Here is a 456,696-nt window from a genome sequence, read left to right as displayed (position 1 = left end):
TAGCCGTCGACGAAGCGCTGGTCGTCGCCCCACAGCGTCGGCAGCGTCCCCGGCGGCATCGGCAGCCTGAGGCAGATCGCGCCCTCCTCGCCGGCAGGCTGCGGTGCGCCGGACTCGTCGAGGATCACCACGGCATACCCCGGCACCGGCACCGACGGGGAGCCGGGCTTGAGCGGCATCGGTTCGAGCCCACGCAGGTTCGACGCGATCGGCCAGCCGGTCTCGGTCTGCCACCAGTTGTCGACGACGGGGACACCGAGCATGGAGGTCGCCCACTCGTAGGTGTCCGGGTCGAGCCGCTCACCCGCGAGGAAGACCGCGTTCAACGACGAGAGGTCGTGCTCGCGCATCAGCTCACCCCGCGGGTCGTCCCGCTTGATGGCCCGGTATGCCGTGGGGGCGGTGAACATGGCCCGCACCTTGTGCTCGGCGATGAGCCGCCAGAAGGCGCCGGCGTCGGGCGTGCCCACCGGTTTGCCCTCGTAGAGAACGGTGGTCGCACCCGTGAGCAGTGGTGCGTAGACGATGTAGGAGTGACCCACGACCCACCCGACGTCGCTCGCGGTGAACCACACGTCGCCGGGGTCGATGCCATAGATGTTGTCCATCGACCAGCGCAGCGCGACGGCGTGACCACCGTTGTCGCGCACGATGCCCTTGGGGCGGCCGGTCGTGCCAGAGGTGTAGAGGATGTAGAGCGGGTCGGTCGCCGCGACCTCAACGCAGTCGGCCGGCTCGGCGTCGGCGACGAGCTCGTCCCAGTCCAGCTCCTCCCAGTCGGTGTCGCGCTCGCCGACCGCGGCCCGGGCCTGCTCGCGCTGCAGGACGATGACCGACTCCGGCTTGTGCGAGCTGCGGTCGAGGGCGGCGTCGAGCATCGGCTTGTACTCGACCACCCGGCTCGGCTCGATGCCACAGCTCGCGGCCACGACCACCTTGGGCTGCGCGTCCTCGATCCGTGCCGCGAGCTCGGCCGGGGCGAACCCGCCGAACACCACCGAGTGGATGGCGCCGAGGCGCGCGCACGCCAGCATCGCGACGACGGCCTCCGGCACCATCGGCATGTAGATGACGACCCGGTCGCCCTTCTCCACCCCCAGGCTCGCCAACGCACCGGCGAACGTCGCCACGCGAGCCAGCAGGCCGGCATACGTGATGGTCTGTTGCGTGCCGGTGACGGGACTGTCGTGGATGAGCGCCGGTTGCTCACCACGCCCGTCGCGGACGTGCCGGTCGAGCGCGTTGAAGCAGGTGTTGAGGGTGGCGCCGGGGAACCAGCGGTAGAGCGGTGGGTTGCTGCCGTCGAGGATCGTCGTCGGGGGAGTGATCCACTCGATCCGCTCCGCGGCCCGTCTCCAGAACTCGTCCGGCTGCTCCAGAGATTGGGCGTATGCCGCTGCGTAGCCGTCGTGGGTCATCTCGCCATCGTGCTGGGTCGACGGTCCTGCGGCTAGGGGAACGGGCCGTTCAGCCCCAGTTGGCCGCCTGGGTGAGGCAGAACGGGTGGCCGCTCGGGTCCAGGAGGACGCGCCAGGTCTCGCCGGGCTGCTCGTCGGGCAGGGTGGCGCCGAGCCGGACGCACTCGGCGGCGGCCGCATCGAGGTCGTCCACGGCGAGGTCGAGGTGGAACTGCTTGCTGCCGTGCTCGTTGGGCCAGGCCGGGGGCTCGTGGTCCGGGACGGTGCCGAAGCCGAGGGCGTGGTCCGGGCCGGTGAGCATGGCGTAGCCGTCGCCCTCGGCCGTGACGTCCCAGCCGAGGACGGCCGACCAGAAGGCTGCGTCGCGCCTCGCGTCGGAGCTGTCGAGGCTGAGCATCTTGAGGGTGGCGATGGGCATGGCCGGGTCTCCTTCGTCGGTGGGATCTCTGCGCCGAGTCTCCCTAGGCTGGCGTCGTGCCTGCTAGGACAAACCCGCCATCGACGGAAACCACCGCGACCTTTGCCGGGATCCTGCGTCCCGACGAGCTCGCCAAGTACGTCGAGGTCCGCCGCTGGCCGGCGAGCGAGCGGGTCTCGCGATGGGTCGAGAACCACTGGGCGCTGCGCTGGGACCTGCCCGAGGGTGCGTCCTTCGCGAGCGAGGTGCTGCCGCATCCCACGTGCTCGCTCACCGTCGAGCGCGGCGACCATCCACGGCCGGCGCTCGCGGGCGAGGAGGTCGTCATCACGGGGGTCGTCACCCGCCGCTTCGACGTGGAGATCCGGGGGAGCGGACGGGTGGCGGGGCTGCGCTTCCGGCCGGGCGGTCTCGCGGCGCTCACGGGGCAGTCCGCACGGGCGTGGACCGACCGCACGGTGGCTGCGAGTCCGGCGGTCTCGGCCGAGGTCGTGCGCGCCCTCGCCGCGCTCGACCTGGACGGTGACGTGGAGGCCGGGATGGGTGCGGTCGAGGCGGCGTTCCCCGCGCACCCGGGCGAGGACGCTCGCTACGACCGGGTGCTCAGGGTCGTCGCGGACCTGCTCTCGGACCGGCGCGTCGTCACGGTGAGGGAGCTCGAGGAGCGCCACGAGGTGTCCGGGCGCACCCTGCAGCGGGACTTCCTCCACTACGTCGGGGTCGGGCCCAAGTGGGTGCTCGGGCGCCACCGGATGCACGACGTCGTCGCGGCGCTCGACGGCGGATACGAGGGGTCGCTGACCGACCTGGCCGTGGCGCACGGCTGGTACGACCAGGCGCACTTCACCCGGGACTTCACCGCCCTCGTGGGCGTGCCGCCGAGCCGCTACCGCAGGAGGACGTGAGCGGATTTCGTGGCGCCTCAGCGCTCGGGTAACCTCCTCCGTTGGAGGATTCGCATAGTGGCCTAGTGCGCGCGCTTGGAAAGCGCGTTGGGTTAAAACCCTCAGGGGTTCGAATCCCCTATCCTCCGCAGAGAGAAGGGCTCCGACCTCGTGTCGGGGCCCTTTTCGCATGGGGCACTCGGCGAGCGATGCAGAGGTTGGCGAGCCGACCACGCAGGGGTGACTCGCTCGCCAACTGGTGGCTCGCTCGGCGGAAGTGACCCCTGGGTAATGGTTGCGCGGCGGCCGCTCTGTGGCTAAGTTCCATGATCAAGAGCCGTTGCGTGAATTGTTCACACTGTCGTGAGCATCGAGAATCGGAGAGTCGCATGTCCCGTCCGTCCGTCACCCGCCGCACCGCGATCGCCTCGGCGGTCGCCGCGACGCTCGCCGCCGGCGCCATCCCGGCAACCTCGGCAGGCGCTGCCGTGCCGCCGGGTTCCGACGGGTGGATCCAGTCAACTCTCGCGCGGATGACGCTGGAGGAGAAGGTCGGCCAGCTCTTCGTCCAGTATGCCTACGGCAAGGACGCGAACACCCCGGACCCGCGCAACACTGCCATCTTCGGGGTCCCCACGCCCGCCGAGGCCGTGAAGAAGTACCACCTCGGCGGCGTCATCTACTTCGCGTGGACCAACAGCGTGCAGAACCCCCAGCAGATCGCGGCACTGTCCAACGGTCTGCAGGAAGCCTCCTTCGCCCGCGACTCCAAGGTCGACATCCCGCTCGGCATCTCGACGGACCAGGAGATGGGCGTCGTGACCCGCGTCGGTGCGCCGGCCACGCAGTTCCCGGGCAGCATGGCGCTCGGCGCGGGTCGTTCCACCGCCGACGCGCGCACCGCCGCCGGCATCACCGGCAAGGAGCTGCGAGCCCTCGGCATCAACACCAACTTCGCTCCGGTCGCCGACGTCAACGTCAACCCGCTCAACCCCGTGATCGGCACCCGCGCCTTCTCGAGCAACCCGGCGCTCACGGCCGACATGGTGGCGGCGCAGGTCGCCGGCTACCAGGAGGACGGCAGGGTCTCGGCCAGCGCCAAGCACTTCCCCGGCCACGGTGACACCGCCACCGACAGCCACGTCGCGTTCCCGGTCATCACGCACACGCGTGAGGAGTGGGACCAGATGGACGCGCCACCCTTCAAGGCCGCCATCGCCCAGGGCATCGACATGATCATGACAGCGCACCTGTCCTTCCCGGCCCTCGACGACTCCGGCAACCCTGCGACTCTGAGCAAGCCGATCCTCACCGACCTGCTCCGCAAGGAGCTCGGCTACAAGGGCGTCATCATCACCGACTCCCTCGAGATGGCCGGCGTGCGCGAGCTGTACAGCGACGCCGAGGTCGCCGTGCGCTCCCTCGAGGCCGGCGCCGACCAGCTGCTCATGACCCCGTCGATGGTCAAGGCCTTCCCGGCGGTCGTCGCGGCCGTGCAGAGCGGACGCATCAGCAAGGCCGACCTCGACGCCAAGGTGCGCCGGGTCCTCGAGCAGAAGGTGCGTCGCGGGATCGTCGCGGACCACATGGTCGACCCGGCCTCGATCAGCTCCGTCGTTGGCACTCCGCAACACCTCGCCGTCGCCGACGCCGTGACGAACCGCACCGGAACGCTGGTGCGCAACGACGATGCAGTCCTGCCCATCGCCGCCGCCGGCAAGAACGTCCTCGTCACCGGTTATGGCGACGTCGCCACGACGACCTTGGCGGCGGGCCTGACCAGGGCGGGCACGACGAGCACGCGGGTGACGACCGGTGCCTCGCCCACGGACGCACAGATCGCCGCGGCGACCGCCGCTGCGGCGGGCAAGGACTACGTCGTCGTGACGACCATGAAGGCCTGGGACACGGCCGTCACGGACAAGCGGGGCGGCCAGCAGAAGCTCGTCAAGGCCTTGCAGGACGCCGGCGTTCCGGTCATCGTCGTCGCCACGCGCGATTCCTACGACATCGCCTACCTGCCGGGCACGCGCACCTACCTGGCGACCTACTCCTACAACGCCGTGTCGATGGAGGCCGCAGCCCGGCTCATCACCGGTGCCGTCGCCCCGACGGGCAAGCTCCCCGTCGACATCCCGGTCAAGGGCGCCCCGACGACCGTGCTGTACCCCTTCGGCCACGGCCTCTCGTACTGAGCGACCGCACACAACTCCAACCCCCCAACCACCCCCCGCCCTGTGTGTCTGAGCGCGAGCCAGAGGTCGCGCTCAGGCACACAGGACGAGTTGAAATGGAGATTTCGATGACCAGTCCCAACCGCCGCCAGCTCCTCACGGGCGGAGCCGGCGTTGCCGGAGCCGCCGCCTTCGGACTCGCCGCGACGCCGGCGTCAGCAGGCACGCTCGGCCGCACCACGGCATACACCTCGGCCGCGAACGACCCCAACCGCAAGGTGACGCCGGGTGCTGACGTCGCGGCAGCCGCCAACTGGTCCGTCCTCGCCGGGCGCAAGGTCGGCATCGTCACCAACCCGACCGGCATCCTGCTCAACCTGCGCACGATCGTCGACGAGATGCACGACGCCGGCACTGTCGACATCCGTGGCGTCTTCGGGCCGGAGCACGGCTTCCGCGGCACCGCCCAGGCCGGCGAGGCCGAGGACACCTACGTCGACGAGCGCACCGGCATCACCGTCTACGACGCGTACGGCGCGAACACCGCGAAGTTCGCCTCGATGATCCGCGCCTCGGGGACCGACACCGTCGTCTTCGACATCCAGGACGTGGGCTGTCGCTTCTACACCTACATCTGGACGATGTACACGGCGATGAAGGCCTGCGTCGAGACCGGCGCCTCGATGGTCGTCCTCGACCGCCCGAACCCGATCGGTGGCACCGCCTACGGCCCGATGATGACCGACCCGTGGACCTCCGGGGTCGGCGCCGAGAACATCGTCCAGGCGCACGGCATGACCGTCGGCGAGATGGCCCGCTACCTCGACGCGATCATCCTCCCGACGGACACGGGCGGTCCCCGGCTCTCGGAGCTCATCGTCGTCGAGTGCAAGGGCTGGCGACGCGACGTCACGTATGCCGGGACCTGCCTTCCGTGGGTCCTGCCCAGCCCCAACATGCCGACCCCCGACACCGCACTCGTCTATCCGGGAACGGGCATGTTCGAGGGCACGAACCTCTCCGAGGGGCGTGGCACGACCCGTCCGTTCGAGCTCATCGGAGCGCCCTACGTCGACTACAAGTGGGCAGAGAAGCTCGCGGGTCGCGACGTCGCCGGTGTCGCCTTCCGCGAGGCGTACTTCACGCCCACGTTCAACAAGCACGTCGGCAAGGTGTGCGGTGGTGTGCAGGTCCACATCGTCGACCCCTCGGCCATCGACCCGATGCGCGTGGGTGTCGAGATGCTCGTCGCGGCCAAGTCGATCTACACCGACTTCCAGTGGCGCTACGACGCCTATGACCCGGCTCGTCCCTACTGGATCGACAAGCTCACCGGCTCGACGAGACTGCGGGACCAGATCACTGCCGGCGCCGACGTCGAGACCGTCATGGGCGCCTGGAAGGACGAGCTCGCGGCCTTCGACGCCCGCCGGCAGCCCTTCCTCATCTATGGAGGTCCGACCCGATGAACCTGTCCCGACGTGTCGTCCTGGGTGGCGGGCTGGCCGCGGGCACGGCCCTGTTCGCCCCGGGTGTGACCGCGGCGCGAGCCGACGACTTCACCCGCCCGTTCACCGGCTTCGCGCCCCCGTCGACCGTGCTGCGTGAGGGCACGCCCCAGTCGGTCGGGCTCGACCCCGCGCCCATCGAGGTCGCCAAGCGGCAGGTCCTCAGCCACCAGGTGGCTCCGGCCGGCGGCCGGCCGCTCTATCCCGGACACGTCGGGCTCATGGCTCACGACGGCGTCGTCGTCGCCACCCAGGTCGACGGCTACGCCCTGCGCTACCGCAACGCGACCCAGGAGCTCCCCGAGAGCGAGCGGGTGCCGATGCGGCGCGACACCATCTTCGACATGGCCTCGGTCTCGAAGCTGTTCACGTCGATCGCCGTCGTCCAGCTCATCGAGGAGGGGCGCGTCGGGCTGGAGACGCCGGTCGCGACCTATCTGCCGGAGTTCGCCGCGGCGGGCAAGGGGTCGGTGACGATCCGGCACCTGCTCACCCACACGAGCGGGTTCACGTCGTGGCTGCCGCTCTACAGCAGGTACGCCACCAAGGCCGCTCGCATCGCTGCCGTGATGAACCAGCCGCTCACCAACCCCGTGGGCACGGTCTACCTCTACAGCGACCTCAACCTCATCACGCTCGGCGTGCTCGTCGAGCGGCTGCGGGGCCAGTCGCTCGACGAGGTCGTCGCTGCCCGGCTCACCCAGCCGCTGGGCATGACGGACACGGGCTACAACCCCGCCGTCAAGGAGCGCACGGCGGCGACGGAGTACCAGGCCGTCCCCGCACGCGGCATGGTCTGGGGCGAGGTGCACGACGAGAACGCGTGGTCCCTCGAAGGGGTCGCCGGTCACGCCGGCGTGTTCTCGACGGCCGATGACATGGCGATCCTCGCCCAGGCCCTCCTCAACGGCGGCACCTACCGCGGCGCGAGGATCCTCGACCGCAAGAGCGTCTCGCTGCTCATCACCAACTTCAACGAGGCCTTTCCCGGGGACGACCACGGACTCGGCTTCGAGCTCAACCAGGTCTGGTACATGGACGCCCTCAGCGGCCCGCGCACGGCCGGCCACACCGGCTACACGGGCACGTCGATCGTCATCGACTTCTCCTCGCGCTCGTTCGCGATCCTGCTCACCAACCGAGTGCACCCGTCGCGGGCGTGGGGCAGCATCAACGTCGCGCGTCAGGAGTGGGCCGGCGGCCTCGGTCGGGCGCTTCCGATCACCCCGCGCGGCAACCACGTCGCGTGGGAGACCGAGCCACTCCACGCCACGAACGCCGTCCTGTCGGTGCCGCTCGCCCTCCCGGCGACGGGTGCCCGCCTTGGCTTCGACCTCGTGGCGGAGACCGAGGAGACCGACGTCCTCCGCCTGGAGTCCTCGGCGGACGGCACGACCTGGACGCTCGTCCCGCTCGAGATCCGACACCCGGGCGACACGCGCACGGGTGAGGAGGACGGCTCGGTGAGCGGCACGCCGGGGGAGCGGCGCTGGGTCCAGGTCCGCGCCGACCTGGCCGGCGGGCAGCAGGCCCTGCGGTGGCGCTACTCGACCGATGGCAACACCCTCGGACGTGGTGTCTCGGTGAGCCGGATCCGCGTCGTGGGCCAGGGCGGAGTCGTCGTCGACAGCGATGCCTCTTCGGCCACATTCACCGCTTCGGGCTGGACGAAGACGTCGAGGTCGTAGTTTTGGGGCATGTCATCACCGATTTCTCAGTCCGACGTGGCTGATGCACCACTCCTTGTTCGTCTTCGTGGCATCCGGCCCACCCTCACCCCGGCGGAGGACCGGGTCGCTGCCGAGGTCCTTGCCGATGCGCGCCGCGCGTCCGACCTGACGATCACCGAGCTGGCCCTGGTCGCGCACACCTCGGAGACGACTGTGCTGCGCTTCTGCAAGCGACTCGGCCTCAAGGGATACCCCCAGCTGCGGCTGGGCCTTGCGGCCGAGTCCGCCCTGCCACGGGAGCAGCGCATGGCCGGGAGCGACATCAGTGCGACGGACACGATCGACGACATCGTCGCCAAGGTGGCCTCCATCAACTCCAGCGCCGTCGAGGAGACCGCCCAGCAGCTCGACCGGGTGGCGCTCAAGAAGGCGGCCGACGCACTGGCCGGGGCGACGCGTGCCGACATCTACGGGATCGGTGCGAGCGCCATCGTCGGCGCCGACCTGCAGCAGAAGCTGCACCGCATCGGGGTGGTCTCCTTCGCCTGGAACGACCCGCACATCGCCCTCACCAGCGCGACCTTGCTGACCAAGCGGGACGTGGCGATCGGAATCTCGCACTCGGGCGCGACGAGCGAGACGATCGAGTCCCTCGCGGCCGCGCGCCAGCGCGGTGCCACGACGATCGTCATCACCAACTTCCCGCTCTCGCCGCTCGCGAAGTCGGCCGACATCGTGCTCACCACCGCCGCCCGCGAGACGTCGTTGCGCTCCGGGGCCACCGCCAGCCGCATCGCCGCCCTCACGGTCGTCGACTGCCTCTACATCGCCGTGGCCCAGCGAGACCTGCCCCGGGCGCGCAAGGCCGTGGCCGAGAGTCGCAAGGCCGTCTCCGGCCACCACCTGGCGTGAGTCATTGACGTCATTGACGTTGATGGCGTAAGAAACTAACCTGCGGACATGGCCATTGACGTCCGCGTGAGTGCACCCACCGAAGAGCGGCACCCCGGCTCGACCGGGATCGACACGGCGTCGACCCTCGAGGTCCTCACCTTGATGAACGACGCCGACCGGACGGTGGCCGACGCCGTCACCGAGGTGCTGCCCGAGCTGGCGCGGCTCGTCGACCATGCCGTCGAGGCCATCCGCGCCGGCGGCCACGTCCACTACTTCGGCGCCGGCACGTCCGGACGGCTCGCCGTCCTCGATGCCGCGGAGCTGCTGCCCACCTTCAACGTCCCGCCCGGGCTCTTCGTGGCGCACCACGCAGGCGGGTCGGCTGCCCTGGTCAACGCCGTCGAGAACGTCGAGGACGACGTCGACGCCGGATGCGCCGAGGCCGCGAGGCTCACCCCCAAGGACATCGCCATCGGGCTCACGGCGTCCGGTCGCACCCCCTTCGTCAAGGGCGCCCTCATGGGCGCCCGGGAGCGCGGCGCACGCACCGCGCTCGTGACGGCGAACCCGGGAGCCGAGCTCGCGGCATACGCCGATCATCTGTTGGCCCCCGAGACCGGACCCGAGGTCCTGACGGGATCCACGCGGCTCAAGGCGGGCACCGCCCAGAAGCTCGTCCTCAACGCCTTCTCGACCGCGGTCATGATCCGCCTCGGGCGCACCTGGTCCAACCTCATGGTCGACGTCGTCGCGACGAACGCCAAGCTGCGCGGACGGGTCGTCCGGATCCTCCAGGAGGCGAGTGGCGCCGACGAGACCGATGCCCGGGTCGCGCTCGATGCTGCCGGCGGCCAGCTCAAGCCGGCCCTCCTCTCGCTCCTCGCCGGTGTCCCCGTCGACACGGCCGTCGCCGCGCTGAGCGTGCACGACGACTCGGTCGCCGTGGCCCTGACGGCTCTCACCCAACGACCCTTGTGAACGCCACGGGGTCCGGAGCCGTCGTCGGAGTCGACGTGGGTGGTTCCGGACTTCGCCTGCAGTTCGCGTATGCCGGCCGGCGGAGTCCCGTGCACACCGCACCGGGCGCCCGGATCGTGGATCACGGCGTGGACGTGGCAGCACTCACCGCCGACGCGGCGCGTCTGCTCTCGGAGGGCGGGGTGGGGCCGGGGACCGAGGGCGGCACCGGCCTCGACGTCGCCGCCGTGTGCTGGTCGCAGCGGGGGCTGCTCTTCCTGTCGGACCCGACCGAGGTGGTCTCGGCGGTGGCCTCCGGGCTGGGCGCGACGCGGACGGCGGTCGTCAGCGATGCCGTGGCCTCGCTCGTCGGTGCCCTCGGGTCCGTGCGTCCGGGCGCGGTCGTCGCGGCCGGCACGGGCGCCGTGGCCTTCGGCACGGACTTCGGCGCCCGGGACACCTCCGTCTGGAGGCTCGTCGACGGATGGGGGCACGTGCTCGGCGACCGTGGCTCGGCCGCCTGGGTGGGGCTCCTCGGGCTGCGGGCGGGGTTGCGGCACCATGACGGCCTTCCCGACGGGTCGGAGCGGTTGCTCGTGGCCGGGGAGGCCGTGTTCGGTCCGACCCCGCGCTGGCCCCGCAGGGTCATGACGGCGAGCAACGCCCCGGAGCTGCTGGCCTCGTTCGCGCCTCACGTCGTCGATGCCGCCCTGGCCGGGGAGGTGGTGGCGCAGCAGATCTGTCAGGAGGCGGGGGAGGCGTTGGCCCAGTCGCTCCTGTCGGCCGCGGCGGGGATCGCCTCGCCCACGCTCGTCGCCACCGGTGGGCTGCTCGAGGCCCAGCCGGTCCGAGCCGCGCTCGAGTCCTCGCTCGCGGATGCGGGCGCGACGCTGACGCCAGCTGTCGGGGGCGCGCTCGAAGGAGCCATGATCCTGGCCACGACGCTTGCTGGGACTGGCACGATCCCCAGGCACCCGGCATACGTGCATCTGTCCTGACCGAGGCGGTCAGCCAAGTCGATCGGGACTCCGACCTCCGCACCTCCCAGTCAGCGCTGTGCATTGCTGCGCCTCAGCGCAGCAGTGCAGAGCGCGGATCGAGCAGTCCTACGCCGTGAGGCGGCGAGTTGGAGTCGGTCCCACCGGCCGGGTTAGACTTTGGACCGGCACCCCGCGTGGTGGTACCTCGCCGAACTCCCCCAGGGCAGGAATGCAGCAAGGGCAGGTGAGCTCTTCCAGGTACGCGGGGTGTCTTCTCTGTCTCCGCAACCGACTGATTGCGACTTCGGCTCACGCTCGCTGTCCTCGCCTGAGCCGAACTCGCAATCAGTCGAGACTGGTCAGGCGCCGCAGGCGCAGCCGCCCGCGCACCCACCGCAGCCGCCGGCAGCGGCCTCGGGGCGGTTGCCCCGGTCCTCCCACGTCAGCTCGAGCGCGCGCAGGAGCCCGTCGACCGGCTGGGCCCCGGTCACGGCGAACTTCTGGTCGAGCACGAACGTCGGCACCGCGGTGATCCCGAGCTGGTTGGCCGTCGCCTCGTCGGCCCGCACGTCGTAGCCGTAGTCCTCGGACGCCAGCATCGCGCGCACGTGCTCCTCGACCAGCCCACCCTCGACCGCGAGCCGCACCAACGTGTCGGTGTCACCGATCGCGGCGCCCTCGGAGTACCAGCCGCGCATGATCCGCTCGGTCACCGGCGTCTCCACCCCGCGCGCCCTGGCCAGGTGGATGACTCGATGGGCGTCGAAGCTGTTGCCGCCCACGACCTTGTCCCACTGGAAGTCGAGCCCGACCGCGGCGGCGTCGGCAGCCATGGCCTCGTGCTGGGCGACCATCTCCTCGCGCGTCTTGCCGTACTTCTCGGCGATGCGGTCGACGTTGGACCCCTCGACGACCGGAGGGGCCGACCGGTCGAGCTGGTAGCTGTGCCAGGTCACCTCCACCTCGTCGGCATGCTCGAACTCCTCGAGGGCCAGCTCGAGGCGGCGACGCCCCACGTGGCAGAAGGGGCAGACCAGGTCGGACCAGACGTCGATGCGCACCCCTTGACGATACGTCCACCCGGCCGGTGCCCCTCCATCGCAGGTCATTCGGTCAGTCACAGGTCAGTCGCAGGTCTGCAGGCGTCCGGGCTGGTCCGCCCCGTAGCGGTGACCGGCACCGAAGGGCATGGCGAGTGCCCCGACGACATCGGCCCCGGCGTGGACGAACGACACGACCGGGAGCCACGGCCGGTCCTCGCCGGGCGGCACGAGCGCCATCGACGGCCGCGCGTGGACGATGGGGTCGTCGGGGTTGGCGGCGACGGTCTCGTTGGGGAGGCCCGTCCGACCACCTCCGGGCGTGCCCAGCCAGAACGTCGAGCACACGGTCGAGCGCAACGCCTCGACGGCAACCCCCGGCGCGAGCAGCGCCGCCTGTCCGGCCGTCGCGCCCAGGCTCTCACCGACGACGTGCACCTGCGGTCGCTGACCCACCGGCAGCGTGGAGACCTCGGCCACCGCGGCATCGAGCAGCGCCTGGGCCCCCCTCACCGCACCGTCGCGGTCGAGCAGGTAGGCCACCCAGCTGGGCCGGTCGTCGTACTGCATAGACACGGTCGCGACGTCCGAGCCGAACCGGCGCTCCATGCCGGCGACGAACTCGGGGTTGACCCAGCCCGACCCGGTCGGGATCGCGACGAGCAGGTGCTCCCGCTCCAGGCCTCCGGCGGCGACGAGCCGGTCCACAGCGAGGTGCGCGCGAGCCGTGTCGTCCGCGGAGTCGGACAGTCCGGCATACGCCCGCACGGCCCCCACGGGCGATGACGTGAGCAGCACCTGGTCGGAGGGTGGTGCGCCGGCGTCCGCCTGGGCGCTCGGCGCGAAGCTCAGGAGCGACAACCCGGCCACTGCGGCGACAGCGCGGCGCGGGACCCGGCCCCGTCGGCGCCACACCTGACGCAGACCGTGGCAGCCACCCACGACGGCGAGCGCAGTGACGAGCACGAGGCCGACGTCGCCGAGACCCAGCGCATCCATGCCGATGCGGTCGCGCATCCCGGCCTGCGTGGTCCACGTGACGAACAGCAGGTATGCCGTGACGGCACCTCCCAGCGCAAGGGCGACATGGTGGGCCGGCCCGGTGAGGCGAGGGCGGGGGCCGGCGAGGCGCCGGACGGTGCCGACGACGACGAGGAACGACAGCGCCGTCAGGACCCCGAGGGCGACGGGGAGGTGCGGCAGGTAGGACGGGAAGGTCGCCACGCCCAGGGCGACCGGCGTGGCCAGCGCGGTCGAGGCGCGAGGCAGCCGGAGCCTCATCGCGCACCCCGCGGACCAACCGCGCCACCTTGGCCTGTGTGTGCGAGACCACGCGCTGACGTGCTCACCAACACACGAGTCGAGCGGCGGCGTGCACCCACGGCCAGGCCCAGCGCGCCGATCGTGGCCGACCCCAGACCGACGCCGGGGGCGATGCTGCGCACCGTCTCGGGCTCGGGCACGGCGTGGTCCTGCCGGGCGCTGTTGACCCGCACGAAGCCCTCGGCGATGTCGGCCCAGGCCAGGCAGCTCGCCCGGCCCAGGGGCTCCTCGCGGCTCGAGCAGGCGTCCTCGAAGGCAGCACCGAGCTGGGTGTCGACGGACCGCCGCGCGTCGGGAGGAAGGGCGCGACCGGACCGGCCGGCATACCGGAGCAGGTCGTAGCCAAGGTCGTGCTGGCGGCACGCGGCGGTGAACTCCGCCGGCAGCGGGACCGGTGACGAGCACGATCCCGAGGGGTCGCCGAGCAGGCCCTGGGTGAGGGTCGGCCGGTAGCCGAAGCGCTGCGCGAAGTCTCGCGGCAACGCCAGGTCAGCGGCTGCGGGAGGGCCGGAGACGAGCGTGGTGAGGGCGTGCTCGGCCGACCGGTCCGGGACGGGCACGGAGGAGGCGGTGGGAGCGAGCAGGAGTCCGGCTGCTGTGGCGATGCCGGTGACGACGACGGCTCGGAGGGCGTGGTGTCTCGTGAACATGCAGCAAGGCTCGGAGCCGGGGGCACGTGAGGTCGTCGCCCTCGGGAGCGGTTCAGGGACGCGACCGGAGACCCAGAACGGGCGTCAAGTGATACCCCGGGGTGACGTCGGGTTCACTCCCTCGTATGACGACCTGGCGGCGGCCGCTGCCTACTGTTGAGGGCATGGTCGGAAGCAGAGTGGTCGGAGCGGGTGGGCGGGCGGTCCGCCGGCTGGCGCAACCCCTGTGGCGGGGCGCTCGAGCGCTGACCCGTCACACGGACCTCGTGCTCGGACTCCTGGCGCTCCTCACCTTCATCGTCACCTGGTCGACGATGAGCATCACCCACGACGTGCCGATCTCGCTCATGCCCGTCCTCGCCCTCTGCGTGGCCTTCCCCGTCGTCCTCCTGCGTCGGACACCGTTCGTCGCCTGGGTCTTGGCAGCGGTGATGTCGACCACGTGGTGGGCGCTGGTCCCGGAGCTTCCCGGCTGCGCCGATGCCGTGGCCCGTCATGCAGTTCCTCGTCCTCATCGCTTCCGTCTTCGCGGTGGGACTCTGGAGTGAATGGCGCGAGATCCCCGTCGTCACAGCCGTGACGGCAGCGATCTGCATCCTGTTCCTCCCGGACGACCTCAAGCCGTGGGGGCTCGGTCAAGCGCTCGTCATGGGCGTCGCGCTGCTGGTGCGCTGGCTCGTCATCTCGCGTCGACAGATCGCGGTGCAGCAGGACGAGGTCGAGACCGAGCGCGCTCGCCGGGCCGTCGTCGAGGAGCGCAGCCGCATTGCGCGCGAGCTCCACGACGTGGTCGCGCACCACATGTCGATGATCGTCGTGCAGGCCCAGAGCGCCCCGCTGAGGCACAACCTCTCGGATCCGCAGGTGGTCGGCGAGTTCGCGGCCATCGAGGGTTCGGCGCGGCAGGCGCTCACCGAGGTGCGCTCCGTCCTCGGGGTGCTGCGGGACGAGCGCGGCCCGGTCGAGACGGCTCCGTTGCCGGATCTCGCGCAGCTCCCGTCGCTCGTCAAGGCGTCCAAGGCGGCGGGTATGCCGCTCACCTCCCGACTGCGTGTCGACGCGTCCAGGGTCCCCCCGGGCACGGCCCTCGTGCTCTATCGCGTGGCGCAGGAGTCGCTGGCCAACGCGGCCCGGCACGCCCCCGGCGCTGCGGTCGAGCTGACGTTGGAGGAGGACTCCGGCTGGGCCCGGCTCATGGTCCGCAGCTCACCACCGCCCGCGCCCGCCGTCGCGAACGGCGCCGGCGTCCGGGCCGACGGTCGTGGAGCCGGCGCAGAGCGCGAGCAGGACGGCAACGACGCAGGTGGCGGGAACGGCATACCGGGCATGTTCGAGCGGGTTCGGGCGGTGGGCGGCACGTTCGAGGCGGAGCCGGTGGGAGAAGGCTTCGTCGTCATCGCGACCGTCCCGCTCACCGGCCGCCCCCGAGTCGCCGGACTAGGTTGAGCGCCATGATCACAGTGGTCATCGTCGACGACCAGGCGATGGTGCGGCAGGGGCTCGGGGCGCTGCTCAACGCCCAACCCGACCTCCAGGTCGTCGGTGAGGCGGCCAACGGGGCCGAGGCCGTGCGTGAGGTCTCGAGGCTGCGCCCCGACGTCGTCCTCATGGACGTGCGCATGCCGGAGGTCAACGGGTTGGACGCGGCGGCCACGATCCTCGCCTCGCCCAGTCCCGACCGACCGCACGTGCTGATGCTGACGACGTTCGACGTCGACGACTACGTCTATGAGGCGCTGCGCATCGGGGCGAGCGGGTTCATGCTCAAGGACGCGCCCGCCGAGGAGCTGGCGCGGGCCGTCCGGGTCGTGGCAGCGGGAGATGCGCTCCTCGCGCCCTCGGTGACCAAGCGGCTGATCGCCGAGGCGACGAGGTCGCGCTCGGGCGTGCCCAAGGACTCGCCGCGGCTGCGTGACCTGACGCCGCGTGAGCTCGAGGTGCTGGAGCTCATCGCGCGAGGGCTCTCCAACACCGAGATCGCGACGCGGCTCTTCGTCGCCGAGCAGACGGTCAAGACCCACGTGTCGCGGGTGCTCGCCAAGCTCGGCCTGCGGGACCGGGCGCAGGCCGTGGTCTTCGCCTACGAGCACGGGGTGGTCAGCGCCGGCTGAACCCGACCGAGAGTGGTGGACGTGCCGGCGTCGGCGCGCTAGGTTTTGTTCATGCAAACAAAACCTTCGGCGACCTCGCAGGGTCGACGCCTGCAGATCGTCGAGGCGGCGACCCGGGTCATTGCGCGCGAGGGCCTCTCCAAGGCCGCGTTCACCCGGATCGCCGCCGAGGCGGGACTCTCCAGCCCGGGCATGATCAGCTACCACTTCGCCGACAAGGACGAGCTGTTCACCCTCCTCGCCGAGCTGCACGTCGCCTCGCTCACCGAAGCGTTGGTGCGCGCCGTCGACGGCGCGCCGGATGCGCGAGCCGGCCTCGCGGCATACCTCAGGGCGTTCATCGGGTGGCAGGACGCGAACCCGAACGCGGTGGGGGCCCTGTGGCGCCTGGCGTCCGGGTGGAAGGCGCCGGGCAGGGACCAGGCCTTTGACGAGACGCCTCTGGTCGAGCCGCTGCTGCGTGCCCTCGATGAGGGGGTTGCGACAGGCGTCCTGCGTGACGTCCGCACGGCCTGGGTGGCGCACACGATCCTCTGCGCGGTCGAGGGCTTCCACGAGGTCATCGCTGCCAACCCCGGCCTCACTGCCGACGCCTATGCGGAGGAGCTCGTCGCGCTCTTCGTGGGAGGACTGGAGATCCGGTGACCCAGGTGACCCGCCCGCGGGGACATGAGGCGTATGCCGCGGCAAAGGCTCGTGCGCTCGGTGACGTTCGCGGCCGTGTCCTCGAGATCGGCGCCGGTGACGGGAGGAACTTCGACCTGCTCCCGAGCGGCATCGAGTGGGTGGGCCTCGAACCGTCGCGGGGGCGGCGCCGAGCCCTGCAGCGCAACGCTGCCGCTCATGGTCACCATGCCGCGGTGCTCGACGGGGTCGCCGAGGCGATTCCCCTGGCGGACAGGAGTGTTGACGCCGTGGTCGCGACGGTGGTCCTGTGCAGCGTCCGTGACCAGAGGCAGTCGCTCGCCGAGATCGCCCGGGTGCTGAAGCCGGGTGGGAGAGCAGTGCTGGCCGAGCACGTGGCGGCACCGGACGGGACCGCGCGCCGCCGGCTCCAGGCAGCGGTGGCGCCGTTCTCCCGCATGTTCGACCACGGGTGCGACCCTACGCGCGACACCGAGGAGGCCGTGCGACGAAGTGCACTGCGGCTCACCGCTGTCGAGCACTTCGAGCTGCCCGTGCTCGCTCGCCTCACCGTCCCGTTCGTCGTCGTCGAGGCCGTGTCCCCACCGTCCCCCGCCCCCGAGTTCTTGCCGACCGGCAAGGAGTTCCACCCCATCGAGAAGGAGAGGCAATGCCGCAGTACTTCCTGACCATCCCCCACGACTCCGAGACCGAACCCACGATGGAGTCGATGGCGGAGTCCGACCCCGGCGAGCTCGAGGCGGTGATGGCCGCCGTGGACGACTTCAACGCCGCACTCAAGGACTCCGGCCAGTTCGTCCACGCGGCCGGGCTCCACCCGCCGTCGTCCGCCGTGACCGTCGACGCCAGCGGCGGGGGCACCGAGCGAGTGGACGGACCCTTCGTCGAGGCATCCGCCTACGTCGGAGGCTTCTGGATCGTCGAGACGCCTGACCGCGAGACCGCAGTGGGTCACGCCGAGACGATCTCGAAGGCCCTGTCCACCCGCATCGAGGTGCGCGAGGTCCAGTGACCTGAGGTCCGGCCCGCGTCCGCGCCGACGTCGCCCGTCGACCGTCGGCGCGGACGCGCGAGGCGGCAGGTCTACCGTGACGCCATGAGCCTCCTGACCCGGAAGGTCTCGGCCACCCTGTCGCAGAACCTCACTCGCCTCGCCCTGGGCGCGTTCATGACCGGCGCCGGGCTGCTGCACCTCACCGTCGCGCGCGAAGAGTTTCAGGCGCAGGTGCCGGCGTGGGTTCCCCTGGACGAGGACCTCGTCGTCCTCGCGTCCGGTGTGGCCGAGATCGCGCTAGGTCTGGCGCTGCTGGCCCTGCCGCGGCACCGGCGTCTGACCGGGCTGGCCCTGGCAGCGTTCTATGTCGCGATCTTCCCGGGCAACGTGGCGCAGTACGTCGACGGCGTCAATGCCTTCGGCCTCGACACGGACACCAAGCGGCTGGTGCGCCTCTTCTTCCAGCCCGTGCTCATCGGAGCGGCCCTGTATGCCGCCGGGTTGCCCGAGCGTCGCGGCTCGACTGATGAGTCTTAGGGATTCTTTGCTGGTCCGCTCCTGCCCGGTGTCGGGGATGTGGGCCATCCCGCGCGTGCATGACCCCGGTTCCCCGACACCCGGGGGTGATTCCGCGGTGGCTCAGACGGTGCGGTGCGCGAGGTTCTCGCGCTGGACGCGGCCCAGCCCGGCGTAGAGCAGGCAGACCGCAGCGACCCAGACCGCGATGACGAACCACCCGTTCGTGGGGAACTGCGTTGCGCCCCAGACCATCCCGCCGATGAGCACGGTGCCGAGGATGAGGGGGAAGGCGTACCAGACGGCGACCGTCTGAGGGCTCGGCACCGGGTTGAACTGGCTCACCGGCGGCCGTCCGCGGTAGGCCGCGAGGAGGCTTCCACCAGCGAGGAAGACGGTCGTCATGACCAGCCACGGCAGGACCGCTCCCAGGTCGGCCCCGACGGCGATGCCCGTGATGCAACCGGCGAGCACTGTGGTGACGAGGTGGACCGTGCCGGGGACGAGGAGGTGTGCGGCGGCGGCGCGGACCGGGGGAGCACCGAAGAGGGGAGGGGTGCCGACCGTGTCGGCCTCGAGCCGCAGTCCCTCGGACAGTGCGCCGAAGCCGAGGTGGCTCACCAGTCCGGCGACGAACCCGACGAGCGGCGGGACGGCCGTGCTGCCCAGGGTTGCCCCCAGGGCGGCACCCGCCGCAGCGCAGAGCAGCAGACCCACGACCCCGGCAGCAGGCGAACGTCGCAGTCCGAGAACGTCTCTCGCGACCAACGTCAGGATCGGACCGCGATGCCGCAGTCGCAGGTCGCGACCCCGGGTGACGGGTCGGGCAGCCTCGAGACGAACGGCTCGCAGGTCGCCGGCCTGGACTCCGCCGACGATGCGGTTGGACCGAGCCGACTGGGTGCGCAGGTCGTGGACCGCGAGCCGTCGCACCTCGCGCACCCACCACGGCCCGTGCCCGGGTGGTGGTGGCGGAGAGAGCCGGGACTGGCCGACGAGCCAGGCAGTCCCGGCCAGCAGCCCGACGAGCAGGCCGACGACGAGCCCCACCGGCAGGATCCACCAACCCGCGGCCCGCGCACCGGCGAAGGCGGCACCCACCACCAGCCCGGACAGACCACCGGCGAAGAGCGCTGCGAACAGGGAGTAACCGAACCACGACCGCAGGCTCGCCCAACGGTCGATCGACGAGGCCACGACGTGGTCGACCCACGGGACGGGGGCGACGACCGGCCCGCGCACCCGCCCGGCCTCCCTCGCCGCGACGGCCACGGCGGCCACGACCACGACGAGGACCAGCGCCGACCAGGGTGAGCGCAGCGCCGAGGCCATCGCCTCGCGGTCGGCCGCGATGACGAGGGCCCGCAGCAGCGGGAAGCCGTAGAGGCCGACGACGATGACGGCGACGTACGCGGCATACGCCACCTCCTTGCGGGCGGGGCTGCCACCCGGCCCGTGGAGGACGTGGACGGTGTCGGCCAGCCGTTCGGCGTCCGTCACGTCTGTCGCACTCATCCGGGTCAGCCCTCGGCGGCGACGAGGTCGACGACCTGGTCGGCCCGGCCGGCGGTCACCCGCTCGGTGATGATCGGGTCGTGGCACGCAAGGACCACGGTCGTCCCCGCGTCGCGCCGGGAGGCGATGAGGTCCGCGACGAGGGTCCGCTTGGACGTGTCGAGCCGTTGCTCGGGCTCGTCGAGGACCAGCACGGACCCGGGCCGGAACAACGTCAGCGCCAGCCGGAAGAGCTGCGTCTGGCCCGACGACAGCTCATGGGGGAAGCGGCCGCCCAGCTCACCGATGCCCAGGTCGCCGAGCGCGGACGCCACCCGGTCGTCAGAGGTGTCGGCGTCCCCGGCCCACGTGGCGTCGAGGAGCACGAGATGGTCGCGCAGGGTGAGGTCGCGATAGGTGGCGGGTGCTCCGACGAGAGCCGCCACGGCAGCGCGCACCACCGGGTCGCGCTCGTCCGCGGCGGCGTCGCCCACGAACGCCGTGCCCGTGGTCGCGGGCAGCACCCCGATGAGGATCCGCAGCAGGGTCGTCTTGCCGGAGCCGTTGGGCCCGCGCAGCACGAGGCAGGAGCCACTGGGGGCGGTGACCGAGACCGGCGCGAGCAGGGTGGCCGGGCCGATCACCTTCGACACGCCTTCGGCTCGGACATCCATGAGGGGCACGGTAGCGACCCTGTCCACAGGCGCCCCCACGCGGCATACCGGCTGTCGTTCACGGCGACTAGGTTGGACGCCGTGAGCACCGCCCTGTACCGCCGCTACCGCCCCGAGACGTTCGCCGACGTCATCGGGCAGGAGCACGTGACGGAGCCGCTCATGCAGGCCCTGCGCACGGAGCGCGTCAACCACGCCTACCTCTTCAGCGGTCCGCGTGGCTGTGGCAAGACGACGAGCGCCCGCATCCTGGCCCGCTGCCTCAACTGCGAGCAGGGCCCGACGCCGACACCGTGCGGCGAGTGCGACTCGTGCGTGGCCCTGGCCCGTGGGGGCGCCGGGACCGTCGACGTCATCGAGATCGACGCCGCCAGCCACGGTGGGGTCGACGACGCGCGTGACCTGCGCGAACGCGCCAGCTACGGCCCGGCGCAGAGCCGCTACAAGATCTACATCATCGACGAGGCGCACATGGTGACGCCGCAGGGCTTCAACGCGCTGCTCAAGATCGTCGAGGAGCCGCCGGAGCACGTGAAGTTCATCTTCGCGACGACCGAGCCCGAGAAGGTCATCGGGACCATTCGATCTCGCACGCACCACTACCCGTTCCGGCTCGTGCCGCCGGGGCAGCTCACCGAGTACATGGAGCGGCTCTGCGTCTCCGAGAAGGTCGCGGTCGCGCCGGGCGTGCTGTCCTTCGTCGTGCGCGCCGGGGGCGGGTCGGTGCGTGACTCCCTGTCGGTGCTCGACCAGCTCATCGCCGGGTCGAGCGACGAGGGGCTCACCTACGAGTCGGCGGCCGCGCTGCTCGGGTTCACCGACAGCGAGCTCCTCGACGCCGCGATCGACGCCTTCGCCGCAGCTGACGGCGCCGGGGCGTTCTCGTCGATCGAGCGGGTCATCGAGAGCGGGCTCGACCCGCGCCGCTACATCGAGGACCTGCTGGAGCGCCTGCGAGACCTCATCGTCGTCGCGGCCGTACCCGACGGCGCCTCGGCCGTCCTGCGGGCCCTGCCTCCGGACCAGCTCGAGCGCATGCGTCAGCAGGCGGCGGCGTTCGGCCCGGGTGCGCTCTCCCGGGCGGCTGACATCGTCAACGCCGGCCTCTCCGAGATGACGGGCGCCACCGCGCCCAGGCTCCAGCTCGAGCTCATCGCCGCGCGCCTGCTGCTGCCCGGCGCTGCCGGAGAAGCCGGGTATGCCGCCCGCCTCGACCGTCTCGAACGTCGCCTCGACGTCGGTGGAGTTCCGAGCGCCGCCGCTGCCTCGCTGCCCACGGCGCCCGTTCGCCAGCAGGCGCCGTCGCTGCCGGTCCAGCGGTCGCCCCAGGTGCAGCAGCCACCCCAGATGGATCAGTCCACCCAGGTGCAGCAGCCAGAGCCGTCGGTCCGGTCGGTCGAGCAGTCCGAACCCGTCGCCCCCGCGGTTCAGGCATCATCCCAGCCCGACCGCCAGGCGCCGAGGCAGAGCATCCCCGCCCCGGCGTCGGTCGTTCCCGAGCGACCCGTCGACGAGCCGCCGGACCTGGACGAGCCGGACTTCATGGAGCCCGAGTTCATCGAGCCCCAGGCGCCTCCGTCGGCCGCGCCGCGGGACCGGTCGCAGCCGGTCGTGCCGGCACCGCGAGGAGTGGAGCCGGCCCAGCAAGCCGTGGAGCCGACCCAGCAGCCCCAGTCGTCGGGCCCGCAACCCCCGGCTCCGTCGTCCGCCGGTGCCGGACCTTCCGCCCAGCCGACGCCTCCCGCCCGCCCCGGCGGCCTCGACACCGCGGCGATCCGCCGATCCTGGCCCGACGTCCTCGCCAAGGTCTTCGAGCTGCGTCGCACGACCTGGACCTTCGTCTCCGAGCATGCGCAGGTCATCGACTACGACGGCGAGCGCCTGCTCCTCAGCATCTCGACGACCGGCCTTGCCAACACCTTCCGCAGGGGACCGCACGCGACCTACGTCCAGCAGGCGCTCATCGACGTCCTCGGCATCGACGCCCGGGTCGAGGGCGTGCCGGCCGACGGTTCCGACCCCTCGGGTGGGGTTCCCGGGGTGGCGACCATCGACCCCACGCGCCCCGACCCGGTGCGCGCGCCCCGGGCCGAGACGCCCCGCCCCGCAGCGGCGCAGCAGTCACCACAGGCGAGGGCTGAGGCCAACGGCGCGGCAGCGCACGGCGAGCCGGACCGCGGGGGCGAGCCGGCGGCATACGTGCCGAGTCAGCCGCCCACGACGCAGGCCGCGTGGGGGAGCGGAGCCGCCGACAGCGCGACCGCACCCGCGTGGGCCGGCGGAGACGGTGAGGCCGCGGCCGTGGCCAGCCCCTTCGCCCGGGCCAAGGAGACGGTCGCGTCCGAGCCGGACCCTGAGACGCCCGTCGCTGACGACTCCGCGATGAGCGAGGATGACGAGGACATCGAAGGCCTCGGCGAGGTGGGTGTCCCCGTGATCGAGCGAGTCCTCGGCGGGAAGGTCATTTCCGAAGAGGACGCATGAGCACCTACTACTGGGTCGGCCGCACGGCGATCATGTCGCTCTCCCACGCGGTGTGGCGCCCCAAGATCCACGGCAAGGACAACGTCCCCAAGGAGGGTGGCGTCCTCCTCGCGAGCAACCACCTGTCCTTCATCGACAGCTTCGCGATCCCCGTCGCGGCGCCGCGCAAGGTGTCCTTCCTCGCCAAGCACGACTACTTCACGGGCACCGGGCTGCGTGGTCGCTTCGTCCGCGGGTTCATGGAGGCCGGCGACGCGATCCCGCTCGACCGCGACGACTCACGCGGCGCCCAGGCATCGCTCGACCTCGCGCTCGAGGTGCTCAGGGCCGGCAAGGCGTTCGGCATCTATCCCGAGGGCACGCGCTCGCGCGACGGCCGGCTCTATCGCGGTCGCACCGGTGTCGCGTTCCTGTCGCTCACCGCTGACGTGCCGGTCGTGCCCGTCGGCCTCATCGGCACCGACAAGGTGCAACCCGTCGGGGAGCGAGGCCTGCGGCTCGCCGACGTCACCATCTCGTTCGGCACCCCGATCCTGCCCTCGGCGTATGCCGGCCTGCCCGCCGGTCGCGCTCGGCGTCAGCTCACCGACGACGTCATGGACTCGATCGCCGCGCTCACCGGCCAGGAGCGCGCCGACGGCTACAACGAGCGGCCAAGCACCGACCCCGACGACTGACCCCAGTTCTTGCTCCCCACGAGGGAAGGTTGCGGATCTGGAGGGGGGACTCTCTCTCCGGGTCGGAGGGTTGTCTCCAGTCGCCATTCATCCCGCGCGGCGGAAGCCAGTGACGGCCGGGTGGCCTAGGCTCGGGGTGTGTACGAAGGCGCAGTGCAGGACCTCATCGACGAACTCGGACGACTCCCGGGCGTCGGTCCCAAGAGCGCGCAGCGCATCGCCTTCCACCTGCTCCAGCAGGACGCGATCGACGTGCAGCGCCTCGTCGACTCCCTCACGCAGGTCAAGGCCAAGGTCCGCTTCTGCACGATCTGCTTCAACATCGCCGAGGCCGAGCAGTGCCGCATCTGTGCCGACCCGCGGCGCGACCTGGCGAGCATCTGCGTCGTCGAGGAGCCCAAGGACGTCGTCGCCATCGAGCGGACCCGCGAGTTCCGCGGGCGCTACCACGTGCTCGGTGGCGCGATCAGCCCCATCGACGGCATCGGCCCCGACGACCTGACCTTCCGTGAGCTCATGACCCGCCTGGCCAGCTCCGAGGTCACCGAGATCATCATCGCGACCGACCCCAACCTCGAGGGAGAGGCGACGGCGAGCTATCTCGCGCGCTTCCTCAAGGGGATGGACATCCGGGTCACCCGCCTCGCCTCCGGGCTGCCCGTCGGCGGCGACCTCGAGTATGCCGACGAGGTCACCCTGGGCCGCGCCTTCGAAGGACGGAGGCTGCTCGATGCCTGACCAGGTCACTCCTGAGAACGCGGCAGCCTCCGGCGCCGCCGACCCCGAGCTCCTCTCCGACCTGCGCGCGCTCGCCGACGACTCCGCCGCCGAGGCCCGCACCTACCTCGCCACCGTCGCCGACATCGCCTCCGGCGCCAACCCGGCAGCAGCCCTCCCGCTCGGACTGCTCGCCCTGTCGCAGGTGCTCGTCATGGGTGCACGCCTCGGCGCGATCGAGGACATCGTCCCGGAGGACCGGTTCGAGGTGGACCCGGGCCCGGACGTCGAGCTGGACCCGCTGCGCGAGAACCTCACCAACCTGCTCGAGGGCCTCGACGACTACGCCGACATCGTCGACCCCGTGACCGAGCCCGAGCTGACGACCGGCTCGATCTCGAACGACCTCACCGTCGTCGCCTCCGCCCTGGCCCACGGCCTGCGCCACCACGAGGAGGGCCGGATCTTGGAGGCCCTGTGGTGGTGGCAGTTCAGCTATCTCTCCGACTGGGGCGAGCGCGCCGCGAGCGCCCTGCGCGTCCTCCAGGCCCTGCTTGCGCACATCCGCCTCGACGCCGACGCCGACGCCGTCGCCGAGGCGGAGTTCGACGCCCTCCACCCGTAGTCGGAGCCACTCGCGGCCGCAGGTGGTCACGGAGCCACCCATCAGGGAGGTGGACGCTGCGTCTCTTCGGTGCCACCGTGGACGCATGATCCGGGCCGTGGAAGCCGACTACCTCGTGGTGGGCGCCGGCGCCATGGGGATGGCCTTCGCCGACGCGGTCATCGACCACTCCGACGCCCGTGTGGTCATGGTCGACCGACGCCACGGCGTGGGTGGCCACTGGCTCGAGGCCTACCCCTTCGTCCGCCTCCACCAGTCCTCTGCGTTCTACGGTGTGGCGTCGACGATGCTCGGTGGTGGGGCGCTGCAGGAGAGCGGACCCGAGGCTGGGCTGCAGGAGCGTGCGACCCAGCCGGAAATCACTGCCTACTACGCCAAAGCACTCGACCGGCTGGTGAAGTCGGGTCGGCTCGAGTTCTTCCCCAACAGCGACCACGTCGGCGACCGCATGGTGGTGTCGCGCATCTCCGGTGACAGCTTCGAGGTTCCGCAGGCGTGCCGCATCGTCAACGCGCACTACCTCGCTCCCAGCATCCCGGCCGAGAAGCCGGCGCCGTTCGACGTCGGCGACGGTGCCCGCGTGCTTCCCGTCAACGACCTCGCTCGCCTTGACGAGGCGCCCAGCGAGTACGTCGTGGTCGGCGCAGGGAAGACCGCAACGGACACGTGCATCTGGCTGCTGGCGAGAGGTGTCGACCCGGACGCCATCTGCTGGGTGCGTCCCCGCGAGCCGTGGATGCTCAACCGGGCGCGGGTCCAGCCGGACCCGGCGATCTTCCTCGGTCTCGCGGCCGACATCCTCCAGTCGGCCGCGGGGGCCCGCACGCACGACGAGTTGTTCCTCCGCCTGGAGGACGCCGACGTGATGATGCGGATCGACCGGTCCGTCATGCCGATGATGGCCAAGGCGCCGACGCTGGCGAAGTGGGAGCTCGACCAGCTGCGAACCCTGGAGAACGTCGTGCGGCACGGGCACATCAAGGCCGTCGCCCGTGGTCGGCTCGACTTCGCCGACGGCTCGGTCCGGGTCGCCGACGACGCGATCGTGGTGCACTGCGCAGCGGACGGGCTGAAGTACGCGCCACTCGTCCCGGTGTGGCGCCCCGACGTCATCACCCTGCAACCGGTCAGGCCCGGCTTTCCGTCCTTCGGAGCCGCCATTGCCGGGTTCGTCGAGGCCAGCCGTAGGTCCGACGACGAGAAGAACAGGGTGTGTCCGCCGTCGAACTACGGCAACTCGAGGGCCGACTGGGCTCGCATGTTCTTCCGGGGCAACCGGGCGGCCATGGCGTTCTCTGCCGAGCCCGACGTCAAGGCGTGGGTGGACGGGATCTCCCTCAACCCCACCCGGGTCCCCCCGGGTTATCCGGCATCTCAGGCCCTGGACGATGCGCGCGAGCGTCTCGCCGCGCACACACCTGCGGGCATGGCCGGCCTCGCCGAGCTGGGTGCGCCGACGGAGCTGCCGTAGCGCGCAGGCCCGACGAGCGATGCAGAAATGGGTGAGCCGACCACCCAGGGGTGGTCGGCTCACCAGCTCGTGGCTCTCTCGGGCTCAGACCATCTCGACAACCCAGGTGCGCGACCGGCATACGGGCGTGAGCTCGGACGCCCAGGCTGCTCGTTAGACTCGCTGGCGACCACCCACAGACCCCGCGAACCACCGCCTGGGAGTGCACCCGTGCCCATCGTCGTCCAGAAGTACGGCGGCTCCTCGCTCGCCGATGCCGAGAGCATCAAGCGGGTGGCGCGTCGCATCGCCGAGACCCGCAAGGCCGGCAACGACGTCGTCGTCGCCGTGTCCGCGATGGGCGACTCGACCGACGAGCTGGTGGACCTCGCACAGGACGTCAGCCCGGTCCCGCCGCCGCGTGAGCTCGACATGCTCATGACCGCCGGCGAGCGGATCAGCATGGCGCTCGTCGCGATGGCGATCCACGACCTCGGCATCAGCGCTCGCTCGTTCACCGGCAGCCAGGCAGGCGTCATCACCGACGAGGCGCACGGCAGGGCCAAGATCATCGACGTCACGCCGGGCCGCATCACCGAGGCACTCGGCAAGGGGCACGTCGTCATCGTCGCGGGCTTCCAGGGCGTGAGCCAGAGCACCAAGGAGATCACCACCCTGGGCCGTGGCGGCACCGACACGACCGCGGTTGCGCTCGCCGCCGCGCTCGGGGCGCAGGTGTGCGAGATCTACACCGACGTCGACGGCGTCTTCACCGCCGACCCGCGCATCGTCCCCCGGGCCCGCAAGCTCGACCGGATCTCGGCCGAGGAGATGCTCGAGCTCGCCGCCAGCGGCTCCAAGGTCCTGCACCTGCGCAGCGTCGAGTACGCCCGTCGCTACGACATCCCCATCCACGTCCGGTCCTCCTTCACCCCGAAGGAAGGCACCATCGTCAGTGACCAGCCGGGCCAGCAGGGCCCCGAAGGAGAAACCGTGGAAGCCCCGATCATCGCCGGCGTCGCCCATGACCTCAGCGAAGCCAAGATCACCGTGGTCGGTGTGCCCGACACGACCGGCAAGGCCGCCCAGATCTTCCACGCCGTCGCTGCCGCCGAGATCAACCTCGACATGATCGTCCAGAACGTCTCGGCGACAGACACGGGCCTCACCGACATTTCGTTCACCCTGCCCAAGACCGATGGGCAGACCGCGATGGAGGCGCTCCAGGCGATCCAGGAGCAGGTGGGCTTCACCGGCCTGCAGTACGACGACCAGGTCGGCAAGCTGTCCCTCGTCGGGGCGGGCATGCGCTCCAACCCGGGTGTCTCGGCGACCTTCTTCCGGGCGCTCGCCGACGCCGACGTCAACATCGAGATGATCTCGACCTCCGAGATCCGGATCTCGGTCATCACCCGCAGCGAGCTCCTCGACGAGGCCGTCCGGGCGGTGCACACCGCCTTCGGACTCGACTCGCAGGACGGTGAAGCGGTCGTCTACGCGGGCACGGGCCGCTGAACCGAGACGACCCGGATCGGATGACTCCTGTGTCCCACGCTGCGTCGAACGCCGCTGTCCTGAACGACTCCCCGACCCTCGCCATCGTCGGCGCCACCGGTGCCGTGGGCACCGTCGTGCTCGACGTGCTGCCCATGCGCCGCCACATCTGGGGTGACGTGCGCCTTGCCGCGGGGGTCGAGGATGTCGGCAAGGTATGCCGCGTGGCCGGCGAGGACCTGACGGTCCAGGCCCTGACACCGGAGTTCTTCGACGGCGTCGACGTCGCGCTCGTGGACGTCCCACCGGAGATCTCCGCTGAGTGGGCCGCCATCGCCGTGGAGCGCGGAGTCGTCGTCATCGACAACAGCCCGACGTTCCGGCGCGACCCCGACGTGCCGCTCGTCGTGACCGAGATCAACCCCGAGGCGGTGAGCGAGCGCCCCAAGGGCGTCATCGCCAACCCCGGGGCCACCGTGATGACGATGATCGACGTGCTCGCGGTGCTGCACGCGCAGTGGGAGCTGGCCGAGCTCGTCGTCACGAGCCTCCAGGCTGCGTCCGGCCTCGGTCGTGCGGGGATGAGCCGGCTCCATGACGAGATCGCCGTCGTCGCCGGTGACCGCGAGCTCGGGATGCGCCCGGGCGACGTGCGTCGTGCCATCGACCACGAGCTCGGCCCGAGCATCTTCGGCGGACCGCTCGCGCTCAACGTCCTGCCGTTCGCCGGATCGCACGTCGGCGACGGATGGAGCTCCGAGGAGTCCAAGATCCGCCAGGAGACACGCAAGATCCTGGGCATGCCCGACCTCAAGGTGTCGGCGACGTGCGTGCGTGTGCCGGTCGTCTCCACGCACTCGGTGTCCGTGCACGCGACGTTCGCGAAGTCGATCACCGTGGCGAAGGCGCGCCAGGCCCTCGTCGAGGCGCCGGCCGTCGTCGTCCTCGACGACCCCGAGCACGGCGAGTTCCCCACACCGGCCGACATCGTCGGTGCCGACCCTCGGTTCGTCGGCCGGATGCGCCAGGCGATCGACTTCCCCCGGACCCTGGACCTCTTCGTCTGCGGCGACAACCTGCGCAAGGGGGCGGCGCTCAACATGCTCCAGACCGCCGAGCTCGTCGCTGCCACCCTCTGACAGCTGGCTGCCTACGCGGCCGGCGGGCTTGTCCGGCTGCCTGGCTGCCTGGCTGTCTGGCTGTCTGGCTGTCTGGCTGGCTGGCCATCCGTCCGCCCGGAGCGCGTGACGTCGGCGTGACCTCGTGGACAGACGCCGTGCACGTGCCCCTGCCACGCTGCCCAGGGCATGGGCGTGCAGGCCGGGTCGGCACTGCATCTCGATCGGGTGACGTCTGTGGCGTGTTACTGGTGTGACCGGTGTGACTCGTGGTGCAATTCGGACAGCGGTTGTGGGACCGCACGGCAGAAGTTGAGGAGGCGTCATGTTCACGAGGCAGAGACCAGAGCCCGGGCGCCCTGCGCTGCCGGCGCGCACCTTCCACGCGGCCCGCGACCTTGCCCGTCGCAGCCTGGGCATGACGCGAGACACCGTGCACCGGGAGTTCCTCGAGCGGGCCAAGTCGCAGGAGGCGCTGAGCGACGACCAGATCTGGCGTCGCTACCAGTTCCGGCACCTCGCAGCCTTCGTCACCATCCCGGCACTCCTGCTCGGCACGGCGAGCATCGCCGCGGCATACGGAAGCGGTCTCATGAGCAGCGACCCGGTGCCGGTCTGCGAGCCGGTCGTCGCTCTCGCCCCGGCCTTCGGGTCCTTCAAGGTCACGGTCATGAACGCCTCCGGCCAGAACGGCGCCGGCCAGGTCGTGGGTCGTGACCTCTCCCGGCGCGGGTTCAGCGTCGGGGACGTGACGACCGCCCCGCGCACGCTCTACGTCAAGGCGCCAGCACGCATCTACCACGGCAAGGACGGGCTCGACCAGGCCCTGCTCGTCGCCCAGACCATCGACGGCGCCGAGCTCGAGAACGACGGCCGCGCCGGCACCAGCGTCGTCTTCGTCATCGGTGGCGACTTCACCAAGATGCTCCCGGCGCCGCCCCCGAAGCAGCCGGCCCTCTCGTCCTTCACCGTCAACGTCTACAACACGACGTGGCGCTCGGGCCTGGCCAAGACGGCTCTGGCCGAGCTCGGCTCGCGCGGCTTCACCACGGGCAAGCAGGGCAACAACCCGGACGGCTCGTTCCTCCCCGACGACGTCGCGGTCGTCCTGCACGGACCGGACGCAGACCTCGCAGCCGGTCTCGTGGCCCGCGAGATCAAGGGCTCCGTGCTGCGGGAGGTGCCGCGCGACAACATGACGATCGACGTCCTCATCGGCAACAAGTTCGAGTCCGTCACGCCCCGCACCGAGCTCCCCCAAGCAGGCCGTGCGCAAGGACCCGCCCCACACGGTGACCCGCCCCTGCGACTGACCCCGCCCGTCCACTCCTCGGGCGGCGGCCGATGTGTCGCCGGTCACACTGGTTGACTGTGCCCATGCCTGTATCGACCGTTGCCCTGCTCACCGCCGGTGGTCTCGCGCCCTGCCTCTCGTCCGCCGTGGGCGGGCTCATCGAGCGCTACACCGAGGTCGCACCCGACGTGCGGATCATCAGCTACCAGAACGGGTATGCCGGCCTGCTCACCGGCCGCTCGGTGGAGGTCACCCCCGAGGTCCGTGAGGGTGCGGCGCTGCTCCACAAGTTCGGCGGCTCCCCGATCGGCAACAGCCGGGTCAAGCTCACCAACGTCGCCGACTGCGTGAAGCGCGGCCTCGTCCAGGAGGGCCAGGACCCGCTGCGAGTCGCCGCCGAGCAGCTCACCGCTGACGGGGTCGACGTCCTTCACACCATCGGTGGCGACGACACCAACACCACCGCCGCCGACCTCGCGGCCTACCTCGCCGAGCACGACTACCCGCTCACGGTCGTCGGACTTCCGAAGACGATCGACAACGACATCATCCCCATCCGCCAGTCGCTGGGAGCCTGGACCGCGGCCGAGCAGGGCGCGATCTTCGCCCGCAACGTCCTCGCCGAGCACTCGTCCAACCCGCGGATGCTCATCATCCACGAGGTCATGGGCCGCCACTGCGGCTGGCTGACGGCCGAGACCGCCCGTCGACACCATGCGTGGGTGGCCGAGCAGCAGTGGCTGCCGGGTGTGGGCCTCGATGCCCCTCGCTGGGACGTCCACGCGGTCTTCGTCCCCGAGCAGCCGATCGACCTCGCCGTCGAGAGTGCCCGCCTGAAGGCCGTCATGGACGAGATCGGCTGCGTCAACATCTTCCTGTCCGAGGGCGCCGGCGTGGCCGAGGTCGTGGCCGAGCTCGAAGCCGCCGGCCTCGAGGTGCCCGTCGACCCGTTCGGACACGTGCAGCTCGACAAGGTCAACCCCGGCGCGTGGTTCGGCAAGCAGTTCGCCGCCCTGCTGGGCGCCGAGAAGGTCATGGTCCAGAAGTCCGGCTACTTCTCCCGCTCCGCCGCCGCCGGGGACGAGGACCTCGCCCTCATCCGCGAGTGCACGGAGTATGCCGTCGACGCCGCCCTGCGTGGCGAGTCCGGTCTCGTGGGTGAGGACGAGGAGCGGGGCCACGAGCTGCGCGCCATCGAGTTCCCCCGCGTGGCCGGAGGCAAGAAGTTCGACGTCGACGTCCCCTGGTTCACGCAGCTGCGATCCTCGGTCGGCCACGCCTGAGCGCACGGTGGGCGGCCGGCATACGCCGCCCGTGTCGGCTTCCCCGCACAGCCACCGACGAAGACGACGGTGGCCAGGACACGGGTGAGGGGACCAGCGAGGCGACGGCTCAGACGTCCACGACATCGAGGACGGCGCGGACGGCGCCCGACACCTCGTCGACCCGACCGCGCCGGACCGCCTCCGCCAGCAACCGGACGTGTGACGGGTGGGCCACGGGAGCCCCCAGCTGGCGTGCCCGGTCCCCGAGCGCGGTGTCGACCCGGGCGAGCAGCGACTCCCCATCGACCAGCCGTAGGACGCACTCCCACACGTCATCGAGCTCACGGTGGCCGCCGTCGTCGGCCAGGAGGGCAGAGCGAAGGGCGCTGTCCGGGTGCCGCGCCGCGCCGATGGCGAGCTCGGTCATGGTCGCGAGTCGGGTGAACTGCAGCTCGGAGAGGGGGACGTCGTCGAGCGAGGGGAGGGTCACGCGGGCCTGGGGGTCGCGCACGACCGCTCCGTCCCCGTGACGCACCTCGAGGCGGCCCCTAACCTCGAGTGCGACGAGCGCCCGGCTGAGAGTTGCTCGGCTCACGCCCAGGTCCTTGGCCAGTCGCCGCTCAGGAGGCAGCCGGTCGCCGGGGACGAGCCCCTGGGCCTCGATGAAGTCGGCGATGTGGTCGGCCAGCTGCTCGTACAGGCGCGGACGCAGCAGCTTGCGTGGGGCGCCGCCGCCGCCCTCACCTCCGCCCGGGCCCATCGGGGCAGCGTTGCTCACCGGTGCTCCAGCGGGCAGGTGTCTGAGGTCATGGGTCCCAATCTATTGACAGATGGCCTGTTGGCCAAGAGGCTAGGCCACTGAACCACCGGGGCGCTCGGCCTCGATGAGCAAAGGAGCTCACATGAACGACGTCATCGCCCTCGGGGTCCTCGTCCTCGTCTTCCTCGTCGCCACGGTGCGGTCGATCAACATGGGTGCCCTGGCCCTCGTGGCCGCGGCGGTCGTCGGGGTCACCGTCTTCGACGTGGGCCCGGCCGAGGTCGTCGGCGGCTTCCCCGCCACCCTCTTCGTCATCCTCGTCGGGGTCACCTACCTCTTCGCCCTGGCCAAGAACAACGGAACGGTGGACTGGATGGTCCATGCGAGCGTCCGGGCCGTCCGAGGTCGGGTGGCGCTCGTGCCCTGGGCGATGTTCGGCATCTGCGCCGTCATCGCCGGCATCGGCGCCGCCACCCCGGCGACGGTCGCCATCGTCGCCCCGGTGGGCATGGGCTTCGCCGCCCGCTACCGGATCAGCCCGGTCCTCATGGGCATGGCCATCACGCTCGGCGCCACCGGCGGCTCCTTCTCCCCGATCGGGATCTTCGGTGCCATCACCAACGGTGTCGTGGACGACAACGACCTCCCCGGCAACCCCGGCCTGCTCTTCGCGATGTCGGTCATCTCCTGCTTCGTCATCACTGCCCTGGCCTTCGTGCTCTTCGGTGGACGTGAGCTCATCAGCCGCGGCCGGGACGTCGCCGCCGAGGACGAGATCAGTGAGGCCGCGGTCGCCGCGAGCCGCACGGCCACTCGCTCCGCCGTCACCGGAACCCCCGAGGCCGCCGTCGAGCGCGCGCGCACCGGTGGTGTCGACACGGCGGCCGGGTCCACCGAGGACGACGATAGCCGGCTCAACCCCGAGCGCATCCTCACCCTCGTGGGTCTGGCCTTCCTCGCGATCTCGGCGTTGCTGCTCAAGTTCGACGTCGGCTTCACCGCCCTGGGGGTCGCGGTCGTCCTCACCCTGATCTACCCGGCCTCGGCCAAGGGCGCCGTCGACAAGATCGCCTGGGGGACCGTCCTCCTCGTCGGAGGCATCGTCACCTATGTCACCCTGCTCCAGGACCAGGGCACCGTGGACTGGCTGGGGGAGCAGGTCGCCGGCGTAGGCGCCCCGCTGCTCGCGGCCCTCCTCATCTGCCTCATCGGAGCGGTGGTCTCGGCCTTCGCCTCGACGACCGGCATCCTCGGTGCGCTCATCCCGCTCGCCGTGCCCTTCCTCCTCACCGGTCAGATCGGTGCCGTCGGCGTCGTCATCGCCCTCGCCATCTCCTCCTCGGTCGTCGACATCAGCCCGTTCTCGACCAACGGCGCCCTCTGCGTCGCCAACGCCGAGCCCCGCGAGCGCGACCTCGTGTTCCGGCAGCTGATGCGCTGGGGCATGAGCCTCGTCGTCGTCGCACCTCTGGTGACCTGGGGCCTGCTCGTGGCACCGGGCTGGCTGTGAGCGCCGGGCCGCTCAGCGGCACCCTCGTCGTCGACCTCAGCCGGGCCCTCGCCGGACCCCACGCCGGCATGATGCTCGGCGACCTCGGTGCCCGCGTCATCAAGGTGGAGTCGCCCGGGCACGGGGACGACACCCGCGGATGGGGACCGCCGTTCGTCGACAGCGAGGGTCGGCCGGCCGCTCCTGCCGAGGGGGTGTCGACCTACTTCCTGTCGTGCAACCGCAACAAGGAGTCGATCGCCCTCGACCTGAAGTCCGACGAGGGGCGCGAGGTACTCACGGCGCTGGTGGAGCGCGCCGACGTCCTCGTCGAGAACTTCAGGACCGGGGTGCTCGACCGGCTCGGCTTCTCCGCCGAGCGCCTCCTCGAGCTCAACCCGAGGCTCGTCGTGCTGAGCATCACCGGCTTCGGCCACGACGGCCCCGAGGGCGGGCGCGCCGGCTACGACCAGATCGCGCAGGGCGAGGCCGGCCTCATGTCGGTCACCGGTTCCAGCCCCGACGATCCCCAGCGGGTCGGCGTACCCATCGCCGACCTCCTCGCGGGGATGTGGGGCGGCTACGGCGTCCTCGCCGCGCTGCTCGAGCGCGAGCGCAGCGGTCGCGGGCAGGTGGTTCGGACCTCGCTCCTCGCGGGTGTCGTAGGCATCCACGCCTTCCAGGGCACCAGGCAGACGGTCGCCGGCGAGACGGGACGGGCACAGGGCAACCACCACCCCTCGATCTCGCCCTACGGCCTCTTCCGGTGCCGCGACGGCGCCGTGCAGATCGCGGTCGGCAGCGAAGGACTGTGGCGCCGCTTCTGTGACGCCTTCGACCTGGACGCGCAGACCGTGGGCATGCAGACCAACCCCGATCGAGCGAGGAACCGCGAGGCGGTCATCGAGCTCGTCGAGAGCGCCTTCGCATCCTTCGACAGCGCGGACCTCCTCGACAAGCTCTCCGCGGCAGGCATCCCCGCAGGCAAGGTCCGGACCCTCGACGAGGTCTACGACTGGGACCAGGTGCGGTCCCAGGGCCTGCTCGTCGAGGTGGACCACGCTTCCCTCGGCCCGGTCACCCTGCCCGGGCCGCCGCTCCGGTTCTTCGACGGCGAGGGTACGGAGACGACGATGACGTCGCACTCGGCGCCGCCGCTCCTCGACGCCGACCGCGAGTCCGTGCTCGCCTGGCTGGACCGACCGTGAAGCGGCGGCTCTCCGCGCACGACCTGCTCGGGCTCGTCCTCGACACCGGCTCGTACCAGTCGTGGGACGAGGCTCCCGTCGACGTCGAACCGGACGCCGCGTATGCCGCCGCGCTCGCGGGTGCCCGCGAGAAGTCTGGGGTCGACGAGGCCATCGTCACCGGCGAGGGACTTCTGCGCGGGCGCCGGGTCGCCGTCGTCGCGGGTGAGTTCTCGTTCCTCGCAGGCAGCATCGGTGTCGCCACTGCTGACCGGCTCACGTATGCCATCCGCCGCGCCACCGAGCAGGGCCTCCCGCTCCTGGCCGCTCCAGCCAGTGGTGGCACGCGGATGCAGGAGGGCACCGTCGCCTTCCTGCAGATGGTGCGGATCACCTCCGCCATCACCGCCCACAAGGCGGCCGGCCTGCCGTACCTCGTCTACCTGCGCGACCCCACAACCGGAGGCGTGCTCGCCTCGTGGGGCTCACTCGGCCACGTCACCGTCGCCGAGCCGGGGGCCCTCATCGGCTTCCTCGGCCCCCGCGTCTACGAGGCGCTCTACGGCCGCCCCTTTCCCGAGGGGGTCCAGCTCGCCGAGAACCTCTTCGCCCACGGCATCGTCGACGCCGTGCTCGAACCCGAGCGGGTGGCCGACGTCCTCGACCGCGCCCTCACCGTCCTCTCCGCGCCCCGCACGCCCGCCGTCCCGCCGCTTCCGACCCGGCTCGACGAGCTCGTCCGCGACGTTCCTGCGTGGGAGTCGGTCACGACCTCACGACGCAAGGAGCGTCCCGGCATACGCCGCCTGCTCCGCTACGCCGCGCGAGATGTCGTGCCGCTGAACGGGACCGGCGCAGGGGAGTCCGACCCCGGACTGCTCCTCGCCCTGGCTCGCTTCGGTGAGGTGCCGTGCGTGGTCCTCGGACAGGACCGCCGCGGCCAGAGTGCGGACCGACCGATGGGCCCGGCCGCACTGCGCGAGGCGCGGCGCGGGATGCGCCTCGCGCGCGAGCTGCGCCTCCCGCTCGTCACGGTCATCGACACCCCCGGTGCGGCGCTCTCACGCGAGGCGGAGGAGGGAGGCCTGGCCGGCGAGATCGCGCGTTGCCTCGCAGAGCTCGTCGACCTCGAGGCGCCCACCCTCTCGGTCCTGCTTGGCCAGGGCACGGGCGGCGGAGCGCTGGCACTGGTGCCGGCCGACCGCACCGTGGCAGCCCAGCACGGCTGGCTCTCGCCCCTTCCGCCCGAGGGCGCGTCGGCGATCGTGCATCGCGACACGGACCACGCTGCCGAGATGGCGCAGGCCCAGGGTGTGCGCTCGCTGGACCTGCTGGCCCACGGGCTCGTCGACCTCATCATCCCGGAGCTCCCCGACGCCGCTTCCGAGCCCGAGGACTTCTGCCTGCGGCTCGGTGCCGTCCTCCAGCACGAGCTCGCGACCCTGTTGGCGACCGACCCCGCGGTCCGACGCGCGGCCCGACTCGAGCGGTTCGCCCGCCTCGGACGGCTCCCCGCGCCAGCCACGGCCTGACCTCCGGAGCAAGCGACGAGGACCTCGCCCTCAACCAAGAATGCGGAGCGGGCCTTCGACTCCTTGGCGGGCACGCCTGAGCGCGAGGTGGGCGGACGGCATACGCCGCGTGTATCTGCGCGGCTCGGGACGGCTCCTCTGGGGTGACACCGTCACGCAAGGGAGCCCGCCATGCACGACTCGACCCAGACCGCCGCCACCATCACGCCACCGCGGGTGCGGGCCAGCGCCTCCGTGCGCACCTACCGCTACCTGCGACTCAGCCTCGTCGGGCTCGTCCTGCTCCTGCTCGTGTGCGTATGGCTGGAGCGGCTGACCGGCGCCGAGGTCAACCGACGGCTCGGCTCGATCAGCGCGTACTACTACACGCCCGCGCGCAGCGTCTTCGTCGGAGCGCTCGTCGCCATCGGCATCAGCCTCGTGGCGATCGTCGGGAGGCGCGGGTTCGAGGACACCTCCCTCAACGTCGCCGGGATGCTCGCCCCCGTCGTGGCCATGGTGCCGACGCCCCGGGGCGCCGGGGGAGCGCCGTGCGACCCCGAGGGGCGGTGCTCGGTGCCGCCGGAGTTCGTGCCGTCCGTCGTCAACAACGTGTGGGGGCTCGTGGCACTGGGGTTGCTCGGGCTGGCGGTGGGCGTGAAGGTCGTCATCCTCCGTGGTCAGTCCTCGGCCGCGACGCGCCGGGGTTTCTTCCTCGCGGCCGCGGTGTGGCTCGCCTTCGTCCTGTGGTTCCAGCTCGGCCGCGATGCCTTCCTCGACCTGGCTCACTACGCCTCTGCCGTGCCACTGTTCGGGCTCATCACCGGCGTCGCGTTCGTCAACGCGCGCAAGGCCTCGGCTCGGCGTGAGGGTCTGCCCAGCAAGGGGGCGAAGTCCTACCCGGCGATCTACGGGGTCGTCGCCGGCATCATGGCCCTGACCTTCGTCGTGGCTGCCGTGCTCGCCGTCGTGGACCAGTGGGGTGGTGGTGGGACGCCGACGGAGTGGGTGCTGTGGGTCGAGGTCGTGCTGCTCGTGTCGTTCGCGGTGTTCTGGGTGACCCAGACCCTGGACTACTGGGACGACGGCCTTCCCGAGGAGGCCGTCACAACGCCGGTGGGAACGACAACACCGCAGGAGCGCGTGCGCTGACCTGCGGTGTTGTCTGTCTGTCGGGGTGACAGGATTTGAACCTGCGACCTCTTCGTCCCGAACGAAGCGCGCTACCAAGCTGCGCCACACCCCGTGGCTGTCGCCGCCCTTGCAGGCAGCGACACCAGAGAATAGCCGACGGCGACCCGCCTCCCGAAATCCGTTCCGCAAACAGGGCAGGGTGGGGCCCATGCGAGCGACGGCGGGGCCCGGTCGGCGCCTGAGGAGGGGGCTGGGCGTCGTCGGATGCACGCTCCTGATGATGGCCACTGCCGGCTGCGCTCAGCCCGAACCGGACGAGCAGGAGGTGGCACGAGCCGTCCGTGGACTGACCGGCGTCGAGGGGGTCGACGCGTCCTTCACCGGCACGAGCCTGGGCGGCGCCGGCGACCAGGAGATCTCGGTCCAGGTGGCCAGCCCTCCCGACGCCGAGGAGGTCGAGGAGCTCGTGCGCAGCCTCCCCGAGACCCTGGGGCGCATCAAGCACGCCGACGGCTACGACGAGCTCGTCCTCACGACGCGGGACCTCGGCGAGGGAGCCGGGGTGAGCGCCGACGCATCGAGCCTCGAGTTCGGACCCGAGCCGCCGCTGCCCGGGCTCGCGACGCGGTGGGCGAAGGCCGTGGCCAGCTCCCCTCCGGGCGGCCTGCAGGTCAGGGCTCGCCCAGCCCCACGGCGCGCCACCGCGACGGTCTCGTCCCATGAGCCGGTGTCGACCGCATTGGGTTGGGCCCTGGGCAGTGGCCTCCTTGAGCTCGACTGGACCGTGGTCGAGTACCAGACGCCGCAGTCTCCCTACGCCCGCTTCAGCGCCGGACGCCCCCTCGCTGCACCGATGGTGGACGAGTGGAAGGCCATCGAAGCCACGTATGCCGGTCAGGACGGGAGTGCGTCCATCGCCCGTGTCGTCGTGGTCGAGGACGTCGAAGGTGTCCGCCGTATCCGGGTCGTGGTCTCGCTCCCAGGCGTGGCCGGCTCCTTGGCCGAGGCTGCCCACGGCGCTTCCGTCTGGCCCATCGTCGAGGCCGCCCACGACTCCATGCCGGCCGGGCACCGGCTCGACCTCGAGCTCGGCCGCTCCGAGAAGGGCACTCAGGACGGTGGCGCTGGCGACGCAGACCTCGTCGACGACGGCACCGGCTCGGCGGACTGGGAGGCGGCCTTCCGGAAGCGCTTCCCCGACGCCGTCCCGGTCAGCGCGACACCAGGGTGAGCAGGGTCGCCTCGGGGCGGCACGCGAACCGCACCGGCGCATAGGGCGAGGTCCCGAGGCCCGCAGAGACGTGCAGGTATGCCGCGTCGCCCGGTTGCGTGGGCACGTCGCCTCCCGCGCCGGACCACCACCGGGACACGCCCTTGGCCCGGCCCCGGTCGAGGTCGCAGTTCGTCACGAGGGCGCCGTAGAACGGCAGGGCCAGCTGGCCGCCATGGGTGTGCCCGGCGAGGATGAGCCCGACGCCGTCGGCGGTCATCGCGTCGAGGACCCGCTGGTACGGCGCGTGCACGAGACCCAGCGTCAGCGCAACGTCAGCGGCAGCGGGAGCCGACACCGCGGCATACCGGTCTCGTTCGATGTGCGGGTCGTCGACCCCGACGAGCTCGAGCCGGTGCGGGCCCACCGTGACCGTCGTCCGGGCGTTGTCGAGGTCGAGCCAGCCGCCGGCGCGCAGGCCGTCGATGAGGTCGTCGACCGGCAGGTCCGGCCGGGTCGCACGCGGCGGACGGGCGTGGTCACGAGTGAGGTAGCGGCCGGGGTTCTTGGGGACCGGGGCGTATCGGTCGTTGGAGCCAAGGACGAACGCGCCAGGGAAGTCCATGAGGGGCTCCATGGCCCGCAGCAGGCCCGGGACGGCATCGACAGCAGCCAGGTTGTCGCCGGAGTTGACGACGAAGTCCGGTCTGAGAGAGGCCAGCTCACGCACCCACTCGATCTTGCGGTGCTGACGAGGCACGAGGTGCAGGTCGCTCACCTGCAGCAGGCGGAGCGGCGCAGTGCCCGAGGGCAGTACCGGGACCTCGAAGCGGCGCACCGTGAAGAGGTTGCGCTCGACGAGTCCCGCATAGGCGACGCCGGTCACTCCGGCAGCGGCCACCCCGGCGAGGGTCTGCAGGACGGTGCGGGTCGTCGACGTCATCGACCCAGTATCCCGGTTGACCCTGGTGCGAGACTGGAGCCATGACCGACACGACCCTCAAGGGCACGCTCCGGAGCGACCTCCACGACGCCATGCGCAGCAAGGACAAGGTCCGTGCCGGCACGCTGCGCATGACGCTCACCGCGATCACCAACGCCGAGGTGGCCGGTGTCGAGGCCAAGGAGCTCACCGACGACGAGGTGCTCAAGGTCATCGCCAAGGAGGCCAAGAAGCGCAAGGAGTCGAGCGCGGCCTACGTCGATGCCGCTCGTCCCGAGCTGGCCGCGGTCGAGGATGCCGAGCTGGTCATCCTCGAGGCCTACCTGCCCAAGCAGCTCGACGACGCGGAGCTGGAGCGCATCGTGCGCGCCGCCGTCGACTCCACGGGGGCCAGCGGCATGGCTCAGATGGGGCAGGTCATGAAGGCAGCCCAGGGGGAGATCGCCGGACGCGCCGACGGTGGGCGCGTCGCTGCGATCGTCAAGCAGGTGCTTGCGGGCTGACCCAGCTGGCCGAGGTTGGTCGAGCTCAGGGCTTGCCCGGCTTGCTGGGCTTCGGCTTGGGACCCGTCGGGGGCGGGACGACGACAGTCGGCTCAGGGGTGTTGGTGGTGGTGCGCGGTCTGGGCTGGATCCGGATCCTGGGCTGGGACTCCGTCCGGGTCTGGTTCCTGGGCTGGGCGAACGTGTCCTCCTGGTAGCCGCGCGAGATGAAGAGGGTGATCGTCGCACCCTTCGTGGCCCGCGTGCCGGGGCTGGTCCGGGCCACGTTGCCCTCCTCGATGCCGCTGTCGACCCGCGTCCCGACCTTCACCTCGAACCCGGCTCCTTCGAGCTTGAGGGTCGCGATGCCGACGGTGTCGCCGATGACGTCCGGGATCGGCACCTGGTTGCCGTTCTTGACGCGCTCCGAGGGTGGGGTGAACGGGACGACGGGCAATCCAGCGGTCGCGGCCTCCATGATCTGGCCCCACACCGGACCGGCAACCGTGCCACCGAAGACGCTCTTCTTGTAGCCGTAGGTGCCGAAGGTCTTGCCGTTGAGCGTGGTGAGGTCACCACGACTGTTCTTGGCCACCTTGATGTTGCCGATCCACACCGATGCGGCGCGCTGCGGGGTGTAGCCCACGAACCACGACTGGTTGTGCGAGTTCGTCGTCCCGGTCTTGCCGGCGGCCGGTCGGCTGCTCTGCCACGACCCCTCGGCCGTGCCCCGGCTGTCCCTGAGCGGCCCCTCGAGGAGCAGGTTGACGCCGTCGGCGATGTCGGCCCGGATGACCTGCTTGCAGGTCGCCGGTGGAACCTTGATGGCCTTGCCGTTGGAGGTGGTGATCGACGCGATCGGGGTCGGCTCGCAGTACTTGCCGCGGGCGGCCAGGGTGGCGTAGGACGCTGCCATGGTCATCGGCGTCGCCACGCCGGCGCCCAGGGTGATCGAGGAGATGGACGTGCTGATCGGCTTGCCGTCTCCCTGGTGGATGCCCATCCGGCCCATGACCTCGTGAACCTTGCAGCCGCCGAGGTCGATGACGAGCTGACCGAACGCGGTGTTGATCGACTCGGCCGTGGCCTTGGCCAGGGTCATGACACCGCCGCTGCGGTAGTCGTTCTCCACCGGCCAGGCCTCCTGGGCGTTGCACCGGTCCTTCATGTCCTCGACCGGGAAGAGGTGCGGGTCCTCCGGGGAGGCGGAGGGTGCATTGACCGTGCCGTCGAGCGGCATACCCGACTCGAGGGCCGCGACGAGCGCGTACATCTTGGCGGTCGAGCCGAACTGGTAGCCGTACTGGCTGCCGCCGTAGCGCTGGTCGACGTTGAGGTTGAGCTGGCTCTTGGTGAAGTCCGTGGCCTGGGCCATCGCGAGGATCTTGCCGGTGCCGGGCTCGATGACGGTCGACGCAGCGCCGAGGTTGCTCCGGTTGCCGATCGGCACAGCCTTGGTCAGCTCGGTGAGGGTGGTCTTCTGGAAGCTTGGGGTCCAGGGTGGTCTTGATCGTCAGCCCGCCCTGGTTGATGTTCTTGAGGCGCTCGGCCGGGGTCTTGCCGAGCACGGCCATCTGCGGCGACTTCTGGAGGTACTCCATCATGTAGGCGCAGAAGAACGGCTCGCTCGACCGCTGGCAGACGCCCTTGGGCGGCTTGCGGTTGCCGAGCATGGCCGGGACGGCGACCTTCTTGGCCGCGGCCACGTCCTTGGCCGTGGCCATGCCGAGGAACTGCATGCGGTCGAGCACCGCGTTGCGGCGGGTCTGCGACTGCTTCGGGTTGAGCACCGGGTTGAACGTCGTGGGCTGCTGCACGATGCCGGCGAGCAGGGCCGACTGACCCAGGTTGAGCTTGCTGGCCGGGATGCCGAAGTAGTTCTGGGCCGCGGCCTCGACGCCGTAGGCCTGGTCGCCGTAGTAGACGAGGTTGAGGTAGCCCGTGAGGATCTGCTCCTTGGTGAAGTTGCGCTCGACGTCGAGGGCGTACTTCAGCTCCTGGAAGCTTGCGGGTGTAGCCTTCTCGACGGCCCTCTCGGCCGCCTCCTTGTCGTCCCGGCGGAGGGCGTTCTCCTGGAGGGTGATCTTGACGTACTGCTGGGTGAGGGTCGACGCGCCCTGCACGGACCCGCTCGAGACGTTCGAGACCATCGCCCGGGTGAAGCCACGCACGTCCAGGCCGCCGTGCTCGTAGAACCGGGAGTCCTCGATGGCGATCTGGGCCTTCTGCATCCACGGTGAGATGTTCTTGAGCGGAACGATGATGCGGTTCTCGTCGTAGGGGTTGGCGATGAGCTTGCCGCTGGCGTCGACGATGCGCGATTGCTGGGCCAACGGGGAGACGGAGAACTCGCTGGGCAGGTCGTTGAAGGCCTTGACCCCGCTCTTGGTGGCGCTCCCGCCGGCCCCGATGGCCGGGATCGCGAGCCCGGCCATGAGCAGGCCCATGAGCGCGCTCAGGACCACGAGCCCCGTCAACAGGCGGAGGACATGGGGGAGATTGTGGGCGCGACCATCCATACCATCAGGGTAACTCGGGATCTAGTGGGGTCCCGCGACCGACGATTTCCGCGCGTTGTTGCGTTCTGGCGGTAAATGTCTAGACTAGTAACTAGTTACTACGAGCCATATAACTAGTCCCCATATTCGTCATGGTGCAGGTTTCACCTACTGCCTAGTTTTCCCTTTAGCGCCATCCGGGAGGGAATGGCCACAGGCAAAGGGACAGAGCAATGACGATCACCACAGCACCACCCGCCCAGAGCACGCAGGGCACGTCCGACTGGTCGACGCGCGGCACGTGCGTCGGCACCGATCCGGACGCACTCTTCGTCCAGGGCAAGGAGCAGCGCACGGCCAAGGTCGTGTGCCGTGAGTGCCCGGTGGCGCTCGAGTGCCTCTCGGATGCCCTCGACAACCGGACCGAGTTCGGCGTGTGGGGTGGCATGACCGAGCGCGAGCGACGTGCCCTGCTCCGTCGCCACCCGGGAGTCCGCTCCTGGCGAGAGGTCCTCAGCAAGACGATGGGCCGCCCGCCGGTCTGAGCTCTTCTTCTCGTATGCCGGGTCGGCGCCTTCATGGCACCGGCCCGGCTTTCGTATGTCTTGTCGTGTGTCCCGCACTCAGCCGGCCAGCAACCGGCCCACCTCGCGCAGTCCGTCGAGGTCGTGCACGTCCGTCGCCGATGCGGCAACGGTCGCGAGCCGGACGTCGGGGTGGGACGCGGCGAAGCGGGTGACGACGGCGTGCTGCCTGGCCGAGGTCGAGGCCAGGTCGAAGTGCAGCTGGAGCAGGCCCTCGGTGAGCGTGCCGTGAGGACCGTCCTCGGCGAGCTGTTCGGCTCCGTCCTCGGCCCGTGACGCGGACAGCGCAGCCGCCCCGAGCGACTGGAGACGGTTCACGACGACTCCCGCGAGCGGCATACGCTCCTCGCCCAACCGGTCCACGAAGAAGGCCGCCTCGCGCAACGCATCGCGGTCGGGGGAGGCGACCACGACGAAGGCGGTCGTGTGCTCCTTGAGCAGGGCGTAGGTGACGTCGGCGCGCTCGCGGAAGCCGCCGAACATCGTGTCGAGCGCCGCCACGAAGGTCTGCACGTCCTGGAGCATCTGACCGCCGAGCACCCGGCTGAGCGTGCGCTGCGCGAGGTCCACGCCGGCGCTGAAGACCTTGAGGTAGGCCCGGCCCCCGGCCTTGGCGGGCGCCATGAGGAGGCGCACGAAGCGACCGTCGAGGAAGGAGCCGAGCCGCTTGGGTGCGTCGAGGAAGTCCAGCGCCGATCGCGACGGCGGGGTGTCGACGACGATGAGGTCCCAGGTGCCCTCGCGCTCGGCCTGGGCGCGGAGCTGCCCGAGCTTCTCCATGGCCATGTACTCCTGCGTGCCCGCGAACGAGCTCGACACCGCCTGGTAGAAGGGGTTCTCCAGGATCTGTGCGGCCTTGTCCGGTGTGGAGTGGGCTTCGACGACCTCGTCGAAGGTCCGCTTCATGTCGAGCATCATCGCGTCGAGAGAGCCGCCCGCCGAGAGGTCGACGCCGGCCACGGGCCGGGGTGTGTTGTCGAGCTCGGTGAGGCCGAGGGCCTGGGCCAGGCGGCGGGCGGGGTCGATGGTGAGGACGACGACCCGGCGACCGGCCTCCGCCGCGCGGATGCCGAGGGCAGCCGCGGTCGTTGTCTTGCCGACACCGCCCGCACCACAGCACACGATGATGCCGACGCCGGGGTCGGCGAGCAGGGCGTCGATGTCGAGGCGTGGGTGCTCGGACTGCTTCTGTCGTGCCATCAGCGCACTCCCTGCGCGAGGAGCTCGTCCGAGAGGACGGCGATGCCGCCGTCCTCGACTCCCCCGGTGAGTGCCGGCAGCTCGATGACCGGTCGGCCGGCGGCCACGATCTCCGCGGCCATGTCGTCCTGGAGGGCGAGCCGCTGGGCGTGGTCCCGTCCCTCGCTGATGAGGCCGCGGACCATCGGGTTCGTCGGGCGCAGTCCGGCACTGACGAGCTCGGCACGCAGCGTCTCGTCGAGCTCGTCGTCGTTGCCGCCCAGCGCGCCGATGTGGGCGGGGGAGAGATGGGGCTCGCGGATCTGGTTGACGATGATCGAGCCGAGGTGGAGCCCGGCAGCGGCCAGGTCGCGCAGCCCGTCGAGGCTCTCCTGCACCGGCATCTCCTCGAGCAGGGTCACCATGTGCACGAGCGTGCGCTCGTCGTGCAGCATGCCGGTGATCGAGTCGGCCTGCGAGCGGATCGGCCCGACCTTGGCGACGTCGGCGAGTTCGGCGTTGACGTTGAGGAAGCGCACGGCCCGACCGGTCGGCGGTGCGTCCAGCACCAGCGCGTCGTAGTGCAGGCCCTTCTGCTTCGACCCCCGTCCGCCCTTGGTCCGACCGGCTGCCTCGTAGATCTTGCCGGTGAGCAGGACGTCACGCACACCCGGCGCGATCGTCGTGGCGAAGTCGATGGCTCCGATCTTCTCGAGGGCCGAGCCCGCGCGACCGAGCTTGTAGAAGAGCTGGAGGTACTCGAGCAGCGCGGCCTTGGCGTCGATCGAGAGCGCCCACAGCTCGCCGCCGCTGTGGTGGGTGACGAGCTTGACCTCGGTGGTGCCGAGAGGTGCGACGTCGAACGTCTGGGACAGACCCTGGCGGCCCTCGACCTCGATGACCAGGACGCGCTTGCCCGTGCTCGCAAGGGCCATGGCGAGTGCCGCCGCCACGGTGGTCTTGCCGACCCCGCCCTTGCCGGTGACGATGTGGAGCCGGGCTCCCGCAAACTCGGCGGGGAGGGTGGATGAGGGCACGGAGCCAGCGTACGTGGGGCCCGACTAGGCTGAGCGGCATGCAGACTTGGGAGTACGCCACGGTGCCGCTGATGATCCACGCGACCAAGCAGATCCTCGACCAGTGGGGCGAGGACGGCTGGGAGCTCGTGCAGGTCCTGACCGGGCCTGACGGCAACGGTCTCGTGGCCTACTTCAAGCGTCCGAAGGGAGCCTGACGATGGGTGCTGTCGAGGACCGCCTGGCCGAGCTCGGTCTCAGCGTGCCCGAGGTGGCCGCTCCGGTGGCTGTCTATGTCCCTGCGGTCCAGGACGGGTCGCGCGTCTTCACCTCCGGCCAGCTGCCGATGGTGTCGGGTGCGCTCGCGGACACGGGCAAGGTGGGCACAGGGGGCGATGGGTTCGTGTCGCCCGAGCGCGCCAAGGAGCTGGCCCAGATCTGTGCCCTCAACGCCATCGCGGCCGTGAAGTCCGTCGTCGGTGACCTCGACAAGGTCGAGCGGGTGGTCAAGGTCGTGGGCTTCGTCGCGTCCGACCCGTCCTTCACCGGCCAGCCCGGCGTCATCAACGGCGCCAGCGAGCTGCTCGGCCAGGCCTTCGGCGACCGCGGCGTGCACGCGCGCTCCGCCGTCGGTGTGACGGTGCTTCCCCTCGACGCCCCCGTCGAGGTCGAGGTCATCTTCCACGTCGCCGACTGACCGTCCCGAGCTCACCCAACTGGACGGTTAGGGACAGCCGGTATGCCGTTGCGCGAGTTTGCTGCCCCGCTTTCTGACGCGTGGGTCGCGAACGCGCGGGCCTGGCTGGCGTCTCCGGGGAAGCCCCTGGTACCCCGGGGTGCGGCCACGGTCCTCGTCGTCCGTGACTCGTCGGACGGGCCCATGGTGTTCGTCCAGAGACGCGTGCCCACGATGGCGTTCGCGCCGTCGATGTATGTCTTCCCCGGCGGAGGCGTCGACGATGCCGACGCCGAGGCCGACCTCGACCCTGCACAGGTCGAGGCCCTCGCCACGCGCATGGACCTGACCCCTGCGCAGGCGCATCCGTTGGTGGCGGCTGCGATCCGTGAGGTCGAGGAGGAGTGCGGGCTGCGTCTGGCGGTGGCCGATCTCGTGCCCCGGGCGCACTGGATCACCCCGGCCTTCGAGAAGCGGCGCTACGACACGTGGTTCTTCGCGGCCCCCATGCCCGAGGGGCAAAGCGCCCTGGGTGCCTCGACCGAGACCGACCACGACGCGTGGGTGCTCCCCGGAAGGCTCCTCACGGCATACGCCGAAGGCAGGGCGGTGATGCTGCCACCCACGGTCGTGGCGCTGGAGCAGCTGGCCACGTTCGGATCAGTGGCCGAGTTCCTCTCCGACTCCCCGGCCCTCACGGCGGTCTCGCCCGAGCTCGTCGACCTCGGCGACCGCCTCGTCATGCGCTCCGACCTCCCCTGACCCCACACCCAGCGACCGGCCACGTCCCCGCGGACAGGTATTGGCCGGGGCCGCGGCACGGTGCCCGCATGCACCTCGAGGGATCAGTGCCTATTACCTGTCCGACAGCCCTGTGGACAAGTCTGGGGACGCCGCCGTGAGTTTCGGCAGGCTGGTGCCATGTCCGTCGCCCGAACTCTCGCCGCCCTGGGCGGAGTGGCGACGACCCACGAGCTTCGGCGCCATCACCCGAAGCGGGCGATCGCGGACGCCCGCGCGGCAGGCGAGGTCGACCGCGTCAGTCGGGGCCGCTACGCGCTTCCGTCCGTCGATGAGCACCGTCGACTGGCCCATGCCCGCAAGGCCCGGCTCTCGCATCTCAGCGCTGCGCTGCACTACGGCTGGAAGGTCAAAGTCGTCCCGCAGAAGGCCCAGATCACCGTCCCGTACAAACGCAGGCTGCGGGCCGAACATCGATCCGGCGTCGATCCTCACTGGGCGGACCTGAAGCCGGAGGACGTCGAGGACGAGGTCACCTCTCCACTGCGAACCGTGCTCGACTGCGCGCGCACTCTCCCGTTCGACGAAGCGCTCGCGGTCGCTGACTCGGCGCTGCGCTCCCGGGCGGTCCACCCGGCGGAGCTCCGGCGCGCCGGGCCTGGGCTGCGTGGGCCGGGCGCGCGGGCCGCGCGTCGGGTGATCAAGCATGCGAATGGCAAGGCGGCCAATCCCTTGGAGTCGGTCATCCGAGCTCTCGCCATCGAGGAAGGGTTCGATCTCACACCCCAGATGCAGTTCGCCGAGTCCGGGATCTTCGCTGTGGTGGACCTCGGCAGCGAAGAGCTGAGGCTGGTCGTCGAGGCCGAGGGCTACGAGACGCACGGCACTCGAGGCGGCCTCCGTCGAGACTGCCGGCGCCACTCGCTCTTCGCGGTGTGGGGGTGGGACTCGTTGCGGTTTGCCTACGAGGACGCAATGTACGAACAGGACTGGGTGCGTTGGGTCTTCCGGTCCTGGCTCATCACGCACAGGGGAGGCACCCCGACGGCGCCGCCGCGACTCGCTCAGGCAGCAGCAGCCTGACCGCCGGACAGGTCACTGCGTCGGATCGCCGGCCGCGCACACGAGCCCAAGGGCGAGCCGCCGGCTCATTACCTGTCCGGAGGGACGGTGGGTGGCAGGGTGGGGGCATGGCTGAGAGCGTGTGGGCCGGTGGGCAGATCACGACCCGGGCGCACTGTGTGCTGGCGCCGAACCCCGGGCCGATGACCCTCGACGGCACGAACACCTGGGTCCTCCTCGAACCCGGTGGCACGGAAGCCGTGGTCATCGACCCAGGGCCTCTCGACGAGCAGCACCTGCAGCGCGTATGCCGTGTGGTCGCCGATGCCGGCGCCCGCGTCACCCTCACCGTGCTCACCCACGCGCACCACGACCACGCCGAGGCTGCGCCGCGCTTCGCCGAGCGGACCCGGAGCCGCGTGCGTGCTGTGGGGCGCGGCCACGACGACCTCGCCGACGGAGACGTCGTCACTGCCGGCGCCCTGGAGATCCGCGTCGTCGCCACCCCGGGCCACACCAGCGACTCGATGTCCTTCGCCCTCGAGGCCGACCACGCCCTGCTCACCGGCGACACCGTCCTCGGTCGGGGCACCACGGTGGTGGCGCACCCCGATGGTGAGCTCACGGCATACCTGGCGTCGTTGGATCGCATCGCCGACCTGACCGGCAACGGAGAGGTGACCAGCATCCTTCCCGGGCACGGCCCGCTGGTGCCGGACGCTGCAGCGATGGTCGCGTTCTACCGGACCCACCGGCAGGAGCGGCTCGAGCAGGTGCGGCAGGCCCTCAAGGACGGGGCGGCGCAGGAGCAGGACCCGGTCGAGGGCGTGCTGACGCGGGTCTATGCGGACGTGCCGCAGGAGGTGTGGCCGGCGGCGCGGATGAGCATCCGCGCGCAGCTGGACTACCTGGGCCAGAGCTGAGTCAACGGCGTCAGCGCGCGCGGCGCTGCAACCGCTCCATGTCCTGCACGAGCACGGCGCGGGCCTCGAGCTTGAGCCAGCCCCGGGTCGCGAAGTCCGCCAGCGCCTTGTTGACCGTCTCGCGAGAGGCGCCGACGAGCTGCGCGAGCTCCTCCTGGGTGAGGTCGTGGCTCACCATGACGCCGCCGTCGATCGGACGACCGAAGCGCTCGGCCAGGTCGATGAGGGCCTTAGCGACGCGACCGGGGACGTCGGTGAAGACGAGGTCCGCGAGCGACTCGTTGGTGCGGCGGAGGCGCCGGGCCAGTGCGGCGAGGAGCGTGGCGGCCACGCCCGGACGCTCCGCGAGGAAGGACTTGAGCTGGTCGTGCGTGAGGCCCACGATCTGGGTCTCCGCCACGGCCGTCGCGGTTGCCGTGCGAGCGCCCGGGTCGAAGAGGCTCAGCTCGCCGAACATCTCGCCCGGGCCGAGGATGGCGAGCAGGTTCTCGCGACCGTCGGGGGAGGAGCGGCCGAGCTTGATCTTGCCCTCGCCGATGACGTAGAGGCGGTCGCCGGCGTCGCCCTCACGGAACAGCACGTCACCTCGCTCCATGTGCTGCGGCGTCATGGACGCGATCAGGCTGTCGGCGGCCTCGTCATCGAGGGCCGCGAAGAGCGGGGCTTTGCGCACGACGTCGTGATTCACGGGGCTCAGTGTGCCACGGTGGGTGCCCGCAGTGCCGCCCCTCACGGCCGCATGTGACGGTCAGCACCTCGCCGTAGGGTGAGGTTCGTGCCTGCCTCCACCGCCTCGTATGCCGCTGAGTCACCGGTCGCGCGCACGCGCCGGGCCCGCAAGATCTACCGTGCGCTCTTTGACCGCTATCCCTATGCCCACGCCGAGCTGGACTTCGAGACGCCGCTCCAGCTGCTGCTCGCCACGGTGCTGTCGGCCCAGACCACGGACGTCACGGTCAACAAGGTGACGCCGACGTTGTTCGCGCGCTGGCCCACGGCTGAGGCGCTCGCGGCCGCCGACCGCACCGAGATGGAGGAGGTGCTCAAGCCGACCGGGTTCTTCCGTGCCAAGACCAACTCGGTCATCACGTTGAGCCAGGCGCTGGTCGACCGGTTCGGGGGCGAGGTTCCGCCGCGGCTCAAGGATCTCGTGACGCTGCCCGGTGTCGGCCGCAAGACGGCCAACGTCGTCCTCGGCAACGCCTTCGGGGTGCCCGGGATCACCGTGGACACGCACTTCGGCCGGCTGGTGCGCCGGTTCGGCTGGACCGAGGAGACCGACCCGGTCAAGGTCGAGCACGCGATCGGCGCGCTCTTCCCGCGCAAGGACTGGGTCATGCTCAGTCACGTCCTCATCTTCCATGGCCGACGGACGTGCCATGCGCGCCGACCGGCCTGTGGGGCCTGCCCGGTGTCGCAGTGGTGCCCGTCCTACGGCGAGGGCGAGACCGACCCGGTCGTGGCGTTGAAGCTCCTCAAGTACGAGCTGGCCCCCGGGGCCGAGCTGCCCGACCCGCCACCCGGGCCTCTGCCGGGGGAGCAGCGCGTGGTCACCGCGTGAGTGCACCTCGCCCCGCCTGGATGGGCCAGGTCCTCATGGCCGTCGGGGAGCGGCTGCCTCCGGCGTTCTCGACCTTTGCGCCACCCGCGGACCCCGATCGACGCTCGGCCGTGCTCATGCTCTTCGCTCCCTCGGCCGATGGCGGCTGCGACGTCGTGCTGACGGCTCGCTCCCGGGACCTCCGCGCGCACCCGGGACAGGTGTCGTTCCCCGGGGGCCGGGTCGACCCGAGCGATGCCGGGCCGGTCGAGGCGGCGTTGCGCGAGACCGAGGAGGAGGTCGGGGTCGACCCCGCGAGTGTGGACGTCGTCGGGGCGATGCCCGCCCTGTTCCTCACCCCGAGCGGCAACGCCGTCACGCCGGTTCTCGCGTGGTGGCCGACACCGGGTGAGGTGCGGGTGGTGGATCCGGGCGAGGTCGAGCGCGTCGAACGGGTGCCCGTCGCCGAGCTGCTCGACCCGGCCCGTCGGTTCACGGTCGCGCACCCGTCGGGCTATCGCGGACCCGGCTTCGAGGCCGGTGGCCTGTTCGTCTGGGGCTTCACGGCGCTGTTGCTGGGGGCCGTCTTCGACCTCGCCGGGCTGACGCGGGAGTGGGACGAGAGCGTCGAGCGGCCGATCCCGGAGCACGTGCTGTACGACTGGAGGCGCAACCGCGCCTGAGTTCGGGGGCCAGACGGCTGCGTCCGCAACGGTGGTCGAGAGGCGACCAGGATTTGCGGACGCGGGCGGACGGCATACCTGGTCGTCCGCAAAGGTGGTCGGGTAGGCGACCAGGATTGCGGACGCAAGTGGTGGGTCAGGACTTGAGGGTGGCGATCGTCTGCTGGGCCTCGGCGAGGGCGCGCGAGGGCGCGGGCTTCGCCTTGGCCAGGGCGTTCTTGCCGAGAAGTGCGAGGACCCCGGCGACGAGGAAGAGGACCAACGTCACGATGCCGTAGCTCGCCGAGATCGGCAGCCAGATGTCGAGGACCCGGGCCAGGGTGTGGAACAGGAAGATCAGACCGAGCAGACCGAGGAAGGCTGCGCCGCCGAGCAGGCCGGCACCCTTGCCCATGACCTTGGCGCCTGCAGCCACCTCGACCTTGGCCAGGGCGATCTCGCTGCGGACGATGCCCTGCACGTCGTGGGTGGCGTCGGCAACGAGCTGGCCGATGGTCCGCTCGGGTTGGTTTTCGGTTGTCATGCTGCTCACCTTTGCAGGTCGTGAGGGTCGGTGCGACTTCCCCCGACCCTATCGAGTCGTGTCGGGCCCGTGGGACTTGTCCATGCCCGAGGGGTCCTGGTAGGCGTCGGGCACCCCGTCGGCGTCATGGTCCACCTGGTCCTCGAGGTGGATCCGGCGATAGACGGCGTTGCGCCGACGGAGTACGACCGCCGCCAGGATCGCCGCCACGACCGAGCCGACGATGATGGCGAGCTTGGCGTGCTCGTCGCGGTCGGACCCGGGGCCGAAGGCGAGTTCACCCACGAGCAGCGACACCGTGAATCCGATGCCGGTGAGCAGCGACAGCCCGACGACGTCGCTCCAGGACAGGTCGTCGTCGAGCTCGGCCCGCGTGAACCTGGCCATGACGAAGGTGCTGCCCAGGACCCCCACGAGCTTGCCCAGGACGAGCGCGAGGACGATGCCGATCGCTACGGGATCGCGCATCGCATCACCGAGACCGCCGCCGATGACCGTCACCCCGGAGGCGAAGAAGGCGAAGACCGGAACCGCGAAACCCGCAGACAAGGGGCGCAGGCGGTGCTCGAACCGCTGCGCGACGTCAGCCTCCGCGGGCAACGTGGAGATGGTCGGGACGCTGGCACGCGGCTTGACCGGCACGACAAGACCGAGCAGCACGCCGGCGACGGTGGCGTGAATTCCGGACGCGTGGACGAGGGTCCAGGTCGCGAACGCCAGGGGCACGAGCAGCCACACCAGGACGATCCGGCGCTGCACGAGGAAGGCGAACAGGCCCAGCGGGAGCAGGGCCAGGAGCAGGGGGAGGACCTCGAGGCCCTCGGTGTAGAAGATGGCGATGATCGTGATGGCGATGAGGTCGTCGACGACCGCGAGGGTGAGAAGGAAGGAACGCAGGCCAGAGGGCAGGTGTGAACCGATGACGGCCAGCACGGCGAGCGCGAAGGCGATGTCCGTGGCCGTCGGAATCGCCCACCCGCGCAAGGCTGCTGAGTCGCCCCCGGCTGCCAGCACGGTCATGGTGAAGAAGGTGGCAGGCACTGCGACTCCGGCAGCGGCCGCGATCACGGGGACGGCGGCCTTGGCCGGGGTTCGGAGGTCTCCGACGAGGAACTCACGCTTGAGCTCGAGTCCCGCGACGAAGAAGAAGATGGCGAGGAGGCCATCGGCAGCCCAGTGACCGAGCGACAGCTCGAGGTGCCACGGCGCGTAGCCGAACTCGGCCTCGCGCAGATCGGTGTAGGCCTCACGCCAGGGCGAGTTGGCCCAGACGAGGGCAGCCACAGCAGCGACGAGGAGGATCGCGCCGCCCACGGTCTCGGTGCGCAGAGCCTTGGTGACGAGCTGGGTCTCGGTCCAGGTCGGACGGCGGAAGAGGCGGTCCGGTTGCCTGCGGGTGGTCATGGGGCCCTTTCGGGGGTCGGCAGCACAATTGCCGACCAGACTTCCCGGCGCACCTGCGGCCAGCCTACCGGGCTCAGGAATTGACCCGTGCAGGGGAGGACCGCAGCCGGCCCCGGTTGGCACACTGGTGACCCCACCCGCACTCCGGCCCAGCAGCACCACAGCCATCACAGCGAGGGACGAGACACACGTGAGCACGACACCGGCACAGGCCGATCCGAACTATCCCCGACCACAGCTGGTCCGGAGCCAGTGGCAGGACCTCTGCGGCGAGTGGGGCTTCGCCTACGACGACGACGAGCGCGGCCTGACCGATCGGTGGATGACCGACGGCGGTGCCTTTGACCGGAGCATCACGGTCCCGTTCCCGCCGGAGTCCACGCTGTCCGGCATCGGGGACACGACACCTCACTCAGTGGTCTGGTACCGCCGGGCCGTCGAGCTGGATCGGCCGCAGGAGGGAGAGCGTCTCATCCTCCACTTCGGCGCCGTGGACTACGCGGCGCAGGTCTGGCTCAACGGGACCCATCTCGGTGGTCACGAGGGTGGCCACACGCCGTTCTCCTTCGACGTCACCGATGCCCTGGTCGACGGCGACCAGGTGATCACCGTCCGGGCCGAGGACCACGCCGACGACGTGACGCAGCCCCGCGGGAAGCAGGACTGGCTCGAGGAGCCGCACGGGATCTGGTACCACCGCACGACGGGCATCTGGCAGCCCGTGTGGGCCGAGGTGGTCCCCGCGGCAGCCGTGACCGAGCTCCACTGGACCCCTGACGTCTCGCGTGCCCAGGTGCGCGTCGAGGCGACCCTGTCCCGGGTCCCGGTGTCACCGGCGCGCGTCCGGGTCCGTCTCACTCTCGGAGAGGAGCTCCTGGCCGAGCAGACAGTGCTCGTCATGGGCAGGCACCTCGCGTTCGTCGTGGCCATCCCCGCGGCGCGCCACGCGCAGCACCTCGGCCGTCTGCTCTGGTCACCGCACAACCCGCACCTCATCGACGCGGTGGTCGAGCTGCTCGAGGACGACCGCGCGATCGACACCGTCGGGTCCTACTTCGGCTTCCGCAGCACCGGCATCGAGGACGGTCGCTTCGTCCTCAACGGCGAGCCCTGCTTCCTCCGACTGGCACTCGAGCAGGGCTACTGGCCGCAGTCGCACCTCGCCGCGCCGAGCGGTGACGCGCTACGGCGCGAGGCCGAGCTGGTCAAGGAGCTCGGCTTCAACGGCATACGCATCCATCAGAAGGTCGAGGACCCGCGCTTCCTGGCCTGGTGCGACCGGCTCGGTCTGCTCGTCTGGGCCGAGATGCCCAGCGTGATCGAGTTCGCCCCGCGAGCGGTGGAGCGCCTGACCAAGGAGTGGCTCGAGGTCGTCCGGCGGGACCGGAGCCACCCCAGCGTCGTCACCTGGGTCCCCCTCAACGAGAGCTGGGGTGTCTGGGACATCGCCGAGGTGGCGGAGCAGCGGCACTACGCCACGGGCCTCTATCACCTGACCAAGGCGCTGGACGGCACCCGACCGGTCATCTCTAACGACGGTTGGGAGCACACCGAGAGCGACATTTGGGGCGTGCACGACTACGCCGCACACGGTGAGGCGCTCACCCGGCGCTACGACGGGCCGGAGGCGGTCGGCCGCGTGCTGGGGGACAGACGTCCGGGGCCCAGGCGGGTCGTCCTCGGCGACCCCGTGCACCGTGGTCAGCCCGTCGTCCTCACCGAGTTCGGAGGGTTGAGCTTCTCCCCGAGCTCCGGAGAGAAGTGGTTCGGCTACTCGACGGTGGAGTCGTCGCAGGAGCTCGAGGACCGGCTGCGCGGCCTCGTCGGCGCGATCCTCGACAACCCGGAGCTGGCCGGCTTCTGCTACACCCAGCTGACCGACACCGAGCAGGAGCGCAACGGGCTGCTCACCGACGACCGGCAACCCAAGCTTCCCCGTCGAGGTGATCCACGAGATCCTGACCAGACCCGCAGCGGCCATCCCGACGGAGGAGATCGACGCCAGCCGGCGGGCTGCAGGGTCGACTGCCGGCGTCGTGGTGAGCGAGGACTGACCGGCCGGTCCCCCGGGCGTGCGGCGGGCCGCCGAACTGTGGGTGAACAGCCGTCGGTATGCCGTGTGCTCGTCACTCGTGGTCCATGTCGCCGCGCGACGATGGTCGTCATGGCGTACCCCTCGCAGGTCGGCCCACTCGCCATCGCCCATCGCGGTGGCGCAGGACTCGCGCCCGAGAACACCTTGGCGGCGTTCGCCCGGTCCACGGCACTCGGCATCCGCTACCTCGAGACCGATGTCCGCCTCACGAGCGATGGTCAGCTGGCGTGCTTCCACGACGAGAGCCTGGACCGGGTGACCTCGGCGCGGGGTCCGGTGCGCCACCGCACGATGGCACAGCTGCGCCGCCTCGGTGTGGGTGGCGAGCCGATCGTGACGCTGACCGAGGCGCTCGAGGCCTTCCCCCACTCGCGCTTCACGGTGGACCTCAAGGAGGCCGCGGCGATCGAGCCGATGGCGAGGGTGCTCGCACAGCGCTCGGTCGGCGAGCGGGTGTGCGTCGCCGGGGCATGGGACGGCTGGCTGAGCCGCCTGCGTGAGCTGGCGCCCCACGCGCACACCGCGCTGGGGTGGCGCAGCCTCACGACTCTCATCTCCTGTGCCCGGGCCGGCGTGAGCGCGCCGCGGTGGGTGCGGACGGCCGAGTTCGCACACGTGCCCGTGTCGCTCGGCCGGTTGCCGGTGTTCGTCGACCGGCTCGTCGACAAGGCGCACGCGCACGGCATACGGGTCATCGTCTGGACCGTCGACGAGCCGACCCTCATGGATCGGCTGCTCGACGCCGGAGTCGACGGCATCATCACCGATCGCCCAGACCTGTTGCGGGAGAACTACATTCGCCGAGGCATCTGGGAGCCGATGCCGACCCTCACGGTCGAATCCACCCCGCGCGCGGCCGGCTGACCCAGCGAGACATGGGCGTCTGTCCGACGCCGCTGTCCGATCGGGCAGTGCCATCGGACAGTCCCGCCGGAGTCGTTGACCCTCGCCAGTGACCTGCTTACGGTCACGCCATGACAACGACCGTCACCACTCGCCGCTGGTTCCTCGGGCTCATGGGAGTGGGTGGCGTGTCCGCCTGTCTGCCCATGGCACACGCGTCGGCGTTGTCGCCCCTCGGGGTGCCGGTGGGGATTGCCGCGCCGGAGGGCTGGCTCGACGGCGACGAGGTGGCGCAGACCTACCACCGGGCCCTGCTGCGCCACACGCGGTGGTCGGAGACGCAGTGGGACGCCGCGGCCGGGCACTACCGGCGGACCGACTTCGGCTTCGCGGTGGTCCTCGGGCACGCGGTGCTGCTCACGCGCGGCGGTTTCGACGCCGCCGAGGCCGGGATCGACGAGGCGACGCTGCGCTCGCGGACGCTGGCGACCCTTCGGCACTTCGCGGCCTCGAACCGCAACGTGGGTGGGACCGAGTGGGGTCGCACGCTCTTCTTCGACACGACGTTCCAGCTCTACGTCCAGCTCGCTGCGCGCCTCCTGTGGGACGAGCTCGACGAGCAGACCCGCGAGCACATGCAGGCCATCGCTCTCGAGCAGGCCCAGTTCACGACGGCACTCGGGGCAGGCAAGGACCCTGCATCCGGTGGCTGGACGACGAACGGTCTCAAGGGCGGCTGGGTCGGTGACACCAAGCTCGAGGAGATGGGCGTCTACGCCCAGGCCATCGCGCCCGGCCTGGCTTGGGGGTCCGCGGACCCGCGCTGGCAGGACTGGTTCGCGGCCTACGGCCGGTGGAGCCGGAACGAGGGCGGCCTCCCGCAGGCGGACGCGGCGAACCCAGCCCTCGTGGACGGCATTCCCGTCCTCACCAACACGGCCCAGAACGTCTACGACTCGTTCGTCGCCGAGAACCACGGCTCGTTCGGTCCGCACTACCAGTCGGAGCTGTGGCGGACGTCCGGGCGCAACGCCGCCCACTTCATCGTGGCCGGGCGCCCGTTGCCCGAGGTGCTGTTGCAGCAGCCCAACGGCGAACCGTTGTGGGACAGGATGGTGGGCTTCATGAGCGACGCCGGTGAGCCGCTCATGCCCCTCGTCGACGACCGCGAGCACCTCTACGGTCGCGACGTCATCCCGCTCGCGTTCCTCGCGCAGGTCCTCGGCGACCGGGCGGCGGCGCGCTCGGAGGCCGACCTCGCCGACCGGTTGCTGCCCTACCTCGCCTACCCGCCGGAGTGCCGCCTGACGAAGTTCTCGGGCGAGCCGAAGTACGAACCGGAGGCCCGGGCCGAGGTGGCGATCAGCTTCCTCCTGCACGAGTGGCGCGCTGCGCAGGGAGAGGCGGTGACCCCGCTGACCTCCGCGGAGCTGTATGCCGCGGGGTCCGGTGCCGTGGACCTGGGCACCGGCCCAGGGATCGTCTCGCACCAGAGCGCGAAGGCCTGGGCCGGCGCCGTGAGCAAGGCCGGCTTCGTCAAGCTGGCCTGGCAGCCAGATCACGACGACTGGTTCTTCAATTTGGGCGGGGCCTCACCGATGTATCTCCCGCGCACCAACCTCGGCGTCACCGGGCGCAGTGTCCGGACGTATGCCGCGGCACGAGACGGGTACGACGCCTCCGTCACGGTCCTGACCCTGGGAGCCGCGGGTCGCGTCGCCCTCGCCACTCTCCCCGGTGGCGAGGTCGTCATGACCAGCTCCGGTGTCGTCGACCGTGAGGGCACCTTCGGCCTGCACAACCTTCGGATGCCCGGGGTGCGTGGGCTCGACGGGACGCGCACCTTCGTCACCGCCGACGGGGCCGTCGACGCCGAGGCAGCCGACGTGCAGGGGCCGCTCCCCGGTGGTGTGGCGCGCCGCGAGGTCCTCGACCTGCCCGAGAGCGTGACGGCACGCCACGTCCGCATGCTCGGTGTCACCCCGGACCCGACGTACGGCTACTCGATCGTGTCGTTCGAGGTGCGCTCGGGCGCGGATGGGTCAGATCTCGCGGCTCGGCGTCCCACGACGGCGTCGTCGTTCGACACCGGTCGCGATCCGGCGTTCGCGACCGACGCCAAGGTGAGCACGCGGTGGGCCGTGTCCCGGGCCGACCGCCCGCGTGCCGACAGCTGGCTCGCAGTCGACCTCGGCGCCCCCACGGAGATCGGTCAGGTGACCATCGACTGGGAGGCCTCGGCCGGGCGCGCCTACGTCGTCCAGACGTCCGATGACGCGAGCACCTGGACGACACGCGCGACCTACCCCAAGGTCCTGCGGAGCTCGGGCTGGGTCGGCATCGACGACCGCGTCGGGTTCCTCGTGCGTGGGTCGCAGAACCCGATCGAGGTGGGCGGGAGCATCCTCACCCTGTCGGCAGGACCGGCTGCGGGCAGTGCCGGCATGGTCGTCGAGGGACTGCCGGACGTGCGCTCCGCCGACCTCGCCCGCATCGCCGACGAGGCTGCGGCGGCGGCTCCTCGCCCGAGCGCCCCCGGCATCACCGCGTCGCTCGTGGGTGGGCTGCTCAGCGTCGTCAACCTCACCGCCGACACCGTTGACACCGACATCACCATGGCCGTCGACGGCGAAGTGCCCTGCTTCGAGGGCACGCAGGAGGTCACGTCCTCGGGCTCCGTCCTGCGGCTCTCCGTCGCCGGGAAGCTCGGGCGTCGTGCTGGCGCCTCGCGCCACCATCACCGCCGTCGACGGCGGCCAGCCCGCGTCGGGACTGGTCGTCACCGTCGAGGACGCGGTCACCCTGCGTCTGCAGGGCATCGACGGCCAGGTCGACGTGGTGTTCGCCAACGGCCAGCGACGACGGGCCACGGTCGGGCGGGACCGCACCACCACGATCCGTGTGTCCGGCGCGGCGTACCCGATCGACGACCTCGCGATGACCCGGCAGACCTACCCGACGTCGCCCCTGCCGCCCACGATGACCTCGCCCGCCGCCGCCGTGGACGGCGACCCCCGGACGGCTTGGGAGGTCACCGGATCCGGCCGCATGGTCGTGGACCTCGGGTCTCGGCTCGCGCTCGGCGAGGCAGTGGTCGACTGGGGAACCGCCCCGGGCACCGCCACGGTGGAGGTCTCGGACGACGGCCTGGAGTTCCGTCGCGTCGGCCGGGTCGGGCCGGGTGTGCAGCAGGGCGCAGTCGGACTGGACACGTCAGCTCGCTACGTAGCCCTCGACGTCGCGGCTCCGGGACGGTCGGGCAAGCGCGTCACAGTCGTGTCGCTGACGGTGACGTCCGGCTGAGTGCAGACGTCGGATGCTGCGGTGTTCGCGCCGACAGGGTCGGTGCGCCCGCGGCATACGTCATGGTCCGCGGCTGACGAGCCGGCCTCGAGCGCGAGCGAGTCAGAGGTTGGTGAACCGACCATCCATAGGTGGTCGGCTCACCAACTTCTGCATCGCTCGGCGTCGAAGCTGGGCTCAGCCGACCTTCGGTGAGAAGAGGCGGGGGAGCAGCTCGACGGTCGTCGCCCGCAGGTCGTCGAGCACCCCGTCGACGCCGGCGATGTGCCGGAGCAGCGCCCGTTCGAAGACGCCGTCGAGCATCGCGTAGGCGGTCGGCCCGGGCACCGTCAGGTTTGTGTCGCTCAGCTCGGCGTAGCGCACCAGCACCCGCTGGATCATGCCTTCGAGGGTTGCGTCGATCTCGAGGACGTCGCGACGCAGCGACTCGTCGAACATGCTCTGGGTGCGCAGGTCGTACCAGAGGCGGTGCATCGCAGCGTCGTCGACGATGGTCTCCGCGAGCTTGGCGGCGAACCCGGCCACGAGCTCGTCCGGGGTCATGGACGAGCCGATGACGCCGTCATAGCGGGTGACGCACGTGGCCTTGTAGCGGCGCACGCTGGCGATGATGAGCTCGGCCTTGTCGCTGAAGTAGTAGTGCACCACTCCGTGGCTGAAGGTCGAGTTCGCGGCGATCTCGCGCAGCGAGGTGCGCGCGACTCCGAGCTTCTCCGAGGGTGACCAGGGCCGAGTCGACGAGCTCGTCACGTCGCTTGGCTGACTTCTTGGCGCGGTTGCGCCCCGAGTCGGCCGCGCGGCTGGACGATCCGGCGGCTCCGGGGGTGACCAGGGACTCGGTGGGCATGGGCGCCACTCTACGGGTCACCAAGATTTCTGAACAGTTGGTCTTGACGAGTGTCAAGAGTTTGAGCAAGGGTGAGGTCACGGCCTCTCGGGGCCGGGGTCCGCCCATCGTCGTGATGGACCCGGGCCACCTCCGTCTCTCTCCAGAAGCGAGAAGCCCATGACCTCGATCGACCTGACCGGTCGCACCGCCCTCGTCACCGGTGGGGCCCAGGGCCTCGGCGAATGCATGGCCCAGGCGCTGGCCGCAGCCGGTGCCAGGGTGATGATCGCCGACCTCCAGGAGTCGGGCGCCGAGACGGCCGCCGCCCTCGGTGACGGCCATGGCTTCGTCAAGCTCGACATCACCGACGACGACGCCTGGGAGGCAGCAGTCGCCACGACCATCGAGCAGCTCGGCGGCCTCGACATCCTCGTGAACAACGCCGGCGTCGAGATCACCTCGCTCTTCACCGAGATCAGGGCCGAGGACGTCCGCACCATGCTCGACGTCAACATCCTCGGCACCACCCTCGGCATCAAGCACGGCCTGCGCGCCATGCGACCCGAAGGCGCTGCCGGCAAGGGTGGCTCGATCATCAACATCGCCTCGGTCGCCGCCACCATCGCCTTCCCCGGGATCGCCGTGTACTCGGCCACCAAGTCCGCAGTCGACCGGCTCACCCGCGTGGCCGCCATGGAGGCCGGCAAGCTCGGCTACGGCGTTCGCGTCAACTGCATCTACCCCGGCCTCGTCCCCACCGCCATGGGTGCCGGCCTGGCCAACGACGTCGCGGAGCTCGGGCTCTTCGAGTCGCCCGACGCCGCCGTCGCCGCCGTCATCGACCTGACGCCCGGCGGCCGCCTCGGGCAGGTCGACGACATGGCCGACGCCGTCGTCTTCCTCGCCTCTGACGCCGCAAAGTTCATCACCGGTGCCGGCCTGCCCGTCGACGGCGGCATGGGGATGTGAAGGACGCCTCCGCCCACCGTGCGCGACACGCCGCGGTGGGCGGACGGCATACGTGAGTTCCGTTCTCTCCCAGCATGAAAGGCACACCATGAGCGCCAAGCCCGTCGTCGTCTACGGAGCCTCCGGCTACACCGGGCGGCTCATCTGCGAATACCTCCGTGAGTACGGCGTGCCGTTCATCGCCGCCGGCCGCGACGAGGACCGCCTCAACGACTCCATGAGCTCGCACGTCGCTGGCATCGAGACCGCCGACTACGAGGTCACCGTCGTCGAGCACGACGTCGAGGCCCTCACCAAGCTCTTCCAGGGTGCCAAGGTCGTCCTCAACACCGTCGGGCCCTTCAGCAAGTGGGGTCCGCCCGTCGTCGAGGCGGCGCTCGCGGCCGGCGTGCACTACACCGACACCACCGGCGAGCAGGACTGGCTCATCACGTGTGACGAGACGTGGGGCGAGGCCTTCGCCGACAAGGGGCTGTTGCTCTCGCCGGGCATCGCGCAGATGTACACGACCGGTGAGATCGCGGCCCAGGTGGCGCTCGAGAAGCCCGGCCTGGACACCCTCGACATCGCGGTCTTCTGGGGCGGCAGCCCGACGATCGCCTCGACGCAGACGATCCTCGTCAACGCCGCCACCTCGGCCGCGCACTACCTCGAGCAGAACCAGCTCGTGGAGTTCGATGCGGGCGCCGGACTCGTGCCGCTCGTCGTGCCGGGGCAGCACGAGCTCGCCCTGTCACTCCCGTGGGGTGGCACCTCGCACCCGATCTGGTTCCGGCGCGACCCGCGCGTGGCCAACGTCAAGGCCCAGGGCGGCGTCTTCAACACCGCGCTCATGCACGGAGTGCCGCAGATCGTCGCCGCCGCGCTCGAGGCGACCAAGGACATGTCCGAGGAGGACCGCGACGCCGCGCTCACGGCGACCGCGGCGCAGGTGATGAACCAGATGCCGCCGCGTGAGAACCCCCGGGTCAACAAGTCGCTCGACTCCGTGCACGCCTCCGGTCCGCTAGGCCGGGCGCACTGCGTCATCCACGGCAACAGCAACTACAAGCAGACGGGGTTGCTGCAGGCCTATGCGGCCTACAGCCTCTTGCAGGCGCCGCCGAAGCGCGTCGGGTTCGCGTCGGGCTGCCAGGCGTTCGGGCACCGCGAGCTCCTCGGAGTGCTCCGCACGTTCGGCCTCGTCTCGGAACCCGTTCTCACAGTTCAGGACTGAGCGCGTGCGCCTCGTCAGCTACCTCGACAAGGGCGCATCCCTCGACCCGGCGGCGCCGTGCCTCGTCACGGACGACACAACCCTGTCGTATGCCGTGGTGCAGGGCCTGTCGTATGCCGTCGCCTCCGCGCTGGTCGCGTCCGGGGTGCAGCCGGGGACCTCGGTCGCGATCCTCTCGGCCAACGACCCGATCGCCTTCTCCGCCGTCTTCGGGATCAGCCGGGCCGGGGCGGTGTGGTGCCCGATCAACCCTCGTAACGAGGCGACCGAGAACGCCGAGCTGCTCGGGCTCTTCGACTGTGCCGTCGTCATCCATCAGCAGTCCTTCGCGCCGGTGGTGGCGGCGATCCGGGACTCCCTGCCCGAGGTCCGCACATGGGTCTGCCTCGACGGTGAGGTGCCGGGGTCGTTGACGTGGGCAGAGTTCCTGGCTCGCGGTGGCACCGGTGACGAGGACACCGAACAGGTCGACCGGGACGCGGTCGACGACGTCGCCATGATCGTCGGCACCGGCGGCACGACGGGCCGTCCCAAGGGGGTCGTCCTCACCGGGGCCAACCTCGAGGCGATGACGGCGATCACCCTGATGGGCTATCCCTTCGATGGCGTGCCGACCTATCTCGCGCTCGCGCCGCTCACCCACGCGGCGGGGGTGCTGTGCTTCCCGATCCTCTGCCACGGCGGCTCGGTCGTCATCATGCGTACGCCCGATGTGGGTGGCTTCGTCGCCAACATCGAGAAGCATCGCGTCACCCACACCTTCTTGCCGCCGACCCTGATCTACATGGTGCTCGGCCACGAGTCGCTGGATGCGGCGGATCTGTCCTCGTTGCAGTGCTTCTGGTACGGCGCCGCCCCGATGTCGGTCGACCGGCTGAGGGAGGCGCTGGACCGGATCGGACCCGTCATGGCGCAGCTCTTCGGCCAGACCGAGGCGCCGATGATGGTCTCCCTGCTGCCGCCGAGCGAGCACTTCACTCCGGACGGTGAGATCGCCACGAACCGGCTGGCCTCCGCCGGTCGCCCGGCGCCGCTGGTCACCGTCGCGATCATGGACGAGTCCGGTCGGCTGCTGCCGTCCGGCGAGCGCGGTGAGATCGTCGTGCGCGGGTCGCTGGTCATGCGGGGCTATCACCGCAACCCGGAGGCCACCGCCGAGGCGTCGCGACACGGCTGGCACCACACCGGCGACATCGGCTACCTCGACGAGGACAACTACCTCTTCATCGTGGACCGCGCCAAGGACATGATCATCACCGGTGGTTTCAACGTCTACTCCACGGAGGTGGAGCAGGCCCTCATGGCGCACCCCGGCATACGGGACTGTGCTGTCGTCGGCCTCGCCGACGAGAAGTGGGGCGAGCGGGTGGTCGCTGTCGTCCAGGCCCAGCCCGGCAACGACGTTGTGCCCGCCGACGTCATCGCCTTCGTCAAGGAGCGCCTCGGCAGTGTCAAGACGCCCAAGGAGGTCTGGGTGTGGGACGACCTGCCCCGGTCGAAGGTCGGCAAGGTCCTCAAGTCCGAGATCAAGGTCCAGCTCCTCGCCTGACCTGACCCCAGAGCGACTTCGTGCCCGTTTGGGCGGCCTCCCGCTGTCGGCGAACCAACGGTGGAAGGCGCCCAAACGGGCACGAAGTCGATGGGTGGGTGTCCCTCAGTCGGAGGAGTCCTTGGACAGGCCCTGCTGGATGAGGTTCATGACCGAGGAGTCGGCCAGCGTCGTGACGTCGCCGACCTCACGGTTCTCGGCGACGTCCTTGAGCAGGCGGCGCATGATCTTGCCCGAGCGGGTCTTGGGCAGCTCCGGCACGACCATGATCGAGCGCGGCTTGGCGATCGGCCCGATCTCCTTGGCGACGTGGTTGCGCAGCTGCTGCACCGTCTCGTCGCCCTTGTCCTCCGAGCCTCCGCGCAGGATGACGAACGCGACGACGGCCTGACCGGTCGTCTCGTCCGAGGCCCCGACGACCGCGGCCTCGGCGACGGATGGGTGCGACACGAGCGCCGACTCGATCTCGGCGGTCGAGAGCCGGTGGCCCGAGACGTTCATGACGTCGTCGACGCGTCCGAGCAGCCAGATGTTGCCCTTGGCGTCGTACTTAGCACCGTCACCGGCGAAGTAGTACTTCGGGCCGAAGCGGCTCCAGTAGGTCTCCTTGTAGCGCTCCGGGTCGCCCCAGATGCCGCGCAACATCGACGGCCACGGCTTGGTGAGCACGAGGTAGCCCACCTTGTCGGCCTCGGTGAACGGCTGGCCCTCGTCGTCGAGGATCTCGGCACTGATGCCAGGTATGGGCCGCTGCGCCGAGCCGGGCTCGAGCGTCGTCACACCCGGGAGCGGGCTGATCATGATCGCGCCGGTCTCGGTCTGCCACCACGTGTCGACGATCGGGGCCTTCTCGCCGCCGATGGTCTTGCGGTACCAGAGCCAGGCCTCGGGGTTGATCGGCTCGCCGACCGAGCCGAGGACGCGCACCGACGAGAGGTCGAACTTCGCGGGGATGTCGGAGCCCCACTTCATGAACGTGCGGATCGCGGTGGGCGCGGTGTAGAGGATCGACACCTTGTACTTCTCGATGATCTCCCACCACCGACCCTGGTGCGGGGTGTCGGGGGTGCCCTCGTAGAGCACCTGCGTCGCACCGTTGGCGAGCGGCCCGTAGACGATGTAGGAGTGGCCCGTCACCCAGCCGATGTCGGCGGTGCACCAGTAGACGTCGGACTCCGGGTGCAGGTCGTGCACAACAGCATTGGTGTATGCCGTCTGCGCCAGGTAGCCGGCCGTCGTGTGGAAGATGCCCTTCGGCTTCCCCGTGGTCCCGGAGGTGTAGAGGATGAAGAGCGGGTGCTCGGAGTCCATCGGCTCGGCCGTGTGCTCGGGGCTCTGCTTGTCGACGACGTCGTGCCACCACACGTCGCGTCCCTCGGTCCACTCGACCTCGGACTCGGTGCGCCTGACGACGAGGACCGAGGTGACGGGGGTGTCGCCACCGGCCAGCGACTCGTCGACGGCGGGCTTGAGCGGGGCCGCCTTGCCGCGACGCCACTGACCGTCGGCAGTGACGACGATCTTGGCCTCGGCGTCGTTGATGCGGGTGCGCAGGGCCTCGGCCGAGAAGCCGCCGAAGATGACGGAGTGCGGAGCGCCGAGGCGGGCGCACGCGAGCATCGTCGCGATCGCCTCGGGGATCATCGGCAGATAGATCGCGACCCGGTCGCCCTTCTGCACACCCAGCTCGAGGAGAGCGTTCGCCGCTCGGGACACGTCAGCCAGCAGGTCGGCATATGTGATGGTCCTGGTGTCGCCGGCCTCGCCCTCGAAGTGGAGCGCGACGCGGTCGCCGTTGCCGGCCTCGACGTGGCGGTCGACGCAGTTGTAGGAGACGTTCAGCTCGCCGCCGACGAACCACTTCGCGAAGGGCGCCTCGCTCCAGTCGAGCGTCTGGTCGAAGTCCTTGGACCAGGTGAGGCGCTCGCGGGCCTGTCGCGCCCAGAAGGCCTCGTAGTCGGCGTCGGCCTCGGCGTAGAGGTCCTCGGTGCCGATCGCCTGCGCCTTGAGCTCGTCGCTCGGGGAGAGGTCGAGCTCGGCCAGATGGCTGGAGAGGTTCTCGTCGGTCACTTCGGGCTCCTCGTCGTTGGGGACTGCGTCGTGCACAACACGCTCAGGCTCCAGCCAACCGTGTCCGGCCGCCCGCATCAACACCGGTCCGCTCCTCGTCGCCGGGAGGCGGGTGACCTGCGGCGGACGGTGCGACAAGCGGCACACGCTCGCACTACGGCCGGATCTGGTTGGCCATCGTCCTTGCTGTCGCGTTCGTCGTGGCTGCGCGTCAGCGGTAGAGGCGGGCCTTCGCCTCACGGACGGTGAGGTTCACCGTGGTGCCCTGGACTGTGACGGTCTCGGGGATGTCGATCCAGGGCCCGCCCTCGAGGCGGAACCGGCCGCCGTACGTGGTGTCGATGCGAGCAGGCATCACGCCGGGCCGCGTGTAGGTGTGGCGGATGTCGCCCTCGGGATGGGGACCGCCCAAGGACTCGGTGGGGTCGCTCGAGGAGCCGTCGCCGTAGACGTAGGTCATGGAGCGGGCGGCTGCCTCGATGTCGAGGCGGAAGCCGAGCAGGGCGGAGGTGTCGATCTCATCCGGGCCGACACCGGCCTCCGGCCAGGTGGCCTCGTAGTAGGTGGGCAGGTTGACGAGGGTGACGTTGCCGACGGGCTGAATCTTGAGTGCGCCCTTGGTGAAGTCGACCTCCCGGAAGACCTGAATGATCTGCGCGACCGTGGGCAGGCCGTTGCCAGGGATCTCTTCGGGGAAGCACGTGAGACCCCACCCGGTCCAAGTGCCCTGTCCGCCGGCCACGGGAGTGCCGTCGGGGTTGACCAGCCGGCGCAGGACCGTGGCCTGGAACCGGCCATTGGGGCAAACCGTGGAGCTGTGGCAGTCGAGGTTGACGTCGAGGACGCAGTTGATCTTGGTGGTGTACTGCCACCGGGGCCCTGGTTTGCCCACCGCAGCTGCCGCGTCAGCGCGCGCCTTCCGCATCTCCGCAATCGTCAGCGTGACTCTCGTGCCACCGCCAGTACTCTCGCCGCCCAGGTCACCTGGTGGCGGTGTTGCCTCCGCTGCGGCCGGGCTGACGCAGACCAGACCTAACGCTAGAAGGACGCCGATCAGAGGTCTTCGATGTCGAACATTTGCCATGCCCCGTTCACCCACTTAAGAGCGGCACCCTTCTGCGTGCGCGCGGCGGCGACCTTGTGGCTGGTCTTCTTGCCGTTCTGGTACAGCGGCTCCTCGGCTTGAACGAAGACGAAGTTCACAATGACTTTGGGTGCGGTGACCTCGGTCGCCAGCACCGCGTCGTCGATCCGTACCCCCGACTGCTTCATGGACCAGCCACCCTCGGCGTAGTCAACGAAGAGATCCTGCGTCTTCTTGCATGCGATGCAGTCTTTGTCGGCGATGGCAAACAGGTTCGGGGCGTTCTTGGCGTCGACCACGCCTTGGCTCGCGAGGTCGAAGTAGAAGTTGAGGAAGGCAATGGCTCCCTGCTTGGTCCGTGACTTCGCTCGCGTCGGCACGTTCACCTTCGGTGAAGTGCTGGCGGTCACGCTCACGCTCGGACTCGTGGACGCGCTCGGCGACGGGCCGCTGGCCGAGGTCGACGGCGACGTAGCCGAACCGCTCGACGGGGGCGTCGGCACGGCGCTCGGCTTGTCGTCGCCACCGCATCCGGTCAGGCCGAACGCGGCGATGCAGAGGACGACCGCATGGCGGCCCCAGGTCTTGTTCACGGTTGAATCCCACCCCAGTCGTGTGTCAAGGACTGAGGTCAGTCTAGGGAAACGGGCGTAACCCGCGACTTGAGTTGTCCACAGGGGTGAGCGGGCGGCATACCCCATCGCTTGCGTCGTTGGACAAAGTGCTGGGTATGCCGTCCCTCGGGCTGGTCGGAACGTGCACTCTGTGCCCAGTGTGTTCGGCAACGGTGTCGCTTTGCGCGGTGGAATGGTTCCCTGAGGTCAACACGACCACAAGGAGGTGGGCCATGTTCGAAGAAGGCCAGCTGTACTCGCCCGTGACCCAGCATGACGACGGAACCGTCGAGGTCCACCTGAGCGACAACCACCCGGGGCGCGACGACCCCGCCTACCTGAAGCGCCGCGGCGAGATCGCCGGCGCCGCACTGTCCTGGACCCGTGGTGAGCCGATCCCGCAGATCGACTACACCGAGGCCGAGCACGACGTCTGGCGCACCGTGAGCCACGAGCTCGCGCCGAAGCATGAGAAGTACGCGCACAGCGAGTACCTCGCCGCGAAGCACGCGCTGAGCCTGCCGACCGAGCACGTGCCCCAGCTGCACGAGGTCAGCGAGCGGCTCGAGCCGATCACCGGCTGGACCTACATCGCCGCTCCGGGGCTCGTGCCGCTGCGCGACTTCTACGGCGACCTGGGTGCGAGGACGTTCAACTCGACGCAGTACCTGCGCTACGGCAGCCAGCCGCTCTACACCCCCGAGCCGGACATCATCCATGAGGTCATCGGGCACGGGAACCAGCTCGCCTCACCGCGATTCGCGCGCATGACCGAGGCCGCGGGCCAGGCGTCGCTGCGGCTGGAGACCGACGACGCGATGAAGTTCGTCGCCGACGTGTTCTGGTTCTCGATGGAGTTCGGGATCATGCGCGAGCACGGCGAGGTCAAGGCCTACGGCGCTGGCATCCTGTCCAGCTACGGCGAGATGGACGAGTTCGGTCACATGGAGCACCGGGCCCTGGACCTCGTCGACATGGGGACGCTCAACTACGACATCACGGCCTACCAGCCGGTGCTGTTCTGCGCCGAAGGCATGGACCAGCTCGAGGACGTCGTGGGCTCGTTCTTCGAGAGCGTCGACGACGACCTCGCGGCCAAGCTGCGCGCCGAGGCCGCCACCCGCTGACCCGCCCTCCCCGGCTGCCCGGCTGCCGGGGAGCCGCATTATCGGGTGACCCGATAAAGGACCGCTCCACCCGAGTTGCCAACCGGGGTGGAGCGGTCCTTTGTCGGGTCGAGCGGGTGGGCGCGGGTCAGGTCACCACTGGTGCGCGACGTCGATGACGAGCCGGCTCGTACCCGTCGCCGTGTCGTTGACCGTGAAGGCGCGGAACGGCAGCCGGGCCCGCACCCCGAGAGCGACGGTGGACTGTCCCTCGAACGAGCCGGCCCACTTGACCTGACGGAACGTCGTGAAGCCGGTGACGTTCGGCATGGCCGGCGCGGTCGTGTAGCGCGCCGCGCGGTCGACGACCTGAAGCGCGGCCCCACCGGCGACCGGGACCGGGAAGCCGGACCCGTCCTGGGTGACCACCGAGACGTAGCGCACGTCGTAGCCGGTGGCCTTGCCCTTGTGGTCGATGACGAGCCGGTCGAAGCAGGCGTGGCGGCCGGCGCGCAGGCCGGTGAGGGCCGTGGCGTTCATGGTCTGGCTCGCCTTGGCGACGGATCCCCAGGTGATGCCGCAGTAGGGCGCGGCGGAAGCGGTGGTCGCGCCGATGGCGGCGGGTGCGGTGGCGGCGGCGAGGCCGAGGGCCAGGGCGGCTGCGCTGCGGCGAAGGGTCTTGCTGTTCATGGTGTCCTCCTGGTGGGTGTGACTACACCGAGAAGACGCGTATGCCGTCTCGTCGGTTGACACACAGGAGACCGAAGTGCCCCGACAGATACATGCCGGCCCGGCGAGCCGCCCGCGAAGGGAGGTCGGTGATGATGGGGCCATGACGGTCCACCTCCTCGACGAGCAGTCGGCCTCCCAGCTGCGCGCAGCCCCGTTGTCCTACGCCGCCGCGGGCGGGTGGGGTGGTGAGGCGCCCCCCGGCTACCATCGCCTGCAGCGGTCCACCACGCTGGCGCGCCGGGACTTCGACGCTGCCGCCGAGGACCTCCGCGCCTGGCGGATGCACTCACGGGCGGGGCTCAAGGTCCACGCGTCCGAGATCCCGTTGCGGCGGGAGACCGTCGTGCTGATGCGGTGGGGGCTGGGTCCGCTGTCGTTGCGAATTCCCTGTCGCGTCCTCGACGTGCTGGAGGAGCCACGCCGGAGGGGCTTCACCTACGGCACCCTCCCCGGGCACCCGGAGGCCGGTGAGGAGAAGCTTCGTCCTCGAGCGCCTCGACGACGGTCGCATCACGCTCACCATCACCGCGGACTCGAAGCTGGCGTCGGGGCTGGCCAGGCTCGGCGGCCCGGTGAGCCGAGTCGCCCAGCACTTCATGACCCAGCGCTACCTACGTGCCCTGGATCGCCTTTAGCCATCGTCAGTCAGTCCGGCGATGGGGGATCAGCGCATCGGCGCCGGACGCCACATCCTCCAACGTGGTCAGCTGCTCCAGGGCATCGGAGCCGTAGGCATCGAGGGTCAACTGAGTCGCTTCCGCGGGACCAACTTGCAAGACCGTCGCCAGGGAGGCGATGTCCGCGTGGTCGCGCGCACGTCCTGCTGCCAGCTTCATCGCGAGTAGCTGCTCGAGTGACGCCAACTGAACCCGCAACCCGGGGGAGCTCGGAGGATCGAGGGCCTCAGGGGGAATGGCTGGGAGGAAGGGGCGTGCAGCACCATTGAGCCATCCCTCCGGCAGCCCGAGCTCGTCAGCCATCTGCGCGACGATCTCGGCCAGTCGGCCGTCGGTCGTGATGCCGTCAATGTCCTGAGTCCTGCGGTCGGCGTCGGGAAGGTGCAATGAGATCGCAGCGCCTCCGACGATGTAGACGGCTGCAGCGATCCCCGCGACGCGAAGTCGCTGGTCGAGCTCGTCCAGCAACTGCCGGATGTGGGCCGCGTCGAAGTCAAAACTCATGCCGTGACCAGCTCACGTTCGTTGATCTCGATGCCGAGCCTGGCAAGTCCCTCGTGCAGGGGTCGCCCCTGTTTCAAGGGCAGGGGAGCCCAAGACTCGCCCAGCGGCATGGGGGCGGCGAGCCACTTGGGGATCGGCCGCGAGTCACGGGCACTCTCGCGCAAGATCGTGTACGCCAAGGTCTTCCAAGGGCCAGTCAAGGGCCGACGGGGCGATCCTGTGGCCCAGATGGCACGACGAGTCGGCGTGCTCAGTGCAAGGGACTGGTCGCGTCCTTGGAGCAGCACGCGCATGGCCCACAACGGGTTGGACTCGGAGTAGGTGGCCACGGCATCAATGACATCCGCGGCCCGCATCCACGTACGTTTCTCTGCTTGCTCCGCCGCATCCTCGAGCTCGAGCAGAACCATCGCCGACGGGACGGTTCGACCCGCCAAGTAGTCCCCGAGGCGGGACGGTGTGCATCCGACGGCATGGGCTGCCTGGCTCTGGTTGAAGCCCGCAGCCTCGATGAGCGCCGTCAGGCGCTGACGAAGACGGTCGGATGAGTTCACGCCACCAAATATATACCCAAATATGGATAAACATATCCTGCACATAGATCGCGTGGAAGCATCGCGACGGCACCTTTGCGTCCGGCAACTTGGCGGCATACCCCCTCAACGTCGTGTGCCCCAGCGGTCCCGGGAAGGGAACGCTGGGGCACACGAGGTGATGGGTCAGTGGTCGAGGGCCTTGCCCACGCCGTGACCGGTGAGGCTGCGCACCTCCATCTCGGCGTACTTCTGCGCGTTGTGCTCCTTGCTCAGGACCGTGCCGAGCCAGCCGAGGAAGAACGCCAGCGGGATCGTCACGAGGCCCGGGTTGTCGAGCGGGAACCACGAGAAGTCGATGTCCGGGTTGGTGATCATCGACGGGGACGGCCCGCCCTCGACCAGAGGCGCCTTGCCGGACACGACCGGGCTGAAGATGATCAGGCCGATCGTCGAGATGAGCCCGCCATAGATCGACCACAGCGCGCCCTGGGTGTTGAACCGCTTCCAGAACAGCGAGTAGAGGATCGTCGGCAGGTTGGCCGAGGCGGCGACTGCGAAGGCCAGCGCCACGAGGAAGGCGATGTTCTGGCTCTTGGCGAACATGCCACCGAGGATGGCGATGACACCGATCGCGACGGCGGAGATGCGGGCGACCCGGACCTCCTGGTCGGAGGTCGACTTGCCGCGCGTGATGACCTCCTTGTAGATGTCGTGCGCGAACGTCGCACTCGCCGTGATCGTCAGCCCGGCCACGACCGCGAGGATCGTCGCGAACGCGATGCCCGACACGATCCCCAGGAACGGCGACCCGCCGAGCTCGAACGCGAGCAGCGGAGCAGCCGAGTTCGCCTTGCCCGGAGCCGCGTTGATCGTCTCCGCGCCCACGAGCGCACCGGCGCCGTAGCCGACGACGAGGGTGAGCAGGTAGAAGCCACCGATCAGCCAGATGGCCCACTCGACCGACTTCCGAGCCTGCTTGCTGGTGGGGACGGTGTAGAAGCGCTGCAGCACGTGCGGAAGGCCGGCGGTGCCGAGGACCAGCGCGAGCGACAGCGAGATGAAGTCGATCTTGGTCGTCGTCGAGACGCCGTACTTCACGCCGGGCTCGAGCAGCTTCTCGCCGACACCTTGGTTCTTGTCAACGGCCGCGCCGAGCAAGCCAGAGAGGTTGAAGCCGTACTTGCCGAGCACCCAGACGGTCATGATCGCGGTGGCCGCGATGAGCAGGACCGCCTTGATGATCTGGACCCACGTGGTGCCTCGCATGCCGCCGATGAGGACGTAGGCGATCATCACGATGCCGACGACGGCGATGACGAGGTTCTGCGCGCCCTCTCCCTCGATGCCCAGCAGCAGCGACACGAGGCCACCGGCGCCGGCCATCTGGGCGAGCAGGTAGAAGAACGACACCGCGAGCACCGAGATGGCGGTGGCGATGCGCACCGGGCGCTGCTTGAGGCGGTAGGACAGCACGTCGGCCATCGTCAGTCGGCCGGTGTTGCGCATCAGCTCGGCGACGAGCAGGAGCGCGACGAGCCACGCGACGAGGAAGCCGATCGAGTAGAGGAAGCCGTCATAGCCCTGCAGCGCGATGGCGCCGGCGATGCCGAGGAAGCTTGCGGCAGAGAGGTAGTCACCGGCGATGGCGACGCCGTTCTGACGTCCTGAGAATCCGCCGCTGGCCGTGTAGAACTCACCGGCCGTCTTCTTGCCGCTGGCCACCTTGACGATGACGACGAGGGTGACGAGGACGAAGCCGACGAAGATGGCGATGTTGAGGGCGGGGGAGCCGACCTGGGTGGTCTCGGTGGGGACCATGCCCGTGAGTGAGGTCATCTCAGTGCTCCTTCACGCCGTCGAGACGCGCACCGATGGCGTCGGCCAACGGGTCGAGCTCGCGGTTGGCCCAGCGGGCATAGGTGATCGTGATCGCGAACGTCGTGACGAACTGTCCGAGGCCGAAGAGCAGGCCGATGTTGATGTTGCCGAAGACCTTGGTGCCCATGAAGCCGGGGGCGAAGGTCGACAGCAGGACGTAGACGAAGTACCAGACGAGGAAGAAGGCCGTCATCGGGAAGACGAAGCCGCGGAACTTCTTGCGCAGCGCCTGGAACTCGTCGGTGGTCTGCATGGCGACGTAGGGATCCTCGTCGCCGCGGGTGCGAGCTTCGTTGCTCACGGGCACCTCCAGTGGTCGGTCCCGGAAGTGTCCGGGTCACCCCCACTGTCGATGCTCCGGTATGCCGTCCGCGCGCCTTCCGCTCCGGCTCGCGCCGGGCGGATGCGGGCCTTCGTCGGGTGGCCCGGGCAGGTGCGCCGAGCGGCCGGTGAGAAGCGACGAGCGGTCGCGACGGCATACGCGAAAAGGTCTGTGTCGGTGCCGGCCACGGGCTGTCGGGGAGGTGTTGTTGGATAGCAGGGTGGAGATCGACCGGCCTGCCCTGTCCATCACGGATGCGCTCTTCGTCGACGAGCGGGTGCAGCGCCTCGTCGACGAGGTGCAGTCGCACTATGTCGTGATCTACGGGACTCCGGACGAGTCGCCGGTGGACCCGACGGAGTTCATGCCGCCGCAGGGCCGCTTCGTGCTGGCCCTGCTCGACGACGAGCCGGTCGGCATGGGCGGCTGGCGGTGGCGTCGCGACCTCGCCGAGCGCTTCGAGGGTGACGCGGTCGCCGAGATCAAGCGGATGTTCGTCTCCCCGGTCGCCCGTGGGCGAGGGGTGGCCCGGCGCGTGCTGGCGCGCCTGGAGGAGTCGGCGCGGGCCGAGGGCGTGGAGCGCTTCGTCCTCGAGACGGGCACGATGCAGCCGGACGCGATGGGGCTCTACGAGGCGACGGGCTACGGGCCGGTCGTGCCGTTCGGCCACTACGCGAGCTCACCCTTCGTCCGCTGCTACGGCAAGCACCTGCGCTGACGAGAGCGCCCGGAGCCGCCGTCAGCTGAAGTGACGGACGAGCTCGCGCCACGTGCTCTCGGGTGCGCTGCCCGTGGGGAAGCGGCCGTCGAGCTCGAGGATCACCATGCCGTGCGCGGAGGCCCACAGCGCCTGGCCACGGTGGGGGTCGCCCGTCGCCTCGAAGAACGGTGTCCCCGACCACTCCTCGAGGCCGGGCGGCAAGGCGGCGCGGTCGAGGGGGCCGGAGGTCGAGAGGCGATAGAGCTGCGGGTTCGAGGTCGCGGTCTCGCGATAGCGCCGCACCAGCCGGGACACCGTCGTCACCGGCCTGAGGGCCTCGCCGTTCTCCTTGAGCGCGAGCGCCACGAGCTGGGTCTTGAGGGCGTCCTTGCTGCTGAAGTGCTTGTAGAGCGAGGGCGCCGCGATCCCGAGCTCGTCGGCGAGGGTGCGCATCGTGAGCGCCTCCCAGCCCTGGCGCTCCAGCACCGTGCGGGCGGCGTCGACGACCTGACAGGCGCGTGGGGTGAGGAGCAGGCTGGGGTCGAGCGCCTGGGGGCAGGTCATCGGGTGATGCTAGCGCTGGCCTCCACGCGGTCCCGGAGCGCGGCGTTCATCGCCGCGAAGTCGTCACCGACGTCGAGCGCCGAGCCGACGAAGGGGACGAGCACGCCGGAGAAGTCCTCGCTCTGGGTGAGCCGGGTGCCTCCCGGGATCGCCTCGAGGGTGAACGCGTGCTGGCCGTCGAGGAGGCCGGGCATGACGACGCGGCCGAGCCAGCGCAGCTCACGCCCTGGTTCGGCGGCGAGGACGGTCGGTGTGAACGTCATGGCCTTGCCGCCCGCCGGGTGGATCTCGACGGTGAGCGTGGCGCCGGTGCGCGCCGTCCCGCTCAGCTCGCGGATGAACGGGTTCCACTCCGGGTATGCCGCGAAGTCCGTGAGTGCGGCCCACACCTTCGCGGGCGGGGCGGCGATGTCGACGAACCGCTCGACCCGCTGCTCGCGGTGGAGGAGGACGGCGGTCAGGGCGAGGGCCGCGACGGCTGCCGTGGCGATGAGGGCGATGCGCAAGATGGTCATGGTCGGACTCCTGGGTCTGGTGGTGTGGGCTAACGCTGTTAGCTACATTAGGCTAACAGCGTTAGCCCGTCAATATTCCTAACCCGCGCACCGCGGAGGGCATGATGGGCGCCGTGCGCGCACTCGTGAAGACCGAAGCCGGGCCCGGCCTCCAGCTCATCGACGTCCCAGAGCCCGTGTGCGGTGATGCCGACGTCAAGATCCGCGTGCTGCGGGCAGGGCTCTGTGGCACCGACCTCCACCTCGAGCAGTGGGACGACTGGGCGGCCTCGGTCGTCGAGGCACCGATGACGATCGGGCACGAGTTCTATGGCGAGGTCGTCGAGGTGGGCGCGCTCGTCGGGCACCTCAAGGTCGGCGACCGGGTCTCCGGCGAGGGACACCTCGTCTGTGGCAACTGCCGCAACTGCAGGGCCGGTCGCCGCCACCTCTGCATCAACACGGTGGGCGTGGGCGTCAACCGCGACGGTGCGTTCGCCGACTTCGTCGTCATCCCGGCGACGAACGCCTGGCTCCAGCCGGCCGACCTCGACCCCGACCTCGGGGCGATCTTCGACCCCCTCGGCAACGCCACCCACACGACGCTGCAGTGGCCGGTCGTGGGGGAGGACGTCGTCGTCACCGGCGCCGGACCGATCGGGGTCATGGCCGTGGCGATCGCTCGTCACGCCGGCGCGCGGCGCATCGCCGTGACCGACATGAGCGACGAGCGGCTGTCGCTGGCCAAGGGAGCCGGAGCCGACCTCTGCGTCAACGTCGCGCGTGGGGAAGACCTCGCGTGGGCGCAGGAGCAGCTCGGCATGCTCGAGGGCTTCGACATCGGCCTCGAGATGAGTGGCGCCCCGCTGGCGGTCGAGGACATGCTCGCCAACCTCAACCACGGCGCGCGTGTGGCGATGCTCGGTCTGCCCAAGGACCCCTACCCGATCGACTGGGGCCGGGTCATCACCCACATGATCACCATCCGTGGCATCTATGGGCGCGAGATGTTCGAGACCTGGTACCTCATGGGGTCGATGCTCGCGACGAGCGCCAAGCTGCGCGACGCCGTGCAGTCCGTCATCACCCATCGCTTCCCGGCGGAGGAGTGGGCCAAGGGCTTCGAGGTCGCGCGGTCGGGTCAGTGCGGCAAGGTCGTCCTCGACTGGAGCTGAGCGCCCGGACCTGCGTCCCAACCGTCCTCTTGGGTGAGCTCGGCACGCGCCCCGACCCGCTCGGACCCGTTTGGACGGACCGGGATGGCAGGCTGGGAGGCATGACTGCGGCATACCTGGTTGTTGTCCTTGCTGTCATCGTGACACCCGGCGTCGACGTGCTTGTCACGCTGCGCAACACGGTGGCGGCCGGGCGACGGGCCGGCTTCGGCACGGTCCTCGGCATCGGTGCCGGGTCGGCGATGCAGGGCGTGCTCGCCTCCGTCGGCGTGGGCGCGGTCATCGTGCGGGTGCAGCCGCTCTTCCAGGTGATCAAGTGGGCCGGGGTCGCCTACCTCGTCTGGCTCGGCATCACCGCTTGGCGCTCGGCGCTCGCGGGCAGCTACGCCGAGGGCGACGCCGCCACCGACTCCGGCATGGCGCGCGGCTTCCGCACCGGCGCGCTGACCAACCTCACGAACCCCAAGATGCTCGTCTTCTATCTCGCGCTGCTGCCGCAGTTCGTCGCGCCGACCGCGCCGGTGCTGGTGGGGCTCGGGCACGCGCTGGTGCTTCCCGTGGTCGGCTGCGCCTGGCTGGCCCTCATCGTGCTCGGCGCGACGAGGGTGCGCCAGACGTTGCTCCGCCGCCGGACGCGTCGGGTCATCGATGCCGTGAGCGGGGCGTTCCTCGTCGGGTTCGCGGCCCGGCTGTCCCGCGAGGCCTGACCTGCGTTTGAGGGAGTGGGCGCAACGCCTCCCGACTCGGCCCGCTCCGCTGGGCTCGATGTGCCTCCGCTTGCGGCCTGCCCTGGAGTTGGGGGCGCGAGCGGGCGTGGGGGATTCCGTGGAGCGGAGGTCCTCGGTCCGCGCTGTGCACTGCTGCGCCCCAGCGAGCAGTGCACAGCCCTCTGCGTCCCAAGGTGGCAACGTGCGCGGGAGGGAAAGCCGGATCTGTCCTCGGCCACTGCGCCCGACGGCGCAGGCCGCGGCGTCAGCCGAGCGAGGCCTTGGTCCAGGCGTCGGCCTGCGGCGTGCAGAAGTGGGTGATCGCCCCGGAGGCGAAGATCTGAGCCTGGGTCCGGTCCAGGCCCAGGCTCGACTCCAGGCCCTTGAGGATGGCGTCTGCTGTCGCGTCGGTGGGGGCGGCCACGAAGTCGGTGCAGACCTTCTTGCCTGCGGCGGCGACCGCCTCGTCGCTCTTGCTGGCCAGCGGCGGCACCGCCTTCTTGAAGACCGAGGCCCAGGTGTTCGCCGGGACGATGCCGCTGTTGCTCGGCGTCGACGTGGGCGACGGGCTCGTGCTCGGGGCATCGGTCGCCGAGGACATGGACGCCGAGGGCGTCGAGCCCGTCGACCCGGTCGAACCCGAGGGGTCGTCGGCGGATCCGGAGCCGCACGCGCCGAGAGTGAGCGCGAGGGACGCGCCGGCGACCAGGGTCAGGGGCGTGCGCAGGAAGTGCATCCGTCGAAGGTAGTCACCGGATGCTCGGCGCGCGACCCGGGCCCGTCAGAGGGGACCGAAGGTGGCCTGGCCGCGGATGATGTGGTGGCCGGACGTGGCCGACGGGACGACGCCCTTCGACATCCCGGTGTGGGCGTCCACGCCGCGATAGCTGGCGAAGAAGTAGTCGATCTTGCGGCTCGCGCCGGTCTCGGGGTTCGGGTCGGTCGTCTCCTGCATGTTGCGGCACAGGGAGGCGCAGTAGGTGCCGTCGCTCTGGTCGCCCTCCCAGAACTTGTCGGTGTCGGTCCCTCCGCTCTGCACGCGATAGAGGGGGCTGAGCTCGGAGCTGGCGGGGACGGCGTTGAGGTCACCGGTGAGGACGACGCGGCGCCCCTGCGTCACCCACGGGTTGAGCGTGTCGGTGATCTTGGCCGTCTGGGCGGCGCGGTTGGCGGAGCCGTCCTCGGCGCCCGGGTATCCCAGCGCCAGGTGCGTGGTGCACACCCAGGAGTTGGCGATCCCGCTGCCGGTGATCTGGGCGCAGAGCAGCTTGAAGTCCCGGCCGCCATAGGTGCCGAGGTCGCGGGTCTCGGTCCCACCCATGCCGCGCCGGGTGGCGACCGCGTTGCCCTTGCGGGTGGTGCCGTCGGCGCTGGGCGGACACGCCGGGTTGACGCTGGTCTGCATCCGCCAGTGGACCGTCCAGCCGCTCGCCTCGAGGGACTCCTTGTGCGACTCGCAGAGCTCCTGGAAGGTCACGGCGTCGACGTCGCCCCAGCTCGCGGCCTCGGCGATGGCTGACTGGTGACCGCCCATGTCGGTGTTGTGCTGCACCACCCTCAGCTTGTTGTCCGAGGTGTCGGCCGACGACGCGGGAGCCGTCATCGCCCCTGCCATGAGCACGGCTGCCACGGTCGCGCTGCCGGCGAGGATGCGCATCTTCATCGTGTTGGTCCCTTTGTCGTTGCTCGTATGCCGCGAGACATCTCTGCGGCTGTGACCGGGCTCGGCCTGTTTTCGAAGGTAGCCACTGCGCGCGTGGGCCGCGACCGGAGAAGGTGCGCGGACGGCATACCCGACGGAGTGCGCACTAGTCATGCGGCGTCCGCGGGCCCTTCCTAACGGGTCATGCCGCCTGTGGTGTCGGCGGAGGAAAGTGAGGAGTCCGCAGAGGTGCGAGCGAAGGAGGGTCCTGTGTCGGATCAACTCTCGGAGCTGCTGGCCCGGCTGCAGAATGCGCAGCAGACGTCGGTGCAGCGTCAGCAGGAGGTCAACGCGGCGGTCAACACCACGTTGGGTGGCGGTCTGGAAGGCGTGAAGCGGGTGGCCGATGCCCTGGACACGCTGCGCGCCAAGCCCGGCGAGGCGGCGGCCCACCCGAATGCGTCAGGTGAAGGGGCGCTCGACCGGCTCCTGGTGAGCCTGGCCCAGGCGCAGGTCGACTCCAGCAACCGCAACGCGCACGTGGCGGATGCCGTCTCGATCGGGGTGTCCGCCGGAGCGGAGGGCGTTCAGAACGTGGCCGCGGGGCTGCGCGCGCTGGCCGACCCCTATCCGGGTGTCGCGGCTCCCGTGGCTCAGCCGGTGCAGCCGGCCGAGCCACGCTCGCCGGACTTCGCGGCCCGACTGGAGGCGGCTTTCGCAGCGGCCAAGCGCGGAGTCGCGGTCACGTCCGTGGGCGACGACCAGCTGACCGCCCGGGGTGACGACCGGCTGACCGGCCCGGGCGACGACGGGCCGGCCGCGCCCCAGGTGCACTCGACCGTGTGCAGCACGTGTGGAGGGAGCGGGCGGGTGCTCACGCAGTGGTGACGACTCCGTCCACGCGCGGCACGGAACGCAAGCGGATGGGATGGTTGCTGGCCACCTGACCGCCGGCTGCTCGGGCATCGAGGCTCGCTCCCGCTGCTGCTTCGGAGCGGTTCTCACGACGCGAACGAGCCGCGCGGCTCCCGGTGAGCGGACGGCATACATTGGCTTTCGTCTGTGACGAACCAACGAGAGGTATGCCGTGTACGGATCCGTGAAGGCCGAGCTCGCTGAGACGTTGGCCGAGATCGAGGCGGCAGGCCTCTACAAGCGCGAGCGTGAGCTGACCACGCCGCAGAGCTCGCACGTGGGGACGAGTGGTGGTGAGGCGCTGAACTTCTGCGCCAACAACTACCTCGGGTTCGCGGACCACCCGGAGGTCGTCGAGGCGTCGAAGAAGGCCCTCGACGAGTGGGGCTTCGGGATGGCGTCGGTGCGGTTCATCTGTGGCACGCAGACGCAGCACTCGGTGCTGGAGAAGGCGCTGAGCACCTTCCTCGGGACGGAGGCGACGATCCTGTACTCGTCGTGCTTCGACGCCAACGGGGGAGTGTTCGAGGTGCTGTTCGGCGCGGAGGACGCGATCATCAGCGACGAGCTCAACCACGCGTCGATCATCGACGGGGTGCGGCTGAGCAAGGCTGCGCGGTATCGCTACAAGAACGCGAACATGATGGACCTGCGGATTCAGCTTGAGGCGGCTGTCGCGGCGGGGGCTCGTCGCAAGGTGATCGTGACCGATGGCGTGTTCTCGATGGACGGGTTCTATGCGCCGCTCGACGAGATCTGCGACCTGGCGGACGAGTTCGAGGCGATGGTGCTGGTCGATGACTCGCACGCGGTCGGGTTCGTCGGGCCGAACGGGCGGGGTACGCCGGAGCTGTTCGGCGTGCAGGACCGCGTCGACATCGTGACAGGGACGCTGGGCAAGGCGCTGGGAGGGGCGAGCGGCGGGTATGTCGCGGCGCACCAGGAGATCGTGGACCTGCTGCGTCAGCGCTCGCGGCCGTACCTGTTCTCGAACTCGGTGGCGCCAGGTGTTGTGGCCGGGTCGTTGAAGGCTCTGGAGCTCGTGGACACGTCGTCGGAGGCTCGGGAGCAGCTGGTGGCGAACACCACGCTGTTCCGTGAGCTGATGACGGAGGCCGGGTTCGAGCTGTTGCCGGGATCGCACCCGATCACGCCGGTGATGTTCCCGGGAGACGATGGCGCGCGGCTGGCGGCCGAGGTTGCTGATCGGATGTTGGCTGATGGGGTCTATGTCATCCCGTTCTCGTTCCCGGTCGTGCCGCGTGGCATGGCGCGAATTCGGGTGCAGCTGAGCGCTGCTCACTCCGAGGAAGACGTGCGCCGCTGCGTCGACGCCTTCACGACTGCGCGTGGTACGGGCGCGTGACCGGACGGCTTGGCTCATGAAGGTCACACCGGCTGTGAGGTCCCCGGTTCCACATCGAAGACTCACGGACGGACGGCGAATTTCGGTTGGGTGAACCGGACCCAGGCGAAGGGGGTCGGGGGTTCTACTTTGACAGAGAGCCGAACTTTTCTGTCCACTACGGCAACGCAGGCGCCCTGGAACTCACAGAGGTCTCTCACAGTAAGGGGCCGCGGAGGTCTTCCTTGGGAGGTCCAGCTCACGTTCCGTCTTATCGACGCGTCGTCGGGGATCTAATGGGCGCAGGGTTCACGAGTCGGCCCGTCGACATCAGACGCGTGTGTGGCGCCGGTTTCTGCGTATTCTCGATGGCCCGCATTGACCCCAGCGACTGGCTGAGGTCCGGTTGGCGAGGAGCGGCTTGCGGCGGAAGGCATGGGGATCGCGCCAGAATCCGAGTAGCGAGACCAAGGTTTATCGCAGTGGGTTTGCCTGACTCTCCACGTAGCCGTGCCAAGCCAGGGGTCGGAAGGCGGGACTCATCGAGTCCCAACTGCGCACAACAAGAGAGGGGGCAGCGTCGCTGCCCCCTCCCACCGGCCCGATAGTCCGGCAATGCTGTAAGCGCAACCCGAGGGCGCGCAGGTCAATAGTGGCTTGTTGAGGGCCCCCACGTCAACCCCACCGCCCCTGCTCAAGGTCACGACTTGGTTATGGAAGCGCGGAGGATACTGCCGCGACGTGTGTGACAGTTCCTGAGTTGTCGCACTGGATAGGGACAGCAGCAAAACGTTCGCCCGCCTGAGGAGTCTCATTGGAGCCAGGAAGCAGCACGAAGCGTCCGCTGCCGTTGGACGCACGGACTAATGCGCCGGGCGATGCAGCGGCCTGCTCGACGGTCACAAGTTCAGGATCAGTCGGATTACGCCACCCGGGCATGCGCGTCAGGATGTCGACGGCCCCAACCAGAACGGGTCGGCTTGCTGGAGTCGTGTCGACCAGGACACGCATACCAGGCAGGAGGGTTCCAGGGCTCGCGTCTAGGGTCCAGTCGCGGTTGGCCCGAACCTGCACGCGGGTCGCAGACTTCCAACTGACCACCGTTGCTGACTGCACCGAACTTGTGACCTGAGGGACGGGTGCGGCCGCGAGTCGGAAGCTTGGGAAAGTCTTGGCGGTCAGGCCCAAAGTCAACGCCCACTGCGTGGAGCTCCGGTCTGTCTCCAGGTGAGAAGGCGCGTTGAGCGACCGACTGTGGAAGAAGGCCCTCGACCCCTGTTCGGTGCCGCAGGACGTAGGCGCCTGCCTTGTTATCTAGGTAGCGCACTTCATACGTGCGCGCCACTTGAGGTGACTGAAGATGCGAAACTAGAGTCCGTCGCTTGTCGTGCCCCTGCTGCGAACCCCAAGCCCTGCCGCACAGACGTATGAATGACGAGTCCCCAAGGATGGCCCAAGATCCGGGCCTAGTGTGGACCGTTTCATTGGCCATGGCGAAGACAGGGACGTTGAACTCTCTGGCCATGGCGTAGGAAGGGGTTAAGTCGATGTCCTCAGATAGGACGACGACGGCCTTCGCTTTGCTCACTCCAGTCACCATCTCGATGGCACAGCGTAGTACCTGGAGCGCGCACAGTACGTCGACGAGCTTCTCCTCGAGCTTGCCTCTGTCGACGAGACGACCGCGCAAGAGCGTCGCGTCGGGGTTGCCGCTGATGACGTCGGCGAAGCGCTGCGAACTCGCTAGTGCCGCGATTAGTCGGGGTGTCACGTGCGACTGCGGCGGATCAATACCCATTGCTGCGTAGACATGCTGAACGTCGAACCCAAACCTCGACAAGGCGGCTTTGATCCCGTCAACGCTGGGGTACCTCCGCTCGCCCAAGACGTCAAACACTTGTCCACGGAGATTCCACGTGTCCACAACCACCACCACTGGAATGGAGTTCATGTTGCCCCGATCATGAGGTACTGGCTTACATGTGGACGTCACGAAGTTATCACTAGGGTCCGACGCCTTGTGCTCGTGAAGTGCTGTCGACACGGGGGCGAACTCGTGCGCGCCTCGATCCCGTAGCGGACATATGCTACGGCGCACTCGCCGTCCGAGTCAGGGTAATGGGTAGTGCGGCTTACCGCCCGTACTGCCAACTACGCACGAGATCTCAACGGTCGATGCGGGAGGCTGCAGGGTGCAGGAGGCGTCGTGAGAATTTGGCGAGACCACCTCAAGTGATGCGGCCGAAGGAGGCCGCGCCTTCGTTGAGAAGTGCGAGGCGGCTTGGTCGGGAAACCAGTTAGCCGCAGGAATGCTCGCTTGTCCGGCTTGGTGTCATCCACGTAGTTCGGTCCGTGATTAGCGTCCCTCGGTGACGTCAATCTCTGCAAACATCTGGTCCAGCAACCTCGCTCGAGCGTCGTCCTTCGAGGACCCGTCCGCGTGAAAGTGCCGGTCGTCGCCCACTTTGGATGCCTTTGCATAACTAAGGGATTGAACACGCGGGTCGGGCGGATTCGGTGGCGAGGTTGGCGTGCTGACTTTGACGACAAAGTTCCAGCCGCGTTGCGCGAAGGCACGCTCCTCGGCATCCAGATCTCGCTCTTGTTCGGGGTTATTGGTCATCTGCAAATACTACGACCGCAGCCGGATCGCCGCGAGTACTTCTAGCATGAGGCGAAGTTAGATCTGTTCTCGTGCGCTGGTCGCGTCGCTCCCCGCGCTGATGGCGCAAACCTCATCGCCGGTGCGGTCGGTGGGACATAGCGTCCAGACGACGTGCACTCCTCAGCGGGCCAAACTTCGGCGGACTTCTCGCTTCGGTAAGCTCACCGTGGGAGAAGGCAGAAGCGGTTGGAGATCCAAGAGCCTCGATGTTCAAGATATCGGAACGACATGGCGTTTCATGGGCCAGTGGGTACCTGACTCTGTCCAGGGCAATACGCCCAGTTCCCTGATGGTGCGTCCGGTGTGAGCGGGACTAAGTAACTAGAAGCCATGCCACTCCTAGCGATGCGACTATAAGTTGAGGATGGAGCTCAGGTGCTCCCGCAGGATGCGGACTACGAACCTGTGGTCGTCAAGCTGTGGCAAACCGGACGCGCCCATCCAGCCGACGACGCCCACGCCGTCAACGCGAAGCGGTACTGCCCCGCCGTGCGCCGCGTACTGCCAAGGCGGCAGCAGGAACTTCTCAGACAAGGTGGTGTCTTGATCTCTGCAGAGCTGCCCTATGTAGAGCGACGAGTGCTCGAAGCGCCTGACAACCCGCCCCTTGCGCTGCAACCACTCGTCGTTGTCCTGTGTCGAGCCTGGGAGGGCGGCATGGAAGAGCTGGTGCTCGCCGCGCCAAATACCGACGACGACTGTTAGGCCCTCTGCCCACGCAGCGTCCGTCGCGTGCCGACCCAAGTCGTAGGCGACCTTCTCGGACAGGGCCGGAAGCACGATCTCTGACTCCTCTTTGAGTAACTCATCCAGACTTGGCCACGCTTCCCGTGGTGACAAACTTTCGTTCCTCTCCTTGGCCGATTCCGCTAAACATCGGTGTATGCCTAAGCGGAGGGTAACTGTGGCTGGGGCGCTGGGCGCTCCGAGAAGGTGGGCGACGTGACTGCGCAGTCCCTTCGCGGGCGTCGCAACTGTAGCTCTTGCTTTGCCGAGCGAAGGACGGGCCATCATCTCGATCGCTTGTGCGCTCGAGTCGAGGCATTCATGAAGTCTTCCACTTGACCGAACAGCGTCCCCGCCGGAGAGTAGCCGTCGCGGATTGGCTGTTGTGAGTCCATCAGCGAGCTTCTAAGCGCCACATGGCTCAGAAACGCATGACAACATGTGTGGGAAACTGCAGTGATAGGTAAACTGCTCGACTGGGCCAGGTTCATCACGGCTAAATTCTGGAGAGAGCGCGTCCGCGTTTCGGACCGTGGAGGGGAACGTGGGTCATGGGTGCGTTTAGATTCATTGAGTTGGACGGACAGACACGGAAGTTCATGCTGGACGAACTCGATCGCGACGGCGGAAATCCCACACCCAGCAAGCTCTTCACGCCTCGTGGGGCGGCCGACTACCCAGCTTTGCTACGCGAGGCCATGCTTCACGGCAACGCCGAGACGTTGATCGTGGCTCTAGACGGGCACGAGCGGATGGAGGAGAAGCCGGTCAACGCAGCAAGCCGTTTCGGTGGGACGGAGTTCAACCGCTACTACGTCAGAGCCATTTGCCGGCGCGCTCTCGACCACGGTTCCACGGCGGTTGTCGTGTATAGGTCCCGCCAGTCGCAAGCGCCCAGAGTCCAGTCCGAAGCTCTGATTGGCACCAGATTGCCCGCAACCACTGTGCTCGACGACCTGCGCACGAACGTCGTCCAAGGAGTGCTGGGCATAGCGCAGGTGACCTCGGGAGTATCGGTGCGCTGTGGCTGCGCACCCTGTATCGCCGGCGCACCATGACGGTTCCGTCGGATGGAGGCGAGTCACGGGGGCCGGGATCGCCGGACGTTGGACCGTCAGCCCGTGTGGCATCGGAGTCTCACGACGAACTCGACCACGGTGTGTCGGTAGCGCACGATGCTCAGGCAACCGATGGCCAGAAGCCCGCGATTTTGGTGGCCCGAGCGCGTATCGAGGCCGAGGCCTCGTCCGACTTTGGGGCGCCAGCTGTCGTCGTACACACAACCTTCATTAACCCCGATTCGCGCACGCTCGAGCCAGGCGCACGCCACGCTGGTGGCTTTGAGCAAGGCGCGGTCTGGACCGTTGGCGAGGCAGTCGCCGCCGCTGCGTACCACCTTAAAGTCATAGCGGTCCGCGCATCCGGCGCCGTGCACGACCTTTGGGTGAATCGTGTTGACCAAGAACCTGAAGGCCCCACCGAGAGGACTGTGCTTCACCTGACGGGGAAGGAGGCGAAGAGATTCGTCGCCCTACTGGGCAATAGTTCCTTCGCTTCCCTCCTTGAAAGCCACTTGCCGACCCCCGACGATCTGATCGCTGTCGTCGGAGGACCTGAGCTGGAAGCGGCGTACCGTCGCGACGCGACAATGTTCCGGCGACTCATCGAGGCCGACTCCCAGGCGGGTGACGTCATTGCAATCGCCCACCGCAGGAAGGTGGTCGACCAGTTCAGGCGCCTACTCACTGACCCTGCGTATTTTGCGGAACGGGCTGCTGCGGACGGCGGGCCAGAGAAAGTTTGGCAAGCCCTCTTCGAGTCGAATCACTGGCTGCTTGGCGGTTCGCTCTCTGCGGGATTGTTCACTTCTTGGACCCCGGATCGACTCGAACAGACCGCCGTTGGTCGTTCCATCTTTTCTGTCGGTAAGCGGCCCGACGCCCTCATGCGTTCGGCGGGCATCGTTCGGTCCATGGTCTTCGTAGAGATCAAACACCACGAGACACCCTTGCTGGCGACGTCGGACTATCGAGCAGGCGCTTGGCCCGTTCACAACGACTTGGCCGGGGCAATCGCGCAAGTACAAGCAACTGTCCAACTCGTCGCGGAGCAAATCGGCGCTCGCCTCCAGAGCGTTGACGCCGATGGCGTAGATGTTCCAGGCGACGTCACCTACCTCTTCAGGCCGCGAAGCTTTGTGGTGGCTGGCACCCTCGATCAGTTGCTCGGCGAATCCGGGGGTCACGACCAAGCCAAGATCCGATCATTTGAACTGTTCAGGCGCGGTCTGTTCAGTCCCGAGATCCTTACATTCGATGAGGTCCTCGCGCGCGCGGAAGTGATGGTCAACGTCGATTAGACCACCGGACAATGGAAATGCGGAACGACCGGCCAAGTAGAGATCTGACCGGCGAGTACGACGCGGGCTTTCAACGGGCGCGGCTCCGCCCCCGGCCTTCGAGTTCATGTTCATGGGCCCGTGTGACTCTGCGCGAGACCGTGTGAAGTCATTCGGGCTGCGTGTGGTCCGCAGGCACCCAGGCCATCGTTCAGTCCGTGAGGCGGCTTCGGGCCAAGTGGACCTTTTCGGGGGTGTGGAGGCGGACCATGAGCCTTGCCGTGTCGCGGGGGATCGTGGCCGGGGTGGCGAGGGACACGATGATCGCGGTGGCGAACGCCAACGGGGTGCACCACGCGGCCGGGTTGGCCAGCAATGCCCCGGCCCAGCCGTCCAGAGGCCCAGCCGCATAGGTCGTGACCGCAGCCGACGTTGCCGCCAGGGCACCGACGACCAGCCCCGCCACAGCACCCGCTCGACTCAACCGCCGCCACCACACGCCGAGGATCAGCAGCGGCGCGAACGTCGCCGCCGCCAACGAGAAGGCGAAGCCCACCGTCGTCGCGATCCCGATCTGCTCGACGAAGCGCGCCACGATGAACGGCACGGCCACAGCGGCCACCGCCGCCAGCCGGAACCCACCGAACCCGAAAGCATCCCCACCGGTGAGCCGCGACAGCCGAGGCCGCAGGAACTCCTGGTGCAGCACCCCCGTCACCGACATCGCCAACCCCGACGCCGTCGACAGCAGCGCCGCGAACGCCCCACCAGCCAGCATCGCGGTCAGCAGGTCCGCGCCCAGCCCGTCCACCACCCGGGCCGGCAGCTGGATGACGATCGTGTCGGACCGCACCCCCGGCGGCAGTGACGGCAGATGCAGGCGGCCGAGCACGGCATACACCGGGGGCAAAAGGTAGAAGACGCCCAGCAGGGCCACGACGGATACCGTCGTCCGCCGCGCGGCCACGCCGTCGGGGTTCGTGTAGTAGCGCACCAGCACGTGCGGCAGCCCCATCGTCCCCAAGCACAGTGCGAGCATCATCGACGCCGTCCGATAGAACGGGTGGTCGTCCGGCGAGTCCGCCACGAACGGCTGCGACCACGCCTCCGACACCGCGGGCGCCCCACCGCCAGAACGCATCCAGAGCGCGATGAGCACGAACGCCGGCACTGCTAGGCACGTGAGCTTGATCCAGTACTGCATCGCCTGGACGAACGTGATCGACCGCATCCCACCGGCCCCGACGGCGATCGCCACGACAACTGCGACCACGAGCGACCCGACCCACTGCGGCGCCCCCGTCACGAGCTGCAACGCGAGCGACGCGCCCTGGAACTGCGGCACGAGATACATCCAGCCGATCGCCACGACCAGCACCGCCGCGAGCCGCCGCACGAGCACCGACCCCAGCCGCGCCTCGGCGAAGTCGGGCAACGTGTACGCCCCTGACCGACGCATCGGCGCCGCCACCATGACGAGCAACACCAGGTAGCCCAACGTGTAGCCCACCGGCAGCCACAACAGGTCGACGCCCTGGTCATAGATCAGCCCGGCGACGCCCAAAAAGGAAGCAGCAGAAAGGTATTCACCCGAGATCGCACTCGCGTTGAGCCGCGGCGACACCGTCCGACCGGCCACATAGAAGTCCGAGGTCCGCCGCGACAGCCGCAGCCCCCACGCCCCGACGACGATCGTCGTGAAGCACACGAGCCCGACGGCGATGATCGAGAACGCGTCAGCCATGGCGCCCCTCCCGACCTTCACGCCCGGGCCCGACGATGTCGGCGAACTCCGACTCGATCCGCTCGGCCTGACGCACATAGCCCCGCGCCAGCAGCCACGCCGCCGGATAGACGAGCACCCCGAGCACGAGCCACGGCAACGGGATCCCCGCCAGCGTCATCGTCCGCGTCGACGGCACGAGCGTCAGCAGCAGCGGGAACCCGCCGATCGCCGCCGTCATGAGCGCCAGCACCGTGAGCGCCAGCCGCAGCTGCGCCCGCCGGAGCCCGTCGATGTAGACGTCACCCAGCTCGGTCTGCTCGTCGAGGTCGCTCGCCAGCACCCGGGCGTGCGCGGTCACCGCGGACACCGCCGACCGCCGCGAGCTCGTGACCCGCACCCGTTGCGGCACACCGGACCGCTCGGGCGCCATCAGGCTCCCGTGCCGGGTCGCCTCAGCAGCACGTCTCGAAGCTGTCGCGTATGCCGTCTGCTCACCTGCAGCTCGACGTCGCCGATGACGACCGAGCACCGTCCATGGTCCATCCGGACCTCGGTGACGTGCGGGAGTGCCACGAGGGTGGACCGGTGGATCCGGATGAAGCCGTGGTCTGCCCACTTCTCCTCGAGGACGGCGAGGGGGATCCGCACGAGGTGGCTGCCCTCTGGGGTGTGGAGCCGGGCGTAGTCGCCGGATGCCTGGGCGTAGCGGATCTGCGAGCGCGTGATGAAGCGGGTGACGCCCCCGAGCTCGACGGGGATCGTCTCGTCCTCGAGCGCAGCACCCGCACCGCCGGCAGACCCAGCCGCAGCGGAAGGCGAGCCGGTCTCGGCTCCGGGAGCGGGCGGCATACCCGCCTCGTCCTGTTTCGCCACGACGCGACGGACGGCTTCGGCGAGACGCTCGCCGCGCACGGGCTTCATGACGTAATCCGTTGCGGCCAGGGCGAAGGCGTCGACCGCGTGCTGCTCGTGGGCGGTGACGAAGACGAGCTGCGGGGGAGAGGCGAAGCGAGCCAGCACCCGCCCCAGAGCCATCCCGTCCAGGCCCGGCATCGAGATGTCGCTGAAGATCACGTCGATGTCGTGCGACTCGAGCATCTGCAGCGCCTCGGTGCCGCTCGTCGCGGTGAGGACCGAGCCGATGCGGGCGTCGGCGTCCAGCAGGAAGCGCACCTCGGAGAGGGCGGGGAGCTCGTCGTCCACCACGAGGGCGCGCAGGGAGCCTTCACTGGCCATGGACCGAGGATAGCCACGGCAGACGGCCCGGGATCGCTTGCGCAAAAAGACTTCCCCGAGGGGTCAAAGGAGGGTCGCAGGTCACTCGTAGGCAGCGGCGAGGGTGCTGGCTCGCTCGTGCAGCGAGTCGCGCAACCACTGTGGCGACAGGGCTTCCGCGCTGGCGCCGAGCAGCCACAGCGCCCAGACGGCGTGCCGCGAGTCCTGGAAGGTCACCTCCATCCGGAGCCAGCCCCCGGTGTCACCCTCCTCGGACAGCACGGCCAGTGACGTGCCGACGAGCTCCTCCCGGCGCGTCGGGTCGAGCCGGACCACCACCGCCACCTGGTCGCCGCCGGTCCGGAACTGCGCGCTGCGCTCCTGCCACAGCTGGTCGAGGTCGACCTCGTCCGGTCGCTCGGCCGGCTCGGTGAGCGCCTCGGCCGCAAGGACCCGGGAGAGCCGGTAGGTGCGGTCGGCTCCGTCGCGGATGGCCAGCAGGTAGCCCTGGTCGCGGACGATGACGAGGCCGACCGGGTCCACGGTGCGCCACGTCGGGAGCTGGCCCGCCGCGGCGTAGTGCAGGCGCAGCTTGTGGCCGGTGAAGACCGCCCGCCGGATCTCGGCGACGACAGCAGCCGGCACCTGCGCCGCACTGTCGCTGTCCAGCCGGCGCGAGAGGAGGTCGGTCGGCGGGTCGATGAGCAGGCGCTGGGACGCCCCGGCTGCGGTGTCTCGATGGCTCTGGGGGAGGGCGTCGACGACCTTGAGCATGGCCGACGAGAGGGCCGAGCCGAGGCCGAATGCCTGTGCGCCGCGCCGCGATCCAGCCACCACGAGGGCCAGCGCCTCGTCGTGGTTGAGCCCGGTCAGCTCGGTGTGGAAGCCGGGGAGCAGCGCGAAGCCACCGCGGCGCCCGCGCTCGGCATAGACCGGGACGCCCGCCGCCGACAGGGCCTCGATGTCGCGCAGCACCGTGCGGGTCGAGACCTCCAGCTCGCGGGCGAGCGCGGTCGCCGACAGGCGCTCGTGCTGACGGAGCAGCAGCACGAGCGAGACCAGGCGGTCGGCGCGCATCCGGGAATCCTCCCAGAGATACACGACACAAGGTGTCACGTATGGACTGTGAGGCTGATCCGCAGGAGCCGCCTCACCCGGAGGTGGCCCGACGAGAAGGAGCTGAAGTGGCGATGGAACGCAGTGCGGTCAACCCGGTCACCTGGTCGGTGGCGATGGGCTTCAACCAGGGCGAGGTCGTCTCGGGACAGACCCGGACGCTGTATGTGTCGGGGCAGACCTCGATGACCGCGGACGGCACCCCGGCCCACGACGGCGACATGGCGGCCCAGCTCGTCCTGAGCGTCGACAACCTCGAGGCGGTGCTGCGCGAGGCCGACATGTCGCTGGCCAACCTCGTGCGGCTCAACGTCTATGCCACCGACATCGACCTGCTCTTCCCGCACTACGGCGTGCTGGCAGCCCGTCTGGGTGAGGCCGGGGTGGCACCGACGACGACGATGCTCGGCGTGACCCGACTGGCCATTCCGGGCCAACTGGTGGAGCTGGAGGGCACCGCCGTGGCGTGAGTCCGGTCGTGAGGCGGGGGGAGCCAGGCTCTGGACCTGCAGCGATGCCCTTTCCTCCGCGCGCGAGCGTGTTCGGAGGGCAGTAACTAGTAAACATAGTCACAACGAGTCATATCGGCCGTTGGCCGCCTGGTGGGAGCGTGCTCCTCGGGTGCCCGCAGAGTGCTGTGTGGATCACCCAGTGATGACGATCCTTGAGGTGGAGGACCGGCACCATATCGGCTACCGACTCCGGTAGGCGCCGCCACTCGGGGTCCGCCAAGACCCCGAGCCCTCACGTCGGGGAATTCACGTGCTTGCTCTGCGCAGATCTGCTCTCGCGTCCACTGTCACCGTCGCCATGTTCGGGACCCTCGGGATTGCGGTGGCACCGTCCGCGCAAGCCGCCGGACCCGATGCCGCGACCACGGCGGTCAGCGCGCTGTTCGACCGGCTCGCCTCGGACTTCCTGCCGCAGGTGGCCTCGAGCACCGCCCTGTCCCGGCAGCTCCCCGACGCTGGCGGTCACCCCGGCCGAGTCGGTCGGGCTCAAGGACGCGTTCTCCTCGGCGCTGGGGGCCGGCGGAGTGCTCGAGGACTTCGGCACCCAGGAGACGCTCGGGGACCTGGAGGACTACGTCGAGGACGCGGACGGCGGGGAGTGGAACTTCACGTCCAGCATGCCGACCGATGGCTCCCTGACCGTCGGCTTCACGCGCGAGGTCAAGCGCTCTGCCGGTCTCGACATCCGTGACGCCGACGGCACGATCAGCCTGTCGAGCGGTGACGGCATCTCGGTCGTCGGCACCCTCACCGGCTCGTTCACCTTCGTCGTCACCGGCGGCCAGGCCGTCCTTACCAAGCCGTCGCTGACCATCGCGACCATCGGCGACCTGCCCTCGGACACGACGATGAACGCGGGCCTGGGCATCCTCGGAGTCGCGGTCTCCGGTGAGGCCGGTGACAGCACGGCGGACTACCACCTCGAGAGCACGGTCACGACGAGCTGGGCCAACCCCGACAACGACGCCGCGGGTTCGCTCGCCTTCGACAACCCCACCACTGCCGCAGCCGACGACGGAGAAGCTTGCCGCCAAGGGCGCGGGCACCGGCATCGTCACCGCCACGCAGGTGGGCACCCTGGCGGGCAAGCTCGAGGCGAAGCCCCGGGCCAACGACCGGGTCGCCGGGCTCCCGAGCGTCGGGACGACCGTGACCCTGTCCTCGGCCTCGCCGGCCACGTTCGAGGCGCCGCTCGTGACGGCCGTCGTCCCGGATGCCGCGAAGCCGTTCCTCAACATGACCCCCCGCGACCTCGCCGCCTCGCTCTCCCAGGCGGCCTCCGCCGTCCTCGGCATGCATAACGCCGGCGACGGAGACCTCCCGCTCATGCGTGGGTCGCTGTCGAACGCCATCGACGCCGTCGGCGGCATCAAGACCTTCCTCGCCGACCAGGTGCCGGACGCCGACCCCGACGACCAGACGCCCGGTCAGCCGAAGTTCGCCTCCCTCCAGGACATGCTCGCCGCCCTCGACGCGGCGGAGTACGCCGACTCCGGTTGGTCCATCGAGGTCCTCGACAAGGACGACGGCGACGGCAAGGAGGCCGCGACCTTCGACCCGGGGACGAGCAAGGTCAACTTCACCATCGTCACGACCCGCGGTGGGAAGACCGACCTCGAGCTCAACCCGCTCGGCGCGGCGACCTCCGGCACGGGCACGGCATACACCGCCACAGGTCTCACCGCCTCGGGTGTCGACCTCAACGGACCGAAGAACGACGGCGCCGCGCTCCTCGCGGGCCGCAAGGTCACCGCCGGCACGTCGACCGCGACGGTCGCCACGATCGACAGCGGGACCACCCTCACCCTCACCGACGACAGCTGGACCGGCGGCACCCCGGTGAACGGCACGCTCTTCGCCATCGAGGCGGCCGACCCCAAGACCGGCGCCCCGCAGTTCGCCGACGTGCTCAAGACGAGGATCGGAGTCGCCGGGGCCAACGCCGAGGTCTCGACCGCGAAGATCACCCCCGACGTCACCGTCACCCTGCCGATGGTCCTCGACCTCAGGGACCCCGAGAAGTACACGAACGAGGCCAACGAGCTCGTCCTCGACTGCGACCCCGGCACCGGCACCGCCCCGTGCCCCTTCAAGCAGGTCGACGAGTCCGGGCTCGCCCGCATCATCACCTCCCTGCCGCTCGCGGCCGACCGCGTCATGCTCCGCCAGAGCACCCGCGACCTCCTGGTCGCCGACGCGGCCATCACCTCGCCGGTGCAGATCAGCACCAAGAGCGGATTCCTGGCCCTCGACATCACCGGCGACGTCGCGCTGACGGTCCCCTCCGGCCACCTCCAGGTCCTCGCGCTGACGAAGTCCGGTGACGTCCCCGTCCCCGAGTTCGTCGAGCAGGTGCGCCAGCAGACGGTGCGCACCGCCGCCTCCACCGCGGACGTCTTCAAGCGGACCCTCGGCGGCACCGTCGAGGCGAACCTCGACATCACCGTGCCCGACGCCCCGACCGCCTTCAGCGACGCCGAGGACGAGGAGAACCCTGACTCGACGAGCATCACCCTCACGGCCACGGTCGACGCGCTCGCCGACGGCATCGACGCGGGCGAGGTCACCGTCGCGGCCGACGACGAGGACCGCGCGGACCTGCTCAAGGCCCTCAACATCAAGGACGCCCTCGACAAGGAGCTCGAGCCGACGTCACTCTTCGGTGCGGTGCGCGGTGCTCTCGAGGGTGCGGGCGCCGACCTCACGACGATGACCGGCGGCGGACTCGACACCCCGATCCCCTTCGTGGGGTCCTCGGTGAGCCAGCTCATCGGAGCCGGCGCCAGCGGATCGGCCAAGTATGCCGACCGTGCCGGTGTCGACGGCGGCCCTGCCGTCACTGTGCTCACCGACCCGAAGGCCGCCTTCACGCCGGAGTTCATCGGTCGCCAGATCGTCGTCGGCTCGACCCTCGCGACGATCGTCGACGCGGACGGCACGACCCTCGACCTGGCGCCCCAGATCCCGAGCACTCCGGTGGACGACACCCCCTACCTCGTCGAGAACGAGCTCCTCGGAGCCGTGCACGTCCTGAGCGCCATGACGCCGGACACCCTCCAGGACACCCTGGCGATGGCCGAGGCCTCTCTCGGCAACGGCTCGACGGTCGACTTCGGCCTCGCGAAGAACGACGACGGAGACGAGCAGCTGCGGCTCGACCTCTCGTGGGCGCGCGCCTACGAGGTGACCCAACCGGTCAGCCTCACCCTGGGTGAGGACCTCGACGTCATCGGTCTGTCCAGTGGCGGCGAGCTCAGCCTGCAGGCGAGCGGCACCGTCAAGCTCCGCCTCTACCTGCCGCTCACCGCGGCCGCGATGCTGAGCCCGATCGCCAACACGAAGGTCGACAAGGACTGGTCCGAGGTGGCCTTCACGGCCAGGGTCGGCGCGGACAACGCCTTCTTCGGCGCCAACCTCGGCCCGATCAGCCTCGAGCTCGGCCGTGACAGCGAGGGCAACCGCGGCTCGGTGCACGCCGGCTTCGCCGTCAAGGCGACCGGAGCGACGACCGAGGACGACCCGTCGATCGCCGACTTCTTCACCGACGGCTTCGACCTCGAGGTCGGCGGGGGCGACGCGTGTGACGAGGCCGAGCAGGTCATCTGTGCCTCGTTCCCGATGTGGGCCAACGGCACGGAGCTCCTCGAGCCCCTCGAGGTGACGACGACGCTCGGCGCCCAGGAGGACAGCCTCACGGACCTCTTCACCGGCGCGTCGACCGAGGTCGTCTTCCCGGACGAGATCAACAACATCCTCGAGAACGGCGCCTTCAAGTTCGGCTCCCTCCTCGAGGGTGTCCAGCAGTACATGTTCTACTCCGAGACCGCGCTGCGCACCGCGTCCAACGGCGGTGAGATGCCCATCGTGGGCAAGGACCTGCAGGCCGGCGCCGACTTCATGGGCAAGGTCCGCAAGGACCTCGCGCTCTTCATCAAGACCAACGGGGACGTCAGCCAGGTCGGCCCGGCGAAGACCCTCCTGACCAACACGCTCTCCGAGAAGCTCGGGGTCGTCGTCGGTGGCTCGTCCGGGATCAAGGTCGACTTCACCTGCAAGCTCACCCTCCTGCCCCCGACGGAGCCCAAGGCCACGCCCAACAACGCCGTCGCCGCCGACACGACGCAGTACGTCTACAAGGTCGTCTCGACCTTCGGCCAGGGCGCAGACCTCAAGCGCTCCCTCCCGTCGGCCGCCACCGTGGCCGTGAAGAACGCCGCCACCCTCACCGCCGGCGCGAGCGGCAAGTTCAACACCGTCACCTGGACCAAGGCGGTCGGCGCGACCGGCTACCAGGTCATCCGAGCGCCCCAGACCGGCACGACGACACCGTTGCCTGCGGCCTACCGGCTCATCGCCACCGTCGGTGCCGTCGCCACCTACGAAGACCACGTCGCGACTGCGGGGACGGCATACACGGCCGCGACGACGAACCCGCTCCTGCCGCCCACCGCCTGCCCCGACGACACCCCCGTGCAGAAGGTCGACGGCGTGAGCCTCGGCCTGACGATGGGCCAGGGCGTCGTGTCCGGCGACAAGGGCTGTGTCGACGCCGCCGACGGCAAGAACGACTGCTTCGGCGCCGAGCTGCCCGTCGACCTCGGCATCCCCGGGCTGTCGCTGCAGACCGGTGACTCCGGCAAGATCACCGGCGACGTCGGCTGGCGCCTGTCCCTCACGGTGGTCATGAGCCGCACCGAGGGCTTCTATGTCGACACCTCGACGCAGAACGAGCTCGCCGTCGGTGCCGCCCTCAAGCTCGACGCACCCATCGACACGACCGCGCTCACCGCGCAGCTGTCCATCATCGAGGTCAACGTCTCGAAGAAGCACACCCGGCCCGAGTTCGTCGGCTCCTTCGGCATCGACATCAAGGGCAAGGACGGCAAGCTCAAGCTCGCCGACATCGCCCGCACCCGCGTCGCCGACGCGATCACCGTCAACCTCGATGCCAAGATCGACATCGGCTGGCACCTCGAGGGCACGGCCGGGGCAGCCCTGCCCGGCATCTCGACCGACTTCGTCCTCCAGTGGGCCTTCAACGCCACGACGAGCAAGGACCCGAAGAAGAACGCGGCCGCCCTTCTCGTCAGGTTCGACAGGGTCACCCTGGACGCCGGAGCGTTCTTCGGCAAGGCGCTCAAGCCCTATCTCCAGCAGGTCGTCGACGCGACGAAGCCGCTGCAACCGGTGCTCGACACGATCTTCACGCCCATGCCGGTCATCTCCGACCTCTCGACCGCCGCCGGTGGCCAGCCGATCACGATCGCGACCCTCGCCGAGACGTTCAGCACCGTCGCCGGAGGCCCGAAGATCAAGCCCTTCCTCGACGCCATCAAGACGACGAAGGACTTCCTCAAGAACGTCAGCTGCGATCCGCTGAAGGACGACACAAAGTGTGGCGTCAACCTCGGCAGCTTCACCCTGTCGGGCGCGGCAGTGACGACGACCCGGGTGTCGGCCGGCAACGCCACGTCGATGATCGCCGCCAAGGAGGTGGCTCCGGCCGTCGCGGGCCAGACGCCCGCCCAGCAGGTCGCGGCCAAGGACACCTCGGGCCGGATGTCGAACTCGACGAAGCGGGCCCTCGCCGGCCTGTCCTTCCCGGTCCTCGACGACCCGACCAAGGTCTTCGACCTCATCTCCGGTGGCGACATCCCGCTGGTCGAGTTCGACAGCGGGCCGCTCACCCTCGGCTTCCAGTTCCAGAAGTCCTTCGGCCCGATCTATGCACCGCCGCCGGTCATGATGGTCATCGGTGGAGGGGCCTCGGTCTCGATGCGGATCGCCGCCGGGTTCGACACCTATGGCATCCGCCGCGCCATTGAGGGCAAGGGCGCTGCCGAGATCCTCGACAGCCTCTACTTCAAGACGGTCGACCAGACTGGCAAGCCGATCCCGGTCGTCCAGTTCACGGGCTACCTCGAGGCCGGCGCTTCGGTGTCCCTCGCGATCATCGAGGTCGGGGTGGTCGGCGGCGTCCGGCTCACCGTCGGCTTCTACTGGAACGACCCCAACAACGACGGCAAGTTCAGGCTCTTCGAGTTCGGGGCCGCAGTGGCGGTGAACCCGATCTGTCTGTTCAACGTCTCAGGAGAGCTCTCTCTCTACATCAAGGTCTTCGTCACCCTCGGGTTCAGCCCGTTCTCGGTGAGTTTCGACTTCACACTGATCAACATCAAGCTCCTGGACTTCAGTCTCAAGCCCGACTGCAAACCGGCACCGCCGAGGCTGGCCGGCCAGACCGGCACCACCCTCTACGTCTTCGCCGGCAAGTTCGGCACCAACGCCGAGCGTGGCGCTCCGTGGGGTGCGACCGACAAGCCCGAGACGTGGGTCATCCGTCAGGTGCCGACCTACAAGGACGAGGACGACGTGCAGCAGCCGGCCGTCATCGAGGTGCGTGGGCTCGGGCTCACCGAGACCTTCCCGGACTCGGGTGACACCGCGATCTCGACCGTCGTCGTCGACGGACGCGGGACCTCCGCGCCCCTGACCGTGAGCTTCACGGGTGGTCAGCCGCCGGTGGAGGGCGCGACGGCCGAACCGTTCAAAAAGGCTGCCGTCGTCTTCGGCAGCGACGCCGACGACGTCATCCGCACCGGTGCCGGCACCTCATGGGTCGACGGCGGCAAGGGCGTCGACACGATCACCACCCTCGACCGCACCGATCTCGCGTCTGCGGCCGACTCGGGCGTGGCGCACGTCGCCGGTGGTGAGGGCGCGGACGCGATCACCGTCGGCAACGGCAACAACGTCGTGACGGGTGACGCATCGCTGAAGTACGAGTTCTCCTCACCCGTCGTCGCCCTGTCGCCCGACAAGAAGGGTTCGGTCACGCTGAAGGACGCCGTGCGGGTCGACTCCACCCTCACCGACGCCGCTGACGCCGACTTCTACAAGGCGAACCCGACGGGCTCGGGCGCCGACCAGATCGCGGCCGGCCTCGGCCAGGTCCGACTCTCCGGCAACGGCGGCGCCGACACGATCGGCACCGCGAACGACAGCCCGCTCGCCGACTCCGCCGGGATCAAGGCCGGGACGACCGGCGGGACCGCCGAGAAGGAGGCGCTCTACCGCGCCAAGGGCTCGGTCATCGTCGGCGGCGCCGGCAGTGACGTGCTCAAGAGCGGTTCTGCCACCGACACCGTCTACACCGGGACGTATGCCGCGATCACCGAGACCGACGCCGGTTCCGGTGACGCTGACACGGACTCCAACACGGTCAGCACCGGCACCGGATCCGACACCGTCTATGGCTCCAACGGCCTCGACTTCGTCACCACGGCGTCGACCACGACGCAGACGGCGACGATCTTCGGCGGCGGCGCGGCGGACGTCCTCACCGGCGGCAAGGGCTCGGACAAGATCTACGGTGGCCCGGGTGACGACTACGTCGTGGCCGCTCCGGCCACGGTCAGTGGCCCCGGCGCCATCACCGACGTCCTCGGCGCAGCCCGCGACGTGGCCGTCCTGCCCGACGCGGGACCGAGCACCAAGCTGCTCGTCGGCGGCACCGGCACCGACCGCATCTATGGCTCCGACGGCCCGTCGACGATCTTCGGTGACACCTCCGTCGACGCCTGCGACGTGCAGGCGAGCCCGGTGAGCGCCCAGCCGGGCGAGACCACCGTGTCCGAGGATGCGGCCGACCTCATCCTCGGTGGCACCGGCGTCGACGTCGTCAACGCCGGAGGCGGGGCCGACTGGGCCTACACCTCCGGTGCCGCCGACCGCGTCTGCGGCAACAGCGGCTCCGACCACCTCTACGCCGGCGACGACGCCGACCTCGTGTTCGGTGGCAGCGGTGACGACCAGGCTTACGGCGAGTCCGGATCCGACCAGGTCTATGGCAACACCGGCGCGGACTCGGTCTACGGCAGCGATGGCGCCGACCGCCTCCAGGGCAACGCCGGCTCCGACTGGGTCGACGGTGGCACCGAGGCCGACGTCCTGATCGGCGGCACCTCCGCCGCCGGCTCGGCCGACGCCGGCGACGTCCTCCTGGGCGCCGGTGGCGCCGACGTGCTCGTCGGCGACAACGCGACGAGCGACGTCCTTGCCGACCAGCCCTACCCGGCCGATCTCGGTTCGACCGACGCCACCCTCGGTGGCGGCGACTACCTCGTCGCCGGCGACGACGACGACCGCGCCTACGGCGGTCTCGCCGGCGACACGGTCTACGCCGGGCTCGGCAACGACCTCGCCGAGGGCAACCCCGGCTCCGACGGCATCTCCGGCGAGGCCGGGGACGACGACATCATCGGTGGCTCCTCGCAGCTGGCCTCCGGCACCGAGCAGGGTCGGCCCGACGCAGGTGACCGCCTCAACGGCGGCGACGGCCAGGACGTCATCACCGGCGACAACGCCGTGGTGACACGTGGTGCGACAGCACACGCCGTGATGGCGGGCCGCGGGCTCACCACCACGCGCGGGGTCGACCTCGCTGACGAGTCCGCCGGGTCCCCGGCCGACGTGTCCGGCAACGACGTCATCGACGCCGGCAACGAGGTCGACGTCGTCTTCGCCCAACGTGGGAACGACACCGTCACGCTCGGTGACGGAGCCGACTACGGCGAAGGCGGTCCTGACAAGGACTCCGTCACCGGAGGTGCCCAGGACGACGACGTCGTCGGTGGCTCCTTCACCCCGGCCGCCGGCGAGGCCGGTCAGCCGGACGCCGGCGACACGCTCAACGGCGACGATGGCCAGGACGTCATCACCGGTGACAACGCCGCGGTGACGCGCGGTGGGACGCCGCACGCTGTGATGGCGGGCCGCGGGATCACCACGCCGCGGAGCGTCGACCTCGCGGACGAGGGCTCCGGCTCCCCGACCGGCGTGGCCGGCGACGACCTCATCGTGGCCGGCAAGGACGCCGACGTCGTCTTCGCCCAGCGCGGGAACGACGACGTCTCCCTCGGTGACGCGGTGGACTACGGCGAGGGCGGCCCCGGTGTCGACCTCGTGCACGGAGACGCAGGTGACGACGACGTCGTCGGTGGCTCCTACACCCCCGTGTCCGGTGCCGCGCCGACGACGATCGGCCAGCCGGACGGTGGCGACACCCTCGCCGGCGACGCCGGTGAGGACGTCGTGCTCGGCGACAACGGCTCGCTCACCCGACCCGTCACCACACCACCCGTCTCGCCGGCCACCCTGCTGACCTTCAACCGGGTCGCCACGCAACGCACGGTCCTGCCCTACGACCTCGGCGACACCCCTGTTGCCGGCACCTCCGGTCCGGACACGATCACCGGCGCGGCCGACAACGACGTGCTCCTGGGCCAGGGCGGCGCCGACCGCGCCGACGCCGGTGCCGGTGCCGACTACGCCGAGGGCGGGCAGAGCTCCGACCTCGTCATCGGTGGCACCGAGGACGACGACGTCGTCGGTGGCTCGTCGGCAGGCAGCGCAACGACCAGCACGGGCCAGGTCGGTCAGCCGGACGGCGCCGATGACGTCTACGGCGGCGCTGGTTCCGACCTGATCATGGGCGACAACAGCCTGCTCAACCGGCCCACGACAGAGCGCGACTGGCGCACCATCCGGGCCAACGCCACCCAGTCCGCTCTCGTCCCGTCGCGAGGAGTGACGTTCCACGACCTCGTCGGTCCGGCTCCTGCAGCTGCGAACGCCACGCACTCCGCGGGTGACGCACTGTCCGGCCAGGACGGCGTCGACGTGATCTTCGGTCAGGACGGCGACGACCGGATCAGCGGCGGCGGCGACGACGACTACGTCGAGGGCGACGGCGGCGCGGACAGCATCCACGGCGACGTGGCACTGGACGCTTCCGAGATCGTGCCAGCTCCAGCCGGCGCGGCCTGGTCCACTCCGGTGGTCGATGGTGAGCCCGTCACCGCAGGTCAGGACGACCTGACCGGTGGCTGGGGTCGCCAGGCCTACCGTGACGGCAACGACACGATCCGCGGCGACGGCAACGACGACTTCGTGGTCGGCGACAACGGCGCCATCCAGCGCGTGGTCGACGGCGGCACGACGGACCGCGTCTACACGCAGCGCTACGGCGCCTCGCGTCTCGGTCAGGCCAAGGTCCGGGTCGCCGGCGGCAGCGCAACCTCGACGCGCTTCTGCCCGACCACCGGGACTGCGGCGACGTCCACCTGTGAGGTGACCGGAGCCTTCGGCGCGGACACCGTCTTCGGTGACGCCGGCCAGGACGTGCTCTACGGACAGGACGGTGGCGACACCATCCGGGGTGGCGCGGACGACGACGACCTCTATGGCGAGCTCGGTGCGGACTCCCTCTTCGGTGAGGACGGCGAGGACGCGATCCTCGGTGACCGAGGCGGCATACAGAACAGGTATGAGAGCGGGTCACGCTCGACCACGACCACGCTCACCATGCCTCCGGCCGTCACCATGGTGACGCGGCTCAGCGGCTCGGTGAGCCGCGAGGCCGACCTGCTCCACGACGTCAACGGCACCGACTTCGTCGGGGGTGCGCTCAGCACCTCAATGCCCCTGAACGGGATCGCCTTCGGTGGCGTCGACCGGATCCGCGGCGGGGCTGGCCACGACTCGATCCACGCGGGTGCCGGCGACGACCTCGCCAACGGTGACTCCGGCGGCGACTCGATGTTCGGTGGTCGCGGCAACGACGTCATGTGGGGTGGGGCCGGCAAGGTCTGCACCTACACCGACGCGGCCTGCCTGGCCGACTCCGGCGTGAACGGTGAGTTCATCGACCACCTCGCCGGTGGCAAGAACGAGGACGTCCTCGACTGGCGGCCCCGCGGTGCCTACGGCACGGGCGCGACCTTCACCGGCCGCACGTGCAGCACGAGCACGGCGCCGGTCACGACCCAGAAGGACGGCACGACCGACCCGTGCTCCTGGTTCGAGATGACCGACCGCGCTGACGACGTCGAGGCGAGCTCCACGACCCTGGCCAACAACCAGCACCACCAGGGTGTCGACTGGGTCTACGGCGGGTGGGACCGTGACGTGATGCAGGGTGACCTGTCCAACAACGGCCCGCACAACGGTGACCGGCTCATCGACTGGTCCGGCGTCTACAACCTGTGGAGCCACTGCAACGCGGCCTACGGCGGGTTCACCGACGTCAGGGTCCCGGCTCCGGCGGTGGAGGACTTCCTCCGGACCTGGGCCACCGGCAACGGCGCGGGCCGACCGGCCGGTGCCGGAAGCACGGCAGACGTGGCGACGCCCGGCACCTCGGCCTACGACGAGCTGGCGCTCGTCTACAACGCCGACGGCAAGGCCCACGGGACCGGCAGTGCCTACCCGACGACACCGGGCCACTTCGACAACGCGAACGCCTGCGCGGGGTACTGACGGGCAGCGCGAGCACAGGAGGAGGCGGAGGCCGCGCCGGCAGCGCAAGCTGTCGCGCGCGGCATACGCCGTCCTAGTCCGCGTGGACCCCGGGTGCGTACTTCGGGACCCGGAAGCTGACCCGCGTCCCGGCCCCGACCGCAGTCTCGACGACGAGCCCGAACTCGTCGCCGTAGACCTGGCGCAGCCGGGCGTCGACGTTGCCGAGGCCCACGGAGTCGGCGCGCGACTGGCCGTCGAGGATGCGCTGGACGAGGTCCGGCGAGGTCCCGACACCGTCGTCCTCGATGGAGATCTCGGCCTCGGACCCCTGGTCGGACGCCGTGATCGTCACGTGGCCGACGCCCTCCTTGGTGGCGAGACCGTGACGAACCGCGTTCTCCACCAACGGTTGCACCGCGAGATAGGGCACGTGCACCGGCAGCACCTCGGGCGCGATGAGGAGGGAGACCTGGAGGCGGTCACCGAACCTGGCCTGCTCGAGCACGAGGTAGCGCTCGACGTTGCGCAGCTCCTCGGCGAGCGTCGTGAACGGCCCACCCTGGCGCAGCGCGTAGCGGGTGAAGTCGGCGAACTCGAGCAGCAGCTCGCGCGCCCGCTCGGGGTCGGTGCGCACGAATGACGCGATGGCGCCGAGGGAGTTGTAGATGAAGTGCGGGCTGATCTGGGCGCGCAGGGCACGCAGCTCGGCCTCCATGGCGCGGGTGCGCGCGCGACCGAGCTCGGCGACGTCGAGCTCCGCCGACACCCAGCGGGCGAGCTCGCCGGTGGCCTGGGCCAGGCCGGCTGACGCCGTCGGTGCGTATGCCGTGAGCGTCCCCACGACGCGTTCGTCGGCGATGAGCGGGGCGGTGACGGCGGACCGGATGGGGCAGTCGGGGTCGCTGCAGGTGATCTCGCCACCGGCGAGCACGGTGGACGCCCCCGAGGTGCGGGTCGCCGCGGCGTGCCCGTGCGCGTCGCCGGAGTGGTGGTCGCCTGGGCCGGTCCAGGCCAGGAGCCCCGAGGCGTCACAGATCGCCACGGACCTGGCGCCGAGGATCGCGAGCAGGTGCTTGCCGGCGCGGTCGGCTCCCTCAGGGGTGAGCCCGTCGGCGAGGTGGCGCGAGGCGAGCGAGGCGGTGTGCAGCGTCGCGTAGGTCACCCGGTCGACCGTCGACAGGAAGCCGCGACGCCGGCCGCGCCCCGCGAGCCACACGCCCAGGCCGAGCAGCAGCATCGCCCCCGCCACGACCACGGCGGTGGGGACGTGGAAGGACGGCGACATGCCGCGAGCCTAGGCGTTGGCCGGGCACCGGTCGGGGCTTGTGTGACGAGTCGGGACTCCACGACAAGGCGACCCGTCACACACCCCCCGACTCGTCGGCACACGGTCGACATACGCTCGGCGCATGACTGAGTTCGACGATGTCCTGCACCTCTCCGACGGCGTCGCCGAGCTCCCCGACGGGTGGGTCATCGGCGAGGCGGTCAACGGGGGAGTCCTCATGGCGCTCGCCACCCGGGCCGCCGCAGAGGCGATGCGGGCGGAGGGCAGCTCGACCGACGCCGTCGCCTTCAGCGCGACCTTCCTCGCCGCCGCCCAGCCGGGACCGGCGACCGTCGAGACCCAGATCCTGCGCCTCGGCCGCTCGTTCTCCACCGCCGAGGTCACGGTGAGCCAGGACGACAAGGTGCGCCTGCGGCATACGGCGACGTTCGCCGACCTCGACGCCCACAGCGACCCCGTCCACCTCCAGGAAGCGCCTCCCGAGCTGCCCGACCCGGAGCAGTGCGTCCCGGCCGCCCGGGGTGGTTTCGCCGAGAAGATCGCGTTGCTCGACCGCATCGACCTGCGCATCGACCCTGCCACCGTCGGGTGGGCCGTGGGCCAGCCGGCGCGGGACGGCGAGATGCGGGCCTGGATCCGGTTCGCCGACGGCCGGGAACCCGATGTGGCGTCGCTGCCGTTCTTCCTCGACGCGATGCCACCGGTGACGTTCACCTTCGGCGCGCTCGGGTGGGCACCGACGATCGCCTTCTCCGGGCACATCCGCTCACGCCCCGCGCCGGGATGGCTGCGGATGCGGATCACGACCCGCAACGTCATCGGCGGCCTCTTCGAGGAGGACGCCGTCGTGTGGGACTCGCGCGACCGTGTCGTCGCGCAGTCTCGCCAGCTCGCAGGCGTACGTATGCCGGCCGCCCCCGACAGCGCGACGGGCGAATGACGTTGTCGGACACCCCTGCTCAGCTCACGTCGGCCGTCAACGCCCTCGCCTCCCTGCCCGGCATGCCCGAGAAGATCGACGCCGCCCGGCAGGCCTGCACCCAGCTGCGCTGGCACAACGCGCTGCGCCGACGCATCCCCGAGGCCGCTGCGGAGTCACGGGTGCGCGGTGCCTGGGCCAGCGGTGAGCTCGACGGTGCCCGCCTGTCCGTCGACATCGTCCGCGACCTCATGCGCGGCGCGGTCACCTGGCACGACGACCCCGACCCGGTCGAGCAGGTCATGCGCGGCGTCGTCGCTGCCACCGCCGAGACCGAGCGCCTGGGCTTCGTCGTCCTCACCGCACCGATGCAGGCGCTCGCCCGGCTCCACACCGCGGCCGCGGCCGGACTCGTCCCCGACGACGAGCTGGGTCGGCCACGACGTGACGGTGAGGACTGCCGCGAGTTCGTCGAGATCGGCCCGGCGCCACCCGCCACCGAGGCGCGCGAGCGGCTGCTGCGCGTCGTCGACCTCCTGGCCAGCGCCTCGACCCTGCCCGTGCCCGTCGTCGCCGGCCTCGCCCACGCCGAGATCGTCACCGCGCGACCCTTCACCCGCGGCAACGGCGTGGTCGCGCGCGCCCTTGAGCGCGCCGTCATCCAGGCCGGTGGCCTCGACCCGACCGGGGTCGCCGTCCCCGAAGCCGGGCACGGCACGGGAGGTGGGCCGGCCTATCTCGGTGGGCTCACGGCATACACCCGCGGTGACGCCGCAGGCGTCGGTCTGTGGCTCACGCACTGCTGCGACGCGATCGTCGCTGGCGCCGCCGAAGGTGAGTCGATCGCCGACGCGGTGCTCGCCGGCCGACTGACCTGACGAAATGTCAAGTCTTGTGGCGCAGTCCGTGGGGGAGTAGACAGGACCTGTCGGGCAGGCCTTGCGGAACCACCCGAGATCCCGGATCAACCGCGAGACGCACCAGGTACCCACGCGAGGGCAGTCCACTGATGGACCGGTCCGTTCGGGCTTGACCCGATACGACGGCAAAGGAAACGCACGCTTGGTCGCCCGACACGCTCGCGGCGGATGACGCCCCCTCCCCCCGGGGGCGTCATCGTCGTCGGGGTGGTCCTCGGTGCGTGACCGGGTGGTAGTTGAATGGTCATTTGGTGCGAGTTTCAACGTTCACCTTGCGTGTGGACGATGGATCAGCAACGATGGAGTCATCGCTCCCCTTCGGGGTAGTAGCGACGGGTGGTCCGGCCTCTCCCCCCCGGGGCTCGGCCCGCCCGACGGCCCCGGTCATCCCCCCGACCGGGGCCGTCGCCTGTCCCCGGGCAGTTCGGTTCCGCGGCTGTCCACAGGGCAGGTATGCCGGGTGCCCCTGTCCACAGATCGGCTCGACGAGGTGGTGCGCGGCCGGGTCCTCCGGCGACGGTCGGGGCATGACTTCCTCCTCCTCTCCTCTCGCGACTCCGCTCGTCGTGGTGCTCGGAGCCAGTGGCGGCCTGGGTGCGTCGACCTGGGCGGCGGCGCTGGCGCGGCGCGTGTCCCTGCACCTGGGCGAATGCGTCCTCGTCGACGGTGACGTCCGCGGCGGTGGCCTCGACATGACGTGCGGCACGGAGCACGTGCCCGGTCTGCGCTGGCCCGACCTGGCGCGGCTGCGTGGGACGACGTCGTGCGCGCGGCTGGTCGCTGCCCTGCCGCGTGGTGAGGTGCCGGTGCTGTCGGCGGGCGGGCGCGGTGGAACCGTCCCTGACTCGGTGGTGCTCGACGTCGTCGCGTCGATGCGCGGTGTGGTGCCCGTCGTCGTGGACCTCCCCCGACTCACCTCCGTGGCGGAGTCGCTCATCGGCGGGGCTGAGGCCGTCCACGTGGTGTCGGGGTTGCAGGCCCGCCAGCTCGCCGACACGGAGGCCCTGATCTGCGATGTCGGCGAGATGGCCGGTGCACGCCTCGGGTTGGTGACCCGCTCGTCCGGTGGCATCGCACCCGAGCTCGACGAGGTCCTCGAGCACCTGGGCGCCGCCCATCTCGCGCACCTGCGCACCGACGCCAGAGTGCTCCGTGACGGCAAGCGTGGTGAGTGGCCTGGCCTGCGAGGAGCACTGCGGGAGAGCGCAGACCGGGTAGTTCTCGACCTCGTCGACCATCTTGGGGTGGGCGCGGCATGAGCGGGGGTGCGGGGGTGCAGGCCGGGGCGTCGCGGTGGCCGGGCATCGAGGAGGCGATCCGTGCGGGTCGCGGACCCGATGCGTCGGCGATCGCCGGAGTCACCGGAGAGGTCGTGGAGCTCGGTGTCGAGGGCGCCGCCATCGAGGGGGCGCTGCTGCGGGAACAGGTCCTGGGCTTCGGGCCGCTGGAGCCGTGGATCACGCAGGCCTCGGTGACGGACGTGCTCGTCAACGGGGACGGCGCGGTCTGGGTCGACCGGGGCGGGGGAGTCGAGGAGACCGGGGTGAGGCTGGACGCCGCGGCCGCCCGGGCGCTGGCCACGCGGCTCGCGGGACTGGCCCGCCGACGGCTCGACGAGGCGCAGCCGTGGGTCGACGGTGTGTTACCCGGTGGGGTGCGGCTGCACGCGATCCTGCCGCCGCTCGCCGAGTCCGGCACGCACCTCAGCCTGCGGGTGCCACGGCACCAGCCGGTGGGCGTCGACGGGCTCGTCCGGCTGGGAGCCGTGGGAGGCGAGCTCGCGGACGTGCTGCGCCGGGTCGTCGCGGCCCGGGCGTCGTTCGTCGTGGTCGGTGGCACGGGGGCGGGCAAGACGACCGTGCTCGGGGCGCTCCTGTCCGAATGCGCGCCGGATGAGCGCATCGTCGTTGTCGAGGACGTCAGGGAGCTCGCTCCGGCACATCCCCACGTCGTCCGTCTCCAGGGCCGCATGCCCAACGTCGAGGGCGTCGGCGCGGTGACCATGGTCGACCTGGTGCGGCAGGCCCTCCGCATGCGCCCCGACCGGCTCGTCGTCGGCGAGGTCCGGGGTGCCGAGGTGCGCGAGATGTTGGCGGCCCTCAACACCGGCCACGACGGTGGTGCCGGCACGGTGCACGCCAACGGCCTCGAGGAGCTGCCCGCGAGGCTGGAGGCTCTGGGGGCCTTGGCCGGGCTCGGCCGCGAGGCGGTCCATGCGCAGCTGCGGGGCGCGATCCAGGTCGTCATCGACGTCGCGCGTGTCGGTCCGGTGCGCTTCGTGCGAGGAGTCGGCGTGACTCGCTGGACCGGGTCGGAGGTCGTGGTCGACGAGGCGCACGTGGTGACGGGGGCGCCGGGAGGTGGTGCTTTCGCGATGCGTCGCGGGCCCGGAGCCGCTCAGCTCGACATCCTCCTCAGGGCGGCTGATGGGTTGCCCGACGGCGTGGCGCCGGATCTTGGTCGTCGGGACGTCGCATGACCACGCTGCTGGTCCTGCTGCTGGTCATGGCGATCCTCGTCTGGCCGCGGGGTCGTCCGGTGCCGCGGACCAGCTGGCCGGCCGGGGGCGTCGGACCTGCCCCTCGCCCCGGCGCCCTGCCCGTGAGGGTGCGTGCCATGCTGTCGCGGGAGGTGCGGTTCCTCCGGGAGCGCCGGGGATGGGTGGCCGACTTCGCCGAGCTGTCGGCGGTGGGCCTCGATGCCGGGCTCCCAGCCGCAGAGGCGGCCCGGCTCGCCTGCGAGGTGGGAGGCTCGGCCGCCAGGAGCGCAGAGTTCGCCGATCTGGCTGCTCGCATCGCCGACGCTCAGGCGCACGGGGGCGGGGTGGGCGACTGCCTGCGTGAGGCTGCCGACGGTGACCGCGACCTCGCCTTCCTCGCCGCCGCCTGGCAGCTGACCGACGAGTTCGGTGTCGCTGCTGCACCGGCTGCACGCGTGTCTGCCGCAGTGCTCCGTGAGCGCACGGCCAGCGACGACAGGCGCACGGTCCTCGCAGCCGGTCCACGGGCCTCGATGTGGCTCCTCACCCTGCTGCCGCTCAGTGGACCCCTTGTCGCCGTGGTGCTCGGGTTCCCGGTGGCCGAGGTCTATGGGTCCACGACCGCCCTCGCGGCCGCGACGGTTGGCCTGGGGCTCACCGGCCTCGGGTGGTTCTGGTCCCGGACGGTCCTGCGGCGAGCCCTGCGACCATCGGAGATCTCGTGACCCCGCTCGTCGTCGCCCTGACGTGCCTCACGCTGGCGTGTCTGCTGTGGCCGCCGGGACGGAAGTCGTTGGCCATCCCTCCAGGAGAACCCGGCCCGACCACGGACCCCACCGGCTCGTCGGCTGACGCTACGGCCGGGTCGGCAGAGGGCCTGACCATCCCCGCGGACGGCGCGACCGCCCCGGTGCATGGCGAGGCCTCCCCGGTGGATGGCGCCACAGTGACCGTCGACGAGGCGGCTGACGCCCTGGTGCTCTGTGCGCTCGCGATGCGCGCCGGGCTTGGCCCGGTCGAGGCCCTCGAAGCGGTGGCCGGCCAGGTCCACGGTCCGGTGGCGCACCACTTGCGGGTCGTCGCGAGCGCGCACCGATGGGGCCAGGACGCCGCCACGGCGTGGCGTCATGTGGGGGAGGCGTGGCGTCCCGCAGCCCTCGCCTGGCAGGCCGCCGAACGCTCCGGCGCTGCACCGGCCGGGGTCGTCCTGGCCGCGGCCGAGCGGATGCGCCGCGAGGAGGCGTCACGGGTCGAGGCAGGAGTCCAGCGAGCGGGAGTGCTCCTCGTGCTGCCCCTCGGCGCGTGCTTCCTGCCCGGGTTCGTCGGAACGACCGTGGTGCCCGTCGTCCTTCATCTGGCCAGGTCGAGCCTGGGCGCATCGTGAGGGGTGGGGTAGCCCTCCTGTGCAGGGAGCATGGCCGGCACGAACCATCTTCAGCCCAGCTTCTCGAGAAGCTCATCGGTTCGTCGCCCTGCGACCTACGTTCGCAGCAGAGAGACATGGGGACATGCCTCCATGAGCCCTGCCCGGCCGACGTGGTCGTGGCGATCGCCACACAGCATCTCTGGTCTCGAGGACCGGGATGACGAGGAGCCTCGACATGAGCACCATGACCACCGTCGCCCGGAGCGGGGCTGCCCTGTGCGCCGCCGGAATGCTGAGCCTGGGCCTCGCCACCACGGCCACCGCCGAGCCCATCGACAACACCAACTCGGTCGACTACTGGGAGGCCTTCCTCGAGGACGAGGGATTCGTGAACCCCGTCTGCGAGAAGGACGACACCGGTCTCGACAGCAGCGCCTGGGTCTCGGACGGCGACTACCTGATCGTCGTCCTCAAGGCTGGTTCCGGCGACGACGAGAACACCGTCTTCGGCATCGACGAGGACGACGACTTCGTCGGGGTCGAAGAGGGTGAGGAGCTCGACGAGCTCCGGCAAGGAGATCTCGCACATCATCACCTGCGACGCCGACAAGGAGACCGAGACGCCCGACCCGACTCCCTCGACGCCCGGTGAGCCGAGCGGCCCGATCGTCGAGACCGACATCGTCGAGTCCGGCACCAGCACCACGCCGATCGCCCTTGGAGGCGCTGCGCTGCTCGCCGGTGTCGGCGCCTCGGTCCTGGTTGTCCGCCGCAAGGGACAGCACTGATCTCTCGAGAGCGGAGGAGCGTGACGTCGAGCCACGTGGCTGAGCGCCCTCGGCTGCCGGTGGGGCTCCACGGTTCCACCCGCTTCTCGTCTGCCCGCGCGATGGCTGTGCGAGGTGGTGTCGGCCTGAGCCTGCTCGCCGCGGTGGCCCTGACCCAGGGCTGCGCTCGTGACACCGAGCCTCCGTCTGCGGCGACCCGTTCCGTCGCGCAGACCGCATCGCCCGGGACCTCGACTCCGATGACCTTCTCCGCTCCGACGATCGACGTCAGCGGCACTCTCACGCGCACCTCAGCCGTCAACGGAGTCGTCAACCCGCCGCCGGGAGTGCTGGCGTGGATCACAGGCTACGACCGGGTCCAACCCGGTGAGGTAGGGACGGCGGTCATCGCCGGCCATGTCGTCGACGGCAGGCAGGACGACGTCTTCGCGAACCTCAAGGACATCAAGCACGGTGCCGCGGTCACGGTGGTCGATGCCCGGGGCAAGCCGGTGGTCTACACGGTCACGTCCACGCGGGTGGCGACCAAGGAGGAAGTGAGCCGCGACAGGGCGGTCTGGGGCGCGAACGGGTCGGTTCGCCGGATCGCGCTCATCACCTGTGACGACGACGACGGATTCCGCGCTGACGGTCACCGCGTCGCGAACTTCGTCGCCATCGCCGAGGCTCGCTGACACGGCTCGCTCGTCCACAGGCAGCTGTGTGGACCGCGGTCGTCCACAGATGTCGATGACGCTGTCGTACTCCCACGTGAAGTGCGCTGGACTCGTTCCGAGGCGGGGACAGGCCCCGCACTGATCGAGGAGATCCGCTGTGACACAGGCTCTTTCGCGCCGTTGGGTGCGCATCAAGGAATCGGCTGAGGCCGGCATGACCACCGCCGAGTATGCCGTGGGCACGCTCGCAGCATGTTCGCAGCGTACTTCTCAGTCACCATTCGGCCAAGCCGCCAAGTCGGTAGGTACCGGCCGACCGTCCCGCCTGCTGGCCGTGGGCACGCATAGTCGGCCGAGGCCCCGACACGACCGGGGCCAAGCGTCTTCGGCGACGAGGTCACATCGTGGGGCCGAGACGGGGTCGCGATACGCGATCGAACATGCGTTCGAACCGCTAGCATGGATCCATGGGTGACAAGTCGGGGATCGAGTGGACCGAGGCAACCTGGAACCCCGTCACTGGATGTGACCGGGTCTCTCCCGGTTGCGACCATTGCTATGCCCTGACGTTGTCCAAGCGCCTCAAGGCGATGGGCGCCCCGAAGTACCAGAACGACGGAGACCCTCGAACCAGCGGTCCGGGCTTCGGCGTGACCACGCACCCTGCCGCACTCGAGCAGCCCAAAAGGTGGCGCACACCCAAGGTTGTGTTCGTCAACTCGATGAGTGACCTGTTCCACGCGCGGGTGCCTACGCCGTTCATCCGCGAGGTGTTCGACGTCATGGCCGCCACGCCACGCCACACCTACCAAGTGCTTACGAAGCGACCTCGTAGAGCCCTTCGGCTCGCCGACGGCCTCCCTTGGCCGGACAACGTGTGGCTGGGTGTGTCCGTCGAGACCGCGAAGTACTTCGACCGTGTCGACGCACTCCGGGAGGTCCCCGCGAAGGTGCGGTTCCTGTCCTGCGAACCGTTGCTCGGGCCACTGGGTGGGATCAACCTCGGTGGGATCGGATGGGTCATAGCTGGTGGCGAGTCCGGCCCGAATTACCGCCCTATGGAGGTCTCGTGGGCTCGGGGTATTCGCGATGACTGCGTCGCGGCCGAGGTCCCGTTCTTCTTCAAGCAGTGGGGAGGCCGCACCCCGAAAAATCTGGGGCGTGAACTCGACGGTCGCTTGTGGGACGAGATGCCCACGGCTGTCGTCGGTTAGCCGTGGGTCGAAGGCCGGCGGTGAACCGTGCCCTTGTGGTAGTCCCGCGTGACGTCGCGCTTCAGCACCACGCGACGGAGATCGAGTTCGTCCCATGCCTGTCGGACATGAGTTTCGCGCGCCAACCCTAGGGTGCTCCCGTAGACCGCGACCATCTCTGTGCCGAGGTTGACGAACGGGCGTTCTCCGAGGAGTACCTCGAGGTTGTCAGCAATGGTGTCGACCCACTCGGCTTCGAGGGCGATTTCTTGAGCTTCCCAAGCCTGGAAGCTTGGCCCGTCGCATCAAGGCACGGTTGTCCTCTTCGGTGCCGAACAGCGACTCTTCGATCGGGATCTTGCTGAGCTCTCGTTCGAGGTCCTCTTCCAGGCACGCTTGGCGCCACTCACGGTTGGCCTTCGAGGCGCTGTCGTTGAACTTCCACGGTGCCGCGTCGTGACGGTAGAAGAGGGTCAGGATGAACAGTGGCTCATGCCCGGGTCGACGACGGATCGGGACTTTGAACGAATGAAAGTTGGTCGCGTCGTGCACCCGCCGGCAGAACTCGTCGACGACGTGCATCGCTGCGACGGCTGCAGTCGAGGTGTCGCGTACCCGGCGGAAGTCTTCACGCCACCAACGGTCTCCAAGGAACCCATCAACATGCGACAGGGTTTTCTCGGCCCCAGGGGGCCTCTGTTCCTCCGGGACACGCAGAAACCCACCTATGCGCCGAACACTCTCGACGTTGATGTTGAGCAGCACCTCGGTCTTCAGCTTGGCCGGTCGACCGAGGAGCACTTCGGTCAAGACGCGGTAGCTCAGCCCAACGCCGAAGGGGTCCAGCAAGGTCAGCATGGGGGCGTCGCCGGCCTCTCGAACGTTCGCGGCGGCCCACTGTTCTACTTCGCCCACATCCGCATCCCACTGCACCTCGGCGCCGGCGGCCTCCGTCAACGTTCGATGGAGTTCGGTGTGTGTGTCCATGTCCTCTTCACTGAACATGAGTCGCACCTTGCGAAACGCCTTGATCCGCTGGGCGGTCTCCACGAGCAGCAGGGGTGACCCCTTGGAACCGTCCTCGTACCGGCCGGGACCAGCGTAGGCGTCGTAGAGGACAACCTCGGCCTCTCTGTATCCGGCCATGGAGGCAAAGATGGTCGGGTAGCGGCTCACCACGCCGTGTTTCAGCACGGCGGCGGCTTGCTTACGCGTGAAGAAGTCCTCGGTCGCGGTCATGCGAATTGCCTATTACGGTTAGGTAGCAACGGCGCCCGTTCCCGCCCCATGGGCCCCCTGATCTTCGACATCTACACCCTCTGCCTAGGTTGCGCGGTCGCTCACGAACGTTGCGAGTGCACGTCACACTGACATATCCGGGGGGCGACCGCTGGCCGATGGCTGCTAGGACGCAAAAGTGGGCCTTCGCGTGCGCGGCATAACTCACCGGGTGCGGGCAGGCTCAGGTCCGCGCGGCAGCACGACCATGCTCGAAACGACGTCGACCCAGGTGCAATACTCACCGACCTGTCGCTGCTGGTGCAGGCGGACGGCGACGGACTGGGGACTGGTCTGGTCGGTCATGGCGGCCGCTCAGCCTCTGAGTGGGTGCCACAACCACTAGCTCCGGCCGGTCAGGCAACTCGTAGCTTGGACCTGCCAGAGCCAGTCGAAGGCTGTCGTTGATAAAACTCTCAACCAAGTCCACCCATCCGAGGGCCTGATTCCGGGCGGACAGAATAAGCGGCACTGCTGCCACCCCAGTCACTGCTCGAATGACTCCGACCAAGCACAAGAGCTTTGTGGCCGTTCGTGAGGCCGCGACGGCGGCGGCGAACGCCGCGAACCTGCCGACAGACGCCAAGGTCGCCGCCACAGTCATCGCAGCCCCCGAGGTCGTGTGGCGGTAAGAGGACCGAGAAGACGTCGCCAGTCGGGGGCGGCCTGAATCTGCGCACTGGTGGAGAAGTGTCGTGCCAACGGGGCGCGAGTCGACCTGACCCAGCCATAGGGTGTTGCCGACATGCGCAAACCCGACTCACTCACCGATCCCACAGCCTTGCGTCTCGCCCGCACACGCAAGGGCCTGACCCAGCACGAGCTGGCGCGCCTGATTGGCGTGGCCGGCGGCGAGCGGGTCTCCCGCTGGGAGCTGGGCACCTCCGAGCCGAGACCTGACGTTCTCGTTCGCCTGGCCGAGGTGTTGGACGTCGAGACCGCAGTCCTCCTCACCCCACCGACGCGGGGGCAGGACCTTCGTCGTCTGCGCACTCTCGCCGGGCTCAGTGCGCGGCAACTTGCCGATCAAGCCCATCTCTCACTGGCCAGCGTCCAAAGATGGGAAGCCGGCCGTCTTCAACACCTGCCGCCCGAGACCGCACTGGCCCGCATCGCAGAAGCAGTGAAGGCGACTCCTGCCGCGGTGGCGGACGCCCTAAACCAGGCACGACGCTCCACACGCGACCCCCTCGGCTAGCCACGCTCGATCATGCGCCATAGGTGCATTTGTGGTGCCATAGAGCGGTAAGACAACGAACAGCAGGGGGGAGCCCTGTTGCGGGGCGAGGGCTTATGACGATGACCAACACGACCCACCGGTGCGGCGACATCGGTGGCGCTATGCGCTGCAAGTGCACTAGTGTGATCGCATCGATTCCCCGTAGTCTGACCGCCCAAAGGACGTTCGCGGCTTAAGCCCATGGAGATCTAGGAGTGGAACACGATGACGAAGTTTCGTAAGAACGGGCGCTTGGTCCCGGTGGTTCTGCTTCTGACCGGGACCTTGGGCCTGTCTGCCTGCAGCCCGGATGAGCCCTCACCGCCCACCTCGACCTCTCCGACTACCTCAACGTCGACGACGAGCACTCCGAGTTCATCGCCAACGAGCTCAGAGACAGTCGAGCAGCGCAATGCGAGGTTGGCCGGCGAGTCCGTAGTTGCCTTCTGGGCAAAGCAGGACGAGTTGGCCGCGAATCCTCAGGCATCACTCACTGAGCTCTCGGCCGTGGCGCGGGGTCAGGCGTTGGCACAGTGGCAGCGCAACCTGACCATCATGAGGGGCAAGGGTACGAAAACGGTAGGGCGGGTGACGGTGGAAACGTCCCCTGGAGTCCTCGATGCGAAGACCAAGCTCTACGAGGTCACCGCCTGTGTGGACGTCAGCAAGGTGAACGTCGTGGACAAGGACGGCAAGTCCGTTGTCACAGCAGAACGTCCGCCCCGGACTCGATACCCCTACAAGGTCGAGCAAGACGGTGATCAGTTCTTTGTCGTGGAGGATTTGCTCAAGGGGAGACCATGCTGAGCGGGGGCGTCAAAGTCGCGCTTGTCTTGATGGCGGTTCTGTTTTCGACTGATGGTGTGGCGATCGCGTCCCCACCAGTTGAGTGCACGCGCGACCCGTACACCGGGCAATGCATCATCGTCGTGACCGAACCAGAAAACCCGGGCACGGGCACCGGCCTGGGTACGGGCACAGGCACAGGCGCAGGCACCGTGCAAAAGTGCATGTGGGCGGAGGAAGAAATTCCTTGCAAGAGCGAGCACGGGTACTGGAGCAACCAGAATCTTTGCTACGTCAGTGACTCAAAGGCGACCTACCCTCCTGCGCACCCCCTTTGGCAAGGCAACTACCCCGACGGGGGAATCTACCTCTGCTACAACCCGTGGCTCTCCGGTGTCGTGGGCTATGACTTCTGGTCCCTCGCCCCTCCTGGCGGTCCCGCTGCACCTCCAGACCCTCGGGTGCTTGCCCGGCAGGCGATCGCGATGATGAATCTAAGCGCAGTGCAGATCGGCATCGTCCCGGAGGGTCGCCCGGGTCGGATCGGTGTGGTCGGGATGCCGACATGGATGTGGGTCGACGCCCCCAGCGACAGCACCATTGGACCGATCACCCGGACTGCGTCCGCAGGTGGTTTCAGTGTGACGGCCACAGCGAAGGTCACGAAGACGGTGTGGAAGATGGGCGACGGCACATCCGTGACTTGCACCGGTCGCGGGACGCCTTACGCCGATAAGTACGGCAAGAAGAGTTCTCCAACGTGCGGGCACACCTACACCCGCCAGGGGCGCTATGCCGTTACGGCAACGAGTTACTGGACGGTGGCGTGGGCCGGGATCGGGCAGAGCGGAACCATCCCGTTGGACTTCTCGAGGACGACCAACATCGCCATGGGCGAAAGCCAGGTGTTGAGCCAATGAGCAAGGGGGCAAAGATGGCCACGATGGTTGACCGTGCGCAGGAGGCACCAGTGGAGAAGGGTGGTCGGCGTCGGCGTGGTGAGCTGGATCCGGTCTCGGAGGTTGCACCCGCACCGAAGCTGCGACGCCGGCCGGCGTTGATCGCGGCTTCGGTGGCGACGGTCTGCTTGGGCGCCCTGCTGGGTGCATGGGCATGGTCGTCGACAAGTAACGCGCAGCATGTTGTTGCGGTTCGCAGCACGGTTGAGCGCGGCGAGGTGATCGTGCGTGAGGACCTCATGACCGTGCGTGTGGGTGTCGATCCGGCGTTGAAGACGATCCCGGGCGAAGACCTGGCTGGACTGGTTGGGAGGCGAGCGACGATGGATCTCGCTGAGGGCAGTCTGCTGACCGCCGCTGCGGTGGCGCCTGGCCAAACGATCCCGCCCGCAGGGAAATCCATTGTCGGTGTCGCGCTTCCTGCGTCCCTGCTGCCGGGGGAGCCGCTGCGTTCGGGTGACACGGTGAGGGTTGTTGCCACCCCGGGGCAGGAGGGTGAGGTTACGGAGGGCAAGCAGGTTGAGATCGAGGCCACGGTGGTGGGTCTGCACCCTGGGGCCGATCAGGGTAAGACGGTCGTGGCCGTGGAAGTCCCCGAGGCTGTGGCCGGTGAGCTGGCTGCGCGAGCGGCCACGGGCAAAGTAGCCCTCGTGCTCGACAGTCGGGAGCGGTGAAGTCATGGCTCTGATCGTCCTGGTATCAGCCTCTGCCTCTCCGGGTGTCACTGCGACGGCCGTCGGCCTGGCTGTGACATGGCCCCGTCCGGTTTTACTCCTGGACGCAGACCCGACAGGTGGTTCAGCGATCCACGCGGGCTACCTGCGTGGGATGGTTCCCCCGGCCGATTCGTTGCTCGACCTTGCGCTGGCCAACCGTCACGGGCATCTGGTCGAGGCCATCTCGGAGACGTCAAGCCCGATCGAAGGCACGCAGGTCTCGCTGATTTCAGGGATCCGGTCACACGCTCAAGCACCGACTCTGACAGGGCTGTGGAATCCGCTGGCGGCCGCGCTGAAGTCGCTTGAGCGCACCGGGCAGGACGTCATCGTCGACGCGGGCCGGTTGGGGCTGGTCGGCTCTGCAGAACCACTGATGTATGCCGCCGATCTCTGCCTGCTCACCACACGATCTGACCTGGTCTCCCTGTCGGGCGCAAGGTCCTGGGCGGCAACCCTGCGGGACGGGTTCGAGCGCACAGGTGGCCTGTCGTCCTTGGGTGTCTTGATGGCCGGTGTAGGGGACCCGTACTCGGCGCGCGAGGTCCGTAAGGTCCTGCAGCTGCCGGTGACCGCCTGCCTGGCGTGGGATCCCGACGCGGCCGCAGTGTTCGCCAAGGGCGCCAAAGCGCCCAAGAAGTTCGACTCGTCACCGCTCGTGCGCAGCCTGCGAGCCGCACAGACCGCGATCACCGCCACAGTCACGGCCAACCGTGCGGACCTCACCGTCCAACCCGTTGGGAGTTCGCGATGACCCAGGACGCGGACTGGACCGGCTCCCATAACCCGGGCGATCCGACGGCCTTGCCCATTTTCGGAGAGCCCGCTCCTCTGCGACGCGGCAGGGTCCGTGGCACGTTCTCGATGACGCCTCAGGACGAAGCCGCAGACACCGAATCGCATGAGGAGCAGCCCAGGGAGCCCACATCGCTGCGTCGTGCGGCAGAGCGACGTGGAAGCGAACTGGACTGGGACCTCATCGCGACGCTGCGGCAACAGGCGTCGGAGCGGCTGAGCACAGCGTTGGGGGAGGACCGGGCACACATGCCGCGCGACGTGCAGCGCGAACGTGGGCGCGCCATCATCCTCGAGTTGCTCAACGACGAGTCCGCCGCACGGATGACGGCAGGGCAGGACTCGTGGACGCTCGCCGAGCAGGGACAGATGGCCAAGGCCCTCGACGACGCCCTGTTCGGGTTGGGCCGTTTGCAGCCGCTCGTCGATGACGACCTCGTGGAGAACATCATCATCGCTGGGTCACAGTCGGTGTGGCTCGAGTACAGCGACGGACGACTCGTGCGAGGACCCGCAGTCGCGACGAATGACCAGGAGTTGATCGACTTCCTGGTCTTCCTCGCGTCACGGTCGGAATCCAACCCACGCCCCTTCTCTGAGGCACAACCACGCCTGCACATGCGGCTGGACGGCGGTGCCCGGCTCGCGGCCACCGCGTGGGTTCACCCATACCCCTCAGTAGTGATTCGCCGCCACCGCCTGCGCCAGGTGACGTTGGGCGATCTGGTTGAGCGCGGAACCTTGACCGTCACCGCCGCATCCTTCCTGTCAGCTGCTGTCAAAGCCGGGAAGAACATCGTGGTCTCGGGTGCACAGGGTGCAGGCAAGACCACGTTGGTGCGGGCCCTGTGCGCCGAGATTCCCCGTCGCGAGATCATCGGCACGTTCGAGACCGAATACGAATTGTTCTTGCACGAGCTGAAGGAACAGCACGACATCGTCTTCCCTTGGGAGGCCAGGCCCGGGTCGGGGGAGCGTGGCGCAGACGGTCGGCAGGCGGGCGAGGTCACCTTGTCCGAATGCCTCGTCGACAGCTTCCGGTTCAACCTGAGCCGCCAGATTGTAGGCGAAGTGCGCGGGCCGGAGATCTTGGCGATGTTCAAGGCGATGGAATCCTCCAACGGCTCGATCAGCACCACTCACGCCCGCAACGCAGTCGGCGCACTTGGCAAACTCGTCACCTGCGCCCTCGAGGCCGGCCCGCAGATCACCTACGACTACTCGATCCGCCAGATCGCGGCCAACGTCGACATCGTGGTCCACGTCCACCTGGACAAGAGCCCCATCGGTGACGACGCCTATCAGCTCGCACGGTGGGTCGAGGAGATCATCACCGTGGCGCCTGGCGAGAGGGAAACGGGTTACTCCTCCCAGACCGTGTTCAAGACCAAGCCCGGTCGCCGCGAGGCGGTGCCCTCAGTGATGCCCGATGAGTACCGCGACCTCGAGCTGTGGGGCTTCGACCTCAACGCCTTCTACGCCCAGAACGGGGAAGCTGCGTCATGACACCGCTCGTCCCCGCGCTGGCCGCCGCACTGATCGTCGCCGGTGCGATCGGCGTGCTCGTCGGTGTGCGTGGCACACCCGAGAAGGCGGCCGCACCAACCCGAAGGAGGCTGCCCGGGATGGCACGAGTCCAGTCGATGACCAAGCGCTCCCAGAAGCTGCTCCTCGTCGGGGCTGGCGTCGGCCTCCTGGTGGCCATCCTCACCGGGTGGGTCGTGGCGGTCATCCTTGTTCCTGCCCTCATCGCAGGCCTGCCCTGGCTGCTGTCATCGCCAGAAGCCAACGACAAGATCGAACGCCTTCAAGCAATGGAGGAATGGACCCGGTCCCTCTCCGGGATCTTGACCGCCGGCGCGGGCCTCGAGCAGGCCCTCATCGCGACCCTCCGTTCGACACCCGACGAGATCCGCCCCGAAGTGGCGCGCCTGGCCTCCCGGCTGCGCGCCCGGTGGTCCACGGAGGACGCACTGCGGGCCTTCGCCGACGAGGCCGACGACGCCACCGGCGATCTGATCTCCGCAAACCTCATCCTCGCCGCCCGGCGCCGCGGCGCCGGCCTCGCGGCCGTCCTGGAAGCACTGGCGGAGTCCGTTGCCGCCGACGTCCGGGCCCGCCGAGAGATCGAGGCCGACCGGGCCAAGCCACGAGCGACAGCGCGAGCCGTCACCTTCATCACCCTGGGAGTGCTCGGGTTCCTGGCCCTCAACGGCGACTACATCGAGCCGTACCGGTCCCCCCTTGGGCAGATGATCCTTCTCACCCTGCTGGCCCTCTACGTCGCCACGTTGATCTGGATGAAGCGGATGGCGATCGGCGGCAAACTGCCTCGCTTCATCGGGGCGGCCGCGAAGGAGGCGGCGAACTGATGCTGACCGGACTGCAGTTGGCGATCACCGGAGGTGCGTTGCTCGGTCTCGGCGCGGTCTTCCTACTGTGGCGCCTGGCTCCGGCAGACCCCGACCTGGGCCAGGCATTGGAACGGCTCTCACCACGCGCCACGACAGGCGAGCCCGGCGAGGCCTCGACCACGGCCACGGACTCGCGTGACCGGCTCGGCCGCTGGGGGATGAAGACACTCCCCGCGGGAACCTGGGGAAAGGCGCCCGTCAAGGAACTGGCTCTCCTGCGGATCCCGCTCAGCCGGTTCTACGGGGAGAAGATCCTGTTCGCCCTGCTGGGACTGACGATCCCCCCGCTGTTTGGGCTCATGCTGGCCACCATCGGCCTGGGTCTGCCGATCATCCTTCCTGTCGCTGCGTCATTGGCCTGCGCGGTGGCGTTCTTCTTCCTCCCGGACTACAACGCCCGCGATGACGCCAAGAAGGCCCGCGTCGAGTTCAACTGGGCGCTGGGTGCCTACATCGAGCTCGTTGCCTTGGAGCGCAACAGCGGCTCCGGTCCTCGACAGGCGATGGAACTGGCAGCGGAAGTGGGCGACAGCTGGGTGTTTCGCCGCCTCGGGGAAGAGCTCGCCCGGACGCGGTGGTCAGGGGTGACGCCCTGGGAGGCGCTACACAACCTGAGCGACGAACTCGGACTGCCCGAACTCGATGACTTCGCGGACATCATGCGGCTCTCGGGTGAAGAGGGTGCCCAGATCTACACCAGCCTGCGAGCCCGATCAGCCGGGATGAGAGCAGCCATGCTCAACGCCGAGCAGACCAAGGCGAACGAGAGCAGCGAACAGATGTCGATACCGATGAGCGCGCTCGGCGTCATCTTCCTCGCCATCCTCGTCGCACCCTCCCTCCTCAGACTGATGGAGGGGTCCTGAACCTGTTCACGTCACCGATAGCAACCAAGCTTTTAAGCCGTCCAACCAGGGCCGGCACAACCACAGAAGGGGAGAGCCGCATGCACTATCTGGCCGCAGTTCTACACACGTTGGGCGTCACCGCGTCCGATCACGCAAGCAAGCGCATCAAGGGCGATCCGGAGCGCGGATCCGTGACCTTGGAACAGATCCTGTGGGGCGTGGCCCTCGCGGCCCTCGCGGCCGCTGTTGTGGCCGTCATCAGGACCTTCGTCATGGGTAAGGCCGGCCAGCTCGGCACATGATGTCGCCTCGCTCCTTCCGTTTGCCTCACCCCTTCGTGGGGTCGGGGCAAAACGAGCGTGGCTCGGGGTCGATCCAAAACGTCATCTTGTTGCCGCTGGTGTTCAGTGTGATGTTCCTGGGTCTTCAAGGCGCCCTGCACTACCACGCCCGAACGGTCGCTATCGCGGCCGCGCAGGAAGGCGCGCGAGCAGCAGGAGCTGAAGGGGGCTCAGGTGGGGACGGTTCCGCCGCAGCCTCGAGCTTCGTCGCCGACGCGGGAGGCTCGGACGTCATCAGAGGGGTCAGGATCACCAGTCAACGCTCTGCCACGAACGCCACGGTCACGGTGACAGGGAGGCCACTCACCGTGATTCCCGGTTGGGGACTCATGGTCAGACAATCGGCCACCGTCCCCGTAGAAAGGGTCACCGGATGAGGTCGGGCAAAGGAGGACGCGAGCGAGGGTCAGCGGTGATCGAGGCCGTCATCGGGATCCCTGCGTTCATGCTGTTCGTCGGCCTCATCATTGCTGCCGGACGGTTCACCATCGCCCAGCACAGCGTGGAGTCCGCAGCAAACGCAGCAGCCCGGGCGGCGTCCATCTCCCGTACCCAAGAACAGGCACAGGGTGCGGCCTCCTCGAGTGCTGCCACGACCCTGAACAACCAAGGCCTAAAATGCAGCTCGAAGAGCGTCTCTGTCGACACGACCGGCTTTGCTGCGCCGGTCGGGACCCCAGCGCGAGTGACGGCCACGGTCACCTGCCAGGTCCAGGTCGCCGACCTAGCCGTGCCCGGTCTGCCCGGAACCCTTTCCGTCGAGGCGACCACGGCGTCGGCTATCGACACCTACCGAGAACGGTGATTCGGATGCGGACCTTGACCAACCCATGGCGCGACGACGAACGCGAACGCGGATCGATCAGCATCGTCCTCGTCGTGGGTGCCGTGGCCATGATCATTCTGGTCGGACTCGCCGCCGACGTCGGCGGCAAAGTCCACACACTCGAGCATGCCCGGGACGTCGCCAGGCAGGCTGCACGAGCGGGAGGGCAACAGCTCGTCGCCCCGGCAGCCATCCGTGGTGAAGGTGTCCAGGCCGACCCGTACGCCGCGCAGCAAGCAGCGCAGACATACCTTGCCGGGGCTGGCGTGGCAGGGTCAGCCACCGTCATCAACGGCACGACCGTGAGAGTCACCACCACGGAGACCTACTCCACCAAGTTCCTCAACATCATCGGCATCGGATCCTTCACCGTCCACGGTGACGCCGAGTCGAGGATCGTCCGCTCCGCTGGAGGTGTCGAACAGTGAGACTGCGCACTCGACTTGTCGGACTGGTGGCCACACTAACCATCCTGGGGATCGTCATCGGACTCCCCGTGGCGCTCTTGGCTATCGGCGCCAACCCTCTGCCGAACGAGGTCCCCACCCTCGAGCAGCTCCGCGTCTTCCTCACGAGCCCGGATGACGGAACACTCGCCCTGGCTTTCATCACACTCGTCGGCTGGGCGGCATGGGCCTTCCTGGCCGCCTCCCTTGCCCTGGAAGGCATCGCCCGGGTCCGCCGCACCTCCTCGCCGCACCTGCCCGGCCTCGCGCTTCCGCAGTCCGCCGCCCGAGGACTGATCGGTGCAGCCCTGTTGCTGTTCGTCACGGCCCCCGTCGGCATGCCTGCCGCCCACGCCAGCGCGGGGACAGCAGCGACCGCATCCGCTGCGGCGAGCACCCCATCGAGAGCCGCACCGGTTCCTTCCGGTCAGCTCGCACCCCCTGCGACACCCCACACTCAGTTGACTCCACTCGAGGCGAAGCCCTCCACGATCAACCACACAGTCAAGCCGGGGGACACGCTGTGGTCCCTGGCCGAAGCCCACCTTGGGGACGGAGCGCGATACGGCGAGATCGTCGAGCTCAACCCCAAGACCCTGGGTGCCGACCCCGGCTTCTTGACCCCGGGAACCGTGCTGACAATTCCCACTGCGCCTACGAAGGCGGCGGGCGCAGACGACACCAAGGTCGTCGTCGAACCCGGGGACACTCTGTCAGATATCGCGAACGAGGAGCTCGGTGACCCCGACCGCTACCCGGAGATCTACGCAGCCTCCAAGGACACCCATCAGCCCGGCGACCGCCGCCTGGTCGACCCCAACCTGATCCTGCCTGGATGGACTCTCACCATCCCCGGGGCAGCAACACCGGCAACGTCGCCGCCTGCCCCCACCCCGAAGGCACCCGCAGAGGGCCGGGCTCCCTCACCGACCAGCGCCGCACCACACAACGTGCCGTCGGGCGAAACGCCGGGCACAGAGAGCGCCCGCCCGCCAGCAGCGGCCCCAAGCATCCCCTCAGGCCAATCCGCACCCGCGCCTGCCCCCACGGACGCAGTCGAGGAGACACCCTCCGTCGCACCGTGGATGCTGACCGGACTCGTCGGCGGGGGAGGAGTGCTCGCCGGGTCGATGGCGCTCCTGCTGCTACGTCGGCGCCGGGCCCAGTTCCGTGCCCGACGTCCCGGACGCACGATCGCAACCCCCGAGCCCGTGCTCATCCCCGTCGAGAAGACCGTGACCGCGATCGGGTCAAGGACCGCCCCGACCGTTGAGCACCTTGACGCCGCGCTCCGACGACTCGCGCTCTCGCACACCGGCGCGGGTCAGGCCATGCCCGAAGTGGCAGCCGTCCAGATGACCCCGACCGGCCTCACCCTGCACCTGTCGGGTCCGACCACCCTCGACGCCCCCTGGCACGGCACCGAGGACCACCTCCACTGGACGCTGCCGGCGCAGGCGGACCCCGCGACCGTCGGGCCGCTCGTCGAGGATCAGCCAGCCCCCTACCCGATGCTCTGCACCATCGGGACCAGCGACGCCGGCGACGCATGGATGCTCAACCTGGAGGACATGGACCTGGTCATCACCGGAGACGTGGACTACGGACGGGACTTCGCGCGGTACATCGCCGCCGAGATCGCGTGCAACCCGTGGTCTCACGGCGTCACGGTGGACCTCATCGGGGTCGCCACCGAGGTCGAGGCCATGAACCCCGAACGGGTGCGCGTCCACACCGGCGATGACCCCGCCGCTGATCTCGTCGCGGACGCTGTCGCCATGATCGACCGCTCTCAGGACGCTGGCACCGACGTGATTACAGCTCGAGCAGCCCAGCTGGGGGCCGACCCTTGGCCGGCGAAGATGCTGATGGTCGACGCCGCCGCCGCAGACACGACACCCGCCCTGGAGCAGCTGCTTAACCTCGTGCGCACCCACGGCGGGCACACCGGCACCAGTGTCGTGGTCAGAGGGGAGGAGCTCGCCGGCGACGGCATCGAGGTCCAGATCAGCGCAACCGGGCGGATTATGATGCCAACCTCAGGACTCGACCTGATCGCGGTGGGTCTGACAGCCGACGAAGCACAAGGATGTGCAGCCCTCCTGGCACAGAGTGAGGACCTCGACGACGTCGACATCCCCTCCGTCGAGGCAGACGAGGAAAGCTGGAAGGCCTGGACCGACGAGGCCGGAGCTCTGCGAGACGAATACACCCTTCCCCGCCTCAGCCTCAACGACGTGGACGAGGAGGACGCCCAACCTGCTGCGCCACCAACGTCGATCCTGGCGGATCCGGACGAGGAGTACGTGGAGCACGGGGCGACCACCGTCGCCGATCTCAACGCCTTGGCGCCGCGGGTGACACCCCAAGTCCGTGATGCGGTCTTGAACACCGACCCGACCCTCGACGCAGACCTGGAGCAGTGGCACTCAGACACGTGCGACCTTCCCAGACTGACCTTCCTTGGCCCAGTCACGGCGCGCACTCGAGGGGCTGCGCTGGCCAAGCGCAAGCCTTACTTCACCGAGCTGCTGGCTTACCTGGTGACGCGCCGGCACGGGGCGACCCCGGACGAGGTCGCGGACACCTTCAACATCTCCCAGACCAAGGCACGCGACTACGTGAACACCGTTCGCGACTGGCTGGGTACCAACCCTCGCACCGGGGACAAGCACCTTCCCGACGCACGCAAAGCACCACTGGCACAAACGCGCGGCACCAGCGTCTACCAGGTGTTGGACGCTCTCGTCGACGCGGACCTGTTCCGTCGCCTCAGAGCCCGCGGCGAGGCGCGAGGTCCCGAAGGAATCGACGACCTCTGCGCCGCCCTGCGCCTGGTCCAAGGACGTCCTTTTGACAACCTCCGCAAGGGTGGCTGGTACTGGCTCTCCGAAGGAGATCGGCTTGACCAGCACATGGTCTGTGCCGTCGTCGACGTTGCCCATCTCCTCACCACACACAGCCTGCGCGACGGCGATCTCAAACGCGCCCGCCTGGCCGCCGAAACCGCCGCACTGGCCGCGCCGGACGATGAGATTCCCCGCCTCGATCTCGCAGCCGTCGCGGCAGCAGAGGGTCACGCCAACGAGGCCGACCGAATCCTGCGAGACGAGATCCTCAACCGGACCGACGACGACGGGCCGCCGGTTGAACTCTCCGAGCGGACCCAACAGATCATCGCCGGAAAGGACTGGCTCAAGCGCTCTCAGCAGGCCAGCTGACAACTAGGGCCAAGCCAGATGAAAGGGCCTCACCATCGCCCACGATGGTGAGGCCCTTTCGTTTTCGCGTGGCTCGAAACCCAACCCACAAACCCTTGTGGCAACCCCTCCGCCGCGAATTTCTTCAACTTTCGGGGGGACGTTGTATTTGTGCAGGTCACAGACCTGACGGCTTGCCTCTAGGAGGTCGTACCCCCCAGCGAATCGCGCTCGGCGGGGACAACCTCGGGGACGCCCGATCGGGATCTTCCTTCCATGCCCACACGGCGGAAGGAGCTCGAAATGAGCGTCGCAAGGAACCTCGGTCTGGATGACCCTGACAACAACATGCTGGCCCTCGCCAGGGATCGTTGGAGCAGCTGGCGTCTCGAGCACGAGGCACTCGAAGTCGTCGAGGACCTCGTGGACTTGCCCACCTGGATGCGCAACGCCGAACCCGAGAACGCAGACCGGGTGCTGCTCGCGTTGGCCGAATTGGCCTCACCCGAAGGTGGCGACGATCTCGCTGCTACGGGAGCGTTGGCCTGGCTTCTTCTGCCCGGCGCCAGCCTCCTCGCAGCTCGGCTGGCGACCCTGACCCCGAGTATCGACGAGGTGCTCGCGGCCCAGCTGTGGGTCGAGGCTCGAACCTTCCCGTGGCAGCGTGGCCGCCGCGTCGCCGCCAACATCCTGATGAACGCACGCAAGGCGGTCATGCGTGATCTCGGGGTGGGTGTGGCTGCGGACCCGGCATGGTCCCGAAGCATCCTGATTGCCCCCACAGAAGACGTCTGGGGTGTCCTTCCTGGCCCGGCCGCCGACGCCCAACCCGAACACGAACTGGCCGAGCTCCTGGAGTGGGCATGCAGCCAGGGAGTCATCACTGAAGACGACCGGGCGCTGCTCGTCGACGTGGCCGCCACCGCGGACCGGTACCAGCCGCGCCGTGCCGGTCGCGGGCATGCCGGTCTGCTCTCCAACGACGTCTCCACGGAGGTCGCCCATCGCCACGGTGTCTCGCCGATCACCATCCGCCGCCGGACCCGACGCTCAGTCCAAGCGCTGCGAGACGCACGAAAGCTGTCCGCCTGATGAGGACCGCCAGTGACCCCCGTCCGGCTTTAGGCGGCGAGGTGATGACAGTGACCGATGCCGCAGAGATCGAGCGACTGATGGACGTGGCCAACAGCGACGCCGCCGTCCTCGAGGACCTCGACCAGTGCATGACCAGGCTGCGCCAGGCGCAGCTGGCGAAAGCCGCCTTGGCCCGTCTCGACTCCAGCGACCTGCGCGAGCTGTTCGCTGCCCGACGGCGCGCACTGGGAGAGCGAACCCGATGAGTGCGACCCAGACGGCACCGCGCACCACCATCAGCGTCGACGAGCTGAAGCGTGCCTGGCAGGCCGTACAGACCGGACAGTTCCGCACCGACCCGAGCCGTCGCCCGACGGACACCCGCGACGGTAAGCCCGGGCCGACGTGGGAGCCCGATGAGGATGTCCTCCCAGTCATCGGATGCGGCGGCAACACCGGTGCCAGCACCGTCGCCCTGGCGATCGCCACCGTCGCTGCCTCGGCCCGCGTCGTGGAGTGCTGCACCGTCACCGCGACCGGCCTAGCGGCCGCGGCCACTGCCGAGCTCGGACGGGTCGGCGATGGGTGGACCCGAGGCACCCGAGACAACGTCACCCTCGAGCGCGGCACCGACGTGCTGCTCGAGATCAACGAGGTCCCACTGCCCCCGCCACCCATCAGCCCACTGGGCCTGACTGTCCTCGATATCGGCTGGGAGCTCGGGCAGGTCCTGGCCACGCCCTCCTGGATAGGCGACCACGTGCACCGTGCGCAGGCCGTCGTCGTTGTCACCTCGGCCACCGTGCCCGGCCTGCGACGACTGGAAGGCGCCCTCGCGCTCCTCGAAGGCGCCAACGTCGTGGCCGCAATCGTCGGCCCACGACGAAAGAAGTGGGCACGCGGCATCGACCACACCATGGGCGCCCTCACCCGTGCTCTGGAGCGCAACGGGCAACTCATCGACATCCCCGAAGACCGCGACCTGGCCAGCCACGGCCTCGACACGCGACCGCTACCGGCGGCACTGACCACCGCAACAACCCACCTGCTCCGGCTTGTCCAAGCCAAGAACCACCGAGAAGGGGACCCCTCATGCTGAGCACGATCACCTACCACCTCACCGCCCTCCCGACAGCGGTGTGCCCCACCGCGCCACCTCAGGCACAGAAGTACGCCGACCAGCTCATGGGCTACGTCCTGTGGGGCGTCATCTTCCTGTTCTTCGTTGGTGTCGTCGTCGGCATCGGCTCCATCGTGGCCGGTCGAGTGTTCGGCATGCCCCATGCCAGCAAAGCCGGGATCGTGGGGGTCGTCGTCGTGTTCCTCGCCGTCATCGCCTACCTCGTGCTGCCAGGCGTGGTCCGCGCCATGACCGGGTCTGGCTGTATCTGATGGCTCAGGCGAGGCACCTCACCGACGGGGCATGGGGAAGGCCACGACTGCTGGCCGTGCTCGCCGGCGGAGTCGTCGTCGTCCTGGCCGGCCTGGTCGGCCTGGGCTTCGCGGTCTTCTACGCAGTGCAGTCCGCCGACACCTCCACCGTCGAACCCGCCTCGGCCGAAATCCGCGCTGGGGCCGCAGGGGAGTCCCACGGTCAGGCTCACCGGGACGCAGTCGCGGCCGCCGCCATGCTCGAGGTGGAACCGGATGACTCCAAGGCCGGCACCCCGGCGGCCACCCCCGCGCCGGCACTGGCTGTGCCTGCCGCTACAAGGACCGGACCAGTCGAGGTGCCCACCGGATTCCCCAAGTCACCGGCTGGGGCGATCGGACAGCTGGCGGCGATCGAGACCACCGTCTTGCAGGGCATGTCGATCCCGCACGCCAACGACGTCTACAAGCAGTGGGCCATGCCGGGGGGTGTCGGAGTCGCGAACTGGCCCCTGATCAAGAACGTCCAAGCGTTCCTGGCCAGTGCCCAGCAGGGGCAGACCAAGGACCCCACCATCACCGTCAGCGCCCGCCCAGCGGCAGCCCAGGTCAAGGGCATCGATGGGACGGGCTGGGTGCTCGCCTGCGTCCTGCTCGACGTGCGGGCCGTCATCACCACCGAAGCCCGGGTCGCCTACGGGTACTGCGAACGCATGCAGTGGTTCGGCGACACCCAGAGCGGGCGATGGATGATCGCCCCCGGCGACCTCCCCGCCACCGCACCGTCAACCTGGCCCGACACCCATTTGGCGATCAAGGCCGGGTGGCGTACTTGGGTCGAGGCCGAGGACTCGGGGGTGAGCTGAAGATGTTCAACCCGTTCGGATACCTCGCATCAGCCGCGGGCAAGGTCGTCGCTGACGGATGGACGGCGGTCTGCCTCGGAGTTTGGAACGCCGGGCTGTGGCTGCTCAAACTGGTGCTGACGATCGTCGACAGTTTCACCACTCCCGACCTCAGCGAGACTGGCCCAGGCGCGGAGATCTACAGGATCACGTTCTGGATCGCGCTGACCCTGATGATCACGCTGTCCCTGGCGCAGCTGGGGATCTCTGCCTTCCGCAGGGACGGTCGCTCGGTGGGGCAGCTCCTCATCGGCACCGGCCAGTTCCTCATGGTCTGGGCCGCCTGGCTCGGATACGGCGTCGCGCTCCTCGCGGCCGTCGGCGGGCTCACCAAAGCCCTTATGAACAAATTGCTGCACATCGATAAGTGGGCGCAGTTCGAACCCTTGGGCACGCAGATCTCCGTCCAAGACATCTCCGACGGCACGGTGGCCACAGTCCTCATGGTGCTCGGCATCTTTCTGGTGTTCGCCGCCATCGGGCACCTGCTCGTCATGCTGGCTCGGGCCGGCTCGTTGCTCGTACTTGCTGCCACCACGCCAATCTCGGCCGCGGGGCTGTCCTCCGACTTCGGCCGCGACTGGTTCTGGAAGAGCTTCCGGTGGTTCCACGCCGCTGCCTTCACCCCTGTCCTCATGATCCTCGTCCTGGGGATTGGGGTGCAGATGACATCGGGCGTGGCCACTGGCATGACCAACGAGTTGGAGAAGGCCATCGGCACCGCAGTCCCCGGCGTGGTTTTGATCTGCATCGGCTGCTTCAGCCCGCTCGCACTGTTCAAACTCCTCGCGTTCACCGACCCCGGCACCACCTCCGGCGCGGCGCTACGTACCGGCCTCGCAGCACAAGGCGGGATCTCCGGACTGCTGGGAGGGCTCGGTGGAAGTAGCGCCAGCGGCAGCAACTCCGCGGCCTCCGCCACTGACCAGAACGGCAAATCGCAAGGCGAGAGCGCCGGCGAAGACTCGACGAGCAGCCGGTTCAACGGCAGCACGGCCGGAATGATGGGCAAATTCGGTGGCGCCCTCGGCCAGGCCGGCGCCGCCGGCATGGGAGCCATGGAGAAGATCGGATCCACCGGTGCCGCGGTGGGCGCGGACCTGACCAACCAGATGGGGGTCGGTCACAACAACTACGTCCCCGACTTCACCTCCACCAAACGCGGCAGCGACGGCGGGCGACCCAAGAGTGCTGACGGGGACGACGACTCCCACAGCGGTGGAAGTGGTGGCCCCGACCAGGACCTCCACCCTGCGGCGACCGGCACCGACGGGGCACCCACCCCTTCCCTGCCCACCCCACCGACCCCATCACTCCCATCTGCACCTGGAGGTGGAGGCCCATCACCCGGCGGCGGCGGGGGAAGGATGCCCACCTCTGGAGCAGGCGGCGCAGGAGCAGAAGGTGCAGGAGCAGCAGGAGCCGGCGCGGGAGCCATCCCCGTCGTGCCGGTCTAGGAAGGAAGACACATGGCAGTCATCTACTCGGATTACTCCCGAGCTCGCATCGGATGGTTCTTCGGACTGGGGGGGTGGCAGTTGGCGATCGTCTCGCTGACGTTCCTACCGATCGCCTGGTCAATGCGTAGCGGGGCTTGGATCTCCGCTCTGCTGTTCCTGCTCCTGTGGACCGTCATCCTCCTGATCACGATCACCCCAGTGCGCGGACGATCGGCCACGGGGTGGGCCACCGCATCCCTCGCCTTCGCAGTTGGCGGGCTGGCCGGCTGGACCAGATTCCGCTCCAAGGCCGGGCGAGGGCGAGCAGACGACATGGACGAGCCAGACCTGCCCGGCATCCTTCAGGGCATCAAGATCCACGACGGCCCACCCAACGGTGCAATGTTGGCCCGAACGGCGATGGTCCAAGACCACCGATCCCGCACCTGGGCGGTGACCGCCTCCGTGGTCCACCCCGGCATCGGCTTGAAAGAGGTCGACGAGCGACAAAGGCAAGGCGCCGGACTCAGCGACCTCCTAGATCTCGCCGCACGGACTGAGCTCATCGACGAGATCCTGTTCCTGGTGCGCACCGTTCCCGAGGACGGTGCCGAACGCGACCAATGGGTCACACGCCACCGCCGCGGGGAAGCGACCGCGGCCCGTGAAATCAACGACGAGCTGCAGAGCAACCTCACCCAGGCCAGCGTTCGCACCGAAGCATTCGTGACGTTCGTGGTCCCCGAGGGACGGATCGCGAAGGAGGCCAAGGAGTCAGGCGGTGGCCTCGACGGGCGCGCCCGTGTCCTGTACAGCCTGGCCTCAGAAGTCGAGGCGCAGCTGCGCGGCGGCATGGGGATGACCACCGTGAACTGGCTCACCAGTCCCGAGCTCGCGTTGGTGTGCCGCACCGGATTCGCGCCGGGCGACCGCGCTGGAATTGTGGACGCGCTCGACAGCCGAAAGAGTGACCCGGACGTGAACGCTGACATCCCCTGGGCCATGGCCGGGCCCTCAGGGGCGGACCCGGTGGCACGGCACTACAGCCACGACGCCTGGAACTCAATCAGCTCCACGATCAAACTCCCCGTCAAGGGTGCCGCAATGGGTGCTCTCGCCCCGGTCCTGACTCCGACCGCGGCGGGGGAGCGTCGCAGCTTCATGGTGGCCTACCCGATCCTGACGCAGTCAGCGGCGCAACGACAGAGCGCCACCAGCGAATGGGCGGCCGACATCGGTGAGGAGATGCGCAACAAGGCGAAGGTCAAACAGCGCACCAAGTCCAGAGACGAAGCCGACAAGGTGCGCCGCCTTGACCAGAAACTGGCCCGAGGAAACAGCCTCACTCGCCCGTATGCCGTCGTCACGGTCACGGTCCCCAAGACCGCCCGGGTCTCGGAATACGGCCGATGCCTCGACGCGTCCGTGCGGCGGGCTGGGTTCGCGCCACTTCGGCTCGACCTCGCCCAAGACGTCGCATTCTCATCCTCCACGGTCCCCTTGGGGATCAGCCTCACCAGGAAGGCCAACTGACATGGCTACCAAACTCGGCAGCCGTCGCGGCGGACGCGACATGTCCCGTCTGCTCTCCGACTTCGGCCACGAGCTGCCCTCGATCCCGCGCCCGCTCCCGCCTGTTCACGAAGGGCGGATATTCAAGCCCGCACCCCGTAGCGGGGCACGTCGCGCCGGACGAGGATGGGCGCCCGCCTCCGCTCCCGTGTCGCTGTGGCGCATGACGAGTGACCAAGCCCCCGTCTTCTGGCCCTTCATCTCTACCCCGGGCCTGCCCCCCACCGGCGCACAGATGGGCATCGACATGCTCTCCGGTGGCGCGTTCTACGCAGACCCTCTCGGATGGGTCCTTGACGACGACGTCCCGGTCACCAACTCCAACATCTTCAGCTTCGGAAAGCCCGGTCGTGGCAAGAGCGCGACCACCAAGTGCTTCTGCCTGCGCATGATCGACTTCGGTTACCGGGTCCTCATCCTCGGCGACACCAAGGACGAGTACGAGCCGCTGTGCCGATTCCTGGGGGTCGAGCCCTTCGCGATCGGGCCAGGCCTGCCCGCCCGGATCAACCCCTTGTCCTTCGGGCCGCTCCTGACCGGATGGGATCAGCTGAGCCCCGAGGAGGCACAGGCGCGGGCCACGATCGTGTTCTCCCGCTGGCTCACCCTCGTCCGGGGTCTGGTCGGCTCACAACGTATCGGGGAACGGGGCGTCCCTTTCGGCCCCACTGACGAAGTGGTCGTCAAGGCCGCACTGCAACACCTGACCGGTTACGCCGCCGGACACACCCACATGCGCGAGACCACCATCCCCGAACTGTGGCACCTGCTCGACAACCCAACCAAGGATCTCATCGTCGAATGCCGCTACTCCGACGAAAGGCACTTCCTCGACACCACCCGGCTCCTGCGTGATGCCCTCGGACAGCTCGTCAGTGGCGCCTTGGCCGGACTCTTCGACGACCACACCACCGTCGACGTCGACTGGCGCGCCCCCATCCAGTCCCTCAGCCTCTCGCGACTCGACCCGCTCGGCGACGAAGCAGTCGGGATCGCCCTGACCTGCCTGAACTCGTGGGGACGAGGCATGCGCGAGATCGCCCCAGCCGGCGACCTGCGTGTGGTCGTGCGCGACGAGTCCTGGAAACAACTGCGGCTCGGACCCGAGGCAGTCAAGTCCTTCGACGCAGACCTGCGCCTATCCCGTCGCGACGGCGACATCCAGTTCGCGGTCGCACACAAACCAACCGACCTGCTTTCCGCCGGCGACACCGGATCCCAAGCCGTCGCCATCGCCAAGGACCTGCTCCACCTGGCCGACGTCAAGATCCTCCACGGACAGGACCTAGCGGTCGCCAACGAACTCGAGACCCTTCTCGGTCTGGGCCCGATCGCGCGCGACCTGGTGACGGGGTGGGCCATGCAAGGCAAAGGCCGCGCCCTGTGGAGCGTGGGGGAGCAGACCTACAAGGTGCAGACCGTGCTGCACCCCACCGAGCGCCGGCTCACTTACACCAACGACGCCATCGAGGGCGCGGCCTGAGGTCGGACCGATGAAAAAGATCGCCCTCCTCCTTGTCGCTCTACTCGCGATGATGTGCGTGCCCGTGGCCTTGGGTGCCATGGCGGCAATCGGTGGGTCGGTGATCGGGGCCGAGCTGCGCACCGTCGATTGCGGGGGCGCCATCCCGGCCACCGGTGACTGGCGGCCACCGTTCCAACAGGCCTACGTCGTGAGCAAGCGAGGCTTCGGCAACGAGTTCCACCCCATCGCCCACGAGTGGCGCCAGCACACCGGTCAGGACCTCTCCTCGCTCCCTGGACCAGGTCCCGTGGTGGCGATCGCCGGGGGCAAGGTGACGTTTGCGGCAGCCCGAGGCACCTATGGCAATCTGGTCGACGTCGCTCACGCCGGGGGAGTGGTGAGCCGTTACGCGCACCTGGCCAAGATCACGGTCAAACCGGGCCAGGTAATCAGCCCCGGCGCAACCCTTGGAATCGAGGGCAGCACCGGGGGAAGCACCGGCGAGCACCTTCACCTCGAGATCCACGTGGGAAGCCGCGCCGTGGATCCGGTTCCGTTCATGCTCGAGCACGGCGCACCCCTCAACGGCAAGGCCGTCGCCCCCAGCACAACCACCACGAACCTCCCCAGCGACGTCACGGAAGGCGGCATCGGATTCGATCTGCCCGCCGCCGGTGCGCCCAGACAGGACTCACTGCGCACCCCACCAGCAAGCATCCCGTCGACGATCAAGAGCCTCTACACCGCAGCGGCCGCCAGGTACAAGATCCCGTGGACCCTCCTGGCCGGCATCGGCATGGAGGAGACAGGGCACGGCCGCAACAAGGGCACCTCCAGCGCCGGCGCACAAGGCCTAATGCAGTTCATGCCAGCCACTTTCGCCACGATGGGCGTCGACGGCAACGGCGACGGCCGAGCCGACATCCGCAACGACGCAGACAGCGTCTCCTCCGCAGCGAACTACCTCATCAAGAGCGGGGTGGCCAACGGGCCAACCGGTGTGAAGAAGGCTGTCTGGGCCTACAACCACGCCGACTGGTACGTCAACGATGTCCTCCACTACGCCCATGCCTACGGTGGCGGGCTCGTCCTTGGAGATCCCACCGACTGCGGTGTCGGAGGCGCCGGCAACCCGCAGCTCCCTCCGCTGAGCAACGACCGCCTGACCAAAGTGCTCGCCTGGGCAGGGAGCCACGCAGGCGACCCCTACGGGTACGGCGCCAACGGACCCAACGCCTGGGACTGTTCCTCGTTCACCCAAAACGCCCTCGCGCAGGTCGGGATATCGATGCCGAGGACCGCTGGCGCACAACGCGATTGGCTCGCCAAAGGCAACGGGTTCCGGGTCCAACCCGGCCAAGAACGCCCCGGGGACATCATCTTCTGGGACTCCTATCTGGGCCCTGAACGCATCGGGCACGTCGTGATCGTCTGGGACCCCGCGACGAAGACCACGATCGACGCACGGAGCACTGCCAAGGGGGTCGGCCACTTCAGCTACGCAGACGGCGCGAAGCGCAACATCTTCGAGATCTGGCGCGTCGGCAACATGGCCGACCAACCCACCAGGCAGCCCGTTTGAGGCCGGCTGACCGTCAGAGGCGCAGACGCGACTTACGGGCAGTGAAAGGAGACCACCCATGCAGAGATCACGACGGGTCAACCCGCACCCGACAACCTGGGAGATACCGCTGGCGGCCGTGGTGGTCGTGGTGCTCCTCTTCATCCTGGGGGTACACGCCGGTCGGGGAGGCGCCAACCTCATCGCCGGTGCCGGCCTGCACTTCCCGCCACGGGAGGAACTGTTCGTCAGCGTCTTCCCGGCCTTAGGCGGAGATGCAGGCGCGGGTCTGGTTCCTCGACCAGACCACATCGCCGGGGCCGCCGCCACACGGATCTGGATCGGCATCGTCGAAGTACTTAACGTGGCCCTCATGCTGTGGGCGAGCAAGATCGCCTGGGACCGGTGGGGTCCCTCCCGGGTCCACGGCATGGCCACCCGAACTGAAGCCGAGAAGCTCCTCGGGCGAAGCCGACTGCGCCGCAACGCCGCAGTCATCCGCCCCGACCTCTACGGGAAGCGGCAGCGATGAAACACACGCAGCGGTTCGACCCACGGCAGATTGGGTGGCGTCTGGGGCGTGCCCGTCAACCCAGCGGAGGGGAACTGTGGGTGCCCTGGGACCGCACCGCTGGTGTGATCGGCCCACAGGGCAGCGGAAAGACGCTCGACACTCTCATCCCAGCACTGCTCAACGCGCCCGGCGCAGCCCTGGTCACCCTCACCAAGGCCGACGACCTGTTGCTCAGCTTCACCGCGCGCTCGAGCAACGACCGACCCTGCGTCGTCCTCGACCCCTTCGGGATCACCCAAGGACTGCCTGAGCTCGTCTGGGACCCCATCGAAGGGTGCATCGACCCGATGGTGGCCGAACGACGCGCCAAGGCGTTCACGGCCGGAACCGTCAAGGGCGCAGTCGCCGGCGGCCACGGGGACGACGCCGCCCGCTTCTACGCCGCTGAGGCGGCGAAAGTGATCCAGGCATTCTTCCATGCTGCAGCACTCACGGGCCGCACGCTGGAAGACGTGCTGCGCTGGGTGGCCAACCCGCACAGCACTTCGGACCCGATCGAGATCCTGCGCGAGCACCCGCACGCGGCACCGTTCTGGCATGGGCTGCTCCACGGCGCCCTCCACGGTGACGACCGCACAGCCGGCAACACCATCACGACCGTGCAGCAAGCCATGTCCCTGTTCTTCCAAGAACCCATCAGGAAGCGGTGCGTGCCCGGACCCGGGCGGCCCGCCACCGACATCGCCGACGTCATCCGCCGCGCAGGCACGATCTACCTGCTCGGCAGGGAGGACCCCTACGCCAGCGCTTCGCCTTTGATGACAGCCGTGGCCGAACACGTCCTGGACACCGGCCTCGGGGCGGCTCAACGTTCCCCGCACGGCCGGCTCTGCCCACCGATGCTGGCCTGCCTCGACGAGCTGCCGTCGACGGCGCCATTGCCGACGCTGCGCACCCGGATGGCCAACGAGCGAGCCTTGGGGATGGCCTTCATCTGGGCGGCGCAGACCCGCGCCCAAATGTCCGCGATCTTCGGGGAGCAGGAAGCCCGAACCCTTCTCGGTCTGACCAACAACCTCGTCCTGTTCGGTGGGAGCAAAGATGTTGCGTTCAACCAGGAGATCTCCGACCTCCTCGGGCCAGTGCGGATCAGTCGCAGCAGCTGGCAGTTCGGGCAGATGGGCGGGCGCAACGTCGTGGGTGAGGACATCCCCATCCTGACCGGGGCAGAGGTGCGCCAGCTGAAGGAGGGGCATGCTCTCGTCGTCTCCGAGAACGGCAAGCCGATCATCGCCAAACTGGACCGATGCATCACCGGGAAGTCGGGCAAGCAACTCCTGCATGACAAATCCGAGCTGCGAACCCGACTTAGCGACAACCAGCGCATGACCGTGACCCCCGAGGCGCGGGCAACCGCGGCGCTCGTCCAGGCACGACGACGAGGACTTCTCCACGACAGCGGAAGCCCGACCGACTACAGCTTCACCCAGCCATGAGCACCGTCCAGGGCTCCCCATCGACCCCACCCAGGCCGGCCCCGATCGTCCGAGCCTTTCCCGAGCCGGGAAAAGGAATCCAGCAGGCCTACCGAGAACTCGACCTGGCTGACACGGGTACGGACGCCCAGAGGAAGGCGCTCGGTGACCTGAACCTTCTGCCGCGACCCTGGGACCCGGCAAGCCTGACTCAGCCCCAGCTGCGCTTGGAGGCGTGGGCCTGGCTCGAGGCGGTCACGACCTGGCTGAATCTTGAGTACGTGTGGGACGTGTCGGCCATGATCCCGCCCTGCTGGCCCCAACACCCACACCTCGTGCACGAGATTGCCGTCATCGCCGACCAGCGGCGCAGGGCAGGGCGGGCCCTGACCAGCGACGCCCTCGAGGAGTGGCACCGATACGCGTTGCCGTCCTTCATCGACCGGATGAAGGGTCGCTCGCGCAACTACTGCGAGGAAGGGCACCAGGACTGGCCCGCGAACGGCCGATTCGCCCGCCATGTCAGCGACGAGCGGGTCAACGAACGCAGACGAGCCTTCAACGCTGATCAGCAGACTCAACGGGCATCGCGGGCCAGCCAGCAACCGCAAGGCCCGCAGCTCCGAGTCGTCGACGACGACCTCGCGGTCGACACAGACACCGGCGAGATCTTCGACTGAAGCACGAAGGGAACGATGACACGGCACCGGATCCACCTGAACCTCACCCTGATCGTCGGGTGCGCGGCACTGTTGATCGGGTGCGCCGCGCCGCTCACCAGCGCCACCTCAGGGAAGGCCCCTGTGACGCTCACGAATGTCACCGTCGTCGACGGAGACACCCTGCGTGCCACCGTTGGTCGTGCACGGGAACGGATCCGGATCGTGGGCATCGACGCACCCAAGGTCGCCCACGACCCGAGCCCAGCTGAGTGCTGGAGCACGGAGGCGGGCGTTGCGCTGGGCGAGCTGCTCGAGGGCCAATTAGTTCTCGCGTTCTCCGTCGACGACGTCGACGACCGCGATCGCTACGACCGGCTCCTACGTCAGGTCAACGTTGCCGGCGAAGACGTCGCCGAGTACCTCCTCGAGCAAGGCCACGCCACCTCGTTCCGAGCGCTGGAGAACCACCAGCTGTCGCGGTACTACCTCGACATTGAGAGGACCGCCGAACAGAGACAGCGTGGCCTGTGGGGTGCCTGTGACACGGCGCGAGGGAACGGGCCCCGCGGACTGATCAGCAAGGGAACAGACGGATGACCGCGGACGAGAACAGCGCGTCGTTGTCACGCTTCGACATCGAGTTCGGTGACTGCGACGAGTCGCTGCACCCTCACTGCGAAGGGGTGGTCTGCGACACGGTGCTCTTGGTGTCGGGATTCGAGACTGTGGAGCATGCGGAGGAGTACGCCCGGGACCTGCTCTACGACAGGTACACCGTGGCCGATGTTCTTTCCGGGCCAGGGGAGGGGCTGACCGCCTCGACGATGATGACCGGAGAACGCGATCCCGCGACGGTCATCATCCGTGACTACAACGTGGCAGACAACGCGTGCCCCAGCGGCGACAGGTCGTACACCTTCGTGGCCGGCGGCCACGACGAGTTCTCTTTGGAGGACATCGATCTGGACGCCGCGCCGGAGGAACTGGCCACCGTCATGCCCGGACTCCAGCCAGAAGATGACGACGTGAAACGGCGCAGACAACGGGAAGCCGACGCCCGGCGCGCAGAGGTTGCGACGTCGACGGTTACGCGTGCTGCCGGGAGATGAAGTCAGCCATCTGAGGGACCGTGAACGCGACGCGGCCGTGCTCGGGCGCGTAGATCAGACCCTTGGCGATGAGGTTCGACCGGGCCACACTGATCTGACTCATCGACTTGCCCAGCCGATCGGCCACAGCCCTGGAGTTGGACCCCGCGTCACCGTCGACCGCCATCGCCTTCAGATAATCGCGCTCCTGCGGGGTAGCGCGATCCCACCGTGCCCGGAAGAAGCCGTTGTCGAGTTCACGGAGCCCTTCAGCGCACCCCAGCTCGGCGTCACGCTGAGTGATACCGGGACCGGGTGCAACGGACCATGTCTTGGACCCGAACTCCTGCAGGAAGTACGGGTAACCGCGGGAGACCTCCACGGCCAGGGTGACAGCATCGCTCTCCCACTCCACTGACTCGAGTCTGGCCGGCTCGGTCAACACGGCACGGGCGTCGTGGTCTGGCAGGTGCTGGATGTGAGAGAACTGGAAGAGCCGCTCGGTGTAGGACTTCGCCTCCGCCAGCGCCGCCGGCAGGCTGGGCAGGCCGGCGAGGGCCACAACGAACGGCAGGGACCGCTGGTTGGCGATGTGCACGAGGGAGCACAGTGTCGCCATCTCTGCATTGGTCAGATCCTGCGCTTCGTCGATCAGCAAGGCGACACCCTTGCCGTCCTCGCGAGTCGCAGTGGTGAGGTCGAGGATCAGCCTGAGCAGATCCATTTCGAGCGCGCCCGAATCCGCGCCGCCACCATCAGACCCGTCGAGATCCAGGCCGAACGACCAAGTCCCCGTTGAGTCCACGCTTGCCTTGAACGAGACGAATGTCTTGAGCGCAATTTTGATCTTCTCGCTGGCGCTTGGACGGGCGAGGTTGAGCAAGGGGAGTTGGAAAGCCTCGGCAACGAGCTCGCGCAAGCCCTTGCCCGTACCTGCCTCGATGAATCCTGCGACCCACTCGCCCTGCTCGGCCTCTTCGTGGAGTTTCCCGAGCAGCACGGTCTTGCCGACACCACGCAGCCCGTAGAGCACGGACGAGCGCCCAGGTCGACCGTGCTCGGCGCGGGCGAGCTGGGTCGTCCACTGGTCCTGCTGTGCGTCCCGTCCCAAGAGGGCTACGGGACGCATCCCAGCTCCGGGCATATAGGGGTTCGTGACCTCGTCCACAACGTCCTCCTATAGAAGTTCCTAACTCAATATAAGGGAGTTTTAGACAGGCTTACAGATTTCTACACACTTCTAGGTCCCGCGTGTTGGCCAAGTGGGTGGCGAGTATTGGCTGTGGTGCCCTGCGTCGGGCAAGGGACGCTGAAGAACGACCTGAGCAACGAAGTCCCGCGGCGCTCACTCCGACAGCATCTGGGTGGCGAGTTGCCGGATCCGGCCAGTGCCTCGAGCGGCAGTCGGTTTGCATGACAGGATGATCGGCCGACTGACTGACGTCCGTTATCATCTGATCATGCGCTCAGATGACACGATTGTGGGTTTGGATGGCTGCGCGGTTCAGTGCATCCATCCGCAGAAGGTCCAGCTCGTGCTGGATGCGACGTTGCCGGCGGACGACTTGGCTCGGGCGGCGAGCATGTTCAAGCTTCTTGGCGACCCGACGCGGTCACGGCTGTTGTTCGCGCTTTTGGAGGCCGGTGAGCTGTGCGTGTGTGATCTCGCGGCGGCGACCGGTACGCAGGAGGCGACGGTGTCGCAGTCTTTGCGGATGTTGCGTGCCTCCGGTGTGGTGACGGGTCGCAGGCAGGGGCGGCTGGTGTTCTATCGGCTCGCGGATGCGCATGTACGGATGCTGCTGGACCTGACCCGGGAGCACATCGCCCACGACGTCGGCACCCCCGACAACGTTGCGACGTCCACCGAGTTCATCCGATGAGTGGCGGGCACGGACACGCAAGCGCGGGAGGTGCGCACCGATGGCGGCTGAGGTTGGCGTTCATCCTCGTCGCCGGCTACTTCGTCGTCGAGCTCGCCGCGGGCCTGGTCTCCGGGTCCCTGGCGTTGCTATCCGACGCGGGGCACATGGCCGCTGATGTGGTCGCCCTGGGTGCGGCGTTGGTCGCGACCCGGATCGCGTCACGCCCGGACAGCACCGGCCGTCGCACGTTCGGGTCCTACCGCGCTGAGGTGTTCGCGTCCGGGCTGGCGGTGCTGCTCATGTTCGGCGTCTCGGTCTACATCATGATCGAGGCCATCGGGCGCATCGGTGACACCGCTGAGGTCGCCTCCGGGACAATGCTGGTCGTCGGCGCCGTCGGGCTGGTCATCAATGTCATTGCCCTGTTGCTGCTGCGCGGCGGAGCCAGCGACAGTCTCAACGTCAAGGGCGCCTACCTCGAGGTCGTCGCCGACACCCTCGGCTCGGTGGGCGTCATCGTCGCCGGACTCATGGTGGCTCTAACAGGCAACCCGTGGTGGGACACCGGCATCGCCCTGGTTATCGCGCTCTTCGTCGCCGTCCGGGCGGTCATGTTGGGCCGTGAGGTCCTGACCGTCCTGGGCCAGCACGCCCCGGCGGACATGACACCAGACGACGTCGAGCAAGCACTGTCGGCGGTTACCGGCGTCGCCAACGTGCACGACCTGCACGTGTGGACCCTGACCTCCGGCATGAACGTCGCCACCGCACACCTCATGACCGATGAAGGCGCGGACGCGCACGCCGTCCTGGACAACGCTCGAACCGTCATGCGCACCAACTTCGGCGTCGAACACGCCACCCTGCAGGTCGAACCCAACACCCATACCGGATGCAAGGAGGTCACCTGGTGACCACATGGACCACCCTCGCGACTACCGAGCGCCGAGCCACGTTGATGCGCCGCGCCCAACTCTTGGCTGCCGCATCCGTCATCTACAACAGCGTTGAAGCTGTCATCGCGATCACCGCCGGAAACATTGCTGGCTCCTCCGCCCTGGTCGGATTCGGCCTGGACTCCATCGTCGAGGTGTCCTCCGGGCTCGTGATCCTGTGGCAGTTCCGCCACCGGATGCCAGAAAGCAGGGAACGCACCGCGCAACGCCTCATCGCCATCTCGTTCTTCGCTCTCGCGGCCTACCTCACCGTCGAGGCTGGGCACGCTCTGATCACCGGAGCCCAGCCAGAGGGGAGCCCCGTCGGCATCGGCCTGGCCCTGGCCTCACTGGCAGTGATGCCGTTCCTGAGCCTGTGGCAGCGCCGCACCGGCAAGGAGCTCGGTTCCGGCGCTGTCGAAGGCGACGGCACGCAGACCCTGCTGTGCACCTACTTGTCCGCAGTGCTGCTGGTTGGGCTAGTCCTGAACGCCACCCTCGGCTGGTTCTGGGCCGACCCGGTGGCCGCACTCATCATCGCTGCCGTCGCGGCCCGCGAAGGCTGGGAGAACTGGCAAGGCGACGACTGCTGCGCACCAGCCGCACTCTCCGCAGTCGGGGCCGGGACAGTCGCCGCGACGTCCCCGACGAACTGCGCCTCAGACGACTGCTGCGCCCCCGCGGCGGTCGGCGGCAACCAAGGGGTGGCCGACAAAGCCGCACCCACCCCAGTGACACTCACACGGGGCGAGGACCGCTCATGAGCCGCCGGATGCCTACAACGATCCGGGAGGCGTTCGACGCAGAACTGCGGGCAGCGAGAACATCTGCGACGGGCGAGGAGCGTTGGACCGCACTGGAGCGGGCGCACATCCTCTCCCAGCCGTGGGCCTGGCCGCACACCCAGGCGCATGCCGTCATGCTGTCCGTGGCGTGGAGCGAGCACGACCGGCGCGAAGCAGCCGGTCAGGTCCTCCGGCTTCTTGTCGCGGCGCCCGGATCGGCGCTGGGCCGCTATCCCGAAGGCAACACCGGCCGTGCGACCGTCCCCCTGACGCAGCGCATGCCTGTCCCGCACGACCTCGCCGAACTCCTGGCGCACCGCTGACGCGAGCCCCTTCTCGACCGGCCGAGGAACCTCATCCGGTCTCCGCCCGTTCGCCCCAGCAAGCCCCCTGACCCTTCCGTCCTGCCTTGGAGCTGAACCCCCTGTGAAACCCGTGAAACGCAACGCGCTCGTCTCCGGCATCGTCATCGCCCTCTTCGTGGCGTTCATCGCCGGCGCCTTCGCACTGGCCCCCAAGAAGGCCGACCCCGCCGACGTCGAAGCCGGAACAGGAACGGCGACGGGCAAGCTCATCCGCGACGACAGTCACCGGCTCGGGGCCGCCGGGACAGGCAAGGTCGTGCTGGTCGAGTTCCTGGACTTCGAGTGCGAGTCCTGCCGTGCGGCATACCCGGTCGTGGAGGAATTGCGCACCACGTATGCCGGCGAGGTCGACTTCGTGGTGCGCTACTTCCCGATCCCGAGCCACGCGAACGCCGTCAACTCCGCTCTCGCTGTTGAAGCCGCTGCCCAGCAGGGCAAGTTCGAGGACATGTACAAGCGCATGTACGACACCCAGACGTCGTGGGGTGAGCAGCAGGACTCGAAGGCGTCGGTGTTCCGTGGCTTCGCGCAGGAGCTGGGTTTGGACATGGCGGCTTACGACAAGGCCGTCGCAGCCAAATCCACGTTGGAGCGGGTACAGCGGGACCGGCAAGACGGCTTGGACCTGGGAGTGGAGGGAACACCGACGTTCTTCCTCAACGGCAAGAAGCTTCAGCCGTCCTCGGTCCAGGACTTCCGCGACCAGATCGACGCCGCCCTCAATGGCTGAGGCCGCACCCGCCCGATCGGTCGAAGCAAAAGTTGCTGAGCCGGAAGGGAGCGTTGGGCGGGGCACAGTCTGGTCGCTGACGCTCGCCGGGCTGGTGGGCCTGCTCGCAGCGTTCGTGCTTCTCGTCGAGAAGGTCGCCCTGCTCGCAGATCCGAACTATGTGCCCTCGTGCAGCATCAACCCGGTGCTGTCCTGCGGGTCGGTCATGAACACCGACCAAGCCGCTGCGTTCGGGTTCCCCAACCCCATCCTCGGCGTCGCAGGGTTCGCCGCGCTGCTCACCATCGGGGTGGTCCTGCTGACCCGGGCGAGGCTGCCCGGCTGGTACTGGTGGGGCATCCAGGCCGGGACAACGTTCGGGGTCGTGTTCGTACACTGGCTGGTCTTTCAGAGCCTCTACCGCATCGGCGCCCTGTGCCCCTATTGCATGATCGTGTGGGTCGCGGCCATCACCGGGTTCGTGGCCACCACAGCCGAAAACATCAGAACCGGGCAGATCCCGCTGCCATCACGGCTGCGCGCCATCGCGTCCTACAGTCCCAGCGTGGTCATCGTGTGGCTCGTCGTCATCGCTGGGCTCATCGCCGTCCAGTTCTGGGACTACTGGGTGACGCTGGGCACCTGAACGCGCTGACGAGTTGCTCGCTCCGCAGTCGCTTCGGTAGTCGGCTCGGGCGGGCCGGGGTGCGTACATGATGACGGCGACAGCGACCAAGCAGATGAGCGCGGCGGTGATGTCGTAGCGGTCGGGTCGGAATCCGTCCGCGACCATGCCCCACGCCAGGGATCCGGCGACGAAGACTCCTCCGTAGGCGGCCAGGATGCGCCCGAAGTTCGCGTCAGCCTGCAGGGTGGCGACGAACCCATACAGACCGAGCGCAACGACGCCAGCGCCGATCCAGATCCAGCCCCTGTGCTTACGAACTCCTTGCCAAGCCAGCCACGCCCACCGATCTCCGCGAGGGCGGCCAACGCAAACAGCAGCAGCGACCTCACAACGGTCGCCGCAGTCTCCCAACCCGAGCGAGATACCTAGGGTGGGCTCCGATAATGGCGTCGTCCTACCAACGTGGTTGATCTTGATCGAGGAACCCTCAGATCGGCACGGTGAAGCCAGACACGAGCTAGCTTGCAGCCAACGGGTGAGGTCCTCCCAAACCCCGGTGAGGAGCAGCAGCCCGACAACGATGAGCAGCCCACCGCCGACGTACTGCACGAGACGATGGTGGTCGCGGACCCAGCCGGACACGCGTCCAAAGCGTTCGATCCCGGCAGCCGCGAGAATGAACGGCAGGCCCAGACCGAGGGCGTATGCCGTGGCAAGAGTCACCGCGCGACCAGTGCTTGGGTTCGTGGTCGAGGCCGACAGGGTCATGACCGCGGCCAGGGTGGGGCCAGTGCAGGGTGCCCAACCGAGCCCGAAGATGGCCCCGACCAGGGGTGCCCCCAGGAGCCCGGTCTGGGGGCGCCACGACGGGGCGAACTGACGTTGTGAGCCAATACCCGCACCAATGCCTAGGAAGACCAATCCCATGAGGATGATAAACACCCCGCCGACCCGCATGAGCAGCTCACGATGCACGGTCAGTGAACGGCCCAGAGTGGCGATGAAGATTGACCCAAGAACGAAGACGGCGGCAAAGCCGAGGACGAACAGCACCGCCCCAAGCACCATCCGACCTCGCGAACGGTGCTCCAGCGCGGTGTCGCTCAGCCCGGTGACGTAGCCAAGGAAGCCTGGAACGAGCGGCAGCACGCATGGCGACGCGAAGGACACGAGCCCGGCGAGGGCCGCGATGAGGACGGCGATGGGTAGGGCACCAGAGGCGATGGTGTCGGTCACGGGTCAGGACTTCAGTACGTCGTCGATGAGGCCCCGCAGTGTCGCGGCTGAGACGACGCCGCTGGCACGGGCGGCGACACGCCCCTCACGGTCAAGGATGAGAGTAGAGGGTGGGCTCGTTGGGGCCTGACGACCGAAGGCAAGGATGAGGATGCCTGATGGGTCGGACAGGCTGGGGTAGGTCATCTTCTGAGTCGACACGAACGCAGACCCGCGCTCGGGTGACTCGCGGAAATCGATGCCCATGAACTGCACCGGCTTCTTGGCTGCCTGGACCTCGGTCCACACCTTTTCGAGGTCAGGGATTTCGGTGATGCACGGAGGGCACCACGATCCCCACAGGTTGATGACGACGATGTCCTTGCCCCGGGCCGAAGTACTCGACCAGTCTTCGCCGTCCAAGGTGGTGCCCTCAAGCGTGATGGGCTTGAGCCGCTTGGCGGCAGGGATCTGCTCGATCGCCCCGTTGCCGGCGATGTAGCCCTTCTGGTCGCCCTGCTTGGCCTGCTCAGCGATCGAGTTGCGGTCCGACGAGCAGGCCCCAACAGTCAACACAGCCACGCACGAAGCGAGGGCAACAACAGCGCGCGACAGCGCATACCGAGTGATCGAGGGCATGCGGACGATTGTCTCAAATGAACCAGAGCGTTCGATCGCCCCCAGTGGTCTGTCTGGCTGACTAGGCGCAGTCACCACCGCGTCATCGACCCAGCCGCCATGCCGGCCTAGGAACAATCGGAGATCGGCGTTATCATCGGCATATGACGATCACGACAGATGCCGTGACCGCAAAGGCGTCGATCGCAGCGGCGTGCTTGTTCAACGGCTTCAGTGACCCGACCCGAATGGCGATCATCGGGTTGCTGGTGGCGGATGAGCAGCGCGTGGTCGACCTGACCCAGCGGCTCGGGTTGGCCCAGTCGACGGTCTCGGGCCATCTCGCCTGCCTGCGGGACTGCGCGCTGGTCGAGTCCCGGTCCGTAGGTCGAGCCACCTTCTACCGACTCGCCCACCCCGACGAGACCCACCGCCTCCTCGATGCTGCCGAGCAACTCCTGAATACAACCGGCGATACGGTCCCTCTCTGCTCCAGCTACGGCTTGCCCTCCCGAAAGGACCTCACGTGACCAGCCCCACGACCGCCGACCTGACTCCCGCACACGTCGAAACGCTCACCCGTCGCGGGCTGCGCCTGGCCCAGTTCACCGTCGCCTACAACGTCATCGAAGGAATCATCGCCGTCACCATCGGCCTCATGGCCGGACTGGTTTCCCTCGTCGGGTTTGGCCTCGACAGCGGCATCGAGTCCGCAGCCGCGGTCCTCGTCGGCCTGCGCCTCGCGTCGCGCTTGCGCCATGGCGACGTCGACGAGGCCAAGGAACGCCGAACCCTTAAGGCCGTGGCGATCACGTTCTACGTGCTGGCCGCCTACGTCACCTTTGAGGGGGTCCGAAGCCTGCTCGGGGACGAGGCCCCGGAAACCTCCTGGATCGGTATCGGGCTGCTCATCGCGTCCATCATCATCATGCCGGTCCTCGCGCGCGAGAAGACAAAGGTCGCCCACCAGCTCGGAGGCGACCGGCTCATCCTCGCCGACGCTGCTGAGACCCGAATTTGCGTCCTGCTCAGCATCTCAACCCTCCTCGGGCTCGGCCTCTACGCGCTGACCGGCGCTGCGTGGCTCGACCCCCTCGCCGGATTCGTCATCGCAGCCTTCGCGATCCACGAGGGTCGCGAGGCTTGGGAAGGCGAGCTCGTCGAGGAGGACGACTCATAGGACCAAAGCCTTGACGGTCGTGCGCGGGAAGCTCTCACCGTCACGAGGAGCTAGCCGACACCCAACCCCATCTCCCCAGGTGGGGCCAGATCAAGCCGTCCAAGTGGGGCCACTTCTAGTTGACACATTCAGTTCAGTGCCGGGTAGAGATCGGGAGTGGTCAGTTCCGGGCGCTGCAGGACCTCGTCCAGGTCAGGGTCGTGGGGTGCTTCAGCCATGGTGGTCATACCTAGGGTTACGGCGCCCGGGTCGCGTTTCGTTCCGTACGCTGGCCGCCATTCTTGGTCAGGGGTGGGGGTGCCCGGGGCTGGTGCCCGGGACCCCCACCTCCTATCGTGGGTTAGGTAAGTCGTCCCACCACGACGAATGCCGCGGTCAGGACGCTGATGAGTGCGATCAGCCGCACCGTTTCGGGCCATCCGTGCAAGGCCGCCCGGATGGTGCGGCTGATCTCTTTCGCGATCATCTCTTCTTCACCTCCTCGGTTTGTCGGAAATCTGTTGCATGCCCTAGTCACGACAGGTGACGGGCTGACGGTTCCTGGCTGCTCACTTGGCGGATCGACCCTTGCGTGCAGGTGACGTGGGTGCGCGACCTCGGGTCTTGGGCGCCAGTGACTTCGTCCGCTTCTTGGTCGCTGCCTGCTTCTTGGTGCGTACTTCCCGCTCCCTGCGGGCCAGATCCTGGGCGGCTGCACGGGCAGCCGACGAGTAGGCGCCGTTGAGCGAGTACCACCACTTCGTGGTGGATCCGGTAGGGCTGAGCGGCGCCTTGATGGTTTCCGGGCGTCTGGTCAGCAGCCCCCGCTCCTCCAGATCGCGCGTGCCGTTCTTGAAACTGGCCGCAGAGAGTCCGTACCACTCAGCGGCTCGCTCGTAGCTCAGCCAGACTTCGTCGCCCTTGCTCGTCTCTGCTGCCACGATGAGCAAGACGGCGAGCCCGGGCAGCTTCAGTTCGGCAAAGAGTCCACTGGTCCAGAAGGCGCCGGGGAGTGAAAAGTACGTCTCCTTGCGGTCCTTGCCGACTTGGCCAGGCGCAGTCCACTTGGACTTGCCGTCTTCCCGACGAGGTGCGACGCGGACAGCACGCCCCTCCCGGGTGCGTTCGATCAGGCCGAGCCCTTCGAGATCGGTCCAGGCCTTGGAGATGTCGCTGGTGGTCCACGCAGGCCCCTGTTCGGTGGAGAGCAGGCGCGCCCACAGTGCGCCTTCGAACGGGTCCCTTCGTTTTTCGAGCATGGGCCAGATCGTGAGGAGCAACAGGTAGAGCAGCAGGGCGCGGTGCTTGCGCTTGTTGACGAGCGTCCCGAGGGTGCTGGGGCGCACGGCGGATCCGCGGGGGTGCTGGACGAAGAGGTGCCGCACGATCCCGTAGTTCCTGCCGGTCAGGCGCAGGACCTCGGCGCGGGCCTCGTCGTAGGTGGCGACGGAGCTGGAGTCGGAGGTGGTCATGCCCTTGAGTCTATGCACATCCGCTGCCAGATCATTTCGATACTGATATGACCCAATCAGCGTTTCGTACCAGTCGATGAGAAGCAACCATGCGAAGCCGCCGCGATACACCTGCGATGCGCCATGGGATGCCGACATATTGGGGGGCGCGCGAGGGTGCCGGTTCGGGCCTCAGGAAAAAGTCATCGGCATCTCAGAGTTGTTCCCGAGCGACGCTGGTTACCTACGGGGTCGCTTTGCGTGTGCGCTTGGGTGTGCCACCTGCCGACGGGCATGCGCGGCACCCGTGCTGGTCGTTGGTGAAGGTGCGATCGGGTCGGCGGGGGGAGGGAGGTGCGCTGCCAGCCTGTAGCGCAGGTCCTGGGCTGGCTGGTCTCCAAGCGGTTCGCCGTCGACCAGCTGGCGCGTCAACTCTGGCACGTCGTGACCCTCTCGGTGAGCTTGCTCGAGCATGCTTGCCAGGGCTGGCCAGTCCTTCGCGATCGGCAGTCGGGGATCCAGCTCGTGCGCTGTGGCCATCCACCGTTCCTGGGGAGCCTGCAGCGACGAGGCAGTGAGGCGGTCGCGAACGGCTCGCGCGTCCGCGATTCGTGCTTGGGCGATTTTGCGGGGGTCTCGGTTCCACTGCTCGACAGCCGTGCGCACTTGCCCGCGGACAACGCCTTCCGGGAAGGAGAGGTGTGTCGCGACGCGCTGCGCACCTAGGTCCCACTCCGAGCCGGGTTGCGCAGCCAGCACCTGGGCAGCGTGGTCGAGTGCCTCATCGCCAGTGAGGTTGGCCAGGCGCTCATCGAGCAACGCCTCACCCAACGGCTTGGCTCGAGCGAGGACGTCGACGAGCGCTTGGCGTCCATGGCGGGCCATTGCGTCGGCAGGGTCAGAGCCATCTGCGAAGGAAGCCACGGCGGGGGCCAAGCCGTGCTGTGTCAGCAGCCAGTAGTCTCGCTCGGCTGCCACTCGACCGGCGATGTCTCCATCAGTTGCCACGATGGGATCCCGCCCGAGCAGGGCCAATTCGGTGGCCTGGTCCTCTGTAAGAGATGTGCCGAGGGGTGCCAAACCCACATGGCTTCCGCCGCTGGCCAGAGTGACGGCGATCGCGTCCATGGGCCCTTCAACTAGGACTGGGGTGACGTCGGCGTCCTGGAGTAGGGCCCCTGCGCCGAACAGCTGGGCGCCCTTGTGGAAGAGCGGGGTGTCGGAGGTGTTGAGGTACTTGGGTCCTGCGTTGTCTTGGTCTGTTCGTTCGGGGTGGCGTCGGGCCACGAATCCCAGGATCTCGCCCTGGTGCACGATCGGGAACGTCGCCCGGTCGCGGAAGCGGTCGATCAGTCGGCCGGTGCGGGCAACCGTGGCCAAGCCGGTGCACACCATCTCTTCGTCAGTGACACCTCGCTCGCGTAGGTGCGTCACCAGAGCCGTCCACCCTGCCGGTGCGTGCCCAGGCGCGAACTCGGGATGATCTGTGAGGTCCTGGCCGAACCGCTCCTCGAGGTAGTTGCGGGCCCAACTGGATGAGAACCCTTGTGCGAAGAAGTTCTGGGCTATCTGGTTGAGCTCCACCATGCGTTCGCGTGTCACGGGGCTGTCGTCCCACTCGGCGGCCCGGCTGACCATCGTGTTTATCTGCTCGTCGGTCGGCTCGAGCGGACCCATGTGCTCCCGCATCATGGCGGCCATTTGGAGGCTTGTACCGGCGTCGAGGTCCCCAGCGTCGACAGGTTCAGGTTCGTTGACGACACCGTCGTCGGTTGGCTGCGAGGCGCCGTGGATGAAGTCGTGCCACTCCGAGTTGGTCGGGGCGTCTGCCGGGGCATCCACTCCGTCCCACATGTCCTCTGGGGGGAGGTCTTCGGGAGCGCCTTCGTTGGCATCGGCGAAGTCCTCTGGGGTAACGGGGTCGGTGAGTACCGAGATCTTCCATACCAAGGTCTGACAGTCATCAGTGTCCTGAGTGTCGGCCAGCAGGTCCTCAAGCCGCCACCCTCGTTGGAGAGCGTGGTCGATCGACGTCACCATCGCCGGCCACATGCTGTCCTGCTGCAGATGCTGTGCCCGTTCGCCTCCGAGGATCTCGACGAGTCGTGGCTGCCAGGTCGTCGACAGGGTCTGGTCGACCTCGTGGTGGACGGCAGGGCCGATACGACGGCTGATCCGCCACCAGATCGCAGCAGCCGCGTGGTCGTCGGGCAGGGTGCCCTCGCTCAGGGCGCTGCGGAGCAGTCCGCGGGCGTCCAGGCCAGCGTGGGACATGCCCGCCAGTCGTTCCGCCAGAACCGGCAGATAGTCGTCGAATCGGACAGAGGGCGCAGCCTGCTCGAGGACAGGTCCCCACTCCTGCATGGCTGGTGCCCGTGTCCCGATGAGTGTCGCGAGCTGGCGTCTCTGCCACAGGGCCGCACTCTTCTGGAGTTGCGGCGTCCCGGTGGGTCGGCGGTCCCGATCGGCAACCTGCATCGCCGCCCTCCACACCTCAACGTCACCCAGAACCTTGGGGGAGGAGAGGACCTGACCTTGACGAGCCCACGAGGGTGCCGGGCCGGCCACTGCTCCCTGACGCACACTCCCTGCGAGGTCTTCAACCAGCGCACGTCGAGCGGTGAGGTAGTCACCCCATGTCGGGTGTTGACGCAGCGCAAGGGGGATACCGGGCATCCACGGAAGGGGACCTCCACCGGCGTTACGTAGACCGGAGTCGTCAAGACGCCAGTCCAGAACGGCGGCAGGGTCTGCGGCCGAATCCAATTCCCGATTCGTCGCTGCTTGGCGCAGTGCGGCGACTGGGTCCACGTTGTGGGCGCCCAAAAGGATGAGATGGGCTCGCAGAGTCGGCCAGGCCGCGTGCGCGTTGAGACCCGGCATGATGGTCGCGGCCTCGGTCTCCAAGGTCGCGACGGCATCGGCACCGAGCGTGTTCTCGGCCGCGAAGTAGAGCGCGTCGGTGTAGCGGGCGGTGGCCTGCCCCAGCAGGATCCGCGGTTCCTGCTGCTCGCGCAAGATCGTCGTCGCCGAAGATGGGGAGTCGTCCCGGGCCAGGACGTTCTCGAGGATGTCGGTCGCTGTGGAGGGGACCAGGTTGTCCGGGCGGATGACGTTGTGGGGATCCCCGTCACCGACCACCTCGAGGTAGATGTGGTTGGCCAGACGGCCGCGCGTCATCATCGTGTACAGCTGTTGGCGGGACTCCTCGCCGGTGGCCAGACCGTGCATGGCGTCGACCGAGGCGCCTTGGGCGGCGTGCACCGTGGTGGCGTAGCCGAGTTCTGTAGAGGTCCGCACGTAGGTATCGGGAAGCGTGACGATGCGACCGTTTTGGGTGTGCTGAACGCTTAGGTCGCCACTGGTTTCGACCTTGAGGACCGTCCAGCGGTCGCCGTTTTTGACCCAGTCCGAGGCGGTCATGCGGAGCTGGCGGTTGTTGGCGCGGGTGAGGATGAGATCGCCAACCGAGGCGGCGTTGCCGTCGGCCAGCTGCACCTCGTGGCCGGCGAGGCCGCCTTCGAGGCGGTGGGTTCGGGCACGCCGGTTGAGTTCGGAAACGAGGTCGCGGGTGGGTGCCAGCATGATGGCGTCTAGGCCCTTGGAGCGGTCGCTCTGCCAGGCGGAGAACACGTCCTCGGTCATGGTGGCGAGATCGCCGACATGGACGCGGTCGTGATCGAGGTAGTACCCGAGCGACTCCGTTTCGCCATCGCGCAGCGACAGGGAAGCGGCGCCCTCAGCCGGGTCAGAGAAGCGCATCAGCTCGGTCAATCGCAGTGCGCCGTGAGTGGTGTCCAGGTCGCGCAGGACACCACCGGCGCCGATGGCCGCGAGCTGTTGATCGTCGCCGATGAGGCGGACTGCGCCGCCACGCTCGGTGATGAACTGCACCGCAGCGTCAAGAGTGAGGGTGTCGGCCATGCCTGCCTCGTCGATCACGACGAGGGTCTGGCTGTCGATCGAGGAGGCCCACTCCGGCAGATCGCCGTGGCTGACGGACCACACCAGCTTGGCGAGTGTGTCAGTGCTGCTGTCGAGCTGGTCGCGCAGCACGGCGGCGGCCGCCGCGGACGGGGCAAGGCCAAGGATCGTGCCACCGTCATTGCACCAAGCCGCAGCCAAGGCGCGCATCGCCGTGGTTTTGCCCGCGCCGGCGGGTGCTATCGCCAGCTGGAGTCGAGCACCAGAGGTGGCCATGCCGCGTACCAAAGCTGCTTGGCCGGCGTTGAGCGTGATGCCGTTCGCCGTCGATTCCAGAAGGGCCAAATCGACCGCCTCACTCGTGGCGATGCGCCCATCGCGCACTCCGGCGGCTGCAACGAGGCGCTCCTCGGCGGCGAGGACTCGACTCGACGTGTACTGCTCAGCCCCGTAGACGGTGTACATGCTCGAGGCGTCTCGCCTGCGTAGACGGGAGGGCTCTTGGATCCCATCGGAAGGAGCAGTCAGACGCACAGAGCGGGCTTCCAGAACCTCCCCCACAAGGAGGTCGACAACTCGCTCAACGTCCGCAGCCAGCAGATCCATGGACCGCACTTGACGCTGGGCCTCGGCGCGCACATGCCAGACCTGCCAGGTGCTTCGACGAGCCTCAATCGTGGCGGTGATCTCCTCCGCGGTGGTCGCCATCCACGCCGCAGTGACGAGGCGACGGGGCGCCTGAGTGGGGGAGGGCGCGGACTTCACCATGGCCTCGACGCTGGCCGAACCGCCTAACACCTCAGCTGCCTGAGAGTGCCACGAGGTGCGCTGCTCATCGAGGGTGCGTGGCGCCTTCTTCGCATCGCGCGTCTCAAGGGTTGCCCGTTGCGCGAGTTGGATCGACTCGACTGGTGTCGGAGGCCTTCCATGCGTTCGCTGGAACTCCTCAGCCAACTCGCCACGGCGCGCCTGGATACTCGCCCGTCGGGCTGACCACTGCTCGTTCAAGCGCGAGTCGACGCCAACGATTTCCCGCACAGGCCGCTTACGGGAGTCCTCGTTGGGGCGCTCCTCGAAGCGAAGTCCCAGGTCGGCCGTGAGGTGCTTCTCCAGCGCGGTGTTGTAGGTCTCTGACGCGGTGACGTTGGCCTTGAACAGCACCCGACCGTCGATCGCGAGCCACCGACCGTCCTCGGTCTGGACCTTGTTGGCGACGGCGACATGTGTGTGAAGGTCGGGATCTCCGGCACGGCTGTCGCGGTGCGTGAAGGCGGTCGCCACCATGCCGTTGACGTCGACCTGGCGCACACCGTTGGTTCCCGTGCGGGTGTAGAGCGCGTGCGACTCCAAGTACGTCAGAGCGTCCTTGACCGCAGCCTGGTGGGCGCGTTCGATCCGGGCTGCGACCGAGGGGTCGGCGATCGCCCACAAGGTGCTCACGCTCTTCACCGGACTGAAGGTCAGGTCGTATCCGGCGACGGCAGTGGTTCTCGGCCGCGAGTGTTTAGCAATGGTGGCGGCGATCTCCCGGGAGTCTTCGGGATCGCGACCGTACTGCGCACGGAAGAACTCGACCGCGACCTCAGTGCGGATCCGGGCACGATCGTCGGTGGGAATCGGGTAGTCCGAAGGGTGGCCCAACTCGGATGCGAAGTCTGCGATGCGCTTGGCGACCTCGAGCCGAAACGCCGACACATCACTGGAGTAGACCTTGTATGGAGCTCCGAGCCGTGTCACCGCCTCGTGGTCGTGATCGGTCAGATCCGGGCCAGAAAGAGCCGCGGCTCGCTCTTGTGCGAGCGGGTGGTGACCGGAACCGAAGAGCGCCTGCATCTGCTCAGCCGTGACGATGTCGCCGGCTTGGATTCCATCGATGCCGATCAGGCCCGAGCCCATCCAGACACCCGGAGTCTCGCCCTTCTCGGCGTAGTAGCTGGCCAAGCCCGTGTGACCCTTCTCGGTCACGTCCTGCGCGGCTACCTGCCGGGTCAGGTAGTCGTACCCGCTCCCGGCAGTCAGCTTGTGCATGGACATCGTCACACCTAGAAAAGCCCGTCAGACGCCTTCTGGCGGTCAGTAATTGAAACTGAAAGCACCGGGAATGCATGAGGTGTGTGGCACATCAGATTTCGGGTTTCGGGGTGGGTACGTCGGTGCTCTGAGGGGGTGGAGTTGTCTCGAGTCGTGACGGCTGAGGGTGATGAGGAGGACGTGAACGCTGACCGTGATGGGAGGGCTTAGGTGGATGCTGATGACAGTCGATTCACGGGAAGGCGGCGGCAAGGATGGGCCAGACAAGAGGTGATCAGTCGGTGCGTCAGGCTGCTCGGCGGGCAGCACTGAGCGCGCAGAAGTCAATGCGGGTCGAGCGGGAGCACCGCGAGAAAAGGCTCAGTGGTCTTGGGGTCACGGTGATGGTTGCCCTGGCCGAACGGGATCACCAGGTGAAGATCTGGGAACGACGGGCCAGTGACGCTCTGCGGAAGATGGTTGAAGACGAGCGACTCACGCTGAACGAAGCCGTGGACTGGTGCGGTCCGGACCTCTCGCGCGCCGAAGCTGCACGGCTTCGACGGGTCGAGCAGGACTTGGCTGACGAGACGGAAGCTAGCGCGACCGTGGACCGTACCTCGGTCGAGTCCTAGAGGCGGGCGGCCACCAAGGCGAACGTCAGGCAGAGCGCGCCGCGCGCGGCCTGAACCGCAGCCTTGGCGTGGCGGGTGTGGCGGATGCTGATGCTCGACACGGTCACCGCCGACGACGAGCGGCTCGGGCAGGCGCTTGGTGACGAAGACCTGACGGCTACCGCGCAGGCTGCCTGCGGTGTCGAAGATCGCGCCCGATTGGTCGGCCAGCCGGTTGAGGAACTCAGCGTGCTCCAAGTTCTGAAGAGGCGTGTAGCCCGACCCGACGCCCCCGATGGCTCCGGCCTGCTGGGTGAACGGGTTGGTGCGCACCGTGGCGAAGCCGGGAAGGACCTGACGGGCGAGGTGATGGTGCTGTCGGTGCCCGCGCCTACACTCGCGACCGTCGGCTCCGGGGGTCGGCGGCTGGACGGCTGTGGCTGTGCGCAGGTTCGCCACGGTCGGTATCTATGACGCGCAACGACGCTGGGAGCAACGGTGCCTGAAGTCACCACGCACAACTCGACCGCCGAGCCCGACGACACCGATGCGGCCCAAGGAGACGCCGGTAAAAAGTCCGTCGCCCCGACTGCGGCGTCTGTTGAGGGTGGTCGTAGGGCGGCCGAGGTGCCGCTGACGTCGCTTGCGCCGGAGTTCGTGGCACAGCAGCACCAGTCATACCTGGACCGGTTGACGACCGTGCTAGGTGACGACCGAAACCGCAATATCGCGCTCACCGGTCGGTACGGGGCGGGCAAGTCCAGCGTGCTGGACGCTTACGTTCGAGGGCGGGAGGAGACCACGCTGCGGCTGGCGATCTCCTCGCTGGGGCCGAATGACGAGGGTGCGTCGTTGACGAACCGCATTCAGAAGGAGATTGTCAAGCAGCTCATCTATAGCGCTGAGCCGCGCACCCTCGCCCGCTCGCAGTTCCGTCGCCCCGTCGAGCTGTCGCCGCGACGTGCGGCCGGCGAGGTGGGTGCCGTGTTGGCGCTGTTGTGTGCGTTTCTCGTGCTGATGGGGTGGCTACCGACACCAGGTGCAGCGCAGGTCGGCGACCCGCCGTTCCAGCGGGTGGTCGTGTGGCTCGCGGTAGTAGGTGTGGTGTTGGCGGCAGCTACCGCACTGCGGCTGCTAACCCACGAGAAGTTCTTCGTCTCCGACGTCTCCGCTGGCGGCGCCATGGTCAAGCTGTCGGAGAAGAAACTCACCTATTTCGATGAGTACCTCGACTTGATCGTGAACTTCTTCGACTCCGAGGCCATCAACGTCGTTATGTTTGAGGATCTTGACCGGTTCGAGGACCCGCAGATCTTCGAGGCCCTGCGCGAGCTGAACACCCTGCTGAACGGGTCAAAGCGCGGAGCGGCGCGGGAGGGTCCGTTGCGGTTCGTGTACGCGGTCCGCGACAGTCTCTTCGAGCAGATCGGCACAAAGCCGGCGGCGGATCCCGAGGGCGAGACCGAGGGACAGACCGCGGAGCTGGCCCCCGCCCCACCCTTGGCGCGGCAGGCCGCCTCAAGGGCTGACGCAGCGACGGCGGAGACGGTCCGCGCGAACCGTACGAAGTTCTTCGAGGTCGTCATCCCCATCGTCCCGTTCATCTCCCACCGCAACGCGCGCGACTTGTTGAAGGGGTTGTTGGAGGAATCTGACGTGACGGTGGAACGCGGCTTGGTCGACCTGGTCGCCCGTCACTGCACCGACATGCGGTTGCTTCGCAACATGCGTAACGAGTACCTGGTGTTCGCCGAGCGGCTCCTCGAGGGCGAGCAGCAGGCACCGAAGTTGGACTCGACGAAACTGTTCGCGCTGGTGGCCTACAAGAACTTCCATATGGATGACTTCGAGAACATCGCCCGCCGCACCAGCGCCCTCGACACTCTTTACGACGACCGTCGCAGCCTGATCCGTCACGGCGTGGTCAGTCGCGAGCTCGAGAAGCGCACGATGCTGCGACGAGAGGCCAAGCCCCCGTCCGTGCAGCACTACGCGCGGCAGTTGGGTACGACGCTAAACGCGATCGCGATGTATATGCGTACTCAGGCCGGTTACGCCGCCTACAAGTTCCGCTACCAGGTCGGCGACGTGGTGTACACCCCGGAGACGGCCACAAACGCTGAGTTCTGGGAGGCCGTCGTCGCTGCGTCCAGCGTGACTGTCGTCCTCGAGGGGACGAGCTGGAGCACCTCGCTGACGAAGGAGAGCCTCGAGGAACTGTTCCCCGATGTGCTCGAGGGTCAGTGGAGGGAACGTAACTTGGAAGCCGCGCTTGCCGACGCGGCGGCGTTGGATGTCAAGATTGCCGAACTTCGTGGCGCTTACTTCAAGACGCTCGTTGAGGCTTCGGACACGTACAAGATGCCAAGGAACTACGCGGGGGTCGGTGGCCCCGGGACCGTCGCCGCGACGGCCGCGGCGAAGACGCCTGCGACGGAAACCGTGTCCATGGGCGAGCGGGTGCACGAGGTACTGGCTTCGGAGCTCGCTCGGGACTTGGTGCGACGCGGCTTCATTGACGTGAACTTCAGTGTGTACGCGGCCCAGTTCTACGGCACATTCGCCGGCATCGACGTACACACGTTCCTCATCCAAACCGAACAGACGAACAGCTCCGACATCGATTACAAGTTCGAGAACGAGGACTCAGTCAGGCACCTGCTCGACGAGGCCAACGTCGACTTCACGCGCTCCATCAGCGCCTTCAACACTGACGTGCTCGACTGGCTCCTCTCCCACGACCGCGCAGGCGCCGCGAACGTAGTGACCCATCTGATGCGGACGCTTGAGAGCAGCGAACTCGCTCAGCAGTTCATGGCGACGTACTTAACCTCCGGGAAGGCCCGACCGCAGTTCGCGGCTCTGCTGGCGCACGAGGAGTGGCCACCTACGTTCACCTACCTGGCCACCAGCACTGACGTGCCCGAGGACGTCCGCATCGACCTCGTCGACGCTGCGTTGCGTGAAATCCACGCCACTACCGTCGGCGCATATGACACCCCCATCGAGTTCGCCAACTTCTTGGTGGACCACTACCACCAGATGTCGACCTTCGTGGCGCCGCAAAACGCCCGGGTGAGGGCGGGAGTCGTCGCCCTCCTCAAGGGCGCAGACATTCGTCTGCCGAACCTGACCGAGCTCGACGAGGAAATCCGCAGCCAAGTCGTCGACGAGGATCTCTACGAACTCACCGCGGACAACCTGCGGCTCGCGGCGGGCATCGCGGGACCGGTAGACCTCGACCACCTGCGGAACGCCGCGCCAGACACGGTGTATGCCTACTGCCTGGGCAACCCCGACGCCTACCTGGCTGAGGTCATAGACGACGCCGAGACACAGCACGCCATCCACAGCGCGGAGACGTTGACGCAGGTGTTCAACACCCGCGAGGCCGCAGAATGGTCCACAACGCAGCAAGAAGAGCTGCTCCACGCCACATCGGCTGATGCCGCGCTCCGCGACGTCCAGGCTGTGCCCTCGTCAATGTGGAAGCAATTGGCTGAAGCGGGCCTGTTCCGGGCGACGCTCGACAACGTTGGGGCGTACCTGACCCAGATCGGCGAGATCGACGCCGACCTCGGCCGATTGCTGACCTCCGTCGGCGCGTTCATCAACGACTCCGTGCATGAGGTTGAGGAGGCCGGAGAGCCTGAGGAGGCACTAGCCCGTCCCGACGCGCGCACGGTCGCTTTCGCCGTCCTCAACGCCCGTACGACTATCCCGGCGACCGAGCAGCGAGCGCAGCTTGTAGCGAGCCTCGAACTCGACACCCAGCTCATCGCTATTGAGATCGCCGCAGAGAAGAGCGACTTGTTCGGGCGGCTCCTCGAAGCCGGGCTGGTAGCCGACGACGAGGCGACCTTCAACCATCTGGCCTCCGGAGGCTGGCCCGCGGTGCGGGCGGCCACGATCGCCTCAAAACAGGTGACGACATTTTTAACGCCCGCCCACATCAGCGGAATGGTCGCTGACGTCCTCAACGACCATGACACCGCCGAGAAGGTGGGAAGTCGGGTGCTGGAGGACCTCAACTCGTTCCTTGCACCGGACGAGCAGTCTGCATGGACGGCCGTTGCCGGGTACGCCCTCCGGACACGAAAGGTCCTGTCGTGGCCGCACCTGCAGCTGATCGCTACGCACAGCTCGGGCTCACCAATACAGACGATGCAGCTCCTCGAACTCGCAGCCCCGAAGGCGGAAGACCTGTCGGAGGTGCTGGCGGTTTTGTCGTCGCTCGGACCTCCGTGGAACTACCTCTCCACTAGGGAGCAGGGCGAGTTCGAGGCGCCCGCTGAAGAGCCGTTCGCCACGATCTTGCAGCTGCTGCAGTCGCAGAACGTCGTGAAGCTAGGTCGGACGAAGAAGGACGGAAATCGGACGGTCAATCTCCTGTAGGGGGTGCCCACGGGTCGGCCCAACTCTCGTAGAGTCGAAACAACGCAGGCTCTAGACCATGCAGGGCCCGTATTGGGAAGCCGGTTATGGCCGCACCGCACCTCCGCGGGAGTTGATCTGTTTGCACAGATGGCGGGCGTTGACTGTCCTGCTGCCTAGCCAAAGACCCGCGCACCCTACGGCAGGGTGGGGGGCGTCAGTCCAGCGCGCTGCCTATGTGCCGAGATGCGTCGGCGGGGCAAGGGTGTAGTGCACTGCATGCCTGCCCAGCGTCGTCTGCATCGTCGCCCGTGATGGCGAAGGTTTGGAACGCCGTCGTGACCACCACTGCGGGCGTCCCTTGGCCTCAGCTTCGTTGCCTGGCCGCTAGGCCCTTGGTCTCTGGCGCCTGTCCATTTCAGCCAGGAACGCTGAAGCGAGCGCCACCCACTCGTGAGCACTGGCACCCTCGCAGTAGTCGTCCAGGTATTCGCGCGGTATCATGACCATGAAGGGCTTCGCGTCGTAGGCGAACTCGACTGTTGACGGATACCGTTGCAAGACAGGGCTATCAAACTGCAACCATGGATTTGCGTCACGAAGAATTCGTGCGAATGTCATCCTGTGCACCTTCCGCACTGCCCGGAGATGGCGTCAGCGCGCGCCTCGGTGTTTCATTGCTGTGTGGCGGAGCAGGTCCATCGGCCGCGCCCCACACTGAGCGCACTTAGTGAGGTTCTCCGCCGCCCAATGTTCCACTTGGTCCCGATCCCATGCTTGGAGCCCAGGGCGTCCTTTGGTCGGCTCAGGTAGGCGTCCGAGGCGCTGCCATCGGTAGACGGTTGGATGCCCCACGCCCAGCAACTGAGCAATCTCGGTGATGCCCAGCTCTCCCGCCCCATGCACCCTGCGTGCGAAGGGCCCGGCGTGGCGGGTGGAGTCGCGGACTCGTTGCACGGGCACCCGATCGCGTAGCGCGATGGCGCTGGCCGACATGCCTTCTCGACGGGCCGTGATCCAACGATCGACCGTTTTTGCTGAGGGTGTGCCGGGCCGCGGGAAAGGGCCGAGCGGGTTGGTGACGCGAGAGACCCACTGATGGGTCACACCCGCGACGACCGCGATGCGATCAGTGCTGATCCCCTCGCGCCGCTGTGCGGCCCACGCCGCGGCCCGCTGGTCGTACGGTCGCGGCTTTGCGTAGTCGATATGGTGCGCCCACACCGCACCAATGAGGTTGTCAGCTGGCCTGCGCCGGACGACGCGAGGGCACGCACGATCATGCAGAAGCCTCACCAGTTGCTCGTGTGAACCCGGGCCCGCAGCTGATTGCGCGATGCCTTCGACGATGACGAAACGCGCGTCGTCGGGAAGGTCCGGCCAAGGCCACCGTCCGGCCTCGAGGCGGACCTCGTCGCCGTCAGGTGTGGGCAGGACCTCGACGATGGCACCGCACTTGCAGCGCTGTAGTCGTGGCTGGTCGGCAGCCAACGGCTCATCCTCCTGTGCGGCTTTGTTGCTCATGTCAGTTTGATGAGATCGCCTTGGACCCACTGCTGGACCAGGGTGACGTCGCTGGTGGCGGTGACGGCGTACACGACAAGTCCCTGCCGAAGTCTGCGTTGCGGCGGCGGTCGAGCACCAGTCCTGGCCAAGGTCCTGGGCTATCCGCTGGGCCTGTGACCCAGCAGTGTCTCGGCCCGGTGTGGTGGGAGCCGGTGACTGGGCGGTCACGCAGCGGGATGCCACGCGAAGGAGGTGCAGGGACGTCGGACACAGGTTCGAGGGTAGGCATGCGTGCCGACGAAGCCCAAGGGAAGAGGAAAGTGCGGGCAGTCTCCGACGACTTTGCGTGATGATCGGAGTGGCCATAGGTCTGGGTCAGATCGCCCTGTCTGCGCTTGGACGGGCGATGGGGCGGGCTGCGTTCGCGGCTCGGCGTGCGGCCTGTCGGAGTCGGGAAGCGTCGCGGCCAGAGTCGCCAACGAAGGGGGCATCGGCCTCGGCAAGATCGTCCTTTTTCCTCCAGCGAAGCACTGTTCGGTCTGAGGTGCCGACGATCGCAGCGATGTCAGCGACGGATGTGCCACGTGTGGTGAGCTCGCGAACTGTCGCCAGTTGTTCTGGAGGTGTGAGGGGAATGGGCGCGGCTTTCGGATGACTGCCGACTGCTCGAGCCACCGCCACGTTGTCGATCTCGATGCCAGTGCCAGTGCCCTGGTGTGGTGTCGCTCGAGGGTCATCGAGGGTGTCGTCGTCCCAGGCGAGCGGGGGTTGGTAACCCCGGGCGATGGCGCGGCTGCGCGTGAGCTCTGACGGCCCGCGAGTCATGGACAGTTCGTCGTACACGTCTTTGACCTGCCGCCAGCCATCGACACTGACTTGGGATCGAGGGCGCGTGACGAGCTGGGTGCTGGGGATGCCGGCAGCTTCCAGTTCCTGTTTGGGCCACCCAAGGGCCATGAGCGCTTGCACTCGGCGTTGTGCCCCGATGCTCGGGACGGTGCCGTGCCCCTGGTCGTAGATGGCGCTGAGTGTGAGGGCGTCGATGCGCTCGGCCGTGGCACGTTGCACGTGTGTGTTGCGGCCGTCGACGATGTTTCCAACGGCGGTGTCACTCAGGCCGCAGGCGCGGCTGATCGCCCGGTAGGGGACGTTTGCGTCGACGAAGCGTTGGAGCGTTGCTCGGGTTGGGTTGGCATCGACGTATCGGCGCTGGCCATGAGCTCGGTCGCGGGCGTACTGGACTTCCCACGCCTTGTTGTAGACCATGCGGCCTCCCCTCGAAGAGCGCCCGTGGCTTCGACTGCCCTGGAGCGTGTACCGACGAAAGACCTGGAGCCGGTCCTGGCGATCACAGCAATGGCGTGCGGATGACCCAAGCGAGGGCGCATGCCGGGTTCGCCCCGCAGTGACCGCTCGGGGCGGAATGCGTGGCTTAGGCCAGGTATCCAAACGGCTCAGTTCACGCACCCATGAGGGGCGCTAAGCCGCAACGCAGACGGAGGGCCTCGATGGACCTTGACCGACGATCACGACCGGAGCCGATCAAGAGGACACGGCATCACCTGGTGCAGGCCGCGCGCGCGACGGACGACCTGGAGAAGGCATTGGATCTGACTCACCTCCGACGTCGGTCAGACCAGGTCAGATCCGACCGGAGGCATGCAGAGGGCGGCCGTCATGGTGAATGAGCAGTTCGCGGCGGAGTCCGCTCGAGTTCAAGAGGCGCTGCACCAAGCGCAGACCCGAATCAGTGCAGCCCATAGTCTGATTCCGGACCTTCACATCGGTGTTGCGCATGCATCTGCCGAGTTGTCCCACGCGGAACGAGCGCACTGGGCAGGCGCTACCAGTCATGCTGCTGGCAACCCGGTGGCCGCCAGTGACGCATTGGAGCAAGTGCAGAAGCTGTGCGGGACCTCCCACGCAATCGGTGCCGAGATCCAGCTCAAACTGGACGGTGCCTACCTTCTGATCGAAGTCGTCCAACAGACCCTGCGCGGGATCGATCCCGAGAGGCTCGGCGGACAGGAACGATCCGACTTGGCAGCACTGGGAGTGCGCGTCGACGCGCTCAGCGACGTCGTAGATCTAGGCAGGTCGATGACCGAGGCCGCTATGGGTCACCTCGGGTCTGCTTCCCAGTCAGCGGGCCAAATGCTTCCGGTGGAGCATCCGCAAAGGCAGCCACACGATCTGAGCCGCGTTGCTGCCCAGATGAGCCTTGCGAGCAACGACCTGGCTCAGGCAACCGCCGACAGCCAACACCTTGGTCGAACGGTCGAACAGGCGGACATGGGTGGGCAGCGTGCCGCACGACAGTCGGATGTTGTCAGTGAGGCTGCGCGCAGACGCCTTGGCCACGAGAGCCGACGCGGTAGTGCGCCGGCGGCGGCCGCAGCGCAGCGCCACTTCTTCGGGCCGTCCAGATGACTGCATTCCCCGCGCCCGCTGGGCAGGTGGACACCAAGATGCCCGCGCCGTGGCGCGAGCCGTCGGTCTTGCATCAAGCAGCCTCACTGGCGTCCAAGACCGTGTTCGAGAGTTGACGCAGATCGAGAAAGGACCTACGACTCAGGCGAATTCGCCGAGAAGGTCAACGTGACGCGTGGGGCTCTCCTGGTGATTCGTGACGACGTTCGTGAGGTGGTGCGGATCCTCCATGGGACCGATGACTTGCCCGGCCACTCCCGCGAGTCCTTCAGCATGCAACAGCCGTTGCGCGCTGCCTCGGCCGCAGCTGCCGGGGCGTCACTACATGCCGCGGTGCATGTTTTGGCGCCTCTGACCGTTGGCACGAGCAATCCGGAGACCCTCTCGGGTGCCGCGGCCGCGGTGAGCATGGTCAGGCGATTCCTCCATACCGCACAGGAGGCGCTGGGCTGCCTTGTCCTTCACCTTCAGCGGGGACTCTCGTTGTACGGCCAGCAGGAGAACGAGCCGAGCCCTGGGGGCGATCGGCGCGACCACTGCAGCGTCGTCCCGCTGAGGCTAGGGACCGTCCGTTGGCGGTCCCTGGCTATCTCCCCCGGGTGCGCTCTGGGTGGATAGACGTGGGTCCGATCGAGCACCGGGATCACAGAGACACCGCGGCAAGAGAGGGGCGCGGTACAGGTTCGGCCCCAGCCAGGCGGTGGATCCGCTCCATGGTCTCGGGTGACCTCGAGCACCGGCGCAGGTAGGCGGCGAGTGGCTCACCCAGACCGGCACGATCCACCTCGCGGTCCCCTGCCTCGGAGACCGCGGCGGCCCATGATGCTGCGAGTTTGGGCGTGAGGTAGCTGAGGGCGATCACAAGGCCGGCGCCGATGCTCGCGGCGATTGCCGCAGGCCGTCCGTCGATGAGGCCCTGTACGAGCGCGATGCCGCCGACGATGAACCGCAACCGCCACGCAAGTCCAGCCAGCGGGATCCAGGCAAACCACCGAGCAGCGCCTACGCCGACGGTGCGGACGAGTTGCCATGGCACCGTCCAGAACTCCAGGGCCGCGTCACAGCGGACGACTCCGGCGCGAACGGTCCCTGCCGCGTGGGCGATGACCGCGGCCGCCTGGTCCGAAGGCAGATGGCCGTCGCGTACAGCCGCGATCAGCCCACCGGAGACGATCACAGAGCGCCGCCCCACACCGCCGCTGGAGATCGGGTGAACAGAGTCTCGAACCCAAAGTCGTGTCACCGGCGGGCCCAACCCCCGCTGACACAGCAATGTCACGGCCGGGGCAAGGAGCCGTTCCTCTGCTGTCGTGAGGCGCCGGCCCCGGAACAAGGCCCGGATGGCGAAGTCCTCCGCCACCCCACAACTCAACGCGGCCATGGCCACCAGCCCACCGACGAATAGGACCCACCCTGCCAACGGCGGCAGAAGCGGAGCGAAGGTCACGGTCAGCAGCGTGCTCGCCACCACGGCGGGCGCGAACGCGGCCACCTTCAGGATGGATCGATTCACCTGGACCACCTCTCTCGGTAGATGCACTAGTGCGACATGTTCGACTCTGTCGTGTTCTGACCGCTGGCGCATCGCTGGCCGGCGTTCGTGTTCAGCCCAGTGTGATCCCCGGGTCCGCCATGCCGCTCCCGTCATCCACAGGCCTCCCGACTGGTACTCGCGGCGACGGCCATGGGCGTAGGTGATTAGGCGTTGTCGAACGCACCGAGGAAGAAGGACGCAATGAACTCCAGCACGATCACAGAACTGAGCAGTCGCCGTGCCCTCGAGAGGGTCGTCCAGCTGCTCAGCTGCGCCTCGGCGCGGGCACACGCCCTCTCCTCTGCGCGGCACGACCTCCCCATGGGCGCACTCGGTCTCGGGGCACAGCTTGCGGTGAGCCAGGCGCTCGAGCTGCTGCCGCCGGGCGCCAACGTCGACGAGTCGGTCCCTGGTCATGCCACGCCGATCGACCTTGTGAGGGCGGCCGAAGCCGTCACCCGGACCGTGCCCATCGACCAGTTCCCACCGGGCACCTCTCAGCTCATTGTCGCGATCTGCGACCTGATCCGAGACCACGGATGACTTACGGCGATCACCGCACCGTAGGTGAACTTCTCCTGGATTCGGAGTTCTTGGCACGAGATGTCCTCACGAACCCAGCCCGGATGGATGGGCGCGCGATGCTGCGTACCTGGGGCGAGGTCGTCGAGAGTGCCGGCGAGCTCTGGGAGACGCTCCCGCGCGGCGCAGACCCCATGGTCGGAGCTTCACCCGACCGCGGAGACGCACTGATGGGCCGTCTCCAGGCCATGAACTCCACGTTGATGAGAAATAGCCGCGGACGCGAGTGGCCAGGTGAAGGCCCAGCCGACGAACGGCTCCTCACCATCTCAGGCAACCTCACCCGGGCCGCGGAACTCGTCCAGCGATACCGCTCGGAGGTGACCCTCACGCGGGCACTGGTCCAGGCAGACCTGGCCGCGGTAAAGGTCCGACTGATGCACACGCTGTACATCGGCGCACACGGTGTGCACGTGGCCCTCGGTCAAGACGTGCGCGCACTGCAGGACGGCCGCTCCGCAGGCCTAGCCACCAGTCCCCTGACCCCCGTGCGGGCTGCGCGTGACCGTCTCGCCTCGTTCGAGGCGATCGCCGGCTCCTACGTGTCCCGCACCTACCCCGCAGCACTGCGTGACGAGCACCGGTCCACGCCAGAACTCAACCGTGTCAGCAACGCACTGGCGACATGGGAGATTCAAGCGCATCGCACCTTGGCCACCTCCGTCAGTGGTGCCAATCTGATGGCGATCACTCAGACTCATGCCTGGGTGCTGATGGCCAGTCAAGGGCTGCTCCACGCCGCCGCGGAAACCGGAGCCATCGACAAGGATCAGTTCAGAGAGCGACTCTCCCCCGCACTGGAGGCCGCCCAAGCCGGTTGGGGGGACCTGGCCACCAGCTGGCAGAACCTCACGCCGCCGAGCGTGCAGCGCATCACCCCAGATCTCGTAGGGGCCACGCACGAGACCAGGGCTGCGCTCCTCGAGCTCGTCCACGACCGCACCGGCCCCGCCAGCGCTACGACAATCGCGACCCGGGCAGACCTCGTGGATATCGCCCAAACGCTCCAACAGACCATCTCCGCTTCAGTCGACCTGGCACACGAGGTGCTCACGGCCACCGGCGACACCACAATCACGGTCGGTGCACGAACAGCATTGACCATGTCCACCGAACTGGACTTACACCGACCACGTAACCGGGCTGACCTCATCGAGGCCGCAGTCGACGCCAACGACGTCGTCGGCAACCGACAAATCTCCCTGCCAGACCCGATCAGAGGCGCCCTCAAGCAGCAAGGGCAGCGAGTCGTCGACACCAGCACGTCTGCCGCCCGTGCTGCGGCAACCCTCGACCGTGCAACGGAAACCTCCCAGACATCCCTCGAGCGCATGAACGGTCGCAGCGATGAACGCCGCGCGCCTAGCAGGGCTATGGTGCCTAACCAGCGGGCGTATGGACGTTGAGCCTGCCTCCGGTCAACCAGCCGTAGATCCCGCACGAGCCGTCGCCGGCGCGAGCCCTCGACTTGCGACGGGACATCAATTTGAGATAGCCGGGGACTGTGGGGAACTCTGTGTAAGTGAGCTTCGCGCGAACGCCCAAACTCAAAATCACTCTCGAGCAGCTTCGATCCAAACAGGAACAGACCGGCCTCTAGACGACTCCGAGCGCGAACTCATCGACGACCTCACGGGCGTTCAACCGCCGTTGGAGGTTCCCCCAGAATCTTGACAGTCGTCTCGCGGCAGAGGTCGACCTCTACGTGAACCAACCGTCACGCTCGGCGATCGCAACCAACGGCTCCTGCGTGTCGATCTTCGTGCGCAACACCTGGGCTGCCCGATGCACTACGAACGCTGGCCATCCGCTGGGGTCGGAAAGTACCTCCTTTGCCCGGGCCGGGTTTAGGCACGGAACTGCCGGCGGTCAACCCGCAACAGCACGTGACTGCCGTGGCAAGGGACAAGTAGGGGCCAACACGAAACATGACCACGGCCTACTCCGAGTGGTCATGCCTGCTTCAGTTGACTTGATAATACGCAACCGTCGGCGCGAAAGACGCTGTGTCACAGCGGATCTTCTCATTCGGTGCAAGGGCTCCTCCCTGCCTATTAACGAGTTCGGTCGAGATGTGTGGCGGAAGCGAGCACGCCAGCCGAACCTGGGGATGTTCAGGCGACGAGCTTGTGCTGGACCACCCTCCCCGCGTTAGCCGGCTTCGGCAACCGCGACGAAGTTGGACACCCGGTGGCCGTCCGGTCGGTATCCGCCGTCGTCGTCGCACGTGATCAACGCGATGCGTCGCACCGACCGGTTCGCTCCCCAGACGTCCTTGTCACGACTCACCGCTTGCTTCGTCGCCACCCGGGTCGCGGTTACGGTGTACGTGACCGGCTTCCCGCGGGAGTCGACGACGGCGATCTCGGCACCCCGCCTGATGTCCTCGAGGTTGACGAAGACTCCGGGCTTGTCGCCATCAACGACGTGCCCGGCAACCACTGCGGTCCCGACCTCACCGGGTCGGACCCGGTCGTAGCCCGTGACCCACCCCAGCACTCCCGCCGGTGGGTTGACCACACCGTTGACGGCCGACGTGCGCGAAAGGACCCCGCTCACGCCGATGCTGGGCGCCGAGAACATCATCGGCGTGGTCGCCTCCGACGGGGTCCCGCTGGCTGGACGGGGCGTGCCCACCGAGACCGAAGACGGGGAGACCCTCACCTCGCTGCTGCAACCGGCTGAGAGGGCGAAGGTACCGACGACCACCATGCCGACCCGGGCACGGGTGAGCCTGCAGTGGACAGACAGGAAGCGGGTCGGACCGCGAAGCCCCTCCCGCATCCCGGAGTGCTCGACCATCATGCGCAAGTCACCTTGACCGTCGTTATGTATCAGTGCTCTTCCTTGCGTTGCATCACCTGGACGGAGGCACCGGCCTTGGCTGCGAAGCGGAGGTCCATCATCTTGGCCGCACAGATGGCAGCGGCACCGCGCGAGATCGTGGTCATGGTGCTCAAGTGGGCTCCTTGTCGTCGGCTTACATGGCCGACAGTGATGGCTGGCTCTCGCCTCAACCGGTGTGGCTGGGCAGGACCCTGAGGGAACGGATCCGCGAAGTCCTTAACACTGGAACATAGGGTGGGATCGATAGGCAATAGCGAGTCGCGAGCGGAAATGACCCTCAACATGGTCGAATCGGCCAAGGGACCGATAGCCCCCGGGGGTGCGGTTGGCAGCGCCGGAACGGTCCCCAACTGCGAATAGTAGCGACGGCCCACCCTAAGAGTGGGTGCGGCCATCGCCACTATCCAATTTGTCCGGCCCTACATGGTCAGTTGTCGACCTTGAGCACGCCACAGACGGCCGGGTCGGTCGCCTCGGCGGGCAGGTTCGGGTCGAGCTCGCTGGCACCCGCGCCTTCGAAGTCGTAGATGCCGTTGCCGTTGTAGTCCACGCCGTGGATGACGAGGACGCCCTCGCCGTCGCGGATGGAGTCGGCGATCTGCTTGGCCGTGCCGCCGCCACCTTGGTAGCCGGTGCCTGCGACCCGGGTGAACTTGATGTTGTCGCGGCTGTAGTGGTACGAGCCGTTGGATGAGACCGGGAACCGGCTCACGTCCAGGAAGCTGGCGGGCGTGGTGTCACCACTGGTGTTGAGCGAGACGACGACCGGACCGTAGGCCGGGATGCCCTCGACGGTGTTGATGCGTCCGTCGTCGTTGGAGTCCAGCGCCGCCGTCGGGCACTCGTTGAGAGCCTCTTGGCCGTAGTGGATGTGCTGGGCGTGCGGGGCATTCGGCGTGAGGCCGTGAGCGTGGACGTCGATGTTCTGGATGCGCTGGTTGCGGACCGTGGCGGTGGCGGTCCCCGAGGCGTTCGAGCCGTTGAGCTCGTCCAGCTGCGCGCTGAGACTCACGGTCCTCTCAGCACCCTTGCCGGACGGTGAAGGGGAGGGGTGGGCCGAGGCCGAGCCAACGCCTAGGGACGCTGCTGCGACCAGGGCGAGAACGGAGGTGCCAAGGAAAGCTGTCGTGCTTCGTTGCATGATGTGCTCCAGGGGGTGAGCGACCAGGGAGGCGGTCTCGACGGTCCACCCCTGTTCGGAGCCGCTGGCACGAACGGATTGGCTGAGGCGTCCCTCACCCGGCTCTCACGTGGCGGCAACCGTCAAGTCAACCGAAGCTGCACACCATGGCCACAGTCCAGCTGCGCCAAAGCCATCTGGGGGCCACGGGCACTTCGACCGCAGCAAAACCCAGGGGAGGACTTCCAACGAGTCCATGCGACTGCTCAAGCGTCGGCTCTCCGACATCGTGTACCGAACCATGACCAACAACCAGCCGAATACGTGGGTACCGGGTCCGGGAGAGCAACGGGACACCGACTGACTCCAGCGCGGTCGGCCGCTCACAGCCCCACACGAACACCTTCGGACAGGCGACGGCTTGTATCCGAGCGACGTCACACGAGTTTGGGACTCGATGGAGTGGAACCGAGCACCCGAATGTCCTCGAGGTTATATATCGGCGCTTGCCCGCCTCAGCGGTTTCTGACCCCGGTACAGGAAGCGCGCAGGGGCCGGCGGGCGACTACCCGCCCAAGCGCCGCCACTGCGGCGACCGTGACGGCCACGACACCTAGGTAGAGGGAGGCTTGGACGCCCGAGCACTCAGCGAGCGCGCCTCCAGCGGCCGTGCCGATGGCGAATCCGACCCAGTTGGCGGTGACCAGCATTCCGAAGGCCCGGGCGCGTCGATGCGGTGCTGCGGCCTCACCCAGAAGAAGCGTCTCGAGTGCGTCGGTTGGGCCGTTGCACCCTCCGGTCAGCACGAGGAGCAGCAGCGCTGGCAAGAGTGTGGGTTCGCTGGTAAGCACCGCCATTCCGACGGCGTACAGCGCGAGCGAGGCTGCGAGCTGGAGCCATCGGGCAGTGGGTGGTGCCCATGCGCCATAGAGCAGGCTGCCTATGATCCCGCCGCCGGCGACCAGGCTGAGCAGGATTCCGGGAGCTGACGTCCGCGGGGATGGCGAAGGCGATGAGCGACACCTGCAGAGCGCCGATGCCCACGGCCCCCAACACGGCCACGATGAGGATGGTGATCTGCTCTGGTGCGGATCCGCGTCCACGCGCATGCCGTTGGCGCGGCGTGTGGGGCGGCGGTGAACTCGCGCGCCGCAGCGGGCCCAGTGAGAGAACGACTCCGGTGACCGTACAGCACACCGCGAAGGCCACCGCATGTTTTGGCGACGCCACAGCGGCTATAGAACTGACCAGCACGGGGCCGAGGAGAAAGGTGGCTTCTCCGGAGACGCTCGAGGTGGCGAAAAGCGCCTGACGAAGATGCGGTTGGTCCACCTGCATCCACAGTCGCCCAACGATCGACGACATCGGTGGGGTCGCCGCCCCTCCAAGCGCGGACAGGACGACGAACACCCACGTCCGACAGCCCATAGTTGCTGCAAGCACGAAGCCCCCCAGTCCGGCAGCGTGAAAGGCCACCGCCACACCCATGAGGGGCACTACTCGAGACGAGTCCGCTAGCCATCCGGTGAAGGGTGCAGCCACGGCCAGTCCGACCGCGTAGGCGCCGGCGACGAACCCGGCAACGGCGTAGCTGTTCGTGGCTTGGTAGCTGGCCAGGAGCAGACTGAGACCTGCCATCCCGGACGCGACTTGGGTCATCACCCGAGCCAAGAGCAGTCGACTAGCGTCTGGGTGACCTAGTGCCGCAACGTAGGCCCCCGTTAGCCGCCGGGTCATGACGGGGCATGGGTCTTGGCCGCGAGAGCCGAGAGCGCTGCGGCTGCCAGGAGCAGTAGTGCCGCGCACACGAAGCCGACGACAAGACCGTCGCGCACGGCGCCCACGGCCCCGGGAGAGTGGTGCGTGGCGGCGACGGTGACTGCGACCACGTTGAGCACGGAGATGCCAATCGCGCCACCGATCTCCCGGAAGGAGTGGGTCAGCGCACTCGCCGCGCCGACGTTGTCAGCCGGAAGATCCTCCAAAGCCCGGCTCACCACTGCGGTGAGTGCGCCGCCGAGTCCTAGACCCACCAGCAATTGTCCAGGTGCTAGCACCAACCACGCAGACACGTCGGTCATCAGCAGGCCGAGCCCGCCCATCCCGACGACGGCCACAAGGAGCCCTCTGGTGATGGTGGTTGGTGCACGGTCAGAGCAGCGTCCGATACGGCGGCCGGCGACGGAGGCGCCCACGAAGATCCCGACGCCGACCGGGACGAAAGAGGCCCCTGTCTGCAGCGGCGAGTACCCCAGCCCCGTCTGCAGGTAGTACGTGAGAAGGAGGTAGAAGCCGTACGCAGCGCCGTTAGCCAAGAAGATGACGCCGAAGGCCGAGCCGCGCACTCGATGAGTCAGGACCGATAACGGCAGCAACGGCGCCTCGGCCCGCGCCTCCCAGACCACGAAGCCCACCAGAAGCAGGACTCCCGTCGCCAGCATCAGGAAGGTCACCGTTGTCGCGCTGCCTGACTCGGCGATCGTGGATATCCCGTACAACAGGCACGCGGTGCCAAGTGTGGAGGCGATGGCGCCCGTGACGTCGAACCCCCGCCGCTGCGTGCGGTCACTTTCCTGCAGGGTCACGGCGGCCATCACCACTAGCAGCACGCCCAGCGGCACGTTGACCAGCAGACACCAGCGCCATGAGGCCGCAGACGTCAGGAGTCCGCCCAGCAGCATGCCGACGATGCCGCCACTGCCAACTGCGGCGCCGAAAATCGCGAAAGCCCGGGCGCGAGCCGGACCGTCTGGGAACGCACCGGTAAGCAAGGCCAATCCTGCTGGCGCGAGGAGTGCAGCGCCGACCCCCTGTCCGAAACGTGCACCGAGCAACATCGGCCCGGTGAACGCGAGACCGCCCATCGCTGAGGCGAAGGTAAAGACGACCACCCCGACGATGAAGACCTTCTTCATCCCCACGATGTCGCCAAGCCGCCCACCGATCAGCAAAAGGCCACCAAAGGCCAGCGAATACAGCGTCACGACACCGGCCCGGTCCGCGTCGTCCAACCCAAGATCTGCTTGCACTTGGGGAAGCGCCACATTGACCACGGACGCGTCCAGTACGACGAGCAGTTGCGCAATGACGGTGACCGCCAGAACCCAACCTCGTTTCGTCGCCCTGTTTGGCAGTGTCGCTGCCCCTGTTGCTGTCATCGCGCTTCCCTTCTCGGTGTTTAGTTACAGCCTGTCACAAACTCGCAGAAATCGGCATGCGGGTCTGACACACTGGCTGTGTCATCGCGAGGAGGAGTGAAGGAGAACCCGTGCCAAGTCCCTCGTCGGGAAGCCGTCGTCGAGGGCGTCCTGCCGTCGTCGACGAGGCATCGATCGTTGAGGCGGCGTTGGCCGTGGGGTTCGCCGAGCTGTCGATGTCGGCCGTCGGCAGACAGCTAGGCCTGGCCCACTCCGCGCTCTACCGCTACTTCGTTGACCGCGACGACTTGGCGGCGGCAGCGATCGACCGTGCGGTGGCTAGGCACCAATGGCCGGCGCCCGAGGAGGACTGGCGCCAGTACGTGCGCCAGTTGGCGGCCTCCTATTGGGAGCTCTACGCAGCACACCCAGGCTTGGCTGCGGAGGTAGCAGGGTTGCGAACAACCTCCGAGGCCATGATCGCGCTGACCAACCGGTCAGCCGGAGCGCTTGTCACCGCAGGTTTTGAGGCGAGCACTGCCGTGCTGGTGGTCGACATGCTGGGCGACTTGGTCACCCACGCTTTCGTGCCTCCCGGCACCGGTCAACAACCAGCTGGGCACGGGCCGGAGTCGGTCGAGCAGTCGAAGCGTCGGCGGGTCGAACTGTTGAGCCCCTGGATCGACCACCTTGACCCCCAATTGCGCAGTGCCTTCGCAGCAACGATCCGTCGCACCCCGAGGGAGCAGCTGACCCGGAAGATTGAGGTGATGATTGCGGGGCTCGCACCAGAGCGCACCCTGTGACCGCGCCTCCGACCCGCTTGTCGCCGACGTTTGATGTCGAGAAGTCGCCACGTCCTCACATGCGAGCGATGGAGCCAAGACTGCACGAACGTGGCCACGGCATCTTGCACGATCGGGCGGGTGTGGCGACGAAGCGGGGGGGCTGCTGGTGCCAGGCCCCGGCCAAATCCTCGCCCAGACCCCTCTCGGCTGCGGCACCTGACTCGCTCCCTTAATGCGTCCGATTCCGGATCGGAACCGGAGGGGTGGGCGTTCCTGGAGGGCCTCGACGCGGTCGGCTCTAGATGGTCCGACGGGCGGTGACCGCGGCCAGGGCCGTGGTGATGGGGACTGCTGCGATCAGGCCCAGGGTGGCCACGACGCTGCGGACGATCTCCTGCGCGATGACCTGCGTGGTGATGACGTTTCCGATGGAGCTGTTGTTCGCCGCGATCAGGATGAGCAGCGGTAGGGAGGAGCCGGCGTAGGCCAGGATGATCGTGTTGATGACGGAAGCGATGTGCGCCCTGCCGACTCGGGCGCCTGCCCGGTAGAGCTCACGCGCCCCATATCCAGGGTTGGCGCGGGCGAGCTCGGTGACGGTGGCTGCTTGGGTGACCGTGACGTCGTCAAGGACACCGAGGGTCCCGATGATGATTCCCGCGAACAGCAGGCCCTGCAGGTTGATGCTTTGGGTGGTGGCCAAGAAGGTTGAGGATTCGTCTGCGAAACCGGTCAGGTGCAGGCCGGTGACAGAGAGCTCGGCCAGCACTCCGGTCAGAACCAGGCTTCCCAGCGTTCCGATCACAGCCACTGATGTCGAGAAGGTCAGCCCGTGGGTGAGGTAGAGGACGGTGAGCATGATCGCGGACGCTCCGACGAGGGACACGAGCAGTGGCGACTCGCCAGCAAGGATCGCTGGGACCACGAAGAGCAGGAGTAGGGCGAAGGTCACGGCCAGCCCGACCAGTGCTGACAGTCCGCGTCCTCGACCGAAGGAGAGCACTGCAGCGACAAACGCGATCGCGAGGTACCACAGCCCCTTCGTGCGCTGGTGGTCGACGATGTCGTACTGGCTACCGTCCGGGTTTTCGGTCGACACGACGATGACCTCGTCGCCGTCTTCGACGGTGGGGGCACCGGGCCCGTTGGGTAGCTGGACCACGACGTCCAGGCCGTTGTCTGGACCCTCGGCGACCTTAACCTGCACGGTTCCGCAGCCGTTCACGTTCACGGTTGCTCCGCCCGGGAGCGGCTCCTGACCTTCAGGGGCTTCGGGGCACTTCTCCTTCGTCACCTTTGTGACCGTCGCCGCGTACTGGTCGGCGCGGCCGGACTGGTCGGCGACGTTGCTGGGAGGTGGCCACAGCCAGATGAGGGCGAGAAGCGTGATGAGGCCCGTGGGGACGATGACGGCCAGGGCTATGGACCGCATCCGTTGCGTGTCTTTACCGGCGTGACGTGAGTGGTGCTGAGCCATGATCAAAGGCTTCCTGTACGAGATCGATCCCCACCGAAGGAGCCCCGTGGGCGGCACCGTTGCCCGATACTACGGGTCGGCCTCGAGTGCAGATCGGGCTCAGGCGGTCTCGTATCCAGCGGAAGCGATCGCAGTACGCACTGCGGCCTCGTCAACGTCCTCACCTGTGGCGGTGACGGTCGAGGCGCCCAGGTCCACTACGGCACTCGAGATGCCGGGAACGGACTCGACCGCGGTGCTGACCTTGGTTGCGCAGCCGCCGCAGGTCATGCCGTTGACGGTGATGGTGGTGGTGGCGCTCATGGCTGGATCCTTCTTTTGTTGGGGGCTCGCCTGTTTCGATACAGGCCGGAGGCAGTATACCCTTAGGGGGTACATGTATGTCTCGAGGTCAGTCGGCGGAGGTGAGATTGTGCAAGCCGGATGCAGCCCGCGTGCGAGAATCGGATGCATGTTGGCCTCGGTTGCGGCATGGCGCGGATGGCGGCTGGTCGCTGTCTTCGTCCTTGCCCTGGCCGTGGTGGGGATGCATTCCTTAGGGGCGGGTCACCACGGCGCCACAACCTCTGTAGGGCACGGCTCCCACCAAGCGGCCATAGGGGCTGCGGGCGAGACACACGATCATCTGCTCGTGACCAGTCCAGGCCATGATCACCACCCCGCCGCTGAGGCAGCGCCCATCGTCATGCAGAGCGTGATGAAGGCCAGCGTCGTAACGGCATGTATCGGGTGCTTGGGCGGCGCAGAGGCCTTGGGTGCCATGTGTCTGGCGGTGGTATCGAGCTTGCTCGTCTTGGCGCTGTTGCTCTCCTTGCGCCATCTGTTGCGTGGGCGTCCTGCCCTCACGTTTCCTCTGTGGTGGCGTGCAGCTGTGACGCCGCGCTCACCCTTGCGGCGAATGGCCCTGTCACCGATCGAGGTTTGTGTGCTGCGGACGTGAGCAAGGGCGCGGGCCCATGTCCGCACCCCGACTCCTTCCTGCACGCCCAGTAAACCCTCGAAACGGAGAAACACCATGAAGCGCATCACCCGTGTCCTTGCCGTGTCCGCCCTCGCGGCCGCGACCCTGTCCGCCTGCGCCGACGACGGCGGGCATGACATGGACAACATGAGCAGCACCCGCTCCCCAGCGGCCACGACCTCCCCCTCGGGACAGGCCGCACCCGGAGCACACAACGACGCCGACATCGCTTTTGCGACCGACATGATTCCCCACCACGCCCAAGCAGTGGCCATGGCCAAGATGGTGCCGACCCGCGCCAGCAGCCAGCAGGTCAAAGACCTCGCAGCACAGATCCAAGCTGCACAGGACCCCGAGATCAAGCAGATGTCGGGGTGGCTCCAGGCGTGGGGCGAGCCCGTGCCGCCAGCAGGGGAGATGCAGCACGGCGACGGCATGATGAGCATGGAGGAAATGGGTCAGCTTGAGACCGCCAAAGGCGCCGCGTTCGACAAGATGTGGCTGCAGATGATGATCAAGCACCACGACGGTGCGATCGCCATGGCCCGCACCGAGCTGACCGAAGGCAACGACGCCGAGGCCAAGAAGCTGGCGCAGGCGATCGTTGACGGCCAGAGCAAGGAGATTGCCACCATGAACTCTCTCCTCGCTGGCCAGTGACGCGTGCGATCACGCATCCTGCTTCCACTGGTCGCGGCGGTCGTGTTCGCGGCGCTGATAGCCGCCAGCGGCGGACTGTTCGGGCCCGACGACTCCGCCCCGGAAGATCTCGCTGTCGGTAGCCAGAAGAGTTCGAACTCGCTGATCACCGGGCATGTGCACGGGATCGCCCGACACCCCGACAGTGGTGACGTGTTTGTCGCCACCCACGACGGGTTGTTCGTGATCACAGGTTCGGACCCGCCGCGGTCCGTCGGTCCGACCATCGACCTCATGGGCTTCACGATCACGAAGTCAGGTGACCTGCTTGCTTCTGGGCATCCCGGGGTCGGAACAGATCTCCCTCAGCCCGTGGGACTCATCGAGTCAGTCGACGGCGGGAAGACCTGGGCTGTCCGTTCTCGGGGTGGGCAGTCCGACTTCCACGCTTTGAGTGCCTCGGCACGTGGCGTCCTCGGCTACGACGGCGCCCTGCGGGTCAGCCAAGACGGCCTATCCTGGCGAACCTTGCCCTCACCGCAAGAGGTGACGTCGCTAGGCGCTTCTCCCGACGGGCAGCAGCTGTTGGCTGCCACCGGCGCCGGACTTCAGGCCTCGAGCACCGGAGCAGAGGCGTGGGCGCTCGTGCCTGACGCGCCTGCCCTGGTACTCGTGGACTGGGCCGACGAAAACCGGGTCGTTGGCGCGGATCGTGCCGGTGCCGTCTTCTCCAGTGGTGACGCCGGTCGCACATGGAAGCGGGTCCCCGCCAAGGCACTGGGGCCACCCCAAGCCCTGAGTGCCAGCATCCAAGATGGGCGTATGGAGATCTTGGCCGTGACCCACGCGGCCATCCTGCGCTCAAGCGATGAGGGCGCGGCCTTCACGTCGCTGGGCTGACACGGCGCCAGAGCACGTGCAACCGTGGCCCTGACTCGCACCGACTACCCCGTTGTCGATGGCAACGGGGTAGTCGGCGCGGAACTCAGGCCCGGTCCGCGCGCTGGGGCCCCGGTGTGAGCGCGAGAGCGATGAGTGCCGACGCTGCGGCAGCGGCTGCGGCGACAGCGAACCCACGGGTGAAGCCGTCGTCCGTGGCGCCGGTGAGACTGACCGCGGCCACGCTGGAGATGACCGAGGCACCGATGGAGGCACCAAGCTCGTGCGAGGTGCTGACAATTCCCGAGGCGATCCCTGCCTCATGCGGGGCGACCTGCCCCAGAGCAGTCGCGGAGGCGACCACGAACAGTGCGCCGGTTCCTGCCGCGGCGATCACGACACCGACCAGAGCCCAACCCACTTGCAGGGAGAGGGCTGGGATCGCCATCCCTGCCGCCGCCAGGCCAAGACCGGACACAGACAACGCACGCACACCCAGGCGGGCGAGCAACCGCCCGGTCAGCTGCGCGCCGGTCATCGTGGCCAGTGCCACCGGAAGGAACAAGAGTCCGGCGGTCATCGGCCCGTAGCCCAGGCCGTGCTGGAAGTAGAACGTGCCCAGGAAAAAGACCGCAACCATCAGGGCAGTTGCAACGAAGATCAAAAATGTCCCAGTCGCAACGGGCCGGCGAGCCAGCAGACGCACATCCATCAGGGGGGTGGCAGTGGTGCGCTGCCATGCCACGAACAAGGCAAACCCGATCGCGGAAGCCGCGACGAGCACACCGGTGCGAGCAGCGAACCAGCCCGTTTCACCCGCCCCGACGAACGCGAAGATCAGGACGACCGACGACGCCGTGACCAGTGCCGCGCCCAGAACATCGAGGCGACGATTTGTGAGTGACGTCAGGCCGGTCGGCAGCATCCTTGTCAGCGCCACCAAGATGACCAGGCCGATCGGGACGTTGACCCAGAACACCCACTCCCACCCGGGACCTGCGGTCAGCAAGCCTCCGACGAGGACACCCAAGGCCGCGCCCCCACCACCGAGTGCGGACCACACCCCCAGTGCCCGGTTGCGTTCCTCGCCCTGAAACAACGAGACCACCAGCGACAACGCGGACGGCGACAGGAGCGCGGCGCCCGCTCCTTGCCCGACACGACCCAACAGCAGCATCTCCGCAGAGCTGGCGAAGCCGGCCATCAGGGACGCTGCCGTGAACAGAGTCAACCCGGTGAGCAGGACGCGACGAGCGCCGAAGATATCGGCGAGCCGGCCGCCCAGGAGCATCAGGCCACCGAAAGTCAGGGTGTAGGCGCTGACCGTCCAGGTCAGAGCCTCCCGGCCAAGGTCCAGATCGCTCTGGATGTGCGGCAGCGCGATTGCTACCACGGTCACGTCCAGGATCAGCATCAGCTGGGCTACTCCCAAGAACCCCAGAATTTTCCAGCGTGCAGCATGCGCTGCTCCTACCTCGATGGGATCTGATACGTGCTGGCTCGTCATGTCGTTGCCTCCACCTTCGTTACTCGTACCTTGATGTACGACTTAGAACCGTACCCTAAGTCGGATATTCCCGTACGAGTTAAGGTGGCTCATGACTTCGCCCCGAGGGACCGTCCCCCCGTCGACGGGGCGGCGTGCTGAGCGCTCAGATGCGCACGAGAACCGGCTACGGATCTTGGATGCGGCTCGCCGTCTGCTCAGTCGCGATCCGAGCGCGACCATGGAGGGCATCGCGCACGAAGCGGGTGTTGGCCGGATGACGCTGTATGGGCACTACCGCACGCGCGCGATCCTGCTCACGGCTGCGCTCGAACGAGCCCTCGCGGACGGCGAGGAGCAGCTCAGCGGCATCGACCTCGGCGGCCATCCTGGCGAAGCCTTAACCCGGCTGCTCACCTCGAGCTGGGGGCTGGTCGCCGAGTCGGCCTCTCTGCTCACCGCAGCCGATGGCGTGGTACCGGCCGATCAGCTCAAGGCCATGCACGCCGAACCAGCGCTGCGGATCACCGCCCTACTCCGGCGAGGACAAGCCCAGGGGACCTTCCGTCGCGACCTGTCCGCCCAGTGGCTCGGAAGTGCGATCCACTTCATCTTGCACGGTGCTGCCACAGAGGTACGCAACGGCAACCTCCTGGAAGATGAGGCAGCCCGCGTTGTCGTGCGGACCATCAACGCGATGGTTCGCCCCTAGGCGCGTCCGCAGGACCCTCAGGAGACTGCTCCGAGGAACGTCATCATCAGGTATCGCTGCACCAGATGGTCCCCGTGAAGTCGCAGCTTACTCAGCCACGAGCGCACATCACCTCGCTCAGGCCGGTTGTTCGGACGGACCTGCCTGCCCGTCACCCTTCGCGACTTCTGGCCCACCTGGCCCCAGCAGCGCCCCGATCCTCACGTGGCGCGATCTTCTAAGACCAGCCAAACCACACCTTCGGCATACGCGAGGATCAACCGTCGGTGACCTGAGCACACAGAGCAGCACGCGAACTGACGGCAGTGCCTGCCGTAGACAAATACCCCTAGGGGGTATATGTTGGTTGGCATGAGCCACCCCACTGAACACGCCGCCGCTACGACCACGGTGAAAGATCCTGTGTGTGGGATGGACGTCAACCCCGACGTCAGCACCCACCGGACAGAGCGCGACGGCCACACGTTCCACTTCTGTTCTGCAAAGTGCAAGGCCACGTTCGACGCCGATCCTGGGGCGTACTCCTCGGCCGGCACCGACGGTCCGCCCGACCAAACCAGCGCGCATCACCATCATGGCCAAGGCCCTGCCGGGCACGGCGCAGCATCGACACCTGCATCTGGGGACGTCGCGGAGTGGACCTGCCCGATGCACCCGGAGATCCGGCGACCCGGCCCGGGTTCGTGCCCGATCTGCGGGATGGCCCTCGAACCCGTGATGGTGACCGCAGACAGCGGGCCCAGCCCTGAGCTGGCAGACATGACCCGCCGTTTCTGGACCGGCGTTGCCCTGTCGGTCCCCGTGGTCATCCTTGGAATGGGTGGCGACCTGATCCCGGCGATCCACGACGCGATCTCACCGCGCGCGTCTGCTTGGGTGCAACTGGTCTTCGCCACCCCCGTGGTGTTGTGGGCCGGGTGGCCGTTTTTCCAGCGGGGCTGGACCTCGGTGCGCACCCTCAAGCTCAACATGTTCACCCTCATCGCCATGGGCACCGGCGTCGCCTGGCTGTTCAGCGTCATTGCCACCCTCGCACCGGGGATCTTTCCTGAAGCCTTCCGGATGGATGGTGCGGTCGACGTCTACTTCGAAGCCGCCTCAGTCATCACCACCCTCGTCCTGCTTGGTCAGGTCCTCGAGCTGCGGGCCCGCGAACAAACCTCCGGCGCCATCAAAGCCCTACTCGATCTCACCCCCGACACGGCACGTCGCATCGACCCTGACGGCACAGAACACGAGGTGACCCTGGACCAGGTGAACGTGGGTGACCGGTTCCGGGTCCGGCCGGGCGAGAAGATCCCCGTCGACGGCCTCGTAGAGGAGGGGCGTTCGACCCTGGACGAGTCCCTCGTGACCGGTGAGTCGATGCCGGTGACCAAAGCCGTTGATGACACTGTCATCGGCGGGACCATCAACCAGACGGGGTCGCTGATCGTGCGGGCCGAGAAGGTCGGTCGCGACACCATGCTCGCTCGGATCGTCCAGATGGTCGCCGACGCGCAACGCTCGCGCGCACCCATCCAGCGAGTCGCGGACCAGGTGGCCGCATGGTTCGTGCCGGCCGTGATCGTTATCGCGATCGTCGCGTTCGCGGTGTGGGCTGCGGTCGGACCCGACCCACGGCTGGCTCACGCGCTCGTCGTGGCCGTGTCCGTCCTGATTATCGCGTGCCCCTGTGCCCTGGGACTGGCGACGCCGATGTCGATCATGGTCGGCGTCGGGCGAGGAGCCGGGCTTGGGGTCCTGATCAAGAACGCCGAAGCCCTCGAACGGATGGAGAAGGTCAACACCCTCGTCGTAGACAAGACCGGAACCCTCACCGAGGGCAGGCCGTCCGTGACACAGGTCGTCACCACGGCGGGGTTTGAGCAGGACGACCTGCTGCGTCTGGTGGCCGGGGTAGAACGAGCCTCCGAGCACCCCCTCGCAACAGCCATCGTCAACGCCGCCACCCAGGCCAGCCTGTCCATTCCGGATGTGGCCGACTTCGATGCACCAGTGGGCAAGGGAGTGGTCGGAACGGTTGAACAGCGCCAAGTTCGGGTCGGCAGCTCGTCCTTCCTGACTGGTGAAGGACTCGACCCGAGCGTGCTGACGACACAGGCGGACCAGCTGCGCGCCGACGGTGCCACGGTGATCTTCGCCGGCGTGGACGACCAGGTCGCTGGCATCATCGCCATCGCCGATCCGGTCAAGAAGACAACGCCGGAGGCCGTGAAGGCGCTGCGCGCTGAGGGCATCGAGGTCGTCATGCTCACCGGTGACAACCGCGTCACCGCGGAAGCGGTGGCGCGCCGACTCGGCATCGACCAGGTCGAAGCCGAGGTCATGCCTGACCACAAGGCCGACGTCGTCAAGCGGCTGCGTAGCCAAGGACGCGTGGTGGCCATGGCAGGCGACGGCGTCAACGACGCACCCGCCCTCGCCGCCGCCGACGTGGGCCTAGCAATGGGATCAGGAACCGACGTGGCCATCGAGAGCGCCGGCATCACCCTGCTCAAGGGCGACCTGACCGGCATCGTGCGAGCACGCAACCTGTCCCAGGCGACCATGTCGAACATCCGACAAAACCTCGTGTTCGCGTTCATGTACAACGTCGCAGGCATCCCCATCGCCGCTGGAGTCCTCTACCCGACGTTCGGACTCCTGCTCTCGCCGATGATCGCCGCAGCCGCCATGGCGCTCTCTTCGGTTAGCGTCATCGCGAACGCCCTACGCCTACGAACACGACGCCTGTGAGCAATAGCAGGGTCGAACCCCGGGGTTGATTGGCCGGTCGCCTCTAACGATTTACCAACACCTCTTCAAATCGGGTAGTAGTACCTCTGAATACACCCCCCGAGCGTCTCCCCTCGGGGGAAAACCATGCCGGACTGAAGGGTCGGGGTCATGCCGTCTGGTAGCCGCCGGCGGAGGCCATCACAGCACTTATTGCGGCAGAATTCCACACCGCGAAGACTGGACGGAGAGCAAATTCCAGCATGTTGACCCCACCTGCGGCGGCACGGCGCGAATGGCAGCTGGTAGCCGTCATCGTGTTGGCGTTGGCCGTGGTGGGGACGCACTCCCTGGGCGCTGGACATTACGGCGCGACCGCATCAGATGGCAGCGAATCCCGCCAGATGCTGGCGGCGGTCACGATCGAGGCACTCACGGCGCGGGCTGCTGCTGGCCTCGGGACACCCTAGAGTCGGGACGGACTCCCGCAGCGAGTCGGGCTCATCGGGTCAGCCGACGGCGGACGCCATGGTCCATGCCTATCCCGAGCATGCTGTGACGCTCATTGACGACCGGCGATCAAGCGTTGCGTGCGATCCACAGCAATCCGCGGCGGACCTCAAGGGGAGACGGCGACGCCTGCGGAGCGTCGAGTGTCAGCGACGCCGGAGACCGCACGTGACTCCCAGTCGACTGCGAGTGCCTGAACTGACCCCCATGAGGCGCGGTAAGCCTTGGGCATGACACGGGTGCGGTAGCCGAGCTTCTCCAACGCCTTGACGTGGCGGGAAGATTCCAACCGCATGAGCCCGTTGTCCAGTTTGAACCGGGCCGCTGGGACTGCCTGTTCGAGGCTCTGGCCGAGCAGTGCCCATCGCAGCACCACGGAGGCAGTGGTGTTTGGTATCTGACTGCCTCCGGGCGCTCCGATGACTAGGGCCGGCCGGCCGTTGCCGTCGAGCACCATGGAGGGGGAGCTCCAGGTGACCGAGCGTCGCCCTGGTTGCGGGCGATTTGCGGGCCCATTGCCGATGAGGTCGAAGCGCCCCAGCTGGTCGTTGAGGAAAAACCCGGCCGTGTAGGTCTGGGATCCCCAGTAACTGGTGATCGTGTTGGTCATGGAGATCGCCATGCCGTTGGCGTCGACGACGGAGATGTGTGTCGTGTTCGGGTCACCGGAGTTGTCGGGCCCGGTCTTGGCGGACGGTTCTCGTTTGAGGGTTTTTGCGAGGGCCGCGTTGCGGGCACGGTCGGTGATGGTGTCGAGCGGGACGTCGATGAAGTCGGGGTCACCGAACCAGCGGTGGACGGAGCGCTCGGCCACCTGCCAGCCCCGGGACAGCATGTCGATGAACTCGGGAGAGTCTTCCGCGACCTCTCCGATACCCAGGGCTTCTGCGATCTGTGCCATCTGGATGATCGCGCCACCGGGGAGGGCGGGTGCCCCGGAGAGGAAGGTGAAGCCGCCCAGGGCACCGCTGGCGGGCGCGGAGTGCTGAATCTTGTAGGCGTCGAGCGATGCCGCGTCCAGTCCCGGCACTCGGATGAGCTGCGGGGTCAGTGCGCCGTTGTAGAACGCGGCCGCACCGTCGGCGGCAAGGAGCCGCATCGTCGCGGCGAGTTCCTTCTGCACGAGGGTGTCGCCCCGGCGCAACACGGTGCCGTCCTTGCGGTGGAAGTGCTCGAGGTCGCGGACGACTCGTCGCCCGCGGGCGGTGGCCAGCGTGTCGGCGAGGTATCCCGAGACCGGCCCCCCGTTCTCTGCGATGGTGATCGCCGGCTCCAGGAGGTCGGCCCACTTCTGAGTGCCGTAACGCTCGTGCAGGTCCACCATGCCAGCCGCGAACCCTGGAGTTCCCACCCCACTGGAAGGCACCTTGCCGGACCGGGCGACCACCTCGCGGTAGTCGTGGTTGGTGCGCTGGTCACCGTGGACGACGATGCTCACTCCTCCACCGCCGATGCCCGAGGACGCGGGCTGCATGACGGCGTCGGCGAAGCCTGCGGCGATGGCGGCGTCCACGGCATTCCCGCCCCGTCGAAGGACGTCCATCGCCGCTTCGGTGGCCAGTGGGTGGCCGGTGTTGGCTCCAAAGGCGCCGAGGGCAGGAGGACGCGATGAGGGCACCTCGTGCGACGTTGTCCCCGTCGCGGTGGGTGTCACGTCGGGCTCGTTGTTTGAGCAACCAGCGAGCAGTGTCGTTCCGATGAGGCCGCTGATCGCTTGGCGACGGCTGAGCGGGCCGGGGCGGTTCTGCCGATTCTTGCTGTCGTTCATGCGTCTCCTCGAGAAGTGTTGGTGAGCCACGTCGCACGCAGGACCCGCTCCAAGGGGCCGATGCCCCAGTGGCGCACCCACAGGGTCGCTACTGCGGTGAACGCGAGCACTAACCCGATGGTCACCGGCACTCCCACGAGGCGGGAGTCGATACGACCTCCCAGCGCGGCGATCACAAAGAAGTGGGCGACATAGAAGGTGAAGGCGAGCTGACCGAGGTGGGCCAGTGGCAGAGCCCAGCTACGTACCCGCGGCCAGATCCACAGCGTGATGCCGATGACGAAGGCCGCGCTACCGATGCTGCTCACCAGCCACAGCGGCATCTGCCCGTGGGCAGCGCCGGTCAGCAGCTGCTTCCAGCCGAAGTCCCCTTCGGTCCCGAGGAGCACCATCGAGCCCTGGCTGGCGACGAAGGCCAGGACGCCGGCCGCACCACCTGCGAGCATCAGCTGTCGCTGAACCCGGCGGTCACGGAGGTCTTGGCGGCCCAGCCACATGCCAGCCACGAACGGGACCACCCAGACCAATAGCGGGTACGCGCCGGACAGGAAGAGTGAGTGGATCACGGTGCCCGGCTCCTCACCCAACGTCGGCATCCGGGTCTTGTGCTCGCCCGCGATCTGGTCGCCCTGGACGATCACCGGACCCACCACCAGCATCAGGAGCGCGAACGTCGCAAGGGTGCGGTCGGAGAGTCGCCGCCATAGCAGCGCCCCTAGGAACAGTACGCCGTACGTGGGCAGGATCACACTGACCGCTGGGGTCAGAATCTGCAGGGCGAGGCCGCCGACTAGGAAGATTATGGCGCGCCACGTCAGCACCGGCCATAAGCGCGAGTGTTGGCGCCGTGAGGTAAAGAATAGGGACATCCCGAGGCCAGCTAAGACCACAAAGAGGATGGAAGCTCGCCCGAAGGGCAACGTCCACAGCTTGTTGAACCAACCCTCGGACCGGACAGTACCGAGGTTAATCATCATCATGCCGATGAGGGCCAAGCCCCTAGCAGCATCGATTGCTTCGAGCCGCCCAGCTCGGTGGGTGCGGGTGTTCTGGGGGTGCGCCGACGTGTGCGCGTCAGTCATGTGTGTGCTCCGGTGGCGTGGTGGTCGGGGGGGCGCGGACAACTGTTGCCTGTGTTGTCCTCAGGCAGTTGTCGTGCGGTTCGCACCCGAGAAGCTGAGCCGGGAACGCTTCCGAATCGAGTCGCTACGAACGGGCTCAGCGACCGAGGAAGGCTATTCAGGTGTGCCACGAGCCGCGTCATATGTGGGACAGGTGGCAGAGTTGGCCGGGCGAGTGGGTAACCCGGAGGATTGCCCCGTACGGCGCCTCATGTGGGGAAGTAGCCGGTGGCGACTAGTTCACACGCCGCGAACTCAGGTGCAGTAGGCGCTTACGTCCTATGGACGCATAACTGTTCCGGGCAACTCGCCAAGAGGATGCGGTCCATCCACAGATGTGGCGCCGGAGCTGCCGGGGTGAGGAGACGCGCCAACGACCTTCGGCCCACCCAGGCAGCGAGGAAGGGTTCCGGACCCTTTCGAACCGAGCGGGTCCCGACGCGACGAGAGGTGCGAATCTGGGCGCTGTCGTTTGCCGCATGCGGCGCATGTCCACCATGTGTGTGGTGATGGCCCGGGGTGGTCGTACCGGCCAGCAAATGCGTCGTGCCGTGTGCGCCCGCGGCAAAACCCCACGACGCGCCGGTTGCGCAGACAAGGACGATGATCAGACGTGACACGCGCCTGATCAGATCATCCACCGCAACCATGCATTGATCCTAAGTGAGCGTGCGCGGAGCTACGTCGAGACATGCCCATTCGACGATCATCACGTGAGGGCTGTCAGCACGTCGCATGAGTGGCACGTGTCACGCCTAGCCTGGCCGAGGAGCCCTACTGATTAGGAGCTTGGGTCGGTCGCAGGCCGCTACATGTTCCCGGGGTGGGCGTTTTGACGGGCACGGCGACGCCCTCGGTGCCCATGCCGAGAGTGCGCGAACGGCAGGGCCGGAACTACGATTTCGCGCGCTCCTCGAAGTAGCGACCGGCCACAATGAAGGTGGCAACCGCGCCAACTGGGGCAAGCCGCATCTCGACGCTACGGACCCCCTTCATGAGACTCGTAAGACGGCGCCGGCAGCCGTTCGCTGTCGAATCGGTCGGCGGAGGCGAAGGGAGGGACCTTTGACCCTGATCGGACGCGCCTGAAAGTCGTAGCGTCGGTACTGGGTTGGACGACCTGCTGGTTCACCGGCAGGAGCTCGGCCTGTTCGCCGCATACAGCCAGGAGCTGGACTCAATGAACCACAAGATGCATATGTACCTCATGGGCGGCTTGGTCGTCGGAGGGGGCGCCCTGTACTTCTCGGGCCTCATCGACGGCGGTGCGCTCTTCTGGCTGTGGCCGTTGGCCTGCGTCGCAATGATGGTCGTGATGATGTGGGTCATGGGCAGCATGTGGGGTCGGCCTGTCAAGGGCACCCACGACGACGGAGTGAGCCACTCGCACGGTGACATCCCGGAGTCCCTGCCGAAGTAGAGCTATAGGCGCCGACGCTGCAGGCTCGGCACCACGACGGAACGAGCGGTCGCCTCCATCCCTGCGGCAACGACTCGCACCCTACGGGTGCCATTCTAAGCAACCGTCACCTTCGGCGGATCTCTTCATCGGTCTGCCCGCGTTCTGGCGATTGGACGCTGGGTTTGATTTTGATTGGCTCAGCGGCATCACCGAGAAGGCGCGCGCGCTGGTCGGCTCAGCTTTTCGCAGTTTCGCGTTCCTCCCGTTTGAATTGTGTCTGCGGGTCCAGGCTCCAGATGACCCATGCCAGCACCCCGAAGGGGAGTTCCAGGAGGTTCGTGAAGATCGACATCAGCACGACCGCGGCGGCTGCGGGAGCCGGGTCGGCACCCAGGGCGACGAGGGCCGCTGCTGTGCCGGTCTCCGTGATGCCGATGCCGCCCGGCGTGATCCCCACCCCCGTGAGCAGTCGGCCGATGGCGAAGGCCGCGAACGCCGCGGTGAATGCCAGCTCGATGCCGGTCACGTGCAGTGCGATGAGGAAGATAGCCAGTTGGGCGGTGAAGAAACCGGCGAGGCCGAGGGTGAGCCAGTGCCAGGAACCGCGGACGCGCTCGACGATCTGGGCTCGGGTTTCGCGCATTGCAGTCTGCGCCCCGCCCAGGCGAGCACCCCGGTGGGGGATCCAGTCTCCGATCCGTTTGGCGACCTTAACGACGTGGTCCGCGACACGGGCCGAGGCGATGACTCCAATGAAGAGGGCGAGGATCAGCAGTCCTGAGACCCCGGCGCCCCACGCTGCCTGACGCAGGAGCAAGGGGAGGTCGGGTTGGGTGAGTGCCAGGAGTCCGATCGCAAGCACAGGGAGGGCGACCCGGGCCAGGGCGTTCCACACCCCAGTGACGATGGCCGAGGTTGTGACAGCTCTCACCGAGAAACCCCAGGACCGGCAGAGCAAGAACGTCGCCGCCAAGCCGACTGCGCCACCGCCAGGGAGGAACTTGGAGACTGCTGTGCCGGCGGTGTTCACGACGAGAGCCTTCGGCATCGTCAGGCCCGGCAACGAGGCTCGCATGGTGAAGGCGTAGGAGGTCAGGAAGACCATAGTGAGCACGAAGCAGGCCGCTAGTGCCGTGCCGGGCACGTCGCGCAGCACAGCGATGACGTCACTCCACGTCGTGCCGGTCGCGCGCGGCAGCACCCAGCCGAGCAGTGCGACGGCGGCGGCGAGGCTAAGGATGACACGTAGGACAACCCTGACCGACGGTCGAGGCAGGAACGTCGGGGGTACTGGGTCAGTCATCCGAGGCAGTCTCCCTCATGCGAGCCTGTATGGGTGAAGGTGGCCATGATCTCGGACTGCTATCCGCCGCGCGTCGGCGGGATCGAGTCGCAGGTGCGCGACCTGACCCTGCATCTCATGGCTGGCACCCACGATGTAGAAGTGCTCACTGCGACCAACGGTGCTGATGGGGCGCGTGGTGGCGCCGTCGAGGTTCTCGACGGGGTCACCGTCCATCGGATGGGCGCCTCAGTACCTCTTGGGCTGCCGGTGAATCCGCGGGCGCGTGCCTTGCTGAGAGCCAAACTAGCCGAGGGCGCGTTCGACGTAGCGCATGTGCACATGGGAGTGGTCAGTCCGTTCGCCGTGGATGCCGGGGACATCGCACTCGATCTTGGGATCCCGGTCACCGTGACCTGGCATTGCGTCCTCGGTCGGTGGGTGCCGCTCGTACGTAGACTCGGTCACGCTCAGCGGTGGGCGGACGCGGGTGCGGCGCTGCACGGCGTCTCCGAGAGGGCCGCCGAACAGGTCCGCCGGCTGGCCCCTTGGGCGCAGGTCGGGGTGATCCACAACGGGATCGACGCCGAGCAGTGGCGCGCTCACGAGCCGGGGCGGGGATCGCACACGACAAACGCGGCCGAGCCGTTGCGGGTGGTCCTGGCGATGCGCTTCACCCCACGTAAGCGACCGCTGGCCGTCATCGACATCGTGCACGCGGCGAGGCTGCGAAGCACTGTGCCGATCACTCTCGAGATCTGTGGCAGCGGACCGCTGCTCGGTCTCGTCCGCTGGGTCGTGCGCCGTCGAGGTTGGTCCGAGTGGGTGTCGCTGCCGGGGCGCATCGATCGGGGGCAACTGCTCCGGCACTACTGTGCGGCAGATGTGTATCTCGCGTCCTCGCGCTACGAGTCGTTCGGGATCGCGGCACTGGAAGGGCGCACGGTCGGACTACCGGTGCTGTCTCTGCGGGGGAGCGGCACCGAGGACTTCATCACCGACGGCGTCACAGGCTTGATGCGAGAAGATGACGATGGCCTGGTTGTCGGTCTGATCGAGCTCGCTTACGACGGGGACCTGTTGCGGGGACTGCGCTCCCACAACGAGAGGGTTCAACCGGAACAGGGCTGGACTCAGGTCGTGCGGGCCGTCGAGCTTGAGTATGCCCGCGCCGCGCAGCAGCAGAGGCGGCCTTCGTGAGGGTCCAACACTCCCATGCAGACCGCCCAACGCGCATGGAGAACCTCCTCCACTGAACTCGCGGCCTCCCAACGAACAATTAGTTGGGATGGATTCCTCTACAGCGCAGACAAGAATCTGCAGCCCCGCCGCCAGTCCGCAACTCGTGCTGGGTACCCCCCATGCGAAGGTTCCCTTCACTGTGCGCCACCCCGGGCCGTTGAGAACCACGCGGGTTGAACGTTTGGCGGAATGGAGGTCCGAACTCGAGAAGGCCGCTCGCAGGGCGGCGATTTCCGCCAAGTATCCTTTCGAGGTGACAGATTCGCCATGGCCCCAGCTGCGCCTCCTGGGCATGCTCGCTGGCTTGGGAGTTGCGGGCTTCATTGCTTCCTCCGCCATTATGGGTGACGAACCAGGACTCGTGCGCTCGGCTGCGAGCGATGCAGGGGCGTGGGGCGGCGTCGTCTTCGTTGTGTTACACGTGGTCGTATGCCTCGTGCCGGTACCCCGCAGCGGTCTTGCGGTGATTGCGGGGGGTATCTTCGGGCTGTCACTCGGCGCTGCCCTGTCGGTCATTGGCTCAGTGCTTGCCGCCTTGGTCAGCTTCGCCTTGGCTCGACGCTTCGGACGCGCCTCCGTGGCTCAACTGAGCGGTCGACGCATTGACCGGGTGCAGAGGGCGCTTCATGACCGAGGTCTGGTCACCCTCATCACGGCCCGACTCACGCCGATCGCACCTTTCGTTCTCACCAACTATGGAGCGGGGCTCAGCTTGGTCCGCGCCCGCGACTATGTCGTGTCCTTGCTTGCGCTGGTTCCCGGCTCGATCGCGTGGGCGGCCGTAGGCGCGGGGGCTGAAGCCGACGGGCGAGCGCTTCACTTCGCGGCCACCGCAGCGGCTGTGCTCTTGATCGGGGTGGCACTTACACGGCACGTCATGAGGCGTCCTATGAACCCTGTCCGTCGGATGCTCAGCCTTTCGGCCGGGACGAGCTCTCACGAAGATTAGGACATCGCTGGAGCATCCCTTGTCCGCCTGCGAGAATGGCCCCGAAAGTTCGCCAGCGCACAATGTGCCGAGCAAACATCGATCGTGTCGACCCGAACCGTCGACGACCTGATGACCATGTTGCGGGAAGCCAGCGAAGATCCGGCTTTCTTGAGCCGGAGAATGAGATCATGCGCGGGCAGTGGTGAGCCTGTCCGAAGCGAACCTGAGGCTGGGTCAGTCCCCAAAGTGACGTTCCCGCTGGGTCTGGACCTTGTCGCCGACGGGGTTCCCGTCGCGGTGACCCACGGGCTGCTGAGGTTCTCCCGCCTGGCCTCTTACGCGTGGAGGGCGCATATGGTCAGCCAGCAGGATTTGGTCGACGTGTACGCCCTACCGCGCTCAAGGTCCACCGTGACGATATGGGTTCGGGTACCGGTTCATCGCCGACGGGCATACCGTGCCGGTCAGGCCATGTCCCTAAGGGCTGGTGTGGCGCCGGTGCTCGCAGGCTGGGATCGTGTGGGCGCACTCGCGGAGACGGGGCCGGGTCAGGCAGCCTGGGCCGCCGGTGCGCGACAACTTCGTCGAACGGGAATTCACCGCACCGGGGCCCGAACAGGTTGCGACTGACCGACATCACCGAGCACCCCACCGCTCCAGGGAAAGCGCACCTGTGTGCGGTCAAGGACGCGTGGTCCCGTCGCGTCGTCGGTACTCCCGCGAATCGCGGATGACCTCGCAGCTCACCGTTGACGCCCCCGAGATGGCGATCGCTCGCCGCGGCTCGGCCCAGGTCATCGGGTGCGTGGCGGCGTGGCCCACACGATCAGGGGCAGCCAGTTCTGCTCCCGACCCCACGCACCGGGCAACGACGCCGCCACATAGTCCTTCTTCGCCATGCTCTGGAAGGCCGTCCTCAACGCCGACGCTGGGGCAGCCGCGACCACCTCCGGCTGGGCCCTCGTCACTTGGAACGAACGCACCTACCACCGCCAGCGGGGGAAAGCGCGCCTTCGGCAAGCTCACCCGATCAAGTTTGAGTCCATCAATCATGCCGCTAATGCGGCCTGAAACACCACACCCGAAGTGGCAACCAGAACTTCAGCAGTCCCAAGGCATGTGGCGGCGCACAAGCCGGACCGCCACTCTCTGGATTGGCCGTCAGGATCGCTGTTCGCGTGGGTGGCATCGAGATCGGGCTCTACAAACCGAGCGCTTGGAAGCGGCACATTGACGACCTTGGTGGCCTCTGCGACAAAGCCGACGTTCAATAGTCGGTGGCACGACGGTCACCTCTCGAGGTTCAGGGCGTCAGGCTACTGCTTCACCGTGTGGGCCGATGTTCCCGTCAGAGGTAGTTGCGAGGGTCGACGAACTCGCCGTCCTCGTAGACCTCGAAGTGGAGGTGGCAACCGTTGGACTTGCCCGTGGAGCCTTCGTAGCCCACGACCTGCCCGCGTTGCACGCTCCCGCCCCGGGTGCGGATGCTCTCCATGTGGTTGTACGTCGTGACGAGATGGACGCCGCCGATGACCCCGTGGTCTATGACGACCCGGTTGCCGTAGCCGCTGTTGTAGCCGGCCTCGATGACGACACCGGAGGCGGCCGCCTTGAGGGGCGTCCCGCACGGAGCGGCGTAGTCGCGACCGCTGTGCAGCCGCCAGACGCGGTCGATCGGGTGCAAACGCATACCGAACTCGGAACTGATCCAGCCCTCGGTCGTCGGGGCGCTGAGCGGGCCGGCGCTATTGGGCGGGGCCGGGGGTGCCGGTGGGCGGGTGGACGAGCCCGTTCCCGAGCCGGTGCTTGGCCGGTCGGCCGCGGCGGCTGCCGCCCGTCGCGCGGCATCGGCAGCGGCAGCGCGACGGGCGGCAGCACGGGATGCCGCGGCGGCCTTTGCCCGGCGGTTGGCCGCGGCCGCGATGCGAGCTCGCTTGAGGGCGGCGGCCGCGCGCGCCTTGATGACCCCGCTGAGGCGGACGGACTCGGCCTCCATCTGGTTGAGGCTGGCAGCCTCGGCGACCGACCGCGCCTTCACCGTGCTGGCCTGGGCGGCCTGCTGGGCGGCGAGGGCGTCGAGCGTGGCTTCGGCGGCGATGGCCCTTTCGCGGGCCTTCGTGGCGGCGGCTGAGCTTGGACTCGGCCTTGCGCTTGGCCTTCTCGGAATCAACGCGCAACGCGGAGAGGTGGTCCTCCTGTGCGGTCTGGCTCGCCTTGGCGGTCGCCAGCGCGACCATCGATTGGCTCTGGAGGTCCATGACCGTGCCGATGAGCGCGATGCGGTCGGCGAACTGCTGCGGCGACGTCGACGTCATGGCCATGTCGAACTCGCCGAAGCCCTGTTCCTGGTAGATCTGGGCGGCGAACTGGGCGATCTGGCCCCGGCTCTCGACGATCTCGGAGCTCCTCGCGTCGAGGTCCTCCTGCGCCTTGGTCTCGTTGGCCTGGGCGACCTGGACCTCTTGGGCGGCCAGCGCGTTGGCGGTCTCAGCGCGACCGGCGGCAGCCTGCGCCCGGGTCAGCGCGGCCTGGGCACCGGGCATCTGAGCCTGGGTGGAGCGCAAAGCGATGTAGGCCTCGGCGAGGTCAGCATTGGTGTCGTGCAAGGCCTCACGCAGTTGCTCGGCTTGGGCGTCGACATGCTGCTTCTGTCGACCTGGGTCGGGCTCGGCCTGGAGCGCGGTCGAGGGACTGACCAGCGTCAGGGAGCACAGCAGGGCCAAGGAAAGGCCGGCGGTTCGCCGCACGGTGGCCCGTCCGGACGCACGGGTTCGCCACATGGTCACCATTCGTAACACCTGTCACCTCAAATTGGAAGCTCCCGCGCCGATGAGGTGCTGGAGACCCTTCAGGTAGGCCCAGAGGATGTCGGTGACTCCCGCGAGCAGCGCCATGTTAGGAGCGCCCGTTACCCAAGCTGTAGCGGCAGCTTCCACATTGGAACGCGGCTCGCTCGGCACGACTCCGCGCTGACGTATCAAGACTGCGATTTCGGTCAAGGGCCGAGGCGTTCGTGGAGATGTGGCCCTCCGGGGATGCTGGGATGGACTGGGGTCGAGAAGGCGACGCACACGCTAGGCACTACGACCTTGTCTTAGTTGAGGACCTGAGGCATGCATCGATGATCTTGAGGCGTCAATGATCACAGATCGCTGAACCTGCGCTCTTCGGAACAACCGCCTGGGTCGCGGCATTTGCGGGCGTTGCGCTGGAAGGCCGGACGAACCGTTCTTACCGCGACGATCACACGGAGTGGAAGGCTGACCAGGGATTTTGCTCAAGGAGACGAGTCGGCTCGCGACGCCGGGGTCGCATGAGTTCGCACGCCGTGCTGTAGAAAGGCGGCGTCGTAATCGCTTGGCGCCAGGGCACTCTGAGAGCATCGTGGTCGTTGCATGGCATGACGCACCGCAAGCCGCATACAACGGCATACTCAAGACCCAATGTCAGGAGACCACATGGCCAGCTCCCTGCCCCACGACCATCGGGCGCCCGACGGTCCTCCGGGACTGCCTCGCTGGGTGAAGCTTCTGTCGTTCGGCGTCGCCGCCGTGCTGGTGCTGTTGGTGCTGGCCGTGCTTCTCATGGGCGGTGAACACGGGCCCAGCAGGCACGGCGGGTAGTGCCACCGAGACTGCGCCGGCTGATGCTCACGATCCACATCAGCACATCGGTCGGCTGGCTCGGCGGCATCGCCGCATACATCGCGCTGAACGTTCCAGCGGTGGTCGGCGAGGACGAGCAGATCGTCCGATCGGCGTACCTGATGATGGACGTCGTCCTTCGCCTGGCGCTTCTACCACTGGCCGCGGCCGCCCTTGCCACAGGAGTCATTCAGTCGCTCGGCACTCCTTGGGGCTTGTTCCGCCACTACTGGGTGACGATCAGCCTCGTCATCACTGCCTTCGCCTTTGTCGTCCTCGTGCAGCACATCCCCGCGGTGGAAGCCATGGCGGCGCTTGCAGCTGACCCCAACGCGAACATAAACCGCCTCAACGGCGACTTGTTCCACGCAGTCGGCGGTCTGATCACGCTTCTCGTGCCTCTGGTTCTAAACATCTACAAGCCGCGAGGTATGACGCGGTACGGGTGGCGCCGAACCCAGGAGCGACGAGAAGCGGCGGTTACGTAGCGCACGTTGGAGGCGCCACGGATCACCTTGTCGGTACGTGACGCTGATGCGACTGGCTCAAACGTGTCCCGTGGTTGCTCGGTGCGGAGTTGTCGTCTTCCAAACCGGCAGCGGTGGACACCACGGGGCTGGGCGCGAACCCGGTCACTCAAACGTTCGTCTACGACCCGGCCACCGGCGCCCTTGCCTCCACCACCGGCGGCGGCAAGACCATGAGCACCGTCATCGACACCTCGGCCGGGCCGTGACGTACACCGATGCTTCAGGTCTGAAGGCGAGCACGGAGTACGACACCCTTGGCCGAGCGACGAAAGTAACTGAGTCGGATGTCGTCCCCGGCGGGCCTGGCTCGAACCTTCGCGACAACGAGCACCTGAGGCCCCGCTACGGGTCGGCAGACGTCACAGACCGACGCTCAGGCGGCACGATTACGTTGAGTCACGACACCTCCGGCAACATCACCGCCAAGCCTTCGGGGCACACCGCAACGGGCCACCAGCGACCCGTCGCTGACTTCATAGGGTCATGCGACCCGGGAATGCCAACCACGTCAGTGCCAAGACGAAGCCCAGAGTGGCCGCGCCACCTGCGCCGATGGTCAGCGGCGCGGGAAGCGGGGGAACCATTTCGTCTCTCCGTCCAAAACCATCCCGACGCCCACCACGAACCCGACCATTCCGCCGAGGCCCGAACTTGGCAACAGCCAGCAGCGTGAGCCGCCGGTCAGGGCGGACAGTCAGCACGGGGGGGCTGGGGGGGGCGGACTCGCGGCCGCGCTTGCCGGTGGCTCCGATCCGCGCTTGACGGCGTGTGGAATGTCGCGTGAGACGGATGCTGTTCAGGAGGAGAAGGGCTACCGAAGCGCCGAGCCCGGCGCCGCCGAGCATGAGCCCGAACTCCGGGTCGCTGTTGTCCTCGGTCCAGTAATCAAAGTCGTCCTTGGCCATCGCTGCGACGACCGTTCCGTCGGTGTCACGCTGAACGCGAACGTCCAGGGGTGGCTCGTAGTGAGTGACCGGAGCTGACGAGCAGTACGTCATCGATCGTCACGGGCCTGAGAGAGTCACACTTCCGCCTCGGCGCTGGTGATCGATTCGCGGCAGATGAGTGCGTTCACCGACCCGGTGAGAGCCTTTCCTCCTCATGAGGTCAAGGCGATCAGTCCGCTCGCGGCGGACGACGCTAGCCCCACTCCCAGCTCCCCGCCCGGCCGGCTTTGTGTCTATTCCCGGCCCCATATCGGCTGGGAGCGTGCGGCCGCGTCAAGGAACGCCTGCGCGTCCAAGTCGTGAGTGGTGGTCTCGATGCCCTGCTGAGGCCACCGCAACACCACCCGCACCCGACGAGGCGGCGGCAGGGGCCACAACCAGTAGTTACGGTCGATCGCGCGTTGGCCGCCTCCGCCTCCTTGGCCGTTAAGCACGGGACGATCTGGGCGCCACGTCTTGTCCTTCCATGGGTGTTCATCCTGGCTGTCCCAAGCGGGTGGATCGACGTTGGTCGCCCGGCGACCGTCAGAGAACTCAAAGCCCCACTTCAATCGCTCGGACTGCCACTGCTCGCCCATGCTGTGGAGGTAGGGACCGTCAAAGACCTCAGAGTGCAGGTCCCGTCGCTCCAGGGGATCACGCAATCGGATGGCCAGGGTCATGGCCAACCCCTCGGGGAAGGCGCGGATGCTGGTGAGCATGACGACCGTGCTCGCCGACCGGGCGATGAGCAATTCCATGGGCACCACCCCAGGCAGGACGTCTTCGGGGGCATTGGCCCACACAGGCTGATAGCCCTCCTCGGGCTCTTCTTGGTCTGGCTGGGGTGGGTCGGGGAAGAAGCCCATCGGATGCAACCTCCTGTGCTAGGCCGTACACGTGCAGTCGAGGACGTGCAACAGCATGTCGTGCTTCGGCTTCGCCGTCACGACAATTGCCGGTGAGCGGCTAAACGGGAGGCAGGTGCGCTTCCCGCTTGCGGCAGATGCGGAAGTTCATCCGTATGGCGGAGATCAACTGAAAGACGATGGATGATATCCACGTGAATGATGATTTCAAGGTTGCGCAGGACGCGATGATGGGGGCGATTGATGCGCTGTTGGTGGCCCTTGACACGGATGGTGACGTGGCAGCCGCGGCATCGGCGGCCGAGGACGCCATGGAAGATCTTCACCCACCTCGAGCAGCGCTACGGCATCGGCCTCATTTCCGACTGGACCGGCTTCACAGAGTCTTATGACGGGCCGGTTGTCACGGTTCGCTTGGCCATGGACGTACTCAACGAGGAAGCCCGCGATGATGTGGCCCCGGCCGTCGACGACCGCCTGTGCCAAGCTTCTCGACGAGAGCAGGTTCGCGATCCTGTCCACGGAGCGGATCTTTCCGGGCGCCCGCGGAAGCGCCGCAGACGCGCCGGCTATCACTCGGACCCCAGTACTAGCTCCAGACAGCCACGTTCCGCCCCGGCCTCACCCAGAGCTCAGCAGCAAGCTCGAGAAACAGCGCGAGCGATTGACGGACGCACTCCAGTCCCTCCTCGAAGCGTTCGCGACGTACGGCGACCATCCTCGAAAGAAGACCTTTCGCCAGCTCTACAAGCAGCAGGAGCGTTTCGAGAACCGCGTCGAACGGCTCCACCGGAAGGTCCTACGCAGAACTGGCACACAACTGGTGGCAACGTGGGCGTACATGGGGGACGAGTTGGCCTGGTCCGGGCCGGTGGTTCTTCGAACGGTTTTTGACGTGGACGAGGATGAGACCCCACAGGCCCTCCTGACGGCCATCGCGGAGACCCTCGAAGGGCTGGCGCCGGATGATTTCAGCCTCGCGTCAGTTACGCCCGTGAATTCGTAGTCCCATATGCGGCATGACCGGACACATCCTGTGTCTGGGCGGTGCCTGTCAGCGCACAGGTCTACGCTCGCGATATGTCTACAAAGATCCGACACGTCACTGAAGGTGATCTGGCAGTCCGCCGCGCCGAGATCCTCGACGAGCTGGGCCTGACGGACGACGAACTCCAGGGGAAGGTTCGAGTCGGTGGCCTGACAGGGCGCGAATGGTCGGCTTGGTCGGAGATTGAGGACATTGATTACCTCCTCGAGCGTGACTAGTCAGCCGTCGGAATCCCTGCTGGACCAAGCGACGGACTTCGGGGATAAGGTCTCGGACCTGCTGGGGGCCTGCTTCTCCGATGCCCCGTCGATGGTCCTGACAACGAAGGGAACGCGCGCCAGTCTCAGTCCGGATGGTCAGACGGACAAGCAAGGCGGTGTCCCGCTGGTCGCCAACGGGCAGCATCTTGCATGGCTACGGCTGGACTTCCTTTGCCGGCTTGACGCGACCTCCGAGTTCCTCGCGATCGATAAGTCGAAGATCTGGATCGTCGCCACCGTCGATTCGACGCCGATCTTTCGCTTCGAGTACCTATACGACGCTGATTGGGTCCCGCATTCGCATATTCAGGTACATGGCGAGCGTGGAGCACTGGCGCACTTGCTTTCACAGACAGGTCATGGTCGTCCCCACAACATGTCTGCGCTTCATCTTCCGACGGGTGGGGCGCGCTTTCGGCCCAACGTTGAGGATGTCGCGCAGTTTCTGGTCGTGGACTGCCACTTCGATGCTCTACCTTCCTGGCGAGCTGCGGTTGACCGGGAGCGGGCTGAATGGCGACGCATCCAGACTCGGGCGGCCGTTCGATCGCTACCCGAAGAGGCTTCTTCGCAACTCACCAGCATGGGCTACAAGGTCACGCCCCCAGACGAAGGGCATCCTTCGCCCGGTCTCAAGGCCCTAGGCGCTTGGTAGTCGCTTTCCTGATTTGAGAGCCGCAGTCGACCGACCGCTCATCGGCTACTTGTTTCATTGACGGCATGGCCGGTATCTGACGAGGCTCGGTCTAGGCGTTCGGGGTTGTCGCTCTCATTTCGGCTGCTCACCTCGGTGTAGCTCTCATTTGGCCTGCGCATCCCCGGACGTCGCCAGAGCGGGAGAGGCTCAAGAGGGGTTTGCCCAAGCTCGAAGTAGCGTTGCCCTCCCAGCTCGACCACCCCATCAGGTTCGAGTTCGGAGGACACCATGGACACGGCATCGCCAGTAGTCATCGGGATGGACCCACACAAACGCTCCGTCACGATCGAAGTCATGACGAAAGACGAATCAGTCGTCGGGACAGGCCGATTCGCCACCGACCGCGACGGTCATGCCGCCATGCGCCGGTACGTGCAGGCGTGGCCCGACCGCGTGTGGGCGATCGAGGGATGTCAGGGCATCGGACGGCATGTCGCCAACAGGCTGCTGGCCGAAGGCGAGCAGGTGGTCGACGTCCCCCCGAAGCTGTCCGCTCGGGCGCGCGTGTTCGCCACCGGGCAGGGCCGCAAGACCGACGCCACGGACGCGCACTCGGTGGCGCTGGTCGGCACGCGGATGAGTGGCCTGCGCCCTGTGGTCGACGACGAGGACCTGGCGGTGCTGCGGATCCTGGTCGACCGGCGTCGATCGCTGGGAGAGGAGCACACACGCAAGATGTCGCAGGTCCACCACCTGCTGCTCGAGCTGATCCCCGGAGGCGCGATGAAGGACCTGTCCGCCGCCCAGGCCAAGAAGCTGCTCGCGACCGTTCGTCCCCGTGATGCCGCCGGGAAGACTCGGCGTCGGGTCACGGCCGAACTGATCGCCGACCTCGAGCGGATCTATCAGCGCAAGAAGGCCGCGAACAAGGAACTGACCGCCCTGGTCGCTGCTGCCGGCACCACCCTCATGGACCTGAACGGGATCGGTCCCTCCGGCGCCGCTCGGCTGCTCGTCGAGGTCGGTGACATCACCCGCTTCCCGGACAAGAACCACTTCGGCTCCTGGACCGGCACCGCACCCATCGACGCCTCCTCAGGCGACAACGTCCGTCACCGGCTGTCCCGAGGCGGCAACCGGCAGATCAACCGGGTGCTGCACATCATGGCCACCGTCCAACTACGCAACCCCACCGAAGGCCGCGCCTACTTCGACCGCAGCAAAGCCCGCGGGAAGACCTCCAACGAGTCCATGCGGCTGCTCAAACGCCGACTGTCCGACATCGTGTACCGAACCATGGTCAACGACGCCGCCAGACACATGGGGACGGGCCAGGGAGGGCAACGGGGCAACGACTCTGACTCCAGCGCGGCCGGCTCACAGCCCCACACCAACTCTTCGGACAAGCCACTTCCCGGACCCGCCACCACCAATCCTAGAACGCCGCTCCCGGCCGCCTCTTGACACAGAGGGGAGCCATGAGCGGATGTTCCGCCGGCGTCCCGCGGTTAGTCGTGATGATGACGAGCTACAGGATCTTGAATCGGTCACAGGCGGACTCACTGGTGGCGACCGTCGTTTCAGCTGCGCAGCTAGTGATCGATCCACAGCATGTCAGGACGTCGGTGCTTCAAGTGCGGCTGGCAGCTTGCCGATCCGGTCGGCGATGACGAACGCCATGATGTTGTCGAGCTCGATGGTGAGGACGGGCATCTGACCCTTGAGACAGGAGGGGCAACGAAGGGGCCACCGCCGACCATCGCCTGAGCCCAGGGCCAGGAATCCGGTGCCGTGACATTGGGTGCAGGTGCTGTAGCTGTCGATGGTCACGATTGCGTGGAGGACGCTCAGCAGGGGGCGCCACGTGTCGGCAGTGTTTTCGCTGAGTGCCTGTCGGGCGGTGGCAACGAGCTGGGCGAGCTGGGCGTCATTGCGAAGGTGTGCCGTGGTGGCGACTTGACGGTGGAGGGAGCGGAGTTCTCGGACGATGTCCTGCTGTTGACGTTGCAGTGGAACCAGGGCTGCGCCGAGGGCGCGACCGCCCAGGCCTTCGGCTCGTAGAGCGGCCGCTTCGGTGGTGATTTGCTGGTCAAGTTCCAGCAGCTGGGCTTCGAGCGCGTCCGCTTCACCTTCGGGTTGGGCTGGACCCCACAGGTAGCGCTTGGCTGCTTGTTCGAGCACCTCCGGAGCCGCGAGTACCTGTCTGACGTGTTGCAGGACGGCATCATCGACAACGTCGACTGGGACGTTGAGGCAGGACGCGTGCCGGGTTGGGTCTGCGGCCGGGAGGTAGTGGTCCCGGCATGAGTAGGTCGGGCGTTGGGTGCCTGCTGTTCGCCCCATGGCCCCGCGCCCGCACGGCATCCGCAGAACACCGGACAGCAGGTAAGGGCCCCGGGACTGCTGTTGCGGCCCGGTACGGCCTTGTTGCCACTCTGACCATTGCGCCGACTCCGCCGGGGTGAGGATCGCGGGGATGGAGACGGAGATGCCATCAAAGACCCAGATGCCGGAGGCCGCTCGAAGAGGCGGCTCCCGAAGGGCCCAACGACGCAGAGAAGCCGCGGACCAGGAAGACGCACGGGCTGGGGCCATATTCACCGAATTCAGCTCGGCCGCAACGGTGGCCGCGTTCGCGCCGTCCACGATCAGTCGTTGGAAGATGGTCCGGATGGTCTGCGCTTGCGCGTCGTCGGTCACCAAGCGTTTGCCTCGCTGGGATGGCGATGACACGACCCGGTACCCGAACGGTGGCGTGGAAGAGACGAATCGTCCTTCGTTCTGGGCGGCAGCGCGGCGGCCCTGCTGGGTGCGTTCCGAGATGCGGCGCCGCTCCCACCCCCCAATGACACCCAACACACCAGACGTCAGATCACCGGCGGGAGTGGAGGTGTCCAGGCCCTCGTCGATCAAGACGACATGACACCCGTGTTCACGGAAGCTTCTCTACAAGATTGAGCAGGCCCACCGCCGACCGGGAGATCCGATCGATCTTGGTTGCCATGACCGCATCCACACCCCCGGCCCCGACTCTGGCTAGGAGCCGGTCAAGGCCCGGTCGGGAGTCCAGCACCCCCGAGACACCAGCATCATCAAAGTGCTCCACCAGCACCGCTGCTCGGGCCGTCACAGCTGCAGCCAGCCGGCGCCGCTGATCCGGCAACGATGTGCCCTTCTCGACCTGCTCGGCCGTCGAGACCCTCGCGTAGGTCACGACCCTGACCTGGTCGCTCACGAGGCCTTGCGGCTCACCTTCGGTGACAGAATCCACTGCTCGGAAGGCACGAGGGCTTCGATCAGACGGGTGAGGACTTTGGGATCCACCTGATCCCGAAACACCACCCGAATCCGCACTCCGCACGTTGGTGAAAGACGCTTCTGCCATTTGCTCATACCCCCCAAAGGCCAGCAAGGAACTGCCGGCGGTCAACACGCAGCAGCACGGGATAACCCTCACAACGGACAAGTAGGCAACCAACAGGGAGCGCTCGTGAGCGTGTGCGTACTGCCTACTCTGCGGTCCCCGACGCGTCTGCGTCGCTGGAGTCCGTTGGCGGCACCTTCACGGGGAACCCGCCTGAGACTCAACTAACTCTGGCGGCAGCAAGGCGAACTGCTCCTGCAGGTTGCGAGTTGAATCCCGAGTGGCTATGACAGGTTGATTTGGCCCCACCGTGACGGGGCGCATTCTGCTGAACGTCGCAACATCTGACCATCAGGAGTTGCGATGGGACGTCGAGGTCCAGCGCCGGATCATGCCAAGCGGGAAGCAGTCGAGCGGCTGCTGAACGAGGGTGTCTCGTTGTCGGAGGCCGCCCGTCGGGTCGGGGTGAACCGCAAGACCGCGAAACGATGGCGCAACGGTCGCAAGATCCGCTATCCGAGCGGGCGTGTGCTGCACTATCCGCCGGTGATCAACGTGACGCCGGCCCGGACGTACTCCCAGCGCTATATCTGCAGGAGGAAGAGCGAATCCGCCTGGCGGATCTGCGCCGTGAGGGACACACGATCAGGCAGATCGCCGAGCTGATGGGCCGAGCACCGTCGACGATCAGCCGCGAACTGCGCCGCGGCCACGACGCCGCGGGTCGGTACCGCCCGTTCGAGGCGCACAGGCGCGCCCTCGGCCGACGTCGGGTGACCCGGGTGAGCCGGCTCGCGCAGGATGACGAGCTGCGCGGATGGGTCCAAGAGCGGCTGCTGAAGGGTTGGAGCCCCGAACAGATCTCTCGGGCGCTCCCGCGACAGTTCCCCGATAACCGGTCGCGGTGGCTGTGCGCCGAAACGATCTACCAAGCGCTGTATCGCCCTGACCTGGGCGGTCTTTCACGAGACCTGCCCGGGCGCGTGCTTCGCTACCGGCGCCGCCAACGGCTGCGTCGACGTGATGCTCAGCATCGCCGCTCCGGGCCAGTCACCGGGATGACGTTGATCGACCAGCGCCCCGCCACCGTCACAGACCGGGTCGAACCGGGCCATTGGGAAGGAGACCTGATCATGGGCTCAGCCAACGGCTCCGCGATCGTGACCCTGGTCGAACGCGTCAGCCGGTTCACGATCCTGGACACCTGCCGGGCGGTCGACACGACTCAATCGCGGTCCGCGACAGCGTCATCGCGGCCATGGGCGGGTTACCACCCGAGCTGCGACGCACCCTGACCTGGGACCAAGGCAAGGAGATGGCCCGCCACACCGAGATCACCCGGGCCCTCGACACGACACGGATCTCCTTCTGCGAAGACCACTCGCCCTGGCAGCGACCCACCAACGAGAACACCAACGGCCTGCTGCGCGGCTACTTCCCCAAAGGCACCGATCTCGCCCTGTACGACGCAAATCAGATCGCTCTCGTGCAGGAGTTCCTCAACGAACGACCGCGACGAATCCTCAACTGGGACAGCCCGACCAACCGCATGGTTAGGCTGCTCGAACCAACCACTGTGTTGCGACGCTGAGTGGAACCCGCCCGGTCTGAACTGGCCCCACTGGCGACGCGCCGGGGTGGTTGTGACGGTTTGATCTGGCCCCACCTCAGCCTTGCTCTCATCAGAGCACTCGAGGGATCGGGGTTGGGTTGGGATCACGTGTGGAGTTGTTCGCTGCGATACGTCGGGACGCGCGGGTTGAGGAGATCTCGATCCGCGAATTGGCCCGCCGTCATGGGGTGCACCGGCGCACCGTGAGGCAGGCGCTGGCGGCGGCTGAGCCGAAGGCGCGGAAGGCACCAGCACGCTCGGCGCCGCGGCTCGACCCCTTCAAAGGGACCATCGACGGGATGCTGCGCTCCGATCTGGACGCGCCGAGGAAGCAGCGACATACCGCGACCCGGATCCTGGTCCGCCTGATCGAGGAAAACGCAGCGACCGGGTTGTCCTATTCGACGGTGCGGGACTACGTGCGGGTGCGGCGGGCACAGCTCGACCTCGAGGGCGGACGCCGTCAGGAGGCGTTCATCGCCCAACACCACGGGCCGGGTGAGGAGGCCGAGGTCGACTTCGGCGAGGTCTGGGTCGTCCTGGGCGGGGTGAGGACCAAGTGCTACATGTTCGTGCTGTGGCTCTCCCATTCCGGGAAGGCGATCCACCGGGTGTACCCGACTCAGGCGCAGGAAGCGTTCCTCCAAGGGCACATTGAAGCGTTCGACGCGATCGGCGGGATCCCGACCCGGCATCAAGTACGACAACCTCACCTCAGCGGTCACGGCCGTCATCCACGGACCAGGCCGCGCCCGCAACGAAAACGACCGGTGGGTCCTGTTTCGGTCGCACTACGGCTTCGACGCGTTCTACTGCCAGTCCGGCATCGGAGGCGCCCACGAGAAAGGTGGGGTTGAGGGCGCGGTCGGCTGGTTCCGACGCAACCACCTGGTCCCGATGCCCGAGGTGGACTCCCTCGACGAGCTGAACGAGCAGATCAGGCTGTGGGAGGCCGCCGACGAGGACCGGCGTATCAGTGGTCACGTCCACACGATCGGGCACGACTTCACAGCCGAACGGCCCCTGTTACGGGCGTTGCCGACTGAGGTGTTCGAACCTGGGCTGGTGCTGAACCCGCGCGTTGATCGGTCCTCGATGATCACCGTTCGGATGGTTAAGTACTCCGTCCCCGCGCACCTCATCGGTCGCCGCGTCCGCGTCAGCCTGCGCGCAACGGAGGTGATCGTCTTCGAGGGCCGCAGCGTCGTGGCGGTGCATCCACGGTCCGTGGCCCGTGGCACGAGCCGGGTCGTCCTGGATCACTACCTGGAGGTGCTGCGGTTCAAACCCGGCGCGCTACCCGGGTCGACCGCACTGGCGCAGGCTCGCGCTGCAGGCGTGTTCACTGCCGCGCACGAGGCGTTCTGGGCGGCCTCACGCAAGGTCAACGGCGACACCGACGGCACCCGCGAACTCGTCGACGTACTCCTGCTCCACCGATCCCTCACTCATGAGCAAGTGACCGCCGGGATCACCGCCGCCCTGTCTGTCGGTGCCGTGTCCGCGGACGTCGTCGCGGTCGAAGCCCGCCGCCACGCACCCGCCGCCACGGCTGTGGGTGGGGCCGGTCCTGACCGTCATCACGTTGCTCGAGGTGATGCCCGCGAGCAACGCGTTGTCAGTCTCACCCAACGTCGGCTGACCGACCCGGCCGCGGTGATCGCGGGCCTGCCACCGGACACGCGACCCATCCCGTCCGTGGCCGCTTACGACGAATTGCTCCCACGACGACGTACCCCAACAACGACACCTTCTGCCGATGTGAAAGTGAGTACCAGCTGATGAGTCCGACACCAATGGTCACCCCGGTCACCCCGGTCAGTCCGACGTTGCGTCGTCGGCGCGGCATGACCGAGGAAGCAGCGGTCGCCGCGATCGACCAAGCCTGCCGGCGGCTTGGTCAGTCCGACGTTGCGTCGTCGGCGCGGCATGACCGAGGAAGCAGCGGTCGCCGCGATCGACCAAGCCTGCCGGCGGCTCCGGCTGCCGACGATCCAGGCCTTGGTTGACGAGGCCCTGGCGGTGGCGAAGAAGGAGCAGCTGACCTACCAAGGATTCTTGGCTGAGCTGCTCCTGGCCGAGGTCGACGATCGGGACCGCCGCTCCTCGGTGCGCCGGGTCAAGGCTGCTGGGTTTCCGAGGGACAAGTGGATCGGTGACTTCGACTTCGACGCCAACGACGCGATCAACCCCACGACCGTGCATGACCTCGCCAAGGGTGACTGGATCCGCCGAGGTGACCCGCTGTGCCTGATCGGGGACTCCGGCACCGGCAAGTCCCACCTGCTCATCGCCCTCGGGACGGCGGCCGCGGAACAGGGGTATCGGGTCCGGTACACCCTGGCCACCAAGCTCGTGAACGAGCTGGTCGAGGCCGCCGACGACAAACAGCTCGCCAAGACCATCGCCCGCTACGGTCGCGTCGACCTGCTCATGATCGACGAGCTCGGCTACATGGAACTCGACCGCCGCGGAGCCGAACTCCTCTTCCAAGTCCTCACCGAACGTGAAGAGAAGAACTCGATCGCGATCGCCTCGAACCAGTCCTTCTCCGGCTGGACCGACACCTTCACCGACCCTCGATTGTGCGCTGCGATCGTGGACCGTCTCACCGACAACGTCACCATCATCGAAAGCGGCACCACTCCTACCGCCTCGCCCACTCTCGAATGGGTGCCAAAGCCGCCGTATGAGCCGTAAGGAACCCTGTCGTCGGATCGACGAAAGGCAGTAGACACACCTCCTACAGTGAGGCCGTGAAGTTCACGCGCCGGTCATTACCTTCGGATGACTTGACAACAATCAGCTACCTCGACTCCGACGGGCCGGGGCCAGCGGTCCTCGTCCTTTACGGCCTCGCCGGCAGCGCAACGGAGTTCCTCCCAACAGCCCAAGCACTCACAGGCCGGCGAGTCGTTCTCATGGATCAGCGGGGACACGGACACAGCACCCGCCGGCCAAGCAACACGTCGCGAGCCGCCTTCGTCCATGACTGCGCACGCGCTATCGAGTCCGCCTGCGGCAGCGCCGTCACCTTGCTAGGACAGTCGATGGTGGGGTATACACGGCAATGCTCGTCGTCCCCACCCGACCGGACCTCGTTCTCTTAGAGGGAGGCGCAGGCCGTGGCGACGCCCTTATAAACCGAAGCTGGGGGCCCTTCTTTCACTCCTGGCCCGCTCCGTTTCAGGACCTGGAAGCAGCACGCGCCTACATTGGCGACGGTCCGCTCGAACGCATGGGTGGAGGATTTGGAGGAACCCAGCATGCGCTACCCGACAATGCTGCTTGGCGCGAGGTAGCCGTTGGTGTCGCGGCTCGTGCCCTTCTCGCGAGCGGCCGCGAGTGTTTCAGCGGGCCACTCGACAGGCACCCGCCCGTCGCCTCCCGTCATCACGACCATCCGGCCGGGCCGGTCACCGATGCACTCAATGCGTCGCCAAGCTTCCGACAGGGACTGAAAAAGTGTCCAAAGGGCCGATCTCGGAGGAGACGGGGTTGTCCTCATTGAGCGTGATGCGCCACTGGCCGTCCATCACCATAAGGACCTGACTGGCGTCGTGGCGGTGTCGGCTCACTCCTTGACCAGGCGCGGCCCGCAGCCACGCGATGCTGAAGCCGTGCGGGTTGGTTACGTGTGGGTGCTGGTTGCGGTTCTCCGTGATCCCGTATCCGATAACCAGTGCCAACTCGGCGCCGCCTCCGGCCAGGTCAAAGTCGAGCAGGGCACGGTTGGACCACTCGAGGTCGCCCGGAGTGGCCAAACGTGAACGCATCTCGTTCGGGGTGATGCGCGGCAGCGAAGCGAGCTGCTCCGGGGTCAACGGCTTGGTCAGCTCGACGCCGGCGGGCGGAACGCCTGGCGCGCCGTCCACCATGCGGTTGTCCGCAGTGAGGAACTTGCCCAGCTTCCCTGCCGCTTCGAGCACGGATGGCGCCCATAGGATCCCCCCGGTCTCGTCTTGGCCCAAGGAGGAGAACATCCAGCCGTCGTCCGCACCGATGTTGGTAAAGCCGCGAAAGGCCCAGGTCGGGATGGAGATGACGTCGCCAGGCTCGATGACGGCTTCACCATCGGTTCCTTCTACGCCCCAGCGGAAGAGCCATTTCCCACTCATGCAGCTGAAGACCTCGGCCGTGAAGTGCAGGTGCAGCGAGTTCGTGATGCCGTGGGGAAGGGCGGCCACCCCCAGGTTGAAGCCGTGGGGTGCGGTGACCGGGACCTGCTGATCCGGGTTCTCGGCGACACCAGGTCCGATAAGGGCGTAGTTCTCCTTGCCGGCGCACTCCGGCAGGACAGTGTCGATAAACGCCGCGCGGTCTGGCACCAGTTCGGCCCGGCGGATCGTACGCTGCTCGGTTTCTTCGGCGGTGACGATGATGTTTTTCATGGCTCCTTCTTCTATCGTGTATACGTATGCATCATATGGACAAGGGGACTTGTGGCGCAAGACGGCGAGTAGTTCCCAAACGCTCAGCGCAAGGAAGTCCTCTCCTCATTGGTGAGGCTTCGCGTCGGCGTTCCCCGCAGCAACAACGCGATACGCGCGGTTTCCTCGATCTCCTCGAGCGCGTCGACAGCGGCCTCAAGTGTCGTCCCGGAGGAGATTGACCCGTGGTTGGCCAAAAGAGCGCAGCGGGCACGGAGCCGGAAGAGTCTCTCGGCCAGGCGTGGATCTCCAGGTGGTGCGTAGTCGATGAGCGGCAGATCGCCCACCCGCATGGCGTAATAGGCGGTCAGCGCGGGTAGGCAGTCGAGGGGGTGCAGGTCGCGCAGGCACGACCAAGCCACCGCGTGTGTGGTGTGACCGTGGGCGACGGCGCCTACGTCCGGGAACCCGGCGTACAGAGCCAGGTGGAGCGCTGCCTCTTTGGTGGGGGGTGCACCGGACACCAGCGTGCCGTCGAGCTCGATGAGCGACAGCGCGTCGCGGTCCAGGCGTCCCAGCGAAACCCCTGTGGGTGTGACGAGCACGTGGTCCCCGAGCCGGATGCTGAGGTTACCGGTCCGTCCTGGAGTGACACCTCGGTCGTACAACGCCTGCCCCAAAGCGACGATGTCGTCACGTGCCCGTCGCTCATCGCTCATCGGGGGCTCCCGTAGTCGGCAGCAAAAGGGGATTCAGGGCGTGGAGGAAGAGGTCGTCCCCGCCGAAGTTGCCCGATTTGAAAGCGATGTTGACGTTCGGCTCGGTCGAGAAGGTCCAAGGAACGCCGGCGCAGATGTCCGGTCCGACCTCGAGCACGTCTAGGCGCAGGGCCAAGGCGACCGCACCGGACGTCTCGCCACCTGCCACGACGAGGCGGCGTACTCCAGCCTCAACCAGCGCCACCGCGATGAGCGCCAGGCTTTGCTCGATCCGGTCTGCGGCGTCCTGTGATCCGTAGCGTTCGCGTGCCTGGCTGACACCGTCGGGCGAGGTGTCTGCGGATACCAGCACCGGTTCGCCCGCGGGTTGCTTCAGCACCCAGGAGGCGACGGCGTCGGCGAGAGTGTTGGGGTCCTGGAGTTCGTCGACGGACAGTTGTCGCACAGGGTGGTGGGACTTGAAGGCCGCTACTTGTCTGCGCGTCGTCGCGGAGGCGCTCCCCACCAGTACGACACCGCGACCTGCCCCGCTGGTCGCGCGGGGTGCAGGGGTCGGTCTTGGGTCGCGCGCGAGGATGCCACCCCACGCAGCGCCGAAGGCTGCGCCGCCGGCTAAGAGGTCGAGTGACTCGGCGCCCGTCGCCACGGTGCGGAGGTCGCCGTCCGTGAGCGCGTCCGCGATGACGTGGACACGACTCCCGCGCACCATGTTCAGCAGTCGCCCACGGACGCGCTCGGCGCCGGCGGACACCACGGACCACGGGAGAAGTACGACCTGGGCGTCGGTCTGGGCCGACAGCACGCGGAGCAGGTTCGGGTCGGTCATGGGTGTGAGCGGGTGGTGCTGCATGCCCGACTCCGAGAGCAGGGTGGTCCCGACGAAGAGGTGGCCCTGATAGACGGTGCGCCCTTGGGCCGGATACGTAGGCGCGTGGACGACAACCGAGGTCCGCAGGTAAGTCATGACCGCGTCGGTGACCGGTCCGATGTTGCCGGTGCTTGTCGAGTCGAACGTGCTGCAGTACTTGATGAAGAGCCGACCTGCTCCGAGGCCCTTCAACCACCCCACCGCCGCGAGCGTCTGAGCGACGGCCTCATCCGGGGGCAGGTTTCGCGACTTCAGGGCTACCACCACGGCACCGCCCCCGATCGGCACGGACGTTCCAACACCGGGGACGCCCAGGACCAAGGTGGTGCGAACGCCCGCTCCCATCAGAGCACTGGCCAAGTCGGTCGCGCCGGTGATGTCGTCGGCGACACAGCCGAGGACTGGCTGTGTCACCGGCGCGCTAACAGAGCGCGGGACAGGGTCCCCGGTGGCTGTCACGAAGGTGTCCGGGTTCGCGTCATCTGTGACTGGGCCGCGAGGTCGGCTGCGACGGAGTAGCCGCGCTCCCCGGCCAGCTCGACGGAGTGCTCGAGGGAGCCGCGGAGGTTGCGACGAAGGCGCTCCCCGTCCCACGTCATCCCTTGGATGCACTTGTCCGCCAGGTAGCGCGCAGCGTCGTCGAGGTCGCCCAGCATCGTCACTAGGCTGTCCAGGATCACGGGCTCCATGACGTTCAGCTCCAACTCGCCTGACGCGACGGCTAGTTCGACCGTGACGGCACAGCCCCTGATGCGCTGGCTGAGCTGGATCGCCAGCTCGGGAATGACCGGGTTCACCTTACCCGGCATGATGGAGGACCCCGCCTGCCTCACCGGCAAGCGGACCTCGCCGAGCCCCCCGGTGGGTCCAGAGGACAGCAGGCGCAGGTCCCGTGCAATCTTCTCGATCGTGACGGCCGATCGCGAGATCGCCTGTGCGAGTGCGGCATACGGGTCGAGGTGGGCGAGCGCGTCGAAGAAGTCGGTCGAGACGGAGCAGTTCGTTCCCGCCAGGCGGTTGAGGTGTGCCACGGCCTTCGCGGGATAGCCCGCTGGGGCCCCGATCGAGGTGCCCACGGCCGTGGCTCCCAGCGGGACGGCGGAAAGGTCGGCGATCGCCTTCCCAAGGTCCGAGCGCCCCCGCTTGACGGCACGAGCCTGCGCACGATGGGTTTCACCGACGGTCAGCGGGACCGCATCCTGAAGGCACGTGCGGCCGAGCCGGACGATCCGGTCGTTGCGCTCCGCCTGACGCAGCAGGCAGTCCTCCAGCACCCTCAACGACTCCGTGGTAGCGACGGCGAGCTCGGTGACGGCGAGGCTCATCGCCGTCGGAAACGTGTCGTTCGTCGACTGGGACCGGTTCACGTGGTCGTTGGGGTGGACCTCTCCCGCAAGGCCGCGCGCATCCATCAGTCGTTGGGCGAGCGTCGCCAACACTTCGTTGACGTTCATGTTGGTCGAGGTGCCGCCGCCGCCCTGGAGCAGTGCAGTCGGGAACTGGTCGTGGTGCTCTCCCGCGGCCACCGATGCCGCTGCCTCCACGATCGCGTTGGCGATGCCGGCGTCGATGAGGCCGAGCTCGGCGTTGGTGGCGGCCGCTGCGGCCTTCACGCGGACGTATGCGTTGACCATCGATGGCACGTCGGCGAGGGACCGACCGCGAGCCGGAAAGTTGGTGAGCGCAAGTGCGGTCTGCGGACCGTAGAGGGTGACGACGGGTTCGCGCTTCGCGGGAGCCCCATCAGCCGGGGTCACTGGTCTCTGCATGTCAGCGAGCACCGGCAGTAGGCTCGTCACCGCGAGCCTTGGCCACCTGGGCGAGCACCGCGATCTCGTCGAAGACGCGCCACTCGTGGATGATCTTTCCCTTGCGCAGCAGGAATTGCGAGGAGCCGAGAATCTCGATGGGACTGTTCGTGACCGGTCCGTACAGGGGTGCGCCGTCGTACGTGCCGTTCAGGCGCCACAGGACCCCGATGCGGGTTCCCTGCTCCTCGGCCGTGTTGACTGCGATGTCTCTGACCTCGACCGTGGCGTCGGGGAACGGGGCGAGCATCTGCGAGAGGTCGCTCTGGTAGTTGCGCAGCCGAGTGCGGATTCGCGCTCGGGTGGTCTCGAGGAAGAGGTCGCGGTGGGTGAAGTCGCCGGCCTTTTCCATGTGACGCTGCTGCCACACGGTGTCGATGAACTCGTGGATCATCTCGGCCTCGGCGCGATGTGAGTCGGGTCGCGGGCCTGACTCCCCGTGGGTCACCACGTTCGCAGGCGCCACGGTGCCGAACAGTCCTTCGGGCTCGTCCGTGAAGGCGACTGTGCGGGCGATGGACTCGGGGTCGAGGCCCAGCGTCGTCACGACGCGCCACTCGTCGCGCACGACCCACTCCTCCTCGACGAGCCCGTCACGGACCAGGCAGATCGCCATGTTTCTCGACTCGGACTCGCGACCCGTCGGTGGACCGTACGCCCACACCCCCTGCTGAGGCCCGGAGTGGAACACGCGGTGGTGGCTGATGAAGGCGTCCTCTCCACGCGCCTCGCAGATGACGTCCTCGGCGGTGCCGATGCGATTCGGGAAGGCGCTCTTCTTCACCAACGACCCTCGAAGCACCGTCTCCATGCTCCGGATGGGGCCGTAGGCACCGTGCACCGTCATGTCGCGGGCGTAGTGCTCACCGAGGCGACCGAGGCCGTATTGCTCCCAGATGAGGTCTGTCCAGTTGAGGATGTAGTCCTCCGGGGAATCGAACGGTGCGTAGACGCTGGGCTTGAGCTGCATGGGGGCGATCCTCTCAATCTTCGGTTGGCACTCTGCGGCAAAGGACTCTTGACTTCGGAGCTTCCGCATCGTGTTGTATACGTATACAGCAATTCGACACCGGATGGCAAACCCCCTCTGCCGAAGGCGAAGTCGACCGGATCACCTCAGGAGTCACGATGCTCGTACCATCCATGCAGACCCGCACGTCATCCAGATCGCGGAAGTTGATCACCGTCGCCAGTGGTGTTGCCGCTCTCATCTCAGTCGCGGCCTGCGGCGCGGGCTCGGAGGTCGGTTCGTCCGACGTGAAGGTCGCGTGCGACATCACGCAACCGACGTCTGCGACCACCGTCAACGTCCTGGCCTACAACAGCGCCGCAACGGATCCGTTCACAAACGTGCTCACGTCCAACTGCGCCTCTGACACGCTCACCATCAAGCACCCTGCCACCGACCTCGCGGGCCAGAAGCAGCGTGCAGTGCAATCGCTCGCCGCCGGCACCGCGAGCTACGACCTCATCGAGCAGTTCGGGACTGTCTACCCGCTGTACGCCGACCGGGGCTGGACCGTGCCCCTCGATGACTTCCTGGCCGAGAACGGCGCCAAGTTCAAAGTCGACGGGATCGACCCGAAACTGTTGGCCGCTCACGAGTACGACGGCAAGCAGTACGGCCTGCCGACGTATTGGAGCGTCAACCACCTCGTCTACCGCAAGGACATCTTCGACAAGCTCGGCCTCAAGCCGCCCACGAACTTCGAGGAGATGCGGGCGGTCGCGAAGACGATCCAGGACTCGGGTGAGGTCAAGTACCCGCTCGCCATCCCCATGGCCCCGGCCAACGACATCCAGGGCCTGTTCGGCCACGCGATCCGCTCGCTGGGTGGTGACTACTTTGAAGAGGGCAAGCCCGTGCCTGCCGTCAACAGCGCTGAGGGGCTCGAGGCAGTCACTGAGTTGAAGAGCTTGTTGCCGTTCATGTCGCCGCAGGTGCTCAGCTTCTCCTCGCCGGAGGTCACGACCCAGCTGCAGACAGGACAGGCGGCCATGGGGCTGCTGGTGACGGGCCGTCTGTCACCCCTCGTCGACAAGGCGAAGAGCCCGAATGCCGACAAGTTCGCCTTCGCGACGCCGCCCTCGGTCAAGGCCGGGGGAAAGCCGATGTCCTTCCTGTCTGTCGATGGGTTCGCGGTCGCCAAGAACTCGACCGTCGACCAGGCGCTGCTGTTCGAAATGGCGGCTGTGGCGACGAGCGAGGAGGCAGCCAAGGCGGTGCTCCCCATCGCCCTGCCCGCCCGGTTGGGAGTGATCGACGAGAGCGCCATCCCCTTCGCCGCCAGCGCCAAGGAGGTCTTGGGCACCGACCCGAAGCCGCTCAACCAGGTGCCGTACATGGCTGACGTCTACAGCGTGCTGGGTGCGCCCATCGGAGACGCCATCTCCGGGAAGAAGGCCCCGCAAGCCGCCCTCGACGAGGCGCAGGCGACAGCAATAAAGGCCATCGCGAACGCCGGTTACGCCAAGTAGGACCCACTAGTGGTGGCGCCGCCCCGACCGGCCGTGCCGTGTCGTGCCGGCGCCACCCTTCGACTCGAGGAGTCCTTCCTGATGCGTACCCGTACCTTCTTCGCGCTCTCCGGCCCGGCAATCGCCCTGATGGTCGGCCTGCTTGTCATCCCCCTGTTTGCCACGGTGCAGTGGAGTTTCCAGAACGTACCCGTGGGGCAACCAGGGGTCTTCAACGGGCTCGAAAACTACCGCGAACTCCTGAACAGCCCACGTTTTCGCGACGCCGCTGTCTTCACCGTGGGCTTTGCCCTGGTCATCACCGCCCTCAAGGTGATCTTCGGCTACGCCGTCGCACTCATCCTGCACAAGGCGCGTTACGGGCGAGCTGTCTTCCTCGGCATTCTGTTGTCGACATATGTGGTGCCGACAGTCGTCGGGGCCCTGGACTTCTCCTGGCTCTTCAATGACATCTTCGGCGGGCCAGTGAACCGCCTGTTCGAGCTCTTCGGAGTGCGGATCGACTGGCTTGTCAACGAGTGGCCCGCCCGCACGCTGCTGGGCATGCACATGCTGTGGCACGAAATCCCATTCGCAGTGCTGATCTTCTACGCCGGACTGCAGGGGATACCAGACGAGCCGCTCGAGGCGGCCTCACTCGACGGGGCGAACTGGTTCCAGAAGCAGCGGTACGTCGTGCTTCCGGCCCTGAGCCGACTGGTCACCTTCGTCTGCCTCATCAGCATCATGGACGCGCTGAAGATCTTCGACTCCATCCGCATCATCACGCCTGCGGCATCGCAACTGGGAACAGAGTCGCTCATGACCTACGTCTTTCAGATCGCCCTCAACGACAGTTATCGGCTGGGCATCGGTAGCGCCGTCAACCTGCTCACGATCATCCTGACCTTGCTGATCCTCATCCCCTTCCTTCGATCCACCTGGCGTGATGCGAGAGGACTCTCATGAGCACCGTCGACGTCCACCACGGCCTCCTTCGCCGCTACCGCGCCCGTCGAGCGGCCCCCGCTGTGCCCGTCCAGAACCAGGGTCCCGCCAAAGGCGGCACCTCGTGGTTCGCGTTCTGGGCGATGGTCGTGATCACCCTCCTCATGATGACTCCGTTCATCTGGGCCGGGTTGACCGCCGTCAAACCGTTCTCCGACGCGTTCCAGAACCCACCCGTCTGGTCGTTCACTCCGCAGTTTGATGCCTTCACCGAGCTGTGGAAGGGAACCTCCTTCGCCAAGGTGCTGGGAAACACGACTCTGGTCGCTGTCGCCTCCGCCGTCCTCAGCCTGCTCGTCGGCGCACCCGCGGCGTACGCGTTCGCCCGCTACGGGGGTCGCATCGGACCCACATTGCTGGTGCTGGCCTTGGTCTTCCGGGCGCTGCCTCGCTTCGCCGTGGTACTGCCCTTCTACGAGGCATCCCGGGCGCTGGGAATCTATGACACCAACGTCGCGCTTGTCGTCGCCTTCGTCGCCATCAACATGCCCTTCATGCTGCTGCTGCTCACCGGCTTCTTCCGCGAACTGCCGGTCGACCTCGACGAGGCGGCGATGATCGATGGGTGCACAAGGCTGCAAGCCTTCCGGCGGGTGATCGTCCCACTGAGCGGGCCCGGACTTATCACCGCGGGCATGTTCGCATTCCTTCTGGCCTTCCAGGAGTACCTGGTGGCGCTGACGCTGACCCAGAACGACGCGGTCACCATCCCGGTGTTCGTGGCCTCGCAGGCCGGGGCGGACGACATTACGACGTTCCAGACGCTCGCCGCTCTGAGTCTCGTCCTCGCCGTGCCGATCGTGCTCATCACGATCTTCGCGCGCAAGTATTTCGTGGCGGGCCTGGCCGGCGGAGCAGTGAAGGGATGAGGCGCAACAAGGTCAAGGACCTCATCACCGCGGGGACCCCCGCGGTCAATGCCTGGGTGTCGTGTGACAGCCCGTACGTCGCTGAGGTGCTGTCCAACGCGGGCTACGACGCGGTCACCATCGACCATCAGCACGGCATGTTCGGGCTCGACCGGGTCATCACGCTGTTGCAGGCAGTGAGTGCTGGCCCCGCCATGCCTATGGTGCGCTGCAGCCACCTCGACCTCGCCGAAATCGGGAAGCTGCTCGACGCCGGTGCTTACGGGCTCATCTGTCCCAGTATCGACACTGCCGAGCAGTGCCGCGAACTGGTTTCAGCCTGTCGCTACCCGCCCCTGGGTCGACGCAGCTTCGGACCGTCGAGAGGCTTGCTCTACGGTGGCCCGGACTACGTTCAGCAAGCCGACGTCACCGTCCAGGTCTGGGCCATGATCGAGTCCAAGCAGGCCCTGGAGAACCTCGAGGACATCGTCGCCGTACCCGGGCTCGACGGCGTCTACGTCGGCCCCAACGACCTCGCCCTCTCCTTCGGCTTGCCGGCCGGCACCTCACCCGCGCCGGTCGAGGTGCAGCAGGCACTGTCACGGATCGTGGACGTGGCCCACGCCGCCGGAGTCGCGGCCGGGGCCTACTGCGGCGACGCGGAGTCCGCCGCTGCCCTGGTGCGAGAGGGCTACGACCTCGTCACTCCGGGAAACGACATGGTGCTGCTGCGGGAGGGGGCAAGCCATCGCCTTGCCGTGACCCGTGCGCTGCACGTGAACGATCCGAGCGTCGCGGGCAATGCGGGATACTGAGCGCCTGTACCGGGAGACCCAACTGCAGGAGCCTTGGATGAGTGTGACGAGTCACGATGTGGCCAGGGAGGCAGGCGTTTCACAGCCCACGGTCTCGCGGGCCCTGCGCAACGACCCCATCATCGCGAAGAAGACCAGGGTGCGCGTGGCCGAGGCGGCGAAACGACTCGGCTACGTCCCCAGCGAGCTCGGCCGCGCTCTGTCGACCCGTGCCACCAGACGCATCGCCGTGGTCACCGACCTCGACAACCCCCTGTGGCCGATGCTCGTCGAACAGCTTCACGACAGGCTGTCTGAAAGCGGGTACTCGATGACGCTCCTTGCTGAGCACGGTGACCTCCAGCAATTCGAGCAGCAGCTGCTCGGCGGATGGGCCGACGGCGTGATCATGACGTCGGCCAGGATGAGCGCGACCCTGCCCGCCCAGCTGAAAGCCCGCGGCGTCCCGTTCGTGCTCGTCAACCGAGTCATCAAAGGCTTACGCACGGACGCCGCGGTCGCCGACAACGAGGCGGGCGGCCGGATCGCCGCACATGTGCTCGCCACAGCTGGACACAAGCGCATCGGCGCATTGTTCGGTCCCTCCGACACGAGTACCGGACGTGATCGTGAGAAGGGGTTCAGGCATGGACTCGCGGAGGCCGGCCTGAGCCTGCCCGACTCACGCGTCGTTCACGGCGACTTCGCCTACGCCTGCGGGCGCGACGGACTCCCGAAGCTGCTGCGCCGCAGGTACCAACCGACCGCTGTCTTCTGCGCCAACGACATCATTGCCATAGGTGCGCTCAACACCGCCCACGAGATGGGCCTCCAAGTGCCGTCGGACCTGGCCTTCATGGGGTTCGACGACCTCGACCAAGCCTCGTGGCCCATGTTCGACCTGACCACAATCCGCGTCCCGTTCGAGACCCTGGTGCGCAGCGCGGTCGACCGCATCCTGGCCCGGCTCTCGGGCGACACCAGTCCACCCCGGGTCGACGTGCACCCGGTCGTCCCGGTGCTGAGAGGCACCCACCAACGATGAGGAAGGCGCGCTGGTGACAGCCACATCGAATCGGGAATCGGAGACACTGGTACTGCTCAGCGGCATGCTCGGCGACGAACGACTATGGGCCGACGTCCTGCTCGAGCTCGGCACGGGCCAACCCACACTGTGCGTGCGCACAGACTCCAGCGACTCCGTCAGCGGAATCGCCGAGGCAATCCTGGCCGCAGCGCCGGAACGCTTCTCGATAGCCGGGCATTCGTTCGGTGGCATCGTCGCGTTGGAGCTGTGGCGGCAGGCACCGAAACGGATTTCGAGACTGGCCACCATCAGCTCCAGCGCCGCGCCGGCGACGAGCGCACAGCGCGCCGCCTGGGACTCGTTGAGGCAAGAGGTGCAACGCACCGGCTTCGCCGACGCGGCATCCGCCTTCGCCCTCTCCACCCTCACCCCGACGCGGCGCACATCCCATCTCATCGACACCGTGACCGCCATGGCGGGGGCCATAGGTAAATCGGGTCTGCTCAACCAACTCGCCGCCCAAGCAAGCAGGCCAGACAGCCGCCCGACGCTGCCGTCCATCAACGTGCCCACACTCGTGGTCGTCGGGGCCGACGACCACATTTGTCCCCCGCACGTTCAACACGACCTGGCCGGCGACATCCCGGGAGCCAAGGCGATGACCGTCCCCGACGCTGGCCACATGGTCCCCCTTGAAGCCCCCGCTGCGGTGGCGAACGCCCTACGCGCGTGGCTGGGACTCGCGTTGCCGACAGCGTCATCCGGTGAGCCGCTCTTCACGGACGGCCCTTCTAAAGTTCGAGCATCCCGTGGTTGAGACCCGTGCGGCTACGGAACTCCCGGAACGAGCCGCAGTGGTGGTCGTCGGCGCAGGCCTGATGGGCGCGGCCGCGGCATGGCAGCTGGCTGCTCGCGGCCTCCAGGTCGTCGTCCTCGAACAGTTCGAACCAGCCACTGAGTACGGCAGTTCGCACGGGTCTGCCCGCATCGTCAGGCGCGCCTACCCGCAAGCCGACTACGTGGACCTCACAGGAGAAGCATTCGAACTCTGGCGAGAACTCGAGGTGGAGTCCGGACAGGTTCTGGTCCGGCTCTCGGGAGCCGTGGACCACGGCCAAGGTCGCGACGTAACCGGCATCGCTCAGGTCCTGGCAAGAGCTGGCGTCAGCCACGAGCTGCTCAGCGCTCAGGACGCCGAGCAGCGGTTCGAGGGCATGCGCTTCTCGGGGCCGGTGCTGCACCACGAACAGGCCGGCACGCTCGACGCTGCTGGTGCAGTGTCCGCGTTTCTGAGGGTGGCCGCGCATCGTGGGTGCCAGGTGTACACGGGAACCACCGTCGAGGGCATCGACCCGGGTGACAACGGTGCCGTTGTGCGGACCAGCCGCGGGAACGTGCGCGCGCGCCACGTGGTGGTGGCAGCCGGCGCCTGGTGCGCGGGACTCGTCGGCGGCCTCGTCCAGCTGCCGCCGCTCGCCGTGACCGAGCATCGGGTTTTCCACTTCCCGCGCGTCGACGAGGCCGTCACTTGGCCGGTCGCCATTCATCGTGACGCACTCGACATCTATCACCTGCCCGGTGGTCGCGACGGCGGCCCCGGGGGTGCTCGCAAACTCGCGCAGCATGTGGGCCGACCCAGCGACCCACGAAACCGCGACCCACGAATCGACATTGTGGCGCGCGAGCAGGCAGTGCGCTACGTCCGGGAGTGGCTGCCCGGGCTCGTCCCGACCCCGTTCGGCGAGACGACGTGCCTCTATACGACCACCCCCAGCGAGGACTTCGTCATTGACCGGGTGGGACCCCTCGTCGTGGCATCGGCCTGCTCGGGGCACGGCGCCAAGTTGGCCCCGGTGGTGGGCCGGCTGGTCGCAGACCACGTCACTCTCAGCACCCCTCCTCATCCACGGTTCGCGTTGGTCGCACATCGGAGTGGGTGATGCGGGTTCCTGCGGCCAAGGCATCGGCGCCCGCGGTCGCCGTCCTGTCTTTGGGTGGCACCATCGCCTGCGTGGCAGCACCCGGTGGCGGTGTGCACACGGCCGAGGATCCCTTAGTGATGCGCGCGGTCGTTGAGCAGGCGCTGGGCTCGTTACCCGGCGGACCTGTGGTCCAAACGTTCCCCGTCGCAGGGGGATCATCCGCCGACATCACCATGGACGCTATGGCGGATCTAGTTGCCTATGCGGAGCGGGCGGTGCAGGACGGTTCGTCAGGCATCGTCGTCGCCACTGGTACGGACAGCTTGGAAGAGGTTGCCTTCACTCTGGACCTGCTCTGGTCTCATCGCGTCCCGCTCGTCGTCACGGGGGCCATGCGAAACCCCACACTGCCCAGCGCCGACGGCCCGGGCAACGTCCGTGACTCGGTGCTCGTCGCCACCAGTGAAATCGCCCACCACACGGGCGCGCTGGTGGCCATGGGCGGGGAGGTCCACCAAGCTTGGCAGGTCCAGAAGGCCCACACCGGCCTCACCTCGGCCTTCAGGTCCGCCCATACCGGCCCTGTGGGTCAGGTCCAGGAGGACACCTTCCGAATGCTCACTCCGGGAGTCATCGACCGGCCGGTCATCGGGACCGGGCGGCGCAGCACTCAGGACGCTGTCGCCATCGTGCGGGTGGCGATGGGCGACGACGGCCGACTCCTGCGCGAACTGCCTCGACTTGGTTTTGGGGGCGTGGTGATCGAGGTGATGGGAGGCGGATCGGTCCCAGCCACCTGGGCGGGGCACCTCGAATGTCTATCCGGCGAGCTACCTGTCGTCTACAGCCCCCGTACCGGCTCGGGTCCCACATTGCACAGTACATATGCTGGTAAAGGCTCGGAACGCCACCTGCAAGAGATCGGCCTCACCCCGGCCGGGTTCCTGCCAGCCCTCAAGGGCCGCTTGCTCCTTCAGATGTTGTTACGGCGTGGATCCACACGCCCTCAGATCGACGCAGCGTTCGACCTCTTTCGTGAACCTCGTCATAGTGGACTGCGCCCTCGCTTCTAGTCTCGCGCGTCTAAATCTGGTTGTCGGGCGGCGTGAGCCAGGGACCTTTCGGCGGTTTTGGCCTAGGAGAATGGGTGGCAGCAGTCGTTCCAGCCGTCCATAGATCTGGTGATCGCAGCGACGAGCTGATTGACGGTGTCGAACGATCCGCGCCGGTTGTCCTGGCGGGTGACGACCCCGAACAACACCTCGACCAGGTTCAACTGCGAATCAACTAGGACAAACGCGCACTCACCGCAGTTGCCGTGGCAGCAGCCGCAACCGGGGCGACCATCGCCGGCTTGGATTCATGGGAGCCGTGCGCAGTCTGCTCCTCGGGACAGCGCTTGCCGCGCTGACTAATCCCGCTATGGGACCACTGTCCTTCGTCCCGCCCGTCCTGGGCGCGCTGCTATGCGCCGCCCTTCGCGAAGACCGGGGCCTGGTGGGCGATCACCTGCCAACCTGGGACCATGCTCTCGTTCTTCCTCGTCCTAGCCTTGGCCATCGCGGCCCTGCAACTCGGAGCCATCCGGCACCCCTGACGACAGGCTCCCCGGCTGCCGCTCCAGATGGGGCCAGTCAAGCCGGGCGGGTTCCAGTCAGCGTCGCAACACAGGGGCTGGCGGGCGCGCTGGAGTGAGTCGCGGTCGCCGGGCCCTACGAAAGTGATCCCGGATCCGCTCAGCCAAGACGCGAGCCAGCTTGGACACTCGCCAATGCTCGTCCACGCCATCTGCGCGATGTAGGGGGCGCTGTCACTGTCGCGTAGTGGTCACCAAGCAGTTGAGCCACTCGGACGGACTCCGTCAGGGTTGCGGCCTGCCGGATCGTGAGTTCATGTATAGGGAACGGTAAGTCGTCTCGGCGCCCGTTGATTGCCTCGACCACGAGAGTCGTCCCGGCGGTCAGAACTTGATCGCTCAACGGCATGGTGCGCATCCAAGGGGCTAGTCGCTCGGCCCGACCGTCGTCTGCTTTCGTCGTGGTTCGAAACCTACGCCGCAGCGCTCAGGGCACATGCGGCTGAGTCCACGCGGGTACTCAACGGGCGCTCGGGAGGTAGCGATGACGGAAGGCAACCTCTCGCCCCAAGGCCGACTCGGTTGAGACGGTGACCCTCATTGGGTGGTCTCGAGCGAAGCGCGCGACGTTAGCTGACCCCAGTGCTTCGTTGGGAGGGACCCATATTTCCCTTCCATCATTACTTGCGCGCCTACTACTCGGGGCCCGCGGCGACGAGGAGATCACCTTTGTCTCAGCCGCTGTGTCTTCGTCGGCACCTGTTGGCTTGTCGACGGCGACACAGCACCTGCATAGGGCCGCCGCTCATGCACGCGAACACGCCTGGTGTTTGGAGTCGGACGTGAAACGTATTGGGAAGCAATCGAATCGAGCAGTCGCGCACATTCGCGCGGGGGCGACGCCGGGTCGGGGTGGCGAATGAGTGTGATCCGGGTCGGCTCGGCTGCTTAGGGCAGGCGACCCAGCCTTTTGCGCTCGGCGAGGGTGTCTGGCGCTGGGGCTATCTGTGGTCTGGCATCTTGCTGATCCGGTTGGCGATGACGAACGCCATGATGTTGTCGAGTTCGATGGTGAGGTCGGGGGTTTGACCTTTGAGGCATGTGGGGCAACGGAGGGGCCAGCGCCGACCATCGCCTGAGCCAAGGGGAAGGAAGCCGGTTCCGTGGCATTGGGGGCAGGTGGTGTAGCCGTCGATGGTCACGATGGCGTGGAGGACGCTGAGCAGGGGGCGCCAGGTGTCGGCAGTGTTGTTGTTCAGTGCTTGTCGGGCGGTGGTGACGAGCTGGGCGAGCTGACTGTCGTTACGTGCGTGTGCGATGGTGGTTGCGCGTCGATGAAGAGCGCGGAGTTCTCGCACGATGTCCTGCTGTTGACGTTGCAGTGGAACCAGGGCCGCGCCGAGAGCTCGACCGCTCAGGCCTTCGGCTCGCAGAGCCGACGAGTCGGAAGTGATTTGTTGGTCGAGGTCCAGGAGTTGGGCTTCGAGCGCGTCCGCCTTATCTTTTGGTTGGGCTGGACCCAGCAGGTAGCGGTTGGCTGCTTGTTCGAGCACCTCCGGTGTCGCAAGTACCTGTCTGAGGTGTTGCAGGACGGCATCGTCGACGACGTCGACGGGGACGTTGAGGCAGGACCCGTGCCGGTGGGGATCAGCGGTCGGGAGGTAGTGCTCCCGACAGGAGTAGGTAGGACGTTGGGTTCCCGCTGTTCGCCCCATGGCCCCGCGCCCGCACGGCATCCGAAGAACACCAGACAGCAGGTAGGGACCGCGGGACTGCTGTTGCGGACCTGTACGGCCTTGCTGCCAGGCTGACCATTGCGCCGACTCCGCCGGGGTGAGGATCGCTGGGATCGCAACGGAGATGCCATCGAAGACCCAGGTTCCGGAGGCCGCTCGAAGGGGCGGCTGTCTGAGGGCCCAGCGACGCAGAGAGGCAGCGGACCAGGAAGACGCACGCGCGGGCGCCATCCCCGCCGCATTCAGCTCTGCCGCAACGGCCGTCGCACTAGAGCCGTCAACGATCAGTCGTTGGAAGATGGTCCGGATGATCTGCGCTTGCGCGTCGTCTGTGACCAAGCGCTTGCCTCGCTGGGATGGTGCTGACACGACCCGGTACCCGAACGGTGGCGTTGACGAAACGAATCGGCCTTCATTCTGGGCGGCAGCGCGGCGGCCCTGCTGTGTGCGTTCCGAGATGCGGCGCCGTTCCCACCCCCCGATGACACCCAACACGCCAGACGTCAGATCGCCGGCGGGAGTGGAGGTGTCCAGGCCTTCATCGATCAGGACGACATGACACCCGTGCTCACGCAGCTTCTCTACAAGATTGAGCAGGCCGACCGCCGACCGGGAGATCCGGTCGATCTTGGTTGCCATGACGGCATCCACACCCCCGGCCACCACTCTCGCCAGGAGCCGGTCAAGGCCCGGTCGCGAGTCCAGCACCCCCGAGACACCGGCATCATCAAAGTGCTCCACCAGCACCGCGGCTCGAGCGGTCACAGCTGCAGCCAGGCGGCGCCGCTGGTCGGGCAACGATGTGCCGGTCTCGACCTGCTCGGCTGTCGAGACCCTCGCGTAGGTCACGACCCGCACTTGGCGGCTCACGAGGCTCTGCGGCTCACCTTCGGCGACAGAACCCGCTGCTCGGAAGGCACCAGGGCTTCGATCACGCGGGTGAGGACTTTGGGATCGACCTGATCCCGAAACATCACCCGAACCCGCACCCCGCCAACGGGGGGAAGACGCCTTTGCCATTCGCTCATACCCTCCAAAGACCGGCAAGGACCTGTTGGCGGTCAACCCGCAACAGGCCGGGATAACCCTCGCAACGGACAAGTAGGCAACCAACAGGGAGCGCTCGCGGCGTGCGCCTTCGCCGCTGTGCTCATGCTCGTCGTCAAGTCGGGTCCGGTGAAGTCGGCGCTTGCCGGCGTGATCACCGCAGCCCTCGGCACGGGGAAGTGACCCGAGGCCGACGCGCAGAGACCGGCATGGTCACGGCGGAGATCGCCGTGGCCCTGCCGGCCCTCGTCCTCGTCCTCACTCTGGGGCTGGGTGCCGTCGCCGTGGTGACCGACCAGCTCAGGTGCGTCGACGCCGCGCGGGTCGGGGCCCGGCTGCTGGCCCGAGGGGAGCCGGTCGAGCAGGTGCGCAGCGAGGTGGCTCGTCAGGCGCCGGACGGGGCGGACATCGGGTTCGAGGTCGGCCCCGACTCGGTCAGGGTCGACGTGAGCGCCCAGCCTCCGCCGTTGCTCCGAGCCGTCGGTGTCAGTGCGCGCCCTCGGGGAGTGGCCCATGCCGTGCCGGAGGCAGCCCCATGAGTCACAGGCGCCATCGCGGCCGTCGGTTCGCACGCCACGGTGGTGAGCGGGGGTCGGGGACGGTGCTCGTGGTCGCCGCCATAGGAGTGCTGCTCGTCCTCGTCGTCGCCGCGCTGCATCTGGGTGCGGCTGCCACAGCGGCTCACCGCGCGAGGACGGCCGCCGACCTCGCGGCCCTCGCCGGGGCAACCACGCTGCAGGAGGGCGACGCACCACCGTGTGCCCGGGCGGCGCAGGTCGCCGGGCGCAACCAGGCCCGGCTGGTCGCGTGCGCACTGGTCGGGGAGTCGGTGTCCGTCAGCGTCTCGACGGCCGTGGCCACCCGCTGGCCAGGCGTTCCCGACCGAGCGCTCGCCTCGGCCCGTGCCGGTCCGGCTCCGACCGCCCTCCCGTGAGGCGCGACCGCGCCGAGGCGCTGCGGGTCCGCGGGTCGGCGAGGCAGCGGGTCCGGCCGCTCACGGGCAGCAAGGCGCACGACCCCAAGACGAGGAACGCCCGGTCCGGCATCACGATCCGATGCCGAGCCGGGCGAACGTCCCCGAGGAGGCGAGGTCAGGTGCGGGGGTTGTTGCGCGGATCCACGTTGCCGCCGCCGTCACGAGGGTTGTTGCGGGGGTCCACGGTGCCGCCGTCACGCACGTTGTCGGCGCCCCGGGCATGGCGCGGATCCACGGTGCCGGCATACCGGGAGTCCGCGCCGCGGCCCTGAGCCTGGGCCTCCGCGACCTCCGCGCGACGACGGGCCTCCTCGGTGGAGAGGTGCTGCTCCTCGACGCGCTGGTCGCCGTCGCGGCGCAGGGCAGTGGTCTCCGCCTCGTGGCGGCGACGCTCGTCGGCGAGGTGACGCTCACGCTGGGCGAACTCCTCCTGCATCCTGCGCTCGTTCTCGACGCGGTTCTGCTCGGCGCGCGCCGCCTCTTCCTTGGCGGCACGACGTCGGCGCGACCCGCGCTTGAAGCCGTGGCGCATCAGCACCCAGCCGAGCCAGAACACGCTGATGACCGCGGCACCGGTGATGAGGAGCGCCAGCGGCGGCAGGCTGATGGTTCCGTTCAGCAGGTCGATGTCGACACCGTCGGTGAGCTGCGACGTGCCTTCGAACAGCAGGATCCCTGCGGCGATGGCGATGAGAACGAGGATGAGTCCAAGGATGATCACGTCTGCGAGGCTAGCGCCCTTTGGAGACGTTGTGCCTGTTCAGGACCCCGAGTCCTGACGGCGGCCTGCGGCAGGGTGTCAGGCCGGGCGGGACATCAGCACGAGGTCGAGCAGCCGGATCGCCCTGGCCTTGTCGAGCGGCTCGTTGCCGTTGCCGCACTTCGGCGACTGCACGCAGGCGGGGCACCCGCGCTCACACCGGCAACGCGCGACCGCATCGCGGGTCGCCTCCACCCACTCGCCGAAGGCCGTGTGGGCGCGCTCGGCGAAGCCCGCCCCGCCCGGGTAGCCGTCATAGATGAGAATCGTCGGCAGCCCGGTGTCGGGATGCATGTCGGTCGAGACGCCACCGACGTCCCATCGGTCCGAGGTCGCCACGAGCGGCAGCATGCCGATCGCCGCGTGCTCGGCGGCGTGCGCGGCACCGGGCACCTGCGCCTCCTCGATCCCGGCCTCCTCGAGCAGGTCGAGCGGCATCGTCCACCACACACCCCGCGTGACGAGGGAGCGCTCGGGCAGCTCGAGCGGATGGGTGCCGAGCACCTCCCCCGAGGGCAGCCGGCGCAGGAACGACGTCACCTGCGTCGTCACCCGAACCGAGCCGAAGCAGACGTCGATCTCGCCCCACCTGTTCGTGCGCTGCGCCCCGATGATCGAGAAGGAGCTCTGCGACTGCGAGGAGGTGCTCCACCCCGGGTCGCCGCGCACGACGGTCGCGGTGGCCCCCGGCAGGTCGAGGTCGGTCACGACGAACGTGTCGCCCTGGTGCACGTGCACCGCCCCGGTGTGGACCTGGGAGTGCGCCGACGCCTCGTCGATGGTGCCGAGGACCCGCCCGCTGCGCCGCTCGACGATGGAGACGACCTCGGTGGTGCCGCGCAGGTTGACGTGGTCACCCGGCCGGTCGGCGCGCGCCCAGAACCATCCGGTCGGCCGTCGCCGCAGGATCCCGCGCTGGACGAGCAGGTCGACCACGCCCCGCGCCCCGGTCCCGAACATCGGCAGGTCGGCCTCGGTCAACGGCAGCTCGTGCGCCGCCGCAGCCAGGTGCGGCGCCAGCACGTGCGGGTTCGCGGGGTCCATCACGGTGGACTCGATCGGCGCACCGAAGATCGCCTCCGGGTGCTCGAGCAGATAGGTGTCGAGCGGGTCGTCGGCAGCGATGAGCACCGCGAGCGACTCACGCCCCGACCGGCCGGCGCGTCCTGCCTGCTGCCACAGGTTGGCGCGGCGCCCCGGCCACCCGGCCATGAGCACCGCGTCGAGGCCACTGATGTCGATGCCCAGCTCCAGCGCGTTGGTCGCCGCGAGACCCCGCAGCTCGCCGTCGCGCAGGGCGCGCTCGAGCTCGCGCCGCTCCTGCGGAAGATAACCCCCTCGGTATGCCGCGATGCTCGCCTCCGCGGTCCCGCTCACCTGCCCGAGGCGTCGCCTTGCCGATGCGGCCAACGCCTCGACCCCGGCCCGGCTCCGGGCGAACGCCAGGGTCTGGACGTCCGCCGCGACGAGGTCGGCGAGCAGCTCGGCCGCCTCGCTCGTCGCCGACCGCCGAGTCTCGTCGATCGTCGGCGGCTCCCACAGGGCGAAGGTGAGCGCCTCGCGAGGTGAGCCGTCGACCTCGACGGGACTGACCGGCATACCCACCAGGGAGCTGGCGTGGGACGCCGGGTGGCTCACGGTCGCGGAGGCGAGCACGAACGTCGGGGTCGAGCGGTAGCGAGTGCACACCCGCCGCAGCCGGCGCAGGACCGACGACACGTGCGACCCGAAGACGCCGCGATAGATGTGGCACTCGTCGATGACGACGTAGCTCAGCGACCGGAGGAACGGTGACCAGTTCCTGTGCCCCGGCAGCAGCGAGTGGTGGAGGAGGTCCGGGTTGGTGAGGACGATGTTGGCGTGCTCACGGATCCAGCGGCGCTCGTCGGCCGGGGTGTCGCCGTCATAGGTGGCCGCCCGGACGCCCGGGATCGCGAGGGCCTCGATGCGGGCGAGCTGGTCCGCGGCCAGGGCCTTGGTCGGCGCGACGTAGAGCACGGTCGCGCCCCGACCGGTCGGCGCAGCGAGCCCGTCGAGCACGGCGGTGAGGGCCGGGACGAGATAGCCCAGGCTCTTGCCGGAGGCGGTGCCCGTCGAGAGGACGACGTGCGAACCGTCGTGGGCGAGGTCCATGGCCTCACGCTGGTGGGACCACGGGGCAGCGATGCCGCTGCCGGTGAGGCTGGCGAGCACGGGTGGGGCGACCCAGGTCGGCCACTGCGCCAGCCGGGCGGGCCGGGCCGGCAACCGCTCGACGTGACGCAGCCGAGCGCCGCGATCCCCGGCTGCGAGAGCAGCAAGAATCGCGGTCGGCTCGGCAGATGGCGACACAGCGGCTACCGTAATGCGGTGCACTGACAGACCCTCGGCCCGCACGCCGGGGGCGTCGTCGCACAGAAGGGTCCGCGACGCGGACGTGAAGCGAAGAAGGAGCCGGCTGCAGTGAAGTTGACCGTGGCGACCACGGAACGGGAAGGCGTCACCATCGTGACCGTCTCCGGTGAGGTCGACGTCTACACCGCACCCCAGCTGCGATCCGCGCTCGAGGAGCGCATCGCCGCGGGGCACACCGCCCTCATCGTCGACCTCCAGGACGTCGGGTTCCTCGACTCGACCGGACTCGGTGTCCTCGTCGGCAGGCTCAAGGCGGTTCGCAAGCTCGACGGCTGGCTCCGGGTCGTCTGCACCAACGACCGCATCATCCGCATCTTCGGCATCACCGGCCTCGACAAGGTCATCCCCATCCACGACACGGTCGACGCGGCCCTGGGGGCCGACCCGCACGACTTCGCCGAGCCCGAGGTCTCGGCCTGAGCCAGGCGGGGGTTCCGCCCGAGCGAGCCGAGGTTCGGCCCGAGCGAGGTCGCAGACCCGCCCCACAGGCGTGAGAGCAGTCACACCGGACCACCGAGAGTTCCTGTGACCTGAGTCACCGGGTAAGGTCCACCCCGCGTCTGCCCGCGGTCCAACGATCGCGCGGCACGTCAAAACGGCTGATGACGCACACCCGTCAAGGAGGATGGAATGGCTGCACTCGCGCTCGCACCGGCCGAGGCGACGTCCACGCTGGAGCTCACTGGATCGAACGTCACACTCGTCGTCGGGGTCGCGGTCATCGCCGTGATCGCCCTCGTCATGGGCTTCGTCTTCCGGCAGCAGGTCCTGCGCGCGGACACAGGAACCGACAAGATGCGCGAGATCGGCGCCGCTGTCGAGGAGGGGGCCCAGGCCTTCCTCGCCCGGCAGTTCAAGACGCTGAGCATCTTCGTCGTGCTCGTGTTCGGTCTGCTCCTCCTGCTCCCCGCTCCTGACTGGAACGTCAAGCTGGGCCGCTCCGGCTTCTTCATCGTGGGTGCGGTCTTCTCCGCCGCCATCGGCTACTTCGGCATGAAGCTCGCGACCAAGGCCAACGTCCGCGTCGCCGCCGCCTCGCGCGGTGAGAACGGTCGCGACGAGGGCATGCGCATCGCCTTCCGCACCGGTGGCACCGTCGGCATGGCGACCGTGGGCCTCGGCCTGCTCGGCGCCTCCGTCGTCGTCCTCCTCTACAAGGCCGAGGCGCCCAAGGTGCTCGAGGGCTTCGGCTTCGGCGCAGCTCTCCTCGCCATGTTCATGCGCGTCGGCGGTGGCATCTTCACCAAGGCCGCCGACGTCGGCGCCGACCTCGTCGGCAAGGTCGAGGCCGGCATTCCCGAGGATGACCCCCGCAACGCGGCCACCATCGCCGACAACGTGGGCGACAACGTCGGTGACTGCGCCGGCATGGCGGCAGACCTCTTCGAGTCGTATGCCGTGATGCTCGTTGCCGCTCTCATCCTCGGTTCCGTCGCCTTCGGGGACTACGGCCTGGTCTTCCCGCTGCTCGTCCCGGCGATCGGCGCGATCACCGCGCTCATCGGTGTCTTCATCACCAAGGCACGTGGCAGCCAGAGCGCGCTCGACGCGATCAACCAGGGCTTCTACGTCTCGGCCGCCATCGCCGCGGTGCTGTCCTCGATCGTCGCGTGGTTCTACCTGCCGCACACGTTCGCCGAGCTCTTCGAGGGCCGCGACCCGCAGACCCTCACCGAGACGCAGCAGGGCATCGCAGCGCTCGACAGCAACCCGGCACTCGTCGCGATCTACGCCGTGATCATCGGCATCGTCCTCGCCGCGGTCATCCTGTGGCTCACCGGCTACTTCACCGGCACCGACAAGCGCCCCACCAAGGACGTCGCGCGCACGTCGCTCACCGGTGCGGCCACGGTCGTCCTCTCCGGCATCGGCGTCGGGCTCGAGTCCGCCGTCTACACCGCCGCGATCATCGGTGCCGCCGTCTATGGCGCGTTCCTCCTCGGTGGCGGCTCGGTGGCCCTGTCGCTCTTCCTCATCGCGCTCGCGGGCTGTGGTCTGCTCACCACCGTCGGCGTCATCGTCGCCATGGACACCTTCGGGCCGGTCTCCGACAACGCGCAGGGCATCGCCGAGATGTCGGGCGACGTCGACGCGGAGGCGGCGCAGATCCTCACCGAGCTCGACGCGGTCGGCAACACGACCAAGGCCATCACCAAGGGCATCGCCATCGCGACGGCCGTGCTGGCCGCGACGGCCCTGTTCGGCTCCTACACCGATGCCTGGCAGACGGCGATCGGCGAGCTCGACACGTCGACGCTGTCCCAGGTCCAGATCACCGAGGGCAACGAGTTCATCCAGAACGCCCAGGGCGTCATCACCAACCCGTCGACGCTCGTCGGCCTGCTCCTCGGTGCAGCCGTGGTGTTCCTCTTCTCGGGCCTGGCGATCAACGCCGTGACCCGCGCCGCCGGCGCCATCGTCTTCGAGGTGCGTCGCCAGTTCCGCGAGATCCCCGGGATCATGGAGGGCACGACCAAGCCCGAGTACGGCAAGGTCGTCGACATCTGCACCAAGGACTCGCTGCGCGAGCTCGCGACGCCCGGCCTGCTCGCCGCCCTCACGCCCGTCATCGTCGGGTTCGGTCTGGGCATCGGTGCCCTCGCCGGTTTCCTCGCCGGCGCCATCGGCACCGGTTGCCTCATGGCCGTCTTCCTCGCGAACTCGGGCGGCTCCTGGGACAACGCGAAGAAGATCGTCGAGGACGGCGTCCACGGCGGCAAGGGCTCGGCCGCCCACGAGGCCACCGTCATCGGTGACACCGTCGGTGACCCGTTCAAGGACACCGCCGGCCCGGCCATCAACCCCCTCCTCAAGGTCATGAACCTCGTCGCGGTGCTCATCGCCCCGGCCATCGTCATGCTCTCGGTCGGCGAGGACGCCAGCAAGCCGATCCGCTACGGCATCGCTGCCGTCGGGCTCGTCATCGTCGTCACGGCCGTCGCGATCTCCAAGCGTCGCGACCTGGCCATCGGTGGCGACGACGAGGGTGACCCCGTGGTCGACCGCGACGCCGAGGCGCCGGACTCCGGTGCCGTCACCGCTCCCGGTGAGGCCGTCGAGGAGTCGATCGAGACGCGCGACAACCCCGACCACGTCGAGGTTCCGGCCCAGCGCTAGGGCGAGCCCACGGCATACGCCGAGCGAGCCACAAATTGGTGAGCCGACCACCCACGGGTGGTCGGCTCACCCATTTCTGCATCGCTCGAGGGACCTGTGGATGACGCCCCTGCCCACGCCATGATTTCTGCCACCCTCGAGCATGCCCGCGCCCCGTCCCCGCCTCCTCACGCCCGGCCTGCTGCGCCCCACAGCCGACCTCCGCAGACTGGGCGAAGCTCCTGCCGATCGCGACGCCGACGGCCGGCCGAAGTGGGTGCGGGTCCGCCACGGCGTCGTCGTCAGGACCAGCTTGTGGGCCGACCTGACTCCAGAGCAGCGCCACGCTGCCTTCGTCCAGGCGACCGCCATGCAGATGAGGAGCGCGGGCCTGCTCGTCTTCTCGCACACTTCGGCCGCCGCGATCTGGGGGTTGCCGCGGATCACGCCCTGGCCGAGGTGCGTGTCCGTCACGTCCAGTCGCCCGACGGTGCGGTCATCGGGTCTGGTGCACCGGCACATCGGTGATGTCGGCGCCTGCGTCGCAGTGGACGACCTCTCCCTGACGACGGTGGCGCGGACCGTCATCGACCTGGCGCGGACCGAGGACCTGCCCGACGCTGTGGCCGCAGCGGACCATGCGCTTCACCGCGGCATGTGCACGCGCGAGGACCTGTCGGCGGAGCTCGCTCTCGTCCCAGCCGGGGCCCGAGGGCGGGCAGGCGCTTCGCTGGTCGTCGACTTCGCGGAGGCCGGTGCGATGTCGGTCGGTGAGTCGATGTCGCGGGTGCAGATGTTTCGGCTCAACATCCCCCGGCCCCAGCTTCAGGTGAAGGTCGAGGACGGAGACGGCCTGGTGGGGTTCTGCGACTTCGGTTGGGAGGACGTCATGGGTGAGTTCGACGGCCGCAAGAAGTACAAGGTGCCGGAGGGAGCCACACCTGAACAGGTCGCGGACGTGCTGTGGCGGGAGAAGCAGCGAGAGGACCGCATCAGGGCAACGGACCGCAGGATGGCGCGGTGGGTCTGGGCGGAGGCGGCGCGCCCCAGCCTCCTGCTCAAGGTCCTCGGCGCCCAGGGGATCCGGCCGGTCGCGCGCAACACGTGGTTCGACGCCGCCTGATGGCGGGCGGCGCTACCGAACCGGAACGGTGAGCGAGTCAGAAGTTGGCGAACCGACCAGCCATGGGTGGCTCGCTCGCCAACTTCTGCATCGCTCGTCGCCGGGGGACCGGCCGAGCGGCTCCAGAGGGAGCTGACGACTCGCTCGGGGTCTGCGCTCTAGGCTGGCGCCATGCGCTCCTCGCTCTTCGACCAGTCCAACCTCGAGCTCCAGTCCGAGCAGACCTTCGCCCTGCAGAACCCGCAGCTGCTGCGCGTCCACCTCGGCGGTGACGTCCTCGCCGTCAAGGGTGCGATGGTCGCCTACCAGGGCCAGATGCGCTTCGACCACGAGAAGGCCGGCAGTGTCGGCAAGCTCTTCAAGAAGGTCGTCACCGGCGAGGACATCAGCCTCATGCGCGTGTCCGGCGACGGCGAGGTGTTCTTCGCCAGCGAGGCGGGATTCGTCCACCTCATCGAGCTCACCGGCGACGGTCTGAGCATCAACGCCCGCAACCTCCTGGCGTTCGACAGCCAGATCGCCTGGGACATCAAGCGCGTCCAGGGCGCGGGGATGATGAGCGGCGGCCTCTTCAACACCACCCTCGAGGGGACGGGCACGGTCGCGATCCACTCGATGGGTCAACCGGTCATCCTCGACTGCTCGCAGCAGCCCACCTATGTCGACGTGCAGGCGTGTGTCGGCTGGTCGCTCGGCCTCACCCCGCAGGTCGTCTCGAGCATGAACATGCGCTCGATGCTGCGCGGGGGGAGCGGCGAGGCCTTCCAGTACGCCTTCCACGGCGCCGGGTTCGTCATCGTGCAGCCGAGCGAATGGGTCCCCCCGGCGACGACCGGCGGCGGTGGAGGCGGCGGCATGCTCGGTGGCCTCCTCGACGGCTGACCTCCCGTGACCCCTCGCACGCCTCGCCTCGACGAGGCCCTCATCGCGCGGCTCCGCGCCGACCTCACGACCGCGGACTTCACCGTCACCGGCGTCACGGACACGCTCGGCCCCTTGGCAAGTGGCGCCCTCGCACGTGAACAGCCGCTGTCCGCACGCCGCGTGGCCGGCGCCTCGACGGCGCCTGTCGCCACCCTGATCCGCCTCTTCACCCTCGGTGACCCCGTCGACGTGGCCGAGGTGGACCGGGCCCTGCCGACCCTGCGCGCGAGCGGCGCCGTGGCGCTCGGTCTCGTCGACGAGGAGGGTGACGGTGTCGTGGCCCGGATCGACGTGCGCCCGTATGCCGCGGACGACCGTCACTGGTGGATCGCCTCCGACCTCGCCGAGCTCGCCACCGGCTCGCCGGTCCGCGGCGACCACGTCCTCGGCATCGGTGGGGCGTCCACGACGTTGGCTGCCTGGACGGTCCGTCGCCCGGTGGGTCGCGCCCTCGACCTCGGGACCGGGAGCGGTGTCCAGGCGCTCCACCTCGGTGCACACGCAGAGTCGATCGTCGCCAGTGACCTCTCCGAACGCGCTCTGGCCTTCGCCCGGTTCAACGCCGCCCTCAACGAGTGCACGTGGGACCTGCGGTCCGGGTCGATGCTCGAACCCGTTGCCGGAGAGCGCTTCGAGCTCATCGTCAGCAACCCGCCCTTCGTCATCACTCCCCGCTCCGGTGAGGTGCCGCTCTTCGAGTACCGCGACGGCGGGGCGTCCGGTGACGCGATCGTCGCCGACCTCGTGCGCTCGGTGGGTGAGCACCTCGAGCCGGGCGGAGTCGCCCAGTTCCTCGGCAACTGGGAGGTCCCGCGCGGCTCGACGTGGACCGAGCGCGTCGGGTCCTGGCTCGAGGACGCCGGCGTCGACGCCTGGGTCGTCCAGCGCGAGGTCCAGGACCCGGCGGAGTACGCAGAGACCTGGTCCCGCGACGGCGGTCACCACCCTGGGACGGCGGACTTCGATGCGATGTATGCCGCGTGGCTCGACGACTTCGCGTCTCGCGACGTCGTGTCGATCGGCTTCGGGGTCATCACCCTCCACCGGCCGGCGATCGCGCGGGAGCCGTTCCTCGACCTCATGGACGCCCGGGGCCCCGTGCCCCCGGCCATGGGTGAGTCGGTCCGGGTCGGGCTGGAGGCGCGCACGTGGTTGGCGGAGCACACGGACGACGAGCTCCTCGACCGGGCGTGGAAGGCGCCTGCGGACGTCACCGAGGAGCGGCACACCAGGCCGGCCGCCTCCGACCCGTCGGTCATCGTGGCTCGCCAGGGTGGTGGCCTGGGACGGGTCATCACGCTCACGACGGTCACCGCGGCATACCTGTCGGTTGCCGACGGTGAGCTCACTCCCAGACAGGCGGTGGGCGCGATCGCCGGCATCCTCGAGCTCGACCCCGTCGAGACCGAGCGCGAGGTCGTCGCCTTCGTGCGTGACGCCGCCAAGGACGGGCTCCTCGTCGCCGAATCCGATTGACAGGAGCGCCCAGACGCAGCGCTCGCCGCGCCTATGTTGGTGGCATGAGCAACGACCACAGCACCCCAGGCAACGACAGCGACCACGACGACGAGGGCGGCACGGTCTCAGAGGGCGGCTCCGGCGCCCTCAACTCCGAGACCGCTCAGGGCGGAGCCGACAGCGTGCCCGACACTCCCGACGTCAACGACTCCGGTGTGGACGGCGCGCAGGACGTCAACGTCGCCGGCGAGCCGGACGGCACCATCTGACCGGGTCGAGCAATCCGGAACCGGATCGGCGACGAATCCCCCGCAGGGTCGCCCCTGGCCCTCCCTGCGAAAGTGAGTTGATCCGCAATGAAGCGCATTCTCATCGGCGCCGCCACCGGCGCCGTCGGACTCGGAGTCGGCCTCATGTTGGCCCCCCTTCCGGCTCAGGCCGGCCACAGCAACGCCCTGATCTCCGCCCACCTCAACGGTCGCGCAGAGGTCTCGGCCACCGCGAAGGGTGTCGTCGGTGACCCCAACGGGCGCGGCGAGGCCTACGTCTTCGGCATCGACGGGGACCCCACGACGCTCTGCTACATCCTCGAGGTGAGCAAGATCGCCGAGCTCGACCAGGCGCCGGGTGGCGCTCGCATGGCCCACATCCACAAGGGCGCCAAGGGCACCAACGGTCCGGTCGAGGTCAACCTCGCGTTCCCGCAGGGTGGCCAGGCCGCCGACTGCCTCACCGAGGGTGAGGCCGGCAAGGGTCTCGACCCGGGCGAGGTCCAGCAGATCCTCGCCAACCCGTCGGCGTACTACGTCAACGTGCACAACACCGAGTTCCCGGGCGGCGCGGTCCGCGGACAGCTCCACTCCGACGGCTGAGGCAGGCTCCTCCACTCCCAGCACGACACAGAGATGACGGATCGGCCCGGCCACGAGTGAGTGGCCGGGCCGATCTGTGCCCCGGACGAGGGCATCCGTGCAGGTCGGAAACCCAGTTGTGAGTGAGTGCTCACTCACTCATACTGGATGACGTGACACCTCGTGCCCCGGCCCTGAGCCCCGACGACCGTCGGGCGTCGATCATCGCCGCCACCCTCCCGCTCCTGCGGTCGAAGGGCGGCAGCGTGAGCACCAAGGAGATCGCCAAGGCCGCGGGCATCGCCGAGGGCACGATCTTCCGGGTGTTCGAGACCAAGGACGCGCTCATCGAGGCGGTCGTCCATGACGCCTTCGACAACTCGGCCCTCATCGGTGAGCTCGCCCAGGTCGACCCCTCACTCGCCATGCGCGAGCGCCTCGCCGCCGCGGTCGCGATCATGCAGGAGCACCTGCAGGGGATCTTCCAGCTCATGACGGTCCTGGCCTCCTCGGGCCAGCCGCTCCGGCCGCCCGCCGGGGGTGACGCCCACCGACGCCGCCACGAGGCCACCGCCGAGCTCGACGCGGCGTTCGTCGAGCTCCTGGGTGAGGACGCGGCCCTCATCCGAGTCCCCGCGACCACGTTCATCGGCTACCTGAGAATGCTCACCCTCTCGAGCGTTCACCCCATGCTCGACGGCGACTCCTCCACCCCGGAGCAGCTCGTCGACGTCCTCCTCGAGGGCGCCCTCGACCGTGCCGCCGCCCGAACCGCTCCCACCACGAAGAACCGGAGGAAGAAGTAGTGCTGCTCCGACTCATGCGTGACTACCTGCGCCCCTATCGCGGACCACTCGTCGTGCTCGTCCTGCTCCAGCTGGTCGGCACCATCGCCTCGCTCTACCTGCCCAGCCTCAACGGGCGCATCATCGACGAGGGCGTCGCCAAGGGGGACACGGGCTACATCATGTCGGCCGGCGGCTGGATGCTCGCCGTCTCGCTCATCCAGATCGCCGTGACGATCGCTGCCACCTACCTCGGTGCCCGCGTCGCGGCGGGGATGGGCCGCGACCTGCGCGCCGGCATCTTCGCCAGGGTGGGTGACTTCTCGGCCCAGGAGGTCTCGCGCTTCGGCGCGCCGACGCTGATCTCGCGCAACACCAACGACGTCACCCAGGTGCAGACGGTCGTCTTCATGGGCGCGGCGATGATGGTGTCGGCGCCGATCATGATGGTCGGCGGGATCGTCATGGCGCTGCGCGAGGACGTGGGCCTGTCGTGGCTCGTGGCCGTCGCCGTGCCGCTCCTCGCCCTGAGCGTCGCCCTCGTCATCCGCCGGATGATCCCCAACTTCCGCCTCATGCAGGAGTCGGTCGACTGGGTCAACCGGGTGCTGCGCGAGCAGATCACGGGCATCCGCGTCGTGCGGGCCTTCGTGCGGGAGGACCACGAGCGGGCCCGCTTCGCCGAGGCCAACACCCAGTACACCGGGACGGCGCTGGCGGTCGGACGGTTGATGGCCCTCGTCTTCCCGATCGTCATGGTCATCTTCAACGCGTCCACGGTCGCGGTGCTGTGGTTCGGTGCCCAGCGGGTCGACAACGGCCAGATGCAGATCGGCGAGCTGACGGCCTTCATGAGCTATCTCATGCAGATCCTCATGTCGGTGATGATGGCGACCTTCATGTCGATGATGATCCCTCGCGCCACGGTCTCGGCCGGACGCATCACCGAGGTCCTCGACACCGACTCCACCGTCGTCCAGCCGACCGCCCCCGTGGCGCTGCCCCCGGGCGGCACCTCGGTCGAGCTGCGAGACGTCGTCTTCGCCTATCCGGGCGCAGATGTGCCTGTCCTGCAGGGCGTTTCGCTCACCGCCGAGCCGGGGCGCACGACCGCGATCATCGGCAGCACCGGCTCCGGCAAGTCGACGCTGCTCTCCGTCATCCCGCGGCTCTACGACGTCACCGGCGGCGCCGTCCTCCTCGGCGGCGTCGACGTCCGTGAGGCGACGCTCGAGGACGTGTGGTCACGCATCGGGCTGGTGCCGCAGAAGCCCTACCTCTTCACCGGCACCGTCGCGTCCAACCTGCGCTACGGCGATGCCGACGCCACCGACGAGGAGCTCTGGGAGGCACTGCGGATCGCCCAGGCCGACGACTTCGTGAGAGCGATGCCGGACGGGCTGGAGTCGCCCATCGCGCAGGGTGGCACCAACGTCTCCGGTGGTCAGCGGCAGCGCCTGGCCATCGCCCGGGCCCTCGTCGCCAAGCCCGACGTCTACCTCTTCGACGACAGCTTCTCCGCCCTCGACCTGTCCACGGACGCACGGCTCCGGGCGGCACTCAAGCCGGTCACGCGGCATACGACGGTCATCGTCGTCGCACAGCGGGTCTCGACGATCATCGACGCCGACCACATCGTCGTCCTCGAGGACGGCGCCGTCGTGGGCGCGGGCAGCCATGACGAGCTGCTCGAGACGTGCCCGACCTACGTCGAGATCGTCGAGAGCCAGCGCAGCGCAGAGGAGGCGGCAGCATGAGCGCCGAAGGTGTGAAGACGGCTGAGGAGAAGGCTGCGGAAGCGCGTCGGGGCCCTGCGGGGACCGCGACCAACCGGCACGGCCCGATGTCCATCGGTGTCCCGACCGAGAAGTCCTCGAACTTCAAGCCGTCGGCCAAGCGGCTGCTCGGCCTGCTCCGGCCGGAGCGGCTGGCGCTCTACGGCGTGCTCGCCTTCGCCCTCGCCAGCGTCATCCTCAACGCCGTCGGCCCCAAGATCCTCGGCAGGGCGACCGACCTCATCTTCGCTGGGGTCATCGGCAAGGACCTGCCGAGCGAGGGCTCGGTCGAGCAGATCGCCGCTGCCCTCCGAGCAAGGGGTGAGGGCGCCAGGGCCGACCTCATCGAGGGCATGCCGCACCTCGTCCCGGGTGCAGGCATCGACTTCCGGGCGGTGGGGGAGGTCCTGCTCCTCGTCCTTGCGATCTATGTCGTCGCGAGCCTGCTGCAGTGGGCCAGCAGCTACATCCTCACCGGGGCCGTCAACCGGACGATCTTCAACCTGCGGCGTGACGTCGAGGACAAGCTCAACCGGCTGCCGCTGCCCTACTTCGACAACCAGCCGCGGGGTGAGCTGCTCAGTCGCGTCACCAACGACATCGACAACGTCGCCCAGAGCCTCCAGCAGACCCTGAGCCAGCTCCTCACCTCGCTGCTCACCGTCGTCGCGATGGTCGCGATGATGCTCTACATCTCGCCGCTGCTGGCCATCATCGCGCTGGTGACGATCCCCATCACAATGCTCGTCACGGCGGCCATCGGCAAGCGCTCGCAGAAGCACTTCGTGCAGCAGTGGAAGTCGACGGGCGAGCTCAACGGCATCGTCGAGGAGACGTTCACGGGTCACCAGCTCGTCAAGGTCTTCGGTCGCCAGGACGAGGTGCGCGCGGCGTTCCGCGAGAAGAACGACGACCTCTTCGACGCCGGCTTCGGCGCCCAGTTCGTCAGCGGCATCATCATGCCGACGATGATGTTCATCGGGAACCTCAACTACGTCGTCATCGCCGTGGTCGGTGGGCTCCGGGTGGCGAGCGGGTCGATGTCGCTCGGTGACGTGCAGGCCTTCATCCAGTACTCCCGCCAGTTCACCCAGCCGCTCACCCAGGTGGCGTCCATGGCCAACCTCATGCAGTCCGGAGTCGCCTCCGCCGAGCGGGTGTTCGACGTCCTGGACGCTCCGGAGCAGCAGGCCGAGAGCGCGGTCCCGACCGTCCTCGACGACCCGCACGGTCGCGTGGCCTTCGAGGACGTGTCCTTCTCCTACTCCCGCGAGACCCCCCTCATCGAGCACCTCGACCTCACCGTCGAGCCCGGCCAGACGGTCGCCATCGTCGGTCCCACCGGCGCAGGCAAGACGACCCTCGTCAACCTCATCATGCGGTTCTACGAGCTCGACTCGGGGCGCATCACCCTTGACGGCGTCGACATCACCGATCTGAGCCGGCACAACCTGCGCGGCGAGATCGGCATGGTCCTCCAGGACACGTGGCTCTTCGGTGGCACGATCCGCGACAACATCGCCTACGGCCGCCCGACGGCGTCCGAGGAGGAGGTCGTCGCGGCCGCGCAGGCGACCTACGTCGACCGCTTCGTGCACTCGCTGCCCGACGGCTACGACACGGTGCTCGACGCCGAGGCCGGCAACATCAGCGCGGGCGAGAAGCAGCTCATCACCATCGCCCGCGCCTTCCTGTCCGACCCGGCGCTGCTCATCCTCGACGAGGCCACCTCGTCCGTCGACACGCGGACCGAGCTCCTCGTGCAGCAGGCCATGGCGGCCCTGCGCCAGGACCGGACGAGCTTCGTCATCGCGCACCGGCTCTCGACGATCCGCGACGCCGACCTCATCCTCGTCATGGAGGACGGCCGGATCGTCGAGCAGGGTTCGCACGCGGACCTGCTCGCCAGTGGTGGTGCCTTCGCAGCCCTGTATGCCGCCCAGTTCCGGGCCGCTGTCGCCGAACCCGTGGACTGACCTCTCCTCCACCGGCCGCGTCCGCGCCCCTGGTCGAGGAGGCGACCAGAATGGTCGGCGCGCTCGCCGAGACGGAGCACTCATGCGGGAGTAGGTTTGTGCCGTTCGGGCTCCAGGAGCCGCCCTCGATGACGAGGAGGTCGTCGATGTCATCGGCCCTCGCACCAGCACTGATCGCCGCCGAGCCCCTCATCGACGCGAACGCCGTCGACTACCTCATCGTGGGGTTGTACTTCGTCTTCGTCATGGGGATCGGGCTGGCCGCCCGGCGAGCCGTCTCCGACTCCATCGACTTCTTCCTCTCCGGGCGCTCCCTCCCGGCGTGGGTGACCGGTCTGGCCTTCATCTCGGCCAACCTCGGCGCCGTGGAGATCATGGGCATGTCGGCCAACGGCGCGGAGTACGGCCTGCCGACGGTGCACTACTTCTGGGTCGGCGCCATCCCGGCGATGCTCTTCCTCGGCGTCGTCATGATGCCGTTCTACTACGGATCCAAGGTCCGGTCGGTCCCCGAGTTCATGTTCCGACGCTTCGGCACCGGGGCCCACCTCGTCAACGCGATCAGCTTCGCGATCGCCCAGCTCCTCATCGCCGGCGTCAACCTCTATCTTCTCGGATCGATCGTCCAGGCGCTGCTCGGATGGCCGCTCTGGCTGGCCCTCATCGTCGCTGCCGTGATCGTGCTGTCCTACATCACCCTCGGTGGCCTCTCGGCCGCGATCTACAACGAGGTGCTCCAGTTCTTCGTCATCGTGGCGTCGCTGCTGCCCCTGACCCTCATCGGCCTCAACCGGGTCGGTGGCTACGGCGGGCTCAAGGACAAGCTCACCGAGGCGGCCAACAACGCGCCGGCGGCGGCCGAGGTCGCCCCCGCCGAGCAGCAGCTGAACTCGTGGCCGGGTCAGGCCCTCTCGGGCTTCGACTCGGGGTTCCTGTCCGTCATCGGGATCGTCTTCGGGCTCGGCTTCGTGCTGTCCTTCGGCTACTGGACGACGAACTTCGTCGAGGTGCAGCGCGCCATGGCGTCCAAGTCCATCTCGGCCGCACGCAAGACGCCCATCATCGGCGCCTTCCCCAAGATGTTCGTGCCGTTCATCGTCATCCTCCCGGGCATGGTCGCCGCCGTCCTCGTCTCGGAGATCGCCGAGCTCAAGAACGGTGGCACCCCTGCAGGAGGAGCCAGCGGCACGGTCAAGTACAACGACTCGCTGCTCCTGCTGATGCGTGACGTGCTGCCCAACGGCCTGCTGGGGCTGGCCATCGCGGGCCTGCTCGCGGCCTTCATGGCGGGCATGGCGGCCAACATCTCGGCGTTCAACACGGTCTTCAGCTATGACCTGTGGGAGCGCTACATCCGGAAGGACCGCAGCGACGACTACTACCTGCGCATCGGCCGCCTGGCCACCGTCGCGGCCACCGTGATCGCCATCTTCACGGCGTCGATCGCTGGCAGCTTCTCCAACATCATGGACTACCTCCAGACGCTCTTCGGCTTCTTCAACGCTCCGCTGTTCGCGACGTTCATCCTCGGCATGTTCTGGAAGAGGATGACCGCGACCGCCGGGTGGACGGGTCTGGTCAGCGGCACCCTGGCGGCGGTCACCGTCGCGTTCCTGTCCGAGGACTCCTTCGGGTCGGCGAGCCTCGGCGTCATCCCGTTGTCCGGCCAGGGAGCCAGCTTCGTCGCGGCGTCGGCGGCCTTCGTCGTCGACATCCTCGTCAGTGTGGCCGTCACGATGGTGACCAAGCCCAAGCCCGCGTCGGAGCTCAGAGGTCTGGTCTACAGCGAGACTCCCAAGGAGGACCTCCACGACCCCGAGGAGGCCTCGTTGCCCTGGTACCAGCGCACGATGCCGCTCGCCGGTCTGGCCCTGGCCCTCGTCCTCGTCCTCAACTTCGCCTTCTAGGAGGTGCCCGACATGTCTGACACCACGACCAAGAAGACCGCCGGAGCATTCGACATCCGCAACTTCATCGGGATGCTGCTCGGGCTCTACGGCCTCATCCTCGTGCTCATGGGCCTCTTCGGTGACAAGGAGCTCGAGAAGACTGGAGGAGTCAACGCCAACCTCTGGACCGGGCTGGCGCTGCTCGCCGTCTCGGCCGGCTTCCTCGCGTGGGCGAAGGTCCGCCCGACGGTCGTGCCCGACCACGTCGAGCCCGTCGTCGATGACGCGACCCGCCCGGCGCCGCGCAAGAACAAGCCCAACGCCAACAGGTCCAAGAAGAAGAAGAGGCGCTGAGTCAAGGCCCAGCAGACGCAAGAACGCCCGGTATGCCGGCCACCCGGCATACCGGGCGTTCTTGCGTTGCGGACGAGGTCAGGCGAACTGCCAGGACCGCTTCGAGAGGCCGAACCAGAACCCGTCGATGACGCTCTGCCCGTCGATGCCACCGCTGGCGTGGGCTGCGCCGAGGCTGACGAAGAGCGGCGCCCAGTGCTCCGTGCGCGGGTGCGCCTCATGTGCCGCCGGAGCCTTGTCCATGAAGTCGAGGATCGCGTCGACGTCGCCGGCGTCCACGGCTTCGGCCGCCCAGTGGTCGAACTCCGAGGACGGGGCGGGCGGCGCAGCGTCGGCCGGGGCGTGGGGGTTGAACCAACCGAGGTTGTGGGTCGTGAAGCCGGAGCCGATGATCAGCGTGCCCTCGTCACGCAGGGGTGCGAGCCGGGTGCCGATGTCGAAGAGTGCCTGCGGGTCGAGCGTGGGCATCGACAGCTGGAGCACGGGGACATCGGCCTCGGGGAACATCTCGACGAGCGGGACGTAGGCGCCGTGGTCGAGGCCCCGTGACGGGTCCTGGTGCAGACCGCCGCTCGTGTCGCCGAGCAGGCCGGCGACCGATCGGGCCAGCTCAGGCGCCGGGGGAGCGGCGTAGGTGACGTCGTAATAGTGCTGTGGGAAACCCCAGAAGTCGTACAGCAGAGGCGTGCCCGCGGTGGTCGAGCTCACCGAGATGGGCGCCTGCTCCCAGTGCGCCGACACGACGAGGATCGACGTGGGCCGTGGGAGGTCGCTCGACCACGCCGACAGCTCACTGGTCCAGCGCTCGTCGTCGGCGAGCGGCGGTGCTCCGTGGCTGAGGTAGATGACCGGGCTGCGCGTGTCCACGACCTGACTCTAGGCCTTGGCTGAGGGTCCCGACCCCATGCGAGGTCAGCGGGCCGGCAGGCGGGTGATCCAGTAGGAGGCGGTGCCCGGCGAGGCGACGCCGAAGCGGGCGTTGACCGCCCATAGCCAGCCGCCGGCGAGGGTGGCCGTCGAGGGCACGTCGAGCGTCTCGTCGGAGCGGGCGCCACGCCAGCGCGCGGCCCACGTGGAGCCGACGGGGACGAGCTCGAGCACGGAGACCTCGTTCTGCCCCGAGCCGCGCACGTTGTAGAGCGTCGATCCGTCGAGCTCGAGGCCGTCACCGGCGGTGATGCCGGGCCCGCCACTGACCGGGATCTCGGAGGCGGCACCCGTCGCGGGGTCGACCTGCCAGAGGCCCCCGACACGAGAGTTGTTGAGGATGAGGCTGCCGTCGGAGAGGGCGCGAATACCGTTGGCGTTGACCGCGCTTCCGTCGCCTGCGGGCCAGTCCCCGCCGAGGGGGACGAACGTCGGCGCTGCGCCGGTGGGGGCGCCGGCCGGCGTGAGGGCGATGGCGGTCAACCGGTCCGGCACGATGCGGGAGTCGGTCACCCAGACGGTGTCGGTCGTGACGACGAGGTCGTTGAGGAACACGGCGCCGGGCACGATCGTGTCCTGGACGACGGCGCCCGTGGTGCCGTTGACGGCCCAGACGTGACCCACGGAGCCGACGTTGCCCGCGGCCCAGACGAGGTTGGTCCGGCTGTCCCAGAACAGGCCGCGGATCGCCCGGCCGGCACTCCCGGCGAGCAGGGTGCTGGGGGTCCCGGTGAGCAGGTCACCGGCCACGATCCGTCCGTCGGCGAGGGACCCGACATAGAAGCGGGTCCCCGGTCCCGAGGTGATGCCCTCGGGCCGGATGCCGTCAGGGAGCGGGACGGTCTCCGGAGCGGGCGTCGCTCGGCGGCCCTGGGCGGACGCGGGGTTGGCGGCCGAGAGCGAGGACGCGACGATCGACGCGGCGGCGCCGGTGAGGAGGAGGCGACGGGTGGGTGTGGAGGGAGTGTCCATCATCCATTCTGTGCATGTTGTTGAATGTTTGTCGAGGGTTGGCGTTCGTCAGCTTGCGGTGAGGAGCCCGACTCCCAGCGTGGTGAGGCTGATGGCGAGCAGGGCGGCGCCGGCGAAGATGAGCACGATGAGCCGGTTCGGCTCGGTCCGGCCCCCTCCCATCGACGATAAGAAGAAGCCGGCGGGCATGAGCAGCGCCGAGACGGCGACCCCGGACCGCGAGAGCCAGCTGAGCACGCCGGTCTGGTCGGTGGCGTCGACGAGGAGCTGGCAGATGAGGGCGAGGAGCAGCAGCACCCCGGCGTGGGCGTGGCCGGCGCGGGCGAACTTCTCCTGGAACGGCGTCACCTCCTCCCGTTCCCGGACGACCTTGAGCAGGTACAGGCCTCCGCTCTCGACCGTGACGAGCCCGAGGAGCAGGATCCCGGCGGTCGTGCGAGAGGCATCGGACAAGGTGGCCGTGGCTGTGACGAGGGTCTGGGGGTCGGTCAGCGCGGACATGGAGGGCTCCTTGGATAGTGGCTCTCTCCAATAATGGATAGTGCGGCTATCCCATGTCAAGGTTGTTGTGGGTATGCCACCCGCGCAGCCGCCAGATCCCGCGCCAGGAGCGCTGTCGTCGCCTTCTCCTGGTCGGGCGACTCCCACCTGATCCGGGACATGTCCCGCTCGGCGGCCTCGACCACGGACGCGAGGCCGGCGGCAGAGACGAGCCCTGCGGCATACGCCTCGATCGCGCCGCCGACGGGGGTGTCGACGATGACGATGCCCTCCGACCGCAGGGCTGCCCGCTTCTCGTCAGGCAGGGCAACGACGTCGTGGATGAGCACGAGACGCACGGCGTCCGGGTCCGAGGCGATCATCCGGCGGCCCACCTCGACGTCGCCCTGGCCGCTGTCGCCGATGAAGACGACGTGCGTCTCGGGCATGAGCCGGCGGAAGCGCTCGAAGTTCTCGATCTTGGCGCCGGCCATCGAGTCATGGTTGCGCAGCCCGTCGAACGTGCCCGACAGGACGGCATGCGGCGGCAGGCCGAGCTCGCGCAGTCCGCGGCGCGTGTGCTGCTCGATGAGGCCGGCCGGGTCCATCGGACGAGCGGTGACGAAGGTGAGGTCACCCGGCCGCTCCGGGTCGCCGGAGTGGCCGGCGTCCAGGGCGCGATAGAGGGCGATGACGCCGGGATAGACCGTGCCGCGGGGGTAGCGGTCGTCGTGGAGGGCGCACCGCAGCGTGTCGTCGATGTCGCTGAGCACGTGCAGGTCGGGCACGTCGATACCGGCGGCCTGGGCGGCGATGTGGTCGAGGATGTCCTGCCGCGCGCCCTCGTCGTCGACGACGTCGAAGACGAGGTGCTCGAGGTCGCGATGGTCCGAACCCGAGCTAAGCAGGCTCTTGAAGCGCGTGAGGTCGGCGCCCCGGAGCGAGAGGAAGGCATCGCGGACGAGGTGCTCGCGCGCGTGGTCGGAGGACCAGCGACGACCTCGGTGCAGGGCGTCGGCGAGCTCACCGAGGTCGCGCGCCGGGTCGGCGAGGAGCTGGTGGAGGCGCTCGTCGAGCGGGGCTGCGGCCGCCGGACAGCGCACGAGGACGGCGGCCGGCGACACCCCGAGCTCGAGCCGGACGGCGTCACCGACGGGGTCGCCGTCGACGTGGACCGCGGTGGGCTCGTCGAGGTCCAGGACGACGTGACGAGCTCGGTGGGTGCGCATGCCGGTCCAGCCCCCGCGCCGACCGGACAGCACGCCCACCCCGACACCGACCCAGCCGACGACGCGGCGAGGTGAGACCACGAGCACGTCGAGCCGACCGTCCGTCATCGAAGCGGACGGCATGAGCGGCAGACCGAGCGGCAGCACCCGACAGTTGCCGACGAGCACGGTGCGGGCCGAGCCCCGTGTCGTCGGGCGGCTGTCGAGCCGGGCCGCGAAGGCGATGGGCGCCCCGGCTGCCCGCCTCAGCAGCGCGGCGAAGTAGGCCGCCCAGCCCAGTCGCTCCTTGCTGCGCTCCCTCGTGGCTGCGAACGCCTCCGCGTCCATCCCGACGCCGGCGACGACCGCGACGTCGAGGGTCTGCGTCGACCCGTCGGCCCGGGTGAGCGTCACCCACGCGAGGTCGCAGTCGCGCGCGGGCCCGTCGACGGCGACGTCAGCGGCGAGGTCGAGCGAGCCGTGCACGCCGATGGTGCGCGCCCAGAGGTTGGCAGTGCCGGTGGGGATGACGCCGAGTGCGACCCGGTCTGCGGCGTCACCGGCGAGCGAGAGGGCGGCAGCGACGTCGCGGACCGTGCCGTCGCCGCCGATGGCGACGAGGCGGTCCACACCCCGACCGAGGAGGTCCGCGACCTGCTCGGCCCCGGCTGAGCCGGCGAAGGTCTCGAGCACGATCGGCTCCGGCCAGCCGCGCTGCCTCGTGGCCCTTCGCACAGCGGCGACCGCTGCCGCGCTCCGGGGCTTGCCCGGATGCACGACCACGCCGCACAGGTGCTCAGTCACGGGCGTCGTGGACGAGGATGGCCACCTGCACGCGGTTGTCCACCCCGAGCTTGGTGAAGAGGCGTCCGACGTGGGTCTTGACGGTCGGCACACCCATGTAGAGCTCGGCCGAGATCTCGGCGTTGCTCAGACCGCGGCCGACGGCAGCGGCGACCTCTCGCTCGCGTTCGGTGAGGGTGGCGAGCCGGGCCCGGGCTGCGGTGCGCTCGCCAGCACCGGGGTCGGGCCCGGCGACGGCGGCGATGAGCTGGGCGGTGACGCTCGGAGAGAGCATCGGCTGCCCCGCGGCGACGGTCCTCACCGCCTCGACGAGACGAGCCGGGGGAGTGTCCTTGAGCATGAACCCGGCGGCCCCCAGTCGCAGGGCGCGCAGGACCATGTCATCGGCGTCGAACGTCGTGAGCACGATGATCTTGAGTGACGGATCCCGGCTGAGGAGAGCCTCGGTCGCGCTGAGGCCGTCCCGCACCGGCATGCGGATGTCCATGAGCACCAGGTCCGCACCGGACGCGGGCACGACGGTGAGGGCGTCCTCGCCGTTGGTCGCCTCACCCACGACGGAGATGCCGGAGTTGCCGCCGAGCATCATCCCGAGGGCGGCGCGCACCATCGGGTCATCGTCGACGATGGCGAGTCGGATGGACTCGGGTGGAGGTGTGCTCACACCTGCCACGGTATCCATGCGCGGACGACGTAGCCGCCAGTGGCGTCGGGCCCGTGCTCGAGTCGCCCACCCGCGAGGCCCACCCGCTCGTCGAGTCCGATGAGCCCGAGCCCGGAGTCGGGGAGCGACGACGGGTGGCTGCCGACCGGTGCGGCATTGCGGACCACGACGGTCAGCCCGTCGTCGGAGCTGCCGCTCAGGGTGACGGTGACCGACGTCCCGGGGGCGTGCTTGCGTGCGTTGGTGAGGGCTTCCTGGACGACGCGGTATGCCGTCCGCCCCTGTCCCTCGGGCACCTCACCCTCCAGGGTGTCGTCGAGGCCGACCCGCAGACCGGCGAGGCGCTCGGCCTCGACGAGTCCGGCGATGTCGCCGATGAGCGGCTGTGGTCGCTCCGGCCCGGCATCGGACGGGAGGGTGGGGTCGCGCAGCACCCCGAGCACCTCGCGCAGGTCGCGCAGGGCCTGGTGGGCGTTCTCCTCGATGGTCCTCGCCGCCGTCGCCTGCTCCTCCGGAGTGAGGTCGGTGCGATAGCTCAGGGCTCCGGCGTGCATCGCGACGAGCGAGATCCGGTGTGCGAGAACGTCATGCATCTCGCGGGCGATGCGAGTGCGTTCCGCGGCCTGGGCCTGGGCCACCCGTGCCTGCTGCTCCCGCTCGGCGGTGAACGCCCGGTCGCGCAGCGAGTCCATGAGGTTGCGCTGGGAGCCCATCGCGTAGCCGACGGCGACGACGATCCCGACGATGAGCACACCGAAGAGGAGCGAGGCCCACAGCGGCAGGTCGTCCTCACCCGGATAGAACCGCTCCTGGACGATGCCGGCCACCACGTTGAGGGGGAGGACCACCGGGAGCAGGCGCCAGCGATGTCGCGACGCCACCGAGCCCACCGCCCAGGTCGCCGGTCCGGCGCTGGTCGCCGAGACGAAGGAGGCGAGTCCGGTGAGGACGGCGACGGGCCCTGGCCAGCGGTGTCGCCAGTGCATGAGGACGAAGGAGCCGAGTCCGAGCAGCGTGTCGCCGATGAGGAGCCACGCCATGATCGGCTCGTCGCCGACGTTGGCGTCGTCCATCACGACGGCGACCGCTCCCCACGCCACGGCGCTGATCAGCAGAGCCAGGGCATAGCGCCAGGCCGAGCTCAGGCGGCTCGTGGCGGTCGATGGGGAGTCGGGCATGGAGTGAGCCTAGGCAGGTGAAGGCGACGTCCGCGTCAGTCCACGGACTACCGACGGTGGGCGGACGGCATACCAAAGTCGTATGCCGCTCGGGACCGGGGACCGATGTGCGCACCCGGGCGCACGGACCAGAGTGGTCGTCATGATCACAGTCGAGAACCTCACGAAGCGCTATGGCGGGTTCACCGCCGTGAACGACATCTCCTTCGAGGTCCGCCCGGGGAGCGTCGTCGGGTTCCTCGGACCCAACGGCGCAGGCAAGTCCACCGCGATGCGGATGATGACCGGCCTCACGCCGGTGACGGGTGGGCGGTCGACCATCCTGGGCAAGGCCTACCGCGACCTCCACAACCCCGGGCGTCAGGTCGGCGTCATGCTCGACGCCTCCGCCCAGCACCCCGGCCGCACCGGCCGCGAGGTCCTGCGCCTCGCCGGGATCCAGATCGGCGTGCCGAAGTCGCGCGTCGACGAGGCCCTCGCCATCGTCGGTCTCACCGACGAGGAGGCCGGCCGGCGCGTCCGCAACTACTCGCTCGGCATGCGTCAGCGGCTCGGCCTCGCGTCGGCGCTGCTCGGCCAGCCCGAGGTCCTCATCCTCGACGAGCCGGCCAACGGCCTCGACCCGCAGGGCATCCACTGGATGCGTGGCCTGCTGCGCGGCTTCGCGGACGGCGGCGGCACCGTGCTCCTGTCGAGCCACCTGCTCCACGAGGTGCAGGTCATCGCCGACGACCTCGTCATGATCGGCCGTGGGGAGATCGTCGCCATGGGCACCAAGGACGAGCTGCTCAGCCGTGGCGGCACCACCGTGCGATCGAGCGACAACCGTGCCCTCCTCGCTGCGCTCCGGCACGCCGGAGTCGTCGCCAACGACGTCTCGTCCGGTCTCGTCGTCGACGCCGAGCCCGGGGTCGTCGGCCAGATCGCCTTCGACGAGCGCATCGTCCTCCTCGAGCTCCGCTCCGGTGGCTCGGAGGGTCTCGAGGAGATGTTCCTCAGCCTCACCGCCGCCACGTCACGCGAAGGGACCGCAGCATGACCACCACCGACACACGCAACCCCGCCATCGACCCGAGCCTGGCTCGACCGGTCGCCACCTCGGACCAGGACGGGCGCCCCGGCGTCCCGATGCAGCGGCTCGTCAACGTCGAGCTGCGCAAGATGGTCGACACCCGTGCCGGTCGCTGGATGCTCATCGTCATGTCTGCCATCTCGCTCATCGTCGTGGGTGCCCTTCTCATCTGGGGCGAGGCGGACGAGATGACCTATGGGACCTTCCTCGGGTTCACCTCGCTCCCGCTCGTGATGCTCCTGCCGATCGTCGGCATCATGGCGGCGACGGCCGAGTGGAGCCAGCGCACCGGCCTCGTGACGTTCACCCTCGAGCCGCGGCGCGGCCGGGTCATCGTCGCCAAGATCGTGGCCGCCGTGATCCTCGGCCTCATCGTCACCGCATCGGCGTTCGCCGCCTCGGCGCTCGCCAACATCATCGGGGGTGGCGTCGCCGGCGGTGACGGCACGTGGGACGTCACCTGGACCGTGACGGTCGGAGTCATCGTCGCCTTCGCGATCTATGTGCTGCAGGGGCTGGCCTTCGGGTTCGTCTTCCTCAACACGCCCTTCGCGATCGTGGCCTCCCTGCTCCTGCCGACCCTGTGGACCGTGGCGACGAGCCTGGTCCAGGCGCTCCAGGAGCCGAGCAAGTGGCTCGACCTCAACCAGGTCACCGGCCCGCTCTTCGAAGGCACGATGACCGGCGAGAACTGGGGACAGCTCGCCACATCGGTCGGCGTCTGGGTGCTGCTGCCGCTCGCGATCGGGTCCTACCGGGTCATGCACCGCGAGGTGAAGTAGCCAGCGCCGAGCGCTGCCGAGCAGGGTGAGGCAGCGTCGTGCCGCAGGGCCCGTCCCTCGCTGATGCGTTTTGCCTTCTTGCGGGGTGGGTACTGGCCCCCTGTCGAGCGAGGCTGCGCCCCACAGTCGCGGACGCCAGTGCCCGGTCATCGAGCGGACAGGACGAGGACGGGTTCGCTGCGTGGGTCGCCCTGCTGCCCGACTTCACGACAAACACCTGCCTGAGGGAAGGGGCCTTTCATGAGATCGGTGGCAGACCAGGGCGTCGCGGAGCTGGGCGGGCGCATGAGCGTGCTCACGCGGCAGAAGAAGGACCACATCACCCTCGACCGGCTGTTGGAGCGTCTCCGCGCCTCGTCACCAGAGGAGCAGGACAGCGCGCTGCTGGACATCTACCGACTCGTGTTCCCCCACGCGTTCGCAGAGGAGGCTGTCCTCTGGCCGGTCATGCGACGGGCTCTGCCCGATGGCGAGGAGCTCACGCTCCGGGTTGAGCGCGAGCACCAGGAGGTCAACGAGCTGGTGACCCGCCTCGAGCGTCTGGATGCGAGCTCAGCAGAGCGCCGACCGGTGCTGGACCGCCTCGTCGAGGTGCTCCGTGAGGACGTGCGCGATGAGGAGGACGAGCTCCTGCCTCGCCTACAGATGAAGCTTCTCCGGTGCACGGCTACGGCTCCTCGGACTCGCCTGGGAAGGCGTCCGCCGCACCGCCCCGACACGCGCCCACCCGATCGTCGCGCGCAGACCACCGGGGAACGTCGTCGCGGCGCTCCCGCTTGCTGTTCTCGACCGCACCCGCGACCGCCTCGACATGCTGGTCCACCGGGGCGAAGGGTCGCTGGACCCTGCCCTTCGTCACCTCAGCGCCGCCCTGACGCGAGCGGCGCACGGCGTCGAGCACCGGGCGGTCATGCGACGCGGCGAAGACCCGTCGACCCGCTTCGACGCCCAGCCGGATGCCCTGTAGGGCGTTGTCCGTCAAGTGATGCTGGCGCGGAGCTTCCCGGGCGAGGATCTTGCCGGTCGCGTTGCGCGGGAGCTCGTCGAGGAAGTGCACCTCGCGCGGCACGCAGTGTCGGGCCCGGTGGGCCCTCACGTGCTCCCTGACCTCGTCGGGCGAGAGCTGCGATCCGTCGTGAAGCACGACGAAGGCCGCGAGACGCTGACCGAACTCCGGGTCGGGCACACCCACTACGGTCACCTCGCGCACGGCGGGATGCTCGACGAGGAGCGACTCGACCTCGATCGGGTAGACGTTCTCGCCGCCGCTGACGATCATGTCGTCGTCGCGACCGTCGACGTGGAACAGGCCGTCCCTGACGTGGCCCACGTCGCCCGTGGAGACGAGCCCGTCGACGAAGTCCTTGGTCGACCCCGAGGTGTAGCCGTCGAAGACGAGGTCGTTGCCACAGAAGATGCGGCCGGTCTCGCCGGGCGCCACGTCGTTGTCGTCGGCGTCCAGGATCCTGACGACGGTGCCGAGCGGGGGTGTGCCCGCGGTGTCGGGGTCGCGGCGCAGGTCGGCAGGGGTGGCGATGCAGATCCAGGACGCCTCGGTGGAGCCGTAGAGGTTGTAGAGGACGTCGCCGTACTCGTCCATGAACGTGCGGGTGAAGCCGTGGGGGTAGGCCGAACCCGACGTCGCCACGACGCGTAGGTTCGGGCGGCGGTCCCTGCCTCCGGGGTCGGGCGGCAGCTCCATCAGCCGCTGGAGCATCACCGGGATGGCGAACATCGCGTGGCACTGCTGCGACTCCAGGGTGTCCTTGGCCGCCTGGGGGTCGAAGCGTCGCTGGAGCACGATCGTGGCCCGGAGGGCAAGCGCAGCTGCATCGCGGCATACCCCCAGGTGTGGAAGATCGGCGCGCTGATGAGGATGCGGTCCTGCGCCCGCAGGGGGATCCGTTCGATGATCGAGATCAGCGGACCGAAGCCACCGGGGGTCTTGCGGGCAGCGCCCTTGGGAGTGCCGGTCGTCCCCGAGGTGAGGATGATCGTGCGCCCACCCCTGGCCGGAGGGGTGAGGTTGCTCGGTGCCGGCGCCACGTCGAGCTCCGCGACCCAGTCGCTCTCACGGATGACGGTGACGGTGTCGGGAAGGTCGCCGACCACCCCGTCGAACTCGTCGTCGTGGATGAGTGCGGTGAGCTCCTGCTGGTCCGGGACGAGGGCGAGCTGGCCGGTGGACAGGCCGGTGTTCATGAGCACCAGGTCGATGCCCACGGCGGAGGCTCCGGTCATGACCTCGATGGCGCCGACGTGGTTGCGAGCGAGCAGGCCCACGCGCTGCCCTGGGCGGAACCCCCTGTGCAGCAACAGGTCTGAGACCTGCTCGGAGCGGTTGAGCAGCTCGGCCCAGGTGACCGGCCCGCGCAGCTCGTCGATGACGGCCACCCGCTCGGGGCTGCGACTGGCGGCCTGGCGCAGCTCGCCGGCGAGGCCGAACCCCCACTGGTGCAGTGAGCGGAGCTGGCTGACCTGTCGGTGAGGTGGGCCGGGGGCCAGCAGGCCACGTCGGGCCATGACGGCACCGACCGTGAGCAGGCTGATCGACATGGGTCAGGCCTTGGGTGTGTCGAACCAGTTCTGGAAGGCCATGGCGGCGCTGAGGTCTCCTCGGGCCTTGATCTTGCCCGTCATCACCATCATGGTCGGGTTGCCCGAGCCGGTGATGAGCTTCGCGAACTCGGCCGGACCGAGCATGATCGAGGTCTTGGGCTCCTGCGTCGGCGACTTCTCGACAGTGCAGGTGCCGTCCTTGACGACGACCGCATAGGTGTCGTCGCTGCCACCGGGCCCACCCGTGATGCGCCAGTTGACGCGGGCGTCGGCGCCCTTGGCCTTCTCGGGGTTGAAGAGCGTGGGGAAGCGCTCGAAGATCGCATCGAGGATCGACTGACGGTGCTCCCCTCCCATGACCTCGTTGATCTCCTTGTCGGAGAGCGTCCTCACGGTCGCTGCGAACTCTGACGGGTTCATCGTGGCGAAGGTCGTGGGGTCGAAGTCGGTCATCGCGAGGTTCCTCCTCGTTGAGGGCAGGTGATCAGGCTCGACCCTACTTGCCAGTAGGTAGGGCGACAAGGTGAAGCACTGTGTCCTGCCACACGGGCCGGATGGCGCGCGTCGAGCAGGACACAGGTGCGTCGGCTGGGGCGGGTCAGGCCTTCTTGGCGGCCTTCTTCGCCGTGGTCTTCTTGGCTGCAGCCTTCTTGGTCGTGGTCTTCTTCGTCGTCTTCTTGGCGGCGCGCTTGCGGGTCGTAGGACCCTTGGCGCGCTTCTCGGCGAGCATCTCGAAGGCGCGCTCGGCGGTCATCGTCTCGAGGTCGTCGTCGCGGCGGAGCGTCGTGTTGGTCTCGCCGTCGGTGACGTACTCGCCGAAGCGGCCGTCCTTGACGACGACCGGCTTGCCCGACACGGGGTCCGGGCCGAACTCCTTGAGCGGTGGCTTGGCGGCGGCCCGGCCACGCTGCTTGGGTTGGGCATAGATCGCCTCGGCCTGCTCGAGCGTGATGTCGAAGAGCTGCTGCTCGGTCTCGAGCGAGCGCGAGTCGGTGCCCTTCTTGAGGTAGGGACCGTAGCGACCGTTCTGCGCGGTGATCTCGACCTGCTTCTGGGACTCCTTTCCGTCCTCGCCGGTGACCGTCTCGGTGACGACACCGACGACGCGGGGGAGTGAGAGCAGCTTGAGGGCGGTCTCGAGGTCGAGCGTGGCCAGGTCCATGTCGGCGAAGAGGGACGCGGTCCGCGGCTTGACCTTGGCCTTGCCCTTGAGGGCGGCGGTCTCCTCGTCCAGAACCTCAGTGACATACGGGCCGTATCGCCCTGCCTTGGCCACGATGTCGCGACCGTTCTCCGGGTCCTGACCGAGCACGCGACCGTCGTCGGCGGCCGTGTCGAGCAGCTCGCGTGCCTTCTGCGGCGTCATCTCGTCGGGGGCGATGTCGTCGTTGATCGTCGCGCGACGGGGGGTCGCGGGCTTGTCGGAGCCCTCACCGCCCTCGGCGGTGGCGCCGTCAGCCGAGGGTGCGTCGCCGGCATACGCCTCAGTGACCTCGCCGGTCACCGGGTCGACACCGGCGGGTGCGACCTCCTCGACGTAGGGCCCGTAGCGACCGACGCGCACGACGATGCCGTCGCCGATGTCGATGGTCGAGATGGCGCGGGCGTCGATGTCGCCGAGGTCGGCGACGAGGTCGCGCAGGCCCTCGCTCGAGCCCGCCTCGTCACCGAAGTAGAAGCGCTTGAGCCACGTCACCCGCTGGGCGTCGCCGTTCGCGATCTGGTCGAGGTCCTCCTCCATCGACGCGGTGAAGTCGTAGTCCACGAGCCGCGTGAAGTGCTCCTCCATGAGGCGCGTCACCGCGAAGGCGAGCCACGACGGCACGAGCGCGTTGCCACGGTTCGAGACATAGCCGCGGTCCTGGATGGTGCCGATGGTGGAGGCGTAGGTCGACGGGCGACCAATTCCCTTCTCCTCCATGGCTTTGACGAGCGTGGCCTCGGTGTAGCGGGCCGGCGGTGACGTGTCGTGGCCGTCTGCCTCGGCGCGGATGACCTTGAGCGCGGTGCCCTCGCCGAGGCGGGGGAGGCGACGCTCCTCGTCGGCGTTGGCGTTGCGCTGCTCGTCCCGACCCTCCTCGTATGCCGCCATGAAGCCCCGGAACGTGATGACCGTTCCGCTCGCGGTGAACTCGACCCGCTCTGCGGGTGCCTCGCGGTCGAGGGTGGCGCCGAGCTTCACGGTGGCCGTCGAACCCTTGGCATCGGCCATCTGCGAGGCGATGGTGCGCTTCCAGATCAGCTCGTAGAGGGCGAACTCGTCACCGCGGAGCTCGCCGGCGACCTGGGCAGGCGTGCGGAAGCGGTCACCCGCGGGACGGATGGCCTCGTGTGCCTCCTGCGCGTTCTTGACCTTCTTGGCGTAGTTGCGCGGGGAGTCGGGGACGTAGTCGCCGCCGTAGAGGTCGCGCGCCTGCTGGCGGGCGGCGGTGAGCGCGGACTGCGACAGCGCGGTGCTGTCGGTGCGCATGTAGGTGATGTAGCCGTTCTCGTAGAGGCGCTGCGCGACCCGCATGGCGTTCTTGCTGCTGAGGCGCAGCTTGCGGGAGGCCTCCTGCTGCAGGGTGCTCGTCGTGAACGGCGCGCTGGGACGGCGGGTGTAGGGCTTCTCGCTGACGCCGACGACGCTGACGTCGGCGGCCATGACGGCGTGGGCGATGCCCGTCGCGGACGCCTCGTCGAGGTGGGCGACCTCGCCCTTGAGACGGCCGTCGTCACCGAAGTCACGGCCCGTGGCGACCCGCTTGCCGTCGACGGAGGACAGGCGCGCGGTGAAGGCGGAGGAGGTTGCGTCGGGGGTGAACTCGCCCTCGACGTCCCAGTAGTTGGCGGAGCGGAAGGCCATGCGCTCGCGCTCGCGCTCGACGACCATGCGGGTCGCGACCGACTGCACCCGGCCGGCCGAGAGCCCGGCCTTGACCTTGCGCCACAGGACCGGCGAGATCTCGTAGCCGTAGAGGCGGTCGAGGATGCGGCGGGTCTCCTGCGCGTCGACCAGCGCCGTGTCGAGGTCGCGGGTGTTGGCCGCCGCGCGCTGGATGGCCTCCTTGGTGATCTCGTGGAAGACCATGCGCTTGACCGGGACCTTGGGCTGCAGGGTCTCGAGGAGGTGCCAGGCGATGGCCTCGCCCTCGCGGTCCTCATCGGTGGCGAGGTAGAGCTCGTCGGCGCCCTTGAGCAGCCGCTTGAGCTCGCCGACCTTCTTCTTCTTGTCGGCGTCGACGATGTAGTAGGGCTCGAAGTCGTTGTCGACGTCGACACCGAAGCGGCCGAAGGGGCCCTTCTTGATGTCGGCGGGCATCTCCGAGGGCGTCGGGATGTCGCGGATGTGGCCGACCGACGCCTCGACGTCCCAGTCGGGACCGAGATAGCCGGCAATGGTCTTGGCCTTGGCGGGCGACTCGACGATGACGAGCTTGCGGCCTGTGCCTGGCTTGGCGGTCGGACTCATGGCGCATCGATCCTGTTCTGATCACCTCGTGCAGCGGATTCGTCGCTGCTCCGACGAGGGAACGACAGTGACGGTACAGGTTCGCGTCCGCCCGGCGGGCAGGCTCCCCGCAGGGTGAGCGAGCGTCAGGGGATGACCAGAACCTTGCCGCGGGCGTGGAACTCGCCCTGCCGGCGCAGGACCTCGGGTGCGTCCTCCAGCGACCAGCGCCGCTCGATGAGCGGCTGGAGCCGGCCGGTGGCGACCTGCTCGGCGAGCCAGCTCTGGTCGGTCACGCTGCGTGAGGCGACCTTGAACGCGGGCGCCCTCTCGCCGGTGAGGGCGAAGAAGACCGGGACGCCGAGCATGCGCGGCATCGGCTTGACCCACGTGGACTTCGGGGCCGTGATGGAGACGTAGGCGCCGCCCTTCACAAGGAGCCTGCGGCAGTCGCGCAGGGTCATCGTCCCGGCGTTGTCGAAGAACACGTCGAAGCGGTCGCCGAGGTCCCGGACGTCCTCCCGGGTGTAGTCGACGACGCGGTCGGCACCACCGGCGAGGGCGTGCTCGACGTTGCCGGTGCTGCAGACCGCCGTGACGTGGGTGGCACCGAGGAGCTTGGCCAGGCGGACCGCGAAGCTGCCCACTCCGCCGGAGGCGCCGGCGATGAGGACGCGCTGCCCCTCTCGCAGGCTTCCCCAGTCGCGCAGACCTTGCAGCGCCGTCTGCGCTGCGACACCAAGGGTCGTCGCCTGCTCGTGCGAGACGCCCTGGGGCAGGGGCAGCCACCAGTCCTCGGGCGCGAGCGCGAACTCGGCGAAGCCGCCACCGTCGACCTGGCCGAAGACGTCGTCCCCGACCTGGTGGCGGGTGACACCCGCGCCGACCGCGACGACCTCGCCGGAGGCGTCAGCGCCGGGGACCTGGCGCGTGGGACGGCGCAGGCCGAGGGAGGGGCGGGCGAACATCGGCAGGCCGGTGACGTAGTGCCAGTCGAGCGCGTTGACCGACGCGGCCCGGACCCGGACGAGGACCTCGCCGGCTCCGGGGGTGGGAGTCGGGACGGTGCGGACCGACACCACCTCCTCGGGCGGACCGTAGCGCTCGTGGAACGCGCTACGCATGGTCGAGGGGACGAGCGGCGGCCGCTCGGTGGTGGATGACTGGGTGGACTCGGACATGACGTGCCTCCTGGTGGGAGCCGCGGGTTCCCGCTGGCTACTTACGCCGTAAGGTATGGCTTACGGCGTAAGTTCGTCAATGGCCCATCTGGATACGATGCACACCGAGGAGGAGGACCTTCGTGACCAACACCGCGCGCCGACCCGTTCGCCGGCCACTGAGCCGCGACCGGGTGCTGCGTCGCGCCGTGAAGCTCGCCGACACGTCCGGGCTCGACGCCGTCTCGATGCGTCGACTCGGTGCCGACCTCGGCGTCGAGGCGATGTCGCTCTACCACCACGTGGCGGGCAAGGAGGCGTTGCTCGACGCGATGGTCGAGCACGTCGGCGCCGAGCTCAACGCCGAGGTCGCGGCGCTCGACCTGCCCGACCCCGCGGAGGACTGGGCCGCTGCCCTCCGTGCCCAGTCCCTTGCCGCCCGCGAGGTGATGCTCAGACACCCCTGGATGCCGTCCGTCCTGCAGAGCCGGACGACGATGAGCCTCGAGGTCGTCCGCTACTACGACGGCGTCGTCGCGATCCTCATGGCCGGTGGCTTCGGCCACGACCTCACCCACCACTCGCTGCACGCCCTCGGCAGCCGCGTCATCGGCTTCAGCCAGGAGCTCTTCGACCCCGGCGAGGGTGGCGAGGACACCTCCCAGGAGGTCCTGGCCCAGATGGCCGAGGTCGTGCCCAACCTCGTGGCGATGATGGCGAACGCCCCGCACACCGACGGCCCAGAACAGACCCTCGGGTTCTGCGACGACCAGACCGAGTTCGAGTTCGGGCTCGACGTCGTCCTCGACGGTCTCGAGAAGCGCCGTCCCCGCAACGGATGACGGACGCACCGGGCGAGCGGGCGGCATACCTGCTGGTGGTGTGAAAGGTGGCTTGACCCTCACGCGACGTGAGGCGGGACGGTGTCCCCATGACCGATGTTCGAGAGACTGTGGCCGTGGACGAGCTGCTCACGGTGGGCCAGGTGGCGCAGACCTTCGGCGTGACGGTGCGAACGCTGCACCACTACGACGAGGTCGGGCTGCTCTGCCCGTCGGAGCGTTCGCGCGCCGGCTACCGCCTCTACACGGCGGACGACCTCGAGCGGCTGGCGACGATCGTCACCTACCGACGGCTGGACCTGCCGCTGGACGAGGTGGCCTCGCTGCTGCGTGGTGAGGGCTCGAGCCTGGAGCACCTGCGGCGCCAGCGCGATGCGGTCATGAGCAAGGTCGAGGAGCTGCACGGGCTCGTCGACGCGATCGACCGAGCACTGGAGAGAGACATGAACGAGACGCCCGCGACCCACGACCACCTCAAGGAGATCTTCGGTGACGGGTTCAAGGACGAGTACCAGGCCGAGGCGCAGGAGCGCTGGGGCGAGACCGACGCGTGGAAGCAGTCGAACCGTCGCACCAAGGGCTACACCGTGGCCGACTGGGAGCGGATCAAGACCGAGATGGGCGCCGTCAACGACGCGTACGTCGCCGCCATGGAGGCCGGGCTGCCGGCGGACTCGCCCGAGGCGATGGACGCGGCGGAGGCCGCGCGCCTGCAGATCCACACCTGGTTCTACGACCTCGACCACGACTTCCACCGCAACCTCGCCGACACGTATGTCGCCGACCCGCGGTTCACGAAGACGTACGAGGACATCGCACCGGGGCTCGCGGTCTATGTGCGGGACGCGATCCACGCGAACGCCGACCGCCAGGCCCGCTGACCCTCGCCTTGTGTGCCTGAGAACGAGCCATACCTCGTTCTCGGGCACACGAGACGGGTTGTCCGGCGGCTCGCCTAGGCTCGGCGCGTGACGGACGGACTCTTCATCGCCTTCGAGGGCGGCGACGGCGCGGGCAAGTCGACCCAGGTGCGCCTGCTCGCGGCTGCCCTCGAGTCCGCAGGGCGCGAGGTCGTCGTGACCCGTCAGCCCGGAGGCACGCCGCTCGGCGCCCAGATCCGCGACCTCGTCCTCCATGGTGACCATGTCTCACCTCGGGCCGAGGCCCTGCTCTTCGCTGCCGACAAGGCGCACCACGTCGACCAGCTCATCCGCCCTGCCATGGAGCGGGGCGCCGTCGTCATCACCGACCGCTACACCGACTCGGCCGTGGCCTACCAGGGAGCCGGGCGCGACCTCGGCGCCGTCGAGGTCCACGACCTGCAGATGTGGGCCGTCGGCTCGCTCGTGCCCGACCTGACCGTCATCGTCGACGTCACCGCCCAGGAGGGGCGCCGCCGGCGAGGTGAGGTCCATGACCGGCTCGAGGCCGAGGCCGACGCGTTCCACGACGCGATCCGGCACCACTACCTCGCGATGGCCCAGGGGTCTCCGGAGCGCTACCTCGTCGTCGACGGCACGTCATCACCCGACGAGATCCACGCCGCCGTGGTCGGTCGCCTCGCGTCGTCCGGCCTGCTGGAGGGTGGGACGGCGTGACCGTCTGGCGGGACGTCATCGGGCAGGACCCGGCCATCGCGACCCTGTCGCGGGCGGTGGCCGACCCAGCTGCCATGACCCACGCCTGGCTGTTCACCGGGCCGCCGGGGTCGGGTCGCTCGGTCGCGGCGCGCGCCTTCGCGGCGGCGTTGCAGTGCCCCACCGGGGGATGTGGCGAGTGCCGCGAGTGCCGCACCGCGGCTGACGGCACGCACGCCGACGTCGACCTCATCGCCACCGAGGGCCTCTCCATCAAGGTGGAGCAGGCCCGTGACCTCGTCGCGCTCGCGGCCCACCGCCCGTCGGTCGGCCGCTTCCGCGTGATCATCGTGGAGGACGCAGACCGGCTCACCGAGCGCGCCGCCGACGCGCTCCTCAAGGCCCTCGAGGAGCCCACGCCCCGCACGGTGTGGATGCTCTGCGCGCCGTCCGTCGAGGACGTCATCATCACCATCCGATCGCGCTCACGGCACGTGCGGCTGCGCACCCCGTCGGTCGAGGCCGTCGCCGACCTGTTGGTGCGTCGTGACGGGGTGGACCCCCCGATGGCCATGTATGCCGCCCGCGCAGCCCAGTGCCATGTCGGCCTGGCGCGTCGGCTGGCCCGCGACGAGAACGCCCGCATCCGTCGGCACGACGTCATCACCCTCGCGTCCAAGATCCGCACGGTGGGCGACGCCATCGACGCCGCGTCCGACCTCTCGACCATCGCCACCGAGGAGTCCCAGGCGTCGTCGGCCGAGCGGGACGCGGCTGAGCGGGCCAAGCTCTTGGAGGTCCTCGGCGGCGACCCCTCGGCCCGGACCCAGCCTCCCCACATCCGGTCGCAGCTCTCCTCGCTCGAGAAGGACCAGAAGGCCAGGGCCACCCGATTCTCCCGCGACATGGTGGACCGCGCCCTCGTCGACCTGCTGTCGGTCTATCGCGACGCGCTCGTCCTGCACACCGGCGCGCAGACGGCACTCGTCAACGAGGACGCCCGCCAGACGGTGCAGCAGGTCGCCCAGGTGCTTCCGCCGGTGCGGGTGCTCGTCGCCATGGATGCGATCGGGACGGCGCGTGAGCGCATCGCCGCCAACGTCCAACCCCTCCTGGCGCTCGAGGCCATGGCGCTCGAGCTCCGCCTGCCGCGCTGACACCCGGCGCGGCCGGCGAGGGCTCGCCGCACACGCTCGGGGGCGGACGGCATACCTCAGGATTGGCCCGTAGGGTCAGCTCATGCTGCGTCGTGTCGCCCCCATCGCTGCCCTGACCTGCCTCGCCCTCACGCTGTCCGGGTGCTCTGCCGTGGGGGACCTGATGGACCGGGAGTCGGCGAGGCCGGCGCCGGTCGAGCCGCAGAAGCCGCCAGCCGGCATGGAGGGGCTGGAGAAGTTCTATGCGCAGGACCTGCAGTGGTCGGACTGCTCGGGCGGGCAGTGCGCCAAGCTTCTCGGTGCCGCGGGACTACGCCGAGCCGGAGGGCGCCGCGATCGAGGTGTCCGTGCTGCGAGTGCCGGCGCGCAAGCAGTCTCAGCGGATCGGCGCGCTCGTCGTCAACCCCGGGGGCCCGGGAGGGTCCGGCGTCGACTACGCCAGGGCGGCGGACTTCATCGTCGGTTCCGGTGTGCGACAGCGCTTCGACGTGGTGGGCTTCGACCCCCGTGGGGTGGGGCGCTCGGCGCCGATCGACTGCGTGAGCGACACCGAGCTCGATGCGTTCCTCGGCTTCGACCCCACGCCGGACGACGCTGGTGACGACGAGAAGTTCGCGGCCAACGCCAAGAGCTTCGCGGAGAAGTGCGGCGCCAACGCGGGCCCGCTGCTCGGCCACGTGTCCACCGTCGACGCCGCCAGGGACATGGACGTCCTGCGGGCGAACCTCGGCGAGGCCAAGCTGCACTATCTGGGCAAGTCCTACGGGACCTACCTCGGAGCGACGTATGCCGACCTCTTTCCCCAGCTCGTGGGTCGCTTCGTCCTCGACGGGGTCGTCGCGCCGGACCTGACCTCGGCCGAGGTCAACCTCGGTCAGGCCAAGGGCTTCGAGACCGCCACCCGGGCGTGGGCGCAGTTCTGCATCGACAAGGGCGACTGCCCGATGGGGGAGTCGGTGGACGCGGTGATGCAGGGGATCCGGGACTTCCTCGCGCAGGTCGACGACGAGCCGCTGACGAAGACGGGCGACCCCGCCGTCACGGAGCTCACCGAGGGCTGGGCCTCGACCGGCATCGCCGCCGCGATGTATGACGAGGGCATGTGGGACACGCTCGTCGAGGCGATGCGCGCGGCGACCGAGGGTGACGGCGCCGACCTCATGGGGCTCGCCAACTCCTACGCCGACCGCCAGCCCGGAGGTGGTTACGCCGGCAACATCATGGAGGTCATCTACGCGGTGAACTGCCTCGACAAGCCGGAGTCGGACGACATCGCCGAGCACGCGGCGTCGGCCCGGGCTGCGGCGGTCGAGGCCCCGACCTGGGGGCCGTTCCTCGCCTGGTCCTCGCTGACCTGCGGCTCGTGGCCGGTCGAGACGGAGCGGTCGTCCGAGCCGCCCAAGAAGGTCACCGCGGAGGGGGCGGACCCGATCGTCGTCGTGGGCACGACGCGCGACCCGGCGACGCCCTACGAGTGGTCCGAGCGCCTGCATGACCAGCTCGCCAAGAGCTCGCTCATCACGTACGACGGTGACGGGCACACGGCATACATGCGGTCCAACGACTGTGTCGACGAGCCGATCGACGAGTTCTACCTCAAGGGGACGGTGCCGCAGGACGGGCTGAAGTGCTGACCTGCTGAGCCCCGGGGTCCCACGGACAGGCAATGGGTATGCCGCCCGCCCACCTTCCGTGCTCAACGCCCGGTCCCGGACCGGTCCCGTTACGCGTACTACCTGTCCGGTAGCCCGTCGGGCGCAGGGTCTCAGGGTCGGTTTCGCGATGGGGCGGAGTTGTTCGTATAGTGGTCCGGCGTGCTGGAGCTTCGGTTCGGGCACCACGCCGCTTTAGCTCAGTCGGCCAGAGCGATTCACTCGTAATGAATAGGTCATCGGTTCGATTCCGATAAGCGGCTCAGTGGACGCCCCCGCCCTCGTGGCGGGGGCGTCGCTGGTTCAGCGGGCGTGCCACATCTGCTTGGCGTGGGCGATCTCGACGCGGATGGCCGCCATGATGGCGTCCGTGACCTCGCGAGCGGCGGCTTCATCGCTCCGGCTGCCCCACGCCGACAGGTCGACGGGCAGGCCGACCGAAAGGCACGCCGTGTGGCGGTGCCAGATGTGTTCGTTGCCCTGCTTGGGACCCCACGTGCCGACAGGGATGACCGGCGCCTCGGGATGCCGCAGGGCCAGCCGAGCGGCGCCGGTGCGCGCCGGCCCGGGCATCTGGTCGGGCTCGGTCGTGAGGCGGCCCTCGGGATAGAGGGCGACGAGCTGCCCCTGGTCGAGCCGGTCGGAAGCGCTTTCCAACGCGTCGGCGGCCGAGGCCGAACCCCGCGCCACGGGGATCTGGCCGGTCGCCCGCGCCAGCGCGCCGACTCCCGGCCATCCGAAGACCTCCTGCATCGCGAGGAAGTGGGGGAAGCGCCGATGCCCGATCACCACGCGCGCAACGGCGAGTGGGTCGGTCATCGTGAGGTGGTTGGCGACGAGGATGACCGGCCCGGTGCGGGGGACCGAGCCCATCGTCCGGAACCGCACGCGGTGCGCGGCCTTGGCCGCGACCCACACGAGCGCGAAGCCAGCGGCGTTCCTCACGTGCTCTCGAGGCGTGGTCACGACAGGCGGGCGAGGAAGCGGTCGGTGTCGACGATGACCCGGGTGATCTCGCCGCTGGCGACGACCTTCCCATCGGAGTGCCGGGCGCTCACCCTGAGGCGGTGGAGTCGACCATCGGCGTATGCCGGGTCGGCAGTGACGATGACCGTGGCACCGACCGGAGAGGCGGCGCTGTGCTGCAGATCGACCCGGGTGCCGACGTTGGCCCGCCCCTCTCGGGCCAGCGGCTCCAGGGACGCGCAGGTCGCGGCCTCGCACCAGGCGAGGAGCCGTGGGGTTCCGAGGACGGGCAGGCTGCCGGACCCGAGCGCGACAGCGGTGTCGGCCTGGGTCACGGTGAACGTCAGCTCGACCGAGTCAGCTGTGGCAGGTGCGGTCATCGACCCAGTCTCGCAGGGCTGGCATCAGTCGTCCTCGAGCTCGTCCAGGGTCAGCAGCACGAGTGCGGCCGTCCAGAGGAGTGGCGCCGGCCCGGCCGGGTTGCCGGACCTGTTCACCTTCTCGGGCAGCGACCCCCAGGCAGTCCGGTGGTCGTCGAGCCAGTCCAACCAGTGCTCGGCGACCTCCTCCTGTCCAGATGCGGCGGCGGTGTAGGCGACGAGTGCCGTCTCCGGCGTCCACGACGTTCCGTCGTTCCGCCATCCCGCACCCGGTGCCAGTCCGCCGGAGGACCGCAGGGCGGCCTTCTGGTAGCCCAGCCACCGCGTCGTCACCCGCGGGTCGGACGGCGCGAACGGAGGCATGAGCATCGCCACCGCAGCATCGAGCCCGCCATGGTCCCCGAAGCGCTCCAGCTCCGGCCCCATCTCCGAGTGCACCTGTGCCGCAAGGCGTTTGGCCATGTCCCGAGCCAAGGCCCGCTCAGGTGTGGTCCCGGACCGGGCAACGCCGTGCAGGCCCGCGAGCATGGGCGCGACCGTGCCGAGCGACGTCTCCGTCACGGCCAGCTCCCAGTAGTCCGGTGACGGGGGCGGCAGCTGCCACCCGCTCCAGGTCAGTCGCATGATGTTGGACAGACACTTGGACCGGAGCCCGGCCGTCGACGTCGGCAGCGAGGAGGCCGACATCGAACCGAGGGCCCACAGCACCCACCCGCACCCGTCCGACTGCGGGCCTCGAACGTCAGTGGTCACCCGCTCCCCGTTGAGCAGGTAGCGCGCGTCGAAGCCCGACGCGGCGTCGAACGGCAGCCCGGCCAGCACGTCCACGAGGTGACGCGCCTCCACGTGATGGCCCGCGCGGTCCAGTGCGACGGCGAGGAAGGCTCCGTCACGCGGCCAGAAGTAGCCCCAGTACCCGGCAGCCCCCGCAGCCGGTGCTCCGCCCGCAGCCTGGCCATTCACCATCATCTGTCGGATGTCGATGAGGGCCCACTGGGCCATCGACTCCCACCGAGTTCCTGCGCCAGGGACCTCGCCCTGCTCGAACCATTCGTGGGACGCCGTCGAGGCGGCGGCACCATCGAGGCCCCGGTCCGTGGTCCGGAACGCTGGACCGGTCGCGAGCTGGGGCTCAGCCCCGCTCTGCTCACTGCTCGCCCGGGTCCCGCACGAGGTCACGAGGGCACAACACAGCGCCAGCACCGCGCACCGCAGGCCACCCCGCATCGATCCACCTCCTCGACTGCGGTGAACCTACGCCGAACGCCACCGAATGTCTCGCGAAAGGAGCGGGGCGGCATACCGACAACGCTCCGGTATGCCGCCCCGCCCGGTGCGCAGACCGCTCACCTACCCTCGGGTGATGGGACGTGAGATGAAGGTCAGTGACTCGGTGGTCATCGCGGGGGTCACGCCGGCCGAGGCGTACGCGCAGGTGAGCGACCCGACACAGATGGGTCGCTGGAGCCCGGAGAACACGGGAGCCCGGGTCGAGCGCGGGACCGCCGGCAGCCTCACGGTAGGAGACGTCTTCGTCGGCGCCAACAAGCGCGGGGGCACGCGGTGGCAGACGCGGTGCAAGGTGGTCGCTGCCGAGCCGGGGGAGAGGTTCGCGTTCGACGTCGTCGCTTGGGGCCTGAGGTCTCCTCTCCTCAGGATCGCCATCGCTCGCTGGGAGTACACGTTCGAGGCCGTGGAGGACGGCGTGTTGGTCACCGAGACGTGGCGTGACGCGCGTCGTCGGTGGCCCGACCGACTCGCCAACGCGGTCGACAGCAGGCTCACCGGCGGTCGGACGTTCGCGAGCTTCCAGGAGCGCAACATCGCGAAGACGCTGGCCGCCCTGCGCGCCGACCTCAGCGTCAGCTCGACGCCGTCCTGACTCGGACCCACTGAGAGCCCGAACCAGGGGCAAGGGCGAGGACGAGGGCAGGGACCACGAGAGCGCCGCGGGTTGGCCGCGCGTCTCGGATAGCCTGCGGCGGTGCCACAGATCAACGCGTTCGGGCAGCCCGTCGGTCATGTCGTGCCCGGCTGGGAGGCTCGGCCCGAGCCCGAGCTGGTGACCCTCGAGGGGCAGTACGTGCGGATCGTGCCGCTGGACTCGGTGCACTACGCGGACCTGTTCGCGGCGGTCTGCGGGCCGGAGGACGACGCGCTCTGGACCTACCGGCCGATCGCGAAGCCGACGTCCCTCGCGGGGCTGTGGATGCACCTCGCCGACATCCTGGACTCGCCGAACCTGACCTACACGCTGGTCCCACTCGAGGGAGAGCGCGCCGGCCGGCCCAGCGGGATCGCGTCGTTCAACCGGATCGACCCACGGACCGGACAGGTCGAGGTGGCTGGCGTGCTCTTCGGCCGGACCCTGCAGCGGACCCGGGCGGCGACCGAGGCGATCCACCTGCTCATGCGCTATGCCTTCGACGACCTCGGCTACCGCCGCTTCGAGTGGAAGTGCGACAGCCTCAACGAGCCGTCACGACGTGCCGCTGCCCGCCTGGGCTTCACCTATGAGGGGCGGTTCCGCAACCACATGGTCACGCAGGGCCGCAACCGCGACACCGACTGGTTCTCGGTCACCGACGGCGAGTGGCCGCAGGTCCGGGCCGCCCACGAGGCATGGCTCGACCCGGGCAACTTCGACGACTCAGGTCGTCAGCGCACGTCGCTGTCTTCCATGAGGTAGGACCGAAACATCTCACCTCGCCTGACCGAGGCGATCAAGCGAGGTGAGAGAAACCCACTTCAGGCGGGAAAGGTGGGCTGGGACCTCAGTGGTCGGGGGAGTCGCTGAGGGGCCGCTCCTTGGTGGCGAGCTCCTCCTTGGCCTTCGCGGCTGCGTGGGCGTGCTCCTCCTTGGTGCGGGCAGCGGAAGCAGCGCGGGCGTCGGACTCCTGGGCGGCCGGCATACGCCAGCGGGCCGTGGTCATGCCGGCCTCCTTGGCGCGCTCGATCGCCTCCTCGACGCAGCGCTCGGCGTCCTCACGACCGGCCCAGTGCGCGCCCTCGACGGACTTGCCGGGCTCGAGGTCCTTGTAGGTCTCGAAGAAGTGCTGGATCTCGAGGCGGTCGAACTCGCTGATGTGGTCGAGCTCGGTGATGTGCGCCTTGCGCGGGTCGCCGGCGGGGATGCAGAGGATCTTGTCGTCGCCACCGGCCTCGTCACGCATGTGGAACATGCCGATGGGGCGGGCCCGGACGAGACAGCCGGGCCAGGTGGGCTCGTCGAGCAGCACGAGGGCGTCGAGGGGGTCGCTGTCCTCACCAAGGGTGTCCTCGACGTAGCCGTAGTCCGAGGGGTAGGCCATCGACGTGAAGAGCATCCGGTCCAGACGGATGCGCCCGGTCTCGTGATCCACCTCGTACTTGTTGCGGTGTCCCTTGGGGATCTCGATGGTGACGTCGAACTCCACGGTGGTGGCCTTCTTTCGGATGGGTACGGATGACCTACGCTCGAGGATCATTGTCCCGCATGATTGGGGCACTGCAGGAGAAGGGGTCGGATGCGACGGGCGGTTGTGGCGGGGGTCACGTGTCTCCTCGTCGGCGGCGTCGGATATGCCGCGGCGGACGTCGTCGACCTGGCGCCCGGCGTCCTGACCCACGACGGGGCCTCGATCGACCCGCCGACCCCCACCGGCTCGGCGTCACCGTCGCCGAGCTGGGCCCCGTTGCCAGCCGCAGCAGGCTCCGGCCGAAGCGCTGGTGGCACCTCGACCCCCACCCCCTCGGCCGCCGGGGCGCCGCCGACGACGGCGGGACTCACCAAGGCCCTGGGGGCGCTCGCGAAGGACCCGTGGCTGGGTCCGAGCGTGGGGATCAGCGTCCGTGACGGTCTCACGGGCACGGAGCTGTATGCCGTCGATCCCGCAACCCCGCGAGAGCCGGCCTCGACGACGAAGATCCTCAGCGCCTTCGCTGCTGTGAAGTCCCTCGACCTCGACGCCAGGATGTCCACCCGGGTGGTCACCGGCAGCACGCCGGGGGAGATCATGCTCGTCGCTGGCGGCGACACGATGATCGGCGACGGGGCGTCGAACCCGGACGTGGTCGCCGGACACGCTGGCCTGGCGACCCTCGCCGACGAGGTGGCTGCCTCGTTGAAGGCCCGTGGGGCCGGGCCCGTGACGCTCCGCGTCGATGCCACGTATGCCGCCGGACCCCGCCTCCCTGCTAAGTGGAAGGCGATCGATGTCCGTGACGGCTTCACCCAGGGGGTGGCGATGCTGGGCCGCGCCGTGCAACGGCCACGCATCGGCACTCCGTCGGTCGCGGTCGCCGAGGACTCGGTCGCGGCGTCGCTGGGAGCCCTCCTGAACAAGCGTGGCGTGCGCACGACGGTGACCCCGATCCGCGGCCACGGCACCCCGGCCCCGGCCGCGGCGCAGGAGCTGGGGTCGGTCGAGTCCGCGACCTACCGGGAGGTCCTCGACCTTGCCCTGACCGTGAGTGACGACGCCCTCACCGAGAACCTCGTGCGCCAGGCGATGGTCAGTGTCGGTCAGTCGCCGGCCGCCCTCCTGGCCCCGCCGAACTTCGTGCGCTCGACCCTGGCGGCTGCGGGTGTCACCACGGCGGGCATGGCCACCCTCGACACCAGCGGTCTCGCCTACGGGCAGTTCGTGAGCGCCACGACGATCAGCGAGGTGCTCGCCCTCGCGACGTCGGGACGCGAGCCGGACCTGCAGGCCGCCGTCGCCAAGCTGCCGGTGGCCGGCCTGACCGGCACCCTCTCCAAGCGCTACCAGAAGCTCGAAGACCAAGTCCGTGGCCGGCATACCGAGGGCGAAGACCGGCACCCTGACCGGCATCTCGAGCCTGGCCGGGACGACCGTGACAGCCGACGGGCGCCTGCTCACGTTCACCATCCTCGCCGACCGTGTGCCACCCTCATCGGGAACGCTCGGAGCACGCGCGGCGTTGGATCGGTTCGTCACCGCACTGACCCGGTGCGGCTGTCGCTGATGTCGGGTCGTCACTGAGGAGAGCACGTGAGCAACAGCTACGTCGACTGGGAGTTCGCCAAGACCACCGGGCGGACCCTCGTCGCAGCGGGACCGAACGTGTCGTCGGACGAGGCCACCGCCGAGGTGGAGGCCATCCGGGCCGCAGCCCGGCGGGCCCACGGACCCGTGGCCGAGACCTCCCGACTCTCGACGCCCGACGGTGCCCCCGAGGCCCTGGTCATCGACCGGCCGACGTGGATCGCGATGAACGCCGACTCGATGGGCGCGATGCTCAACCCCGCGTTCGAGCAGATCGTCAAGCAGCGCAACGCTCCCTCCGGAGTCGGCGCCGTCATCGGCGGCAAGGTCACCGGCGCCGAGGCGGGGGCGCTGCTCGCGTTCATGTCGAGCAAGGTCCTGGGTCAGTACGACCTGGCACCCGGCGGCACCCCGGCGCTGCTGCTCGTCGCCCCCAACCTCGTCCAGGTCCAGCGCGAGCTCGACGTCGACGCCGAGGACTTCCGCGCCTGGGTGTGCATGCACGAGGAGACGCACCGTGTGCAGTTCACCGCCGTGCCGTGGCTGCGCGAGCACATGATCGACCAGGCCCGGCAGCTCGCCACCGACATGGCGCCCGACCAGGAGCGCATCCAGGAGCTCACGAGGCGCATCACCGAGAAGCTTCCCGAGCTCTTCAGCAAAGCTTCCGGTGGCATCACCGACCTCGTGACGACCCCCGAGCAGCGGGCCAAGCTCGCCGAGCTCACCGCCGTCATGTCGCTCCTCGAGGGCCACGCGGACGTCGTCATGGATGACGTGGGACCTGCCCACATCCCGACGGTCGCGCAGATCCGCGCCAAGTTCACCGAGCGACGCAAGGGGGCCGGCGCCGTGGACAAGATGCTGCGACGGCTGCTGGGGCTCGAGGCCAAGATGCGTCAGTACAAGGACGGCGCGGCCTTCGTGCGAGGCGTGCAGGACCGTGTTGGTGTCGATGGGTTCAACGCGATCTGGTCCTCACCCGAGACCTTGCCCAAGCCGCTCGAGATCACCGATCCGGCCGCTTGGGTCACGCGCGTGCACGGCTGAGCGCATGTCCGGTCCGCACCCGTCGACGGCGAAGATCCGGTATGCCGTCCGCGCGGCTCTCGCGGACCTCTCACCCGCGTCCCTCGTTCTGGTGGCGTGCTCGGGTGGCGGCGACTCGATGGCGCTCGCGGAGGCCGTTGCCCACGAGGCCCGGCACGCGCCGTGGCGCGCGGGGGCCGTCGTGGTCGACCACGGGCTGCAGCCGGACTCGGCCCACGTTGCCGAGGAGGCGGCGCAGCGATGTCGAGGCCTCGGGCTCGACCCGGTCGTGGTCGAGCGAGCAGCGGTGTCGGGCAACGGTTCCGGGCTCGAGGCCGCAGCCAGAGACGCCCGGTATGCCGCGTTGTCCGGATCGGCGGACCGCCTCGGTGCCGTTGTGGTCCTGCTCGGCCACACCCTCGACGACCAAGCCGAGCAGGTGCTGCTCGGCCTGGTCCGTGGGTCGGGTGCACGCTCGCTGGCCGGGATGCCGGCGGCTCAAGGGCGCTATCGGCGACCGCTGCTGGGTGTGACCCGGGCTGAGTGTCGCGAGTCCTGCGCCGCCGAGGGGGTGCAGTGGTGGGACGACCCGATGAACGAGGACACCTCCTTCACGCGCGTCCGCGCGCGCCGGGCCGTCGCCGACCTCGAGGCCGACCTGGGGCCGGGAGTCATTGCGGCACTGGGGCGTTCGGCCGATCAGCTGAGGGACGACGCCGATGTCCTCGACGCCCTTGCCGATGACGCGGTGTCGGCGCTGGGGACTGGTCCGTGGGCCGTCGCCGATCTCGGTGGGCTGGCCCGGGGCGTGCGCATGCGGGTCTGGCGAAGGCTCCTCGTCGCGGCCGGTGCGCCGGCCGGGCAGGTGAGCACCCGGCATACCGAGTCGTGTGATGCGTTGGTCACCAACTGGCGCGGTCAGGGACCGGTCCATGCTCCAGGACCCGTCCGCGTGCTGCGGCGTGACGGATACGTTGTGGCACAGCCGGATTCGGTTAGTCGTGCAGCCGCACATGGTTAGCTATCGCATCGCCGAGGCTGACCTGACCACGGCCACGTTCGGGATCTCGGTCCTCAGCGAGACGACACTGTCGCTGCGGGCGGTGTGGCGCCCCGACGTCTATCCACACATGGCCCCATGGCGTCGGCCCATCGAGCCCCGACTCGCGGGCCTCGACCTCGAGATGCTGCTGGCGCTCGTCGCACCGGACTACTCGACTCCGGAGTTCCTCAACCCGCGGCCGGTGGCGCCGTCGACGGACTTCGACGACGAGCTGTCGACGGTGTCACGGTTGCCCGCGAAGGTCGTGGACCGGGACCTCGACGACCTCTATCCGTCAGGACGGCCGGCCGCTCTCGTCGGTCCGACCGCGCGCGTGCTCGAGCGCATCGTGCGTGCGATGGAGGAGTACTGGCTGACCTGCGTCCGGCCGTGGTGGTCCCCGATGCACGCCAACCTCTCGGGTGACATCACGATGCGGGCCGTGACCAGTGCCCGGGTCGGTCTGCGACCGATGCTTGACGACCTGAGCCCGGCACTGCGGTTCGGGGACAGGGAGATCCAGGCCTGGAACCCCAGCGGTCCACACTTCCACGCCGATGCCCGAGGTCGGGGGCTGGTCTTCGTGCCGACGCACTTCACGCCGCATGCGTCCTACCCCTTCAACGCCGATGCGCCGCCCTACATCCTGTATCCCGCGCTGGGCCGAGGTCGTCTCGACCTGCCGTCGCCGGCGCCGCAGCGCGCGGTGCAGCTGCTCGGCACCACTCGGGCGACGCTGCTGATGAACCTGCGTGAACCGATGTCGAGCACCACGGTGGCCGCCCGGCGACGCATCAGCGTGTCCGCGGCCAACCAGCAGCTGCGGTGGCTGCGTGACGTGGGGCTGGTGACGACGATCCGCGACGGCCGGTCTCTGCTCTACGTCCGAACGTCGGCCGCCGAAGCGCTTCTTGGCGACCTTCACCCGCCGACCTGAGCGCCCCTCCTCGCTCAGGTCGGCGGACATGACGTCCACTCGCCACCAGGACGCTGCGCTAACGGGTCGCGTAGATCACCTCACCGCCACCGGACCGGATCGCGGCCACGGTCCGACCCGGTATGCCGGTGTAGAGGTTGCGCCAGCCGGCGCTGCTCCCCGCCTCCCACACCCCGCCGTTGATGAGGGTGTAGAGCACGGTGCTTCCGTCGGGACGGACGATGCCCGAGACGTCGGTGGCGCCGCTGATCCCGGTGTAGAGGTTGCGCCAGCTGTCGCTGCCGGCCTCCCAGACCTGTCCGTTGATCAGGGTGTAGACCACGCTCTTGCCATCGGGCCGGACGATCGCGTCCACATCGGTGGCGCCGCTGATCCCGGTGTAGAGGTTGCGCCAGCCGGCGTTGCTTCCGGCCTCCCACACCCCGCCGTTGATGAGCGAGTAGAGCACGGTGCTTCCGTCGGGACGGACGACGGCGGAGATGTCCGTGACACCGCTGATGCCGGTGTAGAGGTTGCGCCAGCTGTCGCTGCCGGCCTCCCAGACCTGTCCGTTCCTGACGGTGTAGACCACGCTCTTGCCATCAGGCCGGACGATCACGTCCAGGTCGGTAGCGTCACTGATGCCGGTGTAGAGGTTGCGCCAGCCGGCGTTGCTTCCGGCCTCCCAGACCTGCCCGTTGTTCAACGAGTAGAGCACCTTCGTGCCGTCCGGTCGCACGACCGCGGAGGTGCGGCTGGCTCGGATGGGACCGTTGGAGTCGCCCATCGCGAGTGCCTTCCAACCAGTCGAGCTGGCTGCTTCCCACACCTGGCCGGAACCGGCCGTGCCGTCCGGCGGTGTCGTGGTGCCCCGCGCGAGGTACCGAAGTCCGTTTCGGTCGCCGGCCTTGTAGGTTCCGTCCCCCGCGAAGTCCGAGCTGTCGACGGTTCCGTGCATGAGCTGGGCGGGGTCTGTGGCGTGACGCAGGCCCAGCGTGTGTCCGAGCTCGTGGCTGAGCAGGGCGTGGAGGTACGAGGACGACTTGGTGAAGGCGGCCATCCTGAGCTGGAGGTGGGAGCTGCTGACGTAGCCGCTCGACAGCCCATAGGAGCCACACCCGTCCCAGGACCCCCAGGGCGTCGAACCGCAGGATCCGCCGGTGGCCGCGCTGACATAGATCTCGTCTCCCGAGCCGGTACGTGAGCCGACGCCACCGAAGGTGATTCGGGTGTTCGCGATGGAGTGCAGCTCGTTGACGCTGCGCTCGAGGTACGGGCGCGCGGAGGCCTCCACGCTGCTGCTCGAGAACCTGATCGTGTAGGCCGGTCGGTCCCGGACGGTGCTGTCCAGGAGGACGAAGCCTTGACCGGAGTTCCAGTCAGCATGTGCTGGGGCGGCTGTGGCGACCGCTCCTGCCACCGCCACCACCGCGGCGGTTCCCAACGCTGCGGCGGCGCGCGCCCACAGCGAAGTACGACGTGTGTTCATTTCGGGTTCCTTACGAAGGCTGGTTCTCCCGGATGATGCCCGGACAGCGTGAAACCTTCGTCCCGCGGAGGTCGACCGGCAATTGATGTAGGGATCGGCTACATCGTCGGCGTCGCTTGAACGGCGCCGATCGTCCCCTTACCCCGCGACGGGGGTCAACGGGTGGATCGCCACGTCGCCGGCAAGCGCTCCCTCGGCGGCGGCGAACGCCGCAGCAACGTGTGGAGCCTGCATGTGGGCGTCGAGGGCTGCCTGGTCGGTCCAGCGCTCGACGGTGACGAACACCCCGGGCGCCGCGGCGGACTCGAAGAGGTCATAGGCCAGGCAGCCGGACTCCTGCCGGGTGGCCTCGGCGAGCTGGGTGAGCGCGCCGCGCAGGGCTTCGACGTGCTCGGGCTTGACGGGGATGGTGGCGACGACGTTCAGCTCGCTCATGGGAGCGCCTCTCGTGGATGGGTCCCGAATCCGGGTGATTTGCACAGTACGGGTGCCCGGGTGTCCATGCGGCCCGCTTGTCCGGTTGACTAGGAGGTGACCGGTTGGCCAGGACGTGGCCGACCGACCCAGGACCGACGACACCACCAGGAGAGCATCGTGGACGCTGCCCACATGGGGGCCGACCTCGAGCGGGTCCTCGTCACCGAGGACGAGATCCAGGCCAAGCTCGCCGAGCTGGCCGAGGAGATCGCGCAGGAGTACGCCGGCAAGGATCTGCTCCTCGTGGGAGTCCTGAAGGGGGCGGTGATGGTCATGGCCGACCTCCTGCGAGCCCTGCCGATGACGGCTCCCGTCGACTGGATGGCGGTCTCCTCCTACGGATCGGGCACCAAGAGCAGCGGTGTCGTCCGGATCCTCAAGGACCTGGACGCCGACATCTCCGGCAAGCACGTGCTCATCGTCGAGGACATCGTCGACTCGGGCCTGACCCTCTCGTGGATCAGGGCCAACCTCGAGTCCCGCCGGCCGGCCTCGGTCGAGATCGTCACCCTGCTGCGCAAGCCCGAGGCCGCCAAGGTCGAGGTGGACGTCAAGTGGGTCGGGTTCGACATCCCCAACGAGTTCGTCGTCGGCTACGGCCTTGACTACGACGAGCAGTACCGCGGCCTCCGGCAGGTCGGCACGCTCGCCCCGCACGTCTACAGCTGACCGAGAGGCAGGCGGGCATGGCCACGGACCTCGTCGTCCCCCTCGCCCCCGGAGTGTGGCGCATCCGCCTCCTGCGCGACTTCATCAACGGCTTCATCCTTCGTGACGACGACGGTCAGGTGACGCTCGTCGACATGGGCCTTGCGTCCCACGGACCCAAGGTCATGGCGGCCCTCTCGACCATCGGCTCCGGCCCGAGCGATGTCACCCGCCTCCTGCTCACCCACGCGCACCTCGACCACGCCGGCGGTGCTGCCCATGTGTCGCGCGAGACGGGCCAGGCCTTCGGAGTCCATGAGGACGACGCCACCTTCGCCCGCAGTGGCCACTCGCCGCCGCGCGACGGCTCGCTGCGGATCGGCGCCCTCGCCAACCTGCTCATGGGCGGACGACAGGCCTTCGAGCCGATCGAGGTCGGCGAGACCTTCGTCGACGGGCAGGTCGTCCCCGTGGCCGGAGGTCTCGAGGTGGTGCACACGCCCGGGCACTCACCCGGCCACGCGGCATACCTCCACCGCGACAGCGGGGTCCTCATCACCGGCGACTCGATCTTCAACGTGCGTGGACTGAGGTGGCCGGTCAAGGCGTTCTGCACGAACTTCGTCATGACCATGCAGACGGCGGAGCGCCTGACGACGCTCGACTACACGACCGCAGCGTTCACCCATGGCGCGGAGCTGCGCGACAACCCCCGGGCCGCGATCGGCGACTTCCTCGCCCGCAACCGGACCTGAGGTCGCGGACCTCGCGGAACACGCGGCATACGCCGGTCGTTGTCCCGGTCGGACGCGCCCCGTGGAGCCAGGCTCCAGACGGGTAGCGTGTGCACCCAGACCTGTGCCGCCTGAGCGCGCACGGAGATTTCGCTGATCAGGAGGACGTGGGGCCACTGGCCCCATTCACATTCATGGATGCCAAGCGCGTGTTCAAGACCCCGTTGTTCTGGGTCCTTGCCGTCATCGCCATCACCGTGGTGATGTTCTCGCTCGGGGGTGACGACGGTTACGCGACGATCGACACCGCGAAGGCCGAGAAGCTCATCACCGACAAGAAGGTCGACAAGGCCGAGCTGACGAGTGACAACGTCCTCAAGCTCGACCTCAAGCAGGACGCGGCCTACTCCGACGAAGGCGCCAACATCAAGGACGCCGACAAGGTCCAGGCCGAGTTCGTCGACGCCCGCGCCGAGTCCCTTGTCGCGCTGATCGATGCCAACGAGCCCACCAACGGCTACAACGACAAGCGGGAGACGCAGAACCCGTTCTTCACGCTCCTCATCAGCATCTTCCCGATCCTGCTGCTCGTCGGCCTCTTCTGGTTCATCATGAGCCAGTCCCAGGGCGGCGGCTCGCGGGTCATGCAGTTCGGCAAGTCCAAGGCCAAGCTGGCCACCAAGGACACCCCCAAGGTGACCTTCGACGACGTCGCGGGCGCCGACGAGGCCGTGCAGGAGCTCTACGAGATCAAGGAGTTCCTCTCGGACCCGGCCAAGTTCCTCGCGGTCGGAGCCAAGATCCCCAAGGGTGTCCTCCTCTACGGCCCTCCCGGAACCGGCAAGACCCTCCTCGCCCGCGCCGTCGCCGGTGAGGCCGGGGTGCCGTTCTACTCGATCTCCGGCTCGGACTTCGTCGAGATGTTCGTCGGTGTCGGTGCCTCGCGTGTCCGTGACCTCTTCGAGCAGGCCAAGGCCAACGCGCCCGCCATCGTCTTCGTCGACGAGATCGACGCCGTCGGGCGCCACCGCGGCGCAGGCATGGGCGGCGGACACGACGAGCGCGAGCAGACGCTCAACCAGCTGCTGGTCGAGATGGACGGCTTCGACGTCAAGACCAACGTCATCCTCATCGCCGCGACCAACCGCCCCGACATCCTCGACCCCGCGCTGCTGCGCCCGGGCCGCTTCGACCGCCAGATCGCCGTCGAGGCGCCCGACATGCTCGGCCGCCACCGCATCCTCGAGGTCCACTCGCAGGGCAAGCCGATGGCCGCGGGCGTCGACCTGCTCGCCGTCGCGCGGCGCACGCCCGGCTTCACCGGTGCCGACCTCGCCAACGTCCTCAACGAGGCCGCGCTGCTCACGGCCCGCACCGACAAGAAGCTCATCGACGACTTCACGCTCGACGAGGCCATCGACCGCGTCATCGCCGGACCGCAGAAGAAGACGCGGATCATGTCCGCCAAGGAACGCAAGATCACGGCCTACCACGAGGGTGGCCACGCCCTGGTCGCGTCGGCGATGAACCACACCGACCCGGTGACCAAGGTGACGATCCTGCCCCGCGGCCGAGCGCTCGGCTACACGATGGTCATGCCCCTCGACGACAAGTACTCCACGACGCGCAACGAGATCCTCGACCAGCTCGCCTACGCACTGGGTGGCCGCGTCGCGGAGGAGATCATCTTCCACGACCCCACGACCGGTGCCGCCAACGACATCGAGAAGGCCACCGCCATGGCCCGCAAGATGGTCACCGAGTACGGCATGAGCGAGCGCGTCGGCGCGATCAAGCTCGGCCAGAGCCAGGGTGAGGTCTTCCTGGGCCGCGACCTCGGGCACCAGCGCGACTACTCCGAGAAGATCGCCGGCATTGTCGACGAGGAGGTGCGTGGGCTCATCGAGGCCGCGCACGACGAGGCGTGGCACGTCATCAACGCCAACCGCGACGTCCTCGACCGCCTCGTCCTCGAGCTCCTCGAGCGCGAGACCCTCAACCAGAAGGACCTCGCGGTCATCTTCGAGGACATCGTCAAGCGGCCGTTGCGCCCGACGTGGCTCTCGAGCGAGCACCGAGGCATCTCCGACCAGCCGCCGGTGATGACGCCGGCCGAGCGGGCAGCCCTCAACGGACACGACTCGTCCGGCGCACCCGCCGGTGCCCACGCCAACGAGGGTGACCCGGCGACGGTGGCGGCGATCGACAGGGCCGCGACCGAGGGCGCGCACCCCGCTGCGGCGGCCGAGGAGCACCCGCCGACCAAGGTGATCGAGGTTCCCGAGGGCCAGCGTGTCGACCCCGACGCCCACTGAGGCTGACGCTGTCCTGCCCACCGAGGCCGACAGCGTCGCGCCACGCCAGGTGGACCACGAACGCGCTCGCGCCGCCGTGCGCGAGCTGCTCATCGCGATCGGGGAGGACCCCGACCGCGAAGGTCTGATCGACACCCCGGACCGGGTCGCGCGTGCCGCCACCCAGCTGTATGCCGGCCTGTCCCAGGACCCGGCTGACGTCCTGTCCGCGCGGTTCTCGATCGACCACGAAGAGCTCATCATCGTGCGCGACATCGAGATCTTCTCGACCTGCGAGCACCACCTGCTGCCCTTCCACGGTGTGGCCCATGTCGGCTACATCCCGTCGTCCGACGGCACCGTCACCGGCCTCTCCAAGCTGGCCCGGCTCGTCGACGTCTTCGCCCGCCGTCCCCAGGTCCAGGAGCGCATCACCACCCAGGTGGCCGATGCCCTCGTCGAGCACCTCGGGGTGCAGGGCGTCATCGTCGTCATCGAGGCCGAGCACCTGTGCATGTCCATGCGGGGAGTGCACAAGCCCGGCTCCCGCACCATCACGTCGGCCGTGCGCGGCCAGCTGCGCGACCCCGCCACCCGGGCAGAGGCGATGTCGCTCCTGCTCGGCGGCAAGCGGTGATCTCGCTCGTCGCCGGACCTCGGCCCAAGGTCATGGGGGTCGTCAACGTCACCCCCGACTCGTTCAGCGACGGCGGCGAGTGGTTCGAGCCCGAGGCCGCGATCGCGCACGGCCGTGAGCTCGTCGCCGCAGGTGCCGACGTCATCGACGTCGGTGGTGAGTCGACGCGACCCGGGGCGGAGCGACCCCCGGTCGAGGAGGAGCTGCGGCGGGTCCTGCCCGTCGTCCGCGCCCTCGCCGCAGAGGGCGCGATCGTGTCCATCGACACGATGCGAGCCGCCGTCGCCTCCGCCGCGCTCGACGCCGGCGCCGCCCTGGTCAACGACGTGAGCGGAGGCCGCGCGGATGGTGACATGGTCCCGCTCGTCGCGCAGGCCGCCATACCCTTCGTCGCCATGCACTGGCGTGGGCACAGCGCAGACATGCAGGAGCGAGCGACCTACGACGACGTCGTCGCCGACGTCTGCGCTGAGCTGCGCGAACAGGTGAAGGTGTTGCAGGACAGCGGAGTTCGGGCTGGCAACATCATTCTCGACCCCGGCTTCGGGTTCGCCAAGACCGCTGAGCACAACTGGGCGCTGCTGCGCCGGCTCGACGAGCTCGTCGCCCTCGGGCACCCGCTCCTCGTCGGGACCTCGCGCAAGGCCTTCCTCGGGCGGCTCGGGCGCCCGGACGGTGCCGAGCCGCGTCCGGCGACCGAGCGCGACCTCACCACGGCGGTGACCTCGTTCCACGCCGCGCGACACGGGGCCTGGGCGGTGCGGGTGCACGACGTCGCCGCCACCGTGCAGGCACTCGACGTGGCCGAGGCCTTGAGCCAACCCGACGAGGTGAGCACATGAGTGACCGCATCGCCCTCAAAGGCATCTCCGCCAAGGGTTTTCACGGCGTCCTCGACTTCGAGAAGCAGGACGGTCAGACGTTCGTCGTCGACGTCGAGATGGAGGTCGACCTCGCGCCGGCCGGCGCCAGCGACGACCTCGTGGACACCGTGAACTACGCCGAGGTCGCCAGCGACATCGTCGAGCTCATCGCCGGTGAGTCGCTCGACCTCATCGAGGCCCTCGCCGACCAGATCGCCACCAAGGTGCTGACCCGTCCCCTCGTCGAGGCGGTCATCGTCACGGTGCACAAGCCGCAGGCGCCGGTTGGTCATCCCTTCACCGACGTCGCCGTCACGGTCGAGCGCTTGCGCGAGACACCGGTCGTCATCGCCATCGGCTCCAACATGGGCGAGTCGGTGGAGACGATCCAGACTGCGGTCGGGTCCCTCTGGCTCGCGCTCGAGCTCAAGGCCGCCTCACGCGTCTACGAGACCGCACCGGTGGGCGGACCGGCGCAGGCGGCATACCTCAATGCCGTCGTCGTCGGCACGACGTCGATGTCTCCGCAACGCCTCCTGCGCACGATGCAGGACATCGAGCTCGACAACGGCCGGGTCCGCAAGGAGCGGTGGGGGCCGCGCACGCTCGACCTCGACCTCATCCAGTACGGCGACCCCGTCTTCGACACCGACGTCCGCCTCTCGACCGAGGCGCTGACCCTGCCGCATCCGCGGGCCCGCGAGCGCGCGTTCGTGCTCGTGCCGTGGGCCGACGCCGACTCGGAGGCGACGCTGCGGGTGGACGGCGAGGTCCGGCGCGTGGCTGAGCTCGTCGCCGAGGTCGGGACGGCCGGAGTCACGCTCGGACCTGACGTCGACCTGTTGGAGGACGGATGGTGACGGGCCACGGCGTGCGGGTGCGGGTGGCGCTCGCTGTCGGCCTCGGTGTTGGGCTGGTCTCGTGGTTGCTGTGGCACCTCGTCACGGCCGGGGGCTCACTCGTTCCGCGGCCGTCCTGGCTGGCTGCTGGCCTGCTCGTGGCCATGGCGGCGTTCGTCATCGGCTTCGCCTGGCCGGTGCGTGCCTACCTCGGCGCGCGCTCGACCCGGCGCCTGGACCCCTTGCGCGCCGCCCGGGTCGTCGTGCTCGCCCAGGCGGCCACCCTCACCGGCGCGGCTGCCGCCGGCTGGTATGCCGGACAGCTGGCTGTCGTCGCGGGTGGACTCGAGCTCGTGGCCAACGAGTCCCGCGTGTGGCGCCTGGCGATCCTCGTCGGCGCTGGTGTCGTGCTGAGCATCGCGGGGCTGGTGGGACAGCACTGGTGCCGGGTCGACCCGCCCACGGAGGACTGACGACTCGGCGGTCGCGTTCTTGCAGCCGGGCGTCAGGCCAGTGAGGCCCAGACGACCCAGTTGCCCTTGTAGTGGCCACCCTGGACGGGAGTCGTGGGGTCGCACGTGATGAGCCGCAGCAATGGCTCGGGGTTGCCGGCGTCCCAGATCGTGTCATCCTGCGGGACGGCCTTCTTCGACAGCGCCTTGGACCGGGTGGCCTTGAAGGTCACCGACTGGCCCGAGGTGTAGACGACGGTGATCCGGTCGCCGCTGCGCACCTTGGTGAGGTGGCCGAAGGTGTCGAGCTCGAGCTTGGGGGAGCGACGGTTGATGTGTCCTGCGAGGATCGAGGCGCCGGGCCAGCCGGGTTTGGCCCAGCCCTGCTCGGCATACCAGCCGGCGACCCCGAACGGCGGTGCGAGCACGCCCTCGTCGTCCAGTCGGCTGGGGACGAGGTCGGCGTCGACGAGGGTCTCGCCGCTCGTGCTGACGACGACGACCCGCTTCGGCTCACCCCTGGGCTTGACCGTGGACGGGCCGAAGGTGGGCGCGGCGGTCTGGCGAGGGGTCGAGGTCGGTCTCGGGCGGGTTGGAGCTGCGGAGGGGGTGCGCGTCGGCGTCGGGGTCAGGGTGGGACTGGCTGACCGGCTGGCTGAGGGACTGGCCGAGGGCGCGGGTGTCGTCGGGGCGCTTGCGACCGGGGCCTGACCCTCGCGCGACTCCGGAGAGCCGCCGCGAGAGGCCAGGCCCCAGACGAGCAGTGCGACGGCGGCGACGACGGCCGCGGTCGCAGCGAGCAGCCGGCGTCGGTCAGCGGCGAGCTGCGGCACTGCGACGAGCGAACACGGAGGCAGCACCCAGCACGAGGATCGAGCCCGTGCCGGCTGCGGCGAGCGGGATCCACGACGGGGACGTCGGCTGGGCGGCGTCGGTCTGGACGACGTCGGGGCGCACCGGAGACGGCGACGGGGAGGGCGCAGGGGCACTGTCATCAGTCACGACGAGCTGGTCGATCTGAGCGTCCTGGTCCGCGTCAAGGACGCAGTCGCCGAAGACGACGACGGCGTCATCTCCTTCGCCGACGACGAAGTCATCGCCAGCGAAGAAGAACATGTCGCCGGCCTCGTAGGTGTAAGTGCCGGGGCCGTCGATGTCGAGCTCGTCCTCAGCGAAGCTTTCGTCGGAGGTCAGTGCCGGGCCAGAGAGGTCCAGCTCCTCGAAGAGGAAGTCGAGGCCGAGATACTCCTCCGTCTCAGGCACATAGCCCAGGAGTGAAGCGCTGGCTGCGGCGCGGTCGAGGTCAAGGTCGACCAGGACCTGACGGAACTCAGGCGCGAGCTCGAGCCGTGCGGTGGCCGGGTCGAGGGCGATGTCGCGGCTCTCGCTCGTCGTGGCGCCGTCCTTGATGGCGGTGTCGAAGGTTGCAGTGAGCTTGAGACCCGTGGCCGAGAAGATGGGCTCCGGCTCGTCAGCGGGCTCGTCCCCGGGCTCGGACTCGCTGGATTCGAGCTCCCCAAGTGCGCCCTCAGCGGCCTCGGACAGCGACTCGCCCTGCGCAAGACCCTCAGCGACGTCCTCCTCGAGGTCGGAGGGGACTCTTCGAGCTCGTCGAGGGCATATGCCTCGACGGAGCAGGTGTAGGTGAGCTCACCGCTGGCGGCCTGGGCCGACGGGGTCAGGGACAGAGCGGCGGTGGCGGCGAGCGCACCGAAGCAGACGCGACGCAGGGCAACAGAGGTCATGTCAGGTCTTTCGGACGAGAGGCGGGACGAGGTCCCGCGAGACAGGGAGGTTCGCGAAACATACCGGACGTTGGGCCTTTGTGTCCGAAATGCGCCCGGAGGACTCGATCCGAAGCACAGAAGTCGGACCCGACTCAGCTGCGTCGGAAGGCGCGTCGGGCCTGAGAGGCAGCTGCGAGCACGAGCAGGGCGGCCCCGGGAACGAGGGCGGACGGCATACCGGAGTCGGTGGAGGGCTGTGCCGCATCTGTCTGGACGACGGTCGGACGAGAGGGCCCGTTGACGCCGACGACGGTGTCGATGGCCGGCTCCTCACCCTCGACCACCCGACAGGTGATCGACCCGAGCGCAAAACCTTCGCGGTGCGACAGCTCCATGGTGACCTTGCCGGCGGCGAACGTGTGCCTCCCCGTCTCCCTGACGGTGTAGGCCTCCGCCTCGCCGCGTCCCTGCACCGTGGTCGCACCACCGGTGAAGTCGAACGGCATCTCGGTGTATCGCGTCGGCGCATCCGCGTCCTGCTCCACGATGCGGCTCGACATGGTCGCCGCGACCGTGCCTTCCGGAACGCCGAGGTCGCGCATCGCTCTGACGAGCGGAGCGTCGAAGGTGAACCGGCTCGGGACCGGGCTGAGCCGCACGGTCGTGCCGACGGGCACCTCCATGTCGTCGGCGAGGGCCGAGTCGAGCCTCGCCGTCATGGTGAAGCCGTCCTCCTGGCCGTCGTTCTCGCCGTGGAACGAGAGGATCGAGCAGGTGTAGGCGATGCTGCCGGATGCGGCCCCGGCCGGCGCGGCGCCGAGCCCGAGGGCCACGGCGATCAGGCCGAAGGCGGCGCCGAGGTGGCAGGCGGTGCTGGTCGAGCGAGTCATGGACGTTCCCCCCAGGGTGTTGCACCAGGTGCAGGTGCTGCGCGGCGGACTGCGCGCTCACCCATCATGACGGGCTGGCACCGCGAAAGGTTGCCTCGGCACGACAGCAGTCCTTGGCGGGGCTACTTGTCGACGTCACCGACGACGAAGAAGGTCGACCCGAGGATCGCCACCATGTCGGACACGAGAGCTCCCGGCAACAGCTCGGTGAGCACCTGCACGTTGTTGAACGAGGCCGAGCGCAGCTTGAGGCGCCACGGGGTCTTCTCGCCGCGCGACACGAGGAAGTAGCCGTTGAAGCCGAGCGGGTTCTCGGTCGCGACATAGGTCTCCCCCTCGGGGACCTTGAGCACCTTGGGGAGGCGCTGGTTCACCGGTCCGGGTGCGAGCGCACCGAGCACCGACAGGCAGTGCTCGACGAGGTCGAGGCTGACCTGCACCTGCTCGAGCAGCACCTCGAGCCGCGAGAGGCAGTCGCCGGCCGTGCGGGTCACGACGCGCCCGGGCCCGCCCTCGGCGAACAGCTCGCCATAGGCGAGGTAGGGCTGGTCACGACGCAGGTCGATGTCGACGCCCGAGGCGCGCGCGATCGGACCCGAGACACCGTATGCCGCCACGGTAGCGGGGTCGAGGACGCCGACTCCGCGCGTGCGGGCGTTGAGGATCTCGTTGCCGACGAGCATCGACTCGAGGTCGGGCAGGCGTCCGCGCACGGCCTGGACGGCGGAGTCGACGCGACCGAGCCAGCCGGCAGGCACGTCCTCCTTGAGGCCGCCGACGCGGTTGAACATGTAGTGCATCCGTCCGCCGGACGCCTCCTCCATGACCGCCTGCAGCTCCTCGCGCTCGCGGAACGCATAGAAGACAGGAGTGATCGCGCCGAGCTCGAGCGGGTAGGACCCGAGGAACATCAGGTGCGACAGGACCCGGTTGAGCTCGGCGAGCATCGTCCGCAGCCACACCGCTCGCTCGGGCACCTCCATGCCGAGCATCTCCTCGACCGCGAGGACCACGCCGAGCTCGTTGCTGAAGGCACTGAGCCAGTCGTGCCGGTTCGCGAGGACGATGATCTGCCGGTAGTCGCGGACCTCGAAGAGCTTCTCGGCGCCGCGGTGCATGTAGCCGATGATCGGCTCGGCGTGGACGATGCGCTCGCCGTCGAGGGTGAGGCGCAGTCGCAGGACGCCGTGGGTGGCCGGGTGCTGCGGCCCGATGTTGAGGACCATGTCGGCCGTCGCGAGCCCGCCTGCGCCGACGGCGACCGTCTGCATCTCCAGGGTCCCGGTCGGCGTGTCAGGCATGGCTTCGAGTATGCCGCGTCATCGCCCAGTGGAACCCGCCGAGTCCGTGCGGGTCGGTGAGGGCAGCGATCGTCGAGGCTCGACCGAGCGCCCGAACGTAGCCGAGCGGGTCGGTGCTGGCCCCCGCGTGGTCGGGCGTCGCGGCGGTGAGCCCGAACCGGTGGAAGAGGTCGCGCTGCGAGACGACCTCGTCGGCGCCGAGGGAGTCCATGGCGACGTGGGCGGTGAGGTCCCGCTGCCCGTCAGGGACGACGTCGGTCAGGGTTCCTTCGCGGTATGCCGTGAGCGTGCCTTCCAGGGGTCGCGTCACCTTCACGTGACCGTAGTCCACGGCGATGGTGACGCCAGTCCGGCTGCGGGACAACAGGTCTCGCCACGCCAGGTCGCGACTGAGGCCGACCTCGACGCGGTCGCCCGGGCGGGTGGTCGGCCACCACGTGTCGGCCCAGGCGCAGTCTGCGTCGCTCGGCTCACTGCCGAGTGACTCGGTGCCCGCCTCGTCGACGAGGACCTGACGCAGGACTCCGTCGTCGTCGACCTCGGCGATGGTGCACGGCACGACGTCGAGCCACTCATGGGCGAGGACGAGGGCATCGAGGTCCCGCAGCTCACCGGGCAACGCCGCACCGCCGGGGGAGCGGAGCCAGTCGACGGCTGTCGGGAGGTCGTGGGGACGCTCGACCACGTCGACGCCCAGCAGCGCGAGATCGGGTCGCAGGCTGTGGAGGTGGGCCAACAGCTCGCCGCGCCCGCAGGCAAGGTCGACCACGCGGCATACGCCGGCTTGGTCGGCAAGGTTCGCGACGACCTCGGCGAGCACCGCACCCAGCATTCCGTGGGTCGACGTCGTGAAGTGCCTCGCGGGACCTTCGGCTCGGTGATAGAAACCGCCCGGCCCATAGAGCGCGTCCCACCACGCGTCACGCCAGGGTCGAGGGCTCACCCCCGCAACCTATGACAGGTAATCCGTTCGCATCCGACGTGGCCGGAAGGCAGACTCGGTGCACGTGAAACCCCTGACCGAGCACGAGATCCGCAGCAGCTTCGTCAACGCCTCGAAGCGCGAGGTGGCACAGGCGAGCCTGCCCCAGGTGGACAGCCTCGACTGGGAGCGCCTCGAGTACCTCGGCTGGCGCGACGGCAAACGACCTCTCGGCTATGCGGTGGCTCTCATCGACGACGTCCCGAGGGGCATCATCCTGCGAGCCGCCCCACCGGCGACCGCGCTGGGAGGTCGCCGGCGGAGCGCGATCTGCGCCTGGTGCGAGGACCCTCTCGAGACCCAGGACGTCAGCCTCTACGTCGCCAAGCGCGGTGGTGCCGCGGGTCGCAGGGGCGACACGATCGGCACCCTGATCTGCACCGAGTTCGTCTGCTCGAGCAACGTGCGACGCAAGCCGACCTTCACCGAGCTCGGCTCCGACGACCCCGCTGACCGAGACCTGTTCATCGAGCGCCGCATCGAGGGGCTCCGGCACCGCGCGGCCAGGTTCGTCGCCGAGGTCCTCGCCACCGCCTGAAACCGAGCCTCGTGTGCCCGAGAACGGGGTATACCTCGTTCTCAGGCACACGAGGCGGGAGTTTCGGGGCCTGTGGATGACTCCCCGGCCGGTTCGTCGCTTTCCGGCAGGCTCAACCGATGGCGGATTCCCGACGACGTGACCCGGCTGGCAAAGGCTCAGAACGGCTTGCTGGCGCGCCGTCAGCTGAGGGCCCTCGGACTCACGTGGGACCACGTGCTCACGCATCTACTTGCGGAGCGGTGGGTGGAGCGCAGCTCGGTCGTCGTCAGCACGTTCACCGGTGAGCTCACCCGAGAGCAACGTGCGTGGCTGGGAGTGCTGCACGCCGGTCCGCCAGCCATCGTCGGTGGGTACACCGCACTTGAGCTGCACGGCCTCAAGAACTGGCATCGGGACGCCATCACGATCCTGGTTGACGACGAGGAGCATCTCGATCGGCTCGAAGGCATCGACTGGTTCAGGACTCGGCGCCCGCTCGATCTGTGGCACTCCCAGGGTCACGAACTGCCGATGGCGAGGGTGGCGCCAGCGGCCCTGTTGTGTGCGGCATACGAACCGCACCCGCGTACGGCCCAGGGGTTGCTCGCCGCGGTGGTCCAGCAGAGGCTGACGACTGTGCCGAAGCTTCGCGACCAGATGGAGCGGATGAAGCCGTTGAAGCGGGCTCCGCGGTTCCGGGTAGTGCTCGCCGAGATCGAGGGCGGCGCAGGTTCCCTCGCCGAGATCGATGTGACTCGCATGTGCCGCGACTACGGCCTGCCCAGGCCGGACCGGCAGAAGAAGCGCAAGGACTCAGGCGGCAGGTGGCGCTACACCGACTGCGAGTGGGATCTGCCTGACGGCACCGTGATCGTCCTGGAGGTCGACGGTGCATTCCACATGGAGGTGGAGCACTGGGAGAGCGACATCAAGAGGGAGCGGCGCATCACGAGGCGGGGCCGGGTTGTCGTGCGATGTACTGCCCGAGAGGTCCGCGACGAGCCTTTCGAGCTGGCGGCCGACCTCCGGAGTCTCGGATTGGCGGTCTTGTGTGCCTGAGAGCGGCGTATGCCTCGTTCTCAGGCACACGCGGCGGGGGGTTTAGGTTTGGGGCGTGACGCACCCCGCCCGCCTCTCCATCGGTGTCATTGGCGCCGGTCGCGTCGGCGCCGTGCTGGGCGCCGCCCTCGCCCGTGCCGGACACCGCGTCCATGCCGTGTATGCCGTGAGCGAGGCCAGCCGTGAACGTGCGGACGCTCTCCTTCCGGGAGTTCCGGTCAAGGACATCCACGGGGTCATCGACGGCGCCGACCTGGTGCTCCTGGCCGTCCCGGACGACGCCCTCGCCGAGCTCGTCTCCGGGCTGGCGGCGACCGACACGTGGCAGGCCGGGCAGATCGTCGTGCACACGAGCGGCCGGTACGGCACGGACATCCTCCGGCCGGCGCTCGCCTCGCACATCCTCCCCGTCGCGATCCACCCGGCCATGACCTTCACGGGCACTGCCCTCGACCTCGGGCGGCTCGACGAGTGCGCCTTCGGCGTCACCGGCCCCGACGCGTTGCGGCCCATGGCCGAGGCGCTCGTCGTCGAGATGGGCGGTGAGCCGGTGTGGGTCGCGGAGGACCAGCGGGCGGCCTACCACGCGGGCCTGGCCCACGGCTCGAACCACCTCGTCACCCTCATCGCCGAGGCCATGGAGGTCCTCGCCGCCGCCGGTGTCGAGCAGCCCCGTGCTGTCCTGGGACCGCTCGTGCGGGCTGCCCTCGACAACGCGCTGCGGCTCGGTGACGCAGCCCTCACCGGCCCTGTGGCCCGTGGCGATGTGAGTACCGTGGACACGCACCTTCGCGAGCTGGAGCGGATCTCACCCGGGATCCGCACGACCTACGTCGCCCTGGCTCGAGCCACCGCGGTGCGTGCGCTCGAGAGCGGGCGGCTGCGGCCGTCGGCCGCCGAGCCACTCCTCGACACCCTCGCCGACCAGGAGCCGACCTCGTGACCCAGGCCGAAGTGACCGAAACTCCCACTGCCGCAACGGTGGTCGCGAGCACTCGTGACGAGCTCCGGGATGCCCGGGCCGCGCTCTCGGGCACGGACGTCGCCGTCGTCATGACGATGGGCGCGCTCCACGAGGGTCATGCCCAGCTGTTGCGTGAGGCCCGTCGTTCGGCCGACCACCTCATCCTCACGGTCTTCCTCAACCCCCTGCAGTTCGGACCCAAGGAGGACCTGTCGCGCTATCCGCGCACCTTCGACGACGACCTCCGGATCGCCACGGCCGAGGGGGTCGACATCGTCTTCGCGCCGACGCCGGACGTCGTCTACCCCGACGGCGACCCCGGTGTGCGGGTCTCAGCCGGCCCGCTCGGCGACGTCCTGGAGGGCAAGGCGCGCCCTGGGCACTTCGACGGGGTCCTCACCGTCGTCGGCAAGCTGCTCCACCTCACCGGGGCCACCCGCGCGTTCTTCGGGCAGAAGGACGCCCAGCAGCTCCTGCTCATCCGTCGCATGGCTCGCGACCTCGACTTCCCCGTGGAGGTGGTGTCCGTGCCGACCGTGCGCGAGGACGACGGCCTGGCGCTGAGCAGTCGCAACATGTATCTCACCGACTCCGACCGCGAGGTCGCCCTCTGCCTGAGCCGCGCGCTCACCGCGGGAGCCGGCGCGGCGGCATACGGTCCGTCCGCCATCCGCCGCGCCGCCCGCGAGGTCCTCGTCGAGGAGCCGCTCGCCCTCGTCGACTACCTCGTCCTCGTCCACCCGACCACGCTGCAGGACGTCCCTGAGTGGTACCGCGGCGAGGCACTGCTCGCCATCGCCGCCCGGGTCGGCACGACCCGACTCATCGACAACACCCCGATCCTCGTCGGCCCCGGGGGTGGGAGACTCGACGTCTTCTCGCAGCCCGCCACCCCGGGCATCCCCGCTCGCCCGGCCGACACCACCGGCATCAGCACAGGCACGACCCAGGAGCCCTCGTGATGTACCGCTACATGCTGCACAGCAAGATCCACCGCGCGACGGTGACCCAGGCCGACCTGCACTACGTCGGCTCGCTGACGATCGACATGGACCTCATGGAGGCCGCGGACCTCCTCCCGGGACAGCAGGTCGACGTCGTCGACGTCGACAACGGCAATCGCCTGACGACCTATGCGATCGAGGGCGAACGTGGCTCCGGCATCGTCTGCATCAACGGTGCGGCGGCCCGGCTCATCAGCCCCGGCGACACCGTCATCATCATCGCCTACGCGTCGATGTCCGACGAGGACGCACGCGCCCACGACCCGCACGTGGTCTTCGTCGACAAGAGCAACAGGATCGTCGACGTCGGCGACGACGGTGGTGACGTCCCCGAGGGCTTCGGGCTGAAGACGTCGGCCGTGACGAAGCGCTCGCAAGGGTGACCTCGCGCCCCGCGGGTCCTGACGATCGACAAGAGCCCGGTATGCCGGGTGCTCCCGTGAACGTCCGGCTGCCGCGTGCGCTCGCCGCACCGGCGCCCGGATGGACGACGTCGGCCGATGTCATCGTGGTCGGCTCGGGCATCGCCGGCCTGACGTGCGCACTGCGCCTGCGGGAACGCGTCGACCGCGTCCTGCTGGTCACCAAGACGGTGCTGGACGAGGGCTCGACGGCATGGGCGCAGGGGGGCATCGCCGCCGCCCTGCACCCGGAGGACTCGCCCGAGGAGCACCTCGAGGACACCCTCGTGGCCGGCGTGGGCCTGTGTGAACGAGAGGCGGTCGAGGCCCTCGTCACCGAGGGCCCGCGGCGGGTGCGCCAGCTCGTCGCGCTCGGCGCCGAGTTCGACCGGGACGCCGAGGGCGAGATCAAGCTGACTCGCGAGGGTGGGCACCACCGGGACCGCATCGCCCACGCCGGCGGCGACGCCACGGGCCGTGAGATCTCCCGCGCCCTCATCGCTGCCCTCGACCGGGTGCGCCACGACCCCGGCATCGAGGTCGTCGAGCACGCCCTCGTCGTCGACCTGCTCGACGACGGCGCCGGCCGGGTCAACGGAGTCACGCTCCACGTCATCGGTGAGGGACAGCTCGACGGTGTCGGTGCGGCATACGCCCGCGCGGTCGTCCTGGCCACGGGTGGCCTGGGTCAGATCTACACCTCCACGACGAACCCTCCCGTCGCGACCGGCGACGGCATGGCTGCAGCGCTGCGCGCGGGCGCCCGGATGACCGACCTCGAGTTCATCCAGTTCCACCCGACGGTGCTCTTCCTCGGGGAGGGCTCGACCGGGCAGCAGCCGCTCATCTCCGAGGCCGTGCGTGGCGAGGGCGCGTTCCTCGTGGACGCGACCGGGCACCGGATCATGGAGGGGCGGCACGAGCTCGCCGACCTCGCGCCGCGCGACGTCGTGGCCCGCGCCATCCTCGAGACGATGCGCGACCAGGGCACCGACCACGTCTTCCTCGACGCCCGCCACCTGGGAGCGACGTTCCTCGAGGAGCGGTTCCCGTCGATCGTGGCGTCCTGTCGTTCGTTGGGCTTCGACCCGTCCACCGACCTGCTGCCGGTGGCCCCCGCCCAGCACTACGCGTCCGGTGGCATCACGACCGACCTGCGCGGTCGCTCGTCGCTGCCCGGGCTCTATGCGTGCGGCGAGTGCTCGTGCACCGGCGTCCATGGCGCCAATCGCCTCGCGTCCAACAGCCTCCTCGAGGGTCTGGTCTTCGCGAGCCGGATCGCCTCAGACATCCCTGTGCGGATCGCCGACGGTGAGCTGCCCGAGCCGCGACCGGCGACGCCCATGCGTGCGGGCGGCGAGGGCGCCGGCCCGGGGGCGCTCCTCGACAGCTCGCAGCGACTCACCGTGCAGCGAGCGATGACGGCCGGGTCGGGTCCGGTGCGATCGGCGGAGTCGACGGCTGCCACTGCGCAGGCTCTCGCGGACCTCGCCGCGCTCCCGCCCTCGACGGCCGAGCCGGGCCCCAGGACGTGGGAGACGACCAACCTCCTGCACCTCGGCCAGGTCCTCACCGAGCTGGCCCACCGCCGTGCCGAGACGCGCGGCGGCCACGTGCGCAGCGACTTCCCGGAGCGCGACGACGCCCGCTGGCTCGTCCGCCAGAGCGTGGTCGTCGCACCCGACCGATCCCTCACCGTGACCGAACGGAGTATGCCGTGAGCTCGTCCCCCTCAGCAGACCTCGCCTTCCCCCTGCAGGACGCCCGCCGCGTCGTGACGGGCGCCCTCGACGAGGACCTCGGGGGTCCGGACGGCGTCGACGTGACGACGACCGCGACGATCCCGGCGACGCAGACGACGCGGGCTGCGGTCGTCGCTCGCGAGGACGGTGTCATCGCGGGCGTCGACGTCATCGGGCTGACGCTGGGCGAGGTCGCCGACCGTCTCGGCGCCGAGCCGCTGGTCGTCGACGTCAAGGTCGCCGACGGTGACCGGGTCAGGCGCGGTGACGTCGTCGCCGAGCTTCTCCGGGTCGACCCGGGTGACCCTGACGGGGGAGCGGACCCTGCTCAACCTCCTCTGCCGCCTGTCCGGGATCGCCACCCACACCCGACGCTGGGCCGACGTCCTCGAGGGCTCGGGCGCCATGGTGCTCGACACCCGCAAGACGACGCCGGGTCTGCGGGCCCTGGAGAAGTTCGCCGTCCGCGCCGGTGGCGGCACCAACAAGCGCATGGGGCTGCACGACGTCGCCATGATCAAGGACAACCACAAGCTGGCCGCCGGAAGTCTCGCGGCGGCATACGCCGCAGTTCGTCAGCAGTTCCCGGAAGTGCCGGTCCAGGTCGAGGTGACCACGACGGCCGAAGCCTTGGAGTCGGTCGAGGCCGGTGCGCGATTCCTCTTGTGCGACAACATGTCCACCGACCTGCTGCGCGCAACGGTTGAGGCGGTGCGCGCGACGGGGGAGACCGTCGAGCTCGAGGCGACCGGTGGGCTGACGCTCGAGGTCGCAGCGGACTATGCCGCGACGGGCGTCGACTTCCTCAGCGTCGGTGGGCTGACCCACTCCAGCCCGATCCTCGACCTGGCCCTCGACCTCGTGTGAGTTCGCCACCCAATTCCCCCGAAACTCACGGTGAGAATCGGGGGAATTGGGTGGGGAACGCACGGGTGAGTCGGTCGTTCAGTGGCCCTTGCGCAGGGCGGGGGTTCCGGCGGCCACCGTTGCCGGGTGGACGAAGAGCGGCAGCAGCCGCCGTGAAGCCGGCGTGCGCAGCGCCTTGACCGCGGCCAGGTGCGCCTCGCAGCGCACGACCAGCTCGTCGTACGCGCCCTGGCCCATCAGCTCGACGAGCTCGGCGCGGTTGCTCCGATAGACCGGCTCCGCCCCCACGTGCGCGTCGGGGTTGCCCGAGCAGTACCAGTCGAGGTCGTGCCCGCCCGGGCCCCAGCCCCGGCGGTCATACTCACCGATCGACACCTCGAGGTAGCTCGTGTCGTCGGGGTGCTCGACGGTGCGGAAGGTCCGCCGGATCGGCAGCTGCCAGCAGACGTCGGGCTTCTGGGTGTGTGGCGGCTTGCCGGTGAGGACGGCGTGCTGGTGGAGGGCGCACCCGGCGCCGGCCGGGAAGCCGGGGCGGTTGAGGAAGATGCAGGCGCCGTCGACGACCTTGGTCTTGCGGGCGTCGTCCTCGCGCTCGGTCCACGCCGAGATCTTGGTGGGGTTCTTGCGGTCGGGTCGCAGCTGCCACTCGTCCTCGCCCAGCTCGGCGACGACGGCGGCGACCCGCGCCAGGTCGTCGTCGTCGGAGAAGTGCGCGCCGAGGGTGCAGCACCCGTCGTCGGGGCGGTCGGCATAGATGCCCTCACAGCCCGACCCGAAGATGCAGGTCCACCGCGACGTGAGCCAGGTGAGGTCGCAGCGGAAGCGCTGCCCGGAGTCGGAGGGATCGGGGAACTCCACCCAGGTCCGGGGGATGTCGAGCGGAGTCTCAGCCACCCGGTCACCCTATGCCGGTGACGCCGACTACCGTTGCACCATGCGGCTCGGGGTCATCGATGTGGGTTCCAACACCGTGCATCTCCTCGTCGTCGACGCCCACACGGGGGCCCAGCCGCTCCCCACGAGCTCCCACAAGCGAGAGCTCCGCCTCTCCGAGCACGTCAAGGACACGGGGGAGATCGACGACGCGGGGCGGGAGCAGCTGGCCGACTTCGTCGCGGAGTGCCTCACGGTCGCCGAGGACCAGGGCGCCGAGGACCTCATGGGCTTCGTCACGAGCGCGATCCGCGAGGCCCCCAACGGCGACGAGGTGCTCGCCGCCGTCAAGGAACGCACCGGCATCGTCCTCGACGTGCTCTCGGGCGAGGACGAGGCGCGGTTGACCTTCCTCGCGGCGCGCCGGTGGTTCGGCTGGTCGGCCGGGACCCTGCTCGTCGCCGACATCGGTGGGGGGTCCCTCGAGATCGCCCAGGGAGTGGACGAGGATCCCGACGTCGCCATCTCACTGCCCCTCGGGGCCGGGCGCGTCACCCGCGACCACCTGCTCGGCGACCCTCCCGGGGTCGAGGCCGTCCGCGCCGCCCGCAAGCACGTGCGGGCCACCATCGCCCGCGAGCTGCGCCCCCTCACCAAGGCGACCACGCCGGACCGCGTCGTCGGAACCTCCAAGACGATGCGTTCCCTCGCCCGAATCACGGGAGCCGCCCCGAGCTCGGAGGGCATGTATGCCGCCCGCTCCCTCGAGCGTGCCGCTCTCGACGCGATCCTGCCCAAGATCGCCAAAATGACTGCGGCACAGCGCAGCTCACTCCCGGGAGTCTCCGCGTCGCGGGCCCATCAGCTCCTCGCGGGCGGGATCGTGGCGTCCGCCACGATGGACCTCCTCGGTGTCGACCGCCTCGAGATCTGCCCGTGGGCACTGCGCGAGGGCATCATCCTGCGCAGGCTCGACGGCATGCACTGATGGACGCCCTCGACGCGGTGGACATCCCGGACATCCCGGTCGCCCTCTCCACGGCGTCGGTCTATCCCGAGAACTGCGCCGCAGCCTTCCAGCACGCAGCGCGTCTGGGCTACGACGCCGTCGAGGTGATGGTCTGGACCGACCCGGTGACCCAGGAGGCGGGCGCACTCCGCGCACTGTCCGAGCTCCACGGCATACCCATCGTCTCCATCCACGCGCCCACCCTGCTCATCAGCCAGCGGATCTTCGGAGTCGATGCCTGGGGCAAGGTCGACCGGTCGCTGGAGCTGGCGCACGAGGTGGGTGCGGAGACGGTGGTGCTGCACCCGCCCTTCCGCTGGCAGAAGGACTACGCCCGCGACTTCACCGACGGCATCGCGACGCGCGAGCACGACTCGGGCATCACGCTGGCCGTCGAGAACATGTTCCCGTGGCGGGTGGGTGGTCGAGAGATCGAGGCCTACCTCCCGCACTGGGACCCGGTGCCGCAGCCCTACGACCACGTGACGCTCGACCTGTCCCACACCGCGACCGCGGGTTCGGACGCCCTGGCGATGGTCAAGGCGCTGGGCCCCCGCCTCGCCCATCTGCACCTCGCCGACGGGCTCGGGTCCATGAGGGACGAGCACCTGGTGCCGGGACGAGGGTCCCAACCCTGCGCAGAGGTGCTGGATGTGTTGGTGCACAGCGGTTTTGGTGGCGCCGTCGTCGTCGAGGTGTCGACTCGCCGACTGTCCGTGAGCCAGCGTGAGATCGCCCTGGCCGAGTCCTTGGCGTTCTGTCGGCTCCACCTCGCCTCGGCCCTCGCCGTCGACACGGAGGACGAGGGTGTTGACGACGGGGGTGCGTCGTGAGTCCCCGGGGTCGTCGGCCCGGAGGCGAGGACACTCGCGCAGCGATCATCGATGCGGCGCGGTCCGAGTTCGCGCAGCGTGGCTACGACGGCACGTCGCTGCGGGGTGTCGCGCGTGAGGCCGGGGTCGACCCCAAGCTCGTGCACCACTACTTCGACGGCAAGACCGAGCTCTTCGCCGAGGTCATGGCCTTCCCCGCCAACCCGGCCGTCCTCGTCGAACAGATCGCTGCGGCCCCTCGGTCAGAGCTCGGCGAGACGCTCGCCCGGGCCTTCCTCACCGCATGGGACTCGCCCGAGGGCCGGGAGCGTTTTGCGGCGATGTTCGCCGCCGCTGCCGCTCACGAGGAGCACGCCCGGATGGTGCGTGAGTTCGTCGGTCGGGAGGTCCTCCGCCGGGTCGTGGAGACGATGCAGCCACGAGATGGCGTGGCGCCTCCGTCGGGGGAGTCGCTCGAGCTGAGGGTGGCGCTCGGCGCCGCCCAGCTCGTGGGCATGGGGATGCTGCGCTACGTCGTCAAGGTGCCTGCGGTCGCTGACGCCACGATGGAGGAGATCGTCGCGGTCCTCGGCCCGACCCTCCAGTGGCACCTCGTCCCCACGAGCCGCTGAGCCTGCTCAACGACCGCACTGCTCAGTCCACCCTGCCCGACTCCGGGGGTTGAGCCGGTCGCCCCCGTGGGTCTAAATTCATCACATGATGAAAAACGAGAGCACCGACGCCGTCGTCGTGGAGCAGCTGCGGGTCGTCCGCGGTGACCGCGACGTCCTGCCCGGCCTCAGCCTCGTCGTGCCCGCCGGACAGGTCGTCGGCCTCCTCGGCCCCAGTGGTGGGGGCAAGTCGACCCTCATGCGCGCCATCGTCGGCGTGCAGCGGGTCGCCTCCGGCACCGTCACCGTGCTCGGCGAGCCGGCCGGCAGTCCCGGGCTGCGCCATCGCGTCGGCTACGTCACCCAGTCGCCGAGCGTCTACGCCGACCTCTCGGTGCGCCACAACCTCGCCTACTTCGCCAAGGTCCTCGGCGCGCAGCCGGGCGCGGTCGACCGCGCCATCGAGTCGGTCGACCTCACCAGCCACGCGGACGCCTCGGTCGGCAACCTCTCCGGTGGGCAGCGCTCGCGCGTCTCCCTCGCCGCCGCGCTCGTCGGCGACCCCGAGCTGCTCGTCCTCGACGAGCCGACCGTCGGCCTCGACCCCGTGCTCCGGCGTGACCTCTGGGACCTCTTCCGCCGACTCGCCCACGAGGAGGGGCGCACCCTGCTCGTCTCGAGCCACGTCATGGACGAGGCCACGCGCTGTGACCGGCTGCTGCTCCTGCGCGAGGGCGAGATCCTGAGCGACTCCACGCTGCCCGAGCTGCTCGACCACACGGGGACCACCGACGCCGAGCAGGCGTTCCTGGCACTCGTCGACCGGGCGAGCGGACGCGCGCCGGACGCGCGACCGGACAATCCGGCATACACAGGTCGGCACGAGACCGGAGACCGCCCATGAACCCGAGCATCACCCTCGCCACCGCCGCACGCATCCTGCGCCAGCTGCGGGCCGACCACCGGACCATCGCGATGATGCTCGTCGTGCCGTGCGTCCTCGTCGGTTTGCTCGCCTGGATCTTCGACGGCACGCCGGTCTTCGACCGCACCGGCGCCGCGCTCCTGGGGGTCTTCCCGTTCGTCGTGATGTTCATCGTCACCAGCGTTGCGACCCTGCGCGAGCGCACGTCGGGCACGTTGGAGCGACTCCTCACCACCCCGCTCGGCAAGGGCGACTTCATGCTCGGCTATGCCCTCGCCTTCGGAGTCATGGCTGTCGTGCAGGCCGTCGTGGCAACCGGATTCGCGGTGTGGGTCTGCGGTCTCGACGTCGCCGGCCCCACGTGGCTGCTCGTCGTCGTGGCGGTCTGCGATGCGCTCCTCGGCACGGCCCTCGGCCTGCTCGTGAGCGGCTTCGCGTCCACGGAGTTCCAGGCCGTGCAGTTCATGCCGGCGTTCGTCCTCCCGCAGTTCCTGCTCTGTGGGCTCCTCGTGCCGCGGGACTCGCTGCCGTCGGTCCTGTCCGCGATCTCGGACTTCCTCCCCCTCTCGTATGCCGTGGACGCGATGCGCACGATCGCTGCGGTTCCCGACCCGTTGGCTGACGTCTCGAGCGACCTCGCAGTCATCGTCGGCGCCATCGTTCTGGCCCTCGCCCTCGGCAGCCTCACCCTGCGCCGCCGCACGCCGTGAGGCGAAAGCGCGAAGGTGAGCGGACGGCATACCCGTCTCGAGCACTCCCGCGCAGCGGATAACCTGACGCTCGTGGATGCCTCTGACCTGCTCCGATCCAGCCTTCTGCACCTGTCCGACTCCTCTCTCGTGCGCACCACGATCGAGAAGGCGCCGGTGAGCCGCTCCGTCGTGCAGCGCTATGTGCCCGGCACCGACGTCGCCGACGCCGTGGGCGCCGCGGCCGAGCTGCGCGCGACGAACCGGATGGTGACGATCGACTACCTCGGCGAGGACACGCTGGACGCCGGTCAGGCCGCGCACACCGTCGACACCTATGTCGGCCTTCTCCGGGCGCTCAAGGCTCGCGACCTGTCGCAGTTCGGAGCGGCCGAGGTCAGCGTCAAGCTCAGCGCCGTGGGCCAGGCGCTCCCGCAGGACGGCGAGCAGATCGCCCTCGACAACGCGCGCCGTATCTGCGAGATCGCCAAGGACGCCGACACGACGGTCACGCTCGACATGGAGGACCACACGACCACCGACTCGACGCTGTCGATCCTCGCCGAGCTGCGCCAGGACTTCCCCGACACCGGCGCCGTGGTCCAGTCCTACCTCCACCGCACCGAGTCCGACTGCCGCGACCTCGCCACTGCGGGCAGTCGGGTCCGCCTCTGCAAGGGCGCCTACAAGGAGCCGGCCTCCGTCGCCTACCAGGACGCGCAGGACGTCGACCTGTCGTATGTGCGCTGCCTCAAGGTGCTCATGGCCGGGGACGGCTACCCGATGATCGCGAGCCACGACCCGCGGCTCATCGACATCGCCCGGGCGCTCGCCAGCCGGCACGGCCGCGAACCCGACTCCTACGAGTTCCAGATGCTCTACGGCATCCGCCCCGACGAGCAGACCCGGATTGCCGACCGCGGGCACCAGATGCGCGTCTACGTGCCGTTCGGCGAGGAGTGGTACGGCTACCTCATGCGCCGGATGGCCGAGCGCCCCGCCAACCTCCAGTTCTTCCTGCGCAGTCTCGTCACCAAGGGCTGACGCAGCGCGAGGGCTGAAGCCCCGGCTCGACCCGGCTTTGTCCCGCTCCACCCGAGTTGCCAACTCGGGTGGAGCGCCCCTTTATCGGGTCACCCGATAATGCGGCGGCGTGGAGGGATGAGGTCGGGCATAGTCTCGCGCCATGGGAACGGTTGCGATCTTCGGTGCTGGTGTCATGGGCGAGACCCTGCTCTCGGGACTGCTGCGTGCCGGACGACCAGCGGAGGAGCTCGTCATCACCGAGCGCCGGCCCGAGCGTGCTGTCGAGCTGACCGACAAGTACGGCGTCCGCGCGCTGAGCAACGTCGAGGCCGCGGCCGAGGCCGAGACGCTCGTCCTCGTCGTCAAGCCGCAGGACATGGCCGCGCTCCTCGAGGAGATCGGCCCGCACGTCGCCGAGGCCAACCTCGTCGTCAGTCTCGCGGCCGGCATCACCACCGACTTCATCGAGAGCCACCTGCCCGAGGGCCGCTCCGTCGTGCGCGTCATGCCCAACACCCCGGCTCTCGTCGACGAGGGCATGGCCGCCGTGAGCGCCGGCCGGCACTGCCAGCCCGACCAGCTCGAGCACGCCCGCAGCCTGCTCGCCGCGACCGGCAAGGTCACCGAGGTGCCCGAGAAGCTCCAGGACGCGGTCACCGCGATGTCCGGGAGCGGACCGGCATACATCTTCTATGTCGTCGAAGCCATGATCGAGGCCGGTGTCGTGCTCGGTATGCCGCGTGCCACCGCTACCGAGCTCGTCACCCAGACGCTCTACGGCGCGGCGACGATGCTGCGCGAGACCGGGCAGCACCCCACCGTGCTGCGCGAGCAGGTCACCTCACCCGGCGGCACGACCGCGGCCGCGCTGCGTGTCCTGGACGACCACAAGGTCCGCGCCGCCTTCGTCAGCGCCATCGAGGCTGCCGCGGTCCGCTCCAAGGAGCTGTCCGGTGGCTGACCCGGGCGGCGCCGCGCGCGTCGTCCCGGTCACCGAGGACAACTGGCGCACCTATCGCGACGTGCGGCTCGCCTCGCTCCTCGACACCCCCCGAGCCTTCGCCAACACGTATGCCGTGAGCGCGGCCTACCCGGAGGAGTCCTGGATCGCTCGGCTCAGCTCGATGCGGGTCTGGCTCGCGATGGCCGACGACCGTCCGGTCGGCACGATCGCGATCTGGCACAGCAGCGAGCAGCCCGACGACGAGATCTATCTCATCGGCATGTGGGTGTCCGCGTCCGTCCGGGGGCGCGGCGTCGGCGACCTCCTCGTCACCACCGCGCTCGACGCCGCAGGTCAGGAGGGGTACGTGAGTGTCCACCTCGACGTCGCCGAGGAGAACGAGGCCGCCAGGCGCCTCTACGAGCGACACGGATTCACCCCCACCGGCGCGACCTGGGACAACCCCCTCTACGGCGGGATCCGGGAGATCGGGTATGCCGTGAGGGTGGACCCGGTTTGCCGCCCCCCGGTGCCGTCAGCGACAGTTGACGCATGAGCGAGATCAGCGTGCGCCCTCTGGGCGAAGAGGACTGGCAGCAGTACCGCGACGCCCGGCTGACCGCTCTGCGGGAGTCCCCCGAGGCCTTCGCGGCCACCGTCGAGGAGGAGGAGGCCTTCGACGAGGACCTCTGGCGCCTGCGCATGAAGCGCTCTGCCCGCCTCCTCGCGGAGCGCGAGAACGGCACCCTCGGCATCGTCAGCGTCGGGCGCTCGAGCGATGAGAACCCCAAGACCTCCGAGCTGTTCGGCCTGTGGGTGCGGCCGGAGGCTCGGGGGAGCGGCGTGGCCTCCGCCCTCGTGCGCGCCGGCGCCAGGCTGGCCCGCGAGCAGGGCCAGACCCAGCTCGCCTACTGGGTCGGCAGCGACAACGGTCGCGCCGTGGCCTTCGCCAGCGGCTTCGGGTTCCGCCCCACCGCCGAGCGGCGGCCCATGCGGGTCAAGAGCGAGGACGACGAGGACGAGGTGGCCATGGTCCTCGCGCTCGGCGGCGACCGCGGGGCCGTGCCCCACGACTTCTGAAGCGCGCTCCGTCTTTCGTTGCGCTGTCGCAGTCGTCGCGAACGGGGTATGCCGTTCGCCGCAGTCCCATCCGCGCTGCGCGCGCTGAACGCACTCCGCGCTCCCGCCAGGCCCAGCCAGCGGCGAACGGCACACCCCGTTCGCTCCTCAGGTTCCGATCGCTCGAGTTGAGGATCCCTGCGGACTTCAGTGGTGCTCACCCTTGTCGGCGCTTTTCCGCTTTCGCGCTCATCGGCTCGGTGGGTCAGGGAGGGTCAGGGGCGGGCGGCGAGGCGTTCCAGGAGCTCGGTCGGGCCACTGACGATGAGCGTGTCGTGAGCCGAGACCTTCGTCGTTGGCACGGCATACGTGAAGTCCTGTCCGGGGGCCTTCACGCCCACGATCGTGACGCCGTACTTGCTGCGCAGCTTGCTCTGCTCGAGGGTGAAGCCGACGGCCTCGGCCGGTGGCCGCATCTTGACGATGGCGAACCCGTCGTCGAACTCGATGTAGTCCTGGAAGCTTGCCGCCCACGAGGTGGGCGACGCGTCGGCCGGTGTCGGCCTCGGGGCGGACGATGTGCTGGACGCCGATGCGGTCGAGGATGCGGGCGTGCTCGGGCGACATCGCCTTGGCCCAGATGTCGGGGATGCCGGCGTCGACGAGGTTGGCCGACGCGAGGACGGAGGCCTCGAGCGAGGAACCCACCCCGACGATGGCGATCCTGAAGCGCGAGGCCTTGGCCTCGCGGATCACCCCGACGTCGCTGGCGTCACCGTGGATGATCGAGCTGATCCGGCCGAGGAACTTCTCGGCGAGGAACCCGTCCTTCTCGATGGCGACGACCCGGTGTCCGAGGCGGCGCAGCTCGAGGGCGGCGGCACCACCGAATCGACCCAGCCCGACGACCAGGACGTCGAGATCGCTGTTCTTGGCGCCCAAGGCTTCCTCCTGCTGGTGACTGACATGACGACTGACCTGAAGCTGACGTGCGACGCCAGTGCCGGCGAGGTCGCGTCGTCAGGTGGACGTTCGGGTCGAGGCTAACCCTCATCCGTGGTCTGCCGGGTAGCGTGCCCGACATGGCTCATCGCACGCGCCTCGTCTGGGACGACGGGTTCACGGCATACAACTTCGGGCCCTCCCATCCGATGGGGCCCTCGCGGCTCGCCCTCACGACCCGGCTGCTCGACTCCCTCGGGGTCCTCGCGCAGACCGAGGTCATCAGTCCCGGCGTCGCGAGTGACGACCTGCTCGCCACCGTGCACGACCGCGACTACATCGCGGCGGTGCGTGAGGCGTCGGCCGATCCCGACGGCGCCGACCTGCGGCGTGGGCTCGGCACCGAGGACGACCCGGCCTTTGCGGGCATGCACGAGGCGAGTGCCCGCATCGTCCAGGGCACGGTCGACGTCTGCGCTGCCGTGTGGAGCGGCGAGGTCGACCACGGGGTCAACTACTGTGGGGGCCTCCACCACGCGATGGCCACGCATGCTGCCGGCTTCTGCATCTACAACGACATCGCCGTAGGGATCCAGCACCTCCTCGACAGCGGCGCCGAGCGCGTGGCCTACGTCGACATCGACGTCCACCACGGCGACGGTGTGGAGCGGATCTTCTGGAACGACCCGCGCGTCCTCACCGTGTCGGTGCACGAGTCCGGGCGCGCCCTCTTCCCGGGCACGGGGTGGCCGGGTGACATCGGGGGCCCCGACGCCCGGGGGACCGCGGTCAACGTGGCGCTGCCGCCGGGCACGGGCGACGCCGACTGGCTGAGGGCGATCGAGTCGGTCGTGCCGCACGTCGTCGAGGCGTTCGATCCGCAGATCCTCGTGACCCAGCACGGTTGTGACAGCCATCGTCAGGACCCGCTCGCCCACTTCAGCATCTCCCTCGATGCACAGCGTCGGGCCCACGAGTGCCTCCACCGGCTCGCCCACGACCACGCCGACGGCAAGTGGGTCGCGCTCGGGGGTGGAGGCTATGAGCTCGTCGACGTCGTGCCCCGGTCCTGGGCCCACCTCACCGCCATCGCCGCCCACGTGCCCGTCCCGGCCGCGGACCCGGTCCCGACCGATTGGCTGGACCACGTGCGTGAGACGTTCGGTCGAGAGGGCCCCACGACCATGGGCGACCTGGCCGAGCAGGACCTCCCGATCTGGGTGCGTCCGTGGGGGATGGGGCACAACCCCGACCGCCCCGGGGACGCCGCCATCCTGGCGACGCGTCAAGCTGTCTTCCCGCTCCATGGCCTCGACCCATGGTTCGACTGACCGAGATTTCTCCCCACTTGGCAGCGTGTCGACTGGACGTGGCAAACATTCCGCTCCAACGACTTCCCCAATCGTCACACCAGCCCCTATGGTTGCTTCTTGCAGCACGTAGATGACCGCCGACGGGGAAGTCGGCGATGCGAGCCTGCAGAAGATCGAGGTAGCGATGTCTCAGGAACGCTTTGCCGAGGTGCGGTTTCTCACCGTTGCCGAGGTGGCCTCGATCATGCGTGTGTCCAAGATGACCGTCTATCGCATGGTGCATGGAGGCGAGCTCCCCGCCGTGCGCGTGGGGCGGTCCTTCCGGGTTCCCGAGGACGAGGTGCAGAAGTACCTCCGGGAGTCCTACATGGGCACCGCGTGAACGAGTCGAACGACAACGCCGAAGGCCGGACCGTCGAGGTCCGGCCTTCGGCGTCTCGTGCTCAGGGCGGGCCCCGTTTGGGCGCTCGGGTCACGCGCCGGTAGGGTTGCTCCTCGACACACGCGCGCCGGTCGGCCGCGCAGGCCGATCAGCAGCTGCTGGTCCACCGTCGTTCGATTCTCTCCAATCAGCAAGGACTGCTCATGGGTTCAGTGATCAAGAAGCGCCGCAAGCGCATGGCGAAGAAGAAGCACCGCAAGTTGCTTCGCAAGACGCGCCACCAGCGCCGCAACAAGAAGTGACGCGTCCCTGACGTGTGGAATCGGCCCTCGCCCTCCGGCGGGGGCCGTTCCGTATTCGTAGGGGTATGCCGTCCGCCCGCGGCCGTCCGCCCGTCCAGCAGGTGGCCCGTATGGGTGACCGGCCTCTCCGGCACTCCCGTCACGCCTCGGCGGGAAGTAGGGTCGAGCCTTCAAGACCGCGATCCGTTGAGTGAGCCGAAGAGGGGGCTGTGCCCGTGGGCAAAGTAGTACTCGTGACGGGGGTGTCCCGCCACCTCGGGGGAGTCCTCGCACGGCGACTCGCGGCGGACCCGTCGGTCGACAAGGTCATCGGTGTCGACGTCATCCCGCCACCACGCGACATCGGCGGTGCCGAGTTCATCCGCGCCGACATCCGCAACCCGATGATCGGCAAGGTCATCGCCCAGGGTGACGTCGACACGGTCGTCCACGCCAACGTCATCGCCACGCCGACCTTCGCCGGAGGACGCACTCCGCAGAAGGAGATCAACGTCATCGGCACCATGCAGCTCCTGGCTGCCTGCCAGAAGGCGTCGTCGGTCAAGCGCCTCGTCGTGAAGTCGACCGCGGCGGTCTACGGCTCGACCCCCCGCGACCCGGCCATGTTCACCGAGGAGATGAGCGCCAAGCGGCTGCCGTCCTCCGGCTTCGGCAAGGACTCTATCGAGGTCGAGGGCTATGTGCGTGGCTTCGCGCGTCGCCGGCCCGACGCCGAGATCCTCACGCTGCGCTTCGCCAACATCATCGGTCCGCGCATCCGGACCTCGATCACCGACTACTTCAACCTGCCGGTCATCCCCGTCCCCTTCGGCTACGACGCCCGACTCCAGTTCTTCCACGAGGACGACGCCATCGCCGCCCTGGCCCGTGGCGTCACCGGTTCGGCCACCGGCGTCGTGAACCTCGCCGGTGACGGGGTCCTCACCGTGCTCCAGGCCGCCTCGCTCGTGCGACGCCCGGTCGTCCTCGTGCCCATGGCCGCCGCCGGCACCATCGGCGGGCTGGGCAAGCGCTTCGGGCTCGTGGACTTCAACGCGGACCAGATGACCTTCCTCGCCTTCGGCCGGGGGATGGACACCACCGCCATGCGGAAGTCCTTCGGCTTCCAACCGTCGTTCTCCACGCGAGCAGCCTTCGAGGACTTCGCGCGGACCGTCACGCCGATCTATCCCTCGATCGACGCGGTCTCGGGTGCAGTGGGCGGGCTCGTCGGTGCGGCACAACAGGTCCTGGGTCGGCCCGCGCGAGGAAGTCACTGATGGCGACGAAGAAGAGCACCAAGGCTGTCCCGAGGACGACCGGGGCCAAGGCACCAGCATCCGCTGCCGGCACCTCGAAGAAGAAGGCGTCGTCGCTGGCTGCCGGAGCCGCCCGTGCCTCCGGTGAGCGCGCCCGCCGACGCGCGACGCCGTTGCTGTCTGCGCAGGTCGAGCCGGTCACCGCCCCCACAGCGACCCGTGCTCCGAGGACCGCGACGCGCAAGACCACTTCCACTACTGCAGCTCCCTCCAAGACCCCGTCCAGTCAGGCGTCCGATGCCACCGAGCAGCGCGCCGCCCACCGCCCGCGCCCGACCGTCAGTGCCAAGCCCAGCCCCAAGGCGTCGAAGCAGGCCGGCACCCGCGGCCAGAGCCCACGCGCGAAGCGTGCGGCAGACGACGCCGCGCGCCGGCACCTGCGGGTGGCGGTGCCTGCGGAGCCGGTGACGCGCGCATTCGATCCGACGGCCACGCAGACCGACATGGCCCTCCCCGTGCCCGGCGTCGAGGAGCTGCTCAGCGCGTCGATCGCCGCCATGCGCATCGCCGCCCAGGGCGCGGGTCTCTCGCCCGACGAGATCGAGCGCCGGATCGCGGCGACGCTGGCCTTCGTGCGGCGCCGGATCGAGGGTGACTACACGGTCGACGAGTTCGGCTACGACGAGCACTTTGCCGAGAATGTCATCTTCCCGATGCTGCGGCCCATCTATCGCAGCTGGTTCCGGGTCGAGGTGCGCGGCCTCGAGAACATCCCGGCGGAGGGCGGGGCGCTCATCGTGAGCAACCACTCCGGGACCATCGCCATCGACTCGCTCATGGTGGCGCAGGCCATCCACGACGAGCACCCGCAGCACCGTGTCATGCGCGGCCTCGGTGCTGACCTCGTCTTCCAGACACCGTTCCTCGGTGCGTTCGCGCGTCGTGGTGGGTCCACCCTCGCCGCCAAGGAGGACGTCGAACGGCTCTTTGCCAAGGGTGAGCTCGTCGGTGTCTTCCCCGAGGGGTTCAAGGGTGTGGGCAAGCCGTTCAAGGAGCGCTACAAGCTGCAGCGCTTCGGTCGAGGCGGGTTCGTCTCGGCCGCGCTGGAGGCCGGCGTGCCGATCATCCCGACCTCCGTCGTCGGCGCCGAGGAGATCGCGCCGATGATCGGCAACATGAAGACCGTCGCGCGCCTTCTCGGTCTGCCCTACGCGCCGATCACGCCGACCTTCCCCCTGCTCGGCCCTCTCGGCCTCATCCCCCTGCCGAGCAAGTGGATCATCGAGTTCGGTGCCCCCATCGAGACCGCCAGCCACGGCTCGGCCGCGGCCGATGACCCGATGCTCGTCTTCGACCTCACCGACCAGGTGCGCGAGACGATCCAGCAGACGCTCTACTCGCTGCTCATGCAGCGACGTTCCGTCTTCTTCTGACAGGCGATCCACGTATGCCGTCCACCCCCGACCCGCAGCCCCCTCAGGGAAGTGCCCCCCGCATCACCCTGATCGCCAAACCCGGCTGCCACCTCTGCGAAGACGCCCGAGCCATCATCGCGAGAGTCGCCGAAGACCTGGGGGAGTCCTTCGAGGAGCTCAACGTCCTCGAGCGCCCGGACCTGATGGAGAAGTACGCCGAGGAGATTCCCGTGACCTTCGTCGACGGCAAGCAGCACGACTTCTGGCGCGTAGACGAAGCCCGCCTGCGAACTGCCCTGACCCAACCCAAGCGGTAGGCGACCCGAGGCGCCGAGCGGAGCGTGGGTGTGCCGTTCGCCGCCGGCTGGGCCTGGCGGGAGCGCTACGCGACCGGGGCGGAACGCACGTATGTCGTCGGCCGCTGGCTGGGTCTGGCGGGAGCGCGAAGCGCGCTCAGCGCGCGAGCGCGGATGGGACTGCGGCGAACGGCATACGTGCGTGAAGCGCAAAGCGCGACGCAACCGCACGGCATACCTGACTGAGAAACGGGGTAAAGCAGGTGCAAGCGGTTACGCCGGTGGCTTGTACCAGAACGGGGTGGGTGGCTTGTCTCGGGGTCACCTTGCGACTTTGTGCATCGCTTCACAAGTGCGTACGCTGACAGGGCACCACCACACCTTCCAGACAGGAGTCGAAGGCCACGTGTCCGCTGACGTCGCAGCCCGCCGGGGTATCCCCGACGCGTCCGTGGCTCGACTTCCGGGATACCTGCAGGCCCTCACCAACCTCGCGGAGCGCGGCATCAGCTCGGTCAGCTCCGAGGAGCTCGCGGCAGCCGCGGGAGTGAGCTCGGCCAAGCTGCGCAAGGACCTCTCCCACCTCGGCTCCTACGGAGTGCGTGGGGTCGGCTACGAGGTCGACCGGCTCGCCTACGAGATCTCGACCGCACTCGGGCTGACCCAGGACTGGCCGGTGGCCATCGTCGGGATGGGCAACCTCGGCCGGGCGCTCGCGGCCTACAGCGGCTTCGCCACGCGCGGGTTCAACGTCGTCGCACTGCTCGACCGCGACGACAGCCTGGTGGGCACCTCGGTCGGGAAGCGCCGGGTCCGGCCCATGGGAGACCTCGATGCCCTCGTGCGTGAGGACCGGCTCGCGATCGGGGTCATCGCGACCCCGGCCGACTCGGCGCAGGACGTGGCCGATCGCCTCGTCGCCGCCGGCGTGCGCTCCATCCTCAACTTCGCACCGTGCGTGCTCGACGTCCCGGACGACGTCATGGTGCGCAAGGTCGACATGTCGACCGAGCTGCAGATCCTCGCCTTCCACGAGCAGCGCCGCACCGGCGAGCTCGACCTCGCCGAGCAGTCCGTCGTCGGGGAGGTGGCCCTGTGAGCCTGATCGTTCTGGGTCTCTCGCACCACGGCGCCCCGATCGAGCTGCTCGAGGCCGCCGTCCTCGACCAGGGCGCTCGCGGGCGACTCGAGGCAGCGATCGTCTCGTCCGAGCACGTCGTCGAGGCCGTCGTCGTCTCGACGTGCAACCGCACCGAGGTGTATGCCGAGGGGCTGACCTTCCACGGCGCGCTCGCCGACGTGTCCGAGGCGCTCGCCGCCGCCACGGGTGTGCCCCTGACGGATCTCCAGCCGCACCTCTACGTGCACTACGAGGACCGTGGCATCGCGCACGCGTTCTCCGTCGCGGCCGGCCTCGACTCGATGGCGGTCGGCGAGGCGCAGATCCTCGGTCAGCTCCGTGACTCGCTGACCCGCGCCCAGCGTCGGGGCCACGTCGGTCCGGCGCTCAACACGTTGCTGCAGCAGGCCCTTCGCGTGGGCAAGCGCGTCCACACCGAGACGGCCATCGACGACGTGAGCCGATCGCTCGTGGGGGCCGGTCTCGCCGCCGCCGCCGAGGTCGTGGGTCCGATCGCCGGAGCCCGTGTGCTCGTCATCGGCGCCGGCGGCATGGGCGCACTCGCCGCGACCACGGTGAGCCAGGCCGGCGTCAGCTCGGTCACGATCGCCAACCGTGGGCTGGTGCGGGCCGAGCGCCTGGCCAGCCGGGTGGGCGGGCGCGCGCTGGCGTGGGAGTCGCGCCTCGACGGGCTCGCCGACGCCGACATCGTCATCTCCAGCACCGGCGCCACGGGCGTCGTCGTCACCGCCGGCGACGTGGAGGCGGCCGCCGTGGTCCGGGCGGGTCGCCCCCAGGTCTTCGTCGACCTCGGCCTGCCCCACGACGTCGACCTCGCGGTCGCCGACCTCGACAGAGTCACGCGCATCGGCCTCGCCGAGCTCGGCGAGATGCTCAGGCACACGGGCGACGTCCCGCAGGTGCAGGAGGCGCGCGACATCGTCACGGGCGAGGTCGCGGCATACCTCACCGAACGCTCCGCCGAGGCCGTGGCGCCCACGGTCGCGGCGCTCCGCTCGCGTGCCCAGCAGGTCGTCGACGACGAGATGACCCGGCTGTCCCGGCGCACGCCGGAGCTCGCGGACGGCGACCGCGCCGAGGTGCAGCGCACCGTCCACCGCATCGTCGAGAAACTGCTCCACGCCCCCACGGTCCGCGTCAAGGAGATGGCCCAGGCCGGTCAGGGTGGCAGCTACGCCAAGGCTCTGAGCGAGCTGTTCGACCTCGACCCCCGCGAGGTGTCGGTGGTCTCGACCCCGCCGATCCTTCCGGTGACCGACGACGAGGAGGTCGGCCGATGACGCTCCGCCTCGGAACCCGCCGCTCCGCGCTCGCCACCACCCAGTCCGCCTGGGTCGCCGACCGGCTGCGTGAGCTCGGCCACGACGTCGAGCTCGTCGAGATCACCACCGAGGGCGACCTGGACCGCACCACCCCGCTCGCCACGATGGGTGGCACGGGTGTCTTCGTGTCGGCCCTGCGCGATGCGCTCCGCGATGGTCGCGTCGACCTCGCGGTGCACTCCCTCAAGGACCTCCCCACGACACCTGAGACCGACCTCGTCGTGGCCGCGATCCCACCCCGGGAGGATCCCCGGGATGCCCTCGTCGCCCGCGACGGCCTCACCCTGGGTGAGCTCCCGACGGGGTCCACGGTCGGCACCGGGTCGCCGCGCCGCCGCGCCCAGCTCGAGGCACTCGGGCTGGGACTCGAGATCCGCGACCTGCGCGGCAACGTCGACACGCGACTGGCGCGGGTCACCAGTGGTGACCTCGACGCAGTCGTGCTCGCGCACGCGGGCCTGCGTCGCCTCGGTCGCGAGGCCGCCGTCACCGAGGTCATCGACCCCATCCAGATGCTTCCGGCCCCCGGACAGGGTGCGCTCGCCGTCGAGGTCCGTGCCGACGACACAGTCACCCGTGACGCCTTGGCCGCCCTCGACGACGCCGACACCCGTGCCTGCGTCGACGCCGAGCGGGCCGTGCTCGCCGAGCTCGAGGCCGGCTGCTCCGCACCGGTCGGTGCCCTCGCCGAGATCGTCCTCGGCGACGAGGGTGACGAGCTCTCGCTGCGCGCGGTCGTCGCCAGCCCCGATGGCTCGGGCGACCTGCGCCGCTCCGCCACGGGCAGCCCCGCCGACGCGGACGCCGTCGGCCGCGGTCTCGCCCGTCTCCTCCTCGAGGACGGCGCCGCCGACCTCGTGCCCGTCGACAGCCTCAGCAGCCTCAGCGCCTCAGCAGTGTCAACACCGACAACACCGCCAGCACCGTCCAATACCGAACGCCCCGGAGCGTGACCAGTGAGCACCACCCGCTCGATCCGACCCACCACGACCACCCGCACCCCCGCGAGGGTTGCCTTCGTCGGCGCTGGCCCCGGGGACGCCGGACTGATGACGGTGCGTGCGCTCGAGTACCTCGCCGAGGCCGACGCCGTCGTCATCGACCAGATCGCTCGTGAGGACGTCGTCGCACGGCACGCCCGCCCCGAGGTCGAGATCGTCGACGCGGGCCACGGAGAGCACGGTCAGCCGCTGACCCACGCCTCCCGGGCCAAGCTCGTCGTCAGGGCCGCCAAGGCCCACCCGCGTGGCCTCGTCGTCCGGCTCATGGACGGTGACCCGGCGACGTTCAACGGACTCGCCGAGGAGGCCGCCGCCTGCGTCAAGGCCGGCGTGCCCTTCGAGGTCGTGCCGGGCGTCAGCTCGGTCAGTGCCGTTCCGACCTACGCCGGTGTCCCGCTCACGACGAGCAGCTCGCGTGGCATCCACATCATCACGGCGGGCGAGAAGCTCAAGGACATCGCCGTGGCCATCGACCCGACGGTCACCGTCGTCGTCCTCGGCCAGCCCGACACGCTCGTCGGCACGCTCGAGGCGCTGCGTGCTGCCGGTCGCGCCGACGAGACTCCTGTCGCCATCACCGAGCGCGGCACCACCGTGCACCAGGTGACGGTCACGACGACGCTCGCCGACGTCGCCACGGCGGCCAGGTCGATGCAGTTCCCCGCCCTGGCCGTCGTCGGCGACAACGTGTCGCTGCGCGAGAACCTCTCGTGGTTCGAGACCAAGCCGCTCTTCGGCTGGAACGTCCTCGTGCCGCGCACCAAGGACCAGTCCGGTTCGATGGTGCGTCGCCTCGAGCGCTACGGCGCCCAGGCCACGTCGGTCCCCACGATCTCGGTCGAGCCGCCGCGCACCCCGCAGCAGATCGAGCGGGCGGTCAAGGGCCTCGTCACCGGCCGCTACGAGTGGGTGGGCTTCACGTCGGTCAACGCCGTGCGCGCCATCCGCGAGAAGTTCGAGGAGTTCGGGCTCGACGCCCGCTCCTTCGCCGGCCTCAAGGTCGCCGCCGTCGGTGGAGTCACGGCCGATGCCCTGCGCGACTGGGGCATCAACCCCGACCTCGTGCCCGAGGGCGAGCAGTCCGCCAAGGGCCTGCTCGACGAGTGGCCTCCCTTCGACGAGCTGCTCGACCCGATCAACCGGGTCTTCCTGCCGCGCGCCGACATCGCCACCGAGACGCTCGTCGCCGGGCTCCAGGGCATGGGCTGGGAGGTCGACGACGTCACGGCCTACCGCACCGTCCGTGCGGCCCCGCCGGCAGCGCCGATCCGGGACGCCATCAAGACTGGCAGCTTCGACGCGGTCGTCTTCACGTCGAGCTCGACCGTGCGCAACCTCGTCGGCATCGCGGGCAAGCCGCACCCCTCGACGGTCATCGCCTGCATCGGTCCGGCGACCGCCAAGACGGCCGAGGAGTGCGGACTGCGCGTCGACGTCCTCGCACCGGAGCCCTCGGCCGACGAGCTCGTCGACGCCCTCGCCGACCACGGTCGCTCCCTCGCCCTCACGGCGTCGGAGTCCGGTGAGCAGGCGGTCCGCCCGAGCCAGAAGCGGCCCACGGCCCGCCGTCGCGCCAAGTGAGCAACCCGCTGCGGCCCCAGCGTCCCCGGCGGCTCCGCCAGTCGCCGGCGGTCCGCCGCCTCGTCGCGCAGACTCGGCTGCACCCGGCCGAGCTCGTCCTGCCCGTCTTCGTGCGGGAGGGCATTGACGACCCGCAGCCGATCGAGGCGATGCCCGGCGTCGTCCAGCACACGGTGGACTCGCTCGTGGCCGAGGCGCACCGCTGCGTCGAGGCCGGGCTCGGTGGCATCATGCTCTTCGGGGTCCCGGAGTCCAAGGATGCCGTCGGATCCGGTGCCGACGCCGACGACGGCATCCTCAACGTCGGCCTGCGCGCGGTGCGTGACGCTGTCGGAGACGACCTCGTCGTCATGGCCGACCTGTGCCTCGACGAGTTCACCGACCACGGCCACTGCGGCGTCCTGGACCCGGACGGCCGGGTCGACAACGACGCCACCCTCGACCGCTACGCGTCGATGGCTCTCGCCCAGGCTCGTGCGGGGGCGCACGTCCTCGGACTGAGCGGGATGATGGACGGCCAGGTGGCCCACGTGCGCACGGCTCTCGACGAGGCCGGCTTCACCGACACGATCATCCTGGCGTATGCCGCGAAGTACACCTCCGCGCTCTACGGCCCGTTCCGCGAGGCGGTCCAGTCGTCACTCGTGGGGGACCGGGCGACCTACCAGCAGGACCCGGCCAACGCCACCGAGGCGATGCGTGAGCTCGAGCTCGACCTGGCCGAGGGCGCCGACATCGTCATGGTCAAGCCGGCCCAGACCCACCTCGACATCATCGCGCTGGCAGCCGAGAGGTCAACGGTGCCGGTCGCGGCATACCAGATCTCGGGGGAGTACTCCCAGATCAAGGCGGCTGCCGAGCGCGGTTGGATCGACGGTGACCGCGCCGTCCTCGAGTCGCTGCTGCACATCCGGCGCGCGGGCGCGCAGATCATCCTGACCTACAGCGCCCTGGACGTCGCCAACCTCATCTGAACGACTTTGTGCCCCGTTGGGCCCGTCCCAGCGCAGGTGCGGCTGCGCGGTAGGGGCCCAACGGGGCACAAAGTCGGTGTGCTGGCTCAGGCCTGCTTGGCGAGCTGCACGTCGATCGTCAGCGAGATCTTGTCGGAGACGAGCACGCCGCCACCCTCGACAGCCGCGTTCCAGGTGAGGCCCCAGTCCTTGCGGTTGACGGTCGTGGTGGCCTCGAAGCCGGCCTTGGTGTTGCCCCACGGGTCCTGTCCCACGCCACCGAAGTCGACGTCGAAGGTGACGGACTTGGTGACGTCCTTGATGGTCAGGTCGCCGGTGAGGGTCTCGCCGTCGAAGGCGGTCGAGCGGAAGGTCATGGTCGGGAACTGCTCGGCGTCGAAGAAGTCGCCGCTGCGGAGGTGGGTGTCGCGGTCCGCGTTGCCCGTGTCGACGGAGGCGATCTGCGCAGTGACGTCGACGACCGACTTCGTGATGTCCTCGGCGACCTCGACGGTGCCGGAGACCTCGCGGAACGAGCCGCGGACCTTGCTCACCATGAGGTGGCGGGTGACGAAGCCGACCTCGGTGTGGGTCGGGTCGATGGCCCAGGTGCCGGGGGCCAGCGCGATGTCGGTGGTGGTGGTGCTCATGTGGAGACTCCTTGAGGGTGGTGGGTGCCTGTCGCGGGTTCCAACGACCGACAGGTCATCAATATTTCAACAACTTGGAAGATTCTAGGTGAACAACGGGTCAGGAGCTCGTCAAGGGGCCGCTAACCTGTCCCCGTGGCCGCCTCGGAGAACCCTGCGACCCGTTGGCTGACGCAGGAGGAGCAGCAGGCCTGGCGGGCCTACCTGCGCGCCCATCGTGAGCTGCAGGTGGCCCTCGACCGGGACCTCACCGACTTCGGCCTCAGCCTCCCCGAGTACGAGCTGCTCTCGATGCTCTCCGAGCAGGAGGGCGACCGGGCCCGCATGTCGGTCCTCGCCGACCTCGTCGTCCAGAGCCGCAGCCGGGTCACGCACACCGCCAAGCGCCTCGAGCAGCGAGGCTGGGTGCGCCGTGAGCCCACCCCCGAGGACGGCCGCGGAGTCGCGCTCGCCCTCACACCCGACGGCCGGCGCATGATCGAGAGCGTCGCCCCCGTCCACGTCCACTCCGTGCGGGCGAACTTCATCGACCTGCTGACCGAGGCTCAGCTCGGCTCGCTGCACGACTCCTTTGCCAAGGTGCGCGCGCACCTCGTGCCGGGTGCCCGGGCGGACGACGAGATCCACTGAGGCGGACAATGGACGCATGACGTCCAGCCCCACCACGCCCGCCACCCCCGCCGACCCGCGTTCCGACGCCCCTGCCTCTGCGGCCCTGCTCGAGCGCGCCACGCGGGTCATCCCCGGTGGGGTGAACTCGCCGGTGCGAGCCTTCCGCGCCGTCGGTGGCACGCCCCGCTTCATCGCCTCCGCACAGGGGCCGTGGCTCACCGATGTGGACGGGCGTCGCTATGTCGACCTGCTCTGCTCCTGGGGGCCGATGATCCTCGGCCACGCCCACTCCGACGTGCTCGAGGCCGTGCGCACGGCCGCCGACAAGGGTTTCTCCTTCGGCACCCCCAGTGAGAACGAGGTGCTCCTCGCCGAGGAGATCGTCGCCCGCATCGACCCGGTCGAGCAGGTCCGCCTGGTCTCCTCCGGGACCGAGGCGACGATGAGTGCCATCCGCCTCGCCCGCGGAGTCACCGGTCGCTCCGTCATCGTGAAGTTCGCCGGCTGCTACCACGGGCACGTCGACGCGCTCCTCGCCGCCGCGGGGTCCGGGCTCGCGACCCTCGCGCTGCCCGACTCCGCCGGCGTCCCCGTCGAGATGACCGCCGACACGATCGTCGTGCCCTACAACGACGTCCCCGCCCTCGAAGCGGTCTTCGCCGCCCGAGGCGGTGAGATCGCCGCCGTCATCACTGAGGCAGCCGCCGGCAACATGGGCGTCGTCCCGCCCGCGCCGGGCTTCACCGAGGCCCTGCGACGCGTCACGCGCGAGCACGGTGCCCTGCTCGTGTCCGACGAGGTCATGACCGGCTTCCGGTGCAGCAAGGCCGGCTGGTTCGGTCTTGAGGGGCCGTATGCCGCCGGTGCACCCGACATCTTCACCTTCGGCAAGGTCATGGGCGGCGGCTTCCCTGCGGCCGCCTTCGGGGCCAGCGCCGAGATCATGGCCCACCTCGCGCCTCTCGGCCCGGTCTACCAGGCCGGCACGCTGAGCGGGAACCCTGTCGCCACGGCGGCGGGGCTCGCCACCCTCGAGGGCTGCACCGAAGACCTCTATCCCCGCCTCGAGGTCACGGCGCGCACCATCGCCGACGCGGCGAGCGCAGCCCTGGCCGCCGAGGGCGTCGCCCACACCGTGCAGTGGGCGGGCTCGATGTTCTCGGTCTTCTTCCGGGACGGGCGCGTCACGAACTATGACGAGGCGCGAGACCAGGACACGGCGGCATACGGGCGCTTCTTCCACTCCATGCTGGAGTCCGGGGTGCACCTGCCGCCGAGCGCGTTCGAGGCCTGGTTCGTGAGCGGTTCGCACGACGACGAGGCGGTCGGGCAGGTCGTCGAGGCACTGCCGGCGGCCGCGCGCGCTGCCGCCCACGCCGGCTGACCGGACCCTCAGGTTCGTTTGCGACAATCGGTGCATGAGTCCGACTGACCGCACGGTCGTGCACCTCGTGCGGCACGGCGAGGTCCACAACCCCGACCGCATCCTCTATGGTCGGCTGCCCGAGTTCCACCTCTCCGACCTCGGTCACGAGATGGCCGAGCTCGTCGCAAGCCACCTCGCGGACCACGACATCACCCACGTCATCTCGAGCCCGCTCGAGCGGGCGCGCGAGACGGCAGCGCCGATCGCGGCGGCCCACGGCCTCGCGGTCGAGCTCGACGAGCAGGCGCTCGAGGCCGTGAACGCCTTCGAGGGCCGCGCCGTCGCCGGAGGGAAGGGAATCTTCCGCGACCCGAGGCTGTGGGTGCTCATGGTCAACCCGATGCGTCCGTCCTGGGGCGAGCCCTATGCCGACCTCGCCGCCCGGATGCAGGCTGCCGTCGACGCGGCGCGCGACCTGGCCCGCGGTCACGAGGCCGTCATCGTGTCGCACCAGGCGCCGATCTGGATGCTGCGCCTGGCGATCGAAGGCCGCCGCTTCGTCCACGACCCGCGCAGGCGTGAGTGCACCCTCGCGTCGCTCACCTCCCTCACCTATCGCGGAGACGAGCTCGAGTCGCTCGCCTACAGCGAGCCCGCCGCCGCGCTCCTTCCGCTTGCCCACTCGGGAGCCGGTGCATGAGTCGTCGAACCACCCGGTATGCCGTGTCGCGCGCTGCCGTCTCCGTCGCCGCTGTCTGTGCGCTCGTCGCGCTGGGAGGGTGCTCGTCGGACCCCAACTCGATCGCCGAGCAGGCCAAGCAGGGTGACCAGAAGGGCTACATCGCCGGCAACGGCGCGATCGAGCAGATCCCCGTCGACCAGCGCCTCGACCCGATCACCCTCGAGGGCACGACCCTCGACGGCGAGGACTGGTCGAGCACGTCGGTGCGCGGCGACGAGATCGTCGTCGTCAACATGTGGGCGTCGTGGTGCGGACCGTGCATCAAGGAGATCCCGGACCTCCAGAAGGTCTGGACCGATGTCCAGGCTGCCAAGAAGCCGGTGCAGTTCATGGGCATCAACTTCCGCGAGGGGCCCGAGCGTGGTGCCGCCCTCGCCGAGAGCCAGAAGATGACCTACCCGAGCCTCAGCGACAAGCCCGGCCTCCTCCTGCTCGCCTTCGGCCGTCAGGCCCCGACCAACACGCCGTCGACGCTCATCCTCGACCGCGAGGGCCGGGTCGCGGCCCGGGCCAACGGTCCGGTGACCGCCACGACGCTGCAGGGCCTCATCGATGACGCTTTGTCGGGCTCCGAGTCCTGACGCTTCATGTCTGACACGATCGCCTCAGGTGCCCTGCCCCTCGCCGTCCTCGTGGCCGCACTGGCAGGGCTGGTGTCGTTCGCCTCGCCGTGCGTGCTGCCGCTGGTGCCGGGGTTCCTCGGCTACGTCACGGGGTTGAGCGACACCGCGCTGGAGCAGCGGTCACGCAGCCGCATGGTGCTCGGGGCCTTGCTCTTCGTCCTCGGCTTCGCGGTCGTCTTCGTCCTCGGCTCGATCTTCGTCGCCACGCTGGGCCGCTCGCTCCTCGAGCACCGTGTGCTCCTGATGCGCATCGGGGGAGTGCTCGTCATCCTCATGGGGCTCGTCTTCCTCGGCGTCGGCGGTGCGAGCTCGCAGCGGCAGTTCGGGCCGACCTGGCGGCCCCGGGCCGGGCTTCTCGGGGCGCCGGTGCTCGGCGCCGTCTTCGGCCTCGGGTGGGCGCCGTGCACCGGCCCGACCCTGGCCGCCGTCCTCACCCTGTCGGCCTCGACCACGAACCCGAGCACCGGACGGGCGGTCATCCTCGCCACGGCATACGCGCTGGGTCTGGGACTGCCCTTCATCCTTGCGGCGGCCGGCATCGAGAGGTTCGGCGCGGTGTCCGGGTGGGTGCGGCGGCACCACCGGGTGATCCAGTACGTCGGTGGTGGGCTGCTCATCGTCGTCGGAGTGCTCCTGCTGACCGGGGTCTGGGAGGACCTCACCGTGTGGCTGCGCGCCGAGCTCGTGTCCGGCTTCCAGGTGGTGATCTGATGAGCCTGTCCACCCAGCCCACCGACCCCCGCCGCGACGAGGGCGTCATCCAGCCCAGGCTGGGCACGCTCGGACTGCTGCGCTTCGGCTGGCGCCAGCTGACCTCGATGCGCACCGCGCTGTTCCTGCTGCTGCTGCTCGCCGTCGCCGCGCTGCCGGGCTCGATCTTCCCGCAGCGCTCCATCGACGCCGTCCGGACCGCCGACTGGATCGCGCGCCACGAGACGGCCGGCCCGATCCTCGACACGCTCGGCCTCTTCGAGGTCTATGCCTCACCCTGGTTCGCGGCGATCTACCTGCTGCTGCTGGTCTCGCTCGTCGGCTGCGTCCTGCCGCGCTCCAGGGTCCACTGGAAGGCCATGCGTTCCCAGCCGCCGCGCGCCCCGAAGCGGTTGGAGCGACTGGCTGCCCACGAGAGCGTGACCGTCGACGGCTCCCCCGAGGAGGTGCTGGAGGACGTGCGAGCAGCGCTGAAGTCCGCGCGCTTCCGCACGCACTCGCACGACGACGCCACGGTCTCCGCCGAGAAGGGCTACCTCAAGGAGACCGGCAACCTCTTCTTCCACCTCGCGCTCATCGGGGTCATCCTCGGCATGGCGGCGGGCCACCTCCTGGGGTGGAAGGGCGATGTCATCCTCCCGGTGGGTGAGACCTTCGCCAACACCGCCGGCCGCTACGACACCATCAGCCCCGGGCCGCTCGTCGACACCGCCGACTTCCAGCCGTTCACGATGAAGCTCACCCGCTTCGACGCCGAGTTCGAGACCGATGTCAAGGGCAAGGGCCAGTTCGGCTCCCCACGGGACTTCACGGCATACGTCGACTTCACGAAGGAACCCGGCGCGGAGCCGGAGAAGAAGCTCATCCGGGTCAACGGACCCCTCGAGACCGGCGGTGGCACGGCCTTCCTCCTCGGCAACGGCTACGCCCCCCGGATCACCGTGAAGAACGCAGAGGGCAAGGTGACCTACTCCGAGCTCACGCCCTTCCTCGCGCAGGACAACAACTACAACTCGGTGGGTGCGGTCAAGGTTGCAGGGGCGGGGCCGGCGGGCAAGCAGCTCGGGTTCGCCGGGCTGTTCCTGCCGACGGCCGTCCTCGACGAGCAGGGGCCGCGCTCGGTCTTCCCGGACGCGCTCGAGCCGGCCCTCGCGCTCTCGGCCTTCGAGGGGACGCTCTTCCCGGGGGGTCGGCCGCAGTCGGTCTACTCGCTCGACACCGCCGAGATGACCCAGCTCGAGAACAAGGCCGGCACCGACCTGCTGCGCATCTGGCTCACGCCCGGGCAGACCTTCACGCTGCCCGGCGGGCAGGGCTCGATCACCTTCGACGGGGTCGAGCGCTTCGCCGGCATCTCGATCCGCAACGACCCCGGCAAGGAGGTCACGCTCGTGTCCTCGCTCGTGGCCCTGCTGGGGCTCATCCTGTCGCTGACGATCCGTCGGCGTCGGGTCTTCGTCCGGGTTGCGTCCGCCGACGACGAGGGCCGTACCGTAGTGAGCATCGGCGGCCTGGCCAAGGACGACGACGAGGGCATGGGCGAACAGCTCGAAGATGTCCTCACGCGACTGAAGGAACGACGCACGTGACACACGAGAACCTGGCGACCTACGCCAACCTCAGCCTGTACTCCGCGATGGCGGTCCTCACCCTCTCCATGCTCGGGTATGCCGCGTACCTCGCCGGCTGGTTGCCCGCCCGTGACGCCGTGAGCGAGTCCCAGACGGTGGACGTCGAGGATCGCGAGCTCGTCGCTGCGGGTGCAGGCTCGGGCACCGCCGACTCGTGGTCCGGCGACGCGTCGCCGGCGACGTCGCCGTCGACCACGGCCGACGTCGATGCCGGGGCCGAGGTGCCCTTGCGGGCGCGCAAGGCCGGTGGCGTCGCCCAGACCCTCGCGCTGCTCGGCACGATGCTCCTGTTCGCCTCTGCCGCGCTGCGCGGCTGGTCGGTGGAGCGCTGGCCCCTAGGCAACATGTTCGAGTTCGGAGTCGCGGCAGCGCTGTTCACCATGGTGGTCTTCGTCCTCGGGGGGCTGCGTCGCGACCTGCGCTGGCTCGGTGTCTTCGTCGTCGCTCCCGTGCTCATCCTGCTCGGCCTTGCCAACACGATCTGGTACACCGAGGCGGCCGAGCTCATGCCGTCGCTCAAGAGCATCTGGCTCGTCATCCACGTCACCGTCGCGACGATCTCGGTGGGTTTGTTCGCCGTCGGCTTCGTCGTGGCCCTGCTCTACCTCGCCAAGGACCGGTTCGGCTCAGGCGCAGGCGGGCTCCGGGTGCTGCGTGCGCTGCCCGACACCCGCTCACTCGAGCGCCTGGCCTACGGGTTGCACATCATCGCGTTCCCGCTGTGGACCTTCACCCTCATCGCCGGCGCCATCTGGGCTCGCCAGGCCTGGGGCTCCTACTGGAACTGGGACCCCAAGGAGGTCTGGACGTTCATCATCTGGGTCGTCTACGCGGCATACCTGCATGCGCGGGTGACGCGCGGGTGGGGCCGGGGCTCGGCGACGTGGATCGCTGTGGCCGGGTTCGTCTGCATCATCGTCAACTACGCCGTCGTCAACGTCTACTTCGTCGGCCAGCACTCCTACTCGGGCCTCTGACATGGCGATGGTGCGCTACCTGATCCTGCGGACGCTCATCTTCGTAGGATGCCTCGCCGCGACCTGGCTGCTGGGCCTGCGTGACCGCGAGGACCAGTTCCTGGCCGTCATCATCGCCGCCGTGGCCTCGCTGGCGATCTCTGCCGTCGTCCTCAAGCCGTTCCGTCAGCAGGCGTCCGCGGCCATCGCCGAGCGCGTCGACCAGCGCCTGGAGCGCAAGCGGACGACCAGTGGCGACGAGCTCGCCGAGGACGCCGAGCAGGAGCGCCCGGGCGCCTCGACCAAGCGCGACGGCACCTCCGACTTCCGCTGACCGCCCGGAGTTCCGGCTGCCGTTGTGTCCTGTGAGGCGGGGGCTAGAGCACGCTTCTGACAGGACACACGCTCGGTTGCCGTCCACAGGCGGTGCTGACCGTCGGGCCCTGTCCACAGATTCGCTCTCGTCGGTGACTTGGCCGCGATGGCTGAACCACTCTGGCCTGCATGCCCACAAAGAGCCCGGGTGACCGGGAGCGCATCGCCGCTGAGCTCGCTGTCGACCATGACGGTGTCGTTCATCGAGCCGATCTGAGGCGTCAGGGCATTTCGAGGCACGATGTCCGCACCGAACTGGATGCCGGACGCTGGCAGCGTCAAGGTCGTCACACCCTCCGCGTCCTTTCCGTCGCGACGAGTCCCCGAGCGGCTTTCTGGACAGCGGTTTGGGAGAGTGGTTGGGGAGCTGTCCTCGATGGTGCGGCAGCTCTCGTGGCGCAAGGGATGACCGGGTTCGACCTTTCCACCATTGATGTCGCTCTCCCGAAGGGCGCAGGACTTCGCCGTGTGGAAGGTGTGACTCCGCACCTGCGACGCGACCTGGGACCGGTCATGGGCTCAGGCCTGCCGCGCGTCCGCCCTGAGACGGCACTCATCCGTGCAGCACAGTGGGCTCGCTCGGACCGTCAGGCAGCACTGATTGTCTGCCTACCCGTGCAACAGCGATTGGTGAGGCCGCAAGCAGTGTTGGCCGCTTGGGCTGCGGTGCATAGATCGCCGCGCCGGGTCCTCATCGACGCCGTGATCCGCGACGTGTGCGATGGCGCCCATTCGTTGGGGGAGCTGGACTTCGCCAAGTGGTGTCGGTCATACGGGCTGCCGCCACCCAGACGACAGTCGGTCAGAACGTCGGCCTCGGGCCGCGTCTACCTGGACGTCGAGTGGGAGGGGCTCGTCGTGGAGATCGACGGAGGGCACCACTTGACTGGGCTGAACCCGGTTGACGATGCGCTGCGGGCGAACGAGGTAGTCCTTGAGGGGAAGGCCGTGCTGCGCCTTCCGGTGCTAGGTCTGAGGCTGCAGCCGGACGCCTTCATGGCACAAGTCACACGAGCCGTCGAGCTCTATGTCCTGTCGGGTGCGGCCTAGGGCCCGCGTTTCACAGGACAGAAGTGAGTGTGGGCAGCCGGCGTCAGGCGAGGGTGTGCGAGAGGAGGACGCCGGCGGAGACCGCCACGGCATACGCCAGCTCGTACTTGCCCGTCGAGCCGAGCACCGGCACGAGCCGCCGCCCCTCGGCGCCACCCATGACGACGCGAACGGCGCCGACGATGACTGCGACCGAAACCAGGCCGAGCAGCGCCCAGGGCTCCCAGACGGCCATGACCGCGACGGCGAGGACGCTCACCACGATGAGCCCGAGCCAGAGGCGCCGGGTGCCGGCATCCCCGAGTCGCACCGCGAGCGTGTGCTTGCCCGACTCGGTGTCGCTGGGGATGTCTCGCAGGTTGTTGACGACGAGGATGGCGGACGCGATGGCGCCGACACCCACGGCCGCCGCCAGCCCGAACCACGAGAGGGCGCCGGTCTCGGCATACATGGTGCCCAGGGTCGCCACGAGCCCGAAGAAGACGAAGACGAAGATCTCGCCGAGGCCGCGGTAGCCATAGGGCGTGTCGCCGCCGGTGTACTTCCAGGCCGCGACGATGGATGCGACGCCGAGCGGCAGCAGCAACCAGGCCTCGGCGATCGCCACGAGGGCCAGCCCCGCGATGGCTGCGAACCCGAACGTCAGGAACGCCGCCGCCTTGACGCTCTCGGGCCGGGCGAGCTTCTGCCCGACGAGGCGCACCGGTCCCACGCGCGCGTCGTCGGTGCCCCGGATGCCGTCGGAGTAGTCGTTGGCGTAGTTCACGCCGATCTGCAGGGCGAGGGCGACGACTGCGGCGAGGATCGCGATCGCAAAGCTGGGCTCGGAGTGCTCGGTTGCGGCCGCGGTGCCGATGACGACGGGTGCGAGGGCAGCGAAGAGGGTGCGAGGGCGCGCGCCGGCGACCCACTGTTCGAACGTGGCCATGGGGTTTGGTGCCTACAGTCCTTTGAGGAAGTCGGGGTCGTCGTCGGGCCCGCGCGGCATCTGTCGACGCGGCGGGCGGGTCGTCTTGGGGCGACCGGCCACGAGCCACGCGATCGAGCCCGCGAACGGGAAGAGCAGGATGACGAAGACCCAGATGAGCTTGGGGAGGCCGCGCACCTGGCTGTCGTCGCTCTGGACGCAGTCGACGACGCAGTAGATCGACAGCGCGAGAGCGACGAGCAGGGGCAGGAAGCGGAGCACGGCCTCATTCTCCCACGGTCTCGAACAGCATTCGGATGGCCGCTCGGTCGGGCTTGCCCGGGCCTCGTGAGGGGAGGGCGTCGACCTCTCGAACCGCTCGGGGCAGGGCGTGATCGGGGAGTATGCCGCGCAGCCGGTCCCGCAGCTCGCTCACCGTGAGCGCTTTGCCCAGGACGGCCGAGGAGGCGGAGTCACGGACGACCGCCACAGCGACGACCTCGCCCCAGTCGCGGTCGGGGACACCGACGACAACGGCCTCGGCGACACCGTCGAGGCTGGTCACGGACTCCTCGACGAGGCGGGGCGAGACCTTGAGGCCCCCGGTGTTGACGACGTCGTCGATGCGGCCGTCGACGCGGAGCCGTCCGCTGTCGTCGAGGTGCCCGATGTCATCCGTGCAGAACACCCGCATCGTGGGTTTCCCACCCAATTCCCCCGATTCCCACGCGTGAGTTTCGGGGGAATTGGGTGGGAAACCCACCGGGAAGGCGGCGGCCGTGCGGGTCGGGTCGCCGAGGTAGCCGTGGGCCAGGGTGGCGCCGGCGAGATGGATGCGACCGTCCTGGTCGAGCAGCACCTCGGTGCCCTCGAGGGGCTGGCCGTCGTAGACGCAGCCCCCGGCGGTCTCGCTCATGCCGTAGGTCGTGACCGCCCTGATCCCGGCATCGGCTGCTCGAGCGAGGAGGTCCGGGTGGGTGGCGGCACCCCCGACGAGCACGGCGGCGAAGCGGGCGAGGCGCTCGGTGGCCCCACTGTCGGCCAGGAGGCGGGTGAGCTGGGTCGGGACGAGCGACACATAGGTCGGCTGGTTGTGGTCCGGCACAGCGTCCACGGCCTCGACCCAGGCCGCCGGCGTGAAGCCCGCGCGGAGGTCCATGACCTGCGGTGTCGTGCCGGCGACGAGCGAGCGGAGCAGCACCTGGAGGCCGGCGACGTGGTGCCCCGGCATGGTGAGCACCCAGTGGCCGGGGCCGGCGAGACGGCCGTGCGTGGCATCGATGCTCGCACGCAGGGCACGCGTCCCGAGCATCGCCAGCTTGGGGGCGCCGGTCGAACCCGACGTTCCCACGACCACCGCGAGGTCGCTGGGGAGGGACTCGGCATCGTGAGGCGGGACGTCCGGGTGAGGTGAGCCGGCGGCATACGGGGCAACGGGGTGGCCGCCACCGAGCGCGAGCTCGAGGCGCGGGAGGACGTCGAGCGCGGCCGCGCCCGAAGGCACCGCGAGCGGCTCGATCCTCATGCGGCTCACTCTAGGCAGCACAGGTCATCGTGAGGATGATGGGCGCATGGACCCTGAGTTCGCGGCCTATCTCGAGCGGGTTCGCGCGCACCGAGCCGAGCTGGGTGAGTCGCTCGCAGCGCTCGATGCCGCGTTGGCGCTGCCGGTGGGGTTGGGGGCGCTGTGGCGTCGGCGGGTGCGAGCAGCGCTCACCGAGCTGGAGCACGACCTGCGCGACCACCGCGCGATCACCGAGGAGCCGGGTGGGCTGTATGCCGACGCCGTGGCTCGAGCGCCCCGGCTCGCCTCCGTGTCCAAGCTGCAGATGGACGAGCACCTCGACTTCGTCGAGGTCGTCCAGCGCCTGCTGGGGGAGCGGGAGGCCGGCCTGCAGAGTGCGGATGCCGTTGCGGCACACCGCGAAGCAGCGACCCAGCTCGTCGGTCGGATCGTCCGTCACCGGCAACGGGGTGCCGACCTCATCTATGAGGCCTACGAGGTCGACATCGGCGGTCAGGGCTGAGAGGTCAGAAGTACCAGGGGAAGGGAGACCAGTCGGGGTCGCGCTTCTCGAGGAACTGGTCGCGCCCCTCGACCGCCTCGTCGGTCATGTAGGCCAGGCGCGTCGCCTCGCCGGCGAAGACCTGCTGGCCCATGAGCCCGTCGTCGACGAGGTTGAACGAGAACTTGAGCATGCGCTGCGCCTGTGGCGACTTGGACATGATCTCGCGGGCGACCTGGAGGGCGTCCGCCTCGAGCTCCGCGTGCGCCGACACGATGTTGACCGCCCCCATGCGGTGCATGTCGTCGGCGGTGTAGGTCCGGCCGAGGAAGAAGATCTCGCGGGCGAACTTCTGACCGACCATCTTCGCGAGGTAGGCCGAGCCGTAGCCCCCGTCGAAGGAGCCCACGTCGGCATCGGTCTGCTTGAACCGGGCGTGCTCGCGGCTCGCCATCGTGAGGTCGCAGACCACGTGCAGGGAGTGCCCGCCACCGGCCGCCCACCCGTTCACGAGGGAGATGAGGACCTTGGGCATCGTGCGGATGAGGCGCTGGACCTCGAGGATGTGGAGCCGCCCGCCCTCGGCCTTGACCCGGCGCTCGTCGACTCCCGCGGCTGTGTCGTCGTCGGCGTCCTCGGCGGCGTACTGGTAGCCGCTGCGGCCGCGGATGCGCTGGTCGCCGCCGGAGCAGAAGGCCCACTTGCCCTCGCTGCTGGTGCCGGAGGGCCCGGGGCCGTTGCCGGTGAGCAGGACGACGCCGACGTCGGGGCTGCGGCGGGCGTGGTCGAGTGCGCGATAGAGCTCGTCGACGGTGTGCGGCCGGAAGGCGTTGAGCACCTCGGGTCGGTCGAACGCGATGCGGACAGCGCCAAGATCACGGGCCCGGTGGTAGGTGATGTCGGTGAAGTCGAACCCTTCGACCTCGTCCCACGCCGCCGGGTCGAACGTCTCACTCACACCATCGATCGCAGTCACGTGTCGGAGCCTAACCGCCGGTCAGGGCGGGGCGGGCTCAGCGCTGCCAGCCGTAGTCGTGGTTGCCCTCGGCCTTCGCGAGGTCCTCCGGGACGACGACGAAGACGGTCTTCTCGGGCTCGTCCGCCAATGCGTCCGGGTCGACCCTTCCGTCGGGGTCGACGGTCTCGAGGTGGGCGCGCAGGGCCTGCTCGGCGAAGTCGTTCCACGTCAGGCCGGCACCCTTGGCGTAGCGGCGGGCCTGCTTGAGCAGTGCTGAGTCGATGCTGATCGTGGTCTGCATGGCTCCATGGCATCCCACAGGGCCACCCTTGGCAAGGCGAGAGCTGTCGAAGAACCCGGTGGGCCGCCCGTCACGTCGCGGGTAGGTTCGGTCCATGTCCCTCCTCTGGTACACCGTCGTCATCGACTGCCACGACAACGCTGCCCAGGCGCGTTGGTGGGCGCAGACACTCGGCTGGAAGATCGGGTACGAGGACGACGAGGAGGTCGTCATCGCTCCGCCGGACGCGACCGAGGATCCCGTCGAGACCCTGGAGGAGTGGCGGCTGCAGCGCCAGGAGCTCGTCTTCGTCCGCGTCGAGGAGGGCAAGACCCTCAAGAACCGGCTGCACCTCGACCTGGCTCCGCACACCACCCAGGACCGTGATGCCGAGATCGCCTCGCTCCTCGACCGGGGTGCTGCCCTGGCCGACGTCGGTCAGCCGGACGACGTCACGTGGACTGTCCTCACCGACCCTGAGGGCAACGAGTTCTGCGTCCTCTCCGCACGCGACCGGTGACCGAGCCTTCGCTCCAGGACCTGCTCGCCTCGCTGCGGGTGGTCTCGATCCCCATGCGGGTGACCTTCCGAGGGGTGACGGAGCGCGAGGTGGCGCTCGTCGAGGGCCCGGCAGGATGGGGCGAGTTCGGTCCGTTCCTCGAGTACGCGCCGCCGGAGGCCAGTCGCTGGCTCGCGGCGGCGGTCGAGGCTGCCTGGCACGGCTGGCCCGCGCCTCTGCGTGACTCGATACCCGTCAACGCCACCGTGCCGGCCGTCTCGCCTGACGCGGTTCCCGGTGTGCTGCAACGGTTCCCCGGGACCACGACGGCCAAGGTCAAGGTCGCCGAACATGGACAGACCGCAGACGACGATGTATGCCGTGTCGCTGCGGTCCGCGATGCCATGGGACCTCACGCTCGGGTCCGGATCGACGCCAACGGCGCATGGGACGTCGACACGGCGAGGGACGTGCTCAGTCGGCTGGCGGCATACGACATCGAGTATGCGGAGCAGCCGTGCGCGAGCGTCGAGGAGCTGCGAGATCTGCGAGTTCTCCTGGCGCGCAGCGGAGTCGACATCCCCGTCGCTGCCGACGAGTCGATCCGCAAGGCCGAGGACCCCATGCGCGTGCGTGACCTCGAGGCGGCCGATCTCATCGTCATCAAGGCCGCGCCGCTCGGAGGAGTGCGACGGGCGTTGGACATCGTCGCTGAGTGCGGCCTGCCCGCAGTCGTCTCGTCAGCCCTCGACACCAGTGTCGGCATGGCCGCGGGCGTGGCGCTCGCGGCCGCGCTGCCGCAGCTCGACCATGCCTGCGGGCTGGGCACGGTGGCCCTGCTCGACGGCGACGTGGCGACCGAGTCGCTGGTCCCGGTGGGTGGCGCACTTCCGGTGCACCGCGTCGCCGCCGACCCAGAGCTGCTGGACCGCTGGGCCGCCGCTGAGGACCGGGTCCAGTGGTGGCGTCGGCGGGTCACCGCATGTTGGGCCCACGACGGGGTAGGGCACCGCCATGCTTGACGTGCGCTGGATGTGGATGTTGCTCGACACCGTCGAAGCCGACGCCGGACGGTCCGAAGCGTTCTGGCAGCGGGTGACTCGCACCGACCTCTCTGACCGCCAGGGCGACAACGACGAGTTCGTGTCCCTGAAGCCCCGGCGAGGAGATGCGTGGGTCGCGTTGCAGAGGGTGGTCGAGGGCGGCGGAGTCCACCTCGACCTCGCCGTCGACCAGCCCCTGACGCAGGCCTCCGCCGACGCTGTCTCCCTCGGCGCAACCGAGGTCTCGCGCACCGACGGCCTCGTCGTCCTGCGCTCGCCGGGAGGCCTCCCGTTCTGCCTCCTGTCCTGGAGCGACTGCGGATCGCCGGACACGCAGGTGCGAGAGGGCGAGCCGGACCTGCTCGACCAGGTCTGCATCGACATCCCCTCCGACGGGTACGCCCGCGAGGTCGACTTCTGGGAGACCCTCACCGGGTGGCCGAAGCGTCCCGGCTCGCTTCGGGAGTTCGTCTCCCTGACGCGACCGGACGGCATACCGGTGCGGTTGCTGCTCCAACGGCTCGAGGAGCCGAGCGGCACGGTGCGGGGCCACGTCGACTTCGCGTGCGTGGACCGCGTCGCGAGTCGAGAGGTGCATCTCGCTGCCGGTGCGAGCGTCGTCTCCGAGCACGAGTTCTGGACCGTCATGCGTGATCCCGTCGGACGGACCTACTGCCTCACCCACCGAACGCCCTAGGGTCGCAGGGTGGCGCTGCTCCTCGACCTCGAACCGTTGCGGAGCAATCCGGACTACCGGCGCCTGTATGCCGGGTTCACCCTCTCGAACGTCGGCTCCCAGCTCGCTGTCGTCGCCATCGGCCTCCAGGTCTACGACCTGACGCGGTCGACTGCGTCGGTGGGCGTCGTCGGCCTGTGCGCCCTCGTCCCCCTGGTCGTCATGGGGCTCTACGGCGGCACGCTCGTCGACCACTTCGACCGGCGCATCGTCGGCCTCGTCGCCCAGTCGGTCGCGTTCCTCGTGAGCATCCTCTGTGCGCTGCAGGCGTGGTTGGGCAACACCCAGGTGTGGGTGCTCTACGCGCTCGTCGCCGCCTGGAACGCTGCCTTCGCCGTGTCCTCACCGGCGAGGACCTCGATCTACCCACGCATCCTTCGGCGTGACCAGCTGCCGGCCGCCAACGCCCTGTCGGTCTTCGCGATGAACGCGTCGATGACCGTCGGGCCGCTGCTCGCGGGCGTCCTCGTCGACTGGGGTGGCTTCCGGACGGCCTACACCGTCGATGCGGTGATCACTACTGCGGCGCTGTGGGGCCTTGCCCGACTGCCCTCTCTCCCACCGGAACCGGCGCGCGACATCGGTGAGGGCGCGGCCAGGTCCCGACCCGGCATACGCTCCGTCCTGGACGGCTTCGCGTTCCTCGCGACCCGGCCCAACGTGCGCATGACCTTCATCGCCGACATCTGCGCCATGGTGCTGGCGCAGCCGCGGGTGCTCTTCCCGGCGGCGGGCGCGGTGATCTTCGGGGGAGGGGCGACCACCGTCGGCGCCCTGTCGGCCGCGGCCGCGGTGGGTGGCATCGGGGCGATGTTCTTCTCCGGACGCCTCGGCTCCGTGATCCACCAGGGTCGAGCGATCCTCATCTCGATCGTCGGCTGGGGCGCCGCCATCGCCGGGCTCGGAGCAGCGATGCTCGCGGCCGGGGACGTCCTCACCCGTGGCCAGGCGCTGTGGGTCGGGCTGGTCGCCATGGCTGTGGCCGGGGCCGCGGACTCGGTGAGCGCCGTCTTCCGGACGACGATCCTGCAGTCCGCCACCCCCGACCATCTGCGCGGTCGGCTCCAGGGTGTGTTCATCGTCGTGGTCGCGGGCGGACCGCGACTCGGGGAGCTGCTCGGCGGCTTCGTCGCAGAGAACGTCGGCGAGGGCCGGACGGCCGTGATGGGCGGGTTCGCCTGTGTCGCAGCCATTGTCGTGCTGGCCAGGGTGCAGTCCGGCTTCCTGCGCTACGACGCCCGCGACCCCACCCCCTGACGTGCCAGGGGACGGGGTCGAGGCCTGCTGGTGGGGACCGGCGGTCCACCAGCGAGGTGGTCGTGCAGCTCAGTCGTCGAGTGCGACCGCGAGGTCGGTGACGCCGGCAACCCGGAGCTTGCCGATGGCCGGTGCGGCGCCGGTGAGCAGGTCGACACGGTGCACGGTGCTGCCGACGACGGCATACGCCTTGACGCTCTTGGTCTTGCCGCGGCGCAGGTCGCTGTAGATGTCGAAGCCGATGTCACCGGAGACGTCCGCGGCGAGCGAGCCCGTCGCCGCGGTCGAGCCCGCGTTGGCCGGGGACTGGATCGCGACCTGGTCGCGCTCGGTGTCGATGACGAAGAGCGTGGTCGCAGTGGCGGTGTCGAGGTCGTTGTTCGTGTACGCCGCGGCCGTGACTCCCGTGGCAGGCACGGTGCCCGTTGCGGGGGCGACTGCCGGTCGGGTCAGGGGTCCGTCGACGATGGCGGCGGCAGCGGTGGCAAAGGGAACGCGCAGGTTCGTGCCGTTCGAGCTGACGATTCGCAGGGCGTTCGCTGCCGGGTTGAAGTCCACGCCATAGGCGCTGCTGCCATCGAGCGTGACTCGGGGGCGGTCCTGGAGAACGGCCTTGCCGCGACGCGGGTCGAGGACATAGATGCCGCCTTGGTTGCCGACGCCGTAGAGCTCCCCGTTCTGCACTCGGTAGTCGATGCCGATGAGGGCGGTGTCCTGGGCGAGGCCGGTGACCTTCTGCGGGCTCGACGCCCGGCTCGGACGGTCGGGGTCGAAGCCCACGAGGGTCGTGCCTCCCCCTGCGAGGCCGACAGCTTTGGCGGAGCCGAATGCGGAGGCAGCGGGAACGGTGCCGAGTCCGACAACGAGCACGGCGCCTGTGACGGTGAGTGCGATGGACGTCTTCTTCATGAGGAATCTCCTGTGTCTGAGGCTGCAAAGGTGGTGGTACGAGCAATCAGGCAAGGTCGGCGCGCATCACCTCCTCATCGCTGGGGTCACGGACGACAACGGCACCCACCTCGGCGCGCAGTGGTGCGGCGTTGAAGCGACAGACCATGAGCACGTCCGGCACCGAGAGGAACGACCCGGCGTCGGTCGCGCCTGTGGGGGTCTCAAGCTGGACGCGGTAGACGTTCCCGGGGGGCAGGTCACGAACGTCGAGCAGGACCTCGGTGCCCCAGGTGTGGTTGATCAGACGGCCCCGAGCCGTGGCTCCCGCGGGAACACCGGTGAGGGCCAAGGCCTCTGTGGGCACGGTTGGCGTCGCCTCGCCTTCGAGTACGCCCCGACCCATACCTCCGCCGATCACGCCCGCGCCGGCGGCTGCGATCCCCACGAGCAGGGTGCGTCGGCCGTGGCGATTGCCCCTGCGAGGTGATCTGCCCGCGGCAGCCTGCTGCTCGGCGCGCAGCTGCTCGGCGGCGAGACGCACGGCGGCCACTCGCTCGCTCGGCGGTTCTCGCCCTTCGTCGTATCCCAAGGCCCGTCCCACCTCCAGCAGGTCGTCGTCGTCGCGCAGGTCCCACATGTCGTTGATCGCGTTGTCCTTCGGGTCGTCTGTCATCGGCTCAACTCCTCGTACTCAGCGCGTAGCCGTTGGAGGGCACGGCTCTGGGCCATCCGGACCGCGCCCGGGCGCTGGCCCGTGAGGGTGGCCACCGCCTGGGCCCCCAGACCTGACACCACACGGAGCTCGAGCAGCTCCTGCTCGGGTGCGGTCAGCCTGGCGAAGGCGCGGCGGACGATGTCGTGCTCGACGAGCATCCCCACGCGGAAGGCGGGGTCAGCCGCGCCCGGGGGAGCACCGTGGTGCCGCAGTCCCTCGGCAGCCGGCTCGGAGAGCGTGGCTGGGTCGGCAGCCGAGGTCCGGGCGTCGACCCGGTAGGTCTCGAGCACCACGTTGCGCGCGATCCCGAAGAGCCAGCCGTCGATGCCGGCGTCACCCGACACGAACCCGTCGATGCGGTGCATGGCGCGCGTGATCGTCTCGCTCACCGCATCCTCGGCCGCGCCGTCGGTGGAGAGCCGTCGTCGCGCGTAGGCGAAGAGGCGCGGGTAGGCGCGGCGATAGATCGCCTCCCACGCATCGGGGTCGGCGGTGCGCGCCCTCTCCACGAGGCGCTCCAGCTCCGTCGGTGATGTGTCCATCACCTGCTCATGACACACGCAGGCAGTTCGTCACAGACGAGTTCAGCGATTGCGTGACGACCCGGAGAAGCTCAGCGTGAACCGGGTGGGGAAGGGCGGGTCAGGCGGGGCGGTGGCTCACAGGCCGAGGGTCGCTGTTGTCGCGACCACAGGTGCCGTCAGCCCTTGACGTCAAGGTCGAGGCCCAGAAGTGCGTTCTCGACGACCTCGGCGAGGGCCGGGTGGATCCAGTACTGACCACGGGCGACCTCACGGGCGCTCTGCCCGAAGGACGCGGCCTGGATGAGGGGCTGGATGAGGGTCGACGCGTTGGGGCCGAGGCAGTGGGCGCTGAGGATCCGACCGGTCGTCGGGTCGGCATAGACCGTGAGGATGCCGGTGGTGTCCTCGAGCGCCCACCCGTATGCCGTGTCACCGAAGGCCTGCGTCTTGGCCACGTAGGGCGTCCCGGCCTCGTCGAGCTCGGCGCCCGTCGGTCCGAACGCCGCGATCTGGGGATGTCCGAAGACGGCGTGCGGCACGAACCGGTGGTCTGCGTCGAGTGGTGTCCCGCCCTCGACACGGCCGGCGTCGACGGCGATGTTGTGGGCGACGATGCGTGCCTCGTGGTTGGCGACGTGCTTGAGCTGCCATGAGTTGGCGACGTCGCCCAGGGCCCATACGCCCTCGGCGGTCGTGCGCTGCTGTGCGTCGACGACGACCACGCCGCGGTCGTCGAGCTCGATGCCGCCGGCCTCGACCTCCAGCCGGGCGCCGTTAGGGGTGCGTCCGACGGCGACGAGCACGGCGTCGACCTCGACGTCGGTGTCACCGTCAAGGCCCTTGAGGCCGAGCGTCCACGTGCCATTTTCGGATCGCGTCGCCGACGAGACCACGGTCTCGAGGCGGACGTCGTGCCGTCCCCGCGCCAGCTCGGTGTAGCGACGAGAGATCTGGGCATCCTCGACCCGCAGCAACGCCGCCGACCGCTGGATCATGGTGACCTCGACGCCGAGCGCATCGAACACGTGCGCGAACTCGCACGCCACGAACCCGCCGCCGACGATCGCCATCCGTCGTGGCAGCTCGTCCATCCGCATGACGGTGTCGCTCGTGTGGACGCCATGGGTCGGGTCGACGCGGTCCAGGCCGTCGATGTCGAGCAGGTCGGCCCGTGACCCCGCAGCGACGACGACCCGGTCGGCGGTGATCTCCTCACCGGTCGACAGCGCCAGGTGACGGTCGCCGACGAACCGAGCGGTCGCGGCATACAGGGTCACGAATCCCTGGCTGCGGCGGTAGCGCTCACCACCGGCGGAGATCTGGTCGATCCGGTCGGTGAAGATGCGGTCACGGATCGCGGGCCAGTCGACCTTGACGTCGCGACTGATCGTCACGCCGAGGCGCTGGGCCTCACGCGACTCGATGACCCGGTCGGCGGGCAGGACGAGCATCTTGGTCGGGATGCAGCCGACGTTGAGACAGGTGCCGCCGAACGTGCCCTCCTCGACGATCGCGATGTCGAGGCCTTCGAGCTCGGGAGTGACGAGTGAGTTGCCCGACCCGGTTCCGATGATGATCAGGTCGTGGTGCGTCGCCATGCCTTCAGCGTATGCCGCCTGCCCAAGGTTTCCTCTGGCTGTCGGTGTCGGTCCGTTCTGGTGGGCTTGGTCCTCCGCCCGTCGGCGCTGTCGATCACACCCGCCGCCAGCTGTCGTAGGGAGCAAATGCATTGTCTTGTATTGGAATTGGCGTGTGGATAATGGCCGGGTGTCACCGGACAGGTGTACGATAAGTGGTATGGAGGGGACGCCAGCAATCGGAGGGCCTGAGGTCAGGTCCGCTTCGTCGTGTCCTTACTCGCGGAGATGGACCCGGAGGGTTTGACGCAGGCGGAGCGGGTCGCAACGGTGTCCGCGTTGGAGGCGTTGAAGGGTGCAGCGGCGGCTGCGCAGGCGCGACTGACGGCGGCTGCGGTGGTGGATCGTGAGGCACTGGGTGAGGACTCCCGCAGTGTGCGCGCGGACCTGGCGTTGGCCCGTCGGTGCTCGCCGACGGTGGCGGACCAGCACGTGGGGGTGGCGAAGGCGCTGGTGGGTGAGATGCCCGAGACGATGGCGGCGTTGACGCGTGGGGAGATCAGCGAGCGGCGGGCGATGATCGTGGTGCGGGAGACGGCCTGCCTGAGTGTGGAGCACCGCGCGGAGGTCGATCGCCGGCTCGCACCCACGATCGGGTCGTTGGGGGACAAGGCGTTGGCCGGGGCGGCCCGGCGTGCCGGTGCCGCGTTGGATGCGGAGAGTCTTGCTGAACGCAACCGCCGCGCTGTCGCGAGTCGTCGTGTCAGTGTCCGCCCGGCCGCCGATGGGATGGCCTGGCTGTCGATCCTGGGTCCGATGAAGGACATCATCGGCGCCCACGTCGCGTTGACCGCCGAAGAGTCCCGCCGCCACCAGATCGACCCCGACCTACCCGGTGCTCAGTGGGACGCCGCCGCTGCCGCAGCTCGTGCGGACGCTCGCGGCAAGGGTGCGTGGCTTGCTGACCGGGCCTTGGAGCTGTTGTCAGGTCGGGCGAAGGGTCAGCCGCAGCCGGTCGAGGTCAACCTCGTCATGACCGACAAGGTCCTCCTCCCAGCAGCGTTCGGTGGCAAGGCACCCGCAGATGATGTCGCCGTGATCCCTGGGTGGGGACCGATCCCCGGACGCGAAGCGCGTGCATACATAGCTGACCTGTTGGACCACACAGGCGCCGAAACGACGAGCGGTATGAGTGGCGCCGGCGCGGATGGCGACACTGCCGCGTTCGTGTGGTTGCGGCGGCTGTTCACGGACCCCACGGGTCGTGACCTCGTGGCCCTCGACTCGAAGCGCCGCCGCTTCCTCGGCGGCCTCCGCCGCTTCCTGGAACTGCGCGACCCCACGTGCCGCGTCCCTTGGTGCGACGCACCCGCGATCGAGGCAGACCACGTCCGGGCGGTCCACGACGGTGGTGACACGACCGGAGCCAACGCTGGCGGGATGTGCAAACGCCACAACCTCGTCAAGGAAGAACCTTGTTGGCACGCCAGAGTCCAGTCGACCGGCCTCGACGGAACGGGTGCGCACGGCATGCGCATCACGACACCCACGGGACGCGTGCACGACTCCACCGCGCCACCGATTTTGGGCGAAGGCTGGACCGAACCGGAACCAGTGCCCGACGACTGGGTGCCGCGTGTCGACTTCGGCTTCCCGACACACCCCTTCGAAATGGCCGCCTGAACTGTCCACAGGAGATCAAGGATGACCAGGTTGTCCACAGGTCGGTCTCCGCGTGTGGACGCCAACCCGAATGTGCGAGTTGGCTGTTCGCATGGTCACCACGGGGGAGCTGAGAGAGCGTGCACAGCGGTGGCGGGCCGCCGCACAGGACACTCGCGCCGAGTGCGAGGTGCTCCGTCAAGTGTCCGGGCTGAGCTGGCGCTCGCCTTCGGCGCGGGAGTTCCGGCAGGTCATCTCCCGACGGATGGCCGAGCTGCAGGAGCTGGCCGAGCGAGAGGACGCGGTCGCCGACCTGCTGGACAGGGTGGCCGAGTCGGCGGAGCTCGCCGCATGAGCGACGACTTCGGTGTCACCGGTGGCGCGGGGGGCATCGAGGTCGGCATCGAGGACCTGCGCCGCGCCTCTGCCTCGCTCCGGTGCACTGCCGACGCCATGGTGAAGGCCACGCCTCGCGAGACGGACGTCGAGCTGCCGACCCCGGCCGTCCCTGTCGCCGGGCCCGACTGGGGGATGGGGGCGAGGGTTCTCGGGGCGCCGATCGACCTCGTCCCGCTCGTGGCCCGGTGCCGTCATGACCTCGACGACCTGGTCTCCGACGTGGCCGGTGCAGTGGAACGGTTGCGTCGGCTCTCGCGTGAGGTCGCCAGCGCGGCCGCTCACTACGAGTGGGCAGAGGCAGCCGTGCGTGGCCTCGTCGACGGGGTCCACGTGCAGGCCATGGCCACCGCGTGGCTGGTCACCGAGGTCACGGGTCAAGCCTTCGGCCTGCTCGACGAGGGCTCGGGCTGGGACGTCGGAGTCGCGCCCGTGTCCCGGACGGAGTCGAGCCCTGTCACCGCGTCCGCCGACTGGCTGCTGTCCGGACTGGAGGGACTCAGTCACGACGGCAGCGTGCGCGTGGTCGAGGTGCCGGTCGCCGACGGGACCACGACCTGGGTGGTCCAGATCCCCGGCACTCACGGCGGACTGTGGCGCGGCGACGAGGTTCCCATGGACTGGCCCGCCAACGTGTCACTCATGCTGCGCAACACCAGTGCGTCCAAAACCGCCGCCACCATGGCGCTCCAACAGGCCCAGCGCGGCCGCTCGAGGCCCGGGGACCGGGTCGTCCTCGCCGGTTTCAGCCAGGGCGGGATCGTCGCCGCGGCATTGGCGTCCGATCCGGACTTCGGCCGGCAGCATCGCGTGAGCCACGTCGTCACGGCGGGCTCGCCGATCGACCAGTTCCCCATCCCGGTCAGGACCACGGTGCTCTCGCTCCAGCACCGCGCCGATCCTGTGCATGCGCTCGACGTCTCACCCCCTCCGGGACGGCGTCACTGGACCACGGTGAGCTCGGGGGCCGCGACGACCGCGACCGGTCCCTTCCGGTTCCACGACCTGCCCCTCTACCGACGGGTGGCTGCCAAGGCCGACCGGTCGAGCGACGTGTCCCTGACCGCGTGGAAGCGCGGTGCGGCACCCGCGCTGACGCCTGCAGCCGGGTCAAGGGCCGTGGTGCATGAGTTCCGGTCGGAGAGGCGGTGGCAGAATCGCGACTCGTGACCCCCAAACTGCTGTTCCGTCGGGTGGCCGTCGCCGAGGCGATCACCTGGGCACTCCTCCTTGTCGGCATGTTCCTCAAGTACGTGACGGAGACGACCGAGCTCGGAGTGCGCATCTTCGGGATGGTGCACGGCGTGGTCTTCATCGCCTACGGGTTGATCGCCCTCGCGACCTGGGTCAACCAGAAGTGGTCGTTGCGGACCGGCCTGCTGGCGCTCGTGAGTGCCGTGCCGCCGTTCGCGACCATCCTGTTCGACCGGAGCGCAGAGTCGGCCGGCCAGCTCGAGGGACCGTGGCGCTTCGGTGACGGCGGCCAGTCACCTGCGTCCCTGCCCGAGAAGGTTCTGGCCTGGCTCACCCGCAACCCGGCGCTGGCCGCTGTGGTCGGTGTCGTGGCCGTCGCAGGACTGACGGGTGTCGCCCTCGTCGTCGGCCCGCCGGCGTCGGGCAGCTGATGAACCCGTCCACCGCGCTCGCTCGCGTCCTCGTCGACGAGCTGATCCGTGGTGGAGTTCGCGAGGTCGTCCTCGCTCCCGGTTCGCGCTCCGCGCCCCTTGCGTATGCAGTGCAGCAGGCCGAGCGCGAAGGCCGCCTTCGCTTGCACGTCCGGGTGGACGAGCGGACTGCCGGGTTCCTGGCCCTCGGCCTCGCCAAGGGTTCTCGCACACCGGTCCCGGTCATCACGACGTCCGGGACGGCGGTCGCAAACCTGCACCCGGCGGTGCTCGAGGCCCACCACACCGGGGTGCCGCTCTTGGTGCTGTCAGCCGATCGCCCGGCCGAGCTGCGCGGAACCGGGGCCAACCAGACGACGGTGCAGCCGGGTCTCTTCGGATCGGCCGTGCGCTGGTCTGTGGACGTGCCGGCGCCCGAACTCGTTGAGTCCGTGGGCGGATTCCAGCGCTCAACCGTGTGTCGCGCCCTGGTGGCAGCACGAGGCACCACCGCTGCGGGTCTGCCGGGCCCGGCTGCTGGCCCGGTCCACCTCAATGTCTCCTTCCGCGACAACCTGACGCCGGACCTGGGCGATGCCTCCGAGGTCCATGCCGGGCGTGCCGACGGAGAGCCCTGGGTCCGCAGCCCCTTGGGCGGGTGGTTCGGCGTGTCCAGCACTGGTGGTCTCACGCACATCCCGCGGACCCTCGTCGTCCTCGGTGACCTCGCACAGTCACCCGTCACCTCGGCGCAGGTCGTGGACTGGGCCGTGTCCCGCGGCTATCCCGTGGTCGCAGAACCCTTTGGCGTGCATGACCGGACCGCTGTCGTGCCGCACGGACCGCTCCTCCTCACTGCTGGGGAGTGGCTCGCGGAGAACCTCCCGGAGCGCGTGCTCGTCGTCGGTCGCATCACGTTGTCCCGAGCGGTTGCTGCGCTGCTGCGCACCGAGGGGCTGCGCGTGGAGGTGTTCACGGGGGCGTCGCAGTGGTCCGATCCGGCTCACGTCGTCCACGAGGTGCACTCGCTGATGACCTTCGCGGGTGAGTCGCCGGAGGCCGCCGACGCTCGGTGGTTGAAAGGGTGGGGTGGCGCCGGATCGGTTGTGGCACAGGCGGTCCAGAACCAGCGCGCGCCTTGGGGGACAGGCTTGGCCGTCGCTTCCGTCGTCGGTGAGGCGCTCCCGGACGGTGCGCAGCTCTTTGTCGGGTCGTCGAACCCGGTGCGCGACCTCGACCTCGGCATGAGCCGCGACTCGGCCATCTCCGTCCTGGCCAACCGTGGGCTGGCCGGGATCGACGGTTGCCTGTCGACCGCGCTAGGGCTGGCGCTCACGACAGATGCGTCGAGCTACGCCTGGGTCGGCGACCTCACCTTCCTCCACGACTCCAACGCCCTGGCGATCGGTCCGGACGAGCCGAGACCCGACCTCACGATCCTCGTCACCAACGACGGCGGTGGCGGCATCTTCCGCACCCTCGAGCACGGCGTCCCGGAGAGGGCGGACGACTTCGGCCGCATCTTCGGCACCCCGACGGGGACCGACTTCGGGGCACTGTGCCGAGCACACGGCATACGCCATGTGGTTGCGCAGACGCGCGAGGCGGCAGCCCACGTTCTGTCTGCGACTCCTGACGGCATCACTGTCGTGGAGGTGCCCGTCGACCCGGACTCGCACCGCGGAGCGCACGAGCGTCTGCGCCGGATCGCGCGCAAGGCGCTGGCGATTTCGGGGTGAGCGTGCGACTTGCGAGAATGAGGCCGTGACCACCACCCCCCATCGCACCGATGTCCTCGTCGTCGGCGCCGGACCGGCCGGATCCGCCGCGGCGGCCTGGGCGGCTCGCTCCGGACGAGACGTGGTGCTGGCCGACGCCGCCGTCTTCCCGCGGGACAAGACCTGTGGCGACGGACTGACGCCGCGCGCGATCGCGGAGCTCACCCGGCTCGGCCTCGAGGACTGGCTGCGTGCGCACACGGTGAACCAGGGACTGCGCGCACACGGCTTCGGCCAGGTGCTCGAGCTGCCCTGGCCCGGGGGGTCGCTGCCGGACTGGGGTTCGGCTGTCGCGCGCACCGAGCTCGACGACCACCTCCGCACCACCGCCCTGAAGTCCGGTGCCGTCGGTGTGGAGGGGGCCAAGGCCGTCGACGCCCGACTCGAGGGTGGCCGCGTGCGCGGTGTGACCTTCCAGCGCGACGGCGAGAGCTTCGAGATCGAGTGCGAGCGGCTCATCGTCGCCGACGGTGTGCGCTCTGGACTCGGGAAGGTGCTCGGTCGGGTCTGGCACAAGGACACCGTGTATGCCGTGGCCGGTCGTTGCTACGTCGACTCGACGCTGTCCGACGACCCGTGGATCAGCAGCCACCTCGAGCTGCGCGGCGAGCAGGGCGAGATCCTGTCGGGCTACGGCTGGATCTTCCCGCTGGGCGGCGGGCAGGTGAATGTCGGTGCCGGGACGCTGGCCACGACGAAGCGGCCGGCCGAGGTCGCGATCAAGCCGCTCATGGCGCGCTACGTCGAGGAGTGCCGTGACGGGTTCGGCCTGCAGGGGGAGGCACGGCTGGCCACGAGTGCGCTGCTGCCGATGGGTGGCGCTGTCAGTGGTGTGGCAGGCCCGAACTGGGCGCTCATCGGTGACGCCGCTGCCTGCGTCAACCCCCTGAACGGCGAGGGCATCGACTACGGGCTCGAGTCGGGACGGTTCGTCGTGGACCTGCTCGACACGGACCTGTCGGTGACCTGGCCGGCGTTGCTCAAGGAGCACTACGGCGAGGCGTTCTCGATCGCTCGTCGTCTCGCGGGTGTGGTGACGGTGCCGCGCGTGCTGCCCGCGCTGGGCCCGGCCGGCATGCGGTCGGACTGGCTCATGACGCTCGCGCTGCGGTGGATGGGCAACCTCGTGACCGACGAGGACCGCGACTCAGCTGCTCGGGTGTGGCGCTGGGCCGGTCGCCAGTCCGTCCGACTCGAGCACCGCCCGCCCTTCACCTGATCCCACCGGGACCGGCTCTCGATTCGCCGCTTGTCGCTCGATTCGCTGAAACATCGGCGAATCCAGCGGACTTTGGCGAATCGCCTCATCTCTGGTCGTCTACCAGCCACCGCCGCACTCAGCGGGCGAGGGCGTCCTGGACGCTGGTCTCGGGTTCGCCCAGGACCGGGTCGCGACCAGTGACCACGTCGCCGACGGCCTTGATGTTGGCGAGCTTCTCGCGCGCCCAGCCGATCCACCACTGACGTGGGTAGCGGTCGCGCATCGAGGTGTCCCCGACGCCATGCGTGGTCATGCCGGCCGCTCGGCACAGGGCGACCGCGCGACCCACGTGATAGCGCTGCGAGATCACCGTGACCTCGTCGACGCCGAAGACGCGGTGAGCGCGCTGGCAGGAGTCGTAGGTGTCACGTCCGGCGAAGTCGAGGACGACGTCCTCCGTGGGCACTCCCGCCGCGACGAGGTAGTCGCGCATGGCCGTCGGCTCGTCGTAGGCATGGGTGCGGTTGTCGCCTGACACCAAGAGGACGCGCACCTTGCCTTTGTCGTACAGCTCCTTGGCGGCATCGAGGCGGGCTGCAAGATACGGGCTGGGTCGGCCGCCCTGCAGACCGGCGCCGAGGACCAGGGCCACGGGCGCGGCAGGGGCGTCGGCGACATCCGCCGCGTCGTCCACTCGTCCGACTGACGCGATGAGGATCCAGGCCCAAGGCACCAGCACCCCGAGAAGCCCCAGCACGATCGGCACGCAGAGCCACCGAACCCAGGACCGCCCCCAAAGTCTCTTCACGCGCCCAGTCTCGCAGCGCAGCTGGTGCCGGGAGGCCGACTTGGGCGGACGGCATACGCGCGTGTCGCGGGAGTTTTGGGGGAATTGGGTGGGAAACCCCCACGAGACGTCAGGGTTGGGGACGGGAGCGCGGCGTCGCGGCGGTGAGGGCGTCGCGCATGGGGATGAGCTTGGCGTCGGACTCGGCCACCTCGGCCTCCGGCACCGAACCCGCGACGATGCCGCACCCGGCATAGAGCGACATGCGGTGGTCGTCCTCATGGTGGATCGCCCCTGAGCGCAACGCGATTCCCCACTCGCCGTCCCCGCTCGCGTCGATCCAGCCGACCGGCCCGGCATAGCGGCCGCGGTCCATGTGCTCGAGCTCGCTGATGAGCCCGTCCGCCACCGAGGTCGGTGTCCCGCACACCGCCGCACTCGGATGGAGCGACGCGGCCAGGGCCAGCGAGGTCGTCCGGTCGGTGAGCACGCCCGCGACGTCGGTCGCCAGGTGCATGACGTTGGACAGGTGCAGGACGAAGGGTGCCTCGGGCACGTTCATCGAGGAGCAGTGCGGCGCAAGGGCGTCGGCCACCGAGCGCACGGCGTACTCGTGTTCCTCGAGGTCCTTCGACGACCGGGCGAGCGAGGCGGCCAGCGCCAGGTCGTGCTCGTCGTCCCCGGTGCGGCGGATCGTCCCCGCCAGCACCCGAGAGGTCACGAGACCCTTCTCGCGGCGCACCAGCATCTCCGGCGTCGCACCCACCAACCCGTCGACGGCGAAGACCCACGTCGACCCATAGCTCTCGGCCAGGCGTCCGAGCAGCCAGCGCACGTCGATCGGAGCGGCAGTGCGCACGTCGAGATCTCGGGCGAGGACCACCTTGTCCAGAGCGCCCGCCTGGATGCGGGTCACCGCCTCGGCGACGGCCCCGGCCCACTCGGTCGGCGACAGTGAACCGTCTGCGAAGGTCACGTCACCCGGCGCCACGGCGTCGGTCGAGACCGACGGATCGACGTTCGGAGGGAGGGCGTGAGTCGACGTCGTCGTCACCCACCACCGGTCGCCGCGCCGCCCGATGACGACCGACGGCACGACGAGAGTGGCACCGGAAGGTGAGTCCGCGGCATACGAGATCGCGCCGAAGGCGACGGGTCCGGTGCCGGGCAGGTCGACCTCGTCGCGCACGACTGCGGACCCCGACACCTCACTCCACCAGGACTCGAGTGTGGCGAACCGGTCGGCGCCGTGAGCGGTCACCGACAGGGTGCGACCCCAGCCGACGAGGCCGTCGCCACGACGCACCCAGGAGGTGGTGTCACGCGGGCTCGTCGCAGGCAGGAGTGCCAGCAGGGACGTGCCGTCCGCGGGGGACAGCGCGACGGTGCGGGCGACGAGGGGCGCATGGGGCGCGAGGTCCGACTCGGACGTGGGCATGGACGTCATCACGGGCGAGCGTAACCCCGAGGGGCGGCAGTCCTCGCAAGGACGCGGTGAGATGATGGCGACATGAGCCGCGCCTCCCTCGACAAGGACCCCCGCGACGTCGCGGCGATGTTCGACGACGTCGCCGAGAGGTACGACGTGACCAACGACGTACTCTCCCTGGGCCAGGACCGGCTGTGGCGACGCGCCGTCCGCCAGGCCGTCGACGCGCAGCCGGGGGAGCGGGTCCTCGACATCGCGGCCGGCACGGGGACGTCGAGCGAGCCGTTCGCCGACCAGGGTGTCCACGTCGTGCCCGCCGACTTCTCGCTCGGCATGCTGCGGGTCGGCAAGAAGCGTCGCGACGACCTCGGCTTCACCGCAGCAGACGCCATGAGGCTTCCGTTCGCCGACGAGTCGTTCGACGTGGTGACGATGTCGTTCGGCCTGCGCAACGTGGCCGACATCGACGCGGCCCTGCGTGAGTTCGCCCGCGTCACCAGGCCGGGTGGGCGCCTGGTCGTGTGCGAGTTCAGCCAGCCGGTCAACGGGCCGTTCCGCAAGGTCTACGTCGAGTACCTCATGGAGGCGCTTCCGCGCGTGGCCCGCAGGGTCAGCTCGAACCCCGAGTCCTACGTCTACCTCGCCGAGTCGATCCAGGCCTGGCCCGACCAGAGGGCGCTTGCGTCGCGGGTGGCCGAGGCCGGGTGGGGCGAGGTCGCGTGGCGCAACCTGAGCGGCGGGATCGTCGCGCTGCACCGAGCGGCGAAGCCCGCCTGAGGACACGAGGGAGCTCTGCGACTGAGGCCCGGAAGGCGGGCTGAGCGCGAGCGTAGGCACCGAGCGGCGAAGCCCTGACGTTCGCTCAACCCGACTTTGTGGCGCTCAACCCGAGTTGCCGAGTGGGGTCGAGCGGCCCTTTATCGGGTGACCCGATAATGCGGCCGGGGACTTAGGTTGGCCTTAGTGATCAGCGAGAAATCGGCTGCATAGAGTGGGTCGGTGTTCGTGAAGACTTTCACAAGCAAGGTGCGCCGTTGATCCTCGCCACTCATGCCCCCGATGCTGCTGGCTCCGCCAGTGGCGTCCGCGACCTCGATGGTGCGGGCGTCGTTACCGGAGCGTTGCGCCTCGGAGGGCTCGCGAACGCTGCAGTTGAGACCTGCGTCACGCCCTCTACGATGGGGCGCGTGACCCGAGCCGCCGCACACCCTGGCACCGAAAGGGGAGTTGACCAGCGATGAGCAACCCCTACGTCCCGATCCTCTTCCTGCTGGCCCTCGGCTTCGGTTTCGCCGCCCTGTCGGTGGGTACGAGCCTCGTCGTCGGACCCAAGCGCTACAACCGCGCCAAGTCCGAGCCGTACGAGTGCGGGATCCAGCCGTCACCGCGTGCCACCGGCGGTGGTCGCGTGCCGATCAAGTACTTCCTCACGGCAATGCTCTTCATCATCTTCGACATCGAGTCGGTCTTCCTCTACCCGTTCGCGGTGGCGTTCGACTCGCTCGGGCTGTTCGCGCTCGTCGAGATGGTGCTGTTCATCCTCACCGTGTTCGTCGCCTACGCGTACGTGTGGAAGCGCGGCGGGCTGGAGTGGGACTGATGCCTTGCCTGCCCGGTATGCCGTGTGCTGACCATGCGCGGATGCGCGTCAACGTTTCGATCGGAAGGGGTCTCTGATGGGACTCGAGGAGAAGCTGCCCGCAGGCTTCGTCCTGACGACGCTCGAGAGCGTCGCCGGATACATGCGCAAGGCGTCCATCTGGCCCGCCACGTTCGGCCTCGCGTGCTGCGCGATCGAGATGATGGCCGTCGGCACGCCGGACTACGACATCGCCCGCTTCGGCATGGAGCGCTTCTCGGCGACGCCCCGCCAGGCCGACCTGATGATCGTCGCCGGACGGGTGTCCAACAAGATGGCCCCGGTCGTGCGCCAGGTCTACGACCAGATGCCCAACCCCAAGTGGGTCATCTCGATGGGTGTGTGCGCCAGCTCGGGCGGCATGTTCAACAACTACGCGATCGTCCAGGGCGTCGACCACATCATCCCGGTCGACATCTACCTCCCCGGCTGTCCGCCCCGTCCCGAGATGCTGCTCAACGCGATCATCGAGCTGCACGACCAGATCCAGAACTCCAAGCTCGGCGTCAACCGGATCGCCGCCGCCCGCGCTGCCGAGGAGGCAGCCCTGCGAGCCACCCCGACGCGCCTCATGCAGCCGACCCACGACCACGACGCCCTCACGGCGACGCCCGGGAGGAACCTCCTCGCATGAGCTCCGAAAAACCTACGGTGCCTGACGACACGGCGGCCGACGAGGCGACCACGCCTCGCAGCAAGGTCACCACGCACGTCGACTCCGGCGACGTCCACGCCGACGACCTCGACCTGACCCGAGCCCGGGCCACCGGCGACACCGACCCGATCCGGATCGGCGAGCGTCGCGGCATGTTCGGAGCGACGAGGGGTAGCGACACCACCGGCTACGGCGGCCTGCGCTCCCCGATCCTCTTCCCCGGCGAGTCGGAGAAGCCCTACGGCTCCTACTTCGACGAGCTGACCGACACTCTCGGGCGAGCGCTCGGCGCGACGGGCACCACGGCATACGACACCGCAGTCGAGCGGATCGTCGTGGACCGCGGCGAAGCTCACCCTGCACGTGGCGCGCGAGGCCCTGCCGACGGTCGTCCGCGCGCTGCGCGACGACCCGGCCCTGCGTTTCGAGATCTGCACCGGGGTCTCGGGTGTGCACTTCCCGAACGAGGTCGGTCGCGAGCTGCACGCCGTCTACCACCTGCTCTCGATCACCCACAACCGTCGCGTGCGTCTCGAGGTGAGCGCGCCCGAGACCGATGCCCGCATCCCCTCGGTCGTCGAGACCTATCCCGCGGCGGACTGGCACGAGCGTGAGACCTGGGACATGTTCGGCATCGTCTTCGAGGGCCACCCCGCTCTCACCCGGATCCTCATGCCGGACGACTGGCCGGGACACCCCCAGCGCAAGGACTATCCGCTGGGTGGCATCCCGGTGGAGTACAAGGGCGGCACCGTCCCGCCGCCCGACGAGCGGAGGTCGTACAGCTGATGGCCACTGACAAGGACACCGTCTACGAAGACATCCCGGCACACGAGCAGAGCCCGGGGCTCGACTCCGAGCTGGGCGACGGCATCGACGAGGGTGGGCGCGACCCCTACGCCACCACCGACGCCGACCGCGAGGACGGCGCTCGCGTCTTCAACGCGACCGGCGGCGACTGGGGCGACCTGGCCGACGAGGCGACCGCCCTCCATGAGGAGCGCATCGTCGTCAACATGGGTCCGCAGCACCCGTCGACGCACGGCGTGCTCCGGCTCATCCTCGAGCTCGACGGTGAGATGGTCACCGAGGCCCGCGCGGGCATCGGCTACCTCCACACCGGCATCGAGAAGAACATGGAGTACCGCAACTGGGTGCAGGGCGTGACCTTCTGCACGCGCATGGACTACCTCACGCCGATGTTCCAGGAGACGACCTACTGTCTCGGCATCGAGCGGCTCCTCGGCATCGAGGACCAGATCCCCGAGCGCGCGAGCATCATCCGTGTCCTCATGATGGAGCTCACCCGCATCAACTCCCACCTCGTGTGCCTCGGCACCGGCGGCATGGAGCTCGGTGCGACGACCGTCATGACCGTCGGCTTCCGCGAGCGCGAGCGCATCCTGCGGATCTTCGAGACGATCACCGGTCTGCGCATGAACAACGCCTACATCCGCCCGGGTGGTGTCGCGCAGGACCTGCCGCACGGCAGCCTCGACCAGATCAACGGCACCGTCGGCGAGCTGCGCCGGGGCCTGCGCGAGCTCGAGCTCCTGCTCAACGAGAACCCGATCCTCAAGGGCCGCACCAAGAACGTCGGCTACCTCGACCTCGCCGGCTGCATGGCGCTCGGGATCACCGGACCCATCCTGCGCTCGACCGGGCTCCCGCACGACCTGCGCAAGAGCCAGCCCTACTGCGGCTACGAGACCTACGACTTCGAGGTCATCACCCGCACCGGCGCCGACGCCTACGACCGGATCCGGATCCGCCTCGACGAGATGTACGAGTCGCTCAAGATCGTCGAGCAGTGCGTCGAACGCCTCAAGAAGGTCACCGGCCCGGTCATGGTCGCGGACAAGAAGATCGCGTGGCCGGCCCAGCTGTCGGTCGGCAGCGACGGCCAGGGCAACAGCCTCGACCACATCCGCGAGATCATGGGCACCTCGATGGAGTCGCTGATCCACCACTTCAAGCTCGTCACCGAGGGCTTCCGCGTCCCCGCCGGCCAGGCCTATGTGCCGATCGAGTCGCCCAAGGGCGAGCTCGGGTGCCACATCGTCTCCGACGGCGGCACGCGTCCCTACCGGGCGCACTTCCGGGACCCGAGCTTCAACAACCTGCAGGCCGTGGCCGCGCTGTCCGAGGGCGGCCAGGTCGCCGACGTCATCGTCGCCGTCGCCAGCATCGACCCCGTCATGGGAGGCGTGGACCGTTGAGCGCGACAGGTAGCGAGCACACGAGTGAGGAACGAGCGAGGCGCGGAGCTGCCGTCGTTGCGCGAAGGGACAAGCACTGATGGAGCACTACGGACTGCAGATGGCGTCGGGCCACCTCACGGTGTCGCCCGAGTCCAAGGAGGCGTATGCCGCCGACGTCCTCGAGGGTCTGCACGCGGACGCCGCGCTGGTCATCGCCCGCTACCCGCAGAAGCGCTCGGCGCTGCTCCCGCTGCTGCACCTCGTGCAGTCGGTCGACGGCTACGTCACCGGCCGCGGGATCGACTTCTGTGCCGAGGTCCTCGAGCTGAGCCGCGCCGAGGTGTCGGGTGTCGCGACGTTCTACACCCAGTACAAGCGCCACCCCAACGGTGAGTACACGGTGGGCGTGTGCACCAACACGCTCTGCGCGATCATGGGCGGCGACGAGATCTGGGAGTCCGTCTCCGAGCACCTCGGCATCGGCCACGACGAGACGACCGACGACGGCAAGGTGACCCTCGAGCGCATCGAGTGCAACGCGGCCTGCGACTACGCGCCCGTCGTGATGGCCAACTGGGAGTTCTTCGACAACCAGACGCCCGAGTCGACCAACCAGCTCGTCGACGACCTGCGCGCCGGCACGCCCGTCAAGCCGACGCGAGGCCCCAACTCGGTGTGCTCCTTCAAGCAGATGTCGCGCGTGCTCGCCGGCTTCCCCGACGGTCTCGCCGACGAGGGTGTCGGCGCCGGCCCCGCCTCGCTGCGCGGCCTCGAGGTCGCCCACGAGAACGGCTGGGAGGCACCACGCGCCGAGCGCGCCGAGGCCGCGGACCGCGGAGATGACGACGCCACGACCGAGGCCAGCGCTGCCGGCGGGAACGTCGAGGGCAAGGCGGCCGGACGGCATACCTCGGTCAACGCCCCGACCAACGAGCCCGACGAGAAGCCGGGTGGCCAGGACGCCAAGGCCGACAAGCCTGCCAAGGACGCCGACAAGACGCCCGCGCCGACGGACGAGGACGCCACGCTCTTCGACGACGGCTCCTCGATCGCCGAGGCGGAGCCTCGGGGCGATGCGCCGCTGACCGGAACCCCTGCCGCGGCCAGCTCCCAAGGGCCGACCGTCCAGACCGGTGGCGACTTCCCCGCAGGCTTCCCGACTTCCTCGTTCGGTGACGGCGCCGTCGCCCCGCGGGCGGACGGCACCGGCCCGGAGGGGTGGGTCATCAAGGGGAACCCGCGCTCGATGCTGTTCCACACCCCGAAGTCGCCGTCGTACTCGCGCACCAGGGCCGAGGTGTGGTTCCGTGACGAGGCCGCAGCGACTGCCGCCGGGTTCACCAACGCGCTCGACCGCAAGAACACCAAGACGAAGGGTGACGAGTCATGAGCACCACGCTGACGCCGATCCTCACGAAGTTCTGGGACGACCCGCAGAGCTGGACTCTCGAGACCTACGAGAAGAACGACGGCTACAAGGCGCTCACCAAGGCGCTCGCGACGGCGCCCGCCGACCTCGTGCAGATGACCAAGGACTCGGGCCTGCGCGGTCGCGGTGGAGCCGGCTTCCCCACGGGGATGAAGTGGGGCTTCCTCCCTCCGCCGGACGGCGGCCCTCGCTACCTCGTCGTCAACGCCGACGAGTCCGAGCCGGGCACGTGCAAGGACATCCCGCTCATGATGGCGGCGCCGCAGTTCCTCATCGAGGGCTGCGTCATCACGTCCTACGCGATCGGCTGCAACCACGCCTTCATCTACCTTCGTGGTGAGGTCGTCCACGTCTACCGTCGCCTCATGCGCGCGGTGGAGGAGGCGTATGCCGCGGGTCACCTCGGCAAGAACATCCACGGCTCGGGCTTCGACCTCGACATCACCGTCCACGCGGGCGCCGGCGCCTACATCTGTGGCGAGGAGACCGCGCTCCTCGACAGCCTCGAGGGCCGTCGCGGCCAGCCGCGCCTCAAGCCGCCGTTCCCGGCCGTCGCCGGCCTCTACGCCCGGCCCACCGTCGTCAACAACGTCGAGAGCATCGCCTCGGTGCCCCCGATCCTGCTCCACGGCTCCGAGTGGTTCGGCGACATGGGCACCGAGAAGTCCCAGGGCTTCGGCATCTTCAGCCTGTCGGGCCACGTCAAGAACCCGGGTCAGTACGAAGCGCCCCTCGGCATCACCCTGCGTGAGCTGCTCGAGATGGCCGGTGGCATGCGCGACCCCGAGAAGCAGCTGAAGTTCTGGACGCCTGGTGGCTCCTCGACCCCGCTCTTCACGGCCGAGCACCTCGACACCCCGCTCGACTTCGAGTCGGTCGCCGCGGCCGGATCGATGCTCGGCACTCGCGCCCTCCAGATCTTCGACGAGACCACCTGTGTCGTGCGCGCCGTCGACCGCTGGACCGACTTCTACAAGCACGAGTCCTGCGGCAAGTGCACCCCCTGCCGTGAGGGCACGTGGTGGCTCAAGCAGATCCTCGGTCGCCTCGAGCACGGTCAGGGCAGCGAAGAGGATCTCGACAAGCTCCTCGACATCTGCGACAACATCCTCGGCCGCAGCTTCTGCGCACTCGGCGACGGCGCGACGAGCCCGATCACGAGCTCGATCCAGTACTTCCGCGAGGAGTACATCGCCCACCTGACCGAAGGCTCCTGCCCGTTCGACTCGCGTGAGTCGACGCTCTTCCACAAGGACCGCGTGACGGCATGACTGTGATCTCGAAAAACGCGGCAGACAAGTCCGGGAGCGAAGCTGGTGACAAGCCGGCCGTCGAGATGGTCGAGCTGACCATCGACGGCATCGACGTCTCCGTCCCCAAGAACACCCTCGTCATCCGGGCGGCCGAGGAGGTCGGGATCGAGATCCCGCGCTTCTGCGACCACCCGCTGCTCGAGCCGGTCGGCGCCTGCCGGCAGTGCCTCGTCGACGTGGCGACCCCGGGCCCGGACGGGACCCTGCGCCCCATGCCGAAGCCGCAGGCGTCGTGCACCATGACGGTCTCACCCGGCATGCAGGTCAAGACGCAGCACACCTCCGAGGTCGCCGAGAAGGCGCAGCACGGTGTCATGGAGCTGCTCCTCATCAACCACCCGCTCGACTGCCCGGTCTGCGACAAGGGTGGCGAGTGCCCCCTCCAGAACCAGGCGATGAGCAGCGGACGGCCGGTGAGCCGCTTCGAGGACGTCAAGCGGACCTACCCCAAACCGATCAACATCTCGAGCCAGGTCCTCCTTGACCGCGAGCGCTGCGTCCTGTGTGCCCGCTGCACCCGCTTCTCCGAGCAGGTCGCCGGTGACCCCTTCATCGCGCTCGTCGAGCGCGGCGCCCTGCAGCAGGTCGGCATCTACGAGGAGAAGCCGTTCGAGTCCTACTTCTCGGGCAACACGGTCCAGATCTGCCCGGTGGGCGCACTGACCGGTGCGGCCTACCGTTTCCGCGCGCGTCCGTTCGACCTCGTCTCCACGCCGAGCATCTGTGAGCACTGCGCCAGTGGCTGCTCCACCCGCACCGACCACCGTCGTGGCTCGGTCCTGCGCCGCATGGCTGCCAACGAGCCGGCGGTCAACGAGGAGTGGAACTGCGACAAGGGCCGATGGGCCTTCCAGTACGCCACGCTCCCCGACCGTCTCGGCCTGCCGATGGTCCGTGAGGACGGCGAGCTCAGGGTCGCCTCCTGGCGGGAGGCCCTCGAGGTCGCCGCCGCTGGTCTCAAGGCCGCGCCCAGTGCGGGCGTGCTCGTCGGCGGGCGCGTCAGCGCCGAGGACGCCTACGCCTACGCCAAGTTCGCGCGCACCGTGCTCGGCACCAACGACGTCGACTTCCGCGCCCGGCCGCACTCGGCCGAGGAGGCGGAGTTCCTCGCGTCCCACGTGGTGCGGACCTCTCCTGCGTCCGGTGCCGTGACCTATGCGGACCTCGAGAACGCGAAGACCGTCGTCCTCGCGGGCTTCGAGCCCGAGGACGAGAGCCCCATCATCTTCCTGCGCCTGCGCAAGGCGGCGCGCAAGAACAAGACGGCCGTGTATGCCGTGTCGCCCGTCGCGACCCGCGGGCTCACCAAGGTCTCCGGTCACCTCATCCCGACCGCCCCCGGCACCGAGCCGGAGGTCCTCGACGCCCTCGGCAAGGGTGCCGCGAGCGGCGCCGCAGGTGAGGGTCCCGACACCGTGCGGGCCGCCGCCGAGGCGCTGCGCGGCGAGGGTGCGATCATCCTCGTCGGCGAGCGCCTGGCCACTGTCCCCGGCGCCCTGAGCGCTGCCGCCCGTCTCGCCGAGACGACCGGTGCCCGGCTCGCCTGGATCCCGCGTCGCGCGGGGGAGCGCGGTGCCCTCGAGGCCGGTGCCCTCCCGACGCTGCTCCCCGGTGGCCGCGCCGTGAGCGATGCCGCAGCCCGCGCCGAGGTCGCCTCGGCCTGGGGTGTCGTCGGCCTCCCGGATGCTCCTGGTCGCGACTCCGCGGCCATCCTCGAGGGCGCGCGCACCGGCAAGATCGGTGCCCTCGTCGTCGGTGGCGTCGACCCGCTCGACTTCGGCCGGGCCGACGCGATCACGGCGTTCGAGTCGACCTTCGTGGTCTCGCTGGAGATCCGTGAGTCCGCCGTCACCGCTGTCGCCGACGTCGTCCTGCCCGTCGCGGCGCACGCCGAGAAGGCCGGGACCTTCGTCGACTGGGAGGGGCGCGCGCGCACCTTCCAGCGAGCCCTCGAGACCGGCTACGTCAGCGACCACCGCGCCCTCGACATGATCGCCGACGAGCTGGGCGAGTTCCTCGGCTGCCGCACCGTCGCCGAGGTCCGCTCCGAGATGGAGCGGATCGGCCCGTCATCGACGGAGCGCCGGGCCGCGGCTCCGACGGTCGAGGCCGGTGAGGTGCCCAGCGCCGAGGACGGTCATCTCGTCCTCGCCACCTGGCGCCACCTGCTCGACCGCGGTCGGCTCCAGGACGGCGAGCCGTTCCTCGCCGGCACCGCACCGAGGCCGACCGCCAAGGTCTCCCGGACGACCGCCGACTCGCTCGGTGTCACCGACGGCGACACCGTCACCGTCGTCATCGGCGACTCGTCGGTCGACCCCATCACGGTCCCCGTCACCGTCACGCAGATGGCCGACCACGTCGTCTGGCTCCCGACCCACTCCGCGGGGTGCGACCTCCGCGCCACGCTCGCCGACGCACCGGCCATCCGCGTCTCCGTCACCAAGGTCGACAAAGGAAGTGCAGCATGAGCGCCCTTCTCGCCCTCTCCAGCGCAACGGAAGCGTTGAGCGGCGCCGGACTGACCGGCATACCCACGCTCGTCGCCGAAGGCACGGACAACCCCATCGCCGACTTCTCGGACACGCCGTGGTGGCTCTCGCTGCTCAAGGCCGTGGTCATCTTCGTCTACCTCCTCGTGTCGACGCTCATGGTCATCTGGTTCGAGCGGCGCGTCATCGGTCGCATGCAGCAGCGCCCCGGCCCCAACCGCAACGGCCCGTTCGGTCTGCTCCAGACCCTCGCCGACGGCATGAAGGCCATGCTCAAGGAGGACGTCACCCCCGCCAAGGCGGACCGGATCGTCTTCACCCTCGCGCCACTCATCACGGCGACCATGTGCTTCATCGGCTTCGCGATCATCCCGCTCGGCGGCGAGGTCACCGTGTTCGGCCACACCACGCCACTGCAGCTCGCCGACTCCTCGATCTCGGTGCTCTTCGTGCTCGCCATCGCCGGCATCGGCATCTACGGCGTCGTGCTCGCCGGCTGGTCGTCGGGCTCGCCCTACCCGCTCATGGGTGGCCTGCGCTCCTCGGCCCAGATGATCTCCTACGAGATCGCGATGGGCCTCTCGCTCGTCGCCGTCTTCCTCTACAGCGGCTCGATGTCGACCTCGCAGATCGTCGGCGCGCAGAACAACGTCTGGTACATCATTCCGGCGTTCTTCAGCTTCTTCGTCTACATCATCACCATGGTCGGCGAGACCAACCGCCTGCCGTTCGACCTCGCCGAGGGTGAGGGCGAGCTCACGGGTGGCTTCCACACCGAGTACGGCTCGATGCGCTTCGCCATGTTCTTCCTCGGCGAGTACATCAACATGTTCACGGTCTCGGCACTGGCCACGACGATGTTCCTCGGCGGGTGGATGGCGCCCCCCGGCATCGCCGCGATCAACGACGGCATGTTCAACGAGGGCTGGTGGGGCCTGCTGTGGTTCACCATCAAGCTTCTGGATGTTCATGTTCCTCTTCGTCTGGCTTCGTGGCTCCCTGCCGCGCACCCGCTACGACCAGTTCATGCGCTTCGGCTGGAAGTTCCTCATCCCCGCCACGCTCGGCTGGGTCGTGCTGGTCGCGTTCTTCCGGGGCGCGCAGAACGGCTGGTTCGGTGACGCCGCCCTGGAGTTCGCGGGCCGTCGCTTCCCGGTGTCCTCGTTGGCCATCGTCGCGCTCGTCGCCGTCGGTGCCCTGGCGTTCGGCTGGTGGTGGGACTCACGTGCCCTGGCCAAGGAGGCAGCCGCGTCTGTTGCACCGCCGGAGGAGATCGACCCGTATGCCGGTGGCTACCCCGTGCCGCCGTTGCCCGGTCAGCGTCTGCGCGAGACCGCAAGCGTCGGGGCACCTGCCCTCCCCGGGGCCGATCCCGTGACGCCCAAGCGTCCGAGCGGGCCCGCCGAGTTCGACTTCACCGACAAGGAGGCCCCTCGTGGCTGACGACAAGAAGAAGGCGGGGTTCCTGTCCGACCTCTTCGCGCCCGTGGGTGGCTTCGGGGTGACCTTCGCGACGATGTTCCGCAAGGTCGCCACGACCGAGTACCCCGAGGTGAAGCGGCCGACGGCCCAGCGCTTCCACGGACGCCACCAGCTCAACCGTCACCCCGACGGTCTGGAGAAGTGCGTCGGCTGCGAGCTGTGCGCGTGGGCCTGCCCGGCCGACGCGATCCTCGTCGAGGGCGCCAACAACGACGACCTCTCCGGCCAGCGCTTCTCACCCGGGGAGCGCTACGGCCGCGTCTACCAGATCAACTACCTGCGCTGCATCTTCTGCGGCCTGTGCATCGAGGCCTGCCCGACGCGCGCGCTGACGATGACCAACGAGTACGAGCTGGCCGACAACAACCGCGCGGACCTCATCTTCACCAAGGAGCAGCTGCTCGCCCCGCTCCAGGGCGGCATGGTCGCTGCGCCGCACCCGATGGTCGAGGGCATGGAGGAGCGCGACTACTACCTGGGCAAGGTCTCGGAGGCCACGCCCACCCAGAAGGACTGGGCGCAGACCAACCACGCCCAGACCAGCCCTGCGATCGACGCGACGGGTGCCTCGGGGTCCACGGGTGCCGTGAAGGAGCCTGCGCAATGACCGTCTTCTTCGGGCCATGCTCGTCTGCCTTCCGGGCCTCGCTCCTTCGTCGCTCGTGTCCTCAGGAGGTCCTCGCATGACCAGCACCGGAGAAGCCATCCTCTTCTGGATCCTCGGCCCCCTCGCCGTCATCGGCGCGATGGGCCTGATCTTTGCTCGCAAGGCCGTCCACGCCGCGCTCGGCATGGCGCTGACGATGATCATCCTCGGCATCTTCTACCTCGCCCAGGGTGCCGACTTCCTCGGCGTCATCCAGATCTTCGTCTACACCGGCGCCGTGATGATGCTCTTCCTCTTCGTCGTCATGCTCGTCGGCGTCGACTCCTCCGACAGCATCGTCGAGACCCTCAAGGGCCAGCGCGCGGCCACCGTCGTCCTGACCCTGGGGCTGGCAGCCCTCCTCATGGGCGCCGTCGGACGCATCACCATCGGTGACGCCCCCGCCGACAAGCTCAACGCGGTCAACAACGAGACCGGCAACGTCTCCGGGATGGCGGAGCTGATCTTCGGCCGCTACGTCTGGGTCTTCGAGGCCACGTCGGCGCTGCTCATCACTGCAGCGCTGGCGGCCATGGTCCTGGCCCACCGCGAGCGCCTGGGCGCCCGCCCCGACCAGCGTGCGTGGAGCGAACGCCGGATCCGCGGCGGCGAGAACCTCGCCGGCCTGCCGGTGCCCGGTGTCTACGCCCGTCACAACGCCATCGACACCCCGGCCCTGCTGCCCGACGGCACGCCGAGCGAGCTGTCCATCTCGCGCGTCCTCACCGCCCGCGACCAGGTCGGCTCGGCCGCGCCGTGGCTCGACGCCGAGCGCGAGATCGAGCGCGACCTCGGCCAGGACCGTCGCCGGGGCGAGGACGACGACGACAACGACAGCGTCACGACGGGCAACGACGACCGCGTCGACCCGGACGCGACGAGGGAGGGCCAGCGATGAGCCTGATCAACTACATCTACCTGGCGACGCTGCTGTTCGTCATCGGCGGGGCGACCGTGCTCACCCGACGCAACGCGATCGTCGTCTTCATGGGTGTCGAGCTGATGCTCAACGCGGCCAACCTCGCCTTCGTCACCTTCGCCCGCATGCACGGCAACCTCCACGGGCAGGCCATCGCCCTGTTCGTCATGGTGGTCGCTGCCGCAGAGGTCGTCGTCGGCCTGGCCATCATCATGGCGATCTTCCGTGCCCGCCGGTCGGCTTCTGTCGACGATGCCAACCTGCTGAAGCTCTAAGGGGCACTCGTGAACGTTTCTCTCCTGCTCGCCGCGGAAGGTGAGGTGGCCGCGGCCACCGGCATCACGGCATACGCCTGGCTTCTCGTGGCGTTCCCCCTGCTCGGCGCGGCGATCCTCCTGCTCGGCGGCAGGGCCACCAACGCCTGGGGACACCTGCTCGCCACCGCTCTGTCGTGGGCCAGCTTCGTCCTCGGCTTCGTCCTGCTGTTCGCCATGATCGGGCGGGGCGGCGAGGAGCGCGGCGCGCACCTCAGCGGGTGGAACTTCATCCCCGCGGGGCAGTTCCAGCTCGAGACGGGGCTGCTCGTCGACCAGCTGTCGATCGCCTTCGTCCTGCTCATCACCTTCGTCGGGTCCCTCATCCACGTCTACTCCATCGGCTACATGGAGCACGACGTCGACCGGCGCAAGTTCTTCGCCTACCTCAACCTCTTCGTCGCGGCCATGCTGCTCGTGGTGCTCGCGGACTCCTACCTGCTGCTCTTCGTCGGCTGGGAGGGGGTCGGTCTCGCGTCCTACCTGCTCATCGGCTTCTGGAACCACAACCCGGCCTACGCGACGGCGGCCAACAAGGCGTTCTTCGTCAACCGCGTCGGTGACGTCGGCATGTCGATCGCGCTGATGTACATGTTCTACACGTTCGGCGCGGTGGACTTCGCGACCGTGCACGCCGGCGCTGCCGAGGCGGGTTCGACCGCCATGACCACGCTCGGGCTGCTGCTGCTCGTCGGTGCCTGCGCGAAGTCGGCTCAGTTCCCGCTGCAGTCGTGGCTCGGCGACGCCATGGCCGGCCCGACCCCCGTCTCGGCGCTCATCCACGCCGCGACGATGGTCACCGCCGGTGTCTACCTCGTCGTCCGCTCGCACGACATCTTCAACGCCGCCCCCAACGCGCAGCTCGCGGTCGCCGTCGTCGGTGCCATCACGCTGCTCTACGGAGCGATCGTCGGGTGCGCCAAGGACGACATCAAGAAGGCGCTGGCGGCCTCGACCATGTCGCAGATCGGCTACATGATGCTCGCCGCCGGGCTCGGACCGGTGGGCTACGCCTTCGCGATCTTCCACCTCATCACCCACGGCTTCTTCAAGGCCGGCATGTTCCTCGGTGCCGGCTCGGTCATGCACGGCATGAACGACCAGGTCAACATGCGCCGCTTCGGTGGCCTCTCCAGCGCCATGAAGATCACCTGGATCACGTTCGGCCTGGGCTGGCTCGCCATCCTCGGTGTCCCGCCGTTCTCGGGCTTCTGGTCCAAGGACAAGATCATCGAGGCAGCGTTCATCGGTGACGGCTGGCGCCCGTGGGTCTTCGGGTTCGTGGCGCTCATCGGTGCCGGGATCACCGCCTTCTACATGTCCCGCCTGTTCTTCATGACCTTCCACGGCAAGAAGCGCTGGGTCGACGAGGCGGAGGCGCGCGAGCTCGGATCGCGCGCGGTGCACCCGCACGAGTCGCCGCTGACGATGACCGTCCCGATGATCGTGCTCGCGGTGGGCTCAGGCCTGCTGGGCCTCGTCCTCTCGTGGGGCGGCATGTTCACCCACTGGCTCGAGCCGGTCGTCGGCGAGCACGGGGAGGAGCACCCGGTGCTCGCGGTCCCGGTCATCATGGGACTGACGCTGCTCCTCGTGGCCGGCGGGGCGGCATACGCCTGGATGTTGTACTGGCGCGACGCGGTCCCGCAGACGGCACCGCGAGGCTCCCTCCTCACCCAGGCCGCCCGCGTCGACCTCTACCAGGACGCCATCAACGAGGGCCTGTTCATGCGGCCCGGGACCCACCTCACCCGCGCGCTCGTCTTCACCGACGGCAAGGGTGTGGACGGGCTGACCGGCTCGATGGCCGCCTCCATCGGCGGGCTGTCCTCGCGACTGCGCCGCCTCCAGACCGGCTACGCCCGGTCCTATGCCCTGACGATGCTCACCGGTGTCGTCGCCATTCTCGGAGCACTGTGGGTGATGAACTGATGTCCGGCCTGCCCCTGCTCACGCTCATGATGGTCGTGCCGCTCGTCGGCGCGGCGGTCATCTGGCTGCTGCCGTCCGCCTCGTCGCGGCTGGCCAAGCCGATCGCGCTGGGCGTCTCGTTGCTGACCCTCGCGCTCGCCCTGGTCGCCTGGGGTCGGTTCGACGCCGGGTCGGGTGACCGCTACCAGCTGACCGAGACGCACTCGTGGATCCCCCAGTTCGGGGTGTCCTACGCCCTCGGCGTCGACGGCATCGCGCTCTCGCTCATCGTCATGGCCGCGATCCTCACGCCGATCTGCCTGCTGGCGGCGTGGAACGACCTTGAAAGTGACAGGGACGACGACGTCAGTGGAATGCGGGAGAAGACCTACTTCGCGCTCATGCTCGTGCTGCTCACCTTCATGGTGGGTGTCTTCGCGGCGCGCGACGTCTTCCTGTTCTACGTGTTCTTCGAGGCCATGCTCATCCCGGTCTACTTCCTCATCGGGCTGTTCGGTGGACCGCGCCGTCAGTACGCCGCCGTGAAGTTCATCCTCTTCTCGCTCGTCGGCGGGCTCATCATGCTCGTCGCCGTCATCGGCCTCTACTTCCAGGGGCCGGGTGGCGAGCAGGGCTTCCTCTACGAGTCGCTCGAAGGTGCTGTCGGCGGGTCGACCGCGACCCAGCGCTGGCTGTTCATCGGCTTCTTCATCGCGTTCGCGATCAAGGCGCCGATGTGGCCGGTCCACACGTGGCTGCCCGACGCGGCATCCGAGGCTCGTCCCGCCACTGCCGTGCTGCTCGTCGGCGTCCTCGACAAGGTCGGCACCTTCGGGATGCTGCGCTTCTGCCTCGGCTTCTTCCCGGAGGCGTCGCAGTGGGCCACCCCGGTGGTCATCACGCTTGCGGTCATCTCGGTGATCTACGGCGCGCTGCTCGCCATCGGGTCGCGCGACATCATGCGGCTCATCGCGTTCACCTCGATCAGCCACTTTGGCTTCATCGTCCTGGGCATCTTCGCGATGACGACGACGGCCGGTGGCGGGTCGGCGCTCTACATGATCAACCACGGGTTCTCGACCGCCGGGCTCTTCCTGCTCGCCGGGTTCCTCATCTCGCGGCACGGCTCCCAGCGCATCGCCGACTACGGAGGCTGGCAACGGGTCACCCCCGTGCTCGCCGGGACCTTCCTCGTGGCTGGACTCTCGTCGTTGGCGCTGCCCGGCCTGTCGTCCTACGTGTCGGAGTTCCTCGTGCTCACGGGGACCTTCCAGCGCTACCAGGTGGCCGCGGCGATCGCCACCATCGGCATCGTCCTCGCCGCGCTCTACATCCTGCTGACCTACCAGCGGGTCTTCACCGGTCCGCGTCCGAGCTTCGCGGAGGGCTCCGAGCCCCGCGACCTGGGGCTGCGCGAGAAGCTCGTCGTGGCGCCGATCATCGCCTCGTTCCTGCTCCTCGGCGTCTACCCGAAGCCGGTGCTCGACCTCGTCAACCCGGCCGTGAAGCAGACGCTCGAACTCGTCGGTGTCACTGATCCGACGCCGACCAACGCCACCGGGAGTGCCCAGTGACCGCCCTGTCCACCGCGATGCCGACCGCCTTCGAGGCCGTCCAGGTCAACTACGGCGCCGTCGCGCCCATGCTGATCGTCGTCGGCGCCGCGCTCATCGGTGTCCTCGTCGAGGCGTTCGCGCCGCGGACCTCGCGTCACGTCATCCAGGTCTCGCTCGCCCTCGCTGCGCTCGTGGCATCCTTCGCGGTGCTCGCGCTGGTGTCCGTCGACAACCAGACGGTCACCGCCGGCGGCTCGATCGTCGTCGACGGCCCGGCCCTGTTCATGCAGGGGACGCTGCTGATCTTCTCGGTGCTCGGCGTGCTCACGATGTCCGAGCGCTTCGGCGGGCGCTCCGCCGATGCCTTCACCCCGATGGGTGCGGCCACCCCGGGCTCGCCGGCCCAGTCCGCGGCCGACCGCGCCGGGTTCGCGACGTCGGAGGCCTTCCCGCTGACGCTGTTCGCCGTGTTCGGCATGCTCATGTTCGTCTCGTCGAACGACCTCATCACGATGTTCGTCGCTCTCGAGGTCCTGTCCCTGCCGCTCTACGTGCTGACCGGCCTGGCCCGACGTCGCCGGCTGCTCTCGCAGGAGGCCTCGCTCAAGTACTTCCTGCTGGGTGCCTTCTCGTCGGCCTTCTTCCTCTTCGGTGCGGCACTGCTCTACGGGTATGCCGGGTCGACCGACCTCGCGAGGATCGCCGAGGCGATCACCACGGCCAACGGCGCCTACGAAGGCCTGTTGCTCCCGGGCGTGGTCCTCACCCTCATCGGGCTGCTCTTCAAGATCGGCGCGGTGCCGTTCCACTCGTGGACGCCCGACGCCTACCAGGGCGCTCCGACGCCGGTCACCGGGTTCATGGCCGCGGCGACCAAGCTCGCCGCCTTCGGTGCGATCCTGCGCCTCGTCTACGTCGGCGTGGAGTCCTCACGTCTCGAGTGGCGCCTCGGAGTGGCCGCGATCGCCGTCCTGACCATGGTCGTGGGCTCGGTTCTGTCGGTCACCCAGACCGACATCAAGCGACTCCTGGCCTACTCGTCCATCGCGCACGCCGGCTTCATCCTCGTCGGTGTCCTGGCCTTCGACGTCACCGGCGTCTCCGGCACGATGTTCTACCTCGCTGCCTACGGTCTGGCGACCATCGCCGCGTTCGCCATCGTCTCCCTGGTCCGCTCCGGCGGGTCCGAGGCGACGCACCTCTCGCAGTGGGCCGGCCTGGGCAGGAAGCACCCGGTCGTCGCCGGCATCTTCGCGCTCCTGCTCCTCGCGTTCGCGGGCATCCCGCTCACGTCCGGCTTCACGGCGAAGTTCGCGGCGTTCGCCCCGGCGATCGCGCACGGTGGTCTGGCAGGCATCGTCATGGTCGTCGTCGGTGTGCTGGCCTCGGCCGTCACCGCGTTCGTCTACTTCCGGCTCATCGTGCTCATGTACTTCACGGAGCCGACCGGTGACGACGACGTCGTCGCGCTGACCCCGTCGATCGCCTCGACGATCGCCATCACCGTCGGCGCCCTCGGCACCGTCGTGCTCGGCGTCGTCCCGGGCCCGATCCTCGACCTCGCCGGTCGGGTGTCGCAGTTCATCCAGTGACCCTCGCCCTGCCCGAGGTCTCGGCCGGGTTGCAGGAGCGGCTCACCGACGGTCTCGCCCGGGTCGAGGCGCTCATCGAGGAGCGCATCGACCACGACGACGCCTTCATCGCCGACGCCAACGTGCACCTGCTCCGGGCCGGCGGCAAGCGGTTCCGGCCGATGCTCACGATCCTCGCCGCCGAGCTGGGCGAGGGGGTCAACGATGCCGTCGTCACGGCGGCCGCCGCGGTGGAGCTGACCCACCTGGCCTCGCTCTACCACGACGACGTCATGGACGAGGCGGAGCTGCGCCGGGGCACACCCACGGCCAACACGGCATACGGCAACTCCACCGCCATCCTCATCGGTGACCTCCTCTTCGGGCACGCATCTGCCCTGGTCGCCGAGCTGGGCAACGATGCGGTGCGGATCCAGGCCGAGACCTTCATCCGGCTGTGCACCGGTCAGATCCGCGACGAGCGGCAGGCGCCCGAGGGTGAGGATGCCGGCGCCTACTACCTGCGCGTCCTCGAGGACAAGACCGGTGTGCTCATCGCGACCGCTGCCCGATATGGCGCGATGTTCGCGGGCTGTGATGACGACGTCGTCGAGACGATGCGGGTCTATGGCGAGCGACTGGGCATGGCCTTCCAGCTCGCCGACGACCTCATCGACATCGAGTCCTCGGCGGAGGAGCTCGGCAAGACGCCGGGCACGGACCTGCGCGAGGGCAAGCGGACCCTCGCCGTGCTCCATGCCCTGGCCTCGACGGCGCCCGACGACGCCCGGCTCCTGGAGCTGCTGCAGTCGGAGCTGTCAGGTGACGCCGAGCTGGGCGAGGCGCTCGAGCTGCTGAGGGTGCACCCGGCGCTGGACCGGGCCCGCGCCGAGACCCGCGCGGTCGGCGAGCAGGCGCAGGAGGCGTTGACCGAGCTGCCCGACAGCGAGGCGAAGACCGCCCTGCTGGCGCTGGCCACGTCGGTCACGCACCGCGTCTCCTGAGGGACCCCTCAAGAGGCTGGGGGGCTGGGCGTCTCGCCGTAGTCCGGGTCGACGGCCTCGACGTCCATCACCGCGGTCCTGCCGCTGGCGAACTCGAGGGTGACCTCGACGAACTCGGCCCCTCGGATCTGTTCCTTCACGTCGTGGAGGACGAGGTGGGGAGCGCCGCGCTCCAGCTGGACCCAGTCCATGGGGGTGAGGTCCACGGGGAACGACCCCTCGCTGAGGGTGATCCTGATGGCCACCGGACTGCTGGCCCCCGTGAGCGTGCGGGGCTCGCCGGAGCTGTTGTGGAGCCAGACGTAGAGAGGCACGTCCTCACCCTCCTCCCAGCCGTCCGGGTCCTGGGGCGGCTCGAGGTGGGCGTAGCGGATCTTGACACCGTCGACCTCGAGGTTGGTTCCCGGTGAGTCACCCGTGGTGGTCTGGTAGTCCGAGCAGGAGGCCGTGGTGATGCCCACGGCCACGGCGGTCGCGACCGCGGCGACAGGGCGGCGAAACGATCTCATGCCTCCACCATGCCCGGTCCGCGCCCGCTGAACCACCGATTCCGGTGACGCTTCGGACACCAGGGCGACGGGCCAGGTGGCGTGTGTCGCGGCGTCGCGCCGGACTGCGTGGAGGCACCGGATGGGGCAGGGCGGCAGCGCAGATCAGCGCCGATCAGCTCAGCTCAGCACAGGTCAGCGCAGGAGGAAGTAGGACAGCGCGGCCGAGGTCGAGACGTCGCGGCACGGGTAGCCGAGGTTCGCCACATGGGTCGCGAAGTCGGCGTCGTCGCGCACGCCCTCGAAGGCGCAGAGCACCCGGCCGTAGTCGGTGCCGTGGCTGCGGTAGTGGAACATCGTGATGTTCCACCGGGTGCCGAGCTCGGTGAGGAAGCGGCTCAGGGCGCCGGGGTGCTCCGGGAACTCGAAGCTGTAGACCTCCTCGTCTGCGCCCGACGAACGCCCGCCGATCATGTAGCGCACGTGCGTCTTGGCAGTGTCGTCCTCGGAGAGGTCGACCGACTCGTAGCCCGCGGCGGTGAGGTTGTCATGGATCTGGCGGCCCTCGGCCGCGCCGCCGGAGAAGCTGCACGCCGACGAAGATCCGTGCTCGCTCGGTCCCGTCCGCCCGGTAGTTGAACTCCGTGACCGAGCGGCCGGCCAGCACGCCGACGAACTCCAGGAACGCGCCGGCGCGGTCTGGGATGGTCACACCGAAGAGCGCCTCGCGATGCTCGCCGATCTCGGCCCGCTCGGAGATGTAGCGCAGCGTGTCGAACGGGACGTTGGCGCCGGAGAGGATGTGCGCCAACCTTTCTCCCTGTATGCCGTGTGCGGCGACGTACTTCTTGAGTCCCGCGAGTGCCACGGCGCCAGCCGGCTCCGCGACGGCACGCACGTCCTCGAAGATGTCCTTGACCGCCGCGCAGATCTCGTCCGAGCCGACGGTGACGACGTCGTCGAGATGGCGGCGGCAGAGCTCGAAGGTCCGGTCCCCGATCCGCTTCACCGCGACGCCCTCGGCGAAGCGGCTCACCTCGGGGAGGTCCACCGGCTCGCCGGCTTCGAGGGCGGCGTGCAAGCAGGCGGCGTCCTCGGGCTCGACGCCGATGACCTTGATGCCGGGCATGAGGTTCTTGATGAGGCCGGCGACGCCGGCCGCCAGCCCGCCACCGCCGACGGGCACGAAGACCCGGTCGAGGTGGGCGTCCTGCTGGATGAGCTCGAGCCCGATCGTGCCTTGGCCGGCGATGACGAGCGGGTCGTCGAACGGTGGGATGTAGGTGAGTCCGCGCGCGTCCGCGAGACGCAGCGCCTCGGCCTGCGCGACGTCGAACGTGTCACCCACGAGCACGACCTCCGCGCCGTGACCACGGACGGCCTCCACCTTGATCGGCGCCGTCGTCGCGGGCATGACGACCACCGCGGTGACACCGAGCAGGGACGCGGACAGCGCCACGCCCTGGGCGTGGTTGCCGGCCGAGGCGGTGACGACTCCCCGCTCGCGCTCCTCAGGGCTGAGGCCGCCCATCCGCGTGTAGGCGCCGCGGATCTTGAACGAGTGGATCGGTTGGCGGTCCTCCCGCTTGACCTGCACGGTGTTGCCCAGGCGCTCGGACAGCGAGTCCATGACCTCGAGCGGGGTGACGACTGCGGCCTCATAGACCGGCGCCCGCAGGACGGCCCGCAGCAGCTCCGACCCGTTGGCCCGGTCGGCGAGCTCTTCGATGGACATGGGTCAAGCAAACCGCGAGTTCGCCGGGTCGAGTATCACGGCCACCAGTCGAGACACGGCCCGACGCCGGGCGTCAGCTCGGGGGCCGGAGCTCACCGTCGATCCTGCGCGTGAGACCCCAGGGGTTGTCATCGCGCAGCGGCTCGGGCAGCACGTCGAGGGGGAGGTCCTGGTAGGCCACGGGTCGCTGGAAGCGCTCGATGGACAGGCTGCCCACGCTGGTGGTGCGACCATCGGTGGTGGCGGGGAACGGCCCGCCGTGGACCATCGCGTGTCCGACCTCGACACCGGTGGGCCAGCCGTTGAAGAGGATCCGGCCGGCTTTCTGCTCACAGGTGGGGAGCAGCCGACGCGCCACCTCGGTGTCCTCGTCGGTGGCGTGCAGGGTCATCGTCAGCTGGCCCTCGAGTCCCCGGAGGTGGTGCTCCAGCGCCTCCACCCCGTCGTAGCGGACGACGACTCCCGATGCGCCGAACACCTCGTCACTCACCGGGCTCGACAGCGCGTCTGCCTCCATCACCTCCACCACCTGCGGGGCGGGAGCATGCTCACCGCCCTCGGTGCCCTGCGCGACGACTCGGACGTGGCCGGCGTCGCGCAGTCTGGCCGCTCCCGTGGCGTAGGCCTGCGCGATGGCGGGCGAGAGCATGGTCGCCCCGGCCGCTTCGCCGACAGCAGCGCCGGCCGCCGCGAGGAACCGGTCGCCCGCATCGCCGATGGGGAGGAACAGCAGGCCCGGGTTGGTGCAGAACTGACCGGCGCCGAGGGTGAGTGAGGCGACGTATGCCGCTGCCAGGGCTTCGGCTGCCGCCTCCCGTGCCAGTGCGCCGGGGAGGACGACGACCGGGTTGATCGAGGACATCTCGGCGTGCACGGGGATCGGCACGGGCCGCTGCGAGGCGGCTGCCAGCAGGGCGAGCCCACCGGCCCGGGAGCCGGTGAAGCCGACCGCGGTGATCCGGGGGTCCTTGACGAGGGCGATCCCGAGCTGGAGGCCCGCGGGACCGTCGGGTCCGAGCAGGAACGAGAAGGTGCCCGGGTGGAGGCCGGCGCCAGCGACCGCGCGCCCGATGGCCCGGGCAACGAGGTGGCCCGTGCGCGGGTGGCCCGGATGGCCCTTGACGACGACGGGGCAGCCGGCCGCCAGCGCGGAGGCGGTGTCACCACCGGCGGTCGAGAAGGCGAGTGGGAAGTTGCTCGCCCCGAAGACGGCGACCGGCCCGAGCGGGACCATCCGCTGGCGGATGTCGGGCCGGGGCAGCGGTGAACGGTCCGGCAGCGCCGGGTCGATGCGGACCCCGAGGTGGTCACCTCGGCGCACGACCTCGGCGAACAGGCGCAGCTGCCCCGTCGTGCGGCCGACCTCGCCGGTGATGCGACCGCGCGGGAGGTGGCTCTCGGTGACCGCCGCCTCGATGATCGCGTCCTGGTCGGCCTCGATCTCGCCGGCGACGGACTCGAGGAAGGCAGCTCGCTCGTCGGGACTGGTGAGGCGATAGGTCAGGAACGCCTCGGCCGCCGCGCTCGTGGCCACTGCCACGTCGGCATCCCCGCCGGGGTCGGTCTCGGCTCCGGCGATGATGGAGCGGGGCTGCTCGGGCTGGGTCATGGGGGTCCTCTCGTGGGGGATCGCTGGTCGAGGAAGGGGATGAGCCGGGGGTGGCTTCTGTCAGTCGTCTCGCTGCGCCCAGGCCGACCGCACGTCATCGATGTGGGTCAGCATGAGGGCCTCGGTGCCCTGCGCGTCTCCAGCCACGACCAGGTCGAGGATCCGGTCGTGCTCGCGGGCGGAGCGCAGGAGCTGCTCGGCATTGCTGGTCTCGTTGAGGCCGTAGAGCCGGCTGCGCGAGCGGAGGGACCCGACCACCTCGACGAGGTGGAAGTTGCCCGCGAGCTCGAGCAGCGCCAGGTGGAAGGCCCGGTCGGCCTCGACGTAGGCGACCAGGTCTGCTGTGACTGCGAAGTTCTCGATGGCGGCGGCGAATGGGCGGAGGCCCTCGACCACGTCCGGCGCGATGCGTCCGGCTCGGACGGCAGCGGCGACGTCCCGGACGGTCGGCGCCTCGATGAGCAGTCGCAGCGCGGTGATCTCATCGAGGTCGCGGTTCGAGAGCTCGGTGACCCGGAAGCCCTTGTTGCGCACGGCCGTGACGAGCCCCTCGCTCGCGAGGTCGAGCATCGCCTCACGCACGGGTGTGGCCGAGACCTCGAAGCGCTCGGCCAGCCCCGGCACCGAGTAGAGCTCACCCGGATGCAGCTCACCCGCCACGATGGAGCCGCGCAGGGCTGCAGCGATCTCCTGGCGGAGGTTGCGTCGACCGCCGAACGTCGGCAGGGCCGCAGGGTGGACCGGCAGGCGGGAGGGGGACGGACGGGACATTCGGGGCTTCACCTCGTGCTGGACGTCATGAGTACTGTGTAATACATTACTGCATCACGACCCGTCCACCGCGACCTCCCTGGAGCCTGCTTCCGATGACCACGACCGACGCCACCCGCCACGCTGCTGCCCCCGAGCGCTCGCCCTGGCACGGCGTGCTCGTCGCCACGGCGCTGCCCTTCACCGCCGACCTCCAGGTCGACTACGACGCCTATGCCGAGCACGTGGCCTGGCTCGCCGCGTCCGGTGTGCACGGCGTGGTGCCCAACGGCTCGCTGGGTGAGTACCCCGTGCTCACCGCCGAGGAGCGCGCCAGGGTCGTCGAGACCGCCGTGGCGGCCTCGCCCCAGGGCTTCACGGTCATGGCGGGCGTCGGCGCCTACGGCGCGTTCGAGTCCCGGCGCTGGGCCGAGCAGGCAGCCGAGGCCGGCGCGAACGTGCTCATGGCCCTGCCACCCAACAGCTATCGCGCCGACGAGCGCGCGGTGGTGGAGCACTACCGCGAGATCGCCAAGGCCGGCCTGCCGGTGACGGCCTACAACAACCCCATCGACACCAAGACCGACCTGACGCCACCGCTGCTGGCGACGCTCCACCAGGAGGGCCTCATCGTCGGCGTCAAGGAGTTCACCGGGGACGTCCGTCGTGCCTACGAGATCGCCGAGCTCGCCCCGGGCCTGGACCTGATGATCGGCTCGGACGACGTGGTCCTCGAGGTGGGTCTCGCCGGTGCGAAGGGCTGGGTCGCCGGCTACACCAACGCCTTCCCGAAGTCCACCGTCGAGCTCTACGAGCTGTCGGTCGCCCGCGACGTCGAGAGGGCCCTGCCGCTCTACCGCTCCCTGCACCCGTTGCTTCGCTGGGACTCCAAGGTCGAGTTCGTCCAGGCGATCAAGCTGTCCATGGACATCGTCGGTCGCCGGGGCGGTCCGGTGCGCCCGCCACGGCAGCCGCTCACGCCGGAGCAGGAGGCCTCGGTGCGCGCAGCGACCGAGCGGGCCCTCGACGCAGGGCTCTGCTGAGCCATGCGCAGCCGACGCATCCTGCACTCGGTGGAGTCCCACACCGAGGGCATGCCCACCCGGGTGATCACCGGAGGCGTGGGGACCCTCCCCGGCGCCACCATGATGGAGCGACGTGACTGGTTCCTCGCCAACACTGACGACCTCCGCACGCTGCTGATGTTCGAGCCTCGTGGGCATGCCGCGATGTCGGGCGCGATTCTGCAGCCGGCCACCCGGCCCGATGCCGACTTCGGGGTGCTCTTCATCGAGGTGTCCGGGTGCCTGCCGATGTGCGGTCACGGCACCATCGGCGTCGCCACGGTGCTCGTCGAGACCGGCATGGTCGAGGTCGTCGAGCCGGTGACGAGGATCCGGTTGGACACACCGGCCGGGCTCGTGATCGCGGACGTCGCGCTGACCGACGGTGCCGCGACGGCGGTCACCATCCGCAACGTTCCTTCGTATGCCGTCCGGCTGGGTTCCACGGTCGACGTGCCCGGGTTGGGTGCCGTGGGCTACGACCTGGCCTATGGCGGCAACTTCTACGCCGCCGTGCACCTCGACGACCTCGGGCTGCCGTTCGAGCGTGCCGAGAAGCAGCGGCTGCTCGATGCCGGGCTGGCGATCATGGCGGCCATCAACGAGGTCGACGAGCCGGTCCACCTGACCGACTCCTCGATCCGGGGCTGCCACCACGTCGCGCTCCTGGCGCCGGGCTCGGACGCCCGCCACACCAGGCATGCGATGGCCATCCATCCGGGGTGGTTCGACCGCAGTCCGTGCGGCACCGGCACCAGCGCGCTGATGGCCCGACTGCACGCCCGTGGCGAGCTCGCGTTGGACACCGACTTCGTCAACGAGTCCTTCATCGGCTCGACGTTCGTCGGTCGGCTGGTCGAGGAGACCGAGGTTGCTGGCACGCCGGCCGTCATCCCCACGATCACCGGACGCGCCTGGGTCACCGGCACGGCGCAGTGGTTCCTCGACCCCACGGACCCCTTCCCGGCCGGCTTCCTGCTCTGATGACGTCATCGTCCGACCTGGTGGTCGTCGGCGGAGGCATCGTCGGCGCCGCGTGCGCCTACTACGCCACCCGAGCCGGGCTGTCCGTCACCGTGCTCGAGCGGGGCTCGATCGCGGCCGGGACCACCAGTCGCGGTGAGGGCAACATCCTCGTCTCCGACAAGGCGCCCGGACCCGAGCTCGACCTGGCTCTGGCCTCGCGCGAGCTCTGGCTCGAGCTGGCCGCCGAGCACGGCGCCGGCGCGTACGAGCTCGAGCAGAAGGGCGGCCTCGTGGTGGCCGCGAGCGAGGCGGCCCTGGACTCCCTGCAGCAGTTCGGCGCTGGTCAGACCGGCGCCGGAGTGGTGGCCCAACAGGTGAGCGGCACAGGTCTGCACGACCTCGAGCCGCACCTGGCTACGGGCCTGCCCGGCGGCCTGCTCTACCCGCAGGACCTCCAGGTCCAACCCGTGCTGGCCGCGGCGACGCTGCTCGCTGCCGCTCGTCGGCAGGGGGCCCGGGTCGTCACCGGTGTGGAGGTCACCGGTGTCGAGAACGATGCGGTCGGCAAGGTGAGCGGGGTTCTTGCCGGCGGGACGGCATACCCGACCGGATCGGTGGTCAACGCTGCCGGCACCTGGGGTGGCGACGTGAGCGTGCGTCTGGGCGGTCCGGTGCCGGTGCTGCCGAGGCGGGGCTTCATCCTCGTCACCGAGCCGCTGCCGCGGGTGGTCCGGCACAAGGTCTACTCGGCCGACTACGTCGACAACGTCGCCTCGTCCGACGCGGGCTTGGAGACGTCGGCGGTCATCGAGGGAACGCACGGAGGCACCGTGCTGATCGGCGCCAGCCGAGAGCGGGTCGGCTTCGACACCAGCCTGTCGGTGGAGGTGCTGCGTCGCCTGGCCCAGCAGGCGGTGGCGCTCTTTCCCTTCCTCGCGCAGGTCCGGCTGATGCGGACCTACCAGGGTTTCCGGCCCTACTGCCCCGACCACCTGCCGGTGATCGGCCCCGACCCTCGCGTGCCGGGACTGCTTCATGCCTGCGGCCACGAGGGTGCAGGGATCGGCCTGGCTCCTGCGACCGGGCGACTGGTCGCCGACCTGCTCACCGGCGCGGAGCCCGTCGTCGACGCCGCAGCCTTCGCGCCGGAACGATTCGCGCAGGCCCTCGCATGAGCTTCACCTTCGACGGGCGGGAGATCGAGCACGACGACGGGCAGAGCATCGGCGCGGCACTGACGGCCGCCGGCATACGGTCATGGCGCACGACCCGCATCGAGGGTCGACCTCGCGGGATCTTCTGCGGAATCGGCGTGTGCTTCGACTGCCTGGTCATGGTGGACGGGTCACCCAACGAGCGTGCCTGCCTGGTCCCCGCGCGTGAGGGTCTGCGGGTCGAGACCCAGGAGGGCACCGGTCATGGCGACCTCACCGTCTGAGTCCTACGACGTCCTCGTCGTGGGTGCCGGTCCCGCGGGGCTGGCTGCCGCGGATGCTGCCTCGAGGGCCGGCGTGCGGGTGGTCGTCGTCGACGCCGCGGAGCGCCCGGGGGGACAGTACTGGCGCCAGCCCGGTGGCCGCGGTGTCGAGGCCCGGATCGCGGGACTCCACCTGCACCACGACCTCGCGACCTTCGACCGTCTCGTCACCGGGCTCGACCGCTGCACCGTCCTGGCCGGGCACTCTGTGTGGGCGATGACCCGTGACGCCGGGGGCGTGGTCGCCCACGTGGTCGAGCGCTCGGACGGCTCCGAGAACCTTCGCGAGGTGAGGGCGCGCAAGGTCGTCCTCGCTCCCGGCGCCTACGACCGCCAGATCCCGTTCCCGGGGTGGGGCCTGCCGGGTGTGATGACCGTGGGCGGGGCGCAGGCGCTCCTCAAGGGGCACGGTGTCGCCGCCGGACCGCGCGTGCTCGTCGCGGGGACCGGCCCGTTCCTCCTCCCCGTCGCGGCGGGCCTCGCCGAAGCGGGAGCCCAGGTGCTCGGCATACACGAAGCCAATGCAGTTCGGAGCTGGGCGCGGCACCCGCGTGCACTGACGCGCAACGCCGCCAAGCTCCTCGAAGGTGCGGGGTACGCCCGGTCGCTCGCGCGGCACCGGGTGCCCGTGCGCTCCCGGTCCACGGTGGTCGCAGCGCATGGCGCGGTCCAGGTGGAGGCCGTCACGCTCGCCGGACTGGACGCGAACGGACAGGTGGTTCCCGGCTCGGAGCGCAGGGTCGCCGTCGACGTGCTCGCCGTCGGCTGGGGCTTCACCCCCCAGCTCGCTCCCCCTGGCCCTGGGGTGCGTCACCCGCCTCGACGTCGATGGGTCGCATGTCGTGGCCGTCGACGGCGACCAGCGCACGTCGGTCGAAGGTGTCTGGGTCGCCGGTGAGGCATGCGGCATCGGCGGGGCCGGCCTCTCCGTGGCCGAAGGAAGCATCGCCGGCGCCAGTGCCGCCGGCGTGGCAGCGCCGCGGACTGCCGTCCGACGACGAGATGCGTTGCGGCAGTTCGCCATTGCGATGCACCACGTCCACCCAGTCCCGGACGGCTGGCTGGCTCGCGTCACCGACGACACTCTCGTGTGTCGCTGCGAGGAGGTGACGGCGGGTGACCTGCGGGGCGCTGTCGACGACCTCGGCGCCGACAGTGCCCGGGCCGCCAAGCTGCTGGCGCGTGCTGGGTTGGGCTGGTGCCAGGGACGGGTTTGCGGCTATGCCGCCTCGTGCCTCATCGCGGACCGCACCGGCACCGAAGCGTCGAGCCCGATGGCGAACCGGCCCATCGCGTCCCCGATCACGCTTGGTGCCCTCGTCGCGCCGGCGCCCCGCGACGGCGAGTGAAGGACGGCTCAAGCGGCGACCGGCGTGCGACGACGGGGGATCAACCATGAGAAGGCGGCTGCCAGGAGGCAGAGTCCGCCGGCGGTGAACCAGGCCAGGGAGTAGGTCCCGGTGAAGTCACGCACTGCCCCGGCTCCCGTGGCAGCGATGGCGGCACCGATCTGGTGCGAGGCGAACACCCACCCGAAGACGACCGGCGCCGAGACGTCGAACCACTCACGGCACAGGGCCACGGTCGGCGGCACGGTGGCGATCCAGTCGAGCCCGTAGAAGATGATGAAGAACCACATGGTCGGTTGCACCGATGGCCCGAGCAATGAGGGCAACAGCATGAGAGAGAGTCCGCGTAGGGCGTAGTAGCCCACGAGCAGGAAGCGGGGGTCGACCCGGTCGGTCATCCAGCCCGAGAAGATCGTGCCCGCGATGTCGAAGAGCCCGATGAGCGCGAGCAGTGACGCGGCCATCGTCGTGGGCATCCCGTGGTCGTGGGCCGCCGGGACGAAGTGCGTGCCGACGAGACCGTTGGTCGAGGCACCACAGATCGCGAAACCACCTGCGAGCAGCCAGAAGGCGCGCGTCCTCGCAGCGTCGCGCAGGGCCGACAGTGCCTGGGTTGCGGCATTGCCCACGGGGTTGGGGAGGGGGAGCCCGGGATCCTGGGCGGTTGCGCCATAGGCCTGCAGGCCGACGTCGTGCGGGTGGTCGCGGACGAACAGGATCACGAGGGGGACCACGGCGAGGGCGACGGCGGCGACGACGAGCGCCGGTGTGCGCCAGCCGTATCGGTCGGCCAGGATCGCGATGAGCGGCAGGAAGACCAGCTGTCCGGTCGCACCGGCCGCCGTGAGCACGCCACTCACGAGTCCGCGACGTGCCACGAACCACCGGTTGACGAGGGTCGCCACGAGGGCCATCGACATCGAACCGGTGCCGACGCCGACGACGACGCCCCACAGCAGGACGAGCTGCCACGCCTGGGTCATGAAGACGGTCAGCCCGCTCCCGAGGGCGACGAGGGTGAGTGCGACCACGACGACCCGCCGGATGCCGAACCGGTCCATGAGCGCGGCAGCGAACGGTGAGAACAGCCCGAAGAGCACGAGGTTGACCGACACGGCGAAGCCGATCGTGGCGCGGCTCCAGCCGAACTCCTGGTGGAGCGGGTCGATGAGCACGCTCGGGACCGAGCGGAAGCCGGCGGCACCGATGAGCGTGACGAACCCGACGATGGCCACGATCCACGCGCGGTGCAGGGGCGGACGGCGTCGCCGCCCACCGTCGTCGGCGAAGGGCTCGGCATCGGCGGCACTCACCGCGAGGTCGTCGGTCATGGGAGAGAGCCTGTCAGCCGGTTCGACTGGCGCCTAGTGGCAGAAACGCCACAATGTGCAAAGATCCAGCCATGCGCACTCCACGCTCGCCACACCAACACCGGGTCGTCGTCCTGCTGCTCGAGCCGCTCATCGGCTACGACGCCACGATCCCGGGAGCGGTGCTCGGCTCCGCCCAGGACTCCCAGGACCGACCGCTCTATGACGTCCAGATGGCCTCCCTCGACGGTGGAGCGGTGAACACACACAACGGGTATGCCGTTGTGCCGCACGGTGACTCGTCCCTCCTGGCGCAGGCAGATACCGTCATCATCCCGGGCACCCAGATCCCGGGGCCCCGCTTCGACGGCACCATGCCCGACGAGCTGGGGGCCGCGCTGGGACGCATCCGCAAGGGCACGCGCATCGTCTCGATCTGCACGGGCGCCTATGTCCTTGCCGCAGCCGGACTCCTCGACGGGCGACCGGCCACCACCCACTGGCAGCACACCGAGAGGTTCCGCACGCTCTACCCGCAGGTCGACCTCAACGAGGACGTGCTGTTCGTCGACGACGGCGACGTCCTCACCGCCGCGGGCCTCTCGGCCGGCGTCGACCTCTGCCTGCACCTCTTGCGCCGCGACCACGGTGCCACCGTCGCCAACGACGTTGCGCGCTACTGCGTCGTCCCGCCCTGGCGCGACGGCGGTCAGGCACAGTTCATCGAGCGCCCGGTGCCGGTCATGGATGACGCGTCGACCTCGACGACCCGGGCCTGGGCGATGGCCCACCTCGCCGCGGACCTGTCCGTCCCCGCCCTCGCCCGGCGCGCCCGGATGAGCGAACGCACCTTCGCCCGACGGTTCCGGGAGGAGACCGGGCTGACCCCGGCGGCCTGGGTCACCCAGCAGCGGGTGCGCCAGGCACAGCATCTCCTCGAGACCACCGACCTCGCCGTCGACGTCATCGCGACGCGCGCCGGGCTCGGCACCGGTGCCTCGCTGCGCAAGCACTGTGCCGCCACGCTGGGGGTCTCACCGCAGGCCTACCGTCGCACCTTCCGCGGCGCCACGGAGGGCAGGACCGAGAGCAGGATCGCATGAGCCGCCGCGACACACCCTTCGTCGACATCGACGCCCTCGAGTCGGCGACGTCGGGCCTTCCGGCGCCACTCGTCACCGTCGACCTCGACGCCTTCGACGCCAACGCCGACGACCTCGTCCGTCGCGCTGCCGGGCGACCCATCCGGGTGGCGAGCAAGTCGGTGAGATGCCGCGCGTTGCTTCGTCGGGTCCTCGACCGTCCCGGCTTCGCCGGGGTGATGGCGTATGCCGTGCCTGAGGCCGTGTGGCTCGTGCGCCACGGGTTCACGGACGTCTTCGTCGCCTACCCCAGCGTCGACCGGGAGTGGCTCGAGACCGTGGCTGCCGACGACGTGCTGCGCAGCGAGATCTCCGTCGCGGTCGACAGCGTCGAGCAGGTGCGCCTGCTCTCCAGGGTGCTGGGTCAGGGGAGCGGTGTGCGGGTCGCTCTCGACGTCGACTGCTCGCTGCGCATCGGCCGGCTCCACCTCGGCGTGCGTCGCTCACCGTTGCGCACACCCGCCGACGCGCTGGCCGTGACCCGGGCCGCACTCGAGGTCGGGCTGCGGGTGGCCGGAGTGATGTTCTATGACGCCCAGGTGGCCGGACTGCCCGACCGCGGGCCCCACCTCAAGGCCCTCAAGAAGCGCTCGCTGGCGGACCTGGCGCAGCGACGTGCTCCCCTCGTCGAGGCCGTGCGCGCGCTCACCGACCTCGACTTCGTCAACGGTGGCGGCACGGGCAGCCTCGGCCGGCTGGCAGCCGCCGACAGCCTCACCGAGCTCGCCGCGGGCTCCGGCCTCTATGCCCCCACCCTCTTCGACGCCTACGACGACTTCACGCCCCGGCCCGCGATGACCTACGCCCTCCCGGTGGTGCGCCGCCCCGCGAAGGGGATCGTCACGGCATACGGAGGCGGTTATGTCGCCAGCGGGGAGCCGGGCTGGACGCGGGTCCCGACACCAGTGGGGCGAGCCCTCTCGCTCATCCGCTCCGAGGCGGCCGGCGAGGTGCAGACTCCGTTGCGAGGGCCGGCCGCCGACCGGCTCGCGATCGGCGACCGCGTGTGGCTGCGTGGTGCCAAGGCCGGCGAGCTGCTCGAGCGGTTCGACCACGTGCACCTCGTCCAGCAGGGACGGCTCGTCGAGACGGTCCCGAGCTATCGAGGTGAAGGGCAGAACTTCGGATGACCTGGAGCAACTGGGCCGGCAACGTCACCGCGACCCCGGCGCGGCTCCTCGAACCCCGCTCGGTCGACGAGGTCGCTGAGATCGTCACGCAGGTGGGCGAGCGCCAGGAGCGGGTCCGGGTCGTCGGCGCAGGCCACTCGTTCACCCCCCTGTGCGCCACCGGCGGCACGCTGCTTCGGCTCACCCACCTGACCGGCATCCTCGAGGTCGACCGCGACCTCTCGCGGGTCAGGGTCGCGGGCGGGACTCCGCTCCATGCCCTCAACCCGGTCCTCGAGGCGCTGGGCCTGGCCCTGCCCAACCTCGGCGACATCGACCGGCAGAGCGTCGCCGGCGCGATCGCGACGGGCACCCACGGCACCGGCATCCGCCACCAGGGCATCGCGGCGGCGGTCACCGGACTGACGCTCGTGCTGGCTGACGGGTCTGTTGTCTCCGTCGACGATGCCCAGCACTCCGAGCTCTTCCAGGCGGCGAGGATCGGCCTCGGGGCCTTCGGGGTCGTCACCGAGGTCGAGCTCCAGTGCGTGCCGGCCTTCCGGCTGCGAGCGCTCGAGACACCGGGCCGGCTCGACGAGGTCATCGACGGCTACGAGCAGCTCGTGCACGAGTTCGACCACGTCGACTTCCACTGGTTCCCCCACACGGACCGCGTTCTCCTCAAGCGCAACTCACGCCTGGACGACACAGACCCCGGTCGGCCCCAGCCTGCGTGGCGCGAACGGCTCGACGAGGACATCCTCAGCAACAAGGTCTTCGGCGTCGTCAACCGGGCGGCGGCAGCCCGGCCGGGCATCGTGCCTCGCCTCAACCAGGTGAGCGCCCGGGTGCTCGGCGCCAAGGAGTACACCGACACGTCGTGGAAGGTCTTCTGCACCTCCCGCGACGTCCGCTTCCGGGAGAGCGAGTATGCCGTCCCGCGGGCTTCGCTGCCCGCCGTCGTCGGAGCGCTCCGGGCGTGGATCGACAGCCACGACGTTGCTCTGCCGTTCCCGGTCGAGGTCCGCTCGACGGGAGTGGACGACGTGTGGCTGTCGACGGCATACGAGCGGGAGAACGCCTATGTCGCGGTTCACCAGTACCACCGGATGGGCGACGGGGGAGTGTTCGCGGCCTTCGAGGCGATCGTGCGGGAGCACGCCGGGCGCCCGCACTGGGGCAAGCTGCACACCCTCGGCGCGCAGGACCTCGCCCGCCTCTACCCGCGGTTCGGTGACGCCCTGGCGGTGCGCGACCGCGTCGACCCCGACCGTCGCTTCGCCAACGACCACCTTACCCACCTCCTCGGCCCCTGGACGCCCAACATTCCCGCCTGAAGTGGGTTTCTCTCACATCGCCTGGTCGCCGCGATCAAGCGAAGTGAGAAGCTTGTTGCCGCGGCCCACGTTGTCCACAGGGACAGGCTCGCCTCACGTCTGTCCACAGATGGAGGAGAGCGCCCTGCGGCGACACCCGGCGTCGGCCACAGTCGGGATCATGACCTCCCTCGAGCCGCTTCTCCTCACCCTCGCTGCCGGGCAGGACGGCATGTTCACGACAGCCCAAGCGCACCGCACGGGCATGGACAAGTCCTCCTTAGCGCGCGCCGTCGCCGATGGCGTCGCGCTGCATCCCATGCGATCCCTGTATGCCGTGGCGCAGGTCGTCGACGCCACCTCACCGAGGAGGTGGCACAGGCATCTCGCCGTGGGGTCGCGGCTCATCTATCCCGATCTGATGTTTGCCAGTGTGACCGCGGTGCTGGCCCACGACATCGCGGTTTGGGGCTGTGAGCTGAGCAGGCCCCAGGTGCTGAGGCCCATCAGTCGTTCCACCGGAGTCCGCGGACTACGGGTGCGGCCAACGCGGGGGACGGCGGTGGAGACGCCTTGGGGCCCAGCGGCAACGCCGGCCGACGCCCTGGTGCAGCTGGCCATGGACTACGGCACGGAGCAAGGCGTGGCGAGCGCGGACCATGCGCTGCACCATGGCGTGGTCACCACTGAAGCCCTCGGGGCCGCCGTTGCTGGCGTCGAGAACTGGCCGGACGCCCACAAGGCACGCTCGATGGCAGCCCTCATGTGCGGTCTGCGCGAGTCCGTGGGGGAGTCCCGGTGCGGGATCGGCCTGGAGCTGGCCGGCATACGAGTCACACCCCAGGTCGAGATCCGCGACGCGTTCGGCAACCTCGTGGGGCGGGTCGACTTCCTCGTGGACGGAACGAATGTCGTCGTCGAGTTCGACGGCAAGATGAAGTTCGGGGAGGGCGATCCGGAGGTCCTGTGGGCGGAGAAGAAGCGCGAGGATCGTCTCCGCCGACTGGGATACACGGTCGTTCGCATCATCTGGGCAGACCTCGAAAAGCCCGGGGTGGTGGCGGCCAAGGTCCGCACCGCGATTCGCGCCGCTGCCTGAACACGCCGGATCGCTCGTCTTGACACCAAGTTCTCACTCCGCTTGGTCGCGGCGATCAGGCGAGGTGAGAGAAACCCACTTCAGGCGGGAAAGGTGAGGTCAGGGGCAGGGTTCGGGGTCTGGGCCGGCCGCGTCGCGACGGGCGCGGCGGTTCGTGCGGCCCTGGCGAAGGGAGTCGACCGTGAGGAGCAGCAGGGCGAGCCACACGATCGCGAAGCCGACCCAGAGAGCGCCGGTGACGTGCTCGCCCAGCAGGAGCACGCTGCAGATCAGCTGCAGCATCGGCGTGAGGAACTGGATGAGCCCGATCGTCACGAGCGGGATCCGGCGGGCGGCAGCTGCGAAGAGCAGGAGCGGGATCGCGGTGACGACGCCGGCTGCGACGAGCAGTCCCGTGTGCCACGGCCCCTCCGCGCCGAAGGTCGTCGATCCCTGAGCGGCCAGCCAGACGAGGACCCCCACGGCGACCGGTGCCAGGACCAGCGTCTCGACCGTCAGGGAGTGCATCGCGTCGAGCGTCGCCCCGACCTTCTTCTTGACCAGTCCGTAGAAGGCGAACGAGAACGCCAGCGTCACCGCGATCCAGGGGAACTCGCCCCCGGCCACGGTGAGGTAGACCGCCGCCACCGCGCCGACGGACACGGCCGCCCACTGCAGCGGGCGGAGTCGCTCCTTGAGCACGAAGACACCCAGCCCCACCGTGACGATGGGGTTGAGGAAGTAGCCGAGGGCAGCGGCATACGTCCGGCCGGTGAGGACGGCAAGGACATAGACGACCCAGTTCACCGCGATGAGCAGTGCGGCGAGGGTCAGCCCACCCAGCAGCTTCGGACGGTGCACGACCGAGGCCACCCAGCCGAAGTCACGGCGCACGACGAGCACGCCCACGCAGAAGAGCAGCGTCCACAGGATGCGGTGCGCGAGGATCTCGAACGCGCCGGACGGCTCCAGCGCGTGGAAGTAGAGCGGGAAGAGTCCCCAGATGCCGTAGGCGAGGAAGGCGAAGATCGTCCCGCGCCGCAGCTCACCGGCATCACCCGCGAGGGGTGGGCTCATGCAGTCACGCCACGGTCCAGGTGTCGCGGCCCCTGAGCAGTGCACCCAGGTCGTCGTCGGTCGCCGGACCACCCGCGGTGTCGATGGCGGCCTGCACCTGCGCCCGCACCCCGTCGTCATAGGTCGGACGGGAGACCGAGCGGAAGATGCCCATCGGCACGTGCGTCATCTCGGGGGAGTCGAGCCGCGAGAGGGCGAACGCCTGGCTCGGGTCCTCGGCCCCGGCGTCGTGGACGACCACATCCGCGCCCACGGCGTCAGCCGCAGACACGAACTCGAGGCGACCACCCGGCATACGCACCAAGGTCTTGCGGTCGTCCTGCGGCCCGACCTGCACCGGCTCGCCGTCGAGCAGGTGCACGAGCCGTGCCTCCTGCTGGGTGCGGTCCTTGATGAGGTCGAAGGCGCCGTCGTTGAAGATCGGGCAGTTCTGGTAGATCTCGACGAGCGAGGTGCCGCGGTGCTCGGCGGCGGCACGCAGGATCCCGGTGAGGTGCTTGCGGTCGGTGTCGGTCGTGCGGGCGACGAAGGTGGCCTCCGCGCCGAGCGCCAGCGACACCGGGTTGAACGGCTGGTCGACCGACCCCATCGGCGTGGACTTCGTGACCTGGCCGACCCGCGAGGTGGGGGAGTACTGGCCCTTGGTCAGCCCGTAGATCTCGTTGTTGAACAGCAGGATCGTCAGGTTGACGTTGCGGCGCAGCGCGTGGATGAGGTGGTTGCCACCGATCGACAGCGCGTCACCGTCGCCGGTCACCACCCACACGTTCTGGTCCGGACGCGACGTCGCGAGACCGGTCGCGATGGCCGGCGCGCGACCGTGGATCGAGTGCATGCCGTAGGTGTCGAGGTAGTAGGGGAAGCGGCTCGAGCACCCGATGCCGGAGACGAACGTGATGTTCTCGCGCTTGAGCCCCAGCTCGGGGAGGAACGACTGCACCGCCGCGAGGATGGCGTAGTCGCCGCAACCCGGGCACCAGCGCACCTCCTGGTCGGACGTGAACTCGCGCTTGGTCTGCTTCGCGGCGTCAGGAGCAAGCAGGGGTATGCCGGCCAGTCCGCTCGGGCGTGCGGCTGCGTCACTGTGGGTGTGCTCGGTGGTGGTCACGTGACCTCCTCCAGGTGGGTGAGGATGACGTCGGCGAGGTCGACCGTGGAGAACGGCAGGCCGCGCACCGACGTGTGGGGGCGGACGTCGACGAGGAACTCGGCCCGCAGCAGCATCGACAGCTGGCCGAGGTTCATCTCGGGGACGACGACGCGGTCATAGGACCGCAGCACCTCGCCGAGGTTGGCGGGGAACGGGTTGAGGTTGCGCAGGTGCGCGGAGGCGACGGAGTGACCGGCGTTGCGCACAGCCCTGACAGCGGCCGCGATCGGGCCCTGCGTCGAACCCCAGCCGAGGATGAGCAGCTTCGCGTCACCCGCCGGGTCCTCGACGACGACGTCGGGGATACCGGCGATGCCCGCGACCTTGGCGGCGCGCAGGCGCGTCATCTTGTCGTGGTTGTCGGGGTCGTAGGAGATGTTGCCGGTGATGTCGGCCTTCTCGATGCCGCCGATGCGGTGCTCGAGACCCGGCGTGCCGGGGACCGCCCACGGACGCGCGAGCGTCTCGGGGTCGCGCAGGAAGGGGTGGAAGACCGGCTCGCCCTTGACGTCGACGCCGTTGGGGGCGCTGGCGAACTCGACCGACAGGTCGGGCAGGTCGGCGACCTCCGGGACCGACCACGGCTCGGACCCGTTGGCGAGGTAGCCGTCACTGAGCAGGAAGACGGGAGTGCGGTATGCCGTGGCGATCCGGACCGCCTCGAAGGCTGCCTCGAAGCAGTCGGCCGGGGTCGACGGCGCGATGATCGGCACGGGCGACTCGCCGTTGCGGCCGAACATGGCCTGGAGCAGGTCGGACTGCTCGGTCTTGGTCGGCAGCCCGGTCGAGGGCCCGCCACGCTGGACGTCGACGATGATCAGCGGCAGCTCGAGCGAGACGGCGAGGCCGATCATCTCGGACTTCAGCGCGACGCCCGGACCGGACGTCGTCGTGACGCCGATCGCGCCACCGAAGCTCGCGCCCAGGGCGATGCCGATGCCGGCGATCTCGTCCTCGGCCTGCATCGTCGTGATGTCGTGGCGCTTGAGCGACGACAGGGCGTGCAGGATGTCGGAGGCCGGGGTGATCGGGTAGGACCCGAGCACCAGGGGCAGCTTCGCCTGGTGGGCGGCCGCCACGAGGCCGTGGGCCAGCGCCGTGTTGCCGGTGATGTTGCGGTAGGTCCCCGGCGGCATCACCGCCGGAGCGATCTCGTAGCTCGACGCGAAGTCCTCGGTCGTCTCCCCGTAGTTCCAGCCGGCCTTCAGCGCGGTGAGGTTGGCCTCGAGGATCTCGGGGTGGGCGCCGAACTTCTTCGTCAGGAACGCCTCGGTGCCGGTCGTGGGCCGGGTGTACATCCACGAGAGGAGGCCGAGCGCGAACATGTTCTTGGCGCGCTCCTTCTCCTTGCGGGTCAGGCCCTCGAACTTCGCCAGTGCATCGACCGTGATGGAGGTGAGCGGCACGGCGTGGACGTGGAAGGACTCGAGCGAGCCGTCGTCGAGGGGGTTCTCGGCGTAGCCCACCTTGGCGAGCGCGCGCTTGGAGAACTCGTCGGTGTTGATGATGATCGTCGCGCCACGTGGCACGTCACCGAGGTTGGCCATGAGGGCGGCCGGGTTCATGGCGACGAGGACGTCCGGGGCGTCACCGGGCGTGAGGACCTCGTGGTCGGCGAAGTGGAGCTGGAAGCTCGACACACCGGGCAGCGTCCCCTGGGGCGCGCGGATCTCGGCGGGGAAGTTGGGCAGGGTCGAGAGGTCGTTGCCCATCGAGGCCGTCTCGGAGGTGAACCGGTCCCCGGTGAGCTGCATCCCGTCACCGGAGTCCCCAGCGAAGCGGATGACGACGCGATCGAGCTTCTGGACGGTCTTGCTGGACATGAACACCTGACTCGAGAGACGTCAGTCGGGACGTTTCGTCGTGACCCGACGTGTACCTCCATCGTACGACCGGGGTAAGGCAAGGCTATGGAGGTGTCCAACAACATCGACCGGATGCCGTCGTAGGGGCGACGACCGTTCGTCCGCCCCACTGCCGGGTATGCCGCTCGTCGCCTCCCAGCGGTCCGACGCCGCCGCTCGTGGCACGGTGCGGGTCGTTCGACGCGATGTCCTGTGCAAGGGGTGTCCGCGTGACGTAGGGCGCTGGTGGCATCGGGGCACCAGTGGTCGACGGCGACCGCGTGCGACCATCGGCCCCCGGGACGGTGCAGGAGGAGTCGCCGTCGGCCGACGACTCTCTCGAAGGACAACCTGATGCAACTCAGTACCCACACGTCGCGGTCTCCCCGCTCCGCTCGCCCCATCACGACAGCCCTGGCGGCCGTTGCCTGCGCCGCTCTCGCCGCCGGGCCCTTGATGTCGGCGAGCGCCGCCCCACCTCCCCCGTCCGCGGCGTCAGCCCCGTCGAGCCGGACGGTCACAACTTGGGGCACGTCTGACGACATGGCAGGCGGGGAGCTCACCGACATGACGGTGCGCAACGTCGTCCACACCTCGATCGGTGGGACCGGGCTCAGGGTGCGGCTCTCGAATGCCAAGGGCGACAAGAACCTCGTCTTCGACAGCGCCTACGTCGGCACGAGCGCCGGCGGGGCAGTCATCGTGCCCGGCTCCAACCGACGACTGACCTTCAACGACGGGGACACGACCATCGAGATCCCGCCCGGTGCGACCGCACTGAGCGACCCGCTGCCGGGCCGTTTCGCGGCGCAGCGGACGCTGGCCGTCAGCCTGCACGTCTCGGGTTCGAGCGGGAAGCTCACGGCCCACAACCGGTCGATGCAGAGCACCTTCAAGTCGTCGACGGGCGACCATGCGGCCGACGAGTCGGCGCAGGCGTACGGCACCCAGTCCGCGGTGTGGTTCTTCCTCGATGGCCTCACGGTCGAGGTGCCGAAGCAGGCGCAGTCCGTGGCGACGCTCGGTGACTCGATCACTGCCGGTGTGGGCACCACCCTCGACGCGAACCGGCGTTGGCCCGATGTGCTGGCCGACCGCCTTGCCGAGCTGCCGCCCGTGCGGCAGATGGGCGTCGTCAACGAGGGGATCTCGGGCAACCGGGTCCTCAGCGGGGTCTCGCGGCCCGGTGGTGCCGGGGACGCCGCGCTGTCGCGACTGGAGCGCGACGTGCTGACCAAGCCCGGAGTCGACACGGTCCTGCTCCTCGAGGGCGTCAACGACATCGGCGCCGGGTCCTCGGCCGACGAGATCATCGACGGCTACCGGATGCTCGTCGAGCGCTCGCACGCGGCCGGTCGCTGCGTCGTCGGCGGGACGATCCTTCCCTTCGGTGGTTCGGTCTTCATGGACCCGGAGGGTGAGAAGGTGCGCGTCGCCGTCAACGACTTCATCCGGACCTCGGGCCTGTTCGACGGGGTCGTCGACTTCGCCGCGGCCACCCAGGACCCTCAGGACCACTCGCGGCTGCGGGCGGAGTTCTTCGGTGACGGGCTCCACCCCAACGACGCCGGGAACCGGGCCATGGGTGAGGCGGTCGACCTCGACGTCCTGCGCTGCGACCGTCGCTGACCAGGACTTCGGACTCGGGTGGGCGGCGGCTCCCGGACGGCCGCCGCCCACCTCGCTACGCTGAGCAGCATGACCGGATACGTGGCTGCTGCGGCGGTGCTGGCGACCGGCCTCCTCCTCGTCATCGCCGCGATGGGTGCGCGGGCCCTGCTCGCCCCCCGCGCACCGACCCCGGCCAAGCTCACGACCTACGAGTCCGGCGTCGACCCGGTGGGCGCCGGGTGGGCCCAGAGCCAGGTGCGCTACCTCTCCTACGCCTTCCTCTACGTCGTCTTCGCGGTCGACGCGGTCTATCTCTTCCCGTGGGCCTACGTGCTCCGTGACCCGCAGCTGGGAGCAGCCTCCCTCGTCGAGATCGGGATCTTCATCGGCATCATCGTCATCGGGCTGCTCCATGCGGCCCGCCGTGGACTGCTGCGCTGGACGTGAGCGCCTCGTGTCGCCCGGCGCCTGACCTAGGGTGGGGCTCGTGAGCGCCGACCAGCCCGTGATGCTGCCGATGCCGCGCGTCGGGCCGCTCGCGGAGCACGCTCCCAAGCCGATCAGGGTGGTCCTCAACTGGGGTCGCCGCTACTCGCTCTGGGTCTTCAACTTCGGTCTCGCCTGCTGCGCCATCGAGTTCATCGCCGCGTCGATGGGCCGGCACGACTTCATCCGGCTCGGCGTCATCCCGTTCGCTCCCGGTCCGCGGCAGGCCGACCTCATGATCGTCTCCGGCACGGTCACCGACAAGATGGCGCCGGCGATCCGCCGCCTCTACGACCAGATGCCCGAGCCGAAGTACGTCATCTCCTTCGGCGCCTGCTCCAACTCCGGTGGGCCGTACTGGGACTCGTACTCCGTGACCAAGGGCGTCGACCAGCTCATCCCCGTCGACGTCTATGTCCCCGGCTGCCCGCCCCGACCCGAGGCCCTCCTCCACGGCATCATCAAGCTGCAGGAGCAGATCGCCGGCGAGAGGCTCTCGGGCCGGGCGATCTCCGAGCGGCTCGGCGGCGCCGGGGGAGTCGGCCCGGGTGACGGCTCGGCCGGCGCTCCCCGCTACACCGCCCACCGGACGGCGTCGGCCGGTGAGGTGACCCGAGGGCGGGTCGAGAGGCCGCTCTGATGCTCGTCCTGCTCGGGCTGCTGGCGTTCGTCATCGAGCTCGGCTTCATGGTGGGCGTCTTCCTGCTCGCCTCCGCCCTCGTGGGCGGTGGCATCGCCGGCACGGTCGTGGGCGTCCTCGCGGTGGTGCTCGTCGCCGCCCTCTGGGGGTTGTTCATCGCGCCGCGCGCCCGACGGCGCATCCCCAAGGTGCCGCGCGCCCTCGTCGCCGGGGGTGCGGTGGCCGCCGTCGGCGCTGGACTGCTAGGGCTGGACCACTCCCGGTTCGGACTCGTGCTCATCGGCGCCGGGCTGGTCCTCGTCCTGGCCCAGCTCGCCCTCGACGGGAACGTCCCGCCGCCGGCTCCGCCTCGGGCGCCACTCGAGGACGGTCGCCGCTCCCGCAAGCGCCGCCGCTGACCCCCCCAAACCGACTTGTTGCGAGTTCGGGTCGTGCGAGCTCCAGCGAGCCTGACCCGAACTCGCAACAAGTCGGGGGTGAGGGGGTGAGGGGGTTGGGGGGTCAGGGCGTCAGGCCGAAACCGAACGGGAACAGCGGGTCGCCGAGGCCCGGGACGTCGGCATGGTGCCGACGCACCTGCTCCATCGAGCGGGGCAGGTCGAACGGAAGCCGACCCTCGGGAGCGATCCGTCCGGCGAGGACGTCCGCGAGCGCGTCGTCACTCGTGCCGAAGCTGCCGACGAGGACGGAGACGAAGGGCAGCAGCGGGGTGAGCACGGCCGGGCGGTCGAGGACGACGTCGACGACGAGCGGGCACACCGAGGCCATGGCCTGCAGCCGCGAGACCAGACCGGGCGGGAAGTCCAGCGACCCCTGGTGGAACCACGCCTCGAGGAAGAGGTCGTCGCGGGCCTCGAAGGGCGCGGTCAGCCGCACGACCGCGACGTCGGCGTCGGCGGGGCGCCCGACCCGGTCCCCCAACGTCGCGACCGCCTCGTCGGAGAGGTTCTCGGCATAGATCCGGGGCGTCCCGGTGAGGGGCAGCGTGGCGGCCGAGCCGGCCACGCCGTTCTGGAGGACGGTCACGGAACGGGCCTGGGCGGCATACCCCGCCGTCCGGAAGTCCTCACGTCCGACGGTGACGCTCGCGGCGTCCTCGTCGACGAAGGGGTTGTCGAAGAGCCCGAGGCGGAACTTCACCGCGAGGAGGCGCCGCGCCGAGGCGTCGATGCGGTCCTGCGTGACGCGACCGGCCTCCAGGAGCTCGAGGAGCAGCTCGACGCACTCCTCGCCGCCGAACTGGTCCGCGCCCGCGCGCAGAATGCGTTCCATCCGCTCGATGGGGGTGAGGTGTTCGACCCCCCAGGCCCGGGCGGGCAGGACCTGGTCACCCACGTGGTTGTCGTTGACGAGCTCCCAGTCGGTGAGGACGACGCCCTCGTAGCCGAGCTTCTCGCGCAGCAGGCCAGTGACGATCTGCTCGTTGTAGCCGAAGCCAACCTCCTCGATGGCCTCGCCGCCGACCGTGAGCCCGATCGGCATGCCGTAGTAGGGCATGACCCCCGCGACGCCGGCGTCGATGAGCGGCGGGAAGGGCTCCATGTGCGCGGCGAAACGACCGCCCTCGTAGGACTGCTCGCGGCCGTAGGGGAAGTGCGCGTCCTCCCCGTCCTTCTGCGGGCCCCCGCCGGGGAAGTGCTTGGCCGTGCAGGCCACGCTCTCCGCGTCGAGCTCGCCGCCCTGGAACCCGCGCAGGTAGGCCAGGCCCAGCTCGGTCACCAACGCCGGGTCCTGACCGAACGTCTGCGGCTGGCGCGCCCACCGGGGCTCGGTGGCGAGGTCGACCGTCGGGTGGAGGGCGGCCCTGATGCCGACCGCGACGTACTCCTGGCGCGCGATGTCGGCGAACTGCTCGACCAGCGCCGGGTCCCGCAGGGCCGCGAGCCCGAGGGACTCCGGCCACTGCGAGAACCCGTTGGCGGCGAACGAGGTGCCGACGTTCTCGAGGAAGGCGTGCCGTGGGTCGGTGGAGACCGTGACCGGTATGCCGTGTGGAGACCTCTCGGCGATCGTCTGGAAGCTCGTTGTGCCACCGTGCCGCCAACCGGGCGTCGCCGAGCGCGTGCACGTTGAAGTGCGTGAGGTGCTTGCCCAGGACGACGTCGGTCGTGGCCGACTTGCTGATCCGGCCGGGGTGCTCGAGGACGTGGCCGTCCTCACCGGCCTCGATGACGGTGTGGAACATCAGCCCGACCTTCTCGGCCGGACTGAGCCGGCCGAGAAGGTCCTCGACACGAGAAGCCACGTCGAGGTGGGGGTTCTCGTAGGGGTCCATCACTTCGTTGCCGTTGAGGTCGCGGTATGCCGTGCCGTCGATGGCAGTGCGGGTGACGGGCTTCATGAGGTGTGGTGCTCCTAGTTGCTGGACGTGCCGGCGCCGAACTCCTCGACACCGATGACGGGTCGCAGGGCGCGCTCCACCGCCGGGGTGGAGAACGCGCGCCGGATGACGTCCTGGCACAGGATGTTGCCGACGGCACCCATGACCATGGCCTGGTCGAGGGACAGGTAGCGCCGTGCCACCTGGCCCGAACGCACTGCCACGGCGTCGAAGAACCCCCCTCGACCATAGGCCTCGAGGTCGCGCTCGATGCCGGCGAGGTTGGCGAAGGACTGGTCCGGCTCGTGCATCATCGCGAGGAAGGACGCGTGTGCGGTGACCACGCCGTCGCCGTAGGTCGGGTTCGGGTTCGTCGCCGGGCGGCAGTCGCCGAAGCCTGCGTCGTAGTTGGTGTTCTCCTGGTCGGAGAGGTAGCCGTCCGGGTTGAGACCGAGGGCGTCGACGCCGTACTCGCGGTAGCCGCCTGCCGGGTTGCTCGAGGGTGAGAAGCCCCAGTAGCCGTAGTCCGCTTCGTCGAGGCCGTGCTCGCGCTGGGCGCGCACGTGGAGCGGGTGGTTGCGGCCCCAGCTCTTCGGCGCCCAGGTGGCCTCGGGGACGAAGACGTCGGGCATGAGCTCCTCGAACATCGAGCCGCCCCAGCCGGGGACGATCCGCATGCCGCGGTAGGTGTAGGCGCCCTCGTAGACGTCGAGCCCGAGGTAGGTGCGGGTCTCGCCCACGGGCTGCATCTCGTGCCAGGACCAGTCGCAGGTGGCGGGGAAGGTGCGCCACGCGGCGAAGTAGTGCTTCGCCGGGACCTGACCGGTGAGGATGCCGAGGTAGCTCGTGATCCGGGTCTCGGAGACGATCGTGTCGTAGTGGTGGTTGGTGAGCCAGACCGGGTCGCCACCGATGTGGGTGCCCCGGTAGACGCCGCCCGGACGGTCGTGGTCGAAGACGAAGAAGCCGCCGTGCATGAGCCCGCCGGGGCGCACGGTGGGGTGCGCCGGGTCGGTGCCGGGGTTGTAGTAGGCGTCCCAGCGCATGCGGCTGAAGAGTCGGCGCGCCTGCGAGGCGGCGCCCTTGTCCGCGCTCGCCACGACGAGCAGGGCGGCGCCGAGCCACGCGTTGTCGATGCTGGAGCAGAAGGGGTGGACGGTGTCGCCGCTGCCGGGCCAGCTGCGCAGCGCTGCCCCGCTCGCCTCGTCGTACCAGTTGTAGTACATCCCGCTCGGCTCGTGGTGCTCCATGCGGGCGAGCGTGTGCAGCGTGCGGAGGATGCGCTTGGTGCACTCGCCCCGGGAGATGATGCCCAGCTCGCGGGCGACGATCGCGCTCCACATGTAGCCACCGATGTTGGTGGGGGAGGTGTAGCCCGAACGGTCCCCTGCGGCAAGGGACTCGGGGATGTTGTCCGCGGGGAGTCCGGTGCGCGGGTCGGTCATGGCCTCCAGGCTGCGCCAGGTGTCGCGGGCCCAGCGTCGGACGGTGGCCTCGTCCCAGGCTGCCCCGGCTGCGTTCGGCAGCAGGGTGGGGCGGCGTTGCGCCGCCGCGGCCTGGGCGCTCGGGGCGAGGCCCAGCGCGGTCACGGCGACTGCGCCGGTGACGAGGCCGCGGCGGGTCAGGGGGGTGAGGGGGGTGGTGGTGGCAGGGGTGATCTGGTGGTCGGTCATGGTGCTCTCCTTTGAGCGGGGTGGGGCTACTTGATGCCGGTGGTGGCGATGCCCTCGATGAAGCGGCGCTGGAAGACGAGGAAGACCAGGAGCACGGGGATGACCACGATCGTGGCGCCCGCGAGGAGCAGTCCGTACTGGGTGGAGTTCTGGCCGGTCGAGTAGAGGGCGAGGGCGACGGGAAGGGTGTACTTGTCCTCCTGCTGCGCCACGACGAGCGGCCACAGGAAGTTGTTCCAGCTCCCGAGGAAGGTGAGGATCCCCAGCGTTGCGAGGGCCGGTCCGGACAGCGGGAGGAAGATCCGGGAGAAGATGCGCAGCTCGCTGGCACCGTCGACCCTCCCCGCGTCGAGCAGGTCACGCGGCAGCCCGAGGAAGAACTGGCGCATGAGGAACACCCCGAAGGGTGCGACGAGGAACGGCAGGATGAGTCCGGGAAGGCTGTTGATGAGGCCGATGTTCGCGACGAGCACGAAGAGCGGCACGAAGGTGACGACGCCCGGGATCATCAGCGTGGCCATGACCACGAGGAAGAGCGCGCGCTTGCCACGGAAGTCCAGCATCGCCAGCGCATAGCCGAGCATCGAGCAGAAGAGCAGGTTGCCCGCCGTGACGGCGACCGCCACGACCGTGGAGTTGAGGAAGTACTGGGAGAAGTTCAGCCGCGAGAACAGCTGTGTGTAGTTGTCGAACGTGGCCGCCTCGGGCAACCACGTGGGCGGGCGCTGCAGGAGCTCGCCCTGGGTCTTGAAGCTGCCGAGCACCATCCAGACGAACGGTGCGACGACGACGACGAGGACGAGGCTGAGCACGAGGTAGAGCCACCACCGGCTGGGCTGCCCGTTGCCCGGGGTGGGCGCCGGGGCCTCCGAGTCCGACTCGGGTCCCGGGCCGGCGTCGGTCGCGTTCGGGAGGACGTTGAGGGTGCTCATGTGTTCTCCCGGAGCAGTCGGAACTGGATGGCGGTGATCACGGCGATGACGACGAAGATGATGTAGCTCATCGACGCGGCGAACCCGTAATTGCCGAAGCCGAACTGCTTGTACGTGTACATCGACATCGAGATCGTGCTGTTGAGCGGGCCACCGTTGGTCATGACGAACGGCTCCTCGAAGAACTGCAGGTAGCCGATCGAGGTCGTCACGGAGACGAAGAGGATCGTCGGACGCAGCATCGGGATCGTGACGTGGCGGAACCGCTGCCACGAGCTGGCGCCGTCGATCTTGGCGGCCTCGTGGAGCATCATCGGGACGCTCTGGAGGCCGGCGAGGAAGATGATCATCGGGGTGCCGAAGTTGCGCCACGACGCCATCAGGATGAGACCGGGCATGGACCAGTTCGGGTCACCGAGCCAGTTGGGCCCGTCGATGCCGACCCAGCCGAGCACGGTGTTGATGAGGCCGGCCTCGTGCTGGAGCAGGAAGCGCCAGACGACGGCCACCGCGACGATCGAGGTGATGACCGGGAGGTAGAAGCCGAGCCGGAAGATCGCGCGGAACCTGCGAATTCCCTTGTCCAGAGCGAGAGCCGCAGCCAGGGCGATACCGAGGGTGAGCGGCATACCGACGACCACGAAGTAGGCCGTGTTGGCCATGGCCTTGCGGAAGATCGGGTCCGAGAAGGCCCGGGTGAAGTTGTCGAACCCGATGATGTCCACCGCGAACGGTGTCCGCAGGTCCTTCGACCTCGTGTCGGTGACACTCATGAAGAGGGACTGCAGCACCGGCCACAGCGTGAAGATCAGGAAGAGGGCGCAGAACGGCAGTGCCAGCACCCAGGCTGCGATCCCCTCCTGGCGGCCGCGCCGGGACGGGCGCGAGGTGCGCCCGGCCCGGCTGTCGGCGGGAGCAGGTGCCGTCGTCGTCATGACGAGGACCTGGTCATCGAATCTGGAGACACTGGGTCACTCACCTGTGCCGATGGACTCGGCCTGCTGCTGGACCGTCTTGAGGGCGGCGGCCGGGTCGGCGTTCTGCTTGGTGACCTTCTCCATCTCGGTGTCGAAGCTCGTGATGACCTGCTCCCACGACGGGAAGGTCGGGGGCGCCTGCGCGGTCTCGAGCTGCTTGCCGAAGGTCGCGAGCTTCTCGTCGCTGCTGATGGCCGGGTCCTCCCAGGCGGACTTCACCGACGGCAGGTCGGTGGACTGCTGGTACCACTTGACCTGGGTCTTCGGGTCCGCCAGCCACTGGACGAGCTTCCAGGCGCTGTCGCGGTTCTTCGTCTTCTTGAAGACGACGAAGTTCGAGCCACCGACGAACGACGAGCTCGACTCCTTGGTCGGCATCGGCATGACGGAGTACTTGTCCTTGAAGCCGGCGCCACCGACCTTCTCGACGGCCGACATCATCCACGGGCCGCTGATGAACATCGGGACGCGACCGCTGGCGAAGTCGGGCTCCGTCGTCGGCTGCACCGGAGCGGCCTTGTCGGCGATGCCCTCGGTGAAGTACGACTGGTAGTACTTCGCGGCCTCGGCGATCTCGGGGGAGTCGAAGTTGTAGGCCTTGCCGTCGTCCTTGGTGAGGTTCGCGCCGTTGGACCACGCGAACGGCATGACCGACTGCCACGAACCCTGGCCACCGGCCTGGAGACCGATGCCGAACTTGGCGCCGGCCTTCTCCTGCATGGCCTTGGCCATGGCCTTGAGGCCCTCCCAGTCCTTGGGGGGCTCGCTGAAGCCGGCCTTGGCCGCGAGGTCCTTGCGGTAGTAGACGAGACGGGTCTCGACGTACCAGGGGATCCCGTATGCCGTGCCGGCGACCTCCGTGGTCTTCTGCGCGCCCTCGAAGAACGAGGACTTGTCGATGCCTTCGGGAGTGGGGTCGAGGGCGTCCATGCCGGCGAACTCACCCATCCAGGTGCTTCCGACCATGGCGGCGTCCGGGGTCTCACCGGCGGTGATCGCCGAGGCGAACTTGTCGTGCGCGGCGTCCCACGGGATGGCGGTGACCTTGACCTTGAAGCCGGGGTTGGCGGCCTCGAACTCCTTGACGAGGGCCGGGAAGCTCTCGCCCTCGGCGCCCATGGCCCACACGGTGAGCTCGCCGGTCGCCTTGCCGCTCGCGATGGGCTTGGCCTCGGGCCCGGCACCGGGGGTGTCGGTGGCTGCCTCGCGACCACAGGCGGACAGGGCGAGGGTGGCCGTCAGACCTGCGACGGCGAAGACCGTCCGTCGTCGATACATGGGGTGGGAACTCATGGGAGGTGCCTTTCGGGAGGGGATGTGGTGCAACCACAGGAGGAGCGGATGACCACCTGCGTGGGGAGGATGTCGTGGCTGGCGGAGGAGTGGGTGGTGGCGCTGAGGTGCTCGTGGAGGCGCTCGCTCGCGAGGGCGCCGAGGTCGTGGACCGGCTGGCGCACCGTGGTGAGTGCGGGCCGGACGTAGCGGGCGGCCATGACGTCGTCCCAGCCGACGACCGCCACGTCGTCCGGCACCGTGGTGCCGTGGTCCTGGAGATGGGCAAGGACCGCGAGGGCGAGCTCGTCGTTGGCGCAGACGAGGGCGTCGGCCGAATGCTGTCCCGCGAGGTAGGCCGCCGCGAAGGCTGCACCGTCGCTCTCCTGCAGCCCGATCCGGACCGGCTCGGGCACGTCGAGACCGTGAGCCTCATGCGCAGCGGCGAACCCGGCATACCGGCCGGCGATGTCGGCACCGGCGTCGGGATCGCCGAGGAAGAGCAGGGACCGGCGCCCGTGGTCGAGGAGGTGGCGGGTGAGCTCCTCGGCGCTCGCGACGTTCTCGGCGGCCAGGCTCGGGACGGCCCCGCCGGGGGCTCCGGCCAGCGAGAGCAGCGGCTTGGCCGTCGCCAGCTGGGCCAGGCCGGCGTCGTCGAGGTCGGATCCGAGGACGGCCACGGCGTCGACACGTGACATGAGCTGACGGATCGCCCGGGTGGGGTCGGGCTTGCCCTCGGTGACCACGACGATGACGCCGAGCCCGAGCTCGGAGGCGCGCGACTCGAAGCCCATGAGGAGCTCGGAGTAGTAGGGACCGCCCAGCTCGGGCAGGACCAGTCCGAGCAGCTCGTGGCGCGAGACGGCCAGGCTGCGGGCGGCGCCCAGCGGCATGTAGTTGAGCTCGTCCGCGGCGGAGAGGACACGCTCGCGGGTGCTCTCGGCGACCGTGCTCGTGCCCTGGAAGACGCGTGAGACGGTGGCGATGGAGACGCCGGCGGCGTCGGCGACGGAGTAGATCGTCGCGCGCTGGCCGGGGTTCGCAGATGCGGTCATCGGCAGGTGCTCCTTCGCCTCGTCGTTGAGTCGGAATCGGTGCCGTGCGGGGCGCTGGAATCTTGTAAGCGCTTACAACCGCACCACCTCATCGTGCACCAGATGGCTCGGTCTGGCAAGGGTCAGTGGCAGGTATGGGCTTGGCAAAGGGTTGTCGGCAGGCCCCCACGGGGGCGTCGGAGCCCCTAGGTTGCGAGCACCAGACCTCGAGGTCCACGGCCTCATTTCCAGTGGGAGATGTCAATGACGACAGTCCGAAAGCTCAGCCTGGTCGCCGCTGCAACCGCAGCGGCATCCAGCCTCCTGCTCGCCGCAGCCCCGGCCCAGGCGGCCTCCTCCTATGTCGCCCTGGGTGACTCCTACTCCTCGGGCACGGGGACGCGCAGCTACATCAACGACGGCACCTCGTGCCTGCGGTCCACCAAGGCCTACCCCTCGCTCATCGCGGCGGCCAAGGGCTACGCGCTCAACTTCCGGGCCTGCTCCGGTGCCCGCATCCCCGACGTGACCAACACTCAGCTGAGCGCCCTCACCGCCTCCACGACGCACGTGAGCATCTCCGTCGGCGGCAACGACGCCGGCTTCAGCGATGTCCTCACCGAGTGCGCGATGCCCGGGTGGGCGAGCAACTGCAACGGCAAGATCGACGGGGCGCAGAACTACATCAACAACGTCCTGCCGGGGCAGCTGTCCACGCTCTACACCTCCATCCGGAGCAAGGCGCCCAACGCCAGGGTCGTCGTCGTCGGCTACCCGCGGATCTTCCAGGGCGAGGACTGCAACGCCTTCACCTGGTTCTCGCCGGCCGAGGAGGCCCGCCTCAACCAGATGGCCGACCTCATCAACAGCAAGACGTCAGCAGCCGCTGGTGCCAAGGGATTCGGCTTCGCCAACCCGACGTCGCGCTTCATCGGACACGCGGTCTGCGACGACGTCGAGTGGCTCAACGGACTCTCCAGCCCGATCGAGGAGAGCTATCACCCCAACGTCGCCGGACACCGTGACGGCTACACGCCCACCGTGAGCACCCCGCTCACCGGCTCGGCGCTCGCGGTCTCTGCCAGGACCATGGAGCGCGCCGCCGCGTCGTCCGAGCGCCTCGCCGCACAGCAGCGGACCTATGCAGTGCAGGACGCCTCGATCACTCCCAAGGAGTTCGTCGCGCCCGACCTGCGGTCTGAGCGGGTCAAGGCTGCTGCCGCCCGCGCCGGCGTCGACCTCTCTTCACGGGCCAGCATCGACGCGGCTGACCGCGCGTGGTCGAAGCGCCAGGCCGCACAGCACGCCGCTACCCGCTGAAACCTCACCTTGTGTGCCTGAGCACGGCCTCTGGCTCGTTCTCAGGCACACAAGGCCGGGTGGTGGGGTGGCTAGGGTTCGGTTGTGAGCACTGACGAGCTGCGCGACGTGGCCCTGGCCGACTGGCACGAGGCCGTCGCCGCCGCGCAGGCCTCGGGCTTCACCTTCTTCGACTGGCTCAGCGCCGTCGACCGGACCTACGACGAGGCGGCCCCCGGCTACGACCTGGTCCTGCGCGCCCTCGACATCTCCCACGACAGGGATGGGCGCGATCACCGCGGCATCCGGGCGATCAGACTCACGACGCGCGTCGCCGAGGGCGAGCCGGCACCTTCTGCCACCGACGTGTATGCCGGTGCCGCCTGGCACGAGCGCGAGACCCACGAGATGTTCGGGATCGAGTTCAGCGGCTTCGACGACGGCTCCGGCTCGGGCCTGCGGCCGCTGCTCCTCCCGGACGGGTTCGAGGGGACGCCGTTGCGCAAGTCGTTCGTCCTCGCCGCACGTGCGTCGAAGCAGTGGCCCGGTGGCAAGGAGCCCGGCGAGGGCCATGACTCGGGCAAGTCGCCGTCACGCCGTCGGGTCCAGGCACCGGGTGTCCCCGGCCCCGACTGGGGCCCCCGCTGACGGTCCGGCTCCGGGGCGCGCGCAACTACTAGGCTGCGAGGCGATGAGCGCTCTCGAGGTGGTCGTGAGGTCGGTGGCCGTGCTGGCCGCCTTCCTCGTGTTCCCCCTGCTGGTGGGGCAGACCGAGCACAAGCTCATGGCCCACATGCAGGGACGACTCGGACCGATGTATGCCGGTGGCTTCCACGGGTGGGCCCAGCTCGTCGCCGACGGGGTGAAGTTCGTCCAGAAGGAGGACATCACCCCGCGTGCCGCTGACCGGACGATCTTCCGGATCGCGCCCTTCGTCGCCCTCATCCCCTATCTCCTGGCGATGGCGGCGCTCCCGCTGCAGCGCGACGTCGTCGCCGTCGACGTGCCGGCGAGCGCCGTCCTCATCCTCGCCGCCACGAGCGTCGGCGCCCTCGGCACGCTCATGGCGGGCTGGGCGAGCGCCAACAAGTACGCGTTGCTCGGCGCCCTGCGCTCCGCCGCGCAGCTCGTGTCCTACGAGCTGCCGCTGGTCCTGTCCGTCGCCTCCGCATGCCTCGCCGCGGGGACGCTGAGCCTGTCCGGGGTCGTGGAGGCATGGTCGCCGTGGTGGCTGGTCTGGCAGCTGCCCGGCGCGGTCGTCTTCCTCGTCGCCGCGCTCGCCGAGCTGCAGCGCCCGCCGTTCGACATGCCCATCGCCGACGCCGAGCTCGTCATGGGGCCGTGGACCGAGTACACCGGCTTGCGCTTCGCGTTCTTCCTTCTTGCGGAGTATGCCGGCATCGTCGTCTTCTCGTTGCTCTTCGCGGTCCTCTACCTCGGCGGGTGGCGTGGCCCGTTCGACGATCAGCTCGGCTGGCTGTGGACCATGCTCAAGGGTCTGGTCATCGCCGTCCTCGTCATCTGGTTCCGCGTCGCGTGGCCGCGCATGCGCGAGGACCAGCTGCAACGGCTGGCCTGGCTCGTCCTCCTACCCATGGGCCTGATCCAGTTGGCCCTCACCGGAATTGGCGTGGTGATGACACAGTGAACGACGACAAGCCGAAGCGCAGTGACAAGGGCATCCTGCCCGGCATACTCAAGGGTCTGGCGACGACCGCCAAGACGGCCATGAAGCCGGTGCATACGCACGAGTATCCCGACGTCGCACCCGACCTGCCCCCGCGCAGCCGCGGTGTCATCGCGCTCCTCGAGGAGAACTGCACGAGCTGCATGCTCTGCGCGCGCGAGTGCCCGGACTGGTGCATCTACATCGAGTCGCACAAGGAGACGGTCCCGGCGACGACCGAGGGTGGACGCGACCGGCAGCGCAACGTCCTCGACGACTTCTCGATCGACTTCTCGCTCTGCATGTACTGCGGGATCTGCATCGAGGTCTGCCCCTTCGACGCGCTCTTCTGGAGCCCGCAGTTCGAGTACGCCGAGACCGACATCCGCGACCTGCTCCACGACAAGGACCGGCTCGGCGGCTGGATGGAGAGCGTGCCGCCCCCGCCCGCCCTCGACGAGCGCGCAGCCGAGCCGGCCGAAATCGCCGCCATCAACAAGCCTGCCCGGACTCCGCGGGCCGCAAAGGCACCGGACGCATGACCTCACTGGACCTCGCGTTCGCGGCGTGCGGGTTGCTGGCGGTCGTCGCCGGCCTGCTCGCCGTGACGACCCGTCAGGTGGTGCACGCGGCCCTGTGGCTCGTCGTCGCGCTGCTGGGTGTGGCGGGGTGCCTGCTGGTGCTCGGGCACGAGCTCGTCGCGCTCGTCCTCGTCCTCGTCTATGTCGGAGCCGTCGTCGTGCTCGTCCTCTTCGCCCTGATGCTGACGCGGGCGCCGATCGGGCCGGACCTGGCGCACGGCGTGCCGGTGTGGCGACGGATTGCCGCGGCGCTCGCCGGGGCCGCGACGACCGGGCTGCTCCTGGCCGCGCTGCTGCCGCTGGCCGGTGGCGCCGTCGAGCGACGGGAGATCTCGAACCAGGCCGTCGCGACCGAGCTCTTCGGCACGTGGGTGTGGCCGTTCGAGGCGCTGTCGGTGCTGCTGCTCGCGGCCCTCATCGCCGCGCTCGCGGTCTCACGCGGTCGAGCCGATGACCGACTTCGTGCCCCTTTGGGACGCGTTCCGATCGCCGAAGGCCGCTCCGACGTGTCCCAAAGGGGCACGAAGTCGGAGGTGGGGGGCCCGTGATCCACCTCGCCGGCCCCTACGTCGTGGCCGCGCTGCTCGTCGGCCTCGGGGTGATGGGCGTGCTAGTCCGCCGCAACGCCGTCCTCCTGCTCATCGGGGTCGAGCTCATCCTGTCCGGCTCACTGGTGCTGCTCGTGACCGCCGGGGCGACGTCTCCCTCGCGGTGGGAGTCGTCCAGCGTCCTGCCGCTCTTCGTCATCACCATCGCCGCGGCCGAGGTCGTCGTGGCCCTCGCGGTGATCCTCACGGCCTTCCGCCACCGCGGCTCGATCGACCTCGACGCGCCCCTCTCCGACCGACTTGTTGCGAGTTCGGGTCACGCCCAGCGGGCCGAAGGCCCTCCCGGGGTGACCCGAACTCGCAACAAGTCGGGGGTTGGGTCGGGGGAGGGGACGTCGTGAACGCGCTCCAGGTCTCCCACTGGCTCGTCCTCGTCCCCGTCCTCGCGTCGGTCGTCACGCTGGCCCTTCGCCGGACGCCCCACCTCGCAGCGGGTGTATCCACCGTGGCGGCGCTGGGCTCGCTCGCCCTGGCCGTCGTCGGCCTCGTCATCGCCCCCACACGCGGCACGCTCATCTTCGGGCTCCAAGCGCCGCCGCGTGTCGGCGAGCTCGAGATGCCGCTGCGGCTCGGCGCCGGCCCGACCACGGCGGCGGTTGCCGCAGTCGTCGCGCTCGTCGTCGTCGCCGTCCTCGTCTTCACGAGGTGGTACCTCGCCGACGACGACCGCCTCGCCCAGTTCGCCGCGACGGTCAGCCTCTTCACCGCCGCGATGATGCTCGTCGTCCACTCCCGCGACCTCGTCCTCACCCTCATTGGGTGGGAGGTCATGGGCTGGTGCTCCTACCTCCTCATCGGCCACTGGTCGCGCAAGGAGTCGGCCCGCCGGGCGGCATACAAGGCGTTCATCGTCACGCGCGTCGCCGACATCGGCTTCGTCCTCGGCATCGTGGGACTGGTCGCCGGTGCCGGCTCGACCGGACTCAACCAGGTCGTCGCGTCCTGGTCTGGTCCCGACGTGCCGGGCTCCCCGGCACTGCGCTCGCTGCTCCTCGCGCTCGTCATCGTCGGGGTGCTCGGCAAGTCGGCGCAGTTCCCGTTCCAGGACTGGCTGCCCGACGCGATGGAGGGCCCGACCCCGGCCTCTGCGCTCATCCACGCGGCGACGATGGTCGCGGCCGGGACGGTCGTCCTCGCCCAGCTCTTTCCCGTGCTCGTCCTCGCCGACGGAGCCCGGTGGCTGCTCGGGGCCGCGACAGCGGTGACGATGGTCGGCGCAGCCGTGCTCGCCCTCGGCCAGTCCGACCTCAAGCGGCTCCTCGCGTGGTCGACGGTCAGCCAGGTCGCGATCATGCTGTCGGCGCTGGCGACCGCGACCGACGAGATCGGCCCCGACCCGGCGCTCTTCCACCTCTGGGCGCACGCCCTCTTCAAGTCGCTGCTGTTCCTCACGATCGGCTGGATGTCGGTCGTCGCGGGGTCCACTCTCGCGGCGAGGCTGCACGGGGCCGGCAACATCCACCCGCTCGCCCGGGTGTCGTGGCTCTTCGGGCTCCTCGCCCTCGCCGGTGCCCCCTTCGTCGTCGGAGGCCTCTCCAAGGAGCACGTCATCGTCACGGCCTACGAGGGTGCGATCGGCTCCGGCGGTCCGGGTGTCCTCGTCCTTGCTGCGCTGCTGGTCACCGTCGTCCTCACTGCCGCCTACGCCACCCGAGCGCACCTCGTCGTGACCTCGCCCCTCGAGTTCGCCGACGCGAACGACGACGACGCCGGTATGCCGCCCGCTCCCGTCCTCGGAGCGCTCGCCGTCCTCACGGTGGTCACCGTCGTCGGTGGGCTGGTGCTCCTCACCGGGCTCTTCGACGTCCACGGCGCCTCGGGGTGGTGGATCCTCCTCACCCTGCTCCTCATCGGCATCGGTGCCGCCGTGTCCTACCTCGCCCGCGGCTCGAACGACCCACGGGACGCCTTCGTCCGGACGCCGCGCCAACGAGCGCTGGCCGATGGCGGCCTCGGGTTCGACACGGCATACCGGACGCTCGTCGCCCGACCGGTCCTGGGGCTGGCGCGGGTCGTCGCCTTCCTCGACCGCGAGGTCGTCGACGGCTACGTGCGCGGGACGGCGGCGTCGGCGGGCATCGCCGGGTGGCTCACCGAGCGCGGGCACCGGCGTGAGGCACCTTCTGCCGGCGTCGGACTCGTCGCGCTCGGGCTGCTCGTGGCCGCGGGGACGGCGGTGCTGACGTGGCGTTGATCGTCATGCTGCTCGTGCCTGCGGCGGTCGGGCTGTGGCTCGTCACGGGTGGACGAGCCCTGTCGGCGGCCCCTGCGCGCGCGGTCGCCCTTGCTGCCGCTGTCGTCGGGGGACTGGCGGCCGTCGCCGCGACGGTCACCCGACCCGTCGTCGACCATGCCTGGATCCCGGACCTCGGGGTGCGGTGGCACTTCGAGGTCGACGGCATCAGTGCTCCCCTCATCGTCCTCACGGCGGTCATCGGCGTGCTCGTCGTCGCCCACGCGTGGGCCGAGCAGCCGTGGGCCGACTCCGTCCAGAGCGGAAGCGCCGCAACCTATCTGGGCGCGCTGCTCCTCGTCGAGGCTGGCGCTCTCGCGGCGTTCGCAGCCCGCGACGCCATCCTCTTCTTCATCGCCTTCGAGGTCGTCCTCGTGCCGATGTGGGTGCTCATCAACCGCTACGGCGACCGGCACAGCGCGTCGGCCCGCGCCGACGCCTCTGCACGCTTCATCCTCTACACCGCGGTCGGTTCCACGCTCATGCTCGTCGGCATCCTCGTGCTGGTGACGCAGGCAGGCACCGCCGACTTCGCGGCACTGCCGGCCGCGGCGGCCGGGCTCGGTCTCGGTCAGCAGACCCTCATCGCCGTGCTGCTCACGCTCGGGCTGGCCGTCAAGGTGCCGGTCTTCCCGCTGCACACGTGGCTGCCGGCGGCCCACACCACAGCGCCCACGGCGGGGTCGGTCCTCCTCGCGGCGGTGCTGCTCAAGCTCGGCACCTACGGCCTCGTGCGGCTGCCGATGGCGAGCGTTCCCGAGGGGTTTGCCCGGGTCGCCCCCGTGCTCGCCATCGCCGGCGTGGTCGGCATCCTCTGGGGTGGGCTCATCTGCCTGGTCGAGCGGGACCTCAAGCGGCTCATCGCCTTCTCGTCGGTGGCGCACATGGGGTTCGTCATCCTCGGTCTCGCCTCCGGCACCGAGACCGGCCTGCAGGCGGCACTCATCGGCAACATCGCCCACGGCGTCATCTCGGCGCTGCTCTTCGTCATCGTCGGCGGCCTCAAGCATCGTTGGGGTTCGGTCGACCTCGCGGTCGTGCGCCCGGCCCTGCGCGAGGTCTCGCCCCGCCTCGGCTTCGGCCTCGTCCTCGGGCTCGCGGCGGGGCTCGGGCTCCCGGGCCTCGCCGGCTTCTGGGGCGAAGCTCCTGTCGCTCGTCGCCGCGTGGAACCCCGCCCACCACACCGGCATCGTGCGCACCTGTGCGGTCGTCGCGGCGGTGGGTGCGGCGCTGGCGGCGGCCTACTCCCTGCGGGTGGCCCGCATCGTGTGGGTCGGTGACGCGGTCGACGACGAGGCGCCTGACCGAGCCCATGACGCACGCGGCGTCGAGCTCGCCGTCATCGCCGTCCTGGTCGTCGCCGTCGTCGCGATCGGCATCGCGCCGCATGTCGTCCTCGGAGTGACGTCCGACGCCGTGACCGCGGTCATCGGGGGTGGCCGGTGACCCTCGAGCTTCTCGTGGGTGCTGCTGCTCCCCGCCCTCGTCCCCGCCGCCGCCATGGTCCTCGTCCTCGTCGTCGATGCCCTCGCCCCTCGGGTGCGCCTCGCGGCCCCCGTCATCGGCGCCCTCGGGCTCGCCGGAGGTGCGGCCGCCGCCGTTCCCGGCCTCCTCACCACCGACGACCGGCTCACCCTCTGCACACCGGCGCCCGACGGACGCTGCCTGTGGGACGGCAGCGCCCTGCCGAGCACCCTCCAGGTCGCCGCCCTCCTGGCGACGCTCGCGGTGCTCGCCCTGATGTCGGTGCGACGCGTCGGCGTCATCGAGGTCGTCATGCTGCTCGCGTCCGCGAGCGGAGCCGCCGCCGTCGTTGCCTCGCGCGACCTCGGGACCTGGCTCATCACCCTCGAGCTGGCCACCCTCCCCGTCATCGCCCTCGTCGCCTGGCGCGAACGCCGGGCCGCGGCTCACGGCGCCCTCACCCTGCTCACCACGTCTTTGGTGTCCTTCGGGCTGCTCGTCCTCGGCACGGCGCTGTGGGTCACCGCCACTGGTGACCCGACCCTCACCGGCGAGTCCCTGGCGTCGGCCTGGGCCGTCCCGGAGCAGCGAGTCCTCGCCGGCCTGGCCACCGTCGTCCTCGTCGCCGGGCTCGCCTTCAAGCTTCTCGGCCGTGCCGTTCCACGCCTGGACCCCGACGACGCTCACCTCGGGTCCCCTCCCGGTCGCGGCGCTGCTCGCCTCGGCCTCGAAGCTCGCCGCCGTCGGCGCGCTCGTCGTCGTGCTGGCGCCCTACGACGCCGTCGTCGGGCTCGCAGAAGGCCCCCACGTCGTCGTCGCAGCCCTGACGACGCTCACCGTCGCCTCACTGCTCACCGGCACGGTCATGGCCCTGCGCCAGACCGAGGTCGTGCGCCTGCTCGCCTGGTCGACCGTCGCCCAGGCCGGCTGGATCCTGCTCCCGCTCACCGCCCTGTCCGTCACCGGCCGCCGGGCTGCCGCGGTCTACGCCCTCGTGTATGCCGTGGCCAGCCTGGTCGCCTTCGCGGCGGTCCGTGCCATCCACGGACCGCACGTCGAGGACGGACGGGAAGCTCACGGCATACCGGGGGCTGTTGCGTCGCGACCCCGTCGCCGGAGGGACGCTGGCACTGGCTTTGCTCGTCCTCGCCGGACTCCCGCCCGGGGTCATCGGGCTCGTGGCCAAGATCGTCGCGATCCGGCCGGTCGTCTCGGCGGGGCTGTGGCCGCTGGCGGTCGTGGCCGTCGTCGCGGCGGTCCTCGGCATCGCGGTCTATGTGCGCTGGTTCGCGGTGCTCTTCGGCGAGCCCGGGAGCGACGCACCGTCACGACCACGGAGGCGCCGGGCGAGCGTCGGCGTGGCCGTCGTCGGCGCCGCGATCCTCATCGCCGCGAGCGCCCTGCCGCAACTGCTCGTCGGGCTGGTCTCGTGAGGCCCGGTCGGGCCCGCCGAGGCCGTTTTCGGAACGATTCGTGCTCATTCGGACGTTGGGACTGACATGCACAACCACTTCAACGGCCTCAAGACGGCCGGCCTGTTCGGGCTCATCATGGCCCTGTTCCTCGGTCTCGGCTGGGTCGCCGCGAGCTACTTCGGCAACCCGAGCTTCATCCTCATCTTCGCGCTGTTCGGGGTGGCGATGACCTTCTACTCGTACTGGAACAGCGACAAGCTCGCGATCAAGGCGATGCACGCGTTCCCGGTGAGCGAGACCGAGGCCCCGGCCATGTATCGGATCGTCCGTGAGCTCTCCACCAAGGCCGGGCAGCCGATGCCCAGGCTCTACATCTCGCCGACCGAGGCGCCCAACGCGTTCGCGACCGGGCGCAACCCCCAGAACTCGGCCGTCTGCTGCACGCAAGGGATTCTCCAGCTCCTCGACGAGCGCGAGCTGCGGGGTGTCCTGGGGCACGAGCTCATGCACGTCTACAACCGCGACATCCTCACCGGCTCGGTGGCCGCCGCGATCGCCGGTGTCATCAGCAGCGTCGGCCAGATGCTGGCCTTCACCTCGATGTTCGGTGGCGGGAACCGCGACGACGACAACCCCGGTGGTGCCATGGCCGGACTCGCCATGGCGTTCATCGCCCCCATCGCCGCGATGTTCATCCAGCTCGCCATCACCCGCACCCGTGAGTACGACGCCGACGAGGACGGCGCCACGCTCACCGGCGACCCGTTGGCGCTCGCCTCCGCCCTGGCCAAGCTCGAGTCCGGGGTGTCCCGCGCACCGCTGGCCCCGACCAAGGACCTCGTCAACTCGAGCCACATGATGATCGCCAACCCGTTCCGGGCGCAGGACATCTCGAAGCTCATGGCCACGCACCCGCCGATGGCCGACCGCATCGCCCGTCTCCAGGCCATGGCAACCGGCTACCGCCCCAGCTGAGCAGTCGACCGGCCGACGAGCAGCAACCGAAGAGGCCGTCACCCGGAAGCGGGTGACGGCCTCTTCTGCTCTGTCTTCGATCAGCCCACGTGCGCGACGGCGTGACCGTCGGTGGCGAGCTCCTCGTGCTTGACGTTGAGGAGGATGACCGCGGCCAGGGCGCCGATGAAGATCATGCCCGCCGCGACCCAGAACCCCTGGGTCGTCGCGAAGGCCTGGATCTCGGCGCCGTACTGCTGCTGGAACGCCTGGGCGGCTGCCGCCTGCTCGGTCGGGTTGCTCGGGAGCGGCAGACCCTGTGCCTGTGCCTGCTCCATCGCCCGGGCCAGCAGCTCCTTGCCCCTGTCGGCGGCGGCACCGGTGAACACCGTGGACAGGGCGGCGATGCCGATCGCACCACCGATCTGCTGGGCGGTGTTCAGTGCGGACGCAGCCGCACCGGCATCGTTCGGACTGATCCGTGCCGTCGCGGTGAGGGTGAGCGGGATGAACAGGAACGCCATCCCGAACGACATCACGAGGATGCCGGGCAGCAGACCGCCGGCATAGGTGCTGTCGGCGTCCAACCGGGTGAAGAGCAGCATCCCGGCGGTGACGAGGAGACCGCCCGCACCGGCGATCCAGCGCGGGTCCACCCGGCTCAGCAGGTTCGACGCAATGGCGGCACCGACGCCGATGCCGATGCTGAAGGGCAGCAGCGAGAGCCCGGCCTTGACCGGTGAGTACCCGAGCACCTGCTGCAGGAACAGACCGATGAAGAAGAACATGGCGAACATGCCCGCACCCACCAGCAACATGGTGAAGAGGCTGGTCGCGCGGTTGCGGTCAGCGAGGATGCGCAACGGCAGCAGGGGGTGCTCGGCCCGGGCCTCGGCGAAGACGAAGGCCACGAGCAGGGCGAGTCCACCGATGAGGGGCAGCAGGGTCATGACATCTCCCCACGACGCATCCGGCTCGGCAGCATGCGAGAGGCCGTAGACGATCCCCAGCAGGCCGCCCGTTCCCAGGACGGCGCCGGGGAGGTCGAGCGTCGCGTCGTGACCGTCGGACTCGACGAGAACCCGCGGGGCGATGAACGCGATGAACAGGCCGATCGGGATGTTGACGAAGAAGGTCCACCGCCAGTCGACCTCGGTGAGGACGCCACCGAGGATGAGGCCGACCGCGGCACCGGCACCGGACATCGCGGCATACACCGCCATCGCGCGGTTGCGCTCCTTGCCCGCGGGGAACGTGGTGTTGATCAGTGCGAGCGCCGCGGGGGAGGCCAACGCCGCCCCAGCACCCTGGAGGGCCCGAGAGGCGAGCAGCAGAGGCTCGTTCGGCGCGAAGCCGCCGAGCAGTGAGGCGAGCGTGAACAGGACGACGCCCGCGACGAACATGCGTCGACGCCCGAAGAGGTCACCCAGGCGACCGCCGAGCAGCAGCAGACTGCCGAAGGCGAGCGCATAGGCGGTGACGACCCACTGGCGGTTGGCATCGCTGAACCCGAGGTCGGTCTGGATCTCGGGAAGGGCGATGGTGACGATGCTGGCGTCGAGGACGATCATGAGCTGCGCGGTGGCGATGACCACGAGGGCGAGCGCCAGGTTGCGGGGTGGAGGAGCCTTGCTCTTCTGCCCTTGGGCAGCGTCGAGCGGTGTCGTGGACATGGGTGTTCCTTCTCAGCGAGGGGGAGTGGTGCTCAGGTGTTGAGCGTGGCCTGACAGGCCGGTAGGAGGACGTCGTCGATGACCCCTCGCATGTAGGCCTCCGTGGGACCTTGCCCACGGACGAACGTGTGGTGCATGGCCAAGGCGGGAACGATGGCGGCCAGCAGCTCCAGGTCGGTGCTGGCGGCGATCTCGCCGCGCTGCTGAGCGCGGTGCAGGATGTCGCCGATCATCTTCTGACGCGGAGCCACGAACGACTTCTTGAACCTCTCGGTCAGCTCCGTGTCGCGATGCAGAGCCGGGATGACCGCGGTCATCAGATCCGGGAGGCGGCTGGTGAGCTCACCGTCCGTGCAGGCCAGGGCGTGCATGTCTCCGCGGAGCGTGCCGGTGTCGGGAGGGACGTCGTCGTCGCCGGGACACAGCTTCACGAGAGCGATGGCGCCCAGGACCAGGTCGGCCTTGGTCGGCCAACGCCGGTAGAGGGTGGCCTTGCTCGCCTTCACCTGGGCGGCGACCAAGTCGAACGTCAGCTTGTCGTAGCCCACGTCCTCCAGGACGTCCAGCACACCCTCGAGGATCTCTCCCTCGCGGTCGCCGGCGACTCGTGGGCGAACCCCAGCGGCTGTCGGCGTGATGTGCACTGCACTCCTTCAAGGTGGGTACGTCCGGTACGGAACGAGACCGTACGGAACGAAACTGTTTCGTACACCGGCAACGTAGACCCTCGTGCCCGGCGCCGTCAACTGGCTGAAGGACGGAGGCGGCGGCTGTGACACCATCGCTCAGTGCCATCACTGACTCGCGACGAAGCCCGGCAGCGGGCGCAGCTCATCACGGTGAACCGGATGGAGGTCGATCTCGACCTCGACAGGGGAAATGAACATTTCGGGTCCACGACTCGAATCCGGTTCTCCTGCAGCGTCCCCGGCGAGTCGACCTTTCTGGATCTGCGGTCGGTGTCAACCGGCTCGGTGACCCTCAACGGCGCCCCCATCGCACCCGAGGCCGTCGTCGACGGACGACTCCCGCTGACCGACCTGGCGGCCGACAACCTCGTCGAGGTCGTGGCGACGATGGCCTACTCGCGCGACGGCCAGGGGCTGCACCGCAGCACCGACCCGGCCGACGGCGAGGACTACGTCTACGGTCACCTCTTCCTCGACGCGGCGCCGACGGTGTTCGCCTGCTTCGACCAGCCCGACCTCAAGGCTCCGTATGCCGTGACCGTCCGTGCGCCGCAGGACTGCGTCGTCCTGGGCAACGGCCGAGCCACCCAGACGTCGCCCGGTCACTGGGAGCTCAGCGAGACCCTTCCTCTCGCAACGTATTTCGTCACCGTCTGCGTCGGGCCCTACGTCTCGGTGCACGACGAGCACGACGGCATACCGCTCGGGATCCACGCGCGCCGCAGCCTGCAGCGCGAGCTCGAGCACCATGCGCCGCAGATGTTCGAGGTGACGAAGCAGTCCTTCGACCACTACCACCGCACGTTCGGGATCCGCTACCCGTTCGGCGACTACGACCAGGTCTTCGTCCCCGAGTTCAACGCCGGCGCGATGGAGAACCCGGGCTGCGTGACCTTCCGCGACCCCATGCTCTATCGGGGAGCCGCGACCCGCGAGCAGATCCTCCAGCGCAGCAACACGATCGCGCACGAGATGGCCCACATGTGGTTCGGCGACCTCGTGACGATGCGCTGGTGGGACGACCTCTGGCTCAACGAGTCGTTCGCCGAGTTCATGGCCTACACCGCGACGAGTGCCGTCACCGAGTTCACCGACAGCTGGGTCGAGTTCGGGATCGCCCGCAAGCAGTGGGGGTATGCCGCGGAGCGGGCTCCGTCGACCCACCCGGTTGCCGGATCTCCTGCTCCCGATGCGCAGAGCGCCCTCGAGAACTTCGACGGCATCTCCTACGCTAAGGGCGCCTCCGTCCTCCGCCAGCTCGTCACGCACATGGGCGAGGAGGCATTCACGTCCGGGGTCACGGCCTACCTGCGCTCGCACGAGCACGGCAACGGTGAGCTGGCCGAGTTCCTCGCCGCGATGGAGGTCGCCCACGGCGCTCCGCTCGGCGAGTGGAGCCGCGCCTGGCTCGAGACGGCCGGCGTCGACGTCATCGCGCTCGACCGCGACGGGACGATGACGCGGACGACCCCCGAGGCCCACCCCGCCGACCGCCCGCACTCGCTCGACGTCGCCGGGTTCACCGACGGCGCCGAGGTGTTCCGCTCGTCGGTGACCCTCGACGCGCCCCGGGTCGAGGTCGCCGGTGTCGCCGAGGTCGCCCGCGACGTCGCACTGCTCGTGCCCAACGCAGGCGACCTCACCTGGGCCCAGATCGACCTCGACGAGGCCACGCTGGCAGCGCTGCCGGCCGGTCTCTCACGGGTCACAGACCCGATCGCCCGTTCCGTGCTCTGGGGAGCGGTGCTCACCGGCGTCTTCCGGTCCATCGTGGACCCGCGGGTGGCACTGGACGTCTTCACCGCGGCCTGGCCGCACGAGGACGACGTCGCCGTCATGTCGCGGGTCGCCCCGGCCTTCATCGACCGAATCGTGCCGCAGTTCGTGCCCACCGCCCTCGTCGAGGCTGCCGACGGACGCATCGCCGGTGCGGCGCTCATGGCCTTCCAGGGCGCTGAGGCCGGTTCGGACCGCGAGATCGTCGCGGCTCGGGTGCTGGCGTCGACCACCACCGACGAGGACCGGCTGCTCGCGTGGGTGGATGGCCGCAACCTCCCCGAGGGACTGGAGGGTGACGCCGACTTCCGCTGGATCGTCGTGCGCAGCCTCGCCCGTCTCGGCTTCGCCGACGATGCGCTCATCGCGCGCGTCGAGGCCGACGACACGACACTGTCCGGGCACCTCGCCGCACTGGGTGCGCGAGCCGCGCGACCCGGCATACCGGACAAGCAGTGGGCGTGGTCGGAGCTGACGCAGAACCGCGAACGCTCCAACTACGAGCTCAACGCCCTCGCCACCGGGTTCTGGTCGAGCGGGGCCCCCGAGGACCTGCGCCCGTATGCCGCCCGCTACGTCTCCGACATCCCTCGCCTGGCGGAGTGGGTCGGGGCAGATGCGCTGGACCACGTTGCGACACTTGCCTTCCCGGCGCGCGTGGTCGAGCCGGAGACCGTCGAGCTGGTGCGTGAGGCGATCGCCCGCCCGGACCTCACGGCCGGCGTGCGGCGCGCGATGGGCGACGAGCTGTCCAAGCTCGAGGAAGCGCTGCGCTCCCGCGCCCGCTGGGCCTGAACGCTTCTCACTCCCGACTTCGTGCCCCGTTGGGACACTCGCTGGCGCTCGCGTCCCCACGGGGCACGAAGTCGTGGTTCAGAGGCTGACGCGCGCCATGATCTGGTCGGCGTAGGCGCGCTCGCCGGCGGCGTTCGGGTGGATCGGGACGAAGTTGAGGGACCCGACGGCCGGCTCCACCCAGCGAACCCAGGGCAGCTGGCAGGCGTCCCGGCCTGCTGAGGGCGCCCACATGTCGACGAAGGTCGCACCGTTGTCGAGGGCGGCCTGCTTCACGGCGGCGTTGAGGGTCTGCTCGATGCCGTTGACATAGGGCACGTCACCCGAGGCGATCGGCATCGTCAGGTAGCAGCCCCTGGTCGGTGGGAGCACCTGCGGGTAGCCCGGCACGACGATCCTCGCGTTGGGCGCCTTCGCCTTGGCGTCGGCGATCGCCTTCCTCACGGCCGGATAGGTCTTGGTCGTGATCGTGGTGGTGAAGGTCGAGCCGTACCTGTTCTTGCAGGGGCTGCCCTGGCCGAGCGTGGACAGACCGGCGGTGATGCAGTTCTGGATCAGGCTCGAGAAGAGGCTGGAGTCGTTGCCGCCGATGCCGATCGTGACGAGTCGCGACTGGGCGGTCAGCGCGTCGAGCTGCGGGGGAGTGCCGGGGTACTGCGCGGTGTAGAAGTCGCCGGTGTCGGCGCCACCGCACGTCGCGTCCTTCAACGTACGGCCGGTGCGCTGCGCGATGAGATGGGGGTAGTTGACTGCCGACTGTGCGCACAGCGGGTTGGCCGTGGGGCTGAGGGGAAGCACCCCAGAGCCGGCCGAGAAGCTGTCACCAAGGGCGACATAGGGACCGGCGGGCACCCGCGCGCCGGGCTTGGCAGCCTGAGCGGGAGTGGTGAGGCCGAGAGCGACTGTGGCGGCGACGGCGCTGGCGAGGGCCGCGGTCCGCAGGGCTGGGCGACGCATCTGAACTCCGTTGTTCGATCCGACAGGGCCCACGTCGGCGTGGGTTACTGAAGCGTAACCACAATTGCCCTGACCCGCCACAGCCCACCAGTGGCCCTCAGGTTCGGGCGGCTGGGTTCGCACGACCTAGGGCCAGGGGAGCGCCATCACGTCAGCCGACGTCAGGGTGGGTTGGTGGCCGGGCCACTCCATCAGGAGCATCGTCGCGTCGTCGGTGAGGCGAGCTTCCTGATGCGCCAGCAGCGCGCGACCGACGCGGCGCATCGACTCCGCCGGCGAGAGGCTGGCAGCGATGCTGTGGGAGAGAAGGTCGGCGAGGCGTGCGACCCCGAAGTGGTCCCCGGACGGCGACCGTGCGTCGAGGACTCCGTCGGTGAGGAAGAGCACCTGGTCGCCGGGTTCGAGCTGTTCACTCTGGACGGGGTAGTGGTGGTGGGTGTCCGGGAGGCCCAGACCGAAGGGAAGTCCAGGGTCCACGGGCAGGGCGCGCACGACCTGGCCCGCGCGCAGAAGCAGGGGCGCGGGGTGACCCGCGCTGATCCACGACAGGCCACCGGTGCTCGTGCACAGCTCCGCCAGGATGGCCGTCGCGAAGCACTCGAGGAACCCCCGCTCGATGGCCCGGTCGATCGCTGCTGCGGTCTCCGTCAGGGAGCGTCCCGCGCGGCGGGCGTTGCGGTAGCTCTCGACGGCGAGTGCAGCGAGCTGGGCGCTCTGCAACCCGTGCCCCATGCCGTCGAAGACGCCGAGGCGGACGACGTCGGTGTCCACGGCATAGTCCACGGAGTCCCCAGCCACGTCGTAGGCCGGTTCCAGGACGGCCGCGACCGAGACCTCCCGCGAACCGAACGTCAGCGGGGGCAGCAACCCCCACTGCATCTCCGCCGCGAGGTCGACCTCGTTCGAGCGGCGGGCCATCACGATGCTGTCGCCATACCTCTTCTTGAGTGCGACGAGCTCGCCGACGAGGGCGGCAAGTCGCTGCAGCCAGGTGGCGAGCGCGGGATCAGGTTCGCCCACCGCGTCCGCGTCGTCGAGCACGACAGAGAGCACTCCGATCCGATCCGCGCTCTCGCACAGGGGCAGCCACATGGTGGTGCCCGACCCTTCCTCCGGTGAGGACGGCGCGACGAGGACGACGCTGTGCTGGTAGGCGCGGCCGGCGATCGTCGACTCGATGTCGAGCGGGGCGGGTTCAGGTTCCGCGCCGTCCACCACCGGTCCGTGGAACGGTGTCAGAGTCGTCTGCTGGAGGTCGACCAGATGGATGGTCGCATCGCGCACGCCGAGGAGCTGCGCGTGCTCGGTGACGATCCCTGGCAGCTCGTGCGGCCCGCAGAACCGGGCGGCCGCCGAGAGGGCGTCCAGGACCTGCTCGCCCGAGCTGAGACTCGTGGTGGGCGGTCCTGCCTCGTCGGGCGCGGTCACCGGGGCAACGTACCGCACGTGACGGCTCTCCCAGCGTGAGTCAAACCGCAGGACGCCCTGGGATCTCGTCGTCAGCGGTAGTTCGTGAACTGGAGCGCGACGTCGAGATCGGCGGCCAGGAGCATCCGCTGCACGGCCTGCAGGTCGTCGCGCGACTTGCTCGACACGCGCAGCTCGTCGCCCTGGATCTGGGACTTCACGCCCTTGGGTCCCTCGTCGCGGATCATCTTGTTGATCTTCTTCGCGTTCTCGGTGGAGATGCCCTGCTGGAGCGCGACGTCGAGCTTGTACTCCTTGCCGGACAGCCGCGGTCCGGACTCGGGGACGTCGAGGTGCTTGAGCGAGACCTTGCGCTTGACCAGCCACGACTGCACGACGTCGAGGACGGCGAGCACACGCTCCTCGGAGTTGGCCTGCATCGCAATGGACTCGCCGGAGAGCTCGACCGAGGCGCCGATGTTCTTGAAGTCGTAGCGGTTGGCGACCTCCTTTGCGGCGGCGTTGACCGCGTTGGCGATCTCCTGCTTGTCGTAGTTGCTGACGATGTCCATGGAGCTGTCGGCCACGGGTCCTCCTCGTTCGGGTGCCTCGCGCGTGGGTGGTCCATCGCGGTCTGCAGACACGGTTTCGTTGTTGGGACGTTGGCTTGCTATCCTTCCACGCGCACGGCAGGTTGCCCGAGCGGCCAATGGGAGTGGACTGTAAATCCATCGCGAAAGCTTCGAAGGTTCGAATCCTTCACCTGCCACCACGTGCACGAGGGCCCCTGAACCCGGCGTATGCCGGTCAGGGGCCTTCGTCATGCACCTCACCCCGTTGTCCGCCCGTCATGGGGTAGGCATGTCCTGACGAGAGGACGGTGCGCATGCCGGTGTGGGCGCAGGCAGGTCTGTGGGGTCTGCTCGCGGGCGGTGCGTTGGTGCTCGGTGCCGCGATCGCGTGGGTGGTCCACGTGCCGCAGCGGGTCGTCGCGACGATCATGGCGTTCGGCGCCGGGGTCCTCATCTCAGCGCTGTCGTTCGACCTCGTCGACGAGGCCGAGCAGACCGGCGGGCTCGTCCCGACTGCCGCGGGCTTCCTCACCGGAGCTGTCATCTATGTCGCGGCCAATGTCCTGCTGGCGAAGCGGGGAGCGCGCCACCGCAAGCGCTCGCACGAGATCCAGGGGTCGGAGGAGGACACGCCGGGCAGCGGCGGGGCCATCGCCGTCGGGGCACTGCTGGACGGCATACCCGAGTCGATCGTGCTCGGCCTGACCCTGCTCGAGGGTGGCGGCGTCGGCGTCGCGGTGTTCGCGGCGATCTTCCTGTCGAACCTCCCCGAGGGGTTGTCCAGCGCCGCGGGGATGAAGGCGTCACGCCGCAGCGCCCGCTACGTCTTCGGGGTGTGGGGCGGCATCGCCGTCGCCAGCGGGCTCGCCGGGCTCCTCGGCGTCCTCTTCCTCGAGGGCGCCTCCCCGACGACCGTCGCCGCGATCACCGCGCTCGCCGCCGGAGCCATCTTGGCCATGGTCGCCGACACCATGATTCCGGAAGCCTTCGAGAGGACCCATCTGTATGCCGGGCTGGCCGCCACTGTCGGTTTCCTCACCGCCTTCGTGATGGGACATGTCTAGAGCAGCCACGGGGTGAGGATTTGGCGCACCTCGGAGCTGGGGTGCAGTCGGCCGAGGACGAGGTTGACCTCCGGTCAGGTGGTGCCCGCCTTCGTTGACCCGGGCGGGCGATGTCGCCGCCGCGCCACCAGTGCGTTGATCCGCAGCCGGTTGTAGCGCTGGATGGCGATGAAGGGCAGGTTGACGAGGACGCCGTAGGCGACGAGCAGCACCGAGGCCAGCGGCGGGTTCCAGAGGATGAAGAGCGGGCTGCAGGCCATTGCCCACCAGTGTCCGAGCTCGGCGCGCCGGGTCTCCCGGACGAAGGCCTCGAGTCCGTCGTCGTCGAGAGTGCCGAGCTCTCGCTTGCTCACCCCGCCCGCGAAGAGGGCGCCGGCCTCGGGCAGCCGGTCCTTCCAGCGATGGATGCGCAGCCGGCGGCGATAGAAGCGCGCGTCCTCGAAGCCGCGTGCTCGCAGCACCCAGCCGTCCTCGGCCAGCCGGTGGGGCCCGAGCCGGTGCGCGAGGTATCCGGTGGTGGCGTGGAAGGCACCCCACGCCACGACGTCGATGACGACGATGACCGGGAGCGGCACCTGCTGCGCCAGCATCACGGGCTCCGGAGGCGTCGGCCCAGGGGCACGTGGCGACTGCGCCAGCGCACCGTGCCCAGCACGTGGGTGAGGAGGAGGGAGCGGACGAAGACGAGGCCGAAGACGGCCAGGGGCAGCGGGAAGAGGGCCCACGTCCACCAGCGGAAGGAGCCGATGCGACGCAGCTCGTGCCGGAGGTGCGCCGCTGTGACTGCCCACGCGACCAGCCAGACGGCCACGAGCGACCAGGACGCTGCGGTGGCGCCGGACAGCGCAGCGACGAGGGCCGAGGCGCTGCCACCGGCGACCGCGGCGTGGCACGCGACCCAGAGTGCGGCAGCCACGGACGAGCGGCGGTCGGCCTGGGTCGCACCGGAGGCGAAGTTCTTGGTCCACCCCTCGACCAGCTGCCGCAGGCCACCGGGATACATCCGCATCGCCACGGCCGAGCCACCGACGACGCACGACACGGGCAGGCCGGCCCTGCCGTAGGCGGCCGCGAGCTGCGCGTCGTCGAGGATCTCGGCGCGGATGCCCTCGTGACCACCGGCGGCCTCGTAGTCGTCCCGGGTCGTGAGCAGGCAGGGCCCGAACGCCATGGGGGTGGTCGGGGGGCGCCGGGCGAACAGCCCGCTGCCCATGAGCGAGACGAGGTTGAAGTAGCTCGACAGGTGCTCGTAGGCGTGCACGGGCCGGTGGTGGGGCTGGACGGACAGGAGACCCCGTTCCTGTGTGTGCAGATCCAGCAGGCCGGGCAACGCCCCTGCGGCCAGCACGGTGTCCGCGTCGAGGAAGAGCAGCAGGCGCCCGGTCGTCGCTCCGGCGCCGAGATGACAGGCCCACGACTTCCCGGTCCAGCCGTCAGGAGGTGCAGGAGCGGTGAGCACCCTCGCGCCGCCGGTCCGTGCCAGCTCTGCCGTGCCGTCGGAGGAGCCGTCGTCGACGACGAGCAGGTCCCGCAACGACGAGCGCGACGGCGCCAGCGACGCGAGCAGCGCAGTGATCGAGGCTGCCTCGTTGCGCGCGGGGACCACGATGGACAGCTCCGAGAGGTCGTGGTCGAGCACGCCTCCCGTGCCGGCAGTGCCCGACGCTCCCACGGTCGGGTCGCTCGCGAGGGCCCGCAGCCGGGCAAGCTGGTGACGGGCGAGCGCCACCATGGCCGCGACGAGGACCAGGGCCGTGAGGACGGCCGAGACCGACACGGCGCCGGACCACGACGAGGTGTCGTTCACGACCCGGTCCCACCGCGTCCACCGACGAGCAGGGTCATGCCGCCTCGCGGGTGCAGCGCCACCCTCGCCTCGGCGAACGGGCGGGTCCAGCCGGGCGGCGTCGTGAACCGGTGGCCCGCCAGCAGTCGGGTCAGGACGACGACCATCTCGGCGAGGGCGAACTCGCGGCCGATGCACAGGCGGGGTCCCGCCCCGAACGGGAGGTAGGCCCCGCGGTGGTCGGTGCCGTCGTGGAACCGGTTGGGGCGGAACGCGAGGGGGTCGTCCCACAGGCGGGGGTGCCGATGGAGCACCCATGGGCTGATGATCGCGAGCGTGCCGGCTGGCACCTCACGGCCACCGATGAGGTCGGCCGCCGAGGAGCGACGTGAGATGGCCCAGGCGGGCGGGAACAGCCGCAGGGCCTCGTCGACCACCGCTCGCGTCACGGGGGCGGCGGCTCCCGCGCCCATGATGGGCGGGGGTCCGGTGAGGCCGACGACCTCATCGTGGACCTCCTCCTGGATCGCGGGGTGCTCCGCGAGCAGCATGAGCGTCCACGTGAGGCCGGCGGCGACGGTCTCGTGCCCGGCGATGACCATCGTCACGAGCTCGTCGCGGATCTCGTCGTCGGTCAGGCCGCCGTCGAGGAGCAGACCGAGCAGGTCGTCACCCGAGTTGTCCTGCCCCGCCGTCGACCGGCGCCGTTCGGCGATGAGCAGGTGGGACAGGGCGTCGAACTCCTGTCGTGCCGCACGGATCCGACGGTTGAGCGGGGTGGGGGTCCGCGCCGGGATCGGCAGGATCGACCGGCCGGCTCTGACGACGAGCACCGCCGCGTCGCTCGTGGCGTCGAGCAGCCGCCCGGCATGGGGGGAGAGGTCGGACCCGAAGAGGGTGCGTCCCACGACGTCGAGGGCGAGCCGGGCGAGGAGGTGGGAGACCTCGACCTCCCGGGCGCCGCTGCTGGGTCCGGTGTCCCAGGCGCGCAACGCGTCGTCCGTCGCACCGACCACCTGCTCGCTCACGACGGCGAGCCGCTGGCGGTGGAAGGCGGGTGCGGCCGCGCGTCGGTGCGGCATCCACGAGGGCTCGGCGCTCGCCAGCAGGCCGTTGCCGGTGATCCGCCCCAGCGCGGCGTACTGGACGGTGTCCTTGGTCCACTGCCGGGCAGACGTCTGCAGGACGTGCCGGACGTCGACCGGGTCGGAGAGCAGGAGGGCCGGCACCCCCGGCACGGGGAAGGCAGCGACGTCCCCGAACTCGTCGCGCACCTCGCCGAGGAAGGTCAGCGGGTCGGCCCTCACCCTGTTGAACGCCTTGGCCATGTCGAGGGCGGTGGGCCCCGGGAAGGGACCCGTCGAGAGCGAGCTTGGCGACGGGGTGCTCATGACTCCTCGCCCCGTCCGGCATGGCGGCCGGGGCCGAGCCGCACCCACACCGCACAGGTCAGCAGCAGGAGGGCGAAGCCGAAACCGAGATCCTCGACCGGTGCGAAGACGAGGCGCCCGTCCCCGAAGGCGGTGATCCGCTCGCTGCCCACGATGACGTCACCGTCGTAGCGGACGATGCCCCGGCCGGTGAGCCATCCGTTGGTGAGGAGCTGGAAGCCCACGACGATGGCGTAGGAGAGCCACCAGGTGCTCGACGACGTCAGCCGGGTGCGCAGGACCCACCGGTCGAGGACGACGACGACGACGAGAGCGACCAGCGTCAGCGCGGTGTAGGTCACCAGGACTCCCGCTGCGGAGCCTCGGACCGACGACCCTGGGCCGAGGAGTCCTCAGAGGCAGGACGGATCCGTCCCCTCAGCTTCCGCACCGCCTCGTAGGTGAGGATCGCCGCCAGCGGGATGACGACGAAGAAGCCGACCTCCTCGAGCGGGATCCCGGCCACCCGCCACTGCAGCGTCTGGTCGGGGTCGAAGTCCCAGTGCCCCGCCCTGGTGGCCCAGAGGTCCCAGAGGAGGAAGGGGCCGGCGGCGAGCCCGATGGTGAGGGCGAGGCGGCGGACCTGCCGAAGCACGCCGAGGCCGAAGAACAGCTCGAGCGGGATCGTCCCGATGAGGCAGAAGGTGAGCATGGCGACGTAGGACCAGCTGGCGAGGGTCATGCCGACGACGCCTCCGGTGCCCCAGGGGTCAACGGCTCGGGAAGCGGTGTCGTGGAGCTGTCCCCCCGCACGGACTTGAGCATGACCTCGGCGCTGATGAGGCACATGGGCAGCCCGATGCCGGGGATGGTGGTCGACCCGGCGAAGTGCAGGCCGTCCACCCGGCCGGACGACACCCGTCCGCGCAGGAAGGCGCTCTGCTGCAACGTGTGCGCCGGGCCGAGGGCGCCACCGGACCAGGCGTTGAGGTCCTCGGCGAAGTCCTGCGGCCCGATGGTGCGGCGCACGACGACCCGCTCGGCGAGGTCGGGCGCGCCGGCCCAGGCGGCGATCTGCGCGATGGCCGCGTCGGCGATCTGCTCGACGGACGCATCGCCTCCACCGTCCTCGCCGCCGCGACCGATGCCGGGGTCGGCCGGCGTCGGGACGAGGACGAAGAGGTTCTCGCACCCTTCGGGGGCGACCGAGGGATCGGTGGCGGACGGACGGCATACATAGATCGATGCGGGGTCGGGCATCGGGTCACCGGAGCCGTGGAGGACGTCGAAGTGCTCCTGCCAGTCCGCGGTGAAGAACAGCGAGTGGTGCGCGAGCTCGGGCAGCAGGCCGCGGACACCGAGCATGACCAGCACGGCGCCGGGCCCGGGGTCCCGGCGCTCCCACCAGCCTTCCGAGTGCTCGCGCAGCTCGGGCGGGAGGAGCTCGGTCTCGACGTGGTGGAGGTCGGCGGCGGCCACGACCAGGTCCGCAGGTCGGAACGACTCGCCCTCGTCGCTGCACACGGTGACGCCGGTGACCGTGGCGCGCGTGCGTCCCCGGCCCCGGCCGGCCTCGGTGTCGATCGAGACTGCGGTCGACCCGGTGACGATGCGGACGCCTTCGCGCTCGGCCAGCTCGGCGAGCCGGTCGACGAGGCGGGCGAACCCGCCCTGCGGGTAGAACACGCCCTCGACGAGGTCGAGGTGGCTCATGAGGTGGTAGAGCGCCGGCGCCCGCCGCGGCGAGGAGCCGAGGAAGACGGCGGGGTAGCCGAGCACCTGACGCAGCCGCTGGTCGCGCACGTGCCCGGCGACGAAGGACTCCAGCGGCTGGGTGAGCAGCCGACCGAGCCGTCCCAGGCGCGCCATGACGTCGAGACGGACGAGTGGGCTGAAGGTCTCGAAGGTCGTGTAGAGGAAGCGCTGGACAGCGAGCTCGTAGGTCGAGTGGGCCGAGTCGAGGTAGCGCGCGATGGCCTTGCCGGCACCCGGCTCGACGCCCTCGAAGGTCGCCTCGACGGCCTCCCGTCCCGAACGCACCTCCAGGGGCGTCGGGTCGCCCTCGAAGAAGACGCGGTATGCCGGGTCGAGCCGGACGAGGTCGAGCTCGGCCTCCGCGGTGGTCCCGAGGAGGCGGAAGTAGTGGTCGAAGACCTCGTTCATGAGCCACCACGAGGGGCCGGTGTCGAACGTGAAGCCGTCACGGGACCACCGGCCGGCCCGACCACCGACGACCTCGCCCTGGTCGTGCAGCTCGACGTCGTAGCCGTCGCGGGCGAGCAGGGCCGCGGACGCCAGGCCGCTCACGCCTCCGCCGATGACGACGGCCCTGCGACGCGGGCTCACGGGGCGAGCCCGCGGACGATGGACACCATGGCGACCCGGTTCTTCACGGATGTCGGGACGCGCACCCGGTGCTGCATGATCACGGACGCAGGGGTTGCGCGCAGGCGGCGGGACAGCTCGTGGAAGAGGGAGTGCGCGGCCGTCACGGCCACGCGGCTGCTGCGGGGGAGAGCCGCCATCGACTCCCTGGACGCGTCGAGGTCGGCGTCGATGTCGTCGAGGATGCGGTGCTTGTCAGCCTCGGTCAGCGCACTCGGGTCGACTCCGGGGAAGTAGCGCCGACCGCGCTCGTTGAAGTCCTCGCCCAGGTCCCTGAGGAAGTTGACCTTCTGGAAGGCCGCACCCAGCCGACGAGCACCTGTTTCGAGTCCGGCCAGGTCCTGCGGCGTCGGGTGGCTCGCGGTGGCGCCCCCGCCGGAGCTGTCGTCGAGCAGGAAGGCGCGCAGGCACATGAGTCCGACCACCTCGGCCGAACCGTAGACGTAGTCGACGAAGCTCGCCTCGTCGTGCTCCATGACCGTGAGGTCGGCCCGCATCGAGCGGAGGAAGGGGGCGATGAAGCTCGTTGTCGATCCCGCACCGGCGCGCGGTGCCGGCGAAGGCGTGCACCACGAGGTTGGGGCTGTAGCCGTCGACCAGCGCCTCGGTGGTCTCGGCCTCGAGCCGGTCCAGTGCGGCGGCGGCCCGGTCGGGCTGAGCGACCCCGATGGGACCGTCGACGATCTCGTCGGCGAGTCTCACGAAGGCGTAGACGTCACGGATCCGGCTCCGGACGGGCTCCCTGAGCAGGCGCGAAGCCAGACCGAAGGACGACGAGTAGGTCCGGATCACCACGGCCGAGGCCTCGCGGGCGACCGCGTCGTACTGCTGCTGCTCTGCCGACGCCCACTGGGTCGCGCCGTCCCTCCTGCGACGTCCGGTCCTCACGCGGCGCTCTCGAGGATCTCGTCACTGAGGAGGGTCAGCTCGGCCACGAGCTCGGGCGGCAGCCCCGACTCCCGGGCGATGCGCAGTCCCTCATGGAGGTGGTCCTGCGCCAGCCGCGCGACGAACTGCCTCGATCCCGACTCCTCGAGCAGGAGCCGGACGACCCGGGCCGTGTTGTCGTTGAGCTCCTGGTCGCCGACGTGGGGTGCGATGTGCGGCCAGGCCTCGGTGCCACGGGCGTGGACGATGAGGGTGGTGAGCTTGCCCTCGCGCAGGTCGCCGAGGGCGCTCTCGCCGGTGGCCGACTCCTCACCGAAGACGCCGCGCAGGTCATCGACGAGCTGGAAGCCGACGCCTATGAGCCGCCCGACGGCACCCAGCGGCTCGAGGGCGTGCTCGGGAGCACCGGCGAGGAGGGCGCCCGCCTGCAGGGGCAGCTGGAACGAGTAGACGGCGGTCTTGTGCTGCTGCATCGTCACGACGTCCTCCACCGCCACGTCGTGCGACTCGCACACGCTGAGAAGGACGTCGTCGAGCTCGCCGGCGGCGGTGACGGCGATGGAGTGGTCGAGGAGGTCTAGCAGTCGCTCGGTCACCGGCCTGCCGGCGCCGCAGAGGGCGATGCCGCGGATGGCCCCGGCGAGCGCGAGGTCACCGGCCAGGACACCGGCGGCCACCCCGGCGGTCAGGCAGCCGTCCAGCGAGGCCCCTCGCTCGGCGGCCCGCTCGACGAAGGTCCCCGAGACGTTGTGGCTGCCCCGGCGGACGAGGTCGCGGTCGATGACGTCGTCGTGGATGACGAACGCCGTGTGCAGCAGCTCGAGGGCCGCGGCCACCCGGACGGCGACGTCGTGGTCGGCGCCGCCGTAGCAGCGGTGGGCCGTCAACAGCAGCTCGGGACGTACGCGCTTGCCTCCGGCGGAGCACCGACCGAGGGCCGACCACATCTCGTGGAAGTCGAGCCCCAGCGACCGCGCACGGCTCCCACCCGCATCGACCCATCGGTCGAGCTCCTCGTCCAGCGCGGGGGTCTGACGGCGGGCCATACCAGAAAGTACCCTGCTGGCCTTGGGTCAGACCGAGTGGCTCGGCGCGGTGGTCGGCGCCGCTTGCGTGGGCGCTCGGTCGCGTGCCTCGCGGCGGCGGCTCAGCCCTCGCGCGACGACGACGGCGACGGCAGCCCCGAGCCACCCGGCAACGACGTCGACGACGTAGTGCTCCCCCGTGTAGACGAGGGTCCACGCCATCACGACGGCATACGCGCAGGTCAGGACTCGCACCCACCACCGTGCACCCCGCCAGAGGAAGAAGGCCATGAGGGCCGGCACGGCGGCGTGCAGCGAGGGCATCGCGGCCACGGGGTTGCTGTCGCCCTGGAGACTCTCGAGTGCCGTGCCGACCGGCTCGAGGTGGAGGCCGGCCCATCCGTCCGCGGAGATGCGCTGGACGGAGCCGATGACCTCGAGCTGCGCGGCCAGCCAGGGTGGGCTCGCCGGGAAGATGACGTAGACGGCGATCGACGCGAGCGTCATGACGAGCACGGCGGTGATCCACCCGGCGAACCGCCTGCGGGCCAGGAACCAGATGCCCGCGGTCGCCACCGGCAGCGCCATGTAGTGCGTCACGTAGACGAGCGAGGCGAGCACGTCGTACCACTGCGGGTCGGGCCGCAGGAGCAGCTCCTGGAGCCGGACCGACGGCACCTCGCCGAAGACCCTGCGGTCCGCTGCGGCCGGCCAGATGATCTGGAGGCCGGCGCCGAGCCGGTTGACCTGGCCCTCGTCGAGGGTTCCCCGGGAGAGCGGCGCACTGACCCACTGGGCGAACGCATAGGCCACGAGGATGAGGGACAGCGGGGAGAGGGCGATGAGGGCTGCGCCCAGCCGGGGCGTTCGGACGCAGTAGTCCCCCGATCAGGAGCGACGTCGGTGGTCGGGCGAACGTCGTCGACCAGGGGATCCATGGCACCAGTCTGCGATGGCGCCAGGCGTCAGTGCGCCTGCGGGTCCAGGATCTGGCGGACCTCGTCACCCGACTGGAGCCGGTCCAGTGCGAGGTTGAGGTCGTCGAGCGGCACCGCTCGTGAGGTGACGAGCGCGTCAGCGGGAAGCAACCCGGCGGCATACAGGTCGAAGAGGCGCGGCAGGTCGCGGCGCGGGACCGAGGAGCCCATGTAGGAGCCGAGGATCGACTTCTCCTCCGCCACCAGCGACGTGATGGGCACGCCGATCTCGTGGCGTGGATGAGGAAGGCCGGCGACGACGACTCGTCCACCGACCCGCGTTGCGGCGTATGCCGTGGACAGTGCCGCTGGGTGCCCCGCGGCCTCGATCGCCACGGCGACACCGCCATGGGTGAGGTCGCGGATCTGCTCGATGGCGTCGTCACCGGCCAGGACGCCGTGGGTCGCGCCCACGTCCTTGGCGGATGCCAGCTTCGCCTCGACCGTGTCGACGGCGATGACGGGGTGGGCGCCAGCGAGGGCCGCCGCCATGACCGCCGAGATGCCGACGCCGCCCAGCCCGACGACCGCGACGGCCTCGCCCGGCCGCACGACGGCGGTGTTGAGGACGGCGCCGGCCCCGGTGAGGACGGCGCACCCGAAGACGGCAGCGGTCTCGAGAGGCACGTCGTCGGGCACCGGGACGAGCGACCGCGGTGAGACGACCGTCAGCTGCGCAAAGGCCGAGACGCCCAGGTGGTGGTGGAGCTCGGCGCCTGAGGCGTCGCTGAAGGGGCGACGGCCCGTCACGAGGCGTGCTTCGCGGTTGGCCGCCTGCGCGTCGGCGCAGCGCACGGGGTGTCCGCCGGCGCAGTCCGCGCAGTGTCCGCACGAGGGCACGTAGGAGCAGACGACCCGATCGCCGGCGGCGACGCCGGTGACCCCGGGACCAACCTCATCGACCACACCTGCGGCCTCGTGGCCGAGGACCATCGGCAGCGGCCGCGGGCGGTCGCCGTTGACGACCGAGAGGTCCGAGTGGCACAGGCCGGCCGCCGTGATCCTGACGAGGACCTCACCCGGACCCGGCCCTTCGAGGGTGACCTCCTCGATCGAGAGCGGTGCCGAGTCGGCGAACGGCTGGTCGGTGGTCGTGTGGCGCAGGACCGCCGCTCTCGTCGTGATGCTCATGCGCCCACTCTCCCCGACTCCTCCGGCTGGCGCAGTGTGCGGTTGGCGCACGCGGGGCTCTGGCCAGTGGCACAGTGGGGCGATGGTTGAAGGGGAGGTCGCCGGACTCGTCCTCGCGGCAGGTGCCGGACGGCGCATGGGTGGCCCCAAGGCGCTGCTCCGCCTCTCGCCGACCGGGCCGTCCCTCGTCGAGACGGCGGTCACCCGCCTGCGTGAGGCTGGCGTGGTCGCGGTCCACGTCGTCGTCGGCCATTCGGCTCCCAGCGTGCGGCAGCGCGCCGAACGCGTCGGCGCCGTCGTCGTAGAGGCGGAGGACTGGGACGAGGGCATGGGCGCCTCGCTGCGGTGCGGGCTCGACGCCCTCGAACCCACCGATGCGGCGGCCGCCCTCCTCATGCTTGTCGACCTGCCTGACGTCGGGTCGGACGTCCACGCTCGCCTCCTGGGCGCTGCCGGCGGCGGGGCCTTGGAGGAGGCGCTGGTGCGAGCGACCTATCACGGGCGTTCCGGGCACCCCGTGCTCGTGGGGCGCGACCACTGGCGGCTGGTGCGGAGCCACGCCGTCGGGGACCAAGGGGCACGGGGGTACTTCGACGCGAACGCTCCCGAGCTCGTCGAGTGCGGGGACCTCGCGACGGGCCGGGACATCGACCGACCCGGAGACATCTGACTCCTTGCGTACTGAGCGTGTTCGCCTGCAGCAGAACCGAATTCGCGCCTTCGAGACTTGACGCTCGAACGTTCGTTCGATTAGAATCAGGGCATGGAAAGCACCGCTGCGACCGCCGCCCTGGAGGGCCGGTATGCCGCGTTGTCTGCTTCCGCTTCGGACATGAGATCCGAGGAGCTGCTGGACGTCATCGAGCTGGCGCAGCGGGAGAAGGATGCGGCGTCGGCCCGGCAGGCGGTGGCGTTGGCGCACCTGTCCGCGCGGGACTCGCACGTGCAGGAGGACGGCACGTCGGTGGAGGTGCACCACGGGTTGGGGTACCAGCGTCTGGATGCTCCGGAGCTGGCGGCGCCCCGGTTGGGGTGTTCGGTGCATGTCGCGGCGAACCGGGTCCTGGATGCGGTCCGTCAGCTGACCCGCACCCCTGGGGTGGTCGATGCGATGGCCGCTGGTGACCTGGATGAGCACCGGGCGCGGGTCGTGACGGAGGAGACGGAGTTCCTGTCCCCGGAGTCCGCGGCGGAGGTCGTGGACCGGGTCAAGGACGTGTGGGGGCAGCTGACGACCGGGCCCTTGCGGCGGCTGCTGGCCCGGACCGCGGCGCAGGTCGACCCGCACGCGGTGACCGCGCACGCGCAGGACGAACGTGCCCGGCGCGGACTGACCCGGCGCACCGGGGTGCACGGCACGGACCACTGGCGGGGGGACTTCAAGGTGGAGCAGGCGCGGACCGCGTGGGCTGCGGTGACCGAACGTGCCCGTCAGCTCGTGCGTGACAAGCAGGCCGACTCCCTCGAACTCGCCCGCGCCGACGCGATGATGGAGCTCATCCTCGAACACTCCGACGTCAAGGTCGTCGTCCACGCCACCCGCGCCGCCGACGACGACGAGGCGCCTGTGAGCGACACGGCTCAGGCCACCGCCACCGCCACCGCTACCGCTACCGCTACTGGCACTGGCACTGCCGCCGGCTCCGGCTTCGGCTCCGGTGAGGACCTCGTCGAGGTCGGTGGGCTTGGTGCTCTCGGGACGACGTTCGTGCGCCGGGACTGGCTCCATGCCGCCGGCGCCTCCGACCCGGACCGGGACCTCACCTGCGACCGTGGCACCGGCGCGCTGGTGGCCGGTGACATCCCGAAGGCGTTCGCCCGCGGCCAGGACAGCGCCCGCCGCGCGCACCAGAGCCGGGAACGCGCACGAGAACGCGCTCGCGAGAAGGCCCACGAACGCGGAGACGCACCACCCGCGAGCAATGCACCGCCTGACGACCTCATCGCCGACTCCTACCGCGTGCCCGACCCCATGGCCCGACTCATCCGGCTGCGCGACGGGTCCTGCCGCTTCCCCGGCTGCGCCACCCCCGCACGCCAGTGCGACCTCGACCACGTCCGACCCTGGCCGACCGGCCCCACCACCCCGACCAACCTCATGGCGTTGTGTCGGCGTCACCACCGCATCAAGCAACGCGACGGCTGGACCGTGCGCCTGCACCCTGACGCCACCGCCACCTGGACCGACCCCACCGGACTGTCCACCACGACCTGGCCCGTGGACCACCTCCACCTCGTCACCGCCGGCCGCACCCACCGCGACCCCACCACCTCCGGTCGCGTCACGGTCGACCCCAGCCAGATCCCGACCACCTTCGAAGAAGGGCTGGCTGAGCTCCTCGACAGCCACGACATCCCACGACACCCCCGCGCGTACCCGGTCTCGTTCGACATCGACGGCAACACCTACGGCGGACCACCACCCAAGATCGACCTCGACCACAACCCGAACTGGGAGCGCTACGGCATCAACTTCCCACCCCGGCCACCCCACACGCCGGAGCCCATTCCGTTCTGAGGGAGCCCCAGCCCGGGCGCGGACGTGTGACGATGCACGGTATGGAGTTCTCCACTGCCGCGGATCTGCGCTCCGCCCTCGAGGGCACCGGCTACCTCGCCGACGACGAGCTGGCCACGATCGCGTGGCTCGCGACGCGGCTCCACCGGCCGCTGCTCGTCGAGGGGGAGCCGGGCACCGGCAAGACCGCACTGGCCGAGGCGCTGGCCGAAGCCGGCGGTGTTCCCCTCATCCGACTCCAGTGCCACGAAGGCATCGACGCGAGCCAGGCGCTCTATGACTGGGACTTCCCGCGCCAGATCCTGCACCTGCGTGCGGTAGAGGCCGTGGACGGCGCCGCGTCGCTCGAGGACGTCGAGTCCGGGTTGTTCACCGAGCGGTTCCTCGTGGCGCGCCCCATCCTGCGGGCCCTGCGCGAGGCCCCGGCAGTGCTCCTCATCGACGAGATCGACCGCGCCGACGACGAGTTCGAGGCCTTCCTCCTGGAGGTCCTGTCGACGTGGCAGGTGAGCATCCCAGAGCTCGGCACGGTCCGGGCGACGACACCTCCGCTCGTCATCCTCACCTCCAACCGGACCCGCGAGGTCCACGACGCGCTCAAGCGCCGCTGCCTCTACCAGTGGCTCGAGCACCCTTCTCTCGAGCGGGAGCTCGCGATCGTGAGGTCCCGCGCGCCTGAGGTCCCGGAGGCCTTGGCCGAGCAGGTCGTGCGAGCCATCCACGGGGTGCGCACCGACGGCGAGCTGCTCAAGCCCCCAGGCGTGGCCGAGACCCTTGACTGGGCACGCGCCCTCCACGAGCTGGGCGTCCGCGAGCTCGACACCGCGTCGGCGGCGGCGTCTCTCGGGGTGGCCGTGAAGTACCGCGAGGACGCGGCGAGGGTCCGAGCCGCCCTCGACCGGATCCTGGCGCGGTGACCGTGCTCGCGCGCTCGGCCGAGGAGATCCTCCTCGGTTTCGCGCGTGCACTTCGCGCGGCCGGGGTGGCGGTCACCGCCGACCGCGAACGCACCTACCTGCGTGCAGTCGCCACCGTGGGTCTCGAGGACCAGCCAGCCGTGTATGCCGTGGGGCGGGCGACTCTCTGCGGCTCACCGTCCGACCTCGAGAGGCACGATCTCGTGTATGCCGCGTGGTTCGGTGCCGAACGTGCCGGAACGGCGCGTCGGCCGCCGCAGCGTCCACCCGCCTCGATGGCCGACCTGCTCGACGGCGCGGACCAGCAGGAGTCCGGGGAAGGCGACCAGGACGAGATCCGCGCCATGGCCAGCGCCACAGAAGTGCTGCGGCACAGGGACATAGCCGCGATGTCAGCCCGCGAGCGGGCCGCTCTCGCAGCGATGTTCGCCGCTCTCCGACCCCGGTCGCCGAGGCGTCGCACCCACCGCCTGGCCACCGCGAGGCTGGGGCGCGTTGACGCCCGGCGCACGCTGCGCGAGATGGTGCGGCGTCACGGTGAGCCCGGTCCGATCCGGCACCGGCGGCGGACCGAGAAGGCCCGCAGGGTGGTCGTGCTCCTCGACGTCTCGGGGTCGATGAACGCCTACACGGACGCGCTGCTCCGGCTTGGCCACGTGTGGTGCCGCAGTGCCGCGTCGGTCGAGGTCTTCACCCTGGGCACGCGGCTCACCCACGTAACGAGGGCCCTGCACCAGCCGGATCCGGACCGGGCCCTCGTCGCGGCGGGTCAGGTGATCCCGGACTGGTCGGGCGGGACCCGCCTCGCCGACGGGGTGAGGGCCTTCCTCGAGCACTGGGGTCGGCGGGGCATGGCCCGCGGGGCCGTCGTCGTCATCGTGAGCGACGGGTGGGAGCGGGGCGACCCCGCGCCCCTGGCCGAGCAGATGCGACGGCTGCACGCCCTGTCCCACCACGTCGTCTGGGCCAACCCGCATCGGGGGCACCCGGCATACGCGCCGGTCCAGCAGGGCATCGTCGCGGCCCTGCCGTACGTTGACACCTTCGTGGCCGGACACTCGATGGCCGCCTTTGCCGAGCTGCTGGAGGTCGTTGCCGATGCGTGAGGTCCTGGCGGAACTGCGCGAGTGGTGGGAGGCCGGTGAGGGCACGGCCCTCGCGACGGTCGTCGAGACGTTCAACTCCTCGCCCCGACCTCCCGGTGCGTCGATGCTCGTGGGCGCCGACGGGACGGCGGTCGGGTCGGTCTCGGGTGGTTGCGTCGAGGGCGCGGTCTATGAGGTGGGCCAGGACGTGATCGCCTCTGCCACACCGCAGCTGAGCCACTATGGCATCTCGGACGACACGGCATACTCCGTCGGTCTGACCTGCGGCGGACAGCTCGACGTCTTCGTCGAGCGTGTCGACCGCGACAGCTTCCCCGAGCTCGGGTCGGTCGCGGACGACATCGCCGCGGACCGACCCGTGGCTGTGGCGACCGTCGTCGCGCACCCCGATCCGGCCTGGGTCGGGCGCCGCCTCGTCGTGCGACCCGACACGGTCCACGGGGACCTCGGCAGCGCTCGGGCCAACGAAGCCGTCACGGACGACACCCGCGGTGCGCTGGCATCCGGCTCGACCGAGACGCTGACCTACGGACCCGACGGCGAGCGGCGCGGCGAGGGGATGCGCGTCTTCGTCGCGTCCTATGCGCCCAAGCCGCGGATGATCGTCTTCGGTGCCATCGACTTCGCGGCGGCGGTCGCGGACGTGGGCCACTTCCTCGGGTATGCCGTGACCGTGTGCGACGCGCGCCCGGTCTTCGCCACGCCGGCCCGGCTGCCGGCGGCGGACGAGGTCGTCGTCGCCTGGCCGCACACCTACCTCAAGGAGGAGGTCGAGGCCGGGCGCATCGACGGGCGCACGGTGCTCTGCGTCCTCACCCACGACCCCAAGTTCGACGTGCCGCTGCTCGAGGTCGCGCTGCGGCTGCCCGACGTGGCCTACGTCGGCGCGATGGGTTCGCGGCGCACGCACGACGAGCGGATGGAGCGGTTGCGCGAGGCCGGTGTCACGGGCGAGGAGCTGGCTCGCTTGTCCTCGCCCATCGGCCTCGACCTCGGCGGGCGCACCCCGCAGGAGACAGCGGTGTCGATCGCCGCCGAGATCATCGCCCGCCGCTGGGGCGGACGCGGCGAGCGGCTGGCCGTGCGCGAGGGGCCCATCCACACCTGACCTGCTGGCCGAGGCTGTGGATCTCGCCGAAACCTTGCAGGGGTTGTCCGACCAGTGCAGGATCGCGAGTACTGCACTTACGCCCACGGCGAAGGGTCAAGGATGACTCGCATCACGGTCACGGTCGACGGCACGTCCTACAGCGACGAGGTGGAGCCACGGATGCTCCTCGTCCACTACCTGCGCGAGGGGGTGGGAAAGACCGGGACGGTGATCGGCTGCGACACGAGCAACTGCGGCGCGTGCACCGTCCACCTCGACGGCAGGAGCGTGAAGTCGTGCAGCGTCCTCGCCGTCCAGGCCGACGGGCACGAGGTCACGACCATCGAGGGGCTCGCCACGGACGGTGAGCTCCATCCCATGCAGCAGGCGTTCCACGAGTGCCACGCCCTCCAGTGCGGCTACTGCACGCCAGGGATGATCATGCAGGCCATCGACGTGCTGAACGAGAACCCGAACCCCTCCGAGGAGGAGATCCGGGTCGGTCTCGAGGGCAACCTCTGTCGGTGCACCGGCTACCACAACATCGTCAAGGCCGTGCAGCAGGTTGCCGGCCAGGGCGCCCTCCAGGACTTGACCGAGACCATCACCGCAGGAGTGCAGTCATGACCGCCGTCGACGACCGCCCCGAGGCCAAGACCGCCGAGATCGGGCGCGCCCGGCGCCGCAAGGAGGACCAGCGACTCATCACCGGCCGCACGAAGTGGACCGACAACATCCAGCTGACCGGGATGCTCCACCTCGCGATGGTCCGCAGTCCGCTGGCGCACGCGACGATCACCAACATCGACACCGAGGCGGCCCGGTCCGCCCCCGGCGTCATCGCGGTCTTCACCGGCAAGGACATCGCCGACATCCAGGGTGTCAACATCACCGCGTGGCCCATCTCGGCCGAGCAGAAGTCACCTGACCACCTGCCGATGCCCCTCGAGCGCGTCGCCCACACCGGCGAGATCGTCGCCGTCGTGGCGGCCCGCACCGCTGCCGCAGCACGGGATGCCGCCGAGCTGGTCGACGTCGACTACGACGAGCTCCCGGCCGTCCTCGACCTCAAGGAGGCAGCGACGGACGCGGTCCTGGCGCACCCGTCGCTCGGCACCAACAAGTCCGCCTTCTGGCAGCTCGACTCCAAGGAGGGCGGCACCGGCGAGGACGTCGACGAGGCGATCCGGCAGGCCGGCATCGACGGGATCCTCATCGAGCGCGAGTACCGCCAGCAGCGCCTCATCCCGGCGTTCATGGAGCCGCGGTCCACGGTCGTGGACCCGACCGGCGAGCAGGTCACGATGTGGTCCGCCACGCAGATCCCGCACATCCTGAGGTTCTGCATCGCCGCCACGACGGGCCTGCCCGAGTCCAAGATCCGGGTCATCGCCCCGGACGTCGGAGGCGGCTTCGGCGGCAAGCTGCAGTCGACCCCCGAGGAGTTCGTCACCCTGGCCGTCGCACGCAAGCTCGGCAGGCCCTGCAAGTACACGGAGACCCGTTCGGAGTCGATGGTCTCCGCGCACCACGGTCGTGACCAGTGGCAGAAGCTCACGCTCTGCGCGCAGAAGGACGGGACGGTCACCGGGCTCAAGGTCGAGCTGATGGCCGACCTCGGCGCGTATGCCGCGATCGTCGGCGGTGGTGTGCCCGTGCTGGGCGCCTGGATGTTCAACTCGATCTACAAGTTCCCGGCATACCGGTTCAACACGACGAACTACTACACCAACAAGACCTGGGTGGACGCCTACCGCGGAGCAGGGCGACCCGAGGCGACCTACGCCATCGAGCGGCTCATGGACGAGCTTGCGGCCGAGGTCGGCGTCGACCCTCTCGAGATCCGCGAGAAGAACTGGATTCGGCACGAGGAGTTCCCGTTCACCACGGTGGCGGGCATGACCTACGACTCCGGCAACTACGAGGCCGCGACGGCCAAGGCCAGGGAGCTCTTCGGCTACGACGAGCTCCGCGCCGAGCAGCAGCAGCGGCGCGACTCGGGTGACCCCGTCCAGCTCGGCATCGGTGTCTCGACCTTCACCGAGATGTGCGGGCTCGCGCCCTCACGCGTCCTCGGCTCGCTCAACTACGGCGCGGGTGGCTGGGAGTCGGCGAGCATCCGGATGCTCGCGACCGGCACCGTCGAGGTCATCACCGGCACGTCGCCCCACGGTCAGGGGCACGAGACGGCGTGGAGCCAGATCGTCGCCGACCGGCTCGGCATCCCATTCGAGAACGTCGAGGTCCTCCACGGCGACACCCAGATCGCCTCCAAGGGCATGGACAGCTACGGGTCCCGGTCGCTCGTCGTCGGTGGTGAGGCCCTCGTGCTCGCAGCCGATAAGGTCATCGAGAAGGCGAAGGTCATCGCGGCGCACCTGCTCGAGGCCAACGCCGACGACCTCGAGTTCGCCGAGGGCACGTTCACGGTCAAGGGCACGGACAAGGGCATCGGTCTCACCGACGTCGCACTCGCGACGTTCGCCGGGCACAACCTGCCCGACGGCGCCGAGCCGAGCATCGACGCCGACGCGACCTTCGACCCGGTGAACTTCTCCTTCCCGCACGGCACCCACCTGTGCGCCATGGAGGTCGACACCGAGACGGGCGCGACGAAGATGCGCAAGTACGTCTGCGTGGACGACATCGGCGTCATCATCAACCCGCTCATCGTCGAGGGCCAGGTCCATGGCGGACTCGTCCAGGGCATCGCCCAGGCGCTCTGGGAGGGCGCCGAGTACGACGAGCAGGGGACTCTGGTCTCCGGCTCCTTCGTCGACTACACGCTCCCCACGGCCGCCGACACGATCAGCTTCATCACCGACCACACGACGTCGCCGGCGACGTCGAACTCGCTCGGCACCAAGGGTGTTGGCGAGGCGGGCACGATTGCCTCGACACCGGCCGTCGTCAACGCGATCGTCGACGCGCTGCGACCGAGGGGCATCAACGACATCACGATGCCGTGCACCCCCGAGCGGGTGTGGACGGCGATCCAGACGGCCGGGTCCAACCAGGCCGCGCCGGTCCCGGCCGAGGCGCAGCCCCACTTCGAGGCGGACTCCGCCAACCAGGACGACCCCGGCTCGTCCGGCGACGATCCCGGCTCGTCGAGCGAAGGAGCAGGCCAGTGATCCCCGCAGCGTTCGACTACGTCGCCCCCACGTCGGTGGCCGACGCCCTCGCCGCCCTCGCCGAGGCCGGTGACGACGCCAAGGTCCTCGCCGGTGGCCAGAGCCTCCTGCCCGTCCTGCGGATGCGCCTCAACGCGCCCGAGCTGGTCATCGACCTCGGGCGCATCGAGGAGCTGCAGGGCATCAGGGAGGACGGCGACCACATCGTCATCGGCGCCATGACGACCTATTTCGACGCCCTCGCCTCCGACCTCGTGCGCGAGCACGCAACGGTCCTCCACGCCGCGATCAAGGAGGTCGCCGACCCCCAGATCCGGCACCGGGGCACGGTGGGTGGTGCCCTCGTCCACGCCGACCCGGCCGGCGACGTCGGGGCGCCGGCACTCGCCCTCGACACCGAGTTCGTCATCACGGGCAGCGGGGGAGAGCGCACGGTCGCGGCCGCCGACTTCTTCCAGGACCTCTTCGAGACGGCTGTCGGTGAGGGTGAGCTCCTCACCGCGATCCGCATCCCGAAGCACACCGGCTGGGGCGCCCACTACGAGAAGTTCGTCCGCGTCTCGCACCAGTGGTCGATCGTCGCGGTCGCGGCAACCGTCCGCGTCGAGGGTGGGTCGATCGCTGAGGCACGCGTCGGGCTGACCAACATGGGCTCCACGCCGCTGCGCGCGTCCGCGGTCGAGGCGGCACTCGTCGGGGCAGCCGCGACGGACGAGGCGGTGCGTAAGGCCTGCGCCGCAGCAGCCGAGGGCACGAACCCGCCGAGCGACCTCAACGGCAGTGCCGACTACCGCCGTGCGCTGGCACCCGTCCTCACCCGTCGCGCCGTGCTCGCAGCGGCCGGAGGCTGAGCGTGGAGCTCCATCACGAGTTCACCGTCCCGGGCGAGATCGACCGGGTCTGGGACACGCTTCTCGACCTCGAGCGCGTCGGTGGCTGCTTCCCGGGCGCCACGGTGACCGAGGCCAGCGCGGACGGCTTCGCCGGGACCGTCAAGGTCAAGCTCGGTCCCATCGCCCTGGTGTATGCCGGGTCCGGCACCTTCCTCGAGCGCGACGCCGCGACCCACCGCGCCGTCATCGAGGCCAAGGGCAAGGACAAGCGCGGCAACGGCACTGCCGGCGCCACGGTCACTCTCCAGCTCACGCCAGACAGCGACGCGACGAGGGTCGAGGTCGGCACCGACCTGGCCATCACCGGCAAGCCGGCGCAGTTCGGGCGCGGGGTGATGCAGGACGTCTCCGACAAGCTGCTGGGCCAGTTCGTGGCCTGTGTCGAGAGCCAGTTCGACGAGCCCGAGGCGCCCGCCGAGCCGAGTGAACCCGTCGTGGACCAGCCCGAACCCGTTGTGGCACAGCCGAACCCGCCTCCACGGCCGGCGCCGAACCCGGCCCCGACGGTGGACGATGCGATCGACCTCGGTGCGGTGGCCCTGCCCTCGGCGGTCAAGCAGTGGGGCCCGTATGCCGTGGCCGGGCTTGTCGGTGCCCTTGTCGGCTACGCGTTCGGCCGCGACCACGGCTGACCGAGGCGCTGGGCAGGGCTGCGGTCAGGCGGCCCTGCCGTAGGTGTCCACGTCGTGGGAGCTGCGGCGGTGGTCGGCGTCGTGCGCGGCGGGGTGGCGGTAGTCGTCGGCCCAGGGTGCTGACCCGTGGCGACGGTTGCTCGCCTCGAGGGCCCAGACGAAGAGGGCCGTGAGGGTGAGCGCAGGGATGAACGGGGCGATGGTGGCGAGGAAGGTGCTCATGGCTCAAGTTTGACGTCCGGACACATCCTGCCACGAGTGGCAGACCTGACACCCTTGCGCAAGATGCTGCCAACCTGCCATGCTGACGCCGTGACTCTCCGCTCCGTCGCCGTCGTCCTGCAGGACCCCGTCGCGCTCTTCGAGTTCGGCGTCCTGTCCGAGGTCTTCGGGATGGACCGGACCGATGACGGCGTGCCGCCCTTCGACTTCCGCGTCTGCGCAGAGGACCCGGGTATGCCGTTGCGCACCGACTCCGGTGTCGTCCTGACCGCGCCCCACGGGTTGGAGGCGACCAGGGACGTCGACCTCGTGGCCATCCCGGCCAGCCCGACGGCATACACCCCGTCGGAGGCCGTGAAGCAGGTGGTGAGGGACGCCGTGGATCGTGGGGCCTACGTGCTGTCGGTGTGCACGGGCGCCTTCACGCTCGGGGCCGCTGGAGTGCTCGACGGACGCGAGTGCACGACGCACTGGATGCACAGCGACAAGCTCGCGGCGAGCTACCCGCTCGCCAGGGTGAACCCGGACGTCCTTTATGCGCACGACGGCCAGGTCATCACGAGTGCGGGGACGGCCGCGGGCATCGACGCGTGCCTGCACCTCGTGCGGTCCGAGCACGGTGGCGCCGTCGCCAACCGCATCGCCCGTCGCATGGTCGTCTCACCGCACCGTGACGGCGGCCAGCGCCAGTTCATCGACCAACCGGTGCCGGTCACCGAGTCCGAGAGCCTCGGTCCGGTCCTCGAGTGGATGCTCGAGCACCTGGCGCAGCCGCACACCGTCTCTGAGCTGGCCAGGCGCGCGGCGATGTCGTCGCGCACCTTCGCTCGGCGATTCGTCGCGGAGACGGGCACGACGCCGCACCAGTGGATCACCGACCAGCGGGTCCTGCGGGCGCGCGAGCTGCTCGAGGAGACCGACCTGTCGATCGAGCAGATCGCCGGCGACGTCGGCTTCGGCAGCGCAGCCCTGCTGCGTCACCACTTCGCCCAGTGCACGGGTCTGACCCCCACGGTCTTCCGGACGCGACACCGCTCCCCGGCCTGAGCCGAGGAGCGGTGTGCGCGTTGCTGACTCAGCGCGCCGGTGTCACTTGGGTGCGTTCGGCACGAGGCACATCACCGACGCCGAGCGGTTGCCCGAACCATCGATGGCATAGACCTCGGCGTCGCCCCTGCCCTTGAGGTTCCACTCGACGACACCGTTGCCCGGCTTCTGGCTGGGCCTGGCACCGTTGGCCTCGACGTACTTGATGTCGGTGTCGACCGTGAACGGGCCCCAGACCGTGGAGCTGCCGTCGTCCTTGACGAAGACGTCGAGGTCGCCGTCCGGCCACACGTCGTCGTGGGCGACGAGCCGGTAGAAGCCGTCCTGGTTCTGGCCCTGACCACCGTTGCCGGGGGCGCCGGGGACGTGACCGTCCGGGTTCGTCGACTCGACGCAGGACGCGACCGGTGGGGTGGTGTCGCGCCACAGCTTCGACACCGTCCGGGTCGCCTCGTCACCGTGGATGGTGGCGGTCGCCGAGATCGTGTCGGTGCCGAGGGAGGCGGGCTCGATCGGGACGTCATAGGTGAACGTCACCTGGCCCGCGGCGTCGGTCGCGCACGAAGCCGGTGCGCAGACTCCGGTCTCGCCCGTGTTGGGTCCGGCCGAGACGGAGAAGTCCACCGCGTGGCCGGCGAGGTCGGACGCCGGACCCGTCACGGTCGCGGTGACCGTGTGGGCGTTGTCGCTACCGAGCTCGTTGGTCGCCGTCGGGGGAGTGAGGGCGAACGCGAAGACCGAGAAGCTCTCGCACCGCGTCACCGAGCCGGTGGCCGTGGGATCACTTGCCGGGCCGATGCCCGTCGCCGTCGCGCAGACCTCGTGCAGGCCCGGAGCGAGGTCGTTGCCGGGTGCGGTCCAGGTGATCGAGGCCGGTCCCGCGGTCGGCAGGGCCGTGCTCGGCGTCGACGTGACCGGTGCACCGTCGAGCGTCACGCTCAGCCCGGTGAGGGTCGTCGCCGTGACGTTGGTGATGACGTCGGGCAGGTCCGCCGGGTCCGGCACGGCGAAGCAGGTCGTCCCGCTGGCCGTGGCCATCGCGCTGAGTGTGCCGGCCGAGCCGCCGCCGCACGAGCTGCCACCGCCCACGGCGAACGGATAGATCGTCGCGCCCGCCGTCACCGAGGTCAGGGCGGCGTTGAACGCCGCGAGGGTGCCGGCATTGGACTCGCCGTCCGAGAGGAAGACGACGTTGACCTGGCTTCCCGAAGCAGCCGCGACGAGCGTGCTCGCCGCCTGCAGCCCGGCCGCGTAGTTCGTCGAGCTCCCGCCGATGCTCTTGTTCGTGAACTGGCCGATGACCCCGGCGCTGAGGGAGTCCACGACGGTGTCGACATCGCTGCCCGAGGGTGAGGTGAACCGCTGGTCGCCCGCAGTCGCCCGCATGTCCGCCGTCGCTGCGCCCTCGCCGAAGGCGGCGACCGCACTCTCGAGGGCGGAGCCGTCGGTGACGACGAGGTCGTTGAGGCCCTTCACGGCGACCTTCTCGCAGGTGAGGATCGTGCGGGTGGCGTCACAGCTCTGGCTCGTGCTGCCGGACACGTCGACGACATAGATCCAGCTGGTGCTCGGTGCTCCGGTGGCGATGCTCGCCGTGCCCGAGAGTGGCACGTCGACGGTGGTGTCGCCCGCGGGCACGATGAACGAGTCGCCGTCGACGGGTGACGTGACGCCAACGGTGAGGGCTGCCCCGTTGGGGAGGCTCCCCGACGTCGAGCCGGCCACCGCCGCGGGCACGACGAGGGCGGCGACCGCGAGGGCGGCGCCGCTGGTGAGACAGGCGCGTCGCCGCGCCCGTGGTCCTGTTTTCATGATGTGTTCCTCCTGGTTGGTGCGATCGCCCAGTGAGGTCGTCCGCCGACCGGACGGCACCGCGCTCGCTGTGGGGAAGGAGGGGCCGGTGTCGCCGCAGATACATGGGGGCTGCGTGCCGACAGGGGTGATCTTCACGAGATCTCCAGAGGTCGTGCCCACCCGCACCCACTGCCTGCTCCTACTGTCAGTGGCATGAGTGGAACAGGAGCCGATGCCGCGGCGAGGCCTTCGTCGGTGACGAGCACGACCGTGCTGGTCGTCGAGGACGAGCCGACGATCAACCAGGCCGTCACCGACCGGCTGCGCGCGGAGGGCTACACCGTCCACCAGGCGCACGACGGCCCCGCTGCCGTCGCGGCGTTCTCGCAGCACTCGCCCGACCTCGTCGTCCTCGACGTCATGCTCCCCGGCTTCGACGGGCTCGAGGTGTGCCGCCGGATCCAGGCGGTCCGTCCGGTCCCGGTGCTGATGCTCACGGCCCGCGACGACGAGACCGACATCCTCGTGGGGCTCGGAGTCGGCGCCGATGACTACGTCACCAAGCCGTTCCGCATGCGCGAGGTGGTCGCCCGCACCCACGCCCTGCTGCGCCGGGTGGAGCGCGCCGCCGAGCTCGCGGCCAGGCCTGCGCCCACGACCCAGGTCGGTGACGTCCAGATCGACGGTCCGGCCCGTCGCGTGACGGTGGGCGGCGACGACGTGCACCTCACTCCGCTCGAGTTCGACCTCCTCGCCGCGCTCGCGTCCACCCCGGGTGCCGTCCGCTCCCGTGAGCAGCTCATGGGCGAGGTGTGGGGCTGGTCCGACGCGTCCGGCACCCGCACCCTCGACAGCCACGTGAAGTCCCTGCGCGCCAAGATCGGTGCCGCTCGCGTGCGCACCGTCCACGGCGTCGGCTACGCGCTGGAGGATGCGTGAACACCGAGCAACCCCTCGAGAGCATCGACTCGATCAAGGTCAAGCTCGGGCTCCTCGTCGGTGTCAGCTGCGTCGTCGCGGCGCTCTTCGCGACGATCGGCGACCGAGCCGGTATGCCGCTCTGGCTCACCCTGCCGGTCACCGTCGCGATCGCCCTGCTCGTCACCCAGTGGCTGGCCCGCGGGATGACGGCACCCTTGCGGGAGATGACCCACGCGGCGAGCCGGATGGCGGCGGGGGACTACGGCCAGCGGGTCTCGACACGGTCGACGGACGAGGTGGGTGAGCTCGCTCGCGCCTTCAACGCCATGTCCTCCGACCTCGCCGATGCGGACCACCAGCGGCGTCAGCTCGTCGCCACCGTCTCGCACGAGCTGCGCACCCCGCTCACGGCGCAGCGCGCGCTGCTCGAGAACCTCGTCGACGGTGTCGTGCAACCCGACGACGCGGCCCTGCGCGGAGCACTCACCCAGTCCGAGCGGCTGAGCGACCTCGTCGGCGACCTCCTCGACCTGTCCCGCATCGATGCCGGCGTGCTGCCGCTGCGCCTCGAGGAGGTTCCGGTCGGCGACCTGCTCGCCCGAGCCGTGTCCGAGGCCGAGCTCGGCTCCCGGACCGTCCATCACGTATGCCGGGTGGTCCCGGACGATCTCACCGTCACCGCCGACCCCGCTCGCCTGGCCCAGCTCGTCGCGAACCTCCTCGACAACGCGGCTCGCCACAGTCCTCCCGACGGTGAGATCCAGCTCGTTGCAAGGGCGCTCGACGACGAGCGCTGGTCCCTGGAGGTCGTCGACGACGGGCCGGGCATCTCCGTCGAGCAGGCGGCCAGCGTCTTCAGCCGCTTCGGGACGGGCGACGACTCCGGTGGCGGCACCGGCCTCGGCCTCGCCATCGCCTCGTGGGTCTGCGAGCTCCACGGCGGCTCGATCCACGTCCTGCCCACCCCGCCCGGCGCACGAGGCGCGCGACTGCGCGCGGTGCTGCCACGGCATACCCGCACGCACGCCACCGCGACCACGGAGGTCACCATGCCCACCACGCCACCGGCCACACCCACGTCCACTCCGTCGGCCGTGGCGCCACGACCCGTCGCACCGACGGCTCCGACCCGGCCCGGACCGCCGCTCCTGACCGACACGGTCTTCGGACGGCTCTGGCCGGAGGCCGGGCTGGGGCCACAGCCCCGCCTGCTCATCGGCGCGTTGGCGCTGGGCATCGTCGCAGCGGTCGCCCTGCCCGAGAGGCGGCTCGGTGCAGGAGCGGGCCTCGTCGCCCTCCTGGCCGCGGCGCTCATCCTGTCGGCGTCCCGCGAGAAGCGGAACGTCTGGTCGCTCGTCTGCGTCGCGGTCGGCGTCGGCCTCACGGCGATGACGGTCATCCGGGCGGCGGAGTGGATCATGGTCCTCTCGGCGATGATCGCGGCGCTCCTGCTCGCGGCCACCGTGACCCGCGCTCGGTCGTTCGTGAGCATCCCGCTGTCAGCGGCTGCGTGGGTGCTCGCCGGTGTGCGTGGTCTGCCGCTGCTGGGACGCACGTTGACCGCGACGAGCCGCATGCCCCTGCTCTGGCCGGTGCTGCGCACCATCGCGTTCGCGGCCGTGGGACTCGTCCTCTTCGGTGGCCTCTTCGCCTCCGGTGACGCGCTCTTCGGGTCCTGGGCGCAGTCGCTCGTGCCCGACCTGCGCTGGGAAACCATCATCGGGCGGATCTTCATCTTCGTCTTCGTCGCCGGCATCGCGCTCGCCGGGGCCTACCTCGCGCTCAACCCGCCCCGTATTGCGGACCTCGACGTGCCACGAGGTCGCCCCGTCACCCACCGTTGGGAGTGGCTCGTCCCGCTCGGTGTGGTCATCGCCCTCTTCGTCCTCTTCCTCGCAGCCCAGGCGACGGCCATGTGGGGCGGTCACGAATACCTGCGCGAGACAACCGGACTCACGTATGCCGAGTACGTTCACCAAGGCTTTGGCCAGCTCACGACAGCGACCTTCCTCACCCTCGTCGTCGTGGGCATCGCCACCCGCAAGGCCCCCCAGGAGATGGCCTCGGACCGGCTGGTCCTCAGGGTCGCCCTCGTGTCGCTCTGCCTGCTCACGCTGGCCGTCGTCGGTTCGGCGCTCTACCGGATGAGCCTCTACCAGGAGGCCTACGGCTACACCGTGACGCGCGTCTTCGTCGACGGGTTCGAGCTGTGGCTCGGCCTGCTCATCGTGCTGATGATCGCGGCGATCGTCCGGGGCAGCGGCAAGTGGGTGCCGCGGGCGGCGCTGCTCACGGGTGCACTGTTCTTCCTCGGCTTTGGTCTGATGAACCCCGACGGCTGGGTGGCGCAGCAGAACATCGAGCGCTTCAAGGAGACCGGCAAGCTCGACACCCACTACCTCGCGGGCCTCGGCGTCGACGCCACGCCGGCGATCCTCGCCGGTTTGGACGAGAAGCAGGCGGCGTGTGTGCTGTGGCGCGAGGACGAAACTCGTGCTAGCGACGACCTCTTGTCCTGGAACCTGGGGCGGGCCCGTGCCGCCTCGGCGCTGCCCGCAACCGCGCTGCCGTACGAGCAGGGCTTCTGCCAGTCCTTCGGGACCGGCTACTCGTTCCGCGGCGGGTCGACGCCGTATGACGACTGACCCGACCACGTGCCGATGCAACGCGCACAGGCGGGCGGCCCGCATACGTGAGCGGGCGGCATACTCGCGTCATGGACTCGACCACGGTGCTCGTCCTCAACGGCCCCAACCTCAACCTGCTCGGCGAGCGGGAGCCGGAGATCTACGGCTCCGAGACGCTGGCCGACGTGGAGGCACTGTGCCGGGCGGCGGGCGAGGCGGCCGGGCTCACCCTCGAGTTCCGCCAGTCCAACCACGAGGGCGTCCTCATCGACTGGGTGCAGGAGGGACGTCGCGGCATCGCCGGGCTGGTCATCAACGCAGCGGGCTACACGCACACGTCGGTCGCCCTGCGTGACGCGCTCAACGCGGTGACCGTGCCCCGTGTGGAGGTGCACATCAGCGACATCCACGCGCGCGAGGAGTTCCGGCACCACAGCTATCTCACCGACGTCACCGACCACCAGGTCATCGGTCGCGGCACGGCCGGGTATGTCGACGCGATTCAGTGGGTGGCCGCCCAGCGCGAGGGTTAGCCTGCTGACCTGGGCCCGTCCGTGGCTCGGGGGAGCAAGGGGCATCGCCATGAAGTTCTTCATCGCACTGATCGTCATCATCGCGCTGGTCGCGCTCTACCTCCGGCACCGCGGCTCCTCGGGGGTGAGCGGCGACGAGAAGTCCGTCCCCAAGGCACTCGGCCAGTCCCACCGCGGCGGGCCGGGTGGGGGCGGCAGCAACATGTGAGCATCGTGAGGGCCCCACTGAGCAGCCGTCCTGGGGGGCCGCCCGCGTGACGTACTCTCACGAAGCAGGGAGTTGCGCGTCACCACCGTGATCGCCGCCCTGCGGGATCACCATCGGGACCCGTCCCGGACGGGACACCATTCATGCACGCCTTGGTCCAGCCGGAGGCCCTGCCCTCCACCACCTACCCGCCGACCGGGATGGCGAGCGAAGTCGGCCTCAGCCCCGAGACGCTCCACCTCATGCGCTGCCTCTGCTTCCTGTGGCCGCAGATCACGTCGGTCGGCGGCGTCCGCCGGGGCGTGCCGCTCTATGGCGACGACCACGCGCGCGGCATCGCGATCGACGTGATGATCGAGGGGTGGGAGGGCGCGCAGGGCAGAGCCGACGGTGACGCCGTCGCGGCCTACACCGTGGCCCAGGCGCAGCGGCTCGACGTGCGCTACGTCATCTGGCGTCAGGAGATCTGGAACATCGAGCACGCGAGCGACGGCTGGCGCCCCATGGCGGACCGTGGGTCGGTGACCCAGAACCACTTCGACCACGTCCACGTGAGCACCTACCCACGGCTGTGACCGTCCTTGTCACTTTCGTGACTTCCGCGTAGATAGTTGGACGTCCTACTATCTCGGGTATGACACAGACGTCGTCCGACCTGCACGTCCCCGCGAACCCGGTCCGCATCGTCACGGCGTCGAGCCTGTTCGACGGTCATGACGCGTCGATCAACATCATGCGGCGGATCATGCAGAGCCAGGGCGCCGAGGTCATCCACCTCGGGCACAACCGCTCCGTGCAGGAGGTCGTCGACGCGGCGATCGAGGAGGACGTGCAGGGCGTCGCCGTCTCGTCCTACCAGGGCGGGCACGTCGAGTACTTCGAGTACCTCGTCGAGCTCCTCCGTGAGGCCGGAGCCGGGCACATCAAGGTCGTCGGAGGTGGCGGTGGCGTGATCGTGGCCGACGAGATCGCCCGGCTGCGCGAGGCGGGTGTGACGATCTTCAGCCCCGAGGACGGCCAGCGGCTGGGTCTCGTCGGGATGATCAACACGGTCGTCGAGGCGTGTGACACCGACCTGTATGCCGCTGAGCCGGCTGACCTTTCAGCCGTCCTTGCGGGGGAGCGGGCCGCGGTGGCCCGCGCGATCACCGGAGCCGAGACGGCCAAGCTCTCCGATGCCGACCGGGCCGAGCTGGAGAAGGCTGCCGCCGGGCGTCACGTCCCCGTCGTCGGCATCACCGGCACCGGTGGCTCGGGCAAGTCGAGCCTCACCGACGAGCTCGTCCGCCGGCTGCGCGTCGACCAGCAGGACAAGCTCCGCGTCGCCGTCGTCGCCGTGGACCCGACCCGCCGCCGCGGTGGTGGTGCACTCCTGGGCGACCGCATCCGGATGAACTCGCTCGACGGCGACCGCATCTTCTTCCGCTCCATCGCGACGCGCGGTGGACGCGAGGTTCCCGAAGCGCTCGAGGACGTCATCACGATCCTCAAGGCCGCGGCATACGACCTCATCGTCATCGAGACGCCCGGCATCGGGCAGGGCGATGCGGCGATCGTGCCGTTCGCCGATGTGTCGATGTATGTCATGACGCCCGAGTTCGGCGCGCAGAGCCAGCTCGAGAAGATCGACATGCTCGACTTCGCCGACCTCGTCGCCATCAACAAGTTCGAGCGGCGCGGTGCCCTGGACGCGCTGCGCGACGTCGGTCGCCAGCTCGTCCGCAACCGCGGCGCGTTCGGCAAGAAGCCCGAGGACATGCCGGTCTTCGGCACCTCGGCCGCGACCTTCAACGACGACGGCGTCACCGCGCTCTACCAGGAGCTGCGCGGGCTCCTCGTCGCCAAGGGGCTCGAGCTCGGCGAGGGCGTCCTGCCGCACGTCGACGTGCGGCACTCGTCGGTGCTGCGTCAGATCGTCCCCGCCTCGCGCGTCCGCTACCTCTCCGAGATCACCGACACGGTGCGCGGCTACCACCAGCAGACCGATGCGTATGCCGCCCAGGCCCGTCGCGTGCAGCGGTTCGAGTTCGTGGACGACGAGCTGGCTGCCGCCGGTCACGAGGACCACGCCGTGGATGCTCTGCTGGCTGCTGCGCGCAAGGAGCTGCCCGCTGCCGTCGAGGAGGCCATCGAGAGGTGGCCCGCTGTCGTCGAGTCGTATGCCGGTGACGAGCAGGTCGTGCGGATCCGTGAGCGCGAGCTGCACACCTCGCTGGTCAAGGAGTCGTTGTCCGGCAGCAAGATCCGGCGCGTCGCCGTGCCGTCGTTCGCCGACCACGGTGACCTCGTGTCGTTCCTGCGGCGCGAGAACCTGCCCGGCTTCTTCCCGTTCACCGCAGGGGTGTTCCCGTTCAAGCGCGACAACGAGGACCCGGCGCGCATGTTCGCCGGTGAGGGCGACCCGTTCCGGACCAACCGTCGCTTCAAGCTGTTGTCCGAGGGGCAGCCGGCGACCCGCCTCTCGACCGCTTTCGACTCGGTGACGCTCTATGGTCGCGACCCCGACCCGCGTCCCGACATCTACGGCAAGGTTGGCACCTCCGGTGTCTCGATCGCGACGCTCGACGACATGAAGGCGCTCTACGACGGGTTCGACCTCACGTCGCCGACGACGAGTGTGTCGATGACGATCAATGGCCCGGCGCCGACGATCCTCGCGTTCTTCCTCAACACGGTGATCGACGGTGAGGTGGCGAAGTTCGTCGCGGAGCACGACCGGCAGCCGGACGAGGAGGAGGCGAGCGGCATACGCGCGCTCGCTCTTGCGTCGGTGCGGGGCACGGTCCAGGCCGACATCCTCAAGGAGGACCAGGGGCAGAACACGTGCCTGTTCTCGACCGAGTTCTCATTGCGGATGATGGCCGACATCCAGGAGTGGTTCATCGAGCAGCAGGTGCGCAACTTCTACTCCGTGTCGATCTCGGGCTATCACATCGCCGAGGCCGGGGCGAACCCCATCAGCCAGCTCGCGTTCACGCTCTCGAACGGGTTCACCTACGTCGAGGCGTATCTCGCGCGCGGCATGGACATCAACGACTTCGCGCCGAACCTCTCGTTCTTCTTCTCCAACGGGATGGACCCGGAGTACTCGGTCATCGGTCGCGTGGCGCGCCGCATCTGGGCGGTCGCGATGCGCGAGAAGTACGGCGCCAACGAGCGGTCGCAGAAGCTGAAGTACCACGTGCAGACGTCAGGTCGTTCGCTGCACGCGCAGGAGATGGACTTCAACGACATCCGCACGACGCTGCAGGCGCTCATCGCGATCTATGACAACGCGAACTCGTTGCACACCAACGCTTTTGACGAGGCAGTGACGACCCCGGGTCCGGACTCGGTGCGTCGAGCGCTGGCGATCCAGATGATCATCAACCGTGAGTGGGGGCTCGCGATGAACGAGAACCCGCTGCAGGGGTCGTACATCATCGACGAGCTGACCGATCTCGTCGAGGCAGCAGTGCTGGAGGAGTTCGACCGGATCTCGGAGCGCGGCGGAGTGCTCGGGGCGATGGAGACCGGCTACCAGCGCGGCAAGATCCAGGACGAGTCGATGGTCTACGAGCACCGCAAGCACGACGGGTCGCTGCCGATCATCGGGGTCAACACCTTCCGCAAGCCCGACGCCGAGGGCGGCACTCCGCAGCACGTCGAGCTCGCGCGGGCGTCCGAGTCCGAGAAGGAGTCGCAGCTCGAGCGCGTCAACGCCTATCGGGAGGCGCACCGCGAGGAGGCCGAGGTCGCTCTTCAGCGGTTGCGGGAGTCGGCGATGAGCGGCGACAACGTCTTCGCTGTGCTCATGGATGCTGCGCGGGTGTGCACCCTCCAGCAGGTGACCGACGCCTTCTTCGAGGTCGGAGGCCAGTACCGCCGCAACGTCTAATGCGAGAGCGATACCAAACGGCCGGGTAGCGGCGGAGGTCTTCGGTCCGACCCAGTGTGATCCACAATCCTACTCCGGCGGGCGGCCTGTGCTTGACTGCAGAGATGGGTAACGCCGCGAGCCTTGAGTCTGCGCTGGAAGGAACTCCGTACAGCCTCCCTGTCGGGGACGGAGCCGCAGAGGCGATCGAAAATCTCGTCGCGGCCGAGGTGGAAATCGAAGCCCGATGCGATGTGGTGCGGGCTGCCGTGGCAACCGAACTCCGCACGCGTCTCGCGCGGTCGTCCCGTGCGACGGAAATCTATGAAAGCAACGCTATTGAAGGCAAGCAGGCGACGCTGGCGGAGACCTACCAGATTATGAGTAGCCGGGACCTATGGTCTGCTGACTCCGCTCTGGCGAGGTACGCGCTCTCGGAGGCGCTCTCCGACGAACCTAAGATAAAGGATGTGGTCGGGTTAGCTGCAGCCAGGATCTTGGTTGACCAGTTCAATCGCGATCCTAATCGTCCATTAGCTGAGGGCGACCTTCGAGACATGCACTCGCTGGTGATGACTGGTCATCCATCCGCTGGCAGGTATAAGCAGTACATCAATTCCATTGAGGGGTCTGCTCATACTCCCGTAACGCCAATAGATGTACCAAGTGACATGGACAATCTGATCCAATGGGTCCGGTCGTCGGACGCGCCACTTCTATGGCGCGCGAGCACGGCGCACGCATGGCTTACCCACATTCACCCTTTCGATGATGGAAACGGCAGAGTCGCGCGCTTGTTCGCGAATTTTCTACTTGGCACAAGCCGTTTTCCTCCCCTCATTGTGAAGTCGACTGCAGACCGCGGCCGATACATTAGCGCTCTGGGTCACAGTGATGAGGCGGGGGATTTAGTTCCGCTGATGCGGGTCTTCGCACGAGCTCTTCGGCGACAACTGCGGCTGATGGAGGACCCTGGTTTCGCTTGGGAGCTGTTCCAAAAGGACTTGAAGGTTCGGGAGGGAAGTCTTTACCGGAGATGGCACACCACGCTTGATCAGTTTCTCCAAGAGGTGTCAGCTAACCTGTTGACTTCTCGGGACTCTTTGGAAATTATATCGCGAATCGGCCCAAGCGATTTCGAGATGCTTAGGCGGCGGGATAGGGCAGGCAACGGATGGCTGGCCAAAGTTAGGTCGCCAGGCTTGGCAACGGATCTGCTTGTCTGGGTAGGGCATACTTCCGCGGCGACGTATAGTTCGCTTAAAGCAGACCAAAATTTTCCCGCTCTCTTTTTGTCTGAGAAGGATCCAAATCCACGGGCGTTCAAGCCTTACAAGCCGAGCGTTCGGGGCCTTCAGCCCATGCACGATGAGTTGTGCCTTATCGCCGATGAGGGAAAAGTAGTTCTTCGCCGGGGGGATAGCCAAAAAGTCGTTGGCTTTCAAGAGGGCGCTGAGCTGTGGGCCGCTCTATTGACTAATCACTTGGACTCCATGGCGCGGGATCAAGTCGGGTAGTAGGCGCCTCGGTGGCGCTGAGCCCATCCTTCAACGCCGCGGCTCGCCTCATCGAGCAGTGGCTGGAGGCACACGTGCTCATGCTGACGATGGCTGGTGACGATTCGGCGGTGTTCACGGCCATCCAAGGGGCGCGCTGGAAATCTGCTCAAGGGCTCCGGCATCGAAGAGATCTCCCGGGCCGTCAGCGGGGTCGCGGTCCGGCATGCGGTCTACCGGCCGGAGGTGGCTCGTCGGATGCGCCTTCTTCCGCCTGCAGCGAGGTCACTGCTAGGGAGTGCGCAGCTCCCGGCCGGATGCTCGAAGGACTTTACCGATCCACGGCGCTCACCTCCTGACCGACCAGCCCGCTCGGCGACCTCTCGAACGGGTCCCCCATCGCTAGCGCACTTGTGAACATCACGAAGCACCACCCACTTCTCTACTTGAGCGCCATGACCATGAGCCAGTAGGCAGCGGCCACGGCCTACGAGGCCGGCCTGTCCCCGACACTGATGGAGCTGGTCCGCATCCGCGTCTCCCAGATCAACGGCTGCGCATTCTGCCGCGCCTGCACGTCCCGGACGCTCTGGCCGGCGGAAGCAGCCCGACCGGCTTGCGGTGCTTAGCGCCTGGCGGGAGACTGCCTACTTCGAGCCGGTCGGGCGCGCCGCCCTGGCGCTGGTTGTGGCGGTCACCTATATCTCCTCGCTGCCCGAGCGATCAGCCGACCGCACGGCTGCCGAGGAAATTCCTCACAGCAGAGCAGATCTCGGCGGCGACCTGAGCAGCCATCGCCATGAACACCCTCAACCGGATCGCCATCTCCAGCAGTTACACGGTGGCGCCGGCGGTCCGCCGCTGAGGCACCACCAGCCCGTTGACCACGCTGCGTACGAACCTGAGTGCGCGCCTCCTTCACTCGGGTGCGGGCGCGCCCCGTCCCTTGGGAGCAGTAGCGGATGGTTCAGGCGACAGTGCGCCCGAGGTCGACCCCTACCGGGTGCTCGAGCCGCTGACGCCGTTCCCGGACTGCGGTGTCGCCGACTCGTTCAGGTCCTGGAAAGACATTGTCGAGGCTGCGGTGCTGGAGGAGTTCGACCGGATCTCGCAGCGCGGGGGAGTGCTCGGTGCGATGGAGACCGGCTACCAGCGCGGCAAGATCCAGGACGAGTCGATGGTCTACGAGCACCGCAAGCACGACGGGTCGCTGCCGATCACCGGCGTCAACACCTTCCGCAAGCCCGACGCCGAGGGCGGCACACCACAGCACGTCGAGCTGGCTCGGGCGTCGGAGTCCGAGAAGGAGTCGCAGCTCGAGCGGGTCAACGCCTACCGCGAGGCGCACCGCGAGGAGGCCGAGGTCGCTCCGCAGCGACTGCGTGAGGCGGCGATGAACGGCGACAACGTGCTCGCTGTCCTCATGGACGCGGCTCGGGTCTGCACGCTCCAGCAGGTGACGGACGCCTTCTTCGAGGTCGGAGGCCAGTACCGCCGCAACGTCTGACGACTCAGCCGCGCTCAGCCTGGATGTCGACGGCCGCACTGCCGCCGGGTGCCGCAGTCTGCTCGGCCAGCTGGACCCGCAACGCTCGGGCCAGCCCGATTAGGCCCAGGTTCACGAGCACGGCCAGGTAGCCCAGGAACTGTGCGTCGAGCAGCTGGAAGAACTGCACCACGAGAAGGTCCAGCAGGAGCGCGCCCTCGAACACGCGGAGGGCCTCGATGCGCCGATGGCGGAACCAGGTGCCGAGGGCGACCATGCCGACCAGCAGCGCCGCTGCGGCGAAGCCGAGATACATGAGGTGGCGCAGCGAAGGGCCGGTGAGGAGGAGCCACGTCGGGTGGACCAGCGAACCACCCAGGAACAGGACGAAGAGCGCCACCGAGACGCGCCGGACCGCCCGGGCGCGTGGCAGGTCCACGATGAGCCCACGCGCGGCCGCATACGCGCGTGCCACCCGCGAGTGGCTCACCGGGTGCGGAGGGACGCTCTCCAGCGTCTCCGTGAGGAGCTGGACGACCCGGTCGCCCTGATCGGCTCGGCGGAGCAGGGCCAGGGCGCGGTCGCGCTCGAGCTCGTCCATGTCGTGAGCAGCTGACTCCTTGAGCAGCTCGATGGCGTTGACCACGAGCTCGACGTGGCTCAGAGGCTTGCGGTGCACGAGCAGCTCCACCGCGAGACCGATCGTCACGAACGTCCCGTAGATGATCGCCGGGACCGGCTCGAAGAAGTAGTTGTTGTCCCCGGTGACGAACTTACCCACCTCGTCGATGAACAGCCCGAAGCCGACGCCCCCCACGACCGCGGCGACCGTCTGGGCCGTCCGGCTCATGAAGAGCAACATGACCAGGATGGCGGCAATCATCCCGAGACCGCCCCACAGCAGGTGCGCCACGTGCAGTCCGCCGCCGCCGATCTGCGGGTAGTCCATCGCCTCCAGGTAGATCCTCGTGAGGGCGATCGTGGCCACGGCACTCACGACGAACAGCTCGAACCGATCGCCGCCCTCCGCGTCACGCAGCGGAAGCCGCGAATGCCTGGGTGAAGGGCCGCTCACCCGTCCATCGTAGGTCGAGGAGCGCGACCCACCCCCTGCTACCTGCCCACGTCACACCGCCCGATGGGAGAGTGGGCACGTGAGCGAATGGTTCCTACCCACCACGGAGCGGCCGTGGACCGCCGGAAACCTTGTCGTGCCGCGCGTGCACGGAGCCGAGTACTTCGCTCGCCTGCTCGAGGTCGTCGAAGCGACCCGGGCCGGGGACCGGATCTTCCTCACCGACTGGCGCGGTGATGCCGACCAACGCCTGAGCAGTGACGGCCCGACCACCGCCGAGCTGCTGTCCTCGGCACTACGTCGAGGCGTCGAGGTCCGGGCCCTGCTCTGGCGCTCCCACCCGGGCAGTCTCAACAGCGAGGAGAACAACCACCTCGGGACCATCATCAACGAGGCCGGTGGAGAGGCGCTCTTTGACGAGAGAGTGCGTCGCGGCGGCTCCCATCACCAGAAGCTCTTCGTCGTCAGGCGCAAGGGCAGGCCCGAGGAGGACGTCGCGTTCGTCGGTGGCATCGACCTGTGCCACGGCCGTCGTGACGACGCGGCACACTCTGGCGATCCGCAGGCGCCGCCTCTGGACGAGCGGTACGGCCCCACCCCGCCCTGGCACGACGCCATGGCAGAGATCCGGGGTCCGGCGGTGGCGGACGTCCTCGACACCTTCGCGGAGCGCTGGGATGACCGCACTCCGCTTGACCACCGCAACCCCTACCGGGCGGTGCTGCACCGGCTGACCAAGATGCCCCGGCACACCAAGCCGCTCCCGCAGCGCTGGGACCCACCCCCAGAGGCGGGTCCGCACCTCGTGCAGATACTGCGTACCTACCCGCGGAAGCGGCCGGCATATCCCTTTGCCCCGGACGGCGAACGCTCGATCGCGAGGGCCTACTCGCATGCGTTCAGCCGGGCCCGCCGCCTGATCTACATCGAGGACCAGTACTTCTGGTCCGACGTCGTGGCAGCCACACTCGCCGAGGCCCTTCGACGTAAGCCGGAGCTCCAGGTGATCGCAGTCGTCCCCCGCTTCCCGGAGAACGACAGCCGCATCGCCGGACCGCCGATGCTCCACGGGCAGCGCCTGGCCTGGGATCTGTTGCGGGAGGCGGGCGGCGACCGTGTTGCCCTCTACGACCTCGAAAACGCCGAGGGAACCCCGGTCTACGTACACGCGAAGGTCTGCGTGGTCGACGACGAGTGGATGACCATCGGCTCCGACAACCTCAACCGGCGTTCCTGGACGCACGACTCCGAGCTCACCTGTGCCGTGGTCGATCCCGATGGTGTGATGGCTCGCACCGTGCGCACGTCGTTGTGGGCCGAGCACCTGGGTCTGCCGCAGGACGAGCCGCGGATGGCGGACCTGAGTGACGCCCTGGCACTGTGGGCGGAGCGTGAGCACGCCCAGGGGAGCCGCATCCGCCGTCATCTGCCTCCTGCGATCTCGGCGGCGACGAGGCGGTGGGCCGGGCCGGCCTACCTGGCCCTCTACGACCCCGACGGCCGGCCGCGACGGCTGCGCGGCACAACAGACTTCTGAGGACAACGACGCGTCCGACTGTCGTGATGAAGGCCAGGTAGTCACGGTCGAGGCGGTCGGCGACCGTGCTCGGCTGTCCACACCCCGCGTCACTGCGCCCAGATTGACGCTTCCTGATTCGGGCCGGGGCGACGGGGCTGCGGCCAGACATCGAGGTGCGGCCGATTGATTCGCTCAACGCGTCCGAGCAGGCCAGGGACTACTCAGGCTTCCCTTCGCCCTCCTTCCTCGCGCTGGCCGCTTCCAAATCTCCTTCGGCAATGACACGGTGCGTTCGCCATATGTTGCGGTAAGCCCGGTAGACCTTCAACAAACGGTCGGGAAGTCTCTCGGGCCACGCGGCGTGAATCTGTCGTTCGCCCCATCCGAAGGTGACGACCGCTCGTTGACCGGCGTAGGCCTTCACGACGTCCTCGCGAACGTACAGGAGATGACCGTTGAAGCCCTTGGGCGCGGTGAAGCTCAGCGACGCGGGCCGACCTTCGAAATCGACCTGGTTGAACCCAGCAGGAAGCGAGCGCAGGTCGGAGTGCTGGGAGAGCCGTTGACTCGGCACGTAGGCGAACACCTGGTTTTCCGAGCTGTTGTTCCCCTCCCACCCGAACACATGTGCCAGCGACTCGAACTCCAGATCCACGTGCGGCGGGATCTTGGCGCGGTGACCAGGCATCCAAGCCCGGATGAGGGGAAGGATGTTGGTCTCTTCGCCTTCCGCGCCTTCCTCCTGCTCGCCGTACAGGATCTCGAGGAGCTCGTCGTCCGAAGTCTCGCGGTCGGCGCTCGCATCATCGACATCTTCGGAGACGGGCATTTCGATCCGGAAGTGGTCGAAGTACGGGTCCTCGCGGTCGTGGTAGTCCTCCCAGCCGTCGTCCTCATCGCGCGCGATGGGCCGCATGCCCGTGCCTGCGATGTCTTCGCCCGAGGTCACCATCCGCTTGTGCCAAGGGATCTCGCCGGCGAAGAGGTAGTACGCCTTCGGTAGCTCGATGAGGTCGCGGCCGGGGTGCTCGTCGCGCTCCCAGCCCTCCATGAACGGCGCGAGGTCGCCCGGTGCGATCACGACGGTGTTGAAAAGGCCGTACCCACCTCGCCCCGTGCGTTCGTCCTTCGCGTCGATCTCGGCGTGGACGAGCACCCACGGACCTTCGACTCCCGCCAGGGCCTGGGTGTACATAAGGTCCTCAGGGAGCCTCACGATCCCATTGAGGAGCCACGCGCGGTCATCCGCGGGTTTCGGCCTGACCCAGGTCGGGATCGAGAACGGCAGGTGCGGGGAGGCCTGCGGGAAGCTCGGATCGATGTCGACCTCGAGCTTGTAGACACGGTCCCCGCGCGCATTCAGCATCCCGGTCACCAGGTGTAGCCCTATCCAGCTGTACTTTTTCCCGTACCTCTCGACGCGGTTCGGGTTCCTATCGGTATCCATGCGGCCGAGCGTGCTATCGACGGACGAAAACTCGTCCTTACGCCAGCCAAGTTCGTAGACAACACCGAGGACCTGGGCGGTCGCGTTGCGGTGTCCTTCGTGCTCGTAGTCGTAGTTGTCGCGGTCGTCGAAGAGTCGGCCGAGTGTGTAGTTCCCGAAGTCCATGTGGATGGTCCGTTCGACTTCGTCGTGTCGCTCGTCGCCCTCGCGCAGGGGCTCGGGGAGAGGGCCGTCAGCGAACTCGATGCCGTCGGCAGCAGCTGCCGGAACCGCGTCGGGGTAATAGGTGCGTGCGAATTCGAATGTTCCGGCGATGTAGTACCGGACGAGCCGATGGAACGTCGGGGCGGTGGGGGCGTCTCCGGTGGTCGCGGCCATGAGCGCCTCAAGGTAGGTCCGGAGCTGGATCCCGAAATCTGCATCAGGCTGCTGATGGGCCGTGGTAACGCCGTACGCGGTGGCGATGGCTCGCTCACCGATGTATGGATCGTTGATCTCCAGCGCGCCCGCCGCGAGCTCGAACAGGGACGCGGCGTCACCGCGGCCGTACCAGTACAGGGCGGCGGTCGCGGCATCTCGGAGGTCGCGCACAGTGCTGGTGAGCATCCACATGAACCAGCGCGCCCGGAGTGCGTCGGCTTCGGTTCGTTCGTCGGTCTCTCGCCAGCGCGTCGTCCACGACCGGAGGTCTTCCAGCGGGCGTGCATCTGTTCCAGGGTCCGGGCGCACGTAAGGCTGGGCCGAAGTGCGGAGCCACTCGGTCCAGGTGAGGTCGCGGTTGGCGACGCTCAGCGATCGGAGCAGGTTGTCGGCGAAGGTCGCGTTGAACGGGTGGCTCGGAACGGCGCGGACCGACCTGAGCCGCGGCCAGAAGCCCGGCCGTGCTGACAGGCTCGGCAGGTTCTGCTCCCAAGCCGCCACGGTTGTGGCGTTGACGTCCTCGGGCGCGAGTTCGGTCGTTCGCAGCAGGGCAGCGTCGAGCAAGGTGTCTTGTACGTGCTCCCAAAGGTGACCCAGGCCGCGTTGGGGCAGCACGAAGACGAGTGCGTCGAAGATGTCGACCGCCAGAGGATGGACTCCGGCCGCCTCGCCGGTGAACTTGGCTTCGACCTCAGGTGTGCTCAGCGACGTAGCGAACGTCGCGCCGCTCGTCTCGGCCATGGCGGAGGCGACGATGTGGCCGGCGAGGAGGTCGTACACGACCGTCACGACCAGCCCTTCTCGGTTGTCTGCCGCCGCGGGGATGCTCGGAGCAGCCTGGTCCTCGTCGATCTCTTGGGCTGTCTGGCGAATGAGAACGCCCTCTCCCTGAAGGGCGTTGAGGATGCTGTCGTCCCAGAGCCGGTTCGTGTCGCCGAAGATCTCCTTCGCGCGGGTCTCGCTGACCTCGCGGGAGTTGGTGTTCCACATCTCGATGCCGAGTGCCTGCAGGGCGTTGTGGACATCAGTGGATCGGATGCGGGAGTTGGTGATGATCTCGATCCGGTTTGCGGCATCAGCCAGGTAACCCTCGAACATGGCGTTCAGCGACGGAGCACGGCCGACGAGTTGAACGGGGTGCTCCCTGGTCGGGTTCGTAACCGAACAGAAGATCCGCAGGGTGATCGGGTGATCAAAGCGCTCGAGGGGCAGGTCGACGCCGCCGGCGTCGATGTTGAAGTGGTTGAAGTACTTCTCGACCGCTTGGTCGACGTCCTCGCCGAACCCGTAGAGATCAACAGAGTTGGTCAGCGACGTGGGGATCGCCCGGTCAACGAACGCCGACCGGAGGGTGCAGACGAGGAGGACCGACGGGTAGCCCTCAAGCAGAACCTGCGCCCGCTCCAGGAGCGGCTTCCAGTCGCCTGGGTCCTCGGCCTCGTTGAGTCCGTCGATGACGATGGGGAGGCGGCACTGGGCGCGTGCGGCGGCCGCATCGACGGCTGCCAGCAGTGTTTCGAAGGTCTCGACCTTCTTCCCGTTGACGGACACTCTTTGAGCGAGGTCGTCGAGGTCGTCTCGGCTTCGCAGTTGGCGTCCGAAGAGCAATACGCCGGCCGGTCGGGACTCGATGGGGCTTGCTAGCTTCGCCGAGAGCTGGGTCTTTCCATAGCCGGCGTCGCCGGTGACCGTGACGCACCGGACCGCGAGCTCACCGAAGACGCTCCTGGCCGAGGCGGCGGCGTCGCGTGTGTGGAAGACCAAATTAGCGCAAGGGAGCGCCGCCGGGTGGTTGGCGGCGCGAAGTTTGCGCAGCACGGGGGGTACTGCAGTGGGCGCGTCCGGAACGGTGGCTTCTCCGAGCTCACGCCACGTGTGGTCACCGCCTGGGGTGAGGTGCTCGTGGGCGTCCGCGAGGAGTTGCCGGATGGTTTCGGCGGTCTCGAGCAGAACATCTAGGTCCGCCTGAACAGACGCTTCGAGGGGATTGGCCTCAACGTCGCTCTTGATGATCGCCGTTAGAGTGGTGATCTCGGTCCCGAGGACGTAGAGGTGCTCCCAGGCACCGGGCTCGGCGAGCATGCGTCGAAGGGCGTTCTCGGACGGGCTGGTCTGATGAACCTCGGGGAACCAGCGTTCCCGCACGTCGGCGAGAGCGAGGTTCTTGAGCGTCTCCAGGCGGTGCGGGGTAACGATCAGGTCGCCGAAGTACGTCTGCCGGAACAGTTCGGCGTCGCCGGTGAGGAGGTTGGCGAGGTCCTCTGCGACTTGGTGGTCGAGCTTAAAGGGCGTGCTCGCGCTCAAGCCGTCCCACCAGGGTTCGTCGGTGGGCGCGAGTGGGCGGCGCGTGCACATAACCCAGTTGGTGAGCGCGGACAGGTGAGTCTTAGTCTTGTTGAGCGAGTCCTCCACGTCGCGCTTCCGAGATGCGCCAATGGTGCGACCCGGCTGAAGCAGGGGCCACCACTTGGTCTGCCAGCCGAACCAATCGCCGGCATCTCCGAGCGGACAATTTCTGTCGAGCTTGAGGTGGAACTCGACGCCTGGTTGTTGCGCACGCGCTTGGAACTTCCCGTACTTGCCGAAGGTGTGGCGCACCGCGCCGCGCCACAGCAGTTCAAAGTTCGCGGCCTGGTCGCCGGGCAGATTCTCGAACTGGCCCCAGTCCAGCTCAGTCATCGGAGCTCCCTGACGAGTGCGCCGGCGCAGCGCTCACCAGGTGCAACGAGCACTACTCGCCCCCCACACCGGTGTCGTGGTCGTGCCCGGAGTACATCTCGACCTTGGCGCCCTTTGCGATGAGCACCTTGATGTAGGCGATGACGTCGATCTCGTCGGTCTGGACTACGACATCGGAGCCATCGACCTTGACCTCGGCGTCGTAGAGAAACTGCTCGACGTCGGCGTAGCCGAAGCTGTGGATATTCACCTTGCTCAGCGCGGCAAGAAGTTCGTCGCTGAAGAGGCGAGGGGGTTCGCCGTACTCCAGGCGGCCGGCTGCGTGTTCTGCCTCTGCCGCAGCGGTCAGGATCTTGACGGCCTTCGCCGCTGCGCTTGCTTCGTCGGCGTCCGCGAAGTGTCCGATCAGCTTCAGGTTCATCGAGTGCTCGGTCCCGTACCCGTGCCAGACCTTCATGCCGCCTCCATGTCTGCGAGCTGCTTGAACGCAGCCATCACTCCATCTTTCCCAATACGGACGCCACTGGGGGCGTAGGACGAGGTGCGGGCCGTTCCGCCCGCGTCGATGTGCGCGTACGAACGCAGACCCACTTCGCTAGGCAGCGCGTCCGCGGTCGGTACGCCGAGCGCAGCGTCGGCAGACATGGCGATTGGCACGGGGCCGGCGTACGAGAGGACCCAGCTTCTCGAGAGCGCGCAAAGTCTGTTGCTCTACTCCAGGCGTCCCGGCGGTGGGCTGCTCTGGCAGCAGCAAGAGCTCGGAGGCTCCATGTTCCGCGGCGAGCGCAGCTATGGCGTCGAGTTCTTCCACCGTGTCCCGGTTGATCACACTGTTCATTCCCCACTGGAAGTCGGCCGCGATCGCGTCCAAGGCTCCCCGCAACTGCACGAAGCTCCGGCCCCGAAGGCGTTCGTAGGTGGTTCCGACCCCGTCGACGCTGACGCGTACGAAGTTCACGGCACCGCGAAGTCGCGAGATAAGGTCGGCGTTCCAGCGGTGGCCGTGGGTTGTCATCGTCACCGCGAGGTCCGTGTTTTCGGCGGCGTGCGCACAGGCTTCAGGAAGTTGCCGGAACAGGGTCGGCTCGCCGCCGCCGAAGCCGACGCCGAGGGCTCCTGCCTGGTCCAGTTCGTCCATCCAGCTGAGCAGGTGGCTTAACTCCAGGACCGCACGGTGCTTCGGGGCATAGCAGTAGGAACACGCCAAATCGCAGGCGTTCGTCACCGCGATCGACACTTGGCGCGGCGCAGCCGCCCAAGCATGTTCAGGCGGCGTGACCTCGTCGAGAAGCACGTTCAGGCCGGACTGCCGGTCAAAGATGTGTACGCCGTCGGGCCCGAGGCGGATCCTCATACACATCCCCTGAACTGTGAGCGGACTGAATAGACTTCGGTCGGCCAGTTTAGGGACACCGGAGGCTCTGCGCTTGCATCCGCCTCGGAACCGATGGACGCATCGCCAACGAGCTGACCGAACTTGCGACATGCCGCCGCGTCAACTCGCCCAGAATGCAACGGCCCGGACCGGCGTGCACGGGCGATGTCGCGCTGGAGCCGCCTTCCTCTAGTCGCAGTTGGCGATGGAGTGGAGCAACACGCGTAAGTCGAGTGGGACCGGCGGGTCGGCTGATCTCGACCTCTAGTCGATGTCGTCGAAGAATTCCTGCAACGCACCGACGGCACGGCGTTCTAGCAGGGCTTGTTCATCTGCATTGGCCCCCAAGAACCGCGCGAAACTGCGCGAGCCAATCGAGTCCGTACTTGAGAAGGCAGCCCTGAGCCTGTCCAGAGTCTCAGCGACCTCCGGCCGCGAGAATGCCGGACGCTGCCTAAAGGCCGCGGCGGCCGCGGCGGGACCCCCCGGCCAGTTTTCGACGAGCCACACGATGTCGTAGGCGTCCTTGGGCTTGTCACGCTCATGCAGCGCCTGCGTCTTGGCGACCAGAAAGGCAACGGGTCCGGTGACGTTCAGGCTGATTGTGATCGTGCCCTTGCTGTTGGGCAGCGCCACCTCGCGCTCGACCAGAACGGCGTCAGCCGCGATGATGTCGCCCGCCTCCAGGGCTAGCGCGGACAGGCGAGACCCCAGGTTGTGCTTGGCAGTCGGGTTCTCCGCTAGCGTCGGTCTCCATGCGTGGCCCGGAGGGCGCGCGGGACCGGATGGGCAAAAGAACTCGACCGTCATCGGGACGTCGCCGCCGCGCACCCAACGGAACGATGCGTCCCCGACCTCGAAGCCTAAAGTCTTTAATTCGGCTTCGATACGGCTGTAGGTCTCTGTGTCACCTTCGATGAGCGCCATACTTAGACAGAGGTCAACGTCAGCGGTCCCGACGTGCGGCTCCATGCCGGGATCTAGCACGGGTACGAGCAGCGTCGGGACCAACCCTCCGATGAGGATGATGTGTTGTGCGGCAAACCCGGTTGCGCGCACGACGTCGGCTGCGTGGGCCAGCATAAAGTCGGCGGACGCGGCGTCGTACTCGGAATGATGCTGACCGTCAGGGTCGCTCAAGTGCTTGCTCCTTGAAGAGGGCGGCGGCGTCGGCCTCGCGACCACCCGCGCGATTCATGTCCAACCAAACCCGTACTGGCGGTGCCACCATTACGAGGCGGGGTCGGTTAGGTGCCGGGCGTGCGTCGAACGTGCCCAGTTCCCCGGCGTCTGTGATGAGTTCCAAGTTCATGCCGCGGCCGGCTTCCTCCGCCTCCAATCGCTCCAGTCCGAGAAGGTCGACTGCCTCATCGGCGTCTACCGGCGAAACCCGAGCCTGAACAACACTGAGGTTCGTTAGGAGTCGATGTCCTAGTGCGTAGGCACCGCTCACTCCGGTCAACGCGTAGGTGACTCCGCTCTTTTCAGCGCGCGCAGCGAATCGATCGATGAGATCGTCAAAGTTCCGCGCGTACAGGTAGGTGGCCGCGGTATCAGGCCGTCGGCGGTCGCGCTCAATGTTGGCTAGCCAAGTGAGCGCCTCATTGCGGTCGATGAGGTAGCGGCGTTGTTGCGGTCCGCTTCCTTGCGTTAATAGCAGGCGTTCTTCGTCCATGACGAGCAGGATCTTGTGAGCTTGTCCTGACGAGATGGCGGCGGCCTGCGCCAACCTCGCAACGCTCCAACCTTGGTGAGGATCGGCCAAGATTGTTTGCACGCCGCGGATGCTGGCAACCCCTAGCGTTTGTCTGTCAACCCTCGAAGGTCGGGTGCTGCTGCGGCCTGTGCGCTCGATGTGTAAGTAGAAGCCCGGCCAAGTGATGTGCAGGGCTCCTCGCCCGTCGCACCACGACAGTCCGGCTGCTTCGATGACAGCGCGTTCTTGCTGCGTGATCTCGCGTGCCACGACTAGCCCGACGGAGTTTCGGGCGGGGCGAAGGGTTGGCGGGTGCCACGGTTCTTCGGTTGCCTGTGCTGCGGTCGGTTTGGGCAGTAGGGAAAGGGGCCGTTCATGCCCGTCGAACTTGAGGCGCAACGCGCGACCGGTGGTGACGGTGAGTTCAGGGATGCCTGCAAGGGCAGCCCGGACGTACGCGGGCACGTCGGGTGATAGTTCGACGTTACCCTTCACTGCAGTGCTACTTTCACTCGACGATGAAGCATGCATCTGAGTGAAGGGTAGTGATCACTGGCATGTGTGTCTAGCGATGACGCGCGCACTAGGTCTCTTCGACCGGACTGTGCGCCCACTCATCGTCTCTTCCTCGTCGTCTCAGTCCTCCTTCTCGTCCTTGTCTTCGTCCTCGTCTTCGTCCTCTCCGAGATGCCCGAAGTACTCGAAGTGGTTCTCCAAGTCCTCGATCGTGGCCTGCTCGTCCTCGATATGCGCGACCGAGTACTGAAAGAAGGATTCGGCCGGCGGCCGAATGGCCACGACCGCCTCGCCGAGTAGCGGAAGCTCTTGATGGGTGTAGTACGTCAGGCCATCGAGCGTCTCCGCGACCCAGCGCGCTTTGTCGTACAGCCGGAGTGCCACCGCGGACGAGAGCTCGGAGAGATAGGGATCTAAGGATTCGAGCAGGGCGTACGCCGAGCCTTCGAGATGTCCGTGAGTGCTAAGCAGCCGCATGCGTTCGACCACAACGTTTCGCAAGGAGATCAACTCACGTACCCGCTCGGAAGGAACGACGCGGCCACACAGTTCCGTCCAAGTCTTCAGCGTGGCTACATCTGCTCCCTTGTCCCACAGCGAGTCCAAGTGCTCGTAGCGCCCGGCGCCATTGGCAAAGCGTTCGAGAGCCTCGGTGAGCGTCGGGTCGAGATCGTCGTTAGGGCGGGCAGGCCCGGTTTTAGCGTCCTGGGGCAGGATCCGTAGGTCTAGGCTTTCGACGGCGTCCAAGAGTCCGCCGATCCTGTGGCCATACTTCTTCATTGATGAAAAGCCACCCGTAGCGAGGAACCCATGACAAGCGATTGTGAGCTTGCAGAGTCGTTCCAGCCCGGTCACGTAGGAGTGGAGACCTACGTGCAACGAATACATCCGGTCGTTTCCCACAGCCCAGCTGTCGTCACGGATTGGGACGGTACAAAGCCTGCTCACGCCAGACTCCACAAGTTCGCTGGCAAAGAGTGTCTCGGACACGAGATAGTTCCAGCGGGACGGCATCAGGCTTCCAGACCGAGACACGCACACATGGACATGACGCGAGTTTAGAAGCGCTACCTCCTACAAAGCGCGGGCCAGGCGCGCGGTTCCATGGTCAGGGGTCGCGGCTGTCCTTTCGCGCGATACTGAATCCGCGTCCTTCTGCCGCTTGCCAGGCGATCACCACGCCGCGTCCGAGGAAGCCTCTACAGGCCGTACGTGAGCCCTGATGTAGCAGATCACCTACACCGTGGAAGCGGATACGTGGGCAGTCGTGGTGTCGGTCGGACCCGCTAACGTGATGCGCGCCGACAAGGAGCAGCCGAAGGGGCAACCATGAGCAACAAGACCATCCGTCGCAACGCTGCCGATAGCCGTAACGGTGGGACGGGTGTCAGGCAGCTTGGTGATGCGCGAGCGAGTATGAGTGCCGACACTCAGCCGCGGGCCACCGCACACGCTTGGCCGTTCGTAAGTCATTCCGAAGGCCGCCAGGTACGCCTTCTCGGACGTAGTTGCGCCAAGGGCTCTGTGGACACAGTGGCGCCCTGTAACGACGGGTCCCCGCCGCGAGACAAGCGATAGAGGGTCGTTATGCAACACCTCTTCTACGATCTCGGGCACCAGAGGAAGGGCGCGACCGCAGTTGTCACGCTTGACAAGCAGGCCAACGTACAGCTCATGGATTCGTCTGCCTACCAGGCGTACAAGTCGGGCCGGCAGTACCGATATCACGGAGGTCTCGCCAAGCAATCACCTGTAAGAATTGCGATCCCGAGTAACGGCCGATGGGTGGTCGTTGTCGACCTTGGCGGTTACGGCGGCCAAGTGCGGGCCGGCGTCCAAGTCCAGCCGCCACCGCGCGGCAATCTCCCCACGCTGCACCAACAGGACAGACCCGCCCGGGACGTTGAGCTGCGTGAGCCCGTCGAACCCGAGGGCGACGTCCTCGGAGGACAGACGTGGGATGTGTTCCTTTCGCATGCGACAGAGGACAAGGAGTTAGTTGCCATTCCGCTGAGGGACGCACTTACGCAGCGGGGGGTGACGGTCTGGCTGGATCGAACCGAGATCAAGATCGGTGACAGCCTCCGGCGGAAGATCGACCAAGGCATCCGATCGAGCCGGTTTGGGGTCGTTGTGCTGTCACCTTCCTTCTTCGCGAAAGGATGGACGAACCACGAGCTCGACGGGCTTGTCACCAAGACCGTTGCCGGAGAGCAGTCGATGCTTCCTATTTGGCACCAGATCAGCGCCGAGGAAGTCCGAGGTTACAGTCCCTCGCTTGCAGACAAGCGGGCCCTTAGTACCAACGAGTTCGACATCGAGGAGATTGCCGACCAGATCGCGGACGCGGTACTAGGCACTGGCGACGAGGACTGAGGGAAGCACGCTATCGCCATCGCGAGACGGCGAGCTTCGGCCGGGGTTGCGTCACTTCGCCGCCCATGACGCGGTGGCCGACGGGACGTGACTCGCCGGCTGGGGCCGGTCAACCTGCGTCAGGACGGCCTTGGAGCAGTGGCCGGGCCGGATCCCACGACGTACCGTCTCG

Annotated in this window: 417 protein-coding genes, 4 tRNA genes, 1 other RNA gene and 17 pseudogenes (2 of these 439 running past the window's edge); 289 read left to right on the top strand and 150 right to left on the bottom strand. The window is 68.9% G+C overall.

Features of this window, described 5'->3' with window-relative positions; translation table 11 throughout:
• A protein-coding gene (locus ACZZ98_RS06070) for a propionyl-CoA synthetase (protein ID WP_463515402.1) crosses the window boundary here: on the bottom strand, positions 1–1,418 show its 5' portion. 493 nt of this gene lie to the left of the window's left edge; 1,418 of the gene's 1,911 nt are visible here — the first part of the coding sequence; its start codon is at positions 1,416–1,418; the stop codon falls past the left edge of the window.
• Positions 1,419–1,467: 49 nt separating this feature from the next.
• Positions 1,468–1,836 (bottom strand): VOC family protein, encoded by a 369-nt coding sequence (locus ACZZ98_RS06065; protein ID WP_463515401.1) that lies wholly within the window; start codon positions 1,834–1,836, stop codon positions 1,468–1,470.
• A 56-nt stretch (positions 1,837–1,892) separates the two neighbouring features.
• Here ACZZ98_RS06065 and ACZZ98_RS06060 point away from each other — a divergent pair, with 56 nt between their 5' ends.
• From ACZZ98_RS06060 to ffs, 9 genes are all read left to right on the top strand, one after another.
• Entirely contained in the window at positions 1,893–2,741 is an 849-nt protein-coding gene (locus ACZZ98_RS06060; RefSeq protein WP_463515400.1) for an AraC family transcriptional regulator, read from the top strand.
• Between the two features lie 43 nt (positions 2,742–2,784).
• Positions 2,785–2,869: transfer RNA gene (locus ACZZ98_RS06055), tRNA-Ser, on the top strand.
• Positions 2,870–3,109: 240 nt separating this feature from the next.
• Positions 3,110–4,915, top strand: coding sequence for a glycoside hydrolase family 3 protein (locus ACZZ98_RS06050; protein WP_463515399.1), 1,806 nt, complete (start codon positions 3,110–3,112; stop codon positions 4,913–4,915).
• Positions 4,916–5,022: 107 nt separating this feature from the next.
• The gene (locus ACZZ98_RS06045; protein WP_463515398.1) at positions 5,023–6,363 is read left to right on the top strand and encodes an exo-beta-N-acetylmuramidase NamZ family protein; all 1,341 of its coding nucleotides are present in this window, start codon (positions 5,023–5,025) and stop codon (positions 6,361–6,363) included.
• A complete protein-coding gene (locus ACZZ98_RS06040; RefSeq protein ID WP_463515397.1) occupies positions 6,360–8,090 on the top strand; it encodes a serine hydrolase domain-containing protein in 1,731 nt (576 codons plus the stop codon). The genes ACZZ98_RS06045 and ACZZ98_RS06040 overlap by 4 nt, the downstream gene beginning before the upstream one ends.
• A 36-nt stretch (positions 8,091–8,126) precedes the next feature.
• Positions 8,127–8,984, top strand: coding sequence for a MurR/RpiR family transcriptional regulator (locus ACZZ98_RS06035; protein ID WP_463515396.1), 858 nt, complete (start codon positions 8,127–8,129; stop codon positions 8,982–8,984).
• Positions 8,985–9,032: 48 nt separating this feature from the next.
• Entirely contained in the window at positions 9,033–9,947 is a 915-nt protein-coding gene (locus ACZZ98_RS06030; protein WP_463515395.1) for an N-acetylmuramic acid 6-phosphate etherase, read from the top strand.
• Entirely contained in the window at positions 9,944–10,924 is a 981-nt protein-coding gene (locus tag ACZZ98_RS06025) for an N-acetylglucosamine kinase (protein ID WP_463515394.1), read from the top strand. Before ACZZ98_RS06030 ends, ACZZ98_RS06025 begins: the two co-directional genes overlap by 4 nt.
• Before the next feature lie 163 nt (positions 10,925–11,087).
• Positions 11,088–11,184: signal recognition particle sRNA small type (gene ffs, locus ACZZ98_RS06020), an RNA gene on the top strand.
• An 81-nt stretch (positions 11,185–11,265) separates the two neighbouring features.
• Here the strand turns inward: ffs and ACZZ98_RS06015 are convergent.
• From ACZZ98_RS06015 to ACZZ98_RS06005, 3 genes are all read right to left on the bottom strand, one after another.
• The gene (locus tag ACZZ98_RS06015; RefSeq protein ID WP_463515393.1) at positions 11,266–11,967 is read right to left on the bottom strand and encodes a DsbA family oxidoreductase; all 702 of its coding nucleotides are present in this window, start codon (positions 11,965–11,967) and stop codon (positions 11,266–11,268) included.
• Between the two features lie 63 nt (positions 11,968–12,030).
• On the bottom strand, positions 12,031–13,227 hold the full coding sequence (locus tag ACZZ98_RS06010; RefSeq protein WP_463515392.1) for an alpha/beta-hydrolase family protein: 1,197 nt from the start codon (positions 13,225–13,227) through the stop codon (positions 12,031–12,033).
• On the bottom strand, positions 13,224–13,919 hold the full coding sequence (locus ACZZ98_RS06005; protein WP_463515391.1) for a hypothetical protein: 696 nt from the start codon (positions 13,917–13,919) through the stop codon (positions 13,224–13,226). The genes ACZZ98_RS06010 and ACZZ98_RS06005 overlap by 4 nt, the downstream gene beginning before the upstream one ends.
• A gap of 164 nt (positions 13,920–14,083) precedes the next feature.
• Between ACZZ98_RS06005 and ACZZ98_RS06000 the strand changes: the two genes are divergently transcribed.
• From ACZZ98_RS06000 to ACZZ98_RS05970, 7 genes are all read left to right on the top strand, one after another.
• Entirely contained in the window at positions 14,084–14,467 is a 384-nt protein-coding gene (locus tag ACZZ98_RS06000) for a hypothetical protein (RefSeq protein ID WP_463515390.1), read from the top strand.
• Positions 14,400–15,365, top strand: a complete 966-nt coding sequence (locus tag ACZZ98_RS05995; RefSeq protein WP_463515389.1) for a sensor histidine kinase — start codon at positions 14,400–14,402, stop codon at positions 15,363–15,365. The genes ACZZ98_RS06000 and ACZZ98_RS05995 overlap by 68 nt, the downstream gene beginning before the upstream one ends.
• A gap of 5 nt (positions 15,366–15,370) precedes the next feature.
• A complete protein-coding gene (locus tag ACZZ98_RS05990; RefSeq protein ID WP_463515388.1) occupies positions 15,371–16,030 on the top strand; it encodes a response regulator in 660 nt (219 codons plus the stop codon).
• Between the two features lie 51 nt (positions 16,031–16,081).
• Positions 16,082–16,675 (top strand): TetR/AcrR family transcriptional regulator, encoded by a 594-nt coding sequence (locus ACZZ98_RS05985; protein ID WP_463515387.1) that lies wholly within the window; start codon positions 16,082–16,084, stop codon positions 16,673–16,675.
• Complete coding sequence (locus tag ACZZ98_RS05980; RefSeq protein ID WP_463515386.1) at positions 16,672–17,343, top strand: class I SAM-dependent methyltransferase; 672 nt, start codon at positions 16,672–16,674, stop codon at positions 17,341–17,343. Before ACZZ98_RS05985 ends, ACZZ98_RS05980 begins: the two co-directional genes overlap by 4 nt.
• The gene (locus ACZZ98_RS05975; protein WP_463515385.1) at positions 17,325–17,687 is read left to right on the top strand and encodes a YciI family protein; all 363 of its coding nucleotides are present in this window, start codon (positions 17,325–17,327) and stop codon (positions 17,685–17,687) included. Before ACZZ98_RS05980 ends, ACZZ98_RS05975 begins: the two co-directional genes overlap by 19 nt.
• An 84-nt stretch (positions 17,688–17,771) precedes the next feature.
• The gene (locus ACZZ98_RS05970; protein ID WP_463515384.1) at positions 17,772–18,206 is read left to right on the top strand and encodes a DoxX family protein; all 435 of its coding nucleotides are present in this window, start codon (positions 17,772–17,774) and stop codon (positions 18,204–18,206) included.
• Between the two features lie 102 nt (positions 18,207–18,308).
• Here the strand turns inward: ACZZ98_RS05970 and ACZZ98_RS05965 are convergent, their stop codons facing one another.
• Positions 18,309–19,700 carry a hypothetical protein gene (locus ACZZ98_RS05965; protein ID WP_463515383.1) on the bottom strand — a complete coding sequence of 464 codons (1,392 nt, stop codon included), beginning with the start codon at positions 19,698–19,700 and terminating at the stop codon, positions 18,309–18,311.
• A 5-nt stretch (positions 19,701–19,705) separates the two neighbouring features.
• Positions 19,706–20,353 carry an ABC transporter ATP-binding protein gene (locus ACZZ98_RS05960; protein WP_463515382.1) on the bottom strand — a complete coding sequence of 216 codons (648 nt, stop codon included), beginning with the start codon at positions 20,351–20,353 and terminating at the stop codon, positions 19,706–19,708.
• Between the two features lie 81 nt (positions 20,354–20,434).
• On the opposite strand from ACZZ98_RS05960, the gene ACZZ98_RS05955 reads away from it, so the two are divergent.
• The 9 genes from ACZZ98_RS05955 (at position 20,435) to ACZZ98_RS05915 (ending at position 31,495) form a co-directional block, all read left to right on the top strand.
• Positions 20,435–22,837 (top strand): DNA polymerase III subunit gamma and tau, encoded by a 2,403-nt coding sequence (locus tag ACZZ98_RS05955; protein ID WP_463515381.1) that lies wholly within the window; start codon positions 20,435–20,437, stop codon positions 22,835–22,837.
• Positions 22,834–23,514 (top strand): lysophospholipid acyltransferase family protein, encoded by a 681-nt coding sequence (locus ACZZ98_RS05950; protein WP_463515380.1) that lies wholly within the window; start codon positions 22,834–22,836, stop codon positions 23,512–23,514. Before ACZZ98_RS05955 ends, ACZZ98_RS05950 begins: the two co-directional genes overlap by 4 nt.
• Before the next feature lie 138 nt (positions 23,515–23,652).
• The gene (gene recR / locus ACZZ98_RS05945) at positions 23,653–24,252 is read left to right on the top strand and encodes a recombination mediator RecR (protein ID WP_463515379.1); all 600 of its coding nucleotides are present in this window, start codon (positions 23,653–23,655) and stop codon (positions 24,250–24,252) included.
• On the top strand, positions 24,245–24,856 hold the full coding sequence (locus tag ACZZ98_RS05940) for a DUF5063 domain-containing protein (RefSeq protein ID WP_463515378.1): 612 nt from the start codon (positions 24,245–24,247) through the stop codon (positions 24,854–24,856). The genes recR and ACZZ98_RS05940 overlap by 8 nt, the downstream gene beginning before the upstream one ends.
• 85 nt (positions 24,857–24,941) lie before the next feature.
• Positions 24,942–26,327, top strand: a complete 1,386-nt coding sequence (locus ACZZ98_RS05935; RefSeq protein WP_463515377.1) for an NAD(P)-binding protein — start codon at positions 24,942–24,944, stop codon at positions 26,325–26,327.
• A 210-nt stretch (positions 26,328–26,537) separates the two neighbouring features.
• A complete protein-coding gene (locus ACZZ98_RS05930) occupies positions 26,538–27,821 on the top strand; it encodes an aspartate kinase (protein WP_463515376.1) in 1,284 nt (427 codons plus the stop codon).
• 20 nt (positions 27,822–27,841) lie between these two features.
• The gene (locus tag ACZZ98_RS05925; protein WP_463515375.1) at positions 27,842–28,939 is read left to right on the top strand and encodes an aspartate-semialdehyde dehydrogenase; all 1,098 of its coding nucleotides are present in this window, start codon (positions 27,842–27,844) and stop codon (positions 28,937–28,939) included.
• 304 nt (positions 28,940–29,243) lie between these two features.
• Positions 29,244–30,287: a LytR C-terminal domain-containing protein gene (locus tag ACZZ98_RS05920; protein ID WP_463515374.1), complete on the top strand. Its 1,044-nt coding sequence runs from the start codon at positions 29,244–29,246 to the stop codon at positions 30,285–30,287.
• An 8-nt stretch (positions 30,288–30,295) separates the two neighbouring features.
• On the top strand, positions 30,296–31,495 hold the full coding sequence (locus ACZZ98_RS05915) for a pyrophosphate--fructose-6-phosphate 1-phosphotransferase (protein WP_463515373.1): 1,200 nt from the start codon (positions 30,296–30,298) through the stop codon (positions 31,493–31,495).
• A gap of 109 nt (positions 31,496–31,604) precedes the next feature.
• Here ACZZ98_RS05915 and ACZZ98_RS05910 read toward each other — a convergent pair whose 3' ends face one another.
• Positions 31,605–32,255 (bottom strand): FadR/GntR family transcriptional regulator, encoded by a 651-nt coding sequence (locus tag ACZZ98_RS05910; RefSeq protein WP_463515372.1) that lies wholly within the window; start codon positions 32,253–32,255, stop codon positions 31,605–31,607.
• Positions 32,256–32,379: 124 nt separating this feature from the next.
• Between ACZZ98_RS05910 and ACZZ98_RS05905 the strand changes: the two genes are divergently transcribed.
• The 4 genes from ACZZ98_RS05905 to ACZZ98_RS05890 all read left to right on the top strand — a co-directional run bounded on the left by ACZZ98_RS05905 (position 32,380) and on the right by ACZZ98_RS05890 (position 37,576).
• Positions 32,380–33,747, top strand: coding sequence for an SLC13 family permease (locus tag ACZZ98_RS05905; protein WP_463515371.1), 1,368 nt, complete (start codon positions 32,380–32,382; stop codon positions 33,745–33,747).
• The gene (locus ACZZ98_RS05900) at positions 33,738–34,934 is read left to right on the top strand and encodes a CaiB/BaiF CoA transferase family protein (RefSeq protein ID WP_463517730.1); all 1,197 of its coding nucleotides are present in this window, start codon (positions 33,738–33,740) and stop codon (positions 34,932–34,934) included. The genes ACZZ98_RS05905 and ACZZ98_RS05900 overlap by 10 nt, the downstream gene beginning before the upstream one ends.
• Entirely contained in the window at positions 34,931–36,445 is a 1,515-nt protein-coding gene (locus ACZZ98_RS05895) for a carboxyl transferase domain-containing protein (RefSeq protein ID WP_463515370.1), read from the top strand. The genes ACZZ98_RS05900 and ACZZ98_RS05895 overlap by 4 nt, the downstream gene beginning before the upstream one ends.
• A 171-nt stretch (positions 36,446–36,616) precedes the next feature.
• Positions 36,617–37,576 carry a hypothetical protein gene (locus ACZZ98_RS05890; RefSeq protein WP_463515369.1) on the top strand — a complete coding sequence of 320 codons (960 nt, stop codon included), beginning with the start codon at positions 36,617–36,619 and terminating at the stop codon, positions 37,574–37,576.
• 20 nt (positions 37,577–37,596) lie between these two features.
• Here ACZZ98_RS05890 and ACZZ98_RS05885 read toward each other — a convergent pair.
• Positions 37,597–37,670: transfer RNA gene (locus tag ACZZ98_RS05885), tRNA-Pro, on the bottom strand.
• 168 nt (positions 37,671–37,838) lie between these two features.
• On the opposite strand from ACZZ98_RS05885, the gene ACZZ98_RS05880 reads away from it, so the two are divergent.
• Positions 37,839–38,789 carry a hypothetical protein gene (locus ACZZ98_RS05880; protein WP_463515368.1) on the top strand — a complete coding sequence of 317 codons (951 nt, stop codon included), beginning with the start codon at positions 37,839–37,841 and terminating at the stop codon, positions 38,787–38,789.
• Here ACZZ98_RS05880 and ACZZ98_RS05875 read toward each other — a convergent pair.
• Entirely contained in the window at positions 38,770–39,711 is a 942-nt protein-coding gene (locus ACZZ98_RS05875) for a metallophosphoesterase (RefSeq protein WP_463515367.1), read from the bottom strand. The two genes, ACZZ98_RS05880 and ACZZ98_RS05875, sit on opposite strands and share 20 nt — an antisense overlap.
• Positions 39,712–39,752: 41 nt before the next feature.
• On the opposite strand from ACZZ98_RS05875, the gene ACZZ98_RS05870 reads away from it, so the two are divergent.
• Positions 39,753–40,214, top strand: coding sequence for a GatB/YqeY domain-containing protein (locus tag ACZZ98_RS05870; RefSeq protein WP_463515366.1), 462 nt, complete (start codon positions 39,753–39,755; stop codon positions 40,212–40,214).
• Between the two features lie 25 nt (positions 40,215–40,239).
• Here ACZZ98_RS05870 and ACZZ98_RS05865 read toward each other — a convergent pair whose 3' ends face one another.
• Complete coding sequence (locus tag ACZZ98_RS05865; protein ID WP_463515365.1) at positions 40,240–41,643, bottom strand: penicillin-binding transpeptidase domain-containing protein; 1,404 nt, start codon at positions 41,641–41,643, stop codon at positions 40,240–40,242.
• A gap of 343 nt (positions 41,644–41,986) precedes the next feature.
• Positions 41,987–42,628 (bottom strand): annotated as a pseudogene (locus ACZZ98_RS05860) (transglycosylase domain-containing protein); the annotation flags it as partial.
• 296 nt (positions 42,629–42,924) lie between these two features.
• Here ACZZ98_RS05860 and ACZZ98_RS05855 point away from each other — a divergent pair.
• Positions 42,925–43,236, top strand: coding sequence for a WhiB family transcriptional regulator (locus ACZZ98_RS05855; RefSeq protein WP_463515364.1), 312 nt, complete (start codon positions 42,925–42,927; stop codon positions 43,234–43,236).
• Between the two features lie 78 nt (positions 43,237–43,314).
• Here ACZZ98_RS05855 and ACZZ98_RS05850 read toward each other — a convergent pair whose 3' ends face one another.
• Complete coding sequence (locus ACZZ98_RS05850; RefSeq protein ID WP_463515363.1) at positions 43,315–44,475, bottom strand: ArsA family ATPase; 1,161 nt, start codon at positions 44,473–44,475, stop codon at positions 43,315–43,317.
• Entirely contained in the window at positions 44,475–45,491 is a 1,017-nt protein-coding gene (locus ACZZ98_RS05845) for an ArsA-related P-loop ATPase (RefSeq protein ID WP_463515362.1), read from the bottom strand. The genes ACZZ98_RS05850 and ACZZ98_RS05845 overlap by 1 nt, the downstream gene beginning before the upstream one ends.
• A 38-nt stretch (positions 45,492–45,529) precedes the next feature.
• On the opposite strand from ACZZ98_RS05845, the gene ACZZ98_RS05840 reads away from it, so the two are divergent.
• The 5 genes from ACZZ98_RS05840 to ACZZ98_RS05820 all read left to right on the top strand — a co-directional run bounded on the left by ACZZ98_RS05840 (position 45,530) and on the right by ACZZ98_RS05820 (position 48,872).
• Positions 45,530–45,688 (top strand): DUF4177 domain-containing protein, encoded by a 159-nt coding sequence (locus ACZZ98_RS05840; protein WP_156465334.1) that lies wholly within the window; start codon positions 45,530–45,532, stop codon positions 45,686–45,688.
• 2 nt (positions 45,689–45,690) lie between these two features.
• The gene (locus tag ACZZ98_RS05835) at positions 45,691–46,167 is read left to right on the top strand and encodes a RidA family protein (protein ID WP_463515361.1); all 477 of its coding nucleotides are present in this window, start codon (positions 45,691–45,693) and stop codon (positions 46,165–46,167) included.
• Between the two features lie 183 nt (positions 46,168–46,350).
• A complete protein-coding gene (locus ACZZ98_RS05830) occupies positions 46,351–46,908 on the top strand; it encodes an NUDIX hydrolase (protein WP_463515360.1) in 558 nt (185 codons plus the stop codon).
• A gap of 159 nt (positions 46,909–47,067) precedes the next feature.
• On the top strand, positions 47,068–47,970 hold the full coding sequence (locus tag ACZZ98_RS05825; protein WP_463515359.1) for a DUF559 domain-containing protein: 903 nt from the start codon (positions 47,068–47,070) through the stop codon (positions 47,968–47,970).
• 107 nt (positions 47,971–48,077) lie between these two features.
• Positions 48,078–48,872, top strand: coding sequence for an MBL fold metallo-hydrolase (locus ACZZ98_RS05820; protein WP_463515358.1), 795 nt, complete (start codon positions 48,078–48,080; stop codon positions 48,870–48,872).
• Positions 48,873–48,882: 10 nt separating this feature from the next.
• On the opposite strand, the gene ACZZ98_RS05815 is transcribed toward ACZZ98_RS05820, so the two are convergent.
• Entirely contained in the window at positions 48,883–49,560 is a 678-nt protein-coding gene (locus ACZZ98_RS05815) for a Crp/Fnr family transcriptional regulator (RefSeq protein ID WP_463515357.1), read from the bottom strand.
• 87 nt (positions 49,561–49,647) lie between these two features.
• Here ACZZ98_RS05815 and nth point away from each other — a divergent pair, with 87 nt between their 5' ends.
• Positions 49,648–50,433, top strand: coding sequence for an endonuclease III (gene nth / locus ACZZ98_RS05810; RefSeq protein WP_463515356.1), 786 nt, complete (start codon positions 49,648–49,650; stop codon positions 50,431–50,433).
• Positions 50,430–51,095, top strand: a complete 666-nt coding sequence (locus ACZZ98_RS05805; protein WP_463515355.1) for an NUDIX hydrolase — start codon at positions 50,430–50,432, stop codon at positions 51,093–51,095. The genes nth and ACZZ98_RS05805 overlap by 4 nt, the downstream gene beginning before the upstream one ends.
• Positions 51,096–51,231: 136 nt before the next feature.
• Here ACZZ98_RS05805 and ACZZ98_RS05800 read toward each other — a convergent pair whose 3' ends face one another.
• Positions 51,232–51,618, bottom strand: a complete 387-nt coding sequence (locus ACZZ98_RS05800) for a phage holin family protein (RefSeq protein WP_463515354.1) — start codon at positions 51,616–51,618, stop codon at positions 51,232–51,234.
• A 48-nt stretch (positions 51,619–51,666) separates the two neighbouring features.
• Positions 51,667–53,022 carry a Na+/H+ antiporter NhaA gene (nhaA, locus tag ACZZ98_RS05795; protein ID WP_463515353.1) on the bottom strand — a complete coding sequence of 452 codons (1,356 nt, stop codon included), beginning with the start codon at positions 53,020–53,022 and terminating at the stop codon, positions 51,667–51,669.
• A 190-nt stretch (positions 53,023–53,212) separates the two neighbouring features.
• On the opposite strand from nhaA, the gene ACZZ98_RS05790 reads away from it, so the two are divergent.
• Positions 53,213–55,981 (top strand): glycerophosphodiester phosphodiesterase family protein, encoded by a 2,769-nt coding sequence (locus tag ACZZ98_RS05790; RefSeq protein ID WP_463515352.1) that lies wholly within the window; start codon positions 53,213–53,215, stop codon positions 55,979–55,981.
• Between the two features lie 110 nt (positions 55,982–56,091).
• On the top strand, positions 56,092–59,340 hold the full coding sequence (locus ACZZ98_RS05785) for a discoidin domain-containing protein (protein WP_463515351.1): 3,249 nt from the start codon (positions 56,092–56,094) through the stop codon (positions 59,338–59,340).
• 100 nt (positions 59,341–59,440) lie between these two features.
• On the opposite strand, the gene ACZZ98_RS05780 is transcribed toward ACZZ98_RS05785, so the two are convergent.
• Complete coding sequence (locus ACZZ98_RS05780; protein ID WP_463515350.1) at positions 59,441–60,013, bottom strand: TetR/AcrR family transcriptional regulator; 573 nt, start codon at positions 60,011–60,013, stop codon at positions 59,441–59,443.
• Between the two features lie 256 nt (positions 60,014–60,269).
• Between ACZZ98_RS05780 and ACZZ98_RS05775 the strand changes: the two genes are divergently transcribed.
• The 3 genes from ACZZ98_RS05775 (at position 60,270) to ACZZ98_RS05765 (ending at position 63,826) form a co-directional block, all read left to right on the top strand.
• Positions 60,270–61,061 carry an SDR family NAD(P)-dependent oxidoreductase gene (locus ACZZ98_RS05775; protein ID WP_463515349.1) on the top strand — a complete coding sequence of 264 codons (792 nt, stop codon included), beginning with the start codon at positions 60,270–60,272 and terminating at the stop codon, positions 61,059–61,061.
• Between the two features lie 88 nt (positions 61,062–61,149).
• The gene (locus ACZZ98_RS05770; RefSeq protein ID WP_380085948.1) at positions 61,150–62,277 is read left to right on the top strand and encodes a DUF5938 domain-containing protein; all 1,128 of its coding nucleotides are present in this window, start codon (positions 61,150–61,152) and stop codon (positions 62,275–62,277) included.
• Positions 62,278–62,281: 4 nt separating this feature from the next.
• A complete protein-coding gene (locus ACZZ98_RS05765; protein ID WP_463515348.1) occupies positions 62,282–63,826 on the top strand; it encodes an acyl-CoA synthetase in 1,545 nt (514 codons plus the stop codon).
• 105 nt (positions 63,827–63,931) lie between these two features.
• Here the strand turns inward: ACZZ98_RS05765 and acs are convergent, their stop codons facing one another.
• The 3 genes from acs to ACZZ98_RS05750 all read right to left on the bottom strand — a co-directional run bounded on the left by acs (position 63,932) and on the right by ACZZ98_RS05750 (position 67,573).
• Positions 63,932–65,896 carry an acetate--CoA ligase gene (gene acs, locus ACZZ98_RS05760; RefSeq protein WP_463515347.1) on the bottom strand — a complete coding sequence of 655 codons (1,965 nt, stop codon included), beginning with the start codon at positions 65,894–65,896 and terminating at the stop codon, positions 63,932–63,934.
• 211 nt (positions 65,897–66,107) lie between these two features.
• Entirely contained in the window at positions 66,108–66,821 is a 714-nt protein-coding gene (locus ACZZ98_RS05755) for a hypothetical protein (protein ID WP_463515346.1), read from the bottom strand.
• A gap of 128 nt (positions 66,822–66,949) precedes the next feature.
• Positions 66,950–67,573, bottom strand: coding sequence for a DUF6318 family protein (locus ACZZ98_RS05750; RefSeq protein ID WP_463515345.1), 624 nt, complete (start codon positions 67,571–67,573; stop codon positions 66,950–66,952).
• A gap of 254 nt (positions 67,574–67,827) precedes the next feature.
• Here ACZZ98_RS05750 and ACZZ98_RS05745 point away from each other — a divergent pair, with 254 nt between their 5' ends.
• A complete protein-coding gene (locus ACZZ98_RS05745; RefSeq protein ID WP_463515344.1) occupies positions 67,828–68,721 on the top strand; it encodes a phenylalanine 4-monooxygenase in 894 nt (297 codons plus the stop codon).
• A gap of 132 nt (positions 68,722–68,853) precedes the next feature.
• Here the strand turns inward: ACZZ98_RS05745 and ACZZ98_RS05740 are convergent, their stop codons facing one another.
• Positions 68,854–69,390, bottom strand: a complete 537-nt coding sequence (locus ACZZ98_RS05740; RefSeq protein ID WP_463515343.1) for an AMIN-like domain-containing (lipo)protein — start codon at positions 69,388–69,390, stop codon at positions 68,854–68,856.
• 142 nt (positions 69,391–69,532) lie between these two features.
• Here ACZZ98_RS05740 and ACZZ98_RS05735 point away from each other — a divergent pair.
• Positions 69,533–69,850: pseudogene (locus ACZZ98_RS05735) on the top strand (DUF1990 family protein); the annotation flags it as partial.
• A gap of 49 nt (positions 69,851–69,899) precedes the next feature.
• The gene (locus ACZZ98_RS05730; RefSeq protein ID WP_463515342.1) at positions 69,900–70,067 is read left to right on the top strand and encodes a DUF1990 family protein; all 168 of its coding nucleotides are present in this window, start codon (positions 69,900–69,902) and stop codon (positions 70,065–70,067) included.
• 6 nt (positions 70,068–70,073) lie between these two features.
• Here the strand turns inward: ACZZ98_RS05730 and ACZZ98_RS05725 are convergent, their stop codons facing one another.
• From ACZZ98_RS05725 to ACZZ98_RS05710, 4 genes are all read right to left on the bottom strand, one after another.
• A complete protein-coding gene (locus ACZZ98_RS05725; RefSeq protein ID WP_463515341.1) occupies positions 70,074–70,613 on the bottom strand; it encodes a DUF6036 family nucleotidyltransferase in 540 nt (179 codons plus the stop codon).
• On the bottom strand, positions 70,610–71,167 hold the full coding sequence (locus tag ACZZ98_RS05720) for a helix-turn-helix domain-containing protein (RefSeq protein ID WP_463515340.1): 558 nt from the start codon (positions 71,165–71,167) through the stop codon (positions 70,610–70,612). The genes ACZZ98_RS05725 and ACZZ98_RS05720 overlap by 4 nt, the downstream gene beginning before the upstream one ends.
• Before the next feature lie 165 nt (positions 71,168–71,332).
• The gene (locus tag ACZZ98_RS05715) at positions 71,333–72,985 is read right to left on the bottom strand and encodes a solute symporter family protein (protein ID WP_463515339.1); all 1,653 of its coding nucleotides are present in this window, start codon (positions 72,983–72,985) and stop codon (positions 71,333–71,335) included.
• A gap of 1 nt (position 72,986) precedes the next feature.
• Complete coding sequence (locus tag ACZZ98_RS05710) at positions 72,987–73,328, bottom strand: DUF485 domain-containing protein (RefSeq protein ID WP_463515338.1); 342 nt, start codon at positions 73,326–73,328, stop codon at positions 72,987–72,989.
• A gap of 241 nt (positions 73,329–73,569) precedes the next feature.
• Here ACZZ98_RS05710 and ACZZ98_RS05705 point away from each other — a divergent pair, with 241 nt between their 5' ends.
• Positions 73,570–74,067, top strand: coding sequence for a GNAT family N-acetyltransferase (locus ACZZ98_RS05705; protein WP_463515337.1), 498 nt, complete (start codon positions 73,570–73,572; stop codon positions 74,065–74,067).
• Positions 74,068–74,088: 21 nt separating this feature from the next.
• Here ACZZ98_RS05705 and ACZZ98_RS05700 read toward each other — a convergent pair whose 3' ends face one another.
• Together ACZZ98_RS05700 and ACZZ98_RS05695 are read right to left on the bottom strand one after the other, a co-directional pair.
• Positions 74,089–74,613, bottom strand: coding sequence for a TetR/AcrR family transcriptional regulator (locus ACZZ98_RS05700; protein ID WP_463515336.1), 525 nt, complete (start codon positions 74,611–74,613; stop codon positions 74,089–74,091).
• Positions 74,610–75,128, bottom strand: coding sequence for an SRPBCC family protein (locus ACZZ98_RS05695; RefSeq protein WP_463515335.1), 519 nt, complete (start codon positions 75,126–75,128; stop codon positions 74,610–74,612). Before ACZZ98_RS05695 ends, ACZZ98_RS05700 begins: the two co-directional genes overlap by 4 nt.
• A gap of 113 nt (positions 75,129–75,241) precedes the next feature.
• On the opposite strand from ACZZ98_RS05695, the gene tdh reads away from it, so the two are divergent.
• A complete protein-coding gene (gene tdh, locus ACZZ98_RS05690; protein WP_463515334.1) occupies positions 75,242–76,282 on the top strand; it encodes an L-threonine 3-dehydrogenase in 1,041 nt (346 codons plus the stop codon).
• Positions 76,283–76,383: 101 nt separating this feature from the next.
• Positions 76,384–76,989, top strand: coding sequence for a LysE family translocator (locus ACZZ98_RS05685; RefSeq protein WP_463515333.1), 606 nt, complete (start codon positions 76,384–76,386; stop codon positions 76,987–76,989).
• Between the two features lie 265 nt (positions 76,990–77,254).
• Here the strand turns inward: ACZZ98_RS05685 and ACZZ98_RS05680 are convergent, their stop codons facing one another.
• Positions 77,255–77,725: a DUF732 domain-containing protein gene (locus ACZZ98_RS05680; protein ID WP_463515332.1), complete on the bottom strand. Its 471-nt coding sequence runs from the start codon at positions 77,723–77,725 to the stop codon at positions 77,255–77,257.
• Positions 77,726–77,770: 45 nt separating this feature from the next.
• Entirely contained in the window at positions 77,771–78,805 is a 1,035-nt protein-coding gene (locus tag ACZZ98_RS05675; protein WP_463515331.1) for an endonuclease/exonuclease/phosphatase family protein, read from the bottom strand.
• 96 nt (positions 78,806–78,901) lie between these two features.
• Between ACZZ98_RS05675 and ACZZ98_RS05670 the strand changes: the two genes are divergently transcribed.
• Both ACZZ98_RS05670 and ACZZ98_RS05665 read left to right on the top strand, forming a co-directional pair.
• Complete coding sequence (locus ACZZ98_RS05670) at positions 78,902–79,519, top strand: hypothetical protein (protein WP_463515330.1); 618 nt, start codon at positions 78,902–78,904, stop codon at positions 79,517–79,519.
• 199 nt (positions 79,520–79,718) lie between these two features.
• Positions 79,719–80,912 carry a glycine C-acetyltransferase gene (locus tag ACZZ98_RS05665; RefSeq protein ID WP_463515329.1) on the top strand — a complete coding sequence of 398 codons (1,194 nt, stop codon included), beginning with the start codon at positions 79,719–79,721 and terminating at the stop codon, positions 80,910–80,912.
• A 2,335-nt stretch (positions 80,913–83,247) separates the two neighbouring features.
• Here the strand turns inward: ACZZ98_RS05665 and ACZZ98_RS05660 are convergent.
• A complete protein-coding gene (locus ACZZ98_RS05660; RefSeq protein WP_463515328.1) occupies positions 83,248–83,514 on the bottom strand; it encodes a hypothetical protein in 267 nt (88 codons plus the stop codon).
• A gap of 393 nt (positions 83,515–83,907) precedes the next feature.
• The gene (locus tag ACZZ98_RS05655) at positions 83,908–84,396 is read right to left on the bottom strand and encodes a heme-degrading domain-containing protein (protein ID WP_463515327.1); all 489 of its coding nucleotides are present in this window, start codon (positions 84,394–84,396) and stop codon (positions 83,908–83,910) included.
• Between the two features lie 485 nt (positions 84,397–84,881).
• On the opposite strand from ACZZ98_RS05655, the gene ACZZ98_RS05650 reads away from it, so the two are divergent.
• Positions 84,882–85,340, top strand: coding sequence for a hypothetical protein (locus tag ACZZ98_RS05650; RefSeq protein WP_463515326.1), 459 nt, complete (start codon positions 84,882–84,884; stop codon positions 85,338–85,340).
• Positions 85,341–85,405: 65 nt separating this feature from the next.
• Positions 85,406–86,641, top strand: a complete 1,236-nt coding sequence (locus ACZZ98_RS05645; protein WP_463515325.1) for a Shedu immune nuclease family protein — start codon at positions 85,406–85,408, stop codon at positions 86,639–86,641.
• Between the two features lie 190 nt (positions 86,642–86,831).
• Here ACZZ98_RS05645 and ACZZ98_RS05640 read toward each other — a convergent pair whose 3' ends face one another.
• From ACZZ98_RS05640 to ACZZ98_RS05625, 4 genes are all read right to left on the bottom strand, one after another.
• Positions 86,832–88,364: a sodium/solute symporter gene (locus tag ACZZ98_RS05640; RefSeq protein WP_463515324.1), complete on the bottom strand. Its 1,533-nt coding sequence runs from the start codon at positions 88,362–88,364 to the stop codon at positions 86,832–86,834.
• On the bottom strand, positions 88,357–88,776 hold the full coding sequence (locus ACZZ98_RS05635) for a DUF485 domain-containing protein (protein WP_463515323.1): 420 nt from the start codon (positions 88,774–88,776) through the stop codon (positions 88,357–88,359). The genes ACZZ98_RS05640 and ACZZ98_RS05635 overlap by 8 nt, the downstream gene beginning before the upstream one ends.
• Positions 88,776–89,582: a LytR/AlgR family response regulator transcription factor gene (locus ACZZ98_RS05630; protein ID WP_463515322.1), complete on the bottom strand. Its 807-nt coding sequence runs from the start codon at positions 89,580–89,582 to the stop codon at positions 88,776–88,778. The genes ACZZ98_RS05635 and ACZZ98_RS05630 overlap by 1 nt, the downstream gene beginning before the upstream one ends.
• An 81-nt stretch (positions 89,583–89,663) precedes the next feature.
• The gene (locus ACZZ98_RS05625) at positions 89,664–90,638 is read right to left on the bottom strand and encodes a helix-turn-helix transcriptional regulator (protein WP_463515321.1); all 975 of its coding nucleotides are present in this window, start codon (positions 90,636–90,638) and stop codon (positions 89,664–89,666) included.
• A 113-nt stretch (positions 90,639–90,751) separates the two neighbouring features.
• On the opposite strand from ACZZ98_RS05625, the gene ACZZ98_RS05620 reads away from it, so the two are divergent.
• The 3 genes from ACZZ98_RS05620 (at position 90,752) to ACZZ98_RS05610 (ending at position 102,508) form a co-directional block, all read left to right on the top strand.
• The gene (locus tag ACZZ98_RS05620; protein WP_463515320.1) at positions 90,752–91,147 is read left to right on the top strand and encodes a RidA family protein; all 396 of its coding nucleotides are present in this window, start codon (positions 90,752–90,754) and stop codon (positions 91,145–91,147) included.
• Between the two features lie 566 nt (positions 91,148–91,713).
• The gene (locus ACZZ98_RS05615) at positions 91,714–92,490 is read left to right on the top strand and encodes a hypothetical protein (protein ID WP_463515319.1); all 777 of its coding nucleotides are present in this window, start codon (positions 91,714–91,716) and stop codon (positions 92,488–92,490) included.
• Entirely contained in the window at positions 92,426–102,508 is a 10,083-nt protein-coding gene (locus tag ACZZ98_RS05610) for a hypothetical protein (protein WP_463517729.1), read from the top strand. The genes ACZZ98_RS05615 and ACZZ98_RS05610 overlap by 65 nt, the downstream gene beginning before the upstream one ends.
• Positions 102,509–102,581: 73 nt before the next feature.
• Here the strand turns inward: ACZZ98_RS05610 and ACZZ98_RS05605 are convergent, their stop codons facing one another.
• A complete protein-coding gene (locus ACZZ98_RS05605) occupies positions 102,582–103,775 on the bottom strand; it encodes a sensor histidine kinase (RefSeq protein ID WP_463515318.1) in 1,194 nt (397 codons plus the stop codon).
• A gap of 124 nt (positions 103,776–103,899) precedes the next feature.
• On the opposite strand from ACZZ98_RS05605, the gene ACZZ98_RS05600 reads away from it, so the two are divergent.
• The 10 genes from ACZZ98_RS05600 to ACZZ98_RS05555 all read left to right on the top strand — a co-directional run bounded on the left by ACZZ98_RS05600 (position 103,900) and on the right by ACZZ98_RS05555 (position 112,120).
• The gene (locus tag ACZZ98_RS05600; RefSeq protein WP_463515317.1) at positions 103,900–104,718 is read left to right on the top strand and encodes a thioesterase family protein; all 819 of its coding nucleotides are present in this window, start codon (positions 103,900–103,902) and stop codon (positions 104,716–104,718) included.
• Positions 104,715–105,575 carry a Fic family protein gene (locus ACZZ98_RS05595; RefSeq protein ID WP_463515316.1) on the top strand — a complete coding sequence of 287 codons (861 nt, stop codon included), beginning with the start codon at positions 104,715–104,717 and terminating at the stop codon, positions 105,573–105,575. Before ACZZ98_RS05600 ends, ACZZ98_RS05595 begins: the two co-directional genes overlap by 4 nt.
• A gap of 569 nt (positions 105,576–106,144) precedes the next feature.
• On the top strand, positions 106,145–106,876 hold the full coding sequence (locus ACZZ98_RS05590; RefSeq protein WP_463515315.1) for a CpaE-like family protein: 732 nt from the start codon (positions 106,145–106,147) through the stop codon (positions 106,874–106,876).
• Positions 106,873–108,096: a TadA family conjugal transfer-associated ATPase gene (locus ACZZ98_RS05585; protein ID WP_463515314.1), complete on the top strand. Its 1,224-nt coding sequence runs from the start codon at positions 106,873–106,875 to the stop codon at positions 108,094–108,096. Before ACZZ98_RS05590 ends, ACZZ98_RS05585 begins: the two co-directional genes overlap by 4 nt.
• Positions 108,093–108,821, top strand: coding sequence for a type II secretion system F family protein (locus ACZZ98_RS05580; protein WP_463515313.1), 729 nt, complete (start codon positions 108,093–108,095; stop codon positions 108,819–108,821). The genes ACZZ98_RS05585 and ACZZ98_RS05580 overlap by 4 nt, the downstream gene beginning before the upstream one ends.
• Positions 108,818–109,480 carry a type II secretion system F family protein gene (locus tag ACZZ98_RS05575; RefSeq protein WP_463515312.1) on the top strand — a complete coding sequence of 221 codons (663 nt, stop codon included), beginning with the start codon at positions 108,818–108,820 and terminating at the stop codon, positions 109,478–109,480. Before ACZZ98_RS05580 ends, ACZZ98_RS05575 begins: the two co-directional genes overlap by 4 nt.
• Before the next feature lie 217 nt (positions 109,481–109,697).
• On the top strand, positions 109,698–110,114 hold the full coding sequence (locus ACZZ98_RS05570; protein WP_463515311.1) for a hypothetical protein: 417 nt from the start codon (positions 109,698–109,700) through the stop codon (positions 110,112–110,114).
• A gap of 156 nt (positions 110,115–110,270) precedes the next feature.
• Positions 110,271–110,924, top strand: a complete 654-nt coding sequence (locus ACZZ98_RS05565) for a class F sortase (protein ID WP_463515310.1) — start codon at positions 110,271–110,273, stop codon at positions 110,922–110,924.
• Between the two features lie 139 nt (positions 110,925–111,063).
• Positions 111,064–111,381 carry a DUF4244 domain-containing protein gene (locus ACZZ98_RS05560; protein ID WP_463515309.1) on the top strand — a complete coding sequence of 106 codons (318 nt, stop codon included), beginning with the start codon at positions 111,064–111,066 and terminating at the stop codon, positions 111,379–111,381.
• Positions 111,374–112,120: a DUF5131 family protein gene (locus ACZZ98_RS05555; protein WP_463515308.1), complete on the top strand. Its 747-nt coding sequence runs from the start codon at positions 111,374–111,376 to the stop codon at positions 112,118–112,120. The genes ACZZ98_RS05560 and ACZZ98_RS05555 overlap by 8 nt, the downstream gene beginning before the upstream one ends.
• A gap of 207 nt (positions 112,121–112,327) precedes the next feature.
• Here the strand turns inward: ACZZ98_RS05555 and tcmP are convergent, their stop codons facing one another.
• Both tcmP and ACZZ98_RS05545 read right to left on the bottom strand, forming a co-directional pair.
• Entirely contained in the window at positions 112,328–113,338 is a 1,011-nt protein-coding gene (gene tcmP, locus ACZZ98_RS05550) for a three-Cys-motif partner protein TcmP (protein ID WP_463515307.1), read from the bottom strand.
• A gap of 204 nt (positions 113,339–113,542) precedes the next feature.
• Positions 113,543–113,683: a hypothetical protein gene (locus ACZZ98_RS05545; RefSeq protein ID WP_463515306.1), complete on the bottom strand. Its 141-nt coding sequence runs from the start codon at positions 113,681–113,683 to the stop codon at positions 113,543–113,545.
• Positions 113,684–113,874: 191 nt separating this feature from the next.
• Between ACZZ98_RS05545 and ACZZ98_RS05540 the strand changes: the two genes are divergently transcribed.
• The 28 genes from ACZZ98_RS05540 (at position 113,875) to ACZZ98_RS05405 (ending at position 139,074) form a co-directional block, all read left to right on the top strand.
• The gene (locus tag ACZZ98_RS05540) at positions 113,875–114,009 is read left to right on the top strand and encodes a hypothetical protein (protein WP_463515305.1); all 135 of its coding nucleotides are present in this window, start codon (positions 113,875–113,877) and stop codon (positions 114,007–114,009) included.
• 113 nt (positions 114,010–114,122) lie between these two features.
• Positions 114,123–114,575: a helix-turn-helix transcriptional regulator gene (locus ACZZ98_RS05535; protein WP_463515304.1), complete on the top strand. Its 453-nt coding sequence runs from the start codon at positions 114,123–114,125 to the stop codon at positions 114,573–114,575.
• Between the two features lie 441 nt (positions 114,576–115,016).
• A complete protein-coding gene (locus ACZZ98_RS05530) occupies positions 115,017–115,403 on the top strand; it encodes a hypothetical protein (protein WP_463515303.1) in 387 nt (128 codons plus the stop codon).
• Positions 115,397–116,302 carry a hypothetical protein gene (locus ACZZ98_RS05525; RefSeq protein ID WP_463515302.1) on the top strand — a complete coding sequence of 302 codons (906 nt, stop codon included), beginning with the start codon at positions 115,397–115,399 and terminating at the stop codon, positions 116,300–116,302. Before ACZZ98_RS05530 ends, ACZZ98_RS05525 begins: the two co-directional genes overlap by 7 nt.
• Before the next feature lie 14 nt (positions 116,303–116,316).
• Entirely contained in the window at positions 116,317–117,015 is a 699-nt protein-coding gene (locus ACZZ98_RS05520; RefSeq protein ID WP_463515301.1) for an SAF domain-containing protein, read from the top strand.
• 154 nt (positions 117,016–117,169) lie between these two features.
• Positions 117,170–117,811 (top strand): hypothetical protein, encoded by a 642-nt coding sequence (locus tag ACZZ98_RS05515; protein WP_463515300.1) that lies wholly within the window; start codon positions 117,170–117,172, stop codon positions 117,809–117,811.
• Positions 117,808–119,358: a CpaF family protein gene (locus ACZZ98_RS05510; protein ID WP_463515299.1), complete on the top strand. Its 1,551-nt coding sequence runs from the start codon at positions 117,808–117,810 to the stop codon at positions 119,356–119,358. Before ACZZ98_RS05515 ends, ACZZ98_RS05510 begins: the two co-directional genes overlap by 4 nt.
• Complete coding sequence (locus tag ACZZ98_RS05505) at positions 119,355–120,224, top strand: type II secretion system F family protein (RefSeq protein ID WP_463515298.1); 870 nt, start codon at positions 119,355–119,357, stop codon at positions 120,222–120,224. The genes ACZZ98_RS05510 and ACZZ98_RS05505 overlap by 4 nt, the downstream gene beginning before the upstream one ends.
• Entirely contained in the window at positions 120,224–121,132 is a 909-nt protein-coding gene (locus ACZZ98_RS05500) for a type II secretion system F family protein (protein WP_463515297.1), read from the top strand. Before ACZZ98_RS05505 ends, ACZZ98_RS05500 begins: the two co-directional genes overlap by 1 nt.
• 80 nt (positions 121,133–121,212) lie before the next feature.
• Entirely contained in the window at positions 121,213–121,416 is a 204-nt protein-coding gene (locus tag ACZZ98_RS05495; RefSeq protein WP_404380283.1) for a hypothetical protein, read from the top strand.
• A complete protein-coding gene (locus ACZZ98_RS05490; protein ID WP_463515296.1) occupies positions 121,413–121,832 on the top strand; it encodes a TadE/TadG family type IV pilus assembly protein in 420 nt (139 codons plus the stop codon). The genes ACZZ98_RS05495 and ACZZ98_RS05490 overlap by 4 nt, the downstream gene beginning before the upstream one ends.
• Before the next feature lie 35 nt (positions 121,833–121,867).
• On the top strand, positions 121,868–122,260 hold the full coding sequence (locus tag ACZZ98_RS05485) for a TadE/TadG family type IV pilus assembly protein (protein ID WP_463515295.1): 393 nt from the start codon (positions 121,868–121,870) through the stop codon (positions 122,258–122,260).
• A gap of 5 nt (positions 122,261–122,265) precedes the next feature.
• Positions 122,266–122,709, top strand: a complete 444-nt coding sequence (locus ACZZ98_RS05480) for a pilus assembly protein TadG-related protein (protein ID WP_463515294.1) — start codon at positions 122,266–122,268, stop codon at positions 122,707–122,709.
• A gap of 1,529 nt (positions 122,710–124,238) precedes the next feature.
• Positions 124,239–125,948: a hypothetical protein gene (locus tag ACZZ98_RS05475; protein WP_463515293.1), complete on the top strand. Its 1,710-nt coding sequence runs from the start codon at positions 124,239–124,241 to the stop codon at positions 125,946–125,948.
• 282 nt (positions 125,949–126,230) lie between these two features.
• Positions 126,231–127,019, top strand: a complete 789-nt coding sequence (locus ACZZ98_RS05470) for a hypothetical protein (protein ID WP_463515292.1) — start codon at positions 126,231–126,233, stop codon at positions 127,017–127,019.
• Positions 127,020–127,069: 50 nt separating this feature from the next.
• Positions 127,070–127,267, top strand: a complete 198-nt coding sequence (locus tag ACZZ98_RS05465) for a hypothetical protein (protein WP_463515291.1) — start codon at positions 127,070–127,072, stop codon at positions 127,265–127,267.
• Positions 127,264–128,100: a hypothetical protein gene (locus tag ACZZ98_RS05460; protein WP_463515290.1), complete on the top strand. Its 837-nt coding sequence runs from the start codon at positions 127,264–127,266 to the stop codon at positions 128,098–128,100. The genes ACZZ98_RS05465 and ACZZ98_RS05460 overlap by 4 nt, the downstream gene beginning before the upstream one ends.
• Positions 128,094–128,393 carry a hypothetical protein gene (locus ACZZ98_RS05455; RefSeq protein WP_463515289.1) on the top strand — a complete coding sequence of 100 codons (300 nt, stop codon included), beginning with the start codon at positions 128,094–128,096 and terminating at the stop codon, positions 128,391–128,393. The genes ACZZ98_RS05460 and ACZZ98_RS05455 overlap by 7 nt, the downstream gene beginning before the upstream one ends.
• Positions 128,393–129,238: a hypothetical protein gene (locus ACZZ98_RS05450; protein ID WP_463515288.1), complete on the top strand. Its 846-nt coding sequence runs from the start codon at positions 128,393–128,395 to the stop codon at positions 129,236–129,238. The genes ACZZ98_RS05455 and ACZZ98_RS05450 overlap by 1 nt, the downstream gene beginning before the upstream one ends.
• Before the next feature lie 2 nt (positions 129,239–129,240).
• Positions 129,241–130,734, top strand: coding sequence for a TrbL/VirB6 family protein (locus tag ACZZ98_RS05445; RefSeq protein WP_463515287.1), 1,494 nt, complete (start codon positions 129,241–129,243; stop codon positions 130,732–130,734).
• A gap of 12 nt (positions 130,735–130,746) precedes the next feature.
• Complete coding sequence (locus ACZZ98_RS05440) at positions 130,747–132,249, top strand: SCO6880 family protein (protein ID WP_463515286.1); 1,503 nt, start codon at positions 130,747–130,749, stop codon at positions 132,247–132,249.
• Between the two features lie 202 nt (positions 132,250–132,451).
• On the top strand, positions 132,452–133,771 hold the full coding sequence (locus ACZZ98_RS05435) for an ATP-binding protein (protein ID WP_463515285.1): 1,320 nt from the start codon (positions 132,452–132,454) through the stop codon (positions 133,769–133,771).
• A 10-nt stretch (positions 133,772–133,781) separates the two neighbouring features.
• Entirely contained in the window at positions 133,782–135,335 is a 1,554-nt protein-coding gene (locus ACZZ98_RS05430; protein ID WP_463515284.1) for a peptidoglycan DD-metalloendopeptidase family protein, read from the top strand.
• Between the two features lie 58 nt (positions 135,336–135,393).
• Positions 135,394–135,846, top strand: coding sequence for a hypothetical protein (locus ACZZ98_RS05425; RefSeq protein ID WP_463515283.1), 453 nt, complete (start codon positions 135,394–135,396; stop codon positions 135,844–135,846).
• Between the two features lie 80 nt (positions 135,847–135,926).
• Positions 135,927–137,324, top strand: a complete 1,398-nt coding sequence (locus tag ACZZ98_RS05420; RefSeq protein WP_463515282.1) for a type IV secretory system conjugative DNA transfer family protein — start codon at positions 135,927–135,929, stop codon at positions 137,322–137,324.
• Between the two features lie 314 nt (positions 137,325–137,638).
• Positions 137,639–137,983, top strand: coding sequence for a hypothetical protein (locus tag ACZZ98_RS05415; RefSeq protein ID WP_463515281.1), 345 nt, complete (start codon positions 137,639–137,641; stop codon positions 137,981–137,983).
• A gap of 204 nt (positions 137,984–138,187) precedes the next feature.
• Entirely contained in the window at positions 138,188–138,562 is a 375-nt protein-coding gene (locus ACZZ98_RS05410) for a thermonuclease family protein (protein ID WP_463515280.1), read from the top strand.
• Positions 138,559–139,074, top strand: a complete 516-nt coding sequence (locus tag ACZZ98_RS05405) for a hypothetical protein (RefSeq protein ID WP_463515279.1) — start codon at positions 138,559–138,561, stop codon at positions 139,072–139,074. Before ACZZ98_RS05410 ends, ACZZ98_RS05405 begins: the two co-directional genes overlap by 4 nt.
• Here the strand turns inward: ACZZ98_RS05405 and ACZZ98_RS05400 are convergent.
• Positions 139,052–140,221 (bottom strand): ATP-binding protein, encoded by a 1,170-nt coding sequence (locus ACZZ98_RS05400; protein ID WP_463515278.1) that lies wholly within the window; start codon positions 140,219–140,221, stop codon positions 139,052–139,054. The genes ACZZ98_RS05405 and ACZZ98_RS05400 overlap by 23 nt on opposite strands.
• Positions 140,222–140,588: 367 nt before the next feature.
• Here ACZZ98_RS05400 and ACZZ98_RS05395 point away from each other — a divergent pair, with 367 nt between their 5' ends.
• The 6 genes from ACZZ98_RS05395 (at position 140,589) to ACZZ98_RS05370 (ending at position 144,358) form a co-directional block, all read left to right on the top strand.
• Positions 140,589–140,936 carry an ArsR/SmtB family transcription factor gene (locus ACZZ98_RS05395; RefSeq protein ID WP_463517728.1) on the top strand — a complete coding sequence of 116 codons (348 nt, stop codon included), beginning with the start codon at positions 140,589–140,591 and terminating at the stop codon, positions 140,934–140,936.
• Positions 140,933–141,832: a cation diffusion facilitator family transporter gene (locus ACZZ98_RS05390; RefSeq protein ID WP_463515277.1), complete on the top strand. Its 900-nt coding sequence runs from the start codon at positions 140,933–140,935 to the stop codon at positions 141,830–141,832. Before ACZZ98_RS05395 ends, ACZZ98_RS05390 begins: the two co-directional genes overlap by 4 nt.
• Before the next feature lie 44 nt (positions 141,833–141,876).
• Positions 141,877–142,617, top strand: coding sequence for a cation diffusion facilitator family transporter (locus tag ACZZ98_RS05385; RefSeq protein WP_463517727.1), 741 nt, complete (start codon positions 141,877–141,879; stop codon positions 142,615–142,617).
• Between the two features lie 8 nt (positions 142,618–142,625).
• Positions 142,626–142,961 carry a DUF3703 domain-containing protein gene (locus ACZZ98_RS05380; protein WP_463515276.1) on the top strand — a complete coding sequence of 112 codons (336 nt, stop codon included), beginning with the start codon at positions 142,626–142,628 and terminating at the stop codon, positions 142,959–142,961.
• A gap of 103 nt (positions 142,962–143,064) precedes the next feature.
• The gene (locus ACZZ98_RS05375) at positions 143,065–143,733 is read left to right on the top strand and encodes a DsbA family protein (RefSeq protein WP_463515275.1); all 669 of its coding nucleotides are present in this window, start codon (positions 143,065–143,067) and stop codon (positions 143,731–143,733) included.
• Complete coding sequence (locus ACZZ98_RS05370; protein WP_463515274.1) at positions 143,726–144,358, top strand: vitamin K epoxide reductase family protein; 633 nt, start codon at positions 143,726–143,728, stop codon at positions 144,356–144,358. Before ACZZ98_RS05375 ends, ACZZ98_RS05370 begins: the two co-directional genes overlap by 8 nt.
• On the opposite strand, the gene ACZZ98_RS05365 is transcribed toward ACZZ98_RS05370, so the two are convergent.
• The 3 genes and pseudogenes from ACZZ98_RS05365 to ACZZ98_RS05355 form a co-directional block, all read right to left on the bottom strand.
• The gene (locus ACZZ98_RS05365; protein WP_463515273.1) at positions 144,242–144,751 is read right to left on the bottom strand and encodes a YnfA family protein; all 510 of its coding nucleotides are present in this window, start codon (positions 144,749–144,751) and stop codon (positions 144,242–144,244) included. The two genes, ACZZ98_RS05370 and ACZZ98_RS05365, sit on opposite strands and share 117 nt — an antisense overlap.
• 76 nt (positions 144,752–144,827) lie before the next feature.
• Positions 144,828–145,576: pseudogene (locus ACZZ98_RS05360) on the bottom strand (cytochrome c biogenesis CcdA family protein).
• Between the two features lie 3 nt (positions 145,577–145,579).
• Positions 145,580–146,194 carry a TlpA family protein disulfide reductase gene (locus ACZZ98_RS05355; protein ID WP_463517726.1) on the bottom strand — a complete coding sequence of 205 codons (615 nt, stop codon included), beginning with the start codon at positions 146,192–146,194 and terminating at the stop codon, positions 145,580–145,582.
• A 164-nt stretch (positions 146,195–146,358) separates the two neighbouring features.
• Between ACZZ98_RS05355 and ACZZ98_RS05350 the strand changes: the two genes are divergently transcribed.
• Together ACZZ98_RS05350 and ACZZ98_RS05345 are read left to right on the top strand one after the other, a co-directional pair.
• The gene (locus tag ACZZ98_RS05350; protein WP_463515272.1) at positions 146,359–146,703 is read left to right on the top strand and encodes an ArsR/SmtB family transcription factor; all 345 of its coding nucleotides are present in this window, start codon (positions 146,359–146,361) and stop codon (positions 146,701–146,703) included.
• Positions 146,700–147,353, top strand: coding sequence for a cation efflux transmembrane domain-containing protein (locus ACZZ98_RS05345; RefSeq protein ID WP_463515271.1), 654 nt, complete (start codon positions 146,700–146,702; stop codon positions 147,351–147,353). The genes ACZZ98_RS05350 and ACZZ98_RS05345 overlap by 4 nt, the downstream gene beginning before the upstream one ends.
• Positions 147,354–147,901: 548 nt before the next feature.
• Here the strand turns inward: ACZZ98_RS05345 and ACZZ98_RS05340 are convergent.
• Together ACZZ98_RS05340 and mobF are read right to left on the bottom strand one after the other, a co-directional pair.
• Entirely contained in the window at positions 147,902–148,942 is a 1,041-nt protein-coding gene (locus ACZZ98_RS05340) for a hypothetical protein (RefSeq protein ID WP_463515270.1), read from the bottom strand.
• Between the two features lie 81 nt (positions 148,943–149,023).
• Complete coding sequence (gene mobF, locus ACZZ98_RS05335) at positions 149,024–154,741, bottom strand: MobF family relaxase (protein WP_463515269.1); 5,718 nt, start codon at positions 154,739–154,741, stop codon at positions 149,024–149,026.
• A gap of 278 nt (positions 154,742–155,019) precedes the next feature.
• Between mobF and ACZZ98_RS05330 the strand changes: the two genes are divergently transcribed.
• Positions 155,020–155,352 carry a hypothetical protein gene (locus ACZZ98_RS05330; protein WP_463517822.1) on the top strand — a complete coding sequence of 111 codons (333 nt, stop codon included), beginning with the start codon at positions 155,020–155,022 and terminating at the stop codon, positions 155,350–155,352.
• 153 nt (positions 155,353–155,505) lie between these two features.
• Here ACZZ98_RS05330 and ACZZ98_RS05325 read toward each other — a convergent pair.
• Positions 155,506–155,664 (bottom strand): annotated as a pseudogene (locus ACZZ98_RS05325) (DUF932 domain-containing protein); the annotation flags it as partial.
• A gap of 165 nt (positions 155,665–155,829) precedes the next feature.
• On the opposite strand from ACZZ98_RS05325, the gene ACZZ98_RS05320 reads away from it, so the two are divergent.
• Complete coding sequence (locus ACZZ98_RS05320) at positions 155,830–159,726, top strand: YobI family P-loop NTPase (RefSeq protein ID WP_463515268.1); 3,897 nt, start codon at positions 155,830–155,832, stop codon at positions 159,724–159,726.
• A gap of 633 nt (positions 159,727–160,359) precedes the next feature.
• On the opposite strand, the gene ACZZ98_RS05315 is transcribed toward ACZZ98_RS05320, so the two are convergent.
• Together ACZZ98_RS05315 and ACZZ98_RS05310 are read right to left on the bottom strand one after the other, a co-directional pair.
• Positions 160,360–161,229, bottom strand: a complete 870-nt coding sequence (locus ACZZ98_RS05315) for a helix-turn-helix transcriptional regulator (protein WP_463515267.1) — start codon at positions 161,227–161,229, stop codon at positions 160,360–160,362.
• Positions 161,230–161,586: 357 nt separating this feature from the next.
• Entirely contained in the window at positions 161,587–162,477 is an 891-nt protein-coding gene (locus tag ACZZ98_RS05310; protein ID WP_463515266.1) for a hypothetical protein, read from the bottom strand.
• Positions 162,478–162,888: 411 nt separating this feature from the next.
• On the opposite strand from ACZZ98_RS05310, the gene ACZZ98_RS05305 reads away from it, so the two are divergent.
• Positions 162,889–163,641 carry a hypothetical protein gene (locus ACZZ98_RS05305; protein WP_463515265.1) on the top strand — a complete coding sequence of 251 codons (753 nt, stop codon included), beginning with the start codon at positions 162,889–162,891 and terminating at the stop codon, positions 163,639–163,641.
• A gap of 643 nt (positions 163,642–164,284) precedes the next feature.
• Here the strand turns inward: ACZZ98_RS05305 and ACZZ98_RS05300 are convergent.
• Complete coding sequence (locus tag ACZZ98_RS05300; RefSeq protein WP_463515264.1) at positions 164,285–165,154, bottom strand: hypothetical protein; 870 nt, start codon at positions 165,152–165,154, stop codon at positions 164,285–164,287.
• A 222-nt stretch (positions 165,155–165,376) separates the two neighbouring features.
• Between ACZZ98_RS05300 and ACZZ98_RS05295 the strand changes: the two genes are divergently transcribed.
• Positions 165,377–165,718 (top strand): hypothetical protein, encoded by a 342-nt coding sequence (locus ACZZ98_RS05295; RefSeq protein ID WP_463515263.1) that lies wholly within the window; start codon positions 165,377–165,379, stop codon positions 165,716–165,718.
• 98 nt (positions 165,719–165,816) lie between these two features.
• Positions 165,817–167,163, top strand: coding sequence for a hypothetical protein (locus ACZZ98_RS05290; RefSeq protein ID WP_463515262.1), 1,347 nt, complete (start codon positions 165,817–165,819; stop codon positions 167,161–167,163).
• Between the two features lie 745 nt (positions 167,164–167,908).
• Here ACZZ98_RS05290 and ACZZ98_RS05285 read toward each other — a convergent pair.
• The 6 genes and pseudogenes from ACZZ98_RS05285 to ACZZ98_RS05260 all read right to left on the bottom strand — a co-directional run bounded on the left by ACZZ98_RS05285 (position 167,909) and on the right by ACZZ98_RS05260 (position 172,882).
• The gene (locus ACZZ98_RS05285) at positions 167,909–168,343 is read right to left on the bottom strand and encodes a class F sortase (RefSeq protein ID WP_463515261.1); all 435 of its coding nucleotides are present in this window, start codon (positions 168,341–168,343) and stop codon (positions 167,909–167,911) included.
• A 248-nt stretch (positions 168,344–168,591) separates the two neighbouring features.
• On the bottom strand, positions 168,592–168,717 hold the full coding sequence (locus ACZZ98_RS05280) for a hypothetical protein (protein ID WP_463515260.1): 126 nt from the start codon (positions 168,715–168,717) through the stop codon (positions 168,592–168,594).
• Positions 168,718–169,031: 314 nt separating this feature from the next.
• Positions 169,032–169,616 carry a hypothetical protein gene (locus tag ACZZ98_RS05275; RefSeq protein WP_463515259.1) on the bottom strand — a complete coding sequence of 195 codons (585 nt, stop codon included), beginning with the start codon at positions 169,614–169,616 and terminating at the stop codon, positions 169,032–169,034.
• Between the two features lie 623 nt (positions 169,617–170,239).
• Positions 170,240–170,833: an MFS transporter gene (locus tag ACZZ98_RS05270; RefSeq protein WP_463515258.1), complete on the bottom strand. Its 594-nt coding sequence runs from the start codon at positions 170,831–170,833 to the stop codon at positions 170,240–170,242.
• Positions 170,748–171,461: pseudogene (locus tag ACZZ98_RS05265) on the bottom strand (MFS transporter); the annotation flags it as partial. The pseudogene ACZZ98_RS05265 and the gene ACZZ98_RS05270, both read right to left, overlap by 86 nt.
• Positions 171,458–172,882, bottom strand: a complete 1,425-nt coding sequence (locus ACZZ98_RS05260; RefSeq protein WP_463515257.1) for an MFS transporter — start codon at positions 172,880–172,882, stop codon at positions 171,458–171,460. The gene ACZZ98_RS05260 and the pseudogene ACZZ98_RS05265, both read right to left, overlap by 4 nt.
• Before the next feature lie 194 nt (positions 172,883–173,076).
• Between ACZZ98_RS05260 and ACZZ98_RS05255 the strand changes: the two genes are divergently transcribed.
• Positions 173,077–173,667 carry a TetR/AcrR family transcriptional regulator gene (locus tag ACZZ98_RS05255; RefSeq protein ID WP_463515256.1) on the top strand — a complete coding sequence of 197 codons (591 nt, stop codon included), beginning with the start codon at positions 173,077–173,079 and terminating at the stop codon, positions 173,665–173,667.
• 280 nt (positions 173,668–173,947) lie between these two features.
• Here the strand turns inward: ACZZ98_RS05255 and ACZZ98_RS05250 are convergent, their stop codons facing one another.
• Positions 173,948–175,126, bottom strand: a complete 1,179-nt coding sequence (locus ACZZ98_RS05250) for a YibE/F family protein (RefSeq protein WP_463515255.1) — start codon at positions 175,124–175,126, stop codon at positions 173,948–173,950.
• 99 nt (positions 175,127–175,225) lie between these two features.
• Entirely contained in the window at positions 175,226–175,429 is a 204-nt protein-coding gene (locus ACZZ98_RS05245) for a heavy-metal-associated domain-containing protein (protein ID WP_463515254.1), read from the bottom strand.
• 739 nt (positions 175,430–176,168) lie between these two features.
• Between ACZZ98_RS05245 and ACZZ98_RS05240 the strand changes: the two genes are divergently transcribed.
• A complete protein-coding gene (locus ACZZ98_RS05240) occupies positions 176,169–176,747 on the top strand; it encodes a DUF305 domain-containing protein (protein ID WP_463515253.1) in 579 nt (192 codons plus the stop codon).
• A 3-nt stretch (positions 176,748–176,750) separates the two neighbouring features.
• Complete coding sequence (locus tag ACZZ98_RS05235; RefSeq protein WP_463515252.1) at positions 176,751–177,626, top strand: F510_1955 family glycosylhydrolase; 876 nt, start codon at positions 176,751–176,753, stop codon at positions 177,624–177,626.
• 85 nt (positions 177,627–177,711) lie between these two features.
• On the opposite strand, the gene ACZZ98_RS05230 is transcribed toward ACZZ98_RS05235, so the two are convergent.
• Entirely contained in the window at positions 177,712–179,112 is a 1,401-nt protein-coding gene (locus tag ACZZ98_RS05230; protein ID WP_463515251.1) for an MFS transporter, read from the bottom strand.
• A gap of 91 nt (positions 179,113–179,203) precedes the next feature.
• Here ACZZ98_RS05230 and ACZZ98_RS05225 point away from each other — a divergent pair, with 91 nt between their 5' ends.
• Both ACZZ98_RS05225 and ACZZ98_RS05220 read left to right on the top strand, forming a co-directional pair.
• Complete coding sequence (locus ACZZ98_RS05225) at positions 179,204–179,803, top strand: TetR/AcrR family transcriptional regulator (RefSeq protein ID WP_463515250.1); 600 nt, start codon at positions 179,204–179,206, stop codon at positions 179,801–179,803.
• Positions 179,804–180,154: 351 nt separating this feature from the next.
• Complete coding sequence (locus ACZZ98_RS05220; protein ID WP_463515249.1) at positions 180,155–182,542, top strand: heavy metal translocating P-type ATPase; 2,388 nt, start codon at positions 180,155–180,157, stop codon at positions 182,540–182,542.
• Between the two features lie 598 nt (positions 182,543–183,140).
• Here the strand turns inward: ACZZ98_RS05220 and ACZZ98_RS05215 are convergent.
• Together ACZZ98_RS05215 and ACZZ98_RS05210 are read right to left on the bottom strand one after the other, a co-directional pair.
• Positions 183,141–184,685 carry a gamma-glutamyltransferase gene (locus tag ACZZ98_RS05215; RefSeq protein ID WP_463515248.1) on the bottom strand — a complete coding sequence of 515 codons (1,545 nt, stop codon included), beginning with the start codon at positions 184,683–184,685 and terminating at the stop codon, positions 183,141–183,143.
• A 110-nt stretch (positions 184,686–184,795) separates the two neighbouring features.
• Positions 184,796–185,881, bottom strand: coding sequence for a DUF418 domain-containing protein (locus ACZZ98_RS05210; protein WP_463515247.1), 1,086 nt, complete (start codon positions 185,879–185,881; stop codon positions 184,796–184,798).
• A 1,219-nt stretch (positions 185,882–187,100) separates the two neighbouring features.
• On the opposite strand from ACZZ98_RS05210, the gene ACZZ98_RS05205 reads away from it, so the two are divergent.
• Positions 187,101–187,340 carry a hypothetical protein gene (locus tag ACZZ98_RS05205; RefSeq protein WP_463515246.1) on the top strand — a complete coding sequence of 80 codons (240 nt, stop codon included), beginning with the start codon at positions 187,101–187,103 and terminating at the stop codon, positions 187,338–187,340.
• Positions 187,341–187,557: 217 nt separating this feature from the next.
• On the opposite strand, the gene ACZZ98_RS05200 is transcribed toward ACZZ98_RS05205, so the two are convergent.
• Positions 187,558–188,625 carry a lysylphosphatidylglycerol synthase domain-containing protein gene (locus tag ACZZ98_RS05200; protein WP_463515245.1) on the bottom strand — a complete coding sequence of 356 codons (1,068 nt, stop codon included), beginning with the start codon at positions 188,623–188,625 and terminating at the stop codon, positions 187,558–187,560.
• Between the two features lie 33 nt (positions 188,626–188,658).
• Here ACZZ98_RS05200 and ACZZ98_RS05195 point away from each other — a divergent pair, with 33 nt between their 5' ends.
• Positions 188,659–189,804 carry a glycosyltransferase family 4 protein gene (locus tag ACZZ98_RS05195; protein WP_463515244.1) on the top strand — a complete coding sequence of 382 codons (1,146 nt, stop codon included), beginning with the start codon at positions 188,659–188,661 and terminating at the stop codon, positions 189,802–189,804.
• Entirely contained in the window at positions 189,767–190,795 is a 1,029-nt protein-coding gene (locus tag ACZZ98_RS05190) for a TVP38/TMEM64 family protein (RefSeq protein ID WP_463517725.1), read from the top strand. Before ACZZ98_RS05195 ends, ACZZ98_RS05190 begins: the two co-directional genes overlap by 38 nt.
• Before the next feature lie 1,330 nt (positions 190,796–192,125).
• Here ACZZ98_RS05190 and ACZZ98_RS05185 read toward each other — a convergent pair.
• Positions 192,126–192,815: a M23 family metallopeptidase gene (locus ACZZ98_RS05185; protein ID WP_463515243.1), complete on the bottom strand. Its 690-nt coding sequence runs from the start codon at positions 192,813–192,815 to the stop codon at positions 192,126–192,128.
• A 43-nt stretch (positions 192,816–192,858) separates the two neighbouring features.
• On the opposite strand from ACZZ98_RS05185, the gene ACZZ98_RS05180 reads away from it, so the two are divergent.
• From ACZZ98_RS05180 to ACZZ98_RS05165, 4 genes are all read left to right on the top strand, one after another.
• Complete coding sequence (locus tag ACZZ98_RS05180) at positions 192,859–193,572, top strand: hypothetical protein (RefSeq protein WP_463515242.1); 714 nt, start codon at positions 192,859–192,861, stop codon at positions 193,570–193,572.
• A 663-nt stretch (positions 193,573–194,235) separates the two neighbouring features.
• A complete protein-coding gene (locus ACZZ98_RS05175) occupies positions 194,236–194,400 on the top strand; it encodes a hypothetical protein (protein ID WP_463515241.1) in 165 nt (54 codons plus the stop codon).
• Between the two features lie 23 nt (positions 194,401–194,423).
• Entirely contained in the window at positions 194,424–194,909 is a 486-nt protein-coding gene (locus tag ACZZ98_RS05170; protein ID WP_463515240.1) for a DUF2269 domain-containing protein, read from the top strand.
• A gap of 113 nt (positions 194,910–195,022) precedes the next feature.
• Positions 195,023–195,157, top strand: coding sequence for a hypothetical protein (locus tag ACZZ98_RS05165; RefSeq protein WP_463515239.1), 135 nt, complete (start codon positions 195,023–195,025; stop codon positions 195,155–195,157).
• A gap of 974 nt (positions 195,158–196,131) precedes the next feature.
• Here ACZZ98_RS05165 and ACZZ98_RS05160 read toward each other — a convergent pair.
• Together ACZZ98_RS05160 and ACZZ98_RS05155 are read right to left on the bottom strand one after the other, a co-directional pair.
• Entirely contained in the window at positions 196,132–196,746 is a 615-nt protein-coding gene (locus ACZZ98_RS05160; protein WP_463515238.1) for a hypothetical protein, read from the bottom strand.
• A 77-nt stretch (positions 196,747–196,823) separates the two neighbouring features.
• A complete protein-coding gene (locus ACZZ98_RS05155; protein WP_463515237.1) occupies positions 196,824–197,072 on the bottom strand; it encodes a hypothetical protein in 249 nt (82 codons plus the stop codon).
• A gap of 122 nt (positions 197,073–197,194) precedes the next feature.
• On the opposite strand from ACZZ98_RS05155, the gene ACZZ98_RS05150 reads away from it, so the two are divergent.
• From ACZZ98_RS05150 to ACZZ98_RS05135, 4 genes are all read left to right on the top strand, one after another.
• A complete protein-coding gene (locus tag ACZZ98_RS05150; RefSeq protein ID WP_463515236.1) occupies positions 197,195–197,752 on the top strand; it encodes a hypothetical protein in 558 nt (185 codons plus the stop codon).
• Between the two features lie 74 nt (positions 197,753–197,826).
• Entirely contained in the window at positions 197,827–198,012 is a 186-nt protein-coding gene (locus tag ACZZ98_RS05145; RefSeq protein ID WP_463515235.1) for a hypothetical protein, read from the top strand.
• Entirely contained in the window at positions 198,005–198,709 is a 705-nt protein-coding gene (locus ACZZ98_RS05140) for a hypothetical protein (RefSeq protein WP_463515234.1), read from the top strand. The genes ACZZ98_RS05145 and ACZZ98_RS05140 overlap by 8 nt, the downstream gene beginning before the upstream one ends.
• Before the next feature lie 270 nt (positions 198,710–198,979).
• Entirely contained in the window at positions 198,980–200,155 is a 1,176-nt protein-coding gene (locus ACZZ98_RS05135; RefSeq protein ID WP_463515233.1) for an IS110 family RNA-guided transposase, read from the top strand.
• A gap of 150 nt (positions 200,156–200,305) precedes the next feature.
• Here the strand turns inward: ACZZ98_RS05135 and ACZZ98_RS05130 are convergent, their stop codons facing one another.
• Both ACZZ98_RS05130 and ACZZ98_RS05125 read right to left on the bottom strand, forming a co-directional pair.
• Positions 200,306–201,604, bottom strand: a complete 1,299-nt coding sequence (locus ACZZ98_RS05130) for a recombinase family protein (protein ID WP_463515232.1) — start codon at positions 201,602–201,604, stop codon at positions 200,306–200,308.
• Between the two features lie 19 nt (positions 201,605–201,623).
• A complete protein-coding gene (locus tag ACZZ98_RS05125) occupies positions 201,624–201,962 on the bottom strand; it encodes a recombinase family protein (RefSeq protein ID WP_463515231.1) in 339 nt (112 codons plus the stop codon).
• 456 nt (positions 201,963–202,418) lie between these two features.
• Between ACZZ98_RS05125 and ACZZ98_RS05120 the strand changes: the two are divergent.
• From ACZZ98_RS05120 to ACZZ98_RS05095, 6 genes and pseudogenes are all read left to right on the top strand, one after another.
• Positions 202,419–202,508: pseudogene (locus ACZZ98_RS05120) on the top strand (hypothetical protein); the annotation flags it as partial.
• Positions 202,509–202,543: 35 nt separating this feature from the next.
• Positions 202,544–203,350, top strand: a complete 807-nt coding sequence (locus ACZZ98_RS05115) for an IS30 family transposase (RefSeq protein ID WP_463515230.1) — start codon at positions 202,544–202,546, stop codon at positions 203,348–203,350.
• Positions 203,314–203,646 (top strand): IS30 family transposase, encoded by a 333-nt coding sequence (locus tag ACZZ98_RS05110; protein ID WP_463515229.1) that lies wholly within the window; start codon positions 203,314–203,316, stop codon positions 203,644–203,646. The genes ACZZ98_RS05115 and ACZZ98_RS05110 overlap by 37 nt, the downstream gene beginning before the upstream one ends.
• A gap of 119 nt (positions 203,647–203,765) precedes the next feature.
• Positions 203,766–205,449 (top strand): annotated as a pseudogene (gene istA, locus ACZZ98_RS05105) (IS21 family transposase).
• Positions 205,450–205,596: 147 nt separating this feature from the next.
• Positions 205,597–206,360, top strand: a pseudogene (gene istB, locus ACZZ98_RS05100) (IS21-like element helper ATPase IstB).
• A 63-nt stretch (positions 206,361–206,423) separates the two neighbouring features.
• On the top strand, positions 206,424–206,777 hold the full coding sequence (locus ACZZ98_RS05095) for an alpha/beta fold hydrolase (RefSeq protein WP_463515228.1): 354 nt from the start codon (positions 206,424–206,426) through the stop codon (positions 206,775–206,777).
• A 318-nt stretch (positions 206,778–207,095) separates the two neighbouring features.
• Here ACZZ98_RS05095 and ACZZ98_RS05090 read toward each other — a convergent pair whose 3' ends face one another.
• From ACZZ98_RS05090 to ACZZ98_RS05070, 5 genes are all read right to left on the bottom strand, one after another.
• Complete coding sequence (locus ACZZ98_RS05090) at positions 207,096–208,058, bottom strand: cupin domain-containing protein (RefSeq protein ID WP_463515227.1); 963 nt, start codon at positions 208,056–208,058, stop codon at positions 207,096–207,098.
• A gap of 83 nt (positions 208,059–208,141) precedes the next feature.
• Entirely contained in the window at positions 208,142–208,756 is a 615-nt protein-coding gene (locus ACZZ98_RS05085; protein ID WP_463515226.1) for a class II aldolase/adducin family protein, read from the bottom strand.
• Positions 208,746–210,038 (bottom strand): 3-oxo-tetronate kinase, encoded by a 1,293-nt coding sequence (gene otnK / locus ACZZ98_RS05080; RefSeq protein ID WP_463515225.1) that lies wholly within the window; start codon positions 210,036–210,038, stop codon positions 208,746–208,748. The genes ACZZ98_RS05085 and otnK overlap by 11 nt, the downstream gene beginning before the upstream one ends.
• A 41-nt stretch (positions 210,039–210,079) precedes the next feature.
• The gene (locus ACZZ98_RS05075) at positions 210,080–211,393 is read right to left on the bottom strand and encodes a lyase family protein (protein WP_463515224.1); all 1,314 of its coding nucleotides are present in this window, start codon (positions 211,391–211,393) and stop codon (positions 210,080–210,082) included.
• A gap of 1 nt (position 211,394) precedes the next feature.
• Positions 211,395–212,402 (bottom strand): nuclear transport factor 2 family protein, encoded by a 1,008-nt coding sequence (locus tag ACZZ98_RS05070; protein WP_463515223.1) that lies wholly within the window; start codon positions 212,400–212,402, stop codon positions 211,395–211,397.
• Positions 212,403–212,575: 173 nt separating this feature from the next.
• Between ACZZ98_RS05070 and ACZZ98_RS05065 the strand changes: the two genes are divergently transcribed.
• From ACZZ98_RS05065 to ACZZ98_RS05030, 8 genes are all read left to right on the top strand, one after another.
• Positions 212,576–213,910, top strand: coding sequence for an ABC transporter substrate-binding protein (locus ACZZ98_RS05065; RefSeq protein WP_463515222.1), 1,335 nt, complete (start codon positions 212,576–212,578; stop codon positions 213,908–213,910).
• An 81-nt stretch (positions 213,911–213,991) separates the two neighbouring features.
• Positions 213,992–214,858: a carbohydrate ABC transporter permease gene (locus ACZZ98_RS05060; protein WP_463515221.1), complete on the top strand. Its 867-nt coding sequence runs from the start codon at positions 213,992–213,994 to the stop codon at positions 214,856–214,858.
• A complete protein-coding gene (locus ACZZ98_RS05055; RefSeq protein WP_463515220.1) occupies positions 214,855–215,766 on the top strand; it encodes a carbohydrate ABC transporter permease in 912 nt (303 codons plus the stop codon). Before ACZZ98_RS05060 ends, ACZZ98_RS05055 begins: the two co-directional genes overlap by 4 nt.
• On the top strand, positions 215,763–216,563 hold the full coding sequence (locus ACZZ98_RS05050) for an HpcH/HpaI aldolase family protein (protein ID WP_463515219.1): 801 nt from the start codon (positions 215,763–215,765) through the stop codon (positions 216,561–216,563). The genes ACZZ98_RS05055 and ACZZ98_RS05050 overlap by 4 nt, the downstream gene beginning before the upstream one ends.
• Positions 216,550–217,587, top strand: a complete 1,038-nt coding sequence (locus tag ACZZ98_RS05045; RefSeq protein WP_463515218.1) for a LacI family DNA-binding transcriptional regulator — start codon at positions 216,550–216,552, stop codon at positions 217,585–217,587. The genes ACZZ98_RS05050 and ACZZ98_RS05045 overlap by 14 nt, the downstream gene beginning before the upstream one ends.
• Positions 217,588–217,600: 13 nt before the next feature.
• Positions 217,601–218,386, top strand: a complete 786-nt coding sequence (locus ACZZ98_RS05040; RefSeq protein ID WP_463515217.1) for an alpha/beta fold hydrolase — start codon at positions 217,601–217,603, stop codon at positions 218,384–218,386.
• The gene (locus ACZZ98_RS05035; RefSeq protein WP_463515216.1) at positions 218,379–219,509 is read left to right on the top strand and encodes an FAD-dependent oxidoreductase; all 1,131 of its coding nucleotides are present in this window, start codon (positions 218,379–218,381) and stop codon (positions 219,507–219,509) included. Before ACZZ98_RS05040 ends, ACZZ98_RS05035 begins: the two co-directional genes overlap by 8 nt.
• Positions 219,509–220,564 carry an asparaginase domain-containing protein gene (locus ACZZ98_RS05030; protein WP_463515215.1) on the top strand — a complete coding sequence of 352 codons (1,056 nt, stop codon included), beginning with the start codon at positions 219,509–219,511 and terminating at the stop codon, positions 220,562–220,564. Before ACZZ98_RS05035 ends, ACZZ98_RS05030 begins: the two co-directional genes overlap by 1 nt.
• Before the next feature lie 1,504 nt (positions 220,565–222,068).
• Here the strand turns inward: ACZZ98_RS05030 and ACZZ98_RS05025 are convergent.
• Entirely contained in the window at positions 222,069–223,652 is a 1,584-nt protein-coding gene (locus ACZZ98_RS05025) for a recombinase family protein (RefSeq protein WP_463515214.1), read from the bottom strand.
• Between the two features lie 123 nt (positions 223,653–223,775).
• Here ACZZ98_RS05025 and ACZZ98_RS05020 point away from each other — a divergent pair, with 123 nt between their 5' ends.
• From ACZZ98_RS05020 to ACZZ98_RS05010, 3 genes are read left to right on the top strand one after another with little or no spacing between them, the layout of a single operon-like run.
• Positions 223,776–224,033, top strand: a complete 258-nt coding sequence (locus ACZZ98_RS05020; protein WP_463517724.1) for a DUF4244 domain-containing protein — start codon at positions 223,776–223,778, stop codon at positions 224,031–224,033.
• A gap of 26 nt (positions 224,034–224,059) precedes the next feature.
• Positions 224,060–224,389, top strand: a complete 330-nt coding sequence (locus ACZZ98_RS05015; RefSeq protein WP_463515213.1) for a TadE family type IV pilus minor pilin — start codon at positions 224,060–224,062, stop codon at positions 224,387–224,389.
• The gene (locus tag ACZZ98_RS05010) at positions 224,386–224,784 is read left to right on the top strand and encodes an Rv3654c family TadE-like protein (RefSeq protein WP_463515212.1); all 399 of its coding nucleotides are present in this window, start codon (positions 224,386–224,388) and stop codon (positions 224,782–224,784) included. The genes ACZZ98_RS05015 and ACZZ98_RS05010 overlap by 4 nt, the downstream gene beginning before the upstream one ends.
• 157 nt (positions 224,785–224,941) lie before the next feature.
• Here ACZZ98_RS05010 and ACZZ98_RS05005 read toward each other — a convergent pair whose 3' ends face one another.
• On the bottom strand, positions 224,942–225,547 hold the full coding sequence (locus ACZZ98_RS05005) for a hypothetical protein (RefSeq protein ID WP_463515211.1): 606 nt from the start codon (positions 225,545–225,547) through the stop codon (positions 224,942–224,944).
• A 78-nt stretch (positions 225,548–225,625) separates the two neighbouring features.
• Entirely contained in the window at positions 225,626–227,917 is a 2,292-nt protein-coding gene (locus tag ACZZ98_RS05000; protein WP_463515210.1) for a DEAD/DEAH box helicase, read from the bottom strand.
• A gap of 111 nt (positions 227,918–228,028) precedes the next feature.
• Between ACZZ98_RS05000 and ACZZ98_RS04995 the strand changes: the two genes are divergently transcribed.
• The 12 genes from ACZZ98_RS04995 (at position 228,029) to ACZZ98_RS04940 (ending at position 242,211) form a co-directional block, all read left to right on the top strand.
• A complete protein-coding gene (locus ACZZ98_RS04995; protein WP_463515209.1) occupies positions 228,029–228,400 on the top strand; it encodes an STAS domain-containing protein in 372 nt (123 codons plus the stop codon).
• 210 nt (positions 228,401–228,610) lie between these two features.
• A complete protein-coding gene (locus ACZZ98_RS04990) occupies positions 228,611–231,097 on the top strand; it encodes a sodium-translocating pyrophosphatase (protein WP_463515208.1) in 2,487 nt (828 codons plus the stop codon).
• Positions 231,098–231,239: 142 nt separating this feature from the next.
• Positions 231,240–232,199, top strand: coding sequence for a hypothetical protein (locus ACZZ98_RS04985; RefSeq protein ID WP_463515207.1), 960 nt, complete (start codon positions 231,240–231,242; stop codon positions 232,197–232,199).
• 171 nt (positions 232,200–232,370) lie between these two features.
• On the top strand, positions 232,371–233,081 hold the full coding sequence (locus ACZZ98_RS04980) for an AIM24 family protein (protein ID WP_463515206.1): 711 nt from the start codon (positions 232,371–232,373) through the stop codon (positions 233,079–233,081).
• A 6-nt stretch (positions 233,082–233,087) separates the two neighbouring features.
• Positions 233,088–234,599 carry a DUF7059 domain-containing protein gene (locus tag ACZZ98_RS04975; RefSeq protein WP_463515205.1) on the top strand — a complete coding sequence of 504 codons (1,512 nt, stop codon included), beginning with the start codon at positions 233,088–233,090 and terminating at the stop codon, positions 234,597–234,599.
• A gap of 44 nt (positions 234,600–234,643) precedes the next feature.
• Positions 234,644–234,850 carry a hypothetical protein gene (locus tag ACZZ98_RS04970; RefSeq protein WP_463515204.1) on the top strand — a complete coding sequence of 69 codons (207 nt, stop codon included), beginning with the start codon at positions 234,644–234,646 and terminating at the stop codon, positions 234,848–234,850.
• An 87-nt stretch (positions 234,851–234,937) separates the two neighbouring features.
• The gene (locus tag ACZZ98_RS04965) at positions 234,938–235,453 is read left to right on the top strand and encodes a CHRD domain-containing protein (protein ID WP_463515203.1); all 516 of its coding nucleotides are present in this window, start codon (positions 234,938–234,940) and stop codon (positions 235,451–235,453) included.
• Between the two features lie 152 nt (positions 235,454–235,605).
• Positions 235,606–236,238, top strand: coding sequence for a TetR/AcrR family transcriptional regulator (locus tag ACZZ98_RS04960; RefSeq protein WP_463515202.1), 633 nt, complete (start codon positions 235,606–235,608; stop codon positions 236,236–236,238).
• Positions 236,238–237,974: an ABC transporter ATP-binding protein gene (locus tag ACZZ98_RS04955; protein WP_463515201.1), complete on the top strand. Its 1,737-nt coding sequence runs from the start codon at positions 236,238–236,240 to the stop codon at positions 237,972–237,974. Before ACZZ98_RS04960 ends, ACZZ98_RS04955 begins: the two co-directional genes overlap by 1 nt.
• Positions 237,971–239,968, top strand: a complete 1,998-nt coding sequence (locus ACZZ98_RS04950; RefSeq protein WP_463515200.1) for an ABC transporter ATP-binding protein — start codon at positions 237,971–237,973, stop codon at positions 239,966–239,968. Before ACZZ98_RS04955 ends, ACZZ98_RS04950 begins: the two co-directional genes overlap by 4 nt.
• 146 nt (positions 239,969–240,114) lie before the next feature.
• Entirely contained in the window at positions 240,115–241,875 is a 1,761-nt protein-coding gene (locus tag ACZZ98_RS04945; protein ID WP_463515199.1) for a sodium:solute symporter family protein, read from the top strand.
• Positions 241,876–241,887: 12 nt separating this feature from the next.
• A complete protein-coding gene (locus tag ACZZ98_RS04940; protein ID WP_463515198.1) occupies positions 241,888–242,211 on the top strand; it encodes a hypothetical protein in 324 nt (107 codons plus the stop codon).
• Between the two features lie 78 nt (positions 242,212–242,289).
• Here the strand turns inward: ACZZ98_RS04940 and ACZZ98_RS04935 are convergent, their stop codons facing one another.
• Genes ACZZ98_RS04935 through ACZZ98_RS04910 form a run of 6 tightly spaced genes read right to left on the bottom strand, consistent with a single transcriptional unit; the run spans position 242,290 to position 248,444 of the window.
• Positions 242,290–243,078 carry a dioxygenase family protein gene (locus ACZZ98_RS04935; RefSeq protein WP_463515197.1) on the bottom strand — a complete coding sequence of 263 codons (789 nt, stop codon included), beginning with the start codon at positions 243,076–243,078 and terminating at the stop codon, positions 242,290–242,292.
• A gap of 45 nt (positions 243,079–243,123) precedes the next feature.
• Entirely contained in the window at positions 243,124–244,110 is a 987-nt protein-coding gene (locus ACZZ98_RS04930) for a hypothetical protein (protein ID WP_463515196.1), read from the bottom strand.
• Between the two features lie 48 nt (positions 244,111–244,158).
• The gene (locus tag ACZZ98_RS04925) at positions 244,159–244,611 is read right to left on the bottom strand and encodes a hypothetical protein (protein ID WP_463515195.1); all 453 of its coding nucleotides are present in this window, start codon (positions 244,609–244,611) and stop codon (positions 244,159–244,161) included.
• 56 nt (positions 244,612–244,667) lie between these two features.
• Positions 244,668–246,602: a diacylglycerol kinase family protein gene (locus ACZZ98_RS04920; RefSeq protein ID WP_463515194.1), complete on the bottom strand. Its 1,935-nt coding sequence runs from the start codon at positions 246,600–246,602 to the stop codon at positions 244,668–244,670.
• Complete coding sequence (locus ACZZ98_RS04915) at positions 246,595–247,266, bottom strand: response regulator transcription factor (protein ID WP_463515193.1); 672 nt, start codon at positions 247,264–247,266, stop codon at positions 246,595–246,597. Before ACZZ98_RS04915 ends, ACZZ98_RS04920 begins: the two co-directional genes overlap by 8 nt.
• Positions 247,263–248,444 carry a sensor histidine kinase gene (locus ACZZ98_RS04910; RefSeq protein ID WP_463515192.1) on the bottom strand — a complete coding sequence of 394 codons (1,182 nt, stop codon included), beginning with the start codon at positions 248,442–248,444 and terminating at the stop codon, positions 247,263–247,265. The genes ACZZ98_RS04915 and ACZZ98_RS04910 overlap by 4 nt, the downstream gene beginning before the upstream one ends.
• Before the next feature lie 142 nt (positions 248,445–248,586).
• Here ACZZ98_RS04910 and ACZZ98_RS04905 point away from each other — a divergent pair, with 142 nt between their 5' ends.
• The 3 genes from ACZZ98_RS04905 (at position 248,587) to ACZZ98_RS04895 (ending at position 251,405) form a co-directional block, all read left to right on the top strand.
• Entirely contained in the window at positions 248,587–249,483 is an 897-nt protein-coding gene (locus tag ACZZ98_RS04905; RefSeq protein ID WP_463515191.1) for an ABC transporter ATP-binding protein, read from the top strand.
• On the top strand, positions 249,480–250,298 hold the full coding sequence (locus ACZZ98_RS04900) for an ABC transporter permease (protein WP_463515190.1): 819 nt from the start codon (positions 249,480–249,482) through the stop codon (positions 250,296–250,298). The genes ACZZ98_RS04905 and ACZZ98_RS04900 overlap by 4 nt, the downstream gene beginning before the upstream one ends.
• 240 nt (positions 250,299–250,538) lie before the next feature.
• Positions 250,539–251,405 (top strand): hemerythrin domain-containing protein, encoded by an 867-nt coding sequence (locus ACZZ98_RS04895; RefSeq protein ID WP_463517723.1) that lies wholly within the window; start codon positions 250,539–250,541, stop codon positions 251,403–251,405.
• Here the strand turns inward: ACZZ98_RS04895 and ACZZ98_RS04890 are convergent.
• The 4 genes and pseudogenes from ACZZ98_RS04890 to ACZZ98_RS04875 form a co-directional block, all read right to left on the bottom strand.
• Positions 251,374–252,821, bottom strand: a pseudogene (locus tag ACZZ98_RS04890) (AMP-binding protein); the annotation flags it as partial. The gene ACZZ98_RS04895 and the pseudogene ACZZ98_RS04890 sit on opposite strands and share 32 nt — an antisense overlap.
• A 36-nt stretch (positions 252,822–252,857) precedes the next feature.
• The gene (locus tag ACZZ98_RS04885) at positions 252,858–253,310 is read right to left on the bottom strand and encodes an SCP2 sterol-binding domain-containing protein (protein ID WP_463515189.1); all 453 of its coding nucleotides are present in this window, start codon (positions 253,308–253,310) and stop codon (positions 252,858–252,860) included.
• Positions 253,311–253,455: 145 nt separating this feature from the next.
• A complete protein-coding gene (gene topA, locus ACZZ98_RS04880) occupies positions 253,456–256,308 on the bottom strand; it encodes a type I DNA topoisomerase (protein ID WP_463515188.1) in 2,853 nt (950 codons plus the stop codon).
• A 125-nt stretch (positions 256,309–256,433) separates the two neighbouring features.
• Positions 256,434–257,468, bottom strand: a complete 1,035-nt coding sequence (locus ACZZ98_RS04875; protein WP_463515187.1) for an NAD(P)-dependent alcohol dehydrogenase — start codon at positions 257,466–257,468, stop codon at positions 256,434–256,436.
• A 122-nt stretch (positions 257,469–257,590) separates the two neighbouring features.
• Between ACZZ98_RS04875 and ACZZ98_RS04870 the strand changes: the two genes are divergently transcribed.
• From ACZZ98_RS04870 to ACZZ98_RS04845, 6 genes are all read left to right on the top strand, one after another.
• Positions 257,591–258,289: a TetR/AcrR family transcriptional regulator gene (locus tag ACZZ98_RS04870; RefSeq protein ID WP_463515186.1), complete on the top strand. Its 699-nt coding sequence runs from the start codon at positions 257,591–257,593 to the stop codon at positions 258,287–258,289.
• A gap of 89 nt (positions 258,290–258,378) precedes the next feature.
• Positions 258,379–259,170: a MerR family transcriptional regulator gene (locus ACZZ98_RS04865; protein WP_463515185.1), complete on the top strand. Its 792-nt coding sequence runs from the start codon at positions 258,379–258,381 to the stop codon at positions 259,168–259,170.
• A gap of 87 nt (positions 259,171–259,257) precedes the next feature.
• Positions 259,258–259,887: a dTMP kinase gene (gene tmk / locus ACZZ98_RS04860; protein ID WP_463515184.1), complete on the top strand. Its 630-nt coding sequence runs from the start codon at positions 259,258–259,260 to the stop codon at positions 259,885–259,887.
• Positions 259,884–261,023 (top strand): DNA polymerase III subunit delta', encoded by a 1,140-nt coding sequence (locus ACZZ98_RS04855; RefSeq protein WP_463515183.1) that lies wholly within the window; start codon positions 259,884–259,886, stop codon positions 261,021–261,023. The genes tmk and ACZZ98_RS04855 overlap by 4 nt, the downstream gene beginning before the upstream one ends.
• A gap of 299 nt (positions 261,024–261,322) precedes the next feature.
• Positions 261,323–262,657 (top strand): alpha/beta hydrolase, encoded by a 1,335-nt coding sequence (locus ACZZ98_RS04850; protein WP_463515182.1) that lies wholly within the window; start codon positions 261,323–261,325, stop codon positions 262,655–262,657.
• Positions 262,658–262,864: 207 nt separating this feature from the next.
• Positions 262,865–262,938: transfer RNA gene (locus tag ACZZ98_RS04845), tRNA-Thr, on the top strand.
• 40 nt (positions 262,939–262,978) lie between these two features.
• On the opposite strand, the gene ACZZ98_RS04840 is transcribed toward ACZZ98_RS04845, so the two are convergent.
• The 3 genes from ACZZ98_RS04840 to ACZZ98_RS04830 are packed head-to-tail and all read right to left on the bottom strand — an operon-like array spanning position 262,979 to position 265,200.
• Positions 262,979–263,641 carry a lysophospholipid acyltransferase family protein gene (locus tag ACZZ98_RS04840; protein WP_463515181.1) on the bottom strand — a complete coding sequence of 221 codons (663 nt, stop codon included), beginning with the start codon at positions 263,639–263,641 and terminating at the stop codon, positions 262,979–262,981.
• Entirely contained in the window at positions 263,638–264,021 is a 384-nt protein-coding gene (locus ACZZ98_RS04835; RefSeq protein WP_463515180.1) for a thioesterase family protein, read from the bottom strand. Before ACZZ98_RS04835 ends, ACZZ98_RS04840 begins: the two co-directional genes overlap by 4 nt.
• 24 nt (positions 264,022–264,045) lie before the next feature.
• Positions 264,046–265,200: a glycoside hydrolase family 15 protein gene (locus ACZZ98_RS04830; protein WP_463515179.1), complete on the bottom strand. Its 1,155-nt coding sequence runs from the start codon at positions 265,198–265,200 to the stop codon at positions 264,046–264,048.
• A gap of 184 nt (positions 265,201–265,384) precedes the next feature.
• Between ACZZ98_RS04830 and ACZZ98_RS04825 the strand changes: the two genes are divergently transcribed.
• Together ACZZ98_RS04825 and ACZZ98_RS04820 are read left to right on the top strand one after the other, a co-directional pair.
• Complete coding sequence (locus ACZZ98_RS04825) at positions 265,385–265,903, top strand: SRPBCC family protein (RefSeq protein WP_463515178.1); 519 nt, start codon at positions 265,385–265,387, stop codon at positions 265,901–265,903.
• 102 nt (positions 265,904–266,005) lie between these two features.
• Positions 266,006–266,710 (top strand): GNAT family N-acetyltransferase, encoded by a 705-nt coding sequence (locus tag ACZZ98_RS04820; protein WP_463515177.1) that lies wholly within the window; start codon positions 266,006–266,008, stop codon positions 266,708–266,710.
• A gap of 85 nt (positions 266,711–266,795) precedes the next feature.
• Here the strand turns inward: ACZZ98_RS04820 and ACZZ98_RS04815 are convergent, their stop codons facing one another.
• On the bottom strand, positions 266,796–267,437 hold the full coding sequence (locus tag ACZZ98_RS04815; RefSeq protein WP_463515176.1) for an inorganic diphosphatase: 642 nt from the start codon (positions 267,435–267,437) through the stop codon (positions 266,796–266,798).
• Positions 267,438–267,527: 90 nt separating this feature from the next.
• On the opposite strand from ACZZ98_RS04815, the gene ACZZ98_RS04810 reads away from it, so the two are divergent.
• The 4 genes from ACZZ98_RS04810 to ACZZ98_RS04795 are packed head-to-tail and all read left to right on the top strand — an operon-like array spanning position 267,528 to position 272,017.
• Complete coding sequence (locus ACZZ98_RS04810; RefSeq protein ID WP_463515175.1) at positions 267,528–269,006, top strand: D-alanyl-D-alanine carboxypeptidase; 1,479 nt, start codon at positions 267,528–267,530, stop codon at positions 269,004–269,006.
• A gap of 9 nt (positions 269,007–269,015) precedes the next feature.
• Entirely contained in the window at positions 269,016–270,059 is a 1,044-nt protein-coding gene (locus ACZZ98_RS04805; protein ID WP_463515174.1) for a zinc-dependent metalloprotease, read from the top strand.
• A 4-nt stretch (positions 270,060–270,063) separates the two neighbouring features.
• Positions 270,064–271,059: a tRNA lysidine(34) synthetase TilS gene (tilS, locus tag ACZZ98_RS04800; RefSeq protein WP_463515173.1), complete on the top strand. Its 996-nt coding sequence runs from the start codon at positions 270,064–270,066 to the stop codon at positions 271,057–271,059.
• Entirely contained in the window at positions 271,052–272,017 is a 966-nt protein-coding gene (locus ACZZ98_RS04795) for an ArsR/SmtB family transcription factor (protein ID WP_463515172.1), read from the top strand. Before tilS ends, ACZZ98_RS04795 begins: the two co-directional genes overlap by 8 nt.
• Before the next feature lie 58 nt (positions 272,018–272,075).
• Here the strand turns inward: ACZZ98_RS04795 and ACZZ98_RS04790 are convergent, their stop codons facing one another.
• Both ACZZ98_RS04790 and ACZZ98_RS04785 read right to left on the bottom strand, forming a co-directional pair.
• The gene (locus tag ACZZ98_RS04790) at positions 272,076–273,485 is read right to left on the bottom strand and encodes a matrixin family metalloprotease (RefSeq protein WP_463515171.1); all 1,410 of its coding nucleotides are present in this window, start codon (positions 273,483–273,485) and stop codon (positions 272,076–272,078) included.
• Positions 273,486–273,623: 138 nt separating this feature from the next.
• Entirely contained in the window at positions 273,624–273,920 is a 297-nt protein-coding gene (locus ACZZ98_RS04785) for a putative quinol monooxygenase (RefSeq protein WP_463515170.1), read from the bottom strand.
• Between the two features lie 159 nt (positions 273,921–274,079).
• Between ACZZ98_RS04785 and hpt the strand changes: the two genes are divergently transcribed.
• The 7 genes from hpt (at position 274,080) to ACZZ98_RS04750 (ending at position 280,450) form a co-directional block, all read left to right on the top strand.
• Positions 274,080–274,631, top strand: a complete 552-nt coding sequence (gene hpt, locus ACZZ98_RS04780) for a hypoxanthine phosphoribosyltransferase (protein WP_449274530.1) — start codon at positions 274,080–274,082, stop codon at positions 274,629–274,631.
• A gap of 17 nt (positions 274,632–274,648) precedes the next feature.
• Positions 274,649–275,365 carry an MBL fold metallo-hydrolase gene (locus ACZZ98_RS04775; RefSeq protein ID WP_463515169.1) on the top strand — a complete coding sequence of 239 codons (717 nt, stop codon included), beginning with the start codon at positions 274,649–274,651 and terminating at the stop codon, positions 275,363–275,365.
• 173 nt (positions 275,366–275,538) lie between these two features.
• Positions 275,539–277,659 (top strand): ATP-dependent zinc metalloprotease FtsH, encoded by a 2,121-nt coding sequence (gene ftsH / locus ACZZ98_RS04770; protein WP_463515168.1) that lies wholly within the window; start codon positions 275,539–275,541, stop codon positions 277,657–277,659.
• A 13-nt stretch (positions 277,660–277,672) separates the two neighbouring features.
• A complete protein-coding gene (gene folE, locus ACZZ98_RS04765) occupies positions 277,673–278,275 on the top strand; it encodes a GTP cyclohydrolase I FolE (protein WP_463517722.1) in 603 nt (200 codons plus the stop codon).
• Positions 278,272–279,117 (top strand): dihydropteroate synthase, encoded by an 846-nt coding sequence (folP, locus tag ACZZ98_RS04760; protein ID WP_463515167.1) that lies wholly within the window; start codon positions 278,272–278,274, stop codon positions 279,115–279,117. Before folE ends, folP begins: the two co-directional genes overlap by 4 nt.
• Complete coding sequence (folK, locus tag ACZZ98_RS04755) at positions 279,114–279,998, top strand: 2-amino-4-hydroxy-6-hydroxymethyldihydropteridine diphosphokinase (protein WP_463515166.1); 885 nt, start codon at positions 279,114–279,116, stop codon at positions 279,996–279,998. The genes folP and folK overlap by 4 nt, the downstream gene beginning before the upstream one ends.
• The gene (locus tag ACZZ98_RS04750; protein WP_463515165.1) at positions 279,992–280,450 is read left to right on the top strand and encodes a DUF3180 domain-containing protein; all 459 of its coding nucleotides are present in this window, start codon (positions 279,992–279,994) and stop codon (positions 280,448–280,450) included. The genes folK and ACZZ98_RS04750 overlap by 7 nt, the downstream gene beginning before the upstream one ends.
• Before the next feature lie 32 nt (positions 280,451–280,482).
• Here ACZZ98_RS04750 and ACZZ98_RS04745 read toward each other — a convergent pair whose 3' ends face one another.
• The 5 genes from ACZZ98_RS04745 to ACZZ98_RS04725 all read right to left on the bottom strand — a co-directional run bounded on the left by ACZZ98_RS04745 (position 280,483) and on the right by ACZZ98_RS04725 (position 285,290).
• Complete coding sequence (locus ACZZ98_RS04745) at positions 280,483–281,262, bottom strand: class F sortase (protein ID WP_463515164.1); 780 nt, start codon at positions 281,260–281,262, stop codon at positions 280,483–280,485.
• The gene (locus tag ACZZ98_RS04740) at positions 281,243–281,692 is read right to left on the bottom strand and encodes a hypothetical protein (protein ID WP_463515163.1); all 450 of its coding nucleotides are present in this window, start codon (positions 281,690–281,692) and stop codon (positions 281,243–281,245) included. Before ACZZ98_RS04740 ends, ACZZ98_RS04745 begins: the two co-directional genes overlap by 20 nt.
• A gap of 616 nt (positions 281,693–282,308) precedes the next feature.
• Positions 282,309–283,046, bottom strand: coding sequence for a hypothetical protein (locus ACZZ98_RS04735; RefSeq protein WP_463515162.1), 738 nt, complete (start codon positions 283,044–283,046; stop codon positions 282,309–282,311).
• Positions 283,047–283,168: 122 nt separating this feature from the next.
• Positions 283,169–284,347: an NADH-quinone oxidoreductase subunit D gene (locus ACZZ98_RS04730; protein ID WP_463515161.1), complete on the bottom strand. Its 1,179-nt coding sequence runs from the start codon at positions 284,345–284,347 to the stop codon at positions 283,169–283,171.
• On the bottom strand, positions 284,340–285,290 hold the full coding sequence (locus ACZZ98_RS04725) for an SAM-dependent methyltransferase (RefSeq protein WP_463515160.1): 951 nt from the start codon (positions 285,288–285,290) through the stop codon (positions 284,340–284,342). The genes ACZZ98_RS04730 and ACZZ98_RS04725 overlap by 8 nt, the downstream gene beginning before the upstream one ends.
• Before the next feature lie 64 nt (positions 285,291–285,354).
• Between ACZZ98_RS04725 and ACZZ98_RS04720 the strand changes: the two genes are divergently transcribed.
• From ACZZ98_RS04720 to nadC, 7 genes and pseudogenes are all read left to right on the top strand, one after another.
• Positions 285,355–285,867, top strand: a complete 513-nt coding sequence (locus ACZZ98_RS04720; RefSeq protein ID WP_463515159.1) for an FBP domain-containing protein — start codon at positions 285,355–285,357, stop codon at positions 285,865–285,867.
• 138 nt (positions 285,868–286,005) lie between these two features.
• Positions 286,006–286,908, top strand: coding sequence for a hypothetical protein (locus tag ACZZ98_RS04715; RefSeq protein WP_463515158.1), 903 nt, complete (start codon positions 286,006–286,008; stop codon positions 286,906–286,908).
• 55 nt (positions 286,909–286,963) lie between these two features.
• Positions 286,964–287,851, top strand: coding sequence for a Rossmann-like and DUF2520 domain-containing protein (locus tag ACZZ98_RS04710; protein ID WP_463515157.1), 888 nt, complete (start codon positions 286,964–286,966; stop codon positions 287,849–287,851).
• A complete protein-coding gene (panC, locus tag ACZZ98_RS04705; RefSeq protein WP_463515156.1) occupies positions 287,848–288,834 on the top strand; it encodes a pantoate--beta-alanine ligase in 987 nt (328 codons plus the stop codon). The genes ACZZ98_RS04710 and panC overlap by 4 nt, the downstream gene beginning before the upstream one ends.
• Positions 288,834–289,259 carry an aspartate 1-decarboxylase gene (panD, locus tag ACZZ98_RS04700; RefSeq protein WP_463517721.1) on the top strand — a complete coding sequence of 142 codons (426 nt, stop codon included), beginning with the start codon at positions 288,834–288,836 and terminating at the stop codon, positions 289,257–289,259. Before panC ends, panD begins: the two co-directional genes overlap by 1 nt.
• A 41-nt stretch (positions 289,260–289,300) precedes the next feature.
• Positions 289,301–290,998: an L-aspartate oxidase gene (locus tag ACZZ98_RS04695; RefSeq protein ID WP_463515155.1), complete on the top strand. Its 1,698-nt coding sequence runs from the start codon at positions 289,301–289,303 to the stop codon at positions 290,996–290,998.
• A pseudogene (nadC, locus tag ACZZ98_RS04690) lies at positions 290,995–291,886 on the top strand (carboxylating nicotinate-nucleotide diphosphorylase). The gene ACZZ98_RS04695 and the pseudogene nadC overlap by 4 nt, the downstream one beginning before the upstream one ends.
• Positions 291,887–291,964: 78 nt before the next feature.
• Here nadC and ACZZ98_RS04685 read toward each other — a convergent pair.
• Positions 291,965–292,780, bottom strand: a complete 816-nt coding sequence (locus tag ACZZ98_RS04685; RefSeq protein ID WP_463515154.1) for a hypothetical protein — start codon at positions 292,778–292,780, stop codon at positions 291,965–291,967.
• 40 nt (positions 292,781–292,820) lie between these two features.
• Here ACZZ98_RS04685 and ACZZ98_RS04680 point away from each other — a divergent pair, with 40 nt between their 5' ends.
• The 9 genes from ACZZ98_RS04680 to ACZZ98_RS04640 all read left to right on the top strand — a co-directional run bounded on the left by ACZZ98_RS04680 (position 292,821) and on the right by ACZZ98_RS04640 (position 299,854).
• Positions 292,821–293,747 carry a Ppx/GppA family phosphatase gene (locus ACZZ98_RS04680; protein WP_463515153.1) on the top strand — a complete coding sequence of 309 codons (927 nt, stop codon included), beginning with the start codon at positions 292,821–292,823 and terminating at the stop codon, positions 293,745–293,747.
• Entirely contained in the window at positions 293,747–294,601 is an 855-nt protein-coding gene (locus ACZZ98_RS04675) for a sugar phosphate isomerase/epimerase family protein (RefSeq protein ID WP_463515152.1), read from the top strand. The genes ACZZ98_RS04680 and ACZZ98_RS04675 overlap by 1 nt, the downstream gene beginning before the upstream one ends.
• Positions 294,598–295,212 (top strand): TetR/AcrR family transcriptional regulator, encoded by a 615-nt coding sequence (locus ACZZ98_RS04670; protein ID WP_463515151.1) that lies wholly within the window; start codon positions 294,598–294,600, stop codon positions 295,210–295,212. Before ACZZ98_RS04675 ends, ACZZ98_RS04670 begins: the two co-directional genes overlap by 4 nt.
• 85 nt (positions 295,213–295,297) lie before the next feature.
• Positions 295,298–296,095, top strand: coding sequence for an ABC transporter ATP-binding protein (locus tag ACZZ98_RS04665; protein ID WP_463515150.1), 798 nt, complete (start codon positions 295,298–295,300; stop codon positions 296,093–296,095).
• Entirely contained in the window at positions 296,092–296,826 is a 735-nt protein-coding gene (locus tag ACZZ98_RS04660) for an ABC transporter permease (RefSeq protein WP_463515148.1), read from the top strand. Before ACZZ98_RS04665 ends, ACZZ98_RS04660 begins: the two co-directional genes overlap by 4 nt.
• Positions 296,827–296,898: 72 nt before the next feature.
• Complete coding sequence (locus tag ACZZ98_RS04655; protein WP_463515147.1) at positions 296,899–297,849, top strand: proline dehydrogenase family protein; 951 nt, start codon at positions 296,899–296,901, stop codon at positions 297,847–297,849.
• A gap of 142 nt (positions 297,850–297,991) precedes the next feature.
• Positions 297,992–298,792: a pyrroline-5-carboxylate reductase gene (gene proC, locus ACZZ98_RS04650; protein WP_463515146.1), complete on the top strand. Its 801-nt coding sequence runs from the start codon at positions 297,992–297,994 to the stop codon at positions 298,790–298,792.
• The gene (locus ACZZ98_RS04645; protein ID WP_463515145.1) at positions 298,785–299,330 is read left to right on the top strand and encodes a GNAT family N-acetyltransferase; all 546 of its coding nucleotides are present in this window, start codon (positions 298,785–298,787) and stop codon (positions 299,328–299,330) included. Before proC ends, ACZZ98_RS04645 begins: the two co-directional genes overlap by 8 nt.
• On the top strand, positions 299,327–299,854 hold the full coding sequence (locus ACZZ98_RS04640) for a GNAT family N-acetyltransferase (RefSeq protein ID WP_463515144.1): 528 nt from the start codon (positions 299,327–299,329) through the stop codon (positions 299,852–299,854). Before ACZZ98_RS04645 ends, ACZZ98_RS04640 begins: the two co-directional genes overlap by 4 nt.
• Positions 299,855–300,108: 254 nt before the next feature.
• Here the strand turns inward: ACZZ98_RS04640 and ACZZ98_RS04635 are convergent.
• Positions 300,109–300,775 (bottom strand): annotated as a pseudogene (locus tag ACZZ98_RS04635) (potassium channel family protein).
• A gap of 140 nt (positions 300,776–300,915) precedes the next feature.
• On the opposite strand from ACZZ98_RS04635, the gene ACZZ98_RS04630 reads away from it, so the two are divergent.
• The 11 genes from ACZZ98_RS04630 to hemB all read left to right on the top strand — a co-directional run bounded on the left by ACZZ98_RS04630 (position 300,916) and on the right by hemB (position 311,740).
• On the top strand, positions 300,916–302,106 hold the full coding sequence (locus ACZZ98_RS04630; RefSeq protein WP_463515143.1) for an acetoin utilization protein AcuC: 1,191 nt from the start codon (positions 300,916–300,918) through the stop codon (positions 302,104–302,106).
• Positions 302,107–302,272: 166 nt separating this feature from the next.
• Positions 302,273–302,470 carry a helix-turn-helix domain-containing protein gene (locus ACZZ98_RS04625; protein ID WP_040884494.1) on the top strand — a complete coding sequence of 66 codons (198 nt, stop codon included), beginning with the start codon at positions 302,273–302,275 and terminating at the stop codon, positions 302,468–302,470.
• A gap of 203 nt (positions 302,471–302,673) precedes the next feature.
• Positions 302,674–302,772 carry a 30S ribosomal protein bS22 gene (locus ACZZ98_RS04620; RefSeq protein ID WP_003792170.1) on the top strand — a complete coding sequence of 33 codons (99 nt, stop codon included), beginning with the start codon at positions 302,674–302,676 and terminating at the stop codon, positions 302,770–302,772.
• 233 nt (positions 302,773–303,005) lie between these two features.
• Positions 303,006–304,031 (top strand): NAD-dependent epimerase/dehydratase family protein, encoded by a 1,026-nt coding sequence (locus ACZZ98_RS04615; protein WP_463515142.1) that lies wholly within the window; start codon positions 303,006–303,008, stop codon positions 304,029–304,031.
• Complete coding sequence (locus ACZZ98_RS04610; RefSeq protein WP_463515141.1) at positions 304,031–305,443, top strand: lysophospholipid acyltransferase family protein; 1,413 nt, start codon at positions 304,031–304,033, stop codon at positions 305,441–305,443. Before ACZZ98_RS04615 ends, ACZZ98_RS04610 begins: the two co-directional genes overlap by 1 nt.
• A 14-nt stretch (positions 305,444–305,457) precedes the next feature.
• Positions 305,458–305,742 carry a glutaredoxin family protein gene (locus ACZZ98_RS04605; protein WP_463515140.1) on the top strand — a complete coding sequence of 95 codons (285 nt, stop codon included), beginning with the start codon at positions 305,458–305,460 and terminating at the stop codon, positions 305,740–305,742.
• A 385-nt stretch (positions 305,743–306,127) separates the two neighbouring features.
• Positions 306,128–306,820, top strand: coding sequence for a redox-sensing transcriptional repressor Rex (locus tag ACZZ98_RS04600; protein ID WP_463515139.1), 693 nt, complete (start codon positions 306,128–306,130; stop codon positions 306,818–306,820).
• Entirely contained in the window at positions 306,817–308,142 is a 1,326-nt protein-coding gene (locus ACZZ98_RS04595; RefSeq protein WP_463515138.1) for a glutamyl-tRNA reductase, read from the top strand. The genes ACZZ98_RS04600 and ACZZ98_RS04595 overlap by 4 nt, the downstream gene beginning before the upstream one ends.
• The gene (hemC, locus tag ACZZ98_RS04590; protein ID WP_463515137.1) at positions 308,139–309,137 is read left to right on the top strand and encodes a hydroxymethylbilane synthase; all 999 of its coding nucleotides are present in this window, start codon (positions 308,139–308,141) and stop codon (positions 309,135–309,137) included. The genes ACZZ98_RS04595 and hemC overlap by 4 nt, the downstream gene beginning before the upstream one ends.
• Positions 309,138–309,140: 3 nt before the next feature.
• The gene (locus ACZZ98_RS04585) at positions 309,141–310,766 is read left to right on the top strand and encodes a bifunctional uroporphyrinogen-III C-methyltransferase/uroporphyrinogen-III synthase (protein WP_463515136.1); all 1,626 of its coding nucleotides are present in this window, start codon (positions 309,141–309,143) and stop codon (positions 310,764–310,766) included.
• Positions 310,763–311,740, top strand: coding sequence for a porphobilinogen synthase (hemB, locus tag ACZZ98_RS04580; RefSeq protein ID WP_463515135.1), 978 nt, complete (start codon positions 310,763–310,765; stop codon positions 311,738–311,740). Before ACZZ98_RS04585 ends, hemB begins: the two co-directional genes overlap by 4 nt.
• 86 nt (positions 311,741–311,826) lie before the next feature.
• Here the strand turns inward: hemB and ACZZ98_RS04575 are convergent, their stop codons facing one another.
• Positions 311,827–312,369, bottom strand: coding sequence for a YceI family protein (locus ACZZ98_RS04575; RefSeq protein ID WP_463515134.1), 543 nt, complete (start codon positions 312,367–312,369; stop codon positions 311,827–311,829).
• A 135-nt stretch (positions 312,370–312,504) separates the two neighbouring features.
• Between ACZZ98_RS04575 and ACZZ98_RS04570 the strand changes: the two genes are divergently transcribed.
• The 9 genes from ACZZ98_RS04570 (at position 312,505) to ACZZ98_RS04530 (ending at position 320,435) form a co-directional block, all read left to right on the top strand.
• Complete coding sequence (locus tag ACZZ98_RS04570; RefSeq protein WP_463515133.1) at positions 312,505–312,999, top strand: MarR family winged helix-turn-helix transcriptional regulator; 495 nt, start codon at positions 312,505–312,507, stop codon at positions 312,997–312,999.
• A 16-nt stretch (positions 313,000–313,015) separates the two neighbouring features.
• Positions 313,016–314,365, top strand: coding sequence for a glutamate-1-semialdehyde 2,1-aminomutase (gene hemL, locus ACZZ98_RS04565; RefSeq protein WP_463515132.1), 1,350 nt, complete (start codon positions 313,016–313,018; stop codon positions 314,363–314,365).
• Between the two features lie 34 nt (positions 314,366–314,399).
• The gene (locus ACZZ98_RS04560) at positions 314,400–315,047 is read left to right on the top strand and encodes a histidine phosphatase family protein (RefSeq protein WP_463515131.1); all 648 of its coding nucleotides are present in this window, start codon (positions 314,400–314,402) and stop codon (positions 315,045–315,047) included.
• Positions 315,044–315,670: a TlpA family protein disulfide reductase gene (locus ACZZ98_RS04555; protein WP_463515130.1), complete on the top strand. Its 627-nt coding sequence runs from the start codon at positions 315,044–315,046 to the stop codon at positions 315,668–315,670. Before ACZZ98_RS04560 ends, ACZZ98_RS04555 begins: the two co-directional genes overlap by 4 nt.
• Before the next feature lie 6 nt (positions 315,671–315,676).
• Positions 315,677–316,423, top strand: a complete 747-nt coding sequence (locus ACZZ98_RS04550) for a cytochrome c biogenesis CcdA family protein (protein WP_463515129.1) — start codon at positions 315,677–315,679, stop codon at positions 316,421–316,423.
• Entirely contained in the window at positions 316,423–318,012 is a 1,590-nt protein-coding gene (gene resB, locus ACZZ98_RS04545) for a cytochrome c biogenesis protein ResB (RefSeq protein ID WP_463515128.1), read from the top strand. Before ACZZ98_RS04550 ends, resB begins: the two co-directional genes overlap by 1 nt.
• Positions 318,009–319,031, top strand: a complete 1,023-nt coding sequence (gene ccsB / locus ACZZ98_RS04540) for a c-type cytochrome biogenesis protein CcsB (RefSeq protein WP_463515127.1) — start codon at positions 318,009–318,011, stop codon at positions 319,029–319,031. Before resB ends, ccsB begins: the two co-directional genes overlap by 4 nt.
• A gap of 7 nt (positions 319,032–319,038) precedes the next feature.
• A complete protein-coding gene (locus ACZZ98_RS04535) occupies positions 319,039–319,344 on the top strand; it encodes a DUF4229 domain-containing protein (protein ID WP_463515126.1) in 306 nt (101 codons plus the stop codon).
• Positions 319,345–320,243: 899 nt separating this feature from the next.
• Positions 320,244–320,435, top strand: a complete 192-nt coding sequence (locus tag ACZZ98_RS04530) for a PDDEXK family nuclease (RefSeq protein ID WP_463515125.1) — start codon at positions 320,244–320,246, stop codon at positions 320,433–320,435.
• A 43-nt stretch (positions 320,436–320,478) separates the two neighbouring features.
• Here ACZZ98_RS04530 and ACZZ98_RS04525 read toward each other — a convergent pair whose 3' ends face one another.
• Genes ACZZ98_RS04525 through ACZZ98_RS04515 form a run of 3 tightly spaced genes read right to left on the bottom strand, consistent with a single transcriptional unit; the run spans position 320,479 to position 322,867 of the window.
• Positions 320,479–321,363 carry a 1,4-dihydroxy-2-naphthoate polyprenyltransferase gene (locus ACZZ98_RS04525; RefSeq protein ID WP_463515124.1) on the bottom strand — a complete coding sequence of 295 codons (885 nt, stop codon included), beginning with the start codon at positions 321,361–321,363 and terminating at the stop codon, positions 320,479–320,481.
• 12 nt (positions 321,364–321,375) lie between these two features.
• On the bottom strand, positions 321,376–321,624 hold the full coding sequence (locus ACZZ98_RS04520; protein ID WP_463515123.1) for a PLDc N-terminal domain-containing protein: 249 nt from the start codon (positions 321,622–321,624) through the stop codon (positions 321,376–321,378).
• Positions 321,625–321,628: 4 nt separating this feature from the next.
• On the bottom strand, positions 321,629–322,867 hold the full coding sequence (locus ACZZ98_RS04515) for an AMP-binding protein (RefSeq protein WP_463515122.1): 1,239 nt from the start codon (positions 322,865–322,867) through the stop codon (positions 321,629–321,631).
• 46 nt (positions 322,868–322,913) lie between these two features.
• On the opposite strand from ACZZ98_RS04515, the gene ACZZ98_RS04510 reads away from it, so the two are divergent.
• Positions 322,914–323,369, top strand: coding sequence for a hypothetical protein (locus ACZZ98_RS04510; protein ID WP_380085796.1), 456 nt, complete (start codon positions 322,914–322,916; stop codon positions 323,367–323,369).
• 4 nt (positions 323,370–323,373) lie between these two features.
• Here ACZZ98_RS04510 and ACZZ98_RS04505 read toward each other — a convergent pair whose 3' ends face one another.
• Together ACZZ98_RS04505 and ACZZ98_RS04500 are read right to left on the bottom strand one after the other, a co-directional pair.
• Positions 323,374–324,324 carry a 1,4-dihydroxy-2-naphthoyl-CoA synthase gene (locus ACZZ98_RS04505; protein WP_463515121.1) on the bottom strand — a complete coding sequence of 317 codons (951 nt, stop codon included), beginning with the start codon at positions 324,322–324,324 and terminating at the stop codon, positions 323,374–323,376.
• Between the two features lie 37 nt (positions 324,325–324,361).
• Complete coding sequence (locus ACZZ98_RS04500) at positions 324,362–324,607, bottom strand: hypothetical protein (RefSeq protein WP_463515120.1); 246 nt, start codon at positions 324,605–324,607, stop codon at positions 324,362–324,364.
• Positions 324,608–324,701: 94 nt separating this feature from the next.
• Between ACZZ98_RS04500 and ACZZ98_RS04495 the strand changes: the two genes are divergently transcribed.
• The 4 genes from ACZZ98_RS04495 to ACZZ98_RS04480 are packed head-to-tail and all read left to right on the top strand — an operon-like array spanning position 324,702 to position 328,121.
• Positions 324,702–325,106 carry a VOC family protein gene (locus tag ACZZ98_RS04495; RefSeq protein ID WP_463515119.1) on the top strand — a complete coding sequence of 135 codons (405 nt, stop codon included), beginning with the start codon at positions 324,702–324,704 and terminating at the stop codon, positions 325,104–325,106.
• Positions 325,103–326,107, top strand: a complete 1,005-nt coding sequence (locus tag ACZZ98_RS04490; protein WP_463515118.1) for an o-succinylbenzoate synthase — start codon at positions 325,103–325,105, stop codon at positions 326,105–326,107. The genes ACZZ98_RS04495 and ACZZ98_RS04490 overlap by 4 nt, the downstream gene beginning before the upstream one ends.
• Entirely contained in the window at positions 326,100–326,825 is a 726-nt protein-coding gene (locus ACZZ98_RS04485; RefSeq protein ID WP_463515117.1) for a VOC family protein, read from the top strand. The genes ACZZ98_RS04490 and ACZZ98_RS04485 overlap by 8 nt, the downstream gene beginning before the upstream one ends.
• Positions 326,826–326,834: 9 nt before the next feature.
• Positions 326,835–328,121 carry an MFS transporter gene (locus ACZZ98_RS04480; RefSeq protein ID WP_463515116.1) on the top strand — a complete coding sequence of 429 codons (1,287 nt, stop codon included), beginning with the start codon at positions 326,835–326,837 and terminating at the stop codon, positions 328,119–328,121.
• A gap of 69 nt (positions 328,122–328,190) precedes the next feature.
• Here the strand turns inward: ACZZ98_RS04480 and ACZZ98_RS04475 are convergent, their stop codons facing one another.
• The 4 genes from ACZZ98_RS04475 to ACZZ98_RS04460 form a co-directional block, all read right to left on the bottom strand.
• Positions 328,191–329,030 carry a DUF4394 domain-containing protein gene (locus tag ACZZ98_RS04475; protein WP_463515115.1) on the bottom strand — a complete coding sequence of 280 codons (840 nt, stop codon included), beginning with the start codon at positions 329,028–329,030 and terminating at the stop codon, positions 328,191–328,193.
• 46 nt (positions 329,031–329,076) lie between these two features.
• Entirely contained in the window at positions 329,077–329,685 is a 609-nt protein-coding gene (locus ACZZ98_RS04470) for a hypothetical protein (RefSeq protein ID WP_463515114.1), read from the bottom strand.
• On the bottom strand, positions 329,682–330,269 hold the full coding sequence (locus ACZZ98_RS04465; protein WP_463515113.1) for an RNA polymerase sigma factor: 588 nt from the start codon (positions 330,267–330,269) through the stop codon (positions 329,682–329,684). The genes ACZZ98_RS04470 and ACZZ98_RS04465 overlap by 4 nt, the downstream gene beginning before the upstream one ends.
• Before the next feature lie 158 nt (positions 330,270–330,427).
• Positions 330,428–331,849, bottom strand: coding sequence for a mycothione reductase (locus tag ACZZ98_RS04460; protein ID WP_463515112.1), 1,422 nt, complete (start codon positions 331,847–331,849; stop codon positions 330,428–330,430).
• Positions 331,850–332,098: 249 nt separating this feature from the next.
• On the opposite strand from ACZZ98_RS04460, the gene ACZZ98_RS04455 reads away from it, so the two are divergent.
• The 6 genes from ACZZ98_RS04455 to ACZZ98_RS04430 all read left to right on the top strand — a co-directional run bounded on the left by ACZZ98_RS04455 (position 332,099) and on the right by ACZZ98_RS04430 (position 338,487).
• Positions 332,099–333,511, top strand: a complete 1,413-nt coding sequence (locus ACZZ98_RS04455) for an HNH endonuclease signature motif containing protein (protein ID WP_463515111.1) — start codon at positions 332,099–332,101, stop codon at positions 333,509–333,511.
• Between the two features lie 91 nt (positions 333,512–333,602).
• A complete protein-coding gene (locus tag ACZZ98_RS04450) occupies positions 333,603–333,845 on the top strand; it encodes a hypothetical protein (protein WP_463515110.1) in 243 nt (80 codons plus the stop codon).
• Complete coding sequence (locus tag ACZZ98_RS04445; RefSeq protein ID WP_463515109.1) at positions 333,842–335,056, top strand: PGAP1-like alpha/beta domain-containing protein; 1,215 nt, start codon at positions 333,842–333,844, stop codon at positions 335,054–335,056. The genes ACZZ98_RS04450 and ACZZ98_RS04445 overlap by 4 nt, the downstream gene beginning before the upstream one ends.
• The gene (locus ACZZ98_RS04440) at positions 335,053–335,511 is read left to right on the top strand and encodes a DUF3817 domain-containing protein (RefSeq protein WP_463515108.1); all 459 of its coding nucleotides are present in this window, start codon (positions 335,053–335,055) and stop codon (positions 335,509–335,511) included. The genes ACZZ98_RS04445 and ACZZ98_RS04440 overlap by 4 nt, the downstream gene beginning before the upstream one ends.
• On the top strand, positions 335,511–337,229 hold the full coding sequence (gene menD, locus ACZZ98_RS04435; RefSeq protein WP_463515107.1) for a 2-succinyl-5-enolpyruvyl-6-hydroxy-3-cyclohexene-1-carboxylic-acid synthase: 1,719 nt from the start codon (positions 335,511–335,513) through the stop codon (positions 337,227–337,229). The genes ACZZ98_RS04440 and menD overlap by 1 nt, the downstream gene beginning before the upstream one ends.
• 25 nt (positions 337,230–337,254) lie before the next feature.
• Entirely contained in the window at positions 337,255–338,487 is a 1,233-nt protein-coding gene (locus ACZZ98_RS04430; RefSeq protein ID WP_463515106.1) for a geranylgeranyl reductase family protein, read from the top strand.
• A 118-nt stretch (positions 338,488–338,605) separates the two neighbouring features.
• On the opposite strand, the gene ACZZ98_RS04425 is transcribed toward ACZZ98_RS04430, so the two are convergent.
• Both ACZZ98_RS04425 and ACZZ98_RS04420 read right to left on the bottom strand, forming a co-directional pair.
• Complete coding sequence (locus ACZZ98_RS04425; RefSeq protein ID WP_463515105.1) at positions 338,606–339,277, bottom strand: SanA/YdcF family protein; 672 nt, start codon at positions 339,275–339,277, stop codon at positions 338,606–338,608.
• Positions 339,278–339,386: 109 nt separating this feature from the next.
• Entirely contained in the window at positions 339,387–340,703 is a 1,317-nt protein-coding gene (locus ACZZ98_RS04420; RefSeq protein ID WP_463515104.1) for an isochorismate synthase, read from the bottom strand.
• Positions 340,704–340,766: 63 nt separating this feature from the next.
• Here ACZZ98_RS04420 and ACZZ98_RS04415 point away from each other — a divergent pair, with 63 nt between their 5' ends.
• From ACZZ98_RS04415 to ACZZ98_RS04335, 17 genes and pseudogenes are all read left to right on the top strand, one after another.
• Entirely contained in the window at positions 340,767–341,462 is a 696-nt protein-coding gene (locus tag ACZZ98_RS04415; protein ID WP_463515103.1) for a demethylmenaquinone methyltransferase, read from the top strand.
• Positions 341,463–341,922: 460 nt separating this feature from the next.
• Entirely contained in the window at positions 341,923–342,285 is a 363-nt protein-coding gene (locus ACZZ98_RS04410) for an NADH-quinone oxidoreductase subunit A (protein ID WP_353952740.1), read from the top strand.
• Between the two features lie 76 nt (positions 342,286–342,361).
• On the top strand, positions 342,362–342,958 hold the full coding sequence (locus ACZZ98_RS04405) for a NuoB/complex I 20 kDa subunit family protein (protein WP_463515102.1): 597 nt from the start codon (positions 342,362–342,364) through the stop codon (positions 342,956–342,958).
• A pseudogene (locus tag ACZZ98_RS04400) lies at positions 342,955–343,768 on the top strand (NADH-quinone oxidoreductase subunit C). The gene ACZZ98_RS04405 and the pseudogene ACZZ98_RS04400 overlap by 4 nt, the downstream one beginning before the upstream one ends.
• On the top strand, positions 343,768–345,198 hold the full coding sequence (locus ACZZ98_RS04395) for an NADH-quinone oxidoreductase subunit D (protein ID WP_463515101.1): 1,431 nt from the start codon (positions 343,768–343,770) through the stop codon (positions 345,196–345,198). The pseudogene ACZZ98_RS04400 and the gene ACZZ98_RS04395 overlap by 1 nt, the downstream one beginning before the upstream one ends.
• A gap of 100 nt (positions 345,199–345,298) precedes the next feature.
• Positions 345,299–346,153: pseudogene (nuoE, locus tag ACZZ98_RS04390) on the top strand (NADH-quinone oxidoreductase subunit NuoE); the annotation flags it as partial.
• A gap of 75 nt (positions 346,154–346,228) precedes the next feature.
• Positions 346,229–346,570, top strand: coding sequence for a sunset domain-containing protein (locus tag ACZZ98_RS04385; RefSeq protein ID WP_463517720.1), 342 nt, complete (start codon positions 346,229–346,231; stop codon positions 346,568–346,570).
• Positions 346,567–347,880: an NADH-quinone oxidoreductase subunit NuoF gene (nuoF, locus tag ACZZ98_RS04380; protein ID WP_463515100.1), complete on the top strand. Its 1,314-nt coding sequence runs from the start codon at positions 346,567–346,569 to the stop codon at positions 347,878–347,880. Before ACZZ98_RS04385 ends, nuoF begins: the two co-directional genes overlap by 4 nt.
• Positions 347,877–350,393, top strand: coding sequence for an NADH-quinone oxidoreductase subunit G (locus ACZZ98_RS04375; RefSeq protein WP_463515099.1), 2,517 nt, complete (start codon positions 347,877–347,879; stop codon positions 350,391–350,393). The genes nuoF and ACZZ98_RS04375 overlap by 4 nt, the downstream gene beginning before the upstream one ends.
• A pseudogene (nuoH, locus tag ACZZ98_RS04370) lies at positions 350,390–351,857 on the top strand (NADH-quinone oxidoreductase subunit NuoH). The gene ACZZ98_RS04375 and the pseudogene nuoH overlap by 4 nt, the downstream one beginning before the upstream one ends.
• A complete protein-coding gene (gene nuoI / locus ACZZ98_RS04365; RefSeq protein WP_463515098.1) occupies positions 351,850–352,503 on the top strand; it encodes an NADH-quinone oxidoreductase subunit NuoI in 654 nt (217 codons plus the stop codon). Before nuoH ends, nuoI begins: the two are co-directional and overlap by 8 nt.
• A 76-nt stretch (positions 352,504–352,579) precedes the next feature.
• Positions 352,580–353,440, top strand: coding sequence for an NADH-quinone oxidoreductase subunit J (locus ACZZ98_RS04360; protein WP_463515097.1), 861 nt, complete (start codon positions 352,580–352,582; stop codon positions 353,438–353,440).
• A complete protein-coding gene (gene nuoK / locus ACZZ98_RS04355; protein WP_380085771.1) occupies positions 353,437–353,736 on the top strand; it encodes an NADH-quinone oxidoreductase subunit NuoK in 300 nt (99 codons plus the stop codon). Before ACZZ98_RS04360 ends, nuoK (ACZZ98_RS04355) begins: the two co-directional genes overlap by 4 nt.
• A gap of 9 nt (positions 353,737–353,745) precedes the next feature.
• Positions 353,746–355,707, top strand: a complete 1,962-nt coding sequence (nuoL, locus tag ACZZ98_RS04350; protein WP_463515096.1) for an NADH-quinone oxidoreductase subunit L — start codon at positions 353,746–353,748, stop codon at positions 355,705–355,707.
• Positions 355,707–357,260 carry an NADH-quinone oxidoreductase subunit M gene (locus ACZZ98_RS04345; protein ID WP_463515095.1) on the top strand — a complete coding sequence of 518 codons (1,554 nt, stop codon included), beginning with the start codon at positions 355,707–355,709 and terminating at the stop codon, positions 357,258–357,260. The genes nuoL and ACZZ98_RS04345 overlap by 1 nt, the downstream gene beginning before the upstream one ends.
• A 17-nt stretch (positions 357,261–357,277) precedes the next feature.
• Positions 357,278–358,834 carry an NADH-quinone oxidoreductase subunit NuoN gene (gene nuoN / locus ACZZ98_RS04340; RefSeq protein WP_463517719.1) on the top strand — a complete coding sequence of 519 codons (1,557 nt, stop codon included), beginning with the start codon at positions 357,278–357,280 and terminating at the stop codon, positions 358,832–358,834.
• Complete coding sequence (locus ACZZ98_RS04335; RefSeq protein ID WP_463515094.1) at positions 358,831–359,817, top strand: polyprenyl synthetase family protein; 987 nt, start codon at positions 358,831–358,833, stop codon at positions 359,815–359,817. Before nuoN ends, ACZZ98_RS04335 begins: the two co-directional genes overlap by 4 nt.
• 8 nt (positions 359,818–359,825) lie before the next feature.
• On the opposite strand, the gene ACZZ98_RS04330 is transcribed toward ACZZ98_RS04335, so the two are convergent.
• The 5 genes from ACZZ98_RS04330 to ACZZ98_RS04310 form a co-directional block, all read right to left on the bottom strand.
• Positions 359,826–360,326 carry a copper chaperone PCu(A)C domain-containing protein gene (locus ACZZ98_RS04330; RefSeq protein ID WP_463515093.1) on the bottom strand — a complete coding sequence of 167 codons (501 nt, stop codon included), beginning with the start codon at positions 360,324–360,326 and terminating at the stop codon, positions 359,826–359,828.
• Positions 360,327–360,500: 174 nt separating this feature from the next.
• Positions 360,501–360,779, bottom strand: a complete 279-nt coding sequence (locus ACZZ98_RS04325) for a hypothetical protein (protein ID WP_463517718.1) — start codon at positions 360,777–360,779, stop codon at positions 360,501–360,503.
• Between the two features lie 73 nt (positions 360,780–360,852).
• A complete protein-coding gene (gene ilvA, locus ACZZ98_RS04320) occupies positions 360,853–362,040 on the bottom strand; it encodes a threonine ammonia-lyase, biosynthetic (RefSeq protein WP_463515092.1) in 1,188 nt (395 codons plus the stop codon).
• A gap of 73 nt (positions 362,041–362,113) precedes the next feature.
• Positions 362,114–363,649, bottom strand: a complete 1,536-nt coding sequence (locus tag ACZZ98_RS04315) for an aldehyde dehydrogenase (NADP(+)) (RefSeq protein ID WP_463515091.1) — start codon at positions 363,647–363,649, stop codon at positions 362,114–362,116.
• A 60-nt stretch (positions 363,650–363,709) separates the two neighbouring features.
• Entirely contained in the window at positions 363,710–364,420 is a 711-nt protein-coding gene (locus ACZZ98_RS04310) for a GntR family transcriptional regulator (RefSeq protein WP_463515090.1), read from the bottom strand.
• Positions 364,421–364,515: 95 nt separating this feature from the next.
• Between ACZZ98_RS04310 and ACZZ98_RS04305 the strand changes: the two genes are divergently transcribed.
• From ACZZ98_RS04305 to ACZZ98_RS04280, 6 genes are read left to right on the top strand one after another with little or no spacing between them, the layout of a single operon-like run.
• On the top strand, positions 364,516–365,442 hold the full coding sequence (locus ACZZ98_RS04305; RefSeq protein ID WP_463515089.1) for a dihydrodipicolinate synthase family protein: 927 nt from the start codon (positions 364,516–364,518) through the stop codon (positions 365,440–365,442).
• Between the two features lie 3 nt (positions 365,443–365,445).
• Complete coding sequence (locus ACZZ98_RS04300) at positions 365,446–366,447, top strand: proline racemase family protein (protein ID WP_463515088.1); 1,002 nt, start codon at positions 365,446–365,448, stop codon at positions 366,445–366,447.
• Positions 366,447–367,604: an NAD(P)/FAD-dependent oxidoreductase gene (locus tag ACZZ98_RS04295; RefSeq protein WP_463515087.1), complete on the top strand. Its 1,158-nt coding sequence runs from the start codon at positions 366,447–366,449 to the stop codon at positions 367,602–367,604. The genes ACZZ98_RS04300 and ACZZ98_RS04295 overlap by 1 nt, the downstream gene beginning before the upstream one ends.
• Positions 367,601–367,867 carry a (2Fe-2S)-binding protein gene (locus ACZZ98_RS04290; RefSeq protein ID WP_463515086.1) on the top strand — a complete coding sequence of 89 codons (267 nt, stop codon included), beginning with the start codon at positions 367,601–367,603 and terminating at the stop codon, positions 367,865–367,867. The genes ACZZ98_RS04295 and ACZZ98_RS04290 overlap by 4 nt, the downstream gene beginning before the upstream one ends.
• A complete protein-coding gene (locus ACZZ98_RS04285) occupies positions 367,848–368,804 on the top strand; it encodes an NAD(P)/FAD-dependent oxidoreductase (protein WP_463515085.1) in 957 nt (318 codons plus the stop codon). The genes ACZZ98_RS04290 and ACZZ98_RS04285 overlap by 20 nt, the downstream gene beginning before the upstream one ends.
• Positions 368,749–369,255 carry a (2Fe-2S)-binding protein gene (locus ACZZ98_RS04280; RefSeq protein WP_463515084.1) on the top strand — a complete coding sequence of 169 codons (507 nt, stop codon included), beginning with the start codon at positions 368,749–368,751 and terminating at the stop codon, positions 369,253–369,255. The genes ACZZ98_RS04285 and ACZZ98_RS04280 overlap by 56 nt, the downstream gene beginning before the upstream one ends.
• A gap of 8 nt (positions 369,256–369,263) precedes the next feature.
• Here ACZZ98_RS04280 and ACZZ98_RS04275 read toward each other — a convergent pair whose 3' ends face one another.
• Entirely contained in the window at positions 369,264–370,586 is a 1,323-nt protein-coding gene (locus ACZZ98_RS04275; RefSeq protein WP_463515083.1) for an MFS transporter, read from the bottom strand.
• Between the two features lie 71 nt (positions 370,587–370,657).
• On the opposite strand from ACZZ98_RS04275, the gene ACZZ98_RS04270 reads away from it, so the two are divergent.
• The 4 genes from ACZZ98_RS04270 (at position 370,658) to ACZZ98_RS04255 (ending at position 375,231) form a co-directional block, all read left to right on the top strand.
• Positions 370,658–371,668, top strand: coding sequence for a GlxA family transcriptional regulator (locus ACZZ98_RS04270; RefSeq protein ID WP_463515082.1), 1,011 nt, complete (start codon positions 370,658–370,660; stop codon positions 371,666–371,668).
• Positions 371,665–372,837, top strand: a complete 1,173-nt coding sequence (locus ACZZ98_RS04265) for an amino acid deaminase/aldolase (protein WP_463515081.1) — start codon at positions 371,665–371,667, stop codon at positions 372,835–372,837. The genes ACZZ98_RS04270 and ACZZ98_RS04265 overlap by 4 nt, the downstream gene beginning before the upstream one ends.
• A complete protein-coding gene (locus tag ACZZ98_RS04260; protein WP_463515080.1) occupies positions 372,834–374,153 on the top strand; it encodes a D-arabinono-1,4-lactone oxidase in 1,320 nt (439 codons plus the stop codon). Before ACZZ98_RS04265 ends, ACZZ98_RS04260 begins: the two co-directional genes overlap by 4 nt.
• A gap of 160 nt (positions 374,154–374,313) precedes the next feature.
• Positions 374,314–375,231: a type IV toxin-antitoxin system AbiEi family antitoxin domain-containing protein gene (locus ACZZ98_RS04255; protein WP_463515079.1), complete on the top strand. Its 918-nt coding sequence runs from the start codon at positions 374,314–374,316 to the stop codon at positions 375,229–375,231.
• Between the two features lie 99 nt (positions 375,232–375,330).
• Here the strand turns inward: ACZZ98_RS04255 and rarD are convergent, their stop codons facing one another.
• From rarD to ACZZ98_RS04240, 3 genes are read right to left on the bottom strand one after another with little or no spacing between them, the layout of a single operon-like run.
• A complete protein-coding gene (gene rarD / locus ACZZ98_RS04250) occupies positions 375,331–376,287 on the bottom strand; it encodes an EamA family transporter RarD (RefSeq protein WP_463515078.1) in 957 nt (318 codons plus the stop codon).
• Positions 376,288–376,291: 4 nt separating this feature from the next.
• Complete coding sequence (locus tag ACZZ98_RS04245) at positions 376,292–377,395, bottom strand: 2-oxoacid:ferredoxin oxidoreductase subunit beta (RefSeq protein WP_463515077.1); 1,104 nt, start codon at positions 377,393–377,395, stop codon at positions 376,292–376,294.
• On the bottom strand, positions 377,392–379,260 hold the full coding sequence (locus tag ACZZ98_RS04240) for a 2-oxoacid:acceptor oxidoreductase subunit alpha (RefSeq protein ID WP_463515076.1): 1,869 nt from the start codon (positions 379,258–379,260) through the stop codon (positions 377,392–377,394). Before ACZZ98_RS04240 ends, ACZZ98_RS04245 begins: the two co-directional genes overlap by 4 nt.
• Positions 379,261–379,824: 564 nt before the next feature.
• Between ACZZ98_RS04240 and ACZZ98_RS04235 the strand changes: the two genes are divergently transcribed.
• From ACZZ98_RS04235 to ACZZ98_RS04220, 4 genes are all read left to right on the top strand, one after another.
• Positions 379,825–380,910, top strand: a complete 1,086-nt coding sequence (locus ACZZ98_RS04235; protein ID WP_463515075.1) for an SGNH/GDSL hydrolase family protein — start codon at positions 379,825–379,827, stop codon at positions 380,908–380,910.
• A gap of 69 nt (positions 380,911–380,979) precedes the next feature.
• Positions 380,980–381,339 (top strand): NADH-quinone oxidoreductase subunit A, encoded by a 360-nt coding sequence (locus ACZZ98_RS04230; protein WP_463515074.1) that lies wholly within the window; start codon positions 380,980–380,982, stop codon positions 381,337–381,339.
• Between the two features lie 61 nt (positions 381,340–381,400).
• Positions 381,401–382,018 (top strand): NADH-quinone oxidoreductase subunit B, encoded by a 618-nt coding sequence (locus ACZZ98_RS04225; RefSeq protein ID WP_463517717.1) that lies wholly within the window; start codon positions 381,401–381,403, stop codon positions 382,016–382,018.
• Positions 382,018–382,416 (top strand): DUF2568 domain-containing protein, encoded by a 399-nt coding sequence (locus ACZZ98_RS04220; protein WP_463515073.1) that lies wholly within the window; start codon positions 382,018–382,020, stop codon positions 382,414–382,416. The genes ACZZ98_RS04225 and ACZZ98_RS04220 overlap by 1 nt, the downstream gene beginning before the upstream one ends.
• Before the next feature lie 103 nt (positions 382,417–382,519).
• Here ACZZ98_RS04220 and ACZZ98_RS04215 read toward each other — a convergent pair.
• The 6 genes and pseudogenes from ACZZ98_RS04215 to ACZZ98_RS04190 form a co-directional block, all read right to left on the bottom strand.
• Positions 382,520–384,359: pseudogene (locus tag ACZZ98_RS04215) on the bottom strand (glycoside hydrolase family 3 protein).
• A gap of 14 nt (positions 384,360–384,373) precedes the next feature.
• A complete protein-coding gene (locus ACZZ98_RS04210) occupies positions 384,374–386,011 on the bottom strand; it encodes a glucoamylase family protein (protein ID WP_463515072.1) in 1,638 nt (545 codons plus the stop codon).
• 26 nt (positions 386,012–386,037) lie between these two features.
• Positions 386,038–386,943: a carbohydrate ABC transporter permease gene (locus ACZZ98_RS04205; RefSeq protein ID WP_463515071.1), complete on the bottom strand. Its 906-nt coding sequence runs from the start codon at positions 386,941–386,943 to the stop codon at positions 386,038–386,040.
• Positions 386,940–387,878 (bottom strand): carbohydrate ABC transporter permease, encoded by a 939-nt coding sequence (locus ACZZ98_RS04200; RefSeq protein WP_463515070.1) that lies wholly within the window; start codon positions 387,876–387,878, stop codon positions 386,940–386,942. The genes ACZZ98_RS04205 and ACZZ98_RS04200 overlap by 4 nt, the downstream gene beginning before the upstream one ends.
• A gap of 36 nt (positions 387,879–387,914) precedes the next feature.
• Positions 387,915–389,213, bottom strand: a complete 1,299-nt coding sequence (locus ACZZ98_RS04195; RefSeq protein WP_463515069.1) for a sugar ABC transporter substrate-binding protein — start codon at positions 389,211–389,213, stop codon at positions 387,915–387,917.
• Complete coding sequence (locus ACZZ98_RS04190; RefSeq protein WP_463515068.1) at positions 389,210–390,247, bottom strand: LacI family DNA-binding transcriptional regulator; 1,038 nt, start codon at positions 390,245–390,247, stop codon at positions 389,210–389,212. The genes ACZZ98_RS04195 and ACZZ98_RS04190 overlap by 4 nt, the downstream gene beginning before the upstream one ends.
• A 243-nt stretch (positions 390,248–390,490) precedes the next feature.
• Between ACZZ98_RS04190 and ACZZ98_RS04185 the strand changes: the two genes are divergently transcribed.
• The 12 genes and pseudogenes from ACZZ98_RS04185 (at position 390,491) to htpX (ending at position 400,467) form a co-directional block, all read left to right on the top strand.
• Positions 390,491–391,546, top strand: a complete 1,056-nt coding sequence (locus ACZZ98_RS04185; protein ID WP_463515067.1) for an SGNH/GDSL hydrolase family protein — start codon at positions 390,491–390,493, stop codon at positions 391,544–391,546.
• Positions 391,547–391,630: 84 nt separating this feature from the next.
• Positions 391,631–392,173: an NADH-quinone oxidoreductase subunit C gene (locus tag ACZZ98_RS04180; protein ID WP_463515066.1), complete on the top strand. Its 543-nt coding sequence runs from the start codon at positions 391,631–391,633 to the stop codon at positions 392,171–392,173.
• A 43-nt stretch (positions 392,174–392,216) separates the two neighbouring features.
• Positions 392,217–393,173, top strand: a complete 957-nt coding sequence (locus ACZZ98_RS04175; protein ID WP_463515065.1) for a complex I subunit 1/NuoH family protein — start codon at positions 392,217–392,219, stop codon at positions 393,171–393,173.
• On the top strand, positions 393,170–393,733 hold the full coding sequence (locus ACZZ98_RS04170; protein ID WP_463515064.1) for a NuoI/complex I 23 kDa subunit family protein: 564 nt from the start codon (positions 393,170–393,172) through the stop codon (positions 393,731–393,733). The genes ACZZ98_RS04175 and ACZZ98_RS04170 overlap by 4 nt, the downstream gene beginning before the upstream one ends.
• Positions 393,730–394,320, top strand: a complete 591-nt coding sequence (locus ACZZ98_RS04165; protein WP_463515063.1) for an NADH-quinone oxidoreductase subunit J family protein — start codon at positions 393,730–393,732, stop codon at positions 394,318–394,320. The genes ACZZ98_RS04170 and ACZZ98_RS04165 overlap by 4 nt, the downstream gene beginning before the upstream one ends.
• Positions 394,317–394,721, top strand: coding sequence for an NADH-quinone oxidoreductase subunit NuoK (gene nuoK, locus ACZZ98_RS04160; RefSeq protein WP_463515062.1), 405 nt, complete (start codon positions 394,317–394,319; stop codon positions 394,719–394,721). The genes ACZZ98_RS04165 and nuoK (ACZZ98_RS04160) overlap by 4 nt, the downstream gene beginning before the upstream one ends.
• Positions 394,718–396,574, top strand: a complete 1,857-nt coding sequence (locus tag ACZZ98_RS04155) for an NADH-quinone oxidoreductase subunit 5 family protein (protein ID WP_463515061.1) — start codon at positions 394,718–394,720, stop codon at positions 396,572–396,574. The genes nuoK (ACZZ98_RS04160) and ACZZ98_RS04155 overlap by 4 nt, the downstream gene beginning before the upstream one ends.
• Entirely contained in the window at positions 396,565–397,893 is a 1,329-nt protein-coding gene (locus tag ACZZ98_RS04150; RefSeq protein WP_463515060.1) for a complex I subunit 4 family protein, read from the top strand. The genes ACZZ98_RS04155 and ACZZ98_RS04150 overlap by 10 nt, the downstream gene beginning before the upstream one ends.
• On the top strand, positions 397,868–398,059 hold the full coding sequence (locus ACZZ98_RS04145; RefSeq protein WP_463515059.1) for a hypothetical protein: 192 nt from the start codon (positions 397,868–397,870) through the stop codon (positions 398,057–398,059). The genes ACZZ98_RS04150 and ACZZ98_RS04145 overlap by 26 nt, the downstream gene beginning before the upstream one ends.
• Positions 398,060–398,609: 550 nt before the next feature.
• A pseudogene (locus ACZZ98_RS04140) lies at positions 398,610–399,062 on the top strand (proton-conducting transporter transmembrane domain-containing protein); the annotation flags it as partial.
• Positions 399,063–399,111: 49 nt separating this feature from the next.
• Positions 399,112–399,510, top strand: a complete 399-nt coding sequence (locus ACZZ98_RS04135) for a proton-conducting transporter transmembrane domain-containing protein (RefSeq protein WP_463515058.1) — start codon at positions 399,112–399,114, stop codon at positions 399,508–399,510.
• 66 nt (positions 399,511–399,576) lie between these two features.
• The gene (gene htpX / locus ACZZ98_RS04130) at positions 399,577–400,467 is read left to right on the top strand and encodes a zinc metalloprotease HtpX (RefSeq protein ID WP_463515057.1); all 891 of its coding nucleotides are present in this window, start codon (positions 399,577–399,579) and stop codon (positions 400,465–400,467) included.
• 80 nt (positions 400,468–400,547) lie between these two features.
• On the opposite strand, the gene ACZZ98_RS04125 is transcribed toward htpX, so the two are convergent.
• On the bottom strand, positions 400,548–402,119 hold the full coding sequence (locus ACZZ98_RS04125; RefSeq protein WP_463515056.1) for an MFS transporter: 1,572 nt from the start codon (positions 402,117–402,119) through the stop codon (positions 400,548–400,550).
• 32 nt (positions 402,120–402,151) lie between these two features.
• Complete coding sequence (locus tag ACZZ98_RS04120; RefSeq protein WP_463515055.1) at positions 402,152–402,763, bottom strand: TetR/AcrR family transcriptional regulator; 612 nt, start codon at positions 402,761–402,763, stop codon at positions 402,152–402,154.
• A 144-nt stretch (positions 402,764–402,907) separates the two neighbouring features.
• Here ACZZ98_RS04120 and pepN point away from each other — a divergent pair, with 144 nt between their 5' ends.
• On the top strand, positions 402,908–405,379 hold the full coding sequence (gene pepN / locus ACZZ98_RS04115) for an aminopeptidase N (RefSeq protein WP_463515054.1): 2,472 nt from the start codon (positions 402,908–402,910) through the stop codon (positions 405,377–405,379).
• A 78-nt stretch (positions 405,380–405,457) separates the two neighbouring features.
• Here pepN and ACZZ98_RS04110 read toward each other — a convergent pair whose 3' ends face one another.
• The 3 genes from ACZZ98_RS04110 to ACZZ98_RS04100 form a co-directional block, all read right to left on the bottom strand.
• Positions 405,458–406,336: an SGNH/GDSL hydrolase family protein gene (locus tag ACZZ98_RS04110; protein WP_463515053.1), complete on the bottom strand. Its 879-nt coding sequence runs from the start codon at positions 406,334–406,336 to the stop codon at positions 405,458–405,460.
• Positions 406,337–406,462: 126 nt separating this feature from the next.
• Positions 406,463–407,764, bottom strand: a complete 1,302-nt coding sequence (locus ACZZ98_RS04105) for a PP2C family protein-serine/threonine phosphatase (protein ID WP_463515052.1) — start codon at positions 407,762–407,764, stop codon at positions 406,463–406,465.
• A gap of 71 nt (positions 407,765–407,835) precedes the next feature.
• Positions 407,836–408,330: a YajQ family cyclic di-GMP-binding protein gene (locus tag ACZZ98_RS04100; protein WP_463515051.1), complete on the bottom strand. Its 495-nt coding sequence runs from the start codon at positions 408,328–408,330 to the stop codon at positions 407,836–407,838.
• Between the two features lie 101 nt (positions 408,331–408,431).
• Between ACZZ98_RS04100 and ACZZ98_RS04095 the strand changes: the two genes are divergently transcribed.
• Both ACZZ98_RS04095 and ACZZ98_RS04090 read left to right on the top strand, forming a co-directional pair.
• Positions 408,432–408,515, top strand: a tRNA-Tyr gene (locus ACZZ98_RS04095).
• 114 nt (positions 408,516–408,629) lie between these two features.
• On the top strand, positions 408,630–409,379 hold the full coding sequence (locus tag ACZZ98_RS04090; protein ID WP_463517716.1) for a ZIP family metal transporter: 750 nt from the start codon (positions 408,630–408,632) through the stop codon (positions 409,377–409,379).
• Positions 409,380–409,453: 74 nt separating this feature from the next.
• Here the strand turns inward: ACZZ98_RS04090 and ACZZ98_RS04085 are convergent, their stop codons facing one another.
• The 11 genes and pseudogenes from ACZZ98_RS04085 to ACZZ98_RS04035 all read right to left on the bottom strand — a co-directional run bounded on the left by ACZZ98_RS04085 (position 409,454) and on the right by ACZZ98_RS04035 (position 418,941).
• Positions 409,454–409,969 (bottom strand): glycosyl-4,4'-diaponeurosporenoate acyltransferase CrtO family protein, encoded by a 516-nt coding sequence (locus tag ACZZ98_RS04085; protein ID WP_463515050.1) that lies wholly within the window; start codon positions 409,967–409,969, stop codon positions 409,454–409,456.
• Entirely contained in the window at positions 409,969–411,186 is a 1,218-nt protein-coding gene (locus tag ACZZ98_RS04080) for a glycosyltransferase (protein ID WP_463515049.1), read from the bottom strand. The genes ACZZ98_RS04085 and ACZZ98_RS04080 overlap by 1 nt, the downstream gene beginning before the upstream one ends.
• Positions 411,183–412,556 carry a cytochrome P450 gene (locus ACZZ98_RS04075; RefSeq protein ID WP_463515048.1) on the bottom strand — a complete coding sequence of 458 codons (1,374 nt, stop codon included), beginning with the start codon at positions 412,554–412,556 and terminating at the stop codon, positions 411,183–411,185. The genes ACZZ98_RS04080 and ACZZ98_RS04075 overlap by 4 nt, the downstream gene beginning before the upstream one ends.
• On the bottom strand, positions 412,553–412,897 hold the full coding sequence (locus ACZZ98_RS04070) for a lycopene cyclase domain-containing protein (protein WP_463515047.1): 345 nt from the start codon (positions 412,895–412,897) through the stop codon (positions 412,553–412,555). The genes ACZZ98_RS04075 and ACZZ98_RS04070 overlap by 4 nt, the downstream gene beginning before the upstream one ends.
• A complete protein-coding gene (locus ACZZ98_RS04065) occupies positions 412,894–413,277 on the bottom strand; it encodes a lycopene cyclase domain-containing protein (protein ID WP_463515046.1) in 384 nt (127 codons plus the stop codon). The genes ACZZ98_RS04070 and ACZZ98_RS04065 overlap by 4 nt, the downstream gene beginning before the upstream one ends.
• Positions 413,274–414,881: a phytoene desaturase family protein gene (gene crtI, locus ACZZ98_RS04060; RefSeq protein ID WP_463515045.1), complete on the bottom strand. Its 1,608-nt coding sequence runs from the start codon at positions 414,879–414,881 to the stop codon at positions 413,274–413,276. Before crtI ends, ACZZ98_RS04065 begins: the two co-directional genes overlap by 4 nt.
• The gene (locus ACZZ98_RS04055; RefSeq protein WP_463515044.1) at positions 414,878–415,417 is read right to left on the bottom strand and encodes a phytoene/squalene synthase family protein; all 540 of its coding nucleotides are present in this window, start codon (positions 415,415–415,417) and stop codon (positions 414,878–414,880) included. The genes crtI and ACZZ98_RS04055 overlap by 4 nt, the downstream gene beginning before the upstream one ends.
• A gap of 82 nt (positions 415,418–415,499) precedes the next feature.
• Positions 415,500–415,712, bottom strand: a pseudogene (locus tag ACZZ98_RS04050) (squalene/phytoene synthase family protein); the annotation flags it as partial.
• Between the two features lie 92 nt (positions 415,713–415,804).
• Complete coding sequence (locus tag ACZZ98_RS04045; RefSeq protein ID WP_463515043.1) at positions 415,805–416,854, bottom strand: polyprenyl synthetase family protein; 1,050 nt, start codon at positions 416,852–416,854, stop codon at positions 415,805–415,807.
• Positions 416,855–416,881: 27 nt separating this feature from the next.
• Complete coding sequence (locus ACZZ98_RS04040; protein ID WP_463515042.1) at positions 416,882–417,646, bottom strand: phosphatase PAP2 family protein; 765 nt, start codon at positions 417,644–417,646, stop codon at positions 416,882–416,884.
• 152 nt (positions 417,647–417,798) lie between these two features.
• Positions 417,799–418,941, bottom strand: a complete 1,143-nt coding sequence (locus ACZZ98_RS04035) for a zinc-binding dehydrogenase (RefSeq protein WP_463515041.1) — start codon at positions 418,939–418,941, stop codon at positions 417,799–417,801.
• An 82-nt stretch (positions 418,942–419,023) separates the two neighbouring features.
• Here ACZZ98_RS04035 and ACZZ98_RS04030 point away from each other — a divergent pair, with 82 nt between their 5' ends.
• The 9 genes from ACZZ98_RS04030 (at position 419,024) to ACZZ98_RS03990 (ending at position 429,231) form a co-directional block, all read left to right on the top strand.
• Positions 419,024–419,611 (top strand): nucleotidyltransferase family protein, encoded by a 588-nt coding sequence (locus ACZZ98_RS04030; protein WP_463515040.1) that lies wholly within the window; start codon positions 419,024–419,026, stop codon positions 419,609–419,611.
• A 93-nt stretch (positions 419,612–419,704) separates the two neighbouring features.
• Positions 419,705–421,459: an HNH endonuclease signature motif containing protein gene (locus tag ACZZ98_RS04025; protein WP_463515039.1), complete on the top strand. Its 1,755-nt coding sequence runs from the start codon at positions 419,705–419,707 to the stop codon at positions 421,457–421,459.
• A 41-nt stretch (positions 421,460–421,500) separates the two neighbouring features.
• Positions 421,501–422,376 carry an AAA family ATPase gene (locus ACZZ98_RS04020; protein WP_463515038.1) on the top strand — a complete coding sequence of 292 codons (876 nt, stop codon included), beginning with the start codon at positions 421,501–421,503 and terminating at the stop codon, positions 422,374–422,376.
• Complete coding sequence (locus ACZZ98_RS04015; protein ID WP_463515037.1) at positions 422,373–423,482, top strand: vWA domain-containing protein; 1,110 nt, start codon at positions 422,373–422,375, stop codon at positions 423,480–423,482. The genes ACZZ98_RS04020 and ACZZ98_RS04015 overlap by 4 nt, the downstream gene beginning before the upstream one ends.
• Positions 423,475–424,590: an XdhC family protein gene (locus ACZZ98_RS04010; protein ID WP_463515036.1), complete on the top strand. Its 1,116-nt coding sequence runs from the start codon at positions 423,475–423,477 to the stop codon at positions 424,588–424,590. Before ACZZ98_RS04015 ends, ACZZ98_RS04010 begins: the two co-directional genes overlap by 8 nt.
• 102 nt (positions 424,591–424,692) lie before the next feature.
• Positions 424,693–425,199 carry a (2Fe-2S)-binding protein gene (locus ACZZ98_RS04005; RefSeq protein WP_463515035.1) on the top strand — a complete coding sequence of 169 codons (507 nt, stop codon included), beginning with the start codon at positions 424,693–424,695 and terminating at the stop codon, positions 425,197–425,199.
• Positions 425,196–427,706 carry a xanthine dehydrogenase family protein molybdopterin-binding subunit gene (locus ACZZ98_RS04000; RefSeq protein WP_463515034.1) on the top strand — a complete coding sequence of 837 codons (2,511 nt, stop codon included), beginning with the start codon at positions 425,196–425,198 and terminating at the stop codon, positions 427,704–427,706. The genes ACZZ98_RS04005 and ACZZ98_RS04000 overlap by 4 nt, the downstream gene beginning before the upstream one ends.
• The gene (locus ACZZ98_RS03995) at positions 427,703–428,557 is read left to right on the top strand and encodes an FAD binding domain-containing protein (protein WP_463515033.1); all 855 of its coding nucleotides are present in this window, start codon (positions 427,703–427,705) and stop codon (positions 428,555–428,557) included. The genes ACZZ98_RS04000 and ACZZ98_RS03995 overlap by 4 nt, the downstream gene beginning before the upstream one ends.
• A 2-nt stretch (positions 428,558–428,559) precedes the next feature.
• Positions 428,560–429,231 (top strand): SRPBCC family protein, encoded by a 672-nt coding sequence (locus tag ACZZ98_RS03990; protein ID WP_463515032.1) that lies wholly within the window; start codon positions 428,560–428,562, stop codon positions 429,229–429,231.
• Between the two features lie 24 nt (positions 429,232–429,255).
• Here the strand turns inward: ACZZ98_RS03990 and ACZZ98_RS03985 are convergent, their stop codons facing one another.
• Positions 429,256–429,453 (bottom strand): hypothetical protein, encoded by a 198-nt coding sequence (locus ACZZ98_RS03985; RefSeq protein ID WP_463515031.1) that lies wholly within the window; start codon positions 429,451–429,453, stop codon positions 429,256–429,258.
• A 63-nt stretch (positions 429,454–429,516) separates the two neighbouring features.
• Between ACZZ98_RS03985 and ACZZ98_RS03980 the strand changes: the two genes are divergently transcribed.
• A complete protein-coding gene (locus tag ACZZ98_RS03980) occupies positions 429,517–430,500 on the top strand; it encodes a helix-turn-helix domain-containing protein (protein ID WP_463517715.1) in 984 nt (327 codons plus the stop codon).
• 42 nt (positions 430,501–430,542) lie between these two features.
• Here ACZZ98_RS03980 and ACZZ98_RS03975 read toward each other — a convergent pair whose 3' ends face one another.
• Complete coding sequence (locus ACZZ98_RS03975) at positions 430,543–432,312, bottom strand: hypothetical protein (protein WP_463515030.1); 1,770 nt, start codon at positions 432,310–432,312, stop codon at positions 430,543–430,545.
• Between the two features lie 195 nt (positions 432,313–432,507).
• Here ACZZ98_RS03975 and ACZZ98_RS03970 point away from each other — a divergent pair, with 195 nt between their 5' ends.
• From ACZZ98_RS03970 to ACZZ98_RS03930, 9 genes are all read left to right on the top strand, one after another.
• Complete coding sequence (locus tag ACZZ98_RS03970; protein WP_463515029.1) at positions 432,508–433,233, top strand: response regulator; 726 nt, start codon at positions 432,508–432,510, stop codon at positions 433,231–433,233.
• A complete protein-coding gene (locus tag ACZZ98_RS03965; protein ID WP_463515028.1) occupies positions 433,230–435,860 on the top strand; it encodes a DUF4153 domain-containing protein in 2,631 nt (876 codons plus the stop codon). The genes ACZZ98_RS03970 and ACZZ98_RS03965 overlap by 4 nt, the downstream gene beginning before the upstream one ends.
• Before the next feature lie 71 nt (positions 435,861–435,931).
• A complete protein-coding gene (gene aroQ, locus ACZZ98_RS03960) occupies positions 435,932–436,375 on the top strand; it encodes a type II 3-dehydroquinate dehydratase (protein WP_463515027.1) in 444 nt (147 codons plus the stop codon).
• Positions 436,376–436,424: 49 nt separating this feature from the next.
• Positions 436,425–436,583 (top strand): hypothetical protein, encoded by a 159-nt coding sequence (locus tag ACZZ98_RS03955; RefSeq protein ID WP_463515026.1) that lies wholly within the window; start codon positions 436,425–436,427, stop codon positions 436,581–436,583.
• Between the two features lie 143 nt (positions 436,584–436,726).
• The gene (locus ACZZ98_RS03950; RefSeq protein ID WP_463515025.1) at positions 436,727–437,158 is read left to right on the top strand and encodes a hypothetical protein; all 432 of its coding nucleotides are present in this window, start codon (positions 436,727–436,729) and stop codon (positions 437,156–437,158) included.
• Positions 437,159–437,217: 59 nt separating this feature from the next.
• Positions 437,218–440,460 (top strand): fused isobutyryl-CoA mutase/GTPase IcmF, encoded by a 3,243-nt coding sequence (gene icmF, locus ACZZ98_RS03945; RefSeq protein WP_463515024.1) that lies wholly within the window; start codon positions 437,218–437,220, stop codon positions 440,458–440,460.
• A gap of 104 nt (positions 440,461–440,564) precedes the next feature.
• Positions 440,565–441,956, top strand: coding sequence for a Fic family protein (locus ACZZ98_RS03940; protein WP_463515023.1), 1,392 nt, complete (start codon positions 440,565–440,567; stop codon positions 441,954–441,956).
• Positions 441,957–442,450: 494 nt separating this feature from the next.
• A complete protein-coding gene (locus ACZZ98_RS03935; protein WP_463515022.1) occupies positions 442,451–442,564 on the top strand; it encodes a hypothetical protein in 114 nt (37 codons plus the stop codon).
• A gap of 374 nt (positions 442,565–442,938) precedes the next feature.
• The gene (locus ACZZ98_RS03930) at positions 442,939–443,442 is read left to right on the top strand and encodes a methylmalonyl-CoA mutase family protein (RefSeq protein WP_463515021.1); all 504 of its coding nucleotides are present in this window, start codon (positions 442,939–442,941) and stop codon (positions 443,440–443,442) included.
• A gap of 4 nt (positions 443,443–443,446) precedes the next feature.
• Here ACZZ98_RS03930 and ACZZ98_RS03925 read toward each other — a convergent pair whose 3' ends face one another.
• Positions 443,447–444,496, bottom strand: a complete 1,050-nt coding sequence (locus tag ACZZ98_RS03925; RefSeq protein ID WP_463515020.1) for a hypothetical protein — start codon at positions 444,494–444,496, stop codon at positions 443,447–443,449.
• A gap of 79 nt (positions 444,497–444,575) precedes the next feature.
• On the opposite strand from ACZZ98_RS03925, the gene ACZZ98_RS03920 reads away from it, so the two are divergent.
• Positions 444,576–446,033, top strand: a complete 1,458-nt coding sequence (locus ACZZ98_RS03920; RefSeq protein WP_463515019.1) for a phospholipase D-like domain-containing protein — start codon at positions 444,576–444,578, stop codon at positions 446,031–446,033.
• Between the two features lie 199 nt (positions 446,034–446,232).
• Here ACZZ98_RS03920 and ACZZ98_RS03915 read toward each other — a convergent pair whose 3' ends face one another.
• From ACZZ98_RS03915 to ACZZ98_RS03890, 6 genes are all read right to left on the bottom strand, one after another.
• Positions 446,233–450,561: an NACHT domain-containing protein gene (locus ACZZ98_RS03915; protein ID WP_463515018.1), complete on the bottom strand. Its 4,329-nt coding sequence runs from the start codon at positions 450,559–450,561 to the stop codon at positions 446,233–446,235.
• A 52-nt stretch (positions 450,562–450,613) separates the two neighbouring features.
• Positions 450,614–451,018 (bottom strand): DUF6375 family protein, encoded by a 405-nt coding sequence (locus ACZZ98_RS03910; RefSeq protein WP_463515017.1) that lies wholly within the window; start codon positions 451,016–451,018, stop codon positions 450,614–450,616.
• Positions 451,019–451,156: 138 nt separating this feature from the next.
• Positions 451,157–451,915, bottom strand: a complete 759-nt coding sequence (locus tag ACZZ98_RS03905) for a radical SAM protein (RefSeq protein WP_463515016.1) — start codon at positions 451,913–451,915, stop codon at positions 451,157–451,159.
• A 285-nt stretch (positions 451,916–452,200) separates the two neighbouring features.
• Positions 452,201–453,076, bottom strand: a complete 876-nt coding sequence (locus ACZZ98_RS03900) for a nucleotidyl transferase AbiEii/AbiGii toxin family protein (protein ID WP_463515015.1) — start codon at positions 453,074–453,076, stop codon at positions 452,201–452,203.
• Entirely contained in the window at positions 453,063–454,127 is a 1,065-nt protein-coding gene (locus ACZZ98_RS03895; protein WP_463515014.1) for a hypothetical protein, read from the bottom strand. The genes ACZZ98_RS03900 and ACZZ98_RS03895 overlap by 14 nt, the downstream gene beginning before the upstream one ends.
• Positions 454,128–454,268: 141 nt before the next feature.
• A complete protein-coding gene (locus ACZZ98_RS03890) occupies positions 454,269–455,138 on the bottom strand; it encodes a hypothetical protein (protein WP_463515013.1) in 870 nt (289 codons plus the stop codon).
• Between the two features lie 597 nt (positions 455,139–455,735).
• Between ACZZ98_RS03890 and ACZZ98_RS03885 the strand changes: the two genes are divergently transcribed.
• Complete coding sequence (locus ACZZ98_RS03885) at positions 455,736–456,524, top strand: DUF1883 domain-containing protein (protein WP_463515012.1); 789 nt, start codon at positions 455,736–455,738, stop codon at positions 456,522–456,524.
• A 109-nt stretch (positions 456,525–456,633) separates the two neighbouring features.
• On the opposite strand, the gene speB is transcribed toward ACZZ98_RS03885, so the two are convergent.
• Positions 456,634–456,696, bottom strand: the end of a protein-coding gene (speB, locus tag ACZZ98_RS03880) for an agmatinase (RefSeq protein WP_463515011.1). 963 nt of this gene lie beyond the right edge of the window; 63 of the gene's 1,026 nt are visible here — the last part of the coding sequence; its start codon lies off the right edge, out of view; it ends in the stop codon at positions 456,634–456,636.

The sequence above is a fragment of the Knoellia sp. AC549 genome (assembly GCF_979258975.1).
The sequence above is the reverse complement of the archived record's forward strand: the minus strand, read 5'-3'. Positions and strand labels throughout refer to the sequence as shown.

What these genes read in the sequence shown, in the direction of transcription:
- ACZZ98_RS05475 (WP_463515293.1), top strand. Translation starts at nt 124,239, where the DNA reads ATGCTCTGCACCATCGGGACCAGCGACGCCGGCGACGCATGGATGCTC.
- ACZZ98_RS04550 (WP_463515129.1), top strand. Translation starts at nt 315,677, where the DNA reads ATGTCTGACACGATCGCCTCAGGTGCCCTGCCCCTCGCCGTCCTCGTG.
- resB (WP_463515128.1), top strand. Translation starts at nt 316,423, where the DNA reads ATGAGCCTGTCCACCCAGCCCACCGACCCCCGCCGCGACGAGGGCGTC.
- ACZZ98_RS04465 (WP_463515113.1), bottom strand. Translation starts at nt 330,269, where the DNA reads ATGGACACATCACCGACGGAGCTGGAGCGCCTCGTGGAGAGGGCGCGC.
- topA (WP_463515188.1), bottom strand. Translation starts at nt 256,308, where the DNA reads ATGAGTCCGACCGCCAAGCCAGGCACAGGCCGCAAGCTCGTCATCGTC.
- ACZZ98_RS05170 (WP_463515240.1), top strand. Translation starts at nt 194,424, where the DNA reads ATGCTCACGATCCACATCAGCACATCGGTCGGCTGGCTCGGCGGCATC.
- ACZZ98_RS05935 (WP_463515377.1), top strand. Translation starts at nt 24,942, where the DNA reads ATGATCCGGGCCGTGGAAGCCGACTACCTCGTGGTGGGCGCCGGCGCC.
- ACZZ98_RS05660 (WP_463515328.1), bottom strand. Translation starts at nt 83,514, where the DNA reads ATGACCAATAACCCCGAACAAGAGCGAGATCTGGATGCCGAGGAGCGT.
- ACZZ98_RS04660 (WP_463515148.1), top strand. Translation starts at nt 296,092, where the DNA reads ATGAACCCGAGCATCACCCTCGCCACCGCCGCACGCATCCTGCGCCAG.
- ACZZ98_RS05830 (WP_463515360.1), top strand. Translation starts at nt 46,351, where the DNA reads ATGGTGTTCGTCCAGAGACGCGTGCCCACGATGGCGTTCGCGCCGTCG.
- ACZZ98_RS05060 (WP_463515221.1), top strand. Translation starts at nt 213,992, where the DNA reads ATGCGTACCCGTACCTTCTTCGCGCTCTCCGGCCCGGCAATCGCCCTG.
- ACZZ98_RS04025 (WP_463515039.1), top strand. Translation starts at nt 419,705, where the DNA reads ATGGAAAGCACCGCTGCGACCGCCGCCCTGGAGGGCCGGTATGCCGCG.
- ACZZ98_RS03910 (WP_463515017.1), bottom strand. Translation starts at nt 451,018, where the DNA reads ATGAAGGTCTGGCACGGGTACGGGACCGAGCACTCGATGAACCTGAAG.
- ACZZ98_RS04885 (WP_463515189.1), bottom strand. Translation starts at nt 253,310, where the DNA reads ATGACCGACTTCGACCCCACGACCTTCGCCACGATGAACCCGTCAGAG.
- ACZZ98_RS05850 (WP_463515363.1), bottom strand. Translation starts at nt 44,475, where the DNA reads ATGGCACGACAGAAGCAGTCCGAGCACCCACGCCTCGACATCGACGCC.
- ACZZ98_RS04675 (WP_463515152.1), top strand. Translation starts at nt 293,747, where the DNA reads ATGGACGCCCTCGACGCGGTGGACATCCCGGACATCCCGGTCGCCCTC.
- ACZZ98_RS04275 (WP_463515083.1), bottom strand. Translation starts at nt 370,586, where the DNA reads ATGACCGACGACCTCGCGGTGAGTGCCGCCGATGCCGAGCCCTTCGCC.
- ACZZ98_RS03940 (WP_463515023.1), top strand. Translation starts at nt 440,565, where the DNA reads ATGGGTAACGCCGCGAGCCTTGAGTCTGCGCTGGAAGGAACTCCGTAC.
- ACZZ98_RS04230 (WP_463515074.1), top strand. Translation starts at nt 380,980, where the DNA reads ATGACCGGATACGTGGCTGCTGCGGCGGTGCTGGCGACCGGCCTCCTC.
- ACZZ98_RS04925 (WP_463515195.1), bottom strand. Translation starts at nt 244,611, where the DNA reads ATGTCCGCGCTGACCGACCCCCAGACCCTCGTCACAGCCACGGCCACC.
- ACZZ98_RS04785 (WP_463515170.1), bottom strand. Translation starts at nt 273,920, where the DNA reads ATGAGCGAGCTGAACGTCGTCGCCACCATCCCCGTCAAGCCCGAGCAC.
- ACZZ98_RS04005 (WP_463515035.1), top strand. Translation starts at nt 424,693, where the DNA reads ATGACTCGCATCACGGTCACGGTCGACGGCACGTCCTACAGCGACGAG.
- ACZZ98_RS05445 (WP_463515287.1), top strand. Translation starts at nt 129,241, where the DNA reads ATGTTCAACCCGTTCGGATACCTCGCATCAGCCGCGGGCAAGGTCGTC.
- ACZZ98_RS05190 (WP_463517725.1), top strand. Translation starts at nt 189,767, where the DNA reads ATGCCCGCGCCGCGCAGCAGCAGAGGCGGCCTTCGTGAGGGTCCAACA.
- ACZZ98_RS04575 (WP_463515134.1), bottom strand. Translation starts at nt 312,369, where the DNA reads ATGAGCACCACCACCACCGACATCGCGCTGGCCCCCGGCACCTGGGCC.
- ACZZ98_RS04045 (WP_463515043.1), bottom strand. Translation starts at nt 416,854, where the DNA reads ATGGCCCGCCGTCAGACCCCCGCGCTGGACGAGGAGCTCGACCGATGG.
- ACZZ98_RS04240 (WP_463515076.1), bottom strand. Translation starts at nt 379,260, where the DNA reads ATGTCCAGCAAGACCGTCCAGAAGCTCGATCGCGTCGTCATCCGCTTC.
- icmF (WP_463515024.1), top strand. Translation starts at nt 437,218, where the DNA reads ATGACACAGACGTCGTCCGACCTGCACGTCCCCGCGAACCCGGTCCGC.
- ACZZ98_RS04485 (WP_463515117.1), top strand. Translation starts at nt 326,100, where the DNA reads ATGCTTGACGTGCGCTGGATGTGGATGTTGCTCGACACCGTCGAAGCC.
- ACZZ98_RS06010 (WP_463515392.1), bottom strand. Translation starts at nt 13,227, where the DNA reads ATGAGGCTCCGGCTGCCTCGCGCCTCGACCGCGCTGGCCACGCCGGTC.
- ACZZ98_RS05840 (WP_156465334.1), top strand. Translation starts at nt 45,530, where the DNA reads ATGCAGACTTGGGAGTACGCCACGGTGCCGCTGATGATCCACGCGACC.
- ACZZ98_RS04985 (WP_463515207.1), top strand. Translation starts at nt 231,240, where the DNA reads ATGCCCGCGCCCCGTCCCCGCCTCCTCACGCCCGGCCTGCTGCGCCCC.
- ACZZ98_RS05970 (WP_463515384.1), top strand. Translation starts at nt 17,772, where the DNA reads ATGAGCCTCCTGACCCGGAAGGTCTCGGCCACCCTGTCGCAGAACCTC.
- ACZZ98_RS05960 (WP_463515382.1), bottom strand. Translation starts at nt 20,353, where the DNA reads ATGGATGTCCGAGCCGAAGGCGTGTCGAAGGTGATCGGCCCGGCCACC.
- ACZZ98_RS05150 (WP_463515236.1), top strand. Translation starts at nt 197,195, where the DNA reads ATGATGTGGCCCCGGCCGTCGACGACCGCCTGTGCCAAGCTTCTCGAC.
- ACZZ98_RS04125 (WP_463515056.1), bottom strand. Translation starts at nt 402,119, where the DNA reads ATGTCCACGACACCGCTCGACGCTGCCCAAGGGCAGAAGAGCAAGGCT.
- ACZZ98_RS05160 (WP_463515238.1), bottom strand. Translation starts at nt 196,746, where the DNA reads ATGGGCTTCTTCCCCGACCCACCCCAGCCAGACCAAGAAGAGCCCGAG.
- proC (WP_463515146.1), top strand. Translation starts at nt 297,992, where the DNA reads ATGGGAACGGTTGCGATCTTCGGTGCTGGTGTCATGGGCGAGACCCTG.
- ACZZ98_RS05425 (WP_463515283.1), top strand. Translation starts at nt 135,394, where the DNA reads ATGCAGAGATCACGACGGGTCAACCCGCACCCGACAACCTGGGAGATA.
- ACZZ98_RS03970 (WP_463515029.1), top strand. Translation starts at nt 432,508, where the DNA reads ATGAGTGGAACAGGAGCCGATGCCGCGGCGAGGCCTTCGTCGGTGACG.
- ACZZ98_RS04330 (WP_463515093.1), bottom strand. Translation starts at nt 360,326, where the DNA reads ATGAGATCGTTTCGCCGCCCTGTCGCCGCGGTCGCGACCGCCGTGGCC.
- ACZZ98_RS05290 (WP_463515262.1), top strand. Translation starts at nt 165,817, where the DNA reads ATGCTGCGTACCTGGGGCGAGGTCGTCGAGAGTGCCGGCGAGCTCTGG.
- ACZZ98_RS03980 (WP_463517715.1), top strand. Translation starts at nt 429,517, where the DNA reads ATGCTGCCAACCTGCCATGCTGACGCCGTGACTCTCCGCTCCGTCGCC.
- ACZZ98_RS05640 (WP_463515324.1), bottom strand. Translation starts at nt 88,364, where the DNA reads ATGGCTGACGCGTTCTCGATCATCGCCGTCGGGCTCGTGTGCTTCACG.
- ACZZ98_RS04900 (WP_463515190.1), top strand. Translation starts at nt 249,480, where the DNA reads ATGACCACCACCGACACACGCAACCCCGCCATCGACCCGAGCCTGGCT.
- ACZZ98_RS05520 (WP_463515301.1), top strand. Translation starts at nt 116,317, where the DNA reads ATGGCCACGATGGTTGACCGTGCGCAGGAGGCACCAGTGGAGAAGGGT.
- ACZZ98_RS05675 (WP_463515331.1), bottom strand. Translation starts at nt 78,805, where the DNA reads ATGACTAGTGCGCACTCCGTCGGGTATGCCGTCCGCGCACCTTCTCCG.
- ACZZ98_RS04255 (WP_463515079.1), top strand. Translation starts at nt 374,314, where the DNA reads ATGACCTCCCTCGAGCCGCTTCTCCTCACCCTCGCTGCCGGGCAGGAC.
- ACZZ98_RS04285 (WP_463515085.1), top strand. Translation starts at nt 367,848, where the DNA reads ATGGCGACCTCACCGTCTGAGTCCTACGACGTCCTCGTCGTGGGTGCC.
- ACZZ98_RS05785 (WP_463515351.1), top strand. Translation starts at nt 56,092, where the DNA reads ATGACAACGACCGTCACCACTCGCCGCTGGTTCCTCGGGCTCATGGGA.
- ACZZ98_RS05340 (WP_463515270.1), bottom strand. Translation starts at nt 148,942, where the DNA reads ATGTCGGCATCCCATGGCGCATCGCAGGTGTATCGCGGCGGCTTCGCA.
- ACZZ98_RS05610 (WP_463517729.1), top strand. Translation starts at nt 92,426, where the DNA reads ATGACCCCCCGCGACCTCGCCGCCTCGCTCTCCCAGGCGGCCTCCGCC.
- ACZZ98_RS04445 (WP_463515109.1), top strand. Translation starts at nt 333,842, where the DNA reads ATGAGCGACGACTTCGGTGTCACCGGTGGCGCGGGGGGCATCGAGGTC.
- tcmP (WP_463515307.1), bottom strand. Translation starts at nt 113,338, where the DNA reads ATGACCGCGACCGAGGACTTCTTCACGCGTAAGCAAGCCGCCGCCGTG.
- ACZZ98_RS04055 (WP_463515044.1), bottom strand. Translation starts at nt 415,417, where the DNA reads ATGCGGGCCGACCTCACGGTCATGGAGCACGACGAGGCGAGCTTCGTC.
- ACZZ98_RS04735 (WP_463515162.1), bottom strand. Translation starts at nt 283,046, where the DNA reads ATGACTCGCTCGACCAGCACCGCCTGCCACCTCGGCGCCGCCTTCGGC.
- ACZZ98_RS05200 (WP_463515245.1), bottom strand. Translation starts at nt 188,625, where the DNA reads ATGACTGACCCAGTACCCCCGACGTTCCTGCCTCGACCGTCGGTCAGG.
- ACZZ98_RS05835 (WP_463515361.1), top strand. Translation starts at nt 45,691, where the DNA reads ATGGGTGCTGTCGAGGACCGCCTGGCCGAGCTCGGTCTCAGCGTGCCC.
- ACZZ98_RS03915 (WP_463515018.1), bottom strand. Translation starts at nt 450,561, where the DNA reads ATGACTGAGCTGGACTGGGGCCAGTTCGAGAATCTGCCCGGCGACCAG.
- ACZZ98_RS05820 (WP_463515358.1), top strand. Translation starts at nt 48,078, where the DNA reads ATGGCTGAGAGCGTGTGGGCCGGTGGGCAGATCACGACCCGGGCGCAC.
- ACZZ98_RS04345 (WP_463515095.1), top strand. Translation starts at nt 355,707, where the DNA reads ATGTCCGGCCTGCCCCTGCTCACGCTCATGATGGTCGTGCCGCTCGTC.
- ACZZ98_RS04085 (WP_463515050.1), bottom strand. Translation starts at nt 409,969, where the DNA reads ATGCTGGCGCAGCAGGTGCCGCTCCCGGTCATCGTCGTCATCGACGTC.
- ACZZ98_RS05740 (WP_463515343.1), bottom strand. Translation starts at nt 69,390, where the DNA reads ATGAACAGCAAGACCCTTCGCCGCAGCGCAGCCGCCCTGGCCCTCGGC.
- ACZZ98_RS04450 (WP_463515110.1), top strand. Translation starts at nt 333,603, where the DNA reads ATGGTCACCACGGGGGAGCTGAGAGAGCGTGCACAGCGGTGGCGGGCC.
- ACZZ98_RS04495 (WP_463515119.1), top strand. Translation starts at nt 324,702, where the DNA reads ATGTCCCTCCTCTGGTACACCGTCGTCATCGACTGCCACGACAACGCT.
- ACZZ98_RS04195 (WP_463515069.1), bottom strand. Translation starts at nt 389,213, where the DNA reads ATGAGTTCCCACCCCATGTATCGACGACGGACGGTCTTCGCCGTCGCA.
- ACZZ98_RS04300 (WP_463515088.1), top strand. Translation starts at nt 365,446, where the DNA reads ATGCGCAGCCGACGCATCCTGCACTCGGTGGAGTCCCACACCGAGGGC.
- ACZZ98_RS05745 (WP_463515344.1), top strand. Translation starts at nt 67,828, where the DNA reads ATGTTCGAAGAAGGCCAGCTGTACTCGCCCGTGACCCAGCATGACGAC.
- ACZZ98_RS05495 (WP_404380283.1), top strand. Translation starts at nt 121,213, where the DNA reads ATGCACTATCTGGCCGCAGTTCTACACACGTTGGGCGTCACCGCGTCC.
- ACZZ98_RS05540 (WP_463515305.1), top strand. Translation starts at nt 113,875, where the DNA reads ATGACTCCGACCAAGCACAAGAGCTTTGTGGCCGTTCGTGAGGCCGCG.
- ACZZ98_RS04665 (WP_463515150.1), top strand. Translation starts at nt 295,298, where the DNA reads ATGATGAAAAACGAGAGCACCGACGCCGTCGTCGTGGAGCAGCTGCGG.
- ACZZ98_RS05310 (WP_463515266.1), bottom strand. Translation starts at nt 162,477, where the DNA reads ATGGTCTACAACAAGGCGTGGGAAGTCCAGTACGCCCGCGACCGAGCT.
- ACZZ98_RS06000 (WP_463515390.1), top strand. Translation starts at nt 14,084, where the DNA reads ATGGTCGGAAGCAGAGTGGTCGGAGCGGGTGGGCGGGCGGTCCGCCGG.
- hemC (WP_463515137.1), top strand. Translation starts at nt 308,139, where the DNA reads ATGACGCTCCGCCTCGGAACCCGCCGCTCCGCGCTCGCCACCACCCAG.
- ACZZ98_RS05580 (WP_463515313.1), top strand. Translation starts at nt 108,093, where the DNA reads ATGACCACGCTGCTGGTCCTGCTGCTGGTCATGGCGATCCTCGTCTGG.
- ACZZ98_RS05990 (WP_463515388.1), top strand. Translation starts at nt 15,371, where the DNA reads ATGATCACAGTGGTCATCGTCGACGACCAGGCGATGGTGCGGCAGGGG.
- ACZZ98_RS04305 (WP_463515089.1), top strand. Translation starts at nt 364,516, where the DNA reads ATGACCACGACCGACGCCACCCGCCACGCTGCTGCCCCCGAGCGCTCG.
- ACZZ98_RS05075 (WP_463515224.1), bottom strand. Translation starts at nt 211,393, where the DNA reads ATGCAGAGACCAGTGACCCCGGCTGATGGGGCTCCCGCGAAGCGCGAA.
- ACZZ98_RS04360 (WP_463515097.1), top strand. Translation starts at nt 352,580, where the DNA reads ATGACCAGCACCGGAGAAGCCATCCTCTTCTGGATCCTCGGCCCCCTC.
- mobF (WP_463515269.1), bottom strand. Translation starts at nt 154,741, where the DNA reads ATGTCCATGCACAAGCTGACTGCCGGGAGCGGGTACGACTACCTGACC.
- ACZZ98_RS04295 (WP_463515087.1), top strand. Translation starts at nt 366,447, where the DNA reads ATGACGTCATCGTCCGACCTGGTGGTCGTCGGCGGAGGCATCGTCGGC.
- ACZZ98_RS04825 (WP_463515178.1), top strand. Translation starts at nt 265,385, where the DNA reads ATGGGACGTGAGATGAAGGTCAGTGACTCGGTGGTCATCGCGGGGGTC.
- ACZZ98_RS04535 (WP_463515126.1), top strand. Translation starts at nt 319,039, where the DNA reads ATGGTGCGCTACCTGATCCTGCGGACGCTCATCTTCGTAGGATGCCTC.
- ACZZ98_RS05510 (WP_463515299.1), top strand. Translation starts at nt 117,808, where the DNA reads ATGACCCAGGACGCGGACTGGACCGGCTCCCATAACCCGGGCGATCCG.
- ACZZ98_RS06005 (WP_463515391.1), bottom strand. Translation starts at nt 13,919, where the DNA reads ATGTTCACGAGACACCACGCCCTCCGAGCCGTCGTCGTCACCGGCATC.
- ACZZ98_RS03885 (WP_463515012.1), top strand. Translation starts at nt 455,736, where the DNA reads ATGCAACACCTCTTCTACGATCTCGGGCACCAGAGGAAGGGCGCGACC.
- ACZZ98_RS04970 (WP_463515204.1), top strand. Translation starts at nt 234,644, where the DNA reads ATGAGCAACGACCACAGCACCCCAGGCAACGACAGCGACCACGACGAC.
- ACZZ98_RS04510 (WP_380085796.1), top strand. Translation starts at nt 322,914, where the DNA reads ATGGACCCTGAGTTCGCGGCCTATCTCGAGCGGGTTCGCGCGCACCGA.
- ACZZ98_RS04525 (WP_463515124.1), bottom strand. Translation starts at nt 321,363, where the DNA reads ATGGCCACGTTCGAACAGTGGGTCGCCGGCGCGCGCCCTCGCACCCTC.
- ACZZ98_RS04030 (WP_463515040.1), top strand. Translation starts at nt 419,024, where the DNA reads ATGGTTGAAGGGGAGGTCGCCGGACTCGTCCTCGCGGCAGGTGCCGGA.
- ACZZ98_RS05205 (WP_463515246.1), top strand. Translation starts at nt 187,101, where the DNA reads ATGAACCACAAGATGCATATGTACCTCATGGGCGGCTTGGTCGTCGGA.
- ACZZ98_RS05920 (WP_463515374.1), top strand. Translation starts at nt 29,244, where the DNA reads ATGTTCACGAGGCAGAGACCAGAGCCCGGGCGCCCTGCGCTGCCGGCG.
- ACZZ98_RS05070 (WP_463515223.1), bottom strand. Translation starts at nt 212,402, where the DNA reads ATGCAGCTCAAGCCCAGCGTCTACGCACCGTTCGATTCCCCGGAGGAC.
- ACZZ98_RS04695 (WP_463515155.1), top strand. Translation starts at nt 289,301, where the DNA reads ATGCCGGGTGCTCCCGTGAACGTCCGGCTGCCGCGTGCGCTCGCCGCA.
- ACZZ98_RS04625 (WP_040884494.1), top strand. Translation starts at nt 302,273, where the DNA reads ATGTCTCAGGAACGCTTTGCCGAGGTGCGGTTTCTCACCGTTGCCGAG.
- ACZZ98_RS04560 (WP_463515131.1), top strand. Translation starts at nt 314,400, where the DNA reads ATGAGTCCGACTGACCGCACGGTCGTGCACCTCGTGCGGCACGGCGAG.
- ACZZ98_RS05985 (WP_463515387.1), top strand. Translation starts at nt 16,082, where the DNA reads ATGCAAACAAAACCTTCGGCGACCTCGCAGGGTCGACGCCTGCAGATC.
- ACZZ98_RS05385 (WP_463517727.1), top strand. Translation starts at nt 141,877, where the DNA reads ATGCGCCGCGCCCAACTCTTGGCTGCCGCATCCGTCATCTACAACAGC.
- ACZZ98_RS05355 (WP_463517726.1), bottom strand. Translation starts at nt 146,194, where the DNA reads ATGCCCTCGATCACTCGGTATGCGCTGTCGCGCGCTGTTGTTGCCCTC.
- ACZZ98_RS04090 (WP_463517716.1), top strand. Translation starts at nt 408,630, where the DNA reads ATGCCGGTGTGGGCGCAGGCAGGTCTGTGGGGTCTGCTCGCGGGCGGT.
- ACZZ98_RS04035 (WP_463515041.1), bottom strand. Translation starts at nt 418,941, where the DNA reads ATGAGCATCACGACGAGAGCGGCGGTCCTGCGCCACACGACCACCGAC.
- ACZZ98_RS04065 (WP_463515046.1), bottom strand. Translation starts at nt 413,277, where the DNA reads ATGACCCTCGCCAGCTGGTCCTACGTCGCCATGCTCACCTTCTGCCTC.
- ACZZ98_RS05535 (WP_463515304.1), top strand. Translation starts at nt 114,123, where the DNA reads ATGCGCAAACCCGACTCACTCACCGATCCCACAGCCTTGCGTCTCGCC.
- ACZZ98_RS05940 (WP_463515378.1), top strand. Translation starts at nt 24,245, where the DNA reads ATGCCTGACCAGGTCACTCCTGAGAACGCGGCAGCCTCCGGCGCCGCC.
- ACZZ98_RS05825 (WP_463515359.1), top strand. Translation starts at nt 47,068, where the DNA reads ATGTCCGTCGCCCGAACTCTCGCCGCCCTGGGCGGAGTGGCGACGACC.
- ACZZ98_RS05405 (WP_463515279.1), top strand. Translation starts at nt 138,559, where the DNA reads ATGACCGCGGACGAGAACAGCGCGTCGTTGTCACGCTTCGACATCGAG.
- ACZZ98_RS05950 (WP_463515380.1), top strand. Translation starts at nt 22,834, where the DNA reads ATGAGCACCTACTACTGGGTCGGCCGCACGGCGATCATGTCGCTCTCC.
- ACZZ98_RS04555 (WP_463515130.1), top strand. Translation starts at nt 315,044, where the DNA reads ATGAGTCGTCGAACCACCCGGTATGCCGTGTCGCGCGCTGCCGTCTCC.
- ACZZ98_RS04290 (WP_463515086.1), top strand. Translation starts at nt 367,601, where the DNA reads ATGAGCTTCACCTTCGACGGGCGGGAGATCGAGCACGACGACGGGCAG.
- ACZZ98_RS05880 (WP_463515368.1), top strand. Translation starts at nt 37,839, where the DNA reads ATGGCCACTGCCGGCTGCGCTCAGCCCGAACCGGACGAGCAGGAGGTG.
- ACZZ98_RS05055 (WP_463515220.1), top strand. Translation starts at nt 214,855, where the DNA reads ATGAGCACCGTCGACGTCCACCACGGCCTCCTTCGCCGCTACCGCGCC.
- ACZZ98_RS05455 (WP_463515289.1), top strand. Translation starts at nt 128,094, where the DNA reads ATGCTGAGCACGATCACCTACCACCTCACCGCCCTCCCGACAGCGGTG.
- ACZZ98_RS05695 (WP_463515335.1), bottom strand. Translation starts at nt 75,128, where the DNA reads ATGACCATCTTGCGCATCGCCCTCATCGCCACGGCAGCCGTCGCGGCC.
- ACZZ98_RS05230 (WP_463515251.1), bottom strand. Translation starts at nt 179,112, where the DNA reads ATGACGAGCCAGCACGTATCAGATCCCATCGAGGTAGGAGCAGCGCAT.
- ACZZ98_RS04795 (WP_463515172.1), top strand. Translation starts at nt 271,052, where the DNA reads ATGGTTAGCTATCGCATCGCCGAGGCTGACCTGACCACGGCCACGTTC.
- ACZZ98_RS05685 (WP_463515333.1), top strand. Translation starts at nt 76,384, where the DNA reads ATGACTGCGGCATACCTGGTTGTTGTCCTTGCTGTCATCGTGACACCC.
- ACZZ98_RS05050 (WP_463515219.1), top strand. Translation starts at nt 215,763, where the DNA reads ATGAGGCGCAACAAGGTCAAGGACCTCATCACCGCGGGGACCCCCGCG.
- ACZZ98_RS05210 (WP_463515247.1), bottom strand. Translation starts at nt 185,881, where the DNA reads ATGACTGACGCGCACACGTCGGCGCACCCCCAGAACACCCGCACCCAC.
- ACZZ98_RS05975 (WP_463515385.1), top strand. Translation starts at nt 17,325, where the DNA reads ATGCCGCAGTACTTCCTGACCATCCCCCACGACTCCGAGACCGAACCC.
- ACZZ98_RS05090 (WP_463515227.1), bottom strand. Translation starts at nt 208,058, where the DNA reads ATGAAAAACATCATCGTCACCGCCGAAGAAACCGAGCAGCGTACGATC.
- ACZZ98_RS05305 (WP_463515265.1), top strand. Translation starts at nt 162,889, where the DNA reads ATGGTGAATGAGCAGTTCGCGGCGGAGTCCGCTCGAGTTCAAGAGGCG.
- ACZZ98_RS05225 (WP_463515250.1), top strand. Translation starts at nt 179,204, where the DNA reads ATGACTTCGCCCCGAGGGACCGTCCCCCCGTCGACGGGGCGGCGTGCT.
- ACZZ98_RS05595 (WP_463515316.1), top strand. Translation starts at nt 104,715, where the DNA reads ATGACGTTGTCGGACACCCCTGCTCAGCTCACGTCGGCCGTCAACGCC.
- ACZZ98_RS05500 (WP_463515297.1), top strand. Translation starts at nt 120,224, where the DNA reads ATGCTGACCGGACTGCAGTTGGCGATCACCGGAGGTGCGTTGCTCGGT.
- ACZZ98_RS04020 (WP_463515038.1), top strand. Translation starts at nt 421,501, where the DNA reads ATGGAGTTCTCCACTGCCGCGGATCTGCGCTCCGCCCTCGAGGGCACC.
- ACZZ98_RS05380 (WP_463515276.1), top strand. Translation starts at nt 142,626, where the DNA reads ATGCCTACAACGATCCGGGAGGCGTTCGACGCAGAACTGCGGGCAGCG.
- ACZZ98_RS04895 (WP_463517723.1), top strand. Translation starts at nt 250,539, where the DNA reads ATGAGATCGGTGGCAGACCAGGGCGTCGCGGAGCTGGGCGGGCGCATG.
- ACZZ98_RS05440 (WP_463515286.1), top strand. Translation starts at nt 130,747, where the DNA reads ATGGCAGTCATCTACTCGGATTACTCCCGAGCTCGCATCGGATGGTTC.
- ACZZ98_RS05545 (WP_463515306.1), bottom strand. Translation starts at nt 113,683, where the DNA reads ATGACCGACCAGACCAGTCCCCAGTCCGTCGCCGTCCGCCTGCACCAG.
- ACZZ98_RS05995 (WP_463515389.1), top strand. Translation starts at nt 14,400, where the DNA reads ATGCCGTGGCCCGTCATGCAGTTCCTCGTCCTCATCGCTTCCGTCTTC.
- ACZZ98_RS04965 (WP_463515203.1), top strand. Translation starts at nt 234,938, where the DNA reads ATGAAGCGCATTCTCATCGGCGCCGCCACCGGCGCCGTCGGACTCGGA.
- ACZZ98_RS04750 (WP_463515165.1), top strand. Translation starts at nt 279,992, where the DNA reads ATGGTGACGGGCCACGGCGTGCGGGTGCGGGTGGCGCTCGCTGTCGGC.
- ACZZ98_RS05245 (WP_463515254.1), bottom strand. Translation starts at nt 175,429, where the DNA reads ATGAGCGCCACCACCACCATCACCGTCAACGGCATGACCTGCGGCGGC.
- ACZZ98_RS05725 (WP_463515341.1), bottom strand. Translation starts at nt 70,613, where the DNA reads ATGAGTTTTGACTTCGACGCGGCCCACATCCGGCAGTTGCTGGACGAG.
- ACZZ98_RS04165 (WP_463515063.1), top strand. Translation starts at nt 393,730, where the DNA reads ATGACCTCACTGGACCTCGCGTTCGCGGCGTGCGGGTTGCTGGCGGTC.
- panD (WP_463517721.1), top strand. Translation starts at nt 288,834, where the DNA reads ATGTACCGCTACATGCTGCACAGCAAGATCCACCGCGCGACGGTGACC.
- ACZZ98_RS05065 (WP_463515222.1), top strand. Translation starts at nt 212,576, where the DNA reads ATGCAGACCCGCACGTCATCCAGATCGCGGAAGTTGATCACCGTCGCC.
- ACZZ98_RS04190 (WP_463515068.1), bottom strand. Translation starts at nt 390,247, where the DNA reads ATGACCGCATCTGCGAACCCCGGCCAGCGCGCGACGATCTACTCCGTC.
- ACZZ98_RS04980 (WP_463515206.1), top strand. Translation starts at nt 232,371, where the DNA reads ATGCGCTCCTCGCTCTTCGACCAGTCCAACCTCGAGCTCCAGTCCGAG.
- ACZZ98_RS05270 (WP_463515258.1), bottom strand. Translation starts at nt 170,833, where the DNA reads ATGCGCGTGGACGCGGATCCGCACCAGAGCAGATCACCATCCTCATCG.
- ACZZ98_RS05505 (WP_463515298.1), top strand. Translation starts at nt 119,355, where the DNA reads ATGACACCGCTCGTCCCCGCGCTGGCCGCCGCACTGATCGTCGCCGGT.
- ACZZ98_RS04415 (WP_463515103.1), top strand. Translation starts at nt 340,767, where the DNA reads ATGAGCCGCGCCTCCCTCGACAAGGACCCCCGCGACGTCGCGGCGATG.
- ACZZ98_RS05770 (WP_380085948.1), top strand. Translation starts at nt 61,150, where the DNA reads ATGAGCGCCAAGCCCGTCGTCGTCTACGGAGCCTCCGGCTACACCGGG.
- ACZZ98_RS04940 (WP_463515198.1), top strand. Translation starts at nt 241,888, where the DNA reads ATGTCTGACACCACGACCAAGAAGACCGCCGGAGCATTCGACATCCGC.
- ACZZ98_RS04730 (WP_463515161.1), bottom strand. Translation starts at nt 284,347, where the DNA reads ATGCCTGACACGCCGACCGGGACCCTGGAGATGCAGACGGTCGCCGTC.
- ACZZ98_RS04810 (WP_463515175.1), top strand. Translation starts at nt 267,528, where the DNA reads ATGCGACGGGCGGTTGTGGCGGGGGTCACGTGTCTCCTCGTCGGCGGC.
- ACZZ98_RS05250 (WP_463515255.1), bottom strand. Translation starts at nt 175,126, where the DNA reads ATGGCTCAGCACCACTCACGTCACGCCGGTAAAGACACGCAACGGATG.
- ACZZ98_RS04185 (WP_463515067.1), top strand. Translation starts at nt 390,491, where the DNA reads ATGACGACAGTCCGAAAGCTCAGCCTGGTCGCCGCTGCAACCGCAGCG.
- ACZZ98_RS05625 (WP_463515321.1), bottom strand. Translation starts at nt 90,638, where the DNA reads ATGCGCGCCGACCGCCTGGTCTCGCTCGTGCTGCTGCTCCGTCAGCAC.
- ACZZ98_RS04410 (WP_353952740.1), top strand. Translation starts at nt 341,923, where the DNA reads ATGAGCAACCCCTACGTCCCGATCCTCTTCCTGCTGGCCCTCGGCTTC.
- ACZZ98_RS05650 (WP_463515326.1), top strand. Translation starts at nt 84,882, where the DNA reads ATGCTGGACGAACTCGATCGCGACGGCGGAAATCCCACACCCAGCAAG.
- ACZZ98_RS05315 (WP_463515267.1), bottom strand. Translation starts at nt 161,229, where the DNA reads ATGAGCAACAAAGCCGCACAGGAGGATGAGCCGTTGGCTGCCGACCAG.
- ACZZ98_RS05755 (WP_463515346.1), bottom strand. Translation starts at nt 66,821, where the DNA reads ATGCGGAAGGCGCGCGCTGACGCGGCAGCTGCGGTGGGCAAACCAGGG.
- ACZZ98_RS04500 (WP_463515120.1), bottom strand. Translation starts at nt 324,607, where the DNA reads ATGCAGACCACGATCAGCATCGACTCAGCACTGCTCAAGCAGGCCCGC.
- ACZZ98_RS05715 (WP_463515339.1), bottom strand. Translation starts at nt 72,985, where the DNA reads ATGACCTCACTCACGGGCATGGTCCCCACCGAGACCACCCAGGTCGGC.
- aroQ (WP_463515027.1), top strand. Translation starts at nt 435,932, where the DNA reads ATGGACTCGACCACGGTGCTCGTCCTCAACGGCCCCAACCTCAACCTG.
- nuoN (WP_463517719.1), top strand. Translation starts at nt 357,278, where the DNA reads ATGCCGACCGCCTTCGAGGCCGTCCAGGTCAACTACGGCGCCGTCGCG.
- ACZZ98_RS05435 (WP_463515285.1), top strand. Translation starts at nt 132,452, where the DNA reads ATGACGAGTGACCAAGCCCCCGTCTTCTGGCCCTTCATCTCTACCCCG.
- ACZZ98_RS05620 (WP_463515320.1), top strand. Translation starts at nt 90,752, where the DNA reads ATGGAACGCAGTGCGGTCAACCCGGTCACCTGGTCGGTGGCGATGGGC.
- ACZZ98_RS05430 (WP_463515284.1), top strand. Translation starts at nt 133,782, where the DNA reads ATGAAAAAGATCGCCCTCCTCCTTGTCGCTCTACTCGCGATGATGTGC.
- ACZZ98_RS05600 (WP_463515317.1), top strand. Translation starts at nt 103,900, where the DNA reads ATGACTGAGTTCGACGATGTCCTGCACCTCTCCGACGGCGTCGCCGAG.
- ACZZ98_RS03985 (WP_463515031.1), bottom strand. Translation starts at nt 429,453, where the DNA reads ATGAGCACCTTCCTCGCCACCATCGCCCCGTTCATCCCTGCGCTCACC.
- ACZZ98_RS05590 (WP_463515315.1), top strand. Translation starts at nt 106,145, where the DNA reads ATGACTTCCTCCTCCTCTCCTCTCGCGACTCCGCTCGTCGTGGTGCTC.
- ACZZ98_RS05390 (WP_463515277.1), top strand. Translation starts at nt 140,933, where the DNA reads ATGAGTGGCGGGCACGGACACGCAAGCGCGGGAGGTGCGCACCGATGG.
- ACZZ98_RS05175 (WP_463515241.1), top strand. Translation starts at nt 194,236, where the DNA reads ATGGCCAGCTCCCTGCCCCACGACCATCGGGCGCCCGACGGTCCTCCG.
- ACZZ98_RS04630 (WP_463515143.1), top strand. Translation starts at nt 300,916, where the DNA reads ATGGCTCATCGCACGCGCCTCGTCTGGGACGACGGGTTCACGGCATAC.
- ACZZ98_RS04875 (WP_463515187.1), bottom strand. Translation starts at nt 257,468, where the DNA reads ATGTCCGAGTCCACCCAGTCATCCACCACCGAGCGGCCGCCGCTCGTC.
- ACZZ98_RS04610 (WP_463515141.1), top strand. Translation starts at nt 304,031, where the DNA reads ATGGCGACGAAGAAGAGCACCAAGGCTGTCCCGAGGACGACCGGGGCC.
- ACZZ98_RS04910 (WP_463515192.1), bottom strand. Translation starts at nt 248,444, where the DNA reads ATGCCCGACTCCCCATCGACCGCCACGAGCCGCCTGAGCTCGGCCTGG.
- ACZZ98_RS05285 (WP_463515261.1), bottom strand. Translation starts at nt 168,343, where the DNA reads ATGATGTTCTCGGCGCCCAGCATCGGCGTGAGCGGGGTCCTTTCGCGC.
- hemL (WP_463515132.1), top strand. Translation starts at nt 313,016, where the DNA reads ATGACGTCCAGCCCCACCACGCCCGCCACCCCCGCCGACCCGCGTTCC.
- nuoF (WP_463515100.1), top strand. Translation starts at nt 346,567, where the DNA reads ATGAGCACCACGCTGACGCCGATCCTCACGAAGTTCTGGGACGACCCG.
- ilvA (WP_463515092.1), bottom strand. Translation starts at nt 362,040, where the DNA reads ATGTCCATCGAAGAGCTCGCCGACCGGGCCAACGGGTCGGAGCTGCTG.
- ACZZ98_RS04515 (WP_463515122.1), bottom strand. Translation starts at nt 322,867, where the DNA reads ATGAGGATCGAGCCGCTCGCGGTGCCTTCGGGCGCGGCCGCGCTCGAC.
- ACZZ98_RS04420 (WP_463515104.1), bottom strand. Translation starts at nt 340,703, where the DNA reads ATGACGTCCATGCCCACGTCCGAGTCGGACCTCGCGCCCCATGCGCCC.
- ACZZ98_RS04640 (WP_463515144.1), top strand. Translation starts at nt 299,327, where the DNA reads ATGAGCGAGATCAGCGTGCGCCCTCTGGGCGAAGAGGACTGGCAGCAG.
- ACZZ98_RS04470 (WP_463515114.1), bottom strand. Translation starts at nt 329,685, where the DNA reads ATGACAGACGACCCGAAGGACAACGCGATCAACGACATGTGGGACCTG.
- ACZZ98_RS05460 (WP_463515290.1), top strand. Translation starts at nt 127,264, where the DNA reads ATGAGTGCGACCCAGACGGCACCGCGCACCACCATCAGCGTCGACGAG.
- rarD (WP_463515078.1), bottom strand. Translation starts at nt 376,287, where the DNA reads ATGAGCCCACCCCTCGCGGGTGATGCCGGTGAGCTGCGGCGCGGGACG.
- ACZZ98_RS05890 (WP_463515369.1), top strand. Translation starts at nt 36,617, where the DNA reads ATGCACGACTCGACCCAGACCGCCGCCACCATCACGCCACCGCGGGTG.
- menD (WP_463515107.1), top strand. Translation starts at nt 335,511, where the DNA reads ATGAACCCGTCCACCGCGCTCGCTCGCGTCCTCGTCGACGAGCTGATC.
- ACZZ98_RS04175 (WP_463515065.1), top strand. Translation starts at nt 392,217, where the DNA reads ATGAGCGCTCTCGAGGTGGTCGTGAGGTCGGTGGCCGTGCTGGCCGCC.
- ACZZ98_RS05480 (WP_463515294.1), top strand. Translation starts at nt 122,266, where the DNA reads ATGCGGACCTTGACCAACCCATGGCGCGACGACGAACGCGAACGCGGA.
- ACZZ98_RS03955 (WP_463515026.1), top strand. Translation starts at nt 436,425, where the DNA reads ATGAAGTTCTTCATCGCACTGATCGTCATCATCGCGCTGGTCGCGCTC.
- ACZZ98_RS05905 (WP_463515371.1), top strand. Translation starts at nt 32,380, where the DNA reads ATGAACGACGTCATCGCCCTCGGGGTCCTCGTCCTCGTCTTCCTCGTC.
- ACZZ98_RS03935 (WP_463515022.1), top strand. Translation starts at nt 442,451, where the DNA reads ATGGAGCTGGTCCGCATCCGCGTCTCCCAGATCAACGGCTGCGCATTC.
- ACZZ98_RS06050 (WP_463515399.1), top strand. Translation starts at nt 3,110, where the DNA reads ATGTCCCGTCCGTCCGTCACCCGCCGCACCGCGATCGCCTCGGCGGTC.
- ACZZ98_RS04680 (WP_463515153.1), top strand. Translation starts at nt 292,821, where the DNA reads ATGCGGCTCGGGGTCATCGATGTGGGTTCCAACACCGTGCATCTCCTC.
- ACZZ98_RS05775 (WP_463515349.1), top strand. Translation starts at nt 60,270, where the DNA reads ATGACCTCGATCGACCTGACCGGTCGCACCGCCCTCGTCACCGGTGGG.
- ACZZ98_RS04475 (WP_463515115.1), bottom strand. Translation starts at nt 329,030, where the DNA reads ATGAAGAAGACGTCCATCGCACTCACCGTCACAGGCGCCGTGCTCGTT.
- ACZZ98_RS04990 (WP_463515208.1), top strand. Translation starts at nt 228,611, where the DNA reads ATGGCTGCACTCGCGCTCGCACCGGCCGAGGCGACGTCCACGCTGGAG.
- nhaA (WP_463515353.1), bottom strand. Translation starts at nt 53,022, where the DNA reads ATGACCACCCGCAGGCAACCGGACCGCCTCTTCCGCCGTCCGACCTGG.
- ACZZ98_RS05875 (WP_463515367.1), bottom strand. Translation starts at nt 39,711, where the DNA reads ATGACGTCGACGACCCGCACCGTCCTGCAGACCCTCGCCGGGGTGGCC.
- ACZZ98_RS05010 (WP_463515212.1), top strand. Translation starts at nt 224,386, where the DNA reads ATGAGTCACAGGCGCCATCGCGGCCGTCGGTTCGCACGCCACGGTGGT.
- tilS (WP_463515173.1), top strand. Translation starts at nt 270,064, where the DNA reads ATGTCCGGTCCGCACCCGTCGACGGCGAAGATCCGGTATGCCGTCCGC.
- ACZZ98_RS04905 (WP_463515191.1), top strand. Translation starts at nt 248,587, where the DNA reads ATGATCACAGTCGAGAACCTCACGAAGCGCTATGGCGGGTTCACCGCC.
- ACZZ98_RS04620 (WP_003792170.1), top strand. Translation starts at nt 302,674, where the DNA reads ATGGGTTCAGTGATCAAGAAGCGCCGCAAGCGCATGGCGAAGAAGAAG.
- ACZZ98_RS05045 (WP_463515218.1), top strand. Translation starts at nt 216,550, where the DNA reads ATGCGGGATACTGAGCGCCTGTACCGGGAGACCCAACTGCAGGAGCCT.
- ACZZ98_RS04605 (WP_463515140.1), top strand. Translation starts at nt 305,458, where the DNA reads ATGCCGTCCACCCCCGACCCGCAGCCCCCTCAGGGAAGTGCCCCCCGC.
- ACZZ98_RS05085 (WP_463515226.1), bottom strand. Translation starts at nt 208,756, where the DNA reads ATGAGCGATGAGCGACGGGCACGTGACGACATCGTCGCTTTGGGGCAG.
- ACZZ98_RS06045 (WP_463515398.1), top strand. Translation starts at nt 5,023, where the DNA reads ATGACCAGTCCCAACCGCCGCCAGCTCCTCACGGGCGGAGCCGGCGTT.
- ACZZ98_RS04315 (WP_463515091.1), bottom strand. Translation starts at nt 363,649, where the DNA reads ATGACCCAGCCCGAGCAGCCCCGCTCCATCATCGCCGGAGCCGAGACC.
- folK (WP_463515166.1), top strand. Translation starts at nt 279,114, where the DNA reads ATGAGTGACCGCATCGCCCTCAAAGGCATCTCCGCCAAGGGTTTTCAC.
- ACZZ98_RS04835 (WP_463515180.1), bottom strand. Translation starts at nt 264,021, where the DNA reads ATGACCGCACCTGCCACAGCTGACTCGGTCGAGCTGACGTTCACCGTG.
- ACZZ98_RS05915 (WP_463515373.1), top strand. Translation starts at nt 30,296, where the DNA reads ATGCCTGTATCGACCGTTGCCCTGCTCACCGCCGGTGGTCTCGCGCCC.
- ACZZ98_RS04950 (WP_463515200.1), top strand. Translation starts at nt 237,971, where the DNA reads ATGAGCGCCGAAGGTGTGAAGACGGCTGAGGAGAAGGCTGCGGAAGCG.
- ACZZ98_RS05110 (WP_463515229.1), top strand. Translation starts at nt 203,314, where the DNA reads ATGGGCGGGTTACCACCCGAGCTGCGACGCACCCTGACCTGGGACCAA.
- ACZZ98_RS05630 (WP_463515322.1), bottom strand. Translation starts at nt 89,582, where the DNA reads ATGGCCAGTGAAGGCTCCCTGCGCGCCCTCGTGGTGGACGACGAGCTC.
- ACZZ98_RS04205 (WP_463515071.1), bottom strand. Translation starts at nt 386,943, where the DNA reads ATGAGCACCCTCAACGTCCTCCCGAACGCGACCGACGCCGGCCCGGGA.
- ACZZ98_RS05115 (WP_463515230.1), top strand. Translation starts at nt 202,544, where the DNA reads ATGGCGCAACGGTCGCAAGATCCGCTATCCGAGCGGGCGTGTGCTGCA.
- ACZZ98_RS04210 (WP_463515072.1), bottom strand. Translation starts at nt 386,011, where the DNA reads ATGACCGACCACCAGATCACCCCTGCCACCACCACCCCCCTCACCCCC.
- ACZZ98_RS05260 (WP_463515257.1), bottom strand. Translation starts at nt 172,882, where the DNA reads ATGACAGCAACAGGGGCAGCGACACTGCCAAACAGGGCGACGAAACGA.
- ACZZ98_RS05525 (WP_463515302.1), top strand. Translation starts at nt 115,397, where the DNA reads ATGCTGAGCGGGGGCGTCAAAGTCGCGCTTGTCTTGATGGCGGTTCTG.
- ACZZ98_RS05135 (WP_463515233.1), top strand. Translation starts at nt 198,980, where the DNA reads ATGGACACGGCATCGCCAGTAGTCATCGGGATGGACCCACACAAACGC.
- ACZZ98_RS05680 (WP_463515332.1), bottom strand. Translation starts at nt 77,725, where the DNA reads ATGCACTTCCTGCGCACGCCCCTGACCCTGGTCGCCGGCGCGTCCCTC.
- ACZZ98_RS04075 (WP_463515048.1), bottom strand. Translation starts at nt 412,556, where the DNA reads ATGAGCACCCCGTCGCCAAGCTCGCTCTCGACGGGTCCCTTCCCGGGG.
- ACZZ98_RS05450 (WP_463515288.1), top strand. Translation starts at nt 128,393, where the DNA reads ATGGCTCAGGCGAGGCACCTCACCGACGGGGCATGGGGAAGGCCACGA.
- ACZZ98_RS05700 (WP_463515336.1), bottom strand. Translation starts at nt 74,613, where the DNA reads ATGACCTGCCCCCAGGCGCTCGACCCCAGCCTGCTCCTCACCCCACGC.
- ACZZ98_RS04235 (WP_463515075.1), top strand. Translation starts at nt 379,825, where the DNA reads ATGGCAGGCGGGGAGCTCACCGACATGACGGTGCGCAACGTCGTCCAC.
- ACZZ98_RS03905 (WP_463515016.1), bottom strand. Translation starts at nt 451,915, where the DNA reads ATGAGGATCCGCCTCGGGCCCGACGGCGTACACATCTTTGACCGGCAG.
- ACZZ98_RS04945 (WP_463515199.1), top strand. Translation starts at nt 240,115, where the DNA reads ATGTCATCGGCCCTCGCACCAGCACTGATCGCCGCCGAGCCCCTCATC.
- ACZZ98_RS05635 (WP_463515323.1), bottom strand. Translation starts at nt 88,776, where the DNA reads ATGGCGCCCGAGCGGTCCGGTGTGCCGCAACGGGTGCGGGTCACGAGC.
- ACZZ98_RS04310 (WP_463515090.1), bottom strand. Translation starts at nt 364,420, where the DNA reads ATGTCCCGTCCGTCCCCCTCCCGCCTGCCGGTCCACCCTGCGGCCCTG.
- ACZZ98_RS04325 (WP_463517718.1), bottom strand. Translation starts at nt 360,779, where the DNA reads ATGATCGGCGGGCGTTCGTCGGGCGCAGACGAGGAGGTCTACAGCTTC.
- ACZZ98_RS03975 (WP_463515030.1), bottom strand. Translation starts at nt 432,312, where the DNA reads ATGAAAACAGGACCACGGGCGCGGCGACGCGCCTGTCTCACCAGCGGC.
- ACZZ98_RS05570 (WP_463515311.1), top strand. Translation starts at nt 109,698, where the DNA reads ATGAGCACCATGACCACCGTCGCCCGGAGCGGGGCTGCCCTGTGCGCC.
- ACZZ98_RS04405 (WP_463515102.1), top strand. Translation starts at nt 342,362, where the DNA reads ATGGGACTCGAGGAGAAGCTGCCCGCAGGCTTCGTCCTGACGACGCTC.
- ACZZ98_RS05470 (WP_463515292.1), top strand. Translation starts at nt 126,231, where the DNA reads ATGAGCGTCGCAAGGAACCTCGGTCTGGATGACCCTGACAACAACATG.
- ACZZ98_RS05925 (WP_463515375.1), top strand. Translation starts at nt 27,842, where the DNA reads ATGACTCCTGTGTCCCACGCTGCGTCGAACGCCGCTGTCCTGAACGAC.
- ACZZ98_RS05030 (WP_463515215.1), top strand. Translation starts at nt 219,509, where the DNA reads ATGCGGGTTCCTGCGGCCAAGGCATCGGCGCCCGCGGTCGCCGTCCTG.
- ACZZ98_RS05145 (WP_463515235.1), top strand. Translation starts at nt 197,827, where the DNA reads ATGTCTACAAAGATCCGACACGTCACTGAAGGTGATCTGGCAGTCCGC.
- ACZZ98_RS05855 (WP_463515364.1), top strand. Translation starts at nt 42,925, where the DNA reads ATGACGATCACCACAGCACCACCCGCCCAGAGCACGCAGGGCACGTCC.
- ACZZ98_RS04220 (WP_463515073.1), top strand. Translation starts at nt 382,018, where the DNA reads ATGCTCGTCCTGCTCGGGCTGCTGGCGTTCGTCATCGAGCTCGGCTTC.
- ACZZ98_RS04775 (WP_463515169.1), top strand. Translation starts at nt 274,649, where the DNA reads ATGGCCACGGACCTCGTCGTCCCCCTCGCCCCCGGAGTGTGGCGCATC.
- ACZZ98_RS05370 (WP_463515274.1), top strand. Translation starts at nt 143,726, where the DNA reads ATGGCTGAGGCCGCACCCGCCCGATCGGTCGAAGCAAAAGTTGCTGAG.
- ACZZ98_RS06065 (WP_463515401.1), bottom strand. Translation starts at nt 1,836, where the DNA reads ATGCCCATCGCCACCCTCAAGATGCTCAGCCTCGACAGCTCCGACGCG.
- ACZZ98_RS04395 (WP_463515101.1), top strand. Translation starts at nt 343,768, where the DNA reads ATGGCCACTGACAAGGACACCGTCTACGAAGACATCCCGGCACACGAG.
- nuoK (WP_380085771.1), top strand. Translation starts at nt 353,437, where the DNA reads ATGAGCCTGATCAACTACATCTACCTGGCGACGCTGCTGTTCGTCATC.
- ACZZ98_RS04225 (WP_463517717.1), top strand. Translation starts at nt 381,401, where the DNA reads ATGCTGCCGATGCCGCGCGTCGGGCCGCTCGCGGAGCACGCTCCCAAG.
- ACZZ98_RS05490 (WP_463515296.1), top strand. Translation starts at nt 121,413, where the DNA reads ATGATGTCGCCTCGCTCCTTCCGTTTGCCTCACCCCTTCGTGGGGTCG.
- ACZZ98_RS05515 (WP_463515300.1), top strand. Translation starts at nt 117,170, where the DNA reads ATGGTTCCCCCGGCCGATTCGTTGCTCGACCTTGCGCTGGCCAACCGT.
- ACZZ98_RS04865 (WP_463515185.1), top strand. Translation starts at nt 258,379, where the DNA reads ATGACCGATGTTCGAGAGACTGTGGCCGTGGACGAGCTGCTCACGGTG.
- ACZZ98_RS04790 (WP_463515171.1), bottom strand. Translation starts at nt 273,485, where the DNA reads ATGAACACACGTCGTACTTCGCTGTGGGCGCGCGCCGCCGCAGCGTTG.
- ACZZ98_RS04010 (WP_463515036.1), top strand. Translation starts at nt 423,475, where the DNA reads ATGCGTGAGGTCCTGGCGGAACTGCGCGAGTGGTGGGAGGCCGGTGAG.
- ACZZ98_RS04260 (WP_463515080.1), top strand. Translation starts at nt 372,834, where the DNA reads ATGACCTGGAGCAACTGGGCCGGCAACGTCACCGCGACCCCGGCGCGG.
- ACZZ98_RS05295 (WP_463515263.1), top strand. Translation starts at nt 165,377, where the DNA reads ATGAACTCCAGCACGATCACAGAACTGAGCAGTCGCCGTGCCCTCGAG.
- ACZZ98_RS05870 (WP_463515366.1), top strand. Translation starts at nt 39,753, where the DNA reads ATGACCGACACGACCCTCAAGGGCACGCTCCGGAGCGACCTCCACGAC.
- ACZZ98_RS04200 (WP_463515070.1), bottom strand. Translation starts at nt 387,878, where the DNA reads ATGACGACGACGGCACCTGCTCCCGCCGACAGCCGGGCCGGGCGCACC.
- ACZZ98_RS03950 (WP_463515025.1), top strand. Translation starts at nt 436,727, where the DNA reads ATGCACGCCTTGGTCCAGCCGGAGGCCCTGCCCTCCACCACCTACCCG.
- ACZZ98_RS05585 (WP_463515314.1), top strand. Translation starts at nt 106,873, where the DNA reads ATGAGCGGGGGTGCGGGGGTGCAGGCCGGGGCGTCGCGGTGGCCGGGC.
- ACZZ98_RS04460 (WP_463515112.1), bottom strand. Translation starts at nt 331,849, where the DNA reads ATGGCGACGCACCACGACCTGATCATCATCGGAACCGGGTCGGGCAAC.
- ACZZ98_RS04375 (WP_463515099.1), top strand. Translation starts at nt 347,877, where the DNA reads ATGACTGTGATCTCGAAAAACGCGGCAGACAAGTCCGGGAGCGAAGCT.
- ACZZ98_RS04265 (WP_463515081.1), top strand. Translation starts at nt 371,665, where the DNA reads ATGAGCCGCCGCGACACACCCTTCGTCGACATCGACGCCCTCGAGTCG.
- ACZZ98_RS05800 (WP_463515354.1), bottom strand. Translation starts at nt 51,618, where the DNA reads ATGACAACCGAAAACCAACCCGAGCGGACCATCGGCCAGCTCGTTGCC.
- ACZZ98_RS05015 (WP_463515213.1), top strand. Translation starts at nt 224,060, where the DNA reads ATGGTCACGGCGGAGATCGCCGTGGCCCTGCCGGCCCTCGTCCTCGTC.
- ACZZ98_RS04930 (WP_463515196.1), bottom strand. Translation starts at nt 244,110, where the DNA reads ATGGACACTCCCTCCACACCCACCCGTCGCCTCCTCCTCACCGGCGCC.
- ACZZ98_RS04110 (WP_463515053.1), bottom strand. Translation starts at nt 406,336, where the DNA reads ATGCGTCGCCCAGCCCTGCGGACCGCGGCCCTCGCCAGCGCCGTCGCC.
- ACZZ98_RS05965 (WP_463515383.1), bottom strand. Translation starts at nt 19,700, where the DNA reads ATGAGTGCGACAGACGTGACGGACGCCGAACGGCTGGCCGACACCGTC.
- ACZZ98_RS05220 (WP_463515249.1), top strand. Translation starts at nt 180,155, where the DNA reads ATGAGCCACCCCACTGAACACGCCGCCGCTACGACCACGGTGAAAGAT.
- ACZZ98_RS05605 (WP_463515318.1), bottom strand. Translation starts at nt 103,775, where the DNA reads ATGTCGCCGTCCTTCCACGTCCCCACCGCCGTGGTCGTGGCGGGGGCG.
- ACZZ98_RS06030 (WP_463515395.1), top strand. Translation starts at nt 9,033, where the DNA reads ATGGCCATTGACGTCCGCGTGAGTGCACCCACCGAAGAGCGGCACCCC.
- ftsH (WP_463515168.1), top strand. Translation starts at nt 275,539, where the DNA reads ATGGATGCCAAGCGCGTGTTCAAGACCCCGTTGTTCTGGGTCCTTGCC.
- ACZZ98_RS04270 (WP_463515082.1), top strand. Translation starts at nt 370,658, where the DNA reads ATGCGCACTCCACGCTCGCCACACCAACACCGGGTCGTCGTCCTGCTG.
- ACZZ98_RS06040 (WP_463515397.1), top strand. Translation starts at nt 6,360, where the DNA reads ATGAACCTGTCCCGACGTGTCGTCCTGGGTGGCGGGCTGGCCGCGGGC.
- htpX (WP_463515057.1), top strand. Translation starts at nt 399,577, where the DNA reads ATGCACAACCACTTCAACGGCCTCAAGACGGCCGGCCTGTTCGGGCTC.
- ACZZ98_RS04000 (WP_463515034.1), top strand. Translation starts at nt 425,196, where the DNA reads ATGACCGCCGTCGACGACCGCCCCGAGGCCAAGACCGCCGAGATCGGG.
- ACZZ98_RS05555 (WP_463515308.1), top strand. Translation starts at nt 111,374, where the DNA reads ATGGGTGACAAGTCGGGGATCGAGTGGACCGAGGCAACCTGGAACCCC.